The sequence below is a fragment of the Nitrospira sp. Kam-Ns4a genome, from assembly GCF_965152595.1.
Genome location: NZ_OZ224218.1, coordinates 1,972,040 through 2,415,971 on the forward strand (window position 1 = coordinate 1,972,040; position 443,932 = coordinate 2,415,971).

446 protein-coding genes, 2 tRNA genes, 11 pseudogenes and 2 riboswitches (2 of these 461 cut by a window edge) are annotated in these 443,932 nt (G+C 67.4%); of the genes and pseudogenes, 334 read left to right on the plus strand and 125 right to left on the minus strand.

Annotated features, from left to right (window positions below):
* Together ACWHYQ_RS09835 and ACWHYQ_RS09840 are read right to left on the minus strand one after the other, a co-directional pair.
* Positions 1-865, minus strand: partial view of an AAA family ATPase gene (locus ACWHYQ_RS09835; RefSeq protein ID WP_447971952.1) — the 5' portion only. 227 nt of this gene lie to the left of the window's left edge; the window shows 865 of its 1,092 coding nt (coding positions 1-865); the start codon lies at positions 863-865; its stop codon lies beyond the left edge, outside the window.
* A gap of 76 nt (positions 866-941) precedes the next feature.
* Positions 942-1,946 (minus strand): nucleoside-triphosphatase, encoded by a 1,005-nt coding sequence (locus ACWHYQ_RS09840; protein ID WP_447971953.1) that lies wholly within the window; start codon positions 1,944-1,946, stop codon positions 942-944.
* A gap of 207 nt (positions 1,947-2,153) precedes the next feature.
* On the opposite strand from ACWHYQ_RS09840, the gene ACWHYQ_RS09845 reads away from it, so the two are divergent.
* The 3 genes from ACWHYQ_RS09845 to smbP are packed head-to-tail and all read left to right on the plus strand — an operon-like array spanning position 2,154 to position 3,721.
* On the plus strand, positions 2,154-2,924 hold the full coding sequence (locus tag ACWHYQ_RS09845; RefSeq protein WP_447971954.1) for a DUF1499 domain-containing protein: 771 nt from the start codon (positions 2,154-2,156) through the stop codon (positions 2,922-2,924).
* A gap of 6 nt (positions 2,925-2,930) precedes the next feature.
* Positions 2,931-3,317 carry a hypothetical protein gene (locus tag ACWHYQ_RS09850; protein ID WP_447971955.1) on the plus strand — a complete coding sequence of 129 codons (387 nt, stop codon included), beginning with the start codon at positions 2,931-2,933 and terminating at the stop codon, positions 3,315-3,317.
* A 23-nt stretch (positions 3,318-3,340) separates the two neighbouring features.
* Positions 3,341-3,721 carry a small metal-binding protein SmbP gene (gene smbP, locus ACWHYQ_RS09855; RefSeq protein WP_447971956.1) on the plus strand — a complete coding sequence of 127 codons (381 nt, stop codon included), beginning with the start codon at positions 3,341-3,343 and terminating at the stop codon, positions 3,719-3,721.
* 40 nt (positions 3,722-3,761) lie between these two features.
* Here smbP and ACWHYQ_RS09860 read toward each other — a convergent pair whose 3' ends face one another.
* Positions 3,762-4,232, minus strand: coding sequence for a hypothetical protein (locus ACWHYQ_RS09860; RefSeq protein WP_447971957.1), 471 nt, complete (start codon positions 4,230-4,232; stop codon positions 3,762-3,764).
* Between the two features lie 126 nt (positions 4,233-4,358).
* Entirely contained in the window at positions 4,359-4,544 is a 186-nt protein-coding gene (locus tag ACWHYQ_RS09865; RefSeq protein WP_447971958.1) for a hypothetical protein, read from the minus strand.
* Positions 4,545-4,837: 293 nt separating this feature from the next.
* On the opposite strand from ACWHYQ_RS09865, the gene ACWHYQ_RS09870 reads away from it, so the two are divergent.
* Complete coding sequence (locus ACWHYQ_RS09870; protein WP_447971959.1) at positions 4,838-5,008, plus strand: hypothetical protein; 171 nt, start codon at positions 4,838-4,840, stop codon at positions 5,006-5,008.
* Positions 5,009-5,019: 11 nt separating this feature from the next.
* Here ACWHYQ_RS09870 and ACWHYQ_RS09875 read toward each other — a convergent pair whose 3' ends face one another.
* The 3 genes from ACWHYQ_RS09875 to ACWHYQ_RS09885 all read right to left on the minus strand — a co-directional run bounded on the left by ACWHYQ_RS09875 (position 5,020) and on the right by ACWHYQ_RS09885 (position 7,949).
* Positions 5,020-6,393: an APC family permease gene (locus ACWHYQ_RS09875; RefSeq protein ID WP_447971960.1), complete on the minus strand. Its 1,374-nt coding sequence runs from the start codon at positions 6,391-6,393 to the stop codon at positions 5,020-5,022.
* Positions 6,394-6,677: 284 nt separating this feature from the next.
* Complete coding sequence (locus tag ACWHYQ_RS09880; protein ID WP_447971961.1) at positions 6,678-7,211, minus strand: thermonuclease family protein; 534 nt, start codon at positions 7,209-7,211, stop codon at positions 6,678-6,680.
* A gap of 6 nt (positions 7,212-7,217) precedes the next feature.
* The gene (locus ACWHYQ_RS09885; RefSeq protein ID WP_447971962.1) at positions 7,218-7,949 is read right to left on the minus strand and encodes an alpha/beta hydrolase; all 732 of its coding nucleotides are present in this window, start codon (positions 7,947-7,949) and stop codon (positions 7,218-7,220) included.
* A gap of 203 nt (positions 7,950-8,152) precedes the next feature.
* Between ACWHYQ_RS09885 and ACWHYQ_RS09890 the strand changes: the two genes are divergently transcribed.
* The 3 genes from ACWHYQ_RS09890 to ACWHYQ_RS09900 are packed head-to-tail and all read left to right on the plus strand — an operon-like array spanning position 8,153 to position 9,731.
* The gene (locus ACWHYQ_RS09890; protein ID WP_447971963.1) at positions 8,153-8,680 is read left to right on the plus strand and encodes a hypothetical protein; all 528 of its coding nucleotides are present in this window, start codon (positions 8,153-8,155) and stop codon (positions 8,678-8,680) included.
* Positions 8,681-8,724: 44 nt separating this feature from the next.
* Positions 8,725-9,219 carry a hypothetical protein gene (locus ACWHYQ_RS09895; protein ID WP_447971964.1) on the plus strand — a complete coding sequence of 165 codons (495 nt, stop codon included), beginning with the start codon at positions 8,725-8,727 and terminating at the stop codon, positions 9,217-9,219.
* Positions 9,220-9,233: 14 nt separating this feature from the next.
* Complete coding sequence (locus ACWHYQ_RS09900; RefSeq protein ID WP_447971965.1) at positions 9,234-9,731, plus strand: hypothetical protein; 498 nt, start codon at positions 9,234-9,236, stop codon at positions 9,729-9,731.
* 141 nt (positions 9,732-9,872) lie between these two features.
* Here the strand turns inward: ACWHYQ_RS09900 and ACWHYQ_RS09905 are convergent, their stop codons facing one another.
* Together ACWHYQ_RS09905 and ACWHYQ_RS09910 are read right to left on the minus strand one after the other, a co-directional pair.
* Positions 9,873-10,664, minus strand: coding sequence for a DUF1295 domain-containing protein (locus ACWHYQ_RS09905; protein ID WP_447971966.1), 792 nt, complete (start codon positions 10,662-10,664; stop codon positions 9,873-9,875).
* A 177-nt stretch (positions 10,665-10,841) separates the two neighbouring features.
* Positions 10,842-11,072 carry a hypothetical protein gene (locus tag ACWHYQ_RS09910; RefSeq protein ID WP_447971967.1) on the minus strand — a complete coding sequence of 77 codons (231 nt, stop codon included), beginning with the start codon at positions 11,070-11,072 and terminating at the stop codon, positions 10,842-10,844.
* Between the two features lie 938 nt (positions 11,073-12,010).
* On the opposite strand from ACWHYQ_RS09910, the gene ACWHYQ_RS09915 reads away from it, so the two are divergent.
* From ACWHYQ_RS09915 to ACWHYQ_RS09935, 5 genes are all read left to right on the plus strand, one after another.
* Positions 12,011-12,367 carry a thermonuclease family protein gene (locus tag ACWHYQ_RS09915; RefSeq protein ID WP_447971968.1) on the plus strand — a complete coding sequence of 119 codons (357 nt, stop codon included), beginning with the start codon at positions 12,011-12,013 and terminating at the stop codon, positions 12,365-12,367.
* 445 nt (positions 12,368-12,812) lie between these two features.
* Complete coding sequence (locus ACWHYQ_RS09920) at positions 12,813-13,658, plus strand: TIR domain-containing protein (RefSeq protein WP_447971969.1); 846 nt, start codon at positions 12,813-12,815, stop codon at positions 13,656-13,658.
* Positions 13,659-13,755: 97 nt separating this feature from the next.
* Complete coding sequence (locus tag ACWHYQ_RS09925; protein ID WP_447971970.1) at positions 13,756-14,697, plus strand: AccI family restriction endonuclease; 942 nt, start codon at positions 13,756-13,758, stop codon at positions 14,695-14,697.
* Positions 14,657-16,213, plus strand: coding sequence for an N-6 DNA methylase (locus ACWHYQ_RS09930; RefSeq protein WP_447971971.1), 1,557 nt, complete (start codon positions 14,657-14,659; stop codon positions 16,211-16,213). Before ACWHYQ_RS09925 ends, ACWHYQ_RS09930 begins: the two co-directional genes overlap by 41 nt.
* Before the next feature lie 219 nt (positions 16,214-16,432).
* On the plus strand, positions 16,433-16,792 hold the full coding sequence (locus tag ACWHYQ_RS09935) for a type II toxin-antitoxin system HicA family toxin (protein ID WP_447971972.1): 360 nt from the start codon (positions 16,433-16,435) through the stop codon (positions 16,790-16,792).
* On the opposite strand, the gene ACWHYQ_RS09940 is transcribed toward ACWHYQ_RS09935, so the two are convergent.
* The 3 genes from ACWHYQ_RS09940 to ACWHYQ_RS09950 are packed head-to-tail and all read right to left on the minus strand — an operon-like array spanning position 16,742 to position 18,558.
* Positions 16,742-16,864, minus strand: coding sequence for a hypothetical protein (locus ACWHYQ_RS09940; protein ID WP_447971973.1), 123 nt, complete (start codon positions 16,862-16,864; stop codon positions 16,742-16,744). The two genes, ACWHYQ_RS09935 and ACWHYQ_RS09940, sit on opposite strands and share 51 nt — an antisense overlap.
* A 12-nt stretch (positions 16,865-16,876) precedes the next feature.
* The gene (locus tag ACWHYQ_RS09945) at positions 16,877-17,296 is read right to left on the minus strand and encodes an acyl-CoA thioesterase (RefSeq protein ID WP_447971974.1); all 420 of its coding nucleotides are present in this window, start codon (positions 17,294-17,296) and stop codon (positions 16,877-16,879) included.
* Entirely contained in the window at positions 17,296-18,558 is a 1,263-nt protein-coding gene (locus ACWHYQ_RS09950) for a TIGR02710 family CRISPR-associated CARF protein (protein WP_447971975.1), read from the minus strand. The genes ACWHYQ_RS09945 and ACWHYQ_RS09950 overlap by 1 nt, the downstream gene beginning before the upstream one ends.
* 123 nt (positions 18,559-18,681) lie before the next feature.
* On the opposite strand from ACWHYQ_RS09950, the gene ACWHYQ_RS09955 reads away from it, so the two are divergent.
* From ACWHYQ_RS09955 to ACWHYQ_RS09975, 5 genes are read left to right on the plus strand one after another with little or no spacing between them, the layout of a single operon-like run.
* Positions 18,682-19,206, plus strand: coding sequence for a diguanylate cyclase domain-containing protein (locus tag ACWHYQ_RS09955; RefSeq protein WP_447971976.1), 525 nt, complete (start codon positions 18,682-18,684; stop codon positions 19,204-19,206).
* A gap of 35 nt (positions 19,207-19,241) precedes the next feature.
* Entirely contained in the window at positions 19,242-19,811 is a 570-nt protein-coding gene (locus ACWHYQ_RS09960) for a D-sedoheptulose-7-phosphate isomerase (RefSeq protein WP_447971977.1), read from the plus strand.
* The gene (locus tag ACWHYQ_RS09965) at positions 19,804-20,826 is read left to right on the plus strand and encodes a hypothetical protein (RefSeq protein ID WP_447971978.1); all 1,023 of its coding nucleotides are present in this window, start codon (positions 19,804-19,806) and stop codon (positions 20,824-20,826) included. The genes ACWHYQ_RS09960 and ACWHYQ_RS09965 overlap by 8 nt, the downstream gene beginning before the upstream one ends.
* A 49-nt stretch (positions 20,827-20,875) precedes the next feature.
* On the plus strand, positions 20,876-21,466 hold the full coding sequence (locus ACWHYQ_RS09970; RefSeq protein ID WP_447971979.1) for a SprT-like domain-containing protein: 591 nt from the start codon (positions 20,876-20,878) through the stop codon (positions 21,464-21,466).
* Positions 21,467-21,489: 23 nt separating this feature from the next.
* Positions 21,490-22,632, plus strand: coding sequence for a DNA polymerase Y family protein (locus tag ACWHYQ_RS09975; protein ID WP_447971980.1), 1,143 nt, complete (start codon positions 21,490-21,492; stop codon positions 22,630-22,632).
* Positions 22,633-22,641: 9 nt separating this feature from the next.
* On the opposite strand, the gene ACWHYQ_RS09980 is transcribed toward ACWHYQ_RS09975, so the two are convergent.
* The 3 genes from ACWHYQ_RS09980 to ACWHYQ_RS09990 are packed head-to-tail and all read right to left on the minus strand — an operon-like array spanning position 22,642 to position 23,446.
* Entirely contained in the window at positions 22,642-22,983 is a 342-nt protein-coding gene (locus tag ACWHYQ_RS09980; protein WP_447971981.1) for a hypothetical protein, read from the minus strand.
* Entirely contained in the window at positions 22,980-23,315 is a 336-nt protein-coding gene (locus ACWHYQ_RS09985; RefSeq protein WP_447971982.1) for a transcriptional regulator, read from the minus strand. Before ACWHYQ_RS09985 ends, ACWHYQ_RS09980 begins: the two co-directional genes overlap by 4 nt.
* Positions 23,312-23,446, minus strand: coding sequence for a hypothetical protein (locus tag ACWHYQ_RS09990; protein WP_447971983.1), 135 nt, complete (start codon positions 23,444-23,446; stop codon positions 23,312-23,314). Before ACWHYQ_RS09990 ends, ACWHYQ_RS09985 begins: the two co-directional genes overlap by 4 nt.
* A gap of 118 nt (positions 23,447-23,564) precedes the next feature.
* Here ACWHYQ_RS09990 and rfaE2 point away from each other — a divergent pair, with 118 nt between their 5' ends.
* From rfaE2 to ACWHYQ_RS10010, 4 genes are all read left to right on the plus strand, one after another.
* Complete coding sequence (gene rfaE2, locus ACWHYQ_RS09995) at positions 23,565-24,197, plus strand: D-glycero-beta-D-manno-heptose 1-phosphate adenylyltransferase (protein WP_447971984.1); 633 nt, start codon at positions 23,565-23,567, stop codon at positions 24,195-24,197.
* Positions 24,107-27,544 (plus strand): transcription-repair coupling factor, encoded by a 3,438-nt coding sequence (gene mfd, locus ACWHYQ_RS10000; protein WP_447971985.1) that lies wholly within the window; start codon positions 24,107-24,109, stop codon positions 27,542-27,544. The genes rfaE2 and mfd overlap by 91 nt, the downstream gene beginning before the upstream one ends.
* 36 nt (positions 27,545-27,580) lie before the next feature.
* Positions 27,581-28,501 (plus strand): peptidylprolyl isomerase, encoded by a 921-nt coding sequence (locus ACWHYQ_RS10005; RefSeq protein ID WP_447971986.1) that lies wholly within the window; start codon positions 27,581-27,583, stop codon positions 28,499-28,501.
* A gap of 84 nt (positions 28,502-28,585) precedes the next feature.
* Positions 28,586-29,554 carry a peptidylprolyl isomerase gene (locus ACWHYQ_RS10010; RefSeq protein ID WP_447971987.1) on the plus strand — a complete coding sequence of 323 codons (969 nt, stop codon included), beginning with the start codon at positions 28,586-28,588 and terminating at the stop codon, positions 29,552-29,554.
* 44 nt (positions 29,555-29,598) lie between these two features.
* Here ACWHYQ_RS10010 and yihA read toward each other — a convergent pair whose 3' ends face one another.
* Positions 29,599-30,228 carry a ribosome biogenesis GTP-binding protein YihA/YsxC gene (gene yihA / locus ACWHYQ_RS10015; protein WP_447971988.1) on the minus strand — a complete coding sequence of 210 codons (630 nt, stop codon included), beginning with the start codon at positions 30,226-30,228 and terminating at the stop codon, positions 29,599-29,601.
* A 128-nt stretch (positions 30,229-30,356) separates the two neighbouring features.
* Between yihA and mtgA the strand changes: the two genes are divergently transcribed.
* The 3 genes from mtgA to ACWHYQ_RS10030 all read left to right on the plus strand — a co-directional run bounded on the left by mtgA (position 30,357) and on the right by ACWHYQ_RS10030 (position 35,968).
* Positions 30,357-31,070 carry a monofunctional biosynthetic peptidoglycan transglycosylase gene (mtgA, locus tag ACWHYQ_RS10020; RefSeq protein WP_447971989.1) on the plus strand — a complete coding sequence of 238 codons (714 nt, stop codon included), beginning with the start codon at positions 30,357-30,359 and terminating at the stop codon, positions 31,068-31,070.
* 101 nt (positions 31,071-31,171) lie between these two features.
* Entirely contained in the window at positions 31,172-31,954 is a 783-nt protein-coding gene (locus ACWHYQ_RS10025; protein ID WP_447971990.1) for a hypothetical protein, read from the plus strand.
* Between the two features lie 360 nt (positions 31,955-32,314).
* Positions 32,315-35,968: a DEAD/DEAH box helicase gene (locus ACWHYQ_RS10030; RefSeq protein WP_447971991.1), complete on the plus strand. Its 3,654-nt coding sequence runs from the start codon at positions 32,315-32,317 to the stop codon at positions 35,966-35,968.
* Here the strand turns inward: ACWHYQ_RS10030 and ACWHYQ_RS10035 are convergent.
* From ACWHYQ_RS10035 to ACWHYQ_RS10065, 7 genes are all read right to left on the minus strand, one after another.
* Complete coding sequence (locus ACWHYQ_RS10035) at positions 35,965-36,396, minus strand: VOC family protein (RefSeq protein ID WP_447971992.1); 432 nt, start codon at positions 36,394-36,396, stop codon at positions 35,965-35,967. The genes ACWHYQ_RS10030 and ACWHYQ_RS10035 overlap by 4 nt on opposite strands.
* A 104-nt stretch (positions 36,397-36,500) precedes the next feature.
* The gene (locus ACWHYQ_RS10040) at positions 36,501-37,433 is read right to left on the minus strand and encodes an isoaspartyl peptidase/L-asparaginase family protein (RefSeq protein ID WP_447971993.1); all 933 of its coding nucleotides are present in this window, start codon (positions 37,431-37,433) and stop codon (positions 36,501-36,503) included.
* Positions 37,434-37,439: 6 nt separating this feature from the next.
* Positions 37,440-38,006, minus strand: coding sequence for a hypothetical protein (locus ACWHYQ_RS10045; RefSeq protein ID WP_447971994.1), 567 nt, complete (start codon positions 38,004-38,006; stop codon positions 37,440-37,442).
* A gap of 157 nt (positions 38,007-38,163) precedes the next feature.
* The gene (dtd, locus tag ACWHYQ_RS10050) at positions 38,164-38,628 is read right to left on the minus strand and encodes a D-aminoacyl-tRNA deacylase (RefSeq protein ID WP_447971995.1); all 465 of its coding nucleotides are present in this window, start codon (positions 38,626-38,628) and stop codon (positions 38,164-38,166) included.
* Positions 38,629-38,742: 114 nt separating this feature from the next.
* The gene (locus tag ACWHYQ_RS10055) at positions 38,743-39,348 is read right to left on the minus strand and encodes a methylated-DNA--[protein]-cysteine S-methyltransferase (RefSeq protein WP_447971996.1); all 606 of its coding nucleotides are present in this window, start codon (positions 39,346-39,348) and stop codon (positions 38,743-38,745) included.
* A gap of 47 nt (positions 39,349-39,395) precedes the next feature.
* A complete protein-coding gene (gene murJ, locus ACWHYQ_RS10060) occupies positions 39,396-41,015 on the minus strand; it encodes a murein biosynthesis integral membrane protein MurJ (RefSeq protein WP_447971997.1) in 1,620 nt (539 codons plus the stop codon).
* A gap of 66 nt (positions 41,016-41,081) precedes the next feature.
* Positions 41,082-41,975 carry a HEAT repeat domain-containing protein gene (locus ACWHYQ_RS10065; RefSeq protein WP_447971998.1) on the minus strand — a complete coding sequence of 298 codons (894 nt, stop codon included), beginning with the start codon at positions 41,973-41,975 and terminating at the stop codon, positions 41,082-41,084.
* Positions 41,976-42,111: 136 nt separating this feature from the next.
* On the opposite strand from ACWHYQ_RS10065, the gene ACWHYQ_RS10070 reads away from it, so the two are divergent.
* The 3 genes from ACWHYQ_RS10070 (at position 42,112) to ACWHYQ_RS10080 (ending at position 44,762) form a co-directional block, all read left to right on the plus strand.
* Positions 42,112-42,750 carry a hypothetical protein gene (locus ACWHYQ_RS10070; protein ID WP_447971999.1) on the plus strand — a complete coding sequence of 213 codons (639 nt, stop codon included), beginning with the start codon at positions 42,112-42,114 and terminating at the stop codon, positions 42,748-42,750.
* Positions 42,751-42,781: 31 nt separating this feature from the next.
* Positions 42,782-44,254: a TM0106 family RecB-like putative nuclease gene (locus tag ACWHYQ_RS10075; RefSeq protein ID WP_447972000.1), complete on the plus strand. Its 1,473-nt coding sequence runs from the start codon at positions 42,782-42,784 to the stop codon at positions 44,252-44,254.
* A gap of 88 nt (positions 44,255-44,342) precedes the next feature.
* Complete coding sequence (locus tag ACWHYQ_RS10080; RefSeq protein WP_447972001.1) at positions 44,343-44,762, plus strand: hypothetical protein; 420 nt, start codon at positions 44,343-44,345, stop codon at positions 44,760-44,762.
* Positions 44,763-44,768: 6 nt separating this feature from the next.
* Here ACWHYQ_RS10080 and ACWHYQ_RS10085 read toward each other — a convergent pair whose 3' ends face one another.
* Both ACWHYQ_RS10085 and ACWHYQ_RS10090 read right to left on the minus strand, forming a co-directional pair.
* Entirely contained in the window at positions 44,769-45,206 is a 438-nt protein-coding gene (locus ACWHYQ_RS10085; protein ID WP_447972002.1) for a methyltransferase family protein, read from the minus strand.
* Positions 45,207-45,250: 44 nt separating this feature from the next.
* Positions 45,251-45,910, minus strand: a complete 660-nt coding sequence (locus tag ACWHYQ_RS10090) for a hypothetical protein (protein WP_447972003.1) — start codon at positions 45,908-45,910, stop codon at positions 45,251-45,253.
* 201 nt (positions 45,911-46,111) lie between these two features.
* Between ACWHYQ_RS10090 and ACWHYQ_RS10095 the strand changes: the two genes are divergently transcribed.
* Positions 46,112-47,818 carry an ATP-binding protein gene (locus ACWHYQ_RS10095; RefSeq protein WP_447972004.1) on the plus strand — a complete coding sequence of 569 codons (1,707 nt, stop codon included), beginning with the start codon at positions 46,112-46,114 and terminating at the stop codon, positions 47,816-47,818.
* Positions 47,819-47,822: 4 nt separating this feature from the next.
* Here ACWHYQ_RS10095 and ACWHYQ_RS10100 read toward each other — a convergent pair whose 3' ends face one another.
* A complete protein-coding gene (locus ACWHYQ_RS10100; protein WP_447972005.1) occupies positions 47,823-49,457 on the minus strand; it encodes a tetratricopeptide repeat protein in 1,635 nt (544 codons plus the stop codon).
* A 140-nt stretch (positions 49,458-49,597) separates the two neighbouring features.
* Between ACWHYQ_RS10100 and ACWHYQ_RS10105 the strand changes: the two genes are divergently transcribed.
* The 3 genes from ACWHYQ_RS10105 to ACWHYQ_RS10115 all read left to right on the plus strand — a co-directional run bounded on the left by ACWHYQ_RS10105 (position 49,598) and on the right by ACWHYQ_RS10115 (position 50,883).
* Positions 49,598-50,263 (plus strand): hypothetical protein, encoded by a 666-nt coding sequence (locus tag ACWHYQ_RS10105; RefSeq protein ID WP_447972006.1) that lies wholly within the window; start codon positions 49,598-49,600, stop codon positions 50,261-50,263.
* A 162-nt stretch (positions 50,264-50,425) separates the two neighbouring features.
* Positions 50,426-50,692, plus strand: a complete 267-nt coding sequence (locus ACWHYQ_RS10110) for a hypothetical protein (protein ID WP_447972007.1) — start codon at positions 50,426-50,428, stop codon at positions 50,690-50,692.
* On the plus strand, positions 50,674-50,883 hold the full coding sequence (locus ACWHYQ_RS10115; RefSeq protein ID WP_447972008.1) for a hypothetical protein: 210 nt from the start codon (positions 50,674-50,676) through the stop codon (positions 50,881-50,883). The genes ACWHYQ_RS10110 and ACWHYQ_RS10115 overlap by 19 nt, the downstream gene beginning before the upstream one ends.
* Positions 50,884-50,998: 115 nt before the next feature.
* Here the strand turns inward: ACWHYQ_RS10115 and ACWHYQ_RS10120 are convergent, their stop codons facing one another.
* Positions 50,999-51,565, minus strand: coding sequence for a pentapeptide repeat-containing protein (locus tag ACWHYQ_RS10120; RefSeq protein WP_447972009.1), 567 nt, complete (start codon positions 51,563-51,565; stop codon positions 50,999-51,001).
* Between the two features lie 29 nt (positions 51,566-51,594).
* Positions 51,595-51,834, minus strand: a complete 240-nt coding sequence (locus ACWHYQ_RS10125) for a hypothetical protein (RefSeq protein ID WP_447972010.1) — start codon at positions 51,832-51,834, stop codon at positions 51,595-51,597.
* Positions 51,835-51,945: 111 nt separating this feature from the next.
* Between ACWHYQ_RS10125 and ACWHYQ_RS10130 the strand changes: the two genes are divergently transcribed.
* The 10 genes from ACWHYQ_RS10130 (at position 51,946) to ACWHYQ_RS10175 (ending at position 61,122) form a co-directional block, all read left to right on the plus strand.
* Positions 51,946-52,695, plus strand: a complete 750-nt coding sequence (locus tag ACWHYQ_RS10130) for a hypothetical protein (protein WP_447972011.1) — start codon at positions 51,946-51,948, stop codon at positions 52,693-52,695.
* Positions 52,696-52,707: 12 nt separating this feature from the next.
* On the plus strand, positions 52,708-53,334 hold the full coding sequence (locus tag ACWHYQ_RS10135) for a class I SAM-dependent methyltransferase (protein ID WP_447972012.1): 627 nt from the start codon (positions 52,708-52,710) through the stop codon (positions 53,332-53,334).
* 270 nt (positions 53,335-53,604) lie between these two features.
* Positions 53,605-55,023, plus strand: coding sequence for a sigma-54-dependent transcriptional regulator (locus ACWHYQ_RS10140; RefSeq protein ID WP_447972013.1), 1,419 nt, complete (start codon positions 53,605-53,607; stop codon positions 55,021-55,023).
* A 657-nt stretch (positions 55,024-55,680) separates the two neighbouring features.
* Positions 55,681-56,634 carry a substrate-binding domain-containing protein gene (locus tag ACWHYQ_RS10145; protein WP_447972014.1) on the plus strand — a complete coding sequence of 318 codons (954 nt, stop codon included), beginning with the start codon at positions 55,681-55,683 and terminating at the stop codon, positions 56,632-56,634.
* A gap of 434 nt (positions 56,635-57,068) precedes the next feature.
* Entirely contained in the window at positions 57,069-57,374 is a 306-nt protein-coding gene (locus ACWHYQ_RS10150; protein WP_447972015.1) for a hypothetical protein, read from the plus strand.
* 1,851 nt (positions 57,375-59,225) lie between these two features.
* Positions 59,226-59,387 (plus strand): hypothetical protein, encoded by a 162-nt coding sequence (locus ACWHYQ_RS10155; protein WP_447972016.1) that lies wholly within the window; start codon positions 59,226-59,228, stop codon positions 59,385-59,387.
* A gap of 71 nt (positions 59,388-59,458) precedes the next feature.
* Positions 59,459-59,611, plus strand: a complete 153-nt coding sequence (locus ACWHYQ_RS10160) for a hypothetical protein (RefSeq protein ID WP_447972017.1) — start codon at positions 59,459-59,461, stop codon at positions 59,609-59,611.
* Positions 59,612-59,693: 82 nt separating this feature from the next.
* The gene (locus tag ACWHYQ_RS10165) at positions 59,694-60,179 is read left to right on the plus strand and encodes a hypothetical protein (RefSeq protein WP_447972018.1); all 486 of its coding nucleotides are present in this window, start codon (positions 59,694-59,696) and stop codon (positions 60,177-60,179) included.
* Positions 60,176-60,487 (plus strand): hypothetical protein, encoded by a 312-nt coding sequence (locus tag ACWHYQ_RS10170; protein ID WP_447972019.1) that lies wholly within the window; start codon positions 60,176-60,178, stop codon positions 60,485-60,487. Before ACWHYQ_RS10165 ends, ACWHYQ_RS10170 begins: the two co-directional genes overlap by 4 nt.
* Positions 60,484-61,122, plus strand: a complete 639-nt coding sequence (locus tag ACWHYQ_RS10175; protein ID WP_447972020.1) for a hypothetical protein — start codon at positions 60,484-60,486, stop codon at positions 61,120-61,122. The genes ACWHYQ_RS10170 and ACWHYQ_RS10175 overlap by 4 nt, the downstream gene beginning before the upstream one ends.
* Positions 61,123-61,226: 104 nt before the next feature.
* Here ACWHYQ_RS10175 and ACWHYQ_RS10180 read toward each other — a convergent pair.
* Positions 61,227-61,301: transfer RNA gene (locus ACWHYQ_RS10180), tRNA-Gly, on the minus strand.
* A 626-nt stretch (positions 61,302-61,927) separates the two neighbouring features.
* Between ACWHYQ_RS10180 and ACWHYQ_RS10185 the strand changes: the two genes are divergently transcribed.
* From ACWHYQ_RS10185 to ACWHYQ_RS10215, 7 genes are all read left to right on the plus strand, one after another.
* Complete coding sequence (locus tag ACWHYQ_RS10185) at positions 61,928-65,365, plus strand: molybdopterin-dependent oxidoreductase (RefSeq protein WP_447972021.1); 3,438 nt, start codon at positions 61,928-61,930, stop codon at positions 65,363-65,365.
* A gap of 62 nt (positions 65,366-65,427) precedes the next feature.
* On the plus strand, positions 65,428-66,717 hold the full coding sequence (locus ACWHYQ_RS10190) for a 4Fe-4S dicluster domain-containing protein (RefSeq protein WP_447972022.1): 1,290 nt from the start codon (positions 65,428-65,430) through the stop codon (positions 66,715-66,717).
* A gap of 134 nt (positions 66,718-66,851) precedes the next feature.
* Entirely contained in the window at positions 66,852-67,592 is a 741-nt protein-coding gene (locus ACWHYQ_RS10195; protein WP_447972023.1) for an MCP four helix bundle domain-containing protein, read from the plus strand.
* Positions 67,593-67,718: 126 nt separating this feature from the next.
* Positions 67,719-68,048 carry a hypothetical protein gene (locus ACWHYQ_RS10200; RefSeq protein WP_447972024.1) on the plus strand — a complete coding sequence of 110 codons (330 nt, stop codon included), beginning with the start codon at positions 67,719-67,721 and terminating at the stop codon, positions 68,046-68,048.
* A gap of 77 nt (positions 68,049-68,125) precedes the next feature.
* Positions 68,126-68,494 (plus strand): hypothetical protein, encoded by a 369-nt coding sequence (locus tag ACWHYQ_RS10205; protein WP_447972025.1) that lies wholly within the window; start codon positions 68,126-68,128, stop codon positions 68,492-68,494.
* Positions 68,495-68,674: 180 nt separating this feature from the next.
* Positions 68,675-68,920, plus strand: a complete 246-nt coding sequence (locus tag ACWHYQ_RS10210) for a hypothetical protein (RefSeq protein ID WP_447972026.1) — start codon at positions 68,675-68,677, stop codon at positions 68,918-68,920.
* Between the two features lie 45 nt (positions 68,921-68,965).
* Positions 68,966-69,250: a cytoplasmic protein gene (locus ACWHYQ_RS10215; protein WP_447972027.1), complete on the plus strand. Its 285-nt coding sequence runs from the start codon at positions 68,966-68,968 to the stop codon at positions 69,248-69,250.
* Positions 69,251-69,310: 60 nt separating this feature from the next.
* Here ACWHYQ_RS10215 and ACWHYQ_RS10220 read toward each other — a convergent pair whose 3' ends face one another.
* A complete protein-coding gene (locus ACWHYQ_RS10220) occupies positions 69,311-69,574 on the minus strand; it encodes a Trm112 family protein (RefSeq protein ID WP_447972028.1) in 264 nt (87 codons plus the stop codon).
* Between the two features lie 301 nt (positions 69,575-69,875).
* Between ACWHYQ_RS10220 and ACWHYQ_RS10225 the strand changes: the two genes are divergently transcribed.
* The 16 genes and pseudogenes from ACWHYQ_RS10225 (at position 69,876) to ACWHYQ_RS10300 (ending at position 87,023) form a co-directional block, all read left to right on the plus strand.
* Positions 69,876-69,952, plus strand: a tRNA-Met gene (locus ACWHYQ_RS10225).
* Between the two features lie 440 nt (positions 69,953-70,392).
* On the plus strand, positions 70,393-70,656 hold the full coding sequence (locus tag ACWHYQ_RS10230) for a hypothetical protein (RefSeq protein ID WP_447972029.1): 264 nt from the start codon (positions 70,393-70,395) through the stop codon (positions 70,654-70,656).
* A 43-nt stretch (positions 70,657-70,699) separates the two neighbouring features.
* Complete coding sequence (locus ACWHYQ_RS10235; protein WP_447975550.1) at positions 70,700-71,431, plus strand: S1C family serine protease; 732 nt, start codon at positions 70,700-70,702, stop codon at positions 71,429-71,431.
* Between the two features lie 740 nt (positions 71,432-72,171).
* On the plus strand, positions 72,172-72,486 hold the full coding sequence (locus tag ACWHYQ_RS10240) for a hypothetical protein (protein ID WP_447972030.1): 315 nt from the start codon (positions 72,172-72,174) through the stop codon (positions 72,484-72,486).
* Between the two features lie 123 nt (positions 72,487-72,609).
* Complete coding sequence (locus ACWHYQ_RS10245; protein ID WP_447972031.1) at positions 72,610-75,012, plus strand: caspase family protein; 2,403 nt, start codon at positions 72,610-72,612, stop codon at positions 75,010-75,012.
* 29 nt (positions 75,013-75,041) lie between these two features.
* On the plus strand, positions 75,042-75,548 hold the full coding sequence (locus ACWHYQ_RS10250) for a hypothetical protein (protein WP_447972032.1): 507 nt from the start codon (positions 75,042-75,044) through the stop codon (positions 75,546-75,548).
* A 99-nt stretch (positions 75,549-75,647) separates the two neighbouring features.
* On the plus strand, positions 75,648-76,592 hold the full coding sequence (locus ACWHYQ_RS10255) for a DUF4384 domain-containing protein (RefSeq protein WP_447972033.1): 945 nt from the start codon (positions 75,648-75,650) through the stop codon (positions 76,590-76,592).
* Positions 76,593-76,624: 32 nt separating this feature from the next.
* Positions 76,625-77,224 carry an HD domain-containing protein gene (locus ACWHYQ_RS10260; RefSeq protein ID WP_447972034.1) on the plus strand — a complete coding sequence of 200 codons (600 nt, stop codon included), beginning with the start codon at positions 76,625-76,627 and terminating at the stop codon, positions 77,222-77,224.
* Positions 77,225-77,338: 114 nt separating this feature from the next.
* The gene (locus ACWHYQ_RS10265) at positions 77,339-77,518 is read left to right on the plus strand and encodes a hypothetical protein (protein ID WP_447972035.1); all 180 of its coding nucleotides are present in this window, start codon (positions 77,339-77,341) and stop codon (positions 77,516-77,518) included.
* 55 nt (positions 77,519-77,573) lie between these two features.
* The gene (locus ACWHYQ_RS10270; RefSeq protein ID WP_447972036.1) at positions 77,574-77,903 is read left to right on the plus strand and encodes a hypothetical protein; all 330 of its coding nucleotides are present in this window, start codon (positions 77,574-77,576) and stop codon (positions 77,901-77,903) included.
* 370 nt (positions 77,904-78,273) lie between these two features.
* Positions 78,274-83,214: a multicopper oxidase domain-containing protein gene (locus ACWHYQ_RS10275; protein WP_447972037.1), complete on the plus strand. Its 4,941-nt coding sequence runs from the start codon at positions 78,274-78,276 to the stop codon at positions 83,212-83,214.
* A gap of 158 nt (positions 83,215-83,372) precedes the next feature.
* Positions 83,373-84,308 (plus strand): carboxypeptidase regulatory-like domain-containing protein, encoded by a 936-nt coding sequence (locus ACWHYQ_RS10280; RefSeq protein ID WP_447972038.1) that lies wholly within the window; start codon positions 83,373-83,375, stop codon positions 84,306-84,308.
* Positions 84,309-84,405: 97 nt separating this feature from the next.
* Positions 84,406-84,768, plus strand: coding sequence for an SUMF1/EgtB/PvdO family nonheme iron enzyme (locus tag ACWHYQ_RS10285; RefSeq protein ID WP_447972039.1), 363 nt, complete (start codon positions 84,406-84,408; stop codon positions 84,766-84,768).
* A pseudogene (locus ACWHYQ_RS10290) lies at positions 84,750-85,288 on the plus strand (formylglycine-generating enzyme family protein). Before ACWHYQ_RS10285 ends, ACWHYQ_RS10290 begins: the two are co-directional and overlap by 19 nt.
* Before the next feature lie 285 nt (positions 85,289-85,573).
* Positions 85,574-86,284: a Crp/Fnr family transcriptional regulator gene (locus ACWHYQ_RS10295; RefSeq protein ID WP_447972040.1), complete on the plus strand. Its 711-nt coding sequence runs from the start codon at positions 85,574-85,576 to the stop codon at positions 86,282-86,284.
* A 175-nt stretch (positions 86,285-86,459) separates the two neighbouring features.
* A complete protein-coding gene (locus ACWHYQ_RS10300; protein ID WP_447972041.1) occupies positions 86,460-87,023 on the plus strand; it encodes a hemerythrin domain-containing protein in 564 nt (187 codons plus the stop codon).
* Between the two features lie 5 nt (positions 87,024-87,028).
* Here ACWHYQ_RS10300 and ACWHYQ_RS10305 read toward each other — a convergent pair whose 3' ends face one another.
* Complete coding sequence (locus tag ACWHYQ_RS10305) at positions 87,029-88,789, minus strand: glutamine--tRNA ligase/YqeY domain fusion protein (protein ID WP_447972042.1); 1,761 nt, start codon at positions 88,787-88,789, stop codon at positions 87,029-87,031.
* A gap of 164 nt (positions 88,790-88,953) precedes the next feature.
* Here ACWHYQ_RS10305 and ACWHYQ_RS10310 point away from each other — a divergent pair, with 164 nt between their 5' ends.
* The 5 genes from ACWHYQ_RS10310 (at position 88,954) to ACWHYQ_RS10330 (ending at position 94,754) form a co-directional block, all read left to right on the plus strand.
* Positions 88,954-90,492, plus strand: a complete 1,539-nt coding sequence (locus ACWHYQ_RS10310) for a transglutaminase-like domain-containing protein (protein ID WP_447972043.1) — start codon at positions 88,954-88,956, stop codon at positions 90,490-90,492.
* 98 nt (positions 90,493-90,590) lie between these two features.
* The gene (locus tag ACWHYQ_RS10315; RefSeq protein WP_447972044.1) at positions 90,591-91,583 is read left to right on the plus strand and encodes a hypothetical protein; all 993 of its coding nucleotides are present in this window, start codon (positions 90,591-90,593) and stop codon (positions 91,581-91,583) included.
* 335 nt (positions 91,584-91,918) lie between these two features.
* Positions 91,919-92,419, plus strand: a complete 501-nt coding sequence (locus ACWHYQ_RS10320) for a hypothetical protein (RefSeq protein WP_447972045.1) — start codon at positions 91,919-91,921, stop codon at positions 92,417-92,419.
* 202 nt (positions 92,420-92,621) lie between these two features.
* Entirely contained in the window at positions 92,622-94,169 is a 1,548-nt protein-coding gene (locus ACWHYQ_RS10325; RefSeq protein ID WP_447972046.1) for a sigma 54-interacting transcriptional regulator, read from the plus strand.
* A gap of 126 nt (positions 94,170-94,295) precedes the next feature.
* Positions 94,296-94,754 (plus strand): hypothetical protein, encoded by a 459-nt coding sequence (locus ACWHYQ_RS10330; RefSeq protein WP_447972047.1) that lies wholly within the window; start codon positions 94,296-94,298, stop codon positions 94,752-94,754.
* A 17-nt stretch (positions 94,755-94,771) separates the two neighbouring features.
* On the opposite strand, the gene msrA is transcribed toward ACWHYQ_RS10330, so the two are convergent.
* From msrA to ACWHYQ_RS10345, 3 genes are all read right to left on the minus strand, one after another.
* Complete coding sequence (msrA, locus tag ACWHYQ_RS10335) at positions 94,772-95,395, minus strand: peptide-methionine (S)-S-oxide reductase MsrA (RefSeq protein WP_447972048.1); 624 nt, start codon at positions 95,393-95,395, stop codon at positions 94,772-94,774.
* Between the two features lie 72 nt (positions 95,396-95,467).
* The gene (hrpB, locus tag ACWHYQ_RS10340) at positions 95,468-97,993 is read right to left on the minus strand and encodes an ATP-dependent helicase HrpB (RefSeq protein WP_447972049.1); all 2,526 of its coding nucleotides are present in this window, start codon (positions 97,991-97,993) and stop codon (positions 95,468-95,470) included.
* Positions 97,994-98,023: 30 nt separating this feature from the next.
* Positions 98,024-98,539: a hypothetical protein gene (locus tag ACWHYQ_RS10345; RefSeq protein WP_447972050.1), complete on the minus strand. Its 516-nt coding sequence runs from the start codon at positions 98,537-98,539 to the stop codon at positions 98,024-98,026.
* A gap of 192 nt (positions 98,540-98,731) precedes the next feature.
* On the opposite strand from ACWHYQ_RS10345, the gene ACWHYQ_RS10350 reads away from it, so the two are divergent.
* On the plus strand, positions 98,732-99,478 hold the full coding sequence (locus ACWHYQ_RS10350; protein ID WP_447972051.1) for a hypothetical protein: 747 nt from the start codon (positions 98,732-98,734) through the stop codon (positions 99,476-99,478).
* Between the two features lie 124 nt (positions 99,479-99,602).
* Positions 99,603-100,250 (plus strand): hypothetical protein, encoded by a 648-nt coding sequence (locus ACWHYQ_RS10355; RefSeq protein ID WP_447972052.1) that lies wholly within the window; start codon positions 99,603-99,605, stop codon positions 100,248-100,250.
* Positions 100,251-100,459: 209 nt separating this feature from the next.
* Here ACWHYQ_RS10355 and ACWHYQ_RS10360 read toward each other — a convergent pair whose 3' ends face one another.
* From ACWHYQ_RS10360 to ACWHYQ_RS10370, 3 genes are read right to left on the minus strand one after another with little or no spacing between them, the layout of a single operon-like run.
* Positions 100,460-101,395, minus strand: coding sequence for a hypothetical protein (locus tag ACWHYQ_RS10360; RefSeq protein WP_447972053.1), 936 nt, complete (start codon positions 101,393-101,395; stop codon positions 100,460-100,462).
* Between the two features lie 13 nt (positions 101,396-101,408).
* Entirely contained in the window at positions 101,409-101,708 is a 300-nt protein-coding gene (locus ACWHYQ_RS10365; RefSeq protein WP_447972054.1) for a hypothetical protein, read from the minus strand.
* Positions 101,702-102,238, minus strand: coding sequence for a hypothetical protein (locus tag ACWHYQ_RS10370; RefSeq protein ID WP_447972055.1), 537 nt, complete (start codon positions 102,236-102,238; stop codon positions 101,702-101,704). The genes ACWHYQ_RS10365 and ACWHYQ_RS10370 overlap by 7 nt, the downstream gene beginning before the upstream one ends.
* 486 nt (positions 102,239-102,724) lie before the next feature.
* Here ACWHYQ_RS10370 and ACWHYQ_RS10375 point away from each other — a divergent pair, with 486 nt between their 5' ends.
* Positions 102,725-102,991 (plus strand): hypothetical protein, encoded by a 267-nt coding sequence (locus ACWHYQ_RS10375; RefSeq protein ID WP_447972056.1) that lies wholly within the window; start codon positions 102,725-102,727, stop codon positions 102,989-102,991.
* Here ACWHYQ_RS10375 and ACWHYQ_RS10380 read toward each other — a convergent pair.
* Positions 102,988-103,221, minus strand: a complete 234-nt coding sequence (locus tag ACWHYQ_RS10380; protein WP_447972057.1) for a hypothetical protein — start codon at positions 103,219-103,221, stop codon at positions 102,988-102,990. The genes ACWHYQ_RS10375 and ACWHYQ_RS10380 overlap by 4 nt on opposite strands.
* Positions 103,222-103,286: 65 nt before the next feature.
* The gene (locus ACWHYQ_RS10385; RefSeq protein ID WP_447972058.1) at positions 103,287-103,796 is read right to left on the minus strand and encodes a bactofilin family protein; all 510 of its coding nucleotides are present in this window, start codon (positions 103,794-103,796) and stop codon (positions 103,287-103,289) included.
* A gap of 294 nt (positions 103,797-104,090) precedes the next feature.
* Here ACWHYQ_RS10385 and fliK (ACWHYQ_RS10390) point away from each other — a divergent pair, with 294 nt between their 5' ends.
* From fliK (ACWHYQ_RS10390) to ACWHYQ_RS10635, 50 genes and pseudogenes are all read left to right on the plus strand, one after another.
* Positions 104,091-105,212, plus strand: a complete 1,122-nt coding sequence (gene fliK / locus ACWHYQ_RS10390) for a flagellar hook-length control protein FliK (RefSeq protein ID WP_447972059.1) — start codon at positions 104,091-104,093, stop codon at positions 105,210-105,212.
* Positions 105,213-105,242: 30 nt separating this feature from the next.
* Complete coding sequence (locus ACWHYQ_RS10395) at positions 105,243-105,545, plus strand: EscU/YscU/HrcU family type III secretion system export apparatus switch protein (RefSeq protein WP_447972060.1); 303 nt, start codon at positions 105,243-105,245, stop codon at positions 105,543-105,545.
* A gap of 6 nt (positions 105,546-105,551) precedes the next feature.
* Complete coding sequence (locus ACWHYQ_RS10400; RefSeq protein ID WP_447972061.1) at positions 105,552-107,360, plus strand: CsgG/HfaB family protein; 1,809 nt, start codon at positions 105,552-105,554, stop codon at positions 107,358-107,360.
* A gap of 292 nt (positions 107,361-107,652) precedes the next feature.
* Positions 107,653-109,086, plus strand: coding sequence for a sigma-54-dependent transcriptional regulator (locus ACWHYQ_RS10405; protein WP_447972062.1), 1,434 nt, complete (start codon positions 107,653-107,655; stop codon positions 109,084-109,086).
* Between the two features lie 195 nt (positions 109,087-109,281).
* Complete coding sequence (locus ACWHYQ_RS10410) at positions 109,282-111,453, plus strand: tetratricopeptide repeat protein (RefSeq protein ID WP_447972063.1); 2,172 nt, start codon at positions 109,282-109,284, stop codon at positions 111,451-111,453.
* Positions 111,434-112,690, plus strand: a complete 1,257-nt coding sequence (locus tag ACWHYQ_RS10415; protein ID WP_447972064.1) for a two-component system sensor histidine kinase NtrB — start codon at positions 111,434-111,436, stop codon at positions 112,688-112,690. Before ACWHYQ_RS10410 ends, ACWHYQ_RS10415 begins: the two co-directional genes overlap by 20 nt.
* 6 nt (positions 112,691-112,696) lie before the next feature.
* A complete protein-coding gene (locus ACWHYQ_RS10420) occupies positions 112,697-114,223 on the plus strand; it encodes a sigma-54-dependent transcriptional regulator (RefSeq protein ID WP_447972065.1) in 1,527 nt (508 codons plus the stop codon).
* A 110-nt stretch (positions 114,224-114,333) separates the two neighbouring features.
* Complete coding sequence (gene flgB, locus ACWHYQ_RS10425; RefSeq protein WP_447972066.1) at positions 114,334-114,741, plus strand: flagellar basal body rod protein FlgB; 408 nt, start codon at positions 114,334-114,336, stop codon at positions 114,739-114,741.
* Positions 114,742-114,779: 38 nt separating this feature from the next.
* Complete coding sequence (locus tag ACWHYQ_RS10430; RefSeq protein WP_447972067.1) at positions 114,780-114,974, plus strand: hypothetical protein; 195 nt, start codon at positions 114,780-114,782, stop codon at positions 114,972-114,974.
* Positions 114,975-114,990: 16 nt separating this feature from the next.
* Positions 114,991-115,440, plus strand: coding sequence for a flagellar basal body rod protein FlgC (gene flgC / locus ACWHYQ_RS10435; RefSeq protein WP_447972068.1), 450 nt, complete (start codon positions 114,991-114,993; stop codon positions 115,438-115,440).
* 18 nt (positions 115,441-115,458) lie between these two features.
* On the plus strand, positions 115,459-115,830 hold the full coding sequence (gene fliE, locus ACWHYQ_RS10440; RefSeq protein ID WP_447972069.1) for a flagellar hook-basal body complex protein FliE: 372 nt from the start codon (positions 115,459-115,461) through the stop codon (positions 115,828-115,830).
* A gap of 54 nt (positions 115,831-115,884) precedes the next feature.
* Positions 115,885-116,739, plus strand: a pseudogene (gene fliF, locus ACWHYQ_RS10445) (flagellar basal-body MS-ring/collar protein FliF); the annotation flags it as partial.
* Entirely contained in the window at positions 116,672-117,454 is a 783-nt protein-coding gene (locus ACWHYQ_RS10450; protein ID WP_447975551.1) for a flagellar M-ring protein FliF C-terminal domain-containing protein, read from the plus strand. The pseudogene fliF and the gene ACWHYQ_RS10450, both read left to right, overlap by 68 nt.
* Positions 117,455-118,459 carry a flagellar motor switch protein FliG gene (fliG, locus tag ACWHYQ_RS10455; RefSeq protein ID WP_447972070.1) on the plus strand — a complete coding sequence of 335 codons (1,005 nt, stop codon included), beginning with the start codon at positions 117,455-117,457 and terminating at the stop codon, positions 118,457-118,459.
* The gene (locus ACWHYQ_RS10460) at positions 118,456-119,082 is read left to right on the plus strand and encodes a FliH/SctL family protein (protein ID WP_447972071.1); all 627 of its coding nucleotides are present in this window, start codon (positions 118,456-118,458) and stop codon (positions 119,080-119,082) included. The genes fliG and ACWHYQ_RS10460 overlap by 4 nt, the downstream gene beginning before the upstream one ends.
* Positions 119,075-120,388, plus strand: coding sequence for a FliI/YscN family ATPase (locus ACWHYQ_RS10465; RefSeq protein ID WP_447972072.1), 1,314 nt, complete (start codon positions 119,075-119,077; stop codon positions 120,386-120,388). The genes ACWHYQ_RS10460 and ACWHYQ_RS10465 overlap by 8 nt, the downstream gene beginning before the upstream one ends.
* On the plus strand, positions 120,385-120,861 hold the full coding sequence (locus ACWHYQ_RS10470) for a flagellar FliJ family protein (RefSeq protein WP_447972073.1): 477 nt from the start codon (positions 120,385-120,387) through the stop codon (positions 120,859-120,861). Before ACWHYQ_RS10465 ends, ACWHYQ_RS10470 begins: the two co-directional genes overlap by 4 nt.
* 10 nt (positions 120,862-120,871) lie before the next feature.
* Positions 120,872-121,498 carry a MotE family protein gene (locus ACWHYQ_RS10475; protein WP_447972074.1) on the plus strand — a complete coding sequence of 209 codons (627 nt, stop codon included), beginning with the start codon at positions 120,872-120,874 and terminating at the stop codon, positions 121,496-121,498.
* 10 nt (positions 121,499-121,508) lie between these two features.
* Positions 121,509-122,324 carry a hypothetical protein gene (locus ACWHYQ_RS10480; RefSeq protein WP_447972075.1) on the plus strand — a complete coding sequence of 272 codons (816 nt, stop codon included), beginning with the start codon at positions 121,509-121,511 and terminating at the stop codon, positions 122,322-122,324.
* Positions 122,321-122,740 (plus strand): flagellar hook-length control protein FliK, encoded by a 420-nt coding sequence (gene fliK / locus ACWHYQ_RS10485; protein ID WP_447972076.1) that lies wholly within the window; start codon positions 122,321-122,323, stop codon positions 122,738-122,740. The genes ACWHYQ_RS10480 and fliK (ACWHYQ_RS10485) overlap by 4 nt, the downstream gene beginning before the upstream one ends.
* A gap of 191 nt (positions 122,741-122,931) precedes the next feature.
* On the plus strand, positions 122,932-123,591 hold the full coding sequence (locus ACWHYQ_RS10490; protein WP_447972077.1) for a flagellar hook assembly protein FlgD: 660 nt from the start codon (positions 122,932-122,934) through the stop codon (positions 123,589-123,591).
* A gap of 24 nt (positions 123,592-123,615) precedes the next feature.
* The gene (locus ACWHYQ_RS10495; protein WP_447972078.1) at positions 123,616-124,878 is read left to right on the plus strand and encodes a flagellar hook protein FlgE; all 1,263 of its coding nucleotides are present in this window, start codon (positions 123,616-123,618) and stop codon (positions 124,876-124,878) included.
* 490 nt (positions 124,879-125,368) lie between these two features.
* On the plus strand, positions 125,369-125,794 hold the full coding sequence (locus tag ACWHYQ_RS10500) for a flagellar basal body-associated FliL family protein (RefSeq protein WP_447972079.1): 426 nt from the start codon (positions 125,369-125,371) through the stop codon (positions 125,792-125,794).
* Positions 125,795-125,875: 81 nt separating this feature from the next.
* A complete protein-coding gene (fliM, locus tag ACWHYQ_RS10505; protein WP_447972080.1) occupies positions 125,876-126,844 on the plus strand; it encodes a flagellar motor switch protein FliM in 969 nt (322 codons plus the stop codon).
* Positions 126,845-126,870: 26 nt separating this feature from the next.
* Positions 126,871-127,239, plus strand: coding sequence for a flagellar motor switch protein FliN (gene fliN / locus ACWHYQ_RS10510; protein ID WP_447972081.1), 369 nt, complete (start codon positions 126,871-126,873; stop codon positions 127,237-127,239).
* A 90-nt stretch (positions 127,240-127,329) separates the two neighbouring features.
* Positions 127,330-128,511: a flagellar type III secretion system pore protein FliP gene (gene fliP / locus ACWHYQ_RS10515; RefSeq protein WP_447972082.1), complete on the plus strand. Its 1,182-nt coding sequence runs from the start codon at positions 127,330-127,332 to the stop codon at positions 128,509-128,511.
* Between the two features lie 60 nt (positions 128,512-128,571).
* The gene (gene fliQ / locus ACWHYQ_RS10520; protein ID WP_447972083.1) at positions 128,572-128,868 is read left to right on the plus strand and encodes a flagellar biosynthesis protein FliQ; all 297 of its coding nucleotides are present in this window, start codon (positions 128,572-128,574) and stop codon (positions 128,866-128,868) included.
* Positions 128,869-128,923: 55 nt separating this feature from the next.
* Positions 128,924-129,706 (plus strand): flagellar biosynthetic protein FliR, encoded by a 783-nt coding sequence (gene fliR, locus ACWHYQ_RS10525; RefSeq protein WP_447972084.1) that lies wholly within the window; start codon positions 128,924-128,926, stop codon positions 129,704-129,706.
* Positions 129,699-130,793, plus strand: coding sequence for a flagellar biosynthesis protein FlhB (flhB, locus tag ACWHYQ_RS10530; protein WP_447972085.1), 1,095 nt, complete (start codon positions 129,699-129,701; stop codon positions 130,791-130,793). The genes fliR and flhB overlap by 8 nt, the downstream gene beginning before the upstream one ends.
* Positions 130,783-132,879, plus strand: coding sequence for a flagellar biosynthesis protein FlhA (flhA, locus tag ACWHYQ_RS10535; RefSeq protein WP_447972086.1), 2,097 nt, complete (start codon positions 130,783-130,785; stop codon positions 132,877-132,879). Before flhB ends, flhA begins: the two co-directional genes overlap by 11 nt.
* A complete protein-coding gene (flhF, locus tag ACWHYQ_RS10540) occupies positions 132,876-134,201 on the plus strand; it encodes a flagellar biosynthesis protein FlhF (RefSeq protein ID WP_447972087.1) in 1,326 nt (441 codons plus the stop codon). The genes flhA and flhF overlap by 4 nt, the downstream gene beginning before the upstream one ends.
* Positions 134,202-134,234: 33 nt before the next feature.
* Positions 134,235-135,050 carry a MinD/ParA family protein gene (locus ACWHYQ_RS10545; RefSeq protein WP_447972088.1) on the plus strand — a complete coding sequence of 272 codons (816 nt, stop codon included), beginning with the start codon at positions 134,235-134,237 and terminating at the stop codon, positions 135,048-135,050.
* Positions 135,051-135,109: 59 nt separating this feature from the next.
* Positions 135,110-135,856, plus strand: coding sequence for a sigma-70 family RNA polymerase sigma factor (locus tag ACWHYQ_RS10550; RefSeq protein WP_447972089.1), 747 nt, complete (start codon positions 135,110-135,112; stop codon positions 135,854-135,856).
* Between the two features lie 225 nt (positions 135,857-136,081).
* Positions 136,082-138,070: a putative bifunctional diguanylate cyclase/phosphodiesterase gene (locus ACWHYQ_RS10555; RefSeq protein WP_447972090.1), complete on the plus strand. Its 1,989-nt coding sequence runs from the start codon at positions 136,082-136,084 to the stop codon at positions 138,068-138,070.
* Positions 138,071-138,083: 13 nt separating this feature from the next.
* A complete protein-coding gene (locus tag ACWHYQ_RS10560; RefSeq protein ID WP_447972091.1) occupies positions 138,084-138,515 on the plus strand; it encodes a response regulator in 432 nt (143 codons plus the stop codon).
* A 285-nt stretch (positions 138,516-138,800) separates the two neighbouring features.
* A complete protein-coding gene (locus tag ACWHYQ_RS10565) occupies positions 138,801-139,562 on the plus strand; it encodes a flagellar hook-basal body protein (RefSeq protein WP_447972092.1) in 762 nt (253 codons plus the stop codon).
* A gap of 74 nt (positions 139,563-139,636) precedes the next feature.
* Entirely contained in the window at positions 139,637-140,428 is a 792-nt protein-coding gene (gene flgG, locus ACWHYQ_RS10570; protein WP_447972093.1) for a flagellar basal-body rod protein FlgG, read from the plus strand.
* 76 nt (positions 140,429-140,504) lie between these two features.
* The gene (locus ACWHYQ_RS10575; RefSeq protein ID WP_447972094.1) at positions 140,505-140,660 is read left to right on the plus strand and encodes a hypothetical protein; all 156 of its coding nucleotides are present in this window, start codon (positions 140,505-140,507) and stop codon (positions 140,658-140,660) included.
* Positions 140,661-140,751: 91 nt separating this feature from the next.
* Positions 140,752-141,312: a flagellar basal body P-ring formation chaperone FlgA gene (gene flgA / locus ACWHYQ_RS10580; RefSeq protein WP_447972095.1), complete on the plus strand. Its 561-nt coding sequence runs from the start codon at positions 140,752-140,754 to the stop codon at positions 141,310-141,312.
* Positions 141,312-142,043: a flagellar basal body L-ring protein FlgH gene (locus ACWHYQ_RS10585; protein ID WP_447972096.1), complete on the plus strand. Its 732-nt coding sequence runs from the start codon at positions 141,312-141,314 to the stop codon at positions 142,041-142,043. The genes flgA and ACWHYQ_RS10585 overlap by 1 nt, the downstream gene beginning before the upstream one ends.
* 55 nt (positions 142,044-142,098) lie before the next feature.
* Positions 142,099-143,241, plus strand: a complete 1,143-nt coding sequence (locus ACWHYQ_RS10590; protein ID WP_447972097.1) for a flagellar basal body P-ring protein FlgI — start codon at positions 142,099-142,101, stop codon at positions 143,239-143,241.
* A gap of 10 nt (positions 143,242-143,251) precedes the next feature.
* Positions 143,252-143,626, plus strand: a complete 375-nt coding sequence (locus ACWHYQ_RS10595; protein WP_447972098.1) for a rod-binding protein — start codon at positions 143,252-143,254, stop codon at positions 143,624-143,626.
* A gap of 148 nt (positions 143,627-143,774) precedes the next feature.
* A complete protein-coding gene (gene flgM / locus ACWHYQ_RS10600; protein ID WP_447972099.1) occupies positions 143,775-144,077 on the plus strand; it encodes a flagellar biosynthesis anti-sigma factor FlgM in 303 nt (100 codons plus the stop codon).
* 5 nt (positions 144,078-144,082) lie between these two features.
* The gene (flgN, locus tag ACWHYQ_RS10605) at positions 144,083-144,592 is read left to right on the plus strand and encodes a flagellar export chaperone FlgN (RefSeq protein WP_447972100.1); all 510 of its coding nucleotides are present in this window, start codon (positions 144,083-144,085) and stop codon (positions 144,590-144,592) included.
* A gap of 3 nt (positions 144,593-144,595) precedes the next feature.
* On the plus strand, positions 144,596-146,017 hold the full coding sequence (gene flgK / locus ACWHYQ_RS10610; RefSeq protein WP_447972101.1) for a flagellar hook-associated protein FlgK: 1,422 nt from the start codon (positions 144,596-144,598) through the stop codon (positions 146,015-146,017).
* A gap of 91 nt (positions 146,018-146,108) precedes the next feature.
* Positions 146,109-147,869, plus strand: a complete 1,761-nt coding sequence (locus tag ACWHYQ_RS10615) for a flagellin N-terminal helical domain-containing protein (RefSeq protein ID WP_447972102.1) — start codon at positions 146,109-146,111, stop codon at positions 147,867-147,869.
* Between the two features lie 103 nt (positions 147,870-147,972).
* Entirely contained in the window at positions 147,973-148,206 is a 234-nt protein-coding gene (gene csrA, locus ACWHYQ_RS10620; RefSeq protein ID WP_447972103.1) for a carbon storage regulator CsrA, read from the plus strand.
* Between the two features lie 9 nt (positions 148,207-148,215).
* Entirely contained in the window at positions 148,216-148,707 is a 492-nt protein-coding gene (gene fliW, locus ACWHYQ_RS10625) for a flagellar assembly protein FliW (protein WP_447972104.1), read from the plus strand.
* A 106-nt stretch (positions 148,708-148,813) separates the two neighbouring features.
* Complete coding sequence (locus ACWHYQ_RS10630) at positions 148,814-150,025, plus strand: HD-GYP domain-containing protein (RefSeq protein WP_447972105.1); 1,212 nt, start codon at positions 148,814-148,816, stop codon at positions 150,023-150,025.
* Positions 150,025-150,738: a flagellar brake protein gene (locus ACWHYQ_RS10635; RefSeq protein WP_447972106.1), complete on the plus strand. Its 714-nt coding sequence runs from the start codon at positions 150,025-150,027 to the stop codon at positions 150,736-150,738. The genes ACWHYQ_RS10630 and ACWHYQ_RS10635 overlap by 1 nt, the downstream gene beginning before the upstream one ends.
* 1,336 nt (positions 150,739-152,074) lie before the next feature.
* Here ACWHYQ_RS10635 and ACWHYQ_RS10640 read toward each other — a convergent pair.
* The gene (locus ACWHYQ_RS10640) at positions 152,075-153,130 is read right to left on the minus strand and encodes a c-type cytochrome (protein WP_447972107.1); all 1,056 of its coding nucleotides are present in this window, start codon (positions 153,128-153,130) and stop codon (positions 152,075-152,077) included.
* 359 nt (positions 153,131-153,489) lie between these two features.
* Here ACWHYQ_RS10640 and ACWHYQ_RS10645 point away from each other — a divergent pair, with 359 nt between their 5' ends.
* The 14 genes from ACWHYQ_RS10645 (at position 153,490) to ACWHYQ_RS10710 (ending at position 168,301) form a co-directional block, all read left to right on the plus strand.
* Positions 153,490-154,098: a winged helix-turn-helix transcriptional regulator gene (locus tag ACWHYQ_RS10645; protein ID WP_447972108.1), complete on the plus strand. Its 609-nt coding sequence runs from the start codon at positions 153,490-153,492 to the stop codon at positions 154,096-154,098.
* A gap of 81 nt (positions 154,099-154,179) precedes the next feature.
* On the plus strand, positions 154,180-155,232 hold the full coding sequence (locus tag ACWHYQ_RS10650) for a Gfo/Idh/MocA family protein (RefSeq protein WP_447972109.1): 1,053 nt from the start codon (positions 154,180-154,182) through the stop codon (positions 155,230-155,232).
* A gap of 102 nt (positions 155,233-155,334) precedes the next feature.
* Positions 155,335-156,201, plus strand: a complete 867-nt coding sequence (aroF, locus tag ACWHYQ_RS10655; protein WP_447972110.1) for a 3-deoxy-7-phosphoheptulonate synthase — start codon at positions 155,335-155,337, stop codon at positions 156,199-156,201.
* 54 nt (positions 156,202-156,255) lie between these two features.
* A complete protein-coding gene (locus ACWHYQ_RS10660; RefSeq protein ID WP_447972111.1) occupies positions 156,256-157,374 on the plus strand; it encodes a shikimate dehydrogenase family protein in 1,119 nt (372 codons plus the stop codon).
* Positions 157,375-157,379: 5 nt separating this feature from the next.
* Positions 157,380-158,441: an N-acetylneuraminate synthase family protein gene (locus tag ACWHYQ_RS10665; RefSeq protein WP_447972112.1), complete on the plus strand. Its 1,062-nt coding sequence runs from the start codon at positions 157,380-157,382 to the stop codon at positions 158,439-158,441.
* A 65-nt stretch (positions 158,442-158,506) separates the two neighbouring features.
* The gene (locus ACWHYQ_RS10670; RefSeq protein WP_447972113.1) at positions 158,507-159,205 is read left to right on the plus strand and encodes a glycosyltransferase family 2 protein; all 699 of its coding nucleotides are present in this window, start codon (positions 158,507-158,509) and stop codon (positions 159,203-159,205) included.
* A gap of 45 nt (positions 159,206-159,250) precedes the next feature.
* Complete coding sequence (locus ACWHYQ_RS10675) at positions 159,251-160,012, plus strand: acylneuraminate cytidylyltransferase family protein (protein ID WP_447972114.1); 762 nt, start codon at positions 159,251-159,253, stop codon at positions 160,010-160,012.
* The gene (locus ACWHYQ_RS10680; RefSeq protein WP_447972115.1) at positions 160,005-160,694 is read left to right on the plus strand and encodes a cytidylyltransferase domain-containing protein; all 690 of its coding nucleotides are present in this window, start codon (positions 160,005-160,007) and stop codon (positions 160,692-160,694) included. The genes ACWHYQ_RS10675 and ACWHYQ_RS10680 overlap by 8 nt, the downstream gene beginning before the upstream one ends.
* Before the next feature lie 2 nt (positions 160,695-160,696).
* Entirely contained in the window at positions 160,697-162,163 is a 1,467-nt protein-coding gene (locus ACWHYQ_RS10685) for a class I SAM-dependent methyltransferase (RefSeq protein WP_447972116.1), read from the plus strand.
* A gap of 28 nt (positions 162,164-162,191) precedes the next feature.
* Positions 162,192-165,716, plus strand: a complete 3,525-nt coding sequence (locus ACWHYQ_RS10690; protein ID WP_447972117.1) for a 6-hydroxymethylpterin diphosphokinase MptE-like protein — start codon at positions 162,192-162,194, stop codon at positions 165,714-165,716.
* Positions 165,717-165,750: 34 nt separating this feature from the next.
* Positions 165,751-166,500, plus strand: a complete 750-nt coding sequence (locus ACWHYQ_RS10695) for a class I SAM-dependent methyltransferase (RefSeq protein ID WP_447972118.1) — start codon at positions 165,751-165,753, stop codon at positions 166,498-166,500.
* Positions 166,493-167,257 carry a hypothetical protein gene (locus tag ACWHYQ_RS10700; protein WP_447972119.1) on the plus strand — a complete coding sequence of 255 codons (765 nt, stop codon included), beginning with the start codon at positions 166,493-166,495 and terminating at the stop codon, positions 167,255-167,257. Before ACWHYQ_RS10695 ends, ACWHYQ_RS10700 begins: the two co-directional genes overlap by 8 nt.
* Positions 167,258-167,360: 103 nt before the next feature.
* Complete coding sequence (locus tag ACWHYQ_RS10705; RefSeq protein ID WP_447972120.1) at positions 167,361-168,098, plus strand: hypothetical protein; 738 nt, start codon at positions 167,361-167,363, stop codon at positions 168,096-168,098.
* Between the two features lie 2 nt (positions 168,099-168,100).
* Entirely contained in the window at positions 168,101-168,301 is a 201-nt protein-coding gene (locus tag ACWHYQ_RS10710; RefSeq protein WP_447972121.1) for a hypothetical protein, read from the plus strand.
* Here the strand turns inward: ACWHYQ_RS10710 and ACWHYQ_RS10715 are convergent.
* Together ACWHYQ_RS10715 and ACWHYQ_RS10720 are read right to left on the minus strand one after the other, a co-directional pair.
* Positions 168,298-168,906, minus strand: coding sequence for a hypothetical protein (locus ACWHYQ_RS10715; protein WP_447972122.1), 609 nt, complete (start codon positions 168,904-168,906; stop codon positions 168,298-168,300). The genes ACWHYQ_RS10710 and ACWHYQ_RS10715 overlap by 4 nt on opposite strands.
* 45 nt (positions 168,907-168,951) lie before the next feature.
* Positions 168,952-169,875 (minus strand): DNA-methyltransferase, encoded by a 924-nt coding sequence (locus tag ACWHYQ_RS10720; protein WP_447972123.1) that lies wholly within the window; start codon positions 169,873-169,875, stop codon positions 168,952-168,954.
* A gap of 430 nt (positions 169,876-170,305) precedes the next feature.
* On the opposite strand from ACWHYQ_RS10720, the gene ACWHYQ_RS10725 reads away from it, so the two are divergent.
* From ACWHYQ_RS10725 to ACWHYQ_RS10770, 10 genes are all read left to right on the plus strand, one after another.
* On the plus strand, positions 170,306-172,156 hold the full coding sequence (locus tag ACWHYQ_RS10725; protein WP_447972124.1) for a flagellin N-terminal helical domain-containing protein: 1,851 nt from the start codon (positions 170,306-170,308) through the stop codon (positions 172,154-172,156).
* A 141-nt stretch (positions 172,157-172,297) separates the two neighbouring features.
* Positions 172,298-172,639 (plus strand): flagellar protein FlaG, encoded by a 342-nt coding sequence (locus ACWHYQ_RS10730; protein WP_447972125.1) that lies wholly within the window; start codon positions 172,298-172,300, stop codon positions 172,637-172,639.
* Positions 172,640-172,699: 60 nt separating this feature from the next.
* Complete coding sequence (fliD, locus tag ACWHYQ_RS10735; protein ID WP_447972126.1) at positions 172,700-174,859, plus strand: flagellar filament capping protein FliD; 2,160 nt, start codon at positions 172,700-172,702, stop codon at positions 174,857-174,859.
* Between the two features lie 607 nt (positions 174,860-175,466).
* On the plus strand, positions 175,467-177,155 hold the full coding sequence (ltrA, locus tag ACWHYQ_RS10740) for a group II intron reverse transcriptase/maturase (protein WP_447972127.1): 1,689 nt from the start codon (positions 175,467-175,469) through the stop codon (positions 177,153-177,155).
* A 46-nt stretch (positions 177,156-177,201) separates the two neighbouring features.
* On the plus strand, positions 177,202-177,393 hold the full coding sequence (locus ACWHYQ_RS10745; protein WP_447972128.1) for a hypothetical protein: 192 nt from the start codon (positions 177,202-177,204) through the stop codon (positions 177,391-177,393).
* 34 nt (positions 177,394-177,427) lie between these two features.
* Entirely contained in the window at positions 177,428-177,862 is a 435-nt protein-coding gene (fliS, locus tag ACWHYQ_RS10750; protein WP_447972129.1) for a flagellar export chaperone FliS, read from the plus strand.
* 19 nt (positions 177,863-177,881) lie between these two features.
* Positions 177,882-178,262 carry a hypothetical protein gene (locus ACWHYQ_RS10755; protein ID WP_447972130.1) on the plus strand — a complete coding sequence of 127 codons (381 nt, stop codon included), beginning with the start codon at positions 177,882-177,884 and terminating at the stop codon, positions 178,260-178,262.
* Positions 178,263-178,332: 70 nt separating this feature from the next.
* Positions 178,333-178,530, plus strand: coding sequence for a hypothetical protein (locus ACWHYQ_RS10760; protein WP_447972131.1), 198 nt, complete (start codon positions 178,333-178,335; stop codon positions 178,528-178,530).
* Complete coding sequence (locus tag ACWHYQ_RS10765) at positions 178,527-179,996, plus strand: diguanylate cyclase (protein WP_447972132.1); 1,470 nt, start codon at positions 178,527-178,529, stop codon at positions 179,994-179,996. The genes ACWHYQ_RS10760 and ACWHYQ_RS10765 overlap by 4 nt, the downstream gene beginning before the upstream one ends.
* Before the next feature lie 8 nt (positions 179,997-180,004).
* The gene (locus ACWHYQ_RS10770) at positions 180,005-180,610 is read left to right on the plus strand and encodes a PilZ domain-containing protein (RefSeq protein WP_447972133.1); all 606 of its coding nucleotides are present in this window, start codon (positions 180,005-180,007) and stop codon (positions 180,608-180,610) included.
* A gap of 60 nt (positions 180,611-180,670) precedes the next feature.
* On the opposite strand, the gene ACWHYQ_RS10775 is transcribed toward ACWHYQ_RS10770, so the two are convergent.
* Entirely contained in the window at positions 180,671-181,579 is a 909-nt protein-coding gene (locus tag ACWHYQ_RS10775; protein WP_447972134.1) for a P-loop NTPase, read from the minus strand.
* A gap of 176 nt (positions 181,580-181,755) precedes the next feature.
* Between ACWHYQ_RS10775 and ACWHYQ_RS10780 the strand changes: the two genes are divergently transcribed.
* The 18 genes and pseudogenes from ACWHYQ_RS10780 to ACWHYQ_RS10865 all read left to right on the plus strand — a co-directional run bounded on the left by ACWHYQ_RS10780 (position 181,756) and on the right by ACWHYQ_RS10865 (position 198,859).
* On the plus strand, positions 181,756-181,974 hold the full coding sequence (locus ACWHYQ_RS10780) for a helix-turn-helix domain-containing protein (RefSeq protein WP_447972135.1): 219 nt from the start codon (positions 181,756-181,758) through the stop codon (positions 181,972-181,974).
* Positions 181,975-182,020: 46 nt separating this feature from the next.
* A pseudogene (locus tag ACWHYQ_RS10785) lies at positions 182,021-182,752 on the plus strand (HEAT repeat domain-containing protein); the annotation flags it as partial.
* A gap of 413 nt (positions 182,753-183,165) precedes the next feature.
* Positions 183,166-183,906, plus strand: coding sequence for a HEAT repeat domain-containing protein (locus tag ACWHYQ_RS10790; protein WP_447972136.1), 741 nt, complete (start codon positions 183,166-183,168; stop codon positions 183,904-183,906).
* A 76-nt stretch (positions 183,907-183,982) separates the two neighbouring features.
* Complete coding sequence (locus tag ACWHYQ_RS10795; RefSeq protein WP_447972137.1) at positions 183,983-184,804, plus strand: CheR family methyltransferase; 822 nt, start codon at positions 183,983-183,985, stop codon at positions 184,802-184,804.
* A 119-nt stretch (positions 184,805-184,923) separates the two neighbouring features.
* Positions 184,924-185,301, plus strand: a complete 378-nt coding sequence (locus tag ACWHYQ_RS10800) for a response regulator (protein ID WP_447972138.1) — start codon at positions 184,924-184,926, stop codon at positions 185,299-185,301.
* Positions 185,302-185,323: 22 nt separating this feature from the next.
* Positions 185,324-185,704: a chemotaxis response regulator CheY gene (gene cheY / locus ACWHYQ_RS10805; protein WP_447972139.1), complete on the plus strand. Its 381-nt coding sequence runs from the start codon at positions 185,324-185,326 to the stop codon at positions 185,702-185,704.
* Between the two features lie 94 nt (positions 185,705-185,798).
* Complete coding sequence (locus ACWHYQ_RS10810) at positions 185,799-186,389, plus strand: protein phosphatase CheZ (protein ID WP_447972140.1); 591 nt, start codon at positions 185,799-185,801, stop codon at positions 186,387-186,389.
* Between the two features lie 120 nt (positions 186,390-186,509).
* Positions 186,510-187,055 carry an Hpt domain-containing protein gene (locus tag ACWHYQ_RS10815; protein WP_447972141.1) on the plus strand — a complete coding sequence of 182 codons (546 nt, stop codon included), beginning with the start codon at positions 186,510-186,512 and terminating at the stop codon, positions 187,053-187,055.
* Positions 187,040-188,455, plus strand: a complete 1,416-nt coding sequence (locus ACWHYQ_RS10820; protein WP_447972142.1) for a chemotaxis protein CheA — start codon at positions 187,040-187,042, stop codon at positions 188,453-188,455. Before ACWHYQ_RS10815 ends, ACWHYQ_RS10820 begins: the two co-directional genes overlap by 16 nt.
* A gap of 10 nt (positions 188,456-188,465) precedes the next feature.
* Positions 188,466-189,425, plus strand: a complete 960-nt coding sequence (locus ACWHYQ_RS10825; protein WP_447972143.1) for a chemotaxis protein — start codon at positions 188,466-188,468, stop codon at positions 189,423-189,425.
* A 23-nt stretch (positions 189,426-189,448) separates the two neighbouring features.
* A pseudogene (locus ACWHYQ_RS10830) lies at positions 189,449-190,569 on the plus strand (protein-glutamate methylesterase/protein-glutamine glutaminase).
* Between the two features lie 93 nt (positions 190,570-190,662).
* Positions 190,663-192,465, plus strand: a complete 1,803-nt coding sequence (locus ACWHYQ_RS10835) for a methyl-accepting chemotaxis protein (RefSeq protein WP_447972144.1) — start codon at positions 190,663-190,665, stop codon at positions 192,463-192,465.
* Positions 192,465-193,097 (plus strand): chemotaxis protein CheW, encoded by a 633-nt coding sequence (locus ACWHYQ_RS10840; protein ID WP_447975552.1) that lies wholly within the window; start codon positions 192,465-192,467, stop codon positions 193,095-193,097. Before ACWHYQ_RS10835 ends, ACWHYQ_RS10840 begins: the two co-directional genes overlap by 1 nt.
* Positions 193,098-193,171: 74 nt before the next feature.
* Entirely contained in the window at positions 193,172-193,945 is a 774-nt protein-coding gene (locus ACWHYQ_RS10845) for a flagellar motor protein (RefSeq protein ID WP_447972145.1), read from the plus strand.
* Positions 193,946-193,998: 53 nt separating this feature from the next.
* Positions 193,999-194,715 (plus strand): flagellar motor protein MotB, encoded by a 717-nt coding sequence (locus ACWHYQ_RS10850; RefSeq protein ID WP_447972146.1) that lies wholly within the window; start codon positions 193,999-194,001, stop codon positions 194,713-194,715.
* A 186-nt stretch (positions 194,716-194,901) separates the two neighbouring features.
* Positions 194,902-195,876: an HDOD domain-containing protein gene (locus ACWHYQ_RS10855; RefSeq protein ID WP_447972147.1), complete on the plus strand. Its 975-nt coding sequence runs from the start codon at positions 194,902-194,904 to the stop codon at positions 195,874-195,876.
* Positions 195,877-195,924: 48 nt separating this feature from the next.
* Positions 195,925-197,670 (plus strand): putative bifunctional diguanylate cyclase/phosphodiesterase, encoded by a 1,746-nt coding sequence (locus ACWHYQ_RS10860; protein WP_447972148.1) that lies wholly within the window; start codon positions 195,925-195,927, stop codon positions 197,668-197,670.
* Between the two features lie 61 nt (positions 197,671-197,731).
* Positions 197,732-198,859 carry a diguanylate cyclase gene (locus ACWHYQ_RS10865; RefSeq protein WP_447972149.1) on the plus strand — a complete coding sequence of 376 codons (1,128 nt, stop codon included), beginning with the start codon at positions 197,732-197,734 and terminating at the stop codon, positions 198,857-198,859.
* 49 nt (positions 198,860-198,908) lie between these two features.
* Here the strand turns inward: ACWHYQ_RS10865 and ACWHYQ_RS10870 are convergent, their stop codons facing one another.
* The 3 genes from ACWHYQ_RS10870 to ACWHYQ_RS10880 form a co-directional block, all read right to left on the minus strand.
* Positions 198,909-199,211: a BrnA antitoxin family protein gene (locus ACWHYQ_RS10870; protein ID WP_447972150.1), complete on the minus strand. Its 303-nt coding sequence runs from the start codon at positions 199,209-199,211 to the stop codon at positions 198,909-198,911.
* Positions 199,168-199,503, minus strand: coding sequence for a BrnT family toxin (locus tag ACWHYQ_RS10875; RefSeq protein WP_447972151.1), 336 nt, complete (start codon positions 199,501-199,503; stop codon positions 199,168-199,170). The genes ACWHYQ_RS10870 and ACWHYQ_RS10875 overlap by 44 nt, the downstream gene beginning before the upstream one ends.
* 144 nt (positions 199,504-199,647) lie before the next feature.
* Positions 199,648-199,872: a hypothetical protein gene (locus tag ACWHYQ_RS10880; protein ID WP_447972152.1), complete on the minus strand. Its 225-nt coding sequence runs from the start codon at positions 199,870-199,872 to the stop codon at positions 199,648-199,650.
* A 318-nt stretch (positions 199,873-200,190) separates the two neighbouring features.
* Between ACWHYQ_RS10880 and ACWHYQ_RS10885 the strand changes: the two genes are divergently transcribed.
* Positions 200,191-200,487 (plus strand): AbrB/MazE/SpoVT family DNA-binding domain-containing protein, encoded by a 297-nt coding sequence (locus ACWHYQ_RS10885; protein WP_447972153.1) that lies wholly within the window; start codon positions 200,191-200,193, stop codon positions 200,485-200,487.
* Positions 200,488-200,490: 3 nt separating this feature from the next.
* Positions 200,491-200,910: a PIN domain-containing protein gene (locus ACWHYQ_RS10890; protein ID WP_447972154.1), complete on the plus strand. Its 420-nt coding sequence runs from the start codon at positions 200,491-200,493 to the stop codon at positions 200,908-200,910.
* On the opposite strand, the gene tnpA is transcribed toward ACWHYQ_RS10890, so the two are convergent.
* Positions 200,873-201,283 carry an IS200/IS605 family transposase gene (tnpA, locus tag ACWHYQ_RS10895; RefSeq protein WP_447972155.1) on the minus strand — a complete coding sequence of 137 codons (411 nt, stop codon included), beginning with the start codon at positions 201,281-201,283 and terminating at the stop codon, positions 200,873-200,875. The genes ACWHYQ_RS10890 and tnpA overlap by 38 nt on opposite strands.
* An 18-nt stretch (positions 201,284-201,301) precedes the next feature.
* On the opposite strand from tnpA, the gene ACWHYQ_RS10900 reads away from it, so the two are divergent.
* From ACWHYQ_RS10900 to ACWHYQ_RS10915, 4 genes are all read left to right on the plus strand, one after another.
* Positions 201,302-202,582, plus strand: a complete 1,281-nt coding sequence (locus ACWHYQ_RS10900) for an RNA-guided endonuclease InsQ/TnpB family protein (protein ID WP_447972156.1) — start codon at positions 201,302-201,304, stop codon at positions 202,580-202,582.
* Between the two features lie 89 nt (positions 202,583-202,671).
* A complete protein-coding gene (locus tag ACWHYQ_RS10905; protein WP_447972157.1) occupies positions 202,672-204,369 on the plus strand; it encodes an alpha-keto acid decarboxylase family protein in 1,698 nt (565 codons plus the stop codon).
* A 208-nt stretch (positions 204,370-204,577) separates the two neighbouring features.
* Complete coding sequence (locus ACWHYQ_RS10910) at positions 204,578-205,111, plus strand: IS110 family transposase (RefSeq protein WP_447972158.1); 534 nt, start codon at positions 204,578-204,580, stop codon at positions 205,109-205,111.
* Positions 205,108-205,437, plus strand: a complete 330-nt coding sequence (locus ACWHYQ_RS10915; protein ID WP_447972159.1) for a transposase — start codon at positions 205,108-205,110, stop codon at positions 205,435-205,437. Before ACWHYQ_RS10910 ends, ACWHYQ_RS10915 begins: the two co-directional genes overlap by 4 nt.
* On the opposite strand, the gene ACWHYQ_RS10920 is transcribed toward ACWHYQ_RS10915, so the two are convergent.
* The 3 genes from ACWHYQ_RS10920 to ACWHYQ_RS10930 form a co-directional block, all read right to left on the minus strand.
* Positions 205,413-206,522 carry an ISL3 family transposase gene (locus ACWHYQ_RS10920; protein WP_447975553.1) on the minus strand — a complete coding sequence of 370 codons (1,110 nt, stop codon included), beginning with the start codon at positions 206,520-206,522 and terminating at the stop codon, positions 205,413-205,415. The two genes, ACWHYQ_RS10915 and ACWHYQ_RS10920, sit on opposite strands and share 25 nt — an antisense overlap.
* A gap of 45 nt (positions 206,523-206,567) precedes the next feature.
* Positions 206,568-207,629, minus strand: coding sequence for a ribonucleotide reductase N-terminal alpha domain-containing protein (locus ACWHYQ_RS10925; RefSeq protein WP_447972160.1), 1,062 nt, complete (start codon positions 207,627-207,629; stop codon positions 206,568-206,570).
* A gap of 500 nt (positions 207,630-208,129) precedes the next feature.
* On the minus strand, positions 208,130-208,318 hold the full coding sequence (locus ACWHYQ_RS10930; RefSeq protein ID WP_447972161.1) for a hypothetical protein: 189 nt from the start codon (positions 208,316-208,318) through the stop codon (positions 208,130-208,132).
* Positions 208,319-209,092: 774 nt separating this feature from the next.
* On the opposite strand from ACWHYQ_RS10930, the gene ACWHYQ_RS10935 reads away from it, so the two are divergent.
* The 5 genes from ACWHYQ_RS10935 (at position 209,093) to ACWHYQ_RS10955 (ending at position 214,319) form a co-directional block, all read left to right on the plus strand.
* Complete coding sequence (locus ACWHYQ_RS10935; RefSeq protein WP_447972162.1) at positions 209,093-209,659, plus strand: IS607 family transposase; 567 nt, start codon at positions 209,093-209,095, stop codon at positions 209,657-209,659.
* The gene (locus ACWHYQ_RS10940) at positions 209,660-211,219 is read left to right on the plus strand and encodes an IS200/IS605 family accessory protein TnpB-related protein (protein ID WP_447972163.1); all 1,560 of its coding nucleotides are present in this window, start codon (positions 209,660-209,662) and stop codon (positions 211,217-211,219) included.
* Between the two features lie 1,347 nt (positions 211,220-212,566).
* Complete coding sequence (locus tag ACWHYQ_RS10945) at positions 212,567-213,235, plus strand: phosphoribosyltransferase (RefSeq protein ID WP_447972164.1); 669 nt, start codon at positions 212,567-212,569, stop codon at positions 213,233-213,235.
* Between the two features lie 65 nt (positions 213,236-213,300).
* A complete protein-coding gene (locus ACWHYQ_RS10950) occupies positions 213,301-213,537 on the plus strand; it encodes a hypothetical protein (RefSeq protein WP_447972165.1) in 237 nt (78 codons plus the stop codon).
* A gap of 200 nt (positions 213,538-213,737) precedes the next feature.
* Positions 213,738-214,319 (plus strand): Slp family lipoprotein, encoded by a 582-nt coding sequence (locus ACWHYQ_RS10955; protein ID WP_447972166.1) that lies wholly within the window; start codon positions 213,738-213,740, stop codon positions 214,317-214,319.
* 112 nt (positions 214,320-214,431) lie between these two features.
* On the opposite strand, the gene ACWHYQ_RS10960 is transcribed toward ACWHYQ_RS10955, so the two are convergent.
* The 10 genes from ACWHYQ_RS10960 to ACWHYQ_RS11005 form a co-directional block, all read right to left on the minus strand.
* Complete coding sequence (locus ACWHYQ_RS10960) at positions 214,432-214,980, minus strand: Slp family lipoprotein (protein WP_447972167.1); 549 nt, start codon at positions 214,978-214,980, stop codon at positions 214,432-214,434.
* Between the two features lie 98 nt (positions 214,981-215,078).
* Positions 215,079-215,957 carry a tetratricopeptide repeat protein gene (locus ACWHYQ_RS10965; protein ID WP_447972168.1) on the minus strand — a complete coding sequence of 293 codons (879 nt, stop codon included), beginning with the start codon at positions 215,955-215,957 and terminating at the stop codon, positions 215,079-215,081.
* A 107-nt stretch (positions 215,958-216,064) separates the two neighbouring features.
* A complete protein-coding gene (locus ACWHYQ_RS10970) occupies positions 216,065-216,982 on the minus strand; it encodes a hypothetical protein (RefSeq protein ID WP_447972169.1) in 918 nt (305 codons plus the stop codon).
* A 9-nt stretch (positions 216,983-216,991) separates the two neighbouring features.
* Complete coding sequence (locus ACWHYQ_RS10975) at positions 216,992-217,336, minus strand: hypothetical protein (RefSeq protein WP_447972170.1); 345 nt, start codon at positions 217,334-217,336, stop codon at positions 216,992-216,994.
* A gap of 96 nt (positions 217,337-217,432) precedes the next feature.
* Positions 217,433-218,974, minus strand: a complete 1,542-nt coding sequence (locus ACWHYQ_RS10980; protein WP_447972171.1) for a hypothetical protein — start codon at positions 218,972-218,974, stop codon at positions 217,433-217,435.
* A gap of 264 nt (positions 218,975-219,238) precedes the next feature.
* Positions 219,239-219,655, minus strand: coding sequence for an arsenate reductase ArsC (locus ACWHYQ_RS10985; protein WP_447972172.1), 417 nt, complete (start codon positions 219,653-219,655; stop codon positions 219,239-219,241).
* Between the two features lie 72 nt (positions 219,656-219,727).
* Positions 219,728-220,798 carry an ACR3 family arsenite efflux transporter gene (arsB, locus tag ACWHYQ_RS10990; protein WP_447972173.1) on the minus strand — a complete coding sequence of 357 codons (1,071 nt, stop codon included), beginning with the start codon at positions 220,796-220,798 and terminating at the stop codon, positions 219,728-219,730.
* Between the two features lie 40 nt (positions 220,799-220,838).
* Positions 220,839-221,681 carry an arsenite methyltransferase gene (locus ACWHYQ_RS10995; protein WP_447972174.1) on the minus strand — a complete coding sequence of 281 codons (843 nt, stop codon included), beginning with the start codon at positions 221,679-221,681 and terminating at the stop codon, positions 220,839-220,841.
* Between the two features lie 50 nt (positions 221,682-221,731).
* On the minus strand, positions 221,732-222,058 hold the full coding sequence (locus tag ACWHYQ_RS11000; protein WP_447972175.1) for an ArsR/SmtB family transcription factor: 327 nt from the start codon (positions 222,056-222,058) through the stop codon (positions 221,732-221,734).
* 61 nt (positions 222,059-222,119) lie between these two features.
* Complete coding sequence (locus ACWHYQ_RS11005; protein WP_447972176.1) at positions 222,120-222,950, minus strand: CHAD domain-containing protein; 831 nt, start codon at positions 222,948-222,950, stop codon at positions 222,120-222,122.
* A 71-nt stretch (positions 222,951-223,021) separates the two neighbouring features.
* Here ACWHYQ_RS11005 and ACWHYQ_RS11010 point away from each other — a divergent pair, with 71 nt between their 5' ends.
* Positions 223,022-223,525 (plus strand): SixA phosphatase family protein, encoded by a 504-nt coding sequence (locus ACWHYQ_RS11010; RefSeq protein WP_447972177.1) that lies wholly within the window; start codon positions 223,022-223,024, stop codon positions 223,523-223,525.
* On the opposite strand, the gene ACWHYQ_RS11015 is transcribed toward ACWHYQ_RS11010, so the two are convergent.
* The 22 genes and pseudogenes from ACWHYQ_RS11015 to ACWHYQ_RS11120 all read right to left on the minus strand — a co-directional run bounded on the left by ACWHYQ_RS11015 (position 223,522) and on the right by ACWHYQ_RS11120 (position 246,094).
* Entirely contained in the window at positions 223,522-224,274 is a 753-nt protein-coding gene (locus ACWHYQ_RS11015) for a dTMP kinase (protein WP_447972178.1), read from the minus strand. The two genes, ACWHYQ_RS11010 and ACWHYQ_RS11015, sit on opposite strands and share 4 nt — an antisense overlap.
* Positions 224,219-224,971, minus strand: coding sequence for a dTMP kinase (gene tmk / locus ACWHYQ_RS11020; protein ID WP_447972179.1), 753 nt, complete (start codon positions 224,969-224,971; stop codon positions 224,219-224,221). The genes ACWHYQ_RS11015 and tmk overlap by 56 nt, the downstream gene beginning before the upstream one ends.
* Positions 224,968-226,035 carry a Ppx/GppA phosphatase family protein gene (locus tag ACWHYQ_RS11025; protein WP_447975554.1) on the minus strand — a complete coding sequence of 356 codons (1,068 nt, stop codon included), beginning with the start codon at positions 226,033-226,035 and terminating at the stop codon, positions 224,968-224,970. The genes tmk and ACWHYQ_RS11025 overlap by 4 nt, the downstream gene beginning before the upstream one ends.
* Positions 226,036-226,040: 5 nt before the next feature.
* Complete coding sequence (locus ACWHYQ_RS11030; protein ID WP_447975555.1) at positions 226,041-226,520, minus strand: Ppx/GppA phosphatase family protein; 480 nt, start codon at positions 226,518-226,520, stop codon at positions 226,041-226,043.
* A gap of 105 nt (positions 226,521-226,625) precedes the next feature.
* The gene (phoU, locus tag ACWHYQ_RS11035) at positions 226,626-227,279 is read right to left on the minus strand and encodes a phosphate signaling complex protein PhoU (protein ID WP_447972180.1); all 654 of its coding nucleotides are present in this window, start codon (positions 227,277-227,279) and stop codon (positions 226,626-226,628) included.
* 68 nt (positions 227,280-227,347) lie between these two features.
* Positions 227,348-228,139, minus strand: a complete 792-nt coding sequence (gene pstB / locus ACWHYQ_RS11040; RefSeq protein WP_447972181.1) for a phosphate ABC transporter ATP-binding protein PstB — start codon at positions 228,137-228,139, stop codon at positions 227,348-227,350.
* 11 nt (positions 228,140-228,150) lie between these two features.
* A complete protein-coding gene (gene pstA / locus ACWHYQ_RS11045; protein ID WP_447972182.1) occupies positions 228,151-229,071 on the minus strand; it encodes a phosphate ABC transporter permease PstA in 921 nt (306 codons plus the stop codon).
* Positions 229,071-229,991 (minus strand): phosphate ABC transporter permease subunit PstC, encoded by a 921-nt coding sequence (pstC, locus tag ACWHYQ_RS11050; protein WP_447972183.1) that lies wholly within the window; start codon positions 229,989-229,991, stop codon positions 229,071-229,073. The genes pstA and pstC overlap by 1 nt, the downstream gene beginning before the upstream one ends.
* A 28-nt stretch (positions 229,992-230,019) precedes the next feature.
* Positions 230,020-231,033, minus strand: a complete 1,014-nt coding sequence (locus ACWHYQ_RS11055; RefSeq protein ID WP_447972184.1) for a PstS family phosphate ABC transporter substrate-binding protein — start codon at positions 231,031-231,033, stop codon at positions 230,020-230,022.
* An 87-nt stretch (positions 231,034-231,120) separates the two neighbouring features.
* Positions 231,121-231,294 carry a hypothetical protein gene (locus tag ACWHYQ_RS11060; RefSeq protein ID WP_447972185.1) on the minus strand — a complete coding sequence of 58 codons (174 nt, stop codon included), beginning with the start codon at positions 231,292-231,294 and terminating at the stop codon, positions 231,121-231,123.
* A gap of 261 nt (positions 231,295-231,555) precedes the next feature.
* Positions 231,556-231,990 carry a type VII toxin-antitoxin system HepT family RNase toxin gene (gene hepT, locus ACWHYQ_RS11065; RefSeq protein ID WP_447972186.1) on the minus strand — a complete coding sequence of 145 codons (435 nt, stop codon included), beginning with the start codon at positions 231,988-231,990 and terminating at the stop codon, positions 231,556-231,558.
* A gap of 193 nt (positions 231,991-232,183) precedes the next feature.
* Positions 232,184-232,399: pseudogene (locus ACWHYQ_RS11070) on the minus strand (nucleotidyltransferase family protein); the annotation flags it as partial.
* Between the two features lie 83 nt (positions 232,400-232,482).
* Positions 232,483-233,877: a sigma-54-dependent transcriptional regulator gene (locus tag ACWHYQ_RS11075; protein WP_447972187.1), complete on the minus strand. Its 1,395-nt coding sequence runs from the start codon at positions 233,875-233,877 to the stop codon at positions 232,483-232,485.
* Positions 233,878-233,880: 3 nt separating this feature from the next.
* A complete protein-coding gene (locus ACWHYQ_RS11080; RefSeq protein WP_447972188.1) occupies positions 233,881-235,809 on the minus strand; it encodes an ATP-binding protein in 1,929 nt (642 codons plus the stop codon).
* Between the two features lie 80 nt (positions 235,810-235,889).
* Positions 235,890-237,302: a TolC family protein gene (locus ACWHYQ_RS11085; protein ID WP_447972189.1), complete on the minus strand. Its 1,413-nt coding sequence runs from the start codon at positions 237,300-237,302 to the stop codon at positions 235,890-235,892.
* The gene (locus ACWHYQ_RS11090; protein ID WP_447972190.1) at positions 237,302-238,693 is read right to left on the minus strand and encodes a TolC family protein; all 1,392 of its coding nucleotides are present in this window, start codon (positions 238,691-238,693) and stop codon (positions 237,302-237,304) included. The genes ACWHYQ_RS11085 and ACWHYQ_RS11090 overlap by 1 nt, the downstream gene beginning before the upstream one ends.
* On the minus strand, positions 238,690-240,096 hold the full coding sequence (locus ACWHYQ_RS11095) for a TolC family protein (protein WP_447972191.1): 1,407 nt from the start codon (positions 240,094-240,096) through the stop codon (positions 238,690-238,692). The genes ACWHYQ_RS11090 and ACWHYQ_RS11095 overlap by 4 nt, the downstream gene beginning before the upstream one ends.
* Positions 240,097-240,112: 16 nt before the next feature.
* Entirely contained in the window at positions 240,113-241,387 is a 1,275-nt protein-coding gene (locus ACWHYQ_RS11100) for an efflux RND transporter periplasmic adaptor subunit (RefSeq protein WP_447975556.1), read from the minus strand.
* On the minus strand, positions 241,387-244,638 hold the full coding sequence (locus ACWHYQ_RS11105) for an efflux RND transporter permease subunit (protein ID WP_447972192.1): 3,252 nt from the start codon (positions 244,636-244,638) through the stop codon (positions 241,387-241,389). Before ACWHYQ_RS11105 ends, ACWHYQ_RS11100 begins: the two co-directional genes overlap by 1 nt.
* A 298-nt stretch (positions 244,639-244,936) precedes the next feature.
* A complete protein-coding gene (locus ACWHYQ_RS11110; protein ID WP_447972193.1) occupies positions 244,937-245,542 on the minus strand; it encodes a transposase in 606 nt (201 codons plus the stop codon).
* A 67-nt stretch (positions 245,543-245,609) separates the two neighbouring features.
* A pseudogene (locus tag ACWHYQ_RS11115) lies at positions 245,610-245,699 on the minus strand (hypothetical protein); the annotation flags it as partial.
* A gap of 104 nt (positions 245,700-245,803) precedes the next feature.
* Positions 245,804-246,094, minus strand: coding sequence for a helix-turn-helix domain-containing protein (locus ACWHYQ_RS11120; RefSeq protein ID WP_447972194.1), 291 nt, complete (start codon positions 246,092-246,094; stop codon positions 245,804-245,806).
* Positions 246,095-246,411: 317 nt separating this feature from the next.
* On the opposite strand from ACWHYQ_RS11120, the gene ACWHYQ_RS11125 reads away from it, so the two are divergent.
* The 10 genes from ACWHYQ_RS11125 (at position 246,412) to ACWHYQ_RS11170 (ending at position 255,028) form a co-directional block, all read left to right on the plus strand.
* Entirely contained in the window at positions 246,412-247,521 is a 1,110-nt protein-coding gene (locus tag ACWHYQ_RS11125; protein WP_447972195.1) for a hypothetical protein, read from the plus strand.
* 139 nt (positions 247,522-247,660) lie between these two features.
* The gene (locus ACWHYQ_RS11130; protein WP_447972196.1) at positions 247,661-249,274 is read left to right on the plus strand and encodes a sensor histidine kinase; all 1,614 of its coding nucleotides are present in this window, start codon (positions 247,661-247,663) and stop codon (positions 249,272-249,274) included.
* Complete coding sequence (locus tag ACWHYQ_RS11135) at positions 249,264-250,634, plus strand: sigma-54-dependent transcriptional regulator (RefSeq protein ID WP_447972197.1); 1,371 nt, start codon at positions 249,264-249,266, stop codon at positions 250,632-250,634. The genes ACWHYQ_RS11130 and ACWHYQ_RS11135 overlap by 11 nt, the downstream gene beginning before the upstream one ends.
* A 407-nt stretch (positions 250,635-251,041) precedes the next feature.
* Positions 251,042-251,434 (plus strand): response regulator, encoded by a 393-nt coding sequence (locus tag ACWHYQ_RS11140; protein ID WP_447972198.1) that lies wholly within the window; start codon positions 251,042-251,044, stop codon positions 251,432-251,434.
* A 428-nt stretch (positions 251,435-251,862) separates the two neighbouring features.
* On the plus strand, positions 251,863-252,132 hold the full coding sequence (locus tag ACWHYQ_RS11145; RefSeq protein ID WP_447972199.1) for a hypothetical protein: 270 nt from the start codon (positions 251,863-251,865) through the stop codon (positions 252,130-252,132).
* A 103-nt stretch (positions 252,133-252,235) separates the two neighbouring features.
* Entirely contained in the window at positions 252,236-252,499 is a 264-nt protein-coding gene (locus ACWHYQ_RS11150) for a hypothetical protein (RefSeq protein WP_447972200.1), read from the plus strand.
* Between the two features lie 9 nt (positions 252,500-252,508).
* Positions 252,509-253,387 (plus strand): prohibitin family protein, encoded by an 879-nt coding sequence (locus tag ACWHYQ_RS11155; RefSeq protein WP_447972201.1) that lies wholly within the window; start codon positions 252,509-252,511, stop codon positions 253,385-253,387.
* Between the two features lie 25 nt (positions 253,388-253,412).
* Positions 253,413-253,664: a hypothetical protein gene (locus tag ACWHYQ_RS11160; protein ID WP_447972202.1), complete on the plus strand. Its 252-nt coding sequence runs from the start codon at positions 253,413-253,415 to the stop codon at positions 253,662-253,664.
* Between the two features lie 145 nt (positions 253,665-253,809).
* Positions 253,810-254,214, plus strand: coding sequence for a response regulator (locus tag ACWHYQ_RS11165; RefSeq protein WP_447972203.1), 405 nt, complete (start codon positions 253,810-253,812; stop codon positions 254,212-254,214).
* A gap of 190 nt (positions 254,215-254,404) precedes the next feature.
* Positions 254,405-255,028 carry a hypothetical protein gene (locus tag ACWHYQ_RS11170; protein WP_447972204.1) on the plus strand — a complete coding sequence of 208 codons (624 nt, stop codon included), beginning with the start codon at positions 254,405-254,407 and terminating at the stop codon, positions 255,026-255,028.
* Positions 255,029-255,046: 18 nt separating this feature from the next.
* On the opposite strand, the gene ACWHYQ_RS11175 is transcribed toward ACWHYQ_RS11170, so the two are convergent.
* Entirely contained in the window at positions 255,047-255,556 is a 510-nt protein-coding gene (locus ACWHYQ_RS11175; RefSeq protein ID WP_447972205.1) for a hypothetical protein, read from the minus strand.
* A 28-nt stretch (positions 255,557-255,584) separates the two neighbouring features.
* On the opposite strand from ACWHYQ_RS11175, the gene ACWHYQ_RS11180 reads away from it, so the two are divergent.
* The 9 genes from ACWHYQ_RS11180 to ACWHYQ_RS11220 all read left to right on the plus strand — a co-directional run bounded on the left by ACWHYQ_RS11180 (position 255,585) and on the right by ACWHYQ_RS11220 (position 264,779).
* Positions 255,585-257,342: an OprO/OprP family phosphate-selective porin gene (locus tag ACWHYQ_RS11180; RefSeq protein WP_447972206.1), complete on the plus strand. Its 1,758-nt coding sequence runs from the start codon at positions 255,585-255,587 to the stop codon at positions 257,340-257,342.
* A 14-nt stretch (positions 257,343-257,356) separates the two neighbouring features.
* Positions 257,357-258,814, plus strand: a complete 1,458-nt coding sequence (locus ACWHYQ_RS11185) for a porin (protein WP_447972207.1) — start codon at positions 257,357-257,359, stop codon at positions 258,812-258,814.
* A 46-nt stretch (positions 258,815-258,860) separates the two neighbouring features.
* On the plus strand, positions 258,861-259,214 hold the full coding sequence (locus tag ACWHYQ_RS11190; protein WP_447972208.1) for a YkvA family protein: 354 nt from the start codon (positions 258,861-258,863) through the stop codon (positions 259,212-259,214).
* Entirely contained in the window at positions 259,202-259,780 is a 579-nt protein-coding gene (locus ACWHYQ_RS11195) for a c-type heme family protein (protein WP_447972209.1), read from the plus strand. The genes ACWHYQ_RS11190 and ACWHYQ_RS11195 overlap by 13 nt, the downstream gene beginning before the upstream one ends.
* Positions 259,781-259,848: 68 nt before the next feature.
* Positions 259,849-260,244, plus strand: a complete 396-nt coding sequence (locus ACWHYQ_RS11200) for a hypothetical protein (protein WP_447972210.1) — start codon at positions 259,849-259,851, stop codon at positions 260,242-260,244.
* Positions 260,245-260,568: 324 nt separating this feature from the next.
* Positions 260,569-261,171: an RNA polymerase sigma factor gene (locus ACWHYQ_RS11205; protein WP_447972211.1), complete on the plus strand. Its 603-nt coding sequence runs from the start codon at positions 260,569-260,571 to the stop codon at positions 261,169-261,171.
* Entirely contained in the window at positions 261,168-261,497 is a 330-nt protein-coding gene (locus ACWHYQ_RS11210; RefSeq protein ID WP_447972212.1) for a hypothetical protein, read from the plus strand. The genes ACWHYQ_RS11205 and ACWHYQ_RS11210 overlap by 4 nt, the downstream gene beginning before the upstream one ends.
* 552 nt (positions 261,498-262,049) lie before the next feature.
* Positions 262,050-262,124: riboswitch (Fluoride riboswitch) on the plus strand.
* 22 nt (positions 262,125-262,146) lie between these two features.
* On the plus strand, positions 262,147-263,967 hold the full coding sequence (locus ACWHYQ_RS11215; RefSeq protein ID WP_447972213.1) for a dynamin family protein: 1,821 nt from the start codon (positions 262,147-262,149) through the stop codon (positions 263,965-263,967).
* Complete coding sequence (locus ACWHYQ_RS11220) at positions 263,964-264,779, plus strand: hypothetical protein (protein ID WP_447972214.1); 816 nt, start codon at positions 263,964-263,966, stop codon at positions 264,777-264,779. Before ACWHYQ_RS11215 ends, ACWHYQ_RS11220 begins: the two co-directional genes overlap by 4 nt.
* Positions 264,780-264,839: 60 nt before the next feature.
* On the opposite strand, the gene ACWHYQ_RS11225 is transcribed toward ACWHYQ_RS11220, so the two are convergent.
* Positions 264,840-265,283: a hypothetical protein gene (locus tag ACWHYQ_RS11225; RefSeq protein ID WP_447972215.1), complete on the minus strand. Its 444-nt coding sequence runs from the start codon at positions 265,281-265,283 to the stop codon at positions 264,840-264,842.
* Positions 265,284-265,404: 121 nt separating this feature from the next.
* On the opposite strand from ACWHYQ_RS11225, the gene ACWHYQ_RS11230 reads away from it, so the two are divergent.
* The 12 genes from ACWHYQ_RS11230 (at position 265,405) to ACWHYQ_RS11285 (ending at position 272,906) form a co-directional block, all read left to right on the plus strand.
* On the plus strand, positions 265,405-265,848 hold the full coding sequence (locus ACWHYQ_RS11230; protein WP_447972216.1) for an IS110 family transposase: 444 nt from the start codon (positions 265,405-265,407) through the stop codon (positions 265,846-265,848).
* An 18-nt stretch (positions 265,849-265,866) separates the two neighbouring features.
* Entirely contained in the window at positions 265,867-266,469 is a 603-nt protein-coding gene (locus ACWHYQ_RS11235) for a transposase (RefSeq protein ID WP_447972217.1), read from the plus strand.
* 269 nt (positions 266,470-266,738) lie between these two features.
* Positions 266,739-267,176, plus strand: a complete 438-nt coding sequence (locus ACWHYQ_RS11240) for an integrase core domain-containing protein (RefSeq protein WP_447972218.1) — start codon at positions 266,739-266,741, stop codon at positions 267,174-267,176.
* Between the two features lie 32 nt (positions 267,177-267,208).
* Positions 267,209-267,287, plus strand: a riboswitch (Fluoride riboswitch).
* A 171-nt stretch (positions 267,288-267,458) separates the two neighbouring features.
* The gene (locus ACWHYQ_RS11245; protein ID WP_447972219.1) at positions 267,459-267,737 is read left to right on the plus strand and encodes a PepSY domain-containing protein; all 279 of its coding nucleotides are present in this window, start codon (positions 267,459-267,461) and stop codon (positions 267,735-267,737) included.
* 28 nt (positions 267,738-267,765) lie between these two features.
* On the plus strand, positions 267,766-269,010 hold the full coding sequence (locus ACWHYQ_RS11250) for a cation:proton antiporter (protein ID WP_447972220.1): 1,245 nt from the start codon (positions 267,766-267,768) through the stop codon (positions 269,008-269,010).
* The gene (locus ACWHYQ_RS11255; RefSeq protein WP_447972221.1) at positions 268,982-269,404 is read left to right on the plus strand and encodes a universal stress protein; all 423 of its coding nucleotides are present in this window, start codon (positions 268,982-268,984) and stop codon (positions 269,402-269,404) included. Before ACWHYQ_RS11250 ends, ACWHYQ_RS11255 begins: the two co-directional genes overlap by 29 nt.
* Positions 269,405-269,792: 388 nt before the next feature.
* Positions 269,793-270,137, plus strand: a complete 345-nt coding sequence (locus ACWHYQ_RS11260) for a hypothetical protein (protein WP_447972222.1) — start codon at positions 269,793-269,795, stop codon at positions 270,135-270,137.
* A gap of 2 nt (positions 270,138-270,139) precedes the next feature.
* On the plus strand, positions 270,140-270,382 hold the full coding sequence (locus ACWHYQ_RS11265; RefSeq protein ID WP_447972223.1) for a hypothetical protein: 243 nt from the start codon (positions 270,140-270,142) through the stop codon (positions 270,380-270,382).
* A gap of 97 nt (positions 270,383-270,479) precedes the next feature.
* The gene (locus ACWHYQ_RS11270) at positions 270,480-270,851 is read left to right on the plus strand and encodes a hypothetical protein (protein ID WP_447972224.1); all 372 of its coding nucleotides are present in this window, start codon (positions 270,480-270,482) and stop codon (positions 270,849-270,851) included.
* Between the two features lie 464 nt (positions 270,852-271,315).
* Positions 271,316-271,735, plus strand: coding sequence for a hypothetical protein (locus ACWHYQ_RS11275; protein ID WP_447972225.1), 420 nt, complete (start codon positions 271,316-271,318; stop codon positions 271,733-271,735).
* Between the two features lie 152 nt (positions 271,736-271,887).
* The gene (locus ACWHYQ_RS11280; RefSeq protein ID WP_447972226.1) at positions 271,888-272,682 is read left to right on the plus strand and encodes a hypothetical protein; all 795 of its coding nucleotides are present in this window, start codon (positions 271,888-271,890) and stop codon (positions 272,680-272,682) included.
* A 32-nt stretch (positions 272,683-272,714) separates the two neighbouring features.
* Positions 272,715-272,906 carry a hypothetical protein gene (locus tag ACWHYQ_RS11285; protein WP_447972227.1) on the plus strand — a complete coding sequence of 64 codons (192 nt, stop codon included), beginning with the start codon at positions 272,715-272,717 and terminating at the stop codon, positions 272,904-272,906.
* Positions 272,907-273,016: 110 nt separating this feature from the next.
* On the opposite strand, the gene ACWHYQ_RS11290 is transcribed toward ACWHYQ_RS11285, so the two are convergent.
* Entirely contained in the window at positions 273,017-276,739 is a 3,723-nt protein-coding gene (locus ACWHYQ_RS11290) for an aldo/keto reductase (protein ID WP_447972228.1), read from the minus strand.
* 174 nt (positions 276,740-276,913) lie between these two features.
* Entirely contained in the window at positions 276,914-277,126 is a 213-nt protein-coding gene (locus ACWHYQ_RS11295; protein WP_447972229.1) for a hypothetical protein, read from the minus strand.
* A gap of 197 nt (positions 277,127-277,323) precedes the next feature.
* Here ACWHYQ_RS11295 and ACWHYQ_RS11300 point away from each other — a divergent pair, with 197 nt between their 5' ends.
* Positions 277,324-278,760 carry a malic enzyme-like NAD(P)-binding protein gene (locus tag ACWHYQ_RS11300; RefSeq protein ID WP_447972230.1) on the plus strand — a complete coding sequence of 479 codons (1,437 nt, stop codon included), beginning with the start codon at positions 277,324-277,326 and terminating at the stop codon, positions 278,758-278,760.
* Positions 278,761-278,857: 97 nt separating this feature from the next.
* On the opposite strand, the gene ACWHYQ_RS11305 is transcribed toward ACWHYQ_RS11300, so the two are convergent.
* A complete protein-coding gene (locus ACWHYQ_RS11305) occupies positions 278,858-279,352 on the minus strand; it encodes a c-type cytochrome (RefSeq protein ID WP_447972231.1) in 495 nt (164 codons plus the stop codon).
* Between the two features lie 239 nt (positions 279,353-279,591).
* On the opposite strand from ACWHYQ_RS11305, the gene ACWHYQ_RS11310 reads away from it, so the two are divergent.
* Both ACWHYQ_RS11310 and rnd read left to right on the plus strand, forming a co-directional pair.
* The gene (locus tag ACWHYQ_RS11310; RefSeq protein WP_447972232.1) at positions 279,592-280,197 is read left to right on the plus strand and encodes a DnaJ domain-containing protein; all 606 of its coding nucleotides are present in this window, start codon (positions 279,592-279,594) and stop codon (positions 280,195-280,197) included.
* Between the two features lie 33 nt (positions 280,198-280,230).
* Positions 280,231-281,412 carry a ribonuclease D gene (gene rnd, locus ACWHYQ_RS11315; RefSeq protein WP_447972233.1) on the plus strand — a complete coding sequence of 394 codons (1,182 nt, stop codon included), beginning with the start codon at positions 280,231-280,233 and terminating at the stop codon, positions 281,410-281,412.
* A 28-nt stretch (positions 281,413-281,440) separates the two neighbouring features.
* Here the strand turns inward: rnd and ACWHYQ_RS11320 are convergent, their stop codons facing one another.
* Positions 281,441-281,788: an ArsC/Spx/MgsR family protein gene (locus tag ACWHYQ_RS11320; RefSeq protein ID WP_447972234.1), complete on the minus strand. Its 348-nt coding sequence runs from the start codon at positions 281,786-281,788 to the stop codon at positions 281,441-281,443.
* A gap of 190 nt (positions 281,789-281,978) precedes the next feature.
* Here ACWHYQ_RS11320 and ACWHYQ_RS11325 point away from each other — a divergent pair, with 190 nt between their 5' ends.
* Positions 281,979-282,347 carry a hypothetical protein gene (locus tag ACWHYQ_RS11325; protein ID WP_447972235.1) on the plus strand — a complete coding sequence of 123 codons (369 nt, stop codon included), beginning with the start codon at positions 281,979-281,981 and terminating at the stop codon, positions 282,345-282,347.
* A gap of 3 nt (positions 282,348-282,350) precedes the next feature.
* On the opposite strand, the gene ACWHYQ_RS11330 is transcribed toward ACWHYQ_RS11325, so the two are convergent.
* A complete protein-coding gene (locus ACWHYQ_RS11330) occupies positions 282,351-282,719 on the minus strand; it encodes a hypothetical protein (protein WP_447972236.1) in 369 nt (122 codons plus the stop codon).
* 519 nt (positions 282,720-283,238) lie between these two features.
* On the opposite strand from ACWHYQ_RS11330, the gene ACWHYQ_RS11335 reads away from it, so the two are divergent.
* Positions 283,239-284,372, plus strand: coding sequence for a citrate synthase (locus tag ACWHYQ_RS11335; protein WP_447972237.1), 1,134 nt, complete (start codon positions 283,239-283,241; stop codon positions 284,370-284,372).
* Here the strand turns inward: ACWHYQ_RS11335 and ACWHYQ_RS11340 are convergent.
* Positions 284,348-284,767: a hypothetical protein gene (locus ACWHYQ_RS11340; RefSeq protein WP_447972238.1), complete on the minus strand. Its 420-nt coding sequence runs from the start codon at positions 284,765-284,767 to the stop codon at positions 284,348-284,350. The two genes, ACWHYQ_RS11335 and ACWHYQ_RS11340, sit on opposite strands and share 25 nt — an antisense overlap.
* Before the next feature lie 224 nt (positions 284,768-284,991).
* Here ACWHYQ_RS11340 and ACWHYQ_RS11345 point away from each other — a divergent pair, with 224 nt between their 5' ends.
* Positions 284,992-285,441 carry an Hsp20/alpha crystallin family protein gene (locus ACWHYQ_RS11345; protein ID WP_447972239.1) on the plus strand — a complete coding sequence of 150 codons (450 nt, stop codon included), beginning with the start codon at positions 284,992-284,994 and terminating at the stop codon, positions 285,439-285,441.
* A gap of 56 nt (positions 285,442-285,497) precedes the next feature.
* Here ACWHYQ_RS11345 and ACWHYQ_RS11350 read toward each other — a convergent pair whose 3' ends face one another.
* Entirely contained in the window at positions 285,498-285,722 is a 225-nt protein-coding gene (locus tag ACWHYQ_RS11350) for a hypothetical protein (protein ID WP_447972240.1), read from the minus strand.
* Between the two features lie 196 nt (positions 285,723-285,918).
* Here ACWHYQ_RS11350 and ACWHYQ_RS11355 point away from each other — a divergent pair, with 196 nt between their 5' ends.
* Positions 285,919-286,608 (plus strand): hypothetical protein, encoded by a 690-nt coding sequence (locus ACWHYQ_RS11355; RefSeq protein ID WP_447972241.1) that lies wholly within the window; start codon positions 285,919-285,921, stop codon positions 286,606-286,608.
* Positions 286,609-286,767: 159 nt separating this feature from the next.
* Here the strand turns inward: ACWHYQ_RS11355 and ACWHYQ_RS11360 are convergent, their stop codons facing one another.
* On the minus strand, positions 286,768-288,288 hold the full coding sequence (locus tag ACWHYQ_RS11360; protein ID WP_447972242.1) for a DegQ family serine endoprotease: 1,521 nt from the start codon (positions 288,286-288,288) through the stop codon (positions 286,768-286,770).
* Between the two features lie 296 nt (positions 288,289-288,584).
* Here ACWHYQ_RS11360 and ACWHYQ_RS11365 point away from each other — a divergent pair, with 296 nt between their 5' ends.
* The 5 genes from ACWHYQ_RS11365 (at position 288,585) to ACWHYQ_RS11385 (ending at position 294,214) form a co-directional block, all read left to right on the plus strand.
* Positions 288,585-288,806, plus strand: coding sequence for an SPW repeat domain-containing protein (locus ACWHYQ_RS11365; protein ID WP_447972243.1), 222 nt, complete (start codon positions 288,585-288,587; stop codon positions 288,804-288,806).
* Between the two features lie 80 nt (positions 288,807-288,886).
* On the plus strand, positions 288,887-290,509 hold the full coding sequence (gene groL / locus ACWHYQ_RS11370; RefSeq protein WP_447972244.1) for a chaperonin GroEL: 1,623 nt from the start codon (positions 288,887-288,889) through the stop codon (positions 290,507-290,509).
* Between the two features lie 270 nt (positions 290,510-290,779).
* Positions 290,780-291,106 (plus strand): GYD domain-containing protein, encoded by a 327-nt coding sequence (locus ACWHYQ_RS11375; protein ID WP_447972245.1) that lies wholly within the window; start codon positions 290,780-290,782, stop codon positions 291,104-291,106.
* Between the two features lie 177 nt (positions 291,107-291,283).
* Complete coding sequence (locus tag ACWHYQ_RS11380; RefSeq protein WP_447975557.1) at positions 291,284-292,714, plus strand: class II fumarate hydratase; 1,431 nt, start codon at positions 291,284-291,286, stop codon at positions 292,712-292,714.
* Between the two features lie 105 nt (positions 292,715-292,819).
* A complete protein-coding gene (locus ACWHYQ_RS11385; RefSeq protein ID WP_447972246.1) occupies positions 292,820-294,214 on the plus strand; it encodes an FAD-dependent oxidoreductase in 1,395 nt (464 codons plus the stop codon).
* Here ACWHYQ_RS11385 and ACWHYQ_RS11390 read toward each other — a convergent pair.
* Complete coding sequence (locus ACWHYQ_RS11390; protein WP_447972247.1) at positions 294,211-295,065, minus strand: NAD(+)/NADH kinase; 855 nt, start codon at positions 295,063-295,065, stop codon at positions 294,211-294,213. The genes ACWHYQ_RS11385 and ACWHYQ_RS11390 overlap by 4 nt on opposite strands.
* 281 nt (positions 295,066-295,346) lie before the next feature.
* Here ACWHYQ_RS11390 and ACWHYQ_RS11395 point away from each other — a divergent pair, with 281 nt between their 5' ends.
* The 14 genes from ACWHYQ_RS11395 to thiE all read left to right on the plus strand — a co-directional run bounded on the left by ACWHYQ_RS11395 (position 295,347) and on the right by thiE (position 309,156).
* Positions 295,347-297,776 carry an ATP-dependent Clp protease ATP-binding subunit gene (locus tag ACWHYQ_RS11395; RefSeq protein WP_447972248.1) on the plus strand — a complete coding sequence of 810 codons (2,430 nt, stop codon included), beginning with the start codon at positions 295,347-295,349 and terminating at the stop codon, positions 297,774-297,776.
* Positions 297,777-297,963: 187 nt separating this feature from the next.
* Positions 297,964-299,034 (plus strand): tRNA (adenosine(37)-N6)-threonylcarbamoyltransferase complex transferase subunit TsaD, encoded by a 1,071-nt coding sequence (tsaD, locus tag ACWHYQ_RS11400; RefSeq protein ID WP_447972249.1) that lies wholly within the window; start codon positions 297,964-297,966, stop codon positions 299,032-299,034.
* Between the two features lie 97 nt (positions 299,035-299,131).
* The gene (gene hflX / locus ACWHYQ_RS11405; RefSeq protein ID WP_447972250.1) at positions 299,132-300,751 is read left to right on the plus strand and encodes a GTPase HflX; all 1,620 of its coding nucleotides are present in this window, start codon (positions 299,132-299,134) and stop codon (positions 300,749-300,751) included.
* Positions 300,752-300,758: 7 nt separating this feature from the next.
* Positions 300,759-301,457, plus strand: coding sequence for an endonuclease III (gene nth, locus ACWHYQ_RS11410; RefSeq protein WP_447972251.1), 699 nt, complete (start codon positions 300,759-300,761; stop codon positions 301,455-301,457).
* Complete coding sequence (locus ACWHYQ_RS11415) at positions 301,454-302,332, plus strand: YicC/YloC family endoribonuclease (protein WP_447972252.1); 879 nt, start codon at positions 301,454-301,456, stop codon at positions 302,330-302,332. Before nth ends, ACWHYQ_RS11415 begins: the two co-directional genes overlap by 4 nt.
* Before the next feature lie 87 nt (positions 302,333-302,419).
* Positions 302,420-303,076: a guanylate kinase gene (gene gmk, locus ACWHYQ_RS11420; RefSeq protein ID WP_447972253.1), complete on the plus strand. Its 657-nt coding sequence runs from the start codon at positions 302,420-302,422 to the stop codon at positions 303,074-303,076.
* A 15-nt stretch (positions 303,077-303,091) separates the two neighbouring features.
* Entirely contained in the window at positions 303,092-303,454 is a 363-nt protein-coding gene (locus ACWHYQ_RS11425) for a DNA-directed RNA polymerase subunit omega (RefSeq protein WP_447972254.1), read from the plus strand.
* Between the two features lie 15 nt (positions 303,455-303,469).
* Positions 303,470-304,705, plus strand: a complete 1,236-nt coding sequence (gene coaBC, locus ACWHYQ_RS11430; protein ID WP_447972255.1) for a bifunctional phosphopantothenoylcysteine decarboxylase/phosphopantothenate--cysteine ligase CoaBC — start codon at positions 303,470-303,472, stop codon at positions 304,703-304,705.
* A 17-nt stretch (positions 304,706-304,722) separates the two neighbouring features.
* Entirely contained in the window at positions 304,723-305,382 is a 660-nt protein-coding gene (locus ACWHYQ_RS11435; protein WP_447972256.1) for a tetratricopeptide repeat protein, read from the plus strand.
* 58 nt (positions 305,383-305,440) lie between these two features.
* The gene (gene aroQ / locus ACWHYQ_RS11440; protein WP_447972257.1) at positions 305,441-305,911 is read left to right on the plus strand and encodes a type II 3-dehydroquinate dehydratase; all 471 of its coding nucleotides are present in this window, start codon (positions 305,441-305,443) and stop codon (positions 305,909-305,911) included.
* A gap of 36 nt (positions 305,912-305,947) precedes the next feature.
* On the plus strand, positions 305,948-306,508 hold the full coding sequence (gene efp / locus ACWHYQ_RS11445) for an elongation factor P (protein WP_447972258.1): 561 nt from the start codon (positions 305,948-305,950) through the stop codon (positions 306,506-306,508).
* On the plus strand, positions 306,505-307,077 hold the full coding sequence (accB, locus tag ACWHYQ_RS11450) for an acetyl-CoA carboxylase biotin carboxyl carrier protein (protein ID WP_447972259.1): 573 nt from the start codon (positions 306,505-306,507) through the stop codon (positions 307,075-307,077). Before efp ends, accB begins: the two co-directional genes overlap by 4 nt.
* A 26-nt stretch (positions 307,078-307,103) precedes the next feature.
* Positions 307,104-308,453, plus strand: coding sequence for an acetyl-CoA carboxylase biotin carboxylase subunit (accC, locus tag ACWHYQ_RS11455; RefSeq protein WP_447972260.1), 1,350 nt, complete (start codon positions 307,104-307,106; stop codon positions 308,451-308,453).
* Positions 308,454-308,508: 55 nt separating this feature from the next.
* Complete coding sequence (gene thiE, locus ACWHYQ_RS11460; protein ID WP_447972261.1) at positions 308,509-309,156, plus strand: thiamine phosphate synthase; 648 nt, start codon at positions 308,509-308,511, stop codon at positions 309,154-309,156.
* Here the strand turns inward: thiE and bioD are convergent.
* Together bioD and ACWHYQ_RS11470 are read right to left on the minus strand one after the other, a co-directional pair.
* On the minus strand, positions 309,125-309,880 hold the full coding sequence (bioD, locus tag ACWHYQ_RS11465; RefSeq protein ID WP_447972262.1) for a dethiobiotin synthase: 756 nt from the start codon (positions 309,878-309,880) through the stop codon (positions 309,125-309,127). The genes thiE and bioD overlap by 32 nt on opposite strands.
* Before the next feature lie 83 nt (positions 309,881-309,963).
* Positions 309,964-310,713, minus strand: a complete 750-nt coding sequence (locus ACWHYQ_RS11470; RefSeq protein ID WP_447972263.1) for an SDR family NAD(P)-dependent oxidoreductase — start codon at positions 310,711-310,713, stop codon at positions 309,964-309,966.
* Between the two features lie 150 nt (positions 310,714-310,863).
* Here ACWHYQ_RS11470 and ACWHYQ_RS11475 point away from each other — a divergent pair, with 150 nt between their 5' ends.
* Positions 310,864-311,763, plus strand: coding sequence for a hypothetical protein (locus tag ACWHYQ_RS11475; protein WP_447972264.1), 900 nt, complete (start codon positions 310,864-310,866; stop codon positions 311,761-311,763).
* Here ACWHYQ_RS11475 and ACWHYQ_RS11480 read toward each other — a convergent pair.
* A complete protein-coding gene (locus ACWHYQ_RS11480; RefSeq protein ID WP_447972265.1) occupies positions 311,653-314,619 on the minus strand; it encodes a proline dehydrogenase family protein in 2,967 nt (988 codons plus the stop codon). The two genes, ACWHYQ_RS11475 and ACWHYQ_RS11480, sit on opposite strands and share 111 nt — an antisense overlap.
* Before the next feature lie 166 nt (positions 314,620-314,785).
* On the opposite strand from ACWHYQ_RS11480, the gene ACWHYQ_RS11485 reads away from it, so the two are divergent.
* The 18 genes from ACWHYQ_RS11485 (at position 314,786) to amrB (ending at position 331,019) form a co-directional block, all read left to right on the plus strand.
* Complete coding sequence (locus tag ACWHYQ_RS11485) at positions 314,786-315,616, plus strand: acyl-CoA desaturase (protein WP_447972266.1); 831 nt, start codon at positions 314,786-314,788, stop codon at positions 315,614-315,616.
* 229 nt (positions 315,617-315,845) lie between these two features.
* The gene (locus ACWHYQ_RS11490; RefSeq protein ID WP_447972267.1) at positions 315,846-316,049 is read left to right on the plus strand and encodes a hypothetical protein; all 204 of its coding nucleotides are present in this window, start codon (positions 315,846-315,848) and stop codon (positions 316,047-316,049) included.
* 165 nt (positions 316,050-316,214) lie between these two features.
* On the plus strand, positions 316,215-317,087 hold the full coding sequence (locus ACWHYQ_RS11495; RefSeq protein ID WP_447972268.1) for an Mrp/NBP35 family ATP-binding protein: 873 nt from the start codon (positions 316,215-316,217) through the stop codon (positions 317,085-317,087).
* A gap of 42 nt (positions 317,088-317,129) precedes the next feature.
* A complete protein-coding gene (locus ACWHYQ_RS11500) occupies positions 317,130-317,435 on the plus strand; it encodes a Rieske (2Fe-2S) protein (protein WP_447972269.1) in 306 nt (101 codons plus the stop codon).
* A 77-nt stretch (positions 317,436-317,512) separates the two neighbouring features.
* Positions 317,513-318,478 (plus strand): pyruvate dehydrogenase (acetyl-transferring) E1 component subunit alpha, encoded by a 966-nt coding sequence (pdhA, locus tag ACWHYQ_RS11505; protein ID WP_447972270.1) that lies wholly within the window; start codon positions 317,513-317,515, stop codon positions 318,476-318,478.
* Positions 318,479-318,497: 19 nt separating this feature from the next.
* Complete coding sequence (locus ACWHYQ_RS11510; protein ID WP_447972271.1) at positions 318,498-319,475, plus strand: pyruvate dehydrogenase complex E1 component subunit beta; 978 nt, start codon at positions 318,498-318,500, stop codon at positions 319,473-319,475.
* Positions 319,476-319,491: 16 nt separating this feature from the next.
* Entirely contained in the window at positions 319,492-319,860 is a 369-nt protein-coding gene (locus tag ACWHYQ_RS11515) for a hypothetical protein (RefSeq protein ID WP_447972272.1), read from the plus strand.
* Positions 319,857-320,222: a hypothetical protein gene (locus tag ACWHYQ_RS11520; protein ID WP_447972273.1), complete on the plus strand. Its 366-nt coding sequence runs from the start codon at positions 319,857-319,859 to the stop codon at positions 320,220-320,222. The genes ACWHYQ_RS11515 and ACWHYQ_RS11520 overlap by 4 nt, the downstream gene beginning before the upstream one ends.
* Before the next feature lie 109 nt (positions 320,223-320,331).
* Positions 320,332-321,564 carry a dihydrolipoamide acetyltransferase family protein gene (locus ACWHYQ_RS11525; RefSeq protein WP_447972274.1) on the plus strand — a complete coding sequence of 411 codons (1,233 nt, stop codon included), beginning with the start codon at positions 320,332-320,334 and terminating at the stop codon, positions 321,562-321,564.
* Positions 321,561-322,508 carry a lipoyl synthase gene (lipA, locus tag ACWHYQ_RS11530; RefSeq protein WP_447972275.1) on the plus strand — a complete coding sequence of 316 codons (948 nt, stop codon included), beginning with the start codon at positions 321,561-321,563 and terminating at the stop codon, positions 322,506-322,508. The genes ACWHYQ_RS11525 and lipA overlap by 4 nt, the downstream gene beginning before the upstream one ends.
* 41 nt (positions 322,509-322,549) lie before the next feature.
* Entirely contained in the window at positions 322,550-322,918 is a 369-nt protein-coding gene (locus ACWHYQ_RS11535; protein ID WP_447972276.1) for a hypothetical protein, read from the plus strand.
* A complete protein-coding gene (locus tag ACWHYQ_RS11540) occupies positions 322,915-324,759 on the plus strand; it encodes a glutamate mutase L (RefSeq protein ID WP_447972277.1) in 1,845 nt (614 codons plus the stop codon). Before ACWHYQ_RS11535 ends, ACWHYQ_RS11540 begins: the two co-directional genes overlap by 4 nt.
* 128 nt (positions 324,760-324,887) lie before the next feature.
* Positions 324,888-326,021, plus strand: coding sequence for a hypothetical protein (locus ACWHYQ_RS11545; RefSeq protein ID WP_447972278.1), 1,134 nt, complete (start codon positions 324,888-324,890; stop codon positions 326,019-326,021).
* Positions 326,022-326,027: 6 nt separating this feature from the next.
* Positions 326,028-327,335, plus strand: coding sequence for a DUF6754 domain-containing protein (locus ACWHYQ_RS11550; RefSeq protein WP_447972279.1), 1,308 nt, complete (start codon positions 326,028-326,030; stop codon positions 327,333-327,335).
* A complete protein-coding gene (locus ACWHYQ_RS11555) occupies positions 327,332-327,982 on the plus strand; it encodes a hypothetical protein (protein WP_447972280.1) in 651 nt (216 codons plus the stop codon). Before ACWHYQ_RS11550 ends, ACWHYQ_RS11555 begins: the two co-directional genes overlap by 4 nt.
* Positions 327,983-328,072: 90 nt before the next feature.
* Positions 328,073-328,918 carry a hypothetical protein gene (locus ACWHYQ_RS11560; RefSeq protein WP_447972281.1) on the plus strand — a complete coding sequence of 282 codons (846 nt, stop codon included), beginning with the start codon at positions 328,073-328,075 and terminating at the stop codon, positions 328,916-328,918.
* Positions 328,919-328,947: 29 nt separating this feature from the next.
* A complete protein-coding gene (locus tag ACWHYQ_RS11565) occupies positions 328,948-329,694 on the plus strand; it encodes a hypothetical protein (protein WP_447972282.1) in 747 nt (248 codons plus the stop codon).
* 74 nt (positions 329,695-329,768) lie between these two features.
* Complete coding sequence (gene amrB, locus ACWHYQ_RS11570; RefSeq protein WP_447972283.1) at positions 329,769-331,019, plus strand: AmmeMemoRadiSam system protein B; 1,251 nt, start codon at positions 329,769-329,771, stop codon at positions 331,017-331,019.
* An 84-nt stretch (positions 331,020-331,103) separates the two neighbouring features.
* On the opposite strand, the gene ACWHYQ_RS11575 is transcribed toward amrB, so the two are convergent.
* Positions 331,104-331,619, minus strand: coding sequence for a peptidylprolyl isomerase (locus tag ACWHYQ_RS11575; RefSeq protein ID WP_447972284.1), 516 nt, complete (start codon positions 331,617-331,619; stop codon positions 331,104-331,106).
* A 13-nt stretch (positions 331,620-331,632) separates the two neighbouring features.
* A complete protein-coding gene (locus tag ACWHYQ_RS11580; RefSeq protein ID WP_447972285.1) occupies positions 331,633-333,000 on the minus strand; it encodes an MFS transporter in 1,368 nt (455 codons plus the stop codon).
* A gap of 174 nt (positions 333,001-333,174) precedes the next feature.
* On the opposite strand from ACWHYQ_RS11580, the gene ACWHYQ_RS11585 reads away from it, so the two are divergent.
* The 9 genes from ACWHYQ_RS11585 (at position 333,175) to ACWHYQ_RS11625 (ending at position 344,798) form a co-directional block, all read left to right on the plus strand.
* Positions 333,175-336,534 (plus strand): YhdP family protein, encoded by a 3,360-nt coding sequence (locus ACWHYQ_RS11585; protein WP_447972286.1) that lies wholly within the window; start codon positions 333,175-333,177, stop codon positions 336,532-336,534.
* Between the two features lie 70 nt (positions 336,535-336,604).
* Complete coding sequence (locus ACWHYQ_RS11590; RefSeq protein WP_447972287.1) at positions 336,605-337,738, plus strand: M24 family metallopeptidase; 1,134 nt, start codon at positions 336,605-336,607, stop codon at positions 337,736-337,738.
* A 65-nt stretch (positions 337,739-337,803) separates the two neighbouring features.
* Positions 337,804-338,775 carry a succinate dehydrogenase/fumarate reductase iron-sulfur subunit gene (locus ACWHYQ_RS11595; protein WP_447972288.1) on the plus strand — a complete coding sequence of 324 codons (972 nt, stop codon included), beginning with the start codon at positions 337,804-337,806 and terminating at the stop codon, positions 338,773-338,775.
* 1 nt (position 338,776) lies between these two features.
* Positions 338,777-339,217 carry an archease gene (locus ACWHYQ_RS11600; protein WP_447972289.1) on the plus strand — a complete coding sequence of 147 codons (441 nt, stop codon included), beginning with the start codon at positions 338,777-338,779 and terminating at the stop codon, positions 339,215-339,217.
* A gap of 33 nt (positions 339,218-339,250) precedes the next feature.
* Complete coding sequence (locus ACWHYQ_RS11605; RefSeq protein ID WP_447972290.1) at positions 339,251-340,702, plus strand: RtcB family protein; 1,452 nt, start codon at positions 339,251-339,253, stop codon at positions 340,700-340,702.
* A 189-nt stretch (positions 340,703-340,891) separates the two neighbouring features.
* Complete coding sequence (locus ACWHYQ_RS11610) at positions 340,892-341,254, plus strand: helix-turn-helix domain-containing protein (protein ID WP_447972291.1); 363 nt, start codon at positions 340,892-340,894, stop codon at positions 341,252-341,254.
* 19 nt (positions 341,255-341,273) lie between these two features.
* Positions 341,274-343,418 (plus strand): putative bifunctional diguanylate cyclase/phosphodiesterase, encoded by a 2,145-nt coding sequence (locus ACWHYQ_RS11615; RefSeq protein WP_447972292.1) that lies wholly within the window; start codon positions 341,274-341,276, stop codon positions 343,416-343,418.
* A gap of 140 nt (positions 343,419-343,558) precedes the next feature.
* Positions 343,559-344,476: a CoB--CoM heterodisulfide reductase iron-sulfur subunit B family protein gene (locus ACWHYQ_RS11620; RefSeq protein ID WP_447972293.1), complete on the plus strand. Its 918-nt coding sequence runs from the start codon at positions 343,559-343,561 to the stop codon at positions 344,474-344,476.
* A gap of 1 nt (position 344,477) precedes the next feature.
* On the plus strand, positions 344,478-344,798 hold the full coding sequence (locus tag ACWHYQ_RS11625; RefSeq protein WP_447972294.1) for a cupin domain-containing protein: 321 nt from the start codon (positions 344,478-344,480) through the stop codon (positions 344,796-344,798).
* Between the two features lie 19 nt (positions 344,799-344,817).
* On the opposite strand, the gene ACWHYQ_RS11630 is transcribed toward ACWHYQ_RS11625, so the two are convergent.
* The 3 genes from ACWHYQ_RS11630 to ACWHYQ_RS11640 form a co-directional block, all read right to left on the minus strand.
* Entirely contained in the window at positions 344,818-345,816 is a 999-nt protein-coding gene (locus ACWHYQ_RS11630; protein ID WP_447972295.1) for a multicopper oxidase domain-containing protein, read from the minus strand.
* 103 nt (positions 345,817-345,919) lie between these two features.
* Positions 345,920-346,657 carry a Crp/Fnr family transcriptional regulator gene (locus tag ACWHYQ_RS11635; RefSeq protein ID WP_447972296.1) on the minus strand — a complete coding sequence of 246 codons (738 nt, stop codon included), beginning with the start codon at positions 346,655-346,657 and terminating at the stop codon, positions 345,920-345,922.
* 13 nt (positions 346,658-346,670) lie between these two features.
* Positions 346,671-348,533, minus strand: a complete 1,863-nt coding sequence (locus ACWHYQ_RS11640) for a transketolase (RefSeq protein WP_447972297.1) — start codon at positions 348,531-348,533, stop codon at positions 346,671-346,673.
* 170 nt (positions 348,534-348,703) lie between these two features.
* On the opposite strand from ACWHYQ_RS11640, the gene ACWHYQ_RS11645 reads away from it, so the two are divergent.
* The 4 genes from ACWHYQ_RS11645 to ACWHYQ_RS11660 all read left to right on the plus strand — a co-directional run bounded on the left by ACWHYQ_RS11645 (position 348,704) and on the right by ACWHYQ_RS11660 (position 354,820).
* Complete coding sequence (locus ACWHYQ_RS11645; protein WP_447972298.1) at positions 348,704-349,021, plus strand: hypothetical protein; 318 nt, start codon at positions 348,704-348,706, stop codon at positions 349,019-349,021.
* 86 nt (positions 349,022-349,107) lie between these two features.
* Positions 349,108-350,370, plus strand: a complete 1,263-nt coding sequence (locus tag ACWHYQ_RS11650; RefSeq protein WP_447972299.1) for a TolC family protein — start codon at positions 349,108-349,110, stop codon at positions 350,368-350,370.
* Positions 350,367-351,584, plus strand: coding sequence for an efflux RND transporter periplasmic adaptor subunit (locus ACWHYQ_RS11655; RefSeq protein ID WP_447972300.1), 1,218 nt, complete (start codon positions 350,367-350,369; stop codon positions 351,582-351,584). Before ACWHYQ_RS11650 ends, ACWHYQ_RS11655 begins: the two co-directional genes overlap by 4 nt.
* 5 nt (positions 351,585-351,589) lie before the next feature.
* Positions 351,590-354,820, plus strand: a complete 3,231-nt coding sequence (locus ACWHYQ_RS11660) for an efflux RND transporter permease subunit (RefSeq protein ID WP_447972301.1) — start codon at positions 351,590-351,592, stop codon at positions 354,818-354,820.
* Here ACWHYQ_RS11660 and ACWHYQ_RS11665 read toward each other — a convergent pair.
* Genes ACWHYQ_RS11665 through ACWHYQ_RS11685 form a run of 5 tightly spaced genes read right to left on the minus strand, consistent with a single transcriptional unit; the run spans position 354,738 to position 359,111 of the window.
* Positions 354,738-355,826 carry an ABC transporter ATP-binding protein gene (locus ACWHYQ_RS11665; protein WP_447972302.1) on the minus strand — a complete coding sequence of 363 codons (1,089 nt, stop codon included), beginning with the start codon at positions 355,824-355,826 and terminating at the stop codon, positions 354,738-354,740. The genes ACWHYQ_RS11660 and ACWHYQ_RS11665 overlap by 83 nt on opposite strands.
* The gene (locus tag ACWHYQ_RS11670; protein ID WP_447972303.1) at positions 355,823-356,695 is read right to left on the minus strand and encodes a sulfate ABC transporter permease; all 873 of its coding nucleotides are present in this window, start codon (positions 356,693-356,695) and stop codon (positions 355,823-355,825) included. Before ACWHYQ_RS11670 ends, ACWHYQ_RS11665 begins: the two co-directional genes overlap by 4 nt.
* A gap of 5 nt (positions 356,696-356,700) precedes the next feature.
* A complete protein-coding gene (cysT, locus tag ACWHYQ_RS11675; protein ID WP_447972304.1) occupies positions 356,701-357,543 on the minus strand; it encodes a sulfate ABC transporter permease subunit CysT in 843 nt (280 codons plus the stop codon).
* Positions 357,544-357,577: 34 nt separating this feature from the next.
* Positions 357,578-358,657, minus strand: a complete 1,080-nt coding sequence (locus ACWHYQ_RS11680; protein ID WP_447972305.1) for a sulfate ABC transporter substrate-binding protein — start codon at positions 358,655-358,657, stop codon at positions 357,578-357,580.
* A complete protein-coding gene (locus ACWHYQ_RS11685) occupies positions 358,641-359,111 on the minus strand; it encodes an RrF2 family transcriptional regulator (RefSeq protein ID WP_447972306.1) in 471 nt (156 codons plus the stop codon). Before ACWHYQ_RS11685 ends, ACWHYQ_RS11680 begins: the two co-directional genes overlap by 17 nt.
* A gap of 274 nt (positions 359,112-359,385) precedes the next feature.
* On the opposite strand from ACWHYQ_RS11685, the gene ACWHYQ_RS11690 reads away from it, so the two are divergent.
* The 9 genes from ACWHYQ_RS11690 (at position 359,386) to ACWHYQ_RS11730 (ending at position 370,977) form a co-directional block, all read left to right on the plus strand.
* Entirely contained in the window at positions 359,386-360,297 is a 912-nt protein-coding gene (locus ACWHYQ_RS11690) for a glycine--tRNA ligase subunit alpha (protein WP_447972307.1), read from the plus strand.
* 65 nt (positions 360,298-360,362) lie between these two features.
* Positions 360,363-362,477 (plus strand): glycine--tRNA ligase subunit beta, encoded by a 2,115-nt coding sequence (gene glyS / locus ACWHYQ_RS11695; RefSeq protein WP_447972308.1) that lies wholly within the window; start codon positions 360,363-360,365, stop codon positions 362,475-362,477.
* Between the two features lie 19 nt (positions 362,478-362,496).
* On the plus strand, positions 362,497-363,012 hold the full coding sequence (locus ACWHYQ_RS11700) for a hypothetical protein (RefSeq protein ID WP_447972309.1): 516 nt from the start codon (positions 362,497-362,499) through the stop codon (positions 363,010-363,012).
* Between the two features lie 22 nt (positions 363,013-363,034).
* On the plus strand, positions 363,035-365,926 hold the full coding sequence (gene ppdK / locus ACWHYQ_RS11705; RefSeq protein WP_447972310.1) for a pyruvate, phosphate dikinase: 2,892 nt from the start codon (positions 363,035-363,037) through the stop codon (positions 365,924-365,926).
* Positions 365,923-367,098, plus strand: a complete 1,176-nt coding sequence (gene ribD, locus ACWHYQ_RS11710) for a bifunctional diaminohydroxyphosphoribosylaminopyrimidine deaminase/5-amino-6-(5-phosphoribosylamino)uracil reductase RibD (protein WP_447972311.1) — start codon at positions 365,923-365,925, stop codon at positions 367,096-367,098. Before ppdK ends, ribD begins: the two co-directional genes overlap by 4 nt.
* A gap of 106 nt (positions 367,099-367,204) precedes the next feature.
* A complete protein-coding gene (locus ACWHYQ_RS11715) occupies positions 367,205-367,834 on the plus strand; it encodes an HD-GYP domain-containing protein (protein ID WP_447972312.1) in 630 nt (209 codons plus the stop codon).
* Between the two features lie 89 nt (positions 367,835-367,923).
* Positions 367,924-369,249 carry a carboxylesterase family protein gene (locus ACWHYQ_RS11720; RefSeq protein ID WP_447972313.1) on the plus strand — a complete coding sequence of 442 codons (1,326 nt, stop codon included), beginning with the start codon at positions 367,924-367,926 and terminating at the stop codon, positions 369,247-369,249.
* Positions 369,246-370,058 (plus strand): hypothetical protein, encoded by an 813-nt coding sequence (locus tag ACWHYQ_RS11725; protein WP_447972314.1) that lies wholly within the window; start codon positions 369,246-369,248, stop codon positions 370,056-370,058. Before ACWHYQ_RS11720 ends, ACWHYQ_RS11725 begins: the two co-directional genes overlap by 4 nt.
* A 262-nt stretch (positions 370,059-370,320) precedes the next feature.
* Positions 370,321-370,977, plus strand: coding sequence for a riboflavin synthase (locus tag ACWHYQ_RS11730; protein WP_447972315.1), 657 nt, complete (start codon positions 370,321-370,323; stop codon positions 370,975-370,977).
* Positions 370,978-371,262: 285 nt separating this feature from the next.
* Here ACWHYQ_RS11730 and ACWHYQ_RS11735 read toward each other — a convergent pair whose 3' ends face one another.
* Positions 371,263-371,718, minus strand: coding sequence for an IPT/TIG domain-containing protein (locus ACWHYQ_RS11735; protein ID WP_447972316.1), 456 nt, complete (start codon positions 371,716-371,718; stop codon positions 371,263-371,265).
* Positions 371,719-371,740: 22 nt separating this feature from the next.
* Positions 371,741-373,639 (minus strand): acetate--CoA ligase, encoded by a 1,899-nt coding sequence (acs, locus tag ACWHYQ_RS11740; protein ID WP_447972317.1) that lies wholly within the window; start codon positions 373,637-373,639, stop codon positions 371,741-371,743.
* A 206-nt stretch (positions 373,640-373,845) separates the two neighbouring features.
* Between acs and ACWHYQ_RS11745 the strand changes: the two genes are divergently transcribed.
* Positions 373,846-375,207: a tetratricopeptide repeat protein gene (locus ACWHYQ_RS11745; protein ID WP_447972318.1), complete on the plus strand. Its 1,362-nt coding sequence runs from the start codon at positions 373,846-373,848 to the stop codon at positions 375,205-375,207.
* 68 nt (positions 375,208-375,275) lie between these two features.
* On the opposite strand, the gene ACWHYQ_RS11750 is transcribed toward ACWHYQ_RS11745, so the two are convergent.
* Positions 375,276-375,449: a hypothetical protein gene (locus ACWHYQ_RS11750; RefSeq protein ID WP_447972319.1), complete on the minus strand. Its 174-nt coding sequence runs from the start codon at positions 375,447-375,449 to the stop codon at positions 375,276-375,278.
* A gap of 115 nt (positions 375,450-375,564) precedes the next feature.
* On the opposite strand from ACWHYQ_RS11750, the gene ACWHYQ_RS11755 reads away from it, so the two are divergent.
* The 6 genes from ACWHYQ_RS11755 (at position 375,565) to ACWHYQ_RS11780 (ending at position 380,222) form a co-directional block, all read left to right on the plus strand.
* Positions 375,565-376,143, plus strand: a complete 579-nt coding sequence (locus ACWHYQ_RS11755; protein ID WP_447972320.1) for a hypothetical protein — start codon at positions 375,565-375,567, stop codon at positions 376,141-376,143.
* Positions 376,144-376,188: 45 nt separating this feature from the next.
* Entirely contained in the window at positions 376,189-376,827 is a 639-nt protein-coding gene (locus ACWHYQ_RS11760; protein ID WP_447972321.1) for a penicillin-binding protein activator LpoB, read from the plus strand.
* A gap of 113 nt (positions 376,828-376,940) precedes the next feature.
* Entirely contained in the window at positions 376,941-378,353 is a 1,413-nt protein-coding gene (locus tag ACWHYQ_RS11765; RefSeq protein WP_447972322.1) for a COG3014 family protein, read from the plus strand.
* A gap of 10 nt (positions 378,354-378,363) precedes the next feature.
* Complete coding sequence (locus ACWHYQ_RS11770; RefSeq protein WP_447972323.1) at positions 378,364-379,500, plus strand: LPP20 family lipoprotein; 1,137 nt, start codon at positions 378,364-378,366, stop codon at positions 379,498-379,500.
* A gap of 20 nt (positions 379,501-379,520) precedes the next feature.
* Entirely contained in the window at positions 379,521-379,769 is a 249-nt protein-coding gene (locus ACWHYQ_RS11775; RefSeq protein ID WP_447972324.1) for a hypothetical protein, read from the plus strand.
* Positions 379,770-379,775: 6 nt separating this feature from the next.
* A complete protein-coding gene (locus ACWHYQ_RS11780) occupies positions 379,776-380,222 on the plus strand; it encodes a type II toxin-antitoxin system VapC family toxin (RefSeq protein ID WP_447972325.1) in 447 nt (148 codons plus the stop codon).
* Between the two features lie 29 nt (positions 380,223-380,251).
* On the opposite strand, the gene ACWHYQ_RS11785 is transcribed toward ACWHYQ_RS11780, so the two are convergent.
* A complete protein-coding gene (locus tag ACWHYQ_RS11785; protein ID WP_447972326.1) occupies positions 380,252-380,833 on the minus strand; it encodes a hypothetical protein in 582 nt (193 codons plus the stop codon).
* Between the two features lie 164 nt (positions 380,834-380,997).
* On the minus strand, positions 380,998-382,077 hold the full coding sequence (locus ACWHYQ_RS11790; protein WP_447972327.1) for a HEAT repeat domain-containing protein: 1,080 nt from the start codon (positions 382,075-382,077) through the stop codon (positions 380,998-381,000).
* A gap of 161 nt (positions 382,078-382,238) precedes the next feature.
* Here ACWHYQ_RS11790 and proC point away from each other — a divergent pair, with 161 nt between their 5' ends.
* From proC to ACWHYQ_RS11815, 5 genes are all read left to right on the plus strand, one after another.
* Complete coding sequence (gene proC, locus ACWHYQ_RS11795) at positions 382,239-383,054, plus strand: pyrroline-5-carboxylate reductase (protein ID WP_447972328.1); 816 nt, start codon at positions 382,239-382,241, stop codon at positions 383,052-383,054.
* A 122-nt stretch (positions 383,055-383,176) separates the two neighbouring features.
* Complete coding sequence (locus ACWHYQ_RS11800) at positions 383,177-383,371, plus strand: hypothetical protein (protein ID WP_447972329.1); 195 nt, start codon at positions 383,177-383,179, stop codon at positions 383,369-383,371.
* 187 nt (positions 383,372-383,558) lie between these two features.
* Positions 383,559-383,723 (plus strand): hypothetical protein, encoded by a 165-nt coding sequence (locus ACWHYQ_RS11805; protein ID WP_447972330.1) that lies wholly within the window; start codon positions 383,559-383,561, stop codon positions 383,721-383,723.
* A gap of 70 nt (positions 383,724-383,793) precedes the next feature.
* The gene (locus ACWHYQ_RS11810; protein ID WP_447972331.1) at positions 383,794-383,919 is read left to right on the plus strand and encodes a hypothetical protein; all 126 of its coding nucleotides are present in this window, start codon (positions 383,794-383,796) and stop codon (positions 383,917-383,919) included.
* A 78-nt stretch (positions 383,920-383,997) separates the two neighbouring features.
* A complete protein-coding gene (locus ACWHYQ_RS11815) occupies positions 383,998-384,813 on the plus strand; it encodes a hypothetical protein (protein ID WP_447972332.1) in 816 nt (271 codons plus the stop codon).
* On the opposite strand, the gene ACWHYQ_RS11820 is transcribed toward ACWHYQ_RS11815, so the two are convergent.
* The 4 genes from ACWHYQ_RS11820 to ACWHYQ_RS11835 all read right to left on the minus strand — a co-directional run bounded on the left by ACWHYQ_RS11820 (position 384,707) and on the right by ACWHYQ_RS11835 (position 390,299).
* Positions 384,707-385,429: a hypothetical protein gene (locus tag ACWHYQ_RS11820; protein WP_447972333.1), complete on the minus strand. Its 723-nt coding sequence runs from the start codon at positions 385,427-385,429 to the stop codon at positions 384,707-384,709. The two genes, ACWHYQ_RS11815 and ACWHYQ_RS11820, sit on opposite strands and share 107 nt — an antisense overlap.
* Positions 385,423-387,291 carry an SDR family NAD(P)-dependent oxidoreductase gene (locus ACWHYQ_RS11825; protein WP_447972334.1) on the minus strand — a complete coding sequence of 623 codons (1,869 nt, stop codon included), beginning with the start codon at positions 387,289-387,291 and terminating at the stop codon, positions 385,423-385,425. The genes ACWHYQ_RS11820 and ACWHYQ_RS11825 overlap by 7 nt, the downstream gene beginning before the upstream one ends.
* 5 nt (positions 387,292-387,296) lie before the next feature.
* Positions 387,297-388,568: a glycosyltransferase gene (locus tag ACWHYQ_RS11830; protein ID WP_447972335.1), complete on the minus strand. Its 1,272-nt coding sequence runs from the start codon at positions 388,566-388,568 to the stop codon at positions 387,297-387,299.
* Positions 388,569-388,643: 75 nt separating this feature from the next.
* Positions 388,644-390,299, minus strand: a complete 1,656-nt coding sequence (locus ACWHYQ_RS11835) for an alpha-keto acid decarboxylase family protein (protein ID WP_447972336.1) — start codon at positions 390,297-390,299, stop codon at positions 388,644-388,646.
* 118 nt (positions 390,300-390,417) lie between these two features.
* On the opposite strand from ACWHYQ_RS11835, the gene ACWHYQ_RS11840 reads away from it, so the two are divergent.
* The gene (locus ACWHYQ_RS11840; protein ID WP_447972337.1) at positions 390,418-392,457 is read left to right on the plus strand and encodes an OPT family oligopeptide transporter; all 2,040 of its coding nucleotides are present in this window, start codon (positions 390,418-390,420) and stop codon (positions 392,455-392,457) included.
* On the opposite strand, the gene ACWHYQ_RS11845 is transcribed toward ACWHYQ_RS11840, so the two are convergent.
* Positions 392,454-392,921 carry a helix-turn-helix domain-containing protein gene (locus ACWHYQ_RS11845; protein ID WP_447972338.1) on the minus strand — a complete coding sequence of 156 codons (468 nt, stop codon included), beginning with the start codon at positions 392,919-392,921 and terminating at the stop codon, positions 392,454-392,456. The genes ACWHYQ_RS11840 and ACWHYQ_RS11845 overlap by 4 nt on opposite strands.
* A gap of 100 nt (positions 392,922-393,021) precedes the next feature.
* Here ACWHYQ_RS11845 and ACWHYQ_RS11850 point away from each other — a divergent pair, with 100 nt between their 5' ends.
* The 6 genes and pseudogenes from ACWHYQ_RS11850 to ACWHYQ_RS11875 all read left to right on the plus strand — a co-directional run bounded on the left by ACWHYQ_RS11850 (position 393,022) and on the right by ACWHYQ_RS11875 (position 396,961).
* Positions 393,022-393,816, plus strand: a complete 795-nt coding sequence (locus ACWHYQ_RS11850) for a TrmH family RNA methyltransferase (protein WP_447972339.1) — start codon at positions 393,022-393,024, stop codon at positions 393,814-393,816.
* Positions 393,817-394,077: 261 nt separating this feature from the next.
* Positions 394,078-394,890, plus strand: coding sequence for a GNA1162 family protein (locus tag ACWHYQ_RS11855; protein WP_447972340.1), 813 nt, complete (start codon positions 394,078-394,080; stop codon positions 394,888-394,890).
* Positions 394,887-395,066 (plus strand): hypothetical protein, encoded by a 180-nt coding sequence (locus ACWHYQ_RS11860; protein WP_447972341.1) that lies wholly within the window; start codon positions 394,887-394,889, stop codon positions 395,064-395,066. Before ACWHYQ_RS11855 ends, ACWHYQ_RS11860 begins: the two co-directional genes overlap by 4 nt.
* Positions 395,067-396,113: 1,047 nt before the next feature.
* Positions 396,114-396,359 (plus strand): hypothetical protein, encoded by a 246-nt coding sequence (locus tag ACWHYQ_RS11865; RefSeq protein WP_447972342.1) that lies wholly within the window; start codon positions 396,114-396,116, stop codon positions 396,357-396,359.
* 58 nt (positions 396,360-396,417) lie between these two features.
* A pseudogene (locus ACWHYQ_RS11870) lies at positions 396,418-396,753 on the plus strand (DDE-type integrase/transposase/recombinase); the annotation flags it as partial.
* A gap of 1 nt (position 396,754) precedes the next feature.
* A complete protein-coding gene (locus tag ACWHYQ_RS11875) occupies positions 396,755-396,961 on the plus strand; it encodes an integrase core domain-containing protein (protein ID WP_447975558.1) in 207 nt (68 codons plus the stop codon).
* Positions 396,962-397,236: 275 nt separating this feature from the next.
* Here ACWHYQ_RS11875 and ACWHYQ_RS11880 read toward each other — a convergent pair whose 3' ends face one another.
* Positions 397,237-397,674 (minus strand): hypothetical protein, encoded by a 438-nt coding sequence (locus ACWHYQ_RS11880; RefSeq protein ID WP_447972343.1) that lies wholly within the window; start codon positions 397,672-397,674, stop codon positions 397,237-397,239.
* 115 nt (positions 397,675-397,789) lie between these two features.
* Complete coding sequence (locus ACWHYQ_RS11885; protein ID WP_447972344.1) at positions 397,790-398,284, minus strand: hypothetical protein; 495 nt, start codon at positions 398,282-398,284, stop codon at positions 397,790-397,792.
* A 503-nt stretch (positions 398,285-398,787) separates the two neighbouring features.
* On the opposite strand from ACWHYQ_RS11885, the gene ACWHYQ_RS11890 reads away from it, so the two are divergent.
* A complete protein-coding gene (locus tag ACWHYQ_RS11890) occupies positions 398,788-399,021 on the plus strand; it encodes a hypothetical protein (RefSeq protein WP_447972345.1) in 234 nt (77 codons plus the stop codon).
* The gene (locus ACWHYQ_RS11895) at positions 399,018-399,443 is read left to right on the plus strand and encodes a type II toxin-antitoxin system VapC family toxin (protein WP_447972346.1); all 426 of its coding nucleotides are present in this window, start codon (positions 399,018-399,020) and stop codon (positions 399,441-399,443) included. Before ACWHYQ_RS11890 ends, ACWHYQ_RS11895 begins: the two co-directional genes overlap by 4 nt.
* A gap of 36 nt (positions 399,444-399,479) precedes the next feature.
* Here ACWHYQ_RS11895 and ACWHYQ_RS11900 read toward each other — a convergent pair whose 3' ends face one another.
* Complete coding sequence (locus tag ACWHYQ_RS11900; RefSeq protein WP_447972347.1) at positions 399,480-400,538, minus strand: IS481 family transposase; 1,059 nt, start codon at positions 400,536-400,538, stop codon at positions 399,480-399,482.
* 236 nt (positions 400,539-400,774) lie between these two features.
* Here ACWHYQ_RS11900 and ACWHYQ_RS11905 point away from each other — a divergent pair.
* The 22 genes and pseudogenes from ACWHYQ_RS11905 to ACWHYQ_RS12010 form a co-directional block, all read left to right on the plus strand.
* Positions 400,775-401,263 (plus strand): annotated as a pseudogene (locus ACWHYQ_RS11905) (IS481 family transposase); the annotation flags it as partial.
* A 310-nt stretch (positions 401,264-401,573) separates the two neighbouring features.
* Positions 401,574-401,822 carry a DUF433 domain-containing protein gene (locus ACWHYQ_RS11910; RefSeq protein WP_447972348.1) on the plus strand — a complete coding sequence of 83 codons (249 nt, stop codon included), beginning with the start codon at positions 401,574-401,576 and terminating at the stop codon, positions 401,820-401,822.
* Positions 401,819-402,193 carry a DUF5615 family PIN-like protein gene (locus tag ACWHYQ_RS11915; RefSeq protein ID WP_447972349.1) on the plus strand — a complete coding sequence of 125 codons (375 nt, stop codon included), beginning with the start codon at positions 401,819-401,821 and terminating at the stop codon, positions 402,191-402,193. Before ACWHYQ_RS11910 ends, ACWHYQ_RS11915 begins: the two co-directional genes overlap by 4 nt.
* 574 nt (positions 402,194-402,767) lie before the next feature.
* Positions 402,768-403,724, plus strand: coding sequence for a BrxA family protein (locus ACWHYQ_RS11920; protein WP_447972350.1), 957 nt, complete (start codon positions 402,768-402,770; stop codon positions 403,722-403,724).
* Entirely contained in the window at positions 403,721-404,293 is a 573-nt protein-coding gene (locus tag ACWHYQ_RS11925; RefSeq protein ID WP_447972351.1) for a hypothetical protein, read from the plus strand. The genes ACWHYQ_RS11920 and ACWHYQ_RS11925 overlap by 4 nt, the downstream gene beginning before the upstream one ends.
* Before the next feature lie 24 nt (positions 404,294-404,317).
* Positions 404,318-407,998: a BREX system P-loop protein BrxC gene (gene brxC, locus ACWHYQ_RS11930; RefSeq protein WP_447972352.1), complete on the plus strand. Its 3,681-nt coding sequence runs from the start codon at positions 404,318-404,320 to the stop codon at positions 407,996-407,998.
* The gene (locus ACWHYQ_RS11935) at positions 407,998-410,016 is read left to right on the plus strand and encodes an Eco57I restriction-modification methylase domain-containing protein (RefSeq protein ID WP_447972353.1); all 2,019 of its coding nucleotides are present in this window, start codon (positions 407,998-408,000) and stop codon (positions 410,014-410,016) included. Before brxC ends, ACWHYQ_RS11935 begins: the two co-directional genes overlap by 1 nt.
* Positions 410,013-410,345 carry a nucleotidyltransferase domain-containing protein gene (locus ACWHYQ_RS11940; protein WP_447972354.1) on the plus strand — a complete coding sequence of 111 codons (333 nt, stop codon included), beginning with the start codon at positions 410,013-410,015 and terminating at the stop codon, positions 410,343-410,345. The genes ACWHYQ_RS11935 and ACWHYQ_RS11940 overlap by 4 nt, the downstream gene beginning before the upstream one ends.
* Positions 410,335-410,583: a HEPN domain-containing protein gene (locus tag ACWHYQ_RS11945; protein WP_447972355.1), complete on the plus strand. Its 249-nt coding sequence runs from the start codon at positions 410,335-410,337 to the stop codon at positions 410,581-410,583. Before ACWHYQ_RS11940 ends, ACWHYQ_RS11945 begins: the two co-directional genes overlap by 11 nt.
* Positions 410,584-410,615: 32 nt before the next feature.
* Positions 410,616-410,771 carry a hypothetical protein gene (locus ACWHYQ_RS11950; RefSeq protein ID WP_447972356.1) on the plus strand — a complete coding sequence of 52 codons (156 nt, stop codon included), beginning with the start codon at positions 410,616-410,618 and terminating at the stop codon, positions 410,769-410,771.
* Entirely contained in the window at positions 410,768-410,920 is a 153-nt protein-coding gene (locus ACWHYQ_RS11955) for a hypothetical protein (RefSeq protein ID WP_447972357.1), read from the plus strand. The genes ACWHYQ_RS11950 and ACWHYQ_RS11955 overlap by 4 nt, the downstream gene beginning before the upstream one ends.
* Entirely contained in the window at positions 410,917-411,273 is a 357-nt protein-coding gene (locus ACWHYQ_RS11960) for a nucleotidyltransferase domain-containing protein (protein WP_447972358.1), read from the plus strand. Before ACWHYQ_RS11955 ends, ACWHYQ_RS11960 begins: the two co-directional genes overlap by 4 nt.
* Positions 411,263-411,676, plus strand: a complete 414-nt coding sequence (locus tag ACWHYQ_RS11965; protein WP_447972359.1) for a HEPN domain-containing protein — start codon at positions 411,263-411,265, stop codon at positions 411,674-411,676. The genes ACWHYQ_RS11960 and ACWHYQ_RS11965 overlap by 11 nt, the downstream gene beginning before the upstream one ends.
* Positions 411,673-411,825, plus strand: a complete 153-nt coding sequence (locus ACWHYQ_RS11970; protein WP_447972360.1) for a hypothetical protein — start codon at positions 411,673-411,675, stop codon at positions 411,823-411,825. Before ACWHYQ_RS11965 ends, ACWHYQ_RS11970 begins: the two co-directional genes overlap by 4 nt.
* Complete coding sequence (locus tag ACWHYQ_RS11975) at positions 411,822-412,178, plus strand: nucleotidyltransferase domain-containing protein (RefSeq protein ID WP_447972361.1); 357 nt, start codon at positions 411,822-411,824, stop codon at positions 412,176-412,178. The genes ACWHYQ_RS11970 and ACWHYQ_RS11975 overlap by 4 nt, the downstream gene beginning before the upstream one ends.
* A complete protein-coding gene (locus tag ACWHYQ_RS11980; RefSeq protein ID WP_447972362.1) occupies positions 412,168-412,575 on the plus strand; it encodes a HEPN domain-containing protein in 408 nt (135 codons plus the stop codon). Before ACWHYQ_RS11975 ends, ACWHYQ_RS11980 begins: the two co-directional genes overlap by 11 nt.
* Positions 412,572-414,602, plus strand: coding sequence for a hypothetical protein (locus ACWHYQ_RS11985; RefSeq protein ID WP_447972363.1), 2,031 nt, complete (start codon positions 412,572-412,574; stop codon positions 414,600-414,602). The genes ACWHYQ_RS11980 and ACWHYQ_RS11985 overlap by 4 nt, the downstream gene beginning before the upstream one ends.
* A 146-nt stretch (positions 414,603-414,748) precedes the next feature.
* Positions 414,749-415,069 carry a DUF4258 domain-containing protein gene (locus tag ACWHYQ_RS11990; protein ID WP_447972364.1) on the plus strand — a complete coding sequence of 107 codons (321 nt, stop codon included), beginning with the start codon at positions 414,749-414,751 and terminating at the stop codon, positions 415,067-415,069.
* Entirely contained in the window at positions 415,051-415,269 is a 219-nt protein-coding gene (locus tag ACWHYQ_RS11995) for a DUF2283 domain-containing protein (RefSeq protein ID WP_447972365.1), read from the plus strand. The genes ACWHYQ_RS11990 and ACWHYQ_RS11995 overlap by 19 nt, the downstream gene beginning before the upstream one ends.
* Positions 415,270-415,404: 135 nt before the next feature.
* Complete coding sequence (locus ACWHYQ_RS12000) at positions 415,405-417,807, plus strand: PglZ domain-containing protein (protein ID WP_447972366.1); 2,403 nt, start codon at positions 415,405-415,407, stop codon at positions 417,805-417,807.
* Between the two features lie 2 nt (positions 417,808-417,809).
* Positions 417,810-419,918, plus strand: coding sequence for a protease Lon-related BREX system protein BrxL (gene brxL, locus ACWHYQ_RS12005; RefSeq protein ID WP_447972367.1), 2,109 nt, complete (start codon positions 417,810-417,812; stop codon positions 419,916-419,918).
* A gap of 44 nt (positions 419,919-419,962) precedes the next feature.
* On the plus strand, positions 419,963-420,388 hold the full coding sequence (locus ACWHYQ_RS12010; RefSeq protein ID WP_447972368.1) for a hypothetical protein: 426 nt from the start codon (positions 419,963-419,965) through the stop codon (positions 420,386-420,388).
* A 385-nt stretch (positions 420,389-420,773) separates the two neighbouring features.
* Here ACWHYQ_RS12010 and ACWHYQ_RS12015 read toward each other — a convergent pair.
* The 4 genes and pseudogenes from ACWHYQ_RS12015 to ACWHYQ_RS12030 all read right to left on the minus strand — a co-directional run.
* A pseudogene (locus tag ACWHYQ_RS12015) lies at positions 420,774-421,286 on the minus strand (integrase core domain-containing protein); the annotation flags it as partial.
* Positions 421,287-421,334: 48 nt separating this feature from the next.
* A complete protein-coding gene (locus ACWHYQ_RS12020) occupies positions 421,335-421,607 on the minus strand; it encodes a transposase (protein ID WP_447975559.1) in 273 nt (90 codons plus the stop codon).
* Positions 421,603-422,637: pseudogene (locus ACWHYQ_RS12025) on the minus strand (IS1380 family transposase); the annotation flags it as partial. The gene ACWHYQ_RS12020 and the pseudogene ACWHYQ_RS12025, both read right to left, overlap by 5 nt.
* Before the next feature lie 379 nt (positions 422,638-423,016).
* Positions 423,017-424,168, minus strand: coding sequence for an IS256 family transposase (locus ACWHYQ_RS12030; RefSeq protein ID WP_447972369.1), 1,152 nt, complete (start codon positions 424,166-424,168; stop codon positions 423,017-423,019).
* 319 nt (positions 424,169-424,487) lie between these two features.
* On the opposite strand from ACWHYQ_RS12030, the gene ACWHYQ_RS12035 reads away from it, so the two are divergent.
* From ACWHYQ_RS12035 to ACWHYQ_RS12110, 16 genes and pseudogenes are all read left to right on the plus strand, one after another.
* Positions 424,488-425,393, plus strand: a complete 906-nt coding sequence (locus ACWHYQ_RS12035; RefSeq protein WP_447972370.1) for a response regulator — start codon at positions 424,488-424,490, stop codon at positions 425,391-425,393.
* A gap of 448 nt (positions 425,394-425,841) precedes the next feature.
* Positions 425,842-430,770, plus strand: a complete 4,929-nt coding sequence (locus ACWHYQ_RS12040) for a multicopper oxidase domain-containing protein (RefSeq protein ID WP_447972371.1) — start codon at positions 425,842-425,844, stop codon at positions 430,768-430,770.
* Between the two features lie 183 nt (positions 430,771-430,953).
* Complete coding sequence (locus ACWHYQ_RS12045; protein ID WP_447972372.1) at positions 430,954-431,895, plus strand: carboxypeptidase-like regulatory domain-containing protein; 942 nt, start codon at positions 430,954-430,956, stop codon at positions 431,893-431,895.
* Positions 431,896-431,974: 79 nt separating this feature from the next.
* Positions 431,975-433,000, plus strand: coding sequence for a hypothetical protein (locus tag ACWHYQ_RS12050; RefSeq protein ID WP_447972373.1), 1,026 nt, complete (start codon positions 431,975-431,977; stop codon positions 432,998-433,000).
* Positions 433,001-433,027: 27 nt separating this feature from the next.
* Positions 433,028-433,891, plus strand: a complete 864-nt coding sequence (locus ACWHYQ_RS12055; RefSeq protein WP_447972374.1) for a HalD/BesD family halogenase — start codon at positions 433,028-433,030, stop codon at positions 433,889-433,891.
* A complete protein-coding gene (locus ACWHYQ_RS12060) occupies positions 433,888-434,745 on the plus strand; it encodes a formylglycine-generating enzyme family protein (RefSeq protein WP_447972375.1) in 858 nt (285 codons plus the stop codon). The genes ACWHYQ_RS12055 and ACWHYQ_RS12060 overlap by 4 nt, the downstream gene beginning before the upstream one ends.
* 58 nt (positions 434,746-434,803) lie before the next feature.
* Positions 434,804-435,322 (plus strand): hypothetical protein, encoded by a 519-nt coding sequence (locus ACWHYQ_RS12065; protein WP_447972376.1) that lies wholly within the window; start codon positions 434,804-434,806, stop codon positions 435,320-435,322.
* A gap of 88 nt (positions 435,323-435,410) precedes the next feature.
* Entirely contained in the window at positions 435,411-436,376 is a 966-nt protein-coding gene (locus tag ACWHYQ_RS12070; RefSeq protein WP_447972377.1) for a formylglycine-generating enzyme family protein, read from the plus strand.
* 144 nt (positions 436,377-436,520) lie between these two features.
* Positions 436,521-437,210 (plus strand): hypothetical protein, encoded by a 690-nt coding sequence (locus ACWHYQ_RS12075; RefSeq protein WP_447972378.1) that lies wholly within the window; start codon positions 436,521-436,523, stop codon positions 437,208-437,210.
* Positions 437,211-437,277: 67 nt separating this feature from the next.
* Complete coding sequence (locus ACWHYQ_RS12080; protein ID WP_447972379.1) at positions 437,278-438,417, plus strand: radical SAM protein; 1,140 nt, start codon at positions 437,278-437,280, stop codon at positions 438,415-438,417.
* 70 nt (positions 438,418-438,487) lie between these two features.
* Positions 438,488-438,658: pseudogene (locus tag ACWHYQ_RS12085) on the plus strand (cyclic nucleotide-binding domain-containing protein); the annotation flags it as partial.
* A 61-nt stretch (positions 438,659-438,719) separates the two neighbouring features.
* Positions 438,720-439,760 (plus strand): IS630 family transposase, encoded by a 1,041-nt coding sequence (locus ACWHYQ_RS12090; protein ID WP_447972380.1) that lies wholly within the window; start codon positions 438,720-438,722, stop codon positions 439,758-439,760.
* Between the two features lie 52 nt (positions 439,761-439,812).
* The gene (locus tag ACWHYQ_RS12095; RefSeq protein WP_447972381.1) at positions 439,813-440,220 is read left to right on the plus strand and encodes a Crp/Fnr family transcriptional regulator; all 408 of its coding nucleotides are present in this window, start codon (positions 439,813-439,815) and stop codon (positions 440,218-440,220) included.
* Between the two features lie 79 nt (positions 440,221-440,299).
* The gene (locus tag ACWHYQ_RS12100; protein WP_447972382.1) at positions 440,300-440,794 is read left to right on the plus strand and encodes a hemerythrin domain-containing protein; all 495 of its coding nucleotides are present in this window, start codon (positions 440,300-440,302) and stop codon (positions 440,792-440,794) included.
* 48 nt (positions 440,795-440,842) lie between these two features.
* Complete coding sequence (locus tag ACWHYQ_RS12105) at positions 440,843-441,055, plus strand: hypothetical protein (RefSeq protein WP_447972383.1); 213 nt, start codon at positions 440,843-440,845, stop codon at positions 441,053-441,055.
* Between the two features lie 63 nt (positions 441,056-441,118).
* Complete coding sequence (locus ACWHYQ_RS12110) at positions 441,119-441,811, plus strand: hypothetical protein (protein WP_447972384.1); 693 nt, start codon at positions 441,119-441,121, stop codon at positions 441,809-441,811.
* A gap of 42 nt (positions 441,812-441,853) precedes the next feature.
* Here ACWHYQ_RS12110 and ACWHYQ_RS12115 read toward each other — a convergent pair whose 3' ends face one another.
* On the minus strand, positions 441,854-442,768 hold the full coding sequence (locus tag ACWHYQ_RS12115) for an acyl-CoA desaturase (protein WP_447972385.1): 915 nt from the start codon (positions 442,766-442,768) through the stop codon (positions 441,854-441,856).
* 232 nt (positions 442,769-443,000) lie between these two features.
* Here ACWHYQ_RS12115 and ACWHYQ_RS12120 point away from each other — a divergent pair, with 232 nt between their 5' ends.
* The gene (locus ACWHYQ_RS12120; RefSeq protein WP_447972386.1) at positions 443,001-443,378 is read left to right on the plus strand and encodes a VOC family protein; all 378 of its coding nucleotides are present in this window, start codon (positions 443,001-443,003) and stop codon (positions 443,376-443,378) included.
* Here ACWHYQ_RS12120 and ACWHYQ_RS12125 read toward each other — a convergent pair.
* Positions 443,362-443,932 carry the 3' portion of a hypothetical protein gene (locus tag ACWHYQ_RS12125; RefSeq protein WP_447972387.1) on the minus strand. The gene runs 1,280 nt beyond the window's last position, so only the last 571 of its 1,851 coding nucleotides appear in the window; its start codon lies off the right edge, out of view; it ends in the stop codon at positions 443,362-443,364. The genes ACWHYQ_RS12120 and ACWHYQ_RS12125 overlap by 17 nt on opposite strands.

The window sequence follows — 443,932 nt, forward strand, 5'->3', positions numbered from 1 at the left end:
GACTGATCGCTGCCGGATGCAAACCGAGTTCCGGTTCATCGAGCAGAACGACTGCCGGCAAGATTGGTTGCAAGAGCAGTGTGGCCAAGCAGATAAATCTCAACGTTCCGTCGGATAGTGCTGACGCACTGAAATATGCATCGCTGCCCTTCTCCTTCCACTCCAATCGGATCTTGTCCTGGTTCAAGCGTGACGGTTCGAGCCGGAAGCTTTCGAAGAAGGGAGCAATCTGTCTGACCGTATCTTCAATGTTCTTAAAATGGCCTGGATGCTTCTGTTGCAAACGATAGAGAAACGCCGCCAGGTTTCCGGCATCGGGATGCAGCCGGTAATTGTCGTCCACGTCTCCCGTTTGCTTGACTCGAGCTGAGCCGCTTGTGTCGTGGAAGTGGTAGATGCGATAGCTGCCGAGGTCATCACGCACGTAACGGGCGATTTGCTTAGGCGAGTCCTTCACGCGAGCTTCTGCATGGCCGGAGCCGAGGTCAATAGAATATGGACTTGAGAAATGGGTTCGGTCATGAAACCAGATCGTTTCACTGGAGAAGATGAACTGATCTTTCGCTGTTGGCTTTAATGTAAAAGCGTAACCGTTTGCATAGCTTCCCTCTCCGAATTCCAACTCGACAGTGAGAGAAGGTGACTGCTTTCGTCCAAAGTACAGAACGCTGTCGGCCCCGCCCGCCTCGCCAGTGTAGTTTTGAAGATCACCGGCGACCACACGATTGAGGAAATGGAACACGCCAATGAGGTTGGACTTGCCGGAACCGTTTCCACCGATGAAAACATTCAAACGGCCCAGCCGAAGAGTCTGATCACGAATGGATTTGAAGTTCTTGACCGTGAGCCGTTCAAGGGTTCGCATGGGCGCTACTGTGCCACGGCCATTCAAAAAAAGGAAGTCGTAACCTTTGAGGCCTTACTCCTTGCGGGCAGCCCACTCAGCCGCGGAGTACTTTTTCCAGGTCGGTGCCAAGCCCTTCGGTCAGGCGGTCGCGGTTCTCGATCGTGACCGTGACGAGGCGGCAGTCGGGACGCCGCTTCACGCTGCTGATGAATCCTTCCCCCTTCTGCGCCACGGTCGCCAGCAAGGGGGCCGGGCCGTCGAGCACCGCCTCGATCTCCTCGACGAAGCGGCGCGAGAGACATTCCATCTTGCCGATCTCGTCCACGACCACGAGCCGCGCTGCCGCGTGCCGGAGATCGAGCGCCGCTAGCAGGCGCTCGAACCCCGGGATGTCCACGCCGTACCGGCCGACGCGCGGGCCCCTATGCGACGTGTGGGCGAGGACCAGCGTGCGGCCGTCGAGCGTCACCAGCCGAAACCCCCGCCGGGTCCCCTGCTCGCGGATCTCCTCGGTGTAGAAGCCGGCCGGCCGGAAGGCCATGAGCCGCGACACGAGCGCCCGCACGAGCGTGGTCTTGCCGACGCCCGGCCGGCCCGTGAGCAGGAGATGGTGCCAGCCCGCATTATTCACATGGCAGGGCGTCCGCAGCCGCGCCAGCTTGGCCAGCAGCGCGGTCCAGTGGGGGCCCGGCCAGTACACGCGGCCGCAGCCGGGGCACTGGACGAACAGGTGGTGCCGGGCGGCGACGAAGGGCGGCACGTGCGGAGCCGCCTGCGAGGCGGAGATCGCTTTGAGGACCCGGTTGCAATCGGGGCAGCGGGAGAAAGTTTCGGCGCCGACCCAAAGCGGGATTGCCAGTTCCTGCCCGAGCTGCCGGAGCTGGTCATCCAGCCCGTCGCTCGTGAGGAGGCTGCGCCGGCCCCTGAGGACCTTCCGCTGCGCCAGGTAGCCGTCCCGGGTCAGCAGCCAACGGTCCTCCGCGAGCGCCCGGCGGATCAGCTCCTGGTCCGTTGCATTCCGGTCGTAGGCGGTGTCGTGCCCGAGGACCCGCAACCAGCGCGCCAGCTTGCCCAGCATGACGTCGGCGAGAAAGCGCATGGCGTCAGCCCAGCAGCGCTTTCAGCAGCACGGCGGCGGCGAACCCGACCAGGAGGCCGGCGGCGAAGGCCGGCCAGCAGGTTGCCATGTCGCTCATCGTCAGCTTCCTCACATTGAGCAATCGCCGGGCTTGACCCGGTCCCGGCTTGGCGCCCAGAATGCCGGAGCCCGCTCTGCATGACCCTGAACCGGAGCCCTGAGCCTGCCATGGCCGACGGCGCTGATCAAGAGTCTACCTCAGGGGCTGCCCTGTCCGCCGAGCGTCCCGTCTCGCGCCTGGCGCTGGCGAGCCTGGGGGCGGCGGTTCTGGCGGCACTCGCCGCGGTCGCGGCCGGGTTCGGCACGCGCTTGAGTTGGTGGACGTTCCGCACAGAGTTCTCCCTGCTGATCGGCGCCGCCTGTGTCCTGGCCCTGGCCGGCGCGCTGGTCAGCCGCCCCGGCGGCCGCCGCTGCGGGCTGGGGCTGGCGCTGGCGGCGCTCCTGCTCGCCCTGGTCGTCGCGGGCGTGCCGCTGACCTGGCTGCTGCGGGCCCGCAGCGTGCCGCCGATCCACGACATCAGCACGGACCTTGAGGATCCGCCGCGGTTTGTCGCGATCTTGCCGCTCCGGAAGGAGGGGCCGAACTCCGCCGAGTACGGCGGTCCCGAAGTCGCCGCTCAGCAGCGCGGCGCCTACCCCGACGTCAAGCCGCTCATGCTCCCGGTGCCGCCGGATCAGGCCTTCGAGCGGGCGCGGGCCGCGGCCCGCGTGCTCGGCTGGGTGCTCGTGGACGCCAACGCCGCCGAGGGACGGCTGGAGGCGACGGACACGACGTTCTGGTTCGGCTTCACGGACGACGTGGTCGTCCGCATCCGGCCCGCCGAGGGGGGCAGCCGGGTGGACGTGCGGTCGGTGTCCCGCGTCGGGTGCAGCGACGTTGGCGCGAATGCGGCGCGCATCCGGGCCTTCCTCGCGGCGCTGTCGCGCGCGGGGGTATAATGGGCCATGGTCCCGCCCGCGCTCATCCTCCTTGTCTCGCTGCTGCTTCCGCCGAACGGTGCGCCGGCGGCCGCGCAGGAGGCCCCGCCGATCGAGATCCCCGACGAGCTGGACACGCTGGCCGGGCAAATGACCTTTGACCAGCCGACGCGCGTCGCGGGGCGCCTGTTGAGCTTCGACCCCTACGATGAAGCGATTTGGTTCGAGTGGACCCACTTCTTCACCGGCCGGCGCTGGCTGCCCGTGCCGACGGAGATGCAGTTCCTCGTGTACCCGCGGGACGCGACGATGATGGGGTTCTTCCGCCGGCTCAAGCCCGGAGCCATGCTGCGCATGACCGTCCAGATCGGGCCGGACGGGAAGCGCCGCGTGGTGGAGCTTGAAGGCGTCTGAGGGACTGTGGGAGGAACGCGCGCATGGACCGCAAAGCAAGGTTGATGAGCCTATTCGGACTCACGGTGGGGATCCTGGCCGTCACCGGCTCGGCGGCGGTGGCGCAGAGCCAACATCTCACCGAGGCGATCACCCATGTGCAGGCGGCGGTGGCGCAGGGGAAGCAGGGCTACCCCGACGCGCTGGCCACCCAGGCGAAGGAGGCGCTTAAGCATGTCGAGCTGGCTAGGGGGAACGCGGCGAATCTGCACCTCGACGAGGTCGTCCGCCTGCTGAAGGACGCCATCACCCACGCGAAGCAGGGGCGCACGGAACAGGCCACGACGGCGGCGGAACAGGCGCTGATTCACCTCACCCCGGTCGCGCCGGGTGCCCCTGAGGTCTCGTCTGGGTGCGGGTATTAACCGGTCCGGACGAGGGTGGCGCGGAGGAGATGGAGCCGCGTCACTTCGGTGGAGCGAGGTGGGGCGTCGGCTTCTTCGGCGGAGCCGGCTCGAAGCCTGGCACGTACTTGAACGAGTCCACGACGGTGCGCGCGATCACGGGCTTCCCGGTTCGCGGTGACCGCTTGATGAGCCAGGAGTGATGGAGCACGGCCTTGATGCGCGTGCTCCGCGGGGCGGGGGGCTCCCGGATGCTCGCCTCCCATTGCATGACGGACTTGGCTTCCGCCTGATCGCCTGCGGTCTTGACGTCAATCCACTGGTAGATGTGCGCCTCGTCGAAGAACTGCCGCTTCAGCTCCTGGTGGGCCTCGAGCCCGGCGTAGCCCTGCCAGACGTCCTCGCCGAACCTGATCTCGAATCCTTCCTCGGCGATGATGGGGATGAAGGCCGACAGCGGGGCGTGCTCGTCGTGAAGGCGTCCCCATTGGTGAATGAGCTGACGGACTTCGTCTTCAGTGATGGCCGACATGCCGGTCCCCGAGCCGGCCCCTATGGTAGGAAAACCCAGAGCGGAAAGCAAATGCGAAGTTGGGAGGCGCCCTTGGGAAAAACCGGAGCGGCGGGGGCAGGGTGCCTGGAGGCATGGGAGCGCCCGCTACAGGCTCGGCGGTCCGTCGCCGAGCCGAAATTCCAGGAACAGCACCGGGGCGGCGAAGAACCAGGCGGCCTCCTGCTTGTGCTCCACCGTCAGCCGAACGGTCCTCGTCGGGGTGACGAGAATCCCGCTCCGCCACTCCAGGAAGGCGTCCAGGGCCGGCCGATTCAGAAATTGCATCTCCACGGGATGACAGCGCCTTGCATGCAGTCCATTCCCCGGATGTATCGGCGCGTCCGCCCCTCAACCTGAGCCTGCTCGGCGTCGGGCGCCGATCCACGTGATTCGACGCGGCCTTGCAGGTCCCTCGCCGGCAGGGGCTCTTGCCCCGCTCCGATAAGAAACTTTTAATCTCCCGTTAACCCGCCGTTCATCCTGCGCTGCTACGGTACGTCGCCAACGAGGCCGGGCACTCGATCGGGGCAGAGCCGATGGCTCCCGGCCCGCGCAGTTCCCGCCGAGCAAGGAGGCGAACCGCCATGCCATGTCCCAGGTGTCACGGATTGATGGTCTCGGAATGGTTCTTCGACTCGCTGGACGACGCCTGCCTCTGGCGCTGCATCAACTGCGGCTGGATCATGGACGACCTCATCCGCCGGAATCGGGAGCTCCTCTCAGCGGGCGCCAGCCCGCGCCGACCGCGTACCTGACGGCCGGTCGCTCAAGAGGGCGTCTGGCTGGCGGATGAGCCGGCTTGCGCCCTCCGGCCCCAGAGTAGGTAGAGCGGCACCCCCGCCAGGATCGTCGCCGCGGCCAGCGCTGCCTCACTGGGGCGCTCGACGAGGCCGTCGCCGACGATCACGGCGCAGGCGGCGACGAACAGCGCGGGCGTGACCGGGTAACCGGGCACCCGGTAGGGCCGAGGCAGGTGGGGCCGGTGCCGCCGGAGCACGAACACCGCCCCGACCGCCAGCGCGCTAAAGCTCGCCAGGATCACTCCGCTGTAGATCACGAGCTGCTCGAAGGTCCCCGACAGGATCAGCACCGTCGTCCAGGCCGCCTGGAGCAGGATCGCGTTGCCGGGCACGCCGGTCGTGCGTCCCGTCTCGGAGAAGACCTGGGGGAGCAGCCCGTCCTGGGCCATGGCCAGGTACACGCGGGGCCCGGCCCAGGCCATCGCGCTGACCGCCCCGGCGATCGAGATGCAGAGCATCCCGGCGATCAGGAGCGCGCCTGTCCGGCCCAGCAGGGCGGCCGCCGCCTTCTCCGCCACGGGGAGCACGGGCGGCGCCGTGAGCTCGGCGACGGGGAGGGCGTAAAAATAGAGGAGGTTCAGCACGAGGTAAATCCCGGTAACGAAGAGCGTCCCGCCGATCATGATCCGCGGGAGCGCGCGGCGCGGCTCGGCGATCTCCCCGGCGATGTAGCCGGCGACATTCCACCCGGTGTAGGCGTAGAGGATGAAGATCAGCGAGACGACGACCGCCCCGACGCCCGGCGCGGGCGCCGCGTCGTCGGCCGCGAGATGGCTCCAGCTCCCCTGGCCGAAGGCCAGGCCGCCGATGACCAGCAGAAGGATTGCCGTCACCTTCGCCGAGGTGAGCACCCGCTGGACGAGCCCGCCGGGGCCGACCCCGGCGACGTGGACCGCCGCGAGGATCCAGACCAGGGCGACCGCCAGGCCCTTGGCGGCCAAGCCGCCGTCCTCAGCCACGGGGACGATCCGCAGGAAATACGAGGCGAAGCTCATGGCGGCGGCCGCCATGGCCGCGCCGAATCCGACGGTGAACGACGCCCACCCGCTGAGGAACGCGGCCAGCGGCCCGTAGGCCTCGCGCAGATAGATGTAATCGCCGCCGGCCTGCGGCATGGCGGCTCCGAGCTCCCCATAGGCCATCGCGCCGGCCAAGGCGAGCAGGCCGCCGAGGAGCCAGAGAGAGAGGACGAGCACCGGGTCGCCGAGATCGCGCGCGAGGAAGCCGGTGGTGCTGAAGATGCCGCTACCGATGACGTTGCTGACCAGGACGCAGGCGGCGGTGAACCAGCCCACCCGGGGGGCCGCGCCGCTGGTCGTCTCGCTGGCCTCGCGCCTCATCGGCTCCGAATGCACGCCGAGCGGGGCGGCCGGGTCGCACCGGCGATCCCGAGCTCACCCCAGCCGCTCGATCCGGCGGACGGCTTCCTCGAGTCCGCGTCCGTCTTGGCGAAGCAGAACCGGATGAAGCGTGCCCCCTCGGCTCCTTGAAAGAAAGCCTCGCCCGGCACGCCGGCACCCCGGTCTGCTCCAGGCAGATACCTGGCGCGGTCCTTACCGGTGGCGCCGGGCAGCAGGATACCCCGGCGGCGCGGCGCCGTCCACCGCGGCGCCGGGCTCGGTCGTCATTCGTCCTTCGTGCGCACCTTAGGCTTGACTTTCAGCGCCCGCCACTTCCAGGGCGGGATCGGCTCGCGATCGGCCCAGAGCCCGCGCCGGGCCGCGTGGGCCTCCGCTTCGAGGATCGGCAGGCTGCCGTCGCCCGCGTAGGTGCGCTCCCACCAGCAGAGGCCGGCGCGGACCAGCTCCCGGTTGAGGTTGCGTCCGTCGGGGAGCGTCACGATGCCGTGGATCGCTCCGGCCTGATCGCGCCCCTCGTCCTTGACGCCGACCTCCTGGCCGGCCGCCAGGCTAAAGACCCCTTGCCGCGCCCGCTTCCCAAACGCCTGCCCGATCTCGGGGCAGTCCACCCCGCTCAAGCGGACCGGCTGCTCGACGCCGTTGCGGAGCACGGTCAGGTGGTCGCCGTCCGTCACTGCGACTACCCTGCCGGAGAAGGTGCCCGGTGGAGTGAGCGGGGCTGGGGGCGCCGGCAGGGGCGGGGCGGCGCAGGCCGCGAGCGCCAGGCTCAGGACGATCACGATCGGGCGTCGTGCCATCGGCGGTCACCCCCGCTGCGGGCCGAGCGCCACGCGCAGGAAGGCGCCGAGCCGGGCGAGGACCACCGGCGGAATCTCATGCGCCCCCTGGAAGCTGACCCAGTCCACGACGAGGCCGGCCTGCGCGAGCCGGTCGCGGAGCTGCTCGGCCAGGAAGAACGGCAGGATCGGGTCGCTCCGGCCGTGGCTCTGAAAGACGCGGAGCCCGCGCCGCCGGGGCATGAGCGGGCGCCACTCTTCGTCGGCAATGAGCGTGCCGGACAGGAGCGCGAGGCCGGCCAGCTTGCGGTCGCTGCGCAGCGCGGCGTCGCAGGCGAGCATGGCGCCCTGGGAGAACCCGCCGAGCACCGTCCGCTCCGGGGGCGCGGCGAGGCGGCGCTCCGCCTCCTGCAGCAATGCAAGCAGGCGCTCGCGGGCCGGGGCGAGGCCCGCGGGCACGGCGCGGGTATAGTCGCGCGCCCGCCCGGCCGCGACGTCGCGGTTCAGCCGCTCGAGGTCGAGCAGCCACCAGGCACGTGCTTCGGCGAGCCCCGTGGCGAGTGCGAGCGGTCCTTCGGGGAACAGAAACCGGGTGCCGGCCGGCGCCTCCAGCAACGGCGCGAGCGGGACGAGATCGTCGCCGGGCGCACCGAACCCGTGCAGGAGCACGACCAGGGGCCCATCGCCGCCTCCCTGGCCGTCCGTCCCGCCGGTGAGCCTGGCCCGCAAGCCGCCGAGGTGGTGGATCGTCTGCGCCATCGCGCAGGGATCGTACCGGAGCGGCTTCCGGGAAGTCCAGCCACGGGGCAATGGATCCCAGGGGCCCGCGCCCGTCGGCCCGGCGATTTTGCGCTTGACCCGGCGGGACGGCCATACTATAACGGCGCGCGTGAGCCAGGCCACCGCGATCCTACGAGGTCCCCGCCGCGTCCCCGGTTCACCAGCGATTCTTCAGGAGCGCAATGATCCACCCTCGGCGTGACGGCGGCGCGCCACAGCCCTCTCGGTATGCGCGATGGTGGACGGTCCTGATCGCAGCCGGCTTGCTGGTCGGCTGCGGCGCCTCCGTGCGCGTCGAGCCGCTCTCGGGCCACCGTTATCCCGAGCGACCCAAGGGCTTCGTGGTGGAGGCGCTGGACGCCGAGCCGGCGCGGCCGCACGTGAAGCTGGCCCGGCTTATCGCGACGAGCGAGTACGGCGACGAGGACGACCTGGACGCGAAGATCCTCGAGTCCGCCCGCCGGCTGGGTGCGGATGCCGTCATCATGGGCAAGATGGACGTGCTCGAGGGTCCGAACACGAGTCAGGGATACATGTCCACCAACGCGCCCGACGTGCAAAGCTCGCTCTTCGGCGGGCTGGGGAGCGGCGTGCCCTTCTTCTTCGATCCTTGGACGTATGTGCAGGGGGCAGACCGCGTGGACTATCTGAATTACAAATCCGGGCTGGCGATCCGGTATCTGCCGGGCGCGGCCATGGGATGGCCCTGAGGTCGCCCCGCGCCGCGCCAGAAGGCAATAGAAAAGGAGTCGTTATGCGTGAACGATGGCTGGCCGTTGTCGGTGCGGTAATTGTCCTGGCCGTCCAGGGCTGCGCGAGCGCGCCCGGCGCCGGCTCGGCGCAGCCGGCCCATCCGGCCCATCCGGCCGACCCCATGCTAGGGATGCTGCACGCGCACCTAAGCCAGTTGGAATCCAACCTCGCGGGGCTGTCCAAGCGGATCGCGACGCTCAAGGAGATGGCGGACCATGAGGATCCAATCATCCGCGAGATCCGGGCCCTGGACATCACCGGGTGGGAGATGCACCAGCAGCAGTGGCTCCTCCAGCGGGACCACCTGCGCTACGCGGAGCGCCAGCTCCAGCGCGTCAAGGAGCAGCCCGAGCAGAAGGCGCAGATCCTCGACGAATGGACAAAGCACGAGCGCGAGTTCGAGAGCGCCCTGGAGGACTTCCGGGCGCAGCGGCACGAGCTGGAGCGCAAGCGGCTCCAGGCCGAGGCCCGGCTGATCGAACGGCATTTCCGGTGACCGGCGGGGCGTCCATGAGACGGCGGCAGGACCGGCCGGGGCAGCTCGCGGCGGAGGCGCTGCTCTGCGCGGCGCTGACCGCCTGCACGAGCGTGGACATGATCCGGATGACGAACGAGACCTTTCCCCCCAAGGCCTCCACCGACGAAGTCGAGGTGCTCGATCGTGTCCCCACATGCCCGCACATCCAACTCGCGGAGCTGATCATCGAGGAGAGCACGGACAGCTACGACGCCATGCAGGCGAAAATCCTCAAGAAGGCAGCCCAGCTCGGCGCGGACGCCGTGCTGTTCGCCAAGCCGGAGAAGGAGATCCGGCATCAGGTGGCCTACTCCTCCCCGATGGTCGGGCCGTGGGCCTATCCGATGGGGTGGGGGTACGGCGGCTGGATGTACGACCCCTACGGGTTCGGCATGGGCTATGGAAGCATGGCGGTGCCCTACGACCAGGCCGTGCGCTCGCTCAAGGGGCTCGCGATCCGCTACACGAATGCTAGCGGGCCCAGGTGCTAGCCCTGCGCGTGCCGGGGCGTCGGATGCTCGCGGTGCGGACGAGGCCTAGTGCCCGGCGCTTGTGCTCGTACTCCTTGGGCGTATAGCAGAGGAGATCCACGCCGATCCGTAGCGGCGATCCGTAGACAGGGCGGGAGCAGGCTACCGGCTCTCCCTGTTCGGGAACCAGGGCACGAACGCGCTGGTGGCCCGCTGGTAGCGGCGATAGTCCTCGCCGCGGGTGGCGAGCGCCTGCGCCTCGGCGAGCGGGATGCCGGAGATCTTCAAGAGGAAGACCAGCATGATGACCGGATTGATGAGCGTCAGCAGGCCGCCGGGGACCCCAATGCCCATGACGACGTAGGCGCACCAATGGAGCCACTCGAAGAAGTAGTTCGGGTGGCGGGAGTACCGCCAGAGCCCCTCCCGGCAGGTCCGGCCCCGGTTGGCCGGGTCGGCGCGAAACCGCGCGAGCTGCCGATTGGCCGAGGTCTCGCCCCACACCGCCGCTAGCCAGATCGGCAGGCCCGCCAGCTCCCACAGGCTGAAGGTTGGCCGGGGGTTCTGCATGAGGCGCAGCAAGGGGAGCGAGAACAGGATGATGCCGGCGGCCTGGGCTTGAAACAAGAGGAAGAAGTAGAGCGGGGCGCGCGTGCCCCAGGCGATCCGGAGCGACTGGTAGCGGTGGTCTTCCGAGCGGCGATGCACCCGCTCCTGATAGAGGTAGAGGCCCAGGGGGAGGGCATAGCCGGCGATCAGCGCCGCGAGCAGGAGGCGGCGCGCTGGCTCCCCGTAGGTCCCCAGCGCGTAGAGCAGGAGGACGCCGATCAGCCCGACGCACCAGCCAATGTCCACCCAGCCGGCGTTCGCCTGCCTGTACTGGACCAGCCACAGGGCCGCCAGCAACAGGGCGCAGCCGCCCCATGCCCAGACGACCAGCGTAAGGGGGGTCATGGAGCAGTTCTGCAGTCGCGCGTCACGCCGCGCGCGCCGGCTGCCTCCCCGGCCCGTCTCAGCAGCGCGTCAACCCCGACCGCCAACTCGCCCCCAACGCGGGCACCCGTATCTGCGGGAATACAGACGTACCGGGCAGGATACGGAGGGAAGTGCGGAGAAAGAAGTGCCGGCCCCTTACTCGTCGTCGTCCTCGTTGGCCTCGAGGGCTTCCTGCCGCCGCTGCTCCTCCATCGCATTGTGAAGCAGCATCCGGATAAACATCGAGTAGAGCGATCCCTTCTCCAACGTGCCGCCGGGCGGAATCGCGATCTTGCCTTCCTTAATCATCCGGTCGAGCCATTCTTTCTGATCCGGCGAGATCAGCACCGGAATCTCGACCAGTCCCACCTTGCCGAACATGTCCATGGCGTCCCCCTGTGACGACTTCCGCAGGAATTTCGCGCGCTAGGCGACCATTTCAGCACGCGACTTTTTCCTTTGTCAACCAACTCCGCCGGCTGCCCGGCGGGGAGCTCCAGCGACCGGCGGCGTGGCACGGATCATGCGAGGTGGGGCCGAGAGAAGGCTGCTTTCTCCCCCTTGACTAATCAGGCGAGAGGGCGCATGGTAAAGCTGTTTCGTGCACACGTTGCGAAGGGAGGTGATGACGCCAGCCATGACGCCACCGGACAAGGGTGGCCCGCTCCTGTGAAACCAACCGAGGAGTGACGCTGGGCGACTCCGGAGAGAACCGAAGGTGCGCATCTGCCGCCAGGTGTCGATAGGCACGACCGACGAAGGCCGCAGGCTTACAGCAGATGCGGGACATCGGACAAGGCGATGTCCGGTTGCCTCTCCCCACGAGCTTGACCGGCCCGTCCTCGACACAGGAGCGGGCCTTTTTTTGTGTTCTCCACCCAACCGCCCTCATTCCCCCACCTGATCGAAGCCCCTCACGGACCTGCTGCGCGCGCACGGCTCTTGCACAGCTTCGTTGCCGTTGATGTGGCTCCAACAGGTGGAGCCCGTGGACAGCCGCAAAGGAGCCCCCCATGGAAACCAACCGTCGCCTTCTCATCGCGCTTGCCGTCGCCTTGGCCATCATCCTCGGAACACCGGCTCCGGGACATGCGGGCGCAGGCGCATCGCGGCCAGCCGGCGGCAAATCTGCCCAGCCGGCGCCCAGCGTGAAGCCGGCGTCCCCGCCGGCCGGAGCACGCACGATCGCACGTGGCCGGGCCGTCGTGCCCCGGAGAGCGCTCAGACCCTGCGCGAGGCTCTCGGTCAAAGAGCTGCCAGGCCCCGCGATCCGCCAACCATGTTCCAGCCTGCGATCCGGCGTGCATCGTTCGCCGTGGACGCTCTTGCGGCGGAGGTCCGGCAGCCTCGAAGCGGGTCCCTGGGCAGGCTTCTTTGCCCTGCTCGACGACGAGCGGGCCCAGGTGCTCGATCGGGCGCGCATCCGCGTGCTGGACGGCGATACTTTCGTCTACGGAAGCCAGAAGATCCGCATCAAGGGTTTCGACGCGCCCGAGCTGCTGGAGCCCGGCGGCTTCGAGGCGATGAAGCGGCTCGACGAGCTCCTGCACGAGGGGCAGGTCATGATGGTGCCGGACGCGGTGGACGCCTATGGCCGGCTCGTCGCCTACGTATACGTGGATCAGAACAGCGTCGCCGAGACCATGAAACTCGAAGGCCACGAGAAGCCAGGGAGGCGGTGACGGCCCGACGCCGCGCCTCTCGTTGCTCGTCCCTCGTCGCTCGCAAGCCTGTGTCTTCCGGGTCGTCGGTCGCCGTTGGCATCAGGGGGAGAAGTATTGGACGGTTCCCCACACCGATGGTGCGATCGCGGCCCTGCTGGCCCTCTTTGCCGGGGAGCCGGTGGAGGTGATGAGTTATGCCCACGTGTTGAATCGGGGCGGCAAAGGTGTGCGAAGTCCGGTAGACTCGCGCTAAGCCAGGACTGACCAGGGGGGCTTATGCGGAACCAGATCAGATCCCCACGGACAAGGCTCCGTCGAGGAAAAGCCATATCTCATAGGCTAGTTTTGCGCAGCTCTATTGCGGGGAACCCGACGGGAGCTTATACTGCCATCGGACCCATCCGGGGTCTTTTACAGAACCAGATAATCCATAGTTAGACGCACAAGGAGCAGCACCAATCAAATGGAACGGAAACGCCGAGGTCCTGAGCCGCCGGGCGAGCCCGAGGTGGATCCCGCTACCGGGAAGCGGCTGCTGGAGTCTCAGATTGAGAAGGGACGGGTGTTGCTCCAGAGTCGGCCGCTGGCCCGCGACGCATACGACCAATGGGAGTTGCTCACTCGGAACTACCTTGAGAAGGCATTCGGAAGGAACTCCCCGAATGTGAGCAGTGTCATGGACGTCGGGAAGTACGGAGCTTTTCCCTCGACGAACGCCGGGGAGGGTTTCTGGGAAAACCACCGGGCCAAGAGTCTCGTGACGCAGCTCACGCGCCTTGAAGGCTTGGTTGAGTTACTCGGCACGGAGTTGCAGCTCCGCGGCAGCGGTGCGATAGCCAGGACTGAGGCAGCGCAGCCAGCTGGTCATCGCGTCTTCTTGGTGCACGGTCATGACGAGGCGGCGTCGCACGAGGTTGCACGGTTCCTTGAGCAGCTGGACCAGGACGTGATCATCCTCCGGGAGCAACCGAACAAGGGCCGCACGATCATCGAGAAGTTCGAGGACTACACGAATGTTGGCTTTGCCATCGTTCTTCTGACGCCCGATGACAAGGGTGGCTTCGTCGATGCGCCTGGTGACTCGCAGCGTCCGCGTGCGCGCCAGAACGTAATCCTCGAGTTGGGGTACTTCCTGGGTCGCCTTGGTCGTTCACGTGTATGTGCCTTGTACGTGGAAGGAGTCGAGATCCCATCCGACTACTCCGGCGTTCTGTATGTGAAACTGGACTGTGGCGGTGGATGGAGGATCAATCTCGCCAAGGAGCTGAAAGCAGCGGGCCTCCCCGTCGACATGAACAAGGCTCTATGATGGCACAGGCGTCTAACATCGGCATGCAGCGGACGGCGCTCCGCGCCGCCGCTGATGCTAGGCGTTGGGCGGCCACAGGATCAGCTGGGGAGTTAGCATGAGGAACTGTGCAAGGGCGCGTCTCCGTGCAGGGGACTGGAGCGGTTCATCTCTGTTCGAATCTGCGCTGAGCGTCCCGACGGAGGAGATCGAGTTCCTCTTCTCAGGAACGAGCCTTGTTCCATGGGCAGAATACGTCCTAAACCCCCGCCGGCTGCGCGGTAGCGACTTCCTGATGCGCTGGTCGCAAGGCCAATGGAGTGAGGAGCGTATCGTTCAGGCTGTGAACGATACCGGCCGGTACTTTGCGTTGCCCTATGGCCCGAGCGGCACGGCTCCGGAAGGCGATGTCAGAGAGTTCGAGCTTTACTTTGAGCGCCTGGAGAAGGCGGGCCTCGGGAAGATGAAGCGGCCGGACTTGCTGATAGTGCGGGCAGCCGACAGGACCAAAGTCGAGAGGCTCGTCAAGGATCTAGGAGGTCTGAAGGAGCTGCCATTCACGCGCGAAAGCGATCCACGAATGGCGGAGCTCATCGCTCGGGCAGTCGTAGCGACAGAATGCGAGAACAGCCTATGGCGGGCGAAGCAGATGCCCAACTATGGGGCCCAACTCACACCGCAGCGGAGGCTTCGCGGGAAACCTGGCCTCAAAAAAACCGCTGTGGTTCCTACGGTCATTCTGAAGGAGGAGGACCGCAGGCCGCTCAGCGAGTGGCAACGCACCCACGGCGTTCCCGTCCATATCTGGCACGTCTTCTACGACATAGCGTTTGGGATTTCCATCACGCCTACCCCTTGGGCGAAGGCGTCGAGGAGCCAGCGCTCGTCGCTGCGCGCATCACTGACAAGAACGGTCACATCCTGCCCTACGTCAGGTTCCAAGGCGGGAAGCTGGCGTTGTCCCGTGAGGCTCTGGGTATGCTCGACACCCTCGCACGCCGGAATCCGGGAAAGCCGCGATGATGAGACAGCCCCAGAAGCTCCCTCCAAGTGGCCCTGAGCGCGAAGCCCTGCGAGAGAAGGGGCAGTTTTGGACCCCGGACTGGGTCGCGGAGGCAATGGTGGGCTATGTACTTGCAGGTGGCGCCGAGACCATCTTTGACCCCGCGGTCGGGGGCGGCGCCTTCTTCCGAGCCGCCAAGATTGTAGGCCAAGACCTCGGTCGCAAGTGTCGGCTCCTGGGTACCGAGGTGGACCCCAGAACATTGAACGAGGCACGGGCGCGCGGTCTTTCGGAGACCGACCTCGGGCTGGTGGAGCTAAGAGACTTCGTCGTGGATCCTCCGCCGGGTCGCTTCGAGGCAATCGTCGCCAATCCGCCCTACATTCGCCATCACCGGCTCCCGCCGCCACTGAAGGCCAAGCTGCGGAGCTTTGGGATGCTTACGGTCGGTCGCCCCCTCGATGGGCGAGCCGGCATCCACGTCTACTTCCTACTCCGTGCATTGCAACTCCTCGACCCCGAGCGGGGGCGGCTCGCTTTCATCATGCCGGCTGACACCTGCGAAGGCGTGTTTGCTCCTATCCTCTGGGAATGGGTGAGCCGGCACTACCGGATTGACGCCGTGGTGACCTTCGACGCCGAAGCCTCGCCGTTCCCGAGGGTAGACACGAACGCGCTGATCTTCATGATTCGTCGGACGGCACCGGCGCCGGAGTTCCTGTGGGCTCGCTGCACCGAGGCGGGTACCGATGCGCTGAAGCGTTGGACGCTCTCCCAGTTTCGGTATCGCCCCACACGCGGCCTCGTCGTCCACCGGCGCAAATTGGCTGAAGGGTTGACCACTGGCCTGTCGCGGCCTCCACGCGAGGTTACACCGGCAGGCCCCTCGCTTGTGGATTTCGCGACAGTCCTGCGGGGCATCGCCACTGGGGCGAATGACTTCTTCTTCCTGACGCAAAAGCAGGTCCAAGCCCTGGCGATTCCGCGAACCTTCCTGGTGCGGGCGATCGGCCGCACGCGGGACGTGCCGGGCGATGTGATTGACGAGCAGCTCTTGGCGGCGCTCGATAGTTCGGACCGGCCAACACTGCTGTTCTGCCCGGACGGTCGCCCACTCGATCGTTTCCCAGCGACCGTGCGGCGGTATCTGGAGGTGGGCGAGCGGAAGGGGCTTGCTGAGCGGCCACTCATTGCGTCCCGGCGGCCCTGGTACAAGATGGAGGTGAGAAAGGCTCCGCCTATCCTGTTTGCCTACCTCGGTCGCCGGAATGCTCGGTTCGTGAGGAACCTGGCAAACGTGGTACCACTCACCGGGTTCCTGTGTGTCTACCCCCGGTCAGACGACCCGGCCTTTCTAGAGAGGCTATGGTCCGTACTCAATGACCCCGCGACGCTGAAGAACCTGTCGCTCGTTGGCAAGTCCTATGGCTCCGGCTGTATTAAGGTGGAACCCCGAGCACTTGAGCGCCTTCCCTTGCCGGAGGATGTCGTTAGTAAGTCTCAACTGCAATTACCATTGCGCTCCATCCAAGCGGCTCTACCATTGCAATGGGCCACGGCTCCTGCTGGCTGACCTGCGTCTCCTCATTGATGCCCTTGCCTTTTGCCGTTCGCGTGAGCGAATCGGCACCAAGTATTCGTTGCCGCCCAACAACAGCCTGCAGCGGTCGGCGCTGCGTGCCGCCGCTGATGCTGAGCGATGGGCCGAAGTGGGAGCCTGCCCACGTGAACACGCGTGACATGCTGATTTCGTGAAGGTACGCGATGTCATTCGCCTCCTCGAGGCAGATGGTTGGCGGCTCGTCGTCACGGAAGAAGTCACCGCCAGTTCAAGCACCCAACAAAGCCGGGGCACGTGACCGTGAGCGGTCACCCCGGGGATGACATGCCCAAGGGGACGCTAGCGTCCGTCGAATCAACAAGGATCCAGGCAGCGATTGGGGGGCATCGGTACCGGACCTCCCCGGCTGCGGCGCAGAACAAACTGAAGCGTGCCGATGCAAAGAAGCTCGCCCGGTTGGAGTGCGGACGCTGGCGATCAGGTCGCGCTTCGGACAGGACCTCCCATGGTGTGCGGCGGGATGGGCAGGCGGGCCCGACGTTACTTCTTCTTGTCGGGCGGCTTCTTCTGCGGCGGGGATTCCGCGAATAGCAGCCAGGCGAGGATCACGAAGCCGACCGCCACCGCCGCGATCGCGAGCCAGGTTCCAAACTTCTCCGGCATCGGGCTTCTCCTTTATCGCTTGGCCAGCCGGGCGCGCTCCTGGGGCTGCGGCCCCTCGATCGCCGCCACGAACGCGGGCGCCAGCCGCTTCACCTTCCCCTGCAGGTCCACCGCGCAGAGCGTGGCCGCCCCCTCCACGACGACCCGGCCGCTGGTCTTCTCCCGCACGACGTGCGCGAAGGTCACGGTCGCCTTGCCGCGGCCCGCGAGCTTCGTTTCGATGCTCAGGGTCTCGCCGTAGCGGGCCGGGAAACGGTAGTCCAGCTCGGCATGGACGACCATGAACTGGGTGCCTTCCTGGAGCAGCCCCGCCACGGAGAGCCCGCGCTGCTCGAGGTACTCGGTGCGGGCGCGCTCGAAGTACTTGAGGTAGTTGGCGTAATACACCACCCCGCCGCAGTCGGTGTCTTCGTAGTAGATGCGGACGTCCATTACAAGTTCAGCGTCGGGAACCGCGGCAGAGAAAGCTCGCTCGCGCCGGTCAGCTTCAGGACGATCTCGTAGAGCTGGTGGAACCGCTCGGCCTTGACCGGTTCGAAGCCGTGTCCCAGGACCCCGTGCCCCGCCGCGTCGAGCAGCGGCTTCATCTTCGGCCATTGGGCCAAATAGGCTTGTCCCATCTGGTCGCCCAGGCCGGCCAGCGCGCGAAACTGCGCCTGCAGCGACAGCTTGTACTTGCCGTCCACATCGTCGAGGAAGCAGGTCCGGCAGGACTCCCGCAGGGCCTCCGGAAGCTGCTCTGGCTGGACGTCCCAGGACTTGATCCGGTAGTGCTTGAAGAGCCGGTGCTGAGCGAAGGCCTCCAGCGCGCGCAGGAGAGTCGCGATCGCCGCCTCGACGTGGTGGTCCGTCTCGGCCCGCCGGCGCGCGTGGGCAAGGAGGTCGTAGGCCAGGGCCTCCTTGACCTCCTGCGGGTCCAGGACCAGCTTCTCCAGGAATCCGGTGTTCTGCTTGACCGTCGGGAGCAGCGCCTTCAGCCCGGGCGGGCCGCCCCAGACCGACGCCATCTCCAGCGCTTTGACCGCGGTCTTGAGCTTGTCCCAGGCCTGGCGGTACTGGAAGCGGTCCCAGCTTTGGTAGCCCTCCGCGAGATCCGCGAAGGCTCGGTAGAGCGGCTTCTGGCCGCCGCTGACCCGCGCCTCGAGCTGGCGGAAGAGCGCGGCCGCCGCGCCGAAGGCCCCGTGGTTGAACAGGTTGCCGGCGTCCCGCCGCGCCTGCGCGGCGGCTTCATCCCAGGGGTTGCCCTGAGTCCAGAGCCGTTGGCGGCCGCCCACAGAGACCAGCTCGGCGCCTTCGGGCGTTCCCTCGCCCGCCGGGGCCAACATGACCACGCGGGACGTGGTCGGCAGGCTGGCCAGGGCCATCGCGGCCGCCATGGGGGGCGTCGCCCCGGTCAGATCGAGGACGAGGTCGCCCGCGCCAACCTCCCAGGTGTGCAGCAGGTCGGGCAGCGCCCGGGCCAGGGCCTGGTAGCAAGCCATGAACCGCTGCGCGTCCGGCGTCACGACCCAGTCCCAGCGCCGGGGCATCCGGGCGAGCTGCGGCTGGATGGTGGACTCGATGAGGGCCTTTGCACCTTCCGGCACGAAGAAGCACAGCAACTCCGGCTCGAGCCGGTTGATGGCGTACACAGCGGCCGGCGCATCGTCCGCCACCGCGATCAGCAAGGCCTTGACGGGACTGTCCGCGCTCATGGGCGCGGACTATAGCATCCGGGTCCGCCTCGATCAACCGCGCCGCCGCCGAGCAGGCTCAAGCCCGGCCGCGAACCGGCCGAAGGGAAACCCGAGAGGAAGAGACAGGCGAGGAGGGAGCCGATGGGGGAAGACGTCCAGGACTCGAGCACCGGTGCCTGGAGCCGGTTCGGCCTACTGTGCTTTGCCGAGCAGTACCTCAAGCTCATGCGGCGCATGGACCGGGAGGCGATCCTGTTCGTCGTCGGGGTCAACGGGGTCCCGGCGGAGGGGCCGCACGGGCCGAGCCACGAGGCCCGGCTCCGCGAGGCCGCCCGGCTGCTGCGGCGGACGTTTCGGACCTCGGACGTTGTGGCGCGCGTCGCGCCGGACCTGTTTGCCGTCCTCCTACTCGACACCCATCCACTGGCCGCCGATGCGCTGCGCTTCCGGCTTGAGGATCGGCTGGCGGAATGGCAGGCGGAACATCCCGAGGAGCTGGCCCTGGCGCTCACAATGGTGGCGGATCGGGTCCGGCCGAATCAGGAGCCAGCCTTCGAGCCCCTACTAGCGCGGATGGTCGCCGCGCTCCGGAGCCGGCAGGCCGCCCAGCGGGATCCGGTCGCCGCCGCGCCGCCTGCGCTTGCTCCCGCGGCTGACCCGGTTTGACAGCGCGCGCGGCTTGCTCCTAGAATGCCGCTGCTATGAAGGAGCGCGCGGTGGTGGCGTTCGAGGAGAGCGCCGAGGTCAAGCGGCGGTTCGTCCGCGAGCAGGCCGATCGGATCGTGCTGGTCGCGGGCCTCGTCGCGTGCGCCCTGCGGGAGGGCCGCAAGCTCCTCCTGTTCGGGAACGGCGGGAGCGCGACCGATGCCTCCCACATCGCGGCCGAGTTCGTCGGGCGCTATCACCGGGACCGGGCGCCGCTCCCGGCGATCGCACTGGGCACCGACATCGCGACGCTCACCTGCATCGCTAACGATTACGACTACACGGAGATCTTCGCCCGCCAGGTGCGCGCCCACGGCCAAAAGGGCGACATCGCCATCGCGATCAGCACGAGCGGGAACTCCGTGAACGTGCTCAAGGGCGCGGAGGCTGCCCGCGCCGGGGGATTGGTGACGATCGGCTGGACCGGCGCCTCGGGCGGCAAGCTCGCCGCGCTGGTCGAGCACTGCTTCCGCGTGCCCTCGACGGTGACCGCCCGCATCCAGGAGTGTCACATCACGTTGGGCCACGTGCTCTGCGAGCTGATCGAGGACGACCTGCTTGGCTAGCCCGCGCACACGCTCCCACACTGCCCGCGCCGCGCCGCGTGCCCCGGCCCCTGCTCCGGGCCCGTCCAAGTACCCGGTTCTGGACCTCTCGAGGCTCAAGACCTACCCGCTGAGCCGCCGGCACAGCAAGGTGCGGGTCTCCGACTTCGCCAGGCCCTGGCGCCGCGGCGGGACGCTCGCCCGCTTCCTCGGCACGCTCCCCGACATCCTGGCCGTCCGCACGTTCCGCGCGGTCGTCCAGGCGATCGTCCGCGCGCGCCGCCGCGGGCGGCCGGTCATCGTCGGGCTGGGCGCACACGTGACCAAGGTCGGGCTCAACCCCGTGCTCGTAGACCTGATGGAACGCGGCATCGTGACCGCCGTGGCGATGAACGGGGCCGTGATCATCCACGACTTCGAGCTGGCTCTGATGGGCCATACCTCGGAAGAGGTGGAAGCCGAGATTGACGCCGGGCGCTTCGGGATGGCCGAGGAGACCGGCCGGATGCTCAACGAGGCGATCGTCCAGGGCGTCAAGGCCGGGATGGGGCTCGGGGAGGCCGTAGGCACTTACATCAATCTGCACGGCCGTCGCTTTCCGTACCGGCGCACGAGCCTGCTGGCAACGGGCGCGCGGCTGGGCCTCCCGGTCACGGTCCATGTGGCGCTCGGCACCGACATCATTCACATGCATCCCACGGCCGACGGGGCGGCCATCGGCGCGGGGTCGCTGACCGACTTCCGCCGGCTAGCGGCGGTGGTGGCTGGCCTGGAGAGCGGCGTCTACCTCAACCTCGGCTCCGCGGTCATCCTCCCGGAGGTCTTTCTCAAGACCGTCTCGCTGGGCCGCAACCTCGGCCATGCGTTGAGCGACATCACCACCGTGAACATGGACTTCCTCAACCACTACCGTCCCTTGACGAATGTCGTCCGTCGTCCCACGCAGAAAGGGGGCCGCGGCTATGCCCTCACCGGCCACCACGAGCTGATGGTGCCCCTGCTCGCCGCCGCCGTCATCGAGGCGCTGGGGCGCTGACCAGCCGGCCGCGTTGCACCCTCGTGGGAAATCTGCTCTCATAGGAGCCATGGAACGGTCCTGGCCACCCACCCAGCCGGCCGCGTCAAGGCATGAGGCCCGCCGTGCCGGCCTGCACAGCGTCGCCTGGCGGCTGCAGGACATCTGGGCGGACCTCAACGCCCGCTATTTCCACGGCGCGCTGCCGCCGATCGAGATCCAGTGGAGCCGGCGCCTGACAGCCTCTGCCGGGATGTTCGTGAGCCGGACGGGTCCGCGGGCCCGCGAACAGGGCGCCCGGCGCCGGCTGATTCGGCTGTCGGTCCCCCTGCTGCACGCGCCCGCGCTCGCCCCGGCGGACGCGGAGCGCGAGCTGGTGGCCACGCTCGCGCACGAGATGATCCACCAGTGGCAGTTCGACGTGCTGAAACGGCGCCCCGACCACGGCGCGGCGTTTCAGCGCAAGATGGCGGTGATGAACCGCGACGGCCTCGCCGTCACGGTCCGCCACGAGCTGGAGCGGGCCGTCCGGGCCTTCATCCGGCACGTCTGGCGATGCGAGCGCTGCGGCTGTCTGTACGAGCGGCAGCGGCGCTCGATCTCCCCGATCCGCCACCGCTGCGGGCGCTGCCGGGGTGCGCTCAACGAGGTGGTGCCATAGCCATACGCTCGTGAGCGTGTTCGATGTCCCGGTGGCCGCGCCAAATCCTCTTCGGCGACGTGGACGCGATGTACGCCTCCGCGGCCGTGGTCGCCAACCCCGGGCTGGCCGGCAAGCTGGTCGCGGTCGGCGGGCCCCCGCCGCGCGGCATCATCACCTCGGCCTCGTACGCAGCGCGCCGGTTCGGCGTGCGGGCGGCGATGCCGACGGCGGAGGCGTTCCGGCTCTGCCCGGATCTCGTCCTGGTTCCTATGGACCGCCCGCTCTACGAGCGCCTGCACGAACGGATGCGCGAGGTCGTGGACCGGTTCTGCCCGGTCAGCGCCTGGACGAGCATTGACGAGTTCTACGCGGACACGACCGACCTGCAGGCGCGACACCCCGAGCCGGCCGCGCTGGCGCGAGCCCTCAAGGAGGCGATCCTCGGGGAGACCGGGCTGCGCTGCACCGTGGCCGTGGCGACCGGGAAGACTGTGGCGAAGGTGGCGGCGGATGCGGTGAAGCCAGACGGGCTGATCGTGGTCGCGCCGGGGACGGAGGCCGAATTCCTCGGCCCGCAGCCGGTCCGCTGCCTGCCCGGCGTCGGGCCGAAGACGGTCGCCGTGCTGGAGCGGCTGGGTGTGCGGCTGGTCGGCGACCTGTTGGCCCCGCGCGTCGAGCCGGCGCTCCGCCGCCTCTGGGGCGCGCGGCTCGCGGCCGTGCAGGCGCTCGCCCGCGGGGTGGATCTCGAGCCTGTCGTCCCGGACCGGGAGCCCAAGAGCCTGGGGCACGAGACCACGTTCGATCGGGACACGGGCGATCTCACGACGTTGGAGAGGACGGTGCGCGGATTTCTCGGCGAGCTGGCCCACGAGCTGCGGCGGCGCGGGCTGGCCGCCTGCGCCTTTACGGTGAAGCTGAAGGACGCGCGGTTCCGCGTCACCACGCGGCAGCGCCACTTTCCCAGTCCGCGGAACTACGACCCGGCGATGTGGCCGCCCATCCGCGCGGCCTTGCACAGCCTGGCGAGCCCCGGCACCCGCTACCGGCTGGTGGGGCTGGCGCTGACCGATCTGGTACCGGCCCCGCTGGGGCTGTTCGACCGGCGGACCGAGCGGGCCCTCGCCGCGCTCGATGGGCTGATCGAGAAGCACGGCCCTCAGGTCATCCGCCTCGGCGGGGCGTGACCGTCCCTCTCAGGCCCCCGGTGGGGGCTCAGGGAGGTCAATCACGTAGCGGGGGCACTGTGCTGACGAGGTGGAGCCAGACGCCCGATCGAGCACCCGGCCGGGCGGGAGATCGGCCTGCAGCCGGCGGATCAGCCGCGGGAACGACATCCCCGCCTCGATCTCGCAGAGCCAGACGTACAGGCCCCCGTCCTGGTCGCGATACCGTTGCCGGAAGCGAAACCGGGCGTCTTCCATGTAGTAGGCGGACAGGAACCCGGTGATGGCCGTGAGCACCCAGGTATGCGCTTGCGCGTAGCGGTCGCTCACCGCCAGCTCGATGCGTTGGGTGACGGGCGAGGACTCCGTCATGGCCGGGAGCGCGTCCGTTGCCGGGCCACGCGCGGCTCGATCCCGAACCGGGGCCGGGAAATGTGCTCGCTGCGGCAGTGGGGACAGTGCCCAGGCCGCGTCAATCGGGTCCGTGTGCGGAACACGAAGCCGCAAGCGAGGCATTCGGCCGGCTCGACCACGAACTGGCGGTCCCGATCTCCGGCGACCGTGCGGGCGACGTGCGCCAGGTCGTCCTCGACGCGCCGCTCCGGGAGCCCCAGGCGCTCCGCGAGGTCGCGCGAGGAGCAGCGCGTCTGCGCGATGAGCCGCATGATACGCTGCCGGTTGGTCTCCTTGGGCTCGGCCGTCATCGGCGGAAGCCGTCCTTTTCCTTGAGCACTTCCTCCAGGAGCTTGTCCGCCTGTCTGGCCACGCGACGCCGCCGAAGCCAGCGGTATCCCAGGAGGTACAGCACCGCGACGCCCACGAGCACGACCGCCATCCAGCCGTCCTCACCCATGGAACCCAGTGTAGTCAATTCCTGGCGCACTGGACAAGCCGCGGGGCGGCCGGCCGCTTCCCCTTTATTCCCCGGCCGCAACCCGGGTATGATGAGGCCCATGCGAACCAAGATCAAGCCTCGCGCGGAGCTGGCACGGGAGCTGGCCGAGCGCCGGGCGCGGCGCGAGCGGATCGTGTTCACGAACGGCTGCTTCGATCTCATGCACGTCGGCCACACCCGGTACCTGGCGGCGGCGCGGGCGCTCGGGGACCTGCTCGTCGTCGGTGTCAACAGCGACGCGTCGGTCCGGGCGCTGGACAAGGGGGCGGATCGTCCCATCGTCCCGGAAGCCCAGCGCGCAGAGGTCGTCGCGGCGCTGGGATGCGTGGATTACGTCGTGGTCTTCGACGAGCCCGATCCGGCCGCGCTGATTGCCGAGCTGCAGCCTGACGTTCTGGTGAAGGGCGGGGATTGGGCGCCCGAACAGATCGTCGGCCGCGAGATCGTCGAGGGGCGAGGCGGGGTGGTCTCGACCATTCCGCTCGTCCCGGGCGTGTCCACCACCGCGCTCGTCCAGAAGATCCGGGGCCAAGGCGCCGGCTCGCCCCCGCTCCGGCCCCGAGCCCGTCCCGCCCGCGCGCGAACACCCCTGAGCCTACCGTGCCACCGCGTCGGCAACCGGAATTCTGGGACCAGGTCCTGCGCCCCGTGCGCGAGGCGCTCCGCGATTGTCCGTCCCGGGCCGGGCTGACCGGCCTGCAGGGGGCCACGGCGGCCTTCGCGCTGACCTTGCTGAGCGGGTCGGCCGAGGCCAGCCCACGGTCCTGGCTCATCGTCACGGCCTCGGACGAGAGCGCGGAGCGCCTCTACGACGATCTCCGGTTCTTCTACGCCATGCTCGGCCTGCCGGGGGAGGCGCTGGCGCTCTTCCCCGAGTGGGAGACCCTGCCCTATGAGCCGACCCCGCCCCACGTGGACTTGATTGCCCGGCGCATGCGGACGCTGCGGCGCTTGACCGACGGGGCGCGCACCGTGCTCGTCACCTCCGTCCCCGCGCTCGTCCAACGCCTGCTGCCCGCGTCGGTGTTCGTCGAGGCCTGCTTCGGTCTCCGGCCGGGCGAGACCATCGAGCGCGAGGCCCTGGTGGCGCGCCTGCTCCGGCTCGGCTACCGTCGCACGTCGGTCGTGGAGGTCCCGGGCGAGTTCAGCATCCGAGGCGGGATCGTGGACCTCTACTCGACGGGCTATGACGATCCGCTGCGGATCGAGTTCCTCGGCGACAGCGTGGAGTCGGTTCGGCTCTTCGACACGGCGACCCAGAAGTCCACCGGGAAGCTGCAGCAGGCCTGGCTCCTGCCGGCGCGCGAGCTGATCGCGCCCGAGGGCGCGCGCGATGGGCTGGAGCCGCTGCCGCCCGACGCGGAGTGGTACGGCCCAGACCGCTACCCGGCCATGGACACGCTGCTCGATTACTTCATGGAGCCGCCGGCCCTCGTGCTGGACCAGCCCCAGGGGCTCGCGAAGAAGGCCCAGGATTTCCGGGAGGAGGTCGCCGAGGCTTACGGCCGGCATGGGATCGGGTCGGCGGGCGCGCCACTGCCCGAGCCCGACCGGCTCTACCTCCCCTGGGAGACGATCCTCGATCGGACGCGCGACTGGCCCCGGCTGGCGACGGACCCGCTGGCGACGCTGGACGCGTCCTGGGCGCCGGTGGTCTCCTTCCCCGTCCAGTCCCCGGCGAGCGTGGGGCTCGCGCAGCGCGGCACTCCCTTCACCGAGACGCTCGCCCTCCTGGATCGGCTGCGCGCCGCGGGACCGGTGCTGATCGTCGCGCGGAGCCGCGGCCAGGTGGACCGGCTGCTGGCGCTGTTCGCCGAGCATGACCTGCCCGCCGCCGTCTGGAAGCCCCAGGACTGGCGGGTCTCGCCGACGCAGAGGCCACCCTTCGCGCTCCTCCAGGGGGATCTCTCCGCCGGCTTCGTCTCCGCCGAGGGGCGGCTCGCCGTCATCACCGAGGAAGAGCTGTTCGCCAAGGGGCTCCGTCACCGGCCGGCGCCCAAGAGCAAGGCCGCGACGTTCCTCTCCTCGCTGGATGAGCTGGAGGTCGGCGACTACGTCGTCCACGTGCAGCACGGGATCGCGCGGTATCAGGGGCTCAAGCGGCTCTCGGTGCAGGGCTTCGAGAGCGACTACCTCGTCCTGGAGTTCGCCGGCGGGGACAGGCTGTACGTGCCGCTGGACCGGCTGAACCAGGTCCAGCGCTACCGCGGCGCCGAGGGCCACGTGCCCCGGCTGGACCGGCTGGGCGGGACGGGCTGGGCCCGGACGACGGCCAAGGTCAAGAAGGACATCGAGGAGATGGCCCACGAGCTGGTGGAACTGTACGCCAGCCGCGAGATCGTCCACCGGCGCGAGTACGGCGAGGACAGCACGCTTACCCGCGAGTTCGAGGCGGCCTTCGAGTACGAGGAGACACCCGACCAGTTGCGGGCGATCGAGGAGATCAAGCGTGACCTGGAGGCGCCCAAGCCCATGGACCGGCTGGTCTGCGGCGACGTGGGCTACGGCAAGACGGAGGTCGCCATGCGGGCCGCCTTCAAGGCGGTCGAGGACAACCGCCAGGTGGCGGTCCTGGTGCCGACCACGCTGCTCGCCCAACAGCATTACGAGAACTTCGCGCAGCGCTTTGCGCCGTTCCCGGTGTGCGTGGCCATGCTCTCGCGCTTCCAGAGCCCGAAGCAGATCAAGGCCGTGCTCAAAGACCTGGCGGCGGGCGCGGTGGACGTGGTGATCGGGACGCACCGGCTGCTCCAGAAGGACGTGCAGTTCCGGAACCTCGGACTCGTCATCATTGACGAGGAACAGTGGTTCGGCGTCCGGCACAAGGAGCGGCTCAAGCAGCTCCGGACGCAGGTGGACGTACTGACGCTCACGGCGACGCCGATCCCGCGCACGCTCCAGATGGCCATGTCGGGCGTCCGGGACCTCTCGGTGATCGAGACGCCGCCGCCGGGCCGACTCGCCATCCGCAGCCAGGTGCTCCGCTACGACGAGGCGGTCGTCCGCGAGGCCATCGTGCGGGAGCTGGGCCGCGGCGGCCAGGTCTTCTTCGTCCACAACCGCGTCCAGACCATGGAGCGGATGGCGAGCCGGCTCCAGGAGCTGGTCCCGGAGGCCCGGGTCGTCATGGCGCACGGGCAGATGGACGAGCGCCTGCTGGAGGAGGTCATGCTCAAGTTCCTTCGCCGGGAGGCCGACGTGCTGGTGGCGACCGCGATCATCCAGTCCGGCCTGGACGTGCCGAACGCGAACACGATCCTCATCAACCGGGCGGACACCTTCGGGCTCGCGCAGCTCTATCAGCTCCGGGGCCGCGTAGGCCGGGCGGGGCACCAGGCCTACGCCTACTTCTTCATCCCCGACGAGGGGACGCTGTCCACGGAGGCCCAGAAGCGGCTGATGGCCATCCAGGAATTCACGGAGCTGGGCGCCGGCTTCCGCATCGCGATCGCGGACCTCGAGATCCGCGGCGCGGGCAACCTACTCGGCAAGCAACAGTCCGGGCACATCGCGGCGGTCGGGCTCGACCTCTACCTGCAGATGGTCGAGCAGGCGGTCCAGCAGCTCAAGGGGACGATCGTCGAGGAGGAGCCAGACCCGACGCTCCATGTCAACGTCTCGGCGTTCATCCCGGAGGACTACGTCGAGGACGTGCACCAGCGGCTGTCCCTGTACAAGCGCCTGGCCTCCTGCCAGCAGGTCGGAGAACTGGCCCTGCTGCACGGCGAGATGGAGGACCGGTATGGCCCGCTCCCGGAGCCGGTGGAGCGGCTGTTCGAGGTGATGCAGATCCGCTGCCTGGCCAAGTCGTTGCGGCTGGCGACCGTCGAGGCCAAACCGCAGGCCGTGGCCCTCGTGTTCGATCCCAAAGCCCGGGTGCCCGAAGCCGGCATGCGGCGGCTCATGGACCGCTACCAGCGGCGGCTGCGGCTGCTCTCCCCCCTGTCCTTCGAAATCCAGGTGCCGGAAGGCGGCTGGTCCGCGGTCTATCCGGAGCTCAATACGACCTTGCAAACACTGGCATTCTGTGATACCTAGGCACCCGATCGGCGACCCGTTCCGGAGCGCACCCGCGTGGCAGTCCGCTTCCCTGTCCCCTGGTTGAGACTCGACGATCGGCCGTCCGCGGGCGTCCGGCTGGCGGTAGCCTGCAGCTTGGCCCTCGGGCTCGCCGCTTGCACGCCGGCCGCGGAGGAGCCGCCGGTGGTGGCGTTCGTCAACGGGAAGGCGATCACGCAGAGCGAGCTGGAACAACGTTGGGCGGAGCTGCCCGAGCCCATGCAGGCCTACTACCGGAATGAGGGAGGCAAGCGGAAGTTCCTGGATGATCTCATCACGCGGGAGCTCCTCCTGCAGGAGGCCCGGAAGATGGGACTGGACCAAGGGCTGCAGTTGCGCGAGCGGCTGGAGCGGATCAAGGAACAACTGGTGCTCGACCAGCTCATGAAGGTGGTCGTCACGCCCCAGGTGGACGTGTCGAAGGAGGAGATGGAGGCCTATTACGCCTCCCATGCGGACGAGCTTGCGGCGGCCGAGCAGATCCGGGCTTCGCACATCCTGGTGCCCACGGCCAAGCAGGCCTGGGACCTCAAGCGGCAACTGGACGAGGGAGCGGACTTCGCGAAGCTCGCGAAGCGCTACTCGGTGGACGCCGCGACGCGGGAGCAGGGTGGCGATCTGGGCCCCTATCGTAAGGGGGCCGTCTTGCCGGAAGTCGAGGCCGCCATCCTGAAGCTGAAGCCGGGAGCGGTGAGCGAGCCGGTGCAGAGCCTGGCCGGCTTCCACCTCGTCAAGGTGACGGCGCGCGAAGAGGACCATGCGACCCGCGTCACGGCCCTGCGCGAGCGGCTGCGGAAGGAACTGTACGCAGAGAAGCGGCGCCAGCGGTTCGAGGAATACCTGGCCGCACTCAGAGCGGCGGCCACCATCCGGATGGCGGAGGCGTCCCGATCGTTGCCCCGGGACGCCGGCCCGCAGCCGGGCCCCACGCCCTAAGAGGCCATCACCGACCTCCGCTCCGGTCCGGGCTCGACTGGTCATCCGCCCGCCAGCCCGGGAGGGGCACCTATAGGCACCGCTGTGACCCCGACAACGACCCCCTCGGCCGGTCTTGCTTGCCGCCGGCTCGTCGTCTCCCTCGCGCTGGCGCTCTGGCTCCTGCTGTTGCCGCCCGCGGTCGGAGAGGCTGCGCTCCTGACGGACCGCATCGTCGCCGTGGTCAACAACGAAGTGATCACGCTCTCGGAGCTGAAGAACGAGGCGGCTCCCGAGGAGCAGCGGCTGCGGGAACAGTACCGGGGGGCGGAGCTGGCGCGCCGGCTCCAGCAGCTCGAATACACGCTCCTCACCCGGATGATCGAGCGCAAGCTCCAGATCCAGTATGCGGCGAACAAGGGCGTGGACGTCTCCGACGACGAGGTCCGCAGCACCCTGAAGGAGCTGCAGCGACAAGGGGAGAAATTCGATTACGCCAACCCCCAGGACAGGAAGCTCATCAAGGAGCAGTTGGTGCTGATGCGGCTGGTGGACCGCGAGGTCCGGAGCGGGGTCATGGTCTCGGAGCCGGAGATGAAGCGCTACTACGAGGAGCACCTGAGCCGATTCATGCTCCCGGACGAGTATCGGATCAGCCAGATCTTGCTCCGCCGTCGGCGCGGGCAGGACCAGGCCGATCTCCAGAGCCGAGCCAGGGACATCCTGGCCGCGCTGCGGCAGGGCGCGGACTTCGCCGATCTGGCCCTCCGCTATTCGGACGGCCCGCAGGCGCGGCAGGGCGGCAGCCTGGGCTTCGTGCGCCAAGGCGAGCTGCAGCCGGCCATCGAGCGGGCCATCGCCAAGCTGCAGCCCAATCAGGTGAGCGAGCCCGTCGAGACGCCCGAAGGGCTGCACATCATCCGCTTGGAAGAGAAGAAGCCCCCACAGTTCCGCCCCTTCGCCGAGGTCAAGAACGAGATCAAGGGCCTCGTCTTTCAGCAGAAGACCGAGGATATGTACGAGCGCTGGATGCGGGACCTCAAGAACAAGGCCTACATCGAGATCAAGTTTTGAAGAAGGGCGCCAGGCACGTGGAAGGCGAGAACGGTCTCGGCCCCCTAGCTACAACCTTCGGGCCTCGGGCCAGACGCTGCGAGCAGCGCGCGCAATGCCGCCCATAGCTCGTCCCGCCCCTCGTGCGTGACCGCCGAATAGGGGATCAGGGGCGTCTCGGGCGGCAGGGCCAGGAATCTCCGGATCGCCGCGAGCTGCGCAGCCCGCTCACCTCGCGAGAGCTTGTCGATCTTCGTCGCCACCAGCACCGTCGCCAGGCCTGCCCCTTGCAGCCATCCGAGCGCGGTCTGGTCCTGCGGCTGGGGCCCGCGCGCGTCCACGAGCAGGAGGACCCCGCGCAGCTCGGGCCGGCCGGTGAGATAGGCCTCGATCATCGGCGCCCAGCGCGCCCGCTCGGCCTTGCCCACCTTCGCGTAGCCGTACCCGGGCAAGTCCACCAGGTACAGCCGGCGGAAGCGCGGATCGCCGGTCGTGACCCGGTAGAGGTTGAGGAGGCGGGTCTTGCCCGGCGTGCCGCTGACCTGCGCCAGGCCCTGCCGGCGCAGGAGCGAGTTCAGCAGCGAGGACTTCCCGACATTGGATCGGCCCACGCACGCCACCTCGGGAAGCCGCTCCGCAGGAAACTCCCCCGGTCCGCGACAGCTTTTGATAAACTCGGCGGCGAGAATATGCATGGGAAATGGAAGAACGCTGTCAGCAATCAACGTTCAGCGATCAGCTTGCAGAAGGCAAGACCGGATTGGTCTTCCTCGGAAGCTGAATGCCGACGGCCAAGAGTTATGGGCTGCTTTAACATCGTGTGATGGGCAAGTCAACTCGCCGCATCTTGCTCGGGCGGCTGATCGTCCTCGCGGCGTTGCTGACTGGGCTGTGGCTCGCCGGGATCGTTGTCGTCTGGCTCGTCACGTTTCCCGACATCAGTGCGCTCGTGACGCGGAATCCCTCCACCACCGCGGTGATGCAGGCGCGAGCGGAAGCGGCGCGCGCCGCGGGCCGGCGCGCCCGGCCCGCCTGGATCTGGGTGCCACGCTCGCGTATTTCGCCGCACCTGCAGCGGGCCGTGATCGTCTCGGAGGATGCGGCGTTCTACACGCACCACGGCTTCGACTGGAAGGGCATCCGGGACGCGGCGGTGCGGAACCTGGAGGCGGGCGAGATCGCGGCGGGGGGTAGTACGATCACGCAGCAGCTTGCCAAAAACCTGTACCTCTCGCCCGAGCGGACGTGGTGGCGGAAGCTGCACGAGGCGCTGATCGTCTGGGCGCTGGAGCACCGCCTGAGCAAGCCGCGCATCCTGGAGCTCTATCTCAACGTCGTGGAGTGGGGAGACCAGGTGTACGGCGCGGAAGCGGCCGCGCGGCATCACTTCGGCAAGCCGGCCCGGGATCTCACGCCGGAGGAGGCCGCGCTGCTGGCCGCCATCCTGCCCTCGCCCCGCCGGTACGATCCCCTGATCGTCACAGCCTACCTAGCCCGGCGGCAGCAGCAGATCCTGGAACGAATGGGCCGGAACTGAACGGTAAAAAGCGAGACGTGAATCGTGCTCACCGCGCCGGAGTGAGGCCCTCTACCGCTTACGGTTGAACCCGCTGCCCGGCTCGGCTAGGATGGCGGCACATGAGTTACCTCCACCGGGTGCTCGCCGCGCGCGTGACGAAGTGGCGTGAGCAGAACTATCCTTGTGAGGAATATCCTGCGATCGGCGAGGTCCTGGAGTGGTCGTACGACTATCACACCGGGAATCTCCGTTACCTGCGGCGCCCGCAGTTTCGCGCGCTGGAGACCTATTGGTATTTGCGGCTCGTCGAGAAGACGCCGCATGTCTTCGACCTCTACCGGAGGCTTTATCCGAAGCAATCCGAACTCCTCCAAGCTCTCGGCTTAGATCACAGCGACGTCAAGGAATATGTCCTCGATGAAGGCTTCGAAGCATTGATAGAACGGATCAAGTCTGACGACGACTTCGTCCGTGACTTCAAGCTCGAGCCCCTCCGAGAAACGCTGCCCCTGGACCACCCAAGCCACATCCTCGCCCTGGCGATGGGTGCCGGAAAGACCATCCGCATCGGCGCGATCATGGCCACGGAGTTTGCTCTGGCGATCGACTACCCGGGCGGCCCGTTCGTGCAGAACGCGCTCGTCTTTGCACCGGGGAAGACGATCCTGGAATCGCTGCGCGAGTTGGTCGAGGTCCCTTATGACAAGGTCCCGCCTCCGCGCCTGTACAAGCCGTTTTCCGCCTCGGTCAAACTAACGTTTACACGCGACGGGGAGAAAGATGCGCCGGTGATCCGCGGCTCTTCGTTAGGATCAAAGCTCGCGTGTATCTGTCGTCAGATAACTTCACGGTCCTGGAGCGCCAGTTGCAGGAGACTTACGGTGAGACGATTGCCGAGTTGAATCGAACCGGCCAGGACCCCCGGTGTGCCCGACTCGTGTTGTGCAAGCTCAACCCGCCGCCTCTGGTCGTGACGCCGCTCGACCTCGCAGAGCTGGGCGGAGAGCTTACTGCACGATCCGATGAAGACCGCCCGATCACGCGGTCTGTCTCGGGATGGAGTTCTCGGCCAAGGCCTGGATCGAAGACCGAAACCGCCATCGCAAAACGTGGCCCTCTCCGATATTCCGGAGAAAAAGACCGATCTCGTGACCGGCCGCTACGAGCTGCCGGCACCTAGCGGTCAAACCACTATCGCGGTCAAAATCACGCACATGCTCGGGGAAGAGGTCCTGCTGACAACCACTCTCTGAGCGACTTCCGTGTCGAATCCCGTGCGCCGCAAGACCGTAACCCGATCCAAACCCTCCGCCAGCCTGGCGACCCCCGTCTTCCAGGCGCCGCCGGCCGTGCTGCGCGCGTTTCAGGCGCTTGCCCCGAGCGATCTCTACCAGCTCGCATCAAAGGAGATCGTGACCCGCGGGTTTGACTACTACCGGCGGGAACGGCTCCTGGGCTACGCCTGGACTCCGGATGGCTCGAAGCTGACGGCCGAGGTGGAGGGCACGAGGCGGTACACGGTCACGTTTTTCGTCGAGGATGACGCCCTCTTTGCCGATTGCAACTGCCCGGCCTGGGAGCCCGATTGGTCCTGCAAACATGTGCTCTGCGCCTGTTTCACGACGATCAACCTGCTCTCCCCTGAAAACTTCCGGCTGCCTGGTGCGAACGAGGCCCGGCTTGCTTCGCTCAGGGCTGAGCTGCTCGCCAGGGTTCCGAGCGAGGTGCGGCGCAGCGCGCCGGCCGGCCGCAGGGCCGGCCTGAAGGCCGACATCGAGATCGTCATGGATGCGACGCGCCATCCTCCCTCGCTCTTCCTCCGTCTGGACGGGATGAAGCTGGAGGGGACCAGGGGCTGGGCGCCCTCGGGGCAGATTCCTCTTGAGCTGATCCCCCTACTCCACTCATCCCCGTTGGTTTTCGCCTATGGCGAGGATGCGCTGCTCCAGTATCTCCGGCTGAGCGGCGGCCCGCATCCGATCATCCTCGAAACGCCTGAGAAGACAGTCCCGCTCAAGTGGGATCCTGCGGTGAAGGTGTTCGCCAAGACCCAGTTCGAGCTGGTCGGAGACCGGGTCACGGTCCGGGCGGCCTGCCTGGTGGACGGGGTCGAGCTGGAACGGTTCGTGCGCTTCCGGTCGTTCGTCGCCGATCCGGACACGGGTCGGCTTGTGCGTCTCAGGGACGAACGGGGCTGGAACGCTTGGCTTGCGTTTCAACGTGGCGTGCTCCATCACGCCCCCTTCCTCAGCCCCCGCGCCTCACCGGGTGAGGATAGGCGCCTGGTGCTGCTGCCGGACCAGTCCGGGGCGTGGCCACGACACAGTCGCAGTGAGGAGCTGGCGGCCACCCTGCCGCTGCAGGAGTTCCAGGCTTGTCAGATTGATGTGATCCGGCAGCATGCCGACCGCGTGCTGCGTGACCTGATCCTGGCGGTGGACGGCCGGGTCCAGGCGCTTCCTCCGGCCGAGCCACAGTTGGAGGCGGAACGCCCCCTGTGGCAGCTCGTCCTGGTTCCGCCGGCGGCCTCCGACGATCCGCGGACCGCGTGCTACAGGCTGCGGGTTGAATGCCGGTGGGGCGCGCTCGCCGCGACGCCCAGCGTGTCGGTCTTCGGTTTCTTCCCCTGGCTGGAACAGTCGCCGACGCTCTCCGGTCCGTTGCGGGCCTGGAAACGCAAGCGCCTCCTCTACAAGGCCTTCTTCGCGCTCCTGTCCGTGACGGACCCTGTGGAGCGGGACCAGCGCATCAGGAACGAGGTGAGCGGCGTCGAGTTCCGTTCGAGCCGAGTCAGGAACGAAGGCCAGCGACTGCTGAGACAGGCCCTGGCCGCCGCTGCGCGCGAGGATCTGCGGCTGTGTCTCCATGCCGGTCGCTGGACGGTGCGGCCGGTGGACAAGGCCCGCGAGGCCGACTTGTACCGGATTCCGTTCGACGTCTTCGGCCCGGAGATCTTCCGCGGCATGGACCGCTGCGACGAGATGAGGGTCCCGTCCCCGCTTCTGTTCGAGCGGTTACCGGAGCTTGCGGTGAAACTGGCCGAGGCCGGCATCCCGCTTCTCTACGAGGAGAAGCCGGTCCACGCCGCCCGGTGGGACTGCGCCGTCCACGTGGGGCGTGGCGCGCGGGAGGGGACCGGGATCGATTGGTTCGAGATCCGCCCGGAGATCCGTTGCGACGGGGCGGTGCTGGAGGAGGAGACCTGGCGGGAGGCGGTGCGCCGCGGTGGCCTGGTCGCGACCGGCGGCGTCCTGCAGGTGCTCGATGCCGCCACCCTCGAGCGCCTCCGCGCGCTCCTGTCGCTGACCGACCAGGCCGAGGCAGCCCGCACCGCCTCCCGTCTCGTCGCGGTGCCGCGCCTGGGGCTCTTCGACTGGCTCGCCCTCCGCGAGCAAGGCCTGCGGGTCTCGCTGCCCCCAGCGGAGGAGGCTGTGCTCGCCCGCCTGCTGGGCTTCGAACGGATCGAGACGCCGCCCCTGCCCAGGGGCGTACGGTCCGCGCTGCGGCCCTACCAGAAGACCGGCTACGCCTGGCTGGCCTTCCTCTACCGGCACCGGTTCGGCGCCTGTCTGGCGGACGACATGGGCCTGGGGAAAACGCTCCAGGCGATCTGTCTGCTGGCCGCCGTCAACGAAGGAATCGTCCCCTGGCAGGACGGTGCCCGCGGCCCGCACCTGGTCGTCGTGCCGACCAGCCTGCTGTTCAACTGGGAACAGGAGCTGGCGCGCTTCTGCCCGGCCCTGACGGTCCGGCCCTACACCGGCAAGGAGCGGGCACTCGCCGCCGGGGACGGCGAGATCGTCCTGACGACCTACGGGCTCCTGCGGCGGGACGCCGAGGCGCTGGCGCGGACGCGGTTCCACGTAATCGTGTTCGACGAGGCCCAGGCGGTGAAGAACCTCCATGCGGCGACCACGGGGGCCGCTCGGCGGCTCACGGGCTGCTTCAAGCTCGCCGTCACCGGCACGCCGCTGGAGAACCACCTCGGCGAATATTTCTCGATCATTGATCTCTGTCTGCCCGGTCTGCTTGGGGATTACGACCGGTTCCGGGCCGAGCTTCGGGACGCGGAGTCTGGCGCGCTGGACCGGCTCCTCCGGCGGACCCGTCCCTTCGTGCTCCGGCGCACCAAGGAGCAGACCCTCCGTGACCTGCCCGCCAAGATTGAGCGTAACATCTATCTGGATCTGACCGACCGCCAGAAAGTGCTCTATCAGCAGACCGTGGAGCAGGTCCGCACGACGATCGACGAGGCCTACCGGAGCAAACCGCAGGCCCAGGCCCAACTGATCGCGCTGACGGCGATCCTGAAGCTCCGCCAGCTCTGCCTGTCGCCTCGCTTGCTCACCGGCCGGCGGGAAGAGTCCGCCCCCAAGCTCGAATTCCTGATGGAACGGCTGCAAGTCCTGCTGGAGGAAGAACACAGCGCCCTGGTGTTCTCGCAGTTCACCAGCTTCCTGGATCTCGTCCAGGAGGCCTGCGACGGCCGCGGGATCCCGTACAGCCGCCTGGACGGGTCCACGGCGGCCGGCAAACGAAAGGCGCTCGTGACGGCCTTTCAGGCCCGCAAGGCGCCGGGGGTCTTCCTGCTGAGCCTGAAGGCGGGCGGACAGGGGCTGAACCTGACCAGGGCGACCTATGTCTTTCACCTGGACCCCTGGTGGAACCCGGCTGTGGAGCAACAGGCCTCGGACCGCGCGCACCGCATTGGCCAGAAGCGCGTGGTGACCATCACGCGGATCCTCATGCGCCATACGATTGAAGAGAAGATGATGGAGTTGAAACAGCGGAAGCTCGACCTCTACCAGACGGTCGTCGGTGCGGCGGTCCGGGGCGCCGGCCGCGCGGCCCTCACGAAAGCCGACTTCGACTTCCTGCTTTCCCCGGCGGTCGATTCCACCAGGACGTCGTGCTAGTCGGCGTCGCCGATCTCCCGGTAGTCCCGCTCACCGAAGATGGCGGACTCGTGCGTGTAGTGCTTGAACTCGAGGAGGTTGCCCGAGGGGTCTTCGAGGAAGAACGTCCGGTGCTCGATCCGGGTGCCCGGGAACCGGACCCGCGGGTGCTGGAAAAACGGGAGGCCCTTGGCCTTGGCGCGGTCCGCGAGCGCCTGCCAGTCCTGTTCGCTCGCGAAGACGAGCCCGAAGTGGCGTGGATAGATGCCTTGCTGCGGCGCCAGCGCCTCCTTCGCAAGGTGGGCGACGAGCTGGTGGCCGGCCAAGCCCAGGGTCACTGCGGCGTCGGACTCCCGTCCCAGCGTGCAGCCCAACCCGTCCACGTAGAACCGCTTGGCAGCCGCCAGGTCGTGGACCGGGAACGCCAGATGGAACAGGACCTTGCTCATACCGTCACCCAACCGTGGACCTACCATAGCGCAGCCCGGCGGGTCGTTCAACTCCTCCTGCCTTCGCCGTGGCCTCACGCCACCGGAGCGCGCCCTCGCATGTCTCAGCGAAAGCGGTCCGTGACGACGGGGGCCCGGCGGCCGTCCCAGTAGCCCGCGCACATATAGGGGGTCGTGTGCCGGATCGCGAAGCGGCCGTCCGGGGCCAGCACGAGCGCGCCGGCGGCGCCGCGCAGGCGGCGCACCAGGCTGGCGAGGACGAGCCGCGCCGCGGCCTCCGGTGTCGCGCCGCCCGCTAGGCGGTCGGCGATCGCCTTGGCTACGGCGAGTCGGATGATCCCTTCGCCCACGCCGGTCATGGAGACGGCGCCCGCGAGATCGTCCGCGTAGACGCCGCAACCGATGAGCGGCGTGTCGCCGACACGCCCCGGCAGCATGAGCGCGACCCCGCCGGTGGAGGCGCCTGCCGCGACGCTCCCGCGCCGGTCCACCGCTACCGCGCCGACCGTACCCGTCCCGCGCGAGCCGATCCGCCGGGGCGCCCGGAGCGCCTCGAACAGGCGCAGCGTTGGCGACCCGCCCCCGCGCGCGGGCCTCAGCGCGCGCGGCGCGGCGCTGAGCCGGCGTCGGCGGGGGTTGTTGCTCGGCTCCATCCGCAGGGCGAAGCGGGTGGCGGGCTCCCCGGCCAGCAGGACGTGGTCGGTCCGCTCCAGCACCAAGCGCGCGGCGGCGATCGGATGGCGCACGCGCTCGATCCCCGCCACCGCCCCAGCCCGGAGCCTGCGGCCCTCCATGAGGGCGGCATCCATGCGACGCGCGCCGTCGAGCTGCAGGCGGGACCCCGTGCCGGCGTTGAAGAGGCCGGAGCCTTCGAGGAGGCGAATTGCGGCCTCGACGGCCTCCAGCGCCGCGGCGCCGCGATGCAGCCGGGCGTGCCCGGCGGCGAGCGCCTCGGCGAGACAGGCGGCCTGTGGGGCCGTCATCGGCCGCGCCCCTGCGCCGCCGTGGACTAGGATGATCGGAGGGCCCTGTCTCAAGGAGAATTAATTGAGCAGCAGGTCCTTTGCCTTCCGGTAGGTCGGATCCTGCAGGCGGTCCAGGTCGGAGCGGACGAAGCCGAGCCCGGTCACGCAAAGCTCGAAGTTGTCGGACAGCTTCCGGAAGAGCGGCGTGTCGTCGCTGGCTCCCGCGGCCTCGAAGCGCGCCACGATCCCGTAGGAGCGCTTGCCGGTCTTCACGTAATCCACCAGGAAGTCCTGGTGGTAGATCAGGCCGGAGGCCTTGAGCCGCCGCAGATACTCGGGAAAGAGGCCGGCCATGAAGAGCGTGAAGTCGCCGATATGGCGATGGACGTCGCGCTCGCGCTCGAAGGTGTGGGCGTCGAGGAGCACCTCGGACTCGTACAGGAGTCCCGCCACGGTGTCCACCGGTTTTCCTCGGGCGTTCCGGATGCGGTACAGCTCGTCCACGTGCGTGAACCGCACCAGGAGGTCGGAGACGTATTCGGTGACCTTGAGGTCGGGCCAGCCGAGCTTCTCGGCGAAGCTCCGCTCGGTCAGGGTGCCGAACAGGCGGCGCAACGGGTGATGCTCGGGGATCTCGACGTCCATGTCCACCTCTTGCCGCAGATCGTAAACTCAGTATGCCAGCGCAGGCTGGCGAAGGCAAGCCGGCCTTGGGGTCCGCGCTGAGCGACTCGCGACGTCCGCCGGGCGCCCGCCCGGCCTCCACCGATCATATCCTGTATCGGCCGAGCCGCAACCGAGCTTAACCGGGCCCTTCATCCAGCCCCCCGCGGCTGTCCAGGATCAACGTGACGGGGCCGTCGTTGACGAGCGAGACCCGCATGACCGCGCCGAACTGGCCGGTCTCGACCGGCAGGCCCCGGGCCTTGAGCCCGGCAGCGACCCGCTCGTAGAGCGCCCGGGCTTGGTCCGACGGCGCCGCGTGGTCGAAGCCGGGCCGGCGCCCCTTGCTCGTGTCGCCGAGGAGCATGAACTGCGAGACGATCAGCAGGGCGCCGCCGGCTTCGGCGATCGAGCGGTTCATCTTTCCCTGGGCGTCACTGAAGATGCGGAGCGTCGCCAGCTTCTCGACCATCCAGGCGACGTCGGCGTCCGCATCGCCCCTGGCCACACCGAGCAGGACGAGGAGGCCGGCGCCGATCCGGCCGACGACTTCCCCGTCTACCTCGACCGCAGCCTCCGTGACGCGCTGGATCACTGCTCTCATGATTCGTGAAGGTCCATGGTCAGTGGGCTATGGCCGGTCGCCGACCCCCGACCGCTCCATTTACCCGGATAGTTCCCGCCTCTCGTCGCTCGCAAGCGCACAACGAGCGACACTTCAGGAGCGCTGTCTGCCGCTCTGCAGCAAGGCCAGCGTGCCTTCCAGCGCGAGCAGCCGGCGCTTAGTCCCCAGCCCGCCGGAGAAGCCGCCGAGCGAGCCGTCGGCCGCGATCACCCGATGGCAGGGAGCGATCAACGGGACAGGGTTGGCACCGAGGGCCAGCCCCACCGCCCGCGCGTAGCGTGCGCCGCCGACCCGGGCCGCCACCCAGCCGTACGAGCGGACGCGGCCGTACGGAATCGCCTGGATCGCCCGCCAGACCCGCCGCTGGAACGGCGTGCCGCCGGACAGGTCAACGGGCAACTCGAGGGTGCGGCGCCGCCCATCGAGAAACTCGATGATCTGCGCGCACGCGCGGTCCAGCAAGACCGACCGCCCGTCCGGCTTGGCTCCTGCGAGTGCTGCGTGACGAACGGCGGACGACGCACGCAGCGCCCGCTCCGCCGCCCGCCGCGAAGCCTTGGGCAAGACGACGGCGCAGATTCCGCGCGCGGAGGCAGCCAGTCCCATCCAGCCCCAGGTGGTCTGAAACACCCGTGACGGATGGCGGGTGACGGGGGACGGGTCGGAGCAAGGGGGCGCTAACGGTTCTCTGCGGGACATGCTCGCTTGGCTCCGCTTCTTGCTCATCACTCGTTACCGGTCATGCATCACGGTCTTGACGCCGCGCGCCCCAGCTTTCCCTTCACCAAGTTCCAGAGCATGTCCAGTTCCTCGGAGCGCAGGAGCGCGTGCACCCCGAAATAGCCAGTCATGCTCAAGCCGACGCCGACGAAGAGCATCACGGTTTTGGCGAGCCAGTCGCCTTCGTGCGTCCACACCGGCGCGCCCGCCACCCAGCCAGCCGCGACCACGATCGGCGCTGCGGCCGCCAGACTGCGCGCCGCCGACCGGCCGATCGCCCGCCAGTCCACGCCGCCCAGCCGCCGGTTGAGCACCGCGACCAGGATGCCGCCGTTGAGCATCGCGGCGAGCGCCGTGGCCAGCGCCAACCCGGCGTACTGGAGCGGCCCCATGAGGAGCAGCGACAGTAGGAGGTTGCCGGCGACTGCGATCGCGGCCGCGATCGCGGGCGTCCGCGTGTCCTGCATCGAGTAGAAGGCCGCGACGATGATCCGCACGCCGGCGAACGCCCAAAGCCCCACGGCGTAACAGAGGAGCGCGGTCGCGGTCGCGGCTGTGTCGGCGGCCGTGAAGGTCCCGTGCTCGAAGAACAGGTGGACGATCGGGTGCCGCAGCAGGATCAGTCCGAGCATGGAGGGCAGGATGATGAAGAGGATCATGCGGAGCCCGAACGCCAGCGTCCCCCGCAGCTCCTCCAGCGACCCCTTCGCAGCCTGGGCCGAAAGCGTCGGCAGGATGGCCGTCGCGAGCGCCACGCCGAAGATGCCGAGGGGGAACTGGATGAGCCGCATCCCGTAGAACAGATAGGTCGGGCCGCCCGCGAAAAAGGAGGCAAGGATGGTGCTCACCGTGATATTGACCTGGGTGACCGACATCCCCAGAAGCGACGGCACCAGCAGGGTCCCGATCCGCCGCACGCCGGGATGGCCGGGCTCGAACCGCCAGCCGAACAGCAATCCGCGCCGGCGCAAGCCGGGGAGCTGGATGAGGAACTGGCCCAGCCCGCCGATCACCACGCCGGCGGCGACCCCGAAGATGGGCTCCGGGAGCCGCGGCGACAGGAAGAGCGCGAACCCGATGATGCAGACGTTGAACAGCACGGGCGAGAAGGCGGGGGCCGCGAAGGCCCGCACCGAGTTCAGGATGCCCATGGCCAGCGCCGCCAGGCTGATGCAGAGGAGGTAGGGGAACATGAGCTGGGTCAGGAGCGTCGTCAGCCCTAGCTTGGCGGGGTCCTCGTGAAAGCCGGGGGCTAGCATCCAGACGATGGCCGGGGCGGCCGCGATGCCCAGCAGCGTGACGAGGGTCAGGAGTGTGAGTAGGGTCGTGAACATGGCGCTCGCGAGCTCCCAGGCGTCCCGCTTCGTCCGGAGCGTGTGATATTCGGTGAAGACGGGAATGAACGCGGAGGACATCGAGCCTTCGGCGAACAGCTCGCGGAGCAGGTTGGGGATGCGGTAGGCGACGAAGAACGCGTCGGCGGCTGGAGTGGCTCCAAAGAGACGGGCGAGGACCATGTCCCGGGCGAAGCCGAGCACGCGGCTGGACAACGTCGCCACCCCGATGAGACCGGCCGCGGTGGCGACCGAGTGCGTGGTGTCCGGGCTCGAAGCGGTGGAGTCAGGCGGGCCGGGCGCGTCGGGCATGGCGGCGGATTCTAGCGGAACCACGGCGGGGAGTCCACCCGCCCCGCCCGCCGGGTTGACGCGGCCTCACGGCGCCAGCGTGTGGGCCGGGAGCCGGGAGAGCGCCTCGGCCGCCGCGGCGCGGACGGTGCGGTCCCTGTCATGCGCGGCGGCCCGCTCGAGCGACGTCCGCGCCGCCGGGCTCTGAAGCTGCCCGAGCGCCGTGGCCGCGCTCAGCCGGACCCGGTAATCAGGATGCTCCAGCAGCTTCGCCAGCACCGGCACCGCCCGCGCCTCCCGGAGCACGCCCAGCTCGCGGGCCGTGCGCGCCAGCGCCTGTGCGCCATAGAGCAGCTCCGGCCCGGACAGCATGTCGCCCGTCTCCGCTGCGGTGTCCACATGGGGATACTGCCGCAGGTCCTCGTCGTCGCCCAAGCGCTCGGCCCCGGCGATCAACGTGGCTCCGGCGTCCCGCCGGGTCGCGAGAAATCCTTTGATGAGATCGCCCAGAAAATAGAAGTACGGGTTGCTCTCGACCTTGTGGAGCACATCCACATAGGGGGCGTTGGTAAGGCCCTCGTCGTTCGAGGATTCCTCGATCCGTACCAAGAGCAGGACGCCGAGCGTCGGGTGCGTCAGGCTGATCGCACAGCGGATGTCGGTCTCGTAGAGATCGGCTCGGAACTGCCGGCCGCGCTCCTCGCGGTAGGCGACCTTCAGGGTCAGGTCGTGCGGCTCGCCCTCGCTCTGGACGACGGTGAAGCCGGCGGCGCGCAGCTTGGCCCGTACTGAAGGCATGACCGCAAAGGAGACCCGCCCGCGCGAGCGCCACGTCGAGGAATCCCCTTCCACCCGAATCGCTCGAGCCTGGCCGAGGCGCTCAAGATCTGCCTCGGTCAGCTCGCGGGTCTGCATGAGGGCTGCGGCGCTGACCGGAAAGAGTCCGAGGAACACCAACCCTGCGACGACGCCGGTGACCATGGGAGACCTCTCTGGATAATGGATAACCAGGAGGCCCAGTGTAGCCCAGCGGCCCGCGCGAATCCACCCCCAGGCGAACTGTGGTATAAGCAAGCCGGACCGGGGGTGGCCCGCAGGGGCGTCAGGGGGGAACTGCATGATCATGCCGCTGCCGCGGCTGCGCTGGTGGGGACCGGTCCTGCTGGGGGTGTTCGTGGCAGGCTGCGCGGACGCGCCGCCGCGAACGCCGATCCGGGAGCATCCGGACATGCACATCATGTACGCGGAGACGACCGGCACCTATCGGAAGTTCGAGAAGCCGCTCACCGGTGGGATTTGGGTCAAGGACGTGCAGGGGCCCGGCTCGGACGAGGCGCTCATCATCGCTAAGGGTGTGCTGCTCAAGCTGGGCTACCCGGTGGTCGAACGGGAGCATCTGCAGGCCCTGCTCGACGAGCAGAAGACCCTGTTGCGGTACGGGGATGAGCGCCTGGCCGACGCGATCGGCGTCGGGAAGCTCGTGGGGGCCCAGCTCGTCGCCTTTCTCCAGACGGAGAGCCAGCCGGTCTCCGGCTTCACGGACGGCTACGACATCCGCGTGCTGATTCGCGTGGTCGGCGTGGAGACCGGCGAAGTTTATTTCCTGGGCATGGCCCGCTGGTCGCGGCCGGCCCCGACCCCGACCTACGGGCTCGACATCCTCACCTCGCACGCGGTCTCTCGCGCCTTCTGCCCGCCGGAGCGGTGGGACGAGGCGTCGGCCGCAAACGGCTGGACGGGCGGCTGCCGGGAGTAGGCGAGCCGGGAGGGCGCCAAGGCGCGGCACCATGACACTGACCGCCCAGGCCCTGTACAACCTCACGAAATGCGCGCATCGCGTCTACCTCGACGCCAACGGCGACCCGGCCGAGAAGAGCGAGGTCAGCTCTTTCGTCAAGCTGCTCTGGGAGCTCGGGCTCCAGACCGAGCGCGAGTACCTCGCCCTGCTCGGCGACCTCCCGGTGGCGGACCTCCAGGCGCTTCCCGTTGACGAGGCGTGGCGGGAGACGCGTCGGCTGATGGGCGAGGGCGCCCCGTTGATCTACCAGGGCTGTCTGCGAGACGGCGTCGACCTGGGCCGGCCGGACCTCCTGCTCAAGCACGAGGGTATGCCCTCGAAGCTCGGGCCCTACCTCTACGAGCCGATTGACATCAAGGCAGGCAAGGGATGGGAGGAGCGGGACGGGAAGCGGACCAAGTTCAAGGAGCACTACGCGTTCCAGGTGCTGTTCTACCGTATGCTGCTCGAGCGGATCCAGGGCGCGCTGCCACCCCTCGCGCGGATCATCAACGTGGACAAGCAGGTCGAAGCGTTCGACCCCGCGGCCTTCCAGGCGGACTTCGAGCAGGCGCTCGCTGCGGCGCGCCGGCTCACGGCGGGGACGGAGACCTCCGAGCCCGTCCTCGGGAGTCATTGTCAGCTTTGCCCCTGGCTCCGGAAGTGCGAGCGCTGGGTGACCGAACAGTCCGATCCCACCGGCCTCTTCTTCGTCGGCCGGCAGAAGTTTCAGCTCAAGGCGGCGGGGTTGCGCACCATCGAGGACATTGCGAGGATGGACGTGGCCGCGTATCTCGCCCCGGGGAAGCGGATCGCCGGGCTGGGGGAGAAATCTCTCCGGCGGATGAAGACCCGGGCGCAGGTGCGCCTAGCCGGCCGGCCCGAGATCCGGCCCGGCTACCGCTTTCCCAGGGAGGCGCGCGAGGTGTACTTCGACATCGAGGACGATCCGACGCGCGGAGTCACCTACCTGTTCGGCCTGCTGATCAAGGACCGCGACGGGGAGCCGCGCTTCGACTATGTCCTGGCCCGCCGGCCCGACGAGGAGGAGATCGCCGCGCGCGCCTTCTGGGCCTTCCTCGCCACCGCCGAGGACGACGTGTACTACGTGTACTCGCACAAGGAGCGGACGACGCTCCGGCAGCTCATGGAGCGGTATGCGCTCGACCCGGCCGTCTTCGACCGCTACCGTGCGCGCGAGTACGATCTCTACCAGAAGCTGATCGTGGAGCATTCCGACTGGCCCGCCTATTCCTACGGGATCAAGCAGATCGCCAAGCTGATCGGCTTCTCGTGGCGGGATCCCGACCCCTCCGGCGCCAACTCGATCGCCTGGTACAACGAGTACCTGGCCGACCCGTCCAACGAGGCGGCGCTGATGCGCATCCTGCGCTACAACGAGGATGACTGCCGCGCGATGCTCGCGATCAAGAACTATTTCGAGAGGGCCGCGGCGCCGGGCGGCGACGGACTCGGCTCCTGACGGGGCCGGCGGAAGTGGACAGCCGGGACGGTTCACGGTACTGTGGGCAACGGAATCGCGAGCGGAGCCAAGCAAGGGGAGGCCGGAAATGCGGGCGAGCAAGACGATCGGGTGGTTGGGGCTGTTGGCCGCCTGCCTGGTGCTGGCGGCCTGCGCGCACTGGCGCGACGAATTTCTCGACGACGGCCTGAACAAGGTCACCAAGGACCAGGTGAAGGAAAAGTTCGGCCCGCCCCACAGCGCTAAGGAATCCCTGCTGGGCGGGGAGTCGGTCTGGACCTATCGGTTCGTGCTCACGGACAGCGAAAAGAACCCCTACAGCATGGACAGCCTCGTCCGCCCGGCGGCGGAGCTGGGCAACCAGGCGGCCGCCTTGATCGGCAAAGGTGGAGACACCAAGGGGCAGAAGCTGCATTGCATGCGCTATATCCTGACCTTCTCGCCGGACAAGGTCTTGAAGGACTGGAGGCGCGAGGAGTGCGAGACTCCCGGCAAGGGGAAGTCCTAGCCTGGGCTAGAACAGGAACGGGATCAGCCGCGCCGTCCGGGCGCAGTAGTCGCGGTACTCCGGGAAGCGCTCGGCCAGTAGCCGCTCCTCGTAGTGGAGTTTGACGAGTAGGTCGGCGAGCAGGACGGCCCAGGCGAGGAGGCGCGCGACCGACGGGTGGTCTAGCACGAGCGCCAGCGCCGCCAGGAGCACCGCGGCGTACATGGGATGCCGGATGTAGCGGTACGGCCCGCTGGTCGCGAGCGAGCCGCCCGGCCGGACGTCCGGCAATACCGTGAACGAGCGCCGGTCCATCGTCGCGACCGCCCAGAGCCCGAGGAGCACACCGGCGAGGAGCAGCGCGCGGAGCGCCGCGCCCGCCGGAAGGAGCGGGCCCGACAGCAGGAGTAGGGCGAGGCTCCCGAACTGGACGGCGACGAGCAGGACGGAACGGACCTTTGCCATAGCGTCGTGCGGCTCGTGCTCGGGCTGCCCCGGCCTCCTGCGGCTCACCGGTGGGGGTGGTGGGGCGAGCCCCAGCGCGGATAGGGTACGGGCTCCCACTTGACCGCCTGGCCGTGCCGCGAGATGAGCTGGTAGAAGGCCGGGACCATCACGCGCAGGACCCGCAACCCCTTGTCGAGCGAGGCCCGGCCGAAGGACCGCGGGCCGTACGTGGCGCACCCGTGCATGATCTGGTTCTGCAGGACGGCGATCCGGCGGAATGCCAGTGCCAGGAATTCGCGACAGGACCCCTCGGCGAGCCGGGTCAGCGCCTGGGCGGCGTCGCGGTTCAGCCGATCCTGGAGCTCGGCGGGCGGCTGCTCGCCGCGCCAGTACCGGTTCACCAGGAACTTGTCTCGGATCAGCGCGGCGCCCTCCTTTCGGCAGGCCGCGGTGGCTGCCGTCAGCAGCGAGCCGCCCTGCTCCCGATCCTGCTCATGTAAGGCCTGGATTTTCGTGAGGAATACCTCCAGGTCTTCCCCGATCCGCGTCTCGTCCCTTTCGTACTGGCGCCGGCCGTAGAGGCAGTTCAACGCGATGGAGAGGAAGATGAAGGCCTCGTGCTTCTGGTCCGGCCGCAGACCGGAGGCGACGCGAATCCAGGAGTCGGCCCGCTGGAGTCGGTCCAGGAGGTGCTGCTCGGATGCTATCGCCTCAGGTCGCATCGGCTCGCGAGGGCGGCCCTGCGGTTTCGCATCGGGAGGGCCGACGGCGACAGAGTGTAGAGGATTGCGGCGACAATTGCCACCGGGTCAGGGAGGCTTGACCGGGCCCGGCGGCCTCAGTAGGCTAGGCGCCGGACGGACGTAGAACGCCGTCCCAGGACACGACTCCTCCCATCGCGTGCGTCCGTGTATGGCTGGCTGATGACGAGCGGGGCTCTCCCCAGTGCGCTCGCCGCGGCGCTCGCAGTCCTCCTGGGCACCGCGGCGCTGCTCGCGTTCGTGCAGCAACGCCGGATGCGGAAGGAGGCGGAAGGCCGCGCGCAGGCGCTATCGGCGACCCTCGACGGGCTGCGCGCCGAGGTGGCGGAACGGCGTACCGCGGAGGCACGGCTGCGCGCCGAGCTGGACGAGGTCATCCGCATCGTCGCGCACTCGCCCGCCATCATCTGCGGCATCGCCCCGGACGGGACGACGACCTTCGTTAACCCGGCGGGCGAACGGGTGGGCGGCTACCCTGCCGAAGAGCTGGTCGGCCGCAGTTGGTGGCGGACGTTCTACCCGGGCGAGGCCTATCGACAGGTGGAGGCGCTGTTCGAGGCGCTGGCGCAGGGGGACGTTCGGGACTACGAGATGGTCCTGCGGGCGAAGTCAGGTGAGCGCCGGACGATCCTCTGGACCACGATCAGCCGGTCCGACGAGGCCGGCCGGCTCGTCGAGATCATCGGGTTCGGCAACGACGTCACTGAGCGGCGGCGGTTGGAGGAGCAGCTCCGTCAATCCCAGAAAATGGAGGCGTTGGGGCGGCTGGCCGGGGGCGTCGCGCACGACTTCAACAACCTCCTGTCCGTCATCCTCGGGGTGACCGAGCTGATGCTGCGCCGCTTGTCGCCGGACGATCCGCTGGCGGCGAGGCTGGCGCGCATCCGTCAGGCCGGCGAGCGCGCGTCTTCGCTCACCCAGCAGCTTCTGGCCTTCAGCCGGCAGCAAGTGCTGGCGCCGACCATCCTGGACGTGAACGCCGTGATCGCCAACCTGGGGGAGATGCTCCAGCGGCTGATCGGCGAGCACATCACCCTGGGCACATCGCTCGGACCCGGCCTCTGGCCGGTGAAGGCCGATCCGGGCCAGATCGAGCAGGTGATCATGAACCTCACGATCAACGCGCGAGACGCGATGCCCCAGGGCGGCCGGCTCAACATCGTGACGCGGAACGTCGCGCTGGCCGAGCCGGTGCTCGACGCGAGCGGGCCCGTGCCCCCCGGCCCCTATGTCCTGCTGACCGTGAGCGACACCGGCCATGGGATGGACTCCCACACGCTGGCCCGCATCTTCGATCCGTTCTTTACGACAAAGGAGCGGGGCAAGGGCACAGGCCTGGGGCTTGCCACCGTCTATGGGATCGTCGAGCAGAGCCGCGGGGCGATCCGGGTGTCCAGCACGGTCGGCCAGGGCACGACGTTCGAGATCTACCTGCCTCGCGCGGAAGGCCCCGCGGAGGCGGTGCGGCCGCCACTGCCCGCCGAGGGGGACTTCCACGGCGCCGGCACTGTGTTGCTCGTGGAGGATGAGGACCCCGTCCGGACCATCGCCCAGGAGATTCTGGAAGCCTATGGCTACCAAGTGCTCCCGGCGCCCAACGGGGAGGAGGCGCTGCGGATCTGCCGGGAGCATCCGGGCCCCATCCATCTCCTGCTGACCGACATCGTGATGCCGGGAATGGACGGGCGCGAGGTGGCGGCGCGGGCAGCGGAAGCGCGGCCCGGCTTGCGGATCCTCTACATCTCCGGCTACACCGACGGCACGTTCTTCCTCGATGAGCCTGGCGCGCCGTTCCTGGCCAAGCCCTTCGCTCCGCAGGACCTGGCGAGCAAGGTGCACGCGGTGCTCGCGGGGAAAGGAGAGCCGTAACCGCTCAGGGCCCGGTCGCGACAGCGCGCGCTTCCGGGAGCTCCGGCCGGTCCGGATCCGCCCCGGCCCAGATGTCCAGGAACTTCGCGTAGGCGGCGGCTGCCCCGGCACGGTCCCCGCTCTTCGCGGCGGCCCGCGCAGCGCCGAGGAGCGAGCGCGCGCGGTTGGGGTGCCGCTTCAGCGACACGGCGAATTGCCGAGCCGCCTCCTGCGGCCGCCCGGCGCGAAGCAGCAGCTCGCCGAGCAGCTCGTGCGGCGGCTTGATCGTGTCGGGGGGGCCGGCCGGCGGGGGGAGCGACTCCTCGATCCCGACCGCCTGCTGCATGAGGGCCAGGGCCTCGTCGTTCCGGCCCTGCGAGGCCAGCGCGACCGCCTGCACCTCCAGCTCGCGGATCTCCAGCATCTTAGCCTTGTCGCCCCGCCGGGAGGACTCCTTCGCGGGCTGCTGCGTCCGCAGCGCGTGGAGCCGCGCTACCGCGCGCTCGGCGTCGGCCTGGCCGCGCATCGCCGCGGCGAGGCCGAGTGTGAAGACGGGCAGCGCGCCGGCAACGTCCGCCTGCTGTGCCACCTCGTCCCACAGGGCCGGGGCCAGTTCCCACCGCTCGGTTTCCACCACGAAGGCCGCGGCCATCTCGTCGTAGTTACGGGTCACGTCCCGTTGGAACCCGAACCCCATCGCCTTCGACGGATCGGGAAACGCGGCCATGTCCCGCCGCTTCTCGGCGAGCAGCGCCTCGGCCTCCCGGTAGCGGCCCTGCTGGAGATACACGTAGGTCAGCCAGTGGAGGCTGTGGTAGTCGCGGAGGTTCACGGTCAGCCCCTCGCGCGCCACCCAGTCCTTCGACGCCTCCCAGCCGGCCTTGTTCGAGGCTGCGGCCTCCGGCCACAGGCCAAGCTGGACGAAGATGTGGGCGGGCATGTGCTGCGCGTGGTGCGCCGCGGGGGCGATCGCGGCGTACCGCTTTGCGGCCGGGAGGGCCAGGATCGCGTGGTCGGGGTCGTCGAAGGCGTGGATGGCGTAATGGGCGCCGCAGGGATGCCGAGGGTTCCGGCGGAAGACCTCGAGCGCGACCGCGCCGGCCTTGATCCGCGTCCGCAGCCCCTCGTCCGGTTGCTTGGCGATGCCGAGCAGGGCGAGCGCGTAGAAGCAGGCGGCCTCGAGGTCGTCGGGATACCGCGCCGCGAGGCGCTCCATGGCTTCTGCGTAGGCCTTGTCCCGCGCCTCCGGCGGGCCTTCGCCGTACAGGACCCGCACCGCCTCCACGTAGGCGCGCTCCCGCTCGGGAAGCCCGTCCGTGCTCGGGATGCGGGCCAGCGCTGCCCGCCCGGCCTCGGTGTCCTGCTCGCGCCACACCGGATGGTTGTGCGCCATCGCCTCGCCCCAGTAGCCCATGGCAAACCCCGGGTCGGCCCGCGTGGCCTCCCGGAAAGCCTTTAGCGCCTCCTCGTACCAGAAGGAATGGAGCGCGCCCACCCCGCGGAGAAAGTGGCGCTGTGCCTCGGGCGAGCCAGAGGTGGGGAAGTCAATCGCGCCGAGCCCCGGCGGCTCGGGGCCGGCCAGCGCGGGCGGGACTCCAAGCGTCCACAGGATCGCCAGGGCCGGCAGGGTCGCGGCGTGGTATCGGCGCAGGGGGCCCATCGTTGCTCTCCGTTCGTCGTCGCCGGTTATCCTACTCGCGTCCCCTGGTGCCGCTCAACGGCCGGCCGGTCGAGGACCCACGAAATGAGGCGCCTGTCCGGCCCAGTTGACATCCGCCCATTCGAGCCTATCTATGCGACATGCATCCGCGCGAGTTGACTCATGACGAACGGAAGGCCGCCGAGGCGGCCTTCCGCGGGCTTCCGCTGGACCCCTCCTGGACAGGGAGGGCGAAGGCGGTCTACGAAGGGCTCCTCAAGGCCATGGGCGCTCAGGCTCCGGTGCCGGCTGACGGACTCTCCGAGGCGCTTGGCTCTCAGGCGGCGACCGTCAGCGGGGCGACCGGGTCTGCCGCCCCGTTCGGAGAACGACACGCGGACGTCGTCGCCACCGGCGGGCCTGCGGACGCGATGGCCACGCCCCAGCTCGCCTCGCGCGCGGACGCGATCGCGGCCGGCTTTCTGATAGACGTGAGCGAGCAGGCTGCCGCGATGGGACTGAGGCTCCCGGTCGGCATCAGCCGGCCGCTCTGGGAAGCCGGCATCACCGCCTCCCAATCCCTCCCAGACGATGAGCACTCGCTGCGTGTCCGGGATGTTCTGATGGCCTTACGACTCCACCTGATCCGGCTGCCCGGGCTGCCCGTCGTCAGCCAGTTCCCGGCGTTACTCACCTTTCCGCCCGAGCCGATCCCGCAGATCTGCCTTATCTCGGCCGTCGTGCACGCGGACGAGGCGAATCGGCCGGCGCTGATCCTGGCGCTCCCCTCCGAACTCTCCACCACCATCGGACCCAAGCTCAACTGATGAACCGGCAGCGCGGTCGCGGTGCTGGGGATCGGCCTCGCCCTGGCCAGGGTGCAAGGCAGCGGCCCGCCGAATCCGACGGCTGGAAGTAGCGCGCGCTCGCCTCCGGGTTTTTGGGCAAGGGGCTGCTGGAGGAGTTCCACGCCGTGGCTCCTCCGGGCAATGGACTCATTCTGCTCCGCTGCCGACGAGGCGGTCCTGGCAACGGGCCTCGCCGGTGCCGGCGGCGCCCTCCTCAAGAAAGAGGTCAGCGGCGAGGCGTTGGTCAGGGCGGCGCGGGCTGTCGCGGCGGGCCGGTCCATCCTCAATCCCACCGTCACCGGGCCGGTGCGCGGCACCGTCTTGCTCTTTGCCGGCACGGCCGAGACTGTGCTGGACGACGTCACGCTCCTGAGCTTCTACGCCCTGGGTTGGGCACGCCGTTTCTGACGGTCGCGCTCGGCGTGGACCGCTTCCTGGCCGGCTGCAAGCGGGGCAGGACTTACCGCGGGCTCGTCTCGTCCGTGACAGGGGCCTTCCCGATTCTCGTCGGCGTCATGGTCCTGGACCGGCTATCCTCCATGACCGCCCTGTTCGAGCGATACGGCATCGGTGCTTACCTCGAGACTGCCGGCGGCTGATGTCCTGAAGGGGTCGGGAGCGTGTGCAACCGGTCGGTCCGGTCCTGGAACCGATCGGGAACGGGCCCGCGCGAGGCCGGTGTGTCCAGCCAATCCGTTCGGGCACCGCTGGGCCCTAGCTGCTCGGCGCGAGCCGCTCGGGATGCTCTTTCTCGACGCGGGCGTGCACGCCTGGGTCCAGCCGGGCCTGCGCGAGCGTCGCCGCGCCGCCAAGCTGGGTGACCGTCACGTTGAGCGTACCCCGCAAGTCTGCCCCGTCCAGGGCCGCCTTCGTCAGCACGGCCTTGGACAGGTTCGCCCCGCTCAGGTCGGCCCGGGAGAGCGTCGCGCCAGTCAGGTCGGCCTTGAAGAGGTTGGCCTTAACCAGGTTGGCCTCCGCCAGGTTCGCCCGGGTGCAGTCCGCTTCGGTGAGGTTGGCCTGTGAGAGCGTGGCGCCGGCCAGGTTCGCCTCGATGAGATTGGCTTCGGTCAGGTTCGCGCCCATGAGATCCGCTCCGGCCAGATTGGCGCCGCGAAAGTTCACGTCCAGCAGGTTGGCCCCGCTCAGGTTTACGCCCGGCAGCGCGAGACCTGCCAGGCTGGCCGAGGCGAGATCGGCGTGCACGGTCGGGTTGGCCTTCCGCCACTGGTTCCACGCTTCGACGCCCTGCTTGATCCGGTCAACATGCTCCTTGTTGGCCATGTCAACGTCCTCACCGGAACGTCCTTATTCTACCAATTCTCCTGGGTGTCCTGGGCAGGGTGGGCCAGCCGAGCAGGCCCAGGGACCCGGGCCCGGAAGACCCGGAAGACCCGGAAGACCCGGAAGACCCGGAAGACCCGGAAGACCCGGAAGACCCGGAAGACCCGGAAGACCCGGAAGACCCGGAAGACCCGGAAGACCCGGAAGACCCGGAAGACCCATTGACCGCCGGCGATCCATAGAGCTACTGTAGCGCGTGCCGGCCGCAAGAGGCGGGTGCGCCCCGGACCGTTGTAAAGGCTGCGGGGGCGGCACGAGGCTAAGGGGCCCGCCGGCGCAGGCCAGCATGGGGTCCGGAGTCGGTTGCGAGGGAGCGTCGCATGGCGTGGGATTGGAGCAGGGAGGCGTGGGCGATCGCGGCTGTCGCCTTCGTCCTGACGCTGAGTTGTCCGGGTGGCCTGTCGGCCGCAGCGGAGACGGGCGGCGCCGATCCCTTCTGGACCGGGGCCTGGAATTTCGACCGGGAGCAGCCCGGTGGACCCCCGGCTGGCTTCACTGCCGCCGTACTCGGCGGCGGGTCTGCTGCGGCCTGGACGATCGAGGCCGATCCGCACGCGCCAGGTCCGCCAAACGTCCTGCTCCAGGCTGACGCCTGTGCGGCGCCCGACTGCTGGCGGTTGCTCCTGCTGAACGAGCGCGACTTCGATTATGTGGACCTCGCCGTGGTCCTCCGCGTGCTCTCCGGCGGACCGCAAAGCGGGGCGGGATTGGTGCTTGCCGCCAAGGACGCGGAGAACTTCCATGCGATCGTGGTGGACGCGGCGATGGAGACGCTGGAGGTGCTCCGGGTGCGAGGTGGCCAGAAGACGATCCTTGGCCGTCAGACGCTGAAGAAGAGCAAGAACTTGTGGCACGGCCTCCGCGTGGAGAAGATCAACACCGCCAAGCTGAACAAGCCCTACCTGGAGATCGGCTTCGACGGCACCCTGGTGCTTTCCGTGACGGACGAGGCGCTGGTCCCCGGCAAGATTGGATTGCTGACCCGCGGGGATGCCGTCGCGGCCTTCGACACCCTGCGGGCCATGCAGCTCTTCTCGAACGTGCCGCTGTCAAAGCCGCCCGCCTATTAGGCGACCCGCCCCATGCGCGGTATCTCCCAGCCTGACGTCGTCGTGCAGACCCTGCGGATCTATGAAGCGCAGGCCGACACGTACCTGCGCCAGTGGGGCCGGCGCCACTATCGTGCGCCCAGGCTCCTCCGAGCCTGCCTCTCGCATCTGTCTCCCTGCGCCCGCATCCTGGATCTCGGCTGCGGGCCGGGGCAGGATCTACGCTTCCTCCGGCGGACGGGCTATCGGGTGGTCGGCATGGATGGTTGCCGGCCGTTCCTGCGCTTCGCCCGGGGATGCAGCCCCCGCGCCGCGCTCGTGCAAGCGGACTTGCGCGCCCTCCCGTTCCGTAGAGAGACCTTTGCCGCGGTCTGGGCGGCGGCTTCGCTCATCCATCTCCCGAAGCCAGCAGCCCGGCGCGTCCTGCGGGCGCTCCTCGCGCTCGTGCCGCTCGGCGGGTTGCTGGCGGCCACCTTCGCCCACGGCTGCGCGGACGGCGTGCGGCTGGACGGCTGGATCCCAGGCCGGTACTTTTCCCGCTGGCAGAAGGTGCCGCTCACGCGCGCCATCGAGCAGGCCGGCTGGACCGTCCTCAGCCTGCAGATCGTCGCGAACCGGGAGCGTAAGGGGCGCTGGCTGAACGTGCTGGCGCGGCGCTGACGCCGCCGCTTTGGATCCTGTTCGGCCGGCGCGGATGGGGCCGACTCCGATGCGGGTGGCGGTGCTGGAGCTTCCCGATCCCTGGGGAAAATCCGCTTGACATTGTTCGTCCTCCTGCCAGCAGAATGACGGCGAACTTTCGCGGATACACACTGAGGCCGGCGCCGCAGCGGAGTGCCTCATGGGGGCCCGATGCCTCCATGGGCTCGTTGTCCGTGGGCCCGACCAGCTCGGGAGGCGGCGGTGCTTGCGGGGCTCGGGAGCGGACGCATGAACGACGCGCGGGCGAGGAACGGCCTGATCCTGATCGTGGACGACGCCCCCGACATCCTCACCGTCCTCCAGGACCGGCTGGGCGCGTTGGGCTTCGACACGATCATCGCCGAGGATGGCCCCCGCGCGCTGGAACTTCTCGACCGAGAGGCGCCCAGCCTCATGCTGTTGGACATCGAGATGCCGGGATGCTCCGGTTTGGACGTCCTGAGGCGGCTGAGCCAGGCCGGCGGCGGGCGACCCGAGCTACCGGTGATCGTCATGACGGCACACGGCACCATCACCCGGGCGGTGGAGGCGATGAAGGCGGGGGCCGTGGACTTCATCACGAAGCCGCTCGAGGGCGACCATCTGGAGCTGGCCATCCGCCGGGCCCAGGAGCAGGAGTCGCTGCGGCGCCAGGTGGACTACCTGCGCGGGGAATCGGCGGCGCGGTACCAGCAGATCGTGGGCACGAGCCCGGCGCTTCGCTCGGTGGTCGAGCTGGCCCAGCGGGCTGCACAGTCCTGTGCCGGCGTGCTGCTGCTCGGCGAGAGCGGGACGGGCAAGGAGCTCTTCGCCCGCATGATCCATCAGTGGAGCCCGCGCCGGGCCCAGCCGTTCGTGGTCATCAACTGCGTCGCGCTCACCGAGACGTTGCTCGAAAACGAGCTCTTCGGCCATGAAAAGGGCGCCTTCACCGGCGCGGACCGTCTGCAGAAGGGCAAGCTGGAGGTCGCCCACGGCGGCACGGTCTTCTTGGACGAGATCGGGGACATGCCGCAGGCGCTTCAGACCAAGCTGCTGCGGGTCCTGCAGGACCAAACGTTCACCAGAGTCGGCGGCACACGCCCCGTGCGCGTGAATCTGCGGGTCATCGCCGCCACTAATCGGAATCTCCCCGAGGCGGTCAAGGCCAGGCAGTTTCGCGAGGACCTCTTCTTCCGCCTGAACGTGGTCACGCTGACCCTGCCGCCGCTCCGGGAGCGCCAGGAAGACATCCCGCACCTGGCCGAGTTCTTCCTGAAGCGCTCTGCGCGCGAGGCCAAGCGGCTCGAGCTGCGCCTCACAAAGTCGGCGCTCGACGCCTTGGTCCGGCATCCCTGGCCCGGGAATATCCGGGAGCTGGAGAACGCGATCGCCCGCGCGGTCGTCCTGTGTCCAGAGCAGACCATCGGGCCTGAGCACCTCGGGCTCGCCACCGCGCAGGCGCTGGCCCGCAGGGACGCTGGTCAGCCCGCCGCCGACCGGGACCTGCCGTATCACGAAGCCATGGAGCAGTATAGCCGCACGATTATTCTCAAGGCCCTGGAGCGTGCCGGCGGCAGTCGACTGAAGGCCGCGCAAGCCTTGGGGCTGCAACCGACGTACCTGTCCCGGCTCATCAGGAAAAAGAACCTCGCACCGAAACTGCCCGTTGACCCCTTCACCGGCTGACCGCTCCGCACCCAAGCTGCACCGTCTGTTGGGCGGTCCTCCTGTCCCCCGGGTTCCGGTCGCCGATAGGCTTCAGAATATCCCCGTCGGGACAACCGGCCGGAATCATGAGGCATTCCGAGACCGCCCACATGCCGCTTGACCAGGCGACCTTTCTAGCGTAGGGTGATAGGCAAGCCACGCAGACTGTCCGATCTCTCGCGCCTCTCGATCATTCCTGCGCGTCTGATTCCTCAGTCTCCGCCGCTTCGCCGCCAGAGCCTTTCTGCAGCGCGCCATCATTCGAGCGAGTTGGCACTACTAGACAGAGTCCGTTGGCGACCCGAGCCCAGGGCAGGAATCGGGACAGATGCCCGGAAGGGAGCAATCCATGCACTGTCTTCGGTGTCAGGGGCTGATGATCGCGATCAAGATGCGGGAAGCCGCGAGCGGCGACTCCGCTGCCGGGTGGCGATGTCTCCTGTGTGGTGAGACCGTGGATCCCGGAATCGAAGCGAATCGGAAGGGGCACCAGGCCCCGAGGCGAAGCCTGGCTCGTCCTCCCGGTACCGTGCCGGTCGTGTCTGGTGGTTCCAGGCGCCAGGAGGCGAGCGAGCCGCTTACGGGTCGGGACACGATAGACTGAAGGATCGCCTCCGTTGTGGGTGGGAAGGGGCCATGGGCAAACCGGCGGGCCTTTCTCCCGAGGGATCCCGTCATCCGGCGCGGACCCTGAAGCGCACCGCTAAAAAGGGAACTGTTCCGATGTCTCCCCCGACGATCAGGATGCAAAGTCTGGTCTTCGCCACGATCCTGGGGCTGTCGTCCGCGGCCGGAGCCGGCTCCATCATCATCGCGGGGAATGGACCCGAGCTGCCGACCATCGAGCGGTTGGCGCGGGCGTTCGAGAAGGGCCACCTCGGGAGTGTTGTGGAGATCCGATGGGACCAGTCTTCAGATCCGATTGCCATGGTCAAATCCGGTGTTGCCCATGTGGCCGTGACCGGACGAGCGGATCCGAGCCTGGCTGCGACCCCCATCGCTTGGGACGGGATCGCCGTGGTCGTCTACATCGCCAACCCGACGAAGGAGGTTACTCGACAGCAGGTGGCCGCGATCTTCTCGGGCAAGGTGAAACGGTGGGAAGAACTTGGCGGACAGAGCGCCGCCATCCAACTGATCAATCGTCCGCCGAACCAGAATATCCGTCAGGGCTTTGAAGAAGCGCTCGACATTCCGGGGCAGATTCCTCCCTCGGCCCGGGTGATTCGATCGGACCAGGCCGCAATGAGTACGGTGGCCGGCAGCGTTTCTGCGGTGGCCTATGCCTCGCTCAAGCCGGCGCTTGAAGCGGTGAAGTATGGGGTAGATGTCAGTCTGCTTGTGATTGATCGGGTGGAAGCCGCTGAAGAGACGGTCAAGGACGGACGCTATAAGCTTCGCCGTCCAGTGCTGCTGCTCTCAAAGAAGGAGCCGAACCCTGTTGCGGACGCCTTTACCAGCTTCGCCCTGTCGCCTCAAGGCCAGGAGATTGTCGGCGAGCTGTTTACGGCTTACCGTGCCGCCGAGGAGCCGCAACCGCCTGGCGAGCACGCACTGGGGGGCCGCGCGATTGGCAACCTGGCGGAATGACAAGACTCTCCCGGGCTGCACAGATCCCGCTTGACCGGGCGCCTATTGTCGCGTAGGGTGAGCGTATGACGTGTTAAGCTACGCTGACTGTCCGATCGCTCGCGCATCCCGAGTATCCCTGCGCGTCTGATTCCTCAGTCTCCGCCGCTTGTACGCCAGCATCACTCGGCGGCACCGTCTGCCTAGGAGCCTGTCCGACATTGATCCCTTCTACTGCGACGAACGAGGTGCCGGCATCTGCTTTGCTCTTGGCCCCGAAAAATCCTCACGGCAGTGTCGGACAGGCTCGTAGCTATTGCACCGCAGGACCGAGTCCGCGTCCTTTCCCCCCTTCTCCACCGCGGGGAGGTGTTGGGAGATCGACGCTGAGGATCATCCCGTGACTCATCAGTGGATCGCGTCGGAGGACGATCAAAACAAGGGAGGACAGCACCATGAGAGTCTCTTTGTTCCTAAGGCGCACGCTCCTCGTTCCGTCACTGGCGCTGGCAGCGGGGCTGATCCTGTGGCTCCCTGGAGAATCATCCCGGGCCGCCGAGCAACCGCCGGCAGGAGCCGCGCCGTCCGCTGCCGTGGAAGGACTTGGCCTCGTGGCGTCGGGCGCCGTCGAGGACACGCTGAAGGCCTGTTTGGCCAGAATTCCCAAGGATGCCAGTGCCGGGCAGCGCATGATCGCGGAGCAGAGCTGCGGGCGGGACGAGGAGGATCGGCAAGCGATCCAAGCCGTGCCCGGTCGCTAAGCCGACGGGGGAGCAACGGGGGGAAGGCCACGGTGGTCATAGGCCTCGCGAGAGTGCGAACGCGGGAGAGTCTCGATGCATGTGTGGCGTGACAGAGTCGTCGCGTTCGCCGTGGGCCTCTTTGCCCTCGGCGTAGTGGGCACCGCGCTCTGGGCCCTTGTGCTCGGCCGATGAGCGATGGATCGCAGCTCGTCCGGGAACGGACGGTGGAGCGCTCGGCTGATTCCTTCCATGCGGGTCAGGATGGAGTGACACTGGAGAGGGGCACCCGGATGATCTGCCCGCGTTGCGAGGCCCGCATGGTCGCCTGCCGGCTTGCGGATGCCGGCAGCGCGACCGGCCGGGACTCCGTTCACGGCTGGTACTGTCTGTGCTGTGGCCACCCCTCCACCCCCGGCGCTGTATTCCATCCGCAGGCGCATGAGAGGCAGGCCCACGGGCCGGCTCCCTCTCCTCGATCCGGCGGGGCGCAGGCGGATCAACGTCATCCCCGTGGACCCACGCGCGCAGCGCTCGCAGAGCACTGGACGTGCTGGATGGCGACTCCGCTCCGCTGGTTGGGGCGAACCCTGTCCTGGCCTATGTGGATGTGGCCGCACCGGTCCTCGCGACACGGGTCGAGGGCCTACGGTCGAGTCGTTGCGGCAGGTAGGCGTAATCACCGGGGAGGGTAGACGGGGATGGCATCCAGCAAGATCGCCATTAAGAAAAGCTACGGCGAATTCTGCCTCAGCCCCGAGACGTTTGCGTTATTGCGAGAGCTGGGTCAGCCCGATGCGCTCCAGGAGCCGGACGTCGCGCAGTGCTGAGTCAGTGGGGCGAGACCCGAGGATCCTAGCTTGAATCGGTTCGGCCTGCGCATCCCACGGGACGACCTGAAGCTCGTCCGGATCGTGGAAACGCTGCGAGCCGAGGCGACCGTCCCCGCTGCCGAGCTCAAGATTGTCGCGGTTCCATACCGTGACCATAATGCTGCCGATGGGGTCGGCTACCTGAGCGCGGGCGCTCCCCCGTTTGCCCAGACGCGCCGCGCGTTCGAGGCGGAGGCGCGCGCAAGCGTGGCACCGATGGTCTGGATTGCGGGCAGCGCCTTTGCGAGCTGCGCCCGATGTTGTGGGACCCGGTCAATTTGGCCACGGCCGGCGAGCGGCCGGTCGTCGGGGGCACCTGGCTGCAGCAGATTTTTACTGCCCGGCAACAACAGCTACGGGGAGAGCCTCGGCCGGTGAATAGCGACGAGGCGAGGAAGAGCCCTTGCGGAGTATACGGCACGGGGGGAACGCCGCCGAATGGGTGGCGGACTGGTACGGCGGGAAGTCGTGCGCGACCGGCGAGGCAAGCAATCCACAGGGTCTTGCTGGCGGTCACCAGAAGGTGTTCCGTGGCGGTTCGTTGGCGACCTGGCGAGCTTGTTGAAAGCTACGTGCGCAAGAGTTATTTTCCCGAGGGCACGGGCCCGTTTGTCGGCATCCGGTACGCCCAGGATGGGTTCTAGCCACCTGAGGGCTGTGGAGCTCAGAGGAACCGTCCTTGACATGACACCGATTTTCCTGTAGGGTTAATATCGTTGCTGCGATTCACGTAGACCGTCTGTCTCTCGCGCCTCCCGCTTTCTCCCCGCGCGGTTGATTGCTGGTCTTTTCCCCTTCGCAGTCCAATGCGGTTTGAGCGGTCTCTGGGTTCGGGTGCCGTGCGCCCGCGGGGCCAGGCTGTCGCCTGCGCACGTTGCCTGCGGCGAACCGCCGGGCGAGGGGCGTGGACGGTTCGGACCAAGGCGGGTCGGGATCGAGTGCCTTCGATGGCGGTGAGTCGCAACAGGAGAAAGGTAGAACAACACAGGAGGAACGGACCATGGCGTGGGGAATTATCATGACAGGGCTGATGCTGGCGGCGATGCTAGGGTTGGTCATCTTCGATATCACCAGGGATGTGGGCGCGGCGGGAGCGAGTCCACCTGTGATCGATCCAGCCGAAGCCCTGGCGCGGCCGGTTGGACAGGCGAAAGCGGCCTAGTGCATTCACGGAGAAATCGGTTCCGGGCGTCACCGTCGAGCCCGGGGCCGACGGCAGGAAGGAGCTGACCCATGGGCATTCTGATGATCGGCATCGCGCGCGTCACGATTCTGGTCCGGGGCCTGGCGTTCCGTACGGCGACCGAAAGCACGAGCGAAAAGCGGCGGACCTCGCGCGCCGGGGGTGCCCAATCGCCCCGGCAGGACCATCACCACGCCGCTTGAGAGACCACTCCCGCCTGCCTCGCTGGCCGCTTGATTTCCTGGAAGACTTGGCGTATCGGTCTTGGGTAAAGAAACCTTCACCGTGACTGTCCGACTCTTCATCATCGGGCTGGTTGTGCTCGGGCCGTTCTGGCTGTTTCCCGGCGCTGGGCCGGTCGAGGCGGGGTGCCGCGGCTTGCAAGGGGAGGCCTATGAGCGGTGCCTGAAAGGCAAGCGGCCGGAGAGTGTCCCACTGACGGTGACCTTCTTCGACGCCCAAGGGACCCCCGTCGCCGTGGATCGCGACGTCGTGAGCCGATCCATGGCTGAAGTCTGCAAGGCCATCGGCCGGGACGGACTGTTCCAAGCGTATCGGAACGACGGCGACCGCCGCCAGGCGCGGATCTGGAAAGAGGTCGAATGCCGTGGTGGCCGAGTGCACGGCCTCTGGCGTGAGTACTTTCCCTCCGAAGACACTCTCACGATTCTGTCCTACGACGAGTCCGGCCGCGCAGTGAAGCAGGCGCTCTACCTGGGAAACCGGCTGATCAGCGAAACCCCGCTAGGGAAGAAGCAGGGCGTGCCATGACGCTGCGGAGCAAAGTCCTCGCCTTGTATGAAGCGATCAAGCCCTGGGTGGCCGGATCCTCCGATGCGGTGCAGCAGGCGCTAGAGCGGGAGTTGGCCCAGATGGTTCTCGTCTGGACCGACGAGCAGCCGATCTGCCCCGGCTGGTATTGGTACAAGCCGCCGGGGATCGGCGAGCCGAGACTGGTCCACGTGGACAACGGCCGGATTGACAGCAAGCTCATGGCCGACCTGGGGCCACCCAACAACCTGGTGGACGTCGTCCGGATCAAAGGGCAGTGGGCCGGCCCGCTGGAGCCGCCTCGGTGACGCCCACTCCGTTCGTGCATGTTCTCCCCGGGAACTGCGAGCGCGCCTTGCTCGATCGCTTCCTCCGGGCCGAGGCGATGGCGCTTCGGGCGGTCCGGTCCGCGCAGACGCGGCCGGTCCCGCCGCGCGTGCGGGAGTTTCTCAAACGTCACGAGGAGGACGAACAGGACCACCTGCGCCGGTTCGAGACGTTGCTCGGTGCGCGCTCCCGGCACGAGCCGATCCTGCCCCGGGTCCCTGTGCAATGGTGGGCGCTGGCCGTCCATCTGTATGGGTATGAAGCCCTGGGGCTGGAATTTGCGAGGCTCCTCACCGCCACGCGCCCGGACCTAGCCGCGATCCTGGAGGACGAAGAACTCCACGTCGGCTTCTTTGAGCGGGAGGTGCGGCGGATGCTCCAGGACGGAGGCGGCACAGCCCGTGGCGCCCGCACGTTCGCCCGGGCCTGGTGGCGGAGGCTGCCGAGGACCGTGGACCGCTATCTCCGCGACGAGAGCCTGACCCCTTATCGCGAACGCTTGCGCCGCGTCATCCTCGAGTCCATTCGCGGCCGGTTCGCCGCCGTCAGGCTGCTTGACGAGAGTGGGCCGAACGGCGGACCATCTGGCGCTGGCACGCCCCATAGAAGCGCTTGACCGTCCCCCCACCTTCTGCGCCGGGCAGGCCCTCTTTGCAATCCCCGATCGCGAGTTGCGTCAGGGTTCAAGTGCGTAAGTCATTGAAGAAGAAGGGGTGAGGATGGAGCGGGAAACGGGATTTGAACCCGCGACCCTCGCCTTGGCAAGGCGATGCTCTACCACTGAGCTATTCCCGCTCGCCAATCCAATAAGCGAAAGGAAGCCGATTCTACTGGTGGTGCCCCAGTGTGTCAAGCCAAGCGCCGGGGCGAGCTGTGACCAGAGATCGCTCCGCACGCTTGTAGTGGCTGGAGAATGCCGTGATACCCTGTCCGGCGATCGGGCCATGCGGGCAGATGGGTTGAAGCGACCCGTGTCCGTCGTGATCCGGTCGTCTGCTCTTTGGATCAGCTTCCCGCCAGTAACAAATGAGGGGCCTAGCGTTACCCCCTGGTAACATGGTTGAGCTCTTCCAAGAGGCTGATTAGGTTGAACAAATCTGGTTAACGCCTCTCTCACGCTCGCTCCGCCGACACCTTCACTTCACGTTCTGCTTTCTCAGGCTGAGAGCGTCGCGGGTTTCACGGCCAACTTCATCGCGATTTCAACGTCTTCACCGCTGCGCCTAAGGACCGTCCGTCTGGAGTTGATCTTGCTTTCCTCCCAACGTGTTGTCCTGTGCCAAAGTTCCGTCAGCCTGGAGGGCGGGATGGCGGCAAGCTAAGGAGGGAAAGGAGGTGAGGCGGGGTTATCCCTGAGTCAGTCCACGAGCGGTGAGGTGGCTGGCGTTGCCAGCCGTTAACCAGTTCAGGAGGTTGTCACAATGTTCCTTTCACGTCGGCAATTCTTGAAAGCTTCAGCCGGGACGATCGTGGCGGCCGCGATCGCGGACCGCGCTCTCGCCTTGACCGCGCTGCAGCCGGTCGTCGAGGTGGGCAACCCCCTCGGTGAGTATCCCGACCGGTCCTGGGAGCGGGTCTATCATGACCAGTACCGGTACGATTCCTCCTTCACGTTCGTGTGCTCTCCGAACGACACCCACGCCTGCCGGGTGCGTGCCTTCGTGCGCAACGGCGTCGTGATGCGAGTCGAGCAGAACTACGACCACCAGACCTACGAGGACCTCTACGGCAACCGCGGGACCTTCGCCCACAACCCGCGCATGTGCCTGAAGGGCTACACCTTCCACCGCCGGGTGTACGGGCCCTATCGGCTGAAGGGGCCGTTGATGCGCAAGGGCTGGAAGGAGTGGATGGACGCCGGCGCCCCGGAACTCACGCCTGAGGTCAAGCGCAAGTATAAATTCGACGCCCGCTACCTGGACGACATGGTCCGGGTGTCCTGGGACACCGCGTTCACCTATCTGGCCAAGGCGGTGCTGATCATCGCTACGCGCTACAGCGGCGAGGCGGGGGCGCGGCGGCTGCGCGAGCAGGGCTATCCGCCGGAGATGATCGAGATGATGAAGGGCGCCGGTACGCGCACCTTCAAGCATCGGGCCGGCATGCCCGTGTTGGGCATCGTCGGCAAGATGATGAACACCCGGTTCAACGGCGGGGTGCTCCCGCTGGTGGACACCTACATCCGCAAGGTGGGGCCCAACCAGGCGCAGGGCGGCCGCTACTGGTCGAACTACACCTGGCACGGCGACCAGAACCCGTCGCATCCCTTCTGGTGCGGCGCGCAAACCTCCGACATTGACCTCTGCGACATGCGCTTCTCCAAGCTGAACACGAGCTGGGGGAAGAACTTCGTCGAGAACAAGATGCCGGAGGCCCACTGGAAGCTGGAATCCATCGAGCGGGGTGCCCGGATCGTGGTGATCACGCCGGAGTACAACCCGACGGCGACGCGGGCCGACTACTGGATTCCGGTGCGGCCGCAGTCCGACGGGGCGCTGTTCTGTGGCGCGATGAAGATCATCATTGACGAGAACATGCACGACGTGGACTTCCTCAAGGAGTTCACGGACGCGCCGATCCTCGTCCGCACGGACACGCTCCAATATCTGGACCCGCGGGATGTGATCCCGGACTTCAAGTTCCCAGATTACTCGAACCGGTACTCCGGCAAGGTGCAGACGCTCAACCCGGAGACGATCGAGCGGCTGGGGGGCTGCATGGTCTGGGACCTGAACAAGCAGCAGCCGGTGTTCCTGGATCGCGAGCTGGTGGGCTGGCATTTCCGCAACAGCGGCATTGACGCGGCGTTGACTGGGACCTACCGGGTCAAGCTGCTCAACGGCCGCGAGGTGGACGTGATGCCGGTCTGGCAGCTCTATCTGGTGCACTTCCAGGACTACGACCTGGACACGGTGCATCAGATCAACCGGGCGCCCAAGGACCTGATCGTCCGCTGGGCCCGGGACAGCGGCACGATCAAGCCGGCGGCGATCCACAACGGCGAGGGGGTGAACCACTACTTCCACGAGACGATCTACGGCCGGGCGGCGGCCATGGTTCTGATCATCACGGGGAACGTCGGCAAGTTCGGCACGGGCCAGCACACCTGGGCCGGCAACTACAAGGCCGGCGCCTGGACGGCGACCCCCTGGTCGGGCGGCGGGCTGGGCGTGCACACGGGCGAGGATCCATTCAACCTCACGCTGGATCCGGAGGCCCACGGCAAGGAGATCAAGGTCAAGTCCTACTACTACGGCGAAGAGGTCGGGTACTGGAACCACGGGGACACGGCCTTGATCGTCAACACGCCGAAGTACGGCCGCAAGGTGTTCACGGGCAAGACCCACATGCCGAGCCCGAGCAAGTTCCGCTGGGTGACCAACGTGAACGTGCTCAACAACGCCAAGCACCACTACGACATGGTCAAGAACGTCGATCCCAATATCGAGTGCATCGTCACGCAGGATATTGAGATGACCTCGGACGTGAACCATGCGGACGTGGCGTTGGCCTGCAACTCCTGGATGGAGTTCACCTATCCGGAGATGACGATCACGGTGAGCAACCCGTGGCTGCAGATCTGGAAGGGCGGCATCCGGCCGCTGTACGACACTCGCAACGACGCGGACACCTTTGCGGGCGTGGCGGCGAAGCTGGCCGACATGACCGGCGACAAGCGGATCAAGGATGTCTTCCACTTCGTGTACCTCAACCGGGTGGACGTGTACGTGCAACGGCTCCTGGATGCCTCGAGCACCTTCTACGGCTATCAGGCCGATACATGCCTGAAGTCGGAGAAGGGCTGGATGGTGATGACGCGGACGTATCCGCGGCAGCCGTTCTGGGAGGAGACCAACGAGTCGAAGCCGATGTGGACCCGGACCGGCCGGTACGAGAACTACCGGATCGAGCCGGAGGCGATCGAGTACGGCGAGAACTTCGTGGCGCACCGGGAGGGCACCGAGGCGACGCCGTACCTGCCCAACGCGATCATGTCCACGAACCCGTACATCCGGCCGGACGACTATGGGATTCCCATCACAGCCCAGCACCACGACGACAAGCACGTGCGCAACCTGAAGCTGCCGTGGCAGGAGATCAAGCGGCACGCGAACCCGCTGTGGGAGAAGGGGTACCAGTTCTACTGCGTGACCCCGAAGACCCGGCACCGCGTGCACAGCCAGTGGTCGGTGAACGACTGGGTGCAGATGTACGAGTCCAACTTCGGCGATCCGTACCGGATGGACAAGCGGACGCCGGGGGTGGGCGAGCACCAGTTGCACATCAACCCGCAGGCGGCGAAGGACCGGGGCATCAACGACGGCGACTACGTGTACGTGGACGGGAACCCGGTGGACCGGCCGTACCGGGGCTGGCGGCCGAGCGATCCGTTCTACAAGGTGGCGCGGTTGATGATCCGGGCGAAGTACAACCCGGCGTATCCGTACCACGTGACGATGGCGAAGCACGCCCCCTACGTGGCGACGGCGAAGTCGGTGAAGGGGCACGAGACGCGGCCGGACGGGCGGGCGATTGCGGTGGACACCGGCTATCAGAGCAACTTCCGGTACGGGGCGCAGCAGTCGTTCACGCGCTCCTGGCTGATGCCGATGCACCAGACGGACTCGCTGCCGAGCAAGCATGCGATTGCGTGGAAGTTCAAGTTCGGCTACGGCATTGACCACCACGCGGTCAACACGGTGCCGAAGGAGTGCCTGATCCGCATCACGAAGGCGGAGGATGGGGGCATCGGGGCGCGCGGGCCGTGGGAGCCGGTGCGGACGGGCTTCACGCCGGCGCAGGAGAACGAGTTCATGATCAAGTGGCTCAAGGGCGAGCACATCAAGATCAAGGTGTAACCGATCGCCACCGGATGCGCGTACCAGTCACCACTTGATTATGAGAAGAAGGAGGAGGAACCATGCCGGAAGTCTATAACTGGCAGTTGGGGCGGAAGATGCTCTACCCCTACGAGGAGCGGCACCCCAAGTGGCAGTTCGCCTTCGTGTTCAACATCAACCGGTGTCTGGCGTGCCAGACCTGCTCGATGGCGGACAAGTCCACGTGGCTGTTCTCGAAGGGGCAGGAGTACATGTGGTGGAACAACGTGGAGACCAAGCCCTACGGCGGGTATCCCCAGTTCTACGACGTGAAGATCACGCAACTGATCGAGCAGGTGAACCCGGGGGGGCAGGTGTGGAACGTGCGGGTGGGCCGCAAGCACCATGCGCCCTACGGGGTGTTTGAAGGGATGACCATTTTCGACGCGGGGGCCAAGGTGGGCCAGGCGGCGATTGGCTACATCCCGACGGACCAGGAGTGGCGGTTCGTCAACATCTACGAGGACACGGCGACCTCCATGCGGGCAGTGGTGGAGGGGATTGACAAGACCGGGTTCACGCGGGACGAGCCGTGGCGGATGACGGGCAGTTCGTTGCCGGAGCATGAGACGTTCTTCTTCTACCTGCAGCGGATCTGCAACCACTGCACGTACCCGGGGTGTCTGGCGGCCTGTCCGCGCAAGGCGATCTACAAGCGGCCGGAGGACGGGATTGTGTTGATTGACCAGAACCGGTGCCGGGGGTACAAGAAGTGCGTGGAGCAGTGTCCGTACAAGAAGCCGATGTACCGGGGGACGACGCGGGTGAGCGAGAAGTGCATTGCGTGCTATCCGCGGATTGAGGGGAAGGACCCCTTGACGGGCGGGGAGCCGATGGAGACGCGGTGCATGGCGGCCTGCGTGGGGAAGATTCGGATGCAGAGCCTGGTGCGGATCGGCGAGGACGGGTTGTGGGCGGAGGACCGGTGGCACCCGTTGTACTTTGCGATTCGGGTGGAGCAGGTGGCGTTGCCGTTGTACCCGCAGTGGGGGACGGAGCCGAACGGGTACTACATTCCGCCGCGGTGGGCGCCGCGGGGGTACATCCGGCAGATGTTCGGGCCGGGGGTGGACAACGCCATTGAGAAGTACCTGGTGCCGAGCCGGGAGTTGCTGGCGGTGCTGCAGTTGTGGCGGGCGAGCCAGCAGATTGTGTTCCGGTACGACGTGATTCCGGGCCCGAAGGTGTTTGAGACCCAGATTCACGGGCGGCGGTTCGAGATGTACAACGACACCGTGCTGGGGTTCAACAAGTCGGGCAAGGAGGTGGTGCGGCAGCAGATCGAGGAGCCGATCTACATTCGGCCCGCGGAGCGGGTGAACTGGCTCTGAGGCTGAGGCCACACCCCGCCATCCGTGCTCAGCCGTCAGCAACCATGGGGAGGCTGCAAGCTGAGCGCTGAGGGCTCGGCGAGGGGGCAGGAGGCGCATGGGAGCGCCCCTGCCCCCTTCCTTTACGAGGACCCATGCCAGATCACAAGAGAAACCGGTGGCCGTCCTGGAACCAGGTGCTGGTCAGCCTGCTCGTGGTGTTGCTGGGCCTCGTAAGCGCGCGGGCGCTGGATCGGGTGGATCAAGACCTCCGGAAGATGTATACCGAGCACACGCTGGCGGCGACGGACCTTACCCACATCATGGCTGACGTGATCCGCTATCGGGCCACCGTCATCCAGGCGCTGGAAGCCTCCACGAAGGATGAATACGACCGGGCGCTCGGCTCGCTCCCGACCCAGCGTGCCCGGATCAAGATGGCAATGGATCGCTATTCGGCCGCTGCCGCCTTGCTGGGACATCGGGGCCGAAGTGAGCAGCAGGCGTTGCGGGAGAGCCTGGACGCCTATTTTGCGGCTGGGGAACGGACCGTGATGCTGTTGCAGGCCATGCGGTCGGCCGGGACCGCTGCTGAGGCCGCCGCGCTGCGACAACAGGCAGAGATCCACATCCGGGATACGGCGGGAGCCAGATTGGTCGCGGTCAGCTTGGCCTTAGACCGGCTCCTGGAAACCGTCGCGGAGGTGGGAAAGGAGATGCAGGATGACGGGATCGTCACGATCAGGGAGACCAGCGCGGGGTTGATCGTCGGGAGCCTCGTCTTGGCCCTCTTGAATCTCTGGGGGACACCCGTGGGCCGTCGGCGTACCGGGGAGGAGACGCACCCCGCGGTTCCGAGGAGCTCTCCGGAGCGGCGACCGACTCCGGATCGGTAGTGTGACCCGGGACGCAAGCGTCGTGCAACTGTGGCAGCTGGCGGGAACGAGAGCTTGACGGGCCGGTTGAGCCTTCGGTAGAGTGTCCGAATTGCAGGCCGTCGGGCTGCCGGTCCGGAGAAGAGGATGACGACGCCACCGCCCACTGCCGTCCCCTTCGCTGCCCAGGCAATTCCCTTCCACGAGTTCCTCCAAAGCGGTAAATTGCCTGAGGGGTATATTACGAGCGACTATGTTGCCGAGCAGTTCGTCGAGCGACTCGTCCACTATGTGTTGAGTGTGCCGGCCGGCAGCTATACCATGGGCAAACTCGGAGAATTGCTCCAGCAGCTCGACCCCCGGCATCAGGTGTTCTTTTTCAAGCGACTAAAGGAAACGAGCCCAGAGAGTCTCAAGGACTTCGCTCCTCTCTACTACGGCTTCATGGCCGAATTCCACGCCCTCCTCTTTACCTAACTCGCCAAAAAACCGCTTGTTCTCGGCCCGTTTCGAGTATACAATGAGGTCAATTGTTACCAAGTGAGAGGAACGGTATGAATCCGACCTTGCAACGGGCAGTGACAAGCTTCTACAACCTCATCTATGAGGCTCAGACCTTTGCAACCACTATGGCGCGCCTGGACACAGCCGACCAGGAGAACTACGCGGGAAGGATCGAAGGACTCAACTGGGTGCTGGATCGGTGCCAAGAGCTGGAAGACATGGACGCGAACCTCACCCCTTCGTCGCTTCAGCGGGTCCTCAGCGAAGTGAAGTCTGACCTCGAGCATGAGCTGTCCGTGCAGCGGCGGGAGAAGGGCCGGCGGGCGGATGGCAGGGAAGAGGCGCTCACCTTTGTGTCTCAATACCTTACCAGCCTGATCACCGCGACGGAGATCGAGTCCTCGAAGAGCTCGGTCTGACCTGAACCCCCAGACGAGGGAGGACCGGTTGGGCGTGCAGGGGCCGACATCGCGCGGTCGGGCTTGTGCCCGACCGCGGTTGGCTCCGTAGCGTTCCGGTGGTCGGGGAGGCGTGCTCTGACGGTTGGTTTACGGCGACGGTCGCGCTGGCAGCCGGTCGCACGGACCTAGGCAGGAGTGATGGAGCAATCCCGGAGGACGACGGTCATCCGTGAATGGATCATCTTCGCCCTTTGTGTGGGATTAGGCGGGCATGTCGTCCTCGGGCTGATCCTGCACACGCCGGAGCGTTGGCCTTGGAGTGATGCAGGCGGATACGGGCTTCTGGTAGGGCTCTCCCTCTATGTGGCGGTGCAGGGGCTCCGATCCCTCATGTGGGTGTTGCGGGGAAGAGGGAAGCGGGAGCAAGAAGACCCCGGCTGGTAAGTGGGCAAGGGCATTATGTCTGCGTTTCATCCGAGGGAGCGAGAATTGGCCAGACAGCCGGCCCAGGGCGGGTTTCGCCGCGGACAGCGTCCCGCGCGTCCGTCCGAGGCGTTCACCCGGGAGCAGGAGCAGGCGGAAGACCAGTTCGGGTCCTTCCACGCCTCGCTGCTCTATTGCCCGAAATGCCGACAGGCGACGCCGACGCGCGAGCGGCTCCTGCTGGTCCTCCCTACCGGCAATCTCTACGAATATCTCTGCATCCAGTGCGGGACCTCGACGGGCTCCAAGACCGACACCTATCGGTCCGACGTACGCCTGTACCTTCCCTAGCTGGAAGCTGATAGCCAGTAGCGGGTAGCTTATGACTGAAGGCTGCTCGCAGCGAGCTTGCTAGGCCAGCCCTTCGAGCGGGATGCCCTCCTCGATGAGCATGACCGGGATGTCTTCCCGGATCGGGTAAAGGATCTTCCGGTCGGCCCGGATCAGGCCGCCGTCGAGCTTCTCGGTGACCGGCTGTCCAGCCTTGTTCTTCAGGTCTCCCCGAGCGATGCGTTCGTTCAGCTTAGCGATGAGGGACTCATCGGCCAGGGAGACGTCCTGCTTCGTGTCGGGGCAGCACAGGATCGCCAGCAGCTCCTTGTCCACGTTGACCATCGCCTGGAACTCCTCTCGGAAGCGTCGGTGAGTTGTACCCTACCGGGGGTGCGGGACCAACGTCCAGGGTACCGGAATCCGGGGGCAAGATCAAGAGCGCTCCGGTTAGGAGCGTGCACTTGTCCCACCGGGACACCTGACCGGGCCCGATTGGACTCGACCAGGCTTCGGTCACGCCAGCCCCGCTTTCCTCCCAAGATGGTCTCCTACCATGATAGGAGGACATACTTAGGTGCTCATCGGGCAGGAGCAGGGTCCCGGCGGCCTTGACGCGCCGCGCCGGCCTCTGCTACCATCTGCCTGCGGGGTGGAGCAGTCCGGTAGCTCGTTGGGCTCATAACCCAAAGGTCGGAGGTTCAAATCCTCCCCCCGCAACCAGCCTCATTAGGTCCTCGGTACAGGCGCGGGCTCCCGCCGGGAGCCCGCGCCGTTGTGTCTGGGCGCTTCGCCGCTAGGCGCTAGCCCGTGTCGTATGCCCGCCTGCATCGGCGCCAAGCCAGCCGCAACTGCTCCTAGGAGCTGGCTACATTAATCGGCGTGCCGCGTGCCTCGATTGCCCAACTGGCCTATCATAGGCGCGGCTCCGCTGTCTGGCGATTGGCTCGGAGCGTCGTCGTCGGTGCGGTGAGCCTCGTGCCGGTGCCGCAAGCCACGGTTCTCTTCCCTCGGGCCGTTCCGGTGGTGGACGTTCAGCCTAGAGTAGGTACGTACGCCGGATGGCGTATAGACAGGGCGGCCAAGAGGCGCTAGAGTCAGCCGCGCTGGGGGCTCCATGCCCTCGCTGGCAGAGGCGATCCCCACACCACGGAGGGCCAATCATGAGAACCATCGCGACGCTCGCCGCCGCGCTGCTGCTGGGGCCGGCGGCGGTTTCCCAATCGGCTCCCGATATGTTGGAAAAGGCGTTGCCGGGCATCGTCACGGTGGCGGTGAAAGAGGCGTTGCCACTCGCCAAGCCCAGGGGCGAGGCCGAGCCCTCGGCCGAACTGGCGTACCAACAGGCGCTGGACCTGAGCGGCGCCGAAAGCGTCGGTTCCGGCTTCGTCATCGAGCGGAACGGCAAAAAGTACGTGGGTTACTAACTACCACGTCGTAGACCAGGCGCCGCCGGATGGAGAGCCGCTCATCGCTTACAGCGTTAATCGGTCGGCCTATCGGGTGAGAGTCATCGGCGGCGACGTCTATTACGACCTGGCGGTCCTGGAGTTCCTCGACAGGCCCGGAGCCGAGCTCCGGGTCATGAAATTCCGGATGCGTCCCGTCCGGCTGGGGGAATCGGTGTACGCCATCGGCAATCCGCTGGGCGCGTTTCCCTATACCGTCACCCAGGGGATCGTGAGCGGGAAGAACCGGATGCTCGAGGGAACCAACCAGAACTTCGGCTACCTCCAAACCACGGCGGCGATCCTGCCGGGCAACAGCGGAGGCCCCCTAGTGGATCAGAAGGGCAAGGTGGTCGGGGTCAACACGCGCGGCTCGATCCAGATGCGCCTGTCGTTCGCGATCAAGGCGCCGCGCGTCCTCAAGGTGGTGGACGATCTGCTGGCGAACGACGGGCGCGTGAAACGGGCCTACTGGTGGGTCCAGATCGTCCAGGAATACGAGAAGGCCTGCGACGAGAAGACCGGTGGTCAATGCGGCCCGCGCCGGCCCGTGGGGGCGCCGATGCTGGCGGCGGTCCTTTCCGGCACCCCGGCTGGCGAGGCACCCGCCGGTGCGGCGGGGGCCGTGATCCGCAAAGTGCGGGGCGTGCCGGTCCGGACGATTGACGACGCGTGGGGCGCCCTGGCGGAAGTCCGGACCGGCCAGCCAGTGACACGCTGGAACTGGCCAAGGGAGACGCCGCACAGGAGGTGACAGTCCCCGTCGGGCGAGCTGAGCCCGGAGGCCCAGGCGAGGATCGGGGCGGGGCTGCTGGAATCCGTAGGCCGGGTGCGCGTCACCGGGAACGTCGGCGAAACGGACGGCGTAGTCGTCGAGTTTCCCCAACTCTGGGAGATTGAACAGCACGTCTGTCCGGCAGAAGGGAAGCGTGCCAAGGCGGACAAGAAGGCGATCAGCCGGCTGAGGATCATCGCGGTCGGACCTCTCTCGAACAACAGCGAGGACCGCGTGTGGCGCGTAGACAATCTGGAGGACCTGGGGACGGCCATCCGGCTGCAAAGCGTGAACGGGGTCCTTGCCTTGGTCGGCGAGTTCGACGGGTGCTCGCGCCGATCTCCCAGACGTTCTCCGACAACGAGGGAACTCTGGGGCACACCCTGTTCTATTAGCGCCGGCTGGACGGTTTCCAGACTCGATGAGCCGCGCCTCGCGGTCGCGGCCTGCAGCCGGCAGGAAAGCCTTCGTGGAGCGAAGCTGTCTGAGCGGTGGTCGTACAGCCCGAGGGAAACCTCGTGGCCGGACCTGGGGCCTCCTGATCTGCTTGTGGCTCTGCGGGGTCGGCCATGCCCTCGTTCCGCCGCATGCGGTCGCCGGCGAGCTTTCCCAAGAGACGCCCGACTGTCAGCTCTCTGAATCCCGCGACGAGGCTTGGACTGTGGTGCGAGTGATGGTCGGGCGATTCTCCTTTGCCACCCTTTGCCACGGGGCCGGTCGTGACTCGAGCTCAGCAGCCCGGCCATGCCTGGGATCAGGCTGTCGAAGTGCTGGTCGCTCGGTACGTGGAGGTCTGCCGGCGCGACGCCGTCGGTGCCATGGCCGAGGCCGACTTCGACGAGCGCGTCCGCGATATCACCGAGCTGCACGACGAGGCTCAGGGACTCGAGACCCGGCTGCTCGAAGCGGCCAAGAGCCGGGAGACGACGACCGAGTCGGGGCCGCTCGACGCGGCGGTCCGCGCATGGATGGATAAAGTCGCCGCGCTCGATCCGCTCGAAAGCTTTCGGGGCCGGTTCCCCCCGATCCTGTGAAGCCGAGGGCCACGACTGGGACGGTTGGGGCTGCTCCGGAGCGGCCAGACGCCAAACCGTAACACGTTCGGCAGAAGCGGCACATCAAAGGGGAGGACGCTTCGGCCGCAAGGAGCGAGTCCCATGCTGATCAAGAAGGCCTTGGCAACCTGTCTGACCGTGCTCGGGCTCATCATGGCGTTCTGGGCGGAGGGCCGGGCGGAATCCCGGCGGGCGTTGCTCGTCGGCATCAACAAGTACGGGTCGTCGGGAACGCCGCAACTGCAATTCGGGACGTTCGGCGGAGCGGGAGCCAAGGAGAGCGGCTTCTCCAAGGCGACGCGCATCTCGCGGGGGAGCTGGACCGATCTGGACGGCGCCGTGAACGACGCCCGCGCTATGCGCGAGATCCTCATCCAGCGGAACGGGTTCCCTCCCGAGAACATCCTGCTGCTCGAGAACGAGGCGGCGACGCGCGAGCGGATCCTCGGCGCCTTCCAGTCGCACCTCATCGAGCCGGCCAAGCCCGGCGATCGGCTGGTCTTCTTCTACGCGGGCCACGGATCCCGGATCAGGAACTCGCGTTCGGGGGAAGCGGACGGGAGGGACGAGACCATCGTCCCGGCCGACTTCAAGACCGGCGTGATGGATATCCGAGACAAGGAGCTGGCCCGCCTCTACACGCAGGCGCTGAACAAGGGAGTGGTGCTCACGGCGATCTTCGACAGTTGCCACAGCGGGTCCCTGTCGAGAGGACCGACGCCGGTTCTGGAGAAGTCCCGGGTGGGGCCCGAGGACGAGCGGGACGTGGCCGAGCTGATCGGGCCCGAGCCGCCGCCCTTCACCGAGGCGGAGGGCCCCCCGGAGAAGCGGCCAGGGGCCCTGTTTGTCTCCGCCGCCCAGGAAGACGAGTCCGCGCTCGAGGCAATGGATGAGCACAAGATCCGCCATGGCGCCTTCACGCTCGCGCTGCTGCGGACCCTCGCCACGGTCTCGCCGCACGCGCCCGCCAAGCAGATCTTCTCCCGCGTCAGCGCGCTGCTGAAGGCGGACCACAAGCTCCAGCAGCCGGTGCTGGAGGGCACGGAGGCGCGGCGGGCGCAGGCGCTCTTCGGCGGCGACGCCGAGGCGGGCGGGGGCAGGCTCGTCGTGAGCGTCATCAAGAAGCTGGACGAGCAGAAGGTCGAGCTGCAGGCCGGCTGGGCCGTCGGGCTGACGGCCGGCAGCGAGCTGCGGAAGCTCGGCGCCCCGCCGGCCAAGCCGGTCCGGGTCCGCGTCACCCGGGTCACCGACGTCGGGCGGAGCGAGGCCGAGCTGGTAGGCGGTGCTGGGGGCGAGATCCGGCCTGGCGATAGCTTCGAGCTGGAGAAATGGGGCGTGGAGTCGCCCGGGCTACTCCGGCTCTGGCTGGCCCCGGCCCTCGACGACCTCGCCGGCCTGACCCGGGTGGCCAGGGAGCTGAGCGGGCTCCGGGGTTCGCCCCGGGTGACGTGGGTCGAAGACCCTTGGAAGCAGTCGCCGACGCATGTCCTGTTCTGGAGCGGCACGGAATGGATGCTGTCGTCTTCCGGCGGCGAGCGTAAGGGGCTGGGCAAATCGCCGACCGCGGCCCTGGTGCTCGAGAGGCTGAGGCCGGGGGATGGCAAGAAAGCGGAGCTGTTTCTCAACCTGCCGCCCTGGCTGGCCCTGGCCGCGGCCCTCGACCCAAGCGGCGATCCCGCCGCCGGGGCCGTGCAGATGGCCGCCGCTCCGGAGGAGGCGGACTATCTCCTGGTCGGACACAGCCGCGACGGCAGGGTGGAATATGCCTGGAGCCTGAAGAACGTCACGGAGACCGACGTGCCGCGGCAGTTCCCGATGCCCATCCGGACGGACTGGGTGGCGCCGGACCAGGGGGCGGCGGGCGAGCCGGCCGCGCAACTCGCGGCGGAGCTGAAACGCCAGACCGCGCGGTTGAGCCGCCTGCAAGGCTGGCTGACCCTCAAGGGGAGCGCCGAGGACGAGCGCTTTCCCTATCACCTCGCCCTCCGGCACGCCCGCACCGGCCGGATCGTCGGCCAGGAGGACCTCCAGGGGGAGGAGGTATACGGGCTGGTGCTCCAGGCTGAGCCGGATCGGCTCCGGGAGGCGCTGCGCGGGCGGGGCGTCGAGCGCCGGTACGTGTACGTGTTCGTCATTGATACGCATGGCCAGAGCACGCTGCTCTTCCCGGAAAAGGGGGCGGGCAACGTCGGCAACCGCGTTCCCTTTGACGTGAAGGTGCCGGGCGAGGAGATTCCGCTCGGGCCCGGCGAGCTGCTCCAAATCACCGAGCCCTTCGGCACCGACACCTACATCCTGCTGGCGACGAAGGAGGCGCTCCCGGACCCGGATGTCCTCGACGCCGAGGGCGTCCGGACCAGGGGCGGTGCCAGGGGCCCGGACAATGAGCTGGGCCGGCTGATCGAGAGCATCGGGACGACCACGCGGGGAGGGAAGCCCCTGGCGGCGCCGTCGGCCTGGTCCATCCAGCGCGTGACGCTCCGCAGCGTCGCGCGGGGGCAATGACGGTGGCCCCTTCTGTCCCGGGAGCCGCGATGCGTGGGATGAGCTTCCGTTGGGTCACGGCCTGGCTCCTCGCCCTTTGTGGCCTCTGGGCGCTCGCGGGCTCCGTATCCGGGGGACTGACGATTAATCCGGACACATCGCGCGAGGAGGAGCAAAGGCAGCGAGCGGCAGAGGGGGCGCGCAAGCAACGGGCGGTCCAGGCGCCGCCGGTAGTGGTGGGGGTGCCCTGTCCCGGACGCTCCTGGGCTGTCGTCATCGGGATCAACCGGTATGCCAAGGCGCCTGGCGTGCCGGCCCAACGATTCGCCGAGCAGGACGCGCTGGAGGTCGGCGCGGCCGATCTCAACGGTGACGGCGTCATTCCGGTGTCCGAGTTGTACGCGTTCCTCGACCGGCGCGTGTTCGACGCGGCGCAGGTCCACAGGCGTGAGCAACGGCCGGCCTTGTGGCGGCTTGGGGCGGACGCGGGCGAGTTCGTCTTCCTCGTGGACCAGCCTGTGCGGCTGGCGAAGGACTCCCCCGGGCCTGTCCGCTAACTGGCGCCCACCCTGGGGCGAGCAGGCGATATGTCCACCGTGGCAAGAGCCGGTGGCAGGGTCGCGCCATCGGCGTTGCACAATCGAAGAGAGGCTGCTATGCGGAGATCCCGTGAGAGCTGGCTGGCGCTCGTCGCGCTGCTGGTCGTCGTGTCGGCACTTCTAGCGCCCGCGGTGCAAGGAGAGCCGCTGGAGACGGTGCGCGGAACCGGGTGCTACACCTATGGAGATGAGGAGACGCCCGACAAGGCGAGACGCACCGCTCAAGCCTTGGCCCGGCGGGAGGCGGTGGAGAGCTATCGGGTCTTCGTCCAGGCGGCGACGACCGTGAAGAACCATGTGACCCAGGAGGATCTCGTTCACTCCGCCAGCGCCGCGGTCCTGCGGGACGTGCAGATCGAGAAGGAGGAAGAGCAGGGCCGGAGGATCTGCCTCACGATCACGGCCAAGGTCAGCCCGGCCGAGGTGGAGGAGCTGCTCCGGCAGAAGGTCAAGGCCAAGGAAATGGCCGAGGCCGCCCAGGCGCCGCTCCTGCCGGGGCGCCCCTCCTTCGCCGTGCGGGTGTGGACCAACAAGCCGGATGGGCGGTTCTTGGAAGGAGAACGCTTGATCGTGTCGGTGCAGTCGGAGCGGGACGGCTACCTGAAGCTGGACTACTATGTCGCGGACGGCAACGTGGTGCATCTCGTGCCGAACATTCATCGGGGGGACGCCTTCATTCGCGCCGGGCAGGTCTATACGTTCGGCGGCGGGGATCGGGAGACCTTTATCATCCAGAAGCCCTTCGGCGCGGAGGCGATCAAGGTGATCGTGAGCACGCAGCCCTTCGATGCAGCCCTGACCGCCTCGCGGAACGTGGATGACGGCCGCCGCTACCTGGACGGGCTGGCGTCGACCACCCGAGACCTCAAGGTCACCGGACGCACTCCCCAGTGGGCCGAAGCCTCGGTTGGCCTGACCACGGCCAGCCGAGCGGCCAACGAGTTGACCTGCACGCTGGCGCAGGCCCGAGGGGTGACAGTGCTTGGGAAGTGTGTGCAATAAGGTTGGTGTCCACGCGCGGGGCGGGGGGAGCCATGGGCTATTCAAGTCGGACGCTGGACGCGCTGAAGCTCGCGATGGACCTACACCACGGGCAGCGGCGGAAGGGGACCGACATCCCCTATGTGACCCATTTATGGGCGGTGGCGGCGATCGTGGGTGAGCATGGGGGCACCGAAGACCAGATCATCGCGGCCCTGCTCCATGATGCCATCGAAGATCAGGGCGACAAGATCACGGTGGAGCAGATCCGGGAGCAGTTCGGGGAGCGGGTTGCCGAGATCGTGGCGGGCTGCACGGACGCGGACACGGTTCCGAAGCCGCCATGGAAGGAGCGCAAACAGCGGTACCTAGCCCACCTCCGGGACGCCCCGCCGCACGTCAAGCTCGTGTCGGCCGCTGACAAGCTGCACAACGCGCGAGCGATCGTGACGGATCTGCGGCGCGACGGCCGGGGCGTCTGGAGCCGCTTCAGAGCGGGACCTTCCGACCAACTGTGGTACTTCCGCGGCCTGATCCAGGCGCTGCGTCACGGGCTTGCCGAGCAGGACCGGGAGGCGGTGAAGCGCCTGGAGCAGCTTATCGAGGAACTCGAGCGCGCCGTCGCCGACCTGGAGCGGCTCGCCGGGGCGTGAGATTTCTCCGGCCGTGCCCCGCGGCCTTCGCCGGCGCCAGCTCCCCGTTCCCCAGATGACAAGATCACCCGATTGGGCTATCCTGCCGCGGTTGACTGTGGCCAAAGGAGCCTCGTGACCTGCCGCGTCCTGTGCGATCGAGAGGGAAACTGGCCGCCGCGCGTCGCCTGTGCAGCCTGCGGGACCAGACCGCTCGTGGTGTTCTATTCCTCGCGGGAAGCGGGTCACCATCTCTGCCCTGCCTGCTTCATGCGGCTGGCCGAACGGGGGACGATCCGAGAGGACGAGCCGTGAGGGAGACCTGGAGAACCCGGGCCGGGTCTTGCTTGGCAAACCCGGAGCGAGCGCGATGGAGACGTTTGGCGAAGTGACCTTCACTGGCCGATCCGGCAAGCAGTACCGGTTCGAGACCTATCCGCTGGGGACGACCTTCCAGCCGATCGGTGGCGTCTACTTCCTCACCAAGCGGACCGGCAAGCCGGGCGGCGGCTGGCACGCGGACATTTACGTCGGCGAGGCTGCCGATCTTTCGCAGAGCTTGGAGACCCACCGGAAGGCGAATTGTTTCGAGATGCGGGGCGCCAACTGCATCAGCATCCATCCTGAAGAGTCCGCAACGGCCCGCCAAGCGATCGTCGCCGACCTGATCGCTGCCTACGGCCCGCCCTGCAACGAGTAGCCCTTTCCCTTGCCTCTGGGCCGAAAGCCCTATCTCCCATCCTGACATCCATCATATTCCGATCAAGCGCTCGTCAAGGCAGCTCCGTCGGGCCGTGCGCTAGCCTCAGCGCATACGTCTTGGTTTCCGTCTCGACGTACGAGCGGTAGTCCGGAGACGCTGACGGCAAAGACGCTGGTGGAGGGAAGGGAAGTTAGGACCGGCCTCCGACGACCCCGCACCCTCCGCGAGGGGGGCCTTCCACCAGCCCTTGTTCTCACAGAGCGAAGAGCGAGCAGCGAATAGCTCATAGCCAAGAGAGGCCGGCGGGTGCGCTGCACGCGCTCGTAGCTACCGGCTGTTTGCTGTTGGGATGAAAGGAGGCCTTACCATGAGATGGGTGGATGAGCGCCGCAGCCGGCGCGCCGGGCGACTGGCGAGTGGTCTGCACGCGGCGGTGTTGGCCGGCAGCCTCGCGGTGTCGCCGACGGCCTTTGCCGCCGGGCCCGGGGGAAGCGGCCACGAACACCACGCGTCGCCGGTCTCGGGGCCGACCTGGGCGGAAGCCCTCAAGGGGCAGACGAGGGTCGAGGAGGCGATCGAGGGGCGAGCGGGCCGTTCGGAAAAGGTCGAGCTGCAGCACCACCGGCTGATGCGCCGGATGGAGCAGCAAATGGCGGACCAGGCGCAGGCGACCTGGACCTCCGGCGGCTTTAACAGCACGTCCATGCTGCACCAGTACATGGGGCAGGACGGCTCGAGCTTCCTGCTCGCATCGGACAACAAGGCGGAGCCGGTCTCGACGGCCGTGGGCGGCGGCAAGTGCCCGGCGAGCGCGCCGGTGAAGCGCTACGACATCTCGATGATCAACGTGGAGATCACCCTGAACCGGTGGCTCGACTACTATCCCGGCTACATGTACGTCCTGACCGAGGACATTGACAGGGTCCGGGCAGAGGAAGCCCGAAACAAGGCGGCACGGGAGAAGGAGGGCTTCGATCCGGGGGCCGTCAGCACGGGCCTCCAGGGGGACTGGATTCAGCCGCTCGTGATCCGGGCCAACCAGGGCGACTGCGTCAAGATCACTTTGCGGAACCAGATGGAGAGCGAGTCGGGGAGCCTCCACATCCACGGCGCCAGCATGGTGGTCAGCGCCACGGGCAAGGCGGCGACGACGACCAACCCGGACTCGGTCCTCGACCCGGGCAAGACGGTGGAGCTGGAATGGTACCTGTATCCTGGCATCCAGGAGGGCGTCCGGCAGTTCCACTCCTACAGCAACGATCGCGAGCTGACCGTGATGGGCCTGTTCGGGGCCTTTGTCGTGGAGCCCAAGGGGTCCCGGTATTTGGATCCGCTGGGCACCGGGCCGGCTCCCGAGGTGAAGAGCGGCTGGCAGGTGATGATTGACAACGGCTCGGGCCCCGACTTCCGCGAGCACGTGATCTTCTATCACGAGATTGGGGACGAGGCCTTCCGGCCCCTGAACAAGAAGGGAGACTTCCTCCCGCAGCGCGACCCCTTGACCGACGCCTACCGGCCGGGCGGCCGCGCGCTCAACTACCGCAGCGAGCCCTTCGGCATTGACGAGATGCATCTCCAGCACGAGTACTTCGGCTTCGAGGACGAGTCGCTGGCGTACAGCGCCTACACGTTCGGCGACCCGCCGACGACGATTCCGCGGGCCTACCTGGGCGATCCGGTCAAGTGGCGGATCGTGCACGGCGGCTCGGAGGTCTTCCACTCCCACCATCCGCACGGCGGCTCGATCCGCTGGCCGCGCAGCCCGCGGGCCGTGGATCAGGAGCTCTGGGCGACGGCCAAGGACGCGCCGGTGAAGTACCCGGTGGTCCGGACCAAGACGGACCGCGTGGACGTGGAAGTGATCGGGCCCTCCGAGGCGCTCGACCTGGAGAACGAGTGCGGGTCCGGGCTCTGCCAGCAGCTCGCCGGCGACTTCCTGTTCCACTGCCACGTGGCGCACCACTACGTGGCGGGCATGTGGGGCTACGCCAGGACCTACAACACGCTGCAGGTCGGCGCGTACCACACGGACACCATGCCGGACCTCCGCGAGCTGCCGGATCGGGCGGGCCGCATGAAGCCCGGCGTGCCCTCCGACCAGCTCGTCGGCAAGACGGTGGACTGGTTCGGGCGAACCTTCAAGATCGTGGACCGGACCCAGAAGACCGACTGGAAGGCCAACGTCGTCAACATCAAGGACTGGGTCGAGATGCAGGTGCCGACCATGGGCAAGCCCGGCCACAAGGACGACGAGCGGGGCCAGATCCTGGCCTACGACGCGACCGTGTGGGACTGGAAATGGGACGGCAACCGGGCCCTCGGCGAGCGCGAGAGCACGACGCCGAACCCGAAGTATCCCGCCGCCGCCAAGTGGGACGACCGGACCCGGCCGGCCATCCTTTTCGACCCCAAGACCGGCAAGGTGGCCTTCCCGCTGCTCAAGCCCCATTTCGGCAAGCGGGTGATGTTCCCGCCGAACCATAACGGCGCGCCGTGGCTCGAGCAGATCCACCAGGATTACGAGCGCGGAGGGGAGCGGACGGCGGAACCGGCCGCGCCCGGCGAGCAGGGCCGTTGGAGCCTCTGCCCGGACAACGCGAACCGGAAGTTCTACAACCTGCACTTCATCCGCCTGCCGATCACGCTGGCGAAGAAGCAGGGGAACGAGCCGGCCATCACGGATAAGGATGGGCTGATCTACGTCATCCACGAAGAGGAGCGGGCGATCCGGGCCAACGATGAGCTGAAGTACCCGGCCGTCATCCGCGCCAACGTGTACGACTGTGTGGACGTGCTGCTGACAAGCGAGTGGGACGACGACGACTACACGAACTTCCAGTCGTCGAAGATCAACATCCATCCGCATTTCATGCAGTTCGACAACCAAGCGTCGGACGGCGTGATCAGCGGCCTGTCCTACGAGCAGTCCATGCGGCCCTTTACGATGCTCGAGAAGAAGGGCAAGCACGGGCTGCCGGCGCCGATGAACACCGTGCTGACCGAGGCGGCGAAGAAGGGCGCCAAGGCCATCACCGTCAAGAACGCGGCGCAGTACCACGTGAACACCGAGCTGCTGGTGGGCGCGGACTGCCTGCAGCCGAGCAAGGATACGTCCTCGGCGATCCCGCGGGACGTGAGCTGCTCGGAGGTCGCGCGGATCAAAGAGATCAAGGGCAACACGATCACGTTCTACCAGCCCTTGAAATACGATCATCCGAAGCACGACATCGCCACGGTGGAGTTCGTCCGATACCGCTGGTGGGTGGACTCCGACCTCGGAACGGTGTTCTGGCACGACCACGCCTTCGGTGCCACGACCTGGCCGCACGGCGGGTTCGGCGTCGTGATCATCGAGCCCTACGGCTCGACCTACCATGACCCCAAGACGGGCAAGCTCCTCTATAGCGGCCCGGTCGCCGACATCCACACGACCGAACCGATCGGCTATGGCGTGAACGGCAGCTTCCGGGAGCTGATGGTCTCGATTCACGACACGGTGCCGCACACCGTGAACATCGTGGAGGCGGGGAATCCCCCGGGCCAGCCGGTCGAGGTGGCCCTGGAGGCAGGCAAGACGGTGTCGTTCGCGATGCCGGAAAAGATCCTCAAGTCGCCCAACCCCTACCTCAACGGCGGGACGCACACGACGGGGAGCGGCTTCAACTTCCGCGCCGAGCCCCTCGCGCAGCGGCTGGCCAACAATCCGGACGCCTCGAAGGTGTTCAGCAGCGCCGTCCACGGCGACCCGGATACGCCGATGCTGCGCGCGTATGTCGGGGACACGGTGGTGTTCCGGCTACTGCACCAGCTCATGAACGAGTCGCACGTCTGGACGCTCGCCGGACACACCTTCCTGACCGAACGGTACGCCGGGGACGCCAATCGGAAGTACTCGATCCATGTCGGGATCGCCGAGCGGTACGATCTGGTGACCAAGGCGGGCGGGTTCCAGGGGATGCCGGGCGACTACATCCACTTCAACGGCCGCAGCTCGCACTTCGCCGAGGGAGGCTGGGGGATTGTCCGCGTGCTGGACAAGGAGGTGCCGGACCTCAAGCGCCTCCCGGCCGGCACGGGCACGGGCGAGATCCCGCCGGTGCCCTCCTCGGTCTGTCCGGCCGACGCGCCGGTGAAGACCTTCAACGTGGTGGCGCTGGACCGCCCGTTGAAGCTGAACCCGAAGGCGCCGGACGCGATCGAGGTGGACTTCGAGCGGAAGATCGAGATGACGGTCCCGGAGGGCAAGATCTTCGCCCTCGAGGAGGAAGCGCAGAAGGTGGCGGGCGGTCTCATGCCCAACCCGCTCACGCTCCGCGTGAACCTCGGGGATTGCATCAAGATCAACCTGAAGAACCGGATGAAAGCGAGCCGCGCGTCCTTCTTCGCGCCGGGGCTGGCCTTCGATCCGAAAGACTCCCAGGGCCTCAACGTCGGGAACAATCCCGGCGACCAGACGATCGGCCCGGGCGAGAGCCGGACGTACACCTACTACGCGCATCCGGACAATAAGGAGACGACATCCCTGGTGTGGGACGGCGGGAACGTGATCGTGAACCCGCGCAACGGGCTGTTCGGGGCGATCATCGTCGGGCCGCGGGGCTCGCAGTACCGCGATCCGGTGACCGGCGAGGATCTTTCGTTGAAGAATGCCTGGCGCGCGGACGTGATCGTGGACACGAGCTTGCCGGAGAACGCAGGGAAGGTGAACTACCGGGATGTGGCCCTCTTCTTCCAGGACGAGGACAACATCATCGGGACCAGCTTCATGCCCTATGTCCAGAACGTGGCGGGGCTGACGGCGGTGAACTACCGGGCGGAGCCCTACAAGTTCCGGGAGGAACAGGGCTGCAGCCTCGGGCGGATCTTCCACCCGTGCCAGGTGGACGCGCCGGAGGACCCCGTGACGCCGTTGATCGAGGCGCACGCGGGTGACCAGGTCCGGATCCACGTGATCGGCGCGAACAATGAGCAGAATGGCATGTTCTCGGTCGAAGGCCACGAGTGGCCGATCGAGCCCTACATGCCGGGCGCCGACATGATCAGCGTCGTCGAGTTCTCCGGCTCGGAGACCTTGGACGTGTTCCTGCGCCAGGGCGCGGGTGGGCCGTTCCGATTGGTCGGGGACTACCTCTGGTCCAACCAGCGGCTGCCCTATACCCAGTCCGGGCAGTGGGGCTATTTCCGGGTGCTGCCCGTCGGCGATCAGCGGATCCTGCCGCTGAACGGCGGTCCGGCGGGCGCCAAGCGGGCGGGGACGGAGCCGAGGCAGCCTGCGGGCGGCCAGGCTGTCCCGACTGCAATGAAGTAAAGTCGATCGGATCGTGACAGCAGGACGGGGGAGCCACCCGAAGCAGGTGGGCTCCCCCCTGTCGTTTGAGTTGTCAGCTAACAGCCAACGGAAGGCCGTCAGAGCGTGGTGCTCGTAGCTATTCGCTACGCTGTTCGCTCACTGCGAGGGAGGCCGGCATGAAAGCAACGATGACGACCATCATCGGCATACTCGCGGGCGCCGCGGCGGCGTTCGCGTTCGGCGCCGGGACAGCGCTGGCATATGAAGAGGTGACCGTGAGCGACGGCGGCACGCTCACCGGCACAGTAACCCTGGTCGGGCAGGTCCCCAAGCCCAAGGGATACAACCTCACCACGCTGCCCGATCCGGTGTACTGCGGGCGGATCTCCGACGGCCGGGGGTGGCGCCTGCTGCAACCCTTCAACGTGGGGGACGGCGGTGCCTTCCGCGACGTCGTCGTCTTTATCGAAGGCATTGACCGGGGCAAGCCGTTCGCGTTTCAGACGCCACGAATTGAGGCGATTGACTGCACGTTCAAGCCCTTCATCGTGCTCGTGCGCGACAAGCAGGAGGTCACCGTCGTGAACATGGACCCGACCATGCACGACATCCAAGCCTACGAAACCTCCCATCTCGGACCGAGGGTCCTGTTCAACGTGCCCCTGCCGATGAATCCCCACCATCCGCGGGAGGGCATCAACGCGCAATATCACCGGCACCTGCCCGGGCAGCCCATGACGCAGACGGTCAACATGACCAAGGGCCGGCGGGTCTTCGTCATGCAGTGCGGCTTTCACGCCTACATGGAAAGCTGGGGGCTGCTCGTGGACAATCCTTACTATGCGATCAGCGACAGGGAAGGGCGCTTCACCATCGGCGACATTCCCCCTGGCACATACAAGGTGGTCGTCTGGCATCCGTACATCGGCGGAATGGTGGAGCAGACCGTCACCATTGAAGCGAGGGGGCGGACGACGCTCGAGATCGCGGTGCCGGCTCCGACCGGACGGCTCTACGCGAACCAGATGGTCGACAACCCGTACGTCCGCTACAACGTCACCGAGGTCACTCAGTCCCAGATCGTCCCGACGCTGGAGCGGCAGAGCTACTGAAGGCGTCGTCCGTCACCCGTGTTTCGTCCACGGAGCGGACTCCCCGAATGAATGACGGGCTCCTGTCATGTGGGGGACCAGATCTCAAGGCCAGCAAGTGATCATCGGAGCCGTGGCGCTTTGGGTGGTGGCGGCGACGGCTTCTGCCGACCACGACGTGCCAGCACGGGATCCCTGGGCCCCACCGATCGATGTCGAGCGCCTCGCAGCCATGGAGGCGCCGGAAGGGATGGTGGCGATTCCGGCGGGCTGGTTTCTGATGGGCAGCGATCCCCGTCAGGATCCGGACGCCGGCCCACAGGAGCAGCCGCAGCGCCAGGTGTATCTGGAGCGCTTCGATATTGACCGGTACGAGGTGAGCAACGTCCATTACCTGCGGTCCGTCCGGCCGGTGGCGCTTCCTGGCCGCCTTACTGGAAGGGAGATCCCTTTCCGGAGCGGATGGCCTGGCACCCAGTGATCGGCGTGACCTGGTACGAGGCGGACGCCTACTGCCGATGGGTCGGCAAGCGCCTTGCGACCGAGGCCGAATGGGAGAAGGCGGCGCGGGGGCAGACGGCCGGATCTATCCCTGGGGCAACCAGCCGGCGGGCTGGAGCCGAAGCAATATCGCGCATCCTGGCTCAAAACGAGGGATACGGTATCCGCCGCTCGCGGACGTGAACCGCTATGACCGGGGCGTGAGCCCCTATGGCGTCTACCAGATGGCCGGGAACGTTGCGGAGTGGGTCGCAGACTGGTTCGACCCGGAGTACTACCGGCATGGGCCCACCTCCAACCCGAGGGGCCCGGTCCAGGGAACGGATCGCGTGTTTCGCGGGGGATCGTGGAACGAAGACCCCGAGGTGGCGCGGTCTGCGGGACGAGGCGCGGCCGCGCCGGCCCACCGGTCGTCCCTCATTGGGTTTCGCTGCGCGCGCGACGGCGAGCGAGCCTCGCCCGATCGGACCTCGCAGCTTGTGGTGGGGGCAGAACCCTGAACGGGCGGCACGCAATACAAGCTCGCATGCCCCTTCAACACAGGCGATGCGGGATCGCTTCACGCCCTCGGGAGCCCGGCGCGCCCGCTCGGGGCGTTTCGCCACAGTCCGCCAGCCGGCCCGTGGCAGAATGCGCCGATCAGCCTGTGCAGCCGGATGGCCGCGGCAGACCTCTCGCGTTGGAAAATCAATCGGTTGGCCGAGACGCATGGGGCTGCGATCGCACCACGGCGGGCTGGTTCCTGGTTTGCATACCAGGGATCGTATTCCTCAACACAGGTCTCCATGAAACGCCGAGCCGACCTGATCGAGGATTGTCAGAGGTGCCCGCATCACGGGGTGTCGGTTCTCTGCGACGTAACCGGAAGCGAGTTGGCCGAGTTCCAGAAGAGCAAGCGCACACTCAGCTACGAGCCCCACCAGACGGTCTTTTACGAAGGTCACGCCTGCCTCGGGTTCTATCTCCTCTGCCGAGGGAAGGTCAAGCTCACCCGTTCGTCCTCCCGGGGCCAGCGACAGATCGTCGGCATCCTGGACGGCAGTGTCTTGATCGAGAAGCACGCCTTTCGCGAGCGGGCTGTGCATGAAGTGACTTGCGAGACGCTGGAGCAGTCCCAGATCTGCCTCATCGAAAAGGAACCGTACCTGGCGTTGGTCCGGCGGAATGGCGACCTGGCGCTCAAGCTGATCCAGCTTCTCTCGAACGAGTTGGGCGCCAACATGGACCAGCTCGATCGGTTCACGTTCAAGACTGCCCGGGAACGCCTGGCCGCCCTGCTCCTCGACCTGGCCGAGCGGTTCGGAAAGCCGGCTGGCGACTCGATCGCCCTGACGATCGCCTTGAAGCGTGAAGAGCTGGCGGAGCTGGCCGGCGTGACCGTCGAGACGGCGATCCGGCTGCTCGGCGCGTTTCGCGCCGAGGGCCTCGTCACCGTGGACGGGCGCGCCATCACCCTGTTGAACCGGGACCGGTTGGTGCGCATCGCCCGGCTCTGAGCGAGGCTCCCCTTCGATCCTGTGTGCAGACCTCCTTTAGCGGGTCGGCTCCGCATCGCGGAGTAGGCCGAAAGCCCCATCCTCCCCGTTGACATCAATCAGCGACAGGGGTGGCGCATGACAGCGCCGCAGGCTCTGCCAAGCGGTACAGTCCAGCCTGGACACGGATGCACGGATGCTGACGAGCTCCCTAGCGAAACCGGGCGTGGCCGGCCAGCCCCTTGTGCGCCCCCGCCGCGGCGGCCAGGGGGTTGATCCTGTTGCCCTGCTGACGCGCGAGCATGGGGTCATCCTCGAGCGCCTTCGGCTGATCGAAGTGGCCGCCGCGCCATTGGCCGCCGGCGGCCGCAAGTTGGCCGGGCAGGACCGCAAGACGCTCCGCGAGCTGCTCCGCTTCTTCACGGACCGCGTGCGCGTGCACTTTCGGCGCGAGGAGGTACTGATTCGGGCCTTGGGCCGCGCCCTGAATGGCGACCGGCGCAGAGGCAAGGGATTCGAGAGTCTGCCGGAGGAGCACCGCGCGCTCAAGGCCGACGCGGCGCGCATCGCGCGCCGCGTCGAGGCCGAGGGGAGGCATCGGAACGGGCCTACGGGAATGGACCCGCTGAGGGTCGCGCGCTTCGTGCGTCGCTATCGCGTGCATATCGCCTGGGAGGAGCGGATCCTCTTCACGCTCGCGGCGGCGCGGTTGACCGCGGAGCAGCAAGACCGGATTGGCCGCCGGATGCTGGAGGTGTGAGGAGGCTAGCCCGCCTGCTGGGCCTTCTCGATTTTGGCCCAGGAGTCCCGCAGCGGCACGGTCCGGTTGAAGACGAGCGTCCCGCCCGCCGAATCCGGGTCCACGCAGAAGTAGCCCTGTCGCTCGAACTGGTAGCGGCTTCCGGACGCTGCCCCGGCCAAGCTCGGCTCGACCAGGCAGCCGGTCAGGCGCTCCAGCGAGCGCGGATTGAGCGCCGCCGTATAGTCCTCCCCTTCCGCCACATCGCCGGGGTTCGCCGTGAGGAAGAGCGACTCGTAGAGCCGCACCTCGGCCGACACCGCGTGCGCGGCGGACACCCAGTGGAGCGTCCCCTTCACCTTGCGGCCCTCCCCGGCGGCGCCGCTGCGCGTCTCCGGATCGTAGGTGCAGCGCAGCTCGACCACCTCGCCCGACCGCTCGTCCTTGACCACCCCGACGCACTTGATGATGTAGGCGTACCGGAGCCGCACCTCCTGCCCGGGCGACAGGCGGAAGAACTTCTTCGGCGGCACCTCCCGGAAGTCGTCCCGTTCGATGTACACCACGCGGGAGAAGGGCACCGTTCGTGTCCCCATGGCCGGGTCTTCGGGGTTGTTGACCGCCTCGAGCTGCTCCGTCTTGCCCGCGGGGTAATTCTCGATCACGACCCGGAGCGGCCGGAGCACTGCCATGACCCGCGGGGCCCGGCGGTTCAGGTCCTCGCGGACGAAATGCTCCAGCAGCGCCATCTCGACGACGGCGTCGCGCTTGGCCACCCCGATGTGCTCGCAGAAGGCCCGGATCGCCTCCGGCGTGTAGCCCCGGCGGCGCAGACCCTTGAGCGTCGGCAGCCGGGGGTCGTCCCAGCCAGTCACGTGGCCCCGCTGGACGAGGTCCAGCAGCTTGCGCTTGCTCATCACCGTGTGGGTGAGGTTCAACCGGGCGAACTCGATTTGTTGAGGATGGCAGGGCACGTCCACGTTGTCGAGCACCCAGTCATAGAGGGGCCGGTGGTCCTCGAACTCCAGCGTGCAGATAGAGTGGGTGATCCCTTCGATCGCGTCCGACAGCGGATGGGCGTAGTCGTAGGTCGGGTAGAGGCACCACTGCGTCCCGGTTCGGTAGTGGGCGACGTGCCGGATGCGGTAGAGGACCGGATCGCGCAGGTTCAGGTTCGGCGAGGCCATGTCAATCTTGGCGCGCAGCACGTGGGTCCCGTCCGCGAACTCGCCCGCGCGCATGCGGGCGAACAGGTCCAGGTTCTCCGCGACCGAGCGGGTCCGATAGGGGCTGTCTTTCCCCGGCTCGGTCAACGTACCGCGGTAGGCACGGATCTCGTCGGCGCTCAGGCTGTCCACGTAGGCCTTGCCCTTTTTGATCAGCTCGACCGCGAACTCGTACAGCCGCTCGAAGTAGTCCGAGGCGAAGAACCGCTTGTCGCCCCAGTCGAAGCCCAGCCAGCGAACGTCCTCCTGGATCGCCTCGACATACTCCGGGTCCTCCGTCGTCGGGTTGGTGTCGTCGAACCGCAGGTGGCACACCCCGCCGAACTCGTGCGCGATCCCGAAGTTGAGGCAGATGGACTTCGCGTGTCCAATGTGGAGATAGCCGTTCGGCTCCGGCGGAAACCGGGTCACGACGCGCCCGCCGTGCTTGCCCGCCTGGCGGTCCTGCGCGACAATGGCGCGGATGAAATCCGTGCGCCAGGGTTCCGCCCGAGCGCGATCGGCGCGGATGCTGCTGGTGCGGATGCTGTCGGATTGACCGGAGCCCCCGGCCGCCGTCATGACGCCGACTCCCTCATCGCGGCTTGCTGCATGGCCGACAGGTCTCCATATGTATCACAGTCCGGGCGCCCGGAGAAATGCCCGTGACCGGGGGCGCAGCTCTGCGTGGAAATGACGTATACTCTCGGTACCGGCGAGTCGGCTTCGTGCCGGGCAGGTGCGACATGGAGAGGCACCGGGCGCGCGACGCCCACCATCCGCTGCGTCGGCTGATCCTGCTGCCACTGCTGCTGCCCTTGCTGGGCGGCTGTGCGGGGCTCTACTTCCGCGAAGTCGCGGCACCCCCGGAGGCGCCGCGCTATACGCTCCAGGCCTGGCCCTACCGCGAGTACTGGACCGGGATCGTCTTCAACGGCGAGAAGATCGGCCTCAGCCACCTCGCGCTGCGGCCCCCAGAGGGCGGCACGGGCGGATACGAGCTGCGCTCCGAGGCGCTGCTGGCCTTCCGCTTCCTCGGGCTCACCAAGCACGTCACGCTCAAGGCCCAGGACTGGGTCGCCGAGGACCTCCGGCTGCTCCGCTTTGCCTACGACTACAACCTCGACGGGCAGACCATGCGGATCGCGGGCCGGGTCGAGCCTGGCCGACTAGAGGTCGAGCGGGAGACCGGCGGGAAGGTGAGCCGGGACGCCTTCGATCTGGCGGAGCCGCTCTACCCGACCAGTGCCATCGCGCTCTACCCCGCCCTGCGAGGGCTCGCGGTCGGAGCCGCCTACACCTACCTCGTCTACGATGGCCAGCAGCACCAGGTCGCCCGGGTGACGCAGCGGATCACGGCCTACCAGGAGAGCGATCTCTACGACGGCCGCGCCTACCGGATCGAGACCGCGATGGACGGCCAGGCCACGGAGCTCTGGCTCAACGCGCGGGGCGAGCCGGTGCTCGAGCGGGCCTGGCACGGGCTCCTGTTCTCCACCCTGGAGAGCGAGCAGCGGGCCAAGGCCTACCTGGCGCTCGCCAGCGTGAACAAGCGCGACGCGCTGGTCGAGTACAGCCGCGTCCGCGCGAATGTGGCCCTGCCCGCGCCCCGGACGGTGCGGGCGATGCGGGTCGTGTTGGAGGGCCTCCCGCCGTCCTTCCGCGTGCCGTCCGACGAGTGGCAGCGCTGCGAGCGGCGGGGGGAGCGGGTCGCGTGCGCGCTCCACAGGGCCGACCCAGCCGCCGTCGCCGCGGCCGCGAGGCAGGCCGGCCCTGCGTCAGAGGCGGACGACTCACGCGCGCTCGCCGCGACCCTTGCCATCCAGAGCGACGAGCCGCGGACCCGCGCGCTCGCGTGGGAGATCGTCGGCGACCAGACGGAGCCCGTCCCGCGCATCGGCCGGCTGGTGGACTGGATCCGGACGCACATCGAGCAAGAGCCAGTGGATGTCTTCTCCTCGGTGGACGTGCTCAACCAGCGGAAGGCGGAATGCCAGGGCGTGACGCTCCTCTACGCGGCGTTTGCGCGCAGCCTCGGCATTCCGACCCGCGTCACCAACGGATTGGTGTACTCGCCCGAGCTGGAAGGCTTCTTCTACCACACCTGGGCCGAGAGCCGAGTCGGCGCCGACTGGCTGCCGGTGGACCCGACCTTCGGGCAGGTCGGCGTGGACGCAACCCACATTAAATTGCTTGACGGCGAGCGCCCGGCCGATCTCCTGCCGCTCGTGGACGTGGTGGGCAAGGTGCGGCTGCGGATCGAGTCGGTCGAGCCCGGCCCGTGAGCTAGCCCGGCGAATGGCGATCCCGTCGAAGTGGGGGATGGCGGCGTCGGCGCCCGCGGCTTAGCATGGGCCATCTCTCGGGTGGGTGGGACACAGGCATGACGACCCGTCGGTGGGCAGCGGCGGTCTCGGTGTGCTGCCTCGTCGCCATGGCCTCCATGGCACCGGCTGGATCCAGCAGCCCGCGACATTCCCTCGTCGGGCAGGAGGCGGCCGGATCGGGGGTGCTGGACGAGGAGCAGGCCGCCCGGCGGCGGGCGGCGGAGGAGAAGCTCGGTCAGGGGCTGGCCTTCCTGCGCCAGGCCGAACAGGGCGTCGAGCCGGTGAAGAACCTCCAGCAGGCGATCGCGGCCTACGACGAGGCCCAGTCGCTCCTGGAAGGCGACACGCACACTCTTCTGTACGGAGAAATCCTCAGCAGCTTGGGCGTCGCCCGGCGCCAGTTGGCGGAAGCGGGCGTGGAGCCGGAGATCAACCTGGCCTATTCCGCCAACGTGCTGCAGGAGGCCGCCGTGGTGCTCGAGAACTTCGGGAATGAGGCGGCCTTCGCGACGGTGCTGAACAGCCTAGGGCTCACCTACCGGCTTATCGGGGAGACGGGGCCCTTCCCCGTGCAACGCCTCGCCCAGTCCGAAGAGGCCCTGCAGCGGGCCCTGCGCTTCTGGCGCAAGCTGCTCCACCAGGAGAACGTCGCCGGGACCCTCAACAACCTCGGGCTGACCTATCAGGTCATGGCCCAGCGCGGGATTGAGCCCGAACGGAATCTCAGGCGCTCGGAGCTGTACCTGCAGGAGGCGGTCCGTCTGCGCCGCCAGCAGCGGGCCTGGGTCGGGTACGCGCGGGCCCAAACCAACCTCGGCGCAACCCACCGGCTGTTCGCCAACCTAGGTATCGAGAAGCCGAGGCACCTGGAGGCGGCCCGGGCGGCCTACGAAGAGGCGGTCCGGATCTTCGGCGAGGTCGGCCAGCCCGCCGTCCGCGACCGTGTCACGGGTGAATTGATCGCCGTGCTGAAGGCGCTCGTCGAGGCCGGTGTGGACGTCGAAGCCAACCAGGCGCGGCTGAAGACATGGCAGGCGCCAGACCGGTAACAGGAATTAAACTTCCTCTATATTCCGATCAATCCATCTGACCGATCCCGCCGAGGCAGGGACCGCAAGGCTTCCTCGCCCGTTTCCCAGCACGGTCGCACCGTGCCATTTCACGATCCGCGGGGCTCCACGACTGGTTGCCAGCGACTCTCGGATCACAGTCCTGATTTCACGCCTACTTACGCCGTTCCTGCCTTGAGGCCCACGCGGCATAGGCGTTGCTAGAAGGTGCCAGCGTCGCTTGGTCAGCAAACGAGCAAGCCTGCATTGGCCAGGTTCGCGGTCGAGTCGGTGCGGGCGATCCAAGGCAGGATCCGGAAGAAGGAGGTTGGCGCATGCGAGACCTAAGGGCAGGTACAACGAGCTTGGTGCTGTTGGCAATGGTGTCGGCCGGCGTGATCGTCGGCGGTCAGGCGTTGGCGGGTGGCGCGAAGTCACCGGCGGAGGTCTACGGGCCGGAAACCACGAAGCCTGCGACCTGGCTTGAGCGGCTCATGGCGGAGGTCGTCACCTATCAAGCGTTGTCGGAGAAGGGGGCTCTGACGGGCGACTTCCAGCCGTATCTGAATAAGCTGGTCGAAGCCCGCGAGAGCTACCGGGTCGGCGACCATGGGCGCACCTACCAGCACATCAATGAGTACATGGTCATGCTGGAGGCCCGCGTGGGCGGCGTGGATGCCCGGGCGGCCGACGCCTTATGGGACCTGTGCTACCAGGTGACTCCGGACCGGTACCACGCCCGCGACCGGCACGTCCGCGCCCACGGGGCCGAGGCGCTGCGCCAGTACGAGGAGTTTCTTCGCGAGATGCAGGAACGGGCCTCGATGTCGTTCTGACTTTGTCGCGGGGCGCATCAGGCCGTGGGCGCGGGAGGCGACGAACGGACCGTCGCGGCGCCTCCCGCCTTCACCACCGCGGCTGGCCGTCCTCGGTTGACCGAGGGAGCGGCCTTCCGTCCGTGTGTTTGGGCGCGGAGGCTCTGGAGCCGGAGCTTGACGGCATTCAAGGGGGCGACGGTCCCAGCGAGGGGAGCAGCGCGTGAGTCGGGCGGAGCTGAGTTACGAGATCCTGCTAGAAGTCACCAATATACTCAACTCCCAGCGGGACATGGAAAGTCTCTGGCGTGTGATCGCAGAGGAGATCCGCAAGGTGATCTCCTGGGACCGTGCCGGGATCACGCTCTATGATGAGCATGTGGACGGCTTCCGTTTCTGCGCCGTGGTGACGAACATGGCGACCCCGGTGCTGAAGGCCAACACGGTCATCCCCCGGAAGGGAAGCGCGGTGGGCTGGGTATTCGAGCAGCGGCAGATCCACGTGCGACCGAACCTGAGGCAGGAGCGGCTCTTTCTCGAAGACGAGTCCTATGTCCTCGAGGGGTTGGGGCGGATGATCAACCTGCCGTTGCTCGTGCGCGGCGAGTGCCTCGGTACTCTGAACATCGGCAGCGTCGAGACCGGTCCGCCGGACCCCGAAGACCTCAAGTTTCTGCAGCAGGTCGCGATGCAGATCGCCTTCGCCATTGACCATGTGCGGGCTTATGAGCGAATCCAGCGCTTGAGCGAGCAGCTCAGCCGGGAGAACGAATACCTCGCCCAGGAGGTCAAGCAAAGCCGCAACCTCGGAGCGATGGTGGGAGCGTCACCCGCGTTCCAGGATGTCCTGACCCAGGTCCGTGCGGTCGCCCCCACCAACACAAGTGTGTTCTTGCTCGGAGAGACCGGCACCGGCAAGGAATTGCTCGCGCACGCGATCCACGACCTCAGCCTGCGACGGGCGAAACCGTTTGTGCGCGTCAACTGTGCGGCGCTGCCGCCGGGATTGGTGGAGAGCGAGCTGTTCGGGCATGAGAAGGGCGCCTTCACCGGTGCGGACCAGCGGCGTCCCGGCCGGTTCGAGCTGGCGGACGGGGGGACGCTCTTTCTGGACGAGATCGGCGAGATGCCGCTGGAGGCGCAGGCCAAGCTCCTGCGCGTCCTGCAGGACGGAATCGTGGATCGGGTCGGTGCGACCAAGCCCATTGCGGTGGACGTCCGCATCATCGCGGCCACCAACTCGGATCTCGGGGCCGCGATGGCCAAGGGCGCGTTCCGTCCGGACCTCTATTACCGCCTGCAGGTGTTCCCGGTCGTGGTGCCGCCGCTGCGGAGTCGGCCCGAGGATATCCGGCTGCTGGCGGAGCATTTCCTCTCTCTTTGCGCGGCGCGGTTCAAGCGACCCGGCCTCCGGCTGGATCCCGCCTCTATGGACCGGCTCACCCGCTACCACTGGCCGGGCAACGTCCGGGAGCTTCAGAACGTCATCGAGCGCGCGGTCATCCTGGCCCGCTCCTCCACGGTCGAGATTGACGAGCGGTTCTTGCCGGTGGTTGGCGCTCCGCCTGAGGCAGAGGCTCCGGCCAACCTTGTGGAGGTCGAGCGGACGCACATCGTGCGGGTCCTGGAGCAGGCAGGCTGGCGCATCTACGGGCCGCGCGGGGCGGCCCGCCTGCTCGGCATGAATCCCGAGACCCTGCGGAGCCGGCTTCGCAAGCTTGGGATTCGACGCCAGGGTGGAGCCCGAGCGGGAGCGCAGGACGCGGGCTGAGCTGATCGAGCTGGCGACATCGTTCAACGGACGGACGGGCTCGCTCGGCGCTGTGGAAGGAGCGGACGCGACGGAAAGGAGGTAGCTGTGCAGCAGGTGCGAACAAGCCTATCGGCGTTGGTGAGTATGAGCCTTGTGTTGGCAGGACTCGTCGCCATCGGTGATGGGGCAGCCGAAGACCTCGGGACGCCGGGAGTGATGTACGGACCGGAAACGAGCAAACCCGACAACTGGCTTGAGCGGCTCATGGCGGAGGTCGTCACCTATCAAGCGTTGTCGGAGAAGGGGGCTCTGACGGGCGACTTCCAACCGTATCTGAATAAGCTGGTCGAAGCCCGCGAGAGCTACCGGGTCGGCGACCATGGGCGCACCTACCAGCACATCAATGAGTACATGGTCATGCTGGAGGCCCGCGTGGGCGGCGTGGATGCCCGGGCGGCCGACGCCTTATGGGACCTGTGCTACAAGATCACGCCGACCCGGTACCACGCCCGCGACCGGCACGTCCGCGCCCACGGGGCCGAGGCGCTGCGCCAGTACGAGGAGTTCATCCAAACCATCCAGGAGCGCGCCCGGCGGAATTGACCGACCGTCTTCCTCATTTATCGCTGGTTCCCCCACAGCTCCGCGAGCCGCTGGGCGCGGCCGCAGTGGAACTTGTAGAGCTTGTAGCGGACCGGGTTCTTCTTGTAGAAGTCCTGGTGGTACTCCTCGGCCGGGTAGAAGGGCGTCGCCGCGACGATCTGGGTCACGATCGGGCCGCGGAACGGCTTGTCCCGCTCCAGCGTGCGTTTCGACTCCTCGGCCAGCCGCCGCTGCGTCTCGTCCAGATAGAAGATCGCGGAGCGGTACTGGCTGCCCCGGTCGCAGAACTGCCGGTCCGGCGTCGTTGGGTCAATGTTGTGCCAGAAAACCTCCAGGAGTTTGGGGTAGGGCACTTTGGCCGGATCGTAGAGCACCTCGACCGTTTCGGCGTGGCCGGTGCTTCCCGCCGAGACTTCCTCGTAGGTCGGCCGCACCGTCTGGCCGCCCGTATAGCCCGAGGTGACCGAGACGACCCCCTCGACCTGCTCGAAGGCCTCCTCCATGCACCAGAAGCAGCCGCCGGCGAAGAGGGCCTTTGCGAGCCCGCGCCCGGGCACGCTGTCGGCGCCGGCGACGACACCGGTTGAAATCAGCAGCCATACGCTGAGCGCACGCGATCCTGAGAGCAGCCTGGTCTTCATAGCCTGGTCCTCCAGCGTCCGCCCGTGTCCGCGGAGTCTCCATTCCAGACAGTCGGGCAAGCCGATCCCATCTTACACCCGACTCCGCGCGCGGGTGCCGCCCCGGGCGGGCACAGCCTGTAGGGGGTCTTCAGGCCACGCATGCTTGGGATAGCGCCCGCGCAGCGCCTTGCGGACCTCCTGGTAGCTCTTCACCCAGAAGCCCGCGAGGTCATCGGTGACCTGGACTGGGCGCCGGGCGGGCGAGAGGAGCTGGATCAGCACCGGCATGCGCCCCTCCGCAATGCGGGGCGTCTCGCGGGCTCCGAACAGCTCCTGCACCCGCACCGCGAGCACCGGCCGGTCATGGGACTCGTAGTCCAGCGGCAGGCGGGAGCCGCTCGGCACCGTGAGGTGCGTTGGCGCCTTCCGGTCCAAGGCCTGTTGCTGCTCCCGGGTCAGCAGGGTCTGCAGCGGCCCCGTCAGGTCGAGCCGTCGCACCTGCCCCAAGCTGGTCATCCCGGCGACGAACGGGGCGAGCCAGCGCTCGAGCGTGGCGAGCAAGGCGGCGTCGGAGACATCGGGCCATCCGGCATCGGGACCCTCCACTCGCCGGAGGAACTGCACACGCGCCTGCCAGGTCCGGAGCGCGGGTGTCCAACCGAGGCAGGCGAGGCCCCGCCGCCGGATGCCCTGGAGGAGCGAGGCGGTCACCGCCTGGGGATCGGGGTTGGGGAGCACTGCGTCGTCGAGGACCAGCTCGCCGAGCCGCCGCTGCCGCCTCGCCAGAACCCGTTCCGCCCGCTCATCCCAAGCAACGAAGTCCACGGTGTGGATCATGTCGCCGCACGTCTCCGCCAGCTCCTCGCGGCGGAGGGGCGCAGCCAGGAAGATCCTGGCCCGGTCGGGGGCGCCGTCGAGGTCGGCGATGACGAGGAACTCTTCGGCCGCGAGCGGCTCGGGCTCCGGAAACCAGGCGCTGCGCCCGTTGGCGAGGCGGAACCGAGCTTCCGGTCCGGGCTGCCGCTGCGCGATCCGGTCGGGATAGGCGAAAGCGAGCAGACGGCCTGCTGCCTCCACGGTCTCCGGGGATGGCGGCAGATCGAGGCGCCGGCGCCACTGCTCCGCGGTCCGCCTGAGCCGGTGGACAGCCGCATGATCCACCGCTAACCCCGGCTCCGGCCGGTGCGCGCTCCGCAGGATTTCGAGCCGGAGCCGCACATCGGCCCCCGGCCGGCGCGGCGACGCCTTCAGGATGTCGCGCTCACCGAGCAGCGCGGCGAGCGCGCAGGCGAGCCCGCCCGCTCCGAGCGGGACCGCCTTGAGGACCATGTGGGCGAGGCGGGGATGCATCGCCAGGTCCGCCATTCGCCGGCCGTGCGCCGTGATCCGTCCTGCCTCGTCGAGCGCGCCGAGCTGCCGGAGCAAGGCCCTGGCCTGGGCGAAGGCGCCGGCCGGTGGCGGATCGAGCCAGCGCAGGCGATGCGGCCCGTCCGTCCCCCACAGGGCCAGCTCCAGTGCCAGCGAGGCGAGGTCCGAGTCCAGGATCTCCGGAGGCCGGCGCTCAGCCAGCAACCGTTGCTCCACCTCCGTCCAGAGCCGGTAGCAGAGGCCGGGGCCGCGCCGGCCGGCGCGGCCACGTCGCTGCTCGGCGGCGTCCCGCGAGACCCTGAGCGTGGCCAACTTCGTCAATCCGCTCCGGGGATCGAACCGGGGCACCCGCATCAATCCAGAATCAATGACGAGGCGGACCCCTTCGATCGTCAGGCTCGTCTCGGCGAGGCTGGTGGCGAGCACGACTTTCCGGTGGCCCGCGGGGGCCGGCTTGATCGCCTGGTCCTGCGCTTCCTGCGGCAGGTCCCCGTAGAGAGGCATCAAGAGCACGTCGTCTGGCAGCGCCGGATCGCGCAGCAGGCGCTCCACCCGCCGGATCTCCGGCACCCCGGGGAGGAATACGAGGAGGCTCCCCCGCTCCTCGGCCAGGACCCGGCGGACCGTCTGCGCGACGAGCGGCTCGATGGGGGACGATCGGGACCGGTCGAGGTAGCGGGTCTCCACGGGGAAGGTCGTGCCCGCACTCGCCAGCACCGGTGCTCCATCCAACAGATCGGCCACCGCGGCGCAGTCGAGCGTGGCGGACATGACGAGTAGGCGAAGGTCCTCGCGGAACAGCGTCCGGGCCTCCAGGCAGAGAGCCAGGCCGAGATCGGCCTGAAGGCTGCGCTCGTGAAACTCGTCGAAGAGCACCGCGCCGTAGCCGGCGAGGGACGGATCTACCTGCAGCAGGCGGGTAAGCACGCCTTCCGTGACGACCTCGATCCGCGTGGTCGGCCCGACCCGGGTGTCCAGCCGCGTCCGGTAGCCGACCGTCTGGCCGATCTCTTCGCCAAGGAGCCTAGCCATGTGGCGGGCGGCGGCGCGCGCCGCGAGCCGCCGCGGCTCGAGCAGCACGATTCGCCGGCCCTGGAGCCACGGCTCCTCCAGCAGAGCGAGCGGGAGGCGCGTGGTCTTCCCCGCGCCCGGCGGCGCCGTCACCACCGCGCTCCGGCCGGTCGCGAGCGCCTGGTGCAATCGCGGGAGGAGTGCGTCAATCGGCAGGCTGTCCGCGAACTGGATCATGGCATGTCCGCCGGGCCGCGTGACGGCTGGCTAGAAGCAGCCCGAGAGCGGCCCGGCCACGGATGGACACGGCGCCTGGTCCGGCTTGAACGTGGGGTTGGGTGCCTGCTGGGCCTGGAGCATGAGGAAGGCGCTCCAACCGACGGCCGTGAGCACGTCGCGCTCGAAGACATAGGGCGTGAAGTCGTCATCCGGCGGCGGGGCGGCGCTGTCCACCTGTTCGTCCGCCCGTCGGGCCGAACGGAAGAAAAAGACGTCCACGTAGCGCTCTTCGCCCGTCGCGGTCCGGATGGGAAACGAGACCGGCGGCTTGGTCTCGTTGCTCAGGAGATTGAACTGCGTCGGCTCCAGCAGGGCTAGCACCTGATCCCGCGAGTCGCCCACCTGGATCTTGGCGGCCGCCTCCCGGTACTTGGCGATGGCCTCATCCACCCGCGTGGTCTCGTAGCGCTGCGAGTACTGATCCGCCCACTCGCACCCGCCGAGCGCCGTCAGACCGCCGCCCAGGACCAGCAGGCCGGCCAGGATCGCATCCCTCCGCATCATTCCATGCCCTCCGTGCTCCGTCCTCCTACCACAGCCGACCGGCGCGGAGCAATCACGAGCGCGCGGGCCTCAGGCGGGCTGCCCCGTCGAGCACCACGCTTGCGTCCTCCCGCCGATTTGTAGTAGGCTTGCCTGCACTCACAGAGGGCACCACCGCCCGGCTGCACCGCACCCTGCCGAGACCCTGCACCCATGCCACTCCACCGGATGCTGTTCCTCCTGGGAACCCTTGTGTGCCTGTCCCCCGGACTGGCTCGGACGGCTGACTCTGTCGCCGAGTTGAGCACCAAGGCGCTCACGGAGTGCCGCCTCGGGCGGCAGGCCACGTCCCGCGACGTGCGGCTGGCGCATTTCGCGCGGGGACAGGCGCTCGCTGAGCGGGCCCTCGCCCTGGACGACCAATACGCGGATGCGCACTTCGCGCTTTTCTGCAGCCTCGGCGAGCAATTGCGGATTGACGGCGAGCGACTCACCGCGCTGCTCAGCCTGTGGCACGTCCTCGGTGAGCTAGACCGCACGTTGGAGCTGAACCCGGAGCACCTGGAGGCAATGTCCTCCAAAGGGACCTTCCTGATCCGGCTGCCGGCCGTCCTCGGCGGGGATCGGGTGAAGGGCGAGCAGATGTTGCGGACCGTTCTCGAGCGAGATGCGAAGGCGGTTAACGCGTGGCTCGCTCTAGCCAAGCTCCACGCGGACCGCGGGGATCATGAGGGAGCGCTCGCGTTGGCGACCGAAGCCGTCCGGATCGCCGAGGCCGAGCGCCGCGAGGATCTCATTCCCGAAGCGCGTGCCACCCTCTCGGCGCTCAGGGGGGCCCGCGGCGGGGCGTTTGTCGCCAGCCCTGATCGAAGCCGGTTTCTTGGAGAGTCCCAAGCTTCCCCCTGCTCACGCCCCCCGCTGGACCGGCCGGACTCCCCGCTCTCTCCCAACCTAAAGTAGGGACTTGTCCCCCTGCCCTCAGGCGAAGCATGTAGAAGCCTATTTGTCCAGGGCCGGCAGAACGGCGTCAGGATTTCCCCGGTCAGCCTCGGCCGCTCTTCACCTTCAAGCGGGAGGAGGGACCATGAGCAGGAGGACTCTACGCGGGACCTCGGCGATCGTGTCGCTCGCAGCGGCCTGGGTCCTCACCCTGTCGGTCTGGTTTACACAGGCAGCCCAGGCCGGCACGGCCCAGGGGCACCGGGCGCCGACACCGGCGGGCTTCGATCGGTACCTGGTCTTCATGGCGGAAGGCGTCTTCGACAACCTGTTCGGCGATGCAGCGTTCTTCCACCGGCAGATCATGGGGCGCACGACGGAGCAGATCGCCGAGCAGAAAGCCATGGCGATCGCCTTCTTCAAGGAGCGCTTCGGCGTGGACTTCTCGGCGTCCGACGAGGCGAGCAACGTGGCCCTGAAACTGTTCACGCTGACGCCGGACCTCGACTACCGCGCCTACACGGCGTCCGGCGAGAGTGTGCCGGCACAGGGGTGGGAGATTCGGGATGGCGGCTGGATCGGCATCGTCGGGCCCGGTGGGACCACGTTTCACGGTGTCTGGGGCGGGGCGGCGGGCAAGACGGTACCGGAGGGCACGTTGATCCTGTTTGGCGACTACAATGTCCGGCGGCTGACTCCGTCGGACCTCGACGGCCGGGGCGAGGCCCGGTCGCCCGACGCTCCGCCGATCCTCATCCACTACCAGTCGCGGGAGCCGATGATCCCGGATTAGGACGGGCGATCGTTCCTCATCTGCGACCTCCACAGCGCGGAGTTCGGCGAAGGGATTGCGCTCGGGATCATCTGGAACGTGCAGACCCCGGACGGCCGGACTAGGCAACACGCCCGGAACGTCTTGACGTTTCCAGCCTTCAAGCGGCTTAACCCGTGACCCAGGGCCGCGGTGCTGCCCGGCTCACCGAGAGGGTTGGCTAGGGTCGCCTATGGACAGAGGTCGCTGACCGCGTGCGAGACCGGCGCCCCGTCCAAGACCACTTCAGCGGCCGACCCCTCGAATCGGAGGGAGAGTGTCCTGGTCGCTCCCGTGCTGAACGACAGGACGAGCCGGACCTGGCCTGCGGATGCCTCGATTCGCCAGTCGCCGCTGCCTTCTTCGACGGTCTCACCGGCTGGCTGTCCGCTGCGCCGCACGATCGAGAACGTTCCGTCGTGGCAGAGGTGCCAGAACGTCGCGCCGGAACTCCCGGCCGGGCCCTCGGCATGGCTTGGTTCCGACCCCGTCGAAGGAACCTGTCCTGAGCCTGTCGAAGGACGGACGAACTGCATCCCCGAGAGGCGCTGATACCAATCCCTGAGGGTCTTGGCGGCTCTCGGATCCTCGAAGCGCGTGGATGCGGTAAGCCGCGCGAGCACCTCGCCATACGTGGCCGCTTCCTCCCCGGGGCTGGCGAACAGATAGATGACTGCCTGGCGGCCCGGACCTAGGAGGGCCGCCGCGGTGCCGAAGGTCTCGCCGCCTGCATAGGTGGCCAGCCAGGTCTTGCCATCGCTCAGGATGCCGCCGACGGGATGCAGCACGAAGGCCTCCTCGAAGGCTTGGGGCTCGCGCAGCCGAGCCTCGACCTCCTCGGGCCCGACGTCTTGGAGCAGTAGGACGACCCCAACGCCCGGCCGGCTTCCGGATTCCAGATGCACCACCAGCGTGCCGGCCTGCAGCCGGGCTCGCCATCTGTCCGGCACGACGAACGAGATGCCGAGGAACGGGGAACGGAGGCGGACACCGGCTGGATACGACCGCCCGGCCCGGAGATCCAGGACCCGTTCCGCGGCAGGCTGCCGCTCGGCGGCAAGCGGGGCGGCCGGGGAGGCCGCTGCCAGACCCAGCACCCAGACCGCGAGGGCGGCGAGCACGCTCATGCCCCCACCCGTCTCACGGCGCGGCGGGCTGGTCTGCCCTGGGACAGGGCTCATGGCGGTACGTATAGGTATTCAGCACCCCGTAATGGTCGGAGCCAGGCAGGCCGCCCGGCGCGGTCTCGACGCCGAACCGCTCCTGCGTCAGACATCGGGTTGGCGTGAGGGACAGGCTGAACAGGAAATCAATCTGCCGCGGCCGACGCACGTCCGCGAGGTAGGCGGCCTCGATCGCCGCCTGCTCGTCGGCCGGTAGGTTCGCGATCGTCCGCTTCACCTCATCGGGCACCGCGTTGACGTCGTTCTTGGTCAGCACGTCGTCTCTTGGATCGTAGGAAGCGATCTCACCCTGATCCACACCGCCTCGTCCTGGACGAGCGCGGCCTTGAGGTGCTCCACGTGCTGCAGTCGGCCCTCGGCCTGGGCCTCGTTGAGCCGTCTGAGGAGATACCCGTCCCCTTCGATGCCGGAGTGCAGGTGCACATCCGCCACGACGTATCGCTTCCCGCTCCGCGGGCTCGTGACGGAGGCGATGAGCGCGTAGCGCAGCTCTGTGAGCTGGAAGCCAGCCCGGTCCCGGCAGGCGCCGACGCCGCTCAGCTTCAGGCCCTCGACCTTCTGCAGGCGCAGCTCGGTCCGGGCGAGAATCGCCAGCCCGTTGTTGAGCGGCGGGATGATGGCCAGGGGCTTCCCCAGACGGATCCCGCAGGCGTCCACCTGATGCACCTGCGTGTAGGAGAGGCCCGCCGCGGCCAGAGCCTTCACGTAGTCCTCGGCCCGGTCTGGCAGGGGATTGACCTCCTGCAGGAGGATCAGCGCGGGCTGCGCCTTGGCGATCTGCTGCACTGCAGGCGGAACCGGGCCTCGTGCTGCGCCGGCGGATCGTCCGCTGTCACCCACACCCGCCTGACGTTTAGGCCGTGCGCGGAACCTTTTGCCCGATCAGCGGGGTAACAGTCTGCGGGTTTCTCTCGTCATTTCAGCCGGTTCTCGTGGATCCTCGGAGTTGGGCTTGACGGCGCCTGTCCATGGGAACCACAGCGGGTTTGACCGCGGCCCTCATAAAAGCGTAAAATGTCGCCACTTTGCGGTCTGCCGGGGCTCTCGACACTGGGTGCATCCACCCGGAGCCGGCTTTCCTGCGGTTGCGCGGTCTTCGTTCAGGCAGGTGCAGGTTCGTGGAACGGCTGCTGCTGGGACAGAGTCCTGCGGGGACGGCTTGACGACAAGGGCATAGGCAGGACTGCGGGTGGGTTGTGGCGCCGGAGTGAGAGCCGTAAGGGCCGGCGGCTTCCCGACGCTGGTCGTTGGAATGTCCTGAAGGAGGCGCGCATGGCTGGACATGCAGGGAAGCAGTCCCTTAAGAAGAACCAAAAGTCGAAGCTCAAGGCGCGGGGCCTCGCGATTCCGCTGACAGCGCCATCGAAAGAAAAGCCGGTGGTTCCGATCGAGGAGATCCGCAGGCAAGGGCTTATGCTCGCCTGGCAAGGGATCGGGGAGGGAACGCGGGCGCGCACCCTCGCGCCTGCGGCGTCGGCGACGCGGGCGCCGGTCAGCCCGAAATCTGGTTCCGGGGGACGGGCCCGGTCTGCGCGCTAGCCGGGACCGCCGTAGCGAAGCAGGGATTGCCTGGCCAGCGTAATCAGATAGTCGGACCGGGCGCCCCGGTGGATCGTCAGGACGTTCCGCCGGTTCAAGTCGTCCACGGCCAAGAAGACCTGATTCCACGAATAGGCCGGCAGGGCCCGGATCAGCTCGTCCAGGGTGCAGGGCGCCTGGCGCTCAATCTCCCGTAGAACCTCCGACGCAATCACGACCGCCTCGTCCATCGTGTTCTCCTTGCGGGCGTGCCCTCCGCGGGGCGCGCCGTGCCGGGTTCCCCAGGTGCTTGTTGTTAGCCGGCCATAGGCCTCGCGCCGTTCCCGACGCAGACCGGCGTCGCCCGCTCCATACCCTGACGGTCGGCTCGGTCCAGTTCCTCGAGCTGGGGCATGGTCAAGCGGCCGCTGAAGAGCACTCCCTCCTGCATTGAGAGCAGTGGCGCGGTGACCGATCCGACCAGACAGGCCGGCGCTTGGAGGACGACCTTCTCGCTCGCCGTGACGTCCCCGCTGATCTTGCCGCGGCTGATGACCGTGCCGGCGGTGATCTGGGCCGTGATCACCGCGTCCTCTCCGACGATGAGCGCGCCGCTCGTTTGAATTTCCCCTTCGACCTGCCCGTCAATCCGGACCGCCCCCTCGTACCGGATGGCGCCCTTGAACGCGACCCCCTTCCCGACGAAGGCGATCACCTGGTCGCCGATGGCGCGGTCGGGCGATAAGCCGGAGGCCTCGAACGCTCGCCGCTCCGCCGTCCTGGTGTCCCCGACCGCACTGGCTTGCTGTCCGTTGCCGTTTCGCATGGGAGCCTCCCTAGAGTTCGCCGTGCACGCTAGTTCCGAGTGCGTAAGCACAAACCGTGCCCATCAGGAGTGCATCGGGGCGGCTTGCTGTGATGGCGCAACAGGTTGGAATTGTTGACTTGTTACCCGCCGCGCTGTCCGGTCCGTCGCTCGCGACAGAGGCTGCGTCAAGCGGTTGACGCGCAGGTGTCTTGAACCTGTCACCGTCTGCTTGCGCTCCGCAGAGGCTACTTAAGTCTTCGCTCGAAGTCGCCGATAGGGGAGGAAGCCCTTCCTGCGCCGGAGAGACGGAGCATGCTGCCAGCCTTGCCCGCAGTCCTCGAGGTGAGCCGGCTACAGGAAGGACCCCTGCTGGCCGAGGGCGAATCGGTCCAGGCGACCGTGCTCGCGACCAGAGAGGACGGTCGCCTGGTCGTCCTCGTCAAAGGGACCCCGCTGACCGCAGTGTCGGAGGTTGGCCCCCTGCCGGTCGGGCAGGTGCTCCAGGCCAGGGTGGAATCCCTCGGTGACCGGCTGCGGCTCCGGCTGGAGCCCCCGCTTGCTGGCTCGCCTGCAGGGGCGGCCCTGTCCACCGACCGCCTTGCCGCGCTCCTCAAGCTCCTGCTCCCTGCCGATCAATCCGTCGTGGACAGTCTGGGGCGTCTCCTCGCCGGGCTTCGCAGCGCGGCCGCGACGCCAGCGGAGGCACCTGGCGCCGCGCGGGCCTCGCACCTGGCCGCAGAGCTCACGGCCCTCGTCTCGCAGCTCGCGCTCCCACCGGGCCCCCTCTCCGCCGAACGGGTCCGCGATGCCCTGCTGGCGCTCGGGTTGCAGTACGAGCATGGGCTGGCGAGGCAGGTGCTCCACACCGGACGCCTCGTGCAGGATCCCGGCGAGCCGACGCTCAAGGCTTGGGTCCTCGCCGTCCTCGCCCGATTCGCCGGGAGGGAGCCAGCCGAGCCATCGAGTTGGGGCCTGGCCCTCGCGCGGCTCGCCCAGGCCCTCGATCGTCTGCAGGCGCTCAATGCGCTCAACGCCCAGACCGGGCTGCCGCTGGTCATCGAGCTGCCGCTGAGCTGGGGCGGGGCCTCGCCCGTGTGGCTGGCCGTCGAACGGCGGGAATCGGAAGGAGGCGCGGGGGGCGACCAGGCTCGCCGGCTGAGCGTCATGATGGCGCTCGAGCTGGACGGCCTCGGGGCGGTGCGGATCCACGCGACGCTTACGGGCTGGCGCATCGGCGTGCGGGTGCTGGTCGAAGGGGCGGAGGTGGAGCGCGCCGTGATCGCCCTCCTGCCGGTGCTCGGCAAAGGGCTGGCGGCGCAGGGCTTCGACGTCGAGGCTCTGACCGCCGGGACCGCCGACCGGGAGACCCTCCGGGGCGAAGACCTGCGGGCGAAACTCATCCCGGAGCTGGGCCTCGTGACCGTGCGTGCGTAAGCGACGGGGCCCATGACCCAGGAGAGTTCGATGGCCGACAAGCCCCCATCCGCCGTCGCGCTGAAATATTCCCCTGAGGCGGATCCGGCGCCGCGCGTCACGGCCCGCGGCCGCGGCGACCTGGCGGAACGCATCATCCGCGAGGCCCGGCGGGCCGGGGTGCCGATCCGGGAAGATCCCGCCTTGGTGGAGCTGCTCCTGCGGCTTGACCTGGACGCCTGCATCCCTCCTGAGCTGTACCGGGCCGTCGCCGAGATCCTGTTTTTCCTGTATCGGTGCAACGAGCAATGGAAGGTGGCACACGGCCTCCGCCCGCACGGGCCGCCACCGTAGGGAACCATGATGTCGGCATCGCTTCTCCTGGTGCTGGTCCTGGCCGCATTCGGCCAGTCGTGTGCCGCCGCGCCCCAGCGGCCCGGGGCGCCGCCGGCCGTGTCCGGGCCTGCGGCGCCCCGGGCCTCCGCGAGCCTGTCGGGGGCGGTGGCGCTGCCGGCGACGCTCGTCGTCTCGGTGCTGCCGTTCGAGGACCGTACCCGCACGCCGGCGCTGGCCTGGCTCCGCAAGGGGCTCGCCGACATGTTGGTGGCGGAGTTAGCGCACAATCCCTCGCTGCTCGTGGTGCAGCGCGACCGTCTGGAGGAGGTCATCCGCGAGCAGGCCCTTCAGCTCTCGGGCCGTGTGGCCGACGAGTCTATGGTTCGCATCGGGCGGCTGGCAGGGGCGACCGTGCTGATCACGGGTAGCGTGAGCGCCGCAGGTGGAGGGGTGCGGCTCGATGCGCAGCTCCTCGGCGTCGAGAACGGGGCTGTGTTGGGCACCGCTGTCGCCGAAGGGCCCGAGGCGGAGGTTGCGGAGACCGCGCGAGAATTCGTGGAGCGCGTCGCAGGGCTGTTGCCCGGTGCCGGCGACCGTCGGATGGTCACCGTGGTCGAGCGTCATTCGGGGCTCGTGCCTGCCGCCCAGGCCAATGAAGCGGGGGAGGCGCTCACGCGGGAAGGGAAGTTGTTCGAGGCCTTGGAGGCCTACGAGCGGGCGCTCGCTGCCCACCCGGGCTATCAGCCCGCCCGCAGCAACTATGCCAGGGTCGTCCGGGAGTTGCCCGGCACGGATTTGGTCCGCGCCGGCGAGGCGGCAGACGTCCGCGTGGTCGAGCGGCTCATCGAGCGGCTGACCGGCTCCGGCCTGGACGCGGAGCTAGGTCCCGCCCGCTCCGCGCGCGCGCCCGACGGCACGATGATGGTCAGGATCCCCGTGCGGCTGAAGCTCGCTCGCTCGGCCGTGGAGGCGGTGACGGCCGCCGCCCGCGCGATGGGCGGGTCCGTGGGCCCGGCGCCGGGAGTGCCCGGCGCGCTGGAGTTCGTCCTCTCCGCGGACTCCGAGAAGAACCGAGCCTTTACCCGCGCGCTCGCGACGCCCCGCCGGATCTACCTCCGGCTGCAGGGCGCGGCCGGCCGGACGCTCGCGGTGTACTCGCGGCTGCGGGGCTGGCTGGTGTCCGGTTGGGTCGCGCCGCTCGACGACCGGCGCGTTCGGATCGAGCCGGAGCGGCTGGTTGACACCGAAGCCGCCATCTCCGGCCTAACTTCCGAGCAGGTGGTCGGCCTGGCGCGCGCCAGCGTGACGGTCGTCCCGGTGCCGCGCGAGCGGGCGACGGTCCACCTCGACACGGCGGACGGCGGGGCGGTGACGCCTCATGGGGCGCTGGCGGCGGGCCAGGCTCGAACCAGCGGGCGCAGAGACGTCGGGATGGAGGAGGCAGAGGCACGGGAGATCGAGGCGCTTCGCAGTCTCCTCGAGCAGGCTTGGGACCCGCCCATCACCGAGCGACCCTGGGGGCGCGGGTATCTGCCGGGCAACGAGCGCGTGGTCGTGATCACGATGCTGCTCGACCTCGCCTGTCGCTCCGTGGCGGAGGCGCCGCGTCCAGTCGGGACCTCCGGCGATCCCGAGTTCGATGTGGCGGCGCTGGCCGCGGTCGGCGCCGCGCTGGAGCGCTGGCGCGCCGCGTCCACCACATGCGCGGAGCCGGACGCGGAGCCCCGAACGATCCGGGTGCGTGCGCAGGTGCGCTTGCTCAAGGATGTGCCGGGGCTCAATCTGATCGGGCCGCTCGAGCAGCCCGCTGCGCGGACGGGGCCAGGTCCCTGATCAGAACACCCCTAAAAAAGTGGGGATCAAGATTGGGGAACAGTTTTACGGAACCTGCTCGCGGCTGGCCAACTCCACCGCTAGGGGCGCATGGCCCTCTTGCCCGATCTTATAGTGGAATGTCCGAGCAGTTCCTCGTCGTACGGTTGGATTGCAGAGGATTCGTCGTCGGGGAGTTCCCGACTGCGTAGAACTTCCTGCTTGTCAGGGACTCCCCTAATCGTATAACGTGCTGCCTCACTCCTTCCGTTCCCATAACTCGGACTGTCATACCACCGTGCCGAGGGACATCATGAGCCGGCCGCACATCGTCGTCGTGGATGATGAGGAGGCGATCCGGGAGACGCTCTGCGAGTTCTGTGAGGACGAGGGCTACCAGGTCACGGCCGTCGCGGACGGCCCGGAGGCGCTCCAGACGGTCAAGAGCGAGCCCGTGCAGGCCGTGGTGACCGACCTCGTGCTTCCGGGCATGGACGGGATGGAGGTCCTGGAGCGCGTCCTTCAGGTGAACGCGCAGATCGCCTGCATCGTGATGACCGGCTATGGCACGATCGAGCGCGCCGTGCGCGCGATGAAGGCCGGGGCCTTCGAGTTCATCACCAAACCGCTCCAGATGGAGGCCGTGGGACTGGTCCTCAGGAAGGCGCTGGAATTCCAGGAGCTGAAGCGGGAGAACCTGCTGCTGAAGCAGACGGTGCAGGAGCGGTACGGCTACGGCCACCTCGTCGGCACCAGCGAGGCGATGCGCCGGGTGGTGGAGTTCGTCGAGCGGGTCGCCGACAGCGACAGCACGGTGCTGATCCAGGGCGAGAGCGGGACCGGCAAGGAGCTGGTGGCGCGCATGCTCCACTTCAACAGCCTGCGGCGCGACCGCCCGCTCGTGTCGGTCAACTGCGGCGCCATTCCCGAGGCGCTCCTGGAGTCCGAGCTGTTCGGCCACGAAAAGGGGGCCTTCACCGGGGCCCAGACGATGCGCCTCGGGCGCTTCGAGATGGCCCACGGCGGCACGCTGTTCCTGGACGAGGTGGGCGAGATGAGCCTCCCGCTCCAGGTCAAGCTCCTGCGCGTCCTCCAGGAACGGGCGTTCGAGCGCGTCGGCGGCAGCCGGACCATCCGCGTAGATGTCCGCATCATCGCCGCGACCAACCAGGACCTGGAACAGGCCGTGGCGGCGCGCCGGTTCCGGAAGGATCTCTTCTATCGGCTGAACGTCATCCCGATCACGCTCCCGCCGCTCCGGGCGAGGCTGAGCGACGTGCCGCTGCTGGTCGAGCACTTCATTCGGCACTTCAACGAGACCAAGGGGGCGGCGATCCGGGGCGTCGAGCCCGACGCCCTGGACGCCCTGTCCCGGTACCCGTGGCCGGGCAATATCCGCGAGCTGGAACACCTGGTGGAGCGCCTCGTCATCCTAAAGCAGTCCGGGCGCATCGCCGTCACGGACCTCCCGGAGCAGTTCCTCACCGGCCCGGCCGCGCCGCGGGCCGCCGCCGAGCCCGTGGCCTTCACCGGTCAGGGCATCAACCTCGTCAAGGAGCTGGAGGAATTCGAAAACCGGCTCATCCGCGAGGCCCTGCGGCAGGCCAACGGGGTGGTGAGCCGGGCCGCGCAGCTCCTCCACCTGAATCGGACGACGCTCGTCGAGAAGCTGAAGCGCAAGGGCTTGGATCCCAGGGGACAGGCGGAGCGGCTCGCCGGCGATCCGACGCTGGAACGCGGAACCTGAGGCAGGCACCGGAGTCCCGTCTGCCTGGCTCCGACCGTCAACCGCTTGACCAGACGCGTCAAGCTGCCCAACACCGGATTGGCCGCTCGTCCTGCCCGCCACGCGCGACCGCGTGCAACCGGAAGAAATCCTGACGCCTCTTCCGCCAGACGTCCGTGGGGACCGGGGGCATGGAAGTTGCTGCCTCCCGGAGCCGTGCACACGGTTCCCCTCTCATCGCTCCTGATGGCGTTGCTCGTCGGGATGCTGGAGGCCGCCGGGCCCTCATTCTCCCAGGGGCGGTCGCCGGCGGCGGCCTCGCGCCCCGGCGCTCCCGTGCCACCGGATTCCTTTACCTTGCCCGATTGGCCCGACGACGGGCCGCGCGTCGCTGGCCCCGGGGAGGGGCCGGCGGCGGCCGTCTTCGAGCGCGGCACGACGTCCTACCGGCAGGGCCACCTGCCGGAGGCGCGGCTGGCCTTCCAGCAGGTCGTCGAGCAACATCCGAGCAGCCCGCTCGTCGAGCCCGCGCGGGCCTTCCTCGCGGAGCTGCTCGTCCGCGAGAAGCCGGGTCCCCGGGGAATGATGGAAGCGATTGAGGCGTACCGGGCCCTCCTGTTGGAACGTCCCGGCTCGCCGAACGCGCGCCGGGCCCGCTGGCGCATCGGCGACCTCTACGCGGCGATGGGGCTGCGGATCGAAGCCCAGGGCTCGTACGAGCGGGCGCTCACCGACCTGCCCGATGGGCCCGATGCGGACCGGGCGTGGCTCGGGCTCGCCCTGAACGATGTCGGGTGGGCCCGGTGGGGCGAGGCCGAGCAGGCGTTCCGGACGCTCCGCCAGCACACGCGCGACGAGCGGCTGCGGCAGTATGCGACGGTCGGGCTCGCGGACGTGCTGGTCGCGGCCCGGCGGCCGGAAGAGGCGGAGGCCCTCTATCGGACGGCCATGGAGCAATGGCCGGAGTTCCTCAAGCGCCGGCCGGCGTCGCTGCTCCGGTACGCCGCGCTGACGAGGGAGCTGGGCCGCGAGGCGGACGCCCGCCGCCTCTACGGCATCGCCTACAACCTGCGTCCCTGGAGCGACGAGGCGCCCGAGGCGCTGGTCCAGATCGGGGACAGCTTCCGCCGCCACGGTGCCCTCGAGCGGGCTGGGCTGTTCTACGAGCTGGCGGTGGCGCGCCATCCTGGCACGCTGGGGGCGGCCCTCGCGCGCCTGCGGCTCGCGGAACTGGGCCACGAGCGGCTGGCCGCCCGGCCCACGCGCGCGCTGCACGAAACGGTCCGCACCCTGCTGCGCGCCGGGCCGGTCCCCTGGCTGGACCCGGCCGGGCAGCGGCGCGTCCTGCACGAGCTGGCGGCGACCTACGAGCGCCTCGTCCTCGGGAGCGAAGCAGGCTATCACCTGGCTGAGATGCTCGAAGCGGACGGGGAACGGACGGAGGCGATCCGGGCCTACGAGGCGGTGGTCGCCCGGGCCGGACGCCTGCCCGACGACCCCTGGCCGGAGCGAGCGAGCGGGCGGCTCGCCGGGCTGCTCGCGCCGGACATCCTGTTGGCGCTCGACCGCGGCGACGACCTCGCGGCGGTGACGCTCTATTACCGGCTCGGGGTGTTTGCCGAGCGCGTCTTCGCCGACAGCGACCTGCTCCTCCGGATCGCCGGGGCGGACCAGCGGCTGGGGTTCCTGCCCGAAGCCGTCCGGCTCTACCAGGTCGTGCTGCGAAGCCGCGGCGCCCAGGCCTGGCGGGAAGCGGCGCTGATCGGGTTGGGGCAAACCTATCTGGCCCAGCGCGACTTCGCCGCGGCCCGGCAGGTCTTCGACCGCTACCGCCTCCAATATCCGCTCGGCCGGTGGGGGCGGGAGGCGCTGCGGGGACTCGCCGAGGCCTCGCTCGAGGCGGGAGACCCGGCCAGCGCCGTCCGGGTGAGCCGTCAGTGGCTCGCCCGATATCCCACCCAGCCGGCCCGGCCTGCCGTGCTGCTGACGCTCGCCGCCGCGCTCGTCGCGCAGGGGAATCGGGCGGAGGCGCTCCGGTGGTACGCGGAGGCGGAGCGCGCGGGCGGGCTGACCGATCCCCGCATGGTCCTGCGCTACGCGGACCTGCTGGCGGAGGCGGGGCGCGGGGAGGCCGCGCTCGTTCGGTACGGCCGGGTCCTGCAGGAGGTGCCCACGGGTGGAGCCGCGGACTGGGCGCGATTCCAGATCGTCCGGCTCCGCCGCGCCCAGGACGATCCGGCGACAGTCGAGGTGGCGCTGGAGGCGCTCCTGGCCGAGGCGGCGGATCCCGTGATGGCGCGGCTGGCCGTGGCGCTGGCGGCGGATCTCGCCCCCCGGAGACAGGAGGCAGGGACAGACGGAGACCGACATGACGCAGGACGTCGCTAAGGTCCAGGACGTGCGTCTGCTGCGGCATGCCTTCCGCAGCTTCGATCGAGCCGCGGCGACGCTCGAGGAGGCCTACCGGGCGCTTCGAGCCCGTCTGGAACAGACCGACCTGGAGCTGGCCGCCGCGAACGACGCCTTGCGGGCGCACCTCCGGGAGAAGGAGGAGATCAAGGCCCATCTCGAGGCGATCCTCGAGTCGCTGCCCACGGGGGTGCTCGTGGCGGACGAGCGGGAAGTCGTCGTCCGTTGTAACGGCGCCGCCGAGGCCCTGCTTGGGGTTCCCCGGGAGCGGCTGCTCGGGCGCCCCCTCGCGACGGTGCTGGCCGAGGCCGGCTTGGCCGGCGGGAGCTATCCGCTCGCCGCGCCGACCGGCGCCGCCCTGTCCCTCTCCCGGACGACGCTCCGGGGAGCCGGCGGCGGGGTCGCCGGCAGCCTCGTGCTCCTGCACGACATCTCGACGGTGCGGCAGCTCGAAGAACGCCTGCAGCGGCGGAGCCGCCTGGCCGCGATGGGCGAGATGGTGAGCCGGATCGCGCACGAGATCCGGAACCCGTTAGGGAGCATCGAGCTGTTTGCGTCGCTCCTGCGACGGGATCTGGCGCGGGACCCCGACCGGCAGCGGTATGCGGACCACATCGGCCTGGCGGTCAAGGCGATGGACGGGTTGCTGGCGAACCTCCTGGGGTACACGCAGCCGAGCCGCCCGCGCGCGCGGTGGCATGGGACCGAGGCCCTGGTGCGCGACGCGCTGGCGCTGGCGACGCACGGGCTCGCGCGGACGCCCATCGAGGTCGTGCTCGCGGTGGATCCCGCGGCGACGCGGATCTGGTGCGACGCGGCCCAGGTCACCCAGGCCTTGCTGAACGTGATCCTCAACGCGGTGCAGGCGATGCCGGGCGGCGGGACCCTCACGATCGCGGCGTCGGCGTTTCAGGAACGCGTCGGCGGCGCCGGCGCAGGCGCCCCGGTGCGCCTGGTCCGGTGGACCCGGGTGGCGCTGTCGGACACCGGCGTCGGCATTCCGCCGGACGCGCTCCCGCGCATCTTCGATCCCTTCTTCACCACGCGCGAGCGCGGCACCGGGCTGGGGCTCGCCATCGTCCATGCCGTCGCCGAGGGGCACGGTGGACGGGTCGAGGTGGAGAGCACGGTCGGCCGCGGGACCACGGTCGTCCTGCTGCTGCCGGGGCCAGCCGAGCCGGCCGGCGCCGCCGCGGTCGGGACCGCCGCGGGGTGAGGCCGCATGACCGACGCAACGGAGGAACGACAACGGATGGAAGCTCAAGCCCTGAGCCATGCGCCTGTGGGAGCTGGGCGCGAAGGACGATCTGTGCTCGTGGTGGACGACGAACCGAGCATGCGGCTGGCCCTGACGGAGTCGCTGCGGCGGAGCGGGTACGGGGCCACGCCCGTCGCTGACGGGCACGAGGCCCTGGCGCGGCTCAGCGAGGACCGGCCCTGGCTCGTGCTGACGGACCTCCGCATGTCCCGCCTGAGCGGGCTGGAGGTGCTCCGCGAGATCAAGCGCCGGTCTCCCTCCACCAGTGTGGTCGTCATGACCGCCTATGGGACGGTTGAGACCGCCGTCGAGGCCATGAAGCACGGCGCGAGCGATTTCCTGCTGAAGCCCTTTGCCACCGAAGCCTTGGAGCAAGTCCTGGCTCGGCTGGAGGCAGCAGAGGCTCGCCCCCTGCCGGGCCCTCCCCTCGGGGAGGAACGGCAGCCGGCCCTGAGTCCGAGCGAAGGGGTGGGAGTCAGGCGCGGCGGGACGCGCCCTTTCCTGGGCCGGGCTCCGGCGATGGCCCGGGTGTTCGCCGCGGCCGAGACCGTCGCGCCCACGCAGGCCACCGTCCTGATCACCGGCGAGAGCGGGACCGGCAAGGAGCTGCTCGCGCGCTATCTCCACAGCCGGAGCCCCCGGGCGCATCGCCCGTTCATCGCGGTGAACTGCGCGACGCTGCCGGACGGTCTGTTGGAGAGCGAGCTGTTCGGCCATGAGCGGGGTGCGTTCACCGGCGCCGTGGTCCGCAAGCTGGGCAAGTTCGAGTTAGCCCACGGCGGCACCCTGCTGCTCGATGAAATCACCGAGATGAACGTGGCGCTCCAAGCCAAGCTGTTGCGGGTGCTCCAGGAGCGGGTGGTGGACCGGGTCGGCGGGCGGGAGCCGGTGGACGTGGACATCCGGGTCATTGCGACGACGAACCGGGACCTGTGGCGCGAGGTGGAACTGGGCCGGTTCCGCGAGGACCTCTTCTACCGGTTGAACGTCTTTCCGATCGCCTTGCCGCCGCTGCGCGAGCGGCCGGAGGACATCCCGCTGCTGGCCCGACATTTTGTGGCCGCCTGCGCCGCGCGGAACGGGCTGGCCGCGCCCGCCCTCTCCGAGGCTGCGCTCGCCGCGCTGGCCGTGCGGCCCTGGCGCGGGAATGTCCGCGAGCTGGAGAACGTCATGGAGCGGGCGGTCCTCCTCGCGGCCGGCGGCGTGATCGGGCCGGAGCACGTGTCTGCCGACGAGGCGGCGGCCGCCCTGCCGGCGGTCGCCGCGCCGTCACGTCCGGACGAATCGGCTGGGCGCTCCCTGTGGGAAATGGAGCGGGAGCTGATCTTCAGCACCCTGGCGCAGCTCAAGGGGAACCGGACGCACGCGGCGAAGCGGCTCGGGATCAGCGTCCGCACGCTCCGCAACAAGCTGCGCGAGTACCGGCAGCTCGCGGCCGGCGCGGCGGCCGTGGCACCGAGGGAGGCGGAATCGGGCACCCGGCAGAATTGACCGGACAGGTGGGCAAACTCGGCCGGGGACCGGGGACGGCAGCGACGTTTCCGGCCCCGCCCCGGTTGGTCTTGTGATTGCATCACCTGCGAGCGCGGGAGGTCGGCGCGGTGAAGCTGTTCGATCGGACCATCCTGTTGCTGGAGCGGGCGCTCGACCTGCGCGCGGCCCGCCACCAGGTGATCGCCTCCAACATTGCGAACGAGGAGACGCCGGGCTATCGCGCGAAGGAGCTGCCCTTCCGGGAGGCGCTGGCCGCGGCGGTGCGCGGGGAGCCGGCGGGCCGGCTCCTGGCGACCCACCCCCGGCATTTTCTCCTGGGGCGCGGCGGGTCTGGCTCCGTGGGCGCGCGCCTCACCGACGCGTCGGCGGGCGCGTCGGGGCTCGACGCGAACACCGTGAACCTCGAAGTGGAGATGGCGAAGCTGACCGACAACGTGATGCAGTACAACGCGGCCGCCGCGGTCGTCGCGATGCGGCTCCAGCAACTGCTGACCGCGATCCGGGAGGCGCGGTAGGCGAGGTCGGGGAGAGAGCGGGGAACGGAGGTGCGGTCATGAGCCAGAAGTACAGCCGCAAGCTGGCGGCGCCGACGGACAGGGAGGGGGCCGCCGAGCCTGGCGGGCTCCGGGGAGAGACGCCCACGGCGGCCGGCGGAGCGGACGCCCCGGCGCCGCACGGGCGGCGGCCGCCGGAGGCCCAGCCAGGCCGTCCGTGGAAGGGGCGCCAGCTCGAGGAGCGCCTGGCCTAGGGAGGCACGGACATCCATGGACATCAACGACAGCTTGGCCATCTCGGTGTCGGCGCTGGATGCCCAGCGTCACCGGCTGAACGTCATCGCGAGCAACCTCGCCAACGCCCAGTCCACCCGGACCGCGGAGGGCGGACCCTACCGGCGCCGGGCGGTGCTCTTCCGCCCCGTCCCGCTCGGGCCGCTGTTCCGGCGGGTGCTGGCGGTCTCGGAGTCCGGTGGAGCCCGCGACGGTCTGGTCGGCGTCACAGTCTCACGGGTGACGGAGGACCCGCGTCCTGGCAAGGCTGTGTATGACCCGACGCATCCGGATGCCGACAAGAGCGGGTATGTCCAAATGCCCAACGTCAACGTGCTCGAAGAGATGGTGGACCTGATGGCCGCGCACCGGGCGTACGAGGCGAACATCCAGGCCATCAACGCCGTGCGCGCCATGTGGAACCGCGCCCTGGAGATCGGCAGATAAGCGAGGAGCGACTCGCGAGTGGCGAAGAGCGAGAGCGCATGGCTCGGGGCGATGCGCGGCTCGCGGTTCGCTCCAGTGGAGATGGCCATGGACGACATCCGCATCATCGCGCCGGCGCCCGTCCCGATCGGGCCGGCGCTCGCCGACGGGCCGTCGCGCGGCGCGCCACCCGGCGGCTTCCGGGAGCTGCTCAAGGACGCGATCGCGCAGGCCAATGCGGTCCAGCTCGACGCGATGCACGCCGTGGACGCGCTGGTGAGCGGCGACAGCCAGAATCTCCACCAGACGATGATTGCGCTCCAGAAGGCCGACATCAGCTTCCAGCTCATGATGCAGATCCGGAACAAGATCGTGAGCGCCTACGAAGAGATCCAGCGGATGCAGATTTAGACCGTCCGGGGGGAGAGGGACCGGGGCATGCTCGCCAAATTCGCAGCACTGCCGATGGCACGTCGGCTCACGATCGTGATCGGGCTGGCCGCCGCGGTCGCCGCGCTGGTCGCGGTGGCGCTCTGGAGCCAGCAGCCGGAGCTGCAGGTGCTCTTTTCCGGCCTCTCCCCGGACGATGCGGGCGCCATCGTCGAGAAGCTCAAGGAGGCGAAGGTCCCCTACGAGGTCGGCGCGGGTGGCGGGTCGATCCTCGTGGAGGCCGCGCGCGTCCACGAGCTGCGGCTCCAGCTCGCGGGCCAGGGGTTGCCGCACGGGGGCGGGGTCGGCTTCGAGATCTTCGACCGCAACACGATCGGGATGTCCGAGTTCGTCCAGAAACTGAACTACCGGCGGGCGCTCCAGGGCGAGCTGGCCCGGACGATCGCGCAGCTGCCCGAGGTCGAGCGGGCGCGGGTGCACCTGGCCGTGCCGGAGCGGCGACTGTTCAGCCCGGAGCAGGAGCGACCGCGGGCCTCGGTCGTGCTCTCGCTCCGCCGGGGGGCGTCGCTGAGCAAGGCGCAGACGCAGGGGATCGTCCACCTGGTCGCGAGCAGCGTCGAGGGGCTCCAGCCCGGGGCGGTGACGGTCGTGGACGGCCACGGCCGGTTGCTCTCCGAGGCGGCCGACGACGGGCCGACGCGGCTCTCCGGCTCCCAGCTCGAGTACCAGCGGTCGCTGGAGAAGGACATCGAGCAGCGCATCCAGACGATGCTCGAGCGGATCGTCGGCGCGGGCAAGGCCGTCGTGCGCGTCTCCAGCGTGCTGGACTTCCGGCAGGTCGAACTCACCGAGGAGCGCTTCGATCCCAACGGCCAGGTCGTCCGGAGCGAGCAGCGCCAATCGGAGAAGACCAGCGGGAGCGCCAACAACTCGGGCCCAGCGCCCGCGCTGGCGGCGGGCGGCCCGCCCGGCGTCGCGTCGAATGTGCCGGGGCGGGCGCGCCCGCGGGGGCCGGGGGCCGGTCCAGGCCAGCAGCCAGAGCAGCCAGACCAAGCACGAGACGGTGAACTACGAGATCAGCCGGACGGTCTCGCGCATCGTCGAGCCGGTCGGGACCATCAAGCAGCTCTCCGTGGCCGTGCTCGTGGACGGGACCTACGAGACGCCCAAGGAGGGCGACCAGGCCGGCGGCAAGCGGACCTATGTCCCGCGGTCCGAGGCCGACATGAGGCGGATCGAAGAGATCGTCAAGACGGCGATGGGCTTCTCGGCCGAACGCCGCGATCAGGTGGAGGTCGTCAACGTCCCCTTCGACGTGGAGGCCGAGGAGGGGCCCGGCGCGACCGCCGAGGCGGGCGTCTCCGCGCTGACGGCCGCCGCGCCCTACGTGCGGTACGGCGTCGCCGTGCTGCTGTTCGCGCTGGTCCTGCTCGTCGTCGTGCGGCCGCTGGTCGCGACGCTCACGGCGGCCCCGGCCGCGCCAACGGCGGGCAGCCTCGCGCTGCCCCAGGGGCTTCCGATGACGGTGAGCGAGGTGGAGGCGTCGCTGTCCGCCGCGCCGCGGGCGCAGCTCGTGGACCAGGCGAAGAACAACCCGGAGACCACGGCCCTGGTGGTCAAGCAGTGGCTCAAAGGAGGCGCCTAGATGGCGGCGTCGTCGTCCCGGAAGCTCAGCGGCGAGGAGAAGGCGGCGATCCTCCTTCGGGCCATCGGAGAGGACGCCGCCGCGGCGGTCATGCGCCACCTCGAGCCGAAGGACATCCGCAAGATCGGCGCCTACATGGCCGAGCTCTCGAACATCTCGCGCGAGGAAGAGGAGGCGGTGATTCGGGAGTTCAAAGAGGCGAACGCGATGGGCGCCGTGGGCTTCGAGGGCAAGGAGTACATTCGCGCCATCCTGACCAAGGCGCTGGGGCCCGAGAAGGCCTCGCGCATCCTGGAGACGCTGACCACGACCTCCTACCCGGGGTTGGAGTCCCTCAAGTGGCTGGATCCCCGCGCCGTCGCGCAGCTCATCAAGGTGGAGCATCCGCAGACGATCGCGGTGGTCCTCTCCCAGATGGACCCGGAGCAGGGCAGCCAGGTCCTAGCGGCCCTGCCGGAGGCGCTGCGGGCGGACGTGACCATGCGGGTCGCCCTGATTGAGGACGTGCAACCCGAGGTGCTCAAGCAGCTCAGCGACGTGCTGCAAGAGGCGCTGAAGGTCAACGGCCCCTCGCGTGGCGAGCGCCTGGGCGGCGCCGAGGTGGCGGCCGAGCTGCTGACGCGCCTGGACAAGAGCGTGGAGAACGGCATCATGGCCCGGCTGACGGAGCGCAACGCCGAGCTGGCGGAGACCATCCGCTCCCTGATGTTCGTCTTCGAGGACCTCGTGCAGGTGGACGACCGCGGCATGCAGGAGCTGCTCAAGGAGGTCAGCAAGGACGATCTCGCCCTGGCGTTGCGGGCGGCCAGCCCAGAGGTGCGCGACAAGGTGTTTCGCAACATGTCCAGCCGCGCCGCCGAGATGCTCAAGGAGGACATGGAGGCCCGCGGGCCGGTCCGGGTCAGCGAGGTGGAAAAGGCGCAGCAGAACATCCTCAAGCTCTGCCGCAAGCTGGAGGAGGAAGGCCGCCTGGTGGTCGGCGGGGCCGGGGAGGAGTTCGTATGATCGCGAAGGAGTTCGCCCGGGTGCTCAAGCCGGAGGGCGCGGCGGCGCTCCAGCCCTACGAGCTGCAGGCGGTCACCTCCCCGGGCGCCCGGGCGGCGGAGGAGCCGGCGCGCGAGCAGCGGGCCTACGAGCGGGGCGTGGCGGACGGGGAGCGCCGGGTGCAGGAGCAGATGCTCGCGCCGCTCGAGCGGCAGAACGCGCTGCTCACCGCGCTCGTTCGGGAAATCCGGGCCCACCGGGAAGCGTGGTTGCGCGACGCGGAAGACCTGGTGGCTGGGCTCGCGCTGGAGATCGCCGCCAAGGTGCTCCGCGAGCGGAGCGAGGCACTGGGGGCGGCGGTGGCGGCGCAGGCGCGGGAGCTCGTCGCGCGGATCCGGGACGGGGGGCCGTTCACGATCCGGGTCCATCCCCAGGACGTGCCCGTGCTCGAGGGCTTCCGCGCCGCGCTCGCCGCGGCGGGCGAGGGAGCCGCCGTGGAGATCCAAAGCGACCCTCGCGTCTCGCGGGGCGGGTGCCTGGTGGAGACGCCGAGCCGGCTCGCGGACGCGCGGCTGGAGGTCCAGCTCGCCCGCCTCGGGGAAGCGCTGCGCCGCCGGGAAGGCCGGGAGGGACCCGATGGTTGAGCGCCTGCTCGCCCGCGTCGCCGCGGCGGATCCGGTCGCGGTGCACGGCCGGATCAGCCGAGCCGTTGGGCTCGTGATCGAGGGGCGAGGGCCGATGCGCGCGGTCGGCGAGCAGTGCGAGATCGTGCCGGACGATGGCGAGGACCGTGTCGCGGCGGAGACCGTCGGATTCCGCGACGAGCAGGTGCTGCTGATGCCGCTCGGCGAGCTGCGCGGGATCGGCCCCGCCAGCCGCCTCATCATGCGCGGGCGCCCCGCCGCCGCCCGGGTCGGCCCGGGGCTGCTCGGGCGCGTCCTGAACGGGTTGGGCGAGCCGCTGGACGGCCGAGGGCCGATCCCGGCCGAGGCCGAGGTCCCCCTCTACGGCGCGCCGCTCAACCCGATGAGGCGGCGGCGCATCACGGACCCGTTGGACCTCGGCATCCGCGCGATCAACGGCCTGCTCGCCTGCGGGCGTGGCCAGAAGGTGGGGATCCTCGCCGGGTCCGGCGTGGGCAAGAGCGTGCTGCTCGGCATGATGGCGCGCCACACCGTCGCCGACGTGAACGTGGTCGCCCTGATCGGCGAGCGCGGGCGCGAGGTCAAGGAGTTTCTCGAGCGCGACCTCCGGTCCGAGGGGCTGGCCCGGTCGGTCGTGATCGTGGCCACCTCGGATCAGCCGCCGCTGGTACGGGTGCGCGGGGCGTTCCTCGCGACCGCGGTCGCGGAGTATTTCCGGGACCGGGGCCAGCAGGTGCTGCTGCTGATGGACTCGCTGACCCGCTTCGCCCAGGGCCAGCGCGAGGTCGGGCTGGCGATCGGCGAGCCGCCGACCACGAAGGGCTACCCCCCCTCGGTGTTCGCGCTCCTGCCCAAACTGCTCGAGCGGGCCGGCACGGGGGACGGGCCCGGCACGATCACCGGGCTGTACACGGTGCTCGTCGAGGGCGACGACCTGGCCGATCCGATCGCCGATGCGGCGCGGTCGGTGCTGGACGGGCATATCGTGCTCGCGCGGGAGCTGGCCGCGCAGAACCACTTTCCGGCGATTGACGTGCTGCAGAGCACGAGTCGCGTGATGCGGGAGATCGTGACGCGGGAGCACGACGCGGCCGCGCGGGCGCTGCTCGAGACCCTGGCCCTGTACCGGCGCTCCGAGGAGCTGATCACGATCGGCGCGTACAAGGCGGGTGGGAACCCGCGACTCGATCGGGCGGTCGCGATGGTGGAGCCCATCACACGATACCTGCGGCAAGAGATGGACCAGCGGGTGAGCTGGGCGGACTCCCGGACCGCCTTGCTCAAGCTGGCGGAGGGACTCCGATGAACCTCGCCGTCTTGCGGACCTATCGGGCGCAGCTCGAGCAGACGCTGCGCGCGGAGCTGGTCGCGTTGGAGCAGGCGCTGAAGCAGGCGCTGGCGGAGCGGGCCCGGCTGGAGGCGGCGGCCGAGCAGGACGCGCAGCGCTACCTGGCGGCGGCGCGGGCGGGTCTGCCGGCCGACGAGGTCGCGGGCCGGTACGTGCTGATGGAGGGGATGACGGAGGCGATCGCGAAAGCGCGAGCCGCCGTGGCCGAGGCCCATCGCCACTGGACGGAGAAGATGGCGGAGGTGCTCGAGGCGGCTCGGGAGCGCAAGAAGCTTGAGGCCCTGGAACGGCGCCGGGCGGCCGGCGAGCGGCGGCGGGCGGCCGCGGCGGCGCAGCGCCACCTGGATGAGGCCGCCGGCCGGCAGTTCGTCTCGGCCCGGGACGGGCGGACGGCCGCCCGGCCCCGCGGATCGCGCGAGGGCGTCCCATGAGAGGAGACCGGTGCGGCACGCCGACGCGCGAGCGCCGGCTGGCGGGGGCGGGAGCCGGGCCGCGTGGCGCCGCGGGCTCTCCCTGCTCGTCCCGCTGGTCGTCGTGGCCGGCCTGGGGGCGGGCGCGGTGCCGCCAGGGGATCGGCCGCCCGCGGCGGGCCCGGCGCCGCCGGACACGGTGCCGGCCGCGCTGCGCCCGCCGCAGCCGCTCCATGGGCCGGCGCTGGCGACGCCGGCCGAGATCCTGGCGCTCCTCGATCAGCGCAAGCAGGTGCTCGATCGGCGGGAGGCGGGGCTGCGCGAGGCGGAGACCCGGCTCACCGTGCTGAAGCGGGAAATCGAAGAGGTCCTCGCGCGATACGAAGAGCGGGTGCAGGCGGAGGAGGCGCGCCGCCGGGCCTTCGAAGCGAAGCAGGCGGCCACCGCCGCCGAGGCGCGCCAGGCGGCGTTCACCCATCTCGCGAAGATCTACGAGACGATGCCGCCCGAGGAGGCCGCCGCGCGGATCGAGAAGATGCCGCGCGAGAAGGCGCTCCGGCTCTTGCGTGCGCTCAAGGGCAAGACCGCCGGCGCGATCCTGGCTCAGGTGCGGCCGGAGCGGGCCGCGCAGCTCACGGCGCAACTGGTCTCCGAGTGAGGAGCGACCGATGCTGACGACGGTCCAGGACCCTCTGGCCCCGCCGCGCGAGGCGAGCGCGACGGAGGTCCCACGCGGGTCGGCCTTGGGGCCGCGCGGGCCCGGGCGCCGGTCGACATTCCAGCGGGAGCTCGTCGAGCTGGCGGGGGAGACCGAGCGCAGCGGGTCTGACCCCGACGCAGAGCTGAGGACGCTCGACGGAGGATGGCTGGCGCCGGTGCCGGGTCTCGCGTCGGCGGCGCGCCTGGGCGGACGCCTGTCCGGTGGGCCAGACCCGCGGCCGGAATCGGGGGCCGCTCGGGCGGGTCGCGCGCCGCGGCCGGCCAGCCTGGCGCTGGCCCGAGCCCGCGAGCCTCTCGCGGACGGCCGAGCGGCGGCGCAGCCGGCCGCCTGGCGACAGGCAAGGGCCGTCTCGGCGGTCGGCGACAGCGACCACGCCGCTCGGCCGAGCGACTCGCGCGAGGAGCCGGCCCGGGCCGACCGTCCGCCAGCCGCCGCACTCCGTCCCGAGGATGAGTCTGGCCGTCACGTGGAATCGGCGCCGTCGGCCGACCAACCGGAAGACCCCGCGTGGAGCCAAGTGGAGGTGCTGAACGTGGCCGCCCGGCGCGAGCCGGGGATGGACGGGCGGGCACTCGCCGCGCCAGGGGCCAGGGCGGCCCGGCCGCCGGCGGGTGGGGTGGCACGGCCGCGGCGGAGGGCGAGCCGCAGGCGACCCCGGGCGGGCCCTCCAGGCCCGCTGACAACGGGATCGTGCCGGGGCCGCCGGCCAGTGGCGCGACCGGCCGGACAGCCGGGGCGGCGGCCAAGGCGCCAGCGGGCGTGATCGCGAGCCCCCTGCTGGCGGAGCCCCTTCCGGAGCCGACGGGCTACCAGGGCATCCCGTCCATCCGGCTCGAGCTCGAACCGGAGGACCTCGGGCGGATCCGACTCCACGTCGCGCTCGCTGACCGTACCGTCTACGCCTCGCTCGTCACCGAACAGGCGGGGCTGCGCGAGTACCTGATCGAGAACCGGGATTGGCTGGAAGCGGAGCTCGGCGCCCAGGGGCTCGCGGTCGGGAGCTTCTTCGTCTCCACGACCGGGCGAGAGCGGAACCAGTCCGAGACCGGTGCCCCGTTCCCGGGAACCGCCCCTGAGCCCTCCGAAGCGACCGGGCCGGTCGAGACACCCGGGGTCGAGCCGACAGCGGGTCCCGACGGGGAGAGCGGCTGCCGCAGCGCGCTGAATCTTTTTGCCTAGCTCACTGCAGAAACGTCCCCGGGCCGCCGCGCCGCCCCGGCCGTTCGCCCCACCTGTCCTCCCTGAAACGGCGTCGAACTCTCTGGCGGCACGGGGGAACCGGCACGGGCCGCGGACCGGTGCGGCCGGTGGCATGGCTCTTGCGGCCGGAGCGTCCCGTCGGAGGGGTCCCTCGCGCGGAGGAGGACGAGATGGACAGCATCACCGGGCTTTCCCGTCAAACGGTGGCGGCGCCGCCCGCGCCGGCCTCTGGTGGGTCGCCGTCGCTGGGCCAGGATGTGTTCCTCAAGCTCCTGGTGACGCAGTTGCAGTACCAGAATCCGCTCCAGCCCGTGGACAACGAATCGTTCATCGGGCAGCTCGCGCAGTTCAGCCAGCTCGAGCAGACGAACAAGCTCGTCACGCTGATGGAGCAGAGCGTGGTCGGGCAGCACGCGGCGCTGCCGTTCGGGCTGGTCTCGCTGATCGGGCGGCAGGTCCGGATCGGCGGGAGCGCGATCCAGGTGGGCACGGGTCCGGCGACGATCTCCTATACGCTGGCGGGCGACGCGACCGCCGTGCAGGTGGCGATCGTGGACAGCGCGGGCCGTCCGGTGCGCGCGATCCAAGCGGGCGCGCAAGCGTCCGGGGCACACCAGCTCGTCTGGGACGGGCTGGACCAAGCCGGCAGCCGGGCTCCGGCCGGCACCTACGCGATCGCCGTGAGTGCGAAGGGGGCCGGCGGGCAGGCCGTCGCGGTCACGCCGTCCATCCTCGCCACGGTGACCGGCGTCACCGTCGTGGCCGGGCAGCCCAAGCTGCTCGCCGGGGACCGGACAGTGGATCCAGGGGAGGTGCAGCAGATTTTCTAGCTGCCAAGCCGGGAGGGACGCACGATGTTGACGGCGCTGTACGCGGGCCTCAGCGGGCTGGACGCCACGGGCCGATGGCTGCAGGTGATCAGCAACAACATCGCCAATTCCGCAACGGTCGGATTCAAGGCGAGCCGGGCCCTGTTCGCCGAGATGGTCGGATCCAGCTACCTGCGCGGGGGCGCGCGCGGCCACGTGGGGCTGGGCACCAACGTGCCCCTGGTCACGGGCGAGTTCACGCAAGGGCTGATCAGCCCGACCGGCCATGACTTGGATCTGGCTATCCAGGGAAACGGGTTCTTCGTGGTCAAGGACAGCACAGGGAACACCTTCTATACGCGGGCCGGCCAGTTCGGGCTGGACGCGAAGGGGCGGGTGGTCGCCCCGGGCGGCCAGCTCCTGCAGGGGTACCTGGCGGACGAGACCGGGACGATCACCACGACGCTCGGCACGCTCACGACCGCGAAGACCACGGGGGACTCGTCCGGGGCGGGGTCGTCCGGAACCGGCGCGATCACCCAAGTCTCCTCGCCGCCCCACGCGACCACGGCCGCGACGATTGCCGGGAACCTGGACGCCTCCGCCGCCGCCATCACCGGCGGGTTCGACAGCGCGGATCCATCGGGCACCTCCACCTTCGCGACCTCGCTGACGGTGTACGACGCGCAGGGTGCCGGGCACCTGGTGACGGTGTACTTCACGAAGACCGGCGCGAACGCCTGGGCGTACAACGTCGTGGCCAATGGCGCCGTCGCCGGGACCGGCACGCTCGCGTTCCAAGACGACGGCACGCAGTCCGGATCCGCCTCGGCCTCGGCATCGCTCACGTTCGGCTCGGGCTCGGTGCCCGTCGCCTTCGATTTCAGCGGCATGACGCAGTACAGCCGGGCGTCCGAGGTGACCGAGCTGACGCAGGACGGCTATGCGGCCTGGTCGCTTGAAGGCGTCACGGTGGATGGGGCCGGGCAGGTGATCGCTCGGTTCTCGAACGGCCGGACCCGCGCGCTGGGCCAGGTGGCGCTCGCCGGGTTCATCAACCCGCAGGGGCTCGCACGGACGCGCGACAACCTGTTCGAGGCGACGACGGCCTCCGGCGAGGCGACCGTCGGGAAGCCGGCCGCGGGCGGGCTGGGCACCATCGTCTTGGCCTCGTTGGAGCAGTCCAACGTGGACCTGAGCGACCAGTTCGTGGACATGATCGCGGCCCAACGAGAATACCAGGCCAACTCGCGTGTGATCACGACCACCGATGAGCTGCTCGTCGAGGTGATGAGCCTCAAGCGGTGACCGCGAATGGCTCAGAGCAAGTAGCTTATGCAAGGCGGGATCCGGTCGCGGTGCGCGTCCACGGTCGCGGCTCGATCCCGGTTCTTCTCTTCGCTCCGTCTCCCTCCGGCTGTCGGCGAGGCGCGGCTCGCCATCCGCTCCCTTTCCTCCGGGCGTCACGAATCTGACGGTGTCAATGGGCCGTGCCCTGGAACCGTCTGGCGAATGACGGGCCGACCGGCGCCCGCCTCCTGAGCAGGATGGAATCGCTTACCACGACGGTCGGTTGCACAGGCGTCTCTATCGCAGCCTGCACGGCATATCCGTTGCAGAGTCCGCGGGAGACCCACTGCCGATGAAGAAGGGAGAGGCACCATGGCCAACGTCGCTGAAGCCCCGGCCCCCGTCGCCGCCGCGGCGCCCTCGGGCATGTCCAAGAAAACGGTTCTGCTGATCGGAGCGGCCCTCGCCATCCTGGCGGTCGGCGGCGCGGTCGCCTTCTTCCTGCTCCGTGGGGGCGGCCCGGCCGCCGGCGTGGGGGCGGCGCTGCGCCGCCGGCGGACCAGGCCGACACGAGCGCGCCGCCGCACCGGCGTCGGGCCAGGCCGGCGCGGCGGCTGGCGCGAAGGGCGAGGCGGGCACGCTCTACGACCTCGACTCGTTCATCGTGAATCTCGCCGATGCGCCGGAGGTCCGGTACCTCAAGCTCACGGTCAAGCTGGAGTTGGAGCGGCCGGAGGCCTCGGCCGAGGTCGCGGCGCGGGTGCCGCAGATCCGGGATGCGGTCCTGATCCTGCTGTCCAGCAAGGACTCCACCAGCCTCCGGAGCACGCAGGGGAAGTTCCAGCTCCGCGACGAGATTACGCAGCGGATCAACGCCGCGATCCCCAAGGGCGGCGTCAAGACCGTCTATTTCACGGAGTTTGTCATCCAGTGAGCAAACAGTCAGGCGCAAACCGCGAACAACAAGGAGCGGCTTGCGGCCGGCTGCGCACGACTCGCGACCGGTGAGGGTAACATGGAGAAAATCCTGTCGCAGGACGAGGTGGACGCGCTCCTGAAAGGCGTCGTCTCCGGCGAGGTGGACACGGAGCCCAAGGAAGAGAAGCCGGCCGGCATCCGGTCCTACGACCTCATCAACCAAGAACGGATCTTCCGCGGGCGGATGCCGACCCTCGAGATGATCAGCGACCGCTTCGCCCGCCTGCAGGCTGTCTCTTGGGGCACGACGCTCCGCAAGATGATTGACTTCAGTATCATCGGCACGCAGGTGATCAAGTTCAGCGAGTTCTTGAAGAAGATTCCGGTGCCCTCCTCGTTGACCGTGTTTCAGATGGACCCGCTCCGGGGCTACGGCTTGTTCGTGATGGACGCCATGGTCGTGTACCTCGTGGTGGACTACTTCTTTGGTGGCAGCGGGGTCTCGCACGTCAAGCCTGAGGGGCGGGACTTCACCCCCGTCCAGCAACGGATCATCCGGACCGTCGCCACCCAGGCCCTCCGGGACCTGGAGAAGGCCTGGCAGCCGGTGGTGCCCGTTCAGGTCACGCTCTCGCGATCGGAAAGCAACCCGCAGTTCGCCATGATCGTGTCGCTCTCGGAGATCGTGGTGGCGATCACCCTGCGCGTGCACCTCGGCGAGACGGGCCGAGACCTCTTCCTGGCCTACCCCTACTCCATGCTCGAACCGATTAAGGAAAAGCTGTACTCCGGCTTCTTCTCCGACCGCATGGAGCAGAACCTCGGCTGGACCGCACGATTCAAGGAGGAATTGCAGGACTGTGCGGTGGAGGCCACGGTGCGGTTCGGCACGGCGACGGTGCGCGTCCGGGACGTGCTGCAGTTCGCGCCGGGCGACGTGATCGTGCTGGACCAGAGCCCCGGCGATCCCCTCACCTGCTTCGTGGAGGGGCACCCGAAATTCCTGGGGAGCGCCGGCGTCATGCGGGGCAGTCAGGTGTTTCGGGTCAGCCGGGCGTTGAAGTGACGCGAGGAACGGGGAGGGGAGTGGGCATGTCGAATCTCGACATCGTGCAGCAGAAGGGCGACCTGACCGAAGCCGAGGCGGCCTCCGAGCTCCGAGCGGCTGCGGCCCCCGAGCCACCTGGCGCGGAGGCCCTGCCCCGGAACCTGGATCTGCTCCTGGACATTCCGATGCAGGTGTCCGTGCAGCTCGGCTCGACGCGCATGCTGATTCGCGATCTCTTGCAGCTTGGGCAGGGCTCGGTCATTGAGCTGGAGAAGCAGGCTGGCGAGCCCATGGACGTGCTGGTCAACAACCGTCTGGTGGCGCGCGGGGAAGTCGTCGTCGTGAACGAGAAGTTTGGGGTGCGCCTCACCGATGTGGTGAGCGCCGTCGAGCGGGTGCAACAGTTGAAATGAGGAGACGCGGGGACGGAAAGACACCGCGACGGCCGCGGTGCCCGCACGCCGCGTCGGTTCGTCCCCGTCGCGTTGACCGGTGAGGGGATCATGGATCTCTGGGACAGCCTCATCCGGATGGTCGCCGCGCTCGCCGTCGTGCTGGGCGTGCTGCTGCTCGGCTGGGGCGTGGCGCGGCGCGTCCTCGGGCGGATCGGAGCCGCCGACCCCGAGGGCCCTCTCGTGCAGGTGCTCGGCACCGGCTCCCTCGGGCCGCGCCGGGAGGTGTTCGTTGTCGCAGTGGCCGGCGAGGTGCTCGTGCTAGGGGCCACCGCCACGAGCCTCGTGCCCCTCGGGCGGATCCGTGATCCCGAACGGGTGGCGCGCCTGCTCGCGCAGCGGGCCCGTCCCCGGCCCGCCGCCGGAAGCGGCGCCGGACTCGCCGCCGTGGCGGCCTGGAGCGGGGCCGGCGCCGGGAGGCGCCCGCGGCGGCGCCGCGGGACGTCGGTGAGCCAGGATGCGGCGGGGACCTCGAAGCTGGTGCGGCAGTGCACCCGAGGCGCCCGGCTGGCCGTCGCGGCGGTCGCGGTCGTCACGGGCGTGGGGGCGGGGTCGGCCTGGGCTGGCGGCCCCTCGCTCACGCTGGATCTGGGCGGCGGGCCCGGCGCGACCGCCACCGTCATTCAACTCCTGGCCCTGCTGACCGTCCTCTCCCTGGCGCCGGCCTTCTTCATCATGGTCACGGCCTTCACGCGCATCGTCATCGTGCTGGCCTTCTTGCGGCAGGCCATCGGCGCGCCGCAGGTGCCGCCCAACCAGGTGCTGATCAGCCTGGCCTTGTTCCTGACGTTCTTCGTCATGGCGCCGGTCTGGGACCGGGTCTCCGAGACCGCGCTGCAGCCGTTCCTGGCCGAGCAGATCACCCACGAGGAGGCGCTCGCCCGCGGCCTTGTGCCGATCCGGGAGTTCATGCTCCGGCAGGTGCGGGAGAAGGACCTCGAGCTGTTCGTCGAGCTGGCCAGGCGGCCGAAGCCGGCCCAGGCCGACGAGCTGCCGACGCATGTGATCATTCCGGCGTTCATCCTGAGCGAATTGCGGATCGCGTTCCAGATCGGGTTCTTGCTCTACATTCCCTTCCTGATCGTGGACATGGTCGTCGCGAGCGTCCTGATGTCCATGGGGATGATGCTGCTCCCGCCGGTCGTGATCTCGCTGCCGTTCAAGCTGATCCTGTTCGTGCTCGCGGACGGCTGGTATCTGGTGGTGGGCTCGATGCTGAGGAGTTTTCATTAGCCAGGAGCCAGCAGCCCAGAGCGACGATGAGAAACGGGGAACGGGGGGTGGAAGCGGCTGGTGGCGCGCGGCGCGCTGGAGGAGCAGATGACCCCTGAGCTCGTCATCGAGATCGGACGGCGGGCGATCGAGACGATGCTGCTGGTGTCGGCGCCGATGTTGGGGCTGAGCCTGCTCGTCGGCCTGCTCGTCGGGCTCGTGCAGGCGGTGACCCAGATCAATGAGGCAACCCTCACCTTTGTCCCGAAGGTCCTGGCCGTCGTGGCCACGGCGTTCTTGTTCCTGCCCTGGATGCTGGGGCTGCTGATCAGCTTCACGACCGCGACGCTCGGCGGCATTCCGGAGATGGTCCGGTGAGGAGAAGCGGTGGGCAGGGGGCAGGGGATGGAGCAGTGACCCGGCGGAGTCAGTTGTGAACGACCTCCTCCATGTCGCGCTCCCGCAGGTCCAGGCGCTGCTCGTGGTCCTGACGCGGGTCGCCGGGATCCTGGCGGCCTGGCCGCTGCTGGGCAGCCGCGCGATCCCCGTGCCGGTCAAGGCCGGCGTGGCTCTGATGCTCGCGCTCGTCCTGCTCCCGTTCGCGCGGGCGGCGGCCCCACCCGACGACGCGCTGCTGCTCGGCGCGGGCCTGACGGCGGAGTTCCTGGTGGGACTGACCATCGGCCTGGCGACACGCGCCCTGTTCGCGGGGATCGAGATGGCGGGCGAGCTCATCGGCACCCAGATGGGGCTGGGGGTGGTCCAGCTCGTCGATCCCGCCTCCGCCCAGCAGCTCGGGGTGATCGGCCAGCTTGTCCTGCTCCTGGCGTCGCTCCTGTTCCTTTCGCTGGATGGACACCTGCTCGTCGTGGACGCCATCGCCACGAGCTTGACGGTGATCCCGCCCTTCGGGGCGCGGCTCCCGGCCGCCCTCGTGGAGGACGTGCTCCGGGTCACGCAGGGGCTGTTCCTGGTCGCGCTCAAGCTGGCCGCGCCCGTCATGGCCACGCTGCTCGTGGTCAACCTGGTGCTGGCCGCGCTGGGCCGGGCGGTCGCCCAGATCAACGTGTTCCTGCTGAGCTTTCCGATCACGATCGCGGGCGGGCTCCTGGTGGCGGGCGCGGCCTTGCCCTTCGCCGCTGGGCTCATCGAAGCCGAGCTGGTCCGCCTCGCCGACACGGTCCACGGCTTGATACGGGGGCTGGGGGATGGCTGAGCCGGCGGGTCAGCGCACCGAGCGGGCGACGGCGCGCCGGAGGAAGGAGGCCCGGGAGCGCGGGCAGGTCCCGATCAGCCGCGAGGTGCCGACCGCGGCCGTGCTGCTCGCCGGCCTGGCGCTGCTCGGCCTCGCCGGCGAGCACAGCGCGGCGCAGCTCGTCGAGGTCATGCGGCGATGGCTCGGGCAGGCGGCCGGCGCGGGCGCCGGGCTCGAGGTCAGTCCAGACACGGTCCGCGCCCTGCTGACCCGCGCCGGGTTGGACGGGCTGGCGCTGGCCCTGCCGCTGCTGCTCGGGCTCACGGCGGTCGGGGTAGGGGCCTTCCTCGTGCAGACCGGCTTCCTCTGGCCGACCAAGGGCCTCGCGCCGGATTTCTCCCGGCTCAACCCCGCGGCCGGCTTCGCGCGGCTCGCCTCCTGGCGGGCCGCCGTCGAGCTGGCCAAGGCCGTCCTCAAGGTCGTGGTGATCGTGGGCGTCGTCTCCGCGGCCGTGCGGGACGACCTCCCGCACCTGGCGGCGCTGGGGACCTACGACCTCGCCGACGTCCTGCACCTGACGGCGGCGCTGCTCGCGAAGGCGGCCCTCTGGATCGGGCTCGCCCTCGCCGCGATCGCGGCCGCGGACTACGCCTACCAGCGGTTCGAGTGGGAGCGCGGGCTCCGGATGACCAAGGAAGAGGTCAAGCAGGAGCAGCGGGAGACGGAGGGCGACCCGCTCGTGCGCGCGCGCGTCCGTCGCGTGCAGCGCGAGATGGCCCGGAAGCGCATGATGGCGGCGGTGCCGAAGGCCGACGTCGTGATCACGAACCCGACGCACCTGGCCGTGGCGCTCCGGTACGACGCGGCGACGATGGCGGCGCCGATGGTCGTGGCCAAGGGCGCCGGCGAGCTCGCCGAGCGGATCAAGGCGGTGGCGCGCCGGCACGGGGTGATGGTGGTGGAAAACCGGTTCGTCGCCCAGACCCTCTACCGGCTCGTGGACCTCGGGCGCGAGGTGCCGGCCGACCTCTACCGGGCGGTGGCGGAGATCCTCGCGCTGGTCTATCGGGCGCGCGGGCAGGGGCCGCAGGTGCCGAATGCGCGCTGACGAGCAGACCTGGCCGGTCGCCTCCTGGCTGCGGCAGCCTGACCTCGTCATGTCCGTCGGGGTCGTGGGCACGCTGATGATCATGCTGCTCCCCCTGCCGCGGCTGCTGCTGGACCTGCTGCTGGCCTTCGACATCACGCTGGCGCTCCTCGTCCTCCTGGTCAGCATGCAGGTGCGGAAGCCGCTGGAGTTCTCGGTCTTCCCCTCCGTCTTGCTCATGCTGACGCTGCTGCGGCTGTCGCTGAACATCGCCTCGACCCGCCTGATCCTGCTGCACGGGAACGAAGGGCCGGCCGCGGCGGGCGAGGTGATCCGCGCGTTCGGCAGTTTCGTCGTCGGCGGGAACTTCACCGTGGGGCTCGTTGTGTTCGTGATCCTCGTGGTCATCAACTTCGTCGTCGTGACGAAGGGCGCCGGCCGGATCTCGGAGGTGGCGGCGCGCTTCACGCTGGACGCGATGCCGGGCAAGCAGATGAGCATTGACGCCGACCTGAACGCGGGGCTGATCAACGAGGCGGAGGCGCGCCGCCGCCGCCGCGAGATTGCGCAAGAGGCCGACTTCTACGGGGCCATGGACGGCGCGAGCAAGTTCGTCCGCGGGGACGCGATCGCGGCCGTGGTCATCATCCTGGTGAACATCGTCGGCGGCCTCGCGATCGGCGTGCTGCAGCAGGGGATGGGCGTGGCGGCCGCGGCCCAGAACTACACGCTGCTCACCGTGGGCGAGGGGCTGGCGGCGCAAGTCCCCGCGCTGATCGTCTCGGCCGCCGCCGGCATGATCGTGACCCGGGCGGCCTCGGAGTCAAGCCTCGGCGAGGACATCGCGCGGCAGGTGCTGGTGTCGCCGAAGGCCCTCTGGACGGCGGCGGGGGTGCTCCTCGGCCTGGGCCTCATCCCCGGTCTGCCGCACGCGGCGTTCCTCGCGCTCGGCGGCCTCGTCGCCTGGCCGGCCTACGAGCTGGCCCGACGGGAGCGCGCGCGGGCCGCGGCGGCGCGGGCGGAGCCTGTCGGGCGGGGGCCCGAGCTGGTCGCGACGCCGGCGCCGCTGGACCTCCTGGAGATCCAGGTCGGGTACGGGCTGATCGGCTTGGTGGACGGGGAGCAGGGCGGGGTGTTGCTCGAGCGGATCAAGGGGCTCCGCCGGCAGACCGCCGCGGACCTGGGCTTTCTGGTCCCGCCCGTCCACATCCGGGACAACCTGCAGCTCCGGCCGAACGAGTACGCGATCCTGCTGAAGGGAGTCGAGCTGGTGCGGGGCGAGGTGCTGCCGGGGCACGTGCTGGCGATCAACCCGGGGACCGCCGACAGCCAGGCGGTCCAGGGCCTCCCGACCAAGGAGCCGGCGTTCGGCCTCCCCGCGCTCTGGGTGCCGGACGCCGGGCGGGAGCAGGCCCAGCTGGCGGGCTACACCGTGGTGGACGTCAGCTCGGTCATCACCACCCACCTGGCCGAGCTCATCAAGCGCCACGCCCACGAGCTGATCGGCCGGCAGGAGGTGCAGGCGCTCCTCGACGAGCTGGCGAAGACGCATCCGAAGCTGGTCGAGGAGCTGGTGCCGGCGCTCCTGCCGCTCGGGGGCGTGGTACGCGTGCTGGCGGGCCTGCTGCGGGAGCGGGTCCCGATCCGGGACCTGCGGACCATCCTGGAGGCGGTCGCCGACCAGGCGGCGGCGACGAAGGACCCGGAGGCGCTCATCGAGGCCGCCCGCCAGGCGCTCGCCCGCACCATCACCCGGCAGTACCTCGCCCCGGACGGGACGCTGCCAGTCATCACGGTGGATCCGCGCTTGGATCGGAAGCTCGCGGAGCAGGCCGCCGCCAGCGGCCCCGGCGGCGCCTGGATGCCGGATCCGGTGATCGCGCAGAAGCTGCTGCTGTCGCTCAAACAGGCGGTGGAGCGCGTGGCCGCGCAGGGCCAGCAGCCGATCCTGCTCTGCTCGGCGCCGCTCCGCCGCCCCCTCCGCCGGCTGACGGAGCGGTTCCTGCCGGCGATGCCGGTGCTGGCGACGAGCGAGGTGGACGCGGTAGCCAAGATCAAGGCGCTGGAGACGGTCCGGGTGGCCGAGGAGAAGGGTGAGCCGCGATGAAGATCAAGACGTTCCAGGCCCTGACGATGCAGGATGCGCTCCGGACGATCAAGGCGGAGCTGGGTCCGGACGCGGTCATCCTCTCGACGAAGCAGGTCCGGCGGGGCGGCGCGCTGTTCGGGCTGTTCGGCCGTCCCTTGATCGAGGTGGCCGCCGCCGTGGATTTCGAACCCGCGTCCCAGGAAGGGGCGGCGCCCCGGTTCGAGCGAGAGCTGCGCCGCTCGGTCGCGCGGAAGCCGACCCCGGAGGAGTGCCCGGGCGCGGCGCCCCCGCCGGGGCGCGGCCCCGACGCTTCCTGGACGGACATCCGGGCGGAGCTGGCCCAGATCCGCACGTTGCTCGAGGCAGTGACGACCGGCGGGGGACGGGTGCCTCCGATGCCGCGGGATGCCCAGGGTGCCGCGGGGTTGTCACCGCCGCTGCAGGCCGCGCGAGATCGGCTGGTCCGGGCCGGGCTGTCCGCCAGCACGGCGCTCCAGCTCGCGGCCGGCATGGCCGAGCGCGGCCGGTTGTGCGAGCTGGATTCCGAGGCCAAGATCCGTGCCGCGCTGGAGCGGCTGCTCGTGCGGGAGACGAAGACCGGCGGTCCGCTGCTCGCCCTGGGCGAGTGGAAGAAAACGGTCATGCTGGTCGGGCCCACGGGGGTAGGGAAGACGACCACGATCGCCAAGCTCGCCGCCCACTACCATGTGAAGGAGCGGCGCGCGGTGGCGCTCGTCACGATGGACACCTATCGCGTGGCGGCGGTCGAGCAGCTCCGGCTGTTCGCGCAGACGATCGGCGTGCCCCTGGACGTTGCGCTGACGAAGGAGGAGATGGTCGAGTTCGTGCGCCGCCGGGCCAAGGCCGAACTCATCCTGATTGATACGCCGGGCCGGAACCCGCTGGATCCGGACAGTATGGAGGAGCTGCGGCGGACCGTGACGACCGACCACCCGCTGGAGATCCACCTGGTGCTCTCCGCCACGACGCGCGACGAGGATCTGCTCGACGCCGTGGACCGGTACGCGGCGCTCCCGATCAACCGGCTGCTGTTCACGAAGCTCGATGAGACGACGCGGTACGGGGCCCCCTTCGAGCTGATGCGCCGGACGGGCTGGGCGCTGTCCTATTTCAGCACGGGCCAGCACGTGCCCGAGGATCTGGAGCTGGTGCGGCCCGAGCGGATGGCGGAGCTGGTGCTGGGCGGGGCGCTGCGAGCGAGGCCGGGCGCCCACGAGCGGGCGGCCCCGGCGGCGCCGCCGCAGCCGGCGAAGCCCGAGGCGCGGGCCGCGGGGGCTCGTGTCGCGAAGAAGGGAGGGGCGTGGTGGACGCGGTGGTGAGGCGGGCGAAGGGGCGGCGCCGGCGCCGCGCCGGTGCCGCCGCAGGTGATCGCGGTCGCGAGCGGCAAGGGTGGGGTCGGCAAGACCAACGTCGTCGCGAACCTGGCGCTCGCGCTGGCGCGGACGGGCCGGCGCGTGCTGGTGTTGGACGCGGATCTGGGCCTGGGCAACCTCGATGTCCTGCTGGGCTTGATCCCCCGGTACACGCTGGCGCACGTGCTGCGCGGGGATCGACGGCTCGCCGAGGTCATGATCCCCGGCCCCGGCGGCATCCGGATCCTGCCGGCCGGCTCGGGCATCCCGGAACTGACCGCGCTCACGGAGCCCCAGCAGCGCGCGCTGCTCGACGAGCTGGACCGCGCCGCAGGCGAGACCGACGTGCTGCTGATTGACGCTGGCGCTGGGATCTCCGCCAACGTGCTGTTCTTCGCGGGCACCGCCCAGGAGCTGGTTGTCATGGCCTCGCCCGAACCGACGGCGATGGCGGACGCCTACGCCCTCATGAAGGTGGTCTCCGGGCGGCTCCTCGCGCGACGCTTCCGCCTGCTCGTCAACATGGCCAGCAGCCGCCGGGAAGGCGACGACGTCGCGCGCCGGATCGGCTTGGTCGCCGACCGGTTCCTGGATGTCTGCATTGACTACCTCGGGGCGATCCCCGTGGACGACTACGTCCGGATGGCGGTCGCTCGGCAACGGGCGGTCGTCGAGCTGTTTCCGCAGGCGCCAGCCAGCCGGGCCTTCGGCCGGCTCGCCGAGGTCATCGCCCGCTGGCGCGCGCCGGACGCCTCGCCGCCAGGAGCCCCTGGGCCGAGGACGTTGGGCGGGGCAGGCCACGTCGGCCGCTGGTGACCGGAGAGCAGGCGGGCCGGCGCGGGCGCCGCCGCGTCGGTCCTGGGAGGGAGCACCCGATGCGAGAGCTGGTGGGCGAGCAGAGCGCGAAGGCGGCGGAGGCCGACCGGGAGCGGATCATCCGGGAGTTCACGCCAGTCATCAAGGCGATGGCGCACCGGCTGGCCTTCCGGCTGCCCGCGCACCTGGATGCGCAGGACCTCGTCTCGGCGGGGATCATCGGTCTAATGGATGCGATGACGAAATACGATCCGACGCGGGAGGCCAAGTTCAAGACCTATGCGGAGTTCCGGATCCGCGGCGCGATGCTCGACGAGATCCGGGCGATGGACTGGGTCCCCCGGTCCGTGCACGAGCGGATCGCGACGCTGCAGAAGTGCCAGCACGAGCTGTTGAAACGGCTCGGCCGGCCGCCAACCGACGAGGAGCTGGCGCAGGAGCTGAACCTGTCCATGGAAGAGCTGGACAGCTTCCTGTCGCGCGCTCAGGGCGTGGTGCTGCTGAGCGTCGAGGACTTGGGTGTCCAGGAGGCCGAGGGCCACGCGATGCTCCGGTCGCTCGTGGACACGCAGCATCCCGACCCGCTGTCGCTCGTCGTCTCCGAGGACATCCGCCAGGGACTCGCCAGGGCAATCGAATCGCTGCCCGAGAAGGAGCGCCTCGTCCTGACCCTCTACTACTACGAAGAGCTGACCATGAAGGAGATCGGCCGGGTCCTCAAGGTCACCGAATCGCGCGTGTGCCAGATCCATGCCAAAGCGATCCTGAAGCTGAAGGCGCTGGTGGCCGATCTGAAGCCAGAGTAAGTAGCCCCACAGACCCAAGGTCCGGTTTCGGTTCCAGCCCGTTCGGCTCCGTTCGGAGCCGGCCCCGATTCTTTTCCGGCACGCCTTAAGAGTTGTCGTGCGTCCTCCGACAAGAGGGGTGGCGCTCTATGACGGACTTGGGCCGGCGGGATGCTCCCGGTCCGTTCGCCGGCGCGCGGCGAGTCGGCGGTGCGCGGGCATCGAGGGCTGGAGGGCAGACGGCGCATGCCGGCAAAGCGGGGGCGGAGCGGGAACAACGGGGCCAGACTGGCCGCCGGCGGCGTGCTGAGGGGAACGGATCGCGCCCCTTGCGGCGCCACCGAGGGGCTCCGGCGGTGCCGGGATCGGCACCGGTTCCTGATCGAGACCATGACAGAGGGCGTCCTCTGCGCCGATGAGCGGGGGACCATCGTCGAGGTGAACCGGGCGGCGGAGCGGCTGTTCGGCTACGCGCGGACTGAGATCGTAGGCCGTTCCCTGAATCTCTTGGTGCCCGCGCATCTGCGGGACGACCGCCAGGGGGGCGTGGCCCGGCTCCTGGAGGCCGGCCGTTCCGAGCCGGCAGCCTGGCAGTGCATGGAGCTGTCCGGGCTGACCAGAGACGGCCGCGAGTTCCCGTTGGAGGTGTCGTTCTCCTGGTTCGAAGCAGGCGGGCGGCGGTACTGCACCGGGGTGCTGCGCGACCTGAGCGCGTACAAACGGGTCACGGAAGCCCTCCGCTGCGCCAACCAGGAGCTGGACCGCCGCATCCAGGAACGGACCGCGGAGCTGGCCCGGATCAACGAGGCCCTGCAGCTCGAGATCGCTGAGCGCAAGCGGGCGGAGGAGTGCCTGAACAGCCTCGCCCACTACGATCCGCTCACGGGGCTCCCGAACCGGCGGCTGTTCGCGGAGCTGCTCTCCCAGTCGCTGGCCCGCGCGCGCCGGGCCGGACACAACCTGGCCCTCCTGTTCCTGGACCTGGACCGGTTCAAGCTTATCAACGACACGCTCGGCCACACGGTCGGGGACCAGCTCCTCAAGGCCGTCGCCGGCCGGCTCACGGCGGCGCTCCGGGCCAGCGACATCGTCTCCCGGCTGGGCGGCGACGAGTTCACGATCATCCTGGAGGACGTCGGCACGTCGGAGGATGTGGCGCGCATTGCCCAGAAGCTCCTCGACGCCCTGGCCCTCCCCTACCCGCTCAGCGGCCACGAGGTCTTCACCGGGGGCAGCATCGGGATCGCCATGTTCCCCGCGGACAGCGCCGACCGGGACGGGCTCATCAACAGCGCCGATATCGCCATGTACGCGGCCAAGGAGCACGGCGGTGCGTTCCAGTTCTATTCCGCGGACATGAATGTCCGAGCCTTCGAGCGGCTCACGCTCGAGACCGGCCTGCGCTACGCGCTCGCGCGGGGCGAGTTCCAGCTCTTCTACCAGCCCCTGGTGGACTTCCGGAGCGGCGCGATCGTGGGCGTGGAGGCGCTGCTCCGATGGCGCCATCCCGAGCGGGGCCTGCTCAGCCCAGACACCTTCATCGCGCTCGCGGAGGAGACCGGGCTGATCATCCCGATCGGCGAGTGGGTGCTGCGCACGGCCTGCCGGCAGGCCCGGATCTGGCAGCAGGAAGGCTTCACCCTGCGGATGGCGGTCAACCTGTCGCGGCGGCAGCTCCAGCAGAAGAACCTGGTGGAGACCGTGGCCCGTATCCTCAAGGACACGGAGCTGGACCCCCGGGCCCTCGAGCTGGAGCTGACCGAAAGCCAGTTGATCCAGGACGCGGACCGGGCCATCCCCATGCTCAAGGCCCTGCATCGGATGGGTATCCGGATCTCGATTGACGATTTCGGGTCGGAATACTCATCGCTCGGCTATCTCAAGCGGCTTCCGATCACGACGCTCAAGATTGACGAGTCCTTCGTCCGCGACATCGTCACCAACGGCAGTGACGCCTCCATCGCCCGGGCGATCATCACGCTGGCCCATTGCCTCAACCTGAACGTGATCGCCGAAGGGGTCGAGACGGAGGGGCAGGCGGCGCTGCTCCGCTCCCAGCACTGCAACGAGATGCAGGGGTACTACTTCAGCCGGCCCGTGGACGGCGAGACGTTCCGGGCGCTCCTGCGCGAGCGGGCCGCCGCGCCGGCTTGGGAGCACGCCCTCCTGCGCGTGGATCACCCGGAGGGCGGGGGACCCATTGCCTCGGATGGAAACGGAGCGGAGCGGCCCTGATCGGAGCCGTCCGATGCACACGAATCCCGGCGAGCAGGAACGGACGTCGCGGATCGGCGAGCCCGCCCGCGAGACGATTCTCCTGGCCGAGGACGAGCGGCCTGTGCGGGAGCTGATCGCCCAGGTCCTGCGCGCGGCGGGCTACGTCGTGCTCTGCGCGAGCGACGGCAAGGCCGCGCTGGAACTCTGCCGGAGTCATCCGGGCCCGATCCACCTGCTCCTGAGCGACATGGCCATGCCGGGGATGACCGGGGACGAGCTGGCGGTGCGGGCCCGCGCCCTGCGGCCGGAGCTCCGTCTGCTTCTCATGTCCGGGTTCGTGTCGAGCGCCAGACTGCACGCGGATCCCTTCCTGCGGACGGTGCCCTTCATCCACAAGCCGTTTTCGATGGAGACGCTCAGGAGCAAGGTCCGCGACGCCCTGACGCAGCCCGGGGCCTCCTGAAGCCGGACCGCCAGGATCCCCCGCCACCCGGCAAAATGTTCCCGCCGCCGGCACCAAACCTGCCCAATCTCACCCTCGTCATCCCCCTCCGTCAGGCGCCACGCCAGAGCCTTCAGCCGTCAGCGCCGGGCGGGAGGCGAGGGGCTCGTGGCGAGTGGTGAAGGAGGGTTCGAGGGTTCCGGCCCCTTGCCGCGCGCCTCGGGCCTCGCGTTCGATCCTGTGGCATGCGCGTTGCTCTCCTACCCTGGCGGCGCTGATTCCAGTGCCGAGCGGGGCCGTGCTCCCATGGACCGAGGGATCTACACCATTCTGTCCGGCGCGTTGGCGCAGGAACATCGCATCCAGGTCCTGACCAACAACGTCGCGAATCTCAAGACCACCGGATTCAAGCGCATGGAGCCGACGTTCCAGTCGCTCGTGCCCGTCGGCGCCGCCGCCCCGCTGTCTTTGACGGGAGGGGCGCCGTCCTTCCCCAGCACGCCGGCGGGCCAGGGCGAACGGGTGTTCGTCGCGCCGCACGACCTGCGGACCGATCACGGGGAAGGGGCTCGCCGCGAGACCAAGAATCCCTTTGATCTGGCCATCGAGGGACCGGGGTTCTTCGAAGTCAAGACGCCGGAGGGCCTCCGCTATACGCGCAACGGGATGTTTCACCTGGATCCCAAGCGGCGGCTGGTGACGGAGGCCGGCGATCCGGTGATGGGGGTGAAAGGCGAGATCCAGCTCAAGGCCGGCGAGGTCAAGGTGCTGGCCGGCGGGCGCATCCTGGTCAACGACGCGGAGGCTGCGCGGATCAAGGTCGTGGAGTTTCCGGATCCCCGGAGCCTGGTCAAGCTCGGCGGCGGCCTCTTCGCCGGCATGAATCCCAAGCCCGTCGCGGAGCCGGCAGTGGTGTCCGGGCAACTCGAAGACTCCAACGTGAATCCGTTCGTGGAAATGGCGAAGCTAATCGAGGTCATGCGCTCGTACGAGTTTGCCCAGAAAGTGATGCAGACCTACGACCGGCTGGCCGAGATGGCGATTCAGGAAATCGGCAGAGTGGCGTGACACCGCGAGCCACGAAGAGCCCATAGCAGACCGCGTTGAGCGGGTGGCGGCTCGCGGCTAGCGAGGAGGAAGGTATGATCCGGGCGATGTGGACGTCGGCGACGGGGATGACCGCGCAGCAGCTCAACATTGACACGATCGCACACAACCTGGCCAACGTGAACACCAACGGGTTCAAGCGCAGCCGGGCGGAGTTCGCCGACCTGCTGTACCAGATCCAGCGGTTGCCGGGCACGAACTCCTCGAACGTGGGGGTCTTCCCGGTGGGCATGCAGGTGGGCGGCGGGGTGCGGCCGACGACTGTCGCGAAAGAATGGGCTCAGGGAAACCTCCGCCAGACCGGCAACGAGCTCGATCTCGCGATCGATGGGCCGGGCTTCTTCCAGGTCAGCCGCCCCGACGGCACGATCATGTACACGCGGAACGGCTCCTTCAAACGCGACAACGTCGGCAACGTCGTGACGGGCGACGGCGATTTGCTGACGCCGACGATCACGATCCCGTCCGGGGCCCTGAAGGTGGACATCGGCCAGGACGGCACGGTCTCAGTCCTGCTGCCGGGCGTGACCCAGGCGTCGCAGGTGGGCCAGATCCAGCTCGTCCGGTTCGACAATCCCGCCGGATTGGTGGCGATGGGGAACAACCTCTTCCTGGACAGCTTCGCCTCGGGCCCACCGCTGCAGGGGGTCCCGGGCTTCTCGACGGGCTTCGGCCTCATCCAGCAGGGCATGCTGGAAAGCTCGAACGTCAACTTGGCCGAGGAGATGGTCAACATGATCATCGCCCAGCGGAGCTATGAGATCAACGCCAAGGCGATCCAGGCCTCCGACGAGATGATGGCGATGGCGAACAACCTGAGGAGATAGCGCGGGCGCGAGGGAAGCCGAATGGTCGGGGGGCGAAGGGGTGGTCCGTGGTTGTGGTAGGGCGGGGAGGTGGGGCGTGACCAGGAGAGGGGTGCTCGTCGCAGTGATCCTGCTGGTCGTGGCCGGCGTGGCCGGCAGCGGGGGCCGGCGCGGCCGGCAGCGGGACTGGCGCGGGACCGGCGGAGGCGGGCGGACCCGGGCGGCGCGCGCCGGCGCGGCCGGCCGCGGCTGAGCCGGCACCGGACCGACCGTTCCCGGTCGAGGACATCAGACAGGCGCTGCTCCGGCACCTGGAGCGACAGTATGCGGGCAAGGCGAGCGAGGTGGAGGTGCACATCCTGGGGCCCCGGCAGCCGATCCTGCTCCCGCCTGGCGCGGTGACGGCTCGAGTGACGGAGCAGGGGCCGGAGACCCATGCCGGCCCTCGTTCGTTCACCCTCACGCTCGCGGTGGACGGGAAGCCGGTGCGGACGGTCACGGTCACCGCGGCGGTGGAAGCGCAGGCCGAGGCCGTCGCGCCGGTCCGTCTGATCCGGAAGGACGACCTCCTCGAGGAGGCTGACCTCGCAGTCATGCGGGTGCCGCTGACGGAGGAGCACCCGGAGTTCGTGTGGCGCCTCGAGGACGCGGTCGGCAAGCGCGCGGTCCGGGCGCTGCCGCCTCACCAGCCGCTCCGCCCGTCGTCCCTGGGCGCGCCCTACGCCGTCCGCAAGGGCGAGCGGGTCGTCATCGAGGCGAAGCGCGGGGGCCTGACGGTCCGGACGGCCGGCGTGACCAAGGCGGGGGGCGTGGTCGGGCAGTCCATTGTCGTGACGAACGTGGATTCGGGCAAGCAGCTCCAGGCGACGGTGATCGCGCCGGGGGTCGTCCAGGTGGAATTCTGATGGGCGGGCGAAAGGCGAGGGGCAAGGGGCAGGAGGGCAGAACAGTTGCCGGGCGGGCGTGCGGCCCTCTCGCCTGGGACCTCATGCTGCTCGTCCTACTGCTCGTGGCCTGTAGCAAGCCGACAGCGTCGACGCGCGCGATCCAGATCCCGCCGCTGCCGCCGCCCAAGACGATGGGCTCCCTGTGGGTGGAGGAAAACGGGCGCGCCTATCTCTACGAAGACCTCCGGGCGATGCGGGTGGGCGATATCATCACGATCAAGATCATGGAGAAGCACAAGGGGTCCAAGACCGCGGACACCAAGGCCGAGCGCGAGTCCACGATTGATAACGCGCTCGACGGCCTCACCTTCGGCATTCCGGGGCTGTCGCTGAAGAAGGTGGTCGCCCAGGACCTCGCGGTGAGCGCGAACGCCAAGAACAAATTCGGCGGGAAGGGGGCAACGAACCGGGAGGACACGCTGACCGGGACGATGTCGGCGATCGTCACCGAGGTCATGCCGAACGGCGATCTCCGGATCGAAGGGCGCCGCGAGGTCACGGTCAACAGCGAGAAGCAGACGATGATCCTGAGCGGACTGGTGCGGCGCGTGGACGTGGACACGAAGAACACCGTGCTCTCGACCGCCATCGCGGACGCGCGGATCGAGTACACCGGCCTCGGCGTCGTGGACGACGTCCAACGGCCCGGCTGGCTGGTGCGGATCCTGGATTGGATCTATCCGTTCTGAGGGGAAGCGAACCGAGAGCCGCGGCGCGCCGGCCGTGACGGGCGAAAAGAGGGGCATGCGGCAGTCCAGGACCCTGATTGCTTGCGGTGTGCTGCTCGCTGTCGGCTGTGCGCTCGCCGCGGGGCCGGCGCGGGCGGCGCGGGTCAAGGACATCGCGACGATCGAGGGGGTGCGCGAGAACCAGCTCTACGGCTACGGGCTCGTCGTCGGGCTGGACCGGACGGGCGACATGGTGATCGGCGGCCAGTTCACCGTGCAGGCCATGATGTCCATGCTCAACAAGATGGGCATCAATCTGGTGATTGACCCGATCATGTTGCTGACCCGCAACATCGCCTCCGTCATGGTGACGGCCAAGCTGCCCCCCTTCGCGAAGCCGGGGATGACCGTGGATGCCGTCGTGTCCTCGATGGCCAACGCCCGGAGCCTGCAGGGGGGCACGCTGCTGCTGACCCCGCTCAAGGCGCCGAACCAGCAGGTCTATGCCGTCGCGCAGGGGCCGATCTCCATCGGCGGGTTCCTCGGCGGCACCGGCGGCGGGGGGGGGAACACGGTCACGAAGAACCACCAGGCGGCCGGGACGGTCCCCGGCGGGGCCATCGTCGAGAAGGAAGTCACGGTGAATCTTGACGCCTGGGACACGGTCTCCATCGTCCTCCGGCAGGCGGATTTCACGACCGCCATCCGGATCGCCGACGCGATCGAGGCGGTCTTCGGGAAGGGCAGCGCCGTCCCGGTGAACGCGGGGCTGGTCCGGGCGACGATCCCGGCCGACTTCCAGGGCCGGGTGGTCCAGTACATCGCGACGATTGAGGCGCTGGACGTGCAGGTGGACGTGCCGGCGAAGGTCGTCGTCAACGAGCGGACCGGGACCGTGGTGCTCGGCGAGCACGTCCGGCTCTCGACCTGCGCCATCGCGCACGGGAACCTGACGATCACCGTCAAGAACACGCTCAACGTCTCCCAGCCCAACGCTCCGTTCATCGGCTCGTCCAACGGGGAGACGGTGGTGACCCAGGACGTGAAGACCGACGTGCAGGAAGAGCCCTCCCGCTTGCTGCAGGTGGATGAGACCGTGACGCTCGGCGAGGTGGTCCGGGCACTCAACGCGGTCGGCGTCACGCCGCGGGACCTGGTCGCGATCCTCGCGGCGATGAAGTCGGCCGGGGCGCTGCAGGCCAATCTGGAAATTATCTAACGGGTGCACCATGGAACCCTGGATGCCGCGCTCCGGCGGGCTGGCGATGACGGAGCTCGCCACCGGGCTCGCCGCCGAGCGGTCGCTCCGGGCCTCGGGCGGCGGGAGCCGCGAGGAGATCCGGAAGGCCGCGCAAGAATTCGAGGCCTATTTCGTCGCGTACCTCATGAAGGTCATGCGGGAAACCGTGCCGAAGGGGATCCTGCCGAGCCGGGCGGCCGATCACTACTCCTATTTTTATGACCAGGAGATCGGACGGCTCGCCGCCCGGGAGGGGGGGCTCGGGCTCGCGAAGTTCTTGGAAGAGAACCTGGCCTCCGACTCCGTCATGCCAGCGAACGCCAGCATCCAGGACAATTCTGGACCCTGGCGTCCGCCGGGGTGACGGGCGGGCAGGCCCCGGATTGAAACGAGCCGGGCCAGGCTTCAGTCCGTGCACCGATCTGCCGATAAGAGAACTGGCGCACGAGGGGCCGGGACTGCGGTGGTCTCGACCAACCCGGGGGCGCCCGACCGGCGGAGCGAGGTAAGCCATGGAAATTGCTGGATATGGGAGCGCAGGAGAGCTGAGCCGACTGCTCCTGGGGACGCAGGAGCCGGGCCGGGCCGCCAACAGCCGGCCGTCGCACCCGGGGGCGTCCGAGGATCAGGTCGCCATCTCCCAACATGCGAGGGACATTCAGCGGCTCAAGGCGCTGGCTGAGGCGCCGGATGAACCCCGTGCCGCACGGGTCGAGCAGATCCGGCAGGCCATTGAGGCCGGCACCTATCAGGTGAGCGGCCGGTCCGTGGCGGATGCGATGATCCGGCACGTGTTGACTGAGGCCGTTCTCTAGGCTCCATGGACCTGACCACCGCGCTCGTGACCGATCTCGTCACCCTGCTCGACCAGGAACAATCCTCCCTCGAGGCCTTGTTGCACCTCCTCGCCGAGGAGCGGCGGGCCGTGCGCACCCTGTCGCTCGACCGGCTGACCGGTGGCGCGACCGCCAAGACCCGGCTCCTGGACGACCTTCACCAGCTTGAGCGCCGGCGCACCACGCTGGTGGCAGCGCTGGCGGCCGAGTGGGGGACAGACCCCGAACGGCTCACGCTGACGGAGATCGCCGCCCGCGTCCCCGCCGAAGAAGCGGGCCGGCTGCTCCGGCGCCGCGACCGGCTGCAGGCCTCCCTGCTCGCGACGCTCGACGCCAACCGGTTCAACGGCTCGGTGATCGCACGGGTCTGCCGCTTCCTGGAGGAAAGCCTCTCGTGCTGGCGGCTCCCCGCAGAGCCCGGGGGGCTCTATTCCGACGCCGGGGCTGCGCGTCGGACGGAGCTCGGCGGCCAGCTCGTGGAGCGGAGGGGATAGGTCATGTCCGACCTCCTCAACCTCCTCGGCATTGGGAAATCCGCCCTGCGGACCGCCCAGCGTGCGCTCTCCGTGACGGGCCAGAACATCGCCAACGTGAATACGCCAGGCTATGCACGCCAGGAAGCGGTCCTGGCTGCGGCGCGCCCGTTGGACAGCCGACCTGGCCAGCTCGGGACCGGTGTCGAGGTGACCCAGATCCGCCGGTCGGTGGACGCCGTCGTCGAGCGCCAACTCCTCGGCTCGCGGGCACAGCTCGGGAACCTGGAGGTCACGAAGCGGACGCTGCTCCGGATCGAAGGGCTGTTCGGCGACACCAGCGAGCAGAGGATCGGCGCGGCCCTCAACGACTTCTTCGCGGCCTGGCAGGATGTGGCCACGGACCCGGCCGATCGGGTCGCGCGGTCCGTGCTCCTGTCCAAGGCCGCGGCGCTGGCCGATCGGGTCAACCGGACCGCGGCCGACCTGGCGGACACACGGACGGCGCTGGACCGCGAGGTGCGCGACACGCTCACGGAGATCAACGCCCTGGCCAAGCAGATCGCGGCGCTGAACGGGCGAATCGTGCAGGCGAAGGCGGGAGGCCAGAACCCGAACGACCTCCTGGACCAGCGCGGGCACCTGGTCGGCGAGCTGGCCGATCGGATCGCGGTCTCCACCGTCGAGGACGACCAGGGCCGGCTCACGGTCTTCGCCGGCCGGGGGCGCGCCCTGGTGGCGGGCGACGAAGCGTACCGCCTCGTCGGCCAGGCCAATGCGGACAACGACGGGCTGCTCGACGTCGCCTATGACCCCACCTCGCCGGCCGAGGCGGAAGCCGACGAGGACCAAAGCCCTGTGGTGATCTCTTCGGAGATCGGGGGCGGGCGTCTGAAGGGACTGCTGACCACGCGGGACGCGACGCTCGCCGGGCTCCTCGACTCGCTGAACAGCCTGGCCGCCGCGCTGGTCTCGGAGGTCAACGACCGGCACGCGGCGGGCTACGGCCTGGACGGCTCGACCGGCAAGGAGTTCTTCGACGCCACCGGGACCACGGCCGCGACGATGCGCGTCGCGCTGACGGACCCGAACGAGGTCGCGGCCTCGGACAGCGCCGCGGGCGTGCCTGGCGACGGCGCCAACGCCCTGGCCATCGTCGCCCTGCAGAGCACGGCCCTATCGGCGCTCGACGACCTGACGATGAGTCAGTATGACGCCCGGACGGCGGCGAACCTGGGCGCGACCGCCAACCAGGCGGATGGCGACCTGAAGGCCCAGCAGGTGATCCAGGACCAACTGCAAGCCGCCCGGGCCGAGGTGTCCGGCGTGTCGCTGGACGAGGAGCTGGTCAACCTCCTGGCCCAGCAACGGGCCTTCGAGGCCGCCTCCCGGGTCGTGGTGATGACGGACGAGCTGTTGCAGACGATCCTCTCCCTCAAGCGGTGATGGGGCCGCAAGTGGGTGGTCAGGGGGCCGTGGTCAGGGCTGAGACACCTCTCCTTCACCGACCCCCACCCACCGGCCGGTGGGGATCCTGATGCGCGTCAGCGATCAACAGATTTTCGGGGCCCTGCTGAACCGCCTGCAGGAGGCGCGGGCGAAGACCCTGGCCGCCCAGGAGCAGATTGCCTCGGGCAAGCGGGTGATCCGGCCGTCGGACGATCCCTCGGCGTTCGGCCGGATCGTCAGCGGCCAGGCGTCGCTCGCGCGGCTGGACCAGCGCCTGCGCAACATCCAGACCGGAACCGCCCGCCTGCAGACGGCCGACGGCACGCTCACCTCGGTCACGAATGTCCTGACCCGGGTCAAGGAGCTGGCCGTCGGACTCCGGAACGACACAAACGGGCCGACGGAGCGGGCGGCAGGCGCCGTGGAAGCCCGGCAGCTCGCGCTCGAGCTGCAACGCCTGGCCAACACCACCTCCAACGGACAGGCGCTCTTCACGGGCACCAGCACCCACGGCCGCGCAACGGGGACCACGCTCACGACGCCGGTGACCATCACCGGCGGCAGCACGGACACGCTCCAGGTCTCCGTGGACGGGACCGCCTCAGGCCCCATCACGCTGACGGCCGGGTCGTACACCGGGGCGCAGGCGGCCGCGCTCTTGGAGACCAAGATCAACACCGACGCGACGCTGGCCGCGGCGGGCAAGCGCGTGACCGTCTCGTACGAGGGCGGCCGGCTCGTCATCGCCTCCACGGGCGCGGGATCGAGCTCGACCGTGACCGTCACCGGCGGGACCGCGCGGACGACCCTGGGCTTCAACGGGGGCAGCACGACCACCGGTGCCGCCCCCTATGCGCTGCAGGCGTCGGCCGCTGCGGCGTCCGGGAACACGGGCGGCGCGACGATTTCCCAGGGGAGCGTCCAGGATGCCACCAAGGTCACGCTCAACGACTATGTCATCAAGTTCAGCTCGGCGACGACTTTTAACGTGTACAACGTCTCGGCTCCGGTCGCGGTCACGGCCGCCGGCGCCAACACCGGCGCGGCGGCGAAGGCGGACGCCGGGGTCAGCGACGCGACCGCCCTCACGCTCGACGACTACGAGATCGAGTTCACTTCAGACACGCAATACACAATCACCGACACGACGACGGGCACGGTGGTGTCGGCCGGCAACACCTATACCTCCGGCGCCGCCATCACCTTCGACGGCCTCCGCGTGGTCCTCCAGGACGGCGCCGCGGGCGGCCCCAAGAGCGGAGACAAGTTTACCGTTGCGCTCAATCCGACGACCGTGCTGTCCGATCAGACCTATGCGTCGGGCTCGGCCATCAGCTTCGACGGCCTCTCCGTGGCGATCACGACGGGCTCCGCCGCGCCGGCGGCCGGCGACCGGTTCGCGGTGACCACGGGCATCCAGTACCAGGGGGACGACGGGCTGCGGCGGATCGAAATCGGCGACAGCCAGACCGTGAAGACCAACCTGCCGGGCAATCAGGTCTTCTCCGGGCCGACCCTGGATCTCTTCGCCTCGCTCAAGAGCCTGATCTCGGCCCTCAAGGGCAGTCACGGCGATGGAATTGACCAGGGCATCGCCGACACGGACAGGGCCCTGGACCAAGTCGCGGAGGCGCAGGCAGAGATCGGCGCCTTGGCCAACCGGTTCGACCAGACGCGGGCGAGCCTGGAGGAGGCCAAAGCGGGAGTCACGCAGGCCGTGGCGGAAGACGGCGATGCGGACCTGGTGAAGGCGGTCTCGGACCTCAGCCTGCAGCAGTTCGCGATGGAGGCCGCGGCCCAGGCGATGGCCCGGATCCTGGACAGCTCGCTGCTGCGGTTCCTGCGGTAGGGCGTGATGCGTGATGCAAGGGATGAGAAAGGGAAGACTCCTAGCGTACCACCCATAACCCATCACCCATCACAAGCTTGAGAGGGAGCCAGGGAAGGCGACCATGCTCGTCCTCACGCGCAGGGCTGGCGAAGGAATCGCGATCGGCACGGACATCCACGTGGTGGTCTTGGAGGTGAAGGGGCTCCAGGTGCGGCTCGGGATCGAGGCGCCGCCCCAGGTGCAAGTCCACCGGGACGAGGTCTATGCCCGGATCCTGGACGAGAACCGGCAGGCGGCGGCGACGCAACGGATCCCGGCCGAGGTCCTCACGCGGCTCGGCAGGACAGGAGGTTGAAGGACGATCATGAAGGTCACGACCGGCCGGTTCGGCGAGATCGAGGTCACGGACGAGGCGATCATCCGGTTTCCGTCCGGGATCATCGGGTTCCCGCGCTCCGTGCGCTACGTCATGCTGGACCATGACCGGGAGGCTCCGTTCAAGTGGCTCCAATCCCTGGACGAGCCGGAGCTGGCGTTCGTCGTCATGGATCCGGCCCGGTTCAAGCCGGATTACCGCGTCGAGGTCCCGCTCGAGGCGCTCGCGGAGCTGCATCCCGACGAAGGAGACGACTTGATTCTCCTCGTCATCCTCACCATTCCCTCGGCCGATCCCGGCCGGGTGACCGCCAACCTGCGCGGTCCCGTGGTGGTGAACCCGCGGACGCGACTGGCCAAACAGCTCGTGCTCCCGGAGGACGTGCCGACGCGCCACCCAGTCTTCCCTCAGGGCGCCGCATCAGGCTCCCCCTGCGCGTCCGCCGCACCACCGACCCCGCTCGCCGCCGACCGCGCCTGACTGCCTCGCTGGGCGCGGGCTCGCCCGCGCTCCCTTCAGGTTTCCTCCAAACAGCCGATACAACCAGTGACGACCTCCGTCCGCCTGCGAAAGGAGCAACACCGCCGTGGCCCGGATTCCCCTCGAGCAGCTCGCCGTCGGCATGTACATCGTCGGTCTGGACAAGTCCTGGCTCGAGACCCCGTTCCTGCGCCACAAGATGCGGATCACCGGGGCCAGTCAGATCCGCGCGCTCCGGGACTCGGGGGTGCGGTTCGTCGAGATTGACCCGGGCAAGGGGCCGGCACCGGCCGTCGGCGGCGCCGCGCCGGCCCTCGCCGCGCCGCCGGAAGCCGAGCCCTCGGCACCGCGTTCTGCCCCCCCGGTGGACGCCTTCACGGAGGAGCTGCCGCTCGCGACGAAGGCGTACCAGGAGGCCAAGCACGTCGTCCAGCGGGCCATGCACGAGGTCCGGATGGGGCAGGCGATCAACACTGAGGCGGTCCAGAAGGCCGTGGACGGCCTCGTGGACAGCGTGCTGCGGAACGAGGACGCGCTCACCAGCCTCTCCCGGCTCAAGAGCTACGACGAGTACACGTTCTTCCATTCGGTGAACACGGCGGTGCTGGCCCTGGCCCTCGGCCGGAGCCTCGAGCTGGACCGTGCGGCTCTCCGGAGCCTGGGGACCGGCGCCCTGCTCCACGACGTCGGGAAGATGAAGATCCCGATCGGGATCCTGAACAAGCCGGGGAAGCTGAAGGACTTCGAGTTCGCGATCATCAAGCAGCACGCGCTCCGCGGCGCGGAGATCCTGGCCCGGACGACCGGGCTTGAGGAAGAGGCCATCCGGCCCGCCCTCGAGCACCACGAGCGGGTGAACGGCAGCGGGTATCCTTTCGGCAAAACCAAAGAGCAGCTCACCCAGTTTGGGCTGATCAGCAGCGTCGTGGACGTGTACGACGCGATGACCAGCGACCGTGTCTATCACAAGGCGATGCCGCCCCACCACGCACTCAAGTTTCTGTTCAACCTCGGGCAGAAGGGCCATCTCGACCCGCCTCTTGTCGAGCGGTTCATCAAGTGCCTGGGGATCTACCCCGTCGGCTCCTGCGTCCTGCTCAGCACGGGCGAGACGGCCCTCGTCGAGCAGATCCGCCAGGACCAGCCCTTGCGGCCCCGGCTCATCCTCGTCCGTGACGCGACCGGCCGGCCCCTCCGGCGCGGGCGGGCCCTCGACCTAGCGCATGCCGCGGAATCCACTCGGACCATCGCGGCCGTGCTCGATCCCGTCGAGGTGGGAATTGATCCGGCCCTGTTCCTCAGCCAGCCGGAGTTCTGATGATGACGGACGGATCGCCCGCACAGTGGCTGTCGGTCGGCCTGTCCCTGCAGCTCACGCTGCCGCGCGAGCAGGGCCAGACCACGTGTACGTCCGAGTTGCTGGGCTGGAAGGAGGGCGCGTTCCTGATCAGCGAGCTGCCGTTTCAAGACGGCCGGGCCGTCGAGTTCCGTGCGGGCGCCCCCTGCATCGTCCGCTACTTCCTCTCCGGAACGGTCGTGGGCTACCGGAGCGAGATCCGCAAGGGCCAGTTCTCGCCCGAGCCGCTCCTGTTCCTGTCGTTCCCCCGGAAGATCGAGCAGGTTGTGCTCCGCCGGCACCCCCGGGTGCGCCTGGATCAGCCGGTGTCGCTCATCCGGGTGGACGAGAGCCGCAACCCCGCCTGGCCCGCGCCGCTGGTCGGGACCATAAAGGACCTCAGCATCGCCGGTTGCCGCGTGCTGCTCCACGATGCCTGGCGCGAGGTGCCGCCCGGCTCCCAGCTCCGGTTGGACTTCGAGCTGCCGGGGGTGGGCTGCGTCATGAATCTCAGCGGGCTCGTCCGCAACGCGGTGGATTACCCCGGGAAGCTGGTCTGTGGCGTCGAGTTCCAATTCGACCAGACCGAGTATCTGGAAGTGCGGGCCTGGGGGACGACCGCCAAGCAGGCCATCGCGCAGTTCGTGGCGCAGCGGCAGGGCGCGCTCTCTTCGCCTGCGCCGCTCACCGGATAGCGGGAGGCGTGCATGCAGGCGGGCTGGTGCGTCGTCTGCGGCTCCGCCGCGGCGGACCCGTTCCCGGCGGTCGGCGCGGCCGGCTTCGTCCTCTGCGTGCACTGCGGGCATGTCTACCGCGACGGGCACCCGGCCTCGCAGGAATCCTCGCCACCCGAGGCCGATCTTCTGCGAGGGTGCCGGCTCAGTGAATGGGCCGCCGCCCGGACGGAAGCGACCGTGCGGCGGCTCACGGCGCTGCACATCGGGCCGGAGGCCGGCGCCTGGCGTCTGCCGCTGCTTGAGCGGGGCTGGGAGGTCGTCAGCGCCGACCTCGCGCCGCTCCGCCGGATCGAGCGCCTCGGGCCGCGGGCCTTCCACGGACGCACCTTCTCGCTGATTCTCCTGTCGGACGCGATCGAGGCGCTGCCTGATCCTGTGCCGTGGCTCCGCCGGCTGCACCTGCACCTGCAGGCCGACGGCGCCTTGTGCATCGGGACGCGGAACCTCCTCGCACCCGGTCCGTGCGGCGTGCCGGCGGAGCCGCCACCGGCTTGCCTGCGGCTGTACAGCCGAGGGGCCTTGGAAGTCGTGCTGGCGCGGGCGGGGTTCCGGGCCGAGCCAGAGGCTTACTATGAGGGGGGGAGCCTGGGTCTCCTCGCGCGGGCGGAAGAGCGCGTGCCGGAGCCGCCCTGGGACGATCCGGCCGCGATCCGGCAGCTCTACGGCGCGCAGGGCGCGCTGGCGACGCTGGGGCCGCTGGGCTGGAACCTCGCCGCGCTGGCGGAGAGCCAGCCCTGGACGTTGCCGCTCCTCTGCCGGCGGCCGGAGCCGGGCCGGTACGCGGTGTTGCAGGGCGCCGTCGGGCCCGTGGCGGTCGTCGCGCCCCGGGACGACGGGGCCGACGTCGCGATCGTTCGCTGGGGCGAGCTGGACGGACTGGGGACTCCTCCGCCGGCGTTCTCCTCCCGGGCGCCGCGCACGCTCGTCCAGCTCGGCCTCGGCAGCGGGGAGCAGGCGGCCGCACTCGCGGAGCGGCTGCATCCGGCGCAACACCTCTTTGTGTGGGAAGCCGATCCGTCCCTGGCGCGGGCCGTGCTGGAGGCCACCGACCTCAGCCATCTCTGGCTTTCGGCGCAGGTCAGCTTGCTGCTGGGGGAGTTTCCCGACCTGCCGGCTGAGCGGGCCCGACGGCTACTCGATCCGGCGCTCGTGTATCCGACGGCCTCGGCACGGATGTGGAATACGTGGATTTACCGGACGGTGCTCGGCACGCTGACGCCGGCAGCGATCCCGGCGCCGGGCCGCCTCCGGCTCCGTGAAGAGCCCGCGGCCGCCGCGGACCGCCTCCGGCTCCTCACTGCGGCGAGCGGGCGGCTTCGGCGGGGCGACGGTCCTGGCCTTGGAGGTGTCGCAGATAGAGGGCCAGCGCGACGATCTCCTGCTCCTCGAGATGGGTCGCGGGCCGCATGCCGGTCCCGGGAATCCCGTGCCTGATGATCCGGATCCAGTCGTCGAGCGTCCGGCCCCTGAGCCCCGGGGCGCGGCGCAGGTCCGGCAGCGTCGAGCCGAACTGGCTCCGCAGCATCGGGTCCATGCGCGCCGGGTCGGCGTTGACGCCGTGGCACCGGGCGCAGGCCCCCTTCCCATTGAACAGGTCGCGGCCTAGCTTGCGGTCGGGTTGCGGCGGAAGGCGCTCAAGCAGCTCCTGCTCCCGGGCCCGCTGCGCCTCTTCCTCCATGGCCTGGAGCCGGTCGGTGAGGTCGATCGGAGGCTCCTGGTTCACCACCGGCGGAGCGGGCGGGCGAGGCTTCAGGCTGACCTCCCGCGGCTGCGGGCCCGCCAGCTTCCATCCCGTCAACCCGCTCTCCCGATCGAGGACCAGCGTGAGCCCGAACTGGGGGTACTCCCAGTGGGTCTCCTTGCCCTTGAGCGTGATGGAGCGCGGTTGCCCGAATCGCCGCCAGATCTCGTCGTAGGTCATGCCCACGCGCGGGGTGAGGTCGTTCGGCGCGGGGCGGGCCGTGGCGGGCTCCTGCGCGGCGATCGCGGGCGGGCTGCCCTTGGGCAGGGCCGCCACCTGCTGCGCATTCACCCGGAGCAGGCGCCAGACCGTGACGGTTCCCTGAGGGCATCCTTCACTGTCGCGCTCGTGGAAGACCATCTGGGTCTCCACGGGCAGGCCGGCGGTGCTGGCCGCTTGCGCGTAATTGAGGATTTCTCTGATGCCCCGCTGGAAGGCTTGCTCGCGTCCGTCCTCGACCGTCTTGGCGCAGGAGGCCCGGCCGACGAAGAAGAGGTCTTCCCCGAACCGGAACATCGCCTGCTCGGTCCAGAAGGGGCGGTTCTCCGTGTCTGCCCGGAGGGGGGCGGCTGAGAGCACGAGCAGGAGCGCCACGAACAGCGTCCACATCGGAACGCTTCCCCGTGATGAGCGCCGCGGTCGGCTGGAGGGCCCCCTCGGCATGACCGAATTGTAATCCGCCGGCCGCGTCCGTACAACGGGCCAGGCTCCCTCTGCCGCCCCACGGCACCTCCCTGCCGGTCCACCCGGCAGGCTTTGCCTAGCCAGCCCCATCGCCATGGCCTCATGCGGAACTTCATCGCCAAATCAAGGTATTCCGGGGCACCCGGTTGGCATGACCCTTGTAGAGCCCTGGCGGGCTATGGGCGGCCAATCGGAGTGCGGCCGTGCATGCGCGAGAGGCTCAAGTCCGGAGCCCCGGCTGACGATACAGCGATCAGTCAGCGAACGAACGGTGGACCCGGACGATGGATGTGCCGTACCGGTTTTTCAAGCCGACAGTGGCGCTGCGCGAACTGCGGATCCTGGCGGTGCTCGATGAGGGCCGCCCGATCAGCCAGCATGAGGTCGCACGACGGAGCGGGGTCGGGAGCACCATGGCCCATCACTACATCCGGCGTCTGATCGCCCAGGGTCTGGTGGCCATGACGGGAAAGACGAACCGGACGATGCGCTACGCAGTGACGGCCGCGGGGCGCGCGTACCTGGAGACGCTGGGGCGGCACTACGCACGGGAGATGGCGCGACTCTATCGCATCGCCAAGCAGGAATGCCGGCGGCGGCTCCTCCGCCTGTACGAGCGGGGCCTGCGACGCGTCGTGCTCTTCGGCGCGGCGGAGACGGGCGAGCTGGTCTGCTGGGCTGCTCGGGAGACGCCGATCGAGGTCGTCGGTATCGTGGACAATGACCGGGACAGGCGGCGGCGCGGGCTCGGCGGCCTGCCGGTCGAGGCGCCGGAGGCGATCGAGGCCTGGCGTCCCGACGGCGTCGTGATCACCGCGAGCCGCTGCGCCGAGGAGATCGAACGGCAGATCCGGCATCTCGAAACCCGGGGCATCGCGGTGGCGCGCCTCTGAATACCGTGATGGGTGAAGCGGGATCGGCCAGAACGCCGGGCTGCGTAACCCCCATCACTCGTCGCTCCTGAGGGGGACTCCATGAAGATTTTGCAGATCGGCTTGGGCGGATTCGGGAAGAACCATTTGCGCGCCTGGGCGCAGCTCGGCCGCGCGCGCGATCTCTGGGCCGTGGACCTCAATCCGGCTCGGCTGCAAGAAACCGCCGAGCTGATCGGCCTGCCTCCGGAACGGCTGGGAACGGATTACCGGCGGTTTCTGGGCGCGGTGGATGCGGTGGACGTGGTGACCCCCTCCATCGGCCACGCCGCCATCTGCGCCGAGGCCCTCCGGGCCGGCAAGCACGTCTTCGTCGAGAAGCCGATGACGATGACCGCCGCGGAGGCTGACCGGCTGGCCGAGGAGGTCGAGCGGAGCGGCCGCGTGCTCCAGGTCGGGTACTACTACCGGTTTCACCCGATCGCGCGGTTTGTCCGGGAGCACATCACCGCGGGCCGGCTCGGGGGGATCCGCTATCTCTCCGGCCAGTTTATGGGCTTCAAGCGGGCCCGCACCGATTCCGGGGTGACGCAGACGGACGGCATCCATTTCATTGACCTCTTCAGCGCGCTGCTCGGCGAGGCTCCGCGTGAGGTCTACGCTGTGGCCCGCGACCATTTCGGGCGCGGCCTGGAGGATTTCTCGATCGTGCTCCTCCAGTATCCCTCCGGCGCGGTCGCCAAGGTAGAGTCCGGCTACATCCAGCCGGGCGACTGGGTGGATCGCGTGGTCCCGAACGCGATGACGACAAAGGTGATCACGGTCGTGGGTGACCGCCGGACGATCCGCGCGGACTTCGAGATCGACAAGGTCGAGCTGTTCGAGGTGCGGCACGAGCTGCAGAACGGCGTCTGGACGCCGGTGCATGGGCCCTGCCTGGTCCCGCGCCTGCGCTCGGTGACCCCGGTGGAGCTGGTCGCGCTGGAGCTGGGGGCGTTCCTCGACGCGGCTGCGACAGGGCGCCGCCCCGAGGCCGATGTCGTCACCAGCGGGACCCTGCTGGCCCGCGTGATGGAGGCGATCTACCGGTCCGCCGCCTCCGGCGAGGCGGTCGCCGTGGAGCCGGCCGGCGAGTTGGTCGCGAAGGGCCAATAGCGACCAGCGAAGAGGCAAAACGCTGCTCCGCACCCCTCAGCTCCTCGCTGCCAGCTCCTTGCTTTGGCTGCTGGCTATGCGCTGCTCGCTGGGAGCCGTTCTATGAAGGACATCACCGCGCAGGACCTGGTGACCAACTTGCGGCTCACGGCGCGGCACGATCCTGGTCACCGCACCCGTGTCCGGGTGGGATCGGTCGAGATCGGCGGGGACCGCCTCGTGGTCATGGCTGGGCCCTGTGTGGTGGAGAGCCGCGAGCAGGTCCTCGACATCGCGCTCGCAGTCAAGGCGGCCGGGGCGAGCCTGCTGCGGGGTGGCGCGTTCAAGCCGCTGACCTTCCCCTACCGCAACGAGCGTACGTTCGAGCTGCGCGAGCGCGGGCTCGCCTATCTCAAGGAGGCGGGCGCGCGAGCGGGCCTCCCGGTGGTCTCCGAGGTGGTGGACGTGCGGTTGGTGGGCCTGGTGGCGGACCACGTGGACATGCTCCAGGTGGGCTCGCGGAACATGCAGAACTTCCCGCTGCTGGAGGAGGTCGCCAAGACCGGCAAGCCGGTCCTGCTCAAGCGCCACTACGGCGCCAGCCTGCGGGACTGGCTCGGAGCGGCCGAATATCTGCTGTATCACGGCAACCCGCAGGTCGTCCTCTGCGAGCGCGGCGTCACAGCGCCGCACACGCATCAGCCGACCTCTCGCTTCATCGTGGACCTTCAGGTCGTGCCGGCGGTCCGGGAGTACTCGCACCTGCCGGTCATCGTGGACCCGAGCCATGCGACGTTCCGGCGCGAGTACGTGGCGCCGGTCGCGCGCGCCGCGGTGGCGGTCGGGGCGGACGGGCTGCTCCTCGACGTGCACCCGGTCCCGGAGCGGGCGGCGGTGGATCCGCTCCAAGCGCTGAGCTATCCGGCCTTCGAGGCGCTGATGGCTGAACTGCGCGGGATCGCGGCGGTGCTGGGACGGACCGTGTTGTGAAGTCGTCGGTGGGCCGAAGCGTGGTCAGGGGGCGGTGAAGCAAGGGGGCATGCCATGGTGACGCTGGAGAAAGACACGGCCATTCAGGACTGCCTGACGAACGAGCTGGACCCGCGGGCACGGCGCGTCCGGCACCTGGCCGGCATCCTCGGGGAAAGCCCTTCCCGATACGCGAAGAGCCCAAGCATTTGGAACCCGGTCCTCAAGAGCCTGCGGCTGGACGCGCTGTACCTGCCCTTCGACGTGGAGGCGGGGCGCCTCGGGGACTTCGTCGAGGCCGCCCGGCGCGAGGAGCGCCTGCGCGGCTTTAGCGTCACGATGCCCTACAAGACCGCCGTCATGCCCTTCCTGGACGCGGTGGATCCCACGGCGCAGGCGATCGGGGCGGTCAACACGGTGGTGCGGACCGAGGACGGCCGCCTGGTCGGCTCCAACACGGACGGGTCGGGCGGGCTCGCGAGCCTGACCACGCCGGCGCCCGGGGAGCCCGAGCCGTTCCTCGCCGATCTTGCGGGCACAGACCTGCTCCTGCTCGGCGCGGGCGGCGCGGGGAAGGCACTCGCCTGGTCCCTCGCCGAGGCGATCGGGAAGGGCCGGCTGGCGATCGCCACGCGCGGTCAGGACGCGGGCGTCCGGCTCTGCGCAGCACTCAAGGCGGTGAATCCTCGGGTCATGTGGGTTCCCGAAGCCGAGATCGAGCGGGTCGCGCCCGCGGTGCACCTGATCATCAATGCCACGACGAAGGGCCAGGCGGGCATCCGGACACTTCCAGACGGCACGGTGACCTGCCTGGAGCCCTACTCGGCCCTGGCGCCGGCGAAGCCCGCCGCGCTGCCCGCCGCCGCGGCGGCCGACCCCGAGCGCTTCTATCGGGACTGGTTCCGCCTCTCGCTGCCGGACGTCATGGTGAACCAGGCGCGCTCGGCCCGCCTGCTGGTCTCGATTCCGACGTCGGTCCGGATCGTGGACATCATCTACGCGCCGGTCGAGACGGCGCTGCTCCGGCAGGCTCGTTGCTCGGGGCACCGGACGCTGAACGGCAAGGGGATGAACATCTGCCAGGCGGCCGATGCGCTCTTTCACCGGGTCTTCCGCGCGCAGTTCGAGCGGACCGGCCACTACGAGCCGGCCACGTACCGGAAGATTCTGGAGCTGATGTATCGGGTCTGGTGATGGCGATGGCGCTCCGGGCGAGACGGGCAGCGGGCGGGACCGGCCCGGCCGGCAGCGGCGGGACCGGCACGAGCCGGCGCTCCTACGTGCTGGCGCGGGTCACCGGAAGCCACCTGGGCGACCTCGATCAGGCCCGGCGGCTGGTGGACGCGGCGGTGGCCTGCGGCTGTGACGGCATCCGGTTCGACAAGCGCTCGGCCGCAGACAGCGTCGTCCAGTCGGTGCTGAACCGGCCGCTCTCGAAGTACCCGCGCCTGGGGCGTACCGTGCGCGAGGTCGTCTGTCGGCTCGACCTGCCGGCCGAGGCGTTCCGCGCCGTCCGCGAGCACTGCCGCGGCCGGATCGAGTTCGTCGCGGCGCCCTTCGATCTGCCGTCGCTGCGCGTCGTGGACGAGGCGGACGCCGACGGCCTCATGGTGGACGCGGCGGCGGCGAACAACCGCCCGCTGGTGCGCGAGCTGGCGGCCCGGCAGAAGCGCGTCTTCCTCGCCACCGGGCTGTTGAGCGAGGAGGAGATCGAGGAGGCCGTCGAGCAGTTCCGCGGGCACAACCTGACGCTCCTGCACAGCATCTTCCTGGAGCCCTTCGAGGTGAACCTGGCCTATCTCACCGTGCTGACGTGGCTGGAGCGGTTCGGCCGGCGCGTCGGCTACACGGACAACGAGCCGGGCGTCACGATGGTCATGGGGGCGCTCGGCCTGGGCGCCACGGTCATCGAGAAGGCGCTCACGCTCGACAAAGACCTGGAGCTGCCCCACGGCGGCGGACTGAGCCCCGCTGAGATGGGACGGCTTGTCCGGACGATCCGCGAGACCGACAAGGAGCCGCTCGCGCTCGTCCGGAAGAAGCTGCTCGCGGCCCAGAGCGACCTGTTCGACGACGAGCAGGTCTCGCTGGTCGCGGCCCGAGCGATCCCGGCGGGGACGGTGCTCACCGAGGACCTGGTGGCCTTGAAGGCGCCCTACCGCGGCTTGAGCCCGCGGCTCGTGGCGGCCATCGTCGGCAAGCGCACCCTGTACGACCTGGAACCGGACGACTTCATCACGTTCGGCGTCATCGAACCCTGAGGGACGTTAAGCGTCGCTCGTCGCTCGAATCGCGCAGACGAGCGACGCAGCACGAGCGACGCAGCATGATCTCCATCGTCGTGCGCACGAAGAACGAGGAGCGGTGGATCGGCCGGTGCCTGAGCGCGATCGCCGGCCAGGCCTTCCCCGACTTCGAGGTGATTGTGGTGGACAACGCCTCGACCGACGGGACGCTGGAGATCGTCAAGCGGTTCGACGCGAAGCTCGTCACGATCTCCGACGAGGCGTTCACCTTCGGGCGCTCGCTGAACCTCGGGATCGAGGCGGCGCGCGGCGAGTTCGTCGCGATAATCTCCGGCCACTGCATCCCGGCGACCGACCAGTGGCTCTACCGGCTCTGGCGGAACTTCCAGCTCGACCCCGCGGTCGCCGGCGCCTACGGCAAGCAGGACCCGTTGCCGGACACGAACAGCCTGGACAAGCGCGACCTGCTGACGGTGTTCGGGCTGGAACGGCGCGTGCAAGAGAAGGACTACTTTTTCCACAACGCGAACTCGATGATCCGGCGATCGGTCTGGGAGCAGATTCCCTTCGACGAAGAGATCGCCGGCGTCGAGGACCGCGACTGGGCCCGCCGGGTCCTGGACGAAGGCCACAAGATCGTCTACGAGCCCTACGCCGCGGTCTACCATCACCACGGCATCAACCACGGGGGAGACCGGGCCCGCGCGGACCGCGTGGCCCGGGTCATCGAGCTGATTCACAACGGCCGGCTGGCCGAAGCCGTGACGCGGGACACGTGACGCGTGATAGGTGACCGGTGCAGGAGGGGCAAAGGAGAATCGGGCATGAGCGCAACCACCAGTGAGCAGATTCCGTCACCCGTCACCCGTCACCCGTCACCCGTCACCCAGAATGTGGTGGCCATCATTCCCGCTCGCGGCGGCTCGAAGGGGTTGCCGGGCAAGAACCTGCGCCTGCTCGCCGGGAAGCCGCTGATCGCGTACAGCATCGAGGCGGCGAAGGCCTGCCCGCTCATTGACCGCGTGCTCGTCAGCACGGATGACCCGGCCATCGCCGCGGTCGCGCGGGACTGGGGGGCCGAGGTGCCGTTCCTGCGGCCGCCGGAGCTGGCCGAGGACCGCACCCCGACCGAGCCGGTGCTCGTGCACGCGCTCGCGTGGTTGGAGCGGGAAGAGGGCTACCGCGCCGACATCGTGGTGTTCCTCCAGCCAACCGACATCTTCCGCAAGCGCTGGATGGTGGAGGCGGTCGTCCGCCGGCTGCTCGAGGACGAGAGCCTGGACTCCGCGTTCGTCGCCTACAAGACGCACAAGAATTTCTGGCGCAAGCGGGACGGAGCCTGGACGCGGCTGGCCCCGGATATCGCCTACGGCCCGCGGCAGACGCGGGAGCCCCTCTACCGCGAGGACACCGGCCTCGCCTGCGCGACGCGCGCGCGGTTCATCCGCGAGGGCCGACGGCTGGGCGATCGGGTGGATCTGGTGCCGGTCGAGGACGTCTGCAGCGGCGTGGATATCCACGACGAGCTGGACTTCTGGTTGGCGGAACGACTCCTCGCAGAGGGAAAGCGCACCGTCAATGACTGAGGGCCCGATCATCGCGTTGATCCCCGTCCGGGGGGACGACCTGCAAGGCCAGCCGGATTTCCGCCTGGCCGGGCGCCCGCTCCTCGCCTATACGGTCGAGGCGGCGCGCGCCTCCCGGCTGATCGAGCGGGTCCTCGTGACGACCGATTCGCCTGTGATCGCGCAGCTCGCCCGCGACTGCGGGGCGGAGGCGCCCTTCGTCCGGCCGGCTGAGCTGAGCCGGCCGGAGGTCCCGCTCGGCCGGGCCCTGCAACACGCGCTCGACTGGCTGGAGCGGGAGGAGGGGTACTGTCCCGGCGTCGTGGTGCTGCTCGAGATCACGCATCCGATCCGGGAAGAGGGGCTGATTGACCAGGTCCTGCAGGTGCTGCTGGACCAGCACCTGGATTCGGTGTTCGCGGCGGTCGAGGAGCGGGACGACTTCTGGCGGTTGGACCGGCACGAGGCGCTCGTACGGATCGGCGAGGCGGAGGACCAGCCCCGCAAGACCAAGGCGCCGCTCTACCGGGAGATGGGCGGGATCGTCACGGCCTCGCGCGCCGCCGTCATTCGCGAGGGCCGGCGCCTGGGGAAGCGGGTGGGTCTGATCCCGCTGCGGTCGCTCTCCGCGCGGGTGGATACCCGGGACGAGGTCGGATTGCTGCTCGCGCGACATCTGGCGCTGAGCCTAGTGGTGAGGTGACGATGCAGCCTGGGTGGTGCCTGATCTGCGGGGGGACGGACAAGCATGAGTTTGTGACCAAGCCCGCGGATCGCGTCGCCCGCCGCGTGGCCGGGGTGAACGGGACGGATGGTGGGCAAGTCCGGTTCGTCCTCTGCGACCGCTGCGGCCATGTGTATCAGGACCCCATGCTGGACGAGGCCGACCTCGCGCGCGTCTACACGGACGAGTACCGGCCGCTGCTGGTGCGGGCGGAAGACATCGCCCGGGAGATGCAGCGCGGCCGGCCGGTGAGTGCGCAGCTCGCGGACTGGATCGAGCCGGGCGTCCGGAGCAAGACGGTGCTCGACATCGGCTGCGGGTCCGGGACCTATCTCCTGCCCTTCAAGGAGCGCGGCTGGGAGGTCTTCGGGATTGATCCGGTGCCCCAGTGGACCGAGTTCGCCCGGCGGCAGCTCGGCGGGACGCCGGAGTCCATCGTGACCGGCCGGTACGGGCCCGGCGCGTTTCCGGGCCGGCGCTTCTCGCTCGTCCTCTTTTCGCACACGGTCGAGCACGTTCCCGATCCGATCCCTATGCTCCGGGTGATGCGGGGACATCTGGAGGAGGACGGCGTCCTGTTCGTCGCCACCCCGAACCTGCTGAACCCGCCCGACGGACCCCGGCTCTTCACGGGGTTCTTCGGCGGGGCGCACGTCCGGCTCTACAGCCCGGCCGCGCTCACGACCGTGCTGGCGCGAAGCGGGTTCCGCGTCGTGGGCGGCGCGGATTTCCCCGGCCGGTTTGGCATGGGGCTGCTCGCCCGGCCGGCCGGGGGGCCAGCGGAGGGGCCGCGGGAGGGCCCCTACGACGATCCCCTGGCCCTGCAGCAACTGTACGTGGGGCTCCAGCATCTGGAGGACGTGGGCGCGTTGGGGCGCAACCTGGTGGCACTCCGGAAGACCCAGCGCTGGATCCTGCCGGTGCTCTGCCAACGGCAGGACGCCCGGCGCTATCGCCTTGGGACGCACGACGGGCTCCGGCGGACCTTGGTCGGCGTCACGCCGACCGGCGCCGAGATTCCGATCGCCCGGTGGGAGGACGGCCGCGCATCCGCCGCGGATCCGCCCCTGCCCTGGGCACGCTTGCCTGAGGACGGGAGCATCCTCCAGCTCGGGCTGGGCACCGGCGCGGAGGCCTTGGCGATCGCGCGGCGCCTGTGCGCCTCGCAGCACCTGTACCTTTGGGAGGCCGATCCGGTCCTGGCCAAGCTCGTCCTGAAGGCCGCCGACCTGACAGCGCTCTGGGAGTCGGGGCGCGTCACCCTGCTGGTCGGGCGGCACCCGGTGGTGCCGCCCGGCATCGCCCGGCGCGTGATGCGTCCGTCCGTGCTCTATCTCAGCGAGGCCGCCCGGCGTTGGGACGTTCCCGTCTATCGCCGGATCCAGGAGACGATCGGCGCCCCCGCAACCGCGGTGAGCCAAGAGCCCGCAGCGGTCGCGGCGGGCTGAGCGGTCGGCGCCAGCCAAGGAGCATCCGATGAAAGCCGTTGCCTGTTTGATCTGCGGTCACGACGCGGCGGAGCCGCTCGCCCAGTACCACGGCGACCCCTACCACCGGCACCTGGACCACCTGCGCGACGTCCCGGTCACCTACGTGATCTGCCCGCACTGCGGCTTCGTGTACACGAACCCGCAACTGGAGCCGGCCGAGCTGGAGACCCTCTACGGGGAGAAGCTGCGGCCGGAGGCGCCCGGGCCTGAGTACCTCAAGGCCAACCGCGCCATGTCCCTGCGCCGCTACCAGTGGATCGCGCGCGAGCTCGGCCTGCCCGGCGACGCCCGGCCGCATCCCTCGGTGCTGGAGGTGGGCTGCGCCGCCGGCGTCGCGCTCACGGTCTTCCGCGAGTACGGGTGGGAGACCTGTGGCATCGAGCCCGCCGTGACCTTCGCCGCCTACGCCCGCGAGCGCTTCGGCCTCGACGTCCAACTGGGCTTCTACGGGCCCGGGGCCTTCGCGGGGCGCACGTTCGATCTCATTCTGTGCTCGCAGGTGCTGGAGCACGTGCCAGACCCGGACGCGCTGCTCGCCCAGGCTCGCGTCAACCTGAAGGACGACGGGCACGTGTTCATCGGCGTGCCGACCCTGATGCGCCCGATGCGGCCGGTCCATCCGCTGACGCTCCAGGCGATCCATCTCTGGATCTTCTCGCTGCCGACCCTGCGGCTCTTGCTCGAGCGCAACGGGCTGGCGCCCGTGGCGCACAGCTACGACGCGAAGGGGCTCCTCGTGCTCGCCAAGAAGGCCGCGCCGCGCCGGGGCTGGCGGGCGGGTGCGGGGGACGACGCGGCCCGCGTGCGCCGGTACTTCACCGAGTTCACCGCCCCGGACAGTCTCTACGCGCGGAACCTGGCGGCATTGGCTTCGGCGCCCAAGGATCTGGCCCGCCCGCCCGATCTCGACGCGGATCTCTCGGCGATCACCGTGGAGCCCGAGCCCGGCGGCTGGCTCAACCTCCACGAGCGCACGGAGGGCGGCGCGCGGCGGCTCTACGACGAGGACCCGCGCGAGAGCGCGCGGCGCTGGGTCGAGCGTTTCGACTTCGGAGTCGAGGGGGTGGTCGTCCTGCTCGGCCTTGGCCTGGGCTACCTCGCGCTGGCCGTGCTCGCGAAGCTCCAGCGAGGGCACGTGCTCGTGATCTGCGAAGCGGACCCGCGGATCTTCCGCGCGGCCCTGTTTCACCAGGATCTCACGACCCTGCTCAACGACCCGCGTGTCCACCTCGTGGTCGGCGAGGACATCCCGCGGCTGGACTTCGTGCTGTTCCGGGTCGCCAAGGTCATGTTCACCGCCGACCGGATGCACACGGTCCGGTGCCGCGCGAGCGCCAAGTGGGACGGCGCCTATTACCGCCGGATCGCCGAGCGCGTCCGCGAGCGGCTGACCGTGCTGGAGATCAACCGGAACACGATCGGGCACCTGGGGCGACGGATGCTCGCGAATACGATCGAGAACGCCCACCTCACCGCCCGGATGCCGGGCGTGGCGCGGTTCGCGGGCCTGTTCAAGGGCTGTCCGGCGATCATCGTCTCGGCCGGCCCGTCGCTGGAGAAGAACTTCGAGCTGCTCCGGGAGGTCAAGGGCCGGGCGGTCATCATCGCCTGCGACACGGTGCTGCGGATGCTGGTCCCGCACGGCGTGATGCCCGACGTCACGATCACGGCCGACCCGCACGAGGCGACCTACCGGAAGTTCCGCGACCTGCCGATGGACCCGGACGCCATCCTCGTCTGCCATCCGGCGAACTATCCGGACATCTTCCGGACGTTCGCGGGCCGGCGGGTCACGACCGAGACGGGCAGCCAGATGTACCGGTTCCTGAGCCGCTTCTGGGCGCCGAAGGGGCGCGTGGACCACCGGTCGCAATCCAGCGCGCACCAGGCCTTCAATTTCGCGACCCTGATCGGGGCCGACCCGATCATCTTCATCGGCCAGGACCTCTGCTACTACGACAACAAGAAGCACGCGGGTAACCTGACGAAGGGGAACCCCATCGAGGCCGGCCAGGATCCGAAGGACCGCCGGAAGGCGACGGACATCCTGGGCCGCCCGGTCGAGACCACGACGCTGTTCCTGAGCTTCAAGATCGTGCTCGAGGACCTGATCCGCGACTGTCCGGCCCGCGTCATCAACGCGACCGAGGGGGGCTTGGGGCTCGCCGGAACCGAAGTCCTGACCCTGCGGGACGCGATCGCCGAGTGTTGCCCGGCGGAGCCGATCCGCATCGCGGCGCGCTGCGCCGCGGTCTTCACGGAGGAGCCCGGCGAGGTGGACCTGCCCGGCCTGGCCGCGGAGACGCGGCGCATGCTCGCACTGGCGAAGGAGACGCTCACGATCTGCCGAAAAATGATCGCCTACGTGGCGAAGGCCGCGCGCCTCATCCGGCGTCACCGCGAGGACAGCCCGCGCGCGGTGACGCTCTCCCAGCTCGCCGAGCGGCAGAGCCGGATGATGGAGGGGCGCAAGGAGCTGATGGATCTCCTGGTCGAGGGCGCGTTCCTGCTCGAGCTGTTCATGTCCCGGGAGGAGAACCGGGCCATTGACGAGCTGACGGACCCGAAGGAGCGGTTCCGCCGACAGATCCAGCGGGCCCAGAGGTATTACCGGGAGCTCAAGGCGGTGCTCGAGCCGTTCATTGAGGGATTGGAGTTGCTGCAGTACCGGCTGAGTCTCCTGGAGCGGCTGCAGGGGATGCGGACTGACACCGCCGAGCAGCGGCTCGAGGCGGCGCGGCTGTGCCTGGAGCTGCTGGACTATCCCCGCGCAAAGGCATACTGCGAGCAGGTGCTCGAGGAGGATCCGGGCAACCTAGAGGCGCTCTTTCACCTGGGCGACATTCTGTATCGCTGCCACCGGCCGCACGAGGCCCTGAGCTTCCTCCGGCGCGTCATGGCCCGCGCGCCCCGCTACCGGAACGTGGACGAGGTGATCCGTCGTTGCCGGGAGAAGGCCGAAGCCTGGGCCGCCAAGGTGACCGAGGCCCGGCAGGTGCACGGCCCGGCGCTGGGCGACGAGGTCCCGCTCTATGAGGGCGAGTTCTACTGGAAGGTCGGCGACCTGGCCCGCGCCGAGCGGAAGCTCCGGGAGGCGATCCGGCTCGCGCCCGTTCGCCCGGAGCCGTACCTGGACCTCGCGCGGCTCCTCGAGGAGCGGGGCGACCCGCTCGGGGCGCTCGGCGTGCTGGAAGAGGCCCTGGCGGCCTTGCCCGAGCACCCGCTGCTGCTCAAAGCGGTCGGGCTGTTCTCCGCACGCCTCCGGCACGGTGAGCAGGCCGAGCAGTTCCTCCGCGCGGCCGCAGCGCGGGACCCGTCCCAGTGGGAGGCCGCAGGGGACGGGCTGTTTCTGGCCGAACGGTACCTCGCCGCCGGCGAGTGTTACGAGGAAGCGCTGCGCCGAGAGCCGGCCCGCACGGCCCTCGCGCTCAAGGCCGCCGCGGCCTATCAACGGGCGGGAAACAGCGAGCAGCTAGCGAAGAGCTTTCCGCTCAGAGCGGCGAGCTATTAGCTGGTGGCTGCTTGCCTGAGGAGCGAGGTGGACGATGAACGCCGTTGTGGATCCGCGCGAACTCAAGCTCCGCCCCAATCCCGGGCTTGCCTACGCACCCGTGGAGCGGCTTCACCCGAACATGAGCCCGAGCGTCTTTGCGGCGCTCCGGGACGCGATCGCGGCCCGGACCCGGCCCACGGTCCTGGAGGCCGGGATCGGCATCTCCACCTACCATCTGGTCGCCCAGATGCGCGAGACCGGCGGGCTGTACGTGGGCGTGGAGCACAACCGGCACTGGTTCGAAATCGTCGAGCAGTGGGTCCGCCGCCTGCTGAGCCGGCACGCCAAAGAGGAGCTGCTCGAGGAGCGGCGGACCGTCGGCGGGCTCAAGCCGATGTACGGCGAGCAGGCGCTGCTCGCGATCGAGACGACCTTCCGGGCGGGCGCGCTCACGGTCCGGCTCCTGCTCCGGCAGTGCACGGGTCAGACGGGCGACGGGACGGTGGAGGAGTTCTACGAGTACCTGCAGGCGCTCGCGGAGCCGGCGGACGTCGCGATCGTGGACGGGCGCGCCCGCGTGGCGGTGCTCGAGCGGCTGGCCCGGGAACGGCTCATCGCGCCGGGCGGGCTCCTCTTCCTCCACGACGCGCGGCCGTACCGGGCGGCCGCCCTGCGCTGCTTCCCGGGCGGCACGTTCCTCGACGGCCACGGGGGCTTCAAGAACGCGCTCCGGCCCGACCAGGCCGCGCGGGACTTCGTGCCTGAGGAGGCCTACCTGTGGGAGGCGCCCCGCCGTGCGTGAGGCCGCCCGACGGTCGCCTGCCGCGCTGGCCGCGGCGCCCCGGCGCGTCATCTACCCGCGGGGGCGGGCGGTGGAGTTCTGCCCCTGGATCCGGACGGAGAGCCTGGAGACGCACATCTTGATCAGCGATCTGGTGCATCACCTGGGCGGCGAGTTCGGGCAGGCCGCCCCGGCTTGGAAGCAGCGGCTCCGCGACTGGGCGCAGATCGAGCGGGTCGCGGACCAGTACGCGGCGGACGGGACACTGCTCGCCACCTATGCCCGCCAGGTGGCCCCGGACGAGGTCTGGCGCCTCTCCCTGGGCAGGGCCGAGGCCCCCTCCCTGGAGTATGGGATGCTGGTGTTCCGCGGGCCCTACGCGCTCTGCCATTTCCAGATCGTCGGGCCGCGCACCTTCGCCACCTGCCATTCGCGCCGCAATCGGCTCGAGGAGCCGCCGCGCCCGCGCGTGCGTTGGGTGCCGCGCCCGGCGAACCCCGGTGTCCTCCTCTCGCTCCTCCTCATGAACTGCGGGGCGGACGCGAACCGCATCACGCTCTCGCGGCTGGCAAGCGGGCGGAAGGCGCACTCGGTGACGGTGACGCTGCCCCGGTTGGGCTGCCGGCTCGTCTGTCTGAACGAGGCGCTGTCGGGGGACGGTGAGGGGGATTGGTGCGACCGGTTCCTGATCGAGTCCACGTCGCCCTACGATTACTACACGATCATGGAGAACGGCGGGGCGTCGGCCGAGACGTTGTCGATTCAACACGTCAAGTAGCTATTCGCAGATAGCGAACAGCCAGCAGCGAAGAAAAGAAGGAGGAAGCTCAAAAGAAAAGCTGCTCGCGACGGGCTGCTCGTTGTTCGCTCGTGAGGTGACGATGCGGCGGATGGTGTTCGCGACGTTTCTGTGGCCCGGGGCTCGTCACGCCATCGAGCTGGCCCATCCGTACCGCAGCTTCGAGATGTGTCGGGTATCGGTGATTACCGCCGCCCTCTACGACCCGGGCGGGCGCGAGCTGGCAGCGACGCGCGTGCCGCTGACGGACACGGTCATAGACCTGCAGCAGGTCTTTCCCGATTGGAAAGCCGGCGGCCTGGTCCTCACCGACGTGACCTACGACCTCCAGGGGAAACGCCACCCCTACCAGTACGGCTTCCTGTACCAGGACCTCCCGGAGGCCACGCCGATCCACTATCCGCTGGACATTGCCCTGGGGCTGACCAACGCCGTCACGTACTGGCCGAACCACGGCTATTTCCCCGTCGGCCCTGTTCCGTCCTGGCTGGGGCTCCGGCTGTACCTGGGCAACGTCGGGGAGCACGCGGCCATCGAGCCTGAGGTCCTGCTGGTGACAACGGGGGGCCGCCGCCGCTTCTCCGTGCCCTTGCCGCCGCTCGCGCACCGGGTCGTGGACCTGCCGCAACCGGACCCGGGCGCCGCGATTGAGTACCTCGTGGTCCGGGGAGACGCGAAGCCCGTCTGCTACGTGGCCGGCGTGGACCGCCGCACCGGGGCGCTCACGTTCCTGGAGCATCTCATGCAGACCTACAAGCCCGGCGAAGACCCGGACGGCGTCGGCAGCGTGCCGGTCCCGGACTTCGCGACGAAGAGGTAGCGATGCCGCGGGAGATGCTCTGTTACTGCCTGAACCTGACCTACGAGGACGTGCGCCGGCTCTGGGCGCGCGGCTACTTCGACCGGGACAGCGACCGGCATCCGGGGCGCTACTGCACGAGCTGCAAGGCCGACCTGGCCTGGTTCCTTGGGGGCCTGGCGACGGAGCGCCGTCCGGCCGGCAAAGATCGGAAAAGCTGCTAGCGGTCTCCGTTGGCCAGCACGGGTCGGCCGCCTTCCAGAGCGATCTTGGGGTGACGGTACACGATAGCGCCCGCGAATGTGCGCGACGGTTCCCTCACCCCGAACGTGTGGGTTCTTCCTCCCTTTCCCTCGGTGGCTTTGCTCGTTTCGTATTTCCAATCTGTTTCGCGCAAGAAGCACACATCAACCCGCCAGATGACGAGCTCGCGGCCCTTGATGCGTCTCGTGGCATCTATCGTGTATCGCCAGACAATGTACCAGCCGGCATGGTTGTAATGGGACTGGAGAGCCCAGGGCCTCGTCGTCCCTTTCGACTCGAGCGCTTGTTGCGGCGGTGGGTTCAACTTGCCTCCGAGGGACAGATCCGGAAAACGCTGCTGAGCAACATCCGGATGCTTGTGCTTCTTGTACGGACTTAAAGAATGTAATGCGCGGACGCCGAAGATGCCGACCAGCGCACTGAAGACGTTAGCCTGCTCGAAATAGACATCAACGAACGCAGAGGTCTGCTCCTCAATGTAGTCAATGGAATGACGGATATGGGAGATTTGGAGTTGGGGCGGCAACGGAACGGCACGGTCAAATCCGTCGCGGTCTAGCGCCATACGTCCCCGCTACGGCGGTCCGGCGATAGTCGGACTCTGGCGCGGTCACTTGAAGAGACGAGAAGGAATGTCATTGGCTGTCGGCAAACTGGCCAGGAGGGGGATCGCCCGCTTCGCCAGGCTGAAGAACAGGGGGTCCAGTTCGATCCCGATGCTTTCATACCCGACTGCCACTGCAGCCGCGATCGTCGAGCCGCCTCCCATGAAGGGATCCAAGACGATACCAGTTCCAAGAGGGAGCGAGGCCTTGACAATCTGCCGCATCAACGCCTGCGGTTTGAGCGAAGGGTGCGGCGCGATGGCTCGTTCTTCGGGTCGTGTGGGCGCAGACGCGATCACGTCACAGAAGGGTAGGTCTGAAGAAAGGCGTCGCAGCCCACCGGTTTTCCATTTCCGAAGATTGTCCTGGACGCGGCCTTCACAGGGCTTGCGGAACAGGCCCCAGGGCTCCCAGCAGGACCGCGGCATCACGGTGACGTCGGCGAACTCGCGGTGCGCGTTCTTGGGACGGTCTCCGCCGCGGAGGGTTTGAACCAGGCGGATGATCTCCCCTCGCTTTTCGAATCCGGCTTCCAGCAAGGGTAGGTAGACCAGGTGCGACAGCAAGGGATTGCTCGCGATGAACACGTGTCCGCCAGGCACAAGAATCCGGATTGCCCGCTTGGCGAATTCTGAGAAAAAGCTCCGGAGCGCCGCACGATCTGTCTCGGTCAGCACCGTGAACCGAGGGAGCGGGCTTCGCTCGCAGCCGTCAAACGACGGAGGGATACGCCACACCCCGCCGCGTCCGCTGCGCAGCTTTTCCTTTTCAGGCGACGTGTATTCCTTGAGCCCGTAGGGCGGATCGGTCACGATCGCGTGCACCGAACATTCCGCGGCCTGCGCCATCCATTCTAAGCAATCCGCCCGGTGCAAGGTGTACGGGGTTTCGCAGTCAGGAAAAGAATTGAGTGAGGTTGCGACGTTCATGGTTCGCCTCTGTCTCAAACGGCTCTCATATAACCCAGGATACTGTAGGATGTCAATTCGGAAACGCAATATGTTGCGGTTCATTGCAATCTCCGTTTGCCCTGCGTTCGAGTGTCGGACATGCCTGTCGCTTCGCCGTTCTCTGAGGGATTCGCCTGCCATCCGACGCTGGCATACGACATCGCCGGCGAGCCACCAGTGTCGCTTGTGGCTCCCCTCTGCCGATGTTCCATTGTGGTCCGTTCGTGACGGCTCCTCGCCGATCGCGCGGGCCCGCGCATCCCGACTCAAGACCTTGTGCGGCGTTCCGATAACGGGCCTGTCCGCTGGTCTCCCGGAAGGGAGGTGAGGACCAGGCGCGCGCCGCCGTGGGAGACAGCACGGACCCCATGCAAGGACGCCACCGGTTACCCTTCAAGGAGGAGCAGTCATGGCTCTCACGGTCAATACCAATCTCGCGAGCGTCAACGCTCAGCGAAACGTCGGGATTTCGAACGATCAATTGAGCAAGTCGCTGGAGCGGCTGTCGTCGGGCCTCCGGATCAACCGGGCCGGCGATGATGCGGCCGGCCTCTCGATCGCGAACAAGCTGCAAGCCCAGGTCCGCGGGCTGCAACAGGCCGCGCGGAACGTGAACAACGCGATCTCCCTCGTGCAGACGGCGGAGGGTGCGCTGAACACGACCACCAACATCCTGCAGCGGCTCCGGGAGCTGGCCGTCCAGGCCGCCTCGGACGACAACGCGGCCGCGGACCGGGCGACGCTGAACGCCGAGGCGCAGCAGCTCATCGCCGAGCTGACGCGGGCAGCGAACACGTCGGAGTTCAACGGGGTGAGCCTGCTGGACGGCTCCTTTACCGGAAAGTTCTTCCAGATCGGCTCCAACAGCGGGCAGAACATCACCTTCGACATCGGCGACACGCGGGCGAAGGCGCTCGGCACGCGGGCTACGCTGACGTCCTATCTGCAGGATGGGGCGTTCAATGGCCAGAGCGCGAACATCGCGGCCGGGCAGGTGAGGATCAACAGCACGAACATCGTGACCGATAGCAACGACGACACGGTGTCGGTGCTGGAGTTCCGCGGGAACATCGCGAGCGCGGCGGCCAGCATGGAGACGACGGCGAGCGCCTTCATCGTCGTCGGCAACGGCGCCACGACGGCGACCATTCTCATCGGGAACTACAACTCGAGCACCGCGGCCTCCAGCGGGAGCATGGTCACGGGCATCATCAACACGATCAACACGAACCTGACTGCGGCCAGCGTGGTGGGCATCAAGCTCCGCGGTGCCGGCAGTGCGGCGTCGGCCTACGTGGTCTTCACGGCCACCGGCGGACGCGACGTGACGCTCTTCGGCACCAGCGGGACGACGGCGAACAACCTCGGGCTGATGTTCGGGACCGAGATCGCCACGTCCGCCAGCGGGTTCATGGGCACCTCTGCAGCGGCGTCGGTGACGACCTACAACGGCCAGAGCTCGGCCATCGCCAAGGCGGCTGCGATCAACGCGGTGAAGAACACGACCGACGTGACGGCTAAGGTGGACACGACGACCTTGACCGGCAGCTCGGCGATCACGGCGGCGACGCTGGTGGCCGGCGACTTCTACATCAATGGCGTGGACATCGGCGCGGTGACGGTCCAGGCGAACGACGGCAACGGCGCGCTGGTGTCGGCCATCAACGCGAAGTCGTCGGAAACCGGAGTGACGGCCTCCCTGGATGGATCCAGCCGGCTGGTGCTGAGCGCCAAGGATGGCCGGAACATCACGGTGGACGGGACAGCGGCGGCCATGACGGCGGCGCTGGGCATCACGGTGTCGAACACGAACAACATCACGCGCGGCACCGTGACCCTGAACTCGAAGAACTCGTTCACGCTGGGCGGGACCGCCCCGAGCCGGTTGGGCACCGATTCCGGCGGGACCGGGCTCACGTCCCAGACGGTGTCCACGAGCGCGGCGAACCGCCTGAGCTCGCTGGATATCTCCACCCAGAGCGGTGCAGAGAACGCGATCCTGTCGCTGGACTCGGCGCTCGCGCAGGTGGACAGCACGCGCGCCAAGATCGGCGCGGTGCAGAACCGGATCCAGTTGACGGTCGAGAGCCTGAACGTGGCCGCGGAGAACCTGTCGGCGTCCGAATCCCGGATTCGGGACGCGGACTTCGCGCTCGAGACGGCGAAGTTCACGCGAGCCCAGATCCTGGTGCAGGCCGGCACGGCCATCCTGGCCCAGGCCAACGCTACGCCGCAGGTGGCGTTGCAACTGCTGCGGTAAACTGGAGGGTCCGCAGGGGGAGGGGGCCCGCCACGGGCTCCCTCCTTATCCTCGGATTTGGGACCCCGCGGTTTGGCAGTTCCCCCTGGCCCGGCCCGCCAAGACGGGCGACGGGCGAGGAACAGCAAGGGGGGGGTGGCGATGATCGTCGAATTCCGTCCAGAGTCCATAGGCCCGATCGGTGGGGCGGGGACCGCCTTGCGGACGGCCGGATCGGCGGGTGCCGAACCGGTGGCGGAGGGGCCTACCCCTCGCCCGACACCCGAGGCGGTCCGGGAGGCGGCCGCGCGCGCGAACCAGGCGCTGGAGGCCGGCCGGGTCTCCGTCCGGTTCCGGGTGGACCAGGAGACTGACCAGATCGTCGTGTCCGTGGTCAACGAGGCCACTGGCGAGGTGGTGCGGCAGATTCCGGCCGAAGAGCAACTGGCCATCGAGGCGCACCTGCAACGGATGATGGGGGTCCTCTTTAGCCGGACGGTCTGATTGCCGATAAGGCCATAGACCCGGTACGTCAGCCCGGGTGCTGGTCACCCAGGACCCGAGATGGCCATCACACTGTCCACAGGCGTCTCCTCCGGCATCAATTACGATGAGATCCTCGGAAAGCTGCTCGCGATCGAGCAGCGCCCGATCGCCCTGCTGCAGCAGCGGAAAGGCGATCTGGTCGGCAAGAGCACCGAGCTCAGCAACCTCAGCGTCCAGGTCTCCGACCTCAAGGCCAAGGCGAGCGCGCTCGCCAACCTGGCCAATTTCAATAACAAGACCGTCACCGTCACCAAGAGCACCCAGGGGGTGGATCTCGTCTCCGCCAGCGCCACCAGTGACGCCGCGGTCGGCCAGTATCAGGTGATGGTGAGCCAGCTCGCGCAGGCCCACTCGATCGCCGCCCAGGGGTTCGTGGATCAGAACACGACCGCGGTCGCGGGGAGCAGCGGGACCTTCAAGTTCAGGGTGGGGCCCGCCGGGAAAGAGACCAGCGTCGCAGTCTCCACGAGGATGACGCTGGTCCAGCTTCGGGACGCGATCAATGCGGCGGGCGGGGACGCGACCGCCGCGATCGTGAACGATGGGAGCGGGTCGAACCCCTACCGGCTGGTGCTCACGGCCAAGAACGCCGGCGCGGCCAATACCATTTCGATCACCAGCAACCCGACCGACCTCGACTTCACGAACAAGAAGGTCGAGGCGGCCTACGCGGCGACGACCAACAGCTTCACGGGGACGGTCTCCTCCAACGCAGGCAACACCTACACGGGCACGACGAACAAGACCTTCCTCGTCAAGATCGTGACCGCGGGCGCGGCGGGGGCGGCGACCTACAAGTACTCGACCGACGGCGGCGTCACCTGGCTGGGGTCGAACGGCGCGGCCTACAACGGGAGCAACGCGATCACGACCCAGGGGGCCCTGACCAACTACATTGACGGGGCTGCGGCCTCCAACTCGACCAACGAAGGAGTCCAGATCGCCTTCGGCGCCGGGACGCTGGCGTCGGGCGATACCTTCACCGTGGACGTGTTCAACCCGACACTCCAGTCCGCCCAGGACGCGGTGCTGACCGTCGGCAACCTGACCCTCTCCAGCGCCAGCAACACGGTCACCAACGCGATCCAAGGGGTGACGTTGAAGCTGCTGAAGGCCGACAGCACCGAGACGGTGGACCTCACCGTCTCGACCGACAGCACGGATATCAAGGGTCGGGTCAAGGACTTTGTCAACGCCTACAACAAGGCGATCCAGTACCTGAACGACCAGCTCTCCTTCGATCCGAAGAACGGCCAGGCCAAGCCGCTGCTCGGGGATCTCACGGCCACGAGCCTCAAGCGCCAGCTCCAGGGCCTGATCACGTCCGTGGTCCCCGGCGCGAGCGCGGGCCTCAACAGCCTCAGTACAATCGGGATCACCTCCAGCAAGACCACGGGGCAGCTCACGCTCAACGAATCGAAGCTAGAGGCCGCGCTCGCGAAGAGCGTCACCGACGTGACCCGGCTCTTCGTCGGGCTCGGCGTCCCCAGCCACTCGGCGATCGAATACGTCGGCAAGACGGCGGACACGAAGCCGGGCGTCTACGCGGTCGAGGTGACGACGGCGCCGACGAAAGCGACCGTGGTCGCGAACACGGCGGTCCCGAGCGGCGGCATCACCCAGGCCGAGACCCTCACGGTCAGTCTCTACTCGAACGCCACCGTTGCGACCGACAGCCCCGTCTCCACGAGCGTGTCCCTGTCGGCCGGGAGCACAATCAGCGATATTGTGAACGCGCTGAACAGCGCCTTCGCCACCAAGGGGATGGCGCTGAGCGCGTCGAGCAGCGGCGGGAAGATCAAGCTCACCGCGACCAACTACGGCGACGACTACAAGATCGTCGCGTTCTCCAACCGGGCCGACGACGGGAACCAGTCCGGGATCGGCACGACCGCGTTGAGCGGGACCGGGGTGGACGTCGCGGGGCGGCTCGGCAGCCACAAAGCCGAGGGCAAGGGCGAAGTCCTGACCAGCTCGTCCGGCTTCGGGGAGAGCGGGCTCTCCGTCAAGGCGCCCGTGTCCTCGGCCGGGACGTACGGGACCGTGACGGTGTCCGCCGGCGTGGCCGACCGAATGGCGAGCCTGCTGGAAGCGGCCACGAAAGACAAGGGAGCCATCCAGACGCGGCTCGACGGGCTCAGCAAGTCCATCGAGGACCTTGATCAGCGTGCGACGTGAAATCACGTAAGTGATTGTTCCACCTTCAGAAATGTAGGATGGAACCCACCATGCCTCTGGTGGTTGCCTAGGATGGCAGGCCGGATTGGTAACGACCCGGTCTGAAGCCCATCTGACAAAGTACCTCATTCTCTACTGAGAAGAAGCAGACTCCGTGAGGAGAATGCAACGCTGCGAGCACGAACGCGGCTTGAAGGCTAGGCATGGAAGGGAACGGTGAACGAATGTGAAGTGACAACGTTAACGCTCGTCAAGGTCAAGAAGCCAAACGTGCTGAGAGGCTTCAACCAAAATGGTACGTGGAAGGATTTGGCGCTGCTGATTCGCCAAACGAGGCCATAAACTCCACCGGGCGATAGTCACCACCGACCCCTTCTATAGTCACTTACTTGGGACACGGTAAACCCGATACACAGCCGAGCAATCGGCCAGGTAGCCCGCAAGGGTCTACCGCAAGTGCAGCGGGCAGAGGAAGCCCGAAAAAGCGAATGCCGATCGGTAACAGATCGGATAGGGATTGAGGGAATACTCCCGACATCATCCCACGGTGAAAGCCGGCAGACTTCGGGCTGGTCGTGTAGGAAGAAACACTGTGGAGGGCTGTACAATGACTGAGAGTGTAGACCGCGCAAGCGGACATGAAGGTCAAGCGAACCGCCCTACCGCCACCAGGATCACCTGGACACAAATTGATTGGCGGAATGCGCGGCGGAACGTTCAGCACCTTCAGCAGAGAATCTTCCGAGCGGCGCAGCAGAAGGATTGGCAAAAGGTCAAACACCTGTGCCGCCTCCTGCTGAAAAGTCACTCCAATCTGGTGGTCAGCGTCCGGCAGATCACGCAAGTGAACGCCGGAAAGGCCACCCCGGGCGTGGACGGAGAAGTAGCCCTCGACTCCCAAACACGGGAACGACTGGTCAACGAGCTAAGCCAGACACAGTACTGGAAAGCCAAGCCAGTCCGAAGGGTCTACATTCCAAAAGCCAAGGGAGGGAAACGCCCCCTCGGCATCCCCACGATCCGGGATCGCATCCTGCAAAACGTGGTCAAGAACGCCTACGAGCCCATCTTCGAGACGGAATTCGAGGCGAATAGCTTCGGATTTCGTCCGGGACGAAGCGCCTGGGATGCACAGGAGGAAGTCCATGCGGCACTAAATGCAAGTGCAGCGGGGCAAAACCAGTACATTCTCGACGCAGATATCAAGGGCGCCTTTGACCACATTAGCCATGATTTCATCTTGACTCGGATCGGGCAGTTGCCCGGACGACACTGGGTGAAACAGTGGTTGAAAGCAGGATATATGGAAGTTGGCAAGCTGCATCAAACCGAGGAAGGCACACCGCAGGGCGGGGTGATCTCACCGCTGCTAGCCAATATTGCCCTCGATGGGCTTCAAGCCCACCTGGGCAAAGGCTATCGGTACGTGCGATACGCCGATGACTTTGTGGTGATGACCAAGACTCGGGAAGCGCTAGAACAGGCGCGGCCCAAGATCACAGCATTCCTCGCCGAACGTGGACTGGAGCTAAATGAGGAAAAGACCCGGATCGTCCACAAGACGGACGGGTTCGAATTCCTTGGCTTCCACATCCAAGATCGGAACGGAAAGCTTCTGATCACCCCACCAAAGGAAAAGATCAAGGCCCTTCATCGGAAAGTGAAAGAGACGCTGAAGCAATTGCTTCACGCCTCCCCAGAAACGGTGATCCGGACCTTGAACCCTATCCTTCAGGGCTGGGCCAATTACTACAGCACCTGTGTTGCAAAAAGGACCTACTCGGAAATCACGAATCGAGTGTGGTCTATCTTGGTGCGGTGGATGCGCCGACGACATCCTAATAAATCCTGGAGTTGGATCAGAAGGAAATATCTGACCACCCAGGGTGACAGACACCACGTGTTCTTTGCGAATGTCCAAACCCGGAGGGGGCGGACACGCAGAATCACGCTGGTGAACGTCGCCGACACGCCCATCGTGCGACACATCAAAGTCAAAGGGACCAACTCTCCCTTTGACCCGACACTCCGTCAATACTGGCAAGCAAGAGCCGAACGCCTGGCGTCAATACGGTTACTCAGGCGCCAACGCGAACGACTCATTGCCCAAGCGCAAAACTGGCGGTGTGAGGTCTGTGGTGACTGGTTGGGTAACGGAGAGCCACTGGAACTACATCATCGGAAACCGGTCTCTCAAAACGGGACCGATGAAGTGGGCAACCTGGTGTGGCTCCATGCGGCTTGCCATCAAAACATGACCACGAAGAACAGGGTGACGTTACGCCAAACGGCTTGAGCCGGATGCGGGGAAACTCGCATGTCCGGTTCTTAGGGGGCGGGGAGTGCGGCAACGCCTCCCTGCTACCCGACAGATCGCGACCAAGCAAAAGCAGGTGGCCAGCTTGGAGCAGCGTTTCCGGGGCGAGTTCCAGCGCCTGGAATCGGTGCTCGGCCGCTTCCAGGCGCAGAGCCAGGCGGTCACCAATTCGCTGGCCTCGCTCGCGAACCTGGCCCAGCAGCTCGCCCGGCGCTAGCCGGCCCCGCGGGCGCATCGAGGAGGAACACGGTATGTCGGCCACGCACGCCATCGGCGCCTACCGCCGGAACCAGGTCCAGCACGCCTCGCCGGTGGAGTTGATCGTCCTGCTCTACGACAAGGCGATCCTGCTGCTCCGGAGCGCCGTCGCGCGGCTGCGCGCGGGCGACATCAAGGCCAAGTGCGGGGCGGTCTGCTGGGCGGTGGACATCGTGGCCGAGCTGCAGGCGGTGCTGGACAAGGACCGGGGCGGCGAAATCGCGATCCGGCTCGACGCGCTGTACGCCTACATGATCGAGCGGCTGACGGTCGCCAACAGCCGAAACGACCCGGCGATCCTGGAGGAGATCGCGCGGCTGCTCGAAGAGCTGCGGGCGGGGTGGAAGGGGCTCGCGGGCCCCGTCGTCCCCCAGGGTGGGGCCCGGCCCGGCGCGGGCCGATCCCCAGCCGTCGGGGCGGAGCGCTGAACGGAGGAGGAGGTCTGCAATGATGCGTGATCGGCTCCATGCGGTGACCGGGAGCTTCGAGGCGCTGACGGCCCGGGCGGCGGCGGCCCTGCGCGATCGAGACCTCGAGGCGCTCGAGGCGATCGCGGGCGAGGGCGAAGCCGTGACGGTGGAGCTGGACCGCGTGCGAGCCGACCTCGCCGCCGAGGCGCTCCACTCGGGCGACGCGGGCGTGTGCGAGCGGTTCGCGCGGCGGCTCGACGAGCTCCTGGCGGGCTGGCGGCAGAACGTGGCGGGGGTGGAGGCCTGGGTCGACGAGACGCGAGGCGCGCTCCGCCGAACGCGGGAGGGCGGTGCCGCGCTGGCCGGCTACGCGGGCCGGGCGCAGGCTTCCCCGTCGCGCTTGCGCGCGATTGCGTGAAGGCAAGGAGCGAGCAGCGAACAGTTCTGAGCGACGAGCTGCCGGCTATTAGCTACTTGCTGCGAGAACCATGAGCATCCAGTTCGGCGAGATTCACAACGTGATCCGCACCTACCGGCGGCTTCTCCAGGAGCCCTTGGACGCGGTGCGCCGCCCCGCGAAGCCGGGTGAGCGGGACGCGGACCGAATCTCGATCTCGCGGGAGGCGCGCGAGCTGCACCAGGCCCCCAATACGCCCGGCGCGCCCTCGCCCGGGAGCCAGCGATGAGCGAGCAGGCCGAACAGAGGCCGCGGGTCCTTGTGGTGAGTGGCGGCGGGCGCACCGGAACGACGCTCGCCCGGTTGGTGCCGCCGGACCGCTACCAGGTGGCCGTGCTGCGCATGGAGGACGAGGTCCTGGAGCGCGTGGCGCGCGGCCCGGTGGAGGCGGTGGTGTACCATCTCCGGGGCACCGGGCGACAGGCCCTGGACCTGCTCGACCGCCTGCGGGACCGGGAGTGCGACGCGTGCGTGCTCGTGGTCGGCCGCGACCACGGAGCGGAGCGCGTGGCGGCGCTGCTCCGGGCGGGCGCCTACGACTATCTCACGAGCCCGATCCGTGCCGGCCGCCTCGAGGAGTCCCTCCGGCAGGGCCTGGAGATCCGGCGAGCCTTCCTGCAGGTCCGGGAGCTAGCGGCCCGGCTCAAGGCGGCGAACGAGGACCTGTCGCGCGATCGGGACAGCCTCCGGCGCTGGAATCGCAACCTGGAATCGCTGACGCGGCTGGGGCAGGCGATGGCGGGGACGCTGGATCCGGACGCCATCGTGCGCGAGGTTGGGGAGCGCCTCCCGGAGTTGCTGGACTACGATGTGGTCGGCGTCCTCTGGTGGGAGCCGACCCGGACCTGGGTGCACGCGCGCGTGCCGCTGGACCAGCGCGTCGTGGCGGAGACGCGCGACGCGCTCCTGGCGCGCGGGCCCGCCGGGCTCGCGGGCGCGGGGGGCTCGCCCCGGGAGGTCCGCGACGGAGGGCGGGCGACGGTCTCCATCGAGGTGCCGCTGCTCGTCGGGAGCCAGCCGGCTGGCCTGATCCGTCTGGCGCGCCTGACGGGGCCAGTCTACGATCGGCATGAGACCGAGCTCGTCCGGGCCGTCGCGACGTCGCTCGCGCTGGCCCTGCGCAACGCGGAGGCCCACAGCCAGGTCCGGAGCCTCGCCCTCACCGACAGTCTGACGAACGTCCCGAACCGCCGGGCCTTCTCGCAGTGCCTTGCCCGGGAATTCCAGGAGGCCCAGCGGTACGGCACGCCGCTCTGCCTGATCATGGTGGATCTCGATCATTTCAAGAGCCTGAACGACCGGTTCGGCCACGTGTTCGGCGACCAGTTGCTCCGCGGGGTCGCGGCGATGATCCAGCAGGCGGTCCGCGGCGCGGACGTGGTCGCGCGGTACGGCGGCGAGGAATTCGCCGTCATCCTGCCCCGCACCGATCTGGCGCGTGCGGTCTCCCTGGCGCACCGCATCCGGGACAGGATCGCGCGCCACACCTTCCCGCTCGACGGCTCGTGCGTGCGGCTCACGGCGAGCCTGGGCCTGGCCGGGGTCCCCGATCCGGCCGTTCCCACCATGGAGGCGCTGATTGCGGCGGCGGATGCGGCGCTCTACCGGGCCAAAACGTGCGGCCGCAACCGGGTCGAGGTGGCTGGGGCCGCGGGCGAGGCGGTTCCGGAGGCGCTGGTGGCGGCCGGTCTGTGAGGACGACGATGGTGACGGGACGGACTTTGAGCGACGCGGCGCAGCCGGGGTGGCGCGACCTCGGGGACGAGCGGCGCGAGCTGCTGCGGCTCGACGACCGGCTCCTGCTGGAGTATCGGCTGGAGGGGGACACGGCGGCGCCCGTGGAGGGGACCGCCGAGGAGGCCGTCGCGGCCTTCATCGGTCGCCCCACTGCGGAGCTGCTCGCACGTGCGCAAGGCGACCCCACCGCAGCCCCGCTGGTTCCCTGGTTGATGAAGCTGGACTGGGCGATCGAGGTCGTCATTCGGGCCCTGGCCCGGATCAACCCCGACGCCGTGCGCCTGCCGGGCCTGTGCGAGGTGAACGTGAGCGGCGGCGGGCTGCGGTTCCTGGCGCCGCGGCCGTTCCGCCCGGGCGACCGCTTGGCGCTCCGGTTCGTCCTGCCACCGTTCGTCCCGATCCACGCCAAGGGCGAGGTCGTCCGGGTGGTCCCCGCCCGCGGCAGGCGGGAGTACTACGAGACCGCCGTGCGGTTCGCCGAGATTGCCGAGGCCGACCGGGAGCGCGTGATCAAGCACATCGTGCAGCGGCAGGCGGAGCGACTCCGGGCGCGGAGAGGCGAGCAGGGCTGAGTGTGGAGTGCGGAGTGCGGAATGGGAGAGCCGGATACGTTTGGCGGCTCCTTCTTCAGTTCAGTGTTCCGCGTTCGCCATTCCGCGTGCTGCGACGATGTCTCGGAGGAGCGCCTCGGCGATCCGCTCCAGCGCCTGCGCGGCGGGTGAGGACGGAGCCGTCTCCACCAGGGGCAGGAAGCTCCGGACCGCCCGCTGCACGGCCTCATCTTTGGGGATCTCGCCCAACAGGGTGAGGGTGCCGCCCACGTAGTCCTGCAGCAGCCGCTGGAGCTGAAGCGTGTTCACGCGGGCCCGTCCGTTCATCTGATTCAGGACCAGGGCGGGCCGGAAGCCGGCCAGCATCCGCTCGGCCGCCGCCCGCCCGCCCTCGTCGGCCCGGCCGGCGGCTTCCAGCACCTCCCGGACGCTGCCGAAGTCCCGGTCGGCGAGCGCCTCGGCCGTCGGATCGTGCGCGAGGAATCCCGAGAGCACCCGCCGGATCGTCGCCAGCTTGACGAACCGGTACAGGTCCAGTACGGAGGTCGGCTCGGGGGTCGCGACGGCCAGATGGATGTCGGCTGTGAGGAAGAAGTCCAGCGTGTGGAAGCTGGTACCGGCCCCCACGTCCACGAGGATGACGTCCGCGTCGAGCTCCATGAGCCGCCGGATCAGCCGCCGTTTCCGGGCGTAGGGCAGGTTCGCCGTGGCGAGCGTCTCGCCGGTGCCGGGAATCAGGCGCAGGCGCGGCTGGCCCGGTACCGGGAACGCCACGGCCTCGAGGGTCTCCACGCGGCGCTGCAGGAAATCGGTCAAGGTCGCCGGCAGGTCGAAGAGGCCGAACAGGATGTGGAGATCGGCTCCCCCGACGTCGAGGTCCGCCAGGACGACAGTGAGGCCGCGGCGTGCGAGCAGCAGGCCGAGATTGCCGACGAGGACGCTTTTGCCGACCCCGCCTTTGCCGGAGCCCACCGAGACGACCGTGGCCATCAGCCCACCAAACGGACAGCGCAATGGTCCGTGGTCATTGATCACAGGTGGACGGTGCATGCGCCATGCCAGTCTCCATGCTGTTCCAATGACCAATGACCGTGTCCCCTCCCTGTGCCCTTCCGCTGCTCAAGTCCGGCCCTTCGCGCGCCGATACCTGTCCCGACATGAACGAGATGGGTTCGACAGCAACCGGCCTGACCCTGGACGCCGCCGAGGAGGGCGACGAGGTCCTGACCGTGCTGGAGGTGGCCCGATTTCTGCGCGTGCCGAAGTCCACGGTCTATAAGCTGGCGCGGCTGGGCCAGCTTCCCGCTTCCCGCATCGGCAAGCACTGGCGCTTTCTGCGCCGGGACGTCCGGAACTGGCTGCGTGCGCAGCGCACGCAGCCCTGACAACGCCTGATCCCTTCGCGATAGCTCCGCCTGTGGGGCGCCACGGATGACCTTGGTCAGAACGACGGAGGCGCAGGAAGGGCGCTCGCTCGCCTGGTTCCGGCGCCAGGACCCCGCGCAACGGCGCGAGGCGCTGGAGGAGGCGGCCGGGCGCGGGCAGGATCGGGATATCGAGCTGCTCGTGTCGGCGCTGCAGGACGAGCATCCCGGCGTCCAGCAGGCGGCGGTCGACGGCTTGATCCAGGTCGGCGGGCCCGCGGTGGTCGTCCGGCTCGTCGGCCTGCTTCGCGAGCCGCCCGCGATCCGCAACATGGCCGTTGAGGTACTCCAGCAGCTCCTGCCCGCGGTGCTCGACGCGGCGCTGCCCCTGTTCAAGGCGCCTGATCCGAACGTCCGCAAGCTGGTGGTGGACGCGGTCGGGCGTCAGCCCGATCCGCGGGTGGTCGGCCCGCTGGTCGCGCTGCTCGGCGATCCGAACCCAAACGTCCGCGCCTCGGCGGCAGAGGCGCTGGGACGCCTCCGGGCCGTCGAAGCGGTGCCGGCGCTCACGGCGCTGCTCCAGGACGAGGAATGGGTCGTCTTCTCCGCGCTCGCCGCGCTGGCTGAGATCGGTGACGCGGCCGCGCTGCCCCCGCTGCTGACCCTCGTGCGGGATGGCCGCGGCGCCGTGCGCTGTGCCGCCATCGAGGCCGTCGCGGGGCTGGACCGAACCGGCGCGGCGGTGCCGGCGCTGCTCGATCTGGCGGCGGCGGCGGAGCCGGACATCCGCCCGGCTCTGATCAAGGCCCTGGTCACGATCACGGAGGGCGCGGGCGCGGATCTCTGGGCCGCGCTGGACCGCTCTGTCTGGTTTGCGATCCTGACGGAAGCGAGCCGGGATCCGTCGGACGAGGAGTTGCGGCTGGCCGCGATGACGGGCCTCGGCCGGCTGGGCGATCCGCGCGGCACGCGCGCCGTCCTGGCCGCCTATCGTCGCTGGGCGCGCCCGTCGGAAGAGGTGGAGGCCTGTGCGGTGCGGGCGCTGGTCGGGACGGGCGATGTCGCGACCCTGCTCGAGGCGGTGCGTCCGGAAGAGGAGCCGGTCTGCGCCCTGGCGGTCCGGGCCCTGGGCGAGCTGCGGGCTCCCAGGCCGTCCCCGCGCTCGCGGCGGTGCGCGAGACGAGCCAGAACTGGGAGCTGCGCCGGCTCGCCGTGGCGGCGCTGGCCGAGATCGGCACCGCCGAGGCGCTCGATCGGGTCGCGGAGGCCGTGGAGGACCCGACGGGGCACGTCCGCTGCGAGGCGGTCCGGCGGCTCGGGCGCGCGGGCCGCGACGCGGATGTGCGGGCGCTGTTCGCGAAGCTGACCACCGAACGCTACCAGGAGGTCCGCGAGGCGATCGTCGAGACGCTGGTCCGGGTCGCGGGCCCCGACCGCCTGGCGGACTTCGTGCCGTTGCTGGCGCATCCGGCGCCCGCGGTCCGCGAAGCCGCGGCGCGCGCCATCGGGCTGGCCCGGCTCCCGGAGGGGCTGGAGCCCCTCCGGGACGCGATGAACGACCCGGAGTGGACGGTGCGGCAGGCGGCGGCGGCGGCGCTGGGGCGCTTCGACGATGCGCGGGCGTTCCGCCCCCTGTTTCTCGCCCTGGCCGACGACCACGAGCAGGTGCGCCTGGCGGCCGTGGCGGGCCTCGCCCGCTGGGACTGCGCGGAGACGCGCCAGGCCCTGATGACCCAGAGCCTGAGCGACACGGACGCCTGGGTGCGCTTCCGGGCGATCGAGCGGCTGGGCGCGCTCGGAGCGACCGAAGCGGCGCCGCTCCTCGCGCGGATCGCCGCGAGCGCGCGGGAGCCGGCCTGGCTGCGCCGGGGAGCCGTCGCGGCCTTGGGCGCGATCGGCGGCGAGCAAGCCCGCGCGCGGCTGGCCGAGCCAGTGTCAGCACGAGCGGCCTGACGTCCGCGAGGCCGCCGCAGCGGTCTTGGCGCGGGATGGGTGGGCGGCGGGCCTGGGGGAGTGAGGGACGCACCCCATGGAGCTGAGCGCGGCCACGTTCGCCGCCCTCCGCAACTTCATCTACGAGCAGAGCGGGATCTACTTCCAGGACAACAAGAAATACGTCCTGGAGAGCCGGCTCCAGGCCCGCCTCAAGGAGCGGAACTGCGCCTCCTTCGAGGAATACTGCCACCTGCTCAAAGACGACGCGTGGCGGGACCGGGAGCTGCACGCGCTGTTCAACCTGGTCACGACCAACGAGACGTACTTCTACCGGGACCTGCCGCAGCTCCAGGCGTTCACGGACCTGGTCTTGCCCGCCCTGCTCCAGGGGAACCAGGACACCAGGCAGCTCCGCCTCTGGAGCGCGGCCTGCTCGACGGGCGACGAGCCCTACACGCTGGCGATGCAGCTGCTGGAGCAGCCCGCGTTCGTGGGCTGGTCCATCGAGGTGCTAGCGAGCGACATCAGCGAGGCGGCACTGACCACCGCGCGCAAAGGCATCTACGGGGCGTACGCCGTGCGCAACGTCCCGCCCGCCCTGCTCGAGAAGTACTTCACCGTGGAGGACGGTCAGTACGTGCTCTCGGCGAAGGTGAAGCGGCTCGTGAAATTCGCCCACGTGAACCTCTACGACGCGCCACGCTTGAAAATGATCCGGGGGATGGACGTGATCTTCTGCCGGAACTGCCTGATCTATTGTGACGAGGCCGCGAAGCAGAAGATCGTCAACGGCCTGTACGACTGCCTGCGCCCCGACGGGTACCTGGTCATCGGGTTCTCCGAGTCCCTGCATACCCTGTCGCGGGCCTTTCGTCCCCTACACGCCAATCGGGCCGTGGTGTACCAAAAGATCTGAGAGCAGCGAGGCGCGAACAGCGAGCCGCGAAGGGTGAACAGCGGAACGGACGCATTGTCGGCTTCTGGCTCTGCGCTGCTCGCTGCTGCTGGCTGTTCGCGAGAAGTGAGGTGACGCCGATGCCGCGAACCATACTCATCGTGGATGACTGCGCGACCACGCGGCGCCTGGTGGGGCTCTACCTGAAACCGACGGGCTGCACCCTCCTGCAGGCGGAAAACGGCCTGGAGGCCCTGGAGAAGCTCGCGCAAGGCCCGGTGGATCTGATCATCACGGACATGAACATGCCGCGCATGGACGGGATCGCCCTCACGCGGTCCCTCAAGCAGGACCGGGCGTTGGAGGCCATTCCCGTCCTCATGTTAACGACCGAGGATGCCGATAAGGAGCGCGAGACCGGGTTGGCGGCCGGCGCCGCCGCCTATCTGACCAAGCCGGTCTCTCAGGAGCGGCTCGTCGGCGAGGTCCGGCGGCTGCTCCCGGACAGGCCCGCGTGAACGGGACAAGGAGGCGAGCGCGATGCCCGCAGATCGCAACATGAAGATCATGGTGGTGGACGACATGTCCACCATGCGGCGGATCGTCAAGAACATCCTGAAACAACTCGGATTCGCGAACGTCGAGGAGGCCGAGAACGGCCAGGAAGCCCTCGCGAAGATGCGCGCGGACCGGTTCAACTTCGTCGTCTCGGACTGGAACATGCCGGTCATGAGCGGGATCGAGCTGCTGCGGGCGATCCGGGCGGACGGCGAGCTGAAGGACATCCCTGTCCTGATGGTCACCGCCGAGGCGCAAAAGGAGAACATCATCGAGGCCGTACAGGCGGGTGTCAGCAACTACATCGTCAAGCCGTTCACCGCCGAGACCCTGCAGGAGAAGATGAACAAGATCTTCAAGTAGCAACAAGCGAGCAGCGAGAGGCGCGTCGCGAAGAGCCCGTCGCGGAGCCGGTCGCCGCGGGCTCCTGGCTGATGGCTCAACCGGAGAGGGGATCGTGGAGGACACCAACCGGAAGCTGTACGAGGAGCTGGGCGAGCTGGCCCGCTACGTGGAGCGGACCGTCCGGAGGCTCCAGGAGGTGGAGGCGCCGATGGCGGCCACCACGGCGCAGCTTCCTCAAGCGAGTGCGCATCTGTCGGGGTTGGCCCGCCTGACCGAGGAGGGCACGCACCGGGTCATGGGGCTGACCGAGGCGATCCAGGAGAACCGGGCGCGCCTCACGCAAGAGCTGGAGGCGCTGGCCAGCGGCTGGACCGGCGCCCGCTTGACGGCGGCGGATCGGGAGCGGGTCGCCCAGCTCAAGCGGCTCCTCGAGGAGGACGACCAGCGCCTGCTGGACATCATGACCGCCCTGTCCTTCCAGGACCTGGTCGGCCAGCGCGTCGCGAAGATCGTGGGGATCCTCGACGACATCCAGCACCGGCTGCTCGAGATGATCGTGGTGTTCGGGCTCGCGCAGCGCGGGACGCAGGGGGCTGTTAACGGGCAGGCGGGCGAGCTGCTCCGGCAGCTCGAGGCCTCCCGAGCCAGCGCGTTGAAGCAGGACCTCGTGGACAACATCCTGGAGCAATTCGGGTTCGCCTGACAGCGGGCAGCGACGAGCTCGCAGCACCCCGCTCGTGGCGATCAGCGAGGAGACGAGCGGGGCTCAGCACGGGTCTTGGCGGCTGGCTCTTGGCTGCTGGCTGTTTGCCGTGGAGGAGCAATGAGCGACGAACTGGCGGAAATCCAGAACGAATTCCTCGTCGAGGCCCAGGAGATGCTCGAGTTGCTGGATCAGCGGTTCGTCACGCTCGAGTCCGAACCCGGGAACACCGAGCTCCTCAACGAAATCTTCCGGGCGATGCACAGCATGAAGGGATCCGCTGGCTTCCTCGGCTTCACCCGGCTGGTGGACGTGACGCATCGCGCCGAGAGCATCCTCAACCAGCTGCGGCAAGGGGACATGACGGTCACCCAGCACGTGATCACCGTGATCCTCGAGGCCGTGGACGCGATCAAGCTCATCATGGCGGACATCCGGGAGTCGGGCACGGACCAACACGTGCCGACCGAGGGCGTGACGCACAAGCTCGACGCGGTGCTGGCCGGCAGGCCCCACGCGGCCGACGCGCCGCTGGGCGCGCCCGCTCCAGGAGCGCCGGCCCGGGAGGAGGCGCCGGCCGCCGGCCCCTGCCCGGAGCCCGTGGGGCCGGCCCGGCCGGCAGCGGGACGGCGGGCCCGCCGGGCGAGACGGTGGCCGGGGCCTTGACGCAGGTGGCGGCGAAGCTGGGCGAGATCCTGGTGCAGGACGGCGCGGCGACCAAGGAGCAGGTCCTCGAGGCGTTGGAGCGCCAGGACCAGCAGCCGCGGCTGGGCGAAGTCCTGCTCCACTCGGGGGCCATCACGCAGCAGGCGCTCGACGCCGCGTTGCAGAAGCAGCCCAAAGCGGCCCACGGCGGAGACGAGGACCAGACGATCCGCGTGGAGACGCGCCGCCTGGACACGGTGATGAACCTGGTCGGCGAGCTGGTGCTCGGCCGCAACCGGATCATGAAGATCGGCGGCGGCCTGGAGCAGGCGCACGAGAACGACCCGCTGGTCCGCGAGCTGGGCGAGACGCTGGCGCAGCTCAACCTGGTGACGACCGATCTCCAGCTCGCGGTCATGAAGACCCGGATGCTGCCGATCCGGAAGGTGCTCGCGAAGTTTCCCCGGATGGTCCGGGACCTGTCGCAGAAGCTGCACAAGCAGGTGCGGCTGGAGCTGCACGGCGAGGAGACCGAGCTGGACAAGTCCGTCGCGGACGAGATCGGCGACCCGCTCGTGCACCTGGTGCGGAACGCCGTGGACCACGGGATCGAGCCCGTCGCCGAGCGGCAGGCGGCCGGCAAGCCCCCCGAGGGCGTCGTCCGCATCTCGGCCGCCCAAGAGGGCAACAGCATCGTCATCCGGATCGCGGACGACGGGCGGGGCCTCCAGCTCGAGAAGATCAAGGCCCAGGCGACGGCCCGCGGCCTCGTCACCGAGGCCGAGCTCGCGACGATGGACCCGCGCGACATCATGAACCTGATCTTCCTGCCAGGGTTCAGCACCGCCGAGCAGGTCACGGACGTCTCCGGCCGGGGCGTGGGCATGGATGTCGTGCGGACCAACATCCGGCGGATCAACGGCTCGGTGGAGGTCGAGTCCCAACCCGGCCAGGGCAGCGTCGTGACGATCAAGCTCCCGCTCACGATCGCGATCATCCAGGCCCTCCTGGTGGAGGTCGGGCGCGCCACCTTCGCGATCCCGCTGGGCTCCGTCATCGAGGCGGTGAAGATCACGCGGGCCGACATCAAGACCGTCAACGGCCGGGAGGTGCTGCACCTGCGGGAGCGGGTGCTGCCGCTGCTGCGCCTCGCCGAGGAGTTCGAGATCCCCGTGGATCCGACGCGCGACCGCTTCTACGTCGTCGTGGCCGGCCTGGGCGACAAGCAAGTCGGCGTCGTCGTGGACCGGCTGCGCTCCCAGGAAGAGGTCGTCATCAAGTCCCTCTGGGACTACCTGACGAACATCAAGGGGATCGCCGGCGCGACGATCACCGGGGAAGGCAAGGTCGTGCTGATCCTCGACATCGCGGAGTTGGTGCAGAACGTCCGGCTGAGCCGCCCGGCGGGGGCGGCGGCCTAACGAGGGACCCATGGCCACGTTCATCAAGGAAGTGGACGGGCGGACGCGGCTCGCCGGCGCGAACCAGATGGAGCTGCTCCTCTTCCACGTCGGGACCCGGGAGATCTTCGGCATCAACGTCTTCAAGGTCCGCGAGGTCATGAAGGTCCCGGCGCTCACCCGGATGCCAGAGGCGGACCCGCGCCTCGAAGGCGTGGCGAACATCCGGGGGACGACGGTGCCCGTCATCGGGCTCCAGCGGACCCTCGGCCTCGAGGGGGAGGGGGCTCCGGCGCGACCGGGCGAGGACGGCACGGGCAACCTGATCGTCACCGAGTACAACATGAGCCTCCAGGCCTTCCACGTCGCCGGCGTGGACCGGATCCTCCGGCTGTCCTGGACGCAGATCAAGCCGCCGCCGCCGCTCGTCCGCGAGACCGCGAAGGGGGCCGTGACGTCGGTGGCGATGCTGGACGACGGCCAGATGGTGCTGATCCTCGACGTGGAGAAGATTCTCTCGGATCTCTGCCCGCGGCCCGACGAGGAGGTCTACGCGGGGGTGGAGACGGCGCCGGCGGTGAAGTCCAAGCGCGTCCTGTTCGCCGACGACTCCAGCGTGGCCCGCACTCAGATCCGCAAGACCCTGGAGCGGCTGGGGATCGCCTACATCCAGACGGTCACGGGGCTGGAGGCCTGGAACCAGCTCCAGATGCTCGCGGCGAACGCCGAGCGGGCCGGCAAGCCGCTCAAGGACGAGATCCAGCTCGTGCTGAGCGACATCGAGATGCCGGATATGGACGGCTTCACGCTGACCAAGCAGATCCGCAACGACCCCCGGTTCGCCTGGCTGCCGGTCGTCCTCCACTCGTCGCTGACCGGGACGTGCAACGCCGCCAAGGGCAAGGCGGTCGGGGCCACGGACTACGTCACGAAGTTCGAGCCGAAGACGTTGGGCGAGGTCATTGTCAAGTACTGTCGCGAGGGCCCGTAAGGCCGCACGCGGGGGGGACGGAGATGGGCGCGCCGATCCAGGTGCTGGTCGTGGACGACTCGGCCTTCATGCGGAAGGCCCTCTGCGCCATGCTCGAGGGCGATCCGCGGGTGGCCGTCGCCGGCGTCGCCCGGAACGGCGAAGAGGCGGTCCAGAAGGTCGCCGAGCTGCGCCCCGACGTGGTGACCCTCGACGTCGAGATGCCCGGCATGAACGGCCTGGAGGCGCTGCGCCGGATCATGGCGGTGCGCCCCCTGCCCGTCCTCATGGTCAGCTCGCTGACCGTGGAGGGGGCGAGCGAGACGCTGCACGCGCTGGAACTGGGGGCGGTGGACTACATCCCGAAGCAGCTCGACGGGCTCGCCACCAACATTACGGCCATCCGGCAGGAGCTGCTCGCCAAGGTGATCGCGGCGGCGGGCGCCGCCGGCAAGCTGCGCGCCCGGCCGCCCCGGCGGGGCGCCGGACCGGGAGAGGCGGCGCCGGGGCGAGGGGCGACCGGGGCGTCGCCGCGTCGCCGCGTCCCCCTGTCGCCGCGCCGTCCCTGTCTTCGAGCACCGTCGTGGCGACCCGGGGGAGCAAGATCGTCGCGATCGGGTGCTCGACCGGCGGCCCGCAGGCGCTCCTGGAGCTGCTCCCGCTGCTGCCCGCCGACTTCCCGGCCGGCATCGTGATCGTCCAGCACATGCCGAAGTTCTTCACCAAGCCGTTCGCCGACCGGACGAACCAGGTCTGCCGGATCGAGGTCCGCGAGGCGGCGGACGGGGACGTGGTCGTGCCCGGCGTGGCGTTGGTCGCCCCAGGGGGGCTGCAATGCCGGCTCGTCCGGCGGCGGGCGACCACCGTGGAGATCGCCCTCAGCCCGAACGCGGACGGCCGGCTGCACGCGCCGTCCGTGGACGTGATGCTGCAGTCGGTCGCCGAGGTCTACGGCGAACGGGGCGTCGGCGTCATCCTGACGGGGATGGGGCAGGACGGCCTGGAGGGCGCCCGCGCGCTCCGGGGCGCCAAGGGCCGCATCATTGCCCAGGACGAGGCGAGCTGCGTGGTGTACGGGATGCCCAAGGCCGTGGTGGAGGCCGGGTATGCGGACAAGGTCGTGCCGCTGCCGCTGATCGCCGGCGAGATCATGAACATGGTGTGAGCGAACCGTCGACAGCGAGCCGCAAACACCCCGTCGCGCTGAGCGACGAGCGATTCGCTGTGTGCGGCAATCCGCAATGCTGAGGGGGCAATCATGGCGAACTGGTTGAGCGGGATGAAGATCGGACCGAAGTTCCTGCTGTTCGCGGTGGCCATCGCGACGGTGGTGACCGCGGGGGGCCTGTGCTTCGTGTACCGGCAGGAGCAGAGCAAGATCCACATGATGTTGGAAACGCGGGCGAAGGTGATCCAGGCTCAGATAGAGGCCACTCGCGCCTACATCACCAAGCACTACGTGGCCAAGATCAAGGGCTCCAAAGTCGGCCCGGAGATCCAGGTGACGAAGGAGCATGCGGGGAATCCGGACGCGATCCCGCTGCCGGCCACGGCGACGCGGGAAATCGCCGAGGAGCTGAGCCAGAAGGGGATCTTTAACGCGCGCCTGATCAGCGCGACGCCGCTGAACCCGGGCAACTCGCCGAAGGAGCCCTTCGAGGCGGAGGCGCTGAAGGCGATCATGGCCGGCGCCGACTCCTTCGCCCGGATCGAGGAGGCCAACGGGACCCTGACCTTCCGGCGGGCGACGCCGGACAAGGCGACGGCCGCCGCCTGCGTCGGCTGCCACCAAGGCAAGCAGGTGGGCGACGTCCTCGGCGTGCTCTCGGTCTCGCTGCCGATGGCCGACGTCCAGGCGGCCTCGACGCGGTCCATCCAGGGGACCGGGCTCACCATCGTCGCCGTGGTCTCCGGCGTCCTCCTCACGACCTACGTCATGCTGCGCCTGATCGTGCTCAAGCCGCTCGCGTCCATGACCGCCATCTCGCGGGACATCGCGGAGGGCGAGGGGGATCTGACCAAGCGGGTGCCGGTGAGCGGCCGCGACGAGATCGCTGAGCTGGGCAGCTGGTTCAACGTCTTCATCGAGAAGCTCCAGGGGATGATCGGGAAGGTGGCGCAGGTGACGGACAAGGTGGCGTCGGCGGCGGTGCAGCTCTCGGCGACGGCCGAGCAGATGTCGAAGGGGGCGGAGAGCCTGACGGCGCGCACGACGCAGACGGCCACGGCGGTCGAGGAGATGACCGCGACGGTGGGCGAGGTGGCGCAGCACAGCGGCAAGGCCGCCGCCATGGCCCAGGAGACCGTGCAGACGGCCAAGAGCGGGCGCGAGGTGGTCACCAACACGGTGGCGGGGATGCAGCAGATCGCCGACGCGGTGACGCAGTCGGCGGCGATCATTGCGGCGCTGGGCAAGTCCTCGGATCAGATCGGGGAGATTGTGCGGGTGATCGAGGACATTGCGGACCAGACGAACCTGCTGGCGCTGAACGCGGCGATCGAGGCGGCGCGGGCGGGGGAGCAGGGGCGGGGCTTTGCGGTGGTGGCCGACGAGGTGCGGAAGCTGGCGGAGCGGACGACGAAGGCGACGAAGGAGATCGGGGACATGATCCGGCACATCCAGCAGGACACGAAGGGGGCGGTGGCCTCGATGGAGGAGGGCACGCAGAAGGTGACGAGCGGGGTGGCGCTGGTGAACCGGACGGGGGAGGCGTTGGCGCGGATCGCGGAGATGGTGACGGGGACGGCGGACATGATTCGGCAGATTGCGGTGGCGGCGGAGGAGCAGTCGGCGGCGACGCAGCAGATTGCGAAGGATATGGAGACGGTGGCGACGGTGACGCGGGAGACGGCGAGTGGGGCGACGGAGTCGGCGAAGGCCAGCCACGACTTGAGCCAGCTCGCCACCGAATTGCGGATGTTGATCGACCAATTCACGCTGAATCACGACGCCGACACCCACCACGCCGCCCTGAGACCCCGAACGGCTGATGCCGCTGACGCGACCTGGTCGAGGGAACGAGTCGGAGGCGCTCAATGGTCGACACGGAACATGGCCTGATGACCCCTGGGGCTGAATCGGCTTGGTCTAGATCCGGGATCACCGGCTCAGCCAGTCTTGTCCAGAACAGTGACGCCGACACGTTCCAGCTGGTCACGTGTCAGCTGGAGCACGAAGAGTTCGCGGTCGATATTCGGCGTGTGCAGGAAATTAACCGAATGGCGGACATCACACGGGTGCCCAAATCCCCCCCATTTCTTGAAGGGGTCATGAACTTGCGAGGCCGGATCATTCCGGCGCTGGATCTCCGCCGGCGGTTCGGTCTCCCGGACGCCCCACGCACCGCGCGATCACGCATCATCGTGGTCCACGCGCACAGTCGCATGATGGGACTGATTGTGGATGCCGTCACGGAGGTGCTGCGGATTCCGCGGCACGCGATCGAGCCCCCGCCCTCGTTGGGAGGAGCGATCGGGGCCGAGTTCATCCAGGGCGTCGGTCAGATCAACGGCCGGTTGCTGACCGTGCTCGATCTCGATCGCGTGCTGGAATCGGCCAACTCGACGACATTGGCCGACTCCCCTGCTGGCGGCCGGGCCGACTTCCCCGTCGGCGGCCGGGCCGACCCCTCCGCTCGCCTTCCGTCGCTGGACGCCGGAGCATACACAGTGAGCGCCAGTCGTCCCCGCTGAGGGACAGCGCACCTGGTAGCTGGTGATGACCGCACCGCCATGCGGTCGGATGGGTATCCGCACAAGAGACAGGCATGGACTTCCTCACGCCGCTCGGGCTCGCGATCGCAGTGGGCGCGATTGTCGGTGGCACGATTCTGGAAGGCGGCCACGTCGGGTCAATCCTTCAACTGACGGCATTCGTCATCGTGATCGGCGGGACGCTGGGGGCCGTCTGTATTCAATATCCATGGTCGGTCGTGCGACACAGCCTGCGCCTGCTCACCTTGGCGTTTCAGGTGCAGCCCAACACGCTCAACGACCAGATTGTCCGCATCACGGAGCTCGGGACATTTGCGCGCAAGCAGGGGCTGCTCGCGCTCGAGGGGAAGCTCAAAGAGCTGCACGACCCCTTCTTCAGCCGGGGCGTCCAGTTGATCGTGGACGGCACGGACCCCAACGTCATCCGGGAGATTCTCGAAACCGAGGTGGCGCAGCACGAGGAGGCGGCGCTGACCGCCGCGAAGCTCTGGGAGTCGGCGGGCGGCTACGCGCCGACCATCGGCATCATCGGCGCCGTGCTGGGGCTGATCCACGTCATGGAGAACCTCTCGGATCCGTCGAAGCTGGGCGCCGGCATCGCGGTGGCCTTCGTGGCCACCGTGTACGGCGTGGGCTCGGCCAACCTCCTGTTCCTGCCGCTGGGGAACAAGCTGAAACTGAAGCTCAAACAGGAGGTGCTGGCCCGTACGCTTGTCATCGAGGGCCTGATCGGGGTCGCGCAGGGCGAGAACCCGCGGTTGCTCCAGGAGAAGCTGCAAGGCTACCTCCCCGAGAGCCAGCGGCCCAGTGAACAGGGGGACCGGTGATGGGTGACGGGGGATGGGCTGAGGACTGAGAACTGCGCCTGTGAGTCGCCGCCATGGCTAGGAAACCCCATCACGAGGAGCACGAGAACCACGAGCGCTGGCTCGTCTCCTACGCGGACTTCATCACGCTCCTCTTCGCCTTCTTCGTCGTGATGTACTCGATTTCGATGATCAACGAAGGCAAGTTCCGGATCTTCAGCCAGTCCATGAAGGAGGCGCTGGTGCCGATCTCGGACGCGCCGCTCTCGAACCGGCGCTACGAGATCGGCACCTCAGAGTCGGCCCTCATTCCGGCGATCAGCCCTCGGATGCAGTTCATGCGGCAGGTCAAGGCCATCCTGGCCAAGACCATCGGGGAGAGCGAGTTCAAGGGCCGCATCTCGGTCAACGAGGTGGAGGACGGCATCATGATCGCGATCGCGGACAGCCTCCTGTTCGAGAGCGGACAGGCCGCGGTCAAGCCCGAGGCGCTTCCCCTGCTCGCCGCGCTGGCCGACGCGCTCGGGACGACGACCCAACCGGTCCGGGAGATCCGGGTCGAGGGCCACACGGACAACGTGCCGATCCGCACCGCCCAGTTTCCGTCCAACTGGGAGCTGTCCGCGGGCCGCGCCGTGGCGGTCGTCCGGCTGCTGACCGAGCGGTTCAACCTGCGCCCGCAGCAGGTGTCGGCCACCGGCTACGCCGAGTTCCGACCGGTGGCGGATAATAGGACCCCCGAAGGGCGGGCCGCGAATCGCCGAGTTGAGATCGCCGTGCTGATGGACTAACCAGTCAGCGGGCCCCCACCCCTGTGGGGCGGTGCCCCCAGCAGCGATCTCGCCCAGCCGGCCTCGGGTCGTCGTCAGCCGACCCCGTCGGTCTTCAGAATGCCTGTGATGAAGCCGATAAGGAGAGCGCAGCGTGGGCGCGGGCCAGCGCGAGGGGCGGGGGGGGCCGCCCAAGACGCCGAGGCGGTGGGGACGACAGACGAATCCGCGCTGATGGGCGAACCGGGCGCAGCAGGGCCTCCGCCACCAGCCGTGGGGGAAGGCGGCACAGCCGCCGGCGCGCGGGGCGGCGCAGCGGCCCTCGGCCCCCTGCATGCCGAGGAGCCCGGCCGCCGAGCCGGATTCCTGGATCTCCTCATCGAGCGGATGCGGCGCCAGCCCCTCCCGGCGCTGCAACGGACCGCAGCCCGATTGAGGACCCTCCCGACCGGCGAAGACTATAACGTGCAGGATCTCAGTCGCGCGGTGATGCAAGACCCGGTGTTGACGGCGCTCCTTCTCCGTGTGGTCAACTCAGTCTTCTACCGGCGCACCCACGAACCGATTACGACGGTCACCCGGGCCATTCTGATGCTGGGAGAGGAGCAGGTGCGCCGGTTGGCGGTGAAGGCCGCCTGTGCGGAGCTGGCCACGCTGTCGCCGGCTGTGCGGCAGGTGGCCAGACGCGCGCTCCTGGCGGCCTCACAGGCGGAGGCCCTGTGCGGAGCGGTGGGGATCGGAGACTGCGAGGGGGTCGTGGTGGGCGCACTCCTCGCCAATTTCGGCGAATTGGCGATTGCGTGGTATCTGCCCGAGCAGTACGCGCGCGTCGAGACCCGGATCCGGCTCGAGGGGGAGGACCGGCGCACGGCGTACCAGGCGGTGCTCGGCGTGCCCCTCGACCAGGTCTCCTGTGCCGTCGGCGCGGTCTGCGAGCTGCCCGAGGCGGTGCAGCGGGCCTGGCAATCCGACGGGGACCAGGGGAGGCTCATCCGGCTGGCGACGCGATTCGCGACGCACCTGGAACAGACCCACGGCGAGCTGCCGAGCGAGGACGCCATCCAGCAGACCCTCACGGACGAAGGGTGGCCGGGGCCGGTGTCCGCCGCGACCATCCGGACCGCCCTGCAGAACGGCCTGGACGCCGCCGCGATCTGCATCACCGTGATGGGACTGGGCTAAGTGAGGGCCCCACCCCAGCGCAGCCCCAGCAGGGAGAACAGGGTCGCGATGCGATCAGATCACCCCCCCACACGCCATCCAACGTCCACCCGGCCCCTCCCCGACGGCCGGTGGCGCGCGATCCTGGAGGCCGTGAGCGAGGGCCTGTACGGCCTCGACCGCGGCGGCCGCTGCACGTTTCTCAACGAGGCCGGCGCGGCGATGATGGGGGACACCCCCGCCGCGCTGCGGGACCAGAACCTGCACGCGCTCCTCCATCACCGGCCGCCCACTCAGTTCCACTGTGCAGAGGAGGGCTGTCCGATCCGCCAGGCCCTCACGACCGGACGGCCCGTGCGGGTGGACGAACAGATCTTCTGGCGGCGAGACGGCACCGCCCTGCCGGTCGCCTGCACCGTCGTGCCCCTGCGGCAGGGCGACGACGTCACAGGGGTCGTCCTCGCCTGCACAGACCTCACGCCACGCAAGCAGCTGGAGGCCCAGCTGCGGGAGCTGGCCCGCGCGGATGCGCTGACCGGGTTGCCCAACCGCCGAGTGTTTCTGGAGTGGCTGCCGCGCGCGATCGCGCGCACCACACGGACGGATCGCGTGGGAGCCCTCCTGGTGATCGATCTGGATCGCTTCGCGCGCATCAATGACATGCTGGGCCAGGCGGGCGGCGATCGGCTGTTGCAGGCCTGGGCGACGCGGCTGATCGGGTGTCTACGAGCCACCGATACCGTGGCTCGTCTGGGTGACAATGAGTTCGCCATCCTGCTCGAGGACCTGCTCCTCCCGGAGGAGGCCGCGGTGATTGCGCAGCGCCTCCTGCACGCCCTGGCCCAGCCCTTCCTCATCCACGCGCACGAGTGTGTCGTCACCGGCAGCATCGGCATCGCCCTCTTTTCGTCAGGGCGCCCGGATCACGATACCCTGTTCGCCCATGCCACCACCGCCCTGCATGCAGCCAAGGCGCATCGGAATACCTACCGCGTCTTTGCGCCGGGGATGAAGACCGTGACGGCGGAGCGCCTCGCGCTGGAATCACACCTGCGCCACGCGCTGGACCGCCAGGAGCTGGGGCTGGTCTATCAGCCGCAGGTCGATGTGCGCGACAACCGGATCGTCGGCGTCGAGGCGCTGCTCCGCTGGACCCATCCGGAGCATGGCGTGCTGTCCCCGCACGTCTTTATCGGGCTGGCCGAAGACACCGGGCTCATGGTGTCGATCGGCGAGTGGGTCGTGCGGACGGCGTGTCAGCAGCTCAAAGCGTGGCAGGCCCACGGGGCACCGCCGGTGCGCGTCGGGGTGAATCTCTCCCGGGTCCAGCTCCAACAGCCCCAGATCGTCAAGACCATCCGCCAGATCCTCACGGACACCGACCTGGATCCCCGGTGCCTGGAGCTGGAGGTGACCGAAAGCCTGTTGATTCAGCCCGGCACAGTGGCCGTGGAGACCCTGCACGCCTTACGGGCTCTTGGCGTGCGGTGTGTGGTGGACGATTTCGGCACCGGGTATGCCTCGTTCAACTACCTGAAAGATCTCCCGATCCAGGGGCTGAAGATCGATCAGTCCTTTGTGAAACCCGTGACGACGAGCGCCAAGGAGGCCTCGATCGTCAAGACGATCATGACCCTGGCCCAGACGCTGAATCTCGATGTCGTCGCGGAAGGGGTCGAGACAGAACAGCAGCGGGATGTGCTGCGCGCAGCCCAGTGCTTCGTGATGCAGGGGTACTACTTCGCCCGGCCGGAACCCGCCGAGGCGGTGGCCGCTCGGCTTGTGCCGGGTCCGATCCAGGCCACCGCGTTGTGAAGCAGGCGGCCGGCCGCGACCTCACAACGGAGTCCGGCCGGCAGAACAGGGGGATGAGACAATGAACGACATGCAGGAAGGACACGGCACGAACGGCGCCCAGGAAGATCTGCAGAAAGATCGGACGGACCCCTCCCGGACGTTTCGCCTCCAGGAGCTGATCGATGCCAGCCCCGCGATCATCTCGGTGATCGACCCCGGCTGCTGGCAGGTGTGCTATCAGAATCGAACCGGCCAGACGCAGTTGGGCCCGCTGGTCGGCCACACGTGCTTCGACCACATTGCCCACCAGCCCGCCGTCTGCGGGTTCTGCAAAGCCACCGAGGCGGTCCAGACCGGGACGGTAACGGCCTCGGAAGTGCCCCGGCCGGACGGCCGGTGGTTCCTGGTGCAATGGGCGCCGATCCGGTCGACGGACAACCGGGTCTTTGCCCTGGAAACCATCACCGAGATCACGGAGACGAAGCGACGGGAGCAGGAGTACCTGGCGCTCAAGCAACACTTCGAACAGCTGGCCTCGCGGGATGCGCTCACCGGGCTGCTCAATCGGCGCGGGTGGCTGGCGCAGGCCCAGCGGAGGGTGGACCGGGCAGCCCATGACGCGGCGGCAGTCGGGATCCTCATGGTGGATATCGATCGGTTCAAACACATCAACGATACGTGGGGGCATTTGGCCGGCGACGACGTGATTGTCGAGGTGGGTCGGCGCCTGGTCAGGCAGTGCCGTCCGGACGATCTGGTGGGACGGTGGGGCGGGGAAGAGTTCGTCGTGCTCCTCCACCCGCCGGTCGGGGATCTCAGGAAGATTGCCGAGCGGGTGGTGCGGGCCGTCCGGCGCCAGCCCATTGCAGTGCCGGGAGCGGCGACAAGGCTCCCGGTCACGATCAGTGTCGGCGCGACCGCCGCGGTCCTCCCCGCCGGGGAGCCGCAAGCTCTTGAACGCCTCGTGGACGAGGCGGACCGGCAGCTGTTGGCCGCCAAGGCTCAGGGGCGGAATCAAGCGGTGGTCGCCCCCATCCGTCCCGTGCCGCGCGAGGCGGCGCGGCGCCCTGTGCCACCGGCCGAGCCGATCCCCACGCCGGCTCGTCAGCGCCTGCATGAGCGGAGCGGCGGCCACCCACCTCCAGGGAAAGCCGCCCATCGACACGAACCCACGTCAGCGTGGCCTCCTCAACTTCCCCACGGCTAAAGCCGAGGGGGTCTGGGGCCGGTGACGGATGTCTGTTCGGCTCTCACCATCAAACCCGTGCCTCGCGGCGGGCCCGACGCTCTCGAGCAATCCGCTCCGCAAGGAACATCTTGAGCAGGGACTGGTATGGGACATCCTTCTCATTGGCCAAGGCCTTCAGCTCGTCCAGCAGAGACACCGGTAGACGCACCGAGATTGCCGTGGTGCTCGGTTTGAGCGCGGGGAACGACCCCTTGACCGCCTTGTCCCAGTCGAAGTAATCGACGACGTCGTGCTTCGCCCAGAAGTCTCGCTCTTGGTCCTCGCTCTCAAAGCGTGGGATCGGTTTCTTCGCGCTGTTCCTCTTGCTCATATCGCCTCCGCTCGCGGCGACTCATATCGCGGGCTGAAATCACCCGGATCAGCGTCCCGCGGATCGTGAAGACAACGGCGAGCAGACGACCCCCGCTGGTTTGGCCAAGGGCCGCATACCGGGGCTCCGTCTGCGAATGTGCCGGATCCGGCGCTACGAGCACCGGCCGGTTGAAGAAGACCTCCTCGGATTCCCCCTGCGTGACTCCGTGGCGCTCCCAATTCTTGTCGAGGTTTCCAGCATCCCAGTCGAAACCGGTGCAGTGATCCAGTACCTCCGGAAACCGGCGCATGCAGACTGTATATAACTGTTATATACTCATGTCAAGGCCGGAACAGCGAGCACAAGCGGATGTGACCTAGAGTGTTCTTGTTCAGCCCATTGAGTCCAGTTTACCCACAGACCGGCGGGTAACCGACGTCGGTGGGCCGGTCGCTCAGCCGGCGTCGTTAGTCGCCGAAGCCTCCTGCGTTCCGGCCACTCGCACGACGCGGAGCTCGATCACCCGAAGCCGCTTCCGGGCAATCCCGTCCTGACGCAACAGGATCTCGACGCCTTGACGGATGGCCGCCGGAAACGACCCGGCCTCGATCGACACCTGCTGGATCGCGTGCTTCGCCAGCGCCTCAGGAAACCGTGCCAGAATCTCATACCGCTTCATAGACCCTCCGCAAGGCAACCCGCGACTGCAGTCGCGCGTTGTTTACCAGTTAACCTTCAAGATCGGGTGTGGTCGCACCTTCGAACGCGCGGGGCCTCAACTGAGAATTACTTCCCGGTTCGAGAGCCTGGGGGTGCCGAAGAACTCATGTCGCAGGACAGGTACAGGAGCCGCTTTCTGGGTTAGACAAGACACTCAGGGAACGGCTTGCACGAACGGGAGTTGGCGCCCTCTTGCTATTCGGCCTGGAAAACGGCATAATATGTCTGATAATCAGATAGTCAGATATTCAGGCGCTTTTCTCAAAGAGGAAGTAATATGGCTACGGAAACCAGCAAGGTCGGCAAACGGGGAACCGTTGTGATCCCTGCCTCACTCCGCCGCCGGTATGGCATCAAAGAAGGCTCCCTTGTGATTGCTGAAGAACGAGCTGAGGGTGTGCTGATCCGACCGGCTACAGCCCTCCCGGTGGAAATCTACAGCCCGGAACGCCGCGCGGAGTTCCTGCTGTCCAACGCCGTGGATGCGGAAGACTACGAGCATGCGCGAAAAGCAGTCCGAAAGCTGGGCCTCGACCCGGACGCCATTTCCCACTTCAACCCGACCAAGGCCTAGGGCGTGGATCGGGTCTTCCTGGATGCCAATGTCCTGTTCTCCGCCGCCTACCGGCACGACTCCCGGCTCCGGCAACTCTTCAAGTTGCGTAGCGTGAGCTTCATTTCCTCGGCCTACGCGGTGGAAGAAGCCCGTCGCAACCTCTCCACTGTCCAGCAGCGCAAAGACTTGGAGCAGCTCTGTGCATCGATGGAAATCGTCCCTGCCGCTCCATCCGAATCGCGTCACTTGCCTGAATTCAAACTGCCGGAGAGCGACCGCCCAATCCTCCTGGCCGCCATCGGTGCTCGCGCAACCCATCTGCTTACCGGCGATGTCAAGGACTTCGGCCGTTATAGCGCGGCGCGGGAATACCCATCCCCTTCAGGGGGTGGGATGAAAGCGCCTATTTGCCTTGGCACTCATGTATGTATCGTCGAATAACCTCTGCTGACACGCTTCCCGCCGTACCCACATAGTACGCCTGTGTCCAAAGCTGCTCTCGTTCGCATACCTTTTTGAGCCAGGGGAACCGCTCACGCAACTTCCTCGACGTATATCCTTTCAGCAGGCCCACGATGGTGGCCGGCGCCCATCGAGGTGGCGCGGATACGAAGCAATGCACATGGTCGATGTCCATTTCCATGGCCAGAAGTGTAAATCCGTGTTGGACGCAACATTCAGCGATGAGCCGCTTGCAGGTGCTCTCCACCACGTCGGTGAGCACTTTCCGGCGATACTTCGGAATCCATATGAAGTGGTACGCAATTTGATAGTGCGTCCATCTGGTTTTTCCGGCTTGCAAGGTATCGCTCATTGAACTAGGATCACAGACATGGAACGCGTACGCATCATGTCTCTCAAGGGGATTTCCAGACGTTTGCAAGCCCTCATCCGTGATGGGCAGGCGGAGTCTGCTCGCGTCTGGACCTTGTGCCGGGACCTGCACCTTGCGGCCAGGCGGGAAAACCAACCTTGGCCTGGCAAAAACGAGTTTCATGAAGCCACCAGGGGCGGCAAATTCGCCCTGCACTCCCAAAGTGTTCAGCAGGTGTTCCGGGCATTTGACGCGGCGGTACAGTCAACCCGCGAGAACCGCAAGGCTGGACGCCGGGAAATCCGCTATCCCTACAAGGACAAACGATTTTACCCGCTGATGTGGCCGGCCCAGGCCATGCGTCTGGAAGAAAAGCGCATCGTGCTCCCGATGGGGCGCGGGCGTCCCTCTTTGGTGCTCCCTCGCCCGGAATGGCTGGAAAGTCCTCGCGCCTGCACAATTGTCTGGAATGGTGTTCACAACGAACTGCATGTCAGCATACCGGAGACTGGGGAACCGCTGGATGTCACAGCGTCCACCGAAAGACACGCCACGGTAGACCTTGGGCAAATCCACCAAGCCGCGGTCGTCACGAATACCGGCGACGCGCTGGTGGTATCCGGCAGAGGCATCCGTTCCCTCAAGCGGTTGCACAGCAAACAACTGGGCGAAATCCAGAAAAAGCGCGCCCGCTGCCAAAATGGCTCGCGGCGCTGGCGCAAGCTCTGGCGGACACGGGCGAAGCTCACCCTGCGCTACGAACGCCGCGTCCGCGACCTGCGCCACAAGGGTATCCGGGCGGTAGTGGACTTCTGCAAGGACCGTGGCATTGAAGCCATTTTTGTCGGAAACCCGGACGGCGTTCGCCGGAAGCACGCTGGACGCCTCCACAATCAGCGTATGAGCCAATGGGAGTACGGCAAGGACATTCAGTATCTGGAACAAAAGTTGGAACAAGACCACATCGTGTGCTTCACCGGGGACGAAAGAGGTACGTCCAGCCGGTGTCCCGTATGTGGCCATCGCCACAAGCCCAATGGGCGGAACTGGCGGTGCCCGGCATGTGGCTTTCAAGGCCATCGGGATGTCGTTGGCGGGGTGAACATGCACCCTATCGCCTTCGGACAAGTGGTGCCGTTTCCCAAACGCATCACGTATCTACGCCCGGGGAATCTCCGGCGTAGTAGTAGCCTGGACACGGGCCAACGTTGTCTAGCCGAATCGCAAGCGTCAAGCACCACACCGGAAACGGTGCGGGTTCCCTTCGGGAACGGCCCACGGCTTGTGAGATGCGGTTAGAAGCCCATCCCCTTTAGGGGATATGGGAGTGTCACCGAGAAGAATCCCCCGCCTTGAGGCGTGGGGAGTACGTCAAACTACGCTGAGCCATGCGCTTAGCACCGTATCTTTTTCAACGGGTGGCGGAGGCCGGCGTCGCGCACGCCTTCGGCCTTCCCGGCGACTTAGCCCTGCCGCTTTTCGAAGCGTTGGATGCGAGCCCCCTGCGGCTCGTGCTGACCACCCACGAACCCGCCGCCGGGTTCGCGGCGGACGCCTACGCCCGTTTGAGGGGGCTCGGCCTGGCAGTCGTCACCTACGGCGCGGGTGGCCTGAATCTAGTCAATCCGATCGGGCAGGCCTACGCCGAAAAATCCCCGGTCCTGGTGGTCAGCGGGGCCCCGGATCTCGCCGCCCGTTCGCCCGACCAGCTCATCCACCACAAGGTCAAGACGTTCGACACCCAGCGGCGCATCTTCGAGGAGGTGACGGTGGCCAGCACAGTCCTGGACGATCCCCTCACCGCGTCGCGGGAGATCGAACGGGTTCTGGGGGCCGTCCTCCACGAAAAGCGGCCGGGCTATGTCGAGGTGCCGCGCGATCGGGCCTGGATGGAGATCGCCCCGGCTTCCGCCCCAACGTCCCCGGCCCCTTGCGCGGACCCGCTGACCGTCGCCGAGGCCCTTCAGGAGATCGCCGATCGGTTCGCCCGGAGCCGACGTCCGGTGATCCTGGCCGGTGTGGAAATCATGCGCCTGGGGCTCCGGCAATCGTTGCTCCGCCTAGCCGAACGATACAACCTGCCCGTGGCCACCTCGTTCATGGGCAAAGCGGTGTTTCCCGAACACCATCCGAACTTCATTGGCACCTATATGGGCGCCGCCGGGCATCCCTACGCGCGCCGTCTCGTGGAAGAGTCCGACTGCCTCCTGATGCTGGGCGCCTGGCTCACCGACACGGAAACCGGCTTGTTTACCAGCGCCATTCCCCGGCAGGCCGTCATCCAGGTCCTGGCCCACCACGTCCTCGTCAGCCAGCACCGCTACGACGGGGTGGGGTTGGAGGCCGTGCTGCCCGCCCTCCTGAAGGAGCCGGGCGGCCCGCCCCGGGAGTTTACGAACGAATTCGTACGCGAGGACATCCCGAAGGAAGGAGCGTTTCTCCTCCGGGGGGTGATGGCCGCCCTCAGCGCCCTGGACGACCGCCACTATACGTTCATCACCGATTGCGGGGATTGCCTGTTCGGATCGGTGGAACTCAACGCGGAGGTCATCCTCAACCCCGGCTATTACGCCAGCATGGGCTTCGGGGTCCCGGCCGCGCTGGGGGCGGCCTTGGCGGTCCCGTCCCGCCGCCCGATCGCGGTGGTCGGGGACGGAGGGTTCCAGATGACCGGCATGGAGCTCGCCACCCTGGTCCGCTACGAGCTCGAGGCGATCGTCATCGTGCTCAACAACGGGGGCTATCGAAGCCTGGAAGCGTTGGGCGCCGATCCCAAGGTCTGCCGCCTCCACCCCTGGGATTACGTCGCGGTCGCGCGCGCCCTCGGGGCGACAGGGGTCCGAGCGGGCTCGCTGGCGGCGTTCCGGTTGGCCCTGGAGAGGGCGTGCGACCGGAAAGACGTCACCTTGATCGAGGTGGTTCTGCCCCCGGGGGATGCGTCCCTCTCCCTGAGCCGACTGCGGGATCGCCTGCGGGCAGGTTCACCTGCGGGCCCGGGGTTCATCCGCCGGGGATCGACCGGCCCGTCCTCCCGCCTGGGCCCGCCAGGATCAGGTCGGCGGCCAGGCGGCCGACCGCGCCGCTGACCCTCACCCCGTGCCCTCCTCGCGACGATCCAATGGGTCAAGAAAACTGCTCGTGGCTTCCGCACCGTCGAACATCTCACGACCGCGATCGTTTTCCATTGTGGAGGACTGTATACTGATATTATGAAAGCGCCGCGTCCGAATGTGGTAAGACATTCCGATGACACCAATGGATCGCGATTCCGTTGGAGAAAGGAGACGCGGCGTTATGGAGTACATTGCGTTTGACTCCCATAAGCATGACACCCAGGTCTTGGTCGAAGATGGCGAGGGGCGATGGCAGCGCGAGGTGCGCCTGGCTCATGAACGCGTGGCGATTCAGCAGTTCTTAGCCTCATGGACTCCCGGTTCTCCCATCGCCGTGGAGACGGTCGGGAACTGGTACTGGATCGTCGACGAGATCGAGGCGGCGGGGCTGGTGCCTCGGCTCGTGCATGCGCGGAAAGCCAAGGTCATGATGGGGAGCCTCAACAAGACGGACAAGCTGGATGCCCGTGGGCTCAATCGCCTCCAACGCACGGGTACCTTGCCGGTGGTGTGGATTCCGGGAGCCACGCTCCGGGACCAGCGCGATCTCGCCCGCACGCGGATGGTGCTGGTGCAGCAGCGCAGCCGGTTGAAGACCCGCATCCACGCGACGTTGGCCAAGTATGCCCTGACCGTGTCGTCGGTGAGCGATCTGTTTGGTCAGAGATGCTCCCCTGAGAGAGTGGACACTTTTGAGAGTGAGTGGGTAGGATGATCAACACTCAAGAGAAGGATGTGTCCAACATGAAGGGGCGTCACTGGACTGCGGAAGAGAAACTGGCCATTGTCCTGGAAGGAATCAAAGGGGCCAAGCCGGTCGCGGAGATCTGTCGGGAGCACCAGATTGCCCAGACCCAATACTACCAGTGGCGGGATCGCTTCCTGGAAGGGGGCAAGCGGGCCTTGACCAACGGACTCCCTGCGAGTGAGGAGGCTCTCAAGCGGGAGATCGAGAAGCTCCAGCGGCTCATCGGCAAGCAAGCCGTGGCCATTGAGCTGTTAAAAAAAACGGCTCTTCAGGCTTTTGTGTGGGTTGGATAGAGATCCAATCCTCCACAATGGAAGGAGATCGCGGTCTTGAAGTGCTCGACGTTGCGGAAGCCGCGAGCGGTTTTCTTGACCCATTGGATCGTCGCGTTAACGGCTTCCAACCCCGCGTTGGTGATGCCATGCTGCAGATAGGTGAGCACGTTGGGGAGGTGGTGCCGGATCAGGTGGGCCACCGCCGCGATCGGCCGGAGCCGGCTGTGAGTGGCGCGCCAGAACCAGCGCGCAAAGAACTTCTGGGCGGCACCACAGTAGGTATAGTCCCAGAACTGCCGGAAGCGCTCCTTGAGGGTCCAGGCCCGTGCCCCCGTGAGGTCGCTGCGCTGCAAGAGGCGGAACGTGGCCCGCTGCTCGGCCGTCATGTCCTTGGGACGCATGAGCCAGAGGTCCGTGGTCCCTGTCAGTCGGTCATCGCCCCTTAGCTTCAGGGCCCGATGCTCTGTGCGGCGGACCCGGTCCACAGCCTCGTGGAGATGTTTGGCCACATGGAACTTGTCGAAGACGAGTGTGGCCTCGGCCCCATCCAGGTGAGCCCGGGTCGACTGGATGGAGGGCTCCCACATATCCATCGCGATGGCCGCAATCCCTTCCCGTTGCTCCGGGGTCAGCGTGCCCCAGAACCCATCCAAGCTCTCCTGCTTGCGGTCCTCAGCCAGGTAGCGGACGCGGCTGCGTTCCAGATCCGCCACCACCGTGAGGGACCGATGCCCCTTGGCAATGGCCTTCTCGTCGACGCCCAGGTGCGCGACGACGTCCCGGGTGCGACGGCGGAGCCCCCGCGCGACGGCTCGTTCCTTGATGCCCCAGGCCTCATCCCAGGTGATCCGCAGCAGCCCGGCCGCCCCTTTCACCGAACACTCCTGGAGCAGCTCAATGGCCAGGCGCTCGAACCAGGCGGTGAACTGACTGCCGGGCTCTGCCCAGGGCACCGCGATCTGCCTGACTCCATGGGTCGGACCGCTCACGCGGGGGAGGTCCGCCTGGATCCACGTCGTGAACTGGCAGGGACTCCAGATGCCGCCACCGGCGGCGCTTGCGATCAGAGCCCGGGACGGGCTCCCGACACTCGGGGCCGGGATACGGCTCCGGTCCGGCCTCGACGGTCACCGTCACCTGCTGCCCCTTCACATCCAGTTCCACGTTGGCCACGGTCCACGGGGCCTGCAGCCCCAGCACGGCTTGAGAGCATTCGAAGTCACGCATCGCTCGGGTCCTCCTTTTGAGGGCCCGAGCATAGCGCAAGCCGAGTCAGTTACCCACACGATTTCCTGAAGAGCCAATTCCTGAAACGTCCGCCAGCCGTCCACGGTCAGGAGTCGTTCTGTACCAGGGAAGCAAGGATTGGTGGCCTCAATCCGCCCGAGATGCGGGATCGGATGGTCGGCGTTCGCCCGGTCGATGAAGAACAGCCCGGGCTCGCCGTTGCGCCACGCATGCTGGACCAGCTCATCCCAGAGCTGCCGCGCGCGCACGGTCTTGACCGCTTGGCCCGTGCGGGGATTTTTCAGCGGCCACTCAGTGTCCCGCTCCACCGCGTGCATAAAGGCGTCGGTGACGGCCACCGAAATGTTGAAATTCCGGATCTGGCCGTCCTCCGCCTTGCAGCGGATGAAGTCGCATACGTCGGGGTGATCACAGGAAAGAATCCCCATGTTCGCGCCCCGACGGTGGGATCCCTGCTTGATCTGCTCCGTGGCGGCGTCGATGATTTTCATAAACGACACCGGCCCGCTGGCGACCCCACCGGAAGAACGCACCCGATCGCCTTTGGGCCGCAAGCGACTGAAGGAGAAACCTGTGCCCCCACCGGTTTGATGGACCAGCATCGCCGCTTTGATGGCATCGGCGATGCTACGCAGGTCGTCCAAAACGGGGATCACAAAACAGGCACTAAATTGCCGATGTGCTTCAGGTTTTCCTGCGTTTGCCAGCGTCGGCGTGTTCGGCCAGAAGCGATTCTCGGCCATGAGCCGCGCGAATTGCGTGGCAATGTTGTCCACAGTCGCGTCGGTCCCGCCGTAGAGTCGTTCGCTCTCGGCGAGACACCGGGCCACCCGCTGGATCAGGTCATCCGGCGTTTCAACAAGTTGTCCCGTCTCCGGGTCTTTCGCCAGATAGCGCTCCCGGAGCACGGTGAGCGCCTGGTCGCTCAACCGGGCGCTCGGAATAGGAAGAGATGAACGCATGGAACGCCTCCTCGAACATGGTGAATGGACGGGGTCCGGGATCCGCCAGTGGCTGAGCGACCCCGGCGGTCCCGGCCCTTTGTAGGAAATATTCTGTTCACGAGCCCACCCCGGCCGCCGCGTGCAGGGGATGGGTGGAGCACAAGGCGGCGAGGCCCACCAGCCACAGGGCCAGGAGCCAGCGAATCGCGACAAACCATGTCATGGAACATCTCCTGGGAGCCCCCTCTCGGATGAGAGCTCTCCCTTGGGTGAACGCCCCGCCTGTGGTAGACTAGCTACTCAACGAGGAGGGGACCGATGTTGGAATGTGGCAAGCGAGTGCGCTTGACGGCCAAGGAACGACACACCCTGATATCCTTGACCGGCGAAGCACCGCCAGATCGCTGGATGTCCGTCCAGGCCTTGAACGGATGGATCGATCTCCATCTCGGTCTGTATCCCGGACGGTTCCCGGAAGAATTACTGTTGCGGCGTATCCTGGAGAGCTTCCGTCCATGTCAGTCAGGGCGGGTCAACCGCTCCTTGGCCAGCAAATAAAATCCCACCAAATCACGACGGAGTTCTGGATCGGCATCCAGCACTTCGATCAAACGCTGGGCAAAGGCGCGATCCTCGATCTCGTCGTAAATCTTCTTGCGGCACTTCTTGATCCATGAGATATCGGACAATGCCGTGCGAACTTTCATGACGCAATCCTTTCTCGGATCCCGGCCTATCCGGCGAAGACACACACAACCCCGCACTGCGCGCCGGGCCGGCGGCGACAGGAACTCTGCGGGTCTGTGCGGATGATGAAAGCGAGTGAGGGTCTGCGTCAGCTGCGCAGCGCCGTCAGGCGCCCCGCCGCACGCCCCAGTTGTGAGGCAAGCGAACAGGTAAGCTAATTCAGCCCAACCGGTACCGGATCCCCGCACCGGTGGGCGAAAAACTGCTGATGCACGGTCTGCATCAGCGCCACCCCCTCCTCCTCAGGTATCGGAAGCGGTCCCGTATACCCGAGAAAGAGACTACGATCCGCGACGCGCAGCGCCCGCCACGCCAAAGCCTCGCGCTGACAGGTAAGAGCGCAACGCCTGATCGAGCGCGGCGTCCGCGAGAACCCACCGGAGCGCATGTCGGACCCGCCAGGCCTCTTCGCACTGATCGAGGGCGGTCTGTACAGCCGCCACCCGGGGATCGGCAGGATCCGTCAGTGCTGCCACTTTCTGCCAAGCCGTCTGCCACGCCGTGTCCCACTCATGGGTGCCGTCCAGCCCATGGGCGCGAACGACCCAAGCGGCCACCAGGCGTCCATCTGCCCCGAGGCTGGCCACAGAGACGACCCAACTGGGCCGAATCCGCTGCCGATCCGGGAGTTGCACCCAGCCGTCACGGCCTCGCCGCACCGCCTCGAGCAGAGGGGTTGCAACAGTTCTCGTGTTGTCTAGAATACTATAGAAATACATGCTGCTCTATGAAGCATGAAATTAAGCGATTGGGCGAAGAAACAAGGCGTCAGCTACCGCACGGTCTGGAACTGGTTTCGGCTCGGCAAGCTGCCTATCCCCGCCAGACAGTTGCCGAGTGGGACGATCATCGTTCAGGAGGCATCAGAAGATAACGGCATCGCCGTGATCGATGCCCGTGTTTCCAGCAGTGATCAGCGCCCCCATCTGGATGGACAAGTGGCCCGTTGCCTGGAATACGCGAATGCCCGAGGGCTGTCGGTAAGCCGGACGGTCACTGAAATCGGCTCCGGTCTGAACGGCCATCGAAAGAAGCTGATGCACCTTCTGGCCGATCCCAGGGTCAAAACCATCATTGTGGAACACCGGGACCGGTTGATGCGCTTTGGAGCGGAGTACGTGGAAGCGGCCCTGACTGCCCGCGGGGCACGCGTGTTGGTGGTAGACGAGTCTGAGCTTCAGGACGACCTGGTGCAGGACATGATCGCGGTGCTGACTTCGTTCTGCGCCCGTCTGTATGGACGCCGCTCGGCCAAGAATCGGGCCAAGAACCTGATCGCGGCCTGCAGGGAGGGCGGATAGGTGGCAGCTCAACGCACGTATCAAACCCGCCTGGTCATCCCGCCGAAGGCGGACAGCCTGCTCGGGGCCTATGCCGAACTGTATGGCCACGTGCAGCGCACGCTGTTTGCCGCTATGGCACGGGGCGAGAGCCCGGAGTCCTTGAAGCCCGCCTATCTCCAGCGTTTTGGCCTGACCGCCCGGCAGTTCAATGCGATCTGCCATACGCTGAAGGGCATGGTGTCCTCGATCAAGGAACGCCGCAAGGGACTGATCCAGGAAGCCCGGACACGCATCAACACGGCCGAAAAGCGGCTGGCTGCGCTGGACAGACGCCACCGCGAAGAGACCGATGCTACGCAGCGCGCGTGCCTGGCCAAACGGATCCATCAGAAGAAGCGCCGCCTGGCCATCCTCCGGCACCGCTTGGCTCGCCTGGAGGACGATCACGCCCATGACCGGGTCCGGATCTGTTTTGGCAGCCGGCCGCTGTTCCGGGCCCAGTTCCATCTGAAGGAGCATGGCTACGCGTCTCTGGATGAATGGCGCACCGCGTGGCGACGTGCCCGTGCGAGCCAGTTCTTCGTCCTGGGATCGAAGGACGAGACCGCCGGGTGCCAGGGGTGTGTGGCGGAATACCTGGGCCATGGCCGTTTTGCCTTCCGGCTGCGTCTGCCGGACGCTGTCATCGCGGCCAACGGGGGAGAGAAATTCCTGCGCGTTGAGGCGACGCTGCCGTATGGGACTGAGCATGTGGTGGCGGCGCTCGCCCGGCAACAGGCGATCAGCTACCGCTTTGTTCGTGATGCCAAAGGCTGGCGTGTATTCATCTCCACCGGAGTCCTGCCCGTCAGGCTCCAAAGCGATCGGCGGCTCGGTGTGATCGGGCTTGACCTCAACAACGACCATCTGGCTGTAACCGAAACCGACCGGCATGGGAATCCGTGCGCCACGGCGAAGATCCCGCTGGTCACGTACGGGTGCAGCCGAGAACAGGCCCAAGCGCGCATCGGCGAAGCCGTCAAGCAGGTGATGGCATTCGCCCGGGGAACACACAAGCCCCTGGCCTTCGAGCGGCTGGCGTTCGCCCGGAAGAAGGCGCAGCTCGAGGGCAACGGTGTCCGCTATCGCCGGATGCTCTCGGCGCTGTCCTACGCCCGCATCCTCGCCATCCTCAAGGCCCGTGCTCATGATGCGGGTCTGGAGGTGCTGGAGGTCAATCCCGCCTACACCTCGGTCATCGGTCGGCACAAATTCGCCCGCCGTTATGGGCTTTCGACTCACCAGGCCGCAGCGTTGTGCCTCGCGCGGCGGGCTCTGAATTATTCCGAGCGGCCAAACCGCCGCATGAGCGACCAGGTCGCCTTCTCCCTACCCGTGAGGAATCGGGACAAGCACGTCTGGTCGTTCTGGCGGCAGGTCGCCAGGAAGGAAGCGGCGCTGGCAGCGCCTCGCTGGTCGGGCATGGCTCGATCCTGTCGGTCACCTGCCGGACGGTCCGGCAAGGCGCCGGCAGCGATCCTACCGGCGAGTGCAGGTGGAATTCCTGCACGCGAATCGTCATCAGCGCCGTTCGGGTGACGTGCTGTGGAATGGTTTTCCATGGTTTTAGGAACGGTGAGCGTCGGCACCGTCACGGCGAACCAACCCTGCTCTGGATGAGCAATGTGAAGCCGATACACGGCTTACCCCTGCTGCCGCGCGAAGGCCCACGCGGCCCGGTCCAACGCACCCCGAGAACGGGGACGATGCTGGCCCTGGATCCAGCCATACCGCATGGCGGCCTGGCTAAAACCCATGGCAAAACGCGTCCGTGTGCGAATGGGTACCCGAAGGGTCCCAAGCGTCACGACAATCGTCATGGACATCCTCCTTGATGACGCCATCCCCGCTGCGCCCGGAGACGGCCGATGAGCGAATACCCTGGACTGCTCCTGCAGGCGCAGCGCAGGAGTGTCAGGACCATCAGGACAACGAGAGACGGAAAAAGCCCACCCCAAACTGGGGTAGGGAAGAGAGGAAGGCCGAACGACGGCCTGAAGGGACCCCGCGCGCCGGAGCCGTCAGCAAGCCAGCTGGGCCGCGCGCCTCGATGACGCCCGCCTCGTGGGCCTCAGCCGAACGAAACGGGCCAGACGTTCAGTGGGGCGAAGCCCCCCTACCAGACGAACTGATGCTACTCAGTATATTCTGGCGGGGAAATCGGGAAGGGGACGGGAGCGATCGAGGGTTCTAGGGCGAGGGGAGGAGAACAAGCAGAAATGAGGCCAGTCCGGCCGGTCACGGGGGGGCCGACCCGGCCGGTGGCGAGGGGATCGGGCCAGCCAACAGCCGGAAGTGACCGGACTGGGAGGAGAGGGGAGGGAGAACGGGGTGCTGGCCCCCCAGTCGGGTCTCCGGCGTCGGCGGGGAGCGCGACCAACACGGGTGCGGCGTCGGCGAGAGTGTTCACCAAATGTTCACCGTGCGGTCTGAACGGGCCGGATTAGAGCGGAAGCAGTGGGATTCCTCAAGACGAGGAAGACGAGCGAAGCACGCGAAAAACCGAGAGAAAAGCAGGAGTGAAGCGAAATTACGAGATAGAACGAAAAATGGTTTGAACGGTTTACAAAACCGCTGCTCTGCCGATTGAGCTACGCCAGCTTCGGCAGGGAGCCTACACCCGGACACGGTGTTCTTGCAAGCACGCGGGGCCGAGTGGCGAGCCCTGGATTCCGCCCTCTGTTGGAATGACGCCCAGGGGACGGCTGGCCTGCTTGCGGGTCGGCCCCGCTGCCCTTCAGCACCCGCTCGAGGCAAATTTTGCATTGACTCCACCAAGGCAAATGAGTACCGTTGCCGCGATGTGTTGACCTCCCATGAGGGCAAGCGATCTTCGGTGGCCTAACGGGTAGGGCTTCCACCAGTTGTCGGGAGTCCCGGGTTAACATGTTTCGCGACCGTCCCGACGCAGGCCGCCGCCTGGCAGGCCTGCTGGCCCGCTACCAGGATTGTCCCGGAGGGCTGATTTTGGGGATTCCGCGCGGCGGCGTCCTCGTCGGCCTCGAATTGAGTCTGCAGCTCCGGCTGCCGCTGGACGTGTTCATCACCCGGAAGCTGGGCGCCCCAGACAATCCGGAGCTGGCGATCGGCGCGCTGAGCGAGACCGGCTACCTCCACCTGAACCAGGAGCTCCTCGACGCCTATCCTCCACTACGCCGCTACGTGGAGCCCGAGCGCCGCGCGCAGGAGCTGGAGATCGCGCGCCGCCGCGCGCTGTACCGCGGCGGCCGGGGTCTCCCGGATCTGCAGGGCCGCACCGTGCTCCTGGTGGACGACGGGGTCGCCACCGGGGCGACCTACCTGGCGTCGGTTCATGCGCTCAAGGCGGGAGGCGTGGCCCGTCTGGTGGCGGCGCTCCCGGTGGCCCCGGCCGACACTGTCAGGGTCATCGCGGGTATGGTGGACGACTGCGTCGTGGTGGCCTGCCCGGCGGCCTTCTATGCCGTCGGGCAGCATTACCTCGACTTCCGGCAGATCGAGGACGAGGAAGTGCGGGCCTGTCTGGCCAAGGCCTGGCGCGCGGGCGGCGCGGACGGCTCGCCGCGCGACACTTGACGCGATCCCGTCCCGCCGCTATGCTCGCCCGGGTTGCTGTTATCCACACCAGGTATGGAGGTCTCATGCGCCAGCTTGTCGTACTTGCGGGAGTCGCGGTCGTGATCCTGATCGGTGGGTGCGCCACGGGAGAGTGGGTCCATCCGGAAAAACCCAAGGACGAGTTCGCGCAGGATTACCGGATATGCGAGCAGCGGGTCTACAGCGACCCCAAGTTGCAGCAGGGCAGCAAGTACCTCTACGTCGAAGCGATCGAGCGTTGCATCAAGAAGGAAGGCTGGGTGTTCCGGCAGCCGGAGTAGCGGCGGACGAGCTGACCTGCCTAGAGGTGGTGAAGGGTCGGGCTCTCTCCGCCCCGGACGGTGATCCAGCCACCGGATGAGCCACCGGCTACTGATGCCTGCCCATTAACCGACAATTAACCGCTCCATTATCGAGAAGTAACGCCGCGCTGTTACAACCACCACAGGGTTCAAGTTAGCGAACCCAAGGGGAGGTTGCAATGGGCAGGACCCTGGTCGCTCCGTTCGGCCTATTGATCGCGCTCACCCTGAGCGCCTGTGCAGCGCCAGCGCCCTTTCCTCCAGACGTCACAGAACGGGTGGACCGTACGTTCAGCTTCGAGGCCTGGCGGGATGCGTCCCCGAGCAACGCCAGCGGGCAGTCGGGGTCGGGACACACCGTGATGTTCGGCGGCCGGATCGTACAGGCCGGGCCGGATGACAACGGGAAGGGTATTCTGATCGTGGCGGAGCAGCTCCCGATCCAACAGCATCCGGTGTACGGCCCGGTTGACGATAAGGGGAGTCTGCGAGCTGGCCAGTTCGAGTTTGCCATTCTCTATCCGGGTTCGTTGAAGAATGAGGCGTTGCAGCGCGGGAACAAATTCGTCGTGGTGGGGAAAACGGCGGAACGAATCCACGTGATGGTGCAGGGGGCGCCGAAGACGGAACCGTTTCTGGTTGCGGAGTGCATCCATATTTGGCAGACGGGGCTCGGCTCGATCGCCGGATTCCAGGAAGACCCAGGAGCCGGCTACGCCTCGCTTCCGCACGAAACCTACTGCGCGCCTAAGAACCACTAACGGTCTATCAGGAAATCGCGTGCGGTCGGCCACCGACCGGATTCGTGACGGAGGCGCCGCGCGGAGGCGTTCAACCTGAACGCCCCCGCAGCGGTGCTGCCGTGCAAGCGCCCTATCGCTTGGCACAATAGGTTTCTTGGGGAAGAGCGTAGTAGCCGTCGGTGGTATGGGGAAAGTCGGAGATCTGGTAGGAGCCGTACTCGCCGGTCTTCCAGATGTGCAGGCAGCGGGCCACCAGGTAGGGCTGTGTCCGGGAGATCCCGTCCGGGATCGTCATCGCCTTGCTACCCTGCACCACGGCCACCACTAAGACCTTATTCCCGAACCAGAGCCCCTCCTCGTCTATCCTCCCAGGATAGAGAATGGCGAACCGCTCCCCGGTGACTTCAGCCGTCTCGACCGGGCCGTAGACCGGGTGCTCGGCGACCGGAAGATTCTTGACGAGAATCAGGATTCCCTCGTCGGTTAGCTCTGTGCCTACGATTTTCCCGCCCAGCATGAGGGCCCGCCCCATGTACGTATCGGCGTCCGCCTGGAGAACGCCGAACGGCATGTCACGGAGGGTGTCGCCGGTCACGCTTGGAGGAAAGAGTGTGGGCGTGGCGGAGGCGGCGGGGGGGACAGCCAGGAGCACAGCCAGCAGGGTCAGCATCCTGTTCATAGGACACCTCCCATGTGATGGAACGGCCGATGACTATGCACACTTGTAACATAGAGTTAACGAAGAGACAAGCGCTGTTTCGTGAGGGGGAAGTCTGGTTACCGGGCAAGCGTGGTTTGCGCGATCGCTTGGGCCGCGCGGTTCTTGCTGCAGGCGGGGGCATAGCCGCCGCGGCAGGCGGTCGCAAAGTCTCCTCGAGCCGTGGCGTGCTCCCCGATCATGGAGGAGGCCACGGCCCGGTTGTAGTAGAGTTCAAGGTCCACACTGCCAAGCTGGATGGCCCTAGAAAAGTCCTCGACCGCCTCCTCGAACCGCAACATCTGCAGACGCACCAGGCCACGGCTCGCGTAGGCCTGGCGAAGGGACCGATCCAGTATGAGGGCTCGGTCCAGGTCCTGCAGCGCGGCGGACAAGTGGCCGGTGCTGGCGAAGACGACGGCCCGGTTGGCATAGAGTATGGCGTTCTCGCTGTCCAAGGCAAGGGCTGCGGTGTAGTCCGCGAGCGCGCGGTTATGGTCTCCCATGCGCCGGTAGGCGAGACCGCGGTGAGTGAGCGCGAGCGCAGACCGGGGATCGAGGTGCACGGCTTCGGTCAGGGTGCTCAGGGCATCAGTATGGCGGCCGGCGTTGAGATAGGCCACCCCCAGGTTGCCGTGATAGGTGGCGTTAGACGGGGCCAGGCGGACGGCTTCGGCGAAGTCTTGGATGGCCTCGGCGGATTGGCCCAGCCGTGCCTTGACAAACCCGCGGGCGTTCCACAGCTCGGCGCGGTCCGGCGCCATCTGAATCGCCCGCGAGAGGGTTGCAAGCGATTGGTGCACGGCGCCACCGCTGAACTCCTTCTGTGCCTGGGCGAGCCACAACGCCGGAGGGTCTTGATCAGGTTGTGCCGCGGGCAGCGCGGCGCAACCGATCGGCAGCAGGACCGAAGTTGCCAGAAGCAGGAATTGCCGGAAGCGAGCCTCGATCCAGGCCATCAATCTCTCCCCCTCCGGTGAGATCAAGACGGTTCCAGTTGTGCTGCGAAAAAAGATAGCGCCGGATTGTTACCTGGTGGGGACCGAAATGTTACGGGCAGGTAAAATTAGCGGTCGGCAAGCTCTTTGCGCAGCCGGTTGATTTCCTGTTGCAGAGCCTCCACCGCCCGGCCCTGCTCCTTGAGGCGCTCCTGCAGCTCACGATTCAAATTTGTCAGTTCGCGGAGCTGCTGGCGAAGATCCTGCTCCTGAGCTGACTTGACTGTGGGGGGAGCGGGTTGGTCCGCCGGGGCGGTTGGAGGGCTGGGCCGGGCTGCAAGGGCCTCGGACACGTTGACCGAGACGTGGACCGTCTCGAAAGGGTTCCAGACCGGTGTTTGGTCGGGCGGGACGGTTGCAGCCTGCCCCGGGGGCATAATCCAGAGTTTCATACCCTTCATGTCCATGGGGTCTTTGTAATCGTCCCCGCCCGCCGTATCCGCACGGAGAAAGGCGTAGTGGTCGGTCAGGATGAAGTGGAGGTAGGGGCCTCGCAGGAACAGGGCGCCTTGGATGCGGTCACGTTCATACCGTGCGGTGGGATTGGCGACGGAGAAGAAGACGCGTTCCTCGGGCCCCGCAGTGCGGAGCGCGGCCGCAATCGGCTCCGCCATCGCGCCTAACTCCTCCTCGGTGAACACCGGCCGCTTCGGAGGAGCGACGAAGAGGCCCATGAGGGTCCCGCTATAACCGGATACCTCGAGCAGACCGAGCAGGTGACGCACCTGGACGGCGGTCAAGCGAGCGGGGTGCGCGTTCGGGGCATGGGGCGTCGCACGTCGCGTGGACAGATCGCTCTCGATTCCGATGCGGATGCCTCCTTGCTCGTAGGTCACCTGCTCGTGGTGGAACAGGGCCGCACAGGCAGCGAGCAACATGCCTGCCGCCAGCCTGAGGACGAGCATCGAGCCGGCGCGGGCGAACGCCGCCCCTCCTACTGGAGTGGTGATCCGTTGGGGACCTCCCGTGACGTTCGATGCGGACATGATTGGCGCTCAGTTGCAGGCAAACTGGACGGCCCAGAGGGTCTCCTCGACCCGGTCACTGTCGGTGCGACCGGCTTTGAGCTGACCCTTCCAGGCGAGATCAACCGCCAGTGAGACTCTGGGAACCCGCCCCTCATGGACGATCCGAAAGCCCTGGGGGCATTTCCCTTCCATCAACTTGATCGCGCTCGCGCGGCCAGGGGAGACCAGGATATCCCCCTCATCCCGAATCACGTAGGCGATGGTCCCACCCTTGGGCATCTCCTGAACCCAGGTCGCCTCGCTCGCGCAGCCGGCGATCGCGAGCGAGGCGACGAGGGAGGCAGCAAGGCTACGGCCAGTGACGCGACCCATCGGCTCGACTGGTGGCTGGCTTCTGCCAAGGAGCACAGACCAGCATACAGGGATCGGCCGGCACATTGCCAGCCTCGGTGAAGGCTTCCGGCCCCGCTACTGATACCGGACCTGCAACTGCACGTAGAAGGCGTTCTGCGCGAAGGGGTCGTTGATGGAGCCGCCTTGTCCGCCGAAGGTTGATAGCCCACACGTACTGCCCGAGGTCGTGCATCCGCTCAAACTGTGATGCCGGAATTCGTAGTTCACCTGGAGCTTGGTCTGGATCTTTGGGGGCAGGTTCTGAATGTAATAGTTGAAGCCGACGATGGTCCGGGTGTACAGGTCGCCGCTCACGTTGGTATTGGGATCGAACTGCTCGTACCAGACGATCGGCTCGAAGTTCTTAAAGAGGCCGTCGGCGATATAGTACTTGGCGTAGACATACCAGGTTCGGCGCTCGACGCCCGGTGCCCCCGATCCGCCGCACACCGTGGTGTTCTGGCACGCGCCATTCGCGCCCACCCCGACAGTCGTCGCGTTCGGCGCGTCCTGGCCGGTCCACCATTCACCTTGGATGTAGAGGCCCGGGATCGCCTTGGAGACGTAGCGGAAATCCACCCCGTATCGGGACATGTACCCTTTGCCCCGCCCGTTGATCTGGGTGCCGGCGTTGTTGCTCGCCCCCTGGATCGTGGTGAAGCTCAGGAAAGACACGTCGGTCGCGAGCAGCCTGATCCGGGAGTAGAAGGCCTTGGACTGGTTGGCGCCGATGCCGCCGGCCTGCAGCGAGCCGGTGAAGTTGTTGTTGTTCATCAGGCCTGCGACGTATTCCAGCCGGTTGGCCAGCGTCCCTCGCACATCGACGAAGTAATCGCGCTCCTGGAGGAAGTCGATCTTGCCGGCGGCCCCGGTCGCGTTCCCGTTGCCGGTTCCGACCGAGGTCAGGTAGGGTGAGCTCACAATGTCCCGGAGCCCGCCCGACGTTTCCGTAAAGATGCCGAATGGCATCCGGAAGATGCCGACTCGGACAAAATTGAGTGACGGCGCCAAGTTCACCGAAGGTCGGACGTCAATATAGGATTCGCGGAAGAACGTATCCGACGTGGGGGTTCCGGTCTGGCCTGGAACGTTGGGTGTCGTGTTGCTGAGCCCGGTGCTCTGGAACTCGACGAGAATGTGCCACTTCGGAACGTACTCGTTGATCGTGCCGTAGGCCAGGACCTCGGAGCGTCGGATGAAGAAATTGTCCTGGCTCTTTCCCTCTGGGACGTGGGCGTTGAGGTGCTCGTACTGCCATTGGAGCGCGTTGAGGCCGAAGTTCACCTTGTTGGAGAGGCTCGGTAGCCGCTCCACCTTCGCCTTCCATTCCTCAAGCAGGTCCAATCGCTTGTCAACTTCAGGCGGGACCTGGGTAATCGGGGGAGGCGGGGGGGCAGGTGGCGTGGCTGCCTTGAGTTGTCGGATCTGCTCTTCGAGCGCATCCAGCCGCTTGCCGACGTCGGGCGGGGCTTGGGTCCCTGAACTCGGAGGGGCGGCGGGAGCCTCCTCGGTCTGGGCGGCGCGACCGCCGCGGGTGTCAGGCTGTTCACCCTGGGTCGGCCCGGCGGCGTCAGCCATGGTCGCCGTTGGGCCGCCTGCCAGGAGCAGAACCGCCAAGAAAACGCCTCCCCTTTTCCACGAGCCTTCCATCTTGGATGCCTCCTTCGTCCTGTCCGCCCTGGCTTTGACGGGCACGGCCGTCGGGCAGTCGCGGCGACACTATGAGGGGATGACTGTAACCGTGGAATGACTGGCCGGTTACGCAGACGTAAAAGATTGGGTTCGGTGGAATCCTGGTAACGGGATGACTGGAGCGGGCGGAGCCGAGCGACGACGGACGACGCGCGGGCTCGAGACTCGTGCCGGGCCGGAGCTGGTGACTCAGCTCGACTCCCGGATGAACTCACCGATGCGGGCGGCGATTTCGTCCCGCACCCGCCGGAACACCGCCAGCCGCTCCTCGAGCGGGCCCTGAGTGGCAGCAGGGTCGTCGAAGCTCCAGTGCAACGAGCGGGCGGCGCCGGGGAAGAGCGGGCAGGACTCCCTGGCCCGGTCGCAGACTGTGATCACGTAGTCGAAGCGCTGTCCTGTGAACTCCTCGACGGACTTGGACCGGTGCCGGGAGATGTCCACCCCGCGCTCCTGCATGACAGCGACCGCCTCGAGATTGAGCCCGACCGGGTGCGTGCCCGCGCTCGCCGCGTCGAACCGGTCGCCCGCCAAGTGACGCAACCAGCCCTCCGCCATCTGGCTGCGGCAGGAATTCCCTGTGCACAGAAACAGGACCCGTTTTTTCATGGCGGTTCCGAGCCCTCAGCGATCAGCCCGCTCCCTTCTTGCATCTTTCGCTTTACCTCTCGCGCGCGCCCGTCACGATCCCCGAGGGAACCAGTGCCGGGTTCGGGTACACAGCGCGCAGACCGAGAGCATCACCGGGACCTCGACCAGCACGCCCACGACCGTGGCCAGCGCCGCGCCGGACTCCGGGCCGAAGAGCGTGATCGCCGTGGCGACCGCCAGCTCGAAAAAATTGCTCGCGCCGATCAGGGCTCCAGGCGCCGCGACGGCATAGGGGACGCTGAAGGCTTTCATGAGCCCGTAGGCCAGCGACGACGTGAAATAGACCTGGACGAGAATCGGCACGGCGATCAGCAGCACGTGTGTGAACTTCCCCGTGATGTTGTTAGCCTGGAAGGCGAAGATCAAGACCAGCGTCGCGAGGAGCGCGATGACGGTGACCGGAGCGAACCGCGGGAGCAGCTTCTGCTCAAACCAGGCGGGGCCGTGCCGCCGGATGAGCCAGGCCCTGAGGCCAGCTCCGGCCGCTAGCGGGATTGCGATGAAGGCTACGACTGAATCCAACAGGACCTGGAACGGGACGGCCAGCGCGGAGGTCCCACTGACCAGGAATCCGACGATCGGGGCGAAGAGGACCAGCATGATGAGATCGTTCACGGAGACCTGGACCAGGGTGTAGGCCGCGTCGCCGTCCGTGAGGTAGCTCCAGACGAACACCATCGCCGTGCAGGGGGCGGCCGCAAGGATAATAGCCCCGGCAACGTATTGGTCGGCGTCGGCTGGGCTGAGCCAGGGGGCGAAGAGATGGCGGAAGAATAGCCAGGCGAGCAGCGCCATCGTAAAAGGCTTGACCAGCCAGTTGACCAGGAGCGTGATCAGGAGCCCGCGGGGCCGGGCGCCCACCTGCCTGAGGGACGCAAAGTCCACCTTCATCATCATCGGGATGATCATCAGCCAGATGAGGATGGCGATCAGCAGGTTGATCTGGCTGCCCGAGCCCAGCTCCAGGCTGCGAAGCGTCCGGACCGTGTCGGGCATCCACGTGCCCCAGAGGACCCCGGCCAGCATGCACAGGCCAACCCACAGGGTCAGGTAGCGCTCGAAGAGGTTCAACCGTTTCGCCAAAGCGCCCGCAACCGCCATTTCTTCCTCCCGACGACTCTTACGGCCCCGGGTCCTCCCCTCACATCCTGTCCAACGGCTTTCTGGCGCCGATGAAGGCGCTCATAAACTTGCCGTCCACGAGGGGAGTCACGGTCTCCAGATCCAAGCCGGCGCCAGCCAGAAACTCCCTGGCGTCTTGGGCCGTGTAGATCCGGGTCGGCTCCAGCGCGATGTCGGTGAGCCCGGCGGCGGCCAGCTTGTCCCGGTACTCCCGCTCAAGGAGCGCGCCGGCCACGCAGCCGATCCAGAGCTCCACGCTCAGCCGGAGCTCCCGGGGGACCTCCTCGCGCACCACCACGTCCGACAGGGCCAACCGGCCGCCTGGCCGGAGGACGCGGAAGATTTCGGCGAACACCCGGTCCTTGTCTGCCGCCAGGTTGATCACGCAGTTCGAGATGACGACATCCACCGAGGAGTCGGACAGGGGGATGGCCTCGATGTCGCCCTTGAGAAACGCCGCATTCGTGATCCCCGCCTTCTCCTGGTTCTTCCGGGCGAGCGCGAGCATCTCATCGGTCATGTCGAGCCCGTAGGCCTTGCCGGAAGGCCCGACGCGTTGCGCCGAGAGCAGCACGTCAATCCCGCCGCCGGAACCCAGGTCCAGCACGACCTCGCCAGGATTCAGCCGGGCCAGCGCCGTGGGATTGCCGCAGCCGAGCAAGGCGGCCAGCGCCTCGGCCGGAAGCCCGCTCACCTCGTGGGCTGCATAGAGGTCCCCGGTGATGGGGCTGACATTGCTCTCTCCGATCCCGCTGGCCTCTGCGGGCTGGGGGCCGCAGCAGGTGCTGCCGCCCCGCTTGGCCTGGAGCGCGGCCTGCCGGTACTCCTGCCGGATGAGCTGCTTCAAATCGCGAGGGCTCATGGCCTCCCCTCAATTGATCAATGTTTGTTGATGAATATGGGCAAAAAAACTCACTCGCAACACTTGGCCGAACGGCTGCGGGGCCACTCGCGCTCCTTCAGTGTGCGCACGAGCTCGTCCAAGTCGGCGAAGGCCGAGTCGTCAAGGGCGTAATAGACCCAGCGGCCTTCCGGCCGGTCCCGCACCAAGCCTGCCTCCTTGAGGGTCTTCAAATGGAAGGAGAGGCGGGATTGCCCAAGGCGAAGCCGGTCCATCAGGTCGCAGACGCACTGCTCCCCTTCGCCCAGTTCCAGGAGAATGCGCAGGCGGGTCTCGTCGGACAGCGCGTGGAACAGACGCGCTGCGCGGCTCAGGTCCTTGAGCTTGGCAGTCGTCATGAAAGCAATCTATATCAAGTAATGTTGATATGTCAACTGGCCTGCGACGAGCACAGAGGTGCTAGCCCGCGACCGTGGCGGTCCGCTTGTCCCGTCGCCGGGTTCCAGCGGGGAAAGGGAGGATGGTGTCCTGGGCCAGCGAGGCGAGGATGGCGTCGAGGCGCGCCGGGACGGCGCGGGCTCGCCGGTGCGCACGGCGCCACTCCTTCTCAAGCCGCTTCCGTGATCGAAGGCCCAGCCGGCGGGCCAGCTTTCGGAACTGGACCCGCTCCTCGTACTCGCCCAACACCGTTTGGATCCGCTTGAGGTGGGGGATAAGGTCCGTCCGACCGACGGACTGAGTTGCGGCCCATTCCTCCTGGTACCGGACGGTCTTGACCTTGAGCCGGATGGCGTGGAACGTCTTGCGCCGCGGGTCAGCCCGGGCCGCTTCAATCAGCTCCCGGAGCGCCTCCGCCTGCGCCTGCCGGAGGGCGGGCAAGCGCGCGGCCATCCAGTCTGGGGCGCCAGGCATCGGCGGCAGCGCGCGGCGCTCGACGCACCGGGTGAGCTTCTTCCAGACCCTCTGTCGGTCCAGCTTTTTCCAAAGGGCCTTCGTCTTCGCCCTGATCGCGTCGCGGTCGGCTTTCGGCGCCTTGCTCTGCTTGAGGTAGGCCTGAAACACCTGGAGCGTCCGCAGGCGGCTCAGCCGGGAGACACAGCGGGCGAGCGTCCGGGCATTGGCCTCCTCGCCGACCAGCTCGAGGTAGGCCTGGAGCCGCCGCAGGTGGACGCGGAGCCGATGCAGGGTCTTGGCGCGCCGGTCTCCGCCGGCGAGCTGGGCCAGGGCCTGCAAGGCCACCGTCCGGTACGCGGCTGCCCGGTCATGCCCCGCTGCGCGAGACGCCCTCATCTGATGAAACTCCGGCGTCATCTTCCGATGCATCCCCCGGCCATGTTAGGATCGGGGCCGCTGGAGGGGTTGTGGATTGCCTCTTATTCCGGCACGGCATCGCGGTCGAGCGGGACGAATGGGACGGCGAGGACGCCACGCGTCCCCTCACATCGAAGGGTGTGGGGAAGGTACGCGAGGCGGCCGCCGGCCTCAGGGCGCTGGACGCCGTCCCCTCTGTGCTGCTGGTCAGCCCCCTGATCCGTGCCGTTGAGACGGCCAGGCTCATCCGCGAGGTGCTGCGGCTGAAGCCGGAGGTCAAGGTCTGCGACGAGCTCCGCCCCGAAGCGCCGCCGGACAAGCTGCTGGGTTTGCTCGCCTCGTTCCCGGAGACGGCCTGCGTCCTCTGCGTCGGGCACGAGCCGCATCTCGGCGAGGTGGCCGGCTTCATGCTGTTCAGCCAGGCGGCCCCCGCGCTGTCCTTGAAGAAGGCCGGCGCCTGCTGTATCCGGTTCGAGGGGAGTCCCAAGGCCGGCAAGGGGACGCTGGCCTGGTGGATGGGGCCGGGGCCGCTCCGCAAGCTCGGTCGCCACTAGCCTGGAGCCTCCGCGCGATCTCCCTCCGCCGACTCCGGCGCGAGCCGCTCGGCTGGCTTGTCGTTCGCCAGCAACGGCGCGATCTTCGCGCGCAGCGCGCCCTGAATCTCCTCCGGCGGCTTGCGCGCATCCACGACCTCGAAGCCGAACTCCTCGGCCATCTTGTCGAATTCCTCGATCAGCAGGCTCTGGTATTTCTTGAAGCTGTCGTAGAGGTCCGAGCCGAGCCGCATGTCCATGCCCGACTCCCAGAAGTTCATCCCCTTGCTCTCGATCACCCGCAGGACCAGCGTGTCCACGTCAATCCGCAGGTAGCAGACGAGGTCGGGGACGACCGCGAAGCCGAACACGTCCCGGATCCACTGGCGGTCTCCGCTCCGGACCGTGTCCCGCGCGAAGGCGGTGTAGATGTACCGGTCGGCCAACACGATGAAGCCCGAGCGCAGGGCGGGGATGATCTGGTGCTCGAGCCGGTCGGCGAAATCGGTCGCGTAGAGCAGGCTGAAGGACCAGCGGTCGAGGATGTTCCCTTGCTTGGCCATCTCGATCGTCTTCGACATGAGGTTCGAGCGCGTCCAGCCGGTCGTCACCACGCCGTAGCCCTGCACCTCCAGCCATTCCTGGAGCAGCTCGATGTGGGTCGAGCGGCCGACCCCGTCCGTGCCCTCGATCGCGATCAGCCTGCCCTTGAGGTCACTCAGGTTTAGGTACGGCAAACCGTCGCCAAAATACCGCCGCGCGCTTTCCATGGACCCCCCGTTTGGGCCGGTAGTGTTCGAGCGCCTGAGCCACGATCTGGCGCATCTGCTCCTGCTGCTCCTCGATCGTCCGGGTCGCGTCCATCGGGATGAGCCCGTACTCGTCCACCATCTTGTCGTACTCAGCCAGGATGCGGCCTTGGAAGATCCGGAAGCTCTCCGTCACGTCCTGGCTGATCCCCAGGTCCATCCCGGCCTCGTAGTACTTCAGCCGCGCGCGGGTGCCCCCCAGCAGCCGCTCGATGGCTACCTCGATCGGGACCCGGAAGTAGAAGGCCAGGTCTGGCCGCACCGCAAAGTTGTACAGCTTGCGCACCCAGTCCCGGGAGACGCCCCGGACCGCGTCGCGGGCAAACGCGGTGTAGACGTAGCGATCCGCCAGGACCAGCATGCCCGCCTTGAGCGGCGGCAGGATATCGTGGTAGAGCCGGCTGGCGAAGTCGGTCGCGTGCAGGAGGCTGAACGTGGTCGGGGTCAGGGCCTTGCTCTTCTTGCCCCGCCGGGTTGTCTCGCGGACGAGCTCCGAGGAGTTCCATTCGGTGAAGAAGATGCTCAAGCCCTTGGCGGTGAGCCACTTCTGGAGCAGTAGCAACTGCGTACTCTTGCCGGATCCGTCTATCCCCTCGACGATGATGAGCTTGCCAGGGTAGGGATGGGGCTGCTCGAAGGTCAGCCGGGCGGGGGTCATGCGGGCTCTCCGTACGTGCGACGGGCGGCAAACTGGATCGGCCGCTTGAAGACCTGCTCGAAGAGGTCGGCCCGGATCCGGGCAGCCCAGATCTCCAGCTCCGGGTCGCCGGCCGTCTGCAAGACGATCGTGACCGGATTCCCCAGGCTCACCCGGAGCCCCTGGATGACGGAGAAGTGGCTGCGGTCCAGCCCGTCCGCGATCCGGAGCAGGGCGCTCAACACCTCCAAGACTCTCCGCCGGCGGGGCGAGAGGCGTTGCGTCTGCTCGTGCGCGTCCCGGGGCAGCGCCCGCCGGTGGTAGCGGGCGATGCTGGCGATCATCTCGATCTCTTCCGCGGCCAGCCCGTCCAGATCGCTGTGCTTGATCAGGTAGTAGGCATGCTTGTGGTGCTGCCGGGCATTGATCAGGTAGCCCACGTCGTGCAGGAGAGCCGCGTACTCCAGCCACTCGCGCTCGCACTCGCCCTGCCCGTGCACAGGTCGCGTCTGATCGAACAACTGGAGGGCCAGCCGGGCGACGTGGTGGGAGTGGGTTTTGGGGTACCGGCAGGCCTCCGCGAGGCGGAGCACAGCGCGGCGGCGGACGTTGAGGATCTCCTGCTCCGCCGTGATCCCCTCGCGGTTCCGTTCGATGAAGTCGTAGAGCAGGCCCTCGCGGATGGCCTTGTCGCTGATCGTCATCCGCTCCTGCCCCGTCCGCTCCATGAGCGTCCGCACGACGGCAGTCGCCGGGAGCAGCGTGTCCGCCCGCTTGGGGTCCAGCCCCGGAATAGCCAACCGGGCCTTGAGCGGGGCCTCTCTGAGCAGGCGCTCCACGGTCTGGACCTCCCTGAGCGACACCGTAGCCAGGTTGAGCTGGGGCAAGGGCCGGCCCGTGCGTCGCAGGGCGATGATCTCGGTCAGGTTGCCGATCAGGCCGGACGTCCCGACCAGCCGGTCGAAGGTTCTCGTCCGGATCCGCCGGAAGGCCGCATCGAGCTGGGCGTCAATCGCCCCCTGCATCGCCCGGTACATGGCCTTGGTCGGCGGGTCCTTGACGAGGTAGATGTCCTTCAGCCGGATGGCTCCTAGCTTGAGGCTCTGCCCCGTATCATGGCATTCCGGTTCCCCAGGATCAACTCCACGGAGCCCCCGCCCACATCCACGACCAGCGTGGGCCGTCGGGTCAGGTCCATGCTGCGGCGGACGCCCAGGTAGATCAGGCGCGCTTCCTCCTCGCCGGTCACGACGCGGACGGCCAGCCCGGTCTGGTGTGTGACCGCCTCGATGAACTCTCCACCGTTCTCCGCCTCGCGGACTGCGCTGGTGGCGACGGCCTCGATCCGCTCGTAGCCTTTGTTGTGGGCTAGCCGCGCGAGCGTGCGGATGACCTCGATCGCGCGGGCCATCGCGGCCTCCGAGAGACGGTGCGCGCGGAAGGCGCCGTCGCCCAGCCGGGTCATGTCTTTGAAGCGGTCGAGGATCTTGTAGGAGAAATCTGGCGCGACCTCGGCCAGGACGAGGTGGATCGAGTTGGTGCCGATGTCGAGGACGGCGAGCTTGGTCATAGAAGAGCAGCAAACAGCGAACAGCAAACAGCGGGTAGCCGGAAGCCCGAAACTCCCAAAGAGTCTGAGCAGTTCGCTATGCGCTGCTCGCCAGTGGCTGTCCTCTCAAGCCGTGTGGCGGATGATCTTCCCCTCGACCATGTAGACCACCAGCTCGGCGATGTTGGTGGCGTGATCCGCGATCCGCTCGATGTACTTCCCGATGAACGTGAGGCGGATGGCCCGCGAGATCGTCTGCGGGTTCTCGATCATAAACGAGAGCAGCTCGCGGAACAACTGTTCCGTCAGGCGATCCACGACATCGTCGTCCGCGCAGACCTTGCGGGCGAGCCCGGCGTCGCGGTTGACGAAGGCATCCAGACAGTCCTTCACCATCCGCATCGTCCACTCGGCCATGCGCGGGATGTCAATGTAAGGTTTGAGCTGCGGCTCCTCGTTGAGCTCGATCGTGCGCTCGGCGATGTTCTCGGCCAGATCGCTCATCCGCTCCAGCTCCGTGGAAATCTTCATCGCGGTCGTGACGAAGCGCAGGTCCCGCGCGGCCGGCTGCTGGAGCGCGAGCAGGCGGACGCAGGTCTCGTCAATGTCGACGTCCATTCGGTTCACTACCCGGTCCTTCTCGATGATGCGCCGCGCGGCGTCCGAATCGCGTTCGATCAGCGAGCGGACCGCCTCGTGGATCTGCCGCTCCACGAGCCCGCCCATCCGGAGGAGCTGGTCCTTGAGCTGGGCTAGGTCGTCGTCGAAATGGCGTTGCATAGATGCCTCGTCTGGGTGATCGGTGATGAGTGACGCGGATCACTCGTGCCCCACACTCATCACCGTAGTCAACCGAATCTGCCGGTGATGTAGTCCTCGGTCTGCTGTTTCGCCGGATTCGTGAAGAGGCGCCGGGTCGGCCCGAACTCCACCAGCTCGCCGAGATACAGAAAGGCCGTCCAATCGGAGACCCGTGCCGCCTGCTGCATGTTGTGGGTGACGAGCAGGATCGTCACGGTCTGCTTCAGCGTCAGCAGCAGCTCTTCGATGCTGGCCGTCGCGATCGGGTCGAGCGCGGAGGTGGGCTCGTCCAAGAGGAGCAGTTCCGGGTCCGTTGCCAACGCCCGCGCGATGCACAGCCGTTGCTGCTGACCGCCGGAGAGGGACAAGGCGGGCGCCTGCAGCCGGTCCTTGACTTCGTCCCACAGCGCCGCGCTCCGCAGCGCCGCCTCGATCTTGTCGTCCAGCCGGCTTCGCGCGCGCAGGCCCCGCACCCGCAGGCCGTAGGCGACGTTCTCGTAGATCGTCTTGGGAAACGGGTTCGGTTTCTGAAACACCATCGCGATCCGCATGCGGACCTCGATCGGATCCACCTCGTGCGACAGGATATTGCATTGGTCGGGATAGAGGATGATTGCTCCCCCGTAGCCGTTTCCGGCGTAGAGGTCGTGCATGCGGTTAAAGCAGCGCAGGAAGGTGGACTTGCCGCAGCCGGAGGGGCCAATCAGCGCCGTAATCTGGGACTCGGCCACCGGCATCGTGATGGCCTTGAGTGCCGGCCGGCCATCGTAGGCGAAGCTCAGCGTCCGGGTCTCTGCCTTGAGCCTCTTGGGCTGGTCGTCAGGCAGGTCCCTGTGCATGATCGGTCTCCTTACCACCTCGTCCGCTTGCGCATGCGGGAACGTAACAGGATCGCCAGCCCGTTCATGGTCAGGGTCATGACGAGCAGGACAACCCCAGCCGCCGCCGCGTTGGCCAGAAAGGCTTCGCCGGGCCGCGACACCCAGGTGAACATCTGAATCGGCATCACGGTAAATGGCGAGAAGAGCCAGTCGAAGGAAACAAACGGCGGGGCCGCGGTGAACGGAGCCGGCGGCAGGAAGGCGATGAAGGTCAGGGCCCCGATCGTCACGACCGGGGCGGTCTCGCCGATCGCGCGGCTCAAGGCGAGAATTACGCCGGTCAGGATGCCGGCGGTGGCATAGGGAAGGATATGGTGCGACACGGTCTGCCATTTGGTCGCGCCCAACGCATAGGCCGCCTCACGAATCTCCACGGGAATGCTGCGGATCGCTTCGCGCGTCGCCACAATGACGATCGGCAGAATCAGCAACGCGAGCGTGAGGCCGGCGGCGAGCACGCTCTCGCCCAGGCCGAGGCGGTACACGAAGAGGCCGAGCGCTAGCAGCCCGTATATGATGGAGGGCACTCCCGCCAGGTTCGTCACCGTCACCTCGATCACGTGCGTCAGCCAGTTCTTCCGGGCGTATTCCTCCAGGTACAGCCCTGCCGCGACGCCGAGCGGGACCCCGACGAGCGCCGTGAGCAGCATGACCAGGCTGGATCCCACCCAGGCCGGTAAAATACCCGCCTGCTGGGCGTGGCGGGAGGGGAAGGAGGTGAGGAAGTGCCAATCGAGTCGGGGCGCCCCCTCCACCACGAGCCGGCCGATCACGAGCACGAGCGTGAGGAGGCCCACCGCCAGGGACACGAATCCCAGGGCCACAAAAAGCCGTTCGGCGATCTTGCGCCCGAGCAGGGGCGGTCGCGGCCGCAGTGGAGGAGCCGGCATCAGTAGGCCTCGCGGAATCGCCTGCGCAGGAAATGGCCCAGGATATTGAAGAACAGGGTCAGGAGCGTGAGGACGAGCCCCGCCGCGAAAATACTCTGGTAGCCGAGGGTGCCGTGCGGCAAATCGCCGAGCGCGACCTGGACGATATAGGCCGTGATCGTCGCCGCCGGCTCCAGGGGGTTCCAGGTGAGGCTCGGGTTCTGTCCCGCCGCAATCGCCACCACCATCGTCTCGCCGACCGCGCGCGAGATGCCCAGGACGTAGGCTGCCACCACGCCGGACATGGCGGCCGGCACCACGACCTGTAGGGCGGTCTGGAGGCGACTGGCCCCCAGGGCATAGGAGCTTTCCCGCAAGGTCATGGGCACCGCGCGCATCGCGTCCTCGCTCAAGGAAATCACGAAGGGCAGGATCATGATCCCGATGACGATTCCGGGACCGAGCATGTTGAACCCCGGCAGGTCCGGCCAGACGACCTGCAAGGAGGGGGTGACGACCAGCAGGGCGAAGTACCCATACACGACGGTCGGAACGGCGCCCAGCAGCTCCAGGAGCGGTTTCACCAGTTCCCGCAAACGGGCCGGGGCGAATTCCGAGAGATACATCGCTGCGACCGTCCCCAAGGGGACCGCCACCAGCAGTCCCACGCCGCTGGTGACCAGGGTGCCCGCCAACAACGGCAGGATGCCGTAATGGGGGTCGGCGAAGAGCGGCGTCCACAACCGGTCGGTCAGGAATGCTCCGAGCGGGACCGTCCGGAAAAAGCCGGCCGACTCGTAGAGCAGAATGACGACGATCGCCGCGGTCGTGACGACGGAGACGAGCGCGGTCAGGAAGAGCGTCCCTTCGATCAATCGCTCGCGGAGCCATCGCGGGCGCGGGCGGGCGCGCGCCCGCCTCTCGGTGTGCAGCGCCTTCATCCCTCTTGTCTCTTGCACAGCGAGCACGCTAAAGCCTGGGCAGGCGGTTCAGGAGGTCCTCCACTGCCAGACCGACTTCCGGAACCCCACCGAAGCCGGTTCCGACCCGGCCGTTCCTGAAGCGCTCCCGCCCCATGGCATAGGCCTTGTCGGACAACGGCAGATACCCGACTTCCGCGATGAGCTTGGGGCCTTCCGTGAGATAGTACTCGATGAATTCCTTGACCTCCGGCCGCTTGGCGGCTTCCCCCTTGACGTAGAGAAAGAGCGGCCGGGAGAGGGGGTGGTAGCGCCCCTTCGTCACGTTCTCGAGACTAGGCAACACCGGACCATGCCCTGCGTCAATTGCCACGGCTTTCAACCGACTGGCATGGGAGGAGTAATAGGCGTAGGGAATGTACCCGAGCGCATTCCGGTTGCGTTCGATGCCTTGGACCAGCACGTTGTCGTCCTCGCTGGCGGTGTAATCGCCCCGGCTGGCCTTCGCCTTGCCGACGATGGCTTCGGTGAAGTAGTCGAAGGTGCCGGAGTCCGGTCCGGCACCGAACAGGACGAGGGGCGCATCCGGCCAGTTCGGGCGCACCTGGTTCCATCTGGTGATCCGGCCTTGGGCGGCCGGCTCCCACAGGGTTTTCAGTTCCGCGACGGTCATGGCGGAGACCCACGTATTGCTCGGATTGACGACCACGGTCAGCGCGTCGAAGGCGATGGGCAGCTCGTAGTAGGTGATCCCGTTTTGCCGGCACCGCTCCATTTCCTCTTTGAGGATCGGGCGCGACGCGTTGGAGATATCCGTTTCACCGCGACAGAACTTCTTGAAGCCCCCGCCGGTGCCGGAAATGCCGACCGTGACTCTGGCGCGCCCGCGCGTCGCGTTCTGAAATTCCTCGGCGACCGCTTCCGTCAGGGGGTACACCGTGCTGGAGCCATCAATTCGAATGAGGGCGTCCGGCGGCGAGTGGACCGAGAGCGGAGTCCCACCCCAGGCGGCAACGCCCAGCATGAGGCCGATCACGCCCGTCACGATTGCCTCGCGCGTCATTCCACACCTCCGTGCAAGGTTCCTCGGTACAGCCGCTAGTCAGGCGGAAGCGGCGGACCGGGCCGGCCTCGGCCGGATGCGGGAGGATCACCCGATGGCTCGGGCGACCTCCCGGTGGATGGCCTGTACCAGGTCGTCGTTGGCAGAGCGGTCCTGCCGCCGAAACGGCGACCGGCCCCGTTCTCCCGGCACTTCCATGGAGCGAGCCGGGGGCCCCGGCGGGACGGCGCCGGGCGCAGCGGCCACATTTGGCAAGGACATGGTGATCACCTCCTTTCGGGTGTAAGGTAGCGCGACCGGATGTCACAGGCGTTAGCGCTCTGTTGCGAGGCTGTAAATTTTTCCCGGATCGCCAGGATCAACAGGCTGAGCACCAGCTTGATCCCCTGCGTCCACAGGAATGCGCGGAGAGCAGGGCGATGCGGCGGCTGCAAGATGAATCGGGGGAGTCCGGAGGCTTGGCCCTCGTCGTCCGTGGTCCTCCTGGGCGCGGTCGAGGACTGGGGTGGGTGGGGGGATCGGCTAGAGAGTCTTGCCGTGCAGGTAGGCCTCGATAGCGGCCACGTAGCGGGGGAACAGGTCCTCCGCTTTGCGCACGGCGTCCAACACCAATGCATCTACAATCGCGTCGTACTCGTGCACTAACCGGTTTCGGAGACCGGCTGACGGGGCGAGCGCGGTGGCGAGGTTATGGGGGAGGATATTCATCTCGGCAAGTCTGATGAAGCCCTGATCGTAATCGTCGAGAGGCGAATGCCCTTCCTGGACGATCACATGGGTGTTGAGGTCAATGGCGGCCTCAATGAGTTCCTGCAGGAGACGCTCGGTGCCTTTCCGCCTGAACAAGTCTGCTCGGTAGCGCTCCACTGACAGCCCAGTGATGGGTTCCAAGGCTTGGAGGTTCTCGACAATCATGGTCAGCTTTCGCCGGAGAACCGCCGGATCGGCCCGTGTCATGCCAGGCCCCTGGCTTCCAGGCACTGGGCGATGGCGTCTTTCTGTGTGGCGCGCAACTTCGCCGTGTCCACATACCGCCGATGGGTGAGCGAACAGAACTTACGTACTCGCCGGCTGCCGCTCGTACAGGAGTCGTCCACCTCCCACGATTTCCATCGCCAGGAGCGGGGACGCTCTGCGGAGCGTCTACCACGTCCACCTGACTCGTCCGTAAGAGCACGATCACCTGGTTTGTGATATCCACGAGGTTCAAGGGCTCCTCGGCAAGGATGGCCAAGTCGAGATCGCTCTCTCTGTGTCGAGTTCCTTTCGCCGCCGAGCCGAACAGGATCACGAGTCGGATATTGGGCCGCGAACAGACCGGCGCGAGGGCTTCCTTTATGTTTTGCAGATCGCCGGATGAGTCCATGGCGGACAGCCTGGCAACCAGGGAGTAGCGGGTCAAACCGAGCAGGACAGGGCTGCGCGCGTCAGTGAAGCTGGCCGGCGGGATCAGGGCTCGTCGTCCGCGAGCTTCTTGAGCCGGCGGTCGAGGGCGAACCGGGTGAGGCCGAGGTACTTAGCGGCGAGGCTCTTGTTGCGGCCGGAGAGCCGCAACACCTCCTCGATGATCGCCTGCTCCGCGTCCGCGAGCGTATGCTCGCCGAGCTTGAGGTCCAGCCGGATGCGCGCCTCCTCGCCCGGGGTGACCGCGACCGCGATCGGCTTGGTCGCTTCCCGCAGCTCCCGGGGGAGGCAGTCGGCCGTGAGCGTCCGTCCATGGCAGAAGATCAGGGCACGCTCGATGATGTTTTGCAGCTCGCGCACGTTGCCGGGATAGGAATACCGCTCCAGGATCGCCCGGGCGTCGGGGTCGATCTCCTGGACATCCTTGCCGACCTCCTGGCCGAAGCGCACGAGCGCCTTCATGCACAGGGGGAAGATGTCCTCGACGCGTTGCCGGAGCGGCGGCAGCTCGAAGGTGACCACGTTCAGGCGGAAGTAGAGATCCTCGCGGAAGGCCCCCTTGGCCACTTCCTTCTTGAGGTCGCGGTTGGTCGCGGCGATGAGGCGGAAGTCTACGGAGATGTCGTCCATTCCGCCCAGACGCCGGAACGCCCGCTCCTGGAGCACCCGGAGGAGCTTGGCCTGCATGGCGAGATCGAGGTCCCCGATCTCGTCCAGGAACAACGTCCCGCCCTCGGCCTTTTCCAGCAGCCCGAGCTTGCGCTGGTTGGCACCGGTGAAGGCGCCGCGCTCGTAGCCGAACAGCTCGCTCTCGAACAGCTCCCGGGGGATCGCGGTGCAGTTCACGTCCACGAAGGGGCCGGAGGCCCGGGCGCCGTTGTGGTGGAGGACGCGGGCGATGAACTCCTTGCCGGTCCCGGTCTCGCCCTGAAGCAGGACCGTGGCCTTCGGGTTCTCGGCCACGTCGCGGATCTGGGCGAGAAGGTGTTGCATCGCGGCGCTCTCGGCCACCAGGTTGGCCAGGCGATAGGGCTCGCCCTCGTGCTCGCGCTCGTAGTCGACGCGGCGGCGCAGCGTGAGGAACTCCAGGGCCCGGGCGAGCACCGGGTCCAACCCGTCGAGATCCACGGACTTGATGACGAAGTCGTAGGCGCCGAGCTTCATGGCCTCCACGGCGTCTTGGACGGTGCCGTAAGCGGTGAGCATGATGATGAGTGCCGCCGGCGCCTTCTGCTTGGCGGTCTTGAGTGCCTGGAGGCCGCTCATGCCCGGCATCTTGAGGTCGAGCAGGATCAGGTCGGGCAGCTCCTGGTCCAGGGCGGCCAGCAACGCCTCGCCCGAGTCGAAGCCGGCGACCCGGTGGTGTTGGCGGGCGAGCCGCTTCAGGAGCGCCGAGCGGATGGCGGGCTCGTCGTCGGTGACGAAGATGGTCACGCGCATGGATTACACCGTGAGCAGCGACACGGGTTGTTGCAGCGGCAGCCAGAGCTTGACCGTCGTGCCCGCGCCGACTTCGCTCTCCACCTGGATCCGGCCCCGGTGCGCCTCGACGATGTTTCGGCAGATCGCCAGCCCCAGGCCGGTTCCTTGTGGCTTGCCTGTCGTGAAAAAGGGCTCGAAGATGCGGCCGAGGGCCTCTGGGGGGATGCCCGCGCCCTCGTCGGCCACTCGGATGAGCAGTCCCGGCTCCTGATTGCGAGCCGCGTTAAAGGCCGCCACTTCGAGACGGCCTCCGTCGCGTGACGCCTCGATCGCGTTCTGCAGCACGTTGATGAGCACTTGCTTGAGCTGGTCCCGGTCCGCCTGGATTTGGGAAAGGCCGGGATGGATCAGGCAGTCCGTCCGCAGTTGCTTGCCTGCGATCGCCCCGCTCAGCAGGGAGAGGGCCTCGCGGACCAGGTCCTCCATATTGAACAGCACCGGGGCGAGCTCGCGGGGCCGGACGTAGTCAATGATCTGGTTCACGATCCGGTCGAGTCGCCGCGTCTCGTTCAGGACGATCTCCAGATCCCCGCGCCGCGGGTCGCCCGTGGGCACGTCGTCGAGCAGGAGCGCGACGGTCGAGCCGATGCCGACCAGCGGGTTGCGGATCTCGTGGGCGATGCCGGCGGCCACCTGCCCCAGCGTGGCCAGGCGCTCGGCCCGGCTGAGCCGGGTCTGCATGTCGTCCAGCGCCGTGATGTCAATGTTGAAGCCCTGATACATCGTGGTGCGCCCTTCGGCGTCCTTGATCGGGATGCGCCGGCTCAGCACCTTCCGTACCGTCCCGTCCTTGTGGAGAAACCGGAAGACGGTTTCGTAGGGACGGTCTTGGCTCACCGCTTCGGCGTACTCCTTGAGCACGCGCCCGCGGTCCTCGGGATGGATCGCCTGTCGGATCAGCTCGGGATCGTTCTCCCGATCCGGATCCAACCCGGCCAGGATCCAGTTGTACCGGTTGCTGAAGACCATGGCCGTGCCGCGGGTCGTGAAGATGCCGAACGGGGCGTGGTCCACGATGCTGCGATACTTCGATTCGGACGCGGACAGGAATTCGTTCGCCAAGCGGAGCTCGGCCTCGGACTTTTCGATCTGCAGGATGTGGTCCCGGATCTGCGCGCTCATGGCTGCCATAACCCGGGTCAGGTGGCCGATCTCATCCTGCCGGGTCAGCACCGGCACTTGGGGGACGGCGCCGCCCGTGGCCGACCCGACCGCTTTCGCGAGGCCGGTGAGCGGGCCTGTGATGGACCGGGCGATAAACTGCAGCACGAGCAGCAGGAGGGCGACGGATGCGACCCCGTCCACAAGGATCGCCGTCATCATGGAGGAACGGTCCCGCGCGATGCGCGCCAGCGCGTCGTTCAGCAGATCCTGCTCGAGGCGGTTGAACGTGGCCATCCGCTCGCGGACGAGCGTCATGATCGCGCGGCCGCGGCCCTGTTCGACGTAGGCCAAGGCGTCCACGTGGCGGCCGGCCTCGATCGCCTTGATGAGGTCGTCCTTTTCGCGGATCATACGAGTCACGAGCGTCTGGATCTGCTGAAAGGTCTCGCGTTGCGCGGCCCGGTCGTGCACCATCATGTCGATGGTGTCGCCGAGCGTCAGGAGGCGGTCTTCCGCAGTTTGGTAGGGAGTGAGAAACGACTGCTGCCCGGTCAGCACGAATCCGCGGAATGCGGATTGGAGGTCCATGACCAGACTCATGTATTCCGCCGCGCGTCGCTGCACCAGGTAGATGTTGTTGAGCTGCTCTTCGTCATCGGAAAAGGTCTGGACGCTCCGGTACGTGAGGCCGCTCATGAGCCCGATCGCGAGGATCGGGATGACCGCGGTCAGCAGGAGTTTGCGCTGGATCGGCAGGTCGCTGAGCAGCCGCAGCAGGGGGCGCATGCCGTTCTCCCGGCGTCGAGTGGGGCCGGGACCGATCTTACTCCATGGCGGCAGGCTTAGCCAGGCCATCGCCCGTTCCCTCAGAAGCTCCGATAGGCCTTGCCCGCGGCATAGGCCACCGCGGCGGCGCCGAGGTGCTCGGCGTAGCGGGCCTCGGAGAGGCGGACCTCCGCCGCCATGAGGCTCGTGGTCGCGGCGGTAACGTCCACGATGGATGCCAGGCCGAGGCGGTAGCGATCCTTGGCCAGGGTCAACGCACTCCGCGCGGCTGCGACCTCGAGCGTCTCGACCGTGACCTGCTGGGTAGCCGCCTGGAGCGTCGCGTAGGCGTCCGTGACCTCCAGCGCGATCCGGTTTGCCAGCTCGATGCGGTGCTGCTCGGTCTGGCGCTGCTGCGCGCGGGCCTCCGCGACCCGGTTCTCGATGAGAAAGCCCGTGAACAGCGGCACGTTGAGGGTCGCCGCGGCGCCCCACCAGAGATTGGTCTGGCCCGCATGCGACCCGGCGTACTGGTTGAGGGGGGCGTCGCTGAAGTGCGTGACGCCGGTCAGCCCCATCGCGGTGATCGTCGGCAGGGCCAGCGCTTTGGCCGCCCTGAGCCGCTCCTCCGCCGCCCGGAGCCGGTCGTTGGTGCTCAGCAGCTCCGGCCGGTCCGCCAACGCGTCCTGGATCAGGGCCTCCAAGGTCCCGGTGGGGCGCTCCAGGGGCACCTCCTCAAGCGTGTACTCGTCGGGGCCCTGCACGCCCATGGCGTGGTTCAAGGCGGCGAAGGCCGCGCGCAGCTCATTCTTGGCCTGGAGGAGCTGGACCTCGGCGTTGCGCAGCTCGACGGCGATCAGGTCCAGATCGAGCTTGGATTTCAGTTGGCGCTTGTACAGGCTCTCGACCTGATCGCGGATCACGCCGCGCTCGCGGACGGTCTCCTCGGCGATGGCCACGAGCCGACGCTGCCTCAGGCCATTGACGTAGGCCTGTTGGACCTGAAGGATCACGAGGGCCTTGTGGGTCAGGATCTCCTTCTCGGCCGCCGCCTGCGTTGCCTGCTCGGCCAGAACCTTGTGCGCGGTCTGGCCGAAGTCATAAAGGAGCTGGTCGGCGCGGAAGCCGGCGTTCTCGACGTAGGAGGTCGGCTTGTTCTGCGCACCGGCGATGTTGAAGGCGCTCAACGGACGGATCGTGCCGCCGGTCTGGAGCACGTAGGCGTCCACCTGCGGGTAATAGGCGGCCTGCGCCTGCCCGGTTATGGCTTCGGCGGCCTGGGCGGACTCCTGCGCCCGCTTGAGCAACGGGTGGCGCTCCAGGGCGATCTGGATCGCGGTCTTGTACCCGAGGAACGCTCCCCGGGCGGTCGGAACCTCGGCAGCAGGCGCCGCAGGTGCGATGGCCACGGTGAGCGACCAGAGGAGCCCGCTCACGGCGAGCGTCCGCGCCACCCCGATGGACCCGACGGCGGGTCCTGCCCCACACAAGGTCCGGATGAGCCCCATGATCATCAATAACGGGCGATCTCCGCGCCGGTCGCATAGGCCAACGCGGCCTCACTCGTCCGGTACTCGTAGCGCGCGTCGGCCAGGCCTTCTTCGGCCGCCAACAGGTCCGTGGTGGCCGTCATGACGTCGAGAATGGAGCCGAGCCCAATCTTGTAGCGGTCCCGGGCGAGCGCGAGGGCTTCGCGCGCGGTCGCCGCCCGTTGCGCCGCGACGGTGATCTGGCGCGCGGCCGTCAGGCGGCCCAGGTAGGCCTTGACGACCTGGAGCGCGATGTCGTTCGCGATCGCGCGCGCGTCGGCCCGGACCTCCCCGGTCCGGGCCTCGGCCTCCTCGACCTGGCCGCTGATCCGCCCGCCGGTCGAGAGCGGCACCGAGCTTGTGGCGCCGGCTCCGTACCAGCCGAGTTGGGCGCCCGGATTGGTCGGATTGCCCGCGGGCGAAAAGTCCTGTCGGCTCCACCAGGTGTAGGCCAGCGTGCCGATGGCCGTGATCGCGCCGTAGTGCAGCGCCTTCGCCGCCTTCAGCGTCTCTTCAGCCGCCTGGACCCGGTCGTGGCTCCCGAGCAACTCGGGTCGCCGGGCCAAGGCCTGCTCAAGCAGCGGCTCGAGCGGCTCGTCGGCCGCGGGCGTGATCGGCGGGTCGTCGAGGACATAGGGCTCCCGGCTCTGGAGCCCCATCGCGTTGTTGAGCGCCGCGAACGCCACCGCGAGATTGTTCTCCGCCGTGATCACGCTCAGCTCCGCGCGCTTCACTTCGACCGTCGCAAAGTCGAGATCGAGCTTGGAGCGGAGCTGGTTGCGGTAGAGAAGCTCGGCCTGGGCGCGGATCGCCTCCCGGGTGGCGAGCGTCTCGCGCGCGATCGCGACACGCCGTTGCTGCTTGAGACAGTTCAGGTAGGCCTGCTGGACGTCGAGGATGGCGAGGGCGCGCTCGGTCCGGACTGCCTGCTCAGCCGCCGCTGCGAGGGACTTGTTCGCCAAGATCTTGTGAGCGGTATGGCCGAAGTCTGTGACGAGATAATCCGCGCGGAGGCCGGGCGTCGTCAGGTAGTTGGTCGGTTTCGGGAGCGAGCCGGAGATGTTGAGGTTGGCCAGGACCCGCGTGTTGCCGCCACTGTTGGCGTAGATGCCCGTGACCTGCGGGTAGTTCGCCGACTCCGCCTGCTTGGTGATGGCCTGCCGCGCCAGGGCCTCCTGCTCGGCCGCCTTGATCGCCGGGTGCCGGGCGAGGGCTGCCGCGATCGCCTCCTCCCAGGTCAAGTGTTTCCCGGTGCCCGAAGCAGACTCGCCGCCCACGGCCTGGCCCGCGGGCGGCGGCGGGGACGCGGGTCCGGCCACGGCCAGGGAGGCCGAGAGCAGCCACAGCGCGGCGGTCATGATCCCTCGGGGTCTCATCGGATGACGCTCCTGTCGTCGTACTGCCGGGCTGTCCGGCCGGCGGCGAAGCTTACCGCCGCTTCGCTGGTCTTGTAAATGTACTGAGCCTCGACGAGCCGGGCCTCCGCGTCGAAGAGCGCCGTCGTCGCGCGGATCACCTCGACGATCGGGCTCAGGCCGAGCCGGTAACGCTCCCGGGCAAGCTGGAGCGCCTCCTTGGCGTAAGCGACACGCTCACGCTCCAGGGGAATCTGCTCCGCGTTGGTCGCCTGGGCGAGGTGGGCGCGGACGACCTGGAGCACGACCTCGTTGGCCAGTTGCTGAAGCTCCTGCTCCGCCTCCCCTCGGCGGTGCCGGGCTTCCTTGATCTGGTTGGTGATCCGGAACCCGGTGAAGATCGGCAGCTTGGCCGTGGCGCCGGCGCCCCAGAAGGGCGCCAGTCCGTCCTTCGGGATCCCGCTGTCGTGCACGTCGCCGTATTGCGTGATCCCGATCGTGCCGACGGCGGTGATGGAGCCGAAGTGGAGCGCCTGCGCCGCCTGGATCGCGGCGTCCTTGGCCTGCATCCGGTCCTGCGCGCCGAGCAGCTCCGGCCGGTGCCGGAGGGCCTCGGCCAGAAGGGACTCGACCGCTGGCGGCGGCTTGGGCTCCACGAGCAGCCGTTCCAGCACGTACCGATCGGCGCCCTGCAACCCCATGGCATGGTTCAACACGGCGAAGCGCCGCGCCAGCTCGTTCTTGGCTTGAATCAGGGCCAGCTCGGCGTTGGCCACCTCGACGAGCAGGAGATCGAGGTCGAGCTTGGACTTGAGCTCGCGCCGGTAAAGGGTCTGGACCTGCTCGGCGAGGGTCCGACGCTGCGCGAGGGCGGCCTCGGCGACCTCCACGAGGCGCTCCTGCATCAGGCAGTGGAAGTAGGCTTGCTGGACGTTCAGGACGACGAGCGCCCTGTGGGTCAGGATCTCTTTCTCGCTCGCGGCCTGGTCGGCCTGGCTCGCCAGGATCCGGTGGCCGGTGGTGCCGAAGTCGGTGAGGAGTTGGTTGAGGATCAGGCCGCCGGTCACCATGTTCTGGTTGTGATGGGGCAGGGCGCCGCCCGGATCGAAGCCGTGCCCGCCGCGGTCGTGGATGACCTTGCCGTCGGCGCTGACGATGCGCATGGCGCCGGCACTGCCGGCCGCCGAGGCTTCAAGCCAGGGATAGAGCTGGCCTTCGGTTTGCTTGACGATTGCCTTGGCGGCGAGCGCCGCGTACCGGGCCCGGTCGAGCAGGGGGTGGGTGGCCAAGCCGATGCGGACCGCCTGCTCTAGGCTCAGCGTCGCCCCAGGCGGCGGCGCGGAGGGCGACTCCGCGCCGCCCGCGCGGGCCAGCGGGAGCGCAAGCAGCAGACCCAGCAGGACTCCGATCACCGGTGTCGACATGCGCGGGCCGCCACCGTCACAGCTTTTGCCGAGCCGGCTTGCCGCTCGGCAGATTGTAGGGCACCGCCTCGACGGCCTGCCCGTCGGCCAGGGCGGCCTTTCCGACAACCACCACATCCTCGTCCCCCGTGAGGCCCTCCGTGATCTCGATCCAGACGCCGTCATCGATGCCGGTCTTGACCGGGACCTTGCGGGTCTTGCCCCGCTCGACCACAAACACCGCGGCGCCGCCGGCGTCGTTGCTCGTCACGATCGCCGCCGGCGGGAGCGCCAGGGCGTGTGCGTGCCGTTCCAGGTCGAGCGTCGCTGTCCCGAACATGCCCGGGCGTAGCAGGTGTGCCTCGTTCGGCAGATCAATTTCCACCAGCAGGGTCCGCGTGGCCGAATCGAGTGCCTCCGTCGTCCTGGTGATCGCCCCGGTGAATGTGCGGTCCGGCAGCTCGTCCAGCGTGAGCGAGGCCGGCACCCCTGGCTTGGCGAGCAACGCGGCTTCCTGGGGGACGCTGGCGTAGACGCGGACCGTCGTGGTGTCCATGATCGTGAGCAGCGGCGCTGCCTGGGTGGCTGAACCGACCGCGGCCTGGATCAGGGCCCCGGGGTCGGCGAAGCGGGCGGTGATGACTCCCGAGAAGGGAGCGTACACCTTGGTATAGGAGAACAGGGTGCGCCGGCTGTCGCGGACATGCTTGGCGGCCTCGGCGGCAGCCGCGGCCATGTCCACGTCCTGCTTGGCGATCATGTCCGGGTTGTCCTTCCACACGCTCAGGTACCGCTCGTGGGTAATCTTCTTGATGGCGTAATCGGCTTCGGCTTGCTTGTATTGGTCCTCGATCTCCGGCGCGTCAATGACCGCAAGGAGCTGCCCTTTTTGGACCCGGTCGCCTTTGTCCACCCCGATCCATTTCAAGTAGCCGGGCACCTTGGCGTACAGGGTGGCCTGGTAAAAGGGAGAGATGTTGGCTGGCAGGCTGAGCGACCGCACGAGGTCGCGCCGTTGCGGCTTCAGAACCTGGACCGGTCGGGCCTCGCCGACGGCCGGGCCCTGGGTCCCCGCAGCGGACCCGCCCGGAGCGAGGGAGGAAGAATCCGTCCGGTATTGGCCGCCGGCGATCACGATGACGAGGATCAGAAGGAATAGGGCGCCCGCGCCCAATCCGATTCCGAGCAGCCGCCGGCCCTGGAGGGCGGACCTCCGCCGCGCCGGGACTCCCGAGTCCGTCGCGTCGTCTGAGCCCGGCCCGACCGGGCGGTCCGAGCGCGTCGCGAGCCTCTCCTGCCCCGGCCCGCTCATCACGCTGTTCCCTCCGACGCGTGCGGGCGGGTGGCCGAGCGGCGCCGCACGATCGCGTGTAGGACCGGGATGAAGAACAGGGTCATGAAGGTCGAGACCGTGAGCCCGCCGATCACCGCGCGGGCCAGCGGCATGTTCGCTTCGCTGCCCTCGCCGATCCCCAGCGCCATCGGCGCGAGGCCCATGATCGTCGCCAGCGAGGTCATGAGGATCGGGCGGATGCGGAGCCGGCCAGCCTCGACGACCGCCTCCTCCAGCGGCAGGCCCTCGCGCAGCCGGTTGTTGGCGAAGTCTACGAGCAGCACGCTGTTCGAGACCACGATGCCGATCATCATGAGGGTTCCGATGAGCGATTCGACGTTGACCGAGGTGTCGGTCAGCAGCAGCATCCAGATGACGCCGATGAAACCCAGCGGGACTGCGAACATGATCACGAACGGGTCGAGATAGGACCGGAACAGACCGACCATGACCAGGTAGATCAGCAGCATCGCCAGCGGCAACGTGCCCGCGAAGCCGGCGAGCGCCGCCCGCATCGCGTCCACCTCGCCCTTGAAGGTCACGAGCACGTCCTTGGGCAGCTCGATCCCGGCGACCGCTCGCTCCACCTCACCGGCCACCCGTCCCAGATCGTTCCCCGGGACGCTGACCAGCACATCAATCGTCCGTTGCAGGTTGTAGTGGTCCACGGTCTCCGGGCCGGTGGTCCGGGTCACGTCGGCGAACTCGCGGAGCAGGACTGGCGCGGTGGTGTTGGGGTTGACCCCGGGCAACTCGGCCATCGCGTTGAAGGGGGTCTGCGCCATCGCCAGGGCACTGCCCCGCAGGCGTGTGGCACCCACCGTGTGGAGACCGAGATGGTCCACCCGGGCGACCAGCGGCATGTTCAGGAAGTCCTCGAACTTGACGAGGACCTGCTCGGCGTACTGGGTCACGACGAAATAGGCGTTGTTGGACCTCGGATCGATCCAATAGCCAGGATTCAGCGTCACGTTCGAGCTGAGCCCGGTGATGAGGTCCTTTATGATCCGCGTCTCGTCCAGGCCCACGTAGACGGCCTTCGCGCGGTTCACGTCGAGGTGGATCTCCGGATAGTCCATGCCTTGGCGGACCTGGACGTCCGCCGTGCCCGGGACGCGGGCGGCGAGGTCCCGGATCCGCCCCGCGACCGCGGCGAGGTCGGCGAGGTTGGGCCCGCTCACCTTGATGTCAATAGGCGCGGGCAGCCCGAAGTTGATCACGTCGCTCACGATGCCGCCGGTCTGGAAGGAGTATTTCAGGCCGGGTATCTCCTTGTTCAGCCGCGCGCGCAGCCTGGCGACGATCTCATCTGTCCGGATGCGATGGTCCTTCTTGAGGGCAACCAGGATGAAGGCCTGGTGGGGACCGTTGACCGGTGTGTAGAGCACCATCCAGCCTTGGGGGAGCCCGATGTTGGAGACGATCTGCTCGATCTCGGATTCGGGGATTTCCTCGCGCACGATCGCCTCGATCTGTGCGGTGATCGCCTCGGTCTTCTCGATCCGGGTCCCGTCCGGCGCAGCGAGGTTCAGGATGAACTGGCCGGCGTCCACCTTGGGAAAGAACTCCGTGGCCAGCCGGGGCGCCACGAGGAGCGAGCCGATGAAGACGCCGGTCACCGTCGTCACGACGAGGCCCTTGTGGGCCAAGCACCAGCGGAGTGCCTGAACGTACCGCGCGACGAAGGGATTCCACAGGTCCAGCCGGTGCCAGGCCTCGACCAGCCGGCCGGCCAGAGGCGCACGGGACTGGTGCGCCTCATGCTCGTGCCGCAGGAGTCGCTCCATCGTCACGGGGGCGACGGTGAGCGCGACGACGTAGGAGGCGATCATGGCGTAGGCGACGGCCAGTGACAGCGGCACGAACAGGAACTTGATCACCCCGGTGAAGAAGGCGATGGGCAGGAAGACGAGGAAGACCGTGATCGTGATCACGAGCATCGGCAACGCGACCTCGCTCACGGCGTCCGCGGCGGCCTCCATCGAGGACTTGCCCATCGCCAGATGCCGGTGGAAGTTCTCGACGACCACGATCGCATCGTCCACCAGCCGCCCGACCGCCAGCGCCAATCCGCCGAGCGTCATGATATTGATCGTGTGGCCGGTGAAGTAGAGTCCGATGAAGGCGGCGGTCACGGACAGCGGGATCGCGAGCGCGACGATGAGCGTGGAGCGCAGGCTGCCCAAGAACAGGAGCACCATCAGGCAGGCGAGCCCGCCGCCCAGGAGCCCTTCGTGCTCCAGCGTCCGGATGGCCTGCCGGATATAGATCGATTGGTCGAAGAGCAGCTTGACCGTCAGCTCCTTGGGGATACCGATCAGCTTCGGGAGCACCTCCTTGATCCCGTCGATCACCTGCAGCGTATTCGCACCGGCCTGCTTCATGATCGGGAGATAGACCGCTCGGTGCCCGTTGATCCGCACCACGTTCGTCTGGATCATGGTCGAGTCCACGGCGCGCCCGACATCCTTGAGGAACACCGGGACGCCGTTGACGGTCTTGATCGGGATCTCGTTCATCTGGTCCACGAGCCGGATCATGCTGTTCGTATAGACGTTGTAATCGAAATCTCCGATCTTGACGTTTCCGGCCGGGAGCAGTGCGCTCTGCCGGTTGACTGCGTCTACGATTTCCTCGGTGGAGACGCTCCGGGCGAGCATCCGCTCGCGGTCCATGAAGACCGTGATCTGCCGCACGGTGCCGCCGAAGGTGGTCGGGTACATGATCCCCGGGACCGTGCCGAGCTGCGGCCGCACGGTGAAGTAGGCCAAGTCTCGCACCTCCTTCTCGCTCAAGCTGTCGCTGCTGGTCGTCTGGATCGCGATCGGGAGGCTGGCGGCGCCGAACTTGATGATGATCGGCGGAAAGATCCCCTGTGGGAGGTAGCGCAGGTTCGCGTAGGTGAGGCTGGTCACCTCGGCGAGCCCCGCGTTCACGTCATAGGAGGGGTGGAAATAGACCTTGATCAGGCTGACCCCCGGCAGCGAGCGGGACTCAATGTGCTCGACGTACGAGGCCTGCAGGAAGGCCTGCTCAAGCCGGAGCGTGATGGCCCCCTCCACCTCCGAGGGCCCCATGCCTTTGTAGAAGGTCGCGACGGCGACGACAGGCAGGTTAATCTCGGGAAAGATATCCACCACCATCTTCTGGTAGGAGACCGCCCCGAGGAGGATGACAATCAGGCTGATCGCGACGACGGCGTAAGGGTTCTTCAGCGAGGCGCGGACCATCAGGAAGTCTCTCCACGGCTCTCTCTACGGTCTTGGGCACCTCAAGAAGCAGCAATTCCGGTGCCATTGCCCAGCTTGCAGGCAATCGGGCATTTTGCGCCGAGGCTAGCCGAGACTCCGGTGGCAGTGAGCGGTTCCGCACATAACGCACAGTGCGGAGTGGGAGGTGCTGACTCGCCTCGCAGAGCCCCTTGATCAACTGGGCTTCGACCTTCAGACGCGAGCCCGAGTGCGATCTCGGAGGTGTAATGCTCCCCGTTTGTCAAGACACTTTTTCTGGTGCTGAGAGTGAGTCATCCTACGCAGCCGCTTGTGCCGTCTCCTGCTCGCCGAGCATCGCCTCGAACTCCCGCGGGCTCCGATAGCCCAGAGCCGAATGCACGTCGCGCTCGTGGTCCTCCACCGTGATCCAGTGGCGGATCGCCGCCCGCGCGTCCTCCAGGCTCGTGCACGCCCGCAGCCAGAGCAGCTCTTCTTTGATCGTCCGCATCAGGCGTTCTGTCTCGGCATTGCCCTTGGGATTGTCGTAGCTGGTGAAGACCTGCTCGATCCCCAAGACGCTCATGGCGGCCATGAAGCCAGTCGCGGTGGGCTGGCTCCCGTTGTCGGAGACCAGCTTCAAGCCGGCTCCCCGGACCCCGTTCGGGCATGCGGCTTGGACCGCCTGGGCCAGCGCGGCCTCCCACTCCTGCCGGCGGCTGCGGAGAGCCAGGTCCCAGCCGACGATCTTCTTCGTGTACCAGTCCAGGACCACGACCAGGTACGCCCAACCCAGCGCCGGGATCAGGCACGTCGTCATGTCGATCCCCCAGAACTGCCGGGGACGCGTGGCCGTCGGCTTCGCCCTCGGCGTCCGGGTCGCCGCCTGGCGCGTCCGTTTCACGGTCAAGCCCGCTTCCCGCATCAGCCGAGTCCACCCGCTTCTTGTTGACCGGGAGGCCCTCCCGATCCCGCAGCCAGGCCCACACGCGCCGGTAGCCCCAGAAGGGATGAGCTTCCGTGATCGGGCGGATCCGCGCCAGGAGCGCCTCATCGGCGGGATTCGGCCCCGCCGTCGGCACCGGCCGCTCGTGCCGGGCGGCCTAGGAGCCGCTGCGGCTGAGCCCGATCAGCCGACAGGCCGCCGCCGCCGACCACCCGGCCTCGCGCCACGCGTCCACCAGGATCACCGCCTCCCGACCAACTCGTCCGTTTGTTTTACCAGCTCAATGGCCACGGCTTGCTTGCCGATGAGCCGCTGGCGCTGCTCGATCTCCCGCTTGAGCGCCTCCTCACTCGCAGGGAGTCCGTTGGTCAAGGCCCGCTGGCCCCCTTCCAGGAAGCGATCCCGCCACTGGTCGGATTGGGTCTGGGCCATCTGGTGCTCCCGACAGATCTCCGCGACCGGCTTGGCCCCTTTGATTCCTTCCAGGACAATGGCCCGTTGCTCTTCCGCAGTCCAGTGACGCCCCTTCATGTTGGACACCTCCTCGTTGAGTGATCCAATCCCTTACCACTCACTCTCCAAAGTGTCCACTCCTTCAGGGGAGCAGTATAGAGGGTGTCCTCCTTTTTCTCAACCGCCAGGCGAACCGGCTGAGCAGGAAGCTGACGCGTCAGGAGAGGAGCAGTCTCGGGGGCTTCGTAGTCTGCACCATGTCCGGGATGACAGAATACTTGACATTATGTAATGTATTATGATATTCTCTTGACGTTCGGACCATGGGAGGCCAACACGCATGGCTTTCCATTGAAGGTTCCCGCCTCGTATCGTTCATCGGTCAAGGAGGAGTCATGGCTCAGCGAATGCCTGCTGGTGTCTGGGTTGCATTTGGGCTAAGTCTGGCGGTGTGGTTGTCTCCCGCTCCGGTGCGCGCGGATCTGGATGATGTCTGCCTGCGCTGCTACAACTTCATCAACGCCATCTTTCGACCAGCCCCGGCGGAGGACATCGAGAGGTACCGGAAAAGCTGGAATCCCTTCGCTGCGGGGCCCATGCTCAATCCGGCGATCGACATTCAGCCCAAAGGGCAGACCGTCGTGCACCCCTACGTCTTCGGGCAAACGGGCCATGCCCTCTTCGGGAATCAATTCGGGACCGACACGACGAACAATCCGACCCATTTAAGCGCCTCCCTGTTTCTGCTCCCGTACGAGTACGGGATCACCGATTCCCTCGAGGGCGTGATCGCGTTGAGCTGGGTGGACTGGTTCGCCACCCAACAACATGGCAGCCCGAGTGACAGTCGAAATGCGCACGGGCTGGGGGATACCTCGTTGTTTCTGAAGCACCGGCTCGTCGTGCAGGATCCGGATTCATGGCGCCCCACCGTGACTTGGTTTCACGGATGGGTCCTGCCGAGTAGCAAGTGGGCGGAGACGACGCCGATTCCCGGGGGCTTTGCCCCCATTGGGCGACTCCCTTCGACGCGCTTCGGGGACCAGACGTTCACCGAGGGAATCATGTTGCGCAAGAACCTGCAGCCGTTCCGCCTCATGGCCGCCGGGTACTATTCGTACGGAACGCCGGGGAACGCCGGAGGGGTGCACAAGTATGGGGGCGACCTCATCAATTGGCGGGTGATGGTCGAACATGTTCTGGACGATGCTCGGGGGTTTGGCTATGTGATCGAATTCATGGGCCTCCACGGGCTGGCTTGGCGGCTCGACGGGCACGGGGTGAATATTGCCGCGCCGGCCGTGACGACCCACCCGCATAACACACCGGTCTTCAATATCCTGGGGGCCCAGCCGACCATCGAATACAAGTTCTCCAACAACATCGTGATCGCCGGCGGCGTACTCTTCACCCCCTTCGGGCAGAATAATCTGAATGCTGTCTATCCGAATTTTACGCTGTACTATTACTGGGGCAGCAAAGGACGGCCGGTGTTGATGCGGTAACGCGATCAGGACGGGTTGGCTGTGCCGGGTAACCCATAAGGCCTGCTGGAAAGCGTTCGCGTCGGGCTAACGGACTCACTGACAGCGAGTGGCGGCATGGAGATTGCACTGTCACGTATCAGCTTTGCGCGGTGCGATCATGAAGTTCCCACTGCTGACCGGTATCCTTGCCTGGGTAATCGGCACCGGCGTCTGTCTGGTCGGGGTGACCATTGTGCTCGTCAACCTGCTGGACCGGCGTGTCATTGAGCAGGCGGCGGAGCGAAACCTCCAGGCCGAATTTCGTCGGGCAGCCGGCTCGGTGAGCCGGCTGGTGCGAAATGCCGGCGACCACATCCACGACACGCGTGCGCTCCGCGAAGCCTTTCAGGACATCTTCGAGTTGCGGCCGGGGATCCGCTGGTTGGAGGTCTTCGCGTTTTGGCCCGGTATCAGCGAGCTGGTGCTGAGCAGTGATCCGCAACGTACCCTGCAGACACTCAGTGCGGAGGAGCGGGCGGCGGTGGAGGCCGGTCGCACGTATGCGGTCTTTGACGACTCAGTGATGGACCGGGCCTGGATCATCACCGCCCCCATTCAGGTGGAGGGGCACGTGGAGGGCGCGCTTCGTGGGCGTTTCTCCCTGTGGAAGTACGATCGCCTGATCAGAGCGGAGGCGATCCTGGCGAAGGAGGTTGGGGTAGGGGCCGTCGCCATCACCTGCCTGATCTTTCTTGTCTTGATCCGCGTCACAGTTCATCAGCCGATCAGCCGGCTCTTGTGCGCGATGCGGCAAGCGGAAGCGGGAGACCTCACGAGCCGGGCCCCGCTCATGGGCCCTTCGGACCTCCAGGAAGTGTCGCGTCAGTATAACCGGATGCTCGGTCGGGTTCGGGAAGCGATTGCCGAAAGGGAACGTCTCCTCGGAGAGATTCGGGGGCTCAACCAGACGCTCATCACCCGGGTGGCGGAGGCCACGGAGGAGCTGCGCCAGACCACCCTGTTGCTGGTGGAGGCCAGAACCCAGGCGGAACGGGCGCAGAAGCTCGCAGCGCTCGGGGAATTCTCCGCAGTGGTCGCCCATGAACTGGGTACCCCGCTCAGCGCGATTTCGGGCCACCTCCAGATGCTGGCGAACGACACGGATCAACAGGACCGGTATCGGCGGGTGGCCATCATCCGCTCCGAGCTAGCCAGGATGACCGAGATCATTCGGCACATCCTCGACTCCACCCAAGTCCGGATCCAGATCGCTTCTGTGGATCTGAACGAAGTCGTGCAACAGAGCTTGGCCTTGATTGTGCCGGTGGTGTCCACTAGGAATATCACGCTGCAAACGAACTTGGCGCCCGCCTTGCCGGCTGCGGCTGGGGATAGCACGGCGCTCAAGGGGGTGCTGTTTAACCTCCTGACTAACGCCATCCAGGCCATGTCCAACGGCGGGACGTTGTCGGTCACCACCGTGCTGGCCCACGACAGTCCCCCGGACGGTGTGGTGATGCTGTCCGGAAGCTCTGCGTTGGCCCAGAGCGCGATCCGGTTGCTCGTCGGGGATACGGGACAGGGCATTCCCCCCGAGCATCTCGCACGAATCTTCGAGCCGTTTTTTACGACCCGAGCGAGCGGCGGGGGGAGCGGGCTCGGGCTGGCCGTCTGCCATCGCGTCGTGGCCTCGTGTGGCGGACGCCTGGCGGTCCGGAGCGAGGTCGGCCGGGGCACGGTCTTTACCGTGGATCTTCCAGTGTGGATGGGAGAGGCGGCCGATGACGGCTAGGCCTTGGGTGCTCGTCGTCGACGACGATCGAACTCACTGCGACCTGATGGGAGAAGCGCTCACCCGAGCCGGGTTCCAGGTCGAGCTGGCGAGCAGCGGCGAAGAGGCGTTGGTCAAGGGTGGCAGGCGGGAATATGACGTCGTGTTGAGCGATATCCGTATGGGCACGCTCTCGGGGCTGGACGTGTTGGAATCCTTCCGAACGGACGCCCCCGATACGCCAGTGGTCTTGTTGACCGCGTTCGGCTCGGTGGACACCGCCATCCAGGCGATGAAGCGCGGCGCATTCGATTACATCAGCAAGCCGGTGAATCTGGATGAGCTGGTGTTGATCGCGACGCGGGCGGTGGAGCACAAACGCCTCGTGTCTGAAAACCGGCAGCTCCGCCAGAGCCTCGACGACCATGTCCGGATGCCCACCCTGGTCGGCCAGAGCCGGAAGATGTTGGAGGTATTCAAGCTCATCGGGAAGGTGGCGCCCAGCCAGGCCAGCGTCCTGATTCACGGGGAGACCGGGACCGGCAAGGAACTCGTCGCCCGCGCCATTCATGACCACAGCCCCCGGGTATCCAAACGCTTCGTCGCCATCAACTGCAGCGCCATTCCCGACACCCTCCTCGAAAGCGAGCTGTTCGGCCACGTCAAGGGAGCCTTTTCCGGAGCTGACTTCTTTCGTCGCGGGCTGCTGGAAGAAGCCAGCGGCGGGACTTGTTTCTTCGACGAAGTCGGAGACCTCTCGCAGGCGGCGCAGGCCAAGCTGCTCCGGGCACTGCAAGAGCGAGAAATCCGACGAGTCGGAAGCAACGACGGGATTCCCGTGGACCTCCGCGTGATCGCCGCGTCTCGCCGGGATCTCCTCCACCTCGTAAAGGAAGGCAAATTCCGCGAAGATTTGCTCTACCGGCTGAACACCATCACGCTGGTCCTCCCGCCGCTGCGGGAGCGCACCGACGACATCCCGATGCTGGCCGAGTATTTTTTGGCCCGGTACGGAGCCCGGCGCGAGCCCCCGGTGAACGGCATCGCCGCGACGGCCCTGAAGGCCCTGCAGCGCTATGCCTGGCCCGGCAACGTGCGCGAGCTAGAACACGTGATCGAACGGGCGGTGACCCTGGCCACCCACAGGGTCCTGACGTTGGACGATCTACCCACCGAGGTCCGTGAAACACCGCCCAGAAGCGGAGAAACTTCGGCGGCCATGTCGCCCCCGGAATCCCTCGACGAGCGGGAACGAGCCCACGTACTCGCGGTGCTCAAAGCCAGCAAGGGAAATAAGACCCTAGCCGCCCAGCGACTTGGCATCAGCCGCTGGGCCCTGTACCGGTTGCTGGACCGCTATCTCTTCAGAGACTCGGACTAGCCCTCCCCGAGGCAGGCCCGATTCCACCAGCCGTTTAGCCGACCAGCCGCTTGTCCTCGACTCTGCGACCTGTGCGACTCTGCTACAACCGTCACCACAGTCCGCCTATCCGGACACCGCACCTCGCCCCCCACCAGGCAAGCACCCATAGATTCCCGCGCGGTTCGGCAGCCGAACGGCAGCCTCCTGCATGGCACTATGGTTGCTCTAGGCGTGGAGCGAGCGGCCTGATGACCACGCTCATTTTCAAGGAGGGTGATCAGGAGGGGGTCATCCATCTGCGCCGGGGTGGCGGCAGATTCGACCCATGCAGGTCGTCGGGAAGGGCAACACAGGTCCGCGCACACGTGAGCGCAGCAGGCTTCGGAGCTGGGTCAGTAATGGGTGAGTCACAAGCAGGGGATGCCATGCCGAACAGGTCTCCGCGAATTCTTGTTGTTGATGACGTCCTGGAGACGCGGGAGTTGACCAAGGCGATGCTCGAGTTCGAGGGGTATGCGATCGAAGAAGCCGCCGACGGGCTTGACGCGATCCAGAAGCTGGTGGCCGAAACCTATCATGCTGTGGTGACTGATTACCACATGCCACGCATGGATGGCCTGCAGCTCTTGCAGTACATTCGCCGTCACTGGCCGACCCTCCCGGTCATTGTGCTCTCAGCCGAGGCGATCGGCGAGATGGCCCTCCGCAACGGAGCCTATGCGTGGATCCCCAAGCCCCATCCCGTGCGGGAGTTCATCCAGACCGTACGCCACGCCGTGATGGGAACCCGACCGAGGCGAGCGGGTGGGCGCGGCTAGCGTTGGCGGCGGGCCGCGGCTGTCGAAGGCGCTCCGATCCAGCGCCGTCTTGAGGAGGGGTTCGTCCTGGCTGGCCGTGAGCAGGATGGCGCCCAGCGACGGGTACATCGTCCGGAGCTGCCGCGACGGCTCGACGCTGCTCATGCGGGCATTGGGTACCGCGGGAGGTCCGGGGTTCCCCTCGCGGTGTGCATTTCCGCACCCCACGCACCGTGCGGAGTGGGAGACGATCTCGGGAAGGGGAGCCGCTGGATCTGGCGCGCTGCTGGTCGGAGCCCCTAACTCTGCGCCATCGCACGATCTCCCCCCGAGTCGTTGCGGGAATGGACGCCTTCCAAGGCCAGGCACGATGCTTGCCGAGTCCTGCTGTGTGTCTACGCATCGGTATCGCACCCCGCGCGCGTGCGATCAGGGCGGAGGCGTCCCCGATGGACCACAAGGCGCATGGCCTTTCTGACAGCGACGTCGAGGATTTGATCCTGGGCCTCCTCTACTCGCGTCGGCGGCTGAGCTTCCTCGAACTCGCTGATGCAATGGCCGGCTACCAGTGGCGACGACTCTTCGAGGCCCTGTTCCGCCTGCAACAGAGACAGCAGGTTGATTTGCGGCCTCTGGCCGGGGATTACGAGATCCGATTGGTTGAGGCCAACGCCCTTGGAGCGGATGACTCAAGTCACAGAGGATTGGGTGAGAGATGAGCCTGCGCGAATCCGGAGTTGGCCGGCGGGGTGGTTGCTTGGCCTCGGCCTGGCGATCCAGGTGGGTTGTAGCGGACCCACGGCCCCCTTGGACCTCTCTTCGATGGATCCCGCTCAGGACCAATGGCGAATCGCCTTGTACCACAGCCGGGAGGCGGCGGCCTTGCGGCGGAGAGCGGACGAGATGCGAGCCCGGGTGGCCGTCTACGAGCGGCTGTTCGGATCCGACTCCGAATGGGTCTCCGGCGCAAGAACGCTGGCGGACTTCTATGAGCACGCGGCGCAAGAGCAGGAGCGATTGGCGGGGACGCATGCGGGCCTGGCCGGGGGCCACGTCCTGTTCCCTCCGTCAACAGCGCCGCGATAGGGGCAGCCGATGCCAGTGAGCCGAGCGGTCGCGACCCTCCTCCTCGTGGCGATCATGAGCGCGGCATGCGGGACGACGGTCCAGCCGGGCTACCGGGGGCTCCGCTGGCATCCGTTCACCGAAGGCCTTTCCACGCAGCCGCTGAAGGACGGCTTCTATTGGCGGGCGCCGTGGAACGATGTGTATGTCTATGACGTGCGCTGGCAGAGCTTCACGGAAAAAGTCGAGGCCTTGAGCTCCGATGACCTGCTGGTTGAGCTCAAGGCCGCGATCATCCTGCGCCCGATGCCCGACGAGGTGTACTTCTTGGCTCAGGAAGTCGGCGCGGACTTCTACACGCGCATCGTCAAGCCCGAACTGTTGGCGGCGGTCCGGAGCGTCGTTTCAGGCTATGCCATGGTCCACGTGCCGGAGAAGAGTGCGGAGATCGCGAGCAAAGTACAGGCGGTCGTGGTCGAGAAGCTCAAGGGGCGGCATCTCGAGATCGCCAGCGTCGCGCTGGCAGACATCGAGCTGGCCAAGATGGTGCTCGACGCGGTCGAGCGCAAGCAGGCCAAGGAGCAGGAAAAGGAGCAGAAGGAATTCGAGCTGGTGATCGCGAGCAAGGACGCGGAGATCGCCCGCATCCGGGCCAAGGGCGAGGGCGATTCGATCCGGATCCGGTCGGAAGGAGAGGCTGAGGGGCTGCGAATTCGGGCGGCGGGGCAGGCCAAGGCCCAGGAGATCATCGCGCAGACGCTCACGCCGACCTACCTCCGGTTCAAGCTCTATGACAGCCCCGCGGCCAAATTCGTGTTGGTGCCGGACGGCAGCAACGTGCCGGTGATCATCAACCCCGGCGGGGCTCCGGCGCACCCGCCGGCGGCCGACGAGCCGGGAACGCGGTAACCGGTTGTCAACGAAGGAGGGGGCGATGGGCTGCGCGCGCTGCGGCGGGTTCATGGTGCTCGAAGACTTCACCGACATGCGCGAGGGGATCGCGCAGGGCTCATTTGTAGGGGGACGGTGTGTGAACTGCGGGCACATCGAGGATCCCGTCATCGCCGGCCACCGTGATGCGGCAGACACCTGCCGCGCACTCGTGGCTGGCCACACCGGAGGACGAGGCCGCATGTCGAAAGGGCCGCTGTGCCTACGCGCGGGGCCTGTGCCGCAAGAGGCCTGACAGGTTGTGACCATGGCTGCGTGTGAGCCAGCCCGTAGCCATGGTCGCATGCGGGTGGGGGCGTCGACGCAGAGGCCCTCACCCGCACAAACGGGGAAGGCGCTCCGCGCGTGGCACGGACACGATGGAGCACGGAGGAATCGCCATGGAGCCATCCCGGCAGAAAATTCTGGTGGTAGAAGATGACGACGATGCACGCCAGGTGCTGATCTGGGCTCTGGAGGGGGCCGGCTATCAAGTCGAGGGGGCGCGCGACGGGATCGAGGCTGCCGGCAGGCTGAATCTGGAATCCTACGCGTTGGTCATCACCGACTACCAGATGCCGCGCCTCAACGGATTGAAGCTCCTTGCCCTCTGCCAGGCGGTCTGGCCCGAGACGCCGGTGGTGTTGCTGTCCGGCTCCGACGAAGCGGCCGCTGCATGCCGGCTCGGCGCCTATGCGTACCTTCGCAAGCCTTATGACGTGGCGAACATCCTAGCGATCGTCGTGTCCGCGATCCACCGGTCGGTCCCGGGTTTGAAGATTCCGTCGGCAGCGAAGGTCTCTTAACCGGCCGCACCATCTCCCTCCTCCGCGCAGTGCGGCTTGCGCGAATCCGCTCATTTTTGCCCCTCACGAGGATGCGCAGGCGTGCAAAGGCCCGCGTTTGTGGCACTGCCGCATCGCCGTCGCCTGGCATCAGGCTTGCTTATCTGCCGGGCAGAAACCAACCTCCTTGTCTGAGAAAGGGGTCGCCCCGATGCGTGCGTGGATGCTCGAGCCCAGTTCCGCGTCTCGGTCTGACCGCTGCCAGCGGCTCACCGGGCCGGCTCACTGGTGCAGAAGCGGGGCTGCGCTGGCACTGATCCTGGCAGCGACCTTCGCACTGCCGATGATCGGTCGCGCGGACGATACCCCAGAGCAGGATCGGGTCGGCGACATTGAGCTGGCCTCCATCGTGCTGGGGCAGGACGGGCCCGCGGAGGTGGAACGCAAGCTGGGGCGCTCTCCTTGCCTCATTCCCTCCGCGTCGGGCGAGACGGTGTCCTACCTGTATAACGTTCAAAGCTCGGAGGGGCGATCCTACTTGCGGCTGGAAGTGAACAGCCTCGTGGATGCCATCACGCTCTCGACCGATCCGCCGCTCACGGGGGTCTGCTACGGGCCGGTGCGAAGGAATGTGCCGATCCGCACCAAGAAGGGGTTGCAACTCGGCATGACGACCGACGAGGTCCTGCGGATCTACGGCAAGCCGCAGGAGACCTTCGCGGTCGGGGCGTTGGTCCGGTTCCGGTACCAGGCGATGCTGGATCGTCCCTACGAATGGGATCTGGTGTTCCGGAACGGTCGGCTAGTGGAATGGTCTGCTGTGACGACGGAATAGCGGGTGACGCGTGGCCCGCTAGTAGTCCTGCCTATACCGGTAGCGAAGCAGCACAGCCTCGGCCCGGCGCTGCGCAGGCGTCATGACCGGGAGATCCGAGTAGTTGTGCACAAGCTCCTCGGCAATTCCCTCTCCTACCGCCAGACTGCCGTGCTTGATGTACTCGTCCGCCACGTCCATGAGCAACGCCGTGCGCTGTTCCAGTGAAGGCAGGAGATCGTCCGGCGGATCGAGCTTGGCCGCCTTGTAGGATCGGTAGAGGGTAAATCCATGATCCAGGTACTGCCGGACCGCCGTCTCGTACCCCTGCAGCGCCTCGATCGAGGCGTCCCGGCGGTACCGATCATGGGCCGTCCGCAGCCCGTCTTTCAAGACCGCGTCGCCGGCTTGCCACTGGGCGACGCGATCGGGCATGCGAACCAAGTCAGCCGAGGGCCCTCCGGATGACGCGCCCGTGCAGGCCATTGCCCCCGACAGGGCTGCGGTCAGGGTGAGGCCTATCCACACACGCTCGGCCCTGCTCGCCATCGTGTCCTCCTCGTGGAGAGATGAAGGGATGAAACGGATTGTACCACAAAGGCGCGCTGGTGACGGATCGGCGCTCCACAAGCTGACCGGAAGCCTCCTGCTGCTCGGAATTGTCTCCACGACCTGGCTGTCGTCCGCCTGGGCGGTGGAGCCGTACTTCGGCTATTACGACGAGACTCCGCCGATTGACCAGGTCGAGCTCGACGCCATCGGGGAGCGGGTGCAGGAAGCCCACAAGCGATTGAAGCTCACGGATCAACCGAAGGGCCCGCCGGCGCCGCCGGTGCCGCTGCCGCCGCCCGTGACGGACGAACGCGACGGCACGCCGGCGATTGATTTCCAGGAGGTGGACGAGCTGCGCAAGGCCTACGAGGAGTTGCAGTCGCAGGTCCCTGCGGGTCGGGCCCCCGCCGCTCCTGGGGCACCGGCCCCTCCTGCGCCGAGCCCCAAGCCGGCCCCTCCGGAGCGTTCGGAGGCTGAGCTCGAGGGAGAACTGAAGCGGCTCACGGAGCGCGTGAGCGCTCTCGAGCGGGCGCTCGTGGGCACCGAGGAGCGGCCGGGCCTGGCCGGCCTGATCGGCGGCTACACCCGGCACAACGGGTTCTTCCTGATGTCGTCCGGCGGCGACTTCTTTCTGCGGCTGCCTGTGCTCCTCCAGGCCGACTACCGGAGCTTCCCGGATGGCCAGAACGGGACGAACCCCGGCGTGCAACCGAGCACATTCGTGCTCCAGCGCGTCCGCCCCATGGTCCACTTCCGCCTCTGGCGATACTTCCGCGGCTTCATGACGCCCGATCTCGGGAACGGCTTCACCAACAGCCCGCTGGTCCAGGGCCGCGTGCAGACCCCCGACGCCTTCGGCGAGTGGGACTACTTTTCCGCGTTCCGGGTCCGGATGGGCAAGTTCAAAAGCCCGATCGGACTCGAAATGCTCCAGGCCACCCAGAACCTGAGCTTCATGGAACGCTCCCTCACCCGCAACCTGCTCCCCAATCGCGACCTGGGCGCCATGGTGTGGGGCTATTGGGACCATGGGCTGGTCGAGTACCAGCTCGGCGTCTTCAACGGCGCGCCGAATGCGAACTTCTATCAGGAGAGCGCGGCCTTCAGCTCGGGCAAGACGCTGGAGGCGCGGGTCTTCTCCCGGCCCTTCCTTCATAGCCAGACCCGCTGGCTGCGCGGCCTCGGCCTGGGAGTAGGGATGAGTCACGGGTCGGTTCGGCAGACCAGCGGGCAGGACCCCATGCAGACCGAAACGTTTAGCTACACGTTCTTTCAGTACAGGTCCACGGTGACCGGCGCCGGCGACCGGACCCGGATCGCGCCGCAACTCGCCTGGTACTGGTCGCGGTTCGGCGTCATGGCCCAATACGTCCAGAGTACCCAGCGTCTGACGGTCACCTCTGGCGGCCCGTCAGTCCAGACGACCCACGACGCCTGGTCCGGCCAGGTTTCGATGTTCCTCACGGACGACACCGCGACGTTCGGCCGTGTCCAGCCGCGCGAGCCCTTGAATCCCTCGAACGGGCAGTGGGGCGCCTGGGAGATCGCGGTCCGGTACGCGCAGCTCAACATTGATCCCGCCACCTACGCCTACAACCTTGCCGATCCCGGCGTCAGCGTGCTCCGCGCCAAAAGCTCCACGCTCGCCCTGAACTGGTACCTCAACGAGAACCTTCGGCTGGAAGCCAATTTCGTTCATACAGACTTCACGGGGGCCACCCCGGCGTACCACGCGGCGAGCCACGAGGACGGCCTGATGTTCCGCACCCAGCTCACCTTCTGATTCTGAGTCAAGCTGTGACGATCCTGCGGGTGCTTGCCCTGAGCCTCGTTCTGGGGAGCGCCGCCTGGGCGGCGGAGGAGCCCAGCACGCCCCCCGAGAGCGGCATGCCGCCGGCGCTGCAGACGCCGGCTGCCCCGGAAGGCCGTACCGGTCCGCCGGCTCCTCCGCCCTCCGCCCGGCAGCGGCTGCGCGACTTGGACCGCCGGCTGAGCGTACTGGAATCCACGATGGTCGGGCGTGGGCATGGGCGCGGGGTGTTGGAGCGGGGGCTCGGCTGGTCGCCCGAGCTGAAGGAGCGCGGCTTTTTCCTCTACTCGACCGACGGGTACTTCCGGCTCCACCTCAACGGCGGCATCCAGGCCGACTACCATGCGTTTCCGTTCGGGCAGCGGGGGACCGATCCGGGCACCGAGCCGGACGGCTTCGTGCTGCGCCGGCTGCGCCCCATCCTGGATTTCCGCATCGGCCGCTTCGTCCGCGGGCAGATCATGCCGGACCTGGCGCCGCGCCGGCGCAGCGAGCTGTTCAACGTCTTTCTGGATTTCGAGCTGTCCGAGTACGCTCGCGTCCGCGTGGGCCAGTTCAAGCCGGTCATGAGCATCGAGAACCAGCAGGGTGAATTCGACCTCGTGTTCCTGGAGCGCTCGCTGGTCCAGAACTTCGCCTTGCGCCGCGCCTTCGGCGTCCAGCTCACCGGCTATACCTTGCAGCGCCGTCTCCGGTACGACCTCGGGGTCTTCAACAGCAACAACGGCGCTGTCGGCAGCGCCAGCGTCCCGGAACTGTCGGCGGACAATGGAAAGCTCGGCATGGTCCGGCTCATGGCGACGCCCTTTCTGCTGAAGGGCCCGCCGGCTCTCCGGAAGCTGGAGATGGGCACCGGGGTCCTGTTCGGCGAGTGCCTCAACTCGGTCTGCCAACAGCCCATGTTGACGATGGGACAGGATCGCATCATCTTCCAGTACAACGGCGGTGTGACCGGGAACGGGATGCACGTCTGGGTGCTGCCCGAGGCGCAATGGTTCTGGGGGCGGCTCGGCATGATGGCGACGTTCGTCCATACCTGGGAGCCGAACCTCAACCAGACGACGGGTCGGACCGCCGCGTTGCAGAACCAAGCCTGGATGGTCCAAGGGGAAGTCGCGCTCACGGACGACGAACCGGCGTTCAACCGGATCACCCCCAAGACCTCCTTCGACCTAACCAAGCCAGGCCATTGGGGCGCCTTGACCTTCGCCGCGCGCTACTCGGAGCAGCAGGTGGACCCCGACGCGTTCGGCCTGAACTTCGCCAGCGCCGTCCTGTACGCGCGGACGGCGCGCGGCGTGAGCCTCGCGCTCAACTGGTACATGAGCCGGGAGATCCGGCATCAGGTGGTCTACGAGCACACCGACCTGTTCGGCGCCACGCCGGCCTTCGCCACCGCCCCGACGACGGACCTGCTGGCGTACCGGTTTACGTTGATCTATTGAGCAGGGCGGGCGTAATCGCCGCGATCGGGCGCGGATGGGTGATATAATGCACCAGGGGACGATGCTGGCGCGCCTCAGAGAGATCGGCGAGCGGGTCCGAGCGGAACTGCTGGTCGCGCGACTGGTGCTGCAGGACGAACGCGTCCCGCGGGGGGCTCGGTGGCTGCTGGGGCTGGCAGTCGCCTATGCGCTCTCGCCCGTTGACGTGATTCCGGATTTCATCCCCGTGCTGGGGCACCTGGACGACGCCGTCATCGTGGGCAGCTTGGTCCTGCTGGCGTCCCGCTGGATTCCTGCGGACGTGCTGGAGGAATGCCGAGCCCGCGCTCGGCGGGACCAAGCCTCAGGGGAGGCGAGAGCGCACCCTCATGACCGAAGGGAGGCTCCATGCGCAGACTGATCGGAAGAGGCGGGAAGAACGGGAGGGGCGCAAGGGGTATCATCGCGGGAATCCTGTGGCTGAGCCTGGCGCTGCCGCTCACCCCGCAGGCGGCGGACGTGCCGCCGGAGCAGGTCGTGCGCTACCTGCTGGCGACGGTCGAGGCCTTTCGCACCCTCTACATGGAGGGCGTCGTCGAGCAGGTCCAACGGGCCGGCGTCCATCCGAAAGAGGAGTGGGACAAGGATGACCGTGCGGTGATGCTCCCGTTCCAGTTCGTCAAGCTGGCGGGCGAGCGGATCGGCATGAAGGACGTGGAGGTCGGTATCATCTCGCTTACGCCGCTCTACACGTCGAACTTTCCCAAGACACAAGCGGAGGTGGACGCGTTGAAACGCCTCCAGGCCGACCCCCGGCATGAAATGATCACGTTTGTGGATGGTCCGCAGGTCAAGGGGCTCATCGCGGATTTTGCGGTCACGCAGGCCTGCGCCGACTGCCACAATCATCACCCCAACGCGACCAGGCGGGACTTTAAGAAGGGAGACCTGATGGGCGCGGTGGTGGTCAGACTGAAACGGTCATGAAGCGGGCGAGTCGTTCTCCTTGCGCGCGCCCGTCGGGTGGCCCATACTTGGACAGGCGTGGAGGGACCATGAGAGGAATCAAGGCATCGGTGCTGGCCATCGCCGGGGGGGTCATGCTGCTGGGAGCCTCCGCGTCGCAGGGACAGGTCGGCGGCTGCACGGCGATCCAGCAGACATACACGGGGTGCGAGCGGCCGAGCTGGAGCCTCGGCGGGGAGCCGGGCGGTCCGTCTGGCCTGCCGGGGCTGGGCGTCCAGCCCAGACCGGAAGGCATGCCCGGCTTGCGCTTCGAGCCCGGCTCCGGCCTGTACCAGCCGCCCAGGGAACCCGTGATTCAACCTAGCCTCCCGCCCACGAGGGGCGCCCGCGAGATCCTGAATCGCCAGAATCCGGCGCAGGCCGTCACCCCGATTGTGCCAATGGCGCCGCTGGCGCCGATACTGCCCCACCCCGGCGGATTCTGAGTCTCTTTCTGTCCTCCCACCTTGTCTCAAGCCTGACTCGGCCAAAGCGCAGGAGCTGGTGTGCAGAGGTGCCAGACGATTGCGGTCCGAGGGTGTAACCTTCGAGCTGGGGGATGGCACTATCCGGCTAGGAGGTAGGCCAGCCTCCAAGACGGAGAGACAAGCGGGCGTTCACCTACTGACGAAGGGGCTCCACAATGAGACGATGTCCCTCCCTCGCTGTCGCGTTGCTGCTGATCGGGTTCTCCAGAGCCGCCTCTGCGGACGGACCGGCCCACCCGGGGTGGATTGATCTCCATAGGTAGCCTCCGAAGGCCTCGGGGCATGGCGTCTCAGGACCAGGAGCGGAGCGACGAGGAGTTGGTGCGGCTGGTGCTGGCGGGGGAGGCGGATGCGTTCGACGCGTTGGTCGAACGGCATCACGGCCCGGTGTTCAGGATCGTCGGCCGGCACGTGCCGGAAAGCCGGATCGAAGAGGTGGCCCACGAGGTGTTCGTGCAAGCGTTTACGTCGTTGGCGACGTTCTCGGGCCGCGCCCCGTTCGCCCACTGGCTGGCGAAAGTCGCTGTGCGGCGCTGTTATGCCTTCTGGCGGGAGGCCTCTGCGGCGCGGGAGGTGCCCATGAGCGCGTTGAAGGAGGAGCACCAGAGGTGGGTGGACCGGGTGGTGGGCGCCGAAGCCGACGAGTCGTTTCGACAGGCCGCGGAGCGCCAGGAGGCCCGCGAGGTCGTCGAGTGGGCCCTGGTGCACCTGTCGCCGGCCAACTGCTTGGTGCTTACGTTGGTGTACTGGGAGAACTTGTCGGTCCGCGAAGTGGCCGACCTGTTGGGGTGGAGCGTCGTGAACGTCAAGGTGCGGGCTCACCGCGCCCGGGCGTCCCTCCGCCGGATCTTGGCTCCGTTGGCCGACGGGCGAGGGCGGCGATGAGTTGGGTGCGGAAGACCGGCGCCGACAAGCTCTTTCGCGCGCCGGCGGCTGCACACCGGGCGAAACCGGATCCGGTGCCCGGCCCGGAGTGGTTCACCGTCGTGAGTCGCGCGATCCGCCGCCTCGGCTCGCCGGAGGCTCCGTGTCGCCCGAGGACTCCGACTCTGGTGCGGCAGGTGTGGCCTGTCGCGGCCGCGATGGTTGTCGCCGCGCTGCTGGTGGGGGCCTACGCGCTCCTGTCGCCGGGCCCAGCCGACCCCGGCTGGCCGGCGCTCATCGTCGAGGATTCTGGGGAGGACCTGACGGCGTTCCTGGCCGGTCCATAGACGAAGGGGTGAGGCAGATGAATGGCTGGAAGCTCTGGGGCAGCCTGGTGGCCCTCTTTCTGTCAGGGGTGGGCGTCGGCGTGGTCGGCACGTGGCTCTATGCCGACCTCCAGATGGAACAACGGTGGGAAGGGGGACCGCAAGCCAAGCAGCAGTGGATTATGAAACGGCTGACGCGGGAGCTTGGGTTGACGAGCGAGCAGCAGGCGGCCATCGAGCCGATCGTGACGCGCACCTCAGGTCGAGCTGCTCACCCTCCGGGCCCAGCAACGGCCTCAAGTCGAGGCGATCCTAGTAGCGAGCCGGGCAGCGATGGCGGATGTCCTGACGTCCGGGCAGCAGGAAAAGCTACAGGCCTTGCACAGAAACTCCAACGCCGCTGGCAAAAGGCCGAGGCCTATTTGCGTGCCAGGCAGCAGGAGCAGAGGACGCCACCGGACTGAGAAGATAACGGCGGGCGGGGAGCCGGCCCAGGCTGCTTCCGGGCCCTCCCGAGAAGTCGGTCCGGCGCACGTTGACAGCGCCAGCCGACCGAGTGTATGTCTTGGACGAAAGTGGCAAGGTGATGGGGTTCACCTGAACCGCCGGACGGGCAAGGCGCGTCCGACTGATAACTCCTACCGGCCGACCAGCGGTAGGAGTTTTTTTTATGCAGCAGTTGCAGCGGGATCCCACCCCACCGCAGGGATGGCTCGTCGCTCGCCTGAGTGAAGTGCGTCGGGCGCTCGACGCGTTGGGCTCGGACTTTGCCGGGTTCGTGTCTTCCCTCGACGAACTGGAGTGCCGGCTCGACGAGGGCCGGTTCCGGCTGGCAGTCCTGGGCCAGTTCAAACGCGGCAAGAGCAGCCTACTCAATGCCCTGCTGGGCGAAGCGTTGCTGCCCGCGGGACTGCTCCCGGTGACGGGTGTTCCGACCGTGCTGCGTTACGGGACGGAGCGGCGGGTCCAGGTAGTCTGGCTCGACGGGCGGACCGAGCGCCAGACCGGCCCTACCGAGACGCTCGCCAAGGTGCTCAGGCGGTACGTCACGGAGCAGGAGAACCCGGGCAACCGGCTGGGGATCCGCGAGGTCGCGGTCGAGCATCCGGCGGCGATCCTGGCCAGAGGCCTCGAGATCCTGGATACGCCCGGCATCGGCTCTACCGCGCTCCACAACACCAGGACAACTCGGGCAGTGCTCCCCTCCTGCGACGGGGCGCTCGTCGTCCTGTCGCCGGACCCGCCGATCACCGAGGTGGAGGTCCAGTTCCTCCGGGCGGTCCGGGACCATGCGGCGCGGCTGCGCTTCGTCTTGACCAAGGCGGACCTGCTGACGCCGGCCGAGCGCGACGAAAGCCTCGCGTTTCTGCGGCAGGTCCTCCACCGGGAGGTCGGGTGCGCACCAGACGAGCGAGTCTTCCTTGTCTCGGCCCGCCAGGCGCTTGAGGCGAAGACGACGGGGGACGCGGCCTTCTGGGCCAAGAGCGGACTGGCGGCGCTGGAGGACCATCTCACCGGGTTCGCCTCGACGGACAAGCGGGCGGCGCTCCAGGAGGCCATCCGGCGGAAAGGCGCCAGGCTGGTCCGCGAGGCGCTCTTCGCGCTCGATCTCCGGCGGAGGGCAGTGGAAATTCCTGCGCAGGAACTGGCGCGACGCGCGGAGCGCTTCGAGGCCCACCTGAAGATGATCGAGGAGGAGCGTCTGTACGTCCGGGATCGCCTGGAGGGTGATCGGCGGCGGTTGCTCGATGAGCTGGAACGGCGGGCGGCCGCCCTTTTCGCTGAGGCAACCGAAACGCTGAACGCGCGTGCCCGGAAGGCTCGCGAGGCCGCTGTTGGGACGGGAGGGTCGGTCGGGGAGGAACGAGCCGTGCGCGCGGCGCTCGCGGAGGAGGTGGACGCTGTCTTCGAGCGCGCCGCCCGTGACTGGCTCGCCGAGGTCTCGGCGACGTTTCGTTCCATTCGGGACAGGCAATGCGGAGCGGTGGAGGCGTTGATTGGCCGCATCAGACAGACCGCGGCCGACCTTTTTGAGGTGCCGGGCCTCGACCCGATCGCGCTCGACCGGCTGGAGCAGGTCAGCGAGCCGCGCGTGATCCGTCACCGGTGGGTGACGTCTTTCACGGAGGAGGCCCTGTCCTGGCTGAGCCGGCTCCTGCCGCGCCCGCTGCGCGCGAGCCGGTTCGAGCGGCGGTTGCGGCGAGAGATCGAGTATCTCGTCAAGCGGAACATCGGAGAGCTGCGCTGGGCCATCCAGCAGAGCCTGGATCAGACGGTCCGGACGGTTCAGACCAGGCTGGACGCGCAGATCGAAGCCGTGATCGGCCTCGTCCGGAGCTCCATCCGGAGCGCGCTGGACCGACAGGCGCGCCGCGAAGCCGCTTGGGCGACGGAGGAACACCGGCTAGAAGAGGCCCGCCAGCGCCTCGTGGCGCTGGCGGCCGAGCTGTCGCCGACGGAGCAGCCGGAGCCCGGCGGAGGACCCCTATGATCGCCCCAGCCAAGCATTGCGCCCCGTTCAATAGAACGGTCGCCGGGACATTCGCCGGGACGCTTACAACCGTCCTCTTCCAGTTCCTCTTGATCCCCGCGCCGGTGCTTGCAGGGGCGTACTTCGAAGACGGCTACCTGGGTCTCACCAGGCAGGAGCTGCACGCGAAGCTGGGTCCGCCCTATGCGGTCCGGGAGGCTAAGTCTGCCTTGCGCATGTTCCGTTACTATCCCCTGGACGATTGGGAACGGTACTTTAAGCTGCTCTCGCGGCCGGAGAGCGGCGAGGATGTCTACCGCTACGAGCGTGGCGGGCAGACCGTGCGCTATTCGTTCGGCTACGTTCGGGATCCGGCCGAGCAGTTGGACCAGCCGACCCTCTACGTCCGCCTGGTGGACATCGAGTTTGCCGAACCGGTCCCGCTGGAAGAAGTCCCTGCCCTAGTGCCGGAATTTCAGCCGCCGCGCGATGCCGCGGCGCCCGCGTTTCGCTCGAACCTCATGGTGCTGCTCTTCAAGGGTCCGCCGAACCCGCTCGCGCGGTTTCTCGTGCGTAGCCCTGAGAAAGATCGGCGGAACGACTGGACCCTGGCCTTCCAATTGTTTTCGCTGGACGGCATCCCCGAGCGGTTCACGACGCGCCAGCCGATCGACCGGTTGGAAATCAGCGTCCAGAGCCTGGAGTTCGTGCGGGCGCGGCAGCGGGCGACCCATGAGCCCGTCCTGAATCCGTTCTCGCCGGAGTTCGCCCGTCAGCCGTCCCCGCCCCCGTCGCCGCTCAAGCGCGTGCCGATTCCGCAATACAACGACTAACGAACGAGGACAGACCAGCCATTACTCTGTCTGTAGCTTGTCAAGATGTCCGGTTTTGTTTCATGGCTCGACGGACTTCTCGCCGAGCATTCCCGGGATCGGTCCGGTGCCGGGGCTGGTGTCACGCAGCCTGCCCCTCTCGCGGCGAGGCGGCTGCTCCAGCGGACGCCCGCTGGCCTCGTAGCATCCGAGCGTGTGGGGGCCATACCCCACGCTGAAGGTTCCATCCAAATGTTCATAGACCATGACGCGACACCTGGCGAAGCTATCGCGCCAGGCCGCCTTCGGGATCTGCAACCGCCGCTTCTCGAATTCCACGCAGTTGTCATGGCCGACGACACGCTCATACTGGAGCGCACAGATGCGATCGAGCGGTCCGCCCGTATACGGCACAAAGGCCATGCTGGCGCCGGCTGCGGGAACAGTCCAGGCCCGGTTGTGGAACGGCAGCCAGGTTTCGTGCAGAAACCGATTGGCCGCCTCCACCGTGGTGATCCCGGCCAAGCGCAATTCCTGCGGCAGCCACCTATACTGATATTATGAAAGCGCCGCGTCGGAATGTGCTAAGACATTCGGCTGAGACCAACGGCGGAGATCCGCTCTTGGAGAGAGGAGGCGCGGCGTCATGGAATACATTGCGTTTGACTCACACAAACATGACACGCAGGCCTTGGTGGAGGATCGCGAGGGGCGCTGCCAGCGGGAAACGCGCATCGCTCATGAACGCGGTGCGATTCACCAGTTCTTGACCTCGTGTGCCCCTGGCTCTCCGATGGCCGTGGAGACAGTGGGCAACTGGTACTGGCTCGTCGATGAGATCGAGGCGGCAGGGATGGTGCCACGGCTGGTGCACGCCAGGAAGGCCAAGGTCATGATGGGCTCCATCAATAAAACAGACCGACTGGACGTGCGGGGACTCAATTGGCTCCAACGGAGTGGCACCTTGCCCGTGGTCTGGATTCCTGGGGGGATGCTGCGGGACCAACGGGACCTCGCCCGCACACGGATGGTGCTCGTGCAACAGCGCAGTCGGTTGAAGAACCGGATCCATGCGACGGTGGCCACGTAGGCCCTGACGATTTCGTCGGTGAGTGATCTCTTTGGTCGGCAAGGGCGGGCCGGGCTGGCCACCCGCCTCGCGGCGTTGCCGCCCCAGACGGCCTACACGACCGAACGGCTGCTGGGCGCGCTCGATGCGCTCGAGGACCAGATTCAGCGGCTTGAGCAGCGGCTCCGCGAGGGCTTCACCCCAGAGCCCTCGATCCCCTGGCTCCAACCCATGCCTGGCGTCGGCTTTCTCCTGGCCGTGGTGATCGCGTCGGAGGTCGGGGCCAGCCACCGCTGTCCTGGCCCTCAGCACCTGGCGGCCTATGCCGGCACGACCCCTCGGGTCTACGCCAGTGGAGGGAAAATGCGCTATGGGCCACTGCGGCCGGATGTGAATCGCTACCTGCGCTGGGCCTTCGTAGAAGCGGCGAATGCCACCTGTCGGGTGCGGAAGGCGCACGCGCACCGGCATGTCAGTCGGCTCTACGAGCGGCTGGTTCGTCACAAAGGACATGCTAAAGCCATCGGAGCCGTCGCTCGGCATCTTGCCGAAGCGACCTATTGGGTCCTGACCAAGCGGACGCCCTACCGGGACCCGGTGGGGCTGGGTGCCACGTCCGTGGTTTCGTCAACGGGGGCGTAAGCGCGAGAGTGGGAGCTGAGCGCATCGACGCTCGCTAGACTGATTGCGACACGCTTCTGGAACAACCTCATGCTGTCCTGACAGCGAAGAGATGACTCGGACGAACCCGGAGATGAGGCAGCCCTCCTTTGTCCGCTCTGCTTGACACGGCGCTTTCAGAGATGCTCCACTGAGCGAGTGGACACGTTCGAGAGTGAGTGGTCGGGTCTGGGCCTGGCTGCGGGATCAGGAGAGCCTCCCGGTCAAGACGAAGCGGGTGGGCTCGGCTGATGCGGGGGGCCAGCTTGACGCGGGTCTCCGACAACCGGAGCCAACCGACGGCGACCGGCTTCATGGCCGCCATGAGCGTGTTGGGAATCGAGCCGGTCGTCACCAGCTATGACAATCCCAAGGGGAATGCCGAGACGGAGCGCCTGATACGCACGATCAAGGAGGAGCTGCCCTGGCTGCGGGCGTGCACGAGCCTGGAGCAGGCGCGCGAGGCGATCCGCCACTGGATCACGGTGGAGTACAACGAGCGCGACGTCCACTCGAGCCTGGGGGACAAGAGCCCGCTCGAGTTCGAAGCGGCGCTCAGTGAGCAGGGAGCGGCACAAGCGCTGCGTAAGATGACTCACTCTCAGCACCATAAAAAGTGTCTTGACAAACGGGGAGCATTACACAGCCCCAGATGGGCCCTACGAAGACACCGCAGGAGTGGGTCTTGACAGCCAGACCACCCGGCGGTAGACTGAATATATTCGCTACCGGTGATGGAGTCCACCGCAACCGTCCTGCCGACGCTTGCTTCGCGCGGGGCTGATGACTCCTACCAGAGGGTGTCTGGTAGGAGTTTTTTTATGCCGTGAGAAGTTCGCTCACCAGCCACCTCCTCTAACAGACGGAACAGATTCTTGCCCGCATCCGGATCGCGAGTGCGGGTTGCTGCGATCCGGAGGAGCAGCCCGCGCGCGGAGCGCGAACGGGCACTGGCCACGGAGGGTGCCACAATGAGAACGCGCGTGACTGTGATCGGCGCGCTATTCTTGAGTCTGAGGCTGGCCGGCGGGGCGCTCGCCGACGAGCAGAGCGCCCCACTGCTGGATGCGCAGGAGGTGACCCGGATCGTGCTGGCCGAGTTTCCTCGGGCGACGATCGACGAAATTGAGCTGGAGACGGAGGATGGCCGACTCGTCTACGAGGTTGAGCTGATCACCGCGGACGGGCACGAGCGGGAACTTCACGTGGACGCCAAGACCGGCAAGATGATCAAGATCAAACGCGACTAACCGGCGCGGCCAACAGGAGGGGGCACGGGTGGAACTCACATGGCAAGTCGCGGCGATCTGGGTCGGGATGGCCCTGGTCGCCGCGTTGGTGTCGGTTCGCGTCGGGCTGTCGGTGGCGCTGGTGGAAATTTGCGTGGGGATCGCAGGGGGCAACCTCCTCAGCCTCCACCCCACGGCCTGGATTGACTTCCTGGCCGGAGTCGGGAGCGTGCTCCTGACCTTTCTGGCCGGCGCTGAGATAGATCTCGAGGTGCTGCAGGGCAAGTGGAAGGAGACGGTGAGCATCGGACTCGCGTCCTTCCTCGCGCCCTTCCTGGGCGCGATGGCTTACGCCTACTGGGTCGCTGGCTGGTCGCTCGCCGCCGCGGAAATTGCCGGGATCGCCCTCTCCACCACGTCTGTGGCAGTCGTTTACGCCGTCATGGTCGAGCGAGGCTACAACGCGACCGAACTCGGGAAGATCATCCTGGCGGCTTGTTTCATCACCGACTTTGGCACGGTGCTGGCGCTCGGCCTGCTCTTCGCGCAGTACGACCGGTGGTTACTGGCGTTTGCGGGCGTCACGGCACTCGTCATCTGGAAGCTCCCGGCTGTGACCGCCTGGCTCTTCGAGGCGGTAGGCCCCCGGATCAGCGAGCCGGAGACTAAGTTCATCCTCGTGGTCCTGTTTGCGCTCGGGGCGCTCGCGACGGCGGCGAGGAGCGAGGCGGTGCTTCCTGCCTATCTGGTCGGCATGGCCCTGGCGCCGCTGTTTCTAGCCAATCGGACGTTGGCGCAACGGATGCGCGTGATCGCCTTCTCCGTGCTGACGCCCTTTTACTTTCTGAAAGCCGGGGTGCTCGTAAGCCTGCGAGCGGTGCTCGCGAGCGCGGTCGTGATCGGCGGCCTGCTGGCGGTCAAGATGGGGACGAAGTTTCTCGGAGTCTGGCCGCTCGCGCAGGGGTTCCGGTTCGGCCGCCGGGAGGCGATGTACACAACGCTGCTTATGTCCACCGGCTTGACCTTCGGCACGATCTCGGCGTTGTACGGGCTCAGTCACGCGCTCATTACGCAGGAGCAGTATGCCGTGCTGGTGACCGTGGTGATCCTAAGCGCGATCGTGCCGACCGTCATCGCCGAGCGGTGGTTCGACCCGGGCGGGATCCCGCAGGAGGAAACGCTGGCCTGCCGGGCGACGGACCATCGCCAGGCTGCCGGAGGGGATGGCCAGCCGCCGGTCCGCCCCCATCAAGGAGTCTCCCCCCATGTTTCGTCGGATTCTGGTTGCCATTGACGGGTCGGAGGGATCCAGGAAAGCCCTCCAGGCGGCGATTGAGTTGGCCAGGCGCTATGAGGCCGACTTGCATTCCATCTCGATCGAAGAGCACCTTCCCCACTACGCCGCGACCGTCGGCGAGGTGGTGGAGGCGAAGCAGGAAGCGGCCAACTTTTTCCGAAAGGTCGTCGCCGAGGCCGAGGCGGCTGCGGCCGCGGCGGACGTGCGGCTGACGGCCCATGTGTTGCCCGGCCATGAGGTGGCCACGATCGTGGAGTTTGCGAAGACCCATCACATGGACCTGCTAGTGATCGGGTTCATGGGCCATTCCCGCATCTTCGAGCGGATCTGGGGCGGCACGTCACAGAACCTGACCAGATTGGCTCCCTGTTCCGTACTGGTCGTCAAATAACCCTGCTGGGAAAGGAGGCTTCCCATGAGAAGCGGACAGGCTTCGGACATCGCCATGGTTCTGGCGCCGGTGTTTACCGCCGTGGCCGGGATCGTGCTGTCGTTTCTGGCCTGGCTCGTGGGCTGGATGCTGTGACCCGATAGAGGCGGGCTCGCCGCTGCCCAAGCGAGGCCGCCCCGCCGTGCGGCGCAGTTTTTCGCGCTGTTCTGGTTGTGCGGAAGCATCATGGCTGGGCGGAAGTGGGCCGGTTTGGGCCAAACGACTGCTCGTGCAACCACGATGCGGTGGTATGACGGTTGCCTGTTTGCCAGAACTGTGTCTGGCGAGGCAGAGCGCGCTTCCCGTCGAAGGAAAGCGTTCTGGCTCGCGAACAGAGGAGGTCTCAGCCATGACACGGGATCCTGTCCGCGCCTTGATCGGATTGGCCCTGCTCCCCGTGATGGTGATGGGTTGCGCCGCCGGGGTTGAGCCCCGCGCGGCCGCGCCGGATTCGGTCCGCTCACAGAGCCCGAGCGAGAAGGCGTTCCAGTACCGCCGGCAGGCCGCTGAGCTAAGCGACATGGCCGGGCGTTTCAAGCGTGAGGCCGAGTGGTACGCGCAACGGGGCGATCGGTATGCCGAAGAAGTCCGGCACAAGCGAGACTTGGCGCGGGAACTGCGAGCCCGGGCAGCAGAGGCGGAAATCCGCGCACGCGAATACCGCGAACAGGTTCCGCACAATCAAGTGTATTGAGTTTGCGCTGGCTCGTGCGAGCGATCGCAGACACGATCGGTGCGCGCGAGCTACCGGCGAGCCTGCCGATCCTTGAGGCGGCGGCCGCGCGCGGCGTGGAGTGGGCCATGGTGCGGCTGCTGCGGGTGCGCGCCGCGATGCTCGACCTGTTGGAGGCGGATGTCAACCTGATGAGCCAGGATCTCGATCTATTGATCGGCGAAGTGCTGGCTAGAGACACGGCGCAATCGTCCGCTGACCGATAATCCGTGAGCATGACAGAATAGAGAGCGAGAATGGCACAATGGGGGGCGGGAATGACAAACCACAGTACCCGCGGATCCTCAACGAGGAGGGATTTCTATGAGAAGGAAACGTCTCTGCAGCGCGGTGTTCGGGGCGGGGCTGTTCGTCGGCAGCCTCGGCGTCGCGCTGGCCGCCGACACCTTGACGATCGAAGGCCTTCCCAAAGACCCCAAGGCCTACCGGGCGCAGGTGGATCAGATCCTGAAGAAAGCCGACGCCCTCATCGAGAAGCTCAAAGAGAAGCCGAACCCACCGCCCATTGTGTTGGACCTCATCCAGACCCGAGACAACATTCTGCGCGAGATCTTCAAGGTCGAGAACAAGCCGGAGGGCTCCAAGTGGTTTGACCAAGAAATGCGGGACAGCGTGGACGCCATGCTCAGGCTGCTCAAGCAACAGTACGATAAGGGGGTTGAGCTGGCGGGCTAGCGTGGCGCCCACTCGAGTGCCGCCCGCAGGAGGGATCTTATGCGAGCAGAATTGCCCACGCTCATTCTCGGCTTTGTGCTGGTGGTGTGCCTGTTGTTGTTCGGGTTTGGCTTCTTTGGTGTGCAGTGGTGAGGCTGACCATGTTCCGGCGAATTCTGGTCGCGAACGATGGGGCACAGGGAGCCCGCAAGGCGCTCCGGGCGGCGATTGACTTGGCCAGGCGGGCCCCTGCGCTCTGCTCCCGGCGAACCTCGGACGAGGAGAAGTCGCCATTGCGGGAATTGAGAAACTCGCCGGGGGCCGGAGCTACCCACGCGGACTGTTCGAGGCGAACCCCAGGACACTCGCGAGTGGCCGATGTGAGCCGCACGGGCCCCTGTGCGAAAGCGATCGTTCTGCCCATGTCCAGTCAGCCCAACACCGTGTTTTTCTTCATGTTGCCCATAGTATAAAAGGCACAGAACATGCTTGTACCACTGGCCCTAACAAGCTCGGCGCGAGAAAGGCAACATGAGAAGATCACCGGAGCCCTTCTGATATCCGCTCTGAATCGTCGCCTCCCTGTCTTCTTCTTGATTGCCTGGGGTCTGCTGGCGGCCTGGCTGCTCTATGGCGGCCTCGAATTGGCCGAGGAGCTGCAGCTCCTCGTGAAGAGTCAGCCCTGTGCCCAAGACCTTGACATGGAGGCGTTGTTGCAGCTTGCCTCCGGGCTCAGGTCCGACGCATCGCCCCTTGAAGACCGGCCCATTCTTTCTAGAACGGCGGACGTTGTCGCATCCGCATCGCTCATTTCTGTCAGCACAGTCGCCAGGGAGAATCGTCAGAGGATACAGACTGTCCCGTCTCTCCGCCTTCACCAGATCCTCTCGGTCTACCTCGTTTGATTCCCTGCCCGTCCGGCTGTCTCTTCTCACAGGCAGGCTCGCTCCTTCAGCGCACCGTTCCGTGAATCCTCGGGGTGACTTTCTCCTCAATTCCCCAGGATATGGCGAGCGGGCTTTCTCTGTCTCATGTGTCATATGAAAGGACGTGTCTTATGTCTCCGTCTTATTTCCCGACCTTTGCCATTTCGCTGATCGTGTTCTTGGGCTTTGCCCTCGAGCTGGGCTCGCCTGCGGCCTGTGCGGCGACTGAAGAGGAGATCGTGCGGTACCGCAAGATCTGGAACCCGTTTTCGGCCGGCCCCCAACTGGTCAGCTCGGCGGATCTCCAGCCGAAGGGGCAGTATTTTTTTCGCCCCTATGTCTACAGCGAAATCGGATACGGGCAGTTCGGGAACGCCTGGTCCAGTGCGTCGCGGTCGCTCCCGCAGCAGATCTCGGCCGTCAATCCCCAGATTGAGTTCTCCTATGGCATCACGAACTCGGTCGAATTCGAGATGTACATCTCGGAAGTCTCATGGTGGCAATCCTCCGGGTCCGGCTCGGCGGCCCAGAGCGGCCACGGGTTGGGAGACACGACCGCGTTTCTGAAGTACCGGTTCAACGTGCAGCAGGATGAGAGCTGGTGGCCGACGCTGACGAACGCCTTCTACGTGAGCATCCCGACGAGCGATTGGGCCGGCACCCCCTCCGTGCCAGGCGGCTTCGCGCCGCTGGGCCGCCTGCCCGCGACACACTTCGGCGCGCCGGTCTTCACCGAGTCCCTACTGTTCCGAAAGAATCTCCGTCCGTTTCGGATCTCCGGCGGACTCTTCTACTCCTACGGCCCGTCCAGCTCGAATCAAGGCGTCACCCAGTACTTTGGCGACATCTTCCAGTACCGGCTGGCCTTCGAATATTTCCTAGACGATGCGAAGGGATTCGCCTATGCGATCGAGGTGCTCGGCTGAACGGGTTGCCCTTTCGGCTCGACGGGCACCAGGTGAACACCAAGCCGGGGACCTTTGGGTTGGTCGGGATCCAGCCGACGATTGAATACAAGTTCACGGACCAGATCGTTGGGGCGGCCGGCGTGCTCTTCACGCTCGCCGGGCAGAACGACATCGCGGCGATCTACCCGAACTTCTCCGTCTATTTCTATTGGAGCCGCAGCGGGCGTGTGCTCGCCCGATAAGATCGGGCCCGCAAGTGCCGCACTGGGTTGCCCTGGTCCACGGTGAGCGCGCCGCTTGTCAGCCTCGAAGAAAAGACGCGGTTGGCTGCCGCCTGCTTTCGGATGCCGGCCTAACGGGACCGGGCGGCGGCTTCATAGACCGCCGCCGGGTTCGGGAAGGGCGGCCAGCGCAGGATGGCGAGCGCGTCCTCCACGTAGGCTGGTTTCCGCATGCCGATGAGGACGCAGGTGACCCCTGGGGTGCTGGCGAGCACCCAGAGTGCCTTGCGCGACAGCGACTCCTTGCGCTTGTCCGCCGGCAGGAATGGATCGAGCGTCGCAGCGAGGGCGGCCGCCGCCTCCCGGCTCTTGCCCGCCGCGTCCCGGCGCATCGCCCGGAGCAGCGCGAGTAGCTCGGGAATATACCGATCCCGCCAACCCTGCCAGCGATCCCCGAGGTCGCCGCTCAGATAGTGGGTCAGGGCCCGGAGTACCTGGTTGAGGTGGGGCGCGACCATCTGGGCCTCGATCTGCTCCCAATGCTCCAGGTTCTGCACCTGGGGCTGGACTCGCGCCAATTCCTCCGCCCAGCGGAAGTAGTCGGCGGGCGCCACGCCTTGGCCGCCAGCCCGGATGTGCGGCGCGATGTCCCGGCGGAACTCCTCCTCCAGCTTGGCCACCCGATCCCGGAGGTGCTCGAACGAGGCGGCCTGCGGCTCCGTGGTGTCGGGACGCTCCGCGAGTGGCCGGTCGGCCAGCCGGATCAGGCCGCTGCGCCCTGTGGTCGGCATCGCGTTGAGCGGGCGGTTGACGAGCACGGCGAGCCGCTCCCTCGTAGCCAAGTCCAGGACGGTCTGCCTGTTGTCCTGCCCGGTATTGGGCGTCAGCAGCGCCCCGGCCTCGAAGAGATTCATGGGACATTGCAGCACGCCGAAATGGCAGGCGGCTTGGCTCGCGCCGGCCGCGGCGTCGCGCGCCGCCGCGAGCATCCGTGAGAGCGACGTGGCCTCCGGGTCGTCCGGCTCAGCCGTGCAAGTGTTGGAGGAAACCCCGTACCAGCGGAGCCGGCCGGCCGCGACCTGCGTCTCGAAGTAGGCGAAGGCGGCGCGCAGCCGCCCGTAAAACTCGTCGCGGAGCTGGTCGAGGTCGCGGCGTCCGCGGTGCGCGGCCTCCGAGAGAAAATATTCCGGGTTATGCAGCAGGCAGACGTCCAACGTCTCCAGCCCCAGCCGGTCGAGCGAAGCCTCGAACTGGTCGGCGAGAAACTCGGGATGGATGCAGTGCCAGATCCCCTCGCCGTATTTGACCATGTCGGGGTAGGGCTTTCCGGCTTGCTCGCGCGCCGCGGCCCTGGCAAGGTTCTGCCCCTGGACGTAGCCGATCTTGGAGACCACGATGACCTCCTCGCGCCGGAGCTCGCCCTTCTTGATCAGCTCGGCCAGGACGCTCCCGACCAGCCGCTCGCTCTCGCCATCCCCGTAATTGGTCGAGGTATCAATGAGGTTGCAGCCTTCGCGCAGAGCCTTCCGAAGCGCCTCGCGATGCTCCGGGTCGTCCACGGCGATCCGGTAGCCGCCGAAGCCCAACCGGCTCGTCGTGAGCCCGGTCGAGCCGAGCGCAGTGTAGCCGTGTTCAGCCTGTTCAGATTGCCCTGTGGTGGCGAGCCAATTCACCATCCGCGCCGCGTAGGCGCCGGTCCCGCCTGGCGTGGCGGATCCGGGGAGGCGGGAGCCGGAGAGGACCTTCGCGCGTGCGGTCTCCGGGGCGGGACCGGCCGCGGCGGCCAGGGCGGCCGCGACCTGGCCCGGCTCGGTGACCGGCGCCTGGCAGGCGAAGTGCCGGCAGACGTAGAGGGCAGCCTGGCCCTCGACGAGCCCCTTGCCCGCCAGCAGGGGATGGCGCGAAGGCTTATTCTGGGACGGATCGGCGTGGGCAAGGATCCGATCGGGGAGGTAGTGCCGGCGGAGCTCTGCCCGGAGCGCCTCGTAGCCCGCTTCGCCGGGCGTTCCCACGAGCGCGAGCTCGACAGGGCCGTGGAGGAGCATGTCCACGACGAGCAGGCTTTTGGCGAAGGCGCGCGGATGGCAAGCAATCGTCCGTCCGTGGGCGCGGATCGCTCGCGCCGCCGCTTCTCGGAAATCCTCCCGTCCGAAATGGAAGGCCAGACGGGCGAGGACGGAAGCGGCGACGGCGTTCGCGCTCGGCGTCGCGCCGTCGGAACCCTCCCGGCGCCGGACGATCAGCGCTTCATGGTCTGCGGCGGTCGTGTAGAATCCGCCGTGCTCCTCGTCGGAGAAGTCCGCAAGGATCCGCTCGGCGAGCCGCACCGCTTCGTGCAGGAACCGCTCGTCCGCACCGGCTTCATAGAGGTCAATCAAGCCTTCGGCGAGGGAGGCATAGTCTTCCAGGTAGGCCTTGAGGTGCGCCTTCCCCTGGCGGTAGGTCCGGTAGAGGCCGCCGTCCGGACGGGAGAGCGTGCGTAGCAGGAAGTCGGCCGCCCGGGTCGCGGCGGTGAGGTAGCGCGCCTCGTCGAGGACCCGCGCGCCCTCGGCCATCGTGCCGAGCATCATCCCGTTCCAGGCGGTGAGGATCTTGTCGTCGAGCCCGGGCGGCACGCGTGTGCGTCGGGCCTCGTAGACGAGCGGACGCAGGCGTGCAATCGTGGCCTGCAGGTCTTCCATCGAGAGGCCCAGCTCGCGGGCGACCTCGTCGGCCGGGCGGAGGCGATTTGGAATATTCTTCCCTTCCCAGTTGCCGGCGGCCGTGATGTCGTAATAGACGCAGAAGCAGCGTGCGTCCTCCTCGGTCTGGACGATCAGGCGGATCTCCTCCGGCGTCCAGACGAAGAACTTGCCCTCCTCGCCTTCGGAGTCGGCGTCGGTCGCTGAGTAAAAGCCACCCTCGGGCGCCGTCATCTCGAGGAGCACGTAGTCGAGCGTCTCGGTCGCGATCCGCCGGTACTCGACCGCCCCCGTCGCCTGGTAGGCTTCCAGATAGACACGCGCAAGGAGCGCATTGTCGTAGAGCATCTTCTCGAAGTGGGGGACAAGCCACCGTTCGTCGGTGGCATAACGCGCGAAGCCGCCGCCGATCTGGTCATAGATCCCGCCGGCGGCCATCGCGTCGAGCGTCTTCCGAACCATCTGGAGGGCCCGGGCGTCTCCGGTCCGGCGGTGCCACCGGAGCAAGAGAGTGAGAGCTGTCGCGGGCGGAAACTTGGGGGCGCCGCCGAAGCCCCCGTACCGGGGATCGAAGTCGGCGGCCAACTGGGCCACAGCGGCCTCGATCTCAGCTTCACCAACTGCCGTAGAATCAATGGCTTGTGCTTCTTTCTTCAAAACTTCGGTGAGATGTGTTGCCTGCTCCCGCAGGGCTGCAGGATCCTTGCGCCAGAACTCGGCGACCTTCTGCAGCAGGGTCGCGAATCCCGGCCGGCCCCAGCGGTCCGTGGGTGGGAAGTAGGTGCCGGCGTAGATGGGCTGCTGGTCCGGCGTAAGAAAGACGGTCATCGGCCAGCCGCCCTGTCCTTGGTTCAGCGCCAGGGTCGCTTGCATGTAAATCTCGTCGAGATCGGGCCGTTCCTCGCGGTCTACCTTGATGCAGACGAAGTGCTCGTTCATGAGGGCGGCGATGCGCTCGTCCTCGAACGACTCGCGCTCCATCACGTGGCACCAGTGGCAGGCGGAGTAGCCAATGGAAAGCAGGATGGGCTTGTTCTCCTCCCGGGCGCGCCGGAGCGCCTCCTCGCCCCAGGGATACCAGTCCACGGGGTTGTATGCGTGCTGGAGCAGGTAGGGGCTGGTCTCGTGGATCAGGCGGTTGGGCCTTCTTGACTTCTCGCTGGTTTCGCTCATGCGTGCTTCGGGTCTGGGACGGCTGCGCGCCGGGCGCGAGAAACCCTAGCATACCGTGCGGATCGGGGATTCTGCAATCGGGCCATACAGGGACGGGCCCGCGGCCGGCTCACGCCGATCCGCGGGCCCGTGCACACTCGAACAGGGGAGACGACGGCGCGGGGGACAGCAGGCTTACTTCTTGTCCTCCTTCTTGCCCTTCTTCTTTCCCTTCTTCTCCTCCTTCTTTTCGCCGCCCTTGGCCTCACCCTTTGCCTCGCCTGCCTTCGCGTCGCCCTTCATCTCGGCCTTTTCGCCGGCTTTCTCTTCAGCGAAGGTTACGGTTGGAGCGCTGAAGCCAATGAGGAACAGCGCCGCGACGAGCGCCACCAGGATCCGCTTCATCATGTCTCACCTCCTTTGCAGTTACTAGTGGGCAGTTGCTACAGCGCTAAACCCTACCGCTAAGGCTTTCTCCTTGTCAATCACCTTCATTTTGGGGCAGCGGAGAGACCGGTCCGGCACGCTGCGGAGTCGGCTCGCCGGGCAGGCCGGCGGATAGGATCTATGGTAATCTGTGGTGATGGGATGGCAATGAGGGTGTGATGTTGCCAGACGAGGGGCCCTATTCCAACTATCGGATGACGGTGCGGCTGGAGCTGGCCAACCGGCCGGGCATGTTCGCGCGGGTCGCGACCGCCCTGGCCGAGGAGGGGGCGAACCTGGGGGCCGTAGACATCGTCTCGGCCACGCCGACCGCGATCGTGCGGGACGTCACGTTCGACGTCTTGAACGAGGCCCACGGCGAGCGCGTGCTCAAGCGCCTGGGCGAGGTGCCGGATGTCCGCGTGATCGCGGCCTCCGACCGGATCTTCCTCCTGCACCTGGGCGGCAAGATCCGGGTCGAGGGCAAATTCCCAATTTCGACCCGGAACACGCTCTCGATGGTGTACACACCCGGTGTGGGCCGCGTGGCTCAGGCCATCGCGCAGGACCGGGCGAAGGTGTACGCGTTTACGACCAAGAGCAACAGCGTCGCGGTGGTGACAGACGGGTCGGCGGTGCTAGGCTTGGGGAACCTGGGTCCGGAGGCCGCGCTTCCGGTGATGGAAGGCAAGGCGATGCTGTTTAAGGAGTTCGCCGGGATTGACGCCTGGCCGCTCTGCCTGGCGACCCAGGAGCCGGACGAGATCGTGCACACGGTGCGGGCGATCGCGCCCGGCTTCGGCGGGATCAACCTGGAGGACATCAGCGCGCCGCGCTGCTTCGAGATCGAGCGCCGGCTCCGGGAGGAATTGGACATCCCGGTCATGCATGATGACCAGCACGGCACGGCCGTCGTGATCCTCGCAGCGCTGACCAACGCGCTCAAGCTGGTCCGCAAGCGCTTCGAGGATATCCGGGTCGTCGTGAACGGGCTGGGCGCCGCCGGCCGCACCTGCTGCGAGATCCTGCTGGCGGCCGGCGTGTCCCACCTGGTCGGCTGCAGTCGCAGGGGGATCGTGCTATCGGTCGAGCCGGACCGAGCCCAGGCCTGCCGCGGAAACCTGGCGGCCTGCATCCGGGAGGAACACCCGGCGGGCACTCTCCGGGACGCGCTGCGCGGCGCGGACGTCTTCATCGGGCTGTCGGTCGGGAACGTGCTGCAGCCGGAAGACCTCGACCTGATGCATCCGGATCGCATCGTCTTTGCGATGGCGAACCCCGACCCCGAGATCGCGCCGGCGCTGGGGGCCCCGCGCTGCCGGGTCTTTGCGACCGGGCGCTCGGATTACCCGAACCAGATCAACAACGCGCTGGCTTTCCCCGGCATTTTCCGCGGGGCCCTGGACGTCCAGGCCCGCGACATCACTGACGCCATGAAGCTGGCCGCGGCCCGGGCGATCGCGGAAATCATCCCCGAAAGCACGTTGAGCGAGGATTACGTCGTTCCGAGCGTCTTCGACCGCCAAGTGGTCTCGCAGGTTGCCCAGGCCGTGGCCCGGGCCGCCTGCGAGAGCGGCGTTGCCCGAAAGCCGGGACTGGTCACGAGTGATAGGTGACTGGTGGGGATGACTGTTCGGCCTTCATTGCAGGTCCGTCGCTGGGACCCGGTCACTCTGGGACTGCAACGGGTGCCCCGCGTCACCCGTCACCGTTTTACTGCCCGCCGCCCAGGCTCATCTCATAGAGGAGCACCTTCCAGCCATCCTCCTCGCTCAGGAACTGGCCCACGATGGGCAGCATGCCGGTGCCGGGGACCTTGCCGGACTGCCCGAGGCTGCCGTTCTTCAAAACCCACATCAGCTCGCCGGGGGTCCGCAGCTTCTTGAACTTCGGGTTGGTGAAGTTGCGCGGCTGGATGGGCAGGACCTTGGCGGCGCCCCCGTCCCCCTTGCCCTCCGGTCCGTGACACTGGAAGCAGGTGCCCCGCCCGAGGAAGATCGCCTTCCCCTCGGCCAGGATCTCCGGCGTCGGCGGGAAGGGCGGCTTGAGCGCCTTCGCCGCCGCCAACTCCGGCGCGGGGACGCGCGGAACGGTGATGTCAAACTCGCCGCCGGGCTGGCCGTAGCCCGAGGGATTTTCAGCCTGGATCGGACCCACACCCACCAGCAGAGCTATCGCCGTCAACGCTATCAAAACAATCAACCGCATGACACCTCCATTCCTTGCTGGCCTGGACTGCTTGCCTCTCGATGGTGGCGAGCGGGGCCGTACCTCCAGCCATCCCTGTCTGCACGCAAAACGGCGCGGAGTCTAGCACAGGCGGTCCGGTGGCGGCAACGTGGCGGTCGCCGGGCTCAGCGCCTTTCTTGCTGAGGGCCCGGATGCGTTGTGCTAGAATACCGCCCGGGTCGCGGCTGCGGCCGCGGTCCTGTCCGTCGAGGGAGACCATGCCGTTCGACCCGGTGAGGCTGGCGAAGTACCAGGCGGGCATGCGCCGCCGGATCGAGGAGCTGAGGTGCAAAACGGAGGACAGCCTGGACTTCGCCATGGACACGATGATGCAGGACCGGGTGGATACGTACTTCAAGGTCGAGGAGGGGCTTGCGGAGATAGACCGGACCTTGACCTTGATCGAGGAGGAGCTGGCGACGATCTGCGACATGGCTGGCGCAAATCGCCTCGAAGCGCGCCTGGAATTCACGGAGGATCGGTTCGAAGAGCTGGACAGCGAGGTGCGGCAGCGCCCGCGGCGGCGCCGCCGACGGATCAACTTCGCGGACTTCTTCAGGACCGCCGCCGGCGACGGGGGGGCGACCGGCGCCCGCGGGGAGATCAGCAGCGCGGCCGAGGCCTTCCGGGCGCTCGGCGTGGAGTTCGGCAGCTCCATGACCCAGATTACAGCCGCGTTCCGGCAGCGGGCGAAGAAGCTCCATCCCGACGCCCGCAGAGGCGACCGCAGCTCGGAGCCCGAGCTGCGGCGGATCATCGAGGCCTACCAGTACCTCAAGGCCTACCTGAACCTATCCCAGACCGAGCCGCCGAGGAACCCCTGACGTGGCCCTCCCCCAAAGCCTGAGCATCGCCCCATGAGCCCGCCGGTCCCCCAGTACCTCACCGACGCCAGTGCCTTCCACGCGCTGTGCGAGCGCCTGCGCGGTTGCGCACGATTCGCGCTCGACACCGAGTTCGTCGGCGAGGACACGTTCGTCCCCAAGCTGGAGCTCGTCCAGATCGCGTGCAACGGGACCTGCGTCATCGTGGACGTGCCGGCGGTCGGCTCGCTCGAGCCCCTCGGCGAAGCCCTCGCCGACCCCCGGATCGAGAAGGTCGTCCATGCCGGCCGGCAGGATCTCGAGTTGCTCGCGCTCCACACTGGCCGCGCCCCGGTCTCGATCTTCGACACGCAGCTCGCCGCCGCCATGGTCGGATACGGGACCCAGATCGGATACGCTCCCCTCGTTCATCGGATCCTCGGCACGAAGCTGGCCAAGGGGCACACCCTGACCAACTGGAACCGGCGTCCGCTCACTCGGGAGCAACTCGCCTACGCGGCGGAGGACGTGCAGTATCTGCTCCCGATGCACGACCACCTGGTCATGCGCCTCCGCGCCCTCGGCCGGATTGGGTGGATTCGGGAGGAGTTCGCCCGGCTCGAGGCCAAGCTCGGCGAGGGCGCCCGGGATCCGCGGCTTGGGTACCAACGGATCAGGGGCTGGGAAAGCCTCCGGCCCGCCGCGCTGGTCGTCCTGCGGGAGCTGGCCTTGTGGCGCGATGAGCAGGCGAGGCAGCGGAACGTGCCCCGGGGACGGGTCATCCGCGACGAGGTGCTGCTGGAACTGGCTCGGCATGCCCCGACGTCGCCGGAGGCCTTGCGGCACCAGCGCGGCCTCCACGCCTCCGAGATCGAGCGGAACGGGGAGACTCTGGTGAAGCTGATCCAGGCCGCGCTGTCGCTGCCGAAGGCCGACTGGCCCCAGCCGCCGCCCCCGAAGCTGCCATCGGAGGCCACCGGGCTCGTGGATCTCCTGCAGGCCGTGCTCAAGACCCGGGCGAAGGAGGCGCACATCGCGCCGAGCCTCCTGGCCACCTCGAGCGACCTGCATGCATTGGTGGAGGCGCAGCAGAGCCGCGTGCAGCCGGACCTGCCGATTCTCCAGGGCTGGCGGCGCCAACTGGCGGGGGAGACGCTCCTGAAGGTCCTCGCCGGGCAGGCCTCGGTCTGCGTGGATCCGAAAACGGGCGCGTTGAAGCTGTCGCCCGCGCCGTAACCCGACTCGGGGAAACGCCGTCGCGCGGCTAAAGCAGCGTCTTGACCGTCTCCGCCGGCCGCGCCAGGATCACCCGATTGCCCTTCTCGACGAGCGGACGCTGAATCAGGTCGGGATGCTTCAGCATGAGGTCGAAGAGCGCGTCCTCGCTGAGTTGCTTGCCCGCGACATGCCTCTTGTACACGTCCTCCTTCGTGCGTAGGACATCCACAGCGCGCAGGCCGGCTCTCTTGAGGAGGTCCGTGAGCTGGGCCTTGGTAAAGGGCTGCTTGTAATAATTGACCGTGGTGTAGGGCTGGCCGCTGGCCTCCACCAGCTTGACCACCTGGCGACACGTGCTGCAGGTCGGCTTCTGATAGATCGTGATCTTCGCCATAACCCATCTCCATCACTGTGGGGGGACTGTCCGGCCCGCCCCGGCTCGCCTTGACGGGGCTTTCAGGCGCATGGTACAAGCACCCTATCTCAGGCGAGAGGCGCGCGGCAAGGGGCGACAACGCCCTGCTCGAGCCTCCGATCCCCTTGCCCCTGGCCGATAGCCTCTAGCCGCTAGCCAGATCCGCATCATGCCGACAGCGGGAACCAGTTCAAGCGGGACCTTTGCCTGCGCCACAGCCCAACAGCGGACCCTCAAGGACCTTCGGACGAAACGCAAGGGCCAGCCGGTGTTCGTGCTCGGTCATATTCCCGAGCGGAAGGGGCAGGAAGGCGTCTTCGAGCTGTTCAACGTGCGGTTGGCTCTCGTAAAGTTCCCGGACGGCGCCGTCGTCGGCTACGACCCCTCCGAGCTGCTCCTGCCCACCGAGATAGACGAGAAAGGCGTGGCCTATTTCGAGATTCGCACCTGCGCGAAGTGCGACCAGCTCTTTCCCCTGACGGCGGAGGAAGCGCACGCCGAGCAGGAGCCGACGGCCTGTCCGGAGTGCCGAGGGTAGAGTCTAGTCCACCATCGGCGCGAACTCGAGCGCCTTCTTCAAGAGACAATCGCCAGCGAGGCCCTGGAGGGTCATCGGCAGCATGCCCGCGTCCAGCACCTTGACGCCTACCACGCGATAGCCTTCAGGATTCTTCCACGCCTCCACCCGGAGTGCGTGACAGACCTCCAGCTTCTTCCAGATCAGATTGTCCAGGATGGAATCGCTCGCGATGAGGGTCGCCTCCGTCACGGGCCCGGTGGTCGCCGCCACCTGGGCCGTCACCTGCTTGCGATCCTTGGGGACCTTGGTGATGACCGCAAACAGGACCAGGGGGTCCTCCTGCGCTCGAGCCGCGCTCACGCTCAGCAGAAGAGCGAGCGTCGCTCCCATCAGTCGTGTTCCTGTGTGCATCACCGTCCTGAGCCCTCCTCCTTGCTCTCCAGTCGCCGGCCGTCCGTCGGCGCCGAGAGGTTCCCACTCGGTCCTGCCGTCTTAGGAGGACCTGGTGCCGGCTCGATCACAGGCCCTGGTTTCAAGGGGGCGGGCCGCGGTGCCGCGTCCGCAGAGGTGGTCGCCGGAGCCGGGCCACCGTGGCTTAACGCGCTGGTCCCGATCATTTTGCGGGAAGGCGCGTCGGCCTCCGGCCCGACGGGGGCGCGCGACGGCGCGTCCGGAAGGCCGCGCCAGAGCATCGCAAGGCCTGCCAGGAGCGCGAGGGTCCCGAGAGCGAGCATGAGGATGACGAATCGCGATCGCATTGCGCGTCTCAACGTAGTATGCCGGAGGCGTCCTCCATTATCAAGCCGCCCTTCGCCCGGCTTGACTGCCGACCGGGGGGCACCTAGAATCGCTTCGGCATGCCTGTCCCCGATCACAGACCTCGCGTACCTGTTGCTCTGAGGTGAGACGATGCCGCACGATTTCATGCCTGGGCTGGCAGGGGTGCCCGCGGCCAAGTCCGCCGTGAGCGACGTGGACGGGGAGCGGGGGATCCTGGAATACCGCGGCATCCGAATCGAAGACCTCTGCGAGCACTCCTCGTTCCTGGAGACGGCCTACCTCCTGCTGTTCTCCCGCCTTCCTTCGAAGACGGAGCTGGAACGCTTCGAACAGGATGTGACCCACCACCGGCGGATCAAGTTCCGCATCGTGGATCTCCTCAAGTGTCTTCCCGAGCACGGGCATCCGATGGACGCGCTGCAGGCCGCTGTCGCCGCGCTCGGCATGTTCTATCCGGGACGGAACGTCAGGGATACGGAGAACAACTATTGGTCCGCGGTGCGGCTGCTCGCCAAACTGCCCACGATCGTGGCCGCCTATGCACGGATCCGCCGCGGGGACGACCACATCCCGCCGCGGGACGAGCTGGGGTTCGCCGAGAATTTTCTCTACATGCTGACGGAGAAGGTGCCAGCCCCAATCCTGAGCCGGACGCTCGACGTCTGCCTGATCCTGCACGCCGAGCACACGATGAACGCCTCCACGTTCACGGGATTGGTGACGGCCTCGACGCTGGCCGATCCGTACACGGTCGTCGCGTCATCCATCGGCGCCTTGAAAGGACCGCTGCACGGCGGCGCGAACGAGGAGGTCGTCCAGATGCTCCGGGAGATCGGCTCGCCCGCGCGGGTGCGGCCCTACTTGGAGGGAAAGCTCCGGCAGAAGCAGAAAATCATGGGGCTGGGCCACCGGGTATACAAGGTCAAGGATCCACGGGCCACGATCCTGCAGGGCCTCTGCGAGCGGCTGTTCAAGGAGTGCGGCTCTTCGCCGCTCTACGAGGTGGCGCTGGAGGTGGAGCGGGTGGCCGACGAACTGTTGAGCGCCAAGCGCGTCTACCCGAACGTGGACTTCTACTCCGGGATCGTCTACGACAAGATGGGCATCGAGGTAGACTTCTTCACGCCAATCTTCGCCATGGCGCGCGTGGCCGGCTGGCTGGCGCATTGGTTCGAGCAACTGCGGGAGAATAAGCTCTACCGGCCGGATCAGATCTACGAGGGCGAGCACAACCGGCCCTACGTCCCGATCGAGCTGCGCTGAACAGCCGAGGCCGCGGCTGTGGCCACGCGTCGCGGCAGCGCACCCCGCGTTAGCATCTTCGCAACCGGACTGAGCACCGCTTCGGCCCGGGGCGGGGGCAAGGTCCTGCTGCACGCCGCCGCTCCTTCCGGGTGCTGCGCCCCTAACGACAGAATTTCCTCCACCAGCCGGTCCCGCAGCCGAAGGATCGCTGCCCGTCGCTTGGGACGATCTAGGGACCACCACCGCAGGGGCTTCGGAAAGGTCGCGGTCGGGGGCGGCACGGGTCCAACCGGTGCCTGGCCGAAGTCGTAGCCGGATGCCTGCCGGTGCCGCGCCAGGAAATCCTGGTACTGCGCCCGGTAGAGTAAATCCTCATGCTCGCTGAAACGAGGCGCCTCGGCTTTGTCCTGCATGCCCGCTTGGAGTGTCGGCCTATGCCACGCTGTCCTAGCCGCGTCCAGGACTCCAGCACGTGGTGTTGCCACACGTCTGCGAGGTAACCGCAAGCCGTCGGAGGTCAAGCCTTCCACCGTACGATCGGTGTCGGCCCTAGCCCCGGCACCGCTCTTGACAGGGGGCGGATATGCGTTAGTCATTACTGCAACATCGTCATTCCACGCAACAGGGAGGTGTCGCTATGAATCTGGAATTGTGGGATCCGTTTCGCGAGTTGGAAGACATTTCCGAGCGGCTCAGCCGGATGGTCAGCCGTCCGTCCGGTCGGCGTCCCGAAAGAAGGGAGGCCCTGACCGTCGCGGATTGGACCCCGCGCGTGGACATCATTGAGACCGAAAAAGAGTTCCTGATCAAGGCCGAGTTGCCGGAGGTCAAGAAGGAAGACGTCAAGGTCACCGTGCAGGACGGGGTACTGACGATCCAGGGGGAGCGGAAGCAGGAAAAGGACGAGAAGGGCAAGAAGTTCCACCGGATCGAGCGCGCCTACGGCAGCTTTATCCGCAGCTTCCTCGTCCCCGACCATGCAGATGAGGCGCACGTGTCGGCCGAGTTCAAGGACGGCGTGCTGACGCTGCATCTGCCGAAGTCGGAGAAGGCCAAGCCCAAGGCGATCGAGGTCAAAGTTGGCTGACCCCGCCGCCTTGCTGCCTCGAGAAGGCGGCTCTCCGTGGTCGAATGCAGCCTCCTCTAGGCGATCTGTCGGTCCTGTGGCGGGGAGACTGTGAGGGACGTGGCATCTTCTTCACGCAGCGAGAGCCAGGCTCCAAGCGCCCAGGCGAGGAAGACCAAGCCCGCCACCAACAGGGAAAACGCTTCGCCGCTTGCCAGGCTCGGTACCGCCTGGGGATCGGGAACGGCCATCAGCGCGGTCGCCAAGGGCATCACTACGGCCAGCACGGTCGGTCGGCTCATCGGGCGTCGCGCCTCCTGTGGGCTCGGCAGAGAGGGGGAGGGTTTGGCCGCCGCCCTCCACGGCAAATAATCCCGACAATCAAGCTGTCAAGGCTGCCGCCGGGCAGAGAGCCTGGGGCCACCGTGTTGACGCGGCAGGATCCAGTGTTATCACTGTGCCAAGCAGTCGGCTGTTCAGAAAATATGGAGAGAGGTCATGGGCAAGAGGGAATTTGCATGGCTTGCGTTTATCGCCCTGACGGTGCTGCTGTCCGGGGCCACGCTGGCCGCCGCCCAGGATCCATCCTCCTCGGCTTCCCCCACGACCAGCAAGCTCCCACGCAGCTTTCAGCAGGCGCGACTCGGGATGGCCGCCGGTGAGCTGCTCCGCCTGGTACCCGAGACTGTCAAGGGAGCGCCCCGCCCGAAACCGCAGCAGTCCGTTACGGTTCCTTCCGGCGACCCCCATGTCCGACAGATCGAGTACCGGTTGCACCAGGGGACGCTCTACGAGATCGTGGTGCACTATCGGGCCGACCGCGTTCCCCGGGGATATGCCGGTTTGCGCACCCGCTTGACGGAGCTCTATGGGCCGCCGGCGCACGAGGGCTTGGATGACTTCGACCTCTATTCCGGCATCCTGTCCTCACGACGGATGGAGTGGAACGATGGGGTGACTCGCATCACCGTGACGGAACGTCAGCGACTCCGCGAAGCCCGTGAGGAAACGGAACTGTTCCTCACCATGACCGACCTGAGCGTGGAGCGGCTGCACGAGCAGCAGCAGCGCGAACGTCGGCGCCAAGAAGAGCTGCGGGTCCCCGTCCCCCTGCCTGACCAGCCTCCCGTTCCCGAGCGAACCGCCGATCCTGCCCGGCGGAGCCCGCGTCCGGTCGCGGAAGGGTAATCTGCGCCGTGGTGCTGCGAGCGCCCGCTGGCCGTTGTCAGGCCGGGACGGTCGCTGGCACCCTCTCCATCCCGACGATCGGAGAAGCGCTCGATCCGCAGGCCCAGATCCGCCGGGGCCGAGCCGGGCCGACACGGCACCAGGATTCGCTGGGCAGGCTCACTGCGGGTTGATCGACAGGAAGATCGTCGCGTTCCCGCGGCTGAGGAGCAGCAACACTGGCTTGTCCGCGGTGAGCTGAGCGGTCAGCCGCTCGAAATCCTGCACGTTCCGCACCGGCTTGCGGTTGATCTCGCGGATCACGTCGCCCGGCCGGAGCCCCGCCCGCTCGGCGGGGCTGTCGGGCTGGACCTCGGTGACCACCACGCCCGCGATGTCGCGCGCGCGCCCCCGCTCGCGGCGGTCAGGTGTGTAGTTCTCCACCGTGACACCGGCTAGGGCATGTTCGCCGCGGCCTTCCTTCCCGCCGCGGGAGGCGGACGCCAGTTCCTTGGGCAGCTCGGCGATCGTGACCGTGATCTCGCGGCTCTTCTTGTCGCGCAGGACGGTCAGCGTGACAGCGGTGCCAGGGGCGGTCTCCGCGACGAGTGCCCGCAAATGCGCGGGATCCTTGACGGCTGTCCCGTTGAAGCGGGTGATGATGTCGCCGCGCTCAAGGCCCGCCTTGGCGGCCGGGCTGTCCTCCATCACGTCGGCCACCAGCGCGCCGTTCGTGCCCGGCGCGCCGAACTGTTGGGCGAGGTCCTGGCTGACCTCCTGGATGGACACCCCGAGCCAACCCCGGACGACTTTCCCGTGCTTGATCAGGCTCTCCATCACGCTGCGGGCCATGTTGCTGGGGATGGCAAACCCGATCCCCATGAACCCGCCGTTGCGGGTGAAGATGGCCGTGTTGATGCCGACCAGCTCGCCCCTGAGATTGACCAGGGCCCCGCCCGAATTGCCCGGGTTGATCGCCGCGTCTGTCTGGATGAAGTCTTCGTAGTCCACGATCCCCATATTGGCGCGGCCGACTGCGCTGATGATCCCCATGGTGACCGTCTGGTTCAGCCCGAAGGGGTTCCCGACCGCCAGCACCAGCTCGCCCACCTGCAGCTTGCTGGAATCGCCCCAAGGCAGGGTGGGGAGTCCCGTCGCATCGATCTTGATCACCGCCACATCGGTTTTGGGGTCGGTGCCGACGACCTTGGCCTTGAACTTCCGCTTGTCTCCCAGCAACACTTCCAGCTCGTCCGCGTGCTCGATGACGTGGTTGTTGGTCAGGATGTAGCCGTCCGTGCTGACGATCACGCCTGAACCCAGCCCGTGCTCCCGGCGCTCCCGCGGGATCTGAAAACGGCGCTCAAATTCCTCCCCGAAGAATCGCCGGAAGAAGGGATCCTCGAAGAAGGGGCTGGGAAACGGCGACTCCCGCTGGCTTACCTTGCGGACGGAGGCGATGTTGACGACCGACTCCCGGGCCACCTTGGCGACAGCGATAAAGGTCTCGTTGGACGGGACCGGGGTGGAAGCCGGGCCGGCCGAGACAGGGACAGGCGCCGCGACGACGGGTTGGCTGGCCGGGCTCTCGTCCCGGGCACAGTGGACCAGCCCGGACCAAGTCAGCAGAAACGCAAGGAGAGCCGGCCACGGAGACCGCCCCCCTGGATACAAGCCGTTCAGGCCTCTGGACAAAGACATACTCGCTTCCTCCCAATCGAAGGGGGCGCCGCGCGCCCGAAAGGGGCCCGGCCGGCCGGAACGGCTTCGGGCATGGAGACATATGGACATGTAGGTAAGGTGTCCGGGCGGTCAGTCAAGGGCAGGGGAGGGGCGTCCCGGCCGGTTTCCGGCGCTCTTGACGGTCGCGACGGGCATGATTATGCATGCAGTGTTTTCGACGGCCGGCGTGCGCGCGCTGGCCGCTCCGCCCGACCCTCAGGCCTGATCGGCGTTCACCGGCAGATCCGAATCTGACTTGCAGGGAGGTGAGGTCCATGAACATACGGTACATGCCGTCACTCTTCGCGCTGATCGCCGTCTGGCTCGTGGCCGCGCCCTTCCTCCTCGGCTACGCGGACAACGACACCGCGGTTCGCAACGACGTGGCGGTGGGCGTGGCGATCTTGATCGCAACCACGTTCTGGGGATTGCGCGAGCTCAAGGAGCACGGCTGGTCGTTCCATGTGCTGAAGGACAGTCGGCAGAAGACGACCTGAGCGGACCGAGGGCGGAGCCAGGTCAGCCGCGCCGCGTACGCGAGCCTTGAGTCTCGAAGAACAAGAGGAGGAGGGAGGACATGCCAGCAAAGCGACTCATCTACGGCGATGCCGCGCGGTCCGCGATCCTGCGCGGCGTCTCTCAGCTTGCGACCGCGGTCAAGGCCACCCTGGGACCGAAAGGACGCAACGCGATCTTGGACAAGAAATGGGGCTCACCGACGATCACCAAGGACGGCGTCACGGTCGCCAAGGAGATCGAGCTGCCCGAGCATTTCGAGAACATGGGCGCGCAGCTCGTGCGCGAGGTGGCCAGCAAGACCAGCGACGCGGCCGGGGACGGCACCACGACGGCCACCGTGCTGGCCGAGGCCATTTTCCGCGAAGGGGTGAAGAACTTGACGGCGGGCGCCTCCGCCATGGAGCTGAAGCGGGGCATTGACAAGGCGGTGGAGGTTGTCGTCGAGGAGCTGAAGAAGATCAGCAAGCCCTGCCAGGGGAAGAAGGAGATCGCCCAGATCGGGACGATCTCGGCGAACAACGATCCGACCATCGGGGAGCTCATCGCCGAGGCGATGGAGAAGGTCGGCAAGGACGGGGTCATCACCGTTGAGGAAGGGAAGGGCATGACCACGTCGCTCGACGTCGTCGAGGGGATGCAGTTCGACCGCGGGTACATCTCCCCCTACTTCGTGACCAACGCGGAGCGGATGGAGGCGGTGCTGGAGGATCCCTTCATCCTGATCCACGAGAAGAAGATCAGCGCGATGAAGGATCTGCTGCCGCTCCTGGAGCAGATCGCCAAGATGGGCAAGCCCTTGCTCATCATCGCGGAGGATGTGGAGGGGGAGGCACTCGCTACGCTCGTGGTCAACAAGCTCCGCGGCACGCTAAGCGTCGTAGCCGTCAAGGCGCCCGGCTTCGGCGACCGGCGCAAGGCGATGCTGGAGGATATCGCGATCCTCACCGGCGGGCAGGCCATTTCCGAGGATTTGGGGATCAAGCTGGAGAACGTGAAGCTGGCGGACCTCGGCCGCGCCAAGCGCGTCACGGTGGACAAGGACAACACGACGATCGTGGAGGGCTACGGCGATCCGAAGAAGATCGAGGGCCGGGTCAAGCAGATCAAGGCCCAGATCGAGGAGACGACCTCCGACTACGACCGCGAGAAGCTGCAGGAGCGCCTGGCCAAACTGGTCGGCGGGGTAGCCGTGATTCATGTCGGGGCGGCGACCGAGACCGAGATGAAGGAAAAGAAGGCCCGCGTCGAGGACGCCCTGCACGCGACCAAGGCCGCGGTCGAGGAGGGGATCGTCCCCGGCGGCGGGGTCGCCCTGCTCCGGTGCATCCCCGCGCTGGACCGACTCAAGCTGGAGGGCGACCAGCAGGTGGGCGCCAACATCGTCCGGCGCGCACTGGAGGAGCCCATTCGCCAGATCGCCTGGAACGCCGGGCACGACGGCTCGGTCGTCGTGGAGAAGGTCAAACGGGAGTCCGGCGCCTACGGGTTCGACGCGGCCACCGAGCAGTACACGGACCTGCTCCAGGCCGGGATCATTGACCCGACGAAGGTCACCCGCACTGCGCTACAGAACGCGGCGAGCGTAGCGGGACTGATGCTCACGACCGAGGTGCTGGTCACCGAGCTTCCCGAGAATAAGAAACCTGCCGGCGCGCCCATGCCGGAAGAGGACATGTACTGAGGGCGCGCGGAGCGGCCGGGGGCAATCCCCGGCCGCTCCGTTGTTCCGCTCTCCTCCTCCACCCACACCTCCCGCTCTTTCTCACGAACGTCCCGCGTGTTCCCCGCAGTCGCTGTCTCGCTGCGATCGTTGTTCTGTTCTCGTCTGGTCACGACCTTCCTCCGGCGTCAGAAAAATCTTGAGCCGGCATCCCCGATGGATTAAGATGGCCCCCCCGGCGCGCAGGGCGCCGTCCCTAACCGACTCGCTTCAACCGAAAGGGGGCCCCCTATGCCTGTGTACGTTAGCCTGGTGAAGTTCACGGCGCACGGGATCATGACGATGAAGGAGCGAGGTATCGCCCGCTCGGAGACGGTCCAGCGGAACATCGAGTCGCTGGGGGGCCGGCTGCTAGACGCCTGGTATTGCCTGGGGGAATACGACGTCGTGGCGATCCTGGAGTTTCCGAACAACCGGGCGGCCATGCAGGCGGCGGTCCTGAACTCTTCGCTCGGGCACATCCGGGTGACGACCATGCCGGCGATCCCGCGGGCGGAGTGGCGGTCGTTGCTCCAGGAGGTGTGGGGCAAGAAGGGAGCCAAACGAACGAAAGGGTGACCGACGGCCTGCCCCCACGGTGTGGGCCCAGTCAAGGGGCCGGGGCACGGGCAGGCGACCGACAGCACCTGCGGCGGGGGGCTGACCGGAGATCGGGGTATGGGGAGACGGGCGGTGAAGCAGACGGCGCGGCACAAGACGATCACGACGAAGAGGCGAGCAAAGGGGAACCGCGCTATGGGGAGCGGCACAGCCCCGGGCGATCGGCCGGCTCTGCGGATCGAGCGGGACACGATGGGGGAGCTGGCGGTGCCTGCCTCCGCCTATTATGGGGTCCAGACGGCACGGGCCATTGCGAACTTCCCGATCAGCGGGCTCCGGTTCCCTCGCTCCTTCATCCGGGCGCTGGGGCTGATCAAGTGGGCGGCCGCCGCGGTCAACGAATCGCTCGGCCTGCTCGACCACAAGCTGGCGAAGGCGATCCAAGCCGCCAGTCGCGAGGTCGTGGACGGACGCCTGGACGGGGAGTTCCCGCTCGACATCTTCCAGACCGGGTCCGGCACCTCGACGAACATGAACGCGAACGAGGTGATCGCGAACCGAGCCTCGGAGCTGTTGGGCGGCGCGCGCGGCAGCAAGCTCGTGCACCCGAACGATCACGTCAACCTTGGCCAGTCGAGCAACGACGTGATTCCCACGGCCATCCACGTGGCCGCGATTGAGATGATGGCGCGCGAGTTGATCCCGGCGCTGGCGCGGCTGCAGAAGGCCCTGGCGGGCAAAGCTCGCGCCTTCGATCGGATCGTCAAGATCGGGCGCACGCATTTGCAGGACGCGACGCCCATCCGGCTCGGGCAAGAGTTCGGTGGCTACGCCCGCCAGATCGAGCTAGGGCTCGAGCGGGTGCGGCGCGCGCAGGCGGCCCTCGCCGAGGTGGCCCTGGGCGGGACGGCGGTCGGGACCGGGCTGAACACCCACCCCAAGTTTGCCGACCGGGTCATAGCGCTGGTGAGCCAGGAGATCGGGTACCGCTTGCGGGAGGCCGCGGACCATTTCGAGGCGCAATCGGCCCAGGACTCCGTTGTGGAGGCCAGCGGGGAGTTGCGCACGATCGCGGTAAGCCTCATGAAGATCGCCAACGACATCCGCTGGCTCGGCTCCGGTCCGCGCTGCGGGCTGGGCGAGATCATCCTCCCCGAGACGCAGCCCGGGTCCTCCATCATGCCGGGCAAGGTGAACCCGGTGATCGCGGAATCCGTCACGATGGTTGCGGCCCAGGTGATCGGGAACGACGTCACGATCACGGTCGCCGGGCAGTCGGGAAATTTCGAGCTGCTGGTCATGCTGCCGGTCATGGCCTACAACCTCTTGCAGTCCGTCGAGTTGCTTGCCCGGGCCGCGGAGAATTTCGCGGTCCGTTGCGTCGAGGGCATTGCCGCCAACGAACCGCGCTGCCGGGACTCGATCGAAGGTAGCCTCGCCATGTGCACCGCGCTGGCGCCGGAGATCGGCTACGAGGCAGCGGCGAGGATCGCTAAGGAGGCCTATCGGACGGGGAAGACTGTTCGGGCGGTCGCCCTGGCGGAACGGGTCCTCCCGGCGAAGAAGTTGGAGACCTTGCTGGACCCCTGGCGGATGACCGGCCCCGACCTGGGCCGCCGCCGGTGACATCCGTTCCGACGCGTCTGCGCTTTTGACAAGGCGAAACTGGCTGTGCTAACGTCGCCCGAAATTCGCCATCTTTCGACCGGGACCCACCAGGGATAAGGCATCATGAGAGAGTCCACAAGCACGGCTGCTAGGCATCTGATCATCGTCATCGGGGCCGGCCCCGCCGGCATGTCGGTCGCCAATCTGCTCTCGAAGGCCGGCCATGAAGTGGTCATCCTCAATCGGGACATCAAGTTCGGCGGGCTCGCCGAATACGGAATTTTCCCGAGCAAGCTCAAGCTGCGGGGAGGCCTCAAGAAGTCCTATTGGGAGATCGTCGAGCGGCCGAACGTGCACTATTACGGCAACGTTTCCATCGGCCGGGGAAAGGATCTGACCGTGGAAGACCTGCTCGGGCTGGGTGCCAGCGCGGTGGTCTTCGCCACGGGCGCGCAGGGCACCAAACGGATCGGCGTCGAGGGCGACTCGGCGGCGGGCGTCTTCCACGCGAAGGACGTCGTCTATCACTTCAACCGCCTGCCGGGCTACGGCGACCGTCCCTTCGAGATGGGGCGGAGGGTCGCGATCATCGGAGTGGGCGACGTGATGGTGGACATCGCCCATTGGCTCGTGCGGTACAAGCAGGTGGACGAGGTCACGGCGATCGCCCGGCGGGGGCCAGCCGAGCGTAAGTACAACCCCAAGGAGATCCGCGCTATCTGCGCCAACATTGACCAGGCCGCGCTCGCCGGCGAGTTCGCCCGGATCCGAAGCCGCCTCGAAGCGGTGGGGCAGAAGCCGGATGAGCTCCTCAAAGCGATGCTCGAGGAGTTCACCAAATGCGAGCCGAAGGTCAGCCCGACGCGGATGGGCTTCCGGTTCCTGGCCTCGCCCCGGCGCGTGCTGACCGACGAGCACAACCGGGTCCGGGCCCTGGAGATCGAGGAGACCCGGCTCGAGCCCAAGGGTGAGGACTTCTCCGCGGTGGGGCTCAAGCAGTACTACGAATTCCCTTGCGACAGCGTGGTCTTCGCCGTCGGCGACAAGGTGGACGAGACGGTCGGCCTTCCGTATAAAGACGGCGTGTTCGTGACCAATCCGGTGAAGACCGGGAATGATCCCGACGACTCCCTGTTTCAGGCCTACGACGAGGCGTCCGGACAGATCATGGAGGGCGTGTTTCTGGTCGGGTGGGCCCGCAAGGCCAGCGAGGGCCTCGTCGGCATCGCCAAGCGGGACGGGGAGTGGTGCGCCGAGGTGGTCTTGCGGTATCTCGCGACGCGGGCGCCGGCCGGGCCCGCCGCGGTCCACGGGATCCTGGCCCGGCTGCAGGGCACCTTCAAAGACCGGCGCGTCCAGGCGGTGGATGCGAAGGACCTCCGCTTCCTCGAAGAAGCGGAGAAGGAGCACGGGGCGTCACCCGATTGCATCGGGGAATTCAAATACCTGACCAACCACGAGATGCTGGCCCAGATCCAGCGCAAGAAGGACGCCGCCGGGACCATCGCCGCGCGCTAACTATCTCCCCACTTCAGCTTCCGCCGCAGCACGTCGTAGTACGTCCGCTCGGGAAACCGGATGAGCTTCGTGCAGTGCTCCGACGCCCTGATCGCGACGGTGTCACCTTGCGTCATCGCGACCCCGACCTGCCCGTCAAAGGTGGTCATGGCGCCCTCGTCCGGGCTGGTGAGGGTCACGTCCAGCGCCACCGTGCTCGGGATCAGCAGCGGACGGTGCGTCAGGGTGTGCGGGCAGATAGGGGTTAGGATCAGGGCCTGGACCGAAGGGTTCATAATGGGGCCGCCGGCTGACAGCGAGTAGGCGGTCGAGCCGGTCGGAGTGGAGACGATCAACCCGTCCCCGCGCAGGGTCGTGACGAACTGGCCGTCAATCGAGATCTGGAGCGTGATCATGCGTGCGAGCGTCCCCTTGCTCAGCACCACATCGTTCAGCACCGTGGCCTGGGCCACGTGGTCGCCGTGACGGTCAATGCGGGCCCGCAGCATCAGGCGCTCCTCCAGATAGAATTCCTGATTGAAGACGCGCCGGAGAGCCGGGTACATCTGGTCCAGGCTCACCTCGGTCAAGAAACCGAGGCCGCCCATGTTGATGCCGAGGATCGGGACGCCGCGCTCCTCCACCAGCCGCGCCGCGTTCAACATCGTGCCGTCGCCGCCCAGCACGAGCACCACGTCGCAGCGCGTCGCGAGATGGGATTTCTGGTACAGGGGCGGCTCGCCGATCAGCCCGGCGGTCTTGCCGTCCAAGATCACGTCCTTGCCCTGCTCGCGCAGCCAGGTGACGAGGTCGGCCAGGATAGGTTTGATATCGGGGAACTTGGGCTTGGTCAGGATCCCGACGGCTTTCATGGAGTCTCGCGGCCTCTCGCGGGGTGGTCGGGCGGAACCAAGGTGCGAGCAGGACAGGGGAAGCGGGGAGTGATTGTAACGAGAGCGCGAGCGGCTTGTCAACGAACGCACGCGGCGCGTCGGCGGACTCGCCCACTCGCGTGTGCAGTCTGTCCGCGACGGGGTGACGCGCCGCTGCCGCACTTGACAGTGTGAGAGGACGCCGATAGAATTGGGGCAAGTTTTTTGACGAGTTGCCGCTTGTCGAGGCCGTATCGGTACCCCCACCCGAAGGAGGCAGGATGTTCGAACGATTCACGGATAAGGGTCGGAAGATCATCATCCTGGCGAGAGAAGAGGCCGAGCGTCACCAGAACGACTATCTGGGGACGGAGCACCTGGTCCTGGCCATTCTTCGCGAATCGGACGGCATCGCCCTCATGATCCTTAAGAAGATGGGGCTCTCCACCGAGCAGATCCGCCTAGAGATCGAGCGGAATCTGCCGAGCGGCGGCACCACGATGACCTTCGGGGAGATTCCCTTCAGCCCGCGCGTCAAGAAGGTCATCGAGTACGGGGTCGAAGAGGCCCGGCTCCTGGGGCACAACCACATCGGGAGCGAGCATCTCCTGCTGGGGCTGCTGCGCGAGGAGGAGGGCATCGGGGGGAAGATCCTGCGGAGCCTCGGCGCGAACCTCCTGACCGCCCGGCAGCTCACCGTGACGTTCCTCCGCAAGTCCGCGCCGCGCGAACGCGACCGGAAGAGCAACACGCCCGCTCTGGACGAGTTCGGCCGCGATCTGACCCAGCTTGCGCAGGAGGGGCAGCTCGACCCGGTGATCGGCCGCGCCGACGAGATCGAGCGCGTGCTCCAGATCCTCAGCCGACGCACCAAGAACAACCCCGTGCTGATCGGGGAGTCCGGGGTAGGCAAGACGGCGATCGTCGAGGGCTTGGCGCAGCGCATCGTCATGTCGGAGGTGCCCGACAACCTGCTCTCGCGCCGAGTGATCGCGCTGGACCTCGGCTCCCTTGTGGCCGGCACGAAGTACCGCGGCCAGTTCGAGGAGCGTCTCAAGGTCGTGATGAAGGAAATCGTCCAGGCTGGCAACATCATCATCTTCATTGACGAGCTGCACACGCTCGTCGGGGCCGGCGCCGCCGAAGGGTCCATTGACGCCTCGAACATGTTGAAGCCCGCGCTCTCCCGCGGGGAGATTCAGTGCATCGGCGCGACCACGCTGGACGAGTACCGCAAGCACATCGAGAAGGACGGGGCGCTGAAGCGGCGGTTCCAGCCCATCTACGTGCAGCCGCCGAGCATCGAGGAGACGATCCGGATCATCCAAGGGCTCCGGGACCGCTACGAGGAGCACCACGGGGTCGAGATCACGGAAGAGGCGATCATCGAGGCTGTCAAGCTCTCAGACCGCTACATCACCGACCGCTTCCTCCCGGACAAGGCGATTGACCTGATTGACGAGACCGGCTCGCGCGCGAAGTTGCAGACCTACGCGCTGCCCGGTGAACTGAAGGCGCTGGAGCAGGAACTGAAGAAGGTCGCGCGCGAGAAGGAGCTGGCGATCTCGCTCCAGAACTTCGAGGAGGCTGTCAGGTTCCGCGAGGAGGAGGAACGGCTGCGCAAGCTGCTGGAGGAGTCCAAGCGCGAGTGGAAGAAGAATCAGGAGAAGCAGAAGCCGGTGATCACAAAGGAGGACGTCGCCTACGTGGTCTCCAAGATGACCGGCATCCCGCTCTTCAAGCTCGAGGAGGAGGAGTCCAACAAGCTGCTGAAGATGGAGGAGTTCCTCCATCGCCGGATCGTTGGGCAGCAGGAGGCGATCTCGGCTGTCTGCCGCGCCATCCGGCGCTCGCGCGCCGGCTTGAAGGAGGCCAAGAAACCGATCGGTTCCTTCATCTTCCTCGGCCCCACCGGCGTGGGCAAAACCGAACTGGCTCGGGCGCTGGCGGAGTTCCTCTTCAACACCGAGGATGCCCTGATCCGGATCGATATGTCCGAGTACCAGGAGAAGTTCACGAGCTCCCGCCTGTTCGGCGCCCCGCCCGGCTACGTCGGGTACGAGGAAGGCGGGCAGCTCACCGAGAAGGTCCGGCGCCGGCCGTACTCGGTCGTGCTCTTCGACGAGATCGAGAAGGCGCACCCGGACATCTTCAACGTGCTGCTGCAGGTCCTGGACGACGGCGTCCTGACCGACAGTCTGGGCCGCAAGGTGGACTTCAAGAACACCGTCGTGATCATGACCTCGAACCTCGGCACCAAGCTGATCCAGAAGGGCGTCTCGCTGGGCTTCCACCGCTCGGACCCGAGCGACCGTGACCGGCGGATGAAGGACGAGGTGCTGGCGGAGCTGCGGCGCTCGTTCAGCCCGGAGTTCCTCAACCGGATTGACGAGGTCGTCGTCTTCCATCCGCTGGAGAAGGAGCACCTGCTCGGCATCCTCGACATCCTGCTCAGGGAACTCAACGCACGGCTGCTAGAGAAGGGCGTGCAGCTCGAGGTCAGCGACGACGTCAAGGAGTGGCTGCTGAAGGAAGGCTACGAGCCGCTCTACGGCGCCCGCCCGATGCGGCGCACCATCCAGAAGGCGATTGGCGACCCGCTCTCCGAGGAGCTGATCCGCGGCCGCTTCAAGGACGCCCGCAAGATCAGGGTGGTCTTAAAAGACGAGGCGCCGGCGTTCGTCGAAGAAGAAGCCATGGCGGGAGTGTGACGCGCGGCTTGGCCTGTGACCTCGACACAGATTCCGGTCCGGAACGATGGCGACCCTCGCGCAGCGACCTGCGCGAGGGTCGCCGCGCATTTGGCCCCGTCTTCCGATTCCTGCCCCCAAGGGCCCGCTCCCGTGCAAAGCCGGTCCGCCGGCCCGGGGTGGGCTGTGAGCCCGTGAGGAGACAGTCATGGCATCCCCGACGATCCTCGGGATCGAGACTTCCTGCGACGAAACTGCGGCAGCCGTCGTGCGCGGTGGCGTGGTGGCCTCTTCGGTGCTGGCCTCGCAGCACGACGTGCATGGGCGCTACGGCGGCGTGGTGCCGGAGCTGGCGGCCCGACGGCACCTCGAGACGATCGAGGCGGTCACGGCCTCGGCCCTGCAGACCGCCGGCGTGGGCTGGAGCGAGCTGACCGCGGTGGCGGTCACCCGCGGCCCCGGGCTCGCGGGCGCTCTGCTCGTGGGAGTAAGCTACGCAAAGGCACTGGCCTACGCGCTGCGCATCCCACTCATCGGGGTCAATCACCTCGAAGGCCATCTGGCCTCGGCCTGGGTCGAGCATCCGGACTTCCCGACGCCCTGCGTGGTGCTGGTGGTGTCGGGCGGTCATACGCACCTTTACCGGGTAGAGCCGACGGGCGACTGCACCTGTCTGGGCCGGACCCTGGACGATGCGGCCGGGGAGGCCTTTGACAAGGCGGCGAAGATGTTGGGGCTTGGCTTCCCGGGCGGCCCCGCGATGGACCGGACGGCCCGCCGGGGTAATCCGGAGGCCGTGCGGTTTCCGCGACCCTACGCCAGGCGGGCGAGCCTCGACTGCAGCTTCAGCGGACTGAAGACCGCGCTACTGTACTACCTCCGAGGTCTTGAGCGGCGCGGGAGCCCAGTCCCGGTGGAGGACGTGGCCGCAGGCTTCCAGGAGGCGATCGTGGATGTCCTGGTGGAGAAGGCCTTTCGGGCGGTCGCGCGCGAGCGGGTCGGCGCTCTGGCCGTCGTCGGCGGCGTGTCGGCGAACAGCCGCTTGCGCGAGCGGCTGGCCGCCCGGGCGGCGGAGGCCGGCATCCGCCTGGCCATCCCGCGTCCTGCCTATTGCACCGACAACGCGGCTATGATCGCGTTCGCGGGCCTACGGGCGTACGCGCAGGGGCGGTTCGAGCCCTGGACGATGGAGGCGGATCCTGCCTGGTCGCTGGCCACGCCGATCGGCGGGGCTCAGGAGCGGCGGCGCCCACGGCTGGCCGCAGGGGCGCGTCGCTGAGAGGGGAGGGGCTATTCCAACCGTTTACGGCAATACCAACGGGCTGAAAGCGAGCCAGCTCCTCCGGCTGGAGCACCTGTACCGGCGGCGCGTCCCGGTGGACAAGCTGATCACGCCGGAGCTGGCCCGCGCCTGCACGGAACTCTCCCACGAGATTCGCTGCCAGATCGGCCTCGTCATCACGCGGCGCGGGATCGTCGAGCAGGTCATCGTCGGGACCGGCCGGGAGCTGGACCTCAGCCGGCTCTCTGGGTTCCGGGTGGGCCAGCGGTCGCTGCGCGGAGTCCGGCTGGTGCACACGCACCTCGACAACGAGCCGCTCACCCAGGATGACCTCACCGATCTCGGTTTGTTGCGGCTCGATCTCATCGCCGCCCTCGGCGTCGGGCCCGACGGCCTCCCGGCGGATCTCCACCTGGCACACATCCTGCCGCCCAACGCGCGCGGATCGGCGTACGAGGTGTGGCCGCCCCGGTCCTTCCACTCGTTTCAGCTCGAGTGCGACAAGTTTGTGGGCGCGCTGGAGGCCGAGCTGACCCGCGCGGCCGCGACCCATCTCGTGCGCGCCGGGGAGGAGTCCGCGATCCTGGTCAGCGCCTCGACACGAAGCCGCTGGGAGCAGGAGGAACGGCTGGCGGAGCTGGCCGAGCTGGCGCGATCGGCCGGCATCGCCGTGCTTGGCTCCGTGTGCCAGCGGACACAGGAGGTGCATCCCAAGTACCTGCTCGGCCGCGGGAAGTTGAAAGAGGTGGTGATCAGGGCGCTGCAGTCCGGCGCGGATCTGCTCATCTTCGACCAGGATCTGACGCCGGCGCAGGTGCGCGCGATCGCCGAGATGACCGACATGAAGGTCGTGGACCGCACCCAGGTCATCCTGGACATCTTCGCCCGCCGGGCGCACAGCCGGGAAGGTAAGATCCAGGTGGAGCTGGCGCAGCTCCGCTACCTCCTGCCGCGGCTCTCGGGGAACCACTCGGCCCTCTCGCGCCTGGGCGGCGGCATCGGCGGTCGGGGGCCCGGCGAGAGCAAGCTGGAGACCGACCGGCGCCGGGTGCGCGACCGGCTGGCGCACCTGGAGCGCGAGCTGGACGCCGTAGCCCGGCACCGCGACCGGCGGCGGGCACGCCGTCTCAGGAACCGCTTGCCGATCGTCTCGATCGTCGGCTACACGAACGCCGGCAAGTCTACCCTGCTCAACGCGCTGACCAGGAGCCACGTCTCGGCCGAGAACCGCCCGTTCGACACGCTCGATACAACCAGCCGCCGGCTCCGGTTTCCGCAGGACCGCGAGGTCATCATCACGGACACGGTGGGTTTCCTCCGGGACCTCCCGAAGGATCTCATGGGGGCGTTCCGGACCACGCTCGAGGAGCTGCGGGACGCGGACGTGCTGCTCCATCTGGTGGACGCCAGCTCGAGGAACCTCGAGAGCCAGATCCACGCGGTCGAGAAGATCCTCGAGGAGCTAGACTTGGCGAAAACCCCGAGGCTGCTGGTGTTCAACAAGTGCGACCGGCTGGACGCCGAAGAGGCCGAGGCGCTCTGTCGGCGGTTTGGCGCAATCGGAATCTCCGCCGTGCGGAACGACACGCTCATCCCGATGCTCAGGGCGTTGGAGCAGGTACTCTCGGAGGTCTGCCAGCAGGATCGGGGCGAGATCCAATCCGGCGGGGTGCCGGCCGGTCCACTGGCGCTGATCCCACGCGCGGTGGGATGAGGGTCCGGTGAAGCGCGCTCCCCTGCAGGGCCGGTCCCGACGGCCGGGGCCAGCGCAGCCGAGCCCGGCGGGCGGCCGCGCGCGTGTGGCGCGGATTTTGGACAAGCTCGAACAGGCGATCCCCGACGCGCGTGTCGAGCTCGCCTATAAGAGCCCGATCGAGCTCTTGGTGGCCACCATCCTGTCCGCCCAGTGCACGGATCAGCGCGTCAACCAGGTCACCCCCACGTTGTTCGCCCGGTATCCCAGCGTGTCCGCGCTGGCCGCCGCCGATCCGACCGAGCTGGAAGCCCTGATTCGGCCGACCGGGTTCTTCCGCAGCAAGGCGCGCAGCCTCATCGGGTGCGCCCGCGCGTTGCGCGAGCGGTTTGGCGGCCAAGTCCCCGACACCATGGAGGCGCTCGTGACCTTGCCCGGTGTCGGCCGGAAGACCGCCAACGTCGTGCTCGGGGCCTGCTTTGGGAAGCCCGCGGTCGTCGTGGACACGCACGTGAAGCGGGTTGCCCAGCGCCTCGGCCTGGCGCGGAGCGGCGATCCCGATTGGATCGAGGCAGAGCTCCAGCGCCTGATCCCGCAGGACCGGTGGACGTCCGGCTCGCAGCGGCTCCTGCTGCACGGCCGGTACGTGTGCCTGGCGCGGGCTCCGAAGTGCGGTCAGTGCGCGATCTACCAGGAGTGCGCCTGGCCCGGGAAGCGACCACGATGATTCGGAGCATGACCGGCTACGGGCGGCGGGAGGCTCCGGTGGGGCAGGGCACGGTCGCCGTCGAGGTGCGGGCGGTGAACCACCGCTTCTGCGAGGTAATCGTGCGCGTCCCCCGGTTCCTCGGGTCGCTGGAGGAGGAGCTGAAACGGGAGGTCCAGCGCCGGTGCGCGCGCGGCCGCGTCGAAGTCACGGTCTCGCTGACGGGCGAGGTGGAGGGGCGGCGGAGCCTCAGTCTTGACCGGTCCCTGGCCAGGCAGTACTATCGTCTTCTCTGCGAGCTTCAGCGCGAGCTGCGCCTGGCCGGTTCCGTGGACCTGGCGCTGGTGGCCGGGCTCCGGGAGCTCGTCTCGGTCGTGGACCAGCCGGCCGATTCCCGGCCTTTGGCGCGCCTGGTCGGCCGGCTCGCCAAAGGGGCGCTCGCGGACCTGGACGCCATGCGGCGGCGCGAAGGGACCGCTCTGGCGCGCGATCTTCGGCGTCGCCTGCAGACGGTGCGCGCGGAGGTCCGCCTCATCAGTGCGCGATCGCCCCAGGTGGTGCGGGAGGCATTCGAGCGGATGAAGGCGAGAGTCGAGAAGCTGCTCGCGCCCCGCGCCGTGGACGAGGGGCGGCTGCATCAAGAGCTGGCGGTCTTCGCCGACCGATGCGACGTGAGCGAGGAGCTGACGCGGCTGGAGTCCCACCTCGCGCAGTTTGACGGGGCCCTCGGGAGCCGGGAGGCCGTCGGCCGTACGTTGGATTTCCTGCTCCAGGAGATGGGCCGCGAGATCAACACCGTCGGTGCCAAGGCCAACGACGCCGAGATCGCCGGCCGGGTCGTGCGCGTCAAGGGCGAGCTCGAGAAGATCCGCGAACAGGTGCAGAACATCGAATGATCCGGGAAACCGTCGGTCATCGGCTTCGTGATTCTCCGGAGATGCAGGCTGAGAGCCGGTAGCCTATGGCTTTCCCCAAAGGAGCGTATGGAGCGAAAAGGGTTGCTGTTCGTCGTGTCGGCTCCCTCGGGTGCGGGCAAGACGACGTTGTGCAAAGAGGTCGTCAATCTCGTGCCCGGCCTCCGTCACTCGGTGTCCTACACGACCCGGAAGCCCAGGCCCGGGGAAGTCCACGGCCGGGACTACTATTTCGTGGACGAGCAGGTGTTCCAAGAGATGGTGGCCCGCAACGAGTTCGCCGAATGGGCGCCGGTCTACGGGCATCTCTACGGCACGCCGCGCCACACGCTCACCGCGTTGATGGACCAGGGATACGACGTGTTGCTCGAGATTGATGCACAGGGGGCCATGCAGATCAAGAAGAAGTTCGAGGACGGGGTGTATATCTACATCCTGCCGCCCTCGATCGAGGCCCTCCGCACCAGGCTGCTCCAGCGCGGTTCGGACTCCCCCGATGAGATCGCGCGGCGTCTTCAGAAGGCCCGTGAAGAGGTGTGGAGCTACCGGGAGTACTCGTACATCGTGCGGAACGACGACGTGAAGCAGGCGTTGAAGGAGCTCGAGGCCATCGTCCTGGCCGAGCGGATCCGGACCAAGCGGCTCGACATCGCCTGGCTGGAGGAGAACTTCATCAAGGGAAAGGACGACAGGGCGGGCGCCCGCCCGAATCCCGCGACAACCTAAGGAGAGACCCACGCTATGATGGACGCATTGGCACTGCTACCCGAGTTTGACCCGGAACGGTTCGATTCGCGCCACCGGCTGGTGATCGCCGCCTCGCAGCGTGCGAAGCACCTGATGCAGGGGGCGCGACCGACGGGGCATTCGAAGTTCACGAAGGAGACCACAATCGCCTTGGACGAGGTTCTGCGGGGTCACGTGCCGTTCCTCGTCGGCAAGGAAGCACGCCAGGCCATGAAGGAGGCCAAGCGGGGCGTGGAACATGAGATGGAACGGATGGGGCTGGCGCCGGCCGAGGAGGACGGCCGGGAGATCCGGAAGGATCTCAGCGTCTATGTGGACGACTCGGTCCAGGCGGCGGAGCCGGAAGGCGAGGAATAGCCGGCGGAGGGCGCGATGGCCGCAGGGCCAAAGTTTCTCGGCAAGCGAGTGGTCCTGGGCGTGTGCGGAAGCATCGCTGCCTATAAAGCGGTCGGGTTGCTGCGCACGCTGATCCGGGAGGGAGCGGACGTGACCGTGGCGATGACCGCGGCCGCCACCCGGTTCGTCACGCCGCTGACCTTCGAGGTGCTGTCGCGCCACCCGGTGGCGATGGACCTCTTCGCCGCCCGCGATCCCCTGCCCCACCTGACCCTGGCAGAGGCCGCCGACCTCGTCGTGGTCGCGCCGGCGACCGCCAACCTGCTGGCCAAGGCGGCGCTCGGATTGGCGGACGATCTGCTGAGCACGCTGCTTCTCGCGGCCGACCGCCCGCTCGTGCTGGCGCCAGCCATGGACGGGGACATGTGGAGCCATCCGGCGGTCCAGGCCCACGTGGCGGTCCTTCGCAGTCGGGGGGCGACGGTGCTGGAGCCGGACGAAGGGCCACTCGCCTCGGGAAAGCTTGGGCGCGGGCGCCTCACCGACGACGCCACGATCCTCGACGCGATCGCGGCCAAGCTAGCGCCGCGTCTCGACTGGGCGGGCCAACGGGTCCTGGTCTCGGCTGGGCCGACGCAGGAAGCGCTGGATCCGGTTCGGTTCATCTCCAACCGGTCCTCGGGCAAGATGGGCTATGCGATTGCCCAGGCCGCGCGGGAGCGCGGGGCCGAGGTGGTTCTCGTCAGCGGCCCGACTGCGCTGCCCCCGCCCCCCGGCGTGGAAGTCGTGCCGGTCGTGACCGCGGAGGAGATGGCCAAGGCCCTGACCACGCGCTTCGGCTGGGCGTCGGTGGTAATCATGGCCGCGGCCGTCGCGGATTTCCGTCCTGCGCGTCCCGCCTCCCGCAAGCTCATGAAGACCGATCAGGCCTGGCGGCATCTGGACTTGGAGCCGACCGAGGATATTCTCGAAACCCTGTCGCGGCGCAAGACGGCCCAACTCCTCGTCGGCTTCGCCGCTGAGACCGAGGCCCTGGCGGCCCGCGCGCGCGACAAGCTGGCCTGTAAGGGGCTCGATCTGATCGTGGCCAACGACGTGACCGCGGAGGGCTGCGGGTTTGGCTCAGACACAAATGCGGCGCTCCTGATCGATCGCGACGGCCACGAAACGGTGCTGTCGCTCATGTCGAAGCGGGAGCTGGCGGACCGGATCCTCGACGCCGCCCTGAGCCTGCGGCTGGCGGCCGACCAGCGCGGTCGAGGCGGAATCTGACCAGGGCTCGACGGCCAATGGCTCCCGCCGATCCGCAGCACGAGGACCCCTCCCTCCGTATCGCGGCGTTCACGAAGCGGCTCGCCAAGGACCCGGCCTCCAAAGCGTTCCTGCCGCTTGCCGAGGAATATGCCAAGATTGGCCGATTCCGAGAAGCGGTGGCGGTGCTCAAAGAGGGTCTGAAGGCCTACCCGACTTTCATTCTCGCCCGCACGGCGCTCGGCCGCGTGTACTACCAGGCGGGCCAGCGCGCTGAAGCCAAAGCCACCCTGCAGGAGGCGATCAAGGACAGCCCGGAAAACCTCCTGGCCCACCGGACGCTGGCCCGGATCTACCTGGACGAGAACGCCCTGGACGACGCCTCGCGGTCCTGTGCGGTGCTGTTAGCCGCCAATCCCAAGGATCCGGACGCGCTCGGGCTGAAGGCCGCCATCGAGCAGCGGCAACAAGGCGCTGGCGGACGTGCGGGCGTTGTCGCCGTCCCTGCGCTGACCCCCATCGAACGGGCGGTGGTTCCGGCGCGGCAGGATGCCGCGCAAGCCTCGTCGGGCGCGGCGGCAAACGACGATGCGAGGGCCAGGAAGGTGGCTCGGCTCAAAGCCTGGCTCGCTACCGTGCAGCGGCGGCGCGAGTCAGAGAGGTCCCGCAGCGAGGTCGATGGAGCCTCCGCTCTCTGACGGTTTGACCAGGGCGGAGGGGCTTGTTACAATAACCGACTTACATCCGACCTTGAGGATGACGACCCAGCCATTCCATGTGCTCGTCCTGCACGGCCCGAACCTGAATCTGTTGGGGCAGCGTGAGCAGTCCGTCTACGGCCCGACGACGCTCGCCGAGATCAACACGGCGATTCTGGAGCTGGCCAAACAGGAGGGCGTCGAGGTGGACATCCGACAATCGAACAACGAGGCGGAGCTGGTGAGCTGGATCCAGGACGCCAGGAACCGGTTCGACGCCATCGTGATCAACCCGGCGGCGTTCACGCACACGAGCGTCGCGATTCGCGACGCCATCGCGGCCGTCGGCGTTCCCACCGTGGAGGTGCATCTGAGCAACCTCTATCGGCGCGAGCGGTTCCGGCATCGCTCCTATATCGCGGGCGTGGCGCTGGGCCAGATCGCGGGGTTCGGCCCATCCAGCTACCTGCTGGGGCTGCGGGCCGCGATCGAGCACCTGAAGGCCGCCGGGCGATCCGGCTCGGCCTGATCGTCCCTCACGGGCAATCAAGGGAGGCAACGGTTCGTGATTTCGACGGCTGATTTCCGCAACGGGGCGCGGCTCAAGCTGGACGGGGAGCCCTATTACATCGTAGAGTTCCAGCACGTGAAACCGGGCAAGGGCGGCGCGTTCGTCCGCACCAAACTCAAGAGCTACAAAACGGGCAACGTGATTGATAAGACCTTCCGCTCCGGTGAAAAGTTCGAAGAGCCCGAGTTGGAGGAACGCGAGATGCAGTTCCTCTACGCCACCGGGGATGCCTACACGTTCATGGACACCGAGACCTTCGAGCAGTTCACCTACGACAAGAAGCAGCTCGGGGAGAACGCCGACCTGCTCAAGGAAAACACGGTGGCGAAAATCCTCATTTATGAGCATCAGCCGATCGCGGTCGAGCTGCCCATTTTCATCGAGCTCAAAGTCGTGGATGCGGAGCCCGGGGTCCGCGGCGATACTGCCTCCGGGGGCACCAAGCCCGCCGTGGTGGAGACCGGTGCCGTCATCAAGGTGCCGCTCTACCTAGAGGTGGGAGAGGTCATCAAGATCGACACCCGAACCCGCGAATACGTGGAGCGTGTGCGGTGAGCGGACGCCGCGACCGCGCTCTGCCCAAGCGTAGGAGGCCGCGCCCTCCCGCGCTCCCCGAGGCTGCACCACCCGAGCCGGGGCGCACCACCGCGCCCGGAGCGGCCTCCGACCGGCGCCGGGAGATCCACGACCTGATCGAGCTCCTCAAGCAGCATAACCTGGCGGAGCTGGAGGTGGAGCACGGGGGGTTCCGTGTGCGCCTCGTCCGCGAGGCGACCGCGACCGTACCCCAGACGGCCACCAGGGAAAGGCCACCCGGCGGGGCGGAGCTCCCCGCCGCCAGCCAGATCCCCCTGCCGGTCAAGGAGGCGACTGGCCTGGTCACCGTCACCTCCCCGATCGTCGGCACCTTCTACCGTTCGCCCTCGCCGGACGCTGATCCCTATGTGGAGGAGGGGGACTTCGTCAAGAAGGGCCAGGTGCTCTGCATCGTGGAGGCGATGAAGCTCATGAACGAGATCGAGGCCGAGGTGGACGGCCGGATCGTGAAGATCCTGGCCGAGAGCACCAAGCCCGTGGAATACGGGCAGCCATTGTTCCTGATCGAGCCGTTGCCTGCGTCCTGACGGCCGTCCACGATCGGGGGGCCGCCGTGTTCAAAAAGATTCTCGTTGCCAATCGCGGGGAGATCGCGCTGCGGGTCATCCGGGCCTGCAAGGAGCTGGGCATCCGGACCGTGGCGATTCACTCGGACGTGGACGCGAACGCCCTGCATGTCCGCGCCGCCGACGAGCGCGTCTGCGTTGGCCCGGCCGAGGATGCGTTGAGCTACCGGAACATTCCCAACGTCCTCAGCGCCGCTGAGATCACCGGTGCCGAGGCCATCCATCCTGGCTACGGGTTCCTCTCGGAGAACGCGCACTTCGCGGAAGTCTGCGAGTCCATCGGGATCAAGTTCATCGGGCCGACCTCCGAGAACATCGCGCTGATGGGGGACAAGGCAAAGGCGCGCGAGATCATGGCCCGCCACGGCCTGCCGGTGCTTCCGGGCAGCCCGGGCGAGCTGCGCAGCGAGCAGGACGCGCTAGAGGCCGCACGCAAGGTCGGGTTCCCAGTGATCATCAAGGCCTCGGCCGGCGGCGGCGGCCGCGGCATGCGGGTGGTCAACAAGGAGGAGGACCTGGTCCGTGCGTTCCAGGCAGCCCAGAGCGAGGCCAAGTCCACCTTCGGGCACGAGGGCGTCTACCTGGAGCGGTACTTCCTCGAGCCCCGCCACATCGAGGTCCAAATCCTCGCCGACGAGCGGGGCCGGGTCGTGTTTCTGGGCGAGCGCGATTGCTCGATCCAGCGGCGGTACCAGAAGTTGGTCGAGGAGACGCCGTCGCCGGCCGTGGACGAGCGGCTCAGGCGCGAGCTGGGGCGGGCGGCTACGGAGGCCGTCCGGGCTGTGCACTACCGGAACGCGGGCACCGTCGAGTTCCTGCTGGACAAGGACCAGAAGTTCTACTTCATGGAGGTCAACGCGCGGATCCAGGTGGAGCACCCGATCACGGAGATGGTGACTGGCCTTGATCTGATCAAGGAGCAGATCCGCGTGGCGGCGGGACTGCCGCTCGCGGTCCGGCAACAGGACATCCGACTGACCGGGCACAGCTTCGAGTGTCGGATCAACGCCGAATGCCCTGAGAAATTCACGCCGAGCCCCGGGCTCGTGACCCGCTACCATCCGCCGGGCGGGTTCGGCGTCCGGGTGGACTCGGCGCTCGAGGTGAACGCGACCGTGGTCCCCTATTACGACTCGTTAATCGCCAAGCTGATCACGCACGGTCGGGACCGCGAAGAGGCAATGGCCCGGATGCGGCGGGCCCTGGACGAGTTCGCCATCGAAGGGATCAAGACGACGATCCCACTGCATCGCCGCATCTTTGCCGACGCCGAGTTCCAGAAGGGTCGGGTGTCCACCAGCTTCCTCGATCGGCTTCTGACCACCACCCCCTCCTGATGAAGGTTCTCGCTCCGGCACCACGCTCCCCTGCCGTCGCCGGCCTGGCTTCCGCATGACCGCCCAGCCCCGTCATGACCCGAGCAGGCTCTCGGGGCTCTACGTGATTCTGGACCAGCGGGCGGCCCGCGGACGGGACCTCGACGACGTGCTGGCCGTCGCCTGTGCCGCCGGCGCGCGGCTGTTTCAGTACCGAAACAAGGAGGCGCCCATGGTGGAGGCCTACCGCGAAGCGGCCCGGCTCCGCCGGCGGGCGGCCGACGCCGGCGCGCTGTTCCTGGTCAACGACCGGTGCGACTTGGCCATCGCGGTAGATGCCGACGGCGTCCACCTGGGGCAGGCCGACCTGCCGCTCCAGCGGGCGCGCGCGGTGCTCGGGTCGGAGAAGCTCATCGGCCTGTCCACGCACTCCGTCGCGCAGGTCCAGGAGGCGGTGCGGGAGGGGGCTGACTACGTCGCGTTTGGGCCGGTGTTTGAGACCGTCACCAAGCCGGACCGCGACCCGCTCGTCGGCGTGGCGGGGCTCGCCCAGATCAGAGCCATGACGACGCGCCCGCTCTTTGCGATCGGAGGCATCAGCCTGGAGAACGTGGACGCGGTCATGGCGGCGGGCGCAGACGGGGTGGCGGTGATCTCGGCCGTCCTCTCGGCGCCCGACATCGGGGCGGCGGTCACGGCCTTTCTGGCGCGGCTGCGCCGATGAGATCGGCCAGCTCGGCCACGGCGGGGTTCGCCGCCAGGCTCGCGACGCCGTGCTCCCAGGAGGTGCGAAGGGAGGGAACATGGGGCAACGGGCCGAGGACCCGCGTGCCGCTCCGCTCGATCAAGAGATCGGTGGTCGAGGCTTCCTGCTCCTGAGTCCAGGGGGATCCGGGGGAAGGCTTTGGCCGGTTGAGGATCAGCGCGAGGATCTCGATCCGGTGCGCCCGTAACGCCTCCAGGGCCAGGAGAGCCTGGCTGACGCCGCCAAGGGCCACCCGGCCCACGACCACGGCCGGGAGCCGCAGCTGCTGGATCAGGTCTCGGACGTCGGCCTCGGGCGTTAGCGGGACGAGCGGCCCCCCGACTCCCTCGACCAGCATCCAGCTGTGGCGGGTCGCTAACGTCTGGAACGTCGCGGCCAGCCGGGCCAAGTCAAGGGCGAGCCCAGCCTTCCGCGCCGCTGCGAGCGGCGCGAGCGGCTCGGGCAGCCGATAGGGGCTGATCAGGTCCAGCGGGTCGGCGACCGCCGCGGCGGCCCGGAGCCGGTCCGCGTCAGAGTCCCAGGTCGGACGATCGGCGATGCCGGTCTCAATCGGCTTCATGACGCCCACGGCCAGGCCCCGGCGAGCGAGGCAGACGGCCAGCGCCGCAGTCACGGCCGTCTTGCCGACGCCGGTGTCAGTGCCGGTGATGAAGCACCCGTACCTCATCTGCAAGTAGCCCATAGCCGGTCGCGAATCGCACCGCAAGCGAGCCAAAGAGGTGGCAGATCCCTCCTAGCTGGTTGCCGCTCGCTAGGTTCTCTTCGCTAGACAATGCGGCTGTCCAGGTTCCAGACCTGGCCGGAGGTTCCCCGCATCGCTGCGAGGTGAAACACGGTCCGCGCCACGTCCTCCAGCGGGACCGTGCAGCCGAGACTGTGATCCCCGAGGTCCTGGTCTTCGGGCAAAGCGCGGCCCGCCAACTCGGTCCGTTGCCAGCCGGGCAACAGGAGATTCACCCGCACGTTGTGGCGCCCCCATTCCTTGGCGGTCGTCTTGACCAGTCCGAGGAGCCCGGCCTTGGACGTGGCGTAGGCCGCCTGGCCGGGTCTGCCCTGGAGCGCGGCGAACGAGCCGATGACGACCACGGCGCCGCTCCGGCGCTCGATCATCCCAGGGCCGACCGCCTTGAGACAATGAAAGGTCCCGGTCAGGTTGGTGTGGATGATGGCCTGCCATTCATCCGGGCTGGTCTTCAGAGCCAGACGGCTTGCGGCCTGCCCGGCCCCACAGACCAGGACATCCAGCACGCCCCAGCGCGCGAGGAGCCCCTGGACCATCGCCTCGACCTGGGCGAACTCGCGCACGTCCGCGCGGCAGGGAAGCGCGTCCCCGCCGGCGCGCCGCACGAGGGCCGCGGTCTCCTCGGCCTCGGCCTGCCGCTCCCGATAGTGGACCCCGACGCGCCAGCCGGCGCGGCCGAACTCCAGACAGACCGCTCGACCGATGCCGCGCGACCCGCCCGTCACGAGCACCGTCCCCAAGGCCTCGCTCTGCTGCGCGGGGGAGCCGTTCACGCTTGCGGTTCTGGTCTGGTGAAAGAGCGGGCTATTATTCCCACTCGGCCGGCGGAAAGGCAAGCGCGGCGCGCACAGCCAGGACCTTGCCGCCTTCCCGGCACTTGTGATACATACGACTCCGGCAACGGGCGGGCCTGAAGGATACGCATGAGGACTCCTCATCTCCTGCTGATGGTCGTGGCGGTGGCGACGGGCTGGTGGGTAGCCGGGGCGACAGGGGCCGCGGCCGCCCCTCCGGTGGCGCAGGTCGTCGCCAATGCGGAGCAGTACTTTCCCGACGGAACCGGCAGCCGGTGGCAGTATCGAGGGCAGGTGGTTGAGGGGCCGATGCAGACCATCGCGACCAAGGGCTTCGTCAACGTCTCCACGGTCAAGGGCACCGAGATCGTGCGGGGCGTCTCGGTCAAGGTCTTCCACGACACGAACCCCGGCAACCACGGCCCGCAGAACAGCTACTATCGCCGGGATGCCGCTGGCATCGTGTACTACGGCTCGGATCCGGGGACGCCGCTCGAGAAGCAGCTCGTGCCCTACCAGATCGTCCGGTTTCCGCTGATGGTCCCATCCTCCTTCCAGCAGTTCGACCGGAAGGGGCTCGATTTCGGCAACGACCTGGACGGGGATGGCACGAACGAGAAGGTGGACGTGGAGGCGACGGTGAGCGTCGTCGGGCGGGAACCCGTCACGGTGCCAGCCGGCGCCTACCCGGACGCTGTCCGGATCGAGGCGCGCATGACCCTGCGCATCCACCTCTCCTCGGAAACGAAGCGGAGCGCGGTTGGGACCGACACGATGGTGGCCTGGTTCGCGAAGGGCGTCGGGCTCGTCAAGTACGTCGAGCGGCAGGAACTGCCGCCGTTCCGCACCGACCGCGGCTTTGTGTCCGAGATCACCGAGGAGCTGGAGGAGGCGACGATCCAGCTCGAGCCGGCCGCGTCACTCGGCCGGAGCGAAGCCCCGCCGGATGGTGTTTTCCGTCACGACCCGCGCGACCAGAAACTCGCGGAGATAGTCCTCGCCGCCAGCCTTCGTTCCCACACCCGATAGCCGGTGCCCGCCGAAGGGCTGGCGACCGACCAGCGCGCCCGTGATCGGGCGGTTGATGTACAGGTTGCCGACGTCGAACTGTTCCCGCGCGCGGGCGATGTGCTCGGGACTCCGAGAGTAGAGGCCGCCGGTCAGCGCGTAAGCGGTGCTGTTGGCGAACCGGAGCGCCTCCGCGAAGTCCCGCGCGCGCAGCACGGCCAGGACGGGTCCGAAGATCTCCTCCTGAGCCAGGCGGTGCTCCGGCCGGATCTCCGCGAAGACCGCCGGGCCGAGAAAGTAGCCCTCCTGCGCCTCAACCTTCCGCTCCACCACCAGCCGGCCTTCACGCTTGCCGATCTCGATGTAGTCGCGCACCTTGGCCAGCGCGCGGCCGTCAATCATCGGCCCTACACGGTTGCCGGGATCCTCCGGCGGACCGATGCGGAGGCTCATCACCGCGTCGGTGAGCCGTCGGAGGAACAGGTCGTGCACCTCCTCGTGGACGATGGCTCGGGCACAGGCCGAGCATTTCTGCCCTTGGTAGCCGGTGAAAGACGCGACGACGCCGGCCACCGCCTCGTCGAGGTCCGCTGACTCGTCTACGATGATCGCGTTCTTGCCCCCCATCTCCGCGATGACGCGCGTGACAGACCGTTGGCCCGGCCGGGGCCGGGCGGCCTGTGCCACGATGTCGAGCCCCACGGCCTGCGAGCCCGTGAACGCGATCAGGTCCACCCCGGCGCTGACGAGCGCCCGCCCGACCTCAGGCCCGCCGGGCAGGAACTGGAGCACGCCCCTGGGAATGCCGGCCTCGATGAGCAGTTCGACGAGCCAGTGGCCCAGGACCGGGGCACGTTCCGACGGCTTGAACAAGACCGGGTTGCCGGTCACCAATGCTGCGGAGACCATGCCGGTCGGGATCGCAAGCGGGAAGTTCCAAGGGGCGATGACTGCGGCCACCCCACGCGGCGCGTAGTGGAGGTGGTTGAGCTCCCCCGGCTCGGTTCCCAGCCGCCGGGGCTCCGCCAGCCGGCGCATCTGCCGGGCGTAGAACTCCAGGAAATCGATCGCCTCTGTGACGTCCGCATCGGCTTCGCGCCAGGGCTTGCCGACCTCGAAGACCTCCCAGGCCGCCAGCTCGAACCGGCGTTGGCGCATGAGCGCCGCCGCCTCGACCAGGAAACGGGCCCGTTCCTCGGCCGGGCGGCTCCGCCAGGCGGCCGCGTGGGCCCGTGCGACCTCGACCGCCTGGCCCACGTCGGCCGGCGCCAGCCCCTGGAGGCGCCCGACCGGTTCCGCTGGCGCGCTCGGGTTCTCCGAGACCAACTCAGGCCCCGTGGGCCGCAAGCCGGGAGCCGTCCAGTAGGTATAGGTCCGCCCCAGGTGCTTCCTGACGTCCGCCACGGCTCGGGCCATGCGCTCCCGGACGGCCGCCTGGGAGAAATCCGCGTGCGGCTCGTTGACGAACCGATCGGCCTGCGCGTGGTGAGACTCCTCCGCAGGGCCCTCCTGGATGGTCGCAGCCGGGGAGCGGGGTGGGGCGAGCAGCTCCTCCAGCGGAACGGACTCCACGTACCGGCGGCGCAGAAACGACTCGTTGGAGGTATTCTCCAGCAGCCGGCGCACGAGATAGGCCATGCCCGGAAGGATCTCGCCCAACGGTACGTAGATCCGCAGCCGCCGCCCGTACTTGACGACCGCCGCCTGGAGCGGCTCGGCCATCCCGTAGATCATCTGATACTCGTAGGCCTCGGGCGCGAGCCCGGACGCCTGGGCCGCCGCCTCGGCCTGGGCCAGGCTGCGGAGGTTGTGGGTGCCGAACGCCGGCCTCACGCGGTCGGCGTGCGCGATGAGCGTCCGGGTGAGCGCCTCGTAGCTCGCGTCGGTCTCCCACTTGTGCGCGAAAACCGGAACGGACCAGCCCCGCTGCCGGTGCATGATCGTGTCGGAATCCCAGTAGGCCCCCTTGACGAGCCGAACGGTGATCGGCGCCCCGCGCTGCCGGACCCATCGGAGCAGCCGGTCGAGGTCCGCCGCGCTGTCCTTGTGGTAGGCCTGCAGGGCGATCCCGCCGTGAGGGTAGGCGCGGTAGGCGTCCTCGGACAGCAGCCGGGTGAAGATGTCCAGCGTCAAATCTTTGAGCTCCGCGTGCTCCATATCGAAGGTGACGGCAGCAGGAAGGGCCACGGCGAGGTCCAAAATCGGCCGGAGCCGGCCGGCGACAGCCGCGAAGCTGCCCTCGGGATCAATCGGGTCGAGTTGGGAATAGAGGGCGGAGAGCTTGACCGACAGTTGGGCGCGCGGAACCGGGCCGAATTGGTCGCGCTCCAAGAGCGGCGTCGCGGGCCAGGCCGGCGTAGCCTGGCCGAGGAGGCGGAGCGCATCGAGGCACCGGTCACGGTACTGGTCGGCCTCTCGCTCGCTCACGGTGGTCTCGCCGAGCAGGTCCACCGAGCAGCCGCGCCCCGACCGCCACAGGTCTAGGAGCCGGGGGAGCGCCTCCGCCGCGGACGGCCCGGCGATGAACGTCCGGGCCATGCGGTCCACCTGAGCCCGGAGGGCCTTGCCGCTCAGCCGGGCCCCCAGACCGGTCGCCGCCGCGGCGCGCATCCCCCAGCCCAGGACCCCGGCGCCCAAGTCGGTCCCGCGGAAATATTCCTCGAACAGGCGGGCCGCCTGCTCGTCGCGCCGCAGCGCGGGCAGGACGTCAATGAAGCGGAAAAGCTGGACCTTGAACGGCTCATCCTTCAGGCACCACTCCAGCAGCGCGCCGGTCCACCAATCCGGAGTAAACACCGTCGGCGTGAGGCCGGCGGAAAGGTCCGCAAGCTCCCGCCCGATTCGCTGAACGGCCAGCTCAAGATCGGGATCAGCCATGGGTCTCCCGACGGACGTGACGGTCGCAGCCTCGTTGTGTAAGTATACACCGAGAAAATATCTCTTGAAATGTCGGGGCAAACCTTGTATGATGCAGCCGCTTTGCGTCATGCCTTCCCTGGATGGAACAACCCTAGGTACATCACGGTAAGTAAGGAGGAGGAGAGTGGAGTCCAAGCAACGTGAACTGGATTACCCGGTCATCGTGTTGTTCGCCGTCGTCATCCTGGCCACCGTGGTCGGCGTGCCCCTGTTCGCGTATCACTACGGGTTCACCTGGCTGGACTGGACCATGTTCGCGGTCCTGTACATGGTCAGCGGGCTGGGCATCACGGTTGGGTATCACCGCCTGATCTCGCACCGCAGCTTTGAATGCCCGGAATGGGTCAAGGCCTGCCTCCTGGTGGCGGGGGGCTGGGCGCTCGAGAACTCGGCACTACGGTGGTGTGCCGACCACATCCGCCACCATGCGCGTTGCGACCAGGAAGAGGATCCCTACAACGCGACCAAAGGCTTCTGGTACAGCCATTGCGGCTGGATCTTCTTCAAGTCTCCGTACCGCGAGGAGAAGTACGAGTCGAGGCTCCGCAAGGACCCGGTCATCATGTGGCAGCATCGGTATTACGTACCGATCGTCCTGTCCGGGCTAGCCCTGCCCTTCGTCGTGGGAGCGTTCTACAACGGCCTGACGGGGGGGCTGGGGTGTTTCCTGCTCGCCGGGGTCTGCCGGGTATTTTTGGTGCTGAACTCGACCTTTTGCATCAATTCGATCTGTCATCTGTGGGGCGCCCAACCGCACGGCCAGGAGGACAGCAGCCGCGACAGCTGGTGGGTCTCGCTGATCACCTTCGGCGAGGGCTATCACAATTACCACCACACGCACCTGCGGGATTACCGGAACGGGCCGAAGTGGTACAACTTCGACCCGTCGAAGTGGCTGATCTTCGCCATGTCCAAAGTCGGGCTCGCCTCTAACCTCCAGCGGGTTCAGTCTTAGGCGCCCTGACCCGCGCCCGCCTCCTCCCGCTGCCTGGCCCGCCGCGGACGGTTAAAGAACAGCGCCGGTGGAAGCCCCATGGCGCCAGCTTTTCGGGCGGGCTGGGCGGAGATTTGTTTCCGTTCGCCACCCTGTGATAGTCTTGGCGGAGATCCAGGCACGCTTGCCGGCGGTGAGCCGGTCAGACCAGATCGCCTCCGGTGCGGCAGGGATGCCGGAGGAGGGCGTTATGGATTGTCCTCGCTGTCAGGGACGCATGGTGAAGGACGTCTTCGAGGACCTGGAGGACGATACGGGCTCCTTGTACTTCACGGGGTGGCGCTGTATCCTGTGCGGAGAAATCCTGGATCCCGTCATCGAAACGAACCGCGGATCGCGTCGCGCTCCGATGGTGGGCCGGGCCCGCAAGAAGTTCGCGTCCTCGCTCAGGTAACAGTGGGGATGTCGCCGCAGAGGGGCTCTTCCCGGCTTCTAGGCGGCGGGCACGCTCGCCGGGAGGATCCAAGGGGGGCTGTGCGCTGCAGCGCCGGTGGCGAGAGCCGCGCTCCCGGAACCGGTTGAACCACACAGCCCGGAGGAGACGAAGAGGATCAACGGCATGGCAGAAGCCAGCGGTGGCCTAGGCGGCCACGGACAGGGCAAAGACGGCCTGATCCCGGACGTCAAACATGTCATCGCGATCAGCAGCGGCAAGGGCGGGGTCGGGAAGTCCACGGTAGCCGCGAACCTGGCCGTCGCGCTCGGGCTTACGGGCGCGCGCGTCGGGCTCATGGACGCCGACATCTACGGGCCGAACATTCCCATGATGATGGGGGCCTCCCGGCCCCCGCAGCAAAAGGACGGAAAGATCGCGCCGGCCGAGAGCCACGGGGTCAAGCTCATCTCCATGGGGTTCTTCGTTCCTGAGGAGACCGCCGTCGTCTGGCGCGGCCCCATGGTCCACACGGCGATCCAGCAGTTCTTCCGGGACGTCCTATGGGGCGAGCTGGACTACCTGCTCGTGGACCTTCCGCCGGGAACGGGGGACGCGCAGTTGACGCTGTCCCAGATCGTCCCGATGACGGGCGCGGTGACCGTCACCACGCCGCAGGAGGTCTCGCTCCATGACGTGCGGAAGGGCGTCATGATGTTCCAAAAGGTCAATGTGCCCCTGCTCGGGCTCATCGAGAACATGAGCTATTTCGTCTGCAGCCATTGCGGTGGGCGGACCGAGATCTTCTCCTACGGCGGGGGCGAGCGGGCCGCGCAGAAGCTGGGCATCCCGTTCCTCGGCCGGATTCCGATTGATCCGGCGATTCGGGCGGGGGGCGACCAGGGCGTGCCGATCGTCGTGGCCGATCCTGACTCGCCTCAGACGGCCGCGTTCAAGGCGATCGCGGCTGCGCTGATCCGGGAGGTCGCCGCCGGAGGCGGTGACGGCGGTCGCCACCCACTCGAGGGCTTGCTCCAAAAGATCAAGCGGCCCTCGTGAAGGGGCCCGACCACCTCCGCCACTTCGAGCGCAGGAGCAGCTATGGCAGACTTCGTCAGGATAGCCGGTACGGCGGACGTGGCGCCGGGCACCGGGTGTGTGGCCGAGGTAAACGGGCACGCTATCGCCCTCTTTAACGTGGACGGGACCTACTACGCGATTGACAACACCTGCGTACATCGCGGGGGGCCCCTGGGCGAGGGAGACCTGGAGGGCGAGGAGGTGACCTGTCCCTGGCACGGCTGGCGGTACAATGTGAAGACCGGTGCCTGCGTCACCAACCCATCCGCCTGCGTCAAAGCCTACCCCGTCAAGGTCGAGGGGACAGACATCAAGGTCCAGGTCTAGCCCGGGGGCTTCCCTCCGTCAGCCCGGCCGCACCGACCATGCCGACCGTCTCCCCCGCACCCAGCGAAGCGGCTCAGATGGACCGCGACGACCTGCTCGCCCTCTACCGCCAGATGCTCCTCATCCGCCGGTTCGAGGAGAAAGCGGCAGAGATGTATGCGCTGGCGAAGATCGCCGGGTTCCTCCACCTCTATATCGGGCAGGAGGCCGTGGCCGTCGGAGCTTGCGCGGCGCTCCGCCCGGACGACTACGTCATCAGCGCGTACCGCGAGCACGGCCACTGTCTGGCCCGCGGCTCGGATCCCAAACGGGTCATGGCCGAGCTGTTCGGCAAGGTCACCGGCCTCTGCAAAGGGAAGGGCGGCTCCATGCATCTGGTGGACGCGGAGCGGCGGTTTATGGGCGGCTACGCGATCGTGGGCGGCCATCTGCCGCTGGCGACGGGGTTGGCCTTCGCGATCCAGTACCAGGGCGGGGACCAAGTCGTGCTCTGTTTTTTCGGGGAGGGTGCGGTGCCCAGCGGGCAGGCGCACGAGGCGTTCAACCTGGCTGCGCTGTGGACGCTGCCGGTCATCTTCGTGTGCGAGAACAACCGCTACGCGATGGGCACGCCGATCCGGCGAGGCATCGCCTTGTATACCCAATTGGCGGAGACCGCGCGCGCCTACGGCATCACGGCCGAGCAGGTGGACGGTATGGACGTCCTCGCCGTCCGCTCGCTCATGTGCACCATCGTGGAGAAGGTGCGGAGCGGGCGCGGCCCTTCTTTCGTCGAGGCGCTGACGTATCGGTTCCTGGGGCACTCGATGGCCGATCCGGCCCACGGGCACTATCGCACCAGGGAGGAGGTCGAGCAGGAGCGCCAGCGCGATCCGCTCCGGCTGCTCCGCGAGAAGCTGGTCAAGGCGAGCCTCGCCACCGAGGGCGACTTCAAGGCCCTGGAGCAGGAAGTCGGTGCGACGGTTGCCGCGGCCGTCCGGTTCGCTGACGAGAGCCCCTTTCCAGGACCCGAGGAGCTCCATCGGGATGTGTTGGTGGAGTAAGGAGCCGAGGCCGCGCCCTATGCTACTCTCCTATCGAGAGGCGTTGAACCAGGCGATGCGGGAGGAGATGCGCCGCGACGAGCGGGTCTTCCTCATCGGCGAGGAGGTCGGCTACTACCAGGGGGCGTTCAAGGTCAGCAAGGGGTTCATCGAGGAGTTCGGGCCGCGCCGGGTGCTCGACACCCCGATCACCGAGGCGGGGTTTACGGGGCTCGCCATCGGGGCCGCCATGGCTGGCCTGTACCCGATCGTCGAGTTGATGACGTTCAATTTCAGCCTCCTCGCCATGGACCAGATCGTCAACAATGCGGCGAAGATCCGCTACATGTCTGGGGGCCAGCTCACGGTGCCGATCGTCATCCGCGGCCCGGGGAGCGCCGCGCACCAGCTCGCTGCCCAGCACTCGCAGAGCCTGGAGACCTGGTTCTGCCACGTGCCGGGGCTCAAGGTCATCGCACCGGCGACACCTGCCGACGCCAAAGGCCTGCTCAAGAGCGCCATTCGCGACCCCAACCCCGTCATCTTCATCGAGGCCCAGCTCCTGTACGGGACCAAGGGCGAGGTGCCGGACGGCGAGTACACGATCCCGATCGGGCGCACGGATGTCAAGCGGGTCGGCGCCCACGTGACCCTCGTCGCCTATTCCAAGATGCTGTGGCTGGCGCTCGAGGCTGCTGAGGCCCTGGCCCGCGAGGGGATCGAAGCGGAGGTCATTGATCCCCGGACCCTCAAACCGCTGGACCTGGACCCGATCGTCGCTTCGGTGAAGAAGACGGGTCGGCTCGTGATTGTCGAGGAGGGGTGGCGCTTCGCGGGCCTCGGCGCTCAGATCGCGGAAAGCGTCTATGCGCACGCCCTGGAGTTCCTGGACGCCCCCATCGTGCGCGTCACCGGCGAGGACGTACCGATGCCCTACACGCGGCCGCTCGAGGATGCGGCCATCCCGGACCGGGCGCGGGTCCTCGCTGCCGTCCGGCGGGTGCTGTACCGGCGATAACGGAAGGAGAGTCCCCATGGTCGAGGCCGCCCCCACGCCCATCGAAACCACCGAGACGCTCGTCCGGCTGTACGTGTTCCTCACCCAATACCTGGACCGGTGCCTGAACGACGCTGCACGGCAGTCCTTTCCCGAGCCGGAGCTGCACCGGCACCTGATGAACACACGCGCGAAGCTGATGGAGATCCTGGCGGTGAATCGGGTCGTCATGGAAAAGGTCGAGCGGGAATGCGAGCGGATCGTCGCGCTCGGGGCCACCTGCCTGCAGGGAGACGCTCAGCGCGCCGCGGCGCTCGAGGAGGTGACTCGGGAGCGAAGCACGCTCCGGAGCAAGACGATCGCCTTGAGCGACCTGCTCGCCGTGTTCCGGGCGCAGGGCCTATGACCGAGGGGCCCGTCGGAGCGATGAGGGGGGAGCGGATCGTCGAGAAATACGAGCTGGCCGGGGTGGACGATCGGGCGCGCGGCTTTACCCGGCTCGTCGAGATCCTGCACCGGGAGACGGCTGCGTTCCGGGCAACCTTCCGGTACGAGGCCCTGCGTGTGACGACCGGCGACGCCGAGACGGCGCGAGGGGCGCTGGCGGAGGTGGTCCGCTTCCTGCACGGCCGGGGGTACAGCCAGCTCCGGAGCCGCCTGAGCTTCCGGCACAAAACCTACCTGGGAACCCAGGAACCCTGGGTGGAGTATCCGGACCCCGACCGTGGAGGGCTCTGGCGGTGGCTGACCGCCTGGTTGCGCCGGTGAGCGCCTGCCGCTAAGCGCCTGGAGGATCGGTGGGGCCTGCTTGCGCTCGGCCGGATGGTCCGCTAGAGTGAATGCGTAAGAGGCACCGAGGCCGCGACAGGGAAGCCCGATGGCCAGCCGTGTGGTCATGCCCAAGTTAACCGATACGATGGAAGAGGGGGTCGTCCTCGCCTGGAAGAAGCGGGAAGGGGACGCCGTTGGTGCCGGTGACGTGCTCGCCGAAATCGAGACCGACAAGGCGGTCATGGACCTCGAGGCCTTCGCCTCCGGCACGCTGCGACGGATCCTGGTGAGGGAAGGGGAGACGGTGAAGGCCGGCGCCTTGATCGCCGTCATCGGCGAGCCGGACGAGGACATCGCGCCGCTGCTGGCGGAAGCGGGAAGCCCCGCCTCGACCCCGCGCGGGGAGGCGCCCGCCGTCTCCGCCGCTGCCCCCCCGTCAGCTCCAGCCCGGCCGCCTGCGCCTACGGCAAGGGAGGCGCCAACCGCTGGTCCAATGCCGACCGCCGGTTCGGCGATCAAGGCGTCGCCTCGTGCCCGGAGTCTCGCCGCCGAGCACGGCATTGACCTCGCAACGGTCCGAGGCACTGGGCCGGACGGGCGGATCATCGAGCAGGATGTGCTGGCGGTGGCCAAGGCCCGGGCGCCCGTTGGGCAAGACCGGCCGCTCGGCCAGATGCGGAAGGCAATCGCCCGCATCACGACCCAGAGCAAGGCGCCGGTGCCGCATTTCTACGTCACCACTGAGATCGCGATGGAGGCGGCGGAGCGCTTGCGCCATCAGCTCAAGCAGGCGCGGCAGTTCACGCCGAGCATCACCGATCTCATCGTCAAGGCCGCCGCCCTGGCGATCGGCCGGTACCCGGAGATCAACGTGTCCTACGCCGGCGACGCGCTGCGGCTCCATCCGACCATTGATATCGGCATCGCGGTCGCCCTCGACGACGGGCTGCTCTTGCCGGTCGTGCGCGACTGTGGAGCGAAGTCACTGGCGCGCATCTCCGCGGAGGCCCGCGACCTCATCGAGCGGGCCCGGACGCGCCGGCTCAAGCCGGAGGAGTACACCGGCGCGACCTTCTCGGTTTCGAACCTGGGCATGTTCGACGTGGAGAACTTCATCGCCGTCCTGATGCCGCCGGAGGCCGCGGCGCTCGCCATCGGGTCGGTCCGGGACGTGCCGGTCGTCGAGGACGGCCGCGTGACGGTCGGCCGCCGGATGAAGGTCACCCTTTCCTGCGACCACCGGGCGTTGGACGGGGCCCAAGCGGCCCGCTTCCTGCGCGAGTTCAAACGCGTCCTCGAACATCCGCTGGAACTGGTCCTGCCCGAGAGCATGCAATGAGCTTTGTCCCGCTCCATAACGTCTGGTCCGCGCGGGCTCCGGCTAGCGCTGGGGAGCCGGCCCGTGCGGGCCGGCTCCCGCCCTGGTTCAAGGTCCGGATCAACCAGGGCCCCGATTACCGGGACATTCGTCGGTTGGTGGACAGCCTGGGCCTGCACACGATCTGCGAGGAGGCGCGCTGCCCGAACGTCTGGGAATGTTGGAACAACCGGACCGCGACGTTCTTGATCCTGGGGGACACCTGCACGCGGCGCTGCCACTACTGTGCGGTGCGGACGGGACGGCCCGAGCCGGTGGACCCAGATGAGCCGATGCGCGTGGCCCGCGCGGTCCAGGCTCTAGGGCTCCGGCACGCCGTCATCACTTCAGTGAACCGGGACGAGTTGGAGGACGGGGGCGCCGCCGTCTTTGCCGAGACGATCCGGCAGATCCGGCGCATGATCCCGACTTGCGCGGTGGAGGTCCTCATCCCGGACTTCGAGGGCGACGAGGCGGCCCTCGCGACGGTCGTGGCGGCACAGCCGGACATCCTCAGCCACAACATCGAGACGGTGCGCCGCCTGTTCCCTTCCATTCGGCCCCAAGGGAAATACCAGCGCTCGCTCGACCTCCTGGAGCGGGCCCGCCGAATGGGGGCCCGGACCAAGTCCGGGCTCATCGTCGGGATGGGCGAGACCTTGGACGAGGTCCGGGAGGTCATGCGGGACCTGCGCGCGGCCGGTTGCGAGATCCTGACGGTCGGCCAATACCTCCAGCCGACGAAACAGCACCTCCCGGTGGTCCGGTTCTACTATCCGGAGGAGTTCGCCGCGCTCAAGGCGGAAGGGCTTGCCCTGGGCTTCACCCATGTCGAATCCGGGCCCCTGGTGCGCAGCTCTTACCGCGCCGAGCAGCAGAGCGTGGCGTCGAACGGTCCGGTTGACGGGCTGCAGCAGCTTGGCTAGTATAGCCCGGGCCAGGGTTCGCACCGAGCGGGCGCGGGGCCATGCCGATTTCCACACACGTTCAGAAGGTGAAGGAAGCATTCAAGGTTGCGTTCGCGGTCCGGCCGGCGAGCGAACCCTTCTCCGCCGCGGAGGACGCCCTGCTCGAGAAGGTGGCGGCGGCGGTCGTGGCCCGGGGACTGGCGAGCCCTGCCATCCTGTTCCTGGAATCCGCGGAACCCATGAACTTCCTGGGCAGTCAGGCGCTCCACTTCCTTTCCCCGATCCTGAGCTGCGTCTGCGAGACACGCGAGGTGGAGCTGGCGGCCCGCCTCCTCGAGCGCCGCGCCGCGGTGGCTCGGCTCATCGTGCTCATCGAGGCTCAGGCGGCCGCCGCCGCGTCTGATCCTGCGAAGGCTCCCGCTCGATGACCGCTCCCACCCCTCCTGTCCAGCCTTCCCCGGACCAGTCGCTCGCCGTGATCGTCGCCACCGACTGCGGCAGCACGACGACGAAGGCCATCCTGATCGAGAAGGTCGGGACGGGGTACCGCCAGACCTACCGGGGCGAAGCCCCGACGACGGTGGAGGCGCCGTTCGAGGACGTCACCCGCGGCGTGCTGAATGCGATCGCGGAGATCGAAGAATTGTCCGGGCGAAAGATCCTGGACGGCGAGCGCATCCTCACTCCCAGCCGGGGCGGCGACGGCGGGCCGCCCGTCGGCGTGGACCTCTACATCTCGACCAGCAGCGCCGGCGGCGGGCTCCAGATGATGGTGGCGGGCGCGGTCCAGAGCATGACGGGAGAGAGCGCTCAACGGGCCGCGCTCGGCGCCGGGGCGATCGTGATGGATGTCCTGGCCTCGAACGACGGGCGTCTGCCGCACGAGAAGATCGAGCGCATCCGCTCGCTGCGGCCCGACATGATCCTGCTCTCCGGCGGTACGGACGGCGGGACGGTCACCCACGTGGTCGAGCTGGCGGAGTACATCGCGGCGGCCGAGCCGCGGCCGCGATTGGGCTTGAGCTACAAGCTCCCCCTGATCTACGCCGGCAACAAGGACGCGCGGGAGCGCGTCCGGGAGATCCTCGGCGAGAAGACCGAGCTTGTGGTCACCGACAACATCCGCCCCGTCCTCGAGCGGGAGAACCTGGGCCCGGCGCGCAGCAAGATCCATGAGCTGTTCCTCGAGCACGTCATGGCGCAGGCGCCCGGCTACCGGAAGCTCATGGACTGGACCGGGGCGCCGATCATGCCGACGCCGGCCGCGGTGGGGCTGATCATGCAGGCCATCGCCAAGCGGGACAAGCTCAACCTGATCGGCGTGGACATCGGGGGCGCCACCACGGATGTCTTCTCGGTCTTCGGCGGGGTGTTCAACCGCACCGTCAGCGCGAACCTCGGCATGTCCTACAGCATCTCGAACGTCGTCGCGGAGGCCGGCCTCGAGAACATCATGCGCTGGGTGCCCTTCACGATTGACGAGCAGACCCTCCGCAATCGGATCAAGAACAAGATGATCCGGCCGACGACCATCCCCCAGACCTTGGACGAGCTGCAGATCGAGCAGGCAATCGCCCGTGAGGCGCTCCGGTTGGCACTCGATCATCACAAGTCGCTAGCCACGGGGCTGAAGGGAGTCCAGCAGGAGCGGACGATCTCCGACATCTTCGAGCAACGCGCCTCGGGCGAGACGCTCGTGGACTTGCTGAAGCTCGACCTCATCGTCGGGAGCGGCGGCATCCTGTCCCATGCCCCGCGGCGGATCCAGTCCATGCTGATGATGGTGGACGCCTACCAGCCGCTGGGCGTGACCGTCCTGTCCGTGGACAGCATCTTCATGATGCCGCACCTAGGTGTCCTGTCCACGGTGAGCGAGCAGGCGGCGACCGACGTGTTCGTCCAGGACTGTCTGATCTACCTCGGGACCTGCGTGGCGCCGATCGGGCAGGGCAAGGACGGGGAGCCCTGCGCCGAGTACGTCGTCACGTTCCAGAACGGGCGTCCCAGCGAGCGGGGGACGTTGCGGTTCGGCGAGCTGCGCCTCCTGCCCCTCGGGCTCGACGAGCGGGCCCGGATCGAGGTCCGGCCTGCGCGTCAGGTGGATGTCGGGGCCGGGCGGGGGGAGGCGCTTATGCGCGAGGTCCGCGGCGGCGTGGCCGGGCTGCTCCTGGACGGCCGCGGACGACCGCTCCAGTTGCCGGCGGACCGCCAGGCCAGGCTAGAGGCGCTCACTCGCTGGCACCGGGCGGTGAATCTCTATCCACGGTGAGCGGATACAATCGTGGGCAGGGGGCAGTGGGCAGTGGGGAAAAACCATCCGGTGTCTTCACCGACCACTGACCATGGTCCCTGCTGCCGTTGGTCGTGCGTCTCCCATCACGTGTCGCGGGTTTTACGATGGCGCACTCCTACACGCCAGGCCTGACCGTCACCGACCGGATCGTGATCCGCAAGCGGCGCCTGCTGCCGATTCCCGGGTCGGTTCTGGCGAAGGCGGGCGACCGGGTCCGAGCAGACAGCGTCGTCGCCCGGGCCGAGTTGCCTGGAAAGGTCCATGCGGTGAACGTCGCCAACCTGCTTGGGGTGGCGCCGGACGAGATCCCCGAGTACCTGCTCAAGAAGGCAGGGGAACTGGTCAAGCGGGACGAGGTCTTCGCCGAGACCAAACCCTTTCTCAAATGGTTCCGAACGGAGGTCCGCTCACCCATCGATGGGAACGTGGAATCCATCTCGACCGTCACGGGCCAGGTCCTGTTGCGGGAGCCCCCCCGCATCCTCGACCTGCTCGCCTATATCACGGGCGTCGTGATCGAGGCTCATCCACCCCACGGGGTGACGGTGGAAACCGAGTGCACGCTGGTCCAGGGCATCTTCGGCATCGGTGGCGAGACGTGGGGCCCGCTGCACCTCGCGGTCAAGTCGCCGGAGGAGCCTCTGACGCCGGAGCACCTGCGGCCGGAGATGAAGGGGGGCGTTGTCGTGGGCGGGTCGTTCCTCGGCCGGGCGGGCATGGCCCGGGCCCGCGAGCTGGGCATCGGGGCCCTCGTGGTCGGCGGCATCCATGACAAGGATCTCCGCGATCTTCTCGGCTATGACCTGGGCGTGGCGATCACTGGGACCGAGCGGGTAGGGTTCACCCTGATCATCACCGAGGGGTTCGGCACGATCCCGATGGCGGCGAAGACCTTTGCCCTGCTGTCCAGGCACGCAGGGCAGGTCGCCTCGGTCTCGGGGGCCACCCAGATCCGGGCCGGCGTCATCAGGCCGGAGGTCATCATCCCGCGCGCCCCGGAGGCGGGCGACGGCGCTCGGTCCAAACCGGCCGAGCCGGATCGCGCCGGCCTCAAGCTGGGCGACCAGGTGCGCGTGATCCGGGATCCATGGTTCGGGCGGATCGGCCAGGTGATCGGACTCCCACCGGAGTTGCGACAGATCGAGACCGAGAGCCGCGTGCGTGTCCTGGAGGTGCGGTTCCCCGACGGGGCCGTCGCGGTCATTCCACGGGCCAACGTCGAGATCATCGAAGGCTGACCCCTAGTGAGCACACCCGAGCCCAATCCCGCCAGCCCCGCCGCCCACGGCCCGCGGCGCCCCTGCGACAGACACCGCGGCCGGCCCTTCACGACTCCCGGGCTCGTCGTCCTGCTCGTCTGGGCGTGGGCCATGGGCGCGCAGGCCGCGGCCCTCTCGCCGCCTCGCGAGGTGCGGGTCTTCGACCAGCCGAACGACGCCGGCGCCGCGCTCACCCTCGTCTGGGCTCCCTCTGAATTCGATGGCCCCGATGCCCGGTACCAGATCCTCATCGCCGGCGGGGCGGCGAACGCTGCCGATCCGGTCCTGGTCGGCGAGATCGCGGCGAACTCCCATTACGTCCGGGAGGCCAAATGGGCGTGGTGGACGCGTCCGGCTCGTCCCGAGTTTCACCAGTTCACGATCAAGTCCGGAAAGAACCTCGAGATCAAGGACGGGACTGCCTACACCGTCATCCTCCGGGCTGTCCGAGGCGAGGAGCGGGTGGACGTACAAGCAGGCCAGGCGGTGCCCGAGCCCAACTGGGTCAATTGGAATCAGGTGAACAACCTGGCGTTCGTCCTGCTCTTCGGCGGCGCGGTCTTCGTCGCGATCCGGCAGGCGAAGCGGCGCGAGATCTTCCTGCGCCGGATTCCCGGGCTCGACGCGGTGGATGAGGCGATCGGGCGCGCGACCGAGTTGGGGAAACCCATTCTGTATCTGACCGGCGCAGGCGACATGAGCGAGCCCGCGACGATCGCGGCCGCCGTCATTTTGGGGCGGGTGGCGAAGCGGGTGGCCGCCTATGAGACCGACCTGCTGGTTCCGCACCGGGATCCCATCGTGATGGCCGTCTGCCAGGAGATCACCAAGCAGTCCTATCTGGAGGCCGGCAAGCCGGACGCCTTCAAGGAGGACTCGAATTTCTTCATTACCAGCGACCAATTCAGCTACACGGCGGCGGTGGACGGGATCATGTTGCGGCGGAAACCCGCTGCCAACTTCTTCATGGGCTCCTACTTCGCGGAGTCGCTGCTGCTCACCGAGACCGGCGCCAGCACCGGAGCGATCCAGATCGCAGGAACCGATTCGGACCACCAGCTTCCGTTCTTCGTCACGACCTGCGACTACACCCTGATCGGCGAGGAGCTGTACGCGGCCAGCGCCTACCTCTCGCGCGAGCCGGTTCAGATGGGAACCCTCCGCGGCCAGGATCTGGGCAAGGCTCTGGTCCTCGGCGTGCTCGCGATCGGGACCCTGCTGGCCACGGCTGGTGTCCTGCTGGGCACCGACGCGCCCATGCTGCTCCTGGATTTGTTCAAGGATCTCAAATGATCTTCTTGCGACGCCAGCTCCCGCTGCTGATCACGCTGGTCGCGGGTCTCCTGTTCGCCGGGCAGTACTACGTCCCCCATCCGGCCTCGGAAGCCATGCTGACGGAGGTCAACAAGTGGCTGCAGATCATCGGGCTGTTCGCGCTGGTCTTGGGCGTCACCAGCCTCTTCCATATCCATGCGGTGAAGATCCGCCGGAAGGAGCCGGGGTGGGGGTACAGCTTCGTCCTCTACGCGGGGATGCTGGGCACGATCGCAATCGGCCTCTGGTCGAACGGCAAGGAGTCGACGGACGGCGCGCTGACCGCCTTCGGTTGGATCTACACCTACACGATGGTGCCGCTCCAGGGCACCATGTTCGCCATCCTGGCGTTCTTCATCGCTTCCGCCGCCTACCGGTCTTTCCGGGCGAGGAGTCGGGAGGCCGCCGTGCTGCTCCTCGCTGCGGTCATTGTCATGATGGGCCGCGTGCCGCTCGGGGAGCACCTGGTGCCGGTCAGCGGCGACATCACGCAGTGGATCCTGAACGTGCTGAACGCGTCCGTGCGGCGGGCGATTCTGATCGGCATCAGCCTGGGCGCCGTCGCGCTGTCCCTGAAGATCATCTTCGGGATCGAGCGGGCCTATCTCGGAGGCGGAAAAGAGTGACAGGGGACGCGGGACGCGTGACGCACAAGAGAAAGACGCACACGAGAGGCCGGACAGCCCACCTCGTCCCGTGTCCCGCGTCCCGGAGGGATGACCGTGACGTTCGCCGAGAAACTGTTGCGGATTGACCGGCGGCTCATCTTCCTAGTGATCGGGCTTTGTACCCTGATCCCGCTCCTCTATCCCGTGGGGTTGGCGATCAAGGTGTCGCCGGAGGTCCACGGCGTCTACGACCATCTCGACCGGCTGCCCACGGGCTCGGTGTTTCTCCTCAGCATGGATTTCGACCCGGCGTCCAAGCCGGAGCTGTACCCCCAGGCCGTCGCCCTGCTGCGGCACGCCTTTAAGAAGAACCTGCGGGTCATCGGCATGACCCTCTGGGTCACCGGCACGGGCATGGCGGAGGAGGTGATCTCCAAAGTGGCGGCCGAGATGGGGAAGGAGAACGGGAAGGACTATGTCTTTCTCGGGTGGAGTCCCGGGGTGGGCTCCCTGATCATCACGATGGGGCAGGACCTCTACAAGGCCTTCCCGAACGACTACTACAATCGGCCGACTAGGGACCTGCCGGTCCTGAAGGATGTGCGGACGCTCCGCGACGTGAGCTACGTGGTGAGCCTGGCCGCGGGGACGGCGGGGATCGAGACCTGGTACGTGTTCGGGAAGGACAAGTACAAGTTTGAGCTAGGGGGTGGCTGTACCGGCGTCATTGCGCCGGGCCTGTACCCGCTTCTGCGCAGCGGGCAGATCAACGGGCTCATCGGCGGGCTGCGCGGCGCCGCCGAGTACGAGGTCCTGATCGGGCAGAAGGGGCGCGCGGTGGCCGGCATGGACGCCCAGTCCGCCACCCACTTCGCGATCATCGCGCTGGTCGCCCTCTGCAACGCGCTGTACCTGACGTGGCGCCGGGCCGGGGGCCGGCGCGAGGGCCGCTGACGGGCCGAGCCCAGAAGAGGGGGACGACGATGCCGTTCGAGAGCCTGCTGGGCGCGTGGGTGGCGACGGGGCTGACCCTCTGCATCTTCACGTTCCTGTATGAGGACAACCCGCTCTTCAAGCTCGCTGAGCATCTCTACGTCGGGGTCTCGGTCGGCTACACCATCGTCAAGTCCTACGACCTGATGATCCGGCTCGTCTACGAGCCGATGGTCCATCAGGGGCAGTGGTCGCTCCTGATCCCGCTCGGGATCGGACTGCTGATGCTGGCCCGGTACCTTCCGCAGGCCGCCTGGCTGTCCCGGATCGCCTTCGCCTTCGTGGTCGGGGTCGGCTCGGGATTGGCCATCCCGAGAATCATCTCCTCCTACATCCTCAAGCAGGTGGAGGACACGGTCCGGCCGCTGGCCGCCCTGACGGAGGGGGGCGGGGTGACCTTCACCTTTGACCTCCTGAACCCGGCGAGCAACCTCAACACGATCGTCCTGCTCCTGGGCGTCGTCTCGGTGCTCTTCTATTTCTTCTTCTCGATCGAGCACCGCGGCCCGGTCCGCGTCGCGGCGCGCACCGGCATCCTGTTCTTGATGATCGCGTTCGGCGCCGCCTTCGGCTACACGGTCATGGCTCGCATGTCACTCCTGATCGGCCGGCTGACGGACCTGATCGAGTTTGCCGAGCCGCGGTACGGGTACGCCTCGCTCTGGCTGCTGGGGCTCACCGTCGCGTCACTTGTGATTTGGACGGTGACGCGCAAATCCGGCCCCGCCCGCGAGTAGCGAGCCGGCGCTTGCCGCCGCAGCGGCTCTTCCGGTACAATCACGCGCCTTTCGCTCGATGTCGAGGCCTGGGCATGACCGAGCCGGCCAAAGACCCGAAGCAGTACCCGGTCCTCCGCAACCTCCAGTTCTCCCCGCTGCGGGAGAAGGACGAGAAGTACGTCGTCCTCTGGGACCCCACCGGGCTCAGCGCGGAGAAACTCATCGTCCCCTTGAACTATTTCTATCTGCTCCAGTTCTTCGATGGCGACCACTCCCTCGAAGAGATCGGCATCCACTACCTCAAGCGCTTCGGCGAGTTCCTGATGCCCGACCGGCTCGAGCGGTTGGTGGCGGACCTGGACGAGAAGCTGTTCCTCGAAGGGGAACGGGTGGAAGCGGCCCAGCGGGCGGCGCTCGAGGCCTACCGGGCCGCGCCGGTACGGGCCGCCGCCTATGCCGGGAAGAGCTACGAGGCAGACCCGGAGAAGCTGCGGCTGCAGATTGAGTCCTTCTTCTCCTCGAAGGAAGGCCCCCCGGTCACGGCCTCAGCCAACAAGGGCAAGCCGATCAAGGCGATCGTGGCGCCGCACTACGAGCTGCGGCTCGGCGGGCCGGTCTATGCCTGGGCGTACAAGGAGGTGGCCGACGCGCAGCCCCCCGATCTCTTCGTGATCCTGGGCACCTGCCACAGCGGGCTCGAGCAGGGGTTCGCCGTGACGGACAAGGCCTTCGAGACGCCGCTGGGGTTGGTTCCTGTGGACCGCGACGTGGTGGAGGCCCTCCGGCGGGAAGCTGGCGAGCGGTACTTCGCGGAGGACGTCCGCCACCGGCACGAGCATACGATCGAGTTCCAGCTCCCGTTCCTGCAGTACGTGGCGGGGCGCGCGCGGCCAGTCGTGATCGTGCCGGTCCTGTGCGCGTTCCCGCCGAGCTGCCTCTTCGACCCCGCGCTGCGGCCGCTGGGCGACACGGTCTCGGTCTTTCTCGATGCCCTGAAGAAGATCCTGGCCGAGTCCGGCCGCCAGGCTTGCGTCATCGCCAGCGCGGACCTGGCCCACATCGGCCTGCGGTACGGTGATCCGCAGCCGCCCACGGATTTCTCTTTCCACCGCTGCCTGCAGACGGACCTCCAGATGCTCAAGCACGTGGAACAGCTCGACGCCGAGGCCTTCGCCCGGTTCATCCACGAGGAGCAGGACCGCCGGCGGATCTGCGGGTTCGCGCCGATCTACTCAATGCTGAAGCTGATCTCGGCGGAAAAGGGGGAGGTGCTGCGCTACGACCGGGGGATCACCGACCAGTTCAACTCGACGGTCACCTACGCCAGCATGGTTTTTTATTAGCACGCCGCAAGTCGCTGCGAGCGCGCGGCCAGATGCCTCGGCTGGCGGTTCCTGCTAGTCGCAGCAAGCGGCTTGCTGCCAGCGCTACTCCTTCACGGTCACCGTCATCACGATCGGCTCGAGCGGGTTGTCGGCTTCGTCACGCGGCACGGCGGCGATCTTGTCGGCGACTTCCAGGCCGCGGATCACTTCCCCGAAGACCGTGTAGCGCCGGTCGAGCCCGCTGGAATCCGCGATGCAGATGAAAAACTGGGAGCCATTGTCGTTGAAGTCGCGGGTGCTGTTGCTTTCCCGTGGCATTTTGGCGGTCGAGACGGCGCCCCGCTTGTGCGGCCGGTCGTTCGGCTCGGGGTTGAGCCAGTAGCCAGGCCCGCCGGTCCCATGCAGGCTCCGGTCTGGATTCCGGCTGAGCGGATCGCCCCCCTGGATCATGAAGCCCGGCACCACGCGGTGGAACGTCGTCCCGTTGTAAAACCCCATCTTGGCCAGGTTCAGGAAGTTTTCCACGTGCCGCGGCGCCTCGTCCGGGTAGAACCGGATGACCATCTCGCCGAACTTCGTCGCGATGATCGCGCGGGGATCCTTCTTCTGGAATTTCATGACCATAGCCAGGTCACTGTACCAATCCGGCCCCTTCGGTGCAAGCAGGGTCTCTCGGCTCGGTAGGGGGAAAGGCCGGCGGCCCGGGCCCGGCGCCGGGTCTTGCGGCTCCGACGAGCCCGTCCCCGGGCCGGATGAAGCGCCAGAACAGCCCGCCGAGCAGCGCGATCCCTGCGGCTGCCCCCAGCGCGGCCGTCCAGCCGAACCGATCCGCCAGCCAAGGGGTGAGCGTCGGGGAAAGCGTCCCGCCCAAATTGGCGCCGGTATTCATGAGTCCGGAGAGGGTACCGGCGTAGCGCTTCGAAAGGTCCACGGTCGCGCTCCAGTAGGCGCCCACGGTGAAATAGAGCCAGCCGGCGCCCAGCGCCAGCCAGGCGATCGCCAGATAGGGGGCGTCGAGTCCGGCACCCAAGAGAATGCACAGGGCGGACAGCGCCATCCCGGCTGCGCCGACCCCCGCTCGTCCGCGGTTCGCCCCGAGGCAGGCTGCGAGCCGGTCCGTGGCCCAGCCGCCCAGGGGCGAGAAGACGGAGATCGCGAGAAAGGGCGTCGAGGCGAGCAGGGCGCCGCGCAGCACATCAAAGCCGCGGACGTTGACCAGGTAGAGGTAGAACCAGGACAGGTAGACGTAGGCGACGTAGCCGAGACAGGAGTAGCTGAGCACCAGCCACCAGACGGTCGGCGTGCCGACCAGCCGTCTCCAGGGGATCGCCCCGGGGACGCCCTCCGGTCCGGCGTCCCGGATCAGGGCGGCTTCCGCCTCGTTGACCCAGGGATGGTCTTCAGGCTGGTCTGTGGCAAACCAGAACCACAGGGCAGCGACGACGAGGCCCAGGGTAGCGCCGGCATAGAACGCAGCTTGCCATCCAAAGGTCACCATGATCCAGGCAGTGACCGGCGGCGTCAGCGCGGAGCCGATGCCGAGTCCGCCGATCGCGATGCCCATGCCCAACCCGCGCTCCTGGGCCGGGAGCCAGTTGGCAACAGTCCGGTTGAAGTTCGGCAGGGCTGCGGCCTCGCCCACGCCGATCAGGAACCGGACGACCGCCAGCGAGCCGCTGATTCCGAGCAGGGCGGCGAGCGGGAGCGTCGCCGCGACCGCAGTCAGGGCGGTGAAGAGGGACCACCAGATAACCGCGAGGGCTAGGACCCGCCGCGCGCCCCAGTGGTCTCCCAGCCAGCCGCCCGGCACCTGAAAGAGCGCATACCCGAGGACGAAGGCGGAGAAGACCTGACCCATCTCGACCTCGGTGAGGCCCAGGGCCGGCATCATCTGCCGGGCCGTCACGGAGATGTTGACGCGGTCCACATAGGTCACGACGCTGATCGCGAACAACAGGGACAGCATCGCCCAGCGGACACGGGTCGGGGCCTGGCGCATACGGCACGCTCTTGCACTCCCTTCATCCAGCGTGCCGATTATGCGCAGGCGATCCGTCGGCCGCAAGCGAAATTCGCTGGCGCGGGCGGTCCGGGGTCCGCGTTCCTGGATTTCCAATAGGCGATCCGGTAAGATTCTTCCTTAAGTGTAGACATGCCATCGTCGGGAGGAGGAGTGACCGCCCGTCGCAGATCCCTCGCTCTGGGCCTCGCCGTCAGTCTGATCCTGGTCGCCACGTTCCTTGCCGTTCCGTTGCTACTCAGCCCCGAGGCGGTCAAGGCGTTCTTCCTGCACCAGCTCGAAGGGCAGATCGGCCGGACCATTGAGGTGGGCGAGGTGCGCTTCGCGCTGCTGCCCAGCATCAAGCTCTCCCTCGACGACGTCGCAATTCGCGACGTGGATCCCTCCCAAAGTCCCTTCCGAGCCAAGCACATTGACGTCGTCCTTCGTGCCTGGCCGTTGCTGCGCCTGCAGGTGGTCGGCAAACGCCTCTTGATCGAGCAACCCCGCATCGAGGTGCGGCGGGACCTGAGCGGGCGCTGGAACCTGTCGGCGGCTCCCCAGGGGGGCGCGGCGGAGGCTGACCTCGGGCAGGCGATGGCGGTGCTGCTGGCCATCAGAGAAACCCGCGTCAAGGGCGGGGAAATCCTCATCGTGGACGAGTTCCGACCGGATGGGAGTCGACGCGCCAAGCTGACCGCCCTGGATCTGACCCTTGCCGCGAGGCCGCAGGAACAGAGCGTGGACCTCGACTTGTCGGCCACGGTGCCGTCGCCCCGCGGAGGAACGATCCTTCTACTGACCGGCCGGCTGAGCCGACCGGGCCCGTCGGCGGGGATGCAGGCAGCTCTAGGGGGGACCCCGCTTGCGGCCGGCTTGACGTTCGAAGGCTCCGCCGAAGCAGCCGAGGTGGATCTGCGCCAGCTCGCCGATTTCTTCGGGCCGCGGCCTGTGCCGGACCGCATTGCGGGAGCAGCGAGCGTCCGCGGTCGCATCCGCCTGGCGCCGGGAGTGGCCGGCTACGACCTGGTCCTCTCGGACATGCGGGGCGAGGTGGACCACCTGGCGCTGGCCGGTCAGGCCAGCCTGTCTGGGCTGCTGACGCCCCAGCCAACGTTTTCCCTGACCTTCGCCTCTTCCCCCGTCAACCTCGCGGATCTGCTGGCTCGCTTTCCGCTGCAGTGGCTCAACCCACGGATCCAGGACATCGTCGTCGAGCGGCAGGTCCAGGGACTGGTCGAGGTGGTGACCGCGACCCTATCCGGAACCACCGGACCGGAGCCGCGGATCTCCTTGACCGGCCAATTCCGAATCCGCCAAGGCCGGGCCCTTCTGGGCACGGAAGGGGTCCTGGCGCACGACCTCGAGGCGACGGTCTTCGTCGAGCCGGACCGGATCAGGGTCGTGGACCTGACCGGAGCCTACAGCGCCCTGCACGTCCGAGGAGGGAGCGCGATCATCTTCTTGCAGGAAAGCGGGCCGTGGATCGAGATGGACATCACCGGCGACATGGGGGCACCGGAACTGGTCGCGGTGCTGCGCCGTACGCTGGACCCGAGTCTGTTCACCAGAGCCTTGGCTGAACTTCGCGACATCGCCGGCACCACGGTGCTGACCTTCCGCCTGGCCGGGCATCTCACTGACCCTGCCGGCTTAAAGTTCCTTGGAGGTGACTTCGTCGTGCGGGACGTGGGCTTCCGGGCGCCTGCACTGCCCGAGCGCCTGGAGGGCCTGAACGGGCGCGTGCGCGTCGCCCAGGAGCGCATCGAACTCGACCGGTTGTTCGCGTTCATCGGTCGGAGCCGAGTGCAGGTGGAGGGCGCGATCGAGACGGCCGGAAGGCCGACGCTCAGAAACTTCCTTGCCCTTGCGACGGTGGATGCCCGCGACCTTGTCGGCCTGCTGCCCAAGGAGACCGCCTCCTCCCTGGGACTGGAGGGCGTCATCGGGGCGAGGCTGGCGCTGACCGGTGACCCGGCGGCCCCCCAGATGCAAGCGGTGCTCGACCTCAAGGAGGCTGCGTTGACCGCTCCCGTCATGCGGAAGCCGGCCGGCACGCCGGCTACCCTGGAGTTCGAGGGAAGCCTGTCGCCGACGCAGGTCGTCACGGCGAAGCGGCTGGAGCTGTCCGTGCCGCCGTTCCGGGTGGCGGGTAGCGGACGGCTCACACTCGGCGCGAAACCCGCGGTGGACGCCTCCTTCGTCACCACCCCGATCGTGCTGGCCCAACTGCCGGCGGGAATGCGGGTCGCCAGCCTGGACGCTGGTACCCTGGAAGTGTCCCTGGACGTCAAGGGGTGGGGCCGGGACTGGCGCCGCTGGCTGCTCGGCGGCTGGATTGCCTTGACGGATGGCCAAATCACGGTCAAGGAGCTGGACGCTCCAATCCGGAACCTCTTCGTCCGGGTGAAGCTCGTCCGGAACAGGGCCGAGATCAAACAGCTCTCCTTCCGGATTGGCGAGAGCGACGTGCGGGCGACGGGCGTCGTTCAGGACTGGACCGGAAAGCCCGTCATTGATCTCAAAGCCGACTCCGCCAAGCTGGACATTGAGTTGTTGATCCCGAAGGGCGAGCGGTCTCCCATCCGGGACGCCGTGGAGGAGCTGGCAGCGACGGGGCGCCTGGTGGGCACCCTCACGATCGCCGAAGGCGTGTACAAGCAGATGCCCTTTCATGAGGTGTCCTGCCGCATCAACGTCGCCAACGGGGTCCTCGACGTGGACCGGATTACGGCGGCGTCGGAGGGCGGCCGGATCGCCGGGCGGCTCGTCGTGACGCTGCCCAGACGCAAGCCGGCTGAAGGCGAGGTCGTTTTCCGCGTGAGTCAGGTCCCTTTCAAGCGGATCCTGCAGATGCTCGGCGATGAGAAGCGGAGGGTGGAAGGCACCCTGTGGACGAGCGGCACGCTTCGAATGCACGGACGCCATCCGCGGGGCGTGCTCCATACGCTCGAGGGTGAGGTCCACTTCGACGTGAAGAACGGCCATATCTACAGGGGGACGGTCATCCCTAAGATCATCGGCATCCTGAACCTGCCGGCCCTGCTCCAGGGGAAAGTGGATCTGGCCAAAGAGGGCTTCCCCTTCGACCGGGTCAGCGGCGCCCTGACCATCGCGGGCGGGCAGATCCACTCCGAAAATCTCGTGATAGACAGCCCGATCATGAAGATGAGCGCTGCGGGGAACTACGACCTGCCGGCCGATCGCCTGGACGTCGTCGTCGTGGTGAGCCCGTTGGGCTCCTACGCGAAGTTCCTCAAGAGCATTCCGTTGTTCGGGCGGTTGCTCAAGGGAGACCGCAAGGGCGTAGTGACCGCGACCTTCGAGGTGACGGGCCCGCTCCAGGACCCCGACGTGAACTACAAGCCCATCGAGTCCCTGACAACAGGCGTGAAGGGTCTAGCAGAGCTGGCCTTCGACGTGCTGAAGAACACCATCCTGCTGCCGAAAGATCTGCTCTCCGGTGAGGCGGAGAGCCCGGCGGCGCCCCAGGAAGACCACGCCCCCGAACGGCCCGCGGCCGGCTCGCCTTGACCGCCCGTCACTCGCATGATAGCATCGCGACGACGCCGCACACGAAGAATTCCTGAGTGGAGCTAAGCCCATGAGTGCCGACCGCGCGATTCTGCTCATCGCGGCCAGCGAGACGGACGCCAACCTCTATTACGCGACACGGTTCATTGCGCCGGACCCGTTCATCTATCTGGAGATCAAGGGCGAGCGGCTGCTGGTGATGAGCGACCTCGAGCTGGACCGCGCGCGCAGCCAGGCCGCGGTGGACCGGGTGCTGTCCTATTCCGAGATCGAACGCGATCTCAAGGCTCGAGGCGCGGCGGAACCAGGGACGGTGGACGTGGTCCATGAGGTCCTCCGGCGTCACGGGATCCAGCGGCTCCTGGTTCCCGCCACCTTCCCCTATGGCCACGCCTCCAAGCTGCTGGCCCTCGGCTATGAGCTAGAGGTCAAGCGGGAGCCCTTTTTCGAGCGCCGGGCCATCAAGACCGACGAGGAAGTCCGGTTCATCGAGGCGACCCAGCGCGCGACGGAGGAGGCTGTCCGTGCCGCCCACCAGGTGTTGCGGGCGGCTCGCCCGCGCGACGGGCTCCTTTGGCTGGACGACACGCCGCTGACGTCGGAGCGGCTCAAGAAGGTGATCAACGTCGCCCTGATGGAGCGCGATTGCGTCGCGCAGCACACGATCGTGGCCGGTGGTGACCAGGCCTGCGATCCCCATAACGAAGGCAGCGGGCCGCTGCCGGCCGACCGGAGCATCATCTTCGATGTCTTTCCCCGCTCCAGCCGGACCCGCTATTTCGCCGACCTGTCCCGGACCGTCGTGCGGGGACGCCCGTCGCCCGAGCTGAAGCGGCTCTACCAGACGGTCAAGGACGCCCAGGAGGAGGCCATCGCCAAGATTCGCGACGGCGCCGACGGTGCGAAGATCCACCGGGAGATCTGCGAGCGCTTTGAGGCGGCGGGCTACCGCACCGGCCTGGTGAACGGGCGGATGCAGGGCTACTTCCATGGGACCGGCCACGGCGTCGGCCTCGACATCCACGAGGTTCCCCGGATCAGCCGGACCGGGACCATCCTCCAGGAGGGACAGGTGGTGACAGTCGAGCCGGGGCTGTACTATCCGGGCCTCGGCGCCGTCCGCATCGAAGACATGGTGCTCGTCACCCGTGACGGTTGCCGGAACCTAACAGACTATCCGAAGACGTTTGAACTCGACGAGTAGCTGACAGCCAGCGGCGCATCGCACATAGCCGTTCGCTGGCCGCTCCCTGCGGTTTGCTCGCACCCATGCGCCTGACCTTCACCATCCTGCGGTTCAACCCGGAAACGGACGTGCGTCCGCACCTCGAGGACCTCCGCACTGAGGTAGGGCGAGGCACGACCGTGCTCGACGCGCTGATCCGGATCAAGCACCAGGAGGACGGGACGCTGGCCTTCCGCTATTCGTGCCGCTCGGCGATCTGCGGCTCCTGCGCGATGGAGATCAACGGGACAGAGAAGCTCGCCTGCCGCACCTCCGTCCGCAAAGAGCTGGAACGGTACGGCCGGATCACGGTCGCGCCCCTGCGCAACCTGCCGGTCATCAAGGACCTGGTCGTGGACATGTCCCCGTTCTGGGGGAAGATCCGCGGGGTGACGCCCTGGCTCCTCCCGGGCCGGGACCTGTTCGCGGGAGAGCCGGGGCGGCCGCTCGCGCTGCGGCCGGGCGCCTACGACTTCCACAACGTGGACGGCTGCATCATGTGCGGAGCCTGCGTGGCGGCCTGCACGTCGCACGAGGTCTCCCCGACCTTTCTGGGGCCGGCGGCCCTGGCGAAGGCCGACCGGTTCATCGCCGACCCGCGCGAGTCACAGGAGGCCAAGCGGGCGCGGCTCGCGGCGCTCGCGCAGGACGACGGTATTTGGGACTGTGTCCGGTGCAACTATTGCGTCCAGGTTTGCCCGAAGGATGTGCGCCCGATGGACGCTATCATCCGCCTGCGGCGAGCGGCCCTCGACGCTGGGCTCCTGCACACCGGAGGGGCCCGGCACATCACCGGGTTCTGCGAGATCGTCCAGCGGGAAGGGCGGCTCAATGAAACGATGATGCCGCTGAAGATCCTGCGGTTCAACGTCCGGCGGCTGCTGCAGGTTCTACCCCTGGCCGTGAAGATGCTTTTTCGAGGGAAGATGCCGAACCCCCTCGGCCATCCAATTCCCGGCATCGCCCAGGTCCGCGCGATCTTCGCGGCCGCACGCCGACGGGTGGCCAGTTCCTGACGTGGCCGGCGAGTTCCGATTCCTGGACGATGTGGCGCTGGCCGACGCTGCCTTTGAAGCCGTCGGCGACACCCCGTCGGAGCTGGTGCAAGCGGCGGCCCGGGCCTTGTTCGAGACCATGGCGGATCCTGCCACGATCGCGCCCGTTCAGCGGCGGACGGTCGAGCGGGAGGCCGACTCCCTGGGGGACCTGCTGTTTGACTGGCTCTCGGACATCGTGTACTTCAAAGACGCTGAAGGCCTGTTGTTCCGGGAGGCCGACGCCACGGTCGAGCAAACGGAGGGGGCGCGCACCTGGCGGCTCCGGGCCGTGCTGACCGGCGAGCCGATCATGCCGGCGCGGCAGGAGTTGCGGGCCGACGTCAAGGCGGTCACCAAGCACCTCTATGAGGTCCGCCATGACGGGGCCCGATGGTACGCCCGGGTCGTGCTCGATATTTAGCCCCGACGAGTGAAGGGGTGAGGGGTGACGAGGATGAAGCTCAACACGACGATGACAGTCAACCGGGTCGCCGACGAGGTCTGGGAGATCCCGGTCTCCGAGAAGCCTGGCATGCTGGTCCCCGCCCGGATCTACGCGACGGAGTCCATCCTCGCCAGCATGGACGGTGGCGTCTTCGAGCAGGTGACGAACGTCGCCTGCCTGCCGGGGATCCAGCGCTACGCCCTGTGCATGCCGGACGGCCATTGGGGCTACGGGTTTCCGATCGGCGGCGTCGCCGCGTTCGACGTGCGCGAGGGGGTGATCTCGCCCGGCGGGGTCGGTTACGACGTGAACTGCGGGATGCGGCTCATTCGGACCAACCTGACGTTGGCGGAAGTTCGCCCGCGGCTGGACGAGCTCATGACCGAACTGTTCCGCCGGGTACCGGCCGGGGTCGGCTCCAAGGGGTTCGTGCACCTGAGCCGGGCGGACTTCGCGGAGGTCATGAAACAGGGCGCGCAGTGGTGCGTCGCCCACGGCTACGGCTGGCCGGAGGATCTGGAGCGCATCGAGGAGCGGGGCTGCATCCCTGGCGCCGATCCCGCGCGGGTTAGCGACCATGCCGTGGAGCGCGGCATTCATCAGCTCGGCACGCTCGGGTCGGGTAATCATTACCTCGAGGTCCAGGTGGTCTCCGACGAGCGCATCTTTGATCGGGAGACGGCGGCGGCGCTCGGCATCACCGGAGCCGACCAGGTCGTCGTGATGGTGCACTGCGGCTCCCGCGGGTTCGGGCACCAGGTCGCGAGCGACTACTTGAAGGTGTTCGAGAAGGCCATGCGCCGGTACGGGATCACCGTGAAGGACCAGCAGCTCGCCTGTGCGCCGTTCCGCTCTCCGGAGGGCCAGGACTACTTCGCGGCGATGAACTGCGCCGCGAACAGCGCGTTCGCCAACCGGCAGGTGATCACCCACCGGATTCGGGAGGCCTTCACGGCCGTCTTCGGCCGGTCGGCCGAGGAGCTGGGGATGGAGCTCGTCTACGACGTGGCGCACAACATCGCCAAGGTCGAGCGGTACCCGGAGGGAGAGCTGGTGGTCCACCGCAAGGGCTCCACCCGAGCCTTCGGGCCGGGCCGCCCGGAGCTGCCCGAGCGGTTTCGCGGGATCGGCCAGCCGGTCATCTGCGGCGGCTCCATGGAGACCGGCTCCTACCTGCTGGTCGGAACCGACCGGGCCATGGAGGAGACCTTTGGGTCCACGATGCACGGCTCCGGCCGGACGATGTCGCGCGCCCAAGCCAAGAAGACGATCAGGGGCGAACAGCTCAGGCGGCAGATGGAGCAGCGGGGTATCGTCGTCAAGGCCGTCTCGATGTCCGGCCTGGCTGAGGAGGCCGGCTTCGCGTACAAGAGCATCTGCGACGTGGTCGAGACGGTGGACCGAGCCGGGATCACAAAGAAGGTGGCCGAGTTGCGACCCATCGGCAACATCAAGGGGTAGAGATCGTCCTTGGTTTTACAAGCCCGCCGAACAATTTACGTCCCTCCGATGTTCAGGTTTGGCGCTTTCCCCTAGGCCTTTGGCGGCTGCCGGCAAGAACCGCTTGATTCTCTGATGAATTTCCACGCTCGCCGATCCCCCACAACGAGGCATGTTCCCTGCAACGCCTCGGTGCAGGAGGGATGAGCCATGAGCGCCTCACTGGGAGAGTGGCTCAAGCGGCTGCGGGAGGAACGGGGACTGTCGTTGGAGGGGATCGCGCAGCGGACTCGCATTCACCAGGCCTACCTCCGGGCGCTGGAGGAGAACGACTTCACCAAGCTCCCGCCCGCGCTCCTGTTCGCGAAGGCCTACGTCAAGGCCTACGCGCGCTGCCTCGCGCTGTCTGAGCAACAGGAAGCGGAAGTCATGCTTCGGTTCGTCGAGTCGGCGCGCGCCTATTACAACGGACAGGACCCCGGTGCTCCATGGCTGCCGGAACCCGGCTACCGCGGGCAAGGGGACGGCCCGGCGCGAAAGATCGCCTTCGCCCGCGTCCGCTTGTTCCGCTGAGCCCCCTGGAGGATGGGTGATGCCCAGCGCCACCGAAGGACCGCCGCTCACCTGTCCCTCCGCCTGGCTCGGCGCCTGGCGGGCCGCTTCCATGACAGGTCGAGAGCCGGGACCGGCTGAGCGGAGCGGCCGACAGCTCCGTGTCCTGGTTCTCCTGGCCGTGACTGGGGCGGCGGTCGCGCTCGACCTAGCCTTCCCGTCCTGGACCTCGGGCGGGCTCTTGTACCTGGCGCCAGTCCTGCTGGCGCTGTCGCGCCATCCGAAACGAGAGGCGCTCGTCACGGCGGGCGCCTGCACCCTGCTGGGCCTAGGCGTGCCGCTGGTCCAGGTCTCCCCCTCGCTCTTCCAGGCGCCCACACCCTCGGAGCCCTTCTCCTGGGTCGCGCTCGGCGATCGCGGGCTGTCGCTCGGCGTGCTCTGGATCATCGTGGTCCTCGGCTGGCGGCGACGGGCTATGGAGGCCTCGCTGCACGACGCGGAGGCGCGCTACCGCGGCATCTACGAGGGCTCGAAGGACGCGATCGGCTACGTGGCGCTCGACGGGCGGCTCCTCGATGTCAACGGCGCGTTTCAGATCTTGACCGGCTACAGCCGCGAGGAGCTGCGCTCGATGACCTGCCGGGACCTGACCACGGCGGACCATCGCGAACGGGAGGCGCAGATGCTCGAGCGCGTTCTCCGGACCGGCGAGGCGGTGGAGTTCGAAAAGGACATCCTGCGCCGCGATGGAACCCTGGTTCCTGTCGCCGCGACCGCGATTGTCGTGAAGGACGCCGCCGGAGCGCCGGTCGGGTTGGCCGAGATCATGAAAGACCTTACCGAGCGGAGGCAGACCGAGGCCCGGCTGCGGGAGCTGGCCTATTACGATTGTCTGACCGGGCTGCCCAACCGGCGCCTGTTCATGGAGCTCCTCAAACAGAGCTTGAGCCGCGCCAGCCGAACAAAGACCCACGTGGCCGTCTTCTTCCTCGACCTGGACGGGTTCAAGCTCGTCAACGACACCCTGGGACATCAGCAGGGCGATGTCGTGCTCAAGATTATCGCCGAGCGGCTGGCGACCTGTGTCCGGGCGAGTGACGTACTCTCGCGGCAGGGCGGGGACGAGTTCACGTTCGTGTTGGAGCACGTCGGGACGCCCGACGACGCCTCGCGGGTGGCGCAGAAGATTCTCGACGTCACCGCGCAGCCCTGCACCGTCGAGGGGCACGAGATCGCACTGACCGGCAGCATCGGGATCGCGTTCTATCCCACCGACGCGACCAACGCCGACGCGCTGATCCAGCATGCCGACACCGCGATGTACGCGGCCAAGGCGACAGGGAACACCTTCCAGTTTTACTCGGCCGACATGCACGAGCGGGCTTTGGAGCGCCTGCGGCTGGGGACCGAGCTGCGCCGAGCCCTGCATCGGCAGGAGTTCGTGCTCCATTACCAGCCGATCGTGGACGCGCACACCCGCGGCATCAGCGGCGTGGAGGCCTTGATCCGGTGGCAGCATCCCGAGCGCGGGCTCATCCCGCCGGCGACGTTCATCCCGCTCGCGGAAGAGACGGACGTCATCGTCCCGATCACCGAGTGGGTGCTTCGCACGGCCTGTGCCCAGACCCGGTCCTGGCAAGCCGGCGGCCATGCCGGGCTCCGGGTGGCCGTGAATCTCTCCCGGCGGCTGTTCCGGGATACGAGCCTGGTGGATCTGGTCCGCCGAATCCTCGACGAGACTAGCCTAAGCCCCTCCTCGCTGGAGCTGGAGCTGACGGAGAGTCTCCTGATCAAGGATCGCGAGCGGACCGTGGCGATGCTCCAGGCGCTACACGCGCTGGGCGTACGGATCTCGATTGACGACTTCGGGATCGAGTACTCCTCGCTGGGCTACCTCAAGCAGATCCCGATCACGACGCTCAAGATTGACCAGTCCTTTGTCCGCGACATCATCGGCAGCGAAGCCGACACCGCCATCGCTCAGGTGGTCATCACGCTGGGCCGGTGCCGGAACCTCACGGTCGTCGCCGAAGGCGTGGAGGCCGAGGCGCAAGCCGGCTTCCTCAGCGCTCAACGTTGTCATGAGCTGCAGGGCTATTATTTCAGCGGCCCGGTGCCCGCCGAGGTCCTGACCACCCTCCTTTTGTCCCCGAAGCACCTCGGATCCACCCTGATCCGCCTGTAACGCTCTCAGACCTGTCTGGTTCCCAGCCCGCGGCCGTCGCTGCGGCCCTCCCGGACGGTGACTTCCGGCGACCGTCCCGCTATACTGCCCGTGATACGACCGCGACCCGTCCCGGGCACGGCCGCAAGGGGGAGGCTTCCATGCCGTTGAAGTACGCGCTGTTCACCGGTTGCGCTGCCAAGGGCGCGACGCCCGAGCTGTACGAGTCCACCATGGCCGTCATTGGCCGGCTGGGCATCGAGGTGGTCGAGCTGGCCGCAGCCTCCTGCTGCGGCGCGGGCGTGGTCGGGGAGGCGGATCCGGACGTCGCGCTGGCGCTGAGTGCCAGGACCTTCGCGCAGGCCGAACAGCTCGGTCTCGACGTGATGACGATCTGCGGCACCTGCCAGGGCGTCATGGGCGCCGCGAACCGGCGCCTCAAGACGGAGCCGGGATTGCTGGAGCGGATCAACCGGTTGCTGGGGCAGGATGGCTTGGCCTACCAGGGCAAGGTGCAGGTCAAGCACCTCTTGTGGATCGTCGTCCGGGAAGTGGGGCTCCGCTGGCTGGCGGAGCAGGTCCGGGTCCCGCTGAGCGAGTTGCGCATCGCCCCCTTCTACGGCTGCTACATCCTGCGGCCGTCCTGGGATCTCGGCTTTGACGATCCTGAGCAGCCCACCTCGCTGGAACGGGTCATCCGGGCGGTGGGCGGCGAAGCCGTGGCCTATCCCGGCCGGACGAAGTGCTGCGGCTTCCCAGTGATCCTGGAAAAGGAGGCGATCGCGGTGGCGATGGCCGGCCAGAACATGAAGGAGGCAAAGGAAGCGCGGGCGGATTGCATGGTCACCCCGTGCCCGCTCTGCCACATGAGCTTGGACATCTACCAGGAGCGGGCCGGCCGAGCGGTCAACACAGCCCTCAACCTGCCGATCCTCCACCTGCCCCAGCTCTTAGGGTTGGCGATGGGGGTGCCGACCAAGGAACTCGGCCTGGCGCGTCACCTGGTGCCCGTGGATAGCCTCATCCGGACGATTGAGCACCGGAGGGCCGCGGCACGGCCGGACTTACGGAGCCCATGAGATGAAAGTCATTAGTCTCTCCGATTATCAGCAGTTTAACGCTGACAAGATGAAGAAGAACAACATCTTTCAAACCCCGCGGTTCTTCTGCGACGTGTACTGCTTTGAGCCAGGTCAGGAGCAGCACGGACACGTGCACGGCGATCAAGACAAGGTCTACCTCGTCTTGGAAGGCCAGGGCACTTTTCGGGTTGGGACCGAAGAGCGCGTGCTGGGGCCCGGGCAGGGAACCCTGGCGGCTGCGGGGGAAGAGCACGGGGTCCGCAATCACACGACGGGGCGCCTCCGGGTCCTGGTCTTCGTCGCCCCCAACCCCTCCTGAGCGGCGCCTTCAGCCTCTGTCACGGATTCGGCGGCGTGATCTCGCCCGCCGGAAGCTCCGGCTGCCAGGGCGTAGCGGGCATCAGCGGTGCAGGCTTGGCGTCCGGCGAGACGACCAGGACCGCGATCGCGCCGCGCAGCGCGCCCGTCAGCGAATGCGTCACCAGCGGGTAGGCGCCCGGCGACTCCACCACGAGGTCAAAGGTCGCGGCGCTGCCTGGCGCGACGACGGCGGTCTGGACGCCGATCTGCCGGTTGGCGGGATTCCCGCTCTCGTAGACCGTATCCCAGATTTCTCCGATCGGGTGGAACGCCGAGAACTCGTTGGGCCCGGCGTTCACGAAGTAGATCCGGACCCGCTCGCCCGGCTTCGCCTCTAGGGGCTTTCCGCCCGTCACGAAGGGATGGTACTTGAAGATCCCGCCGTTGAAGATGACGTGGTCGGCCTTGCGTTCGAACATGGCGGAGACATCGTCGGGGTTCTTCAGATAAAGCTCCGACTGGATCAGCACGTACTCGCGGTCCGCCTTCGGCCAGGCGCCTGCGTCCTTCGGATCCACGATGATCGCGCCGAACATGCCCCGGGCCACGTGCTGGATCATCGGCGGCGCCCCGCAATGGTAGAAGAAGACGCCTGGCTTCTTGGCGACGAACGTGTAGCTGATAGACTCGCCGACGTTGATTGCCCGGTAGTTCTTGAGAAAATCAATCTCGGCCGCGTGGAAGTCCATCGAGTGGGGGTAGACGTTGCTCTTCGGGTTGTGGAGGGTAAACTGGACCGTGTCGCCTTCGGTGACCCGGATGACCGGGCCAGGCATCTGACCGTTGAAGGTCCAGGCCTTGTACCGGGTCCCGTCGCCGCTCACGACCAGCTCGGTCTCGACCGCGGTCATCTGGACTTCGTGGGACTTCGCCGAGCCCGCAGGGACGGCGATGAGGAATGGACTGATCGAGAGGGCGAGAGTCAGCCCCCAGACGAGGGGGCGCCGGGTTGCGGCGCTCAGCGATACCCGCAGCATAGTTCACCTCCAAAAGGATGAGGATCGGTCCCTGTCAGGAAACGGAATCGGGCCTGTCAAGAACATACTAGGGGAAAGCAGAGCGGGAAGAATATGACGAAGATCATGTTTTGCAACGCTGCGGTCGCGCGGTCGGGGAGGAGCTAGCCGCGGCGGCGTCGGAGGTCAATCGTTTGATGCCAGCCAGGTCCGTGATGACCAGGCGCTTGGCGGTCCCGGAGACCAGCCCCGCGCGCCGAAACCGACTCATGATGCGGATGGCGGTCTCCACGGTGATGCCGGCCATATCCGCAAGGTCCTTCCGCGTCAGCCGGACGGTCAGGCGCAGCCCGTCGGGGTCCGGCGCCACGGCCCTGCCCGCGAGGCTCACGAGCAGGGAGGCGAGCCGCTGCTCGGCCCGATCCATGGCCAGCACCTTGGCCTGTTCCTGCGCCTCGTTCAGCCGGCTTCCGAGATACTTAATGACCTCCAAGGCCGCGTCGGGATTCCGCCGGATCACGTCAAAATAAGTTTTTTTGCTCAAGCGGAGAATCGTCACGTCGCCCATCGGCTGGGCGCAGCCGGGGTGGGATGCGCCATCGAAGACCGCCGCCTCGCAGCAGAAGAGGTCGCCCGGCAGCAGGACCTTGAGCGTGACCTCCTTGCCCTCCGGCGAGGTCTTGACGCACTTGACGGCACCGTCCTTGACGATGTGGAAGTAGTCGGCAGGATCGCCCTCGCGGAAGATGAACTGATCACGCCTGTAGCAGGTCTCGATGAGCTCGCCGGCGATGCGGCGCCGGTCCTGCGCAGAGAGCGCCTGAAACAGGGGGATCTGACTCAGCGGATCGGCCTTCTTCATGCCGGCGCGCCCGTCACAGGATGCGCTTGGCCGTCTCGACGATCGCGCGGGCGCTGATGCCGTACCGGTCGAGCAGCTCGTCCGGCTTACCGCTGTGGGGAATCTCCCGGACCGCGAGCTTGTGGACACGGACCCCTTCACTGCCGACCGCCGCAAGCACCGCGTCGCCCAGCCCCCCGTGCGCGTAATGGTCTTCGACGGTCAGGAACCGCCCCCCGGTCGCCCGGGCGCAGTCCAGCAACGTGGCCCGGTCAATCGGGACGATGCTGTACAGATCCACGACCCGGGTCGGGATGCCCATCGCCTGGAGCTGCTCCTGCGCCTTGAGGGCTTCGAAGACGGTCACGCCGGCCGCGACGATCGTCAGCCTGTCCGCGGGGCTCTGCCGATGCACCTTGGAGCCGCCGATCGGGAAGCGCTCGTCGTTCCCGTACAGGATCGGCGTCTTGGGCCGACCGGTCCGGATGTAGACGAGCCCTCGGTGCGCCGCGGCGGCCTCGACGAGGCGATGGGTGCAGACCGCATCGGCGGGGTAGAGGACCACCACGTCCGGCTGCGCCGCCATCATCGCGAGGTCCTCCAGTCCCATCTGGGACGGCCCGTCCTCGCCGATGCTCACTCCCGCGTGCGTGCCGACGAGCTTGATGTTCGAGCGGCTGATGGCCGCCATGCGGATGAAGTCGTAGGCGCGTGTGAAGAAGCAGGCAAAGGTCGAGGCGAAGGGGATTTTGCCGCAGGCCGCCAGCCCGACCGCGGCGCCCAGCATGTTCTGCTCGGCGATGAAGTTTTCGAAGAACCGGTCAGGAAAGCGCTTCCCGAACTTGTCCGTGTAGGTCGAGTTTTTGACGTCGGCGTCCAGTGCGACGATCAACGGATTCGCCTCGCCCAGCGCGGCCAGCGCGGCACCAAAGGCCTCCCGGGTCGCGACCGAGTCCGTGGGCTTGTAGGCGGGAGGGGCGACAGGCGTGACCGCCGGGGCAGCCGGTGGGCCGGCCTCGGGCTGGCGGATCTGGACTGGAGTCCCGTCGTCGGTCAGGTGCCGGCGTAACGCTTCGATCACCTGCTGCGCTTCGTCCTTCTTGAGCGCCTTCCCGTGCCAGTCCGGCCGATCCTCCGCAAATGGGATGCCCTTGCCCTTGACGGTGCGCGCCAGCAGGACCGTCGGCCGTCCTTGGGTCCGGGCCGCCTCATCGAAGGCCGCGAGCAGCGCAGCGAGGTCGTGTCCGTCTACGGTCAGCGCGTGCCAGCCGAAGGCTGTCCAGCGCGTGCGGTAGGCCTCCAGGTCGTGCTGGAGCATAGTCGGGTTGCTCTGCCCGAGCCGGTTGATGTCCACGATCGCGCAGAGGTTGTCGAGCGCGTAGTGCCGGGCCAACTCGACGGCCTCCCAGACCGAGCCCTCGACCGATTCGCCGTCCCCCATCAGCACGTAGATTCGGGCGCCCGATCGATCGAGCCATTTGGCGTTCAGCGCCATTCCGACGCCCGCCGCCAGGCCCTGGCCGAGCGACCCGGTCGCGACGTCCACGAATGGCAGGCGCGGCGTCGGATGCCCCTCGAGGTCCGAGTCGAGCCTGCGCAGCTTAAGCAGTTCGCGCCGGTCGAAGAGCCCGGCCTCTGCCCAGGCCGCGTACAGCAGAGGCGCCGCGTGGCCCTTCGACAGGATGAACCGGTCGCTCCGGGGATCCTTGGGGTTCTTCGGATCGTAACGCATGACCGAAAAGAACAGCACGGCGACGACGTCGGCGGCCGAGCAGCAGCTCGTCGGATGGCCGCTGCCCGCCTCCGTCGTGGCGCGGATGCTCTCGATCCTCAGATGCGTGGCCCGGTTGCGCAGCATGGTGAGCAGGGCCGGGGTCGCGGTGGTTGCGGAAGCCATAGTGTCTCCTTTCAGGGATGCGTCGCCCGTCGAAACGGCATGCCGAGCCAGCCTAACAAACCGCCATCGGGTCAGTCAATTCGACCGATTGACGCGGCGGCGCAGGCGGCACATTGCGGCTACACGGACCCTCGTGCTAGAGTCGGGTCGTCCCGGTGGAGTCCGAGCGTATGTGGATCCGTCCGATCAGCCGGTTGCTGATCCTGCTCGCCGTCCTGACCGTGAGCGGCCTGCTGTCCATCGTGAGCGCCCTGAACCCAGGCGAGCGGGCCTGCGACGCGGCTTCGCTCGAAGCCCATGGCTACGAGCCGATTGTCGGCGAGGCCCAGGAAGGCGGCGGGGAAGATTCCTCGGCGCCGGACGACTGTTCCGTCCCGATCACGACGCGTCCGGAGCGCCCGTCCTGGTCCTTCCTCGCGATCAGGACCTCGGGGCTGCATCTGCCGGTGCTGGCCCGCGCGCGCTTCCGCCCACCAACCCTTTCGTAACTTCGGTCGAATACCTCGAGAAGTTAAGCGCCGCCGCCTCGCTCCCGGGGCTCGGTTTCTTGCTGCAGAGGCAATCAGGAGGGGGTATGGTGACAAGGAGCAGACCCATCGGACGATTTGTGGGCGCCATCGCCATGGTTGTCAGCCTGTTCGGGGCCGCCGCCGAGGCGGTGGAGCCGTCTCCGCCTTCCTACGACTTGAGGGACATCATCGCGCTCGCCCTGGAGCGCAACCCGCGCGTGCTCGGGGCGGAGGGCGTGATGGAGCAGCGCCGCGGCGAGAAGATTGCGGCCGGGGCCTATCCCAACCCGTCCCTCTATGGGCAGACCGGCCGGGGCACCATTCAAGATCCGCCGACCGGCGGACCCATCGCGGAGAACGCCTTCGTGCTCAACCAGCCGGTGGAGTGGCCGGGCATGCGCGCGGCGCGGAAGCGGGTCGCGGACGCGGCCCTGGCCGGCGCCAGCGCGGGCCTCGAGGAGGCGCGCCTCGATCTGATCGCGGACGTGAAGCTCGCCTTCTACGAGCTGCTGCTCGCCCAACGAGGGGAAGAGCTGGCCCGGCAGAACCTCGCGACCGTCGAACACGTGGCGCGGATCGTGACCGCGCGGGTGCGGTCCGGCGAGGGAGCGCAGTTCGAGGTGATCAAGGCCGACGTTGAGGTGCTGAAGGCCAACCAGGTCGTGACCCGCGCCCAGAACGCCGTCCGGGTGGCGCGGGTGGCGCTCGACACGTTGACGGCCGGGGCGCTCGGCACGGTGTACATGATCCGGGGCGACTTCCAGCCGTTCCAGCGGGACCTGAGTCTGGACACCTTGGTGACCACGGCCCTGGAGCAGCATCCGACCATCAGGCGCCTGGCGAAGCTGGTGGAGGCCTCCGGGCAGAACGTGGAGCTGCAACGGCAGGCGCGCGTACCCACCGTGACCGTGAGCGGCATGTACTTCCGGGAGGCGGGCCGGGAAGCCTTTGGCGGCGCCCTCACCGTGCCGACGCCCCTGTGGTACCGTCGGCAAGGGGAGATTGCAAGCGCGCTGGGCGCCAAGCGCCGTGAAGAGGCGGAGCTGCTTCGCGCGCAGAACGAGTTGGTGCGCCAGGTGAACCAGCACTTTCAGGATGCCAAGACCGCCGCGGAGCAGCTCGAGGTGTTTGAGAAGGGCTTGCTCAAGCAGGCGCAGGAGGCCCTGCGGATCGCGCAGTTCAGCTTCCAGCAGGGGGTCTCGAGCCTGCTCGAGGTGCTCGACGCCCAGCGCGTGTTCCGGCAGACGCAGCTTGAGCATGCGCAGGCGCGGTACGAGTTTTCCGTCGCGCTGACGCGGCTGGAGCGCTCGGTCGGAGGACGACTGTGACCTACGCAGGCCTCCGGCGCGAGGTCCCCTCGGCACGCCGGAGGGGAGGCGTCTGGCTCGGGGGGCTCGGCCTTGTCGTGCTTGGCTGGCTCGCGGGCTGCGACTCGGCGCCCAAAGAGGCGACGGGTGCGAAGCCGGCCCCAGGCTGGCCGGCGGCCGATCTGGTGACGCTCAAGCCCGAGACGCTCGCGGCGTCCGGGCTGGAGATCCGGCCGGTCTTGCGGGGCGAGTTCCGGCTTTTCCGTGATTTTCCCGCGACCGTGAAGCCGAACGAGAACGAAATGGCCGAGATCACCGCGCTCGTCCGCGGCCGGGTCGTGGACGTGTACGTGGATCTGGGCCAGGAGGTCGAGGCAGGGGCGCTCCTGGCGATCCTGTACAGCAGCGAGCTGGGCCTCGCCCAGTCCACCTACCTGAAGGCGAAGGCCACGCTGTACGTGGCGGAGCAGGCGTTCAAGCGCGCCCGCACGCTGCTTGACGAGAAGGTCATCGGGCAGAGCGAATTCCAGCGGCGGGAAGGGGAGCTGATCAGCGCACGGGCGGAGGTGCGGGAGAGCGCCGACCGGCTGTTGCTGCTGGGCATGACCGAGGACGAGATCCGCAAGCTCGAGCGCGACCAGAAAATCCGGTCCTACGTGCCCCTCCACGCGCCTTTCGCCGGCCGGATCATCGCCCGCGACGTGACCCGCGGCGAGGTCGTGGGCCCGAACGACAAGCTGTTTGCGGTAGCGAACCTGACGAAAGTCTGGGTCCTCGCCGACATTCCTGAAAAGGACATTCCCTACGTATTGGCCCAGGCGACGCCGGATCGGCCCGTCGAGGTATTCCTTTCGGCCTTTCCCAACGAGGCCTTCCACGGCCGGGTGACCTACGTCGGCGATGTCCTCAACCCCGAGACGCGCACGATGCAGATCCGGCTCGAGGTGCCCAATGCCGAGCGGCGGCTCAAGCCGGAGATGTTCGCCACGATCCGGATCTATTCCGCGCCGGAGCCGGGCACCCTCATGATCCCCGAGAGCGCCGTCCAGCGGGACCGGGACCGGCTCTTCGTGTTCGTGCAGCGGGACCCGGAGTCGTTCGAAGCCCGCGACGTGCGGCTCGGCGAGTCCAACGGTCAGGTGGTCAAGGTGATCGAGGGATTGCAGGAAGGGGAGCCCGTGGTCACCAAGGGGGCCTTCCTCCTGAAGTCCCACATGCTCAGGGGTGAGATGTAGGCCGCATGATCGCCGCCCTCGTCGCGTTTGCCCTCCGCCAGCGCGTCCTAGTCGTCACGGTGGCCCTCGCAGCTTCCTGCGCTGGGGTCTACGCGTTCCGGACCATTCCCATTGACGCCTTCCCGGACGTCACGAACGTGCTAGTCCAGGTCGTCATCAAGGTGCCCGGGCTGTCGCCGACCGAGATCGAGCAGTTTGTGACCTATCCGATCGAGCTGCAGATGACCGGCCTCCCGGGCCTCACCGACCTCCGTTCCCTCTCCAAGGTCGGCCTCTCGATGATCACGGTCGTCTTCGAGGACCACATCGACATGTACCTGGCCCGGCAACTGGTGCTCGAGCGGATCATCGAAGTCCAGGACTCGCTGCCGGCCGGGGCACAGATCAGCCTCGTGCCCAACTCGACCGGGTTGGGGGAGGTGTACCAGTACTTCCTGGACTGGCCCGAGGGTGTCATGCGCGCGCCCGACACGCCGGAGGTCCAGGAGCGGGAACTGACGGAGCAACGGACCATCCAGGACTGGGTGGTCCGCCCGCTCCTTAAGAGCGTCCCAGGTGTCATTGACGTGAACTCGATGGGCGGGTTCGTCAAGCAGTACCAGGTGATCGTCGAGCCGGGCCTGCTGCGCAAATACAACCTGACGCTCCACGAGGTCTTCCAGGCCGTCGCCAAAAACAACGCGAACGCCGGCGGCAACATCCTCGAGAAGCACGCCGAGAAGTACATCGTGCGGGGCGTGGGGATGATCAAGACACTGGCCGACATCGAGAGCATCGTCGTCAAGGAGGCCGGCGGCACGCCGGTGTTCGTCCGCGACGTCGCGGAAGTTCGTGTGGGCCACGCGGTCCGACATGGGGCCGTCGTGCTGAACGGCGAGCGGGAGGTCGTGGCCGGCATCGTCCTCATGCTCCGGGGTGCCAACGCGCGGGACGTGGTCGAAGGCGTCAGGCGCAAGGTCGAAGCGATTAGCCGGAAGGGGTTGCTCCCCGGCGGGCTTCGGATCGTCCCGTTCTACGACCGGATCGAGCTGATCACGGCAGCGCTCGGGACGGTGTACAAGGCCTTGCTCGAGGGCATCGTCCTCGTCGTCTTGGTGTTGTTCCTCTTCCTCGGCGAGGTGCGGAACGCCTTGATCGTCACCGCCACCCTGGTCGTCACCCCGCTCGTCACGTTCATCGTCATGCGGCAGCAGGGGCTCACGGTGAACCTGATGTCGCTCGGGGGGCTCGTGATCGCGATCGGCATGATGGTGGACGGCTCCGTCGTTGTCGTGGAGAACGTCTATCGCCACCTGTCGGCGCCGGGCGCGGCCCAGACGAGCCGGATGGCGCTGGTGCTCCGGGCAGTCGAGGAGGTCGGCCAGCCGGTCATGTTCGGGATCCTGATCATCATCCTCGTGTTCCTGCCGATCCTGGCGCTGCAGGGGATGGAAGGGAAGATGTTCAAGCCGTTAGCCTACACGATCGCCATTGCGCTGCTCGTCTCACTCGTGCTGTCGCTCACGCTCTCGCCGGTCCTGTGCACCTGGGGGCTCGCGGGCGGGCAGGGCGACGACCCCTGCCTGCTCCGCTGGGCGAAGCGGGTGTACCGGCCGGCGCTGGCGTGGGCACTCGGCCATCGGCGCCACGTGCTCGGCGGCGCCATCGGGCTGCTCGCCCTCAGCCTGCTCCTGTTTCCTTCTCTTGGCGGCGAGTTCATTCCCATCCTGAACGAGGGGGCGATCGCTCCCCAGACGATCCGGCTGCCCAGCATCTCGCTGCCCGCATCCATCGAGATCGAAAAGCAGATGCAGCGGGCGGTCTTGGAGTTCCCCGAAGTCCGCATGGTGGTCTCCAAGATCGGTCGCACGGAACTCGGCAACGACCCCCAGGAGCCCAACGCGAGCGACCCGGTCGTCGCGCTGCGCCCGATGGACGAGTGGACGACGGCCAAGACCAAGCCTGAGCTCGACGACGCCATTCGCCGGAGGCTTGAGCAGGTCCCCGGCGCGGTGTTCCTGCTCAGCCAGCCCATCCAGCAGCGCATGGACGAGCTGATCTCCGGCGTCCGCACGGAGGCCACGGTCAAGATCTTCGGGGAGGATCTGGAGATCTTGCGCCGGCTTGCCGAGGAAATCGCCGGCATCCTCGGCAGCGTGCGGGGTGTGAAGGACGTTCGGGTGGAGCAGCTCTTCGGCCAGCAGTACCTGGTCGTGGATATTGACCGGGCCAAGATCGCCCGGCACGGGATCAACGTGGCGGACATCCGGGAGATCATCGCCACGGCTATCGGCGGGGAGCCGGCCACCCAGGTCTATGAGGGCCAGCGGCGCTTCGACCTCATCCTCCGGTTCCCCGAGCGGTACCGCAACAGCGTTGAGACGATCCGGAACCTCCTGCTCACGGACCCCGCCGGCGCGCTGATCCCGCTCAGCGATCTCGCCACCGTGGAGCTGCGCGAAGGCCCCGCGCTCATCAGCCGTGAGGGGTTGTCCCGGCGGATCTACGTCGGCTTCAACACGATGGGGCGGGACATCGAGAGCATTGTGGCGGAGGCGCAGAAGAAGCTCGCTGTCCAGGTCCAGATTCCCCAGGGGTATGCTCTCAAGTGGGGCGGCTCGTTTGAAAATATGGAGCGGGCCATGGCCCGGCTGCGGATCATCGTCCCGCTCACGATCAGCTTGATCTTCCTGCTCTTGTTCTCCTCGTTCAACTCCGTCCGGTACGCGGCGCTCATCATCCTGAACCTGCCCTTCGCCCTGATCGGCGGGGTCGTGGCCCTCTGGGTGACAGGGGAATACCTGAGCGTCCCCGCATCGGTGGGCTTCATCAACCTGTTCGGGGTCGCGGTGCTGAACGGGATCGTGCTCGTCGCCTCTATCAACAAGCTCCGGGCGGAAGGGCTGCCGACCGTGGAGGCTGTCACGACCGGGTGTCTGCTGCGGCTGCGCCCCGTCCTCATGACCGCGCTCGTCGCCCTGTTCGGGCTCATCCCCCTGGCCCTCTCGCAGGGCATCGGCTCCGAAGTCCAGCGGCCGCTCGCGGTCGTCGTGATCGGCGGGCTGGTCAGCTCGACGCTGCTGACGCTGATCGTGCTGCCGACGCTCTATCCCTGGTTCCAGGAGGAGTGCGAGAGCCGGGATCCCGCGCCTCCGGCGGACGGCGCGTCGCCGCTCACGGCGGCAGCGGCCCCGCGGGCGGCGGGAGCGGCGCCCCGGCTGGCCCGCCCTCCGGTGGCAGGATCCGAAAGTGGGTGACGGCGAAGGAGACGGGCCGGCCGACCTCGAACTTACACTGCCGGAACTCTTCCTTGTTCATGCGGGAGCGGAGGATCAAGCCGTCGTCGGTCTCGATCTCCAGCCGGTACGCCACGCCGAGGAAGTACACGTGCCGGAGTCGCGCCCGCAGCCGGAACCGATGGGGGTCCTCCGAGACCTTCACATAGTAGGGACGGAACCCGATGCGGACCGCCTGGCCGTCTGGGTACTGTGGCGCGGGAAATCCGAGCGCGCCCACCTGGACCATGCCCTGCTTGACCTCGGCCTCGACGATGTTCATTGCGCCGATGAAGCGGGCGACGAACTCAGTCGCGGGCTCCTCGTACACCTCAGCCGGCGGCCCGACCTGCTCCAGACGCCCCTTGGCAAAGACGATGATCCGGTCGGAGACCTCCATCGCCTCCTCCTGGTCGTGCGTGACGAAGAGGCTCGTCACGTTCAAGTCCCGGTGCAGGCGGATCAGCCATTCGCGCAACTCCTGGCGGACCTTGGCGTCCACCGCGCCGAAGGGCTCGTCCAGGAGAAGCACGCTCGGGCGCGGGGCGAGCGCCCGGGCGATCGCGACCCGCTGCCGCTGCCCGCCGGAGAGTTGGTGCGGGTATCGGTCGCCCAGGCCCTCGAGGCCCATCAGCCGGATCAGCTCGCCGACGCGCGCGGCGACCTCCGCCCGCGGCCAGTTCTTGATCCGCAAGCCGAAGGCGATGTTGTGGAAGACCGTCAGGTGCTTGAAGAGCGCGTAGTGCTGGAAGACGAACCCGATGTTGCGCTGCTGGACGGGCAGGTCATTCACCCGCTGCCCGTCAATCAGGATCTCGCCCGCAGTCGGTGTCTCCAGCCCGGCGATCAGCCGCAGCACGGTGGTCTTGCCGCTCCCGCTCGGGCCGAGCAGTCCCACCAGCTCGCCTTCCTTCACGGCAAAGGAGACGTCGGCCACCGCCTCGACCGCGCCGAAACGCTTGGAGAGATGTCGGACCTCGATCTTCACGCGGGCCCCGCCTGCGGCCGGTCCGCGAGCCGCGCGGCCCGCGCCCTGGCCGCTTCCAGGACGGTCAAGATCAGGAACGACACAGCGAGCAACGTGACCGCCACCGCGTAGGCGCCTGCGTAGTTGAAGTCCACGTAGCTCTGATAGATGTGGAGCGTCGCCGTCTGGGTCAGCAGGAGAATGTTCCCCGAGACGACCAGCACGGCACCGAACTCGCCGATCGCGCGCGCCACCGTCAGCGTCGCGCCGTAGATCAGCCCCCAGCGGACCGCCGGCAGTGTGACTTTGAAGAACACTTGCCACTCGCTCGCGCCCAGGGTCCGGGCCGCCTCCTCGCCGTCCGTGCCGACGGCCTGCAGCACCGGGACCAGTTCGCGGACGATGAAGGGGAAGGTCACGAACAGGGTGGCCAAGACCATGGCCGGGAAGGCGAAGAGGATCTTGACCCCGAGCCGGCCGAAGAAGGCGCCGAGGAGGGTGTCTGGGCCGAAGAGCAGGATCAGCATGAACCCTGCGATGACCGGGGAGACCGCGAAGGGCAGGTCAATGAGGCCGCTCAGGAGGGTCCGGCCGCGGAACTGCTGGCGGGCCAGGACTAACGCGGTGACGGTCCCGAACACCAGGTTCACGGCCAGCACGATGCCCGTGATCACGGCGGTCAGCCAGAACCCGTGCAGGGCCTCAGGGCGGGTGATCTCCGCCCAGAACGCCGCCGCTCCCGCCCCTAGCGCTTCGCGGACCAGGTAGGTGAGGGGACCGATCAACAGGATTCCGAAGTACAGCCAGACGATCCCGATCAGGACGTGACGGGTGGCCCCGGCCAGGGACCTGCCGGGGCAGGCTTGTGACGGGTGACGCGTGGCGCGCATCTCGCTCATCGTTCCGCGTTCAGCCTGGGCTTCCAGGCCGGCAGCCGCTCGCCCGGCGGCCGGGAGAGCCGCTCTAGGAGGAGCAGCGCGAAGAAGGACAACACCAGGACCGCGACGGACACCGAGGTGGCGCCGCGCGGGTTGTAGCTCTCGATCTCCCCGTAGACGTAGACGGCCGCGACCTGGGTCTTCATGGGAATGTTGCCCGCCACGATGACCACCGCGCCGAACTCACCCAGCGCGCGGACGAAGGTGAGGAAGACCCCGGTCAGCAAGCCCGGGAGGATGGCGGGGAGGGTGACCTGCCAGAACGTCGCCCAGGGGCCGGCCCCGAGCGTATAGGCGGCTTCCTCCTGTTCCCGCTCGAGCTCCATGAGCACCGGCTGGAGGGCACGGATGGTGAAGGGCATGGTCACGAAGAGCATCGCCAGCACGATCCCGGGCCTGTTGTAGATGACCTCGATCCCGTTCCCCTGGAGCCAGGCGCCGAGCGGGCTCGTCGGCCCGTACAAGGCAGCGATCATCAATCCCGCCACGAGCGTGGGGATCGCGAAGGGGAGATCCACCACCGCGTTCAGGAACCACCGGCCCGGAAACTCGTAGCGGACGAGCGCGACTGCCGCGAGCGTCCCGCAAATGGCGTTGATCCCAGTCGTCACCACGGCCGCCTGGAGGGTCAGCACCAGGGCATGCCAGGCTTGCGCGTGGCGGATGTCCTCCCAGAATTGAGCCGGTCCCCCCGCCAGCGCCTGCTCGCCAATGACGAGCAGGGGCAGCAGGATGAGGGCGGCGACGTAGCCGATGGCGGTCAGCCGCAGCGCCACGGCGATGAGGTGGTGGTGCTGCATCAGCCTCTGCGCGGGTCCATGGCACGCACGCGGTCTAGTTCCCTTGGGCCAACTCCTCGACCGTCCTCGTCCAGATTCCCTGCGGCCCGAAGAGCCGCGTCGCCACCTTCTCCCAGCCTCCCAGGTCGGCGACCGTAAACAGCCGCGCGGGGCGGGGAAAGGCGGCAGCCTCCGGGCCAGCGACCGACGGATCCACGGGCCGGAACCCCAGCTCGAGGAAGGCGCGTTGCGCCTCGGGACTGTGCAGGAAGGCGAGGAAAGCCTCAGCCACCGGGCGCACCCCGTGTCGGTCCACGTTGCGGTCCACGAGCGCGGCCGGGTTTTCGATCAGGACCGTTTCGGCAGGCACGATCAGCTCGTAGGGCCGCCCGCTCCGGATCCGCGGCAGCAGCTCGTTCTCATAGGTGACGACGACGTCGCCGACACCCCGCTCGAAGGTCGTGACCGACTCGCGCCCGCTCTTGTCCATGACCTTGACGTTTTTCTGAATGCGCGTGAGCAGCGAGGCTGCAAACGCCTCCGCACTGCCCTTGTCCGGTGCCAGCCGGAGGCCAGCGCCGTAGATGGCGACGACGTCCCACATGGCGCCACCGGAGGTCTTGGGGTTGGGATAGAGCACCGCGACGCCGGGCTTGGCGAGATCCTCCCAAGTCCTGATCCCCTTGGGGTTGCCCTTGCGGACCCCGAGGGCGACCACCGAGGCGGTCACCATGCCGCGATGGGGCTGCTTGCGCCAGTCGTGGGTGATGAGGCCGGCCTTCGCCAGCTGATCGAGATCGCTCTCCACCGACAGGACGGCGATATCGGCTTCGAAGCCGCCGAGAATGGCGCGCGCCTGCGCGCCGGAGGCCCCGTACGAGCTGCGAATCCGGACGTCCTGGCCGGTCCGCTGCTTCCACAAGCGCCGGAAGGCCGGGATGAGGCGCTTTTCGTAGGCTTCCTTGGGGACGCTGTAGATCGCCAGGACCAGCTCAGGCGGATCGCCCGCCGTCGAGACCGCGGGGAGCCCGGCGATCGCGGCGGCGAGGAAGCCGCTCAGGACCCGTCTGAGGATCGGGTGGACATGGCTGAGCCAGGCCGTGCGGGGTTGCGGCCGGTTAGCGGGTGGGCACATCGCGGCTTTCTGGGCGGCGACCGTCGCTGCCGATCTGTCTGGCGAAGTCACGCAGGGTGTAGTTATCGAGGATGTCGGCGATCGCGTTCCGGACATCGAGCATGACGCCCTGGATCGGGCACTGTTGCTTGTCCGCGTAGGGACAGTCGCTGCACTTCTGGTAGGCGGTCTGGCTGACACAGCCGATCGGAGCGAGGGGCCCGTCCAGAATGCGGATGACCTGCCCGAGGGTGATGGCGTCGGGCGGTTTAATGAGGGTATAGCCGCCGCTGACGCCGCGCCGGCTGGCGAGCAGCCCCGCATTCTTGAGGGTGAGGAGAATCTGCTCGAGAAATTCGACGGGGATCTTCTGTCGCTCGGCGATCTGCTGGCGTTGGAGCAGCTTGCGGCCGTACTGGGCCGTGAGCTCGAGGAGGGCGCGGAGGGCATACTCGCTTTTCTTGGAGAATTTCATGCCGAGGGTTATAATGTTAACTGTCTTTGGTAATTTTAATGACATTATGCCGAACGCGCCTCGCTCGTCAAGCTCCAGTCGTGTTTGGCGACACGACCGCGACCAGATCCCTGTCGGTGTTGCCCCCGGAGCCACGGGCGAGAACGTCTTGACAGCACAACGGATTTCTTGCTACGGTGGCTACACTTCGCACGCTGATGCTCACCTTCAGGAGCGACCTCCTGAAGCCGTCGCGACCTGACCCCGACGACGAGCCGCACGGTAAGGAAGACTCGTGACCCTCCAGGAGCTCATCCTGTCTCTCCACCGGTATTGGGCCGATCGGGGATGCGTCATCCACCAACCCTATGACCTGGAAATGGGGGCGGGGACCTTCCACCCGGCCACCTTTCTGCGCGCCCTGGGCCCCGAACCCTGGCGGGCCGCCTACGCCCAGCCCTGCCGCCGGCCAACGGACGGGCGATACGGGGAAAACCCGAACCGGCTCCAGCACTACTACCAGTATCAGGTCGTCCTGAAGCCTTCGCCGGACGACATCCAGGCGCTCTATCTGGACAGCTTGACCCACCTCGGCATCAACCCGCGCCGACACGACATCCGGTTCATCCAGGACGACTGGGAGTCGCCCACGTTGGGTGCCTGGGGCCTCGGGTGGGAGGTGAGGCTCGACGGGATGGAGATCACCCAGTTTACGTACTTCCAGGAGGTCGGGGGCATCGAGCTGAACCCGGTGACGGTCGAGCTCACCTACGGGACCGAGCGGATCGCGATGTACCTTCAGGAGGTGGACAACGTCTACGACCTGACCTGGACCGACGGTGTCACCTACGGGCAGATCCACCACCAGGGAGAGGTCCAGTTCTCGACCTACAATTTCGAGGCCGCCGACGTGTCCACGCTCATGGCCGGCTTCCAGGCCTATGAAGCGGAGGCGACCCGCCTGCTCGAGAAGGGCCTGACGCTGCCGGCGTACGACTGCTGCATCAAGACCTCGCACCTGTTCAATCTCCTGGACGCCCGCGGCGCGATCAGCGTGGCCGAGCGCACCGAGTACATCGCCCGGGTCCGCGGCCTGGCCCGCCGGTGCGCGGAGAGCTATCTGAAGGAGCGCGAGGCCCTGCAGTATCCCCTCATGACCCCGGCACGGCTTCTCAAGCCCGGGCGCGGAACGGTCGCAGCCCGATAGGCTCGTCGGTCATGGCTAGGACGCCACGTAAGAAGCCGGCTGGACCCGCCAAATCCCATGCCTCGATGGCCAATCTGCTTCTGGAGATCGGAACCGAAGAGCTGCCGTTCCAGTTCATTGCCCCGGGGCTCCAGGCGTTGGGCGAGGCGGCGGAGCGGTTGTTCAAGGAGCAGCGCCTGGCCTGCGGCGCCGTGCGCACGTTCGGCACGCCACGCCGGCTCGTGCTCGCGGTCGAGGGCCTGGCGACCCGGCAGGAGCCGACGGTCAAGGAGGTGATGGGGCCCTCCAAGGCGGTGGCCTTCGATGCGGCGGGGCAGCCCACCAAGGCCGCGCTCGGCTTCGCCGGCTCTCAAGGTTTGTCCGTCGCCCAGCTTGAAGTCCGCCAGACGCCCAAAGGCGACTACCTCTTTGCGGTGAAGCGGGACCTCGGGCGGCCGACCGTCTCCGTGCTCGCCGACACGCTTCCGGGCTTGATCCAGAGCCTCTCGTTTCCCAAAGCCATGCGGTGGAACGCGACCGGCTTCCGGTTCGCGCGGCCGATCCGCTGGCTGCTCGCCCTCTACGGTGGCCGCGTTGTCCGCTTCCAGGTCGGCGGCGTCGAGTCGGGCAACCGCACCTGGGGACACCGATTCTGGGGCGCGGGCGCGCGGGGCGGGGGACGGGGCCTCGTCGTCCGAAATCTCAAGGACTACCTGAAGAGGCTCGAGGCGCACGGCGTCCTGCCGGACCAGGACCGCCGCCGCGCGATGATCGTCGCCCAGCTCGATCGCCTGGCGACGTCCGCCGGCGGGCAGCTCCACCAGGACGAGGAGCTGCTCGAACAGGCGGTCTACACCGTCGAATATCCGCACGCGATCGTTGGCGCCTTCGACCCCGCTTACCTGTCCCTGCCGAAGGACATTCTGATGACCGCGATGAAGGAGCATCAGGGGTACTTTTCGCTCACCGGCCGCGACGGGCGGCTCCTCCCCCGGTTCCTTGCGGTCACGAACATCAAGCTCCCCGACATGGCCCTCATCCGCAAGGGCAACGAGCGCGTGCTGGCGGCCCGGCTCGCTGACGCGAAGTTCTATTTCGACGAGGACCGCAAGGTCAGGCTGGAGGATCGGGTCGAGCGGCTGAAGCAGATCATCTTCCACCAGAAGCTGGGGACGCTGTACCAGAAGACCGAGCGGCTGGTCGCGGTGGCCGGCTTGCTCGCCAATCAGTTGAGGCTGAGCGCCGAGGAGCGCGACGCCTGCATCCGCGCCGCCCGTCTGTGTAAGACGGACCTCACCACCGGCGTCGTTGGTGAGTTCCCGACGCTTCAGGGAATCATAGGCCGGGAGTACGCCCGTCACGACGGCGAGCCGGAGGCTGTCTGCCGCGCGATTGGGGAGCAGTACCTCCCCCGTGCGATGGAAGGGGAACTGCCGGCGACGGTTCCGGGCCGGGTGCTGTCCCTGGCCGACCGGCTGGACACGATTGTGGCGTTCTTCGCCGTCGGGCTCAGCCCGACCGGCTCGGAAGACCCCTTCGCCTTGAGGCGACACGCCACCGCAGTCGTTCGGATCCTCGTCGAGGGGGGCTACCGGCTCAACCTGGCGGAGCCGGCCGCGCGGATCGCCGAGTTGCTCGCCGGCCAGGGCGTCCGGCCCGTTGCAAAGCCGGGCGAGGCCAGCGAGCCCCTCTCCTTTATCCTGGAACGGCTGCGCTACTATGGGCGCACCGTCCACGGGCTGCGCGACGACGTCATGGAGGCGGCGATCAGGACCCCGCACTTGCGCGGCGAGACCGACCTCGCCGACCTCCTCGCCCGCATGAAAGCCCTGCAGGCCATCACCGCCCGGTCCGAATTTGGTCCCTTGATGGTCGGCTTCACTCGGGCTCACCGGCTGGTGCAAAAGGAGAACTGGACCAGGGAAGACATCAATCCCTCTCTCTTTCAGCATGCCACGGAAGGGGAATTGCACAGGATGCTCGTGCAGGCCCAAGAATCCGTATCGGCCATGCTGCGGGCGTGTCGGTACACCGACGTTCTGGAGCACCTGGTCCGCCTGAAGCCAGCGATTGACGGGTTCTTCGAGGGCGTGCTCGTCAACACGGACGAGCCGGAAGTGCGGGCGAATCGCCTCTCGCTCTTGTGCGCGATTGACCGACTGTTTCTCTCGTTCGCGGATTTTTCCCAGATTGCAGGCTAGGGCTGGAGGCGGGGAGATTGTGGAGGGGACCAGCGGAGACCGGCTGGCCCCGGCGGGATCGGCCGGCGAGGACCAGCGGACCAGGCAGCTCCGGCGGTACACGTACGTCGTGACCGTCGGGCTGATCCTGCTCTGCAATGGGGTCCTGCTGCTGGTCGTCTGGGCGAGCGGCGTCAACCTGGACCGGCTCATCCGGACGCCGGACGAATTCGATCCCACCAAGGACGTGTGTCTCCGATCGAGCTGGCACAAGGTCGCGGGGCTGGACGATCCCATTCAACTTTGTTCCGAATGGATCAACCTGTCGGATCCCTCGGGAGAGACGCACAAGTTCCAACGGGAGACGAAGGTGGTGCAGGGGGCAGACGGGCGGCTGTACTTCGACCACGGAGCCTTGGTGGACGACCGCCTGTTCCTGCTGGCGGCCTGCCTGGTGCTGGTGGTGGCGGCCGGGATCGCGCTGGAGCGATACCTGATCGCTCGGTACCGGCTCCGATTGGGCCTGGAACCGCACCGGTCACAGTCATCCAACTGATTCCTGCAGAGTGAGGGCGAGCGTGGCCACGAAGAAATACGTCTACTACTTCGGCGACGGAAAGGCCGAGGGCACCGGCGACATGAAGGAGCTGCTTGGAGGCAAGGGGGCCGGCCTGGCGGAGATGACCAACCTCAAGATCTCCGTGCCGCCGGGGTTCACGATCTCGACCGAGGCCTGCGTCGAGTACTACCGGCGCGGGAAGACCTATCCACCCGGGATGTGGGCGCAGGCGCTCGCCTGCCTGCGAAAGGTCGAGCGCTCCATGAAGGCCCGGTTTGGCGACCCCGAGAACCCGCTGCTCGTCTCGGTCCGATCAGGGGCCCGGGCCTCGATGCCCGGCATGATGGACACCGTGCTCAACGTCGGGCTCAACGACCGGACCGTCGAGGGGCTGGCGGCCAGGACGCGCAACGAGCGGTTCGCGCTGGACGCCTACCGGCGCTTCATCGCCATGTTCGGCCACGTGGTCATGGGGGTGCCCCGCGAACGCTTCGACGACCTCCTCGCGCGGGTCAAGAGCGAGCACGGGGCGGCGTCGGACACCGACCTGGACGCGAAGGCGCTCAAGGGGCTCGTCCACCGGTTCAAGGAGGCCGTGCGCGAGGAGACCGGGCGAGAGTTTCCCGAAGACCCCATCGAGCAGCTCCGGATGGGCATCAACGCGGTCTTCTCCTCCTGGTACGGACCCCGGGCGGTGACCTATCGTCGCCTCTACAACATCCCTGACAGTTGGGGCACCGCCGTCAACGTCGTCGCGATGGTGTTCGGCAACATGGGCGACACGAGCGGAACCGGGGTCGCGTTCACCCGCAACCCCGCCACGGGCGAGCGGGCCCTCTTCGGCGAATGTCTGTTGAACGCACAGGGCGAGGACGTCGTGGCCGGCATCCGGACGCCGCTTCCGGTCAAGGCGCTCGCCCGGACGATGCCGCGCGCCTACAAGGAGCTGGTGGCGACCTATCGGAAACTGGAGCGGCACTACCGCGACATGCTGGACCTAGAGTTCACGATCCAGGAAGGCAAGCTCTACATGCTTCAGACGCGGGTCGGAAAGCGCACCGGGATCGCGGCGGTCAAGATCGCGGTGGACATGGTACAGGAGGGCCTGATCACCAAGCAGGAGGCACTCCTCCGCGTCGGGCCCGAGCAGCTCGCCCAGTACCTGTATCCGATCTTCGACGCCGCAGCGGAGGGCGAGCAGCAGGCGATCGGCAAGGGGTTGCCCGCGGGCCCCGGGGCGGCGGCCGGCAAGATCGCGCTCACCCCGGATCGGGCGGTGCAGATGAAGGAGCGCGGGGAGCGAGTGATCCTCGTCCGCCAGGAGACCAGCCCCGACGACATCCACGGCATGCATGCGGCTTCGGGCTTCCTGACCGCCAAGGGCGGCATGACCTCCCACGCGGCCGTCGTGGCCCGGCAAATGGGCAAGGTCTGCGTGGCGGGCTGCGAGGCGGTGGAGGTCGCCTCGGGCACGACGGTGAAGATCGGCAGGCGCACCTTCAAGGAGGGCGACTTCATCTCGATCAACGGGTTCACCGGCGCCGTGTACGCGGGGGACATTCCTGTGGTCGAGTCCGAGGTCATCCAGGTCATCCAGGGCAAGCTTGAGGCGGAGCGGTCGGAGAAGTACCGGTACTTCTCCAAGCTGCTGGCCTGGGCGGACCAATTCCGCACGCTGAAGGTCCGGGCGAACGCGGACATCCCGGAACAAGCGCGGGTCGCGCGGGGCTTCGGGGCCGAGGGGATCGGGCTCTGCCGGACCGAGCACATGTTCTTCGCGGAGGACCGCATCCCGATCATGCAGAAGATGATCCTCGCCCGGACACGCGAGGACCGCGAGCGCTACTTGGCGCAGCTCCTGCCGCTCCAGAAGCAGGACTTCCTGGGCCTGTACCGGGAGATGAAGGGCTATCCGGTGACGATCCGGCTGCTCGACCCGCCGCTCCACGAGTTTCTGCCCAAGCGCGAGGAGCTGATGGTCGAGATCGCGCGGCTCGAGCTGACCGGCGGCGCGCCGGAGCTGATCGAGGAGAAGCGCCGGCTGCTCGAACGGGTCGAGGAGCTGCACGAGTTCAACCCCATGCTTGGGCTACGCGGTTGCCGGCTCGGGATCACGATGCCGGAGATAACCCGGATGCAGGCCACCGCAATCATCGAGGCGGCCTGCGAGCTGGCGAAGGAAGGGAAAAAAATCGTCCCGGAAATCATGGTCCCGCTGGTCGGCATGGTCACCGAAATGAAGGCCCAGAAGGATCTCGTCCGGGAGGTCGCCGAGGAGACGATGACGCGGTATGGGGTTCGGCTCTCCTACCTGGTCGGGACGATGATCGAGCTACCCCGCGCCGCAGTGACTGCCCGCCGCATCGCCGAGGAAGCCGAGTTCTTCTCCTTCGGCACCAACGACCTTACCCAGACCACGTTCGGGTTTTCCCGCGACGACGCGGCCAAGTTCGTCGCCTTCTACATGACTCGCCAGGACACCTGTCCCAAGTGCCTGAGCGCGACGATAGACTGGAAGATGATGACCTGCCAGGCCTGCGGCGCGACGCTGACGGAGAAGCCCGCGAACATTCTGGAGGCCGATCCCTTCGCGGTCCTCGACCGGGAAGGGGTGGGCGCCATGATGCGGATCGCTATCACGGAAGGGCGGGCGACCCGCCCCGATCTCAAGCTCGGGATCTGCGGCGAGCACGGCGGCGATCCCAGCTCGATCGAGTTTTGCCAGCAGCTCGGCCTCGACTATGTAAGTTGTTCGCCCTACCGCGTCCCGATCGCCAGGCTAGCCGCCGCGCAGGCGGCGCTCACCGAGTCCGCCGGGACAGGCCCCGGCCCCCGCCGCCGGCACGGACGCGCAAACCCGGCTCATGGGCACGGGCGGGCCCGAGCCACCCGAAGCCGTTCCACGCGGTGAAGCCGGCCGACCGTGACGCTGCCTACATGGCGCTGGCGCTCCGGCTCGCGGCCAGGGGGCGGGCGACGGTCAGCCCCAACCCGATGGTCGGGGCGGTCGTCGTCTCCGGCGGGCGGATCGTGGGACGTGCGTTCCACCGCCGGCCCGGCGAGCCTCACGCCGAAGTCCTGGCCCTCCGCCAAGCCGGGCCCCGCGCGCGGGGCGCCACCCTCTACGTCACGCTCGAGCCCTGCTGCCACACCGAGAAACGCACCCCTCCCTGCACGCCGCTCCTCATCACCTCGGGCCTCCGCCGCGTCGTGATCGCCATGCGGGATCCGAATCCCCTCGTGAACGGCCGCGGCATCCGGGCGTTGGCCCGCGCCGGCCTCGCGGTCACCGTCGGCTGCCTCCGCGAGGAGGCGGAGCGGTTGAACGAACGCTACGGGCACTGGATGCGCACGGGCCGGCCGTTCGTTCTCCTGAAGGCGGCCATGACGCTGGACGGGAAGATCGCCACGGCCCGTGGCGAATCGCAGTGGATCACCGGCGAGGCGGCCCGGCGCGACGTCCACCACCTTCGGAGCCAAGTGGACGCGGTGATGGTCGGCATCGGGACGGTCCTCCGGGACGACCCGCGGCTTACGGCCAGGCCTCCGGGACGTCGGGCGGCCAGGGCCGGACCGCGCCAGCCGCTCCGGGTCGTCCTGGACAGCCGGCTTCGGATCCCGCTGACCGCCCGCGTGTTGTCGGGGGGCGCCACCGCAGGCGGCACAGTGGTGGCGACGACGAGGCGAGCCGCTCCGCGGCGGATCGCGGCGCTCCGCCGACGGAACGTCACCGTGCTCGTCCTTCCGGCCAAGGCCGGAAGGGTGGCCTTGCCCGCCTGTCTCGCGCGGCTTGGCCGCATGGGCGTCACCAGCCTCCTGGTCGAAGGCGGCAGCGAGCTGAATGCCGCGGTCCTGCGCGCCGGATTGGTGAACCGCGTCCTGCTGTACGTCGCCCCGCGCCTCCTCGGCGGACAGGACGCGAAGGGTGCCATCGGTGGGAAGGCGCCGTCCAGGCTAGCCGAGGCGATTGCCCTCGCCGACCTCCGGGTCCGACGGGTGGGGGAGGACTACCTGTTTGAAGGGACCCCGGTCGTCCCCAAGACAACGGGCAACCGCCTGTCCCGCTCGGATACACCCGTGTAACCTTGTCTTGCCTGCGCGAGCGTCCACGCGCGTTCCCCCTCGCCAAATCAAGGCGCTCACGTCAGCCCGAGCCGGCACCGCTCTTGCTTCGCCCTGGGGCGACACCATGAGCCCCCTGACCCGCAGCCACCAGGTCACCGTTCGCTCCCCAGCGGACGCGGCGCTCGATGCGCTCGCCGCCGCGTTGCGCGCACGGGACCCCAGCACGCACGCGCACGCACGACGGATGCTCGCCTATGCCCGCCGGCTGGGAGAGGCGCTCGCGCTTTCCCCCACCGAAGTGGCTGTCCTGGAACGCGGGATCCTGCTCCACGACCTGGGCAAGCTGCGGGTGCCGGATCGGATCCTGTTTAAGCCCGGCCCCTTGTCGTTGGCCGAATGGCGCATCATGCGCCGGCATCCCGTGACCGGCTACGCACTGCTGCGCCATCTCCCGACGGCGCAGGGTCCCGCCCGGATCGTGCTGACCCACCACGAGCGGTACGATGGGACCGGGTATCCCCTTGGGCTGAAGGGGCGGGCGATCCCGCTCGGCGCGCGGGTGTGCGCGGTCGCCGACATGCTCGACGCCCTGACGAGCCTCCGGCCCTACCGGCGGCCGGTGAGCGTCGAGGCGGCGCAGGCGCAGATTTGCTCCGAGCGCGGCAGCCACTTTGATCCCGAGGTGGTGGAGGCGTTCGCGGCGGTGCCGCCGGACGAGTGGGAGTGGCTCGGTCGCGCCGCGCCACGGCTTTGACATCCCGCTGGAAAGGTGCTACCGTCAACCCGGCGTGGTCGAGCGGCTCCTGCACGGCCGGGCCTGCGCGTCGATTCTTGATGCCGTCCTTGCCACACCGCAGCTCCTTCCCAAGCGACCGGCGATCCGGCTTCTTCCTTGCGCTCGCGGCGGCCTTCACCCTCGTGCTCGGGCTGGTTGCTGACGCGGGACCCGCTCCTGCCCCCGTTGGCGAGCCGGCCGCCTTGGCCCAGTTGATCCGGGACTACCTGGAGACGGAGGACGGAGACCGGGCGGATCAGACGCTCGCACGCATCGTGGAAGACCCGGGGGCTGATCTCTCCCGCGTGGAGACCCTGATCAAGACCAGCCGCCTCTACCGCGAGGAGCCGGTCGGGCTCCAGCCCAGCGTCCCGGTTCGCGTCGGATCCCGTACGTTCACGTTCGGCCTCTATGTCCCGCCGAGCTACCGACCCGCGCAGGCTTACGGTCTCGTGGTCTGCCTGCACGGCGCCGGCTTCACAGGAGATGCGTACCTCGAGCGCTGGAAAGCCCGGCTGGGTGACCAGTACATTCTGGCTTGCCCGACCTTCATCCAAGGGACCTGGTGGACCAGGGCGGCGGAAGAGCTGGTGCTCGCGACCATCCGGACGGTCGAGGCCCGGTACCACATTGATCCGGATCGCATCCTCCTGACTGGGATGTCGAACGGGGGCATCGGCACCTGGTTGATCGGCGTCCACCATGCCGCCCTGTTCGCGGGCATCGCACCCATGGCGAGCGGGCTGGACGAGGTCCTCTATCCCTTCCTGGAGAACCTGCGGGCGACGCCAGCCTACATCATTCACGGGGCGAAGGATCAGGTCATGCCGGTCGAGCTGAGCCGGGCGCTCGTGAAGGAACTCACCCGGCTGGGCTATCCGTTCGTCTACCGCGAGCACGAGCGCGTGCACCCGATGGCCGGCGGCCACTTCTTCCCGCGCGAGGAGTTGCCCGAGCTCGTCGCCTGGTTCGGCGCGCGGAAGCGCACGCCGTTCCCCAACCGGCTCACCGTCGTGCGAGACGCGACGCACCTGACGCCATTCGGGTGGGTCCGCATTGATGCGACGGATCGAATCGCCGCGTTCACGGACCTCTTGACCGATACGAAGGACGAGACGGTCGTCAAACGGCTATACGCGAGGCTGGAAGCGGAAGTCGTCGCGCCGAACCGGATCGAGGTGCGCACGCAGCGGGTCCGCCGCTATACCCTGCTGTTGAACCAGGCGCTGGTGGACTGGTCGAAGCCGCTCACGGTCCTGACCAACGGCCGCATGAGCTACCAGGGCATGGTCGCGCCCAGCGTCGCCACGATGCTCCAGCAGGCGCGGGTGCAACGGGAGCGCAGCCGGCTGTTCCCCGCGGTCCTCACCATCGTCGTGGAGGGCGAGCCGTGAGCCCGGGGCGGGGGGAGGCCGGGGTAGGCGGCGGGATCGCCCTGGTGGCGACGACGATCTTGCTCTGCGCGGCGGCCCCCGTGCTGGCCAGGGAGCCCTGTCTGCCCGCTGAGCTGCCGGGCGTTCCGGCGGTGTCGCTCAACCGGATTGAAGACGAGCTTCGTTGCCGGGTGACCGCCATTGTCGCCGGGTTCACCACGTCCGGGACCGTAGGGCCGGTCCAAGCGCCGGTCTCCCGCGAGCTGTATGAGTTTCTCCTGGACCATCCCTGGATCATCGCCTCACTGGCCCGGCAGCTCGACCTGGGGGCCTACCAGGCAGTGGCCAAGGGTTCCGGCCAGTTTTGGGCCGAGGACGACGATGGCACGGAAGGGCTGATCCGGCTGCTCTATCAGGATCAGGCGGTCCGCCTGTACTACATAGATGGTTCACACCATGGGCACATCTTTCCGCTGGTCCGGGCGAAAGCCGTGGTTGTCATGAAGCTGGGACAGGCCAGGCGAGGGCCCGCACCGGTCACGGTGGAGACCACCCTGCAGGCCTTCACGCGGCTGGATGATCCCCTGCTCGACGGGCTGGTCCGGGTTCTGAGGCCCCTGGTTGCGGGGGCGGTGACGCGGAAGCTCACCCAGGCGTTCGAGGTGCTGAACGAGGTCTGCGCTCGGATGGCCCAGGACCCGGACCGCATCCTCACCCAGGCGGATCGGACCACCTTCGCTGATCCCGGCGAGGGCGAGTCCCTCAAGAGCTTGCTCCGCAAGCTCCCGCGGCGGGCCGCCCACATCCCGTCCTCGGCCGTGACGCCGTGACCGTCCTGCCCTGTATCCTCCTGCCTTGCTCGGCGGGGCCCCTCTGCTCATGGGCGAGAACCTCTCTTGCGAAGCAGGCGATGAGGCGGCCGTCCGGTGGTGATGCGGCCCTGGGCGCTCTGCTATAATGCCGCCCGAGGAGCGGGGCGTGAATCCTCAGATCCAAACCGCCGACGTCGTCGTCGGCATCCTGGCCACGATCGGCGTGGTCGTGCTGATCGTGATCTTCATCGTCGTGTTCCGGAAAGTCATGCGTGGTTAAATGTTTACCGGGATCGTCGAAGAGGTCGGCGCCGTCACGGCCATCGAGAAGAGCCGGGCCGGGGTCCGGATGAGCATCCTGGCCTCTACGGTCCTCGAGGACCTGAAGGTCGGCGAGAGCGTCAGCGTGAACGGGGTCTGCCTAACCGTGGTCGCGATCGGTCCGCCCAGCTTCACCGTGGACGTGTCCGCGGAGACCCTCGCCGTCACCACGCTCGGCGAGCTGGCGACGGGAGCTCCGGTCAACTTGGAACGGGCCATGAAGCTGAGCCAGCGGATCGGCGGGCATCTCGTCGCCGGACACGTGGATGGCGTCGGCGCGGTCCGGAGCCGCAGGCAGGATGGCAATACCATCTTCCTCACGATCGAGGTGCCCCCGGAAGTCCTGCGCTACTGCGTCCACAAGGGCTCGATCACCGTGGACGGGATCAGTCTGACGATCAACGAGGTTACAGACCGGACGGTCGGTATCGCGGTGATCCCGCACACGGCCAAGGTCACGACATTGGGCCACAAGAACGTCGGCGACCGCGTCAACCTCGAGTGCGATCTCATTGGCAAATACATCGAGCGCCTGCTCCAGGAGCGCGGCCTCCAGCCCCCCAAGCCCGCCCCGGTCATTGACCGGGACTACCTGCAGAAACGCGGCCTGCTCTGAAGACGCCGTCAGCAGTCAACCTTCAGCGGCAGCCGTCAGCCCCCCTCCCGTGCCATCCCCTCACTAGCTGTTCGCCACTAACTGCGGCGGCATCCCGTCGGATTATCCGGGCAGGTCGAGCGTGCTGCCAACCGCATCCTCGATTGCGATCAGCTCGTCCGCACTCAGGGAGTCGATTCGTGAGCGGAGGGAGGCCTTCTCAAGGGATCGGATCTGGGCTCCGCGCGCCCTCTGTCAGGCCGAGCAGGTGAGCATGACACCGGAGCGTGGGAGGAGTAGGGGAAGCTACTTCACCAGCACCGGCTTGGAGGCTTCCCCCGAAGCGGTGGTCACGGAGACGAGGACCATGCCCTTTTTCTTGACCGGCGGGACGACCGCGACCAGGCTGGTCTCGCTCGTGTGGGTGAACGTGGCGACATTGCCTGGGCCGAAAGAGACGGAGCGCAGACAGCCCTGCGCCCCGAAGTTCGCGCCGGTGATCGTGACCTTGCCGCCGGGTTTGACCACGTCCGGCGTGACCCGCTCCATCCGAGGCGTGTCCCCGAAGCAAACAGTGCCCCTCGCGGCGAGGTCCCCGCCGGCGGCCGGCTTGCGGCTTTTCGCGGTCTTAGCCGCCTTCTCCTTCGGCGCCGACTTCTTCCCCTCCTCGGCCGACCACACGCAGATCGCGGGGTTCGTCAGCGCAAGCAGGGCGACCACTCCGAGGGTGGCAAGGATCTTTGCCTGTAACGGCATCAGCATGCGCCTCACGTCCTCCTTCGATTCACTCTTCGAGCGTCGAGATGTCGCCGGGGTCCTGCCCCAGTTCCTTGGCCTTGAGCACGCGCCGCATGATCTTGCCCGACCGCGTCTTGGGCAGGGACGACACGACCTCGACATCCTGCGGTACCGCGATCTTGCCCAGCTCCTTGAGCACCTGATCCTTGAGCGATTGGATCAGCTCCGGGCTCTCCCGATGGCCCTGCTTGAGGATCACGAAAGCCTTGATCGCTTCGCCCGCGGTCTTGTGCGGCTTCCCGATCACCGCCGCCTCGGCAACAGCGGGGTGGCTCACGAGCGCGCTCTCGACCTCGGCGGTGCCAATCCGGTTGCCCGCCACCTTGATCACGTCGTCGGCGCGGCCCATGAACCAGAAGTAGCCGTCCTCGTCCTTCCGGCAGACATCGCCGGCCGTGTAACAATTGGGGATCGTGTTCCAATAGACCTGATACCGATCCGGATCCTTGTAGATCGTCCGCATCATCGCCGGCCATGGCTTCCTGATCACCGCGAAACCGCCCGCGTTGGGCGGGAGGCTCTTTCCCTCCCGATCCACGACATCCGCCTCGATCCCCAGAAAGGGCCGGGCGGCGGAGCCCGGCTTGAGCGGCACGGAGGGGAGCGGCGTGACGAGGATCATACCCGTCTCGGTCTGCCACCAGGTGTCCATGATCGGCCGCGTGCCGCCGGTCACCCGGTGGAACCATTCCCAGGCTTCGGGGTTGATCGGTTCGCCTACACTCCCCAGCACACGCAGGGACGAGAGATCGGACTTCTTCGGCCACTCCTCGCCGTACTTCATCAGGAGCCGGATCGCCGTTGGCGTGGTGTAGAAGATCGTGACGCCGTAGCGCTCGATCAGGTTCCACCAACGCCCCGGATCGGGGTAGTCGGGCTTGCCCTCCGCGGTGAGGATCGTGGCTCCGTTCAGCAGCGGCCCATAGACGATGTAACTGTGACCGGTCACCCACCCGGGATCGGCCACGCAGAAATAGACGTCGTCGTCGTGTAGGTCGAAGACGTACTTCGTCGTGATATAGGTCCCGACCATGTAGCCGCCGTGGATGTGGACGACTCCTTTCGGCTTCCCCGTCGTGCCGGAGGTGTAGAGGATGTAAAGCGGGGCATCCGCGTCCAGCGGCTCCGCGTCGCAGACCGGCCTCTCGCCAGCCAGCCAGTCGTTCCAGTCGATCTCCCGGGGCGGAACCAGGGGGAGGCCGGGTTTCTCCCGACGGACCACGACGACGGTTTCCACGGACGTGCAGTTGGCGACCGCCTGGTCCACGACGCTCTTGAGGGGGATGCTCGTGCCTCGGTCGTAGCCTACGTCGGCGGTGATGACGACCCGCGATTCCGCGTCCGTGATCCGGCTCTGGAGCGCCGGCGCGCTGAACCCCGAGTACACGACGCTGTGGATGACGCCGATCCGGGCGCAGGCGAGCATCGCGACGATCTGCTCGGGGATCTTCGGCAGATAGATCGTCACCCGGTCGCCCTTGCGCAGCCCGAGCGCCTTCAACGCATTCGCGCAGCGGTTCACCTGCCGGAGGAGTTCGCCGTAGGTGAAGATCCGTTCCTGGCCCTGTTCGCCGACCCAGATCACGGCGACCTTGTTCTTGCGCCAAGTGTTCACGTGGCGGTCCAGGCAATTGTACGAGATGTTGCAGGTTGCGCCCACGAACCATTTGGCCCAGGGGTACTGCCAGTCCAGCACGCGCTGCCAGGGCGTGAACCAGTCCAGCTCCCGCGCCACCCCGTCCCAGAAGGCTTCGGGGTCGGCGAGGGAGCGGCGATACTCGGTCTCGTAATCCCTGATGTAGGTGCGCGCCGTGGTCTCCGGGGTCGGCTCGATCACCCGGCCGACGCGCAGCAGACTGTCAACCCGTTCCTCGAGGGTGCCCATACTTGCGCTCCTTGGTTCCGGTCCGTCGGGCGGTGGCGCGCGCCGCCGTCGCGGCCCTCATTATGAGCAAGCGGCCAGCCGTCCGCAAGTGTGCGCCGAAGGGCCCGCCGCGGTCGGCTTGACAGTCCGGACGGTGCGAGAGTAGCATCGGCCATCCACGTAGCGGCACCCCTAGCGCACCGCATCGGAAGAAGGGGAAAGCCCCCATGCGCGCCACAGCAGGTTGGGTCCTCGCGTTGCTAGCGGCAGCGTGGCTCGTTACGGCTCCCTGTGCGTACGGGCAAGCCGGCAAGCCAGAGGGGCTCTACTACAAATCCTGGGGCGTCGTCATCGGCATTGACGATTACCTGGTCGCGCCCAAGCTGAATTGGGCGGTCGCCGACGCCAAAGCGGTCGCGCAAGCGCTGAAGGACTTGCGGTTTGACGAGATCATCGAGGTCTACGACAAAGACGCGAGCTACCGCCGCCTGCACCACATCCTGAACGAGGTCCTGCCCCGCAAGGTCGGCCGCCAGGACCGGGTCGTCATTTTCTTCGCCGGGCACACCGGCTCCACGCTCGACATGAACTCCAGGGACCTGGGGTACCTCGTACCCTGGGACGCGCAACCCAACGCGGCCTCCAAGGCCGTAACCATGGACCATCTCAAGGACTTTTCCCGCCGGGTGATGTCCAAGCACGTCTTTTTCCTCATTGACGGCGGGCTAGCCGGCTGGGACGTGACGCCCCCGCAGCAGCTGTCCCTCGAGGGACGGCTCTCGCCCGAGGAAGACACTGACAAGCGCGCGGTCCAGGTCCTGACCGCCGCGAACAAGGGGGAGATCCCGGCCCGCCAGGACGGGCGCGGCGTCTTCATCCAGGCGCTGGTCGCGGGCCTGAAGGGCGCAGCGGACGCTGACAAGAATGGGTGGCTCATGGCGAGCGAGTTGGGCCTGTACGTGAAGCAGCAGGTGGAGCAGCTCAGCGGCGGCGCCCAGCATCCCCAGTTCGCGCGCCTGGACGGCGACGGGGACATCATCATCATCGAGGGCAAGAAGGCGGCCTTCCGAATGGGGCCGGAGCCCAAGACCGAGGCCGAACGGATGGCGGCCGCCAAGGAGCAGTACGAACTGGCCTTCTCCCTGCTCAAGGAGCAACGGTCCATCGAGGAGGCTCTGGAGCGGCTAGACCGGGCGACCCAGTACAACCCCGCCTATGCGGACGCCTACGTGCTCAAGAGCTACATCCGCCTCGAGATGTTGCCTAACTTGGACGAGGCGCTCGCCGCGGCGAAACTGGCCGTGCAGCATGGTGCGGACAACCCAGACTCCCACTACACGCTGGGCCTCGTCTTCCAGCGGCGCGGCCAGTATCAAGAGGCGGAGCAGGCCTTCCGGAAGGCCCTGGCCCTCAACCCGACCTACTCGGAGGTCTATTTCTCGCTGGGTGAGCTGTACGCGGAGGGGCTCAAGGACCAGCCGAAGGCGGTCGAGGCGTACCGCAAGTACCTGGAGACCGGAGGCACGGACAGTCGTGCGAAGGCCTACGTGGATCGCGCCGGTGGGGCCCTGCCCGGCGGGACGCCGTAGCAAGCGAGCTATCGGTCAACGGCCACAGAATCGCCAGGGTTCTCCTGGCCGGTGACTCCTGACAGTTCCTACTCTTCCTTCGCTCCCCCTTTCAGATAGCCCAGGCCGATCTTGATCGCGCGCCGCATCATCTCCGGCCATTGGGCTTCCGGGTACTCCGCGAGGACGGCTGCAGCCCTGGGGTCCTGCACGTCGAGCTCGACGACCTTGATGACGCCGTCCTGGATTTTCACCTCCGCCATGCTTCTCCTCCTGCTACGTAGGCCCTCCCCAACGAGGCGTTGGACTCGTTGACACCATTGGGGGTGCATGTTAGCATGAACGCACCTTCCGTACGGAGGCCTAAAGGAGGAGCCTATGAGCGGGCACACATCGCATTGGAGCCGCCTGACGCGCGGCATACTGGTCGTGGCCGGGCTTATGGCCGCGCTGGCCGGCTTGCCGGGATGCGGCGGGCCGCCGGCCTGGGTGAAGAAGGGGTCTGGCATCTACAACGACAAGGACACCAAGGCCTTCTACGGAGTCGGCTCGGTGGTGGGCGTCAAGGATGAACCGCTGGCCTGGGAGGCCGCGGAGAACCGAGCCCGTGCCGAGATCCAGAAGAACTTCGAGACCTACACCGCCTACCTGATGCGGGACTATGCGGCCTCGACGACGGCCGGCGACTTCACCAAATCCGCCGAGGAGCAGAACATCGAGCGCGCCATCAAGACCTTCACCGCCGGGACCCTCTCGGGGGTGCGGCCAGTCGAGCGCTGGAAGGACGAGAAGACCGGAACCTATTACGTACTCGCCAAGATGTCCCTCCAGGAGATGAAAGACGCGTTGATGCAGGCCAAGGAGCTGAACAGCCAGATGCGGGACTTCGTCCGCAAGAACGCCGAGAAGGCGTTTGAGCGGCTCGAAAAGGAAGAGGAGAAGCGGGCGGGCAACTGACCGCCTGCGGCGCGGCGCGAGCGGGCAATCGGGGAGGCGGGCGTGATGCAGGGACGGAGGCCGGCGGGGGAGACCGCCGCCCGGCGGGCCACACTGGTCGTGCTGCTGGCGGCCCTCTGGGGGACGCTCGGTGCGTGCGGGGCGGAGACCAAGGTCACCCGGACCGACCCAACCGTCGTGACCGACCTCAGCGGGCGCTGGAACGACACGGATTCCCGCCTCGTCGCGCAGGCCATGGTCCAGGAGGCGGTGGACAGTCCCTGGATACAGAATTTCACGCGAGCTAAGCACCGCCAACCGGTCGTCATCGTCGGCACCGTCCTCAACAAGAGCCACGAGCATATCAACGTCCAAACCTTCGTCACCGACCTGGAACGCGAGCTGACCAACTCCCAGAAGGTCACCTTCGTCGCCGGCAGGGGTGAGCGGGAGGAGATCCGGGAGGAACGCCGTGAACAGGCGGCCCACGCCCGTGAAGACACGCAGAAGGCCCCCGGCAAGGAACTCGGGGCGGACTACATGCTCAAGGGCACGATCTCGACGATCCTCGACGAGTCGGACGGCGTCAAAGCCATCTTCTACCAGGTGGACCTCGAGCTGATAGACCTGGAGAGCAACGTCAAGTCCTGGTACGGGCAGAAGAAGATCAAGAAGGTGATCGAGCGAAGAAAGATGCTCTTTTGACGGCTGCCACTCCGTTGAACCTCCCCGACGCACGGTCGCCCCGTCGCTCGAACGCTCCGGACCTTCTGCCAGCGACACCCACGCGCCTGCCCGCCTGGGCTTGGGGCCTCGCCGTGGCGGCGGCGCTGGCCGCCTGCACGCCCGCCACGAGCCGGTACACGTTGGTCGAAGCCAGCCTGCGCGCCAGGAATCCCGCACAGGCGGACCTGGTCATCGAGCAGGCCAAGGACGAATACCGGGCTCAGGACCGCGTTCTCTACCTACTGGATCGGGGGATGACGCTCCACCTCGCAGGCCGCTACGCGCAGAGCAACCAGTTTCTTCAGGAAGCGGACGAGGCCATCGAGGCCCTGTACACCCGCCGGCTCCGGACCGAGACCAAGGCTTTCCTGGTCAACGACACCGAGCTGCCCTTCGAAGGGGCCTCCCACGAGCAGGTGCTGATCAACGTGGTCAAGGCGCTGAACTATGCGCTCCTGGGGAACCTGACGGACGCGCTCGTTGAGGCGCGGCTGATTGACCAGCGCCTGAACCGACTGGCCGATCGGACGACGGACCGCGGTGCCTACCGCGAGGACCCGTTCGCCCGCTACCTCACTGGTCTCCTCTATGAGGCAGCGCGAGACCTCAACAACGCCTTCATCGCCTACCGGAAGGCCTACGATGCCTACCAAGCCGCCCGTTCGTGGCTGAGGGTTCCGGTGCCGCCCGGCCTGGAAGCGGATCTCCTGCGCATCACGGACGCACTACACCTTCAGGAGGAGCACGCCGGGTACCGAACCCAGTTCCCCACGGCGTCCTGGCAGCCCTACGCTGAGACCGAGCGGCTCGCCCAGCTCGTGGTGATCAGCTATAATGGGCGGGCTCCGTACAAGCAGGACCAGTTCATTGACCTACCGATCAGCTTCGAGGCGCTGAAACTGGTGCTGTTGACGAAGGGGATCCTAGGGGCCAGCAACCAGAGCAGCCAAGACCGGCGCGCGATGGAGAGCGTTTTGTACGGGTTGAACGGCCGGGTGGTCCGCGTGGCGCTGCCCCGGCTCGTGCGGCAGCCCACCGACGTGGCCTACGACGAGATCAGCCTCGCCGGGTCCCGGGGGACCTATACGGCGAAGACGGACCTGGTCCACGACCTTGGCGCGGCAGCGGAGAAAACCCTCTCCGACCAGTATGCGCAAATCACCCTGAAGGCCGTCGCGCGGGCCGCGGTCAAATTTACGCTGGCAGAAGGGGTGAGCTACGGGGCCCAGGCGGCGGCTGGCCGCGACGCGGGGCCCCTGGTCGGGCTCGTCGTGAACATGGTCGCGAAGACCTTGGCCGTCGCCTCGGAGGAGGCGGACAAGCGGAGCTGGCGCACCCTGCCCGATCAGATCCAGATTGCGCGGGTCTGGGTGCCGCCCGGCGTCTACCAGGTGCGCGTGCATCCAGTCGGCCGCCGGAGCGGGGTCGGCGAGCCGGACCTCGTCGAGGAGCTGACGCTTGAGCCAGGCCGGACCGCCTTCGTGGTCGCACGGTACGTGTCATGAGGGACTCCCGATGAAGCCTGGTCACGTGTTGCTCGGCGCGCTCCTGCTGCTCGCGGCCTGCACCAGCCGCACCCCTGCTTGGGTGACGGGGAAGAGCCCCGATTATCCAGCGGCGGATTACCTGCTCGGAGTCGGGCAGGCCGACTCGCGCCCGGCGGCGGAGCAGGAGGCTTATGCGGCGGTCTCCCGGATTTTCAAGGCCGAGGTGACCGCCCAGGCGCGCGACTGGGAATCCTATTTCCAGCTCGAAACCCGGGGCACGGCCAACATCGAGCGGCGGATCACCTTGGACAAGGTCACCCACGTCTCCACGGAGAAGGTTCTCGAGAACGTCAGGATTCTGGACCGCTGGTACGACAAGGCCTCGTCCCAACATTACGCGCTGGCCGGGATGAACCGCCCACAGGCGGCCACCGCGCTGCTGGAACGCCTGGCGGAGATGGACCAGCGGATCGAGGATGAGCTGCGGGAATCCCGCCAGGCGACCGATAAGCTCATCAAGCTCCGGAGCCTCAAGCGGGCGATCGGCCACCTCGTGCTGCGGGAGGCGCTGAACACCGACCTTCGCATCATCCGACCGAGCGGGCGCGGCGAGGAGCCGCGCTACCGCGTGGGCGAGCTGACCGCGGAACTGGAGCAGTTCCTCGCCGCCAACCTCGCGATCGGCGTGGAGATCACCGGGGACCAGGCGGAGGTCGTGCAGAACGCGCTGATGGAAGGGTTGCTCCGGGAGGGCCTGCCCGTCACGGCACGGCGCCCCGGACCGGGCAACGGACCGGCGGAAAGCCCGGAGGGGCGTGCCCCCGAGCTGATGGTGCGGGGCTCCGTCCGGGTCTGGCCCGCCAACGTGCCGGATCCGCAATTCAAGTACGTCCGGTGGTGCAGCGATCTCGTGATCGAGGAAGTCTCGACCCGCCGCGTGGTGGCCGCGATCGCGCGGGGCGGCCGGGAGGGACACCTGACCGAGCGGGAGGCGCTGGCGAAGGCGGTTCGGATCATGCAAAAGGAGCTCACGTCCGATCTTGCCAAAACGCTCGCCGGTTATGTATACGGGGAGGCGGAGCCGGCCGGGGCCGTGCCGCCGAGCGCGTGCCCGGACGGACAAGCCCAGCCGGGGCAGGCAGGGCCCCCCAGACAAGCCCTGTAAGCGCGAGAGACGGGCGACGCATGAAGGGAACCGGGGAACAGGGGACCAAGAGGAAACCGGCGGGCGCGGGAAAGCTCACGCCGCGGCGGGCGGCCAAGGAGGCGGTCCTCGCCCGCCTCCGCCGGGACAGCGAGCAGCTCAATGGCGCAAAGCTGCTCTCGCTGCTCAAGAGGCAGGGCTACGAAGAGCTGCCGCTCGACGAAATCCAGGACCGGCTGTCCAAGCTGCGGACCAGCCTCGGCGAAAGCCTGCTCGGGAGAAGGCAATAGGCACAGATGCCGATCTACTATTTCGACACCACGGCGCTGGTCAAGCGGTATAGTCCCGAGCGGGGCACCAACGTGGTCAACCGGTTGCTGACCAAGCGGGGGCGGGTCGCGATTCTCGGCACTCCGGTGATCCCCGAGTTCTACGCGCTCTTGGCGGCCAAAGCTCACCAGGGCGAGCTGACTCGCGACGACTGGTATTCCGTCGTGTTCAAGTTCGAGTCCGAATGCGGGCGGGGTCTGTTCCAGTACGTCGCCCCGCAGCCGCAGACCTACGCCTCGACCAAGGAGTTGATCCTCGAGTACCCCTACCTGCGCGCCGTCCAAGCGCTCCACGCAGCGCTGGCCTTGGAGTTGCGGCCGCTGCGCCTGTCCGTCGTCAGCTCGGACCAGCGGCTGCTCGAAGCTTGCCGGCCGCTCGGGCTTCCCACAATCAACCCGGAGGAAGAAGGCTGACCCGCGTCCGCGCCAGCCCGGTTCCTCGCTCACCCGCACTGAAAGTCCTGGCCGAGTCCCTCCAACGTCTTGACCCACTCCCTGGCAGACGCGCGGAGCCGCGGAAGAAACGACGCGGGCGCGGAGTCGGACGACGAGCCCGGTGGTCCTTCCAACAGCTCGAGCGCGCGACGCAGGCTTTGCTGGGCGAGGTGCAGGCTTCCGCAAACTCCGGAAGAGGCGGGGGGCTGGCCGCCGGCGCGTTGGAAGAGCGCCATCGCGCGATAGGCGTGCTCCTCGGCCCGGAACAGGGCCTCGGCCGCCTGATACCCGCGCTGGAGCGCCGGCGGCCCGGCCTGTTTGGCGAGCCGGGCGGCCATCAAAGCTGCCTTCCCCATGTTCATCGCGGCGCCCTCGGCGTCCTCGTTGGCGATGGCCTCCTCAGCCTTGGCTTGCAACCGCTCCATCTCGGCCTGTTCGCCGAGGACTTGCGCCACACTCGGCAGAGCCCAACCCCACACCACCAGGCTTGTCGCCACCAGCAGCCCCGCACGACTGCCCCCGGACGACGCCCGGCCCGGCCGAGCGGGTTCGACCACGGCGGCCCGCACCAGGAGCCTGTCTGGCAGCACCCTTTGTAACGAGGTAAAGGAGGCGCGGGCAGATGCGCGGCCGCAGGCCCTGAGAAACCCGCGGCGTATTCGCTGGCACCCGGTGAACAGTGTTCGGGGACGAGACCAATGCAACGGCCTATGCATCGTTCGCCGCAGGAGAAGGGGTCCTGTCGGACAGGCTCCTAGTTGAGCTGGTCGTAGGTGTCGATCTGCTTCAGACTCCAGGCGACAGCCTCCTTCAGCTTCTTGATCTGGGCGTCGGCGTCAGGACCGCGGACGTTCTGCAGAGACTTGTAAAGCTGGTACAGCGGATCGTAGGCCCGCCGATCCGGCAGCTTCCCGAGCGCCCAGGCGGCCTCAGTCTTCAGCAGCACGTCGTCGGACTTGAGCGCTTCGAGGAGCGGCGGGATAATGGCGGGGTCCCCATGGAGAGCCCCGACGAGCCCGAGTCCCTTGGCCACCTCTGGGCGCAACTGAGGGGGGCCCGACTGCATGACCTGAATCATGACGGGGATGCTCTCCTTCTTGCCGATGTTCCCCAGCGAGACCGCCGCCGCTTTCGCGACGGCGAGGTCGGGCTCCTGCAATAACTTCAGGAGGCGCGGCACGGCCTTCTCGGAAAAGATGTAGCCAAGCTGCGAGACGATCAGAATTCGCCGGGTCGGCGGCGTCGCCGGATCCTCCAGCAGCTTGAGCAGCCGGTCCTCCTGCCCCCACTCCGCGGTCAGCAGGACCGGGAAGTCGTAGGCCTCCAGCCGCTCCTTCAACTTGGCCATGGCGTAGGCACCCGGGTCCTCCACCTGAGCCTCCTGGGCAGCCTTCGCCGCGTCCTGAAAGTCCGTCCGGACCTCCTTGTGCCAACCCCGCTTCTGCCCTTCGAGCAAGTAGGTGAGCTGGCAGGCCGGCCCTTTCCAGACCCGCGACGGGGAATCCGGCAGGTCGGCGTCGCCGCCGGACCGGAGCGTCCCTTCCCACACCTTGCGTTGCTCGCACTTGACCTTCAAGACGACGTCGTGGGGCTGGGTCGCGTCGGTGACCGGCGTATACCCCACCTCGCCCAGTCGGCGCACCACGACCTCTTGGAGCGGCCCCGGATCAATCGCGCCCCTATCGGTGATGGCGATCACCTCGACCAGGACGCGCTGGGCCTTCAACAAGGCCGCCTTCTGCTGGGCGGTCAGGACTTCCATCCGTGCGGCACTCTCGGTCACGAACTGGCCAACGAAAAAGAAGAAGAGAAGAACGAACCAGGGGACCCTCATGATGACCCCTCCTGGGCTGTGTCCGGTTCCCCGGACGGGCAGGATGATACACGCCCCCACTCTACTCAAATCGTCGGGAGCCGTGCAAGAGAAGGGCCAGCGAGTGTCCCTTGCGAGCGGGCTGAGTTGAAGGGGTGGGGGCCCCTCAGTATAATCGCCGCATGACGCTCGATAGACCGGTAGCCTTTCTTGGCGGCGGGAACATGACCGAGGCCCTCGTCGCCGGAATCCTGAAGGCCGGTCTCCTCCTGCCCGAGCGAATGTGCGCGACGGACATCCTCCCAGACCGCCGCGCGTACCTCGCCCAACGCTATGGCATCCGGGTCGGCGACGACAATCTGTCGGCCGCCCGCCAGGCCGAAGTCCTGGTCCTCTGCGTCGAACCTCAAGTGTTGGATGAGGCTCTCGACCGTATCGCGCAGGCCGTCACGCCGGACACCCTGGTGATCTCGGTCGCCGCCGGGTATCCGATCAGCCGCGTCCTCGCGCACCTCCCACAGGTCCGGAAGGTCGTCCGGGCCATGCCCAATACGCCCTCCTCGGTGCTCGAGGGGGTGACCGCGTTGGCCATCGGTGCCGGGGTCTCGGACGAGGAACGCCAAGGCGCCGAGGCTATCTTCGCGTCGGTCGGGAAGGTGGTCATCGTCGAAGAGCGCTTGATGGACGCGGTCACGGGGCTGAGTGGCAGCGGGCCCGCGTACATCTATCTTATAGTGGAGGCGCTCGCGGATGGCGGCGTCAAGGTGGGCCTCCCGCGCCCCATCGCCCAATTATTAGCCACCCAGACCGTGCTGGGCGCGGCCCGCATGTTGCTCGAGAGCGGGGAGCACCCCGCCCAGCTCAAGGATCGGGTCGCCTCGCCCGGCGGTACGACGATCGCCGGGCTCCATGCGCTGGAACAAGGGCGGGTGCGGGCTGCGCTCATCGCCGCCGTCGAGGCCGCCACCGCCCGGTCCGCCGAACTGGGACGTGAGTGAGCCGCCGGTCCGGGGACCCCGGAAAACGGCTTGCCGCCGTGCCGGCGATACCGTAAACTGGCTCGGCTTTCGTGAGGGGGCCTGCAGGTCGTGGATGACGTCATACTCACCAGGAGTCGCTTGTGATCTATTGGGTCAAGGTGGTGTTTACGGACAACCAGGAGCTGCTGGTCAAGGACGCCATTCGCCACACCATCAGCGACGACATGGAAGTGCTGGAGGTGGACTCGGAAAAAGAGGTCTTCATCATCCCCCTCAAGCAGATCAAGTACTTCGTCTGCGACGCGACCATTTTTGCCAGCAAGAAGAAAACGTAGCAAGAACCCGCTGACGGCAGCCCATCCAGCACCCCGCCCGGTTTGACAGCTTCTTCGCTTGTTCCCAAGATCCCGGCCGCCGGAGCATTATTTAGGTTGATTCGACAGGGAAGCCGCGCTATAAGGAGGCTGCCCGAGATCTCGCCGAGGCCGGTCTTCACCATCACTCACAGAGGAGGGCACCCCGATGATCAGGCCCAGCGACCTAGCCCGACCCATTCCGCTCCTGCGCGAAGGCAGCGAGGAGCTGCGCACGTTCCTCGCGACGCCGTACGAGCATGCGACCCAGATGCGAGGCGAGGGGCAGAAGATTTACCCCACCTCCACCCCCTTCGACGGCGACCGGACCTGAGACGCGTTCTGCTGGTGCGGCCGGGCCGCCCCGGTGCGGGCGGCCCGGCCGCGGCCTCCGCGTACCGCCCGTGCCACCGACTCCGTCGCACGCCGGCCTCACGTTCATCCCCACGAACACCTACGACGGCACGAGCGATCTCCTGATCTCTCGGCTCGGGCCGGAGGCGGTCTTCCGCTTCAACTTCGACCTCTAGCGCGACTACCGGATCACGATCGGGCCGGCGGACTTCCGCCTGGAGAGCCCCTCGGGGCGCTGCCTCCACGCCGGGAACGTGGCCAAGGTGTACTGGCGGAAGCTCTGCCTGACGGCCGAGCTGTTCCCGGACCGCGAGCACGACCGGGAGGCGCGCTACGTCGAGGGGGAGCTGTGGTACGTGATGCGGGACCTCGTCACGCTGCTCCGGGCCCAGGGCAAGCTCGTCCTCGTCGAGCCCTTCGCCGAGGAGCGTGTGGGCAAGCTCGTCCAGATGCAGGTGGCGGCCGACTACTTCGCGGTGCCGCCCTGGAAGTTCGTCCTAGGGACCGCCGGCCCCGCGCTCCCCTCCGGCGAGACGGTAGCCAAGAGCCTGACCCTGGGCCGCGTGCGGGCGGGCGCGGTCATCTACACCAGCCGCGTCCGGGAGCAGGACCTGGACCCGTCGGTGCCGTGGCTCCTGCAGGCGCACGTCGAGGCCGAGCAGGACGTGACCGTCGTGTACGTGCGCGGGGCGATCTTTGCGTTCGAGTCCGCCCGGGCGGGCCTGCCGGCCGGGACCGTGGACTGGCGCGAGCGCGATCCGTCGGCCCTGCGCTGGACGCCGCACGCGCTGCCCCCCGCACTCGCCGCAGCCATCCGCCGGTACATGGACCGGCTGGCCCTCGCGTACGGGCGGCTGGACTTCCTGCGCCGCCGCGGCGGCGACTACGTCTTCCTCGAGGTGAACCCGAACGGGGAGTGGGGCTGGCTGGACCCGCGGGGCGAGCACGGCGTGCTCGCCCGCATCATCGAGGAGGTGGCTCCCTGGACACCCACTCATCCGATTCCGGCGTCGCCCGACCTCCCGCCGCCAGGGCCCGCATCAGCTCCACCGCCCGCTGGCGCTTCGTGAAGTGGTCCGGCCGCCGCCAAAGAGCGGCCTCGTCGTCGTACCCGAGGTCGGTGATCGGGCCGACGTTCAACGCGACGTGCCGGCAGCCGCAGGCGAGGCTGAAGACGATGTCGTCCTCCACCGTCACCGGCGGGAGCGCCGGAAGCTGCGCGAAGAACCGGCGGACCAGCCGGCGGTGGAACAGCATCGTCTGGCCGAGGATGATATCGCAGTCCCCGAAGACCGTCTCCACGGTGTAGCGTCCGTCCACGAGGTTGCGCCCGCGACAGCCGTAGATCCGCGAGGGATCGCGCGCGTAGGCGGCATGGACCTGCTCGAGCTGCGCCGCGGTGACCAGGAGGTCGTCGTCCTGGAACCAGATGGTGTCGTGCCGGGCCAGTAGCACCAGGCAGTACCGCGGCAGGCAATAGTAGTTCACCGGGGCGTTGATCACGGTAGCCCGCTGCAGATCGAGCCGGATCTCCGGATTGTTGTTCCACACGAGCACCTCCCCGAGCCGGGGCCAGCGCCACAACTCCTCCACGATCAGCGGGAGGTTCCGCACGCGCTGCCACGAGAGCAGGATGGCGGTGACCGACCTGGGACGGCTCGAGTCCGCAGGCGGGGACGTCAACACGCCGCCCTCCGCAACCGGCCCAGGATCCGGAGGTAGCGCCGGTTATCCTCGGGCCGCCCGATTGGGAGCTGGATGTAGCCCCGCCACACGACCTGCGGCAGGTGCACGTGCTCGCGGGCCAGCGCCTCGAACGTCACCTCCGGCGCCGCCGGGCTCTCGCCCATGAGAAAGGAGGCATCGCTCCGGAGCGCACGCAAGCCGAGCCCGGCCAGCGCCCGAGTCACCTGCACCAGCCCCCGCCGGTTGGCGGCGCGAATCCGTTGTTGGTGGACCCGGTCCGCGAGCGCGGCCGTCGCCGCGCACTCCGCCAGCGCGGAGATCGAAAAGGCCATCTCCCCGCGAGCCAGGAGGCGGACGACCGACGGGGCGCCGAAGGCGTACCCCACCCGCAGCCCGGCCAGTGCGTGGAACTTGGAGAAGGTCCGGATGCCGATCAGGGGCCGGTCCTGCTCGAGCACCAGCTCGTGGGTCCGGAGGGCCCCGGGCCGTTCGGTGTATTCGATATAGGCCTCGTCCACGACCACCGGAAGATGCGCAGGCAGGCGGGCGAGGAAGCCAAGGAAGGCTTCACGATCCAGCGCACCGCCGAGCGGATTGCTGGGGCTCACCAGATAGACGAGACGCGTCCGGGGCCCGATAGCCTCCAGGAGCGCGGCGTAGTCCGGGACGGCGCGGCCCGCGCGCCGGTGCAGCCGGTAGGGCGCGAGCCGCGCCTCCACGCCGGCCCGCCGGCAGAAGCGCTCGAACACCGACCACGTCGGATCGGTCGTGACGACGGAATCCCCGCGCCGCGCGAAGACATGCAGCACCCGCTCGACGAGTTCGGAGGAGCCGTTCCCGAAGGTGAAGGAGTCTTCCGGCAGTGCCAGGGCGGCCGACAGCGCCCTTCGCAATCGGGCCGACTGCGGATCCGGATACCGGGCGAGCGTCGGGCCCTCGATGGCCCGAAGGCGCTTCGCCGCTGCAGGGGAGGGGCCCTGCAGGTTCTCCAGGAAATCCAGGTGTACGGCATCCTTGGCCCGCGTGGATCGGTATCGCGGCATGTAAGGGAGGCTCGCCGGGACCAACGCGAGCGGCCCGTTGAGGGTCGCCTCGGCCTCGGGATCGGCCCGGAACCGCGCCTCCGAGAGCGTCCGGCCGTGGAGAAGCGGGCCGGGCGCCGTCGCGGCGAAGAGGAACAACGGGCGCGCCGCCTCGGGTGCCGCCAGGCTTTCATAGAGGGAGGGCGGGAGCCGCGCGCGGGTCATGCCGGTTCGGTGGGCATGCAGCTCCACGCCGGTCACGACGATCGGCGTCCGGTGCAGGTCGAGAGCCAGCACCTCGGTCAGGGCCCGTAAGCCGTACTTGGAGGCACAGTAGGGTGCCAGCCCTTCGAAGCCGCGCTCGCCGGCCGTGGAGCCGACGTTGATGATCCGGCCCGCCCGGCCCGTCTGGCGGAGATGTCGGATGAAGACCGAGGCGCAGAGAAACGGGCCGGTTAGGTTGACCTCCAGCACCCGGCGCCAGGCGCCAACCGGGATCCGCCAGGCGGGTTGGGCCGGCGGCCCGCCGACCCCCGCGTTGTTGATCAGCACATCCACCCGCCCATAGGCGGCGAGGGCCCGCGCCAGGAGGCGTGCCGCGCCCTGCGGGGTGGATACGTCGGCGGCCACCCCGATGGCGCGCCCGCCGCCGGCCCGGATCGCGCGGACGGCGCGCGCGACCGCCACCCGCGTCCGCCCGTTCACCACGACCGCGGCGCCGGACCGAACAAAGGCGTCGGCGACCGCTCGGCCGATCCCCCGCGAGGAGCCCGTGACCACCGCGACCCTGTCCCGCAGGGCGTCGTTCCCTCCCCCGGCCCGCCTCGTGGTCGCCGTCATGACCCTCACCTGGCTCCCGATTCGCAGGCCCGCTCGAGGAGCGCGGCCGCGAGGCGCTCCCGGTCCATGCCCCCTGCCAGCCGGGCGAGCGCCCGCGCCCGGCTCCGCTCCGTCCCGTCTGGCCGGCACAGGGCCTGCACAGCGGCCCGTATTGTGTCAGGGCGCAACTCCTGCGGCAAGAGCATCCGGGCCACACCCGCATGGACGAACCGGGCTGCGTTGCTCCGTTGCTCCGCGTCGAGCGGCACGATCAGGCTGGGCACGCCGAACTGGAGCGCCTTCATTAAGGTGTTCGCACCACCGTGGCAGACGAGCGCATCGAGCTTTGGGAAGAGGGCGAGGTGGGGCACGAGTCGTCGGACCAGAACCCGGTCCGTTCGGGCGCAGACCGACTCGGTCCGGAAGGTGGCGGGCTCCAGGTGGCCCGTCGCGACGAGCAGACGGATCGGCTCATCCCCCGTCTCCTCTCCCAGGGCCTCTACGAGCTGGCGGAGCAAGGACCCGGCCCGGCTGAAGGTCAGCCCGAGCGTCACATGGACGAGGGGCCCCAGGGCCCGCTCCTCGATGAAGCGGGTCGCCTCCTCGTCGAGCGGGGCGGCCACCTCGCCCTCGCCGACGAGCGGGCCGACATAGTGGATTCGCTCGGCGAGGCTGGCGGGCAAGGGGAAGTCGCATTCCGGAAGGGACCCGACGATCCCTAGTCGGCTGAAGCGCCGATAGGCCTCCCAAGGGTCCCGGACGAGCCGGCCGGCCCTGCGCCAGAGCCGGCGTACGGGCCGGTACAGCGCGCGATTCTCGCGGCACAGGGCGTGCTTGAGCCAGCAGTACCGGGCACGAGCCGCCCACGAGGCGGTGTAGGGCCAGTGGCTCCCGAAGGGCGGCCAGCCGGTCGGCGCGAAGGGCACCGTGAGCCCGAACAGCGTCGCCCAGGGCACCCCCGCCGCCTCCGCTGCTGGCGGGCCGCCCAGCAAGGTGTAGTCGAACACGGCCAGGTCGGGCGGGCCCTGCGCCGCCCAGGCGGCGTGCAGGTCCGCGGCGACCCGCTCGGCCTCCCCGAAGAAGCGGGTGGCGATCGCGCCGGACCGGCCCCGGAGCGCCTCCGGCGCAGAAGGTCCTCCGGCCTCCGCGTCCAAGTCCTCGTCATCCTCCGCCCAGCCTGGACCGATCGGGACAAAGGCCGCGCGCGCCTCCTCCGGCAGCCGATCCTTGAAGGACGGGGCGGTCGCCACGAGCACCCGATGGCCCCGGCGCCGGAGCTCCCGCGCGATCGGGTTCAATCGGCCCAATGTCCGGGGCCAGGTTGAAAGGCGAGTAGGAACGTCAAAGGAGACGCCATGACTTCCCGGGACGGGCTACTCCTTCTCGATCGCGGCGCGCTTGGCCAGCCGCCGGGCCAGCCGGACCATGGCGCGGGAGCGGTCGCCCGGACTCAGGAGCACGTGCAGCACATGCAGGTGCTGCGCGTCGGCCATCGCGGCCGCCAGGGCCCGCACGAACTCCCCGTGGGTCTCCACGCGGTGACCGATCCCGCCGCCGATCAGCTCGCAGACCTTCTCGTACCGCCACTCGTGCACGTCGTTGAATGGGCCGTCGAGCATCTCCCGTTCGGTCGAGTACCCGTGGTTGTTCAGGACGATCACGACGGGGGCCACACCGTAGCGCAGGCAGGTGGACAGCTCCGTGCCGGTCATCTGGAAGGCCCCGTCGCCGACCAGCGCGATTGGCCGGAGCGAGGGGTCCGCCAGCGCCGCCCCGAGCGCGCCCGGGACCGCGAACCCCATCGAGGCGTAGTAGGCGGGCGAGAGGAACTCCGCGCTCTTGTGCACCCGGAGGTCCACCCCCGCGAACAGGGCCTCGCCCACATCGGCGATGACGACGGTCTTCTCGTTCAGGGCGTCGTCGAGGGCAGCGAAGAGGCCAGCCAGGGTCACGGGGTCGGCGGCCGCCGGCGCGGACTGGGCGAGCGGCTCTGGCGCCGGCAGCGGGCGGGGCGGGAAGGATGGCATCGGCGCGGCGGCGAGCGCCCGGACGAAGTCCTCGAACCGGACCTGATCATAGCGATGGTGCTTGATCACGATGGCGTCGGCGGTGGCGTGGATGGTGCGGCCCTGCGCAAGCAGCGTCGAGTGGACGCCGACGTCGTCAATGTCCGTGAGGATCGAGCCCAGCATGAGCAGGCAGTCCGCCTGATCCACGAACTCCTGCACCTCCTCGCGCCCGATCAACCCGCCGTAGACCCCGATGTAGAGTGGGTGGTCTTCCCGGATCACGGACTTCCCGAGCAGCGTGGTCGCGACGGGGACCTGCATCCGTTCGACCAGCCGCGCGAGGTCGCCCTGGAGCCCGAACCGGTGCACCTCTGCGCCGGCCAGCACCACCGGCCGGTCCGACATCGCGAGCATCTCCCGCACCTCTGTGATCGCTTCGTTGAGCGCCGCCTCGTCGCTGCGCTCGCTCTCCGGCGGGGGCGGGAACGTCGCGAGCCGGACGGGGGCGTGCACGAGGTCGCGCGGGATCTCGATGTAGACAGGACGCTTGTAGCGCCGGAGGGCGGCCAGCGCCCGCTCGACCTCCCGCTGGGCGGTCAGGGGGTCGTCCAGCACGACCGCCTCGACCGTGACGTGCTCGAACACGGCGCGCTGGGTCGAAAAATCGCGGACCATATGATGGAGGAAAGGATTGCGCACCCGTTCGGCCAGGCCCGGGGAGCCCGAGAGCAGGATGACGGGCGAGCGCTCGGCGTAAGCGCAGGCGACGGCGTTCACGATGTTCAGGCCGCCGACGCAATAGGTCACGCAGGCGGCGCCCACCCCGTGGATCCGTGCGTAGGCGTCGGCCGCGAAGCCCGCCGCATCCTCTCGGGTCGTCCCGATATGCTTGATTGGGGACTGTTCGATCAGTTTGAACAGGCTGAGCACGTAGTCCCCTGGAATGCCGAAGATGTGGCGCAGGCCGATCTCGTAGAGCCGGTCGAGCACCAGGGAGCCGATCGTGGTCTGGGTCGTCATGGCGCCTCCGTGGGAACGAGTCGCCTCTTTTTATCCCCACACCGGCCTGCATGTCCAGTTGGTCGGGCGCCCCGGCGCTTTGACGCGACCCGGTGATCGTGCTAAGAACGGCGGCGCGATGGACCGTCCCGATGGCCAGGCCGGCGCTACTCCCCAAGCTGGCGAGGCCCCCATTGTCTCGGCCGCTGCGTCGCCACCCGAGATCACCGGCAAGGCGATCCTGCTCTCCGTCATTCTCGCCGCGGTGCTCGCCGCCGCGAACGCCTACCTGGGGCTCTTCGCCGGCATGACCGTGTCGGCCTCGATCCCGGCGGCCGTCGCCGCTCTCGCGATCCTACGCCTGTTCCGTCGCGCGAACATCCTGGAGAACAACATCGTCCAGACGGCGGCCTCCTCGGGCGAGGCCCTGGCGGCCGGCGTGATCTTCACGATTCCAGCGCTCATGCTCATCGGCTACTGGCCCGCCTTCGACTACTGGCGGACGACCGCCATCGCCGTCGTCGGCGGATTGCTGGGCGTCCTGTTCACGATCCCGCTCCGGCGCGCGCTGATCCTCGGGGCCCGCCTGCAGTTTCCCGAAGGGGTGGCGACGGCGGAGGTGCTCAAGGCCGGCTGGAGCCGACCGGCCGCTCCAGGCCAGGCCGGCGCCGAGCGGGCGGGCCTGCGCACCCTGCTCGGCGGGGCGTTGGCCGGCGGCGCGATCAAGTTCGGCGAAACTGGCCTGCGGCTGTGGACGGACGCCTGGGAAGGGACGGCCTCGTGGAGGAGCGCGATCTTCTATGCGGGCGTCAATCTTTCGCCGGCGCTGCTGGCGGTCGGGTTCATCATCGGGCTCAATACAGCGCTCGTGGTCTTTCTCGGCGGCATGATTGGCTGGGGAGTGCTGCTGCCGGCCGCCGCGGTGCTGACCGAACGCCCGCCGGGGGCGACAGGGCTCGACGTGGCGCGGGCCCTCTGGAGCAGCCAGATCCGGTTCGTCGGCATCGGCGCCATGCTGGTCGGCGGGATCTGGACGCTGCTGCAACTTCGCAGGCCGATTCGGGGAAGCGTACAGAGCCTGCTGGGAGCCGCGCGGGCGGACGCGCGCGGGCCTGGCTCTGGTGCGCTGCCGCGCACCGAGCGGGACGCGCCGCTCCCGTGGATCGTCGGGCCGTTCCTGCTCTCGCTCCTCCCCATGGGGCTCATCTATTATGACGCGGTGGGTGAGCTCGCCGTCGCGGTGGGCATGACGCTGGTCATGGCGGTCGCCGCCTTTCTCTTCTCCTCCGTCGCCGCCTACATGGCGGGGCTCGTGGGCAGCTCCAGCAATCCCGTATCGGGCGTCACGATCGCGACCCTCATGCTCGCCTCCCTGCTGCTCGTCCTGGTCATGGGGCGTGGCTATCCGGGCGGCCCGGCCGCGGCGCTCCTGATCGGCGCGGTTGTCTGCTGCGCCGCCGCGATGGGGGGCGACAACCTCCAGGACCTCAAGACCGGCCACCTAGTCGGGGCCACCCCGTGGAAGCAGCAGATTATGCAGGTCGTCGGGGTGGTCGCAGGTGCCCTCGTGCTCGCGCCGGTCCTGGCGCTGTTACAGGCCAAGTACGGCATCGGCGAGGTCACTCCCGCCCATCCCCACCCCTTGAGCGCGCCGCAGGCGACGCTCATGGCCAGCCTGGCCAAGGGGGTGTTCGGCCGGAGCGTCCCCTGGAACCTCGTGGGACTCGGCGCGCTCATCGGGACCGCGGTGATTGTGGCGGACCGGCGGCTGAAGACAGCCGGTGCCGCCTTTCGCCTACCGGTCCTTGGGGTCGCGCTCGGCATCTATCTCCCATTGAAATTGTCGGCGGCGATTTTGCTCGGCGGGTGCATCGCGGCGGCGGCCCGACGGAGGGCTTCAGCCGGCGGCGGGGAGGCCAATGGCGGCCTGCTCGTTGCCGCCGGATTGGTGACCGGTGAAGCCTTGATGGGGATTCTGCTTGCCGTTCCCCTGGCGCTGGCAGGAATCTGGCCGGCGCTCGGCGTCGACCCTTTCGCGCTCTTCGAAGAGCCACCGCTCGGGGCGTGGCCCGGGGTCGGGGCGCTCGCCGCCGCCGCCGGGCTGTTATATCGAACGGCTCGACGCGGCGGCGTGGGGGCGACGAACGGGGAACGCCGAACGATGCACGGCGGTCGCTAATCGGCCGGAGGATCGAAGTTCCCGGGACGCCGATTCTGCCAGGGCAGGGGCGCCGTGCGCGCCTGCTTGAGCAGGCTGCGCAGGCTTACCTCGGCTGCGCGGATCAGCGTCTCGTTCTCGGACTGAAGCAGGGCGGTCAGCAGGACATAGAGCCCACGGTGCTGCCGGCTCGCGCGCAGCACGCGCTCGGCCACCGGGTCCACGAAGTCCGCCGGGGGCGGCTCGCCCAGTGAGCCGTCGGGTTCGGCGAGGAGCAGGTCGAGCTGCTGCGGATCGCCGAACAGCCAGGCAGCCGGCACGCCCAGCGCCGCCGCCAGCGCCTCGAGCATCGAGACGGGCAAGTCAGTGTCGCCGGCTTCGATCGCCTCGAGCGAGTCCGGCGGAAGGCCGGCCTGTTCGGCGAGCGCGGCGACCGTCTGGTTCCGCGACAGCCGCCAAGCTCGGATGTGGTCCCCGATGGACATGGCGGGATGATACTGAATCCTCCGTTCCGGCCGCAACGGGTGGTTGGTGCCTACGCGCCGCCTTGACAGTGTAGCTGCCGGCCCGGTACTGGTGAGCGCGATGCCGACGTTTGCCTCCCTGCCTGCTGGCCGCGCTGCGGCGATCCGGGACCTTCTGCGGGACCGGACCGCCCGCGAGGCCGAGGATGCCTTCGTCCTCGAAAGCCCCAAGCCCATCCTGGAGCTGCTTGACGAGCGGGCCCACTCGCTGCTCTCGATCGTGGTCACGCCGGAGTTTCTGGACCGGAGCGAGCCGGGCGTCCGCGCACGACTCGAACAGGCCGCGCCGCAGGTTTTCCTGTGCCGGAGCCATGTCTATCGGAAGCTTTCCGATCTCGCGGCCGGACCAGGTCTGCTGGCCGTTGTCCGAAAGCCACATTGGGAGGACGCCCGCATCTTTGCCCGCAGCCGGCTGCTCGGGCTGTATGGAGAATCCCTGCAGGATCCGGCGAACGTGGGCGCGATCATCCGCACGGCCCTGGCCTTCGAGCTGGACGCGCTCTGGCTCTCGCCCGACTCCGCCGATCCCTTCGGCCCCAAGGTCGTTCGGGCCACCGCAGGGGCCGTGCTCAGGCTGCCGATCTTCGAGGCCGCCGGTCCGTCTCTGTTCACAACCCAGGCCTGCACGCTCCTCGCCAGCGTACCGGCGGGAAAGGGTGACCGGAGCCTCCGTGACCTCACCGACCTGCCGGCCCGAACGGTCCTCGCGCTCGGCAACGAGAGCCGCGGCCTGTCTCCCGCCGCGCTCGAGGCCGCTGCGGTCCGATTCACGATCCCAGTCAGCAGTCAGGTGGACTCGCTGAACGTCGCCGCCGCCGCCGCGATCGCCCTGTTCCATTTCAGCGGGCTGCGGTGACCCCGCTCCCAGCTTCCCGGGGAGACCAGGTCAAAGCCACCTCTATCCCGGCCGACCCCCCACCAGCCGGCTAGCCGACCACCAGGGCATGACGTAGGTGAGAGTTTGTACGCTGTTCGGCGTATTTCAAAGCACCCCGCTGCCCCCTATACTCGCCGGCTGGTCCGCCGGTCCGGTAACCCGGCTCGACCGCCAACGCCAAGGTGGAACCCTGTTCTTTGCTCTGCCCCTTACAGGGCGATTCGCGCGAGGAGGTGCTCCATGAGGAGAGGAGCCAACACCATCTCACTGCTCATCCTGCTCGTCAGCTTGGCCGTCTCCGCCTGCACGCAGGCCATCAGAGCCGACCCGTCCAATCCCATCAAGACCGTCGCGGTGCTGCCGCTGGTCAATCACTCCGAAAACCTGGACGGCCCCGTGTACGTACGCGAGCTGATCGCGGCCGAGCTGGACCGGCATCAGTATGCCGTCAAGCCGATTGCGGAGGTGGACCGGATCCTCAAGGACGAGATGGGGGTGACCTTGGGCAAGCAGCTCGATATGGCGACAGCGCAGAAGCTCGGGGAAACGCTAGGCGTGGACGGGGTGCTCTATGGATCGCTGGACGAGTTCAACCACCTGATGACCGGGGTGTACAACGAGAAGCGCGTCCGCGTCCGGGCCAAGCTGGTGAACTGCAAGACCGGCCAGACAGTCTGGAAGAACGGGATCGGGGTCAAGAACGTCCTGGCGGTGGGAAAGGCCGGTGCAGCCACCACCGTCGTCAAGGGGGTGGTGGAGGCCAAGGCCACGGGCGATGATCTGCTGCCGCTGTTCGGGGAGCCCATCGCCGCGCCCTGGTTCCAGTTGCCCCCTATCGTCGCCGGGAAGGACAACCCAGAGGACTACGCGAAGGGCCTCGGTGCCGCGGTCGGCGAAAAGATCCTCACGACCACAGCCAAGGTCCCCATGCCGATCGAGTCCAACGCCGCAGTCAGTATTCTCCTGAACGGATCCTGGCACGACGGGAATCCCCTGCACCAGCCTCAGCAGGTTGGAGACGGGAAGATGATTCCGCCGGGACCGGGCAAATGAGTAAGAAACCAAACCAGGACCTGAACGCGCTCGACGGTGACGGCATGGTGCTCTGCAACCCTCGCGACAAGGAGGCGGCGCATCGGGCGGAAACGGAAGGGATTGCTACGGACAACAGCGCCAAAGTGACCTGTCGGCAGTGCTTGGCGTTGCTGTACAGGATTGACAAAGGGTAACGCGAAGGCCGGTAACCCTGGGCTCGATGCATCCGCCGATCCATCTGATCGTCTCGTGGTTGATCGCCCATCGCCTGCCGGAGCGTCGCGACCGGCGGCTGGTGACCTGGGCGGGCGTCGCGCCGGATCTGACTGGGTCGTCACGGTCGCCGCCCTTGCGATCAGCGGGCGGGTGGCGATCCTGTCCGGGCGGTCGTTCGGCGAAGCCTTCTTACCGGAGGCCGCGGGTGCCGCCGTCGTCGAGACCCTCCGGCGGCGGTTCGCGGGCCGGTCGGCGCCAGAGACGACGCGGCCACCCGCAGGTCCGTCATCCCCATGAGTTGCTCCGCATGCGCACCTCACGAGCCTACGCTGCTCCGGAAAAATCCCGCTGGAGTGAGCCACACCCGGTGGGCGGGCGAAATCCGCGGCCCGATCGCGGGCCCCGCGAGAGACGGATGGCGACAGGATTTGAGTGGAGGGCGGACTCTTGGAAGCTCAAGGCGAGGATGGTGCCGAGGGACAGAATCGAACTGTCGACACCAGCCTTTTCATGACCGCAGGACCATCAACAAGACCAAGAGGTTAAGCCGCACTCCCCAGTGCAAAACGTGACATCTCGTCGCAAGAAGAATCAATGAATTACAGCACGAGGTGCCACCTGAGATATCATTGTTCTAGATAGAACCAACTGTACGTAGGTATACTGCTCCACTGAGCGAGTGGACCCGTGCGAGAGTGAGTGGGAAGGAGTCACCACACTCAACGAAGGAGGGGTCCAGATGAAGGGGCGCACCTGGACGGCAGAGGAAACACTGGCCAGTGTCTTGGAAGGGATCAAAGGGACCAAGCCGGTGGCCGAGCTGTGCCGGGAGCATCAGATCGCTCAGACCCCGTCCGACCAGTGGCGGGATCGGTTCCTGGAAGGCGGGAAGCGGGCCTTGACCAACGGGCTCCCCGCCAGTGAGGAGACGCGGACGCGAGAGAGCGAGCAGCGCCAGCGGCTCATCGGCCAGCAGGCCGTCGTCATCGAGCTGGTAAAACAACCGACGAGCCGGTCGGGAGGCGGTGAGGCTGGTGGAGGCCTGGCCCCACGCGGGCTGGACGGTGGCGGCGGCCTGCCGGCTGGTGGGGTTCAGTCGGAGTGGGTACTACGTCGCGCGGCAAGCGCGCCCCGATTCGGGGCCGGCTCTGGATCCCTCGGACCAGGCGCTGCTGGGACGCATCCGTGCGGTTGCCGAGGCTCATCCCTTCTGGGGCGTCCCGGCGGGTGTGGGCCTGGCGGCGGGATCGGGAAAGCCTCCAGGTCAATAAGAAGCGGGTGGACTCGGCTGATGCGGGAAGCTGGCTTGACGGTCAAGCGGGGCTCCATGTGGCGCCCCGAACGCCGAAGGCAAACCCACAGGCGACCCAGCCGCGGCAGTCCTGGGGGATCGACATGACGAAGTTTCTGATCCCCGCCCTGGGCTGGGCCTATCTGGTTGTGGTCCTGGACTGGTACACGAAGAAGATCGTGGGCTGGAACCTGGCCCTGCGCCGTCGCCGACAGGAGTGGGAGGCAGCCCTGGCCCGGGCGGTCCAGGCCGAATTCCCGAATGGGGTCCGGGGGGCCGGCTTGAAGCTGGTCTCCGACACCGGGAGCCACCCGACGGCGACCGGCTTCCTGGCGGCCATGAGCCTGTTGGGGATCGAGCAGGTCTTCACCAGCTCTGACAACCCCCAAGGGGAATGCCGAGACCGAGCGCCTGATGCGCACGATCAAGGAGGAGCTGCTCTGGCTGCGGGAGTTCACGAATCTGGAAGAGGCGCGAGCGGCGATCGGCCACTGGATCACGGTGGAGGACCACCAGCGCTACGTCCACTCGAGCCTCGGGTACAAGAGCCCGCTGCAGTTCGAAGTCGCGCTCAGGCAATAGGACGCGCACCAGCGGCTGCATAGGATGACTCACTCTCAGCACCATAAACAGTGTCTTGACAAACGGGGGCCATTACACAGGACCCAAGGAGAACGTCTTTGCGCTTGGCCAGAAACTGGCCACCAATCTTGCGAACCAGATGAAAGGGTGCGTGGGGAAGCCGGTCAAGGCGACTCAATAGTGAAGACGGAAGACCAGAAACGGTGCCGGGAGTCTTTTCGGGCGGGGCCGGACACAGGGGCACAAGGCTGCGTGTGTGAGCGGGGGAGAGAGGATTACAGGTGCGAGGGCGGCTTGAGATGTTCGATGAGGGCCTTGATCTGGTCCATAAGCCGCAGGTCGGTTTCCTTGAGCGAGGTGATTTCGGTCTTGAGGCTGGCGGTGACCGACTCCTGCGCGGCCTGGGCCCGACTCAAAAGCCACAGCATCCGGGCGATGGCTGCAAAGATCGCCACCGCGATGGTGATGAACAACCCCAGCATCCACTGGAGGGTGTCGAACCGGCGGTTCATATCCTCAAACCGCTGGTTGACCGCGTCGAATCGTTGGTTCATCTCGATGCGTAGGTGGGCTTGGCCTTCTTCCAATTTGGTGAGTCGCTCGATGATCTCCCGATCCGAGATGCGAGGGGCGGTCTCAATGGCGAAGGCAGGAGCGGTCAGGGCAAGCCAGACGAGCCCGCTGATCCAGAGGCCTGTCCATGCGGCATTCATGGGGCGCATCGTAGCACCGTCATCTCGGCGGGTCAATGGTGTGATGTGACATCCGAGAGGGAAGGGGGCCGGACACAGGGGCACAAGGCAGCGTGTGTGAGCGAGGGAGAGGGGATTACAGGTGCGAGGGCGGCTTGAGATGTTCGATGAGGGCCTTGATCTGGTCCATGAGCCGCAGGTCGGTTTCCTTGAGCGAGACGATCTCGGTTGTGAGGCTCTTGTTGATCTGTTCGTGGGTAGCGAGCGTCCGGTTTTGCACCCACAGCATGCGGGCGATGGCGGCGAAGATCGCCAACGAGGCGGTGATGAAGATTCCGAAGAGCCATTGGAGACTATCGAACCGGCGGTTCATGTCATCGAACCGGCGGTTCATATCGGCCCGGAGATCATCAATGCGCCGGTTGAGGCTCGTATCAAGCTGGTCCATGCGCTGGGCAAGCTGTTTCTGTCCCTCTTCCAGTCTGGTCAGGCGCTCGACAATCGCTCGGTCCGAGATGCGGGGAGCGGTCTCGAGGGCAAAGGCCTGTCCTGAGTTCGGCGAAGGGGCAGGGGACGGTCCCAGGAGCGCGCTCATGAGCAAGACGATGCCGGCTATCCGTCTTGTGTGCATGCCGCGCATGGTAGCACCGGCGTCGTGGTGGGTCAACACAGGAGTGCGGTATAACTGTGGCAAGCTAGTATTTGACTCCTCAGTCAGTGGCGGTCAAGGTTGAAGCTACGTGGTCAATGATTCCGAGTCTGAAGGGAGGCCGGCATGCACCCGAATCGCCGGCCTGACGTGGGAGTGCGCGGCGTGGACTGGCTGACAGGTGCGTGAGCCGTGATTGGACCACGTCGGCCACTGTTCGAAAGGTCAAGTCCTGAGTTTTACAGATCATACCTTAAGCAGTTTTGAGATAGGTTCTAGCCTTCATTGTCCCTCGCCCCTTGCGGGATCAGGCGAGGAAAGGTGATCCGGACGGCCGCGTTGGAACAGGAAGAGCGTATCCGGTTCGTTTTGCCGATCTGTCGAGACCCAGACAAGGATACGGTCAGTGCGCCTTGACCAGACGCCTTATATTACAGTATATTGCAGGCGCCTAATAGTGAGAAGACGAAAGAATCGGTGAAACTATGGCGAAATTGAACGTCTCCATTGACGATCGGCTCCGGGAAGAACTGTTCAAGCTGGTGCCCCCACGCCGACGAAGCCAGGTGGTGAACGAAGCGCTCCGTCATGAATTGCTGCGGCGTAAGCGCGCGCAGGCTGCAGAAGCCATCGAGCGCCTGCGGAAACAGAGTACGCGGGTGACCAATACCGAGATTGTCGAGGCGTTGCACCGGGATCGAGGTCGGCTCCCGAAATGATCATCGTGCCGGACGCTTCCGTCCTGCTGAAATGGGTTATGGGGACGGAGCATGAGGCAGACCATCATCACGCCATGAGCCTCCGGGATGCCCTGCTCGCCGGAGCGATCGAGATCCGCGTCCCAACGCTCTGGCGGTACGAGATTGGAAATGTCCTTGGACTCAAGCAACCACGGTTGGCTGCGGAGATGATGGAGGCATTGCTCGCCCATGAATTCGAAGAGGTCCCCCTGACAACCGACTATGCCCTCGAGGTCTTGGAGCATATGCGTGACGTGGCGGGTGTGACGTTCTACGACTCGGCGTACCATGTGCTTGCCTTGCGGATGAAGGGGCTGTATGTGACTGCGGACACGGCCTACGTGAAACGAGCCAAGCGTAAGGGCCATGTTGGACTCGTGAACGAGTGGCAGGGACCTTAACGCCTTAGGTGTAAATGTCAAGACTTCATCTGACGGTCACGGAGTCCTCGCCCTCATCGGTTCTGCCGCGATCCTCTTCGCCTTCGCCAAGGGCACACTGTCGAGAAACGTCTGCATCGGGGTCTTGCCATAGCACCAGCGCCCTTGGTGGGGCCGCCGTTCGTGGTCCTCCTGAACCCAGGCATCCAGGTCGGCTGGCCGTTCCTCCAGGCTGCGATAGATCTTCTTGCGGAAGGCCACCCGGTCGAACTCGTTGAGCAGGGTCTTGGGGACGCGCTCGCCGATCCCATTGGTCTGCGGGCTCTGGGTCTTGGTCCGGGTGTGGTCGAGGTGCTCCCCCGCCAACGAGCGTTCGTCCTCGTGCCGGTCCGGGGCCCCACAGCACTCGGTCCCCCGATCGGTGAGGATCCGGCTCAGCGGGATGCCCTGCTCCTCAACGAACGGCAGCACCCGATCGTTGAGGAGATCCGCCGCCGTGATCGGCGTCTTGCGGTCAGAGAGCTTGGCGACGCTGACCGTGCTGTCGGGATCGATGAAGGTCTGCTGAGAGCTGCGGCCCACCCCCGTGCGCGTCCCGACGGAGCAGGGATCCTGCGCCCCACAGTATCCGGGGCACTCGCTCTCGAACTCCCCATGGGCTTCTTGGTCCACCTTCGCCTTCTCCAGGGCCACCACCTGGGCCTCGGTCAGCACGAGCCCCTCTTGCGCCACCTTCGCCTCCAGCGCCTTGAGCCGCTTGCGCATGGTCTCCAGGTCGTGCCGGAGCCAGAGGCCCCGGACGCCGGCCGGGGAGACCGTCAGCCCCTGGCGGCGCAGCTCATTGGCCACCCGGACTTGGCCCCAGGCCGGCTGCTCGATCGCCAGGTGCACGACCGCCTCCTCGACCTCGGCCGGCACGCGGTTCTTCAGAATCGGCTTGCGCCGGGAGATCTCCGCCAGGGCCGCCTCGCCCCCGGTCTCGTAGAGCTCCTTGAACCGGTAGAAGCTATCCCGGCTGTAGCCCATGATCCGGCAGGCCTTTGACACGTTGCCCAGTTGCTTCGCCAGCTCCAACAACCCCAGCTTGGTCTTCAGAATCTTCTGCTCCGTCGTCATCGTCCTCGCTCCTTTCTCCCCCAGGGGGAACAGCGAGGATTCTACCTGACTGTCAGATTAAATTCTAGCACATACAAATCACGGCTCACGCATCTGTCAGCCAGTCCACGCCGCGCACTCCCACGTCAGGCCGGCGATTCGGGTGCATGCCGGCCTCCCTTCAGACTCGGAATCATTGACCACGTAGCTTCAACCTTGACCGCCACTGACTGAGGAGTCAAATACTAGCTTGCTCATATCAGCAGACCTTCATCGATCCCGACAGCAAGGTCAGCTTCGCCAAGCTCTCTGACCGCAAGACGCCGATCACGGCGGCGGATCTCCTCAACGATCGGGGGCTGCCGTTCGTTGAGGCGCATGGCATCCCGCTGAGCCGGATCCTCACCGATCGGGGGACCGAGTGCTGTGGGGCCCCGGACCGGCACGAGGACGAACGCTCGTTGGCGGTGGAGCACCTCGACCACACCCGGACCAAGACCCAGAGCCCGCAGCCCAAGGGGATCTGCGAGCGCGTCCCCAAAACCCTGCTCAACGAGTTCTACCGGGTGGCCTTCCGCAAGAAGATCTATCGCAGCCTGGAGGAACGGCCAGCCGACCTGGATGCCTGGGTTCAGGAGGACCACGAACGGCGGCCCCACCAAGGGCGCTGGTGCTCTGGCAAGACCCCGATGCAGACGTTTCTCGACAGTGTGCCCTTGGCGAAGGAGAAGATGATCGCGGCATAACCGATGAGGGCGAGGACTCCGTGACCGTCAGATGAAGTCTTGACATTTACAGATTCAGCAACCAGGGCGGGGCCTGCTCGAACCGCCTCCACGCCGTCCTCCCCACCGAACCCGCCTCCCTCTCCAAACCAGATTGAAGGACGGGCCGGGCCGTTCTGCGGCAGGAACTGGGCTGATTTCTCGACACGTCCGCAGCGTTCTGGTATACACCGATCGCGGAGGGGGCGTGCCGACGAAAACACGCTGCGCCCCGTGACACAGGTGATGACCAAGGCGGGGCACGGAGACGGCAATCGAGGAGGACTGGGTCATGACCCGAGATGAGTTGTTGCAGCGGATTTCGATCGATCCGAACATCTGTTTCGGCAAGCCGTGCATCCGGGGACATCGGATCTGGGTCTCGCTGATTCTGGATCTGCTGGCAAGCGGCTGGACGTTCGAGCAGATCCGGGAGAACTACCCGGGGATCGAGGACGCGGACATCCTGGCGTGTCTCGCATACGGAGCCGAGATGTCCCGCGAGCGGTATGTCGAACTGCCTGCGGCAAACCGGACGTGAAGCTCAAACTGGACGAAAATCTGGGCGAGCGCGGAGCGAGCCTGTTCCGAGCGGCGGGGCATGACGTGGCGACGATCCCCGGACAGGGCATGTCAGGAGCGACGGATCGCGACCTCATCGCGGCATGTCAGGCCGAGCACCGATGCCTCGTCACGCTCGATCTGGACTTCAGCAATCCGCTCGTGTTTCCACCGTGGGAGTACAGCGGCATCGCCGTCCTGCGGTTGCCACGCAAGCCGACGGATGAAGACCTCTGGGCCTGCTGCCGCACACTCGCCGAAGGGCTGACAAAGCACGAGATCACCGGCAAGCTCTGGGTGGTCCAGGCCGACCGCATTCGCGAATATCAACCGGATCGAGAAGAAGACTGACCTGGCGAAGCGACCCGAGAAAGCGTGGCGCGAAGTCGTGAAGCTGCGGGAAGACCGGTGGTCCGGTGAACGGCCGCGCCACGTGGTCGCGGCCGACCTTGACGAGGTTCTCAGACAGAGCAGGACGCGGCTGGTCGACGAGGACCCCGACAAGAGGTTCCTCCTCACTGTCCGATAGACAACCTGCACAGCCTGATGCGGGACGTGGGGCGACGCGTGCTGGGGAAGGACGATTTTCTTAATCGAAGCCCATGTGTCTGGATGTCGGCGTCATCGTCTGGGCAGAGCCAGGCGAAGTGAAGGGGCGGGGAAGCGGCACCATCGCCATCCGTCATGCTGATGGCCCGTCAGCGTCTCAGCCCTCACGACCAGGACGGACTCGCGCGTGTCGCATTCGCCTGAACGGAAGCAGCGCGAAGCCGGCGATCGGGGGGCAACGCGGATCTCGAAGCTAGATGGGCGGGCGAGAGGGAGCGCGCCGTCAGCACCGTGAACCACTGGACGAACGGCAAGCGCGCCCCAAAGCCTTTCCTGGTGCGGCGCCTTCTGGAGTTGAAGGAGGAACTGGACAGTCATGGGCAGGAGCCTCATGGCGGAAAGAAGCCGACTCGATCAAGGCGGGCCTAGAAGCATGCACGGTGAGACATCGACCGTGGAAGACGTGATGGTTCGAGAACAGAGAAAGCAAATCACCGCGGGCGAGACGCTGAGACTGCCCGCCGCAGGCGGCGTGCCGGCAGCGGGCATGGCCGCTCTCCGGTGGGGGCGTGACCTCGGGACAGTTAGCACGCGCAACTCGTCCAAGGGAGCCCTCGTTGCCGAGGCCCGGAGCGTATTCCGTGCATTCAACGGAGACACGCCTCTGGAGAAGTTCCGGGAACAATGTTTGCGTGGAGCGATCCTACGGCAGCGTGCTCGCGAAACACGGCATCGCATCTGGGAGGCACTGCATTGGCGCTTCTTCGCATGGAACCCTCCCCGCTGGGTGCTCGAGGAACTTGCAGAAGCGGCTGCCGAGGATTCGACGTCCAGATTCGTGGGTCTCGTGTACGTCCACTATGCCCGCCGCGACCGGCTCACCTTCGAGTTCGTGACCGGAAAGCTGTGGGAGATGTGGCACAACAAGACGATGGAAGTCCGACGTAATGACGTCTTGGACTTTCTCGCCGCTTACCAGGACCAACACCCGCAAGTGAGGACTTGGCGCGAGAGCACGCGAAAGAAGCTGGCCGGAAATGTGCTGTCGGCGTTACGGGACTTCGGGATCTTGAAGGGAGTACAGCGCAAGGTCATCGAACAGCCGATTGTCCCGCTAGAGGTCGCGCTGCACCTCTGCCGTCTCCTCTACGGCGAGGGGCTGCGGGGACGAAGCCTCCTCGAGGCGCGGGACTGGCGTCTGTTCCTCTGGGAATCGCACCAGGCTGCCGGAGCTCTGTCGCAGCTGGCGCAGCAGGGCAAGCTCCGGTTCGAGCGCTCGGGCAGGACGGTTATCCTGGAGGTCCCGGAGCCCGGGGATGGGGGTGAGCGATGAGCGGGCCGAGCGATTGGTCGTGGAAGCTGCATGAAGCGGCGGAGCGCATCCGCACTCGATACGATCACATCGGCCGGAAGACGGGAGCGCCATTCCTCACCATCGTCTATGCGCCGGAAGCCGAGCGGACCGTGCTCAAAGAGTGGCGCACGCTCGCTACAACCCTGCAGCCCGAGTTTGACGTTCGCACCGTGGATGCGCTCGACGTCACCGCTCGCGTGGTCAGACAGTTCGGAGCCGAAACGCTGGTCAGCGCCCTACAGAACCCAATGCCGGGTTCAGACCCGACCATCGAACTGGGTTCGATGTGGACCAACGCGCTCGTCGACAGCGTGCGCGAGGCCTCTAAGGAGTCCGGTGCAGGGCGTCCCGTCGTGTCCATCGAGCGCCTGGCAGCGCTCTACCCAGCATCAGGTCCCCGTACTGTCATGCAGGCACTGTGGGACAGCAACCACGCAGCCCTCGAGGGCCCGGTCGTGCTCCTCGTGCCCGGCGTGAACATCGAGGCACGAGTCTACTCCTTTCTTGGGCAAGTGGAGGAATTCATGTACCGCGGGGATATCCTATAGGGCCACGGAGCGAGGAGAGGAACGATGAAGATCGCGGACATCTTCGAGACCAGGGTCGAGGAGAAGATCGAACCTGTCATCAAGGTCGGCGAAGTCCAGGACGAGGCCAAGCTGGTCTCGGAGATCGGGTCCTACGTTGTGACGCCGACCATCGAGCAGTACGTAGACGAGTTCATCGAGCACTTCGTCGATTCCGCCCGGCTCGATACGACGGAAATCGGCGCCTGGATCTCGGGATACTTCGGCTCGGGGAAATCCCATCTGGCCAAGATCCTCGCCCTTCTGGTCGAGAATCGTACCCTTCTCGGGCAGCCCGCGGCGAAGCGTTTCGAAGCTCGTATTCCGCCTGCGGCACCTCGGCGCAACTCGATTCTCCGCAACCTCGCCCAGGTAGGCCAGTGCTCCACCACGGTTTTGGCCTTCAACCTGAACACGCTAGTCGATAGCAAGACCGCACCGCTGCCCCGCCTTCTCCTGAGCCAGTACTACCAGTCCCGCGGGTATTGCGCCAACCTGCTCTATGCGCGGGTGATCGAGTGCGAGCTGGATCGACGCGGCAAGCTGCACACCCTCCATGAGAAGGCCGCCGAACTCGCGAACCGTCCTTGGAACGACATTCAGAAAAACCCGACCTTCTATGCAAAGCACCTCTACCAAGCGGCGTGCTCGGTTGCCCCTGACGTTTTCGCCACTGCGGATGAGGTGGCCGGCGCGCTCAAGAACGCGGAGCGTGGCGATCTCTACAACACCCAGTTCCTGGTCCAGACCATCATCGAGGACCTGGTCGCGCGGGAGAAGGAGACCAAGAAACCGTGCCGCGTCCTGCTCGTGCTGGACGAATCGGGGCAGTGGATCGAGGACGACGCGGGGAGGCTGGCACAGCTCCAGGCCCTGGTGGAGGAAGCCGCGATCAAGGGCCGCGGCAAGATCTGGATCTTCGTGACCACCCACGAGGACATGGGGGCGATCTATCAGAACGCCCGGGGCCTCCAGGCGGGTGCCGACGCCGATTTCAACAAGATCAAAGAACGTTTCCGTTTCCGCTGGTCGCTGACCACCGAGAACATCGAGCTGGTCCTTGAAGATCGCATCTTTAGGAAGAAGATCGCGGGGGCGGACGAGGTCGGCAGGGTCTACGATGCGGCCCCTGGTGTTCTACGCGGCGTGGGTGAACTGGCGAACGTCGAGGGTCGGCGGCTGCCGGGCTGCGAGCGCGACCGCTTTGTCACGTTTTATCCGTTCTTTCCCTACCAGGTTCACCTGATCCCCGACATCGTCAAGAGCCTGCGCTCCAAGGGAGGACGAGGGGAGCAGCTCTCCGGCTCGACGCGAACGCTGCTCGCCATAGCCCAGGACGTGCTTCGCTCCGGCCGGCGCAACTACCTCCAACGGGGAGTCGGTGAGATGGTCTCGTTCGATGAGGTATATGCGAATCTCTCCGGTGAAGGCGAGGTCAGCCCGGACATCCGCCGGGAGCTCTCCCGGATCGAAGAGGTGGTGCCCGGCGCGTCCGCCCTGACCCGGCGTGTGGCGGAGGTCCTGTTCCTCATTCACGAGATCAAGTACGTGCCGAGGACCGTCGACAACATCGCGCGGCTACTCGCTGAGACTGCCGGTGAAGACCTTGCCGCGATCATGACGCGCATCAAGCCGGAGCTCGACCGTCTCATGACGGCGAAAATGGTCGCGAGGATCGGCGACGAATATGAGTTCCTGACCGGCGAGCGGCGTTCCTTTGAGGACGAAGTCGCCACCGTCGCGGCCCAAATCCGTCAGCAGGACCTCGACGCCGGCTTCGCAAAGCACTTCATCCTGGATGCAGACAAGAAGCAAAACCACCTGCGATCCGTCCTGGGGTTCGAGACGGTGCCCTTCAAGGGGGCGGAGTTCGATGTGCGGATCAGCATGGACGGCACGCTGGCGATGAAGACAGGGCACATCGAGGTTCGGATTTCCTCCCCGCTGGCTGCTCTGGCAGGGAGCAAGGTGACCGACCTCGAGGATCAAAGCCTGAGAGCCGAGGAGCAGAACACGATCTTCGTGCTGTGCGATCGGGTTCCGGGATTCGACCAGGACCTGCGGCGTTTCCTGGCCATGCGGGAAGTGGTGAACGCCTGGAAGAGCGATCCCCACAAGTCGGAGGAGGCCCGCAAGCTCGCGGTCGAACGGGAAGCCAACGATCTGGACAAGCTCGAGCGGAAAGTCCGAGACGGCCTCAAGGCCAGCCTCAAGCAGTCGCACGTCATCTTCCGGGGCGCGAGCCGTGCGCTTACGCCTCGGGCCGGTCAGACCCCGGGGGAGACGCTTCGCGCCGAACTGGCGGCATACTTCCCCTCCCTGTACCCGAAGTTCGAGAAGGTGCCGGTACGGATCGCTCAGGAGCAACGGGCAATCCTGGAGGTTCTATCCGGCGAGAAGAACCTAGCCGGCGACGTCAAAGCTCTGTGTCTGTTCGATAAAGGAGGCGCCCTCGATCCGCGTTCCCCGCTCATCGATGCCATTCGGATCTTCCTGTCGAGCCGGCAGAGCAGGAAGGAACGGACGCTGGGCAAGGACATCCTGGAGGAATTCAGCAGTCCCCCCTATGGATGGGACCGAAACGCCGTTCGAGTGGGCATCGCCGCGTGCGTCCGGGCCGGGACGGTGAAGGTGCTCATCGGGAAGAGGCCCCACACCAACCCTGCCGATCCCGTGTTGCAAAAGGCGCTGCGGGACAGTCGCGAGTTCGAAAAGGTCGAGCTCGTGCTCGAAGACTCCGAGGTCGAGGCGGAAGCCCTCGAGGAAGTCCGCACGCTCCTGATGAAGCTCACGGGCAGGCGCAAGATCGACGAGACGCCGGCCGCGCTCCATGAGGCGATGGAGATCTTTGGTCGGGAGAAGCTGGGGAAGGCCGAGAAGGTCCGCGACTGGGCCGATGCCGTGGGACTGCCCCGGCCCTCCACGTTCGCGCAGGGACAAGAGGCCTTGGAGAACATCCTGGCCCTGACGAATCCGGTCCATCGCGTGCAGGAGATCCAGACGAGGGCCGAAGAGCTCAGGCGCGGCGTGGAGGTCATCGACCAACTGGTGGCATTCCGTGAGAAGTGGGGCGCGGCGTACATGGAGGTCAAGGCTCTGGCGGAGCAGCTCCGCGCGGTCGAGCATCTGCTTCCTTCCGAAGGCGCGATCCGCGAATTCTTGGACGGGTATGAGGCCGCCCGCAAGGACGCACGGCTCCTCGAACAGGATGTCTGGAAGAAGGTCCTGTCCTCGAAGGTCACTGCGGCCCTCGACCTCAACTCTCACCTCTCCACCTGGCGCGAGGAAGCGCGCGGGATCGTCGCCCAAGCCAAGGCTCGGCTCCCGCAGGACCTCGAGGCAAAGGGCTTAAAGACGGGACTCGCCGGAACTCACGTCCGTTCGCTCGACGAGTTCGTGGCCCGACTCGATGAGGAGACCGAGCCCGCGCGGGTCGCGGCGCTTCCCCAACGCGCGCGGAAGCTCGTGGGCATGCTGGGCGAGGCCATTCTCAATGAGATCGAGAAGCGCACGCCCCCTCCGGTGGACGAGAAACCGAAGCCTCGCCGGGCTGTGCGTACCATCCGGCTCTCGGATGTGGCCACACTGCGGCTGGTTCGAACCGAGGCGGAGTGGGAGGAGATTCTCAAGAAGCTTGATGCGCGCGTCCGGGAGCTCCTCCGCGACCACGACGTGGAGATCGAGTGATGGCGGCAAACGTCAAAGGCTGTCTCAAGGCACTGGTGCTGGAATTGCGCCGCCTGCTCGAGGGGTTCTCCGACGCCCAGGGCAACTGGCAGCCCGGTGATCTCGACCGTCGCCTCGCCGCCATCGGCGTGAGACGGGACCGCCCCCCCGTTCCGGCAGACGAGCTGCCTCACCTCCCGCAGGAGGACCGCGAGGCTCGGCGGGTTGTGGACGCGTTCCTCAAGTCTCGTCTCGAGGCAGGTGTCGATCGAGGCGCGGCGATTGCCGAGTTTGTGACCAAGTCAGCCTACACCTGGGCCAATCGTCTGCTGGCGCTCCGATGCATGGAGGCCAGGGGGTTGATCGACGAAGTGATCCTTCAGAAGGAAGCGTACGGCGGCCGCTCCCTCCAGCACAACCGCCTGGCGAAGAAGGAGCCCGGCCGCTGCGCCGGGGAGGACGAGGGGTTGTTCGCTGTGCTCTTCGACGAATTCGAGCGGCAAGCCAAAGAACTGCCCCTGGTCTTCAGCCCGAGGGCGCCGGAAGTGGCGTTGCGACCGTCGGTCGCTGCGCTCAAGCGGTGCATCGGCCTGCTGTCCGGAACCGAAGTCGCCAAGGGACAGGAGCCCGCCACCGACGAGGTGTTCACCGCTCCCGACACCCTCGGGTGGGCCTACCAGTACTGGAACACGGACGAGAAGGATCGAGTCTTCGAGAAGGTTCGCACGAAGAAGGGCGCGAAGATCGAAGGCGCCGAGATCATTCCGGCGACGTGCATTTACACGGAACCCTACATCGTCCGATTTCTCGTTCAGAATTCCCTGGGCGCTCTTTGGGCGGGGATGCATCCGGAATCGCGGCTGCCGGAGAAGTGGGAATACTTCGTGCGGGACGCTGCGCGCGCGCCCATTCCGAAGAAGCCCGTCCGGGAGATCACCTTCCTCGATCCCGCCTGCGGGAGCGGGCACTTCCTCCTGGAGGCGTTCGATCTCTTCTACGACATGTACGTGGAGGAGGGCCAGATCACCGATCCGGCGGAGATCTGCGCCGCCCTCCTCGAGCACAACCTCTATGGGATCGACATCGACGAGCGGGCGGTTCAAATCTCGGCGCTCGCGCTCCTCATGAAGGCCAAGGAGAGGGCGCCGGACTTTGTGCCCCGCCGAGTCAACCTGGTCGCCACGAACATCCGGCTGCCGGCCGACAAGGACCATCTGGAAGCGTTCCTCCGGAAACATCCTGAGGATGCCGCGCTCAAGCCCGCCCTGCTGACGATCTTCGAGGGGCTGGCGCACGCGGATGAACTGGGTTCGCTCCTGCAGGTCGAGGAGCCGGTCGAGGAAGAACTTCGCCTGATCGCCGACCGTTATCCGCTCCTGCATCAGGGCCAAGATTGGCAAGCCTGGAAAACGGGGGTGATCGGGCGCCTGCGCGACCACTTCGAGGCCGAGGCGCAGGGGCCGGATTTGCTCGCGGCCTTCTTTGGCGAGGCGGGGGCGAAGGGGCTCTCGCTGGTCGAAGTCCTCGCCCGGCGCTACGACGTGGTCGCCGCCAATCCCCCCTACATGGGATCGAAGAACATGGGGGCTGTGGTCAAGGGATACGTCGAGCGCCACTTCCCGGCGGGCAAGCGCGACCTCTACGCGGCGTTCATCCTCCGGTGCCTGGAACTCGCCGCCGACGGCGGCCGCGTGGCGATGGTCACACAACAGTCCTGGATGTTCCTGCGGTCGTTCGCGGACCTCCGGGCGCTCGAGGAGAAAAAGATGCGCAAGGCGCCGCGGGCGTTCCGGGGGGTTCTGCGGGAGACGACCATCGAGACGCTGGCGCATTTGGGGCCACGCGCCTTTGCCGAAATCGGTGGCGAGGTCGTCAATACCGCCCTCTTCGTGCTCGCCAAGGCCGAGCCGCCGCCCGAGCATCGCCTCACCGCCTTTCGGCTCGTGGGCCCGAAGAGCCCGGAGGAAAAGGACCGGCTGCTGCGGGAGGCGATCGCCTCGCTCGCACTACGGTCGGAACCAACGGAGGCAGTCAGGTGACGGATCCGATTCTCGAGAGAGACCCGGTGTTGCAGGAGATCGTCCGTCGACTGGTCGCGGCCTACGAGCCGGAGCGCATCTACCTCTTCGGCTCGAAGGCGCGCGGGGAGGCGGGGCCGGACAGCGACTACGACCTGCTGGTCGTCGTATCCGCTTCCGACGCCCCGCCGTATCGCCGGGCTCAGGAGGCGCAGGAAATCCTGTGGGGAATCTGGACGGCGGCGGATGTATTGGTGCTGACGCGCGACGAATTCGATGCTCGTCGCGCTGTGCCTTCGTCGCTGGCTGCCAGCGTCCTGCGGGAAGGGAGGGTGCTCCATGCCGCCTGAGAAGGCCGCCGACGCGAGACGCTGGTTCCTCAAGGCTCGGGACGACCTGCGCGCGGGTGACGCAGTCCTGAACATCGATCCGCCCCTTGTGGAAGACGCGCTGTTCCACGCCCAACAGGCTACGGAGAAGGCGGTAAAAGGGTTCCTCGTGTGGCATGGGGTTGCCTTTCGCAAGACGCACGATCTGCGGGAGGTGGGAGGGTCTGCGCTTGCCATCGATGCCTCGCTCCTCTTCTGAAGCGCGCTGCGCGACTGACGCCGTTCGCGGGGGTGTTTCGTTACCCGACGGATATGGGCGAGCCCACGGTGGAGGAGGCGCGCGAGGCGCTGGCCCTCGCGCGCGAGGTCTACGAGGCCATTCTCGCCCGACTGCCCGACCTGCCTGCCGCGCCGGGCGCGGCGCAGGCAGGGGAGGTGCGGCCATGACGCACCCGGCCGTCTTCCGCCCGCTGCAGGCGCGGTTTCTCACGATCCCCCAGGCGCCGCTCGGCGACTGGCTCAGCGAGCGGTTCTTCGATCTGCTCGCCGACAGGACCCCTGGGGATACCGGCTCCTCTTGTAGAGGCGAATCATGAGCGAAGTGCACCGGAATCGGCCCGTCCCCAAGACTTCGCACGACGACCCGATTCTCGCCGAGATCGTGCGGCGGCTGGTCGAGGCATGTCGGCCCGAACGGATCTACCTCTTCGGCTCGAAGGCGCGCGGGGAGGCGGGGCCGGACAGCGACTACGACGTGCTCGTTCTCGTCGAACACCCGACCGAGCCCAGATACCGTCTCTCCCAGAAGGGCTTCCGGGCTCTGCGTGGCGTTCCCGCTGCAGTGGACGTGGTCGTCTGGGACCGCGAGACATTCGATGCGCGCCTGCACCTCAAGGCCTCGTTCCCGGCGACGGTCGTGCGCGAGGGGAGGTTGCTCTATGTGGCATGACCCCCAGAAGGTCGCCGAGTGCCGGGCGTGGTTGGAGCGCGCCTTGGCCGATCTCGACTCGGCGGCCATTCTGCTCGCGGCTCCCCGTCCACGCCCGGATACCGCGCTGTTTCACTGTCAACAGGCCGTCGAGAAAACGTGGAAGGCGTTCTTGTTCTGGCACGACGTGCCGTTTCGCAAGACACACAACCTGCGGGAACTCGGCGAGGCCGGCGCAGGGATCGATGCGTCGCTTGCGACCCTGGCACAGCGGGCCGAGGACCTGACGCAGTTCGCATGGGTCTTTCGCTATCCGGGCGAGCCCGAGCAACCGTCGCGCGAGGAAGCCGAGGCCGCGCTCGCGCTGGCCCGCGAGGTCTACGAGGCGGTCCTCGCCCGACTGCCCGGGGAGGTGCGACCATGACGCACCCGGCCGTCTTCCACCCGCTCCAGGCGCGGTTTCTCACGATCCCCCAGGCGCCGCTCGGCGACTGGCTGCGCGAGCGGTTCTTCGAGCTGCTCGCCGACAGGACCCCTGGGGATACCGGCTCCTCTTGTAGAGGCGAATCATGAGCGAAGTGCACCGGAATCGGCCCGTCTCGGAGACTTCGCACGACGACCCGATTCTCGCCGAGATCGTGCGGCGGCTGGTCGAGGCATGTCGGCCCGAACGGATCTACCTCTTCGGCTCGCGCGCGCGCGGGGAGGCGGGGCCGGACAGCGACTACGACATTCTGGTCGTTGTGTCGGCGTCGGATCAGCCCGGCCATCGGCGGGATCAGGCGGCCTACCGCGCGCTGGCTGGCGTGGGCGCGGCCAAGGACGTCATGGTGTTGACCCGCGAGGAATTCGACTCGCGCACCGGGGTCGTCTGCTCGCTTCCGGCGACCGTACTGCGCGAAGGGAGGCTCGTCTATGCGGCCTGACATCTGCCGCGAGGTGGGGGAATGGCTCGCGCGGGCCGCGGATGACATCCGCGAAGCCGATCATGACCTTCGAGCGCAGCCGCCCCTCTTGCGAGGGGCCGTATTCCACTGCCAGCAGGCGGCGGAGAAAGCCCTCAAAGCTTTCCTCGTTGCCCGCGAGAGACCGTTTCGCAAGACGCACGATCTCGATGAACTGGGCCAGGCCGCCGTGGCGCTCGATTCGACGCTGACGGAGGTGGTAACCGCGGCGATCGACCTGACTCCCTACGCCTGGCGGTTCCGGTATCCCGGCGAATCCGAGGAACCGTCGCGCGAGGAGGCCGAGAGGGCGCTCGCGCTGGCCCGCGAGGTGTACGAGGCGGTCCTCGCGCGACTGCCCGGGGAGGTGCGGCCGTGACTCATCCCGTCGTCTCGCGCCCGCTCCAGGCGCGCTTTCTGGCCATCCCCCAGGCGCCGCTCTGCTACTGGCTCAGGGAGCGGTTCTTCGAGCTCTTGGCGGGGCGCACGCTGGGGGATGTCGCCGACGTGTGCCAGGGCCTCGCGACGGCCGACGACGGGCGCTTCGTGCGGTTCGTCTGGGAGGTGCCGCCCGCGGAGTGGGCGGAGGCGGTCCGCGCGCGGCGGTGGGTGCCCTTCGAGAAGGGCGGCGGCTACGGCAAGTGGTTCGGCCACCACTTTTGGGCGGTGGACTGGGAGCACGAGGGGGCGCGGATCAAGGCGACGCCCGGGCCACGCGTTCAGAACGAGCAGCACTACTTCAAGGAGGGGTGGACGTATAGCGCGTTGGCTAGGGGGTCTCTTGGTTTCCGCGCCACGCAGGGAAGCATACCTGCTCATGTGAGGTCCGACGTAGTAAACCCTCGCCAACCGCTCTCGGGCGGTCTGGGCGTCCTTAATTGTCGCGCGACGAGTGCGGCCGCAAGGTCATTGCGCGCGCAGATTGTTCTGACTGGGGATTACGTCTCCCGCGTCCCGCTCCCCGAGCGCATCCCCGACTCGCTCGCCGCCATCGAATCCGCCTGCATCGAGCTCAAGCGCCGCCTCGTCGCCCTCGACCCGACCGAGCGTTCTTTCGGGGGGATCCCCGTGCGGGGAGAATCACTGACCGACGCCTGGCACAACCTGGCAAACGACGCAGAGGCCGTGGCCGCCGTCCTCCACACGCTCGAGGGCCTCTCCGAGCGCGAGGTCTTCGAGGCCTACGGCATCGCGGGCGAGGACCTCCAGGCCGTGCTCGACGAGACCGGGACGCCCGCCGGCTGGTTCCCCTTGATCGCCGGGTACGACGCGCTGCCGGACCTGCCGAAGGGTATCGACCTGCCGGAAGACCTGTTCGCCCCGATCGGGCACGAGCCGCGGCGGACGCTTTCGGCCGGCGAGCTTTCCGACTTGAAGCGCCGCCTGCGCGCCCTCTACGAGGCCGGTCCGGGCGGCAGGGTGGAGGAAGAGGAGGATGCGATCCCCTCTGACGGCGAAGACGACGAGGACGAGGAGAACGACGCCGCTCTCGGCGCACGCATCCCCATCCCGGCCGAGACCTTCCTCGAGGAACTCTCCCAGAAACTCGAGGTTCACCCGATCTCCGTCTACTGGCTCCTCCGCGAGATGCGCGAGAAAGACGGAGTGACCTGCCAGCCAGAACTTCAGCGTTTCATCGCCGAATATGTGAGCGTCACGGTGCTGCGCCTCCTGGGCCACCGCTGGCCTAAGGAAATCGAGGCCGGCGAACCGCTTCCGTCGTGGGCCGACCCGGACGGCATCATCCCGCTCACCGAAGGGGCGGGCGAGCCGACGCTGCACGAGCGGGTGCGCGAGCGGATCGCAGAAGATTTCGGCGCGGCCCGCGTCCATGCCATCGAGCAAGAATTCGACGAGATCATGGGCAAGCCGCTGGGGTCGTGGCTCTCGACGGAGTTCTTCCCGCGGCACGTCTCCCGGTTCAAGAAGCGGCCGATCGCGTGGCAGATCGAGAGTTCCCGAAAGGACGGGAAACGCGGGCGGCGGGGAAAGGCCAACGCTCCGCCCGCCTTCTCGTGCCTGGTGTACTACCACCGGCTGGACGCGGATCTCTTGCCGAAACTGCGCAGCCAGTACGTGGGGCCCCTTCGCACCCGGATCCAGACCGAGTTGGCGGGTTTGGAACGGCTCGAGGCGAGAACGGCGGACCAGGACGAGCGCCGGGTGCAGCTCGAGAGGCTGCTGGAGGAACTCAAAGACTTCGACGCCCGGCTGGAGCAGGTCAGCGTGGCGGGCTTCGCATCTGCGGCCCTGGATACCATTGCTGCCAAAGAGCCGCTCGACCGATGGACCTCCCGGGATGGAACGGCCCCTCCTCCGACCACTCGCGAGGCCTTCCTGGCCCAGGAGCGCAAATACGATCCCGATCTCAACGACGGCGTGCGGGTGAACCTCGCCCCCTTGTAGAAGGCCGGACTGCTCGCGGCCGATGTGCTCGCGGTCAAGGATCTCGAGAAGGCCATCGGGGACCGCGCAGAGTGGCGCGCCGACGAGCGCCGCTGGTGCCGGGAGGGCAAACTGCCCCAACCGGGCTGGTGGGAGGAAGCGCGAAAGTGACCGAAGCGATCCTGTTCGAGGTCGAGACTCCTCTGGGCTTCGTCGTTCGCTGCACGCGCGCCTACTGGGAATTCCTCGTGACCCACAAGCACCCGGTCCTCCACGGGCGAGAGGACGAGGTTCGTCAGGCGCTGGCGGATCCGGAGGAAGCACGGCGCAGCCGCAAGGACGCGAACGTCCTGCTGTTTTATCGTGGTGCGACGCCTCGATGGTTGTGCGCGGTGGCGAAGCGGGAGGACGGCACGGGATTTCTCGTCACCGCATACCCGACCGATGCGATTAAAATAGGAGAGCCGGTATGGAAAAAATCAAAGTAGTCCACGACACGAGGGGGCATACCCTCACCGTCTGGCTGGCGGACCCCTCCGGCGAATCGGTCTGCGAGGAAACCGCCGACGAGGTCGTGCTCATCAAGGACGCGGCCGGACGGGTCATTGGTTTCGAGCTGCTGCACTACCATCCAGAAGGGGCCGAGCAGGGGCTCGCGGTCGAAACCGTGATCCAGACGGCACCGTAAGCAATCGCTCCGGGCATGGCAGAAACGCTGCGTACCTGGCTCCGTAACGAAATCGCCTCGGTATTGAACCGAAAGGTGGCGCCTCCGCCGTTGATCCTATGGTGCGACCCAGAGCGGGCCTGGCGGGACCTTCTCTTGGCGGCGAGCGCGGGAGACCAGTTCGAGCTGTGGTGCGAGGAACAGCACGAGCTGATCATCCGCGAGCGACTTCTCAGCGCGGAGGCCAAGCCTCGTGTGGTCTGGCTGCCGAGGGCGCCCGAGGAGATTACGTACTTGAAGGTCTTTGAACTCCAGGCGGAGTTCGTCTGGACGGAATCTCTGGTGGAGGCGCTGGTCCGTTATGGTGTCGAAATCCCACCGGACCGCGTGGGGGAGCTGCGGGAACTGCTGCCCGCACACGCGAAGGAGTGGATCGACAGACCCCGCGAGGCGTGGCGTGAGCTGACGGTGGGTACCGCCAAGTCCACCCTCGTGGACGACGACCGCATCCTGGAAGCCTTGGCCCATCCGGGCACGGCCATCGCGGATTGGGTCGGCCGAGAGCGCTTGGGGGTGTTCCGCCGTCGAGTGACGGAGGACTTTGGCTTGCCGGCATTCACGGAGGGCAAAGACCTGCCTGCCGCGGCTGCGGTGCAGGCAGGCGACGAGTGGCGCATTGCGGCGACGGCGAGCCTCCTCGTAACGGAAGCGGCTATCCGAGTCCCGGCCAGTCCGCCGTCGGCAACGGATCAGACCATTCCGCCCGGTCCGGCGCGAGAGCGGGCCCTGAAGCTACTGGATCGGTGGCAGAAGCACATCGAATTCATGCCGTCGTTTGAGACTCTGGCCCGGCAGGCGGACGGCACGACCGGCCTGGTCTATTGGGCCAGAAACCTCACTGGGACCATTCCGGCTCTTGCCTCGCCGGTGGCGGAAGACACCCTCTTCCAGCGCGAGGTGGAGGCCCTGGCTTGCCTCGACGAATTCGAGCCTCTCGCCAGGCGGCTGGAAGAACGGGAGGCGTTTTACAGCGCCCATGCCGCGGGGTTCTGGGGCGCCCGCGCCGAGCGTCGAGTTCCTTGGCAAAGTCTCGTAACCCTGGCCCGTGCGGCGGTTCTGCTCGAGCGGGAAAGCTCGGCTGAGAACTCATGGAAGACGCCCTCGGATGCCGTCGAGTGGTTCACGAGGGCTGGATGGGAGATCGACCGCCAAGGGGAACTGCTCTTCAAGGACGATCCGAATCTGCCTGGGGCCCTCCACGCCGTGCGCGCCAGACTTCGGCGAGCCTACCTGCGTCACGTGGATCGGACGAACGGAGCGTTCTCCGAGCTGATTCATCACCACGGCTTCGAGTCCCTCGAACTGCCCTTCGCCGGTGAGCTGATTCCAACGTGCCGGCCGCCCAAGGAGCCAGCGGCCGTTCTCGTGCTCGACGCGTGCCGGTATGATCTCGGAGCCCGTCTGGCGGAGCGCCTGAACCAGGGCGAACCCGTCCGCCGAGCGGAGGTGAGGGCCGCTCGCGCGCCGATCCCCTCGATCACGGCCCTCGGGATGCCGTTCGCGCTCGCGGAGGACCCGAACGCGTTGCGCGTGGAGCTGACCAACGAAGCACTGCCTCGCTGGCGAGTGACAGCGCCTGGCACCGGAGGAGACTTGACGGCGGCTGGAGCCAGGCGCGAGTGGCTCCAGCGAAGGTTCAAGCTGAAAAGCGACGCGCTCACGGACGTCAAGTCGATCCTGGACGCTCCGGTGCCATCGCCCAAGGATGCGGGCAGGCTCCTGTTCGTCTTCGGGGACGAGTTCGACACCCAGGGCCATGAAGGAGAGCTGCGCTTCTCCGGCGCCGAAGGCCAGATCGAGCGGTACACGCGCGCCATCGGCAGGCTTCGAGAGGCTGGCTTCACGACGATTCTTGTGGTGACCGACCACGGATTCATTCATTGGGAACCGGAAAGGGACGAGGTGGTGGACCCGCCGGCCGGAGAAATCCTCTGGCGGTCGCGTCGGGCCATCGTCGGTCGCGGCCTGAAGCATCCGACGGCCCTCTGCACCAGTGTGCCGCAAAGCGACCTGGAATGCTGCGTGCCTCGAAGCGTCAATGCCTTTCGCACGTATGGAGGCGTCGGGTTTTTCCACGGCGGTGCCACGCTCCAAGAGCTGGTGATCCCCGTGGTCGTCGTCCGCTGGCCGAAGAAAGCGGAGAAGGTGGCGGTGGTTCTGACGCCCCTCGCCGAGATCGTGTCGCTGCGGCCGCGTCTGGAGTTGAAGCCAGGAGCCGGAGACCGGCTTCCTGGCCTTGATGCCGATGAACGAACGCTCGGGCGGCATGTGACCGTCAAGGTGGTGCACCCGACCACTGGCCGCAGGCTTTTCCGTTCTCCGGAAACGGTCAAGATCGAGCCTGACGGTGCGCCCGTGACGGTCACCCTTGTTCGTGAGCAAGCTGAGGCATGCGCTCGAGGCACGCGCCTGCAGGTCGAGGTGCGGGATGCAGACAACGATGAAATCCTCGACCGCTGCGAAGTGGAACTCAAGATCGATCTAGAAGAGTGGGATTGAGTATGTCTGATCCGATCGAAACACGCGAATCCGTTCCGACGGTTGATGAAGTCGCCATCGACGAACTCGACCGCAAACTCTTGGAGACGTTCTCCGGCCGCGTGGTGAGGAAGGACCTTGTCAAGAAGTTGAAGGTCGGATTCAACGTCCCGGTCTATGTCCTCGAGTACTTGCTGGGGAAGTTCTGCTCCACTGCCAACCGAGACGAGATCCTGGCCGGCCTGCAGCAGGTGAAGGACACGATTACCGAGCGCATTGTCCGCGCAGACCAGGGCGAACTTATCAAGGCGCGCCTCCAGAATCAGGGCTCGATGAAAATCATCGACCTGTGCACCGTCATGTTCGACGAGAAGGACCAGGGGGGGAAGTATTGGGCACGGTTGGCCACCAGCGGGCTGGACTTCGTGCACATCGAGCCGGAACTCGTGCACCGTCACGAACGGCTTTTTACCGGGGGCATCTGGGCCAACATCGAGCTTTCCTACGACGAGACCATCCTCCATCGGGGCGTCACGCGCCCCTTCGTCCTCCATCGACTCTCTCCGATTCAGATCGCCAGCGCTCGGTTCGACGAATTCGTGGAAGGGCGGCGCCGGTTTACTAGGGACGAGTGGGTCGATGTGCTCTTGAGGACGATGGGGTATGAGCCCACGAATCCGGACTTCACGCCACGCCGAAAGTGGCTCTTTCTCCTTCGGATGATCCCGCTGGTGGAGAAGAACTACAACCTGGTCGAGCTCGGACCTCGCGGCACCGGGAAGTCCTACGTCTACCGCGAGCTCTCGCCCTACGCGATTTTGCTGTCCGGCGGGCAGGTGACGATCCCGAAGCTGTTCGCGTCCAACGCACCGCCTTATGAGCCGGGCCTCGTGACCCGATGGGACGTGGTGGCGTTCGACGAGGTTGCTGGATCACACTTCAAGAAGCCCGAAGACAAGCAGCTCTACAAGGACTACATGGAGCTCGGCTCTTTCTCTCGCGGCAGCGCGAAGGGGACGATCCAGGGCGACGCGGGGTTCGTTTTCAACGGGAACCTGGATGGCGACGTCGAGACGATTGCGCGGACCTCGCACTTGTTCTTGCCGTTCCCCGACACCGTCCGCAACGACATGGCCTTCCATGACCGGTGGCATGCCTATCTTCCTGGCTGGGAACTGCCGAAGATGCAGCCTGCGTATTTCACCTCGCACCTCGGCTTCATTGCGGACTACATCGCCGAGATTTTCCACAACGAGCTGCGCCCGAGAACCTACGCTGACCTTTACGACCGTTACTTCCACCTGGGAAGCCATGTGGAGGAGCGAGATCGAAAGGCCATCGCCAAGACGACCTCCGGCTTGATCAAGCTCCTCCACCCGGACGGGGAGGTTGCGAAGGCCGAGGTCGAAGAGTACCTGCGGTTTGCGATAGAACTCCGGCGGCGCGTGAAGGAACAACTCCGCCGGATGGGTGGCGTCGAGTACGCTCGCGTCAACCTTTCCTACATTGACAAGGAGAGCCGGCAGGAGACCTTCGTGAGCTGCAAGGAGCTCGGCTCGGCGCAACTCATCCCGGATAGCCCGCTGCCGCCTGGGGACGTCTTCACCGTGGGTTATGATTCCGCGGATGGGCGCTACATCCTCTTCCGCATCCAGTGCACCGTCGCCCCTGGCTCAGGACGGTTCTCGGTCGTCGGGGTGACATCGAAGAACATCCGAGACACGGCCCGTATGGCCTACGACTACCTCCGCGCGAGTGGGAAAAAGATCGGGATTGATCGGGACCTCGGCGAGTACGACGTCAACGTCCAGGTCATGAGCCTGAGCCCAGGCAAGGATGCCAAGGACCTGGGGATGGCGTTCTACATCGCCGTTCTGTCCGCCGTGCTGGGTCGACCGATAGGGGCCCAGCTTGTGGTCATGGGCCAGATGTCGCTCCACGGTGTGCTGGCCCGCGTTGACGGGCTCGGCGACAAGCTTCGCGTAGCCATGGATGCCGGCGCACGACGGGTGCTCATCCCCACTGAAAACAGCAGAGACTTCGCCACCCTGCCGGGCGAGGTGCTCGACAAGTTGCGAATCGAGTTCTACAGCGAGCCCTCCCAGGCGGCATTCAAGGCGCTCGCGGAGTGAGAAGTGCCTACGGTGTAAGGACAGAAGAATCAGAAGTACGATCCGTGCGCCTCACCGCATCCGACTTCTATACGTACCATCGCTCCTCCGAGTGCACCTTGCGTGTTTATCTACGGAACCGAGGTGAAGAAGAATCTGATCCAGGACCCTATGAACAGGTGATTCGACTCTTGGGGGAGCAGCATGAGCGAACCCACCTTGGTACGTTCCCTTCCTATGTGGACCTCAGTTCGGGGACGCCAGAAGAGCGCGAACGGCGGACGGGAGAGGAAGTTCGAAACGCAACACCGGTGATCTATCAACCGCTCTTCAGGGTGGAGAAGCAGATCGGCGGTGTTGACTGTGAAATCATCGGCGAGCCAGACTTTCTGATCCTTGACGCCAAGAAGGGTCACTACGTGATTCGCGACTCGAAGATTTCCCGACGCATTACAGAAAAGGACCACCCAGAGAGATCATCCTCCAACTAGGGCTCTACGGCTGGCTGGACGAGCAGATCTTTGGGCACCCAGCCAGTGCGCTGCAGGTTCATAGTGGTAGCGGCTCCATCGAGCAGCTTGTTTATGACGGTGGGCGCGCGGCGTTGGAGGTGCTACAGGAGATTCTTCAGCTAAAGCAATCCGTTACCGAACCATACAGCCCTGTTGGATGGACAAAGTGCCGCGGCTGCGGTTTCTATGCAAGGTGCTGGCGGAGGGTAGAGGAAAAACGTGACGTGGCCTTGGTGGCGGGGGTAGATAAAGGATTGGCTGAGGCTCTCCGGGAGAGGGGAATTGAGACGGTTGACGCTCTTCTCACAGGGCTCAGAGAGGATGAGCTAGCATCAGTTGTAAATGTCAAGACTTCATCTGACGGTCACGGAGTCCTCGCCCTCATCGGTTCTGCCGCGATCATCTTCTCCTTCGCCAAGGGCACACTGTCGAGAAACGTCTGCATCGGGGTCTTGCCAGAGCACCAGCGCCCTTGGTGGGGCCGCCGTTCGTGGTCCTCCTGAACCCAGGCATCCAGGTCGGCTTGCAGTTCCTCCAGGCTGCGATAGATCTTCTTGCGGAAGGCCACCCGGTCGAACTCGTTGAGCAGGGTCTTGTGGACGCGCTCGCAGATCCCCTTGGGCTGCGGGCTCTGGGTCTTGGTCCGGGTGTGGTCGAGGTGCTCCCCCGCCCAATAGAGTTCGTCCTCGTGCCGGTCCGGGGCCCCACAGCACTCGGTCCCCCGATCGGTGAGGATCCGGCTCAGCGGGATGCCCTGCTCCTCAACGAACGGCCGCACCCGATCGTTGAGGAGATCCGCCGCCGTGATCGGTGTCTTGCGGTCAGAGAGCTTGGCGAAGCTGACCTTGCTGTCGGGATCGATGAAGGTCTGCTGATATGAGCAAGCTAGTATTTGACCCTGAATCCGGCGTGAAAAGCGCGGGCGTCACAGCCTAAGTCGCTGGATCTGATGCAGGGCGTACTTCCACGCGGCCTCTCGATAGCCGCTGGCCGGTAAGGTCAGGGTGGGACGATTGCGAGCGCGCCGCAACTGGGCGGGCATGGAGAGGATCCGCTGACGCAAGGTCTGAAGGGTGGCGTTCTGGAATTCCAGAGGCAAGCAGAGTCGCTTGAACCAGTTGACGAGGTTGTAGGCTAGCAGAAGAAGATGGAAGTAGGTCTCGTTGGCAAAGAAGTGACGGGTGGGAATGCTGCCCAACGCGTAATCTCCCTTGAGCTCGTTTGATGAGCAACTCGACTCCGGCGCGATCGTTGTAGAACCGCCAGAGGTTGAGGGGTCGCAACGGGAGATTCGTGACGAGGACCTGGTAGTGGTACTTGCCGAGCTTGAAGAGTGTCAGCTGGGCGGTGGGCTCTTCGGCCTGCGGGCGACGGATCACGACGAACCGACAGGGATGGGGCCAGCGGGTAGGCTGGTAGCGGAACTCGGCCACCTCGATGCCTCGACTGGGACTGACGTACCGCAGACCCGACAGTTTGCGCTTGATCGGGGCGGTCAGGCGAGCCACGATCACAAATCGGGCCCTGTGTTCTTCCAGCCACTCGATCAGCTTGTGGTCGTAAAACCCTTTGTCCGCGCGGACAATCGTCAACCGGACCCCGGCCGGGATCTTCGCGAAGCACGCCGCGAGGAGGTCGAGCGTCCCGCTGGCGGTATGCGCATCCCCTGGCCGCAACTCGCCGTGCCAGAAATCTTTGGTCTGTCCCTCGAAGCAGAGCAAGGGGTGATACGACGGCCGGCCCCGCTTGACCGGGTTGTAGCCGATCCGAGCTTGCTCCTGACGGCCATAGACCACCAGCACGGTGGAGTCCACGTCCAAGATCAGCCGGGTCGGGGGCCGCGGCCGAACGGTCATCCGGCGCAGAAAGCTGTCGTGCAGGGCGCGCACCTTCGGGAGCGCCGTCGGGGCCACCCGCAGCAGGAAGCGGCGGAGCGTGGTCGCCTCTGGATAGCTCGGCAGGCCGGTGAGAGACTGGAATACGCCATTCTGCCGCAGCAACTGCGTGGTTTCGATCCGTTCGAGCCCGAGGATCATGGGGTACAGCAGGGCGAGCAGCATCTCGCCCATGCTGTACCGGTTGTTCCGCTGGACCACTCGGACATGTCGGGCGATCGCGTCCTTGAAGCCAATCCGGGACAAGAAGCGATGCAGCAGGTAGACGCCGCCGTAATGCGTCAGCGACGCGGCACCGAACCTGATCGTGAGCTTCCGGGGCCCCCGCGGCATTTGAGCCAAAGCTAACACAATGATAGCTTTCGCTCAACTCCCCCGAAGGGGCGCCAGCGGCCCGAGAATGCGCGTCAGCAGAGGATCTTGTCATTACCTGGCGCCGGATTCAGGTTGACTCCTCAGTCAGTGGCGGTCAAGGTTGAAGCTACGTGGTCAATGATTCCGAGTCTGAAGGGAGGCCGGCATGCACCCGAATCGCCGGCCTGACGTGGGAGTGCGCGGCGTGGACTGGCTGACAGATGCGTGAGCCGTGATTGGAGGTCGTGTCCCGATTTCCGTAGAAATTGGCTTCTCCCGGCATCTGGCTTGAACAATGGCTCACGCATTTGCCCGAGGATCCACGATCTCCTCTCGGTCCATACCCTGGCCTCGGCGCTCAGGCGGCCTGCGGGGCCTCCTCCACCGCTGCCAGGTCGCGCCAGCCATCGATCCGGCGCCTCCGGATCTGCCCGCTCAGGATCAACCCAAACAGCCGCCGCGCCGCCGCCTGCGCGGTGGGCCACGCCCCTTGCGTCTTCACCCGCCGGCGGAACTCCCCATGGAACCGCTCCATGGCGTGGGTGGTCCGCCGCGACTTCCCCTGACTCCTCGGGAAGCGGGAACAGGTCAGCAGGTCCTCGCCGGCTTCCTCGAGGCTTGCGGCCACCTTGGGCGCTCGCGCGCGCCATTGGCTGAGCAACGCCCGGGACGCGTGCCGGGCGGCGTGGAGGGTCTCGGCGGAGACGATCGCGTGAGAGTCCGTGCGGATCTCCTCGACGGCCTGCGTCGGGGCATGCCGTTCCACACCCGCCAGGCGGGTCCCCGGCAGCGTGTGGACCGGACTGCGCGGCCCGGCCACGCCAGGCCAGGTCGCCTCCACCGCCGCGCGCAAGCCGGGGTGCCCGTCGATCACACACAGCCGCGGCTGGCGCAGCCCCCGGGCAGCGAGCCCTTCCAGGAGGCCTTGCCAGGCGGGGGTCGCTTCGCTCGTGAGCCGCTCCAGGTCAAGGCCCCCCTGCTGCCCATCGGCCCGGACGCCCAGCGCGACCCACACCGACGCGGTCACGCCCTGCTGAGCCAGGCGCACGCGCCGCGCCACGGCGTCCAGATCCAGAGCGACGCACCGCGCTGCCGTCAGCGGTCGCTGGCGCCATGGCTCAACCAGGCTCTTCATCCGACCCACCAGCCGGGAGAGGGCGCGCTTCGACAGCGGTGCCCCGCGCAGCAACGGGGCCAGCGCGCCTGTGATCCGTCGCTGGGTCGCGCCCGTCCGAGAGGCCCCCAGCCCCGCCTCGTCCACGGCCCGCGCCCGGCGCTCATCCCGCGGCAGCCGGGGACGCTGCCCTTCGCCCCACCGGCCGTCTTGCCGCAGACGCCCCCGCGGCAGCTCGACCGTGGCCGCCCCCAACCCCGTCGTGATGGTCCGCGGCTCGCTCCCGTGCCGATCCCCGCGCCGCCCCTCCGTGCGTGGAGACGGCAGGGCCGCCAGGGTCTCTGTCAGCTCGCCCTCCACCAGCGTGACGATCACCTCCCGGATCCGTGCTCGCAACGCCTCCGTCAACCGGTCCGGTCCAAAACGGGCTTCCCCTGTGCTCCGAACTGGAGGAGCCTGCGTGCTCAGAGGCGTATTCCTCCTGTGGTTTCGGCCCTCCCCAGGGCCGGTTGTGGTAGTGCCGGGAGGATACGCCTTTTAAATTTCCACGGAAAGGGGGACACCACCCAGCGCGGCGCGCCAGAATCTGGCGCAGATCCGGCAGGCCGGCGAGCGAGCGGCGGCCCTGACCCGGCAGCTCCTCACGTTCAGCCGGCAGTACCCAGCCCAGCCCAGGGTGGTCAATCTCAACGCCGCTGTCCGGGCCATGCACAGGATGCTCGAACGCCTCCTGGGCGAACACATCCAGGTGCGGCTGGATCTAGGGCCGGATGAGGCGTGGACGTTGATTGATCCGGGCCAGCTCGACCAGGTCATCCTGAACCTGGCCGTCAACGTGCGGGATGCGATGCCGCAAGGCGGCACGCTGACGTTCCAGACCGGCGTCATCGAACGACTCCGGGACTGGCCGATCGGGCTGGCGGCACCGCCGGGCGGTCGGTATGTCCAGTTGGTGGTGACCGATACAGGGTGCGGGATGGATGCTCGGACACGGGAGCATCTCTTCGAGCCGTTTTTCACGACCAAGGCGCCAGGCAAGGGAACCGGGCTCGGCCTGGCGACGGTGTACGGGATCGTCAAGCAGCACGGCGGCGTCATCACGGTCGAGAGCGAGCCTGGGCTAGGCAGCCGGTTTTCCCTCGCGCTCCCCCTCGCCGACGTCCGACAGGGATCACAGGGATCAACTGAGGCGGCCCCAAGCCCGCCCCGTCCGGCACGCGTCCCCATCCGCACCACGATCCTCGTGGTCGAGGACGAGGAGAGCGTGCGAGAGCTGATCGCCGGGATGCTCACCCAGCTTGGCTACCGCGTGCTGACGGCGGCCTCGGGACCGGCGGTGCTGGCTGCCGAGTACCCGGAGCGGATCGATCTCCTGATAACCGACGTGATCATGCCGGGCATGAGCGGGCCGGAGCTGGCGCGGCAGTTGCAGGCGCGCAACCCGGGGCTCCCGGTGCTCTTCCTGTCAGGCTACCCCGGCGAGGAGCTCGCCCGGAACGGGTTCATGGAATCCCAGGTCGCCTTTTTGACGAAGCCCTTCACGAAGGATGAGCTGGCCCGAGCCATCCAGGAGGCGCTTGGTCGCGCCGTCGAGGGTGGGGGCGCGGCACCGGGCCAATGAGGCGGTCTGCGTGCTCCACGGTGGCCGCGCGATCCTCGGCGGCCCTCCCTGGCATTCCCACACCTAAATTCCCTGGAGTTCGAACGAGTTCCGCTCGTGGGCGAAGGAGTGCCCGCGCCGGTTCTGTGTTGACATTAATCAAATGGACAATTGGCCTCCGTCAAGGACAGCTGGCTGGGCTTTGCGTAGGCTGCCGCCCATATCCCAAATGGTCTGTGGTGGCGAGTCGTGAATCTCGGGAACCGCTGGTGGAAGGCTGGGAAGTTAGGACCGGCCTCCGACGACCCGCACCCTCCGCAAGGGGGGAGCCTTCCACCAGCCCTTTATTTCGTCATGGAGCAACGAGCGAGCAGCAACTAGCTCATAGCGAGAAAAGGCAGGCGGCGAGCTGCTCGCGATTATGATGGTCGGCTGTTGGCTGTTCCGATGAATGAAAGGAGGCCTTATCATGAGTTGGCTTGAGCAGTGGCGCAGACGACACGCCCAACGTTTGGTGTGGGGTCTGTACGCAGTCATGGTAAGCGGGACGCTCATCGCTTCACCGGTGAGCGTGACGGCGGGCGAGGCCCTGCCTCACCCGCACGTGGCGGCCGTGTCCGGTCCGACCTGGGCTGAGGCCCTGAAAGCGCAGACTCGGGTCGAGGACGCGATGGAGGGGCGCGCCTCTCGCGCCGAGGTCGTCGAGCTGCAGCACCACCGGCTGATGCGTCGGCTGGACGCGCAGCGGGCGCGGGATGCCCAGGCCCAGATGACGTCCGGCGCCTTCAACGGCATGTCCATGCTGCACCAGTACATGGGGCAGGACGGCTCCAGCTTCCTCCTGATGTCCGACAGCAAGGTGGAGCCGGTCTCGAACCAGGGCGGCCGCTGTCCGGCCGGCGTGCCGACGAAGCACTACGACATCTCGATGATCCCCGTCGAGATCACGCTGAACCGGTGGCTTGACTACTATCCCGGCTACATGTACGTCCTGACCGAGAACATTGACAGGGTCCGGGCAGAGGAAGCCCGAAACAAGGCGGCACGGGAGAAGGAGGGCTTCGATCCGGGGGCCGTCAGCACGGGCCTCCAGGGGGACTGGATTCAGCCGCTCGTGATCCGGGCCAACCAGGGCGACTGCGTCAAGATCACTTTGCGGAACCAGATGGAGAGCGAGTCGGGGAGCCTCCACATCCACGGCGCCAGCATGGTGGTCAGCGCCACGGGCAAGGCGGCGACGACCACGAACCCCGACTCGGTGGTGGAGCCGGGGAAGTCGGTGGACCTGGAGTGGTACATCCATCCTGGGGTCCAGGAGGGCGTCCGGCAGTTCCACTCCTACAGCAACGATCGCGAGCTGACCGTGATGGGCCTGTTCGGCGCCTTTGTCGTGGAGCCCAAGGGGTCCCGGTATTTGGATCCGCTGGGTACCGGGCCGGCTCCCGAGGTGAAGAGCGGCTGGCAGGTGATGATTGAGAACGGCTCGGGCCCCGACTTCCGCGAGCACGTGATCTTCTATCACGAGATTGGGGACGAGGCCTTCCGGCCCCTGAACAAGAAGGGAGACTTCCTCCCGCAGCGCGACCCCTTGACCGACGCCTACCGGCCGGGCGGCCGCGCGCTCAACTACCGCAGCGAGCCCTTCGGCATTGACGAGATGCATCTCCAGCACGAGTACTTCGGCTTCGAGGACGAGTCGCTGGCGTACAGCGCCTACACGTTCGGCGAGCCGCCGACGACGATTCCGCGGGCCTATCTGGGCGACCCAACCAAGTGGCGGATCGTCCATGGCGGCTCGGAGGTCTTCCACTCCCACCATCCCCACAGCGGCTCGATTCGCTGGATCCGAAGCCCGCGGGCGGAGCCGCAGGACTTCTGGTTTGCCGCCCAGGACGGGCCAGTCAAGTACCCGGTCGTCCGGACCAAGTCCGATCGCGTGGACGTGGAAGTGATCGGGCCGTCGGAGGCCTTGGATCTCGAGGCGGAAGGCGGCGCGGGCCAGTCGCAGCACCTGGCCGGCGACTTCCTGTTCCACTGCCACGTGGCGCACCACTATGTCGCGGGCATGTGGGGCTATGGCCGGGTGTACAACACCCTGCAGGTCGGCCCGTACCACACAGACACCATGCCGGACCTGCGGGAGCTGCCGGATCGGGTCGGCCGCATCAAGCCCGGCGTGACCTCGGACAAGCTGATCGGGACGACGGTGGACTGGTTCGGCAAGCGGTTCAAGATCGTGGACAAGAGCCAGAAAACCAACTGGAAGGCCGATCCCGCGATCGTGAACATCAAGGACTGGGTCGAGATGTTCCTGCCGGCGCAGGGCAAGCCGGGCCATACGGACGACGAGAAGGGCCAGATCATGGCCTACGACGCGACCGTGTGGGACTGGAAGTGGGACGGCAACGTTGCCAAGGGCGAGCGGGAGAGCACGGCCAAGTATCCCAAGTACCCCGCCGCCGACAAGTGGAACGACAGCACCCGACCGCCGATCCTGTTCGATCCGATCACGGGGAAGGTGGCCTGGCCGGTGCTGAAGCCCCACTTCGGGAAACGCGTGCCCTTCTCGGCCAATCATAGCGGCGCGCCGTGGCTGGAGCCGATCCATCAGGACGAGAACGGCGAGCGGACGAGCGAGCCGGCCAAGCCCGGCGAGAACGGCCGCTGGAGCCTCTGTCCGGACAACGCCAACACGAAGTTCTATAACATCCATTTCATCCGGCTGCCGATCACCCTCGCCAAGCAGCAGGGCAAAGAGCCGGCCATCGTGGACAAGGACGGCTTGATCTACGTCCTGCACGAGGAGGAGCGACAGGTCCGGACCAATGAGGACCTCAAGTACCCGCTGGTGCTCCGGGCCAACGTCTACGACTGCGTGGATGTGATCCTGACCAGCGAGTGGGATGACGACGACTTCACGAACTTCCAGGCGTCGAAGATCAACATCCATCCCCACTTCTTCCAGTTCGACACGAGCAACTCCGACGGCGTCATCTCGGCGTTCGAATGGGAGATGTCCACGCGGCCCTTCACCATGATGGAGAAGAAGCACAAGCATGGGCTGCCGGTGCCGATGAACGCCAAGCTGACCGAGGCGGTGAAGGCGGGTGCCCGGTCCATCAAGATCAAGATGGCCGACGGCGCGACGCGGTACCATGAGAACACCGAGCTGCTGGTCGGGGCGGATTGCTTGCGGCCGAGCAAAGACACCTCCACCTCGCTGCAGCGGGACGTGAGCTGCTCGGAGGTGGCGCGCATCAAGGAGATCAAGGGCGACACGATCACGTTCGTCAAGCCGCTGCGGCACGATCACCCCAAGGGCGACATCGTCACGCCCGAGTTCGTGCGGTACCGCTGGTGGGTGGATGCGGACTACGGCACGGTGTTCTGGCACGACCATGCCTTCGGGGCGACGACCTGGCCGCACGGCGGGTTCGGCGTGACGATCGTCGAGCCCTACGGGTCCACCTACCACGATCCCAAGAACGGCAAGCTGGTCTGGAGCGGCCCGATCGCGGATATTCACAGCACCGAGCCGATCGGCTACGGCGTCAACGGCAGCTTCCGCGAGCTGATGGTCTCGATTCACGACACGGTGCCGCACACGGTGAACCTGATCCAGGCGGGCAATCCGCCGGGCCAGCCGGTCGAGGTGGCCCTAGAGGCCGGAAAGACCGTGTCCTTCCAGATGCCGGAGAAGATCCTGAATGCGCCAAACCCCTACATCAACGGGGGGACACACACGACGGGAAGCGGGTTGAACTTCCGCGCCGAGCCGTTCGCGCAGCGGTTGGCCAACAACCCGGATCCCTCGCAACTCTTCAACAGCGCGATCCACGGGGATCCCGACACCCCGCTGCTGCGGGCCTACGTGGGGGACACGGTGGTGTTCCGGCTGCTGCATCAGCTCATGAACGAGTCGCACGTCTGGACCCTCTCGGGCCATACCTTCCTGACGGAGCGGTTCGCGGGGGATGCGAACCGGAAGTACTCGATCCACGTCGGGATCGCCGAACGGTATGACCTGGTGACCAAGGCGGGCGGCTTCCAGGGCATGCCGGGTGACTACATCCACTTTAACGGCCGGTCCTCGCACTTTGCCGAAGGCGGCTGGGGGATCCTGCGGGTCCTCGACAAGCGTGTCCCGGACCTGCAGCCGTTGCCGACCGGGACGAAGCCGGCTGAGATCCCGCCGGTGCCGTCGTCGGTCTGTCCGGCCGATGCGCCAGTGAAGACGTTCAACGTGGTGGCGCTGGACCGGCCGCTGAAGCTGAACCCCAAGGCTCCGGACTCGATCGAAGTGGACTTCGAGCGCAAGATCGAGATGACGGTCCCGGAGGGCAAGATCTTCGCCCTGGAGGAGGACGTGCAGAAAGTGGCGGGCGACGTGATGCCGCACCCGCTGACGCTGCGCGTGAACGTCGGGGACTGCATCAAGGTCAACCTGAAGAACAAGATGGCGAAGAGCCGGGCGTCGTTCTTCGCGCCGGGCCTGGCTTTCGATCCGAGGGACTCGCTGGGGCTGAACGTCGGCAACAACCCCGGCGATCAGACGGTGCCGCCCGGCGGGAGCCGGACCTACACCTACTACGCGCATCCGGCGAACAAGGAGACGACCTCGCTGGTGTGGGACGGCGGCAACATCATCACCAACCCGCGCAACGGGCTGTTCGGGGCGATCATCGTCGGGCCGCGGGGCTCGCAGTATCGGGACCCGCTGACCGGCGAGGACCTCTCGCTGAAGAACGCGTGGCGCGCCGACGTAATTGTGGACCGCAGCCTGCCGGAGAACGCGGGCAAGACCAACTACCGGGATGTGGCCCTCTTCTTCCAGGACGAGGACAACATCATCGGCACCGCGTTCATGCCCTACGTGCAGAACGTGGCGGGGCTGACGGCGGTGAACTACCGGTCGGAGCCCTACAAGTTCCGGGAAGAGCAGGGTTGCTCGCTGGGGAAGGTCTTCCAGCCGTGCAAGGCGGACGCGCCGGAGGACCCGGTGACGCCGGTGATCATGGCGCACGCGGGCGATCCGGTCCGGATCCACGTGATCGGCGCGAACAACGAGCAGAACGGCATGTTCTCGGTCGAGGGGCATGAGTGGCCGATCGAGCCCTACATGCCGGGCGCTGACATGATCAGCGTGGTGGAGTACTCCGGGTCCGAGACCCTGGATGTCTTCCTGCGCGGCGGGGCCGGCGGGCCGTATCGCCTGGCAGGTGACTACGTCTGGTCCAACCAGCGGCTGCCCTATACCCAGTCCGGGCAGTGGGGGTACTTGCGGGTGCTGCCGGCCAGCGACCAGCGGATTCTCCCGCTGGACGGCAGCCCGGTGGGTGCCAAGCGAGCGGAGACGCCAGGCCACCCGGCTCAGGCCGTTCCGACCTCGCTGAAGTAGGCGACGACGAAACTAGGCCGAACGGGACGGGGGAGCCGCACGACACAGGTGGGCTCCCCCGTGTCGTGTGAGTTGTCAGCCAACAGCCCAGAGCGAGCAGCTAGCAGCCAACGGAAGACCGTCAGCGCGCGGGGCTCGTCGCTCCTCACTGCAAGCGGTTCGCTCATTGTGAGGGAGGCCAGCATGAACCAAAGAGCGAAGATGGTCGGGCAGTGGGTGGGCAGTCTCGCGGCGGCGTTCGCGCTGAGCGTCGGCGGGGCGCTGGCGTATGAAGAAGGGCCGGTGACGGACGGCGGGCGCCTAACCGGAACCGTGAGCTTGGCCGGGAAGGTGCCCCGGCCGAAGGGGTATAACCTGACGACACTCCCCGATCCCGTCTATTGTGGGCGCATCTCCGACGGGCGCGGGTGGCGGCTGCTCCAGCCGTTTGATGTGGGGCCCCATGGGGAGTTCCGTGGCGTGGTCGTCTTTATCGAAGACATTCAGAAGGGGAAGGCTTTTACGGACTTCAAGCCGCCACGGATCGAGGCGCGGGACTGCCGCTTTCTCCCCTTTGTCACCGTCGTCCGGGACCATCAGCCGGTCACGGTCGTGAACATGGATCCGGCCATGCACGACATTCAGGCCTATGAGACCTCGCACCTCGGGCCCCGCGTGCTGTTTAACGTGCCGTTGCCGATCAGCCCCAAGTACCCGGCGCAGGCGGGGCTCAGCGCGCACTTCCACAAGCACTACGAAGGGCAGCCGGTGACCCAGATGGTGACGATGAGCAAGGGCCGGCGGGTCTTTTTGATGCAGTGCGGATTCCACGTGTACATGGAAAGCTGGGGGCTGGCCGTGGACAACCCCTATTACGCCGTGACGGATCAGGACGGACGATTCGAACTCACCGACATTCCGCCCGGCACGTACCGGGTCAAGATCTGGCATCCGTACGCGGCCAGCGGCACTGCACTGGAGGAGACCGTGACGATCGAACCCAAAGGCCATGCCACGCTCGATGTCGCGATCCCGGCGCCGAGCGGGCGCTTGTACGCCAACGAGATGGTGGACCACCCCTACGTGCGCTACGGGCTGACGGAGGATCAACAGATCGTGCCGACGCTTGAAAAGCAGACTTATTGAGGGGCGGTTGCCCCAAGCCGCCCATCGCTCTTCGACAAGCTCGGGGCGAGCGATTCTGTGCCCGGAGGGGTGAGGTTCCATGCGGCGGTATCGCGCCGAACACGGGTCCGTGGTCTCTGTGGCCGTCGGAGGGCTGCTCGTTCTGCTCCTGGCTGGGCCCGCCGACGCGAGCGGCGGGCCCAGCGGGCCGGCATCGAGGCAGCCCGACGGTGCGCCAGCGACGACGGTGACGTACGAAGGGAACCGGGTCACCGTGACGTTTGGCCCGGTAGACCTGCCTTCGGCCCACGAGGGTGACCTGGCTGCGAGCCTGCCCAAGCATGTCTTCACGCTGCCGGAAGAGTCCTGGCTGGTGGGGTTCCGATCCGAGATCTTCACAAAGGACGGCGTCCCGCTTCCTCGTCAGTATCTGCACCACCTGCTGCTGATGAATCTCGACCGAGAAAGCGTGTCCTGCCCGGGCGAACCGCTGTTTTTTGCCGGCGCGGGCCTTGAGATGGTCGAGGCACGGCTCCCGGCTGGCTACGGCGTGCCCTTGGGCAAAGGACACCGGATTATGGCGATCGTGGCGTTCTACCATGGGGTTCCGCCCACGAAGGACGTCATGGCCCGCTTCACCATGGACTTGGCGCCCAAGGGGGCGCGAGTTCGACCGTTGGAGGTCTACCAGGTCGGGGTCAACGTCGTCTGCTATAGCCAGTTCTCCAAGCGGCGCGCCGACGAGACCGATGAGGGCATTGCTATCCACCCGGGCGTGCAGGTGGACCGGGCCCCGCTACGATTCAGGGTGGACGGCTGCGTGAAGTTTGCCTATCCCCACGGGCACGATCAGGTGCTGCTGATCGCGCTGGAAAACAAGACGGCCAAACGGACGCTCCTGAGAACCGTGCCGGACGTCGCCCCGGACGGTTCGTTCCGTTCGTTTCATCCCCATCAGGTCTATCAGAGCGGGCAGGGGTTCGAAGTCAATACCACCGACGACTACGAAATGGTCATGGTGCATCATCGGCCGCTGCACGATTCTCATCATCACCATGGGATGGGCAATTACCTGCTGTATATGACGCCCGGCCGATGTGAGCCGGACGGGGCGGCTGCCCGATGAGGGGCTTACGGGGGGACCGAGGACTGGATGGACGACCGGCTGATCGGCGATGAGATGAGGCTGGACGAGGCGCTGGCTCAGGTCGCGTTTGAGCAGGCCCACCGTGCCTATTGGGAGCAGCAGGAGTTCCTGTTCCTCGAGCGGGTGCTACCGCGAGCGCTCGTCGACTCCTGCCTCGCGGACGCCGAGCGGATGCGGCCGCGCGTGCACCGCAATTACATTCCCGGGCACAAGCAGGGCGGGAGCGTCAGCTTCTACGATCTGAGCGCAGACGCCCCCGCCATTCTGGCGCTGTATCGCGCGCCGGCGCTCCGGCGGTTTCTCAGCCGGCTTGTGGAGGCCGACCTCCACCTCTGCCCGGAAGACGATCCCCATGCCTGCGCCCTCTACTTTTATACGGAGCCGGGCGACCACATCGGCTGGCACTATGACACCTCCTATTACGAGGGAGCGCGGTATACGGTGCTCGTCGGACTGGTCGAGCGATCGCAGGCCTGCCGCCTGATCGCCGAGCTGGCCCGCGGGAGTCCGGATCGTCCGCAAGGGCTCGTCCGGATTGCGATGGATCCCGGCTCGATGGTGATTTTCAACGGCGACAAGCTGTGGCACGCGGTGACGCCGCTCGCGCCCGGCGAGGAGCGGATCGTCCTCACCCTCCAGTACGTCGTCAACCCGAGGATGCGCCCGTACAAGCGGCTCCTTTCGAACCTCAAGGATTGTTTCGCCTACTTCGGGCCGGCGGCCCTGTGGCGGCGGAGGCCTACCCGGACCTCCCCGAGCGAGCGGCCCGGACAGGGATCGGCATGCGATGGGCAGCCGTGGGCCTCGCTCGCCGGGTGGTCACGACTTCGCCGGACGCGGCCGGCTGATTGCGGATGGTCAAGACCATGAGGCGCGGAACAGCCGGCTGGAGCGGCGTCGCCGCATGCCTGCTCGCGATCCTGCCGAGTGGATCGGGCCTCGCGAGCCACGACCGGCCGACGTGGCCGCCGCTCTGGACCCCGCTCGTGGAAGTGGAGCGGCTGGCGGCCATGGAGGCCCCAGAAGGCATGGTCCCGGTGCCGGCCGGCTGGTTCCTCATGGGCAGCGATCCGCGGCAGGACCCGGACGCCGGCCCGCAGGAGCAGCCGCAACACTGGGTGTACCTGGACGCGTTCGAGATCGACCGCTTTGAGGTGACGAATGTCCATTACCTGCGGTTCGTCCTGGCCACTGGCGCGGCTTGGCTTCCCTATTGGACGGGGGAGGGCTTTCCAGAGGTACGGGCGTGGCATCCCGTGATCGGTGTGAGCTGGTACGAGGCCGACGCCTACTGCCGGTGGGTGGGCAAGCGTCTGCCGACCGAGGCCGAATGGGAGAAGGCGGCCCGCGGCGTCGACGGCCGCCGCTTTCCCTGGGGCAACCAGCCGGCCGGGTGGGGCCGGAGCAACATTGCCCATGCGGGCACCAAGCGCGGCCTGCGCTATCCGCCGCTCGCCAACGTCAATCGCTACGAACGCGGAGTGAGTCCCTATGGGGTGTATCAAATGGCGGGCAATGTCGCCGAATGGGTGGCGGACTGGTTCGATCCAGCGTACTACCGCCATAGCCCCATCTCCAACCCAAGGGGGCCGGCCCAGGGCACGGACCGGGTCGTTCGCGGGGGCTCCTGGCACGAGGATCCCGAGGTGGCGCGCTCCGCGGGGCGCGGCGCGGTCGCGCCCGAGCACCGGTCGTATCTCATCGGGTTCCGGTGCGCCCGATGACGCCCGCGCGGATCGGTCATGCCAGACCCCACAGGGAGGGGCCGCCGCCGGGGCACTCATGCAACTGACTGTCGTGGTGCCGGAGCCACTGATTCGCGAGAGCCCGGTCGCGTACGCGATGCTGCGACAGGCGCCACGGTTTTGGACGGAGCGCGAGGGCGAGACCGTGTGGTGCGCCTGCGCCTTTCCGGACCTGCCGGGGCACGTGGCGGCGGCGGTCCAACTGCTCGCGGAGCTGGTCCAGCTTCGCGAGGTTCGTGTCTGGATTGGGGACCAGCCGGTGCGCAGCCTGACGAAGTTCTGGAGCACCATGCTCTGCTATCGCACCAGCTTGGGGGAACCGGACGCGCGCGCCTATTGCAGCCGACAGGCTAGCAGGATCGGTGGGGAGGCCGGCTGCGTCCGTGGGACCTGCGAGGTCCGATGCCCGTTCATGTGCGTGCGGTGCCTGCAGGTGGTCCGGGAGCAGGGCGCCAGGCCGGCGTCCGACCAGTGGCAGGCCATCGCTCGTCACGCGGAGGTGGATTGGTGTCCGAATCTCGACCTGCCGGCGCCGCCGCCGGGGTCGGCGGGCTGAATGCGCCAGTGGCGGCAGGGCGCGGGACATGGCATTGGCAGGCGGTGGCCGGCTGGGGCCTCACGCCTGACTGACGAGGAGGTCCGGCATGTCGGGAACGGGGTTCGAGACGCTCAACCGGGTCGTCAACCTCCTTCTCCTGATCGCGGCCGGGTTTGCCTTGGCCAGTCTTGTCTGGGGGCTTGACGTGGCCGACGTCATCACGGCCGAGTGGACGCCGGAGGGCAAGGCCCTGGCCCGGGAGCGAGCGAAGCAGCCGGTGAAGGACGAGATGGTGCGAGTGCCCGCCGGCTGGTTTCTGATGGGCAGCGACCGCAAAGTAGATCGGAACGCCTACCCGGCGGAGTTCCCGCAGCGCCGCGTCTACCTGGACGAGTTCGAGATTGACAAATACGAAGTGAGCGCAATCCAGTACCTGCGCTTCGTGCTCGCGACCGACCGGCCGCCGCTCGTGGACTGGCGTTACGACGGGGGCAACTTCCAGGAGGCCATGGCCCACCATCCCGTGATGCACGTGACCTGGTACGAGGCCGACGCGTACTGCCGGTGGGCGGGGAAGCGCCTCCCGACCGAGGCTGAATGGGAAAAAGCGGCCCGCGGCGAGGATGGCCGGCTCTATCCCTGGGGCAACCAGATGGCCGGCCTCTCGCGCGCCAACTACGGGCGGACGGGGCTCTCCGGGCCGGTGCGGGACCGGCCGGAGCGGCTCATGCTCTACCCGCCGATCATCGCGGTGGACAAGTACGAGAATGCGGTCAGTCCCTACGGGGTCTATCAGCTGGCGGGGAACGTCGCCGAGTGGGTGGCAGACTGGTATGACAAGGACTATTACGCCGTGGCGCCAGCCCGCAATCCCCGGGGACCGGCGCGGGGGACGCAGAAGGCCTTCCGTGGAGGCGGCTGGCTGGACAGCACGCCCAGCGTCCGCGCCGCCCAGCGCAACGGGGCCGAGCCGAATACGAAGATGAACTGGCTCGGCTTCCGTTGCGCGCGGGCTGGTCGGTTACCTTCGCCCGAGCCGGGGTCCCGGCTTGGCACGGCGACGGAGCGCTGAGCGACGGCGGGAGACGACAATAGGCCACATGACCTAGGAACTGATGCGAAATGTATCAGCATCGTAACTGAAGATGGTCAATGCGGACCGCGGCAGCTCCCACTAAGGTGCCCCCCAGGGTTCACACAAGCCAGGAGGGCGCCTATGTTCACGAGAGACGGTCGTCACGGGTGGCGTACGGGTCTGCAAGGGTGGCTGCTGGCCGCGGGGCTGGTTGTCGGCGTTCCGTCCGGCGTCTGGGCCGACGGGGATCAGGTCTTCTTTCGCGGGGGCTTCGCCGGGCTGACGAGCAATCGCGCCAACGAGGTCTTCACCGATGTCTTCGGGCTGAACAATCGGCGCAACGATTCGAGCCTTGGCTGGTACTTCGGCGCGGGCCTCGATCAGGCGATGCATAAGGATTTCCTGGGCGTGAAGGGAATGAGCCTGGTGGGGGAGGTCGGGCTCGAGTTCAAGCGATTCAACTCACAGGTCGTGACCCAGGCGGTGCCGTCCACGTGCGCGGCCGCCACGATTGGGACGTGCTCCGTCCGGAACGACAAGGTCCCGCTCACGATGCTGACCGTGGACGTGGCGCCGAAGCTCAAATTCCGCGAGGGAGAGAAGCTCCGTCCTTGGATCATCCCTGTCGGGTTGGACTTCCACGTGATTAGCCCACCCTCCAATGCGAGCACCTACCTGGATCTCGGGGTGCAGTGGGGGGCCGGCGTGGAATACAACATCTGGGGCCCCTTCAACCTCGGGGTGGATGCGCGCTACCACTATGCGTTCGGGATGACCCAAACGACGAACAACTTTTACACGGCCGGCGGATACCTCGGGATCCTGTACTGACGCACCGGTCGCGCGCAGGGCGCCACGGGGAGCGCCGGGGCGCTTGTAAAGAAGGCGGAGTCGGCTGATGGTTGCGGCGCCGAGGCTTGTGTACTGGGAAGTGACCAAGCGGTGCAATCTGCAGTGCATGCACTGCCGGGCGGTCCCTGTCACGCATGCGGCGCCGGATGAGCTGGCGCTCGGCGAAGGGTTCCGCCTCATCGAGAGCATCCGCGAGGTGGGGAGGCCGGTGCTGGTCTTCACCGGAGGGGAGCCGCTCCTGCGACCGGACCTCTTCGACCTGGCGGCCTTCGCCCGGTGGTGCGGCCTGCGGATTGCCCTGGCGACGAATGGCACGATCCTGACGCCCACCCTGGCGGAGCGGGTGGCGAGAACGGGGTTCCGGCGCGTCTCCATTAGCCTGGACGGACCCGACGCGCCGACACACGATCGTTTTCGTCGGGTGGACGGAGCCTTCGAGCGAGCCGTGGCAGGCCTTCGGGCCTTGAAGGCGCGCGGGATATCCATGCAGGTCAATACGACGGTCACCACGCTAAACCGGAACCGGCTGGAAGAGATCTACGGGCTGGTCAAGCAACTTGGCGCCGACGCCTGGCATCTCTTCCTTCTCGTGCCGGTAGGGTGTGGCCTCACGGTGGCGCAGGAGTGTCAGTTGACGCCTCAGGAATACGAAGACGTCCTGTTGTGGATTGACGAAGTTGCCGCGCAGGAGACCCTGCAGATCCATGCCACCTGCGCGCCCCATATCCAGCGAATCCGCCTCCAGCGGATGGCGGCGGGGCCGGGCATCGGCGCGGGCCCGCTCGCGACGCGGAGTGGCTGCCTCGCCGGAACCGGGATCTGCTTCGTGGCCTGCACCGGCGAGGTCTTCCCCTGCGGCTACCTGCCGGTGCCGGCCGCAAACGTGCGTCGCAAATCCTTTGCCCGAATCTGGCAGGACAGCCCGGTGTTGCGGAGGTTGCGCGATCCCAACGCGCTGACGGGGAAATGCGGGCGCTGCGTCTACCGCGTGGCCTGCGGCGGATGCCGCGCACGCGCCTTCGGGCAGACCGGTGACTATTTGCAGGAAGAGCCCTTCTGCGGCTACGTGCCCGACGCGGAGTCTCTCCGGGGAGGTCCACCGGACGGCTCTCTCGGCGCGGATGACCGGGAGGTATGGAGGCGGACGCGCCATGAAACCCAAGCAGGCCGGGATGAGCGATTGTGAACGGTGTCCGCATCGAGGCCTGTCCGTGTTGTGCGACGTCACCGGCGAGGATCTGGCGGCGTTTCAGCAGATGAAACGCACGCAATGGTATGAGCCGCGCCAAACCGTGTTCTTCGAGGGGCATCCGTGCCTCGGCCTGTACCTGCTCTGTCAGGGCAAGGTCAAGCTGACTCGGTCGTCGCCGCGGGGGCAGCGCCAGATTGTCCGCATCCTCGATGGCAGTGCGCTGATCGAGAAGCACGCTTTTATTAATCGGAGCATGAAATACTTGACATTTGACGGGCGATGGTTATCACGTGGCCATGCGTGCTCGAACCCGGGATGCGCGGCACCTGTCGCCCGAAGCTCAAGAAGTCTTGCGCGAGAAGGCCGTGGCCGCTGTCAAGCAGCAGGGGCGCTCCAAGGCCGAAGTCTGTCGGCTCTTGGGCATCAGTCGGCAAGCCCTGTACACCTGGTTGAAGCGCCATGCGCGGGGGGGCCGGCACCCGCTGAAAGCGCGACCCCGGGGCCGACCGCGCGGCGGCCAGCTCAAGGGCTGGCAAGCGGCCCAGGTCGTCCGCACCTTGACCCACTGCTGTCCGGAGCAGATGCACTTGCCGTTCTACTTGTGGACCCGCGAAGCGGTCGGCGAGCTGATCGCGCGCCGGTACGGGCTTCGGCTGTCGGTCTGGACCGTCGGTCGCTACCTGCGGGCCTGGGGCTTCACCCCGCAGAAGCCGCTGCGACGGGCCTACGAGCGGGACCCGAAGGCGGTGCGACGCTGGCTGGAGGTCGAGTACCCCCGAATTCGGGCAGCGGCCAAGCGCGCGGGGGCCCAGATCTACTGGGGTGATGAGATGGGGCTGCGCTCGGATCATCAGGCGGGGACCAGTTGGGGCAAGCGCGGCCAGACCCCGGTGATCCGTGGCCCCGGTCGGCGCTTTCGCTGCAACATGATCTCGGCCATCACCAATCGCGGCCGGTTGTACTTTATGGTGTTCCGGCATCGCTTCACCGCACGAGTCTTCCTCCGATTCTGCCACCGCTTGCTCCGGCACGTGAGGCATCCGGTCTTTCTGATTGTGGATGGGCATCCCGTGCATACCGCGGCTGTCACCCAGCGGTGGCTCCACCGTCACCGCGATCGGCTGCGTCTGTTCTTCCTGCCACCCTACAGCCCGGAACTGAATCCCGACGAATATCTGAACCAAGACGTCAAGACCAACGCGCTGGGCCGTCGGCCGCCCCAGGACGCAGATGAGCTGGCGGTCAACGTCCGTCGCTATCTTCGCAGCACCCAGCGCATGCCGGCCGTGGTGCAATCCTTCTTCCATCACCCTGCGGTCCGCTATGCGGCTGAGTGAAAGGCGTCAAGTATTTTGCGCTCCCGGTAATAAGAACGGGGCGATCCACGAAGTGACCTGTGAGACCATCGAGCGCTCCCAGGTGTGCATCATTGACAAGACCGCCTATTGGACCCTGGTCCGGCGGAACAGCGAGCTGGCGGTGAAGCTGATCCAGCTCTTGGCCGGCGAGTTGGATGCGGACCTTGACCAACTCGATCAGTTCACGTTTAAGACCGCCCGGCAGCGGCTCGCCAGCCTGTTGCTCGACCTCGCCGAGCGGTTTGGCCGCCGCGTGAGCGATCAGGTCCGCATCGAGATCACGCTGAAACGGGAGGAGTTGGCCGAGTTGGCGGGGGTGACCATCGAAACGGCCATCCGTCTGCTGAACGCGTTCCGGGAGGAAGGCCTCATCACTGTGCAGGGACGGCAGATTACGATTAACGACGCGGAGCGCTTGGGCCGGGTCGCGCGCTGCTGAGGGGTGTCCCTTGAGGATCGCGATGCGTTCTGCCGCCGATCCCCCTTCCTGCCACACCCGTGAGTGGGAAGAGGAACGAATGATGATCGATCCAATCGCGTTGCTCGCCCGAGAGCATGCGGTAATTGACGATCGGCTCCGGCTCATGGAACGGGCTATCGGGTCATCCAGTAAGGGGGCGGCGCCTCCCTCGCTCCCCGATCATGAGGTCTTGCGAGACCTCTTGGAGTTTTTCACGGACAAGGTGCGAGTCCATTTTCTGAGGGAATCGGTCCTGATCGGTGCTCTCGCGCGGTCGTGCAAGCGGACGCACGGCGACCCGCAGCGCTTTGACGCCTTGTTGGACGAGTACCGCGCGCTGCGAGCCCAGGGGGCTCAGGTGATGCGGCAGCTCCTGAAGCACCTGCGCCGGATGCCAGAGGAACTGGGGAGCGATGTGCAAGCCGTGGCCGCCCTCATCCGCCAGTACCGTGACCATATTCGATGGCAAGAATGCGTGCTTTTTCCATTGGCCGTCAGGCGACTGAGTCTCAGAGAGAAACTCGCCGTTGGGCAGCGGATGCTCCAAGTCTGAGCCCGGTGGGGGCGCGGGAACGATCCGGCCACCGGGCGGCCGTCGGGCATGGCGCATCAGGTCAGGGGCGGGGCGATGTTCGACGATGAGAGCCCATTGCCTCTGCTGACCGGGATGCCAGGCTATACGGCCAGGGACCCGGCTCACGGGCGCCGCCGGGCTGCCCGAGCCGCAGGTGGCGGGATGTGGCAGGTGTGGGCGGGGCTGGTGGCATTGGGGATCCTCTACGGCGCAGGGTTGTCCCTCTGCAAACTGCCCTAGCGCAACAGGCCACAGCGGCGCGGATGCGCGTGGAGCGCGCGGCATGGGAGGGCCGCGGAGCGGATGAAGGGGCGCTTGTGGATCGCGATCGTCGCGGTCAGTGCGCTGGCCTGGTGGGTGTGGCCGGCCCTGGCCCAACATGCCCACCCTTCGGCAGGGGCAGTGGCAGCGGAATCCGACCTGGTGGCACGGCAGTATTCAATCTTCATGCACCGCGCATCGGGCGGCTTCCTGGTCGGCATCGGCACCCTCGGGTTCTTGAGTGGTTTCCGCTGGCGGTGGCTTCGGGGCTTGCGCACCGTGTGGCCGTTGCTCTGGATCGGACTAGGCTTCTTTTTGCTCGTGCGCAGCGATCCCGAGGCCTGGCCGATCGGACCCGTCGGACTTTGGGAGAGTTTCTCGCTGCCGACCGCCGGGGAGATCCTGCAGCACAAAGTCCTCGCGGCCGGTGTTGTCTTGATTGGGATCTTTGAGCTGCTCCGCGTCAACGGCCGTTTGGGCGGGGAGCAGTGGAGGCTGGTTATGCCAGGGCTCTGGATGGTCTCCGCGGTGCTGCTTCTGGCCCATCGTCACCTGGATCACCCAACAATGGATCTGGCCAACCTGCAGCATCTCTCCTGGGGACTCCAGAGTCTCTTGCTAGCAACCATTCGGCTGCTCGAAGAGATCGGATTTCTCCGCTGGAACCACGGCGCAGGGCTCTGGACCCTGATGCTGGCCGTTCTGGGCCTGCAACTGACCTTCTACGAGGAGTGACACCCGGCCTCGCCCGTGACCCCGAGGTGTGGGCTGGCGCCCTCATGAGCGCGCTGAGCGCGGCGCATGAGGCTGGGTCAGGCACCGCGCTGGGCTCGGCCCTTGACGGATCAAGTCCCAGGCCAGGCCGAGCTTCGACATCCCGTAGATGACCCATTTCGACGGATCGAAGTTGTACCAGAGGGGTCCGTTGCGATAGTCCCGCGGGAAGGCGTGGTGATAGTTGTGATAGCCCTCCCCGAAGGTGATCAGCGAGATCCACCAACTGTCCCGGCTGGAGTTGCTGACACTGTACGGCTGTCGCCCGATTAGGTGGCAGAAGGAATTGATGCAGAACGTGGAATTGAGGACGAGAAACGTGCGCCCGATCCCGGCCAGGAGAAGACAGCCGACGCCCCGCAGCTCGCCTCCGTAGAGCCAGCCGATCCCGAAAGGAAGAGCCAACCCGGACAGGACGATGGGAACGTACCAGCGGTGCTGCCAGAGGACGAGCGGATCTCGGCGCAGCCATGGGGCGTGGATCTCGGTATAGTTCGGATCCTTGAAGAAGAGCCATCCACAGTGGCTGTACCAGAATCCCCTCCGGGCGTTGTAGGGATCTTCCGCTTGGTCCACGCGTGCGTGGTGCCGGGCGTGGTCGGCCGCCCACTTCAGGGCGGAGTTCTCGAGTGCCCACCCGCCGGCGACGAGGAGCGTCGCCTTGACCCAGCGAGGACAGCGGAAGCTCCCGTGAGCGATCAACCGATGGTAGCCGACGGTGATCCCCAGGCCGCTGGCCACGTAGAGCACGCCGCACAGCGTCCAGTCCAGCCACGTATACCCGTAGAGTTGGCCAAACAGGGGCACGCCGATCAGTGCGCTGCCGCTCAGGAAGACGAAGAGCGCGATCGCGTGCCTGTCGAAGGGCTGGGTCCGGGCCAGCGTGGACATTCCGCGATCCTGGTTCTGGTCGGCCATCGGATACCCTCACACGGGGAGCGCCCGAGGGCGTCGCGGCGTCTCTACGGGAATCCCAGGCCGAGCGCCATGAGGGAGGTCAACGGGGAGACTAGGCCATGAGGCCTATCGGGTTACCGCCGGTCCGGAACACGTGACGCCGCGGCAGGTCTCCGCCGCGGTGGCTCGGGGCTGATCGGCGAGCGATAAGGGAGATGACATGGCCGTCCCGGGAATGAGAGGTCTGCGACACGTGGCTTTGCGGGTCACCGATCTGACGAAATCACGGCAGTTCTACGAAGGCTTGTTCGGCCTGCAGGTGGTGTGGCAACCGGATCCGGAGCATCTGTATCTCGGCTCGGGCAGCGACAACCTCGCGCTCCACCAGATCCCAGCCGAGGCGCTGACGGACTATCCCGGCCAGCACGGGCAGTTTCTGGATCATCTGGGCTTCGTGGTCGAGAGCGAGGCGGTCGTGGACCGGCTGTACGAGCAGGCGACGCGGCAGGGGATCGCGATCGTCCAGGCTCCCCGGCGCCATCGGGATGGGAGCTATTCCTGCTACCTGGCCGATCCCGACGGGAACACAGTGCAGGTCCTCTTCGAGCCGACGATCAGCCGGGAGCGGTGAGGCAGGTCGTCGGCACCTGCTCCGCCAGGAAGAGGGCGAGGTCGGCTCTTAGCCGAGTCCGGGGATGGAGGCGACGGTGCTCGGTCAGGAGCGGTAAGCGACCGAGGTCCTCGACGAGAAAAGCCTCGAGCACACGCAGGGCAGGGACGGCTAACCGGGAGCGGAGCGTGGACGGCCCGGCCACAAGGGCTAATCCACCCCGGGCGAGCGCGGCACTGACAGCGGTCAGCATCGCGAGGCAGGCGGCCGTGTCCCGATAGAGCGCAAACGGGATCCAGCAATAGATCAGGTCGTAGCGCCCGTTGTAGATGCCCCTCCACTGCGCGCGCGGCACAAACCGGGTGGCCCTGATCGTCTCGAGTCGGTTGACCCGGGCGGCCCGGTCCCAGAGCACCTGGGCTTGCCGCTGGGCCCATTCTGGATGCCGATACAGCACTCTGTAGAGGCCGGCGGTGTCTTCCCTGATGCAGTCGGCCGCGACGGCATCGAACCCGTCAATCAGCACGGCGGGTGCCCTGGTGCCGCCGGCTGGGGTGCCCCGGCGCTGGTTCAGG

What these genes read in the sequence shown, in the direction of transcription:
- ACWHYQ_RS09840 (WP_447971953.1), bottom strand. Translation starts at nt 1,946, where the DNA reads ATGCGCTTTCTCGCCGACGTCATGCTGGGCAAGCTGGCGCGCTGGTTG.
- ACWHYQ_RS09845 (WP_447971954.1), top strand. Translation starts at nt 2,154, where the DNA reads ATGGCCGACGGCGCTGATCAAGAGTCTACCTCAGGGGCTGCCCTGTCC.
- ACWHYQ_RS09850 (WP_447971955.1), top strand. Translation starts at nt 2,931, where the DNA reads ATGGTCCCGCCCGCGCTCATCCTCCTTGTCTCGCTGCTGCTTCCGCCG.
- smbP (WP_447971956.1), top strand. Translation starts at nt 3,341, where the DNA reads ATGGACCGCAAAGCAAGGTTGATGAGCCTATTCGGACTCACGGTGGGG.
- ACWHYQ_RS09860 (WP_447971957.1), bottom strand. Translation starts at nt 4,232, where the DNA reads ATGTCGGCCATCACTGAAGACGAAGTCCGTCAGCTCATTCACCAATGG.
- ACWHYQ_RS09870 (WP_447971959.1), top strand. Translation starts at nt 4,838, where the DNA reads ATGCCATGTCCCAGGTGTCACGGATTGATGGTCTCGGAATGGTTCTTC.
- ACWHYQ_RS09875 (WP_447971960.1), bottom strand. Translation starts at nt 6,393, where the DNA reads ATGAGGCGCGAGGCCAGCGAGACGACCAGCGGCGCGGCCCCCCGGGTG.
- ACWHYQ_RS09880 (WP_447971961.1), bottom strand. Translation starts at nt 7,211, where the DNA reads ATGGCACGACGCCCGATCGTGATCGTCCTGAGCCTGGCGCTCGCGGCC.
- ACWHYQ_RS09885 (WP_447971962.1), bottom strand. Translation starts at nt 7,949, where the DNA reads ATGGCGCAGACGATCCACCACCTCGGCGGCTTGCGGGCCAGGCTCACC.
- ACWHYQ_RS09890 (WP_447971963.1), top strand. Translation starts at nt 8,153, where the DNA reads ATGATCCACCCTCGGCGTGACGGCGGCGCGCCACAGCCCTCTCGGTAT.
- ACWHYQ_RS09895 (WP_447971964.1), top strand. Translation starts at nt 8,725, where the DNA reads ATGCGTGAACGATGGCTGGCCGTTGTCGGTGCGGTAATTGTCCTGGCC.
- ACWHYQ_RS09900 (WP_447971965.1), top strand. Translation starts at nt 9,234, where the DNA reads ATGAGACGGCGGCAGGACCGGCCGGGGCAGCTCGCGGCGGAGGCGCTG.
- ACWHYQ_RS09905 (WP_447971966.1), bottom strand. Translation starts at nt 10,664, where the DNA reads ATGACCCCCCTTACGCTGGTCGTCTGGGCATGGGGCGGCTGCGCCCTG.
- ACWHYQ_RS09910 (WP_447971967.1), bottom strand. Translation starts at nt 11,072, where the DNA reads ATGGACATGTTCGGCAAGGTGGGACTGGTCGAGATTCCGGTGCTGATC.
- ACWHYQ_RS09920 (WP_447971969.1), top strand. Translation starts at nt 12,813, where the DNA reads ATGGAACGGAAACGCCGAGGTCCTGAGCCGCCGGGCGAGCCCGAGGTG.
- ACWHYQ_RS09925 (WP_447971970.1), top strand. Translation starts at nt 13,756, where the DNA reads ATGAGGAACTGTGCAAGGGCGCGTCTCCGTGCAGGGGACTGGAGCGGT.
- ACWHYQ_RS09930 (WP_447971971.1), top strand. Translation starts at nt 14,657, where the DNA reads ATGATGAGACAGCCCCAGAAGCTCCCTCCAAGTGGCCCTGAGCGCGAA.
- ACWHYQ_RS09940 (WP_447971973.1), bottom strand. Translation starts at nt 16,864, where the DNA reads ATGCCGGAGAAGTTTGGAACCTGGCTCGCGATCGCGGCGGTGGCGGTC.
- ACWHYQ_RS09945 (WP_447971974.1), bottom strand. Translation starts at nt 17,296, where the DNA reads ATGGACGTCCGCATCTACTACGAAGACACCGACTGCGGCGGGGTGGTG.
- ACWHYQ_RS09950 (WP_447971975.1), bottom strand. Translation starts at nt 18,558, where the DNA reads ATGAGCGCGGACAGTCCCGTCAAGGCCTTGCTGATCGCGGTGGCGGAC.
- ACWHYQ_RS09955 (WP_447971976.1), top strand. Translation starts at nt 18,682, where the DNA reads ATGGGGGAAGACGTCCAGGACTCGAGCACCGGTGCCTGGAGCCGGTTC.
- ACWHYQ_RS09960 (WP_447971977.1), top strand. Translation starts at nt 19,242, where the DNA reads ATGAAGGAGCGCGCGGTGGTGGCGTTCGAGGAGAGCGCCGAGGTCAAG.
- ACWHYQ_RS09970 (WP_447971979.1), top strand. Translation starts at nt 20,876, where the DNA reads ATGGAACGGTCCTGGCCACCCACCCAGCCGGCCGCGTCAAGGCATGAG.
- ACWHYQ_RS09975 (WP_447971980.1), top strand. Translation starts at nt 21,490, where the DNA reads ATGTCCCGGTGGCCGCGCCAAATCCTCTTCGGCGACGTGGACGCGATG.
- ACWHYQ_RS09980 (WP_447971981.1), bottom strand. Translation starts at nt 22,983, where the DNA reads ATGACGGAGTCCTCGCCCGTCACCCAACGCATCGAGCTGGCGGTGAGC.
- ACWHYQ_RS09985 (WP_447971982.1), bottom strand. Translation starts at nt 23,315, where the DNA reads ATGACGGCCGAGCCCAAGGAGACCAACCGGCAGCGTATCATGCGGCTC.
- ACWHYQ_RS09990 (WP_447971983.1), bottom strand. Translation starts at nt 23,446, where the DNA reads ATGGCGGTCGTGCTCGTGGGCGTCGCGGTGCTGTACCTCCTGGGATAC.
- rfaE2 (WP_447971984.1), top strand. Translation starts at nt 23,565, where the DNA reads ATGCGAACCAAGATCAAGCCTCGCGCGGAGCTGGCACGGGAGCTGGCC.
- yihA (WP_447971988.1), bottom strand. Translation starts at nt 30,228, where the DNA reads ATGCATATTCTCGCCGCCGAGTTTATCAAAAGCTGTCGCGGACCGGGG.
- mtgA (WP_447971989.1), top strand. Translation starts at nt 30,357, where the DNA reads ATGGGCAAGTCAACTCGCCGCATCTTGCTCGGGCGGCTGATCGTCCTC.
- ACWHYQ_RS10025 (WP_447971990.1), top strand. Translation starts at nt 31,172, where the DNA reads ATGAGTTACCTCCACCGGGTGCTCGCCGCGCGCGTGACGAAGTGGCGT.
- ACWHYQ_RS10035 (WP_447971992.1), bottom strand. Translation starts at nt 36,396, where the DNA reads ATGAGCAAGGTCCTGTTCCATCTGGCGTTCCCGGTCCACGACCTGGCG.
- ACWHYQ_RS10045 (WP_447971994.1), bottom strand. Translation starts at nt 38,006, where the DNA reads ATGGACGTCGAGATCCCCGAGCATCACCCGTTGCGCCGCCTGTTCGGC.
- dtd (WP_447971995.1), bottom strand. Translation starts at nt 38,628, where the DNA reads ATGAGAGCAGTGATCCAGCGCGTCACGGAGGCTGCGGTCGAGGTAGAC.
- ACWHYQ_RS10055 (WP_447971996.1), bottom strand. Translation starts at nt 39,348, where the DNA reads ATGTCCCGCAGAGAACCGTTAGCGCCCCCTTGCTCCGACCCGTCCCCC.
- murJ (WP_447971997.1), bottom strand. Translation starts at nt 41,015, where the DNA reads ATGCCCGACGCGCCCGGCCCGCCTGACTCCACCGCTTCGAGCCCGGAC.
- ACWHYQ_RS10065 (WP_447971998.1), bottom strand. Translation starts at nt 41,975, where the DNA reads ATGGTCACCGGCGTCGTCGCAGGGTTGGTGTTCCTCGGACTCTTTCCG.
- ACWHYQ_RS10070 (WP_447971999.1), top strand. Translation starts at nt 42,112, where the DNA reads ATGATCATGCCGCTGCCGCGGCTGCGCTGGTGGGGACCGGTCCTGCTG.
- ACWHYQ_RS10075 (WP_447972000.1), top strand. Translation starts at nt 42,782, where the DNA reads ATGACACTGACCGCCCAGGCCCTGTACAACCTCACGAAATGCGCGCAT.
- ACWHYQ_RS10080 (WP_447972001.1), top strand. Translation starts at nt 44,343, where the DNA reads ATGCGGGCGAGCAAGACGATCGGGTGGTTGGGGCTGTTGGCCGCCTGC.
- ACWHYQ_RS10085 (WP_447972002.1), bottom strand. Translation starts at nt 45,206, where the DNA reads ATGGCAAAGGTCCGTTCCGTCCTGCTCGTCGCCGTCCAGTTCGGGAGC.
- ACWHYQ_RS10090 (WP_447972003.1), bottom strand. Translation starts at nt 45,910, where the DNA reads ATGCGACCTGAGGCGATAGCATCCGAGCAGCACCTCCTGGACCGACTC.
- ACWHYQ_RS10095 (WP_447972004.1), top strand. Translation starts at nt 46,112, where the DNA reads ATGACGAGCGGGGCTCTCCCCAGTGCGCTCGCCGCGGCGCTCGCAGTC.
- ACWHYQ_RS10100 (WP_447972005.1), bottom strand. Translation starts at nt 49,457, where the DNA reads ATGGGCCCCCTGCGCCGATACCACGCCGCGACCCTGCCGGCCCTGGCG.
- ACWHYQ_RS10105 (WP_447972006.1), top strand. Translation starts at nt 49,598, where the DNA reads ATGCATCCGCGCGAGTTGACTCATGACGAACGGAAGGCCGCCGAGGCG.
- ACWHYQ_RS10110 (WP_447972007.1), top strand. Translation starts at nt 50,426, where the DNA reads ATGGACTCATTCTGCTCCGCTGCCGACGAGGCGGTCCTGGCAACGGGC.
- ACWHYQ_RS10120 (WP_447972009.1), bottom strand. Translation starts at nt 51,565, where the DNA reads ATGGCCAACAAGGAGCATGTTGACCGGATCAAGCAGGGCGTCGAAGCG.
- ACWHYQ_RS10130 (WP_447972011.1), top strand. Translation starts at nt 51,946, where the DNA reads ATGGCGTGGGATTGGAGCAGGGAGGCGTGGGCGATCGCGGCTGTCGCC.
- ACWHYQ_RS10135 (WP_447972012.1), top strand. Translation starts at nt 52,708, where the DNA reads ATGCGCGGTATCTCCCAGCCTGACGTCGTCGTGCAGACCCTGCGGATC.
- ACWHYQ_RS10140 (WP_447972013.1), top strand. Translation starts at nt 53,605, where the DNA reads ATGAACGACGCGCGGGCGAGGAACGGCCTGATCCTGATCGTGGACGAC.
- ACWHYQ_RS10145 (WP_447972014.1), top strand. Translation starts at nt 55,681, where the DNA reads ATGGGCAAACCGGCGGGCCTTTCTCCCGAGGGATCCCGTCATCCGGCG.
- ACWHYQ_RS10150 (WP_447972015.1), top strand. Translation starts at nt 57,069, where the DNA reads ATGAGAGTCTCTTTGTTCCTAAGGCGCACGCTCCTCGTTCCGTCACTG.
- ACWHYQ_RS10155 (WP_447972016.1), top strand. Translation starts at nt 59,226, where the DNA reads ATGGCGTGGGGAATTATCATGACAGGGCTGATGCTGGCGGCGATGCTA.
- ACWHYQ_RS10160 (WP_447972017.1), top strand. Translation starts at nt 59,459, where the DNA reads ATGGGCATTCTGATGATCGGCATCGCGCGCGTCACGATTCTGGTCCGG.
- ACWHYQ_RS10170 (WP_447972019.1), top strand. Translation starts at nt 60,176, where the DNA reads ATGACGCTGCGGAGCAAAGTCCTCGCCTTGTATGAAGCGATCAAGCCC.
- ACWHYQ_RS10185 (WP_447972021.1), top strand. Translation starts at nt 61,928, where the DNA reads ATGTTCCTTTCACGTCGGCAATTCTTGAAAGCTTCAGCCGGGACGATC.
- ACWHYQ_RS10190 (WP_447972022.1), top strand. Translation starts at nt 65,428, where the DNA reads ATGCCGGAAGTCTATAACTGGCAGTTGGGGCGGAAGATGCTCTACCCC.
- ACWHYQ_RS10195 (WP_447972023.1), top strand. Translation starts at nt 66,852, where the DNA reads ATGCCAGATCACAAGAGAAACCGGTGGCCGTCCTGGAACCAGGTGCTG.
- ACWHYQ_RS10200 (WP_447972024.1), top strand. Translation starts at nt 67,719, where the DNA reads ATGACGACGCCACCGCCCACTGCCGTCCCCTTCGCTGCCCAGGCAATT.
- ACWHYQ_RS10205 (WP_447972025.1), top strand. Translation starts at nt 68,126, where the DNA reads ATGAATCCGACCTTGCAACGGGCAGTGACAAGCTTCTACAACCTCATC.
- ACWHYQ_RS10210 (WP_447972026.1), top strand. Translation starts at nt 68,675, where the DNA reads ATGGAGCAATCCCGGAGGACGACGGTCATCCGTGAATGGATCATCTTC.
- ACWHYQ_RS10220 (WP_447972028.1), bottom strand. Translation starts at nt 69,574, where the DNA reads ATGGTCAACGTGGACAAGGAGCTGCTGGCGATCCTGTGCTGCCCCGAC.
- ACWHYQ_RS10230 (WP_447972029.1), top strand. Translation starts at nt 70,393, where the DNA reads ATGAGAACCATCGCGACGCTCGCCGCCGCGCTGCTGCTGGGGCCGGCG.
- ACWHYQ_RS10245 (WP_447972031.1), top strand. Translation starts at nt 72,610, where the DNA reads ATGCTGATCAAGAAGGCCTTGGCAACCTGTCTGACCGTGCTCGGGCTC.
- ACWHYQ_RS10250 (WP_447972032.1), top strand. Translation starts at nt 75,042, where the DNA reads ATGCGTGGGATGAGCTTCCGTTGGGTCACGGCCTGGCTCCTCGCCCTT.
- ACWHYQ_RS10255 (WP_447972033.1), top strand. Translation starts at nt 75,648, where the DNA reads ATGCGGAGATCCCGTGAGAGCTGGCTGGCGCTCGTCGCGCTGCTGGTC.
- ACWHYQ_RS10260 (WP_447972034.1), top strand. Translation starts at nt 76,625, where the DNA reads ATGGGCTATTCAAGTCGGACGCTGGACGCGCTGAAGCTCGCGATGGAC.
- ACWHYQ_RS10270 (WP_447972036.1), top strand. Translation starts at nt 77,574, where the DNA reads ATGGAGACGTTTGGCGAAGTGACCTTCACTGGCCGATCCGGCAAGCAG.
- ACWHYQ_RS10275 (WP_447972037.1), top strand. Translation starts at nt 78,274, where the DNA reads ATGAGATGGGTGGATGAGCGCCGCAGCCGGCGCGCCGGGCGACTGGCG.
- ACWHYQ_RS10280 (WP_447972038.1), top strand. Translation starts at nt 83,373, where the DNA reads ATGAAAGCAACGATGACGACCATCATCGGCATACTCGCGGGCGCCGCG.
- ACWHYQ_RS10295 (WP_447972040.1), top strand. Translation starts at nt 85,574, where the DNA reads ATGAAACGCCGAGCCGACCTGATCGAGGATTGTCAGAGGTGCCCGCAT.
- ACWHYQ_RS10300 (WP_447972041.1), top strand. Translation starts at nt 86,460, where the DNA reads ATGCTGACGAGCTCCCTAGCGAAACCGGGCGTGGCCGGCCAGCCCCTT.
- ACWHYQ_RS10305 (WP_447972042.1), bottom strand. Translation starts at nt 88,789, where the DNA reads ATGACGGCGGCCGGGGGCTCCGGTCAATCCGACAGCATCCGCACCAGC.
- ACWHYQ_RS10310 (WP_447972043.1), top strand. Translation starts at nt 88,954, where the DNA reads ATGGAGAGGCACCGGGCGCGCGACGCCCACCATCCGCTGCGTCGGCTG.
- ACWHYQ_RS10315 (WP_447972044.1), top strand. Translation starts at nt 90,591, where the DNA reads ATGACGACCCGTCGGTGGGCAGCGGCGGTCTCGGTGTGCTGCCTCGTC.
- ACWHYQ_RS10320 (WP_447972045.1), top strand. Translation starts at nt 91,919, where the DNA reads ATGCGAGACCTAAGGGCAGGTACAACGAGCTTGGTGCTGTTGGCAATG.
- ACWHYQ_RS10330 (WP_447972047.1), top strand. Translation starts at nt 94,296, where the DNA reads ATGAGCCTTGTGTTGGCAGGACTCGTCGCCATCGGTGATGGGGCAGCC.
- msrA (WP_447972048.1), bottom strand. Translation starts at nt 95,395, where the DNA reads ATGAAGACCAGGCTGCTCTCAGGATCGCGTGCGCTCAGCGTATGGCTG.
- hrpB (WP_447972049.1), bottom strand. Translation starts at nt 97,993, where the DNA reads ATGATCCAGTTCGCGGACAGCCTGCCGATTGACGCACTCCTCCCGCGA.
- ACWHYQ_RS10345 (WP_447972050.1), bottom strand. Translation starts at nt 98,539, where the DNA reads ATGATGCGGAGGGATGCGATCCTGGCCGGCCTGCTGGTCCTGGGCGGC.
- ACWHYQ_RS10350 (WP_447972051.1), top strand. Translation starts at nt 98,732, where the DNA reads ATGCCACTCCACCGGATGCTGTTCCTCCTGGGAACCCTTGTGTGCCTG.
- ACWHYQ_RS10355 (WP_447972052.1), top strand. Translation starts at nt 99,603, where the DNA reads ATGAGCAGGAGGACTCTACGCGGGACCTCGGCGATCGTGTCGCTCGCA.
- ACWHYQ_RS10360 (WP_447972053.1), bottom strand. Translation starts at nt 101,395, where the DNA reads ATGAGCGTGCTCGCCGCCCTCGCGGTCTGGGTGCTGGGTCTGGCAGCG.
- ACWHYQ_RS10375 (WP_447972056.1), top strand. Translation starts at nt 102,725, where the DNA reads ATGGCTGGACATGCAGGGAAGCAGTCCCTTAAGAAGAACCAAAAGTCG.
- ACWHYQ_RS10380 (WP_447972057.1), bottom strand. Translation starts at nt 103,221, where the DNA reads ATGGACGAGGCGGTCGTGATTGCGTCGGAGGTTCTACGGGAGATTGAG.
- ACWHYQ_RS10385 (WP_447972058.1), bottom strand. Translation starts at nt 103,796, where the DNA reads ATGCGAAACGGCAACGGACAGCAAGCCAGTGCGGTCGGGGACACCAGG.
- fliK (WP_447972059.1), top strand. Translation starts at nt 104,091, where the DNA reads ATGCTGCCAGCCTTGCCCGCAGTCCTCGAGGTGAGCCGGCTACAGGAA.
- ACWHYQ_RS10395 (WP_447972060.1), top strand. Translation starts at nt 105,243, where the DNA reads ATGGCCGACAAGCCCCCATCCGCCGTCGCGCTGAAATATTCCCCTGAG.
- ACWHYQ_RS10400 (WP_447972061.1), top strand. Translation starts at nt 105,552, where the DNA reads ATGATGTCGGCATCGCTTCTCCTGGTGCTGGTCCTGGCCGCATTCGGC.
- ACWHYQ_RS10405 (WP_447972062.1), top strand. Translation starts at nt 107,653, where the DNA reads ATGAGCCGGCCGCACATCGTCGTCGTGGATGATGAGGAGGCGATCCGG.
- ACWHYQ_RS10415 (WP_447972064.1), top strand. Translation starts at nt 111,434, where the DNA reads ATGACGCAGGACGTCGCTAAGGTCCAGGACGTGCGTCTGCTGCGGCAT.
- ACWHYQ_RS10420 (WP_447972065.1), top strand. Translation starts at nt 112,697, where the DNA reads ATGACCGACGCAACGGAGGAACGACAACGGATGGAAGCTCAAGCCCTG.
- ACWHYQ_RS10430 (WP_447972067.1), top strand. Translation starts at nt 114,780, where the DNA reads ATGAGCCAGAAGTACAGCCGCAAGCTGGCGGCGCCGACGGACAGGGAG.
- flgC (WP_447972068.1), top strand. Translation starts at nt 114,991, where the DNA reads ATGGACATCAACGACAGCTTGGCCATCTCGGTGTCGGCGCTGGATGCC.
- fliG (WP_447972070.1), top strand. Translation starts at nt 117,455, where the DNA reads ATGGCGGCGTCGTCGTCCCGGAAGCTCAGCGGCGAGGAGAAGGCGGCG.
- ACWHYQ_RS10460 (WP_447972071.1), top strand. Translation starts at nt 118,456, where the DNA reads ATGATCGCGAAGGAGTTCGCCCGGGTGCTCAAGCCGGAGGGCGCGGCG.
- ACWHYQ_RS10465 (WP_447972072.1), top strand. Translation starts at nt 119,075, where the DNA reads ATGGTTGAGCGCCTGCTCGCCCGCGTCGCCGCGGCGGATCCGGTCGCG.
- ACWHYQ_RS10470 (WP_447972073.1), top strand. Translation starts at nt 120,385, where the DNA reads ATGAACCTCGCCGTCTTGCGGACCTATCGGGCGCAGCTCGAGCAGACG.
- ACWHYQ_RS10480 (WP_447972075.1), top strand. Translation starts at nt 121,509, where the DNA reads ATGCTGACGACGGTCCAGGACCCTCTGGCCCCGCCGCGCGAGGCGAGC.
- ACWHYQ_RS10490 (WP_447972077.1), top strand. Translation starts at nt 122,932, where the DNA reads ATGGACAGCATCACCGGGCTTTCCCGTCAAACGGTGGCGGCGCCGCCC.
- ACWHYQ_RS10495 (WP_447972078.1), top strand. Translation starts at nt 123,616, where the DNA reads ATGTTGACGGCGCTGTACGCGGGCCTCAGCGGGCTGGACGCCACGGGC.
- fliM (WP_447972080.1), top strand. Translation starts at nt 125,876, where the DNA reads ATGGAGAAAATCCTGTCGCAGGACGAGGTGGACGCGCTCCTGAAAGGC.
- fliN (WP_447972081.1), top strand. Translation starts at nt 126,871, where the DNA reads ATGTCGAATCTCGACATCGTGCAGCAGAAGGGCGACCTGACCGAAGCC.
- fliP (WP_447972082.1), top strand. Translation starts at nt 127,330, where the DNA reads ATGGATCTCTGGGACAGCCTCATCCGGATGGTCGCCGCGCTCGCCGTC.
- flhB (WP_447972085.1), top strand. Translation starts at nt 129,699, where the DNA reads ATGGCTGAGCCGGCGGGTCAGCGCACCGAGCGGGCGACGGCGCGCCGG.
- flhA (WP_447972086.1), top strand. Translation starts at nt 130,783, where the DNA reads ATGCGCGCTGACGAGCAGACCTGGCCGGTCGCCTCCTGGCTGCGGCAG.
- flhF (WP_447972087.1), top strand. Translation starts at nt 132,876, where the DNA reads ATGAAGATCAAGACGTTCCAGGCCCTGACGATGCAGGATGCGCTCCGG.
- ACWHYQ_RS10550 (WP_447972089.1), top strand. Translation starts at nt 135,110, where the DNA reads ATGCGAGAGCTGGTGGGCGAGCAGAGCGCGAAGGCGGCGGAGGCCGAC.
- ACWHYQ_RS10555 (WP_447972090.1), top strand. Translation starts at nt 136,082, where the DNA reads ATGCCGGCAAAGCGGGGGCGGAGCGGGAACAACGGGGCCAGACTGGCC.
- ACWHYQ_RS10560 (WP_447972091.1), top strand. Translation starts at nt 138,084, where the DNA reads ATGCACACGAATCCCGGCGAGCAGGAACGGACGTCGCGGATCGGCGAG.
- ACWHYQ_RS10565 (WP_447972092.1), top strand. Translation starts at nt 138,801, where the DNA reads ATGGACCGAGGGATCTACACCATTCTGTCCGGCGCGTTGGCGCAGGAA.
- flgG (WP_447972093.1), top strand. Translation starts at nt 139,637, where the DNA reads ATGATCCGGGCGATGTGGACGTCGGCGACGGGGATGACCGCGCAGCAG.
- ACWHYQ_RS10585 (WP_447972096.1), top strand. Translation starts at nt 141,312, where the DNA reads ATGGGCGGGCGAAAGGCGAGGGGCAAGGGGCAGGAGGGCAGAACAGTT.
- ACWHYQ_RS10590 (WP_447972097.1), top strand. Translation starts at nt 142,099, where the DNA reads ATGCGGCAGTCCAGGACCCTGATTGCTTGCGGTGTGCTGCTCGCTGTC.
- ACWHYQ_RS10595 (WP_447972098.1), top strand. Translation starts at nt 143,252, where the DNA reads ATGGAACCCTGGATGCCGCGCTCCGGCGGGCTGGCGATGACGGAGCTC.
- flgM (WP_447972099.1), top strand. Translation starts at nt 143,775, where the DNA reads ATGGAAATTGCTGGATATGGGAGCGCAGGAGAGCTGAGCCGACTGCTC.
- flgN (WP_447972100.1), top strand. Translation starts at nt 144,083, where the DNA reads ATGGACCTGACCACCGCGCTCGTGACCGATCTCGTCACCCTGCTCGAC.
- flgK (WP_447972101.1), top strand. Translation starts at nt 144,596, where the DNA reads ATGTCCGACCTCCTCAACCTCCTCGGCATTGGGAAATCCGCCCTGCGG.
- ACWHYQ_RS10615 (WP_447972102.1), top strand. Translation starts at nt 146,109, where the DNA reads ATGCGCGTCAGCGATCAACAGATTTTCGGGGCCCTGCTGAACCGCCTG.
- csrA (WP_447972103.1), top strand. Translation starts at nt 147,973, where the DNA reads ATGCTCGTCCTCACGCGCAGGGCTGGCGAAGGAATCGCGATCGGCACG.
- fliW (WP_447972104.1), top strand. Translation starts at nt 148,216, where the DNA reads ATGAAGGTCACGACCGGCCGGTTCGGCGAGATCGAGGTCACGGACGAG.
- ACWHYQ_RS10635 (WP_447972106.1), top strand. Translation starts at nt 150,025, where the DNA reads ATGATGACGGACGGATCGCCCGCACAGTGGCTGTCGGTCGGCCTGTCC.
- ACWHYQ_RS10640 (WP_447972107.1), bottom strand. Translation starts at nt 153,130, where the DNA reads ATGTGGACGCTGTTCGTGGCGCTCCTGCTCGTGCTCTCAGCCGCCCCC.
- ACWHYQ_RS10645 (WP_447972108.1), top strand. Translation starts at nt 153,490, where the DNA reads ATGGATGTGCCGTACCGGTTTTTCAAGCCGACAGTGGCGCTGCGCGAA.
- ACWHYQ_RS10650 (WP_447972109.1), top strand. Translation starts at nt 154,180, where the DNA reads ATGAAGATTTTGCAGATCGGCTTGGGCGGATTCGGGAAGAACCATTTG.
- aroF (WP_447972110.1), top strand. Translation starts at nt 155,335, where the DNA reads ATGAAGGACATCACCGCGCAGGACCTGGTGACCAACTTGCGGCTCACG.
- ACWHYQ_RS10660 (WP_447972111.1), top strand. Translation starts at nt 156,256, where the DNA reads ATGGTGACGCTGGAGAAAGACACGGCCATTCAGGACTGCCTGACGAAC.
- ACWHYQ_RS10665 (WP_447972112.1), top strand. Translation starts at nt 157,380, where the DNA reads ATGGCGCTCCGGGCGAGACGGGCAGCGGGCGGGACCGGCCCGGCCGGC.
- ACWHYQ_RS10670 (WP_447972113.1), top strand. Translation starts at nt 158,507, where the DNA reads ATGATCTCCATCGTCGTGCGCACGAAGAACGAGGAGCGGTGGATCGGC.
- ACWHYQ_RS10675 (WP_447972114.1), top strand. Translation starts at nt 159,251, where the DNA reads ATGAGCGCAACCACCAGTGAGCAGATTCCGTCACCCGTCACCCGTCAC.
- ACWHYQ_RS10680 (WP_447972115.1), top strand. Translation starts at nt 160,005, where the DNA reads ATGACTGAGGGCCCGATCATCGCGTTGATCCCCGTCCGGGGGGACGAC.
- ACWHYQ_RS10685 (WP_447972116.1), top strand. Translation starts at nt 160,697, where the DNA reads ATGCAGCCTGGGTGGTGCCTGATCTGCGGGGGGACGGACAAGCATGAG.
- ACWHYQ_RS10690 (WP_447972117.1), top strand. Translation starts at nt 162,192, where the DNA reads ATGAAAGCCGTTGCCTGTTTGATCTGCGGTCACGACGCGGCGGAGCCG.
- ACWHYQ_RS10695 (WP_447972118.1), top strand. Translation starts at nt 165,751, where the DNA reads ATGAACGCCGTTGTGGATCCGCGCGAACTCAAGCTCCGCCCCAATCCC.
- ACWHYQ_RS10705 (WP_447972120.1), top strand. Translation starts at nt 167,361, where the DNA reads ATGCGGCGGATGGTGTTCGCGACGTTTCTGTGGCCCGGGGCTCGTCAC.
- ACWHYQ_RS10710 (WP_447972121.1), top strand. Translation starts at nt 168,101, where the DNA reads ATGCCGCGGGAGATGCTCTGTTACTGCCTGAACCTGACCTACGAGGAC.
- ACWHYQ_RS10715 (WP_447972122.1), bottom strand. Translation starts at nt 168,906, where the DNA reads ATGGCGCTAGACCGCGACGGATTTGACCGTGCCGTTCCGTTGCCGCCC.
- ACWHYQ_RS10720 (WP_447972123.1), bottom strand. Translation starts at nt 169,875, where the DNA reads ATGAACGTCGCAACCTCACTCAATTCTTTTCCTGACTGCGAAACCCCG.
- ACWHYQ_RS10725 (WP_447972124.1), top strand. Translation starts at nt 170,306, where the DNA reads ATGGCTCTCACGGTCAATACCAATCTCGCGAGCGTCAACGCTCAGCGA.
- ACWHYQ_RS10730 (WP_447972125.1), top strand. Translation starts at nt 172,298, where the DNA reads ATGATCGTCGAATTCCGTCCAGAGTCCATAGGCCCGATCGGTGGGGCG.
- fliD (WP_447972126.1), top strand. Translation starts at nt 172,700, where the DNA reads ATGGCCATCACACTGTCCACAGGCGTCTCCTCCGGCATCAATTACGAT.
- ltrA (WP_447972127.1), top strand. Translation starts at nt 175,467, where the DNA reads ATGACTGAGAGTGTAGACCGCGCAAGCGGACATGAAGGTCAAGCGAAC.
- fliS (WP_447972129.1), top strand. Translation starts at nt 177,428, where the DNA reads ATGTCGGCCACGCACGCCATCGGCGCCTACCGCCGGAACCAGGTCCAG.
- ACWHYQ_RS10755 (WP_447972130.1), top strand. Translation starts at nt 177,882, where the DNA reads ATGATGCGTGATCGGCTCCATGCGGTGACCGGGAGCTTCGAGGCGCTG.
- ACWHYQ_RS10760 (WP_447972131.1), top strand. Translation starts at nt 178,333, where the DNA reads ATGAGCATCCAGTTCGGCGAGATTCACAACGTGATCCGCACCTACCGG.
- ACWHYQ_RS10765 (WP_447972132.1), top strand. Translation starts at nt 178,527, where the DNA reads ATGAGCGAGCAGGCCGAACAGAGGCCGCGGGTCCTTGTGGTGAGTGGC.
- ACWHYQ_RS10770 (WP_447972133.1), top strand. Translation starts at nt 180,005, where the DNA reads ATGGTGACGGGACGGACTTTGAGCGACGCGGCGCAGCCGGGGTGGCGC.
- ACWHYQ_RS10775 (WP_447972134.1), bottom strand. Translation starts at nt 181,579, where the DNA reads ATGGCCACGGTCGTCTCGGTGGGCTCCGGCAAAGGCGGGGTCGGCAAA.
- ACWHYQ_RS10780 (WP_447972135.1), top strand. Translation starts at nt 181,756, where the DNA reads ATGGGTTCGACAGCAACCGGCCTGACCCTGGACGCCGCCGAGGAGGGC.
- ACWHYQ_RS10795 (WP_447972137.1), top strand. Translation starts at nt 183,983, where the DNA reads ATGGAGCTGAGCGCGGCCACGTTCGCCGCCCTCCGCAACTTCATCTAC.
- ACWHYQ_RS10800 (WP_447972138.1), top strand. Translation starts at nt 184,924, where the DNA reads ATGCCGCGAACCATACTCATCGTGGATGACTGCGCGACCACGCGGCGC.
- cheY (WP_447972139.1), top strand. Translation starts at nt 185,324, where the DNA reads ATGCCCGCAGATCGCAACATGAAGATCATGGTGGTGGACGACATGTCC.
- ACWHYQ_RS10815 (WP_447972141.1), top strand. Translation starts at nt 186,510, where the DNA reads ATGAGCGACGAACTGGCGGAAATCCAGAACGAATTCCTCGTCGAGGCC.
- ACWHYQ_RS10825 (WP_447972143.1), top strand. Translation starts at nt 188,466, where the DNA reads ATGGCCACGTTCATCAAGGAAGTGGACGGGCGGACGCGGCTCGCCGGC.
- ACWHYQ_RS10835 (WP_447972144.1), top strand. Translation starts at nt 190,663, where the DNA reads ATGGCGAACTGGTTGAGCGGGATGAAGATCGGACCGAAGTTCCTGCTG.
- ACWHYQ_RS10840 (WP_447975552.1), top strand. Translation starts at nt 192,465, where the DNA reads ATGACCCCTGGGGCTGAATCGGCTTGGTCTAGATCCGGGATCACCGGC.
- ACWHYQ_RS10845 (WP_447972145.1), top strand. Translation starts at nt 193,172, where the DNA reads ATGGACTTCCTCACGCCGCTCGGGCTCGCGATCGCAGTGGGCGCGATT.
- ACWHYQ_RS10850 (WP_447972146.1), top strand. Translation starts at nt 193,999, where the DNA reads ATGGCTAGGAAACCCCATCACGAGGAGCACGAGAACCACGAGCGCTGG.
- ACWHYQ_RS10860 (WP_447972148.1), top strand. Translation starts at nt 195,925, where the DNA reads ATGCGATCAGATCACCCCCCCACACGCCATCCAACGTCCACCCGGCCC.
- ACWHYQ_RS10865 (WP_447972149.1), top strand. Translation starts at nt 197,732, where the DNA reads ATGAACGACATGCAGGAAGGACACGGCACGAACGGCGCCCAGGAAGAT.
- ACWHYQ_RS10870 (WP_447972150.1), bottom strand. Translation starts at nt 199,211, where the DNA reads ATGAGCAAGAGGAACAGCGCGAAGAAACCGATCCCACGCTTTGAGAGC.
- ACWHYQ_RS10875 (WP_447972151.1), bottom strand. Translation starts at nt 199,503, where the DNA reads ATGCGCCGGTTTCCGGAGGTACTGGATCACTGCACCGGTTTCGACTGG.
- ACWHYQ_RS10880 (WP_447972152.1), bottom strand. Translation starts at nt 199,872, where the DNA reads ATGAAGCGGTATGAGATTCTGGCACGGTTTCCTGAGGCGCTGGCGAAG.
- ACWHYQ_RS10885 (WP_447972153.1), top strand. Translation starts at nt 200,191, where the DNA reads ATGGCTACGGAAACCAGCAAGGTCGGCAAACGGGGAACCGTTGTGATC.
- tnpA (WP_447972155.1), bottom strand. Translation starts at nt 201,283, where the DNA reads ATGAGCGATACCTTGCAAGCCGGAAAAACCAGATGGACGCACTATCAA.
- ACWHYQ_RS10900 (WP_447972156.1), top strand. Translation starts at nt 201,302, where the DNA reads ATGGAACGCGTACGCATCATGTCTCTCAAGGGGATTTCCAGACGTTTG.
- ACWHYQ_RS10905 (WP_447972157.1), top strand. Translation starts at nt 202,672, where the DNA reads ATGCGCTTAGCACCGTATCTTTTTCAACGGGTGGCGGAGGCCGGCGTC.
- ACWHYQ_RS10910 (WP_447972158.1), top strand. Translation starts at nt 204,578, where the DNA reads ATGGAGTACATTGCGTTTGACTCCCATAAGCATGACACCCAGGTCTTG.
- ACWHYQ_RS10915 (WP_447972159.1), top strand. Translation starts at nt 205,108, where the DNA reads ATGATCAACACTCAAGAGAAGGATGTGTCCAACATGAAGGGGCGTCAC.
- ACWHYQ_RS10925 (WP_447972160.1), bottom strand. Translation starts at nt 207,629, where the DNA reads ATGCGTTCATCTCTTCCTATTCCGAGCGCCCGGTTGAGCGACCAGGCG.
- ACWHYQ_RS10930 (WP_447972161.1), bottom strand. Translation starts at nt 208,318, where the DNA reads ATGAAAGTTCGCACGGCATTGTCCGATATCTCATGGATCAAGAAGTGC.
- ACWHYQ_RS10935 (WP_447972162.1), top strand. Translation starts at nt 209,093, where the DNA reads ATGAAATTAAGCGATTGGGCGAAGAAACAAGGCGTCAGCTACCGCACG.
- ACWHYQ_RS10945 (WP_447972164.1), top strand. Translation starts at nt 212,567, where the DNA reads ATGTTTCGCGACCGTCCCGACGCAGGCCGCCGCCTGGCAGGCCTGCTG.
- ACWHYQ_RS10950 (WP_447972165.1), top strand. Translation starts at nt 213,301, where the DNA reads ATGCGCCAGCTTGTCGTACTTGCGGGAGTCGCGGTCGTGATCCTGATC.
- ACWHYQ_RS10955 (WP_447972166.1), top strand. Translation starts at nt 213,738, where the DNA reads ATGGGCAGGACCCTGGTCGCTCCGTTCGGCCTATTGATCGCGCTCACC.
- ACWHYQ_RS10960 (WP_447972167.1), bottom strand. Translation starts at nt 214,980, where the DNA reads ATGAACAGGATGCTGACCCTGCTGGCTGTGCTCCTGGCTGTCCCCCCC.
- ACWHYQ_RS10965 (WP_447972168.1), bottom strand. Translation starts at nt 215,957, where the DNA reads ATGGCCTGGATCGAGGCTCGCTTCCGGCAATTCCTGCTTCTGGCAACT.
- ACWHYQ_RS10970 (WP_447972169.1), bottom strand. Translation starts at nt 216,982, where the DNA reads ATGTCCGCATCGAACGTCACGGGAGGTCCCCAACGGATCACCACTCCA.
- ACWHYQ_RS10975 (WP_447972170.1), bottom strand. Translation starts at nt 217,336, where the DNA reads ATGGGTCGCGTCACTGGCCGTAGCCTTGCTGCCTCCCTCGTCGCCTCG.
- ACWHYQ_RS10985 (WP_447972172.1), bottom strand. Translation starts at nt 219,655, where the DNA reads ATGAAAAAACGGGTCCTGTTTCTGTGCACAGGGAATTCCTGCCGCAGC.
- arsB (WP_447972173.1), bottom strand. Translation starts at nt 220,798, where the DNA reads ATGGCGGTTGCGGGCGCTTTGGCGAAACGGTTGAACCTCTTCGAGCGC.
- ACWHYQ_RS10995 (WP_447972174.1), bottom strand. Translation starts at nt 221,681, where the DNA reads ATGAGCCCTCGCGATTTGAAGCAGCTCATCCGGCAGGAGTACCGGCAG.
- ACWHYQ_RS11000 (WP_447972175.1), bottom strand. Translation starts at nt 222,058, where the DNA reads ATGACGACTGCCAAGCTCAAGGACCTGAGCCGCGCAGCGCGTCTGTTC.
- ACWHYQ_RS11005 (WP_447972176.1), bottom strand. Translation starts at nt 222,950, where the DNA reads ATGAGGGCGTCTCGCGCAGCGGGGCATGACCGGGCAGCCGCGTACCGG.
- ACWHYQ_RS11015 (WP_447972178.1), bottom strand. Translation starts at nt 224,274, where the DNA reads ATGGAAAGCGCGCGGCGGTATTTTGGCGACGGTTTGCCGTACCTAAAC.
- tmk (WP_447972179.1), bottom strand. Translation starts at nt 224,971, where the DNA reads ATGACCCCCGCCCGGCTGACCTTCGAGCAGCCCCATCCCTACCCTGGC.
- ACWHYQ_RS11030 (WP_447975555.1), bottom strand. Translation starts at nt 226,520, where the DNA reads ATGACCAAGCTCGCCGTCCTCGACATCGGCACCAACTCGATCCACCTC.
- phoU (WP_447972180.1), bottom strand. Translation starts at nt 227,279, where the DNA reads ATGCAACGCCATTTCGACGACGACCTAGCCCAGCTCAAGGACCAGCTC.
- pstB (WP_447972181.1), bottom strand. Translation starts at nt 228,139, where the DNA reads ATGCACAGGGACCTGCCTGACGACCAGCCCAAGAGGCTCAAGGCAGAG.
- pstA (WP_447972182.1), bottom strand. Translation starts at nt 229,071, where the DNA reads ATGCCGGCTCCTCCACTGCGGCCGCGACCGCCCCTGCTCGGGCGCAAG.
- pstC (WP_447972183.1), bottom strand. Translation starts at nt 229,991, where the DNA reads ATGAAGGCGCTGCACACCGAGAGGCGGGCGCGCGCCCGCCCGCGCCCG.
- ACWHYQ_RS11055 (WP_447972184.1), bottom strand. Translation starts at nt 231,033, where the DNA reads ATGACGCGCGAGGCAATCGTGACGGGCGTGATCGGCCTCATGCTGGGC.
- ACWHYQ_RS11060 (WP_447972185.1), bottom strand. Translation starts at nt 231,294, where the DNA reads ATGTCCTTGCCAAATGTGGCCGCTGCGCCCGGCGCCGTCCCGCCGGGG.
- hepT (WP_447972186.1), bottom strand. Translation starts at nt 231,990, where the DNA reads ATGACACGGGCCGATCCGGCGGTTCTCCGGCGAAAGCTGACCATGATT.
- ACWHYQ_RS11075 (WP_447972187.1), bottom strand. Translation starts at nt 233,877, where the DNA reads ATGCGCGTGACCATCTTCGTCACCGACGACGAGCCCGCCATCCGCTCG.
- ACWHYQ_RS11080 (WP_447972188.1), bottom strand. Translation starts at nt 235,809, where the DNA reads ATGCGCCCCCTGCTGCGGCTGCTCAGCGACCTGCCGATCCAGCGCAAA.
- ACWHYQ_RS11085 (WP_447972189.1), bottom strand. Translation starts at nt 237,302, where the DNA reads ATGATCATGGGGCTCATCCGGACCTTGTGTGGGGCAGGACCCGCCGTC.
- ACWHYQ_RS11090 (WP_447972190.1), bottom strand. Translation starts at nt 238,693, where the DNA reads ATGAGACCCCGAGGGATCATGACCGCCGCGCTGTGGCTGCTCTCGGCC.
- ACWHYQ_RS11095 (WP_447972191.1), bottom strand. Translation starts at nt 240,096, where the DNA reads ATGTCGACACCGGTGATCGGAGTCCTGCTGGGTCTGCTGCTTGCGCTC.
- ACWHYQ_RS11100 (WP_447975556.1), bottom strand. Translation starts at nt 241,387, where the DNA reads ATGAGCGGGCCGGGGCAGGAGAGGCTCGCGACGCGCTCGGACCGCCCG.
- ACWHYQ_RS11105 (WP_447972192.1), bottom strand. Translation starts at nt 244,638, where the DNA reads ATGGTCCGCGCCTCGCTGAAGAACCCTTACGCCGTCGTCGCGATCAGC.
- ACWHYQ_RS11110 (WP_447972193.1), bottom strand. Translation starts at nt 245,542, where the DNA reads ATGCGGGAAGCGGGCTTGACCGTGAAACGGACGCGCCAGGCGGCGACC.
- ACWHYQ_RS11120 (WP_447972194.1), bottom strand. Translation starts at nt 246,094, where the DNA reads ATGAAGGGGCGTCACTGGACTGCGGAAGAGCAACGGGCCATTGTCCTG.
- ACWHYQ_RS11125 (WP_447972195.1), top strand. Translation starts at nt 246,412, where the DNA reads ATGGCTCAGCGAATGCCTGCTGGTGTCTGGGTTGCATTTGGGCTAAGT.
- ACWHYQ_RS11130 (WP_447972196.1), top strand. Translation starts at nt 247,661, where the DNA reads ATGAAGTTCCCACTGCTGACCGGTATCCTTGCCTGGGTAATCGGCACC.
- ACWHYQ_RS11135 (WP_447972197.1), top strand. Translation starts at nt 249,264, where the DNA reads ATGACGGCTAGGCCTTGGGTGCTCGTCGTCGACGACGATCGAACTCAC.
- ACWHYQ_RS11140 (WP_447972198.1), top strand. Translation starts at nt 251,042, where the DNA reads ATGCCGAACAGGTCTCCGCGAATTCTTGTTGTTGATGACGTCCTGGAG.
- ACWHYQ_RS11145 (WP_447972199.1), top strand. Translation starts at nt 251,863, where the DNA reads ATGGACCACAAGGCGCATGGCCTTTCTGACAGCGACGTCGAGGATTTG.
- ACWHYQ_RS11150 (WP_447972200.1), top strand. Translation starts at nt 252,236, where the DNA reads ATGGATCCCGCTCAGGACCAATGGCGAATCGCCTTGTACCACAGCCGG.
- ACWHYQ_RS11155 (WP_447972201.1), top strand. Translation starts at nt 252,509, where the DNA reads ATGCCAGTGAGCCGAGCGGTCGCGACCCTCCTCCTCGTGGCGATCATG.
- ACWHYQ_RS11160 (WP_447972202.1), top strand. Translation starts at nt 253,413, where the DNA reads ATGGGCTGCGCGCGCTGCGGCGGGTTCATGGTGCTCGAAGACTTCACC.
- ACWHYQ_RS11165 (WP_447972203.1), top strand. Translation starts at nt 253,810, where the DNA reads ATGGAGCCATCCCGGCAGAAAATTCTGGTGGTAGAAGATGACGACGAT.
- ACWHYQ_RS11170 (WP_447972204.1), top strand. Translation starts at nt 254,405, where the DNA reads ATGCGTGCGTGGATGCTCGAGCCCAGTTCCGCGTCTCGGTCTGACCGC.
- ACWHYQ_RS11175 (WP_447972205.1), bottom strand. Translation starts at nt 255,556, where the DNA reads ATGGCGAGCAGGGCCGAGCGTGTGTGGATAGGCCTCACCCTGACCGCA.
- ACWHYQ_RS11180 (WP_447972206.1), top strand. Translation starts at nt 255,585, where the DNA reads ATGAAACGGATTGTACCACAAAGGCGCGCTGGTGACGGATCGGCGCTC.
- ACWHYQ_RS11190 (WP_447972208.1), top strand. Translation starts at nt 258,861, where the DNA reads ATGCACCAGGGGACGATGCTGGCGCGCCTCAGAGAGATCGGCGAGCGG.
- ACWHYQ_RS11195 (WP_447972209.1), top strand. Translation starts at nt 259,202, where the DNA reads ATGCGCAGACTGATCGGAAGAGGCGGGAAGAACGGGAGGGGCGCAAGG.
- ACWHYQ_RS11200 (WP_447972210.1), top strand. Translation starts at nt 259,849, where the DNA reads ATGAGAGGAATCAAGGCATCGGTGCTGGCCATCGCCGGGGGGGTCATG.
- ACWHYQ_RS11205 (WP_447972211.1), top strand. Translation starts at nt 260,569, where the DNA reads ATGGCGTCTCAGGACCAGGAGCGGAGCGACGAGGAGTTGGTGCGGCTG.
- ACWHYQ_RS11210 (WP_447972212.1), top strand. Translation starts at nt 261,168, where the DNA reads ATGAGTTGGGTGCGGAAGACCGGCGCCGACAAGCTCTTTCGCGCGCCG.
- ACWHYQ_RS11215 (WP_447972213.1), top strand. Translation starts at nt 262,147, where the DNA reads ATGCAGCAGTTGCAGCGGGATCCCACCCCACCGCAGGGATGGCTCGTC.
- ACWHYQ_RS11220 (WP_447972214.1), top strand. Translation starts at nt 263,964, where the DNA reads ATGATCGCCCCAGCCAAGCATTGCGCCCCGTTCAATAGAACGGTCGCC.
- ACWHYQ_RS11230 (WP_447972216.1), top strand. Translation starts at nt 265,405, where the DNA reads ATGGAATACATTGCGTTTGACTCACACAAACATGACACGCAGGCCTTG.
- ACWHYQ_RS11240 (WP_447972218.1), top strand. Translation starts at nt 266,739, where the DNA reads ATGCGGGGGGCCAGCTTGACGCGGGTCTCCGACAACCGGAGCCAACCG.
- ACWHYQ_RS11245 (WP_447972219.1), top strand. Translation starts at nt 267,459, where the DNA reads ATGAGAACGCGCGTGACTGTGATCGGCGCGCTATTCTTGAGTCTGAGG.
- ACWHYQ_RS11255 (WP_447972221.1), top strand. Translation starts at nt 268,982, where the DNA reads ATGTTTCGTCGGATTCTGGTTGCCATTGACGGGTCGGAGGGATCCAGG.
- ACWHYQ_RS11260 (WP_447972222.1), top strand. Translation starts at nt 269,793, where the DNA reads ATGACACGGGATCCTGTCCGCGCCTTGATCGGATTGGCCCTGCTCCCC.
- ACWHYQ_RS11270 (WP_447972224.1), top strand. Translation starts at nt 270,480, where the DNA reads ATGAGAAGGAAACGTCTCTGCAGCGCGGTGTTCGGGGCGGGGCTGTTC.
- ACWHYQ_RS11275 (WP_447972225.1), top strand. Translation starts at nt 271,316, where the DNA reads ATGCTTGTACCACTGGCCCTAACAAGCTCGGCGCGAGAAAGGCAACAT.
- ACWHYQ_RS11280 (WP_447972226.1), top strand. Translation starts at nt 271,888, where the DNA reads ATGTCTCCGTCTTATTTCCCGACCTTTGCCATTTCGCTGATCGTGTTC.
- ACWHYQ_RS11290 (WP_447972228.1), bottom strand. Translation starts at nt 276,739, where the DNA reads ATGAGCGAAACCAGCGAGAAGTCAAGAAGGCCCAACCGCCTGATCCAC.
- ACWHYQ_RS11295 (WP_447972229.1), bottom strand. Translation starts at nt 277,126, where the DNA reads ATGATGAAGCGGATCCTGGTGGCGCTCGTCGCGGCGCTGTTCCTCATT.
- ACWHYQ_RS11300 (WP_447972230.1), top strand. Translation starts at nt 277,324, where the DNA reads ATGTTGCCAGACGAGGGGCCCTATTCCAACTATCGGATGACGGTGCGG.
- ACWHYQ_RS11305 (WP_447972231.1), bottom strand. Translation starts at nt 279,352, where the DNA reads ATGCGGTTGATTGTTTTGATAGCGTTGACGGCGATAGCTCTGCTGGTG.
- ACWHYQ_RS11310 (WP_447972232.1), top strand. Translation starts at nt 279,592, where the DNA reads ATGCCGTTCGACCCGGTGAGGCTGGCGAAGTACCAGGCGGGCATGCGC.
- rnd (WP_447972233.1), top strand. Translation starts at nt 280,231, where the DNA reads ATGAGCCCGCCGGTCCCCCAGTACCTCACCGACGCCAGTGCCTTCCAC.
- ACWHYQ_RS11320 (WP_447972234.1), bottom strand. Translation starts at nt 281,788, where the DNA reads ATGGCGAAGATCACGATCTATCAGAAGCCGACCTGCAGCACGTGTCGC.
- ACWHYQ_RS11325 (WP_447972235.1), top strand. Translation starts at nt 281,979, where the DNA reads ATGCCGACAGCGGGAACCAGTTCAAGCGGGACCTTTGCCTGCGCCACA.
- ACWHYQ_RS11330 (WP_447972236.1), bottom strand. Translation starts at nt 282,719, where the DNA reads ATGGGAGCGACGCTCGCTCTTCTGCTGAGCGTGAGCGCGGCTCGAGCG.
- ACWHYQ_RS11335 (WP_447972237.1), top strand. Translation starts at nt 283,239, where the DNA reads ATGCCGCACGATTTCATGCCTGGGCTGGCAGGGGTGCCCGCGGCCAAG.
- ACWHYQ_RS11340 (WP_447972238.1), bottom strand. Translation starts at nt 284,767, where the DNA reads ATGCAGGACAAAGCCGAGGCGCCTCGTTTCAGCGAGCATGAGGATTTA.
- ACWHYQ_RS11345 (WP_447972239.1), top strand. Translation starts at nt 284,992, where the DNA reads ATGAATCTGGAATTGTGGGATCCGTTTCGCGAGTTGGAAGACATTTCC.
- ACWHYQ_RS11350 (WP_447972240.1), bottom strand. Translation starts at nt 285,722, where the DNA reads ATGAGCCGACCGACCGTGCTGGCCGTAGTGATGCCCTTGGCGACCGCG.
- ACWHYQ_RS11355 (WP_447972241.1), top strand. Translation starts at nt 285,919, where the DNA reads ATGGGCAAGAGGGAATTTGCATGGCTTGCGTTTATCGCCCTGACGGTG.
- ACWHYQ_RS11360 (WP_447972242.1), bottom strand. Translation starts at nt 288,288, where the DNA reads ATGTCTTTGTCCAGAGGCCTGAACGGCTTGTATCCAGGGGGGCGGTCT.
- ACWHYQ_RS11365 (WP_447972243.1), top strand. Translation starts at nt 288,585, where the DNA reads ATGAACATACGGTACATGCCGTCACTCTTCGCGCTGATCGCCGTCTGG.
- groL (WP_447972244.1), top strand. Translation starts at nt 288,887, where the DNA reads ATGCCAGCAAAGCGACTCATCTACGGCGATGCCGCGCGGTCCGCGATC.
- ACWHYQ_RS11375 (WP_447972245.1), top strand. Translation starts at nt 290,780, where the DNA reads ATGCCTGTGTACGTTAGCCTGGTGAAGTTCACGGCGCACGGGATCATG.
- ACWHYQ_RS11380 (WP_447975557.1), top strand. Translation starts at nt 291,284, where the DNA reads ATGGGGAGCGGCACAGCCCCGGGCGATCGGCCGGCTCTGCGGATCGAG.
- ACWHYQ_RS11385 (WP_447972246.1), top strand. Translation starts at nt 292,820, where the DNA reads ATGAGAGAGTCCACAAGCACGGCTGCTAGGCATCTGATCATCGTCATC.
- ACWHYQ_RS11390 (WP_447972247.1), bottom strand. Translation starts at nt 295,065, where the DNA reads ATGAAAGCCGTCGGGATCCTGACCAAGCCCAAGTTCCCCGATATCAAA.
- ACWHYQ_RS11395 (WP_447972248.1), top strand. Translation starts at nt 295,347, where the DNA reads ATGTTCGAACGATTCACGGATAAGGGTCGGAAGATCATCATCCTGGCG.
- tsaD (WP_447972249.1), top strand. Translation starts at nt 297,964, where the DNA reads ATGGCATCCCCGACGATCCTCGGGATCGAGACTTCCTGCGACGAAACT.
- ACWHYQ_RS11415 (WP_447972252.1), top strand. Translation starts at nt 301,454, where the DNA reads ATGATTCGGAGCATGACCGGCTACGGGCGGCGGGAGGCTCCGGTGGGG.
- gmk (WP_447972253.1), top strand. Translation starts at nt 302,420, where the DNA reads ATGGAGCGAAAAGGGTTGCTGTTCGTCGTGTCGGCTCCCTCGGGTGCG.
- ACWHYQ_RS11425 (WP_447972254.1), top strand. Translation starts at nt 303,092, where the DNA reads ATGATGGACGCATTGGCACTGCTACCCGAGTTTGACCCGGAACGGTTC.
- coaBC (WP_447972255.1), top strand. Translation starts at nt 303,470, where the DNA reads ATGGCCGCAGGGCCAAAGTTTCTCGGCAAGCGAGTGGTCCTGGGCGTG.
- ACWHYQ_RS11435 (WP_447972256.1), top strand. Translation starts at nt 304,723, where the DNA reads ATGGCTCCCGCCGATCCGCAGCACGAGGACCCCTCCCTCCGTATCGCG.
- aroQ (WP_447972257.1), top strand. Translation starts at nt 305,441, where the DNA reads ATGACGACCCAGCCATTCCATGTGCTCGTCCTGCACGGCCCGAACCTG.
- thiE (WP_447972261.1), top strand. Translation starts at nt 308,509, where the DNA reads ATGACCGCCCAGCCCCGTCATGACCCGAGCAGGCTCTCGGGGCTCTAC.
- bioD (WP_447972262.1), bottom strand. Translation starts at nt 309,880, where the DNA reads ATGGGCTACTTGCAGATGAGGTACGGGTGCTTCATCACCGGCACTGAC.
- ACWHYQ_RS11475 (WP_447972264.1), top strand. Translation starts at nt 310,864, where the DNA reads ATGAGGACTCCTCATCTCCTGCTGATGGTCGTGGCGGTGGCGACGGGC.
- ACWHYQ_RS11480 (WP_447972265.1), bottom strand. Translation starts at nt 314,619, where the DNA reads ATGGCTGATCCCGATCTTGAGCTGGCCGTTCAGCGAATCGGGCGGGAG.
- ACWHYQ_RS11490 (WP_447972267.1), top strand. Translation starts at nt 315,846, where the DNA reads ATGGATTGTCCTCGCTGTCAGGGACGCATGGTGAAGGACGTCTTCGAG.
- ACWHYQ_RS11495 (WP_447972268.1), top strand. Translation starts at nt 316,215, where the DNA reads ATGGCAGAAGCCAGCGGTGGCCTAGGCGGCCACGGACAGGGCAAAGAC.
- ACWHYQ_RS11500 (WP_447972269.1), top strand. Translation starts at nt 317,130, where the DNA reads ATGGCAGACTTCGTCAGGATAGCCGGTACGGCGGACGTGGCGCCGGGC.
- pdhA (WP_447972270.1), top strand. Translation starts at nt 317,513, where the DNA reads ATGGACCGCGACGACCTGCTCGCCCTCTACCGCCAGATGCTCCTCATC.
- ACWHYQ_RS11510 (WP_447972271.1), top strand. Translation starts at nt 318,498, where the DNA reads ATGCTACTCTCCTATCGAGAGGCGTTGAACCAGGCGATGCGGGAGGAG.
- ACWHYQ_RS11515 (WP_447972272.1), top strand. Translation starts at nt 319,492, where the DNA reads ATGGTCGAGGCCGCCCCCACGCCCATCGAAACCACCGAGACGCTCGTC.
- ACWHYQ_RS11520 (WP_447972273.1), top strand. Translation starts at nt 319,857, where the DNA reads ATGACCGAGGGGCCCGTCGGAGCGATGAGGGGGGAGCGGATCGTCGAG.
- ACWHYQ_RS11525 (WP_447972274.1), top strand. Translation starts at nt 320,332, where the DNA reads ATGGCCAGCCGTGTGGTCATGCCCAAGTTAACCGATACGATGGAAGAG.
- lipA (WP_447972275.1), top strand. Translation starts at nt 321,561, where the DNA reads ATGAGCTTTGTCCCGCTCCATAACGTCTGGTCCGCGCGGGCTCCGGCT.
- ACWHYQ_RS11535 (WP_447972276.1), top strand. Translation starts at nt 322,550, where the DNA reads ATGCCGATTTCCACACACGTTCAGAAGGTGAAGGAAGCATTCAAGGTT.
- ACWHYQ_RS11540 (WP_447972277.1), top strand. Translation starts at nt 322,915, where the DNA reads ATGACCGCTCCCACCCCTCCTGTCCAGCCTTCCCCGGACCAGTCGCTC.
- ACWHYQ_RS11545 (WP_447972278.1), top strand. Translation starts at nt 324,888, where the DNA reads ATGGCGCACTCCTACACGCCAGGCCTGACCGTCACCGACCGGATCGTG.
- ACWHYQ_RS11555 (WP_447972280.1), top strand. Translation starts at nt 327,332, where the DNA reads ATGATCTTCTTGCGACGCCAGCTCCCGCTGCTGATCACGCTGGTCGCG.
- ACWHYQ_RS11560 (WP_447972281.1), top strand. Translation starts at nt 328,073, where the DNA reads ATGACCGTGACGTTCGCCGAGAAACTGTTGCGGATTGACCGGCGGCTC.
- ACWHYQ_RS11565 (WP_447972282.1), top strand. Translation starts at nt 328,948, where the DNA reads ATGCCGTTCGAGAGCCTGCTGGGCGCGTGGGTGGCGACGGGGCTGACC.
- amrB (WP_447972283.1), top strand. Translation starts at nt 329,769, where the DNA reads ATGACCGAGCCGGCCAAAGACCCGAAGCAGTACCCGGTCCTCCGCAAC.
- ACWHYQ_RS11575 (WP_447972284.1), bottom strand. Translation starts at nt 331,619, where the DNA reads ATGAAATTCCAGAAGAAGGATCCCCGCGCGATCATCGCGACGAAGTTC.
- ACWHYQ_RS11580 (WP_447972285.1), bottom strand. Translation starts at nt 333,000, where the DNA reads ATGCGCCAGGCCCCGACCCGTGTCCGCTGGGCGATGCTGTCCCTGTTG.
- ACWHYQ_RS11590 (WP_447972287.1), top strand. Translation starts at nt 336,605, where the DNA reads ATGAGTGCCGACCGCGCGATTCTGCTCATCGCGGCCAGCGAGACGGAC.
- ACWHYQ_RS11595 (WP_447972288.1), top strand. Translation starts at nt 337,804, where the DNA reads ATGCGCCTGACCTTCACCATCCTGCGGTTCAACCCGGAAACGGACGTG.
- ACWHYQ_RS11605 (WP_447972290.1), top strand. Translation starts at nt 339,251, where the DNA reads ATGAAGCTCAACACGACGATGACAGTCAACCGGGTCGCCGACGAGGTC.
- ACWHYQ_RS11610 (WP_447972291.1), top strand. Translation starts at nt 340,892, where the DNA reads ATGAGCGCCTCACTGGGAGAGTGGCTCAAGCGGCTGCGGGAGGAACGG.
- ACWHYQ_RS11615 (WP_447972292.1), top strand. Translation starts at nt 341,274, where the DNA reads ATGCCCAGCGCCACCGAAGGACCGCCGCTCACCTGTCCCTCCGCCTGG.
- ACWHYQ_RS11620 (WP_447972293.1), top strand. Translation starts at nt 343,559, where the DNA reads ATGCCGTTGAAGTACGCGCTGTTCACCGGTTGCGCTGCCAAGGGCGCG.
- ACWHYQ_RS11625 (WP_447972294.1), top strand. Translation starts at nt 344,478, where the DNA reads ATGAAAGTCATTAGTCTCTCCGATTATCAGCAGTTTAACGCTGACAAG.
- ACWHYQ_RS11630 (WP_447972295.1), bottom strand. Translation starts at nt 345,816, where the DNA reads ATGCTGCGGGTATCGCTGAGCGCCGCAACCCGGCGCCCCCTCGTCTGG.
- ACWHYQ_RS11635 (WP_447972296.1), bottom strand. Translation starts at nt 346,657, where the DNA reads ATGAAGAAGGCCGATCCGCTGAGTCAGATCCCCCTGTTTCAGGCGCTC.
- ACWHYQ_RS11640 (WP_447972297.1), bottom strand. Translation starts at nt 348,533, where the DNA reads ATGGCTTCCGCAACCACCGCGACCCCGGCCCTGCTCACCATGCTGCGC.
- ACWHYQ_RS11645 (WP_447972298.1), top strand. Translation starts at nt 348,704, where the DNA reads ATGTGGATCCGTCCGATCAGCCGGTTGCTGATCCTGCTCGCCGTCCTG.
- ACWHYQ_RS11650 (WP_447972299.1), top strand. Translation starts at nt 349,108, where the DNA reads ATGGTGACAAGGAGCAGACCCATCGGACGATTTGTGGGCGCCATCGCC.
- ACWHYQ_RS11660 (WP_447972301.1), top strand. Translation starts at nt 351,590, where the DNA reads ATGATCGCCGCCCTCGTCGCGTTTGCCCTCCGCCAGCGCGTCCTAGTC.
- ACWHYQ_RS11670 (WP_447972303.1), bottom strand. Translation starts at nt 356,695, where the DNA reads ATGCGCGCCACGCGTCACCCGTCACAAGCCTGCCCCGGCAGGTCCCTG.
- cysT (WP_447972304.1), bottom strand. Translation starts at nt 357,543, where the DNA reads ATGCAGCACCACCACCTCATCGCCGTGGCGCTGCGGCTGACCGCCATC.
- ACWHYQ_RS11680 (WP_447972305.1), bottom strand. Translation starts at nt 358,657, where the DNA reads ATGTGCCCACCCGCTAACCGGCCGCAACCCCGCACGGCCTGGCTCAGC.
- ACWHYQ_RS11685 (WP_447972306.1), bottom strand. Translation starts at nt 359,111, where the DNA reads ATGAAATTCTCCAAGAAAAGCGAGTATGCCCTCCGCGCCCTCCTCGAG.
- glyS (WP_447972308.1), top strand. Translation starts at nt 360,363, where the DNA reads ATGGCCAATCTGCTTCTGGAGATCGGAACCGAAGAGCTGCCGTTCCAG.
- ACWHYQ_RS11715 (WP_447972312.1), top strand. Translation starts at nt 367,205, where the DNA reads ATGAGCCCCCTGACCCGCAGCCACCAGGTCACCGTTCGCTCCCCAGCG.
- ACWHYQ_RS11730 (WP_447972315.1), top strand. Translation starts at nt 370,321, where the DNA reads ATGTTTACCGGGATCGTCGAAGAGGTCGGCGCCGTCACGGCCATCGAG.
- ACWHYQ_RS11735 (WP_447972316.1), bottom strand. Translation starts at nt 371,718, where the DNA reads ATGCTGATGCCGTTACAGGCAAAGATCCTTGCCACCCTCGGAGTGGTC.
- acs (WP_447972317.1), bottom strand. Translation starts at nt 373,639, where the DNA reads ATGGGCACCCTCGAGGAACGGGTTGACAGTCTGCTGCGCGTCGGCCGG.
- ACWHYQ_RS11745 (WP_447972318.1), top strand. Translation starts at nt 373,846, where the DNA reads ATGCGCGCCACAGCAGGTTGGGTCCTCGCGTTGCTAGCGGCAGCGTGG.
- ACWHYQ_RS11750 (WP_447972319.1), bottom strand. Translation starts at nt 375,449, where the DNA reads ATGGCGGAGGTGAAAATCCAGGACGGCGTCATCAAGGTCGTCGAGCTC.
- ACWHYQ_RS11755 (WP_447972320.1), top strand. Translation starts at nt 375,565, where the DNA reads ATGAGCGGGCACACATCGCATTGGAGCCGCCTGACGCGCGGCATACTG.
- ACWHYQ_RS11760 (WP_447972321.1), top strand. Translation starts at nt 376,189, where the DNA reads ATGCAGGGACGGAGGCCGGCGGGGGAGACCGCCGCCCGGCGGGCCACA.
- ACWHYQ_RS11770 (WP_447972323.1), top strand. Translation starts at nt 378,364, where the DNA reads ATGAAGCCTGGTCACGTGTTGCTCGGCGCGCTCCTGCTGCTCGCGGCC.
- ACWHYQ_RS11775 (WP_447972324.1), top strand. Translation starts at nt 379,521, where the DNA reads ATGAAGGGAACCGGGGAACAGGGGACCAAGAGGAAACCGGCGGGCGCG.
- ACWHYQ_RS11780 (WP_447972325.1), top strand. Translation starts at nt 379,776, where the DNA reads ATGCCGATCTACTATTTCGACACCACGGCGCTGGTCAAGCGGTATAGT.
- ACWHYQ_RS11790 (WP_447972327.1), bottom strand. Translation starts at nt 382,077, where the DNA reads ATGAGGGTCCCCTGGTTCGTTCTTCTCTTCTTCTTTTTCGTTGGCCAG.
- proC (WP_447972328.1), top strand. Translation starts at nt 382,239, where the DNA reads ATGACGCTCGATAGACCGGTAGCCTTTCTTGGCGGCGGGAACATGACC.
- ACWHYQ_RS11805 (WP_447972330.1), top strand. Translation starts at nt 383,559, where the DNA reads ATGATCAGGCCCAGCGACCTAGCCCGACCCATTCCGCTCCTGCGCGAA.
- ACWHYQ_RS11825 (WP_447972334.1), bottom strand. Translation starts at nt 387,291, where the DNA reads ATGACGGCGACCACGAGGCGGGCCGGGGGAGGGAACGACGCCCTGCGG.
- ACWHYQ_RS11835 (WP_447972336.1), bottom strand. Translation starts at nt 390,299, where the DNA reads ATGACGACCCAGACCACGATCGGCTCCCTGGTGCTCGACCGGCTCTAC.
- ACWHYQ_RS11840 (WP_447972337.1), top strand. Translation starts at nt 390,418, where the DNA reads ATGGACCGTCCCGATGGCCAGGCCGGCGCTACTCCCCAAGCTGGCGAG.
- ACWHYQ_RS11845 (WP_447972338.1), bottom strand. Translation starts at nt 392,921, where the DNA reads ATGTCCATCGGGGACCACATCCGAGCTTGGCGGCTGTCGCGGAACCAG.
- ACWHYQ_RS11850 (WP_447972339.1), top strand. Translation starts at nt 393,022, where the DNA reads ATGCCGACGTTTGCCTCCCTGCCTGCTGGCCGCGCTGCGGCGATCCGG.
- ACWHYQ_RS11855 (WP_447972340.1), top strand. Translation starts at nt 394,078, where the DNA reads ATGAGGAGAGGAGCCAACACCATCTCACTGCTCATCCTGCTCGTCAGC.
- ACWHYQ_RS11860 (WP_447972341.1), top strand. Translation starts at nt 394,887, where the DNA reads ATGAGTAAGAAACCAAACCAGGACCTGAACGCGCTCGACGGTGACGGC.
- ACWHYQ_RS11880 (WP_447972343.1), bottom strand. Translation starts at nt 397,674, where the DNA reads ATGAATGCCGCATGGACAGGCCTCTGGATCAGCGGGCTCGTCTGGCTT.
- ACWHYQ_RS11885 (WP_447972344.1), bottom strand. Translation starts at nt 398,284, where the DNA reads ATGCACACAAGACGGATAGCCGGCATCGTCTTGCTCATGAGCGCGCTC.
- ACWHYQ_RS11890 (WP_447972345.1), top strand. Translation starts at nt 398,788, where the DNA reads ATGGCGAAATTGAACGTCTCCATTGACGATCGGCTCCGGGAAGAACTG.
- ACWHYQ_RS11895 (WP_447972346.1), top strand. Translation starts at nt 399,018, where the DNA reads ATGATCATCGTGCCGGACGCTTCCGTCCTGCTGAAATGGGTTATGGGG.
- ACWHYQ_RS11900 (WP_447972347.1), bottom strand. Translation starts at nt 400,538, where the DNA reads ATGACGACGGAGCAGAAGATTCTGAAGACCAAGCTGGGGTTGTTGGAG.
- ACWHYQ_RS11910 (WP_447972348.1), top strand. Translation starts at nt 401,574, where the DNA reads ATGACCCGAGATGAGTTGTTGCAGCGGATTTCGATCGATCCGAACATC.
- ACWHYQ_RS11920 (WP_447972350.1), top strand. Translation starts at nt 402,768, where the DNA reads ATGGGCAGGAGCCTCATGGCGGAAAGAAGCCGACTCGATCAAGGCGGG.
- ACWHYQ_RS11925 (WP_447972351.1), top strand. Translation starts at nt 403,721, where the DNA reads ATGAGCGGGCCGAGCGATTGGTCGTGGAAGCTGCATGAAGCGGCGGAG.
- brxC (WP_447972352.1), top strand. Translation starts at nt 404,318, where the DNA reads ATGAAGATCGCGGACATCTTCGAGACCAGGGTCGAGGAGAAGATCGAA.
- ACWHYQ_RS11935 (WP_447972353.1), top strand. Translation starts at nt 407,998, where the DNA reads ATGGCGGCAAACGTCAAAGGCTGTCTCAAGGCACTGGTGCTGGAATTG.
- ACWHYQ_RS11945 (WP_447972355.1), top strand. Translation starts at nt 410,335, where the DNA reads ATGCCGCCTGAGAAGGCCGCCGACGCGAGACGCTGGTTCCTCAAGGCT.
- ACWHYQ_RS11955 (WP_447972357.1), top strand. Translation starts at nt 410,768, where the DNA reads ATGACGCACCCGGCCGTCTTCCGCCCGCTGCAGGCGCGGTTTCTCACG.
- ACWHYQ_RS11960 (WP_447972358.1), top strand. Translation starts at nt 410,917, where the DNA reads ATGAGCGAAGTGCACCGGAATCGGCCCGTCCCCAAGACTTCGCACGAC.
- ACWHYQ_RS11965 (WP_447972359.1), top strand. Translation starts at nt 411,263, where the DNA reads ATGTGGCATGACCCCCAGAAGGTCGCCGAGTGCCGGGCGTGGTTGGAG.
- ACWHYQ_RS11970 (WP_447972360.1), top strand. Translation starts at nt 411,673, where the DNA reads ATGACGCACCCGGCCGTCTTCCACCCGCTCCAGGCGCGGTTTCTCACG.
- ACWHYQ_RS11975 (WP_447972361.1), top strand. Translation starts at nt 411,822, where the DNA reads ATGAGCGAAGTGCACCGGAATCGGCCCGTCTCGGAGACTTCGCACGAC.
- ACWHYQ_RS11980 (WP_447972362.1), top strand. Translation starts at nt 412,168, where the DNA reads ATGCGGCCTGACATCTGCCGCGAGGTGGGGGAATGGCTCGCGCGGGCC.
- ACWHYQ_RS11995 (WP_447972365.1), top strand. Translation starts at nt 415,051, where the DNA reads ATGGAAAAAATCAAAGTAGTCCACGACACGAGGGGGCATACCCTCACC.
- brxL (WP_447972367.1), top strand. Translation starts at nt 417,810, where the DNA reads ATGTCTGATCCGATCGAAACACGCGAATCCGTTCCGACGGTTGATGAA.
- ACWHYQ_RS12035 (WP_447972370.1), top strand. Translation starts at nt 424,488, where the DNA reads ATGCTCGAACGCCTCCTGGGCGAACACATCCAGGTGCGGCTGGATCTA.
- ACWHYQ_RS12040 (WP_447972371.1), top strand. Translation starts at nt 425,842, where the DNA reads ATGAGTTGGCTTGAGCAGTGGCGCAGACGACACGCCCAACGTTTGGTG.
- ACWHYQ_RS12045 (WP_447972372.1), top strand. Translation starts at nt 430,954, where the DNA reads ATGAACCAAAGAGCGAAGATGGTCGGGCAGTGGGTGGGCAGTCTCGCG.
- ACWHYQ_RS12050 (WP_447972373.1), top strand. Translation starts at nt 431,975, where the DNA reads ATGCGGCGGTATCGCGCCGAACACGGGTCCGTGGTCTCTGTGGCCGTC.
- ACWHYQ_RS12055 (WP_447972374.1), top strand. Translation starts at nt 433,028, where the DNA reads ATGGACGACCGGCTGATCGGCGATGAGATGAGGCTGGACGAGGCGCTG.
- ACWHYQ_RS12060 (WP_447972375.1), top strand. Translation starts at nt 433,888, where the DNA reads ATGAGGCGCGGAACAGCCGGCTGGAGCGGCGTCGCCGCATGCCTGCTC.
- ACWHYQ_RS12065 (WP_447972376.1), top strand. Translation starts at nt 434,804, where the DNA reads ATGCAACTGACTGTCGTGGTGCCGGAGCCACTGATTCGCGAGAGCCCG.
- ACWHYQ_RS12070 (WP_447972377.1), top strand. Translation starts at nt 435,411, where the DNA reads ATGTCGGGAACGGGGTTCGAGACGCTCAACCGGGTCGTCAACCTCCTT.
- ACWHYQ_RS12075 (WP_447972378.1), top strand. Translation starts at nt 436,521, where the DNA reads ATGTTCACGAGAGACGGTCGTCACGGGTGGCGTACGGGTCTGCAAGGG.
- ACWHYQ_RS12080 (WP_447972379.1), top strand. Translation starts at nt 437,278, where the DNA reads ATGGTTGCGGCGCCGAGGCTTGTGTACTGGGAAGTGACCAAGCGGTGC.
- ACWHYQ_RS12090 (WP_447972380.1), top strand. Translation starts at nt 438,720, where the DNA reads ATGCGTGCTCGAACCCGGGATGCGCGGCACCTGTCGCCCGAAGCTCAA.
- ACWHYQ_RS12100 (WP_447972382.1), top strand. Translation starts at nt 440,300, where the DNA reads ATGATGATCGATCCAATCGCGTTGCTCGCCCGAGAGCATGCGGTAATT.
- ACWHYQ_RS12105 (WP_447972383.1), top strand. Translation starts at nt 440,843, where the DNA reads ATGGCGCATCAGGTCAGGGGCGGGGCGATGTTCGACGATGAGAGCCCA.
- ACWHYQ_RS12110 (WP_447972384.1), top strand. Translation starts at nt 441,119, where the DNA reads ATGAAGGGGCGCTTGTGGATCGCGATCGTCGCGGTCAGTGCGCTGGCC.
- ACWHYQ_RS12115 (WP_447972385.1), bottom strand. Translation starts at nt 442,768, where the DNA reads ATGGCCGACCAGAACCAGGATCGCGGAATGTCCACGCTGGCCCGGACC.